The organism is Acinetobacter sp. ANC 4648, assembly GCF_002135345.1.
In the GTDB taxonomy this organism is placed as follows: Bacteria; Pseudomonadota; Gammaproteobacteria; order Pseudomonadales; family Moraxellaceae; genus Acinetobacter.
The window spans coordinates 1-461,373 of the sequence record NZ_NEGI01000001.1; the positions used below are offsets into that span (position 1 = coordinate 1).

The following is a 461,373-nucleotide window of genomic DNA, read 5'->3' on the forward strand; positions in this document are numbered from 1 at the left end:
TTTTTTAATCAAACTTTAAAATCTCATTCAGAAATCTTAACAACTCAATCAACTTATTGATTTATCAGAGGTTTTGTTTAACATCACCGCCGATGGATACGCATTATAGGGGAAAAAATTTCCTACGCAACCCCTTTCTTTAATTAATTTATTCAAATGGTGGTTTATTGGTCGATAATCGCTTTTTATCACATTTTTTGATCAAATTTTCGTTAAAACGTTCTTTTTAATGACTGCTAGAATATACTGAGTGTTCTATCTCGCTAGATTTAACTTTTGTTTAACATCTTTTAGGATTTTTTATGCATCGTCTTAATATCTTATGGGCAACTCTGCTTACTCTTGGCTTAACGTCTCAAGTTTCTGCTCAAGATGCGTTACCATCCGAAGATAGTTCAGTCCAAACCGCTGACAATACCCTTTTAAACAATCAATCCCTAGAATCAGCCAAGCATCCACGTTTAGAAGCTTTAAAAGAACTTAAGAATATTAAGCGTGTTGATTTGAAAGTAGATGCCAATGCCGCACAATCAGATCAAATGAAAGATCCACTTCAACCACTCAATCGTGAAATTTTTCAATTTAATGATAAGTTAGATCAATACGTCGCTCGCCCACTTGCTGTGCAATATAAAGAAAAAGTACCTGAAGATGTTCGTAGCTCTTATACCTTATTTCGTAAAAATTTGAGTGAACCTTGGAATGCAGCAAACCAATTGGCTCAGGGACGTCCAGTCCGTGCATTAAAATCAGTAGGTCGTTTTACCATTAATACAATAACTTCTTTAGGCATGGCAGATCCTGCACGTCGCTTAGGTTTAAGCACTGAGGAAGAAAGCTTAGGTACAACATTAGGTTATTATGGCATTCCAAGTGGCCCCTATTTAATGCTACCTATACTTGGCCCAAGCACCCTGCGTAACTCTTTAGACTATGTTGCTGAAGGTTATGCAAATCCATTGTGGCAAATACGCAGTGCGCGTGATCAAACTGGTCTTATCTGGGGAAATCGCATCATGGGTGGAATTAACGCACGTTCACGCTTATTAGATTTTGAAAGTGCTTTACAAGGTGATAAATATGCAGCAATTCGTGATATTTATTTACAACGTCTGAGTTATAGCATTGCTCAGAAAAAAGGTTTAGATGCTGCTGCTATTTCATTCTTAGAAGATGATTCTGAGACAGACTCTACACCATAATCTTCAATATTATTAAACGTCTTTGCTAGTAAACTAATCTTGGCCTACTAGCAAAATTTGATTATCTATAGTACAGCTATTTATATCGTACAATAATCAGCCATACACTTAGGATCATTGATCAAATCTATGTATTTCATTCAGCCTACTCGAAACATTCCAAATTTAGACCAAGTGCTAAATGCGCTTCCGAGTCTGCAAATGATTCAAATAGAAGATATTCATCTCTATGATCCCACCATTATTGCGATTGCAGATGTACAAGATTTTTTACATCATCAATGGTCTTTACCGACGATTGTGATTGCGAATGAAAATGAAGGTACCGCACTTTCCCAAGCCTGGGAAATGGGTGCTTTGGCAGGTTGGGTCTGGAATAGACTCCCAGCGCATCCTGAACATTCATTATCTAAAATTGATGCACAATATAAACGTAATCAAGACAGTCGTGATCTACCCTCTGCAGCCGAATTACAACGTAAATTACTTCCCAATCCAATAGAATTACAAAACTATCAAGTTGAAACCTTATTTCAACCTTCTGCTTATCTGTCTGGTGATTGGTACGATTATTGGAAAATTAGTGATAAAGAAATTATCTTCTATCTTGCTGACGTTTCTGGGCATGGCGTTACCAGCAGTTTACTCACCTCATGGATGGCAGCCTTTCATGGTCGCTCAAAAACACCCAAAGAATTGATTAAAAAACTGAATGGGATGCTGGTTCAAGAAAACATTGAAAAGCACATTACCATGATTGCTGGAACCCTCAATTTAGAAACCCATACTTTAAAATGGTCGAGTGCGGGACACTATCCACCAGCAATTATTTTCGAACCTAACCAAGCCCCTCGTGTTTTAAATACCAGTAGCTTTCCTTTAGGGCTCACGGAAGACTTAGAGGTTGAAGAATTCGAATGTACCTTAACACGTCATGCACGGTTTATTATTTGCTCAGATGGCGCACTCGAACCTTTTGATGGTGGTTTGAATGAACAATTTGCACAATTGGTCTACCATTTGCAAAATCAATCATTCAAAGCCCCTGATCATGTTGCAGATGATATCGCTATCCTGAGTTTACGCAGAATGAATTAACTTTATAATCAATATGATAATGCCATATAGACTATTCTCCGACACTGAACCACTTGAGTATAGAGTTGCGCTATGTGATAATTTTCACATCCTTTTCTGCAAATGGCATTTATATGTCAACAGGTCATGTTGAATATGCAAGCTTAAATGGAACGCATATTTTTAAGCTTATTGGCGAAGTGCGTGCCCAATCTTGTATAAGTCTAGACAAACTTTTGGCAAGGATTGAACAACAAACAAACGTCATTGGCGCGATTGTTGATTTAACCGAAACCACATTTATTGATAGTACTGTTTTAGGTATTTTGGCAAAGTTAGGCTTAAAGCTGAAACAAGTTCATCATATTCAAGCAGTCATGCTATCTACCAATCCAGATATCACCACTCTAGCCAATAGTATGGGCTTAGGGCAGGTTTTTGTTATCTTAAATTATTGCGGCGACCCAAATGTTTGCACCAAAGCCTTAATGGATGACAATATTAATCACAATACTATGCTGTGCACCGTCCTTGATGCACACAAAACACTCATGAAACTTAATGCAAACAATCAAAATATGTTTGAGCCATTAGTTAAGCAACTTGAAAAACAGCAAAATACAATGGATTGTTCATCTCCCGATAAACAAAACGCTTAATTCTATCTTCAGACATTACCCATGACTTTACTTTCTGTTGTTCAAATGAATTCCCAAAATGACATTGAAGCAAACTTCAGTGTCATTGAGTCATTGATACAACAAAGTAAAGCAGAGGGTGCGTCATTAATTGTATTTCCTGAAAATTTTGTCTGTTTTGCTGCAGGTAAGCAACGTGAAACTGCAGCACAGTTTGAATCGATTCAATACCGCTTAGAACAGCTTGCTCATCAATATCAAATTTGGATTGTTGCAGGCACACTGCCTTGTCCTTTCCGTCCAGATGGCTCTGTTATTCAAGATGGTCGTGTACGTACAGTCAGTTTATGTATCAGCCCAGAAAAGACCGAAGCGCGTTACGACAAAATTCATTTATTTGATGTACAGGTCGGTGATGCTGTGGGTGGTTATCAAGAATCTAAATTCTTTGAACCAGGCACAGATATCGTTGTTGCTAAAACACCTTTTGGCAATATCGGTTTAATGGTTTGTTACGACTTACGCTTTCCTGAACTAGCTTTAACCCTTCGTTCACACGGCGCTCATATTTTAACTGCACCAGCTGCATTTACGTATACAACAGGTCAAATGCATTGGCAATTGCTCTTACAAGCACGTGCCATGGACAGTCAATGTCAAGTTTTAGGTGCTGCTCAACAAGGTTGGCATGGAGAAACGCGTCAAACTTGGGGACATGCAGGTACTAGTAATAGTCGTGGGCAAATTTTAAAAATTACCGATAATGAAGGTGCACAACTACTGACTGTACCTTTTGACTTTAAAGAACAAGAAAACATTCGTGCATCTATGCCATTGATGCAACATCGCAGATTAATTCAATACTAATCTAATATCTGCTTTTCAATAAACTGCAAAATACATGTTTAAATATTTGATCAGGCTCATTTCTAATAGATTTACTCTGAATAATAAATTTTGAAAACAATGCACAAAATTCTATGTTTAATTCCATTATTACTCATGTTAATCCACAGTTTAGTTTTTGCAAAAGATAATCAACAATATGAACTCGTAAACATCATTTTGAAACAGATTGCATTCGAGGGCGTGCTACGTCAGTTTTACTTAAAAATAATACTCAAAAACATACATATCAAATCAAATACTCGACAAATAATCCCCCCTGCTCTATGGCTTAGAAACAGTACAATTAGGTAATGGATAATCCATTTAACTTGAAAATGTCAGCTCTGAATCTTATGGTTTTGATATTCAGTTGATTTTACATGCTCAAAATATAGAAAAGAACCAAAAGCTTTGCTAAGCCTGTTTAATTCAAGAGTCAAAGAGAATTGCTATTTATTTTTAAAAAGATGATCGAGATTTTTATCTCGATGGAATTAAAGCGCTAGAACAACATTTTACAACATATAAATCATTTAAACTGAAGATCGAATACCAACTCAATGGTTCCGAGGAAATACCACAAACCTTTATGTTCACTTAAATTATAAAACAAAAGAATGGGCGATATCTTGTACATTTTTTAAATCGCATAGGTCCAATTTAAGCCAACCATCTCTGTACGATAATTTTACAAAATCATTGCTTATTTATTTCATAAAATCCTACAGGATAAAGACTCATCAAAATTTCTTCAGGAAAATAGAAATGTCTTTAGAAAAAGTTGTATATACAGCAAAAGCCAAAGCAACCGGTGGTCGTGATGGACGTGCGACATCATCAGATGAAATTTTAGATGTAAAATTAGCGGTACCGAAAGAGATGGGTGGTGCTGGTGGCGGAACCAATCCTGAACAACTGTTTGCAGCAGGCTATTCTGCATGTTTCCTTGGTGCAATGAAATTTGTGGCAGGTAGAGATAAGCTCAATATTTCAAAAGATGCTTTTATTGAGGGTGAAGTGGGTATTGGGCCCATTCCTACAGGTTTTGGTATTGAAGTGAAATTAAATATTCATTTAGAAGGTTTAGAACAAGCTGAAGCGCAAAAATTGGTGGATGCAGCACATATTGTTTGCCCTTATTCAAATGCAACTCGTGGCAATATTGATGTGACATTGAATGTAATTGTTTAATTAAAAGAAGACACTCCAAACTATTGGAGTGTCTTGATTACTCTAAATAGTAAGTAACTACGTCACTTAATCTGCGGTTTCGTTAGTCACACGTAATACTTCCTCTAAAGTTGTTTTACCTTTCAACACTTTTCTTAAACCATCATCACGAATCGAACCGGATTGCTGACGTACATAACTTTCCAACTCATACTCCGGCGCATTACCGTGAATCAAACGGCGCATTTGATCATCTATAGGTGCAATTTCATAAATAGCGGTACGGCCTGTAAAACCTGTATGTGAACAATGATCACACCCTTGTGGGATAGGTAGTTTTAAAGGTGTTTCAGCAGTTAAATTTTGAAAAATAGCATTTTCAAAATCATCAGCTTCTCGCCATGCATGACAATGCCTACACAGTGTTCGTACCAAACGCTGGGCAACTACACCAATCAAAGAACTGGCCAATAAGAACGGTTCAATCCCCATATCTTTTAGACGAGTCACTGCACCAATTGCAGTATTGGTATGTAGTGTAGATAAAACCAAGTGACCTGTTAAAGAAGCCTGAACTGCAATTTCCGCTGTTTCTAAGTCACGAATCTCACCCACCATCACCACATCTGGATCTTGACGAAGCATGGCTTTTAAAGCACGAGCAAAAGTCATATCCACTTTGGTATTGACCTGTGTTTGCCCAATCCCCTCGAGTTGATACTCAATTGGGTCTTCTGCAGTCAGGATATTTTTAGAGCCATCATTTAAGTCTGATAGTGCTGCATAAAGCGTAGTCGTTTTACCTGAGCCTGTTGGCCCTGTGACTAAAATAATCCCATGCGGACGATGTACCAATTGTGTTAAGCGCTCATAGTCACTTGGCATCAAACCTAGATGAGTCATATTTAAACGGCCTGCTTGCTTATCCAACAATCGCATCACCACACGCTCACCATGTGAAGATGGCAATGTTGATACACGGACATCGACCTCACGACCTGCAAGACGTAATGAAATACGACCATCTTGAGGAATACGCTTTTCAGCAATATCCAATTTTGCCATGACTTTAATACGGGAAACCAACAATGGGGCAAGCTCACGGCGTGGCTGAACAATTTCACGCAACTGGCCATCCACACGTAAACGGACTGATAGTTTTTTCTCAAAAGCTTCAATATGAATATCTGATGCACCAACGCGAATCGCTTCTGACAGCAAGGCATTGATTAAACGTACAATAGGAGCATCATCCTCTTGATCCATAAGATCTTCTGTTTCAGGAACTTGATCTGCGAGACTGAGTAAATCAGGATGATCTTCCAAACCCGCTGCAACTTGTTGCGACTCGCCCGTTTCACCCGCATAACTCGAACTGAGCATATGATTAAAATCAGTATCTGAACACAATTGATATTGTGCAACACGGCCTAAATAACGGCGAGCTTCTTGAATCGCAATAGGTGCTGTATCGTGGCGACGAACAATAAAAGCTTGATCACCTTCGTAACGCAGTAGCACTCCATGCTTTTTCGCAAAACTATAGGGTATTTGTAATTGTTTAAGTACTTGCATTACAACTTATAATGATGATTAGAATTGTTTTGAGTGTACTCTAAGCAAATGACAGCGTGAAGTCTGTTTTTCAAAGAATTCAATATAGGGATAAACGCTTGTGTCTAAAAACAATGAGCATCTAGAACCTGATCTTCGAAACCTAAAATGGTGGGGAGAACAACATTTTGAATTGAACCAAGCTAAAGCATGGCAGTTTGGTTCAACCTTATTACGTCTAACTCGCAGCTTACAAGAATGGCGTCTGGAATATTATCGTCCTCGATTTCAATATGATTATGAGCAACAGTGGAGTTGCATTCAGGATGTGAATTTTGCTTTCCCGCAACCCGTGCATGTTGAACGCTATATGTTTAAGGAAACACATAGTACCTTTCAGCTCATGCCACGTTTGGCAGATCGTTCAGTCGTGATTCGCCCTGTTGATCCTATTTACATTCCTGCAGGGCAACGTGGAACGTTATATATTAGTACCCCGCTTTGGGTGTCTGGCTTATTTCAAGCGCAGAAAGAACCATTATTTGATATTCCTGTCATCTTACCCAAAGATACTTGGTTTGGCCCTGATCATCGTAGCGGTGAAATGTGTTATGCCACGGCTGTAGATGGACGAACTGAACTCAATTTATTAAAACCAAGAGCATTCCGTGCAGTTACACCCATTGATTTTCATAATATTAGTAATCATCAATTGCGTTTTGATCGTATGAATGTTCCTGTTACAGCCTTACCGTTATTTTATAGTGAAAGTACTGGACGACTATGGACCTCTCAAATTAAAGTCCTTTATGAAGGTAATGATCGTCCTGCACGTATCAAAATAGAAAATAGAACTCCACCTCTCGCTGGTGAAGTGGTTTATGTACACCCACCTCGTTCACCAGGTGGTGCTTTATTTAATATGTTTGACTCATTTTTTTAAGAGATCCGCATGGCAAGTTCAAATATTCCTAAAGACATTGCTGATAGCCTTAAAGGAATTTTCACCAATATCAACACTGAGCGCTTAAGTGAAATCCTGGTCGCGCTATCGCTATGTTTGGTCGGTTTTTTATTAGCGCGTGTTATTTCTAATACCTTTATTCGTACAATTGGTTCAAGATTTAATGCACACCAAAGACTAGTGTGGCGCCGAGGAATTTTTTACTTTATTTTTATGCTATTTGTGGTGGCAGGTCTGAAAGAAGCGGGCTTTAAACTAAGTGTTTTCTTAGGTGCTGCGGGTATTTTAACAGTAGCTTTGGGTTTTGCCTCACAGACCTCTGCGACCAACTTAATTAGTGGTTTATTTTTAATTGGCGAAGGGTCTTTTGAAATTGGCGATACGATTCAAATTACTTTAATTCGTGGGCATACCATTGAAGGAGAAGTTATTTCAATTGATTTACTCTCAGTCAAATTACTCACTTGGGACAATGTTTATGTACGTTTGCCCAATGAACAACTCATTCGAGCACCAGTACATAATCTTTCCAAATTTCCAATACGACGAATTCCGATTACTTTAGCTATCAATTTCAATGAAGACATCAATAAAGTACGAGCCGTATTATTAAAAGTAGCGAATGATTATCCCTTGGTATTAGCAGATCCTAAACCTCGCGTTAGTGTAACGGCCTTTGGTGAGTCATCAATTGAACTACTCTTTGCGCTGTGGTGCCAGCAAAAAAACTTCATGCAAGTCAAAGATGAAATTCATGAAAGGATTCGCAATCGTTTTGTAGAAAATCAAATTGAAATTCCTGTTCCTAAAATTGGCTTTGTAGATCGAGGAATTACCCCCAATAGTGCTGTAGAGCAAGATGATCTTGATCGCTATGCAAATGCTCAAGATTTAAAACAAGAAAAACAGCAAAATCAGCAACTTTGATTATTGTCCATTTAAAAGCATGATCGTTATATAAAGATTAAATAACGATCATGCTTAAATTGCACAACTTAATCCAGATTATCAATATACAGCTATTTAGTATGCTTAGGTTCTAAATGGTTCGGTTCTGGAATCGGAGCCACATAAGCAATCACTAACATCACAAAACCCGCACCCAAGAAAGAAATCACTCGAGTCAGCGTTCCAATATGAGATAAATCAAATAAGACGAGCTTCAGAGTTACGATTACTAAAATACTCCCACCTAAAATCCACATCGCACGCAGCTGTTTATGGCTGGCCCAACTCATACTAATGAATGCCAAACTTACCCAAAGTAAAGTAAAACTTAATTGCACAACTGCATTCTGCCACAGGGCCAATTCATTATAGGGTGTGGAAAAATAATGATGTAAAGCCCGTAATAACACATAACTACTTAACCAAAGTAAACTTAAAACAGATAACACAGCAATAATACCTTTATCCATCCCACCCTTAAGTTGCAAGCTTAGCATCCAGCAGAAAACCACAAGTATCGCAATACTGACTAGATCAAAAGGATTTAAAATCGGGAAAAGATAGCCTTGGAATATGTGCTGTGAAAAAAGCTGCGAACAAACCATCCAGAGCATCACTAAAGCTAGGCTTGAGCGAGTTTGCCAAAAGATTGACCAATCGTGGCTATGCTTGTCTAAGACACACCAGCCACAAAAAACCAAAGGTAAAATCACAATACTGATATAGGGCATAGATGGTACTAGGCTAAGACTCATTAAAGCTAAACTCAATAACACACCTAAGCTCACGACTTCTTTTTCTAAACCTACAGCTGTCATGGGTCTTAGCCAAAGCATAACCAATAACAATCCTGATCCTGCGATTCCCCAGCGTTCAAATATCGACTGCCAAACAATTGCACCATTCTGGCTACGATCAATCAATATAATCAGTATCAGAACATAAAGCGGAATAAGCCCAACCCACTTCGGAAGCAGCCAAGGCCACAATGCTTTGCGGAATAACAGCCACTCATTCATAATCACATAAGCAAGTGTTGCAATAAGCAAAGTGAAAATATATTGATTAGAACCTTTAAGATGATCAAGCAGTAAAATCAACAACATTGAGGTCGCGGCTAACATCAATGCACTAAAAAAAATAACGATGGATGTGTTTAATTGTTTTTGGAAAGCTTCACGACTATTACTCATGATGACCACGGCAAAATAGCTCAAACTGAGTATCCAATACATCACTCTTGGAAATTCAGTTAGTTCTGCCAAATAATAGAGACTAAACAATCCTGCTACCAGCAACAGTGCCATAGCCAAATAACGACTAATTGCTGAGTCACGATATAGGGCATAAATGAAAATGATTAAACCTTCAATCGCCCATCCCACTACACTCCACTGCTCATGTAATAAAATCGGTGGGATCAAGACGATAAAAATCAGCATCAAACTCAAATAACTGTTCGAAATGAATTGAATCGCTTGATTTCGTTTTACCGTTTGATATAACACGGCATACAACATGGCAAAAGCACAGCTCAAGCCAGCTTGCCATGCCCTATCATTAAAATACATCAGATATAAAAAGATATAGCTGATAATTGGTGCACCAAAAATCAAGGCAATATCTAAAGCTGGTTTTAACTTAAACTGTTCTAAATCTTGTTTTGCAATCAGTTGACTAAAGCGGAAGCTGAGCCAAATAAAAATTGCAGTATGTGCAAAGAGCAAGCCTGTGAGTAAAGGGCGTTGTTGACCATAACCATGTATAAATGCATAACCACCCGCAACACTTACCGTCATGATAAAAGCAATTTGATTGAGAATTTTCCATGGGCGTAATGTCGTTAATATAGCAACAGAGGTATTAATCACCAAATAATAGCTCACCAACTCAATTGTGCTTATTGCTCGGATGGGTAAGGTAAAAGGTGCTATCGCTGCAATTAACATTGCCATTAAAGCCAATTCAATACTTTGCTGTTTTAGGCTGAGCCACAATGTAATACTCATGATTACAGCGAAACTTAAGCTTGCAATCCAAAAATAAGGAATTACATGATTATAATAGGCAAAAAATAGCGTCAAAAATAATCCAGCCAGCCCTAATCCTTCTAATGCGACAGTAAAACTGCGATTTTTGTGCTGAAGCAGATAACCTAATATTGTTATTGCCGCACTAACAATTGCGACTATGCTGAGCTTTAAAGCCAGACTAAATTGCCAATGCTCAGTTGCGAAACGTAATAATAAAATAATGCCTATGACTAACAGCAAAATTGCAGTTTTTAAGACAGGATTACCTTGCAACAACCATTGTTTCAGTTGATCCATGAGGCCTAATGAATCAGTAGATGTTTGAGCAAACGAAGACTGATTAAAAGCGTTTTGAGGTTTTGTATTTTTTAGACTAAGAGGCGAATCAAGCGATTCTGAAGACTTAAGCTGTTGTAATTGGAATTCGATACAGAACAAATAACGCTCTAAACGCCTAAGCCACCGCAAAAAAAAGAAAACCCAAGTGCTTAGACCAAGCCCGACCAACCAATGCCAATCTAGACTCATACCAACAATGGTAACAAGAGATGAAATATATAAAGGAACTTTTGAGCTTAACTGGAATTTGACCTGTACTTGCTGAGTCATATCTTGCATCGGGGTTTGAATCGCATCAACATAGTGCATCACACTCACCACAAATGCTAAACCACAGATGTAAGTCAGTACTTTTACTTCTAGAAACCATGTACCGACAGCGATAATGATTAATATCATTAACCAAATCATTCGGATTTCACTCTGCCCTTTCAGCATCTTGTTAATTTCTCTTTCCTGAGTCATTTGATCATACAACAGCACAACAATCACAATTAAGTTATTCATCAGGTATTCGGTAAAGCATCTAACATGATGCCTCTGCGTAAAAATCAAAAATCACGTACAATAAGCTGGTTATTTGGACTAGGATTTTTTCAATGCCACCATTTGTATTGGTCGATGGGTCATATTTTTTATTTCGTGCTTACCATGCACTGCCACCATTAACCACCTCTACAGGCTTGCAAACCAATGCAATCCGTGGTGCGATTTCTGCCATCCAAAAACTCATGCGTCGTATTCAACCGACACATATGGCGGTGATATTCGACACACCTGAGCCTACATTTCGACATGAACTTTCACCTATTTATAAAGGTGATCGTCCGAGCATGCCAGATGAGCTTGCTCAACAAATTCCATACCTACATGCCTTGATTCGCGCTTTGGGGATTCCCCTACATACACTTCCCGGTGCAGAAGCAGATGATGTGATTGGCACATTGGCAAAGCGCGCTGAAAAAGCAGGACATCAAGTCCTCATTTCAACTGGCGATAAAGATATGGCCCAGTTGGTAACAGATAAAGTCACGCTTGAAGACAGCTTTAAAGACAAGCCTCTAGATGTGAATGGGGTCTTTGAAAAATTTGGGGTTTGGCCCAACCAAATGATCGACTATTTAACATTAATGGGCGATGCTTCAGATGGTATTCGTGGCGTACCCGGTGTAGGTGCCAAAACTGCGGCAAAATTACTGACCGAATACGGTTCAATTGGCGGCATTTTAGAAAATGTTGATAAGATCAAAGGCAAAGTTGGCCAAAATATCAAAGATAATATTGAAGGTATTGCACTAGACCACCAACTGGCCAGTATTGTGATTGATCTAGACCTAAATTTAACTCATGATGATCTCAAACTAAGTGATCCGAATGTGTCAGCATTACGTCATCTGTATACCGAACTCGAATTTCGTAACCAATTACAATCGTTAGATCATCCTAACAATCCAAATAATGCTACCTACAAACAGACTTCAAAAATTATTGCGACCGCTGAACCTAGCCATGAAATTGCAGTAATGGAAGATCATGCCACCAGTAGCAGTATCGATGATCAACTTGGACAAGCCACCTATCACACGGTTCTCAGCCAAGCTGATTGGGATACATTATTTCAACGTTTAAGCACCGAAAAACGCTTTGCAATTGACACTGAAACCACAAGCCTAGATTATCGAATTGCAGAAATGGTGGGCTTTTCAGTGGCCTTTGATGCAAAAGATGCCTACTACATTCCACTCGCACATGATTATGAAGGTGCACCTGAACAACTGAATCGTGAAATGGTATTGGCACAAATCAAACCTATTTTAGAAGATGCTTCGATTGAAAAGATCGGCCATCATTTAAAATATGATGCGCATATTTTTGAAAATCACGGAATTCATTTACAAGGTTGGTATTTCGATACCATGCTGGCTTCATATGTTTTAAATTCTGTCGCCACTCGTCATGGCATGGATGATGTTGCACGTTTATACCTAAGCCATCTCAGCACTACCTATGAACAAGTCGCTGGCAAAGGGGTTAAACAAAAAACCTTTAATCAAATTGAGCTGGAAACAGCAGCACATTATGCCGCTGAAGATGCACATGTAACCTATCGCTTATACGAAGTATTAGATCGTAAGCTTCGCGAAATTCCTCCCCTCATCGATATTTTACACAACATTGAAATGCCTGTGGCGAGTGTACTCACCAGCATGGAAGAAAATGGTGTACAGCTTGATTTGAGTTTCTTGGATCAACTGGGAGTCGACTTTTCAAATACCATTCAAAATTTGGAAAATCAAATCACCGAAATAGCAGGTGAAAAGTTCAACGTTGCTTCGCCAAAACAGGTCGGTGAAGTCTTGTTTGATAAACTCGGTCTAAAAGGTGGTAAAAAAACAGCCACTGGGCAATATAGCACCAGCGAAAGTATTTTAGAGAAAATTGATCATCCAATCGCTGCACTTATTTTAGAATATCGTGGCTTATCTAAACTAAAAAGTACTTATACCGATGGCTTACTCAAACAAGCAAATCCTGAAACACATCGGGTACATACCAGTTATCATCAGGCTTTAACAGCGACAGGTCGTTTATCTTCTACCGATCCAAACTTACAAAACATTCCGATTCGTGAAGAAATTGGTCGTCAAATTCGTAAAGCTTTTGTCGCTCCTCAAGGTCGAGTGCTTCTAGCAGCCGATTACTCGCAAATTGAATTACGTTTGATGGCACACTTCTCTCAAGATGAAGCATTGGTACATGCTTTTAATCATGGGCAGGATGTACATCGTCGTACAGCGGCTGAAGTTTTGGGCGTAGCACTAGATGATGTTACTCATGATCAACGTCGTCAGGCGAAAGCTGTCAACTTTGGTTTATTGTATGGTATGTCTGAGTTTGGTTTGATTCGTCAGTTGGGCTTTACCCGTGAAGAATCACAAAACTACATCAAACAATATTTCCATCGTTATCCAGGCATTTATGAGTATATGCAACGGACCCGTCAAGTAGCTTCAGAACAAGGTTTTGTAGAAACTATTTTAGGTCGTCGTTTATATACACCTGATATTGATGCGCGCAATATGATGATTCGTAAAGCGGCGGAACGTGCTGCGATTAATGCCCCATTGCAAGGTAGCGCAGCGGAAATTATTAAATTGGCAATGATTGCAGTCGATAAAATTTTACCGAAAAACCAAGCCAAATTATTACTCCAAGTCCACGATGAATTAGTATTTGAAGTAGATGCTGAAATTGCAGATGAGCTAGCCGTTAAAATTGCCGAAGCGATGCAAAATGTAGTGAAAATTTCCGTTCCATTATTAGTGGAAGTCGGTCAAGGGAAAAACTGGGACGAAGCCCATTAATCTGTCTTTATTTCTGTCTAAGGATTCTTTTTAAAAGAGTCCTTATCGGAGATAAAACACTAAATATGCAACAATAAAAAAGGACTTAAATGAGTCCTTTTTTATTTAATCAAAACAGTACTTACAGACCTGTGAGTAAAACCTTCGCCACTTCATTCATTAATATTTCAGCTAGATACAAAGCTAAAAATGCCATAATCGGTGACAAATCAATCATTCCCATATTTGGCAATAAACGACGAAATGGTGCCAACAATGGTTCAGCAAGCTCTTGAATAACTTCAATATAAGGCGAACGAGACTGGGTGAACATCACTACCCAACTTAAAATAATGGTCGCAAAAATTAAATAGCGACAGAAACGAATCAAATCTTGGATCATAGTGACAAAAGTCAAAATCAGCAGATGTACAGGACTATTTGGCATAGCCCCTGCTAAATACATTACTCCAAAAATTTTCAGTAAATACAATACGACGAGTAGTGCCAATGCAGCTGTATTCACTCGCCCTTTTCCTAAGGTCGGAAAAATGCGACCAAATACATCTACAATTTTGGTGGCTTTCACAGTAGATAAAACCACGGGGTTGTATGGACTGACCATCGCTAATTGCATTAAAAAACGGAAAAATACGAGCAAAATTGCTACGTTAATGATAATGCCAAAAATTTGCGCAGAATTTGCACCCATATTGGATCGTTCCTAAAGTAAGTCTATTATTTCGTGCTTTCACTTAATTCTTGAGCCAACTCTTGACTGCGTTTTTGAGCTGCAGCAAGTGCGGTTTGAATATTTTGTGAAATCTGAGCGCGGTCAAACACTTCTAATGCCGCTTGGGTTGTGCCATTCGGCGAAGTTACATTTTTACGTAATTCAGCAGGAGAGTTTGCACTGGTAATTGCCATTTGTGCAGCACCAAGTGCGGTTTGCAAAGTTAAAGCCGTCGCAACTTTTTCATCCAAGCCCAAGTTCTTACCTGCACGAATCATACTTTCCATCATATAGAAAAAGTATGCAGGCCCCGAACCAGATACAGCGGTTACTGCATCAATTTGCGCCTCTGAGCTCACCCAAAGGGTTAAACCTGTTGCAGCTAATACTTGAGTAGCCAGTTCACGGTCTTTCGCATCGACAGCTTCAGTCGCATACATTCCATGTGCACCTGTTTGCACCAGTGCTGGCGTATTCGGCATCACTCGAACAATGCGTTCTGTACCGATTAATGCTGCAATTGTATTAATTTCAGCACCAGCAACAATAGAAATAATTAATTTGTGATCACATAAACCGTTGAGTGACTTTAAAATTGTCCCCAATACCTGTGGCTTCACGGCCAAAACAACAATATCAGCATCTTGAATTGCCGTAATATTGTCATTCGTAACCTGTACATCTTTTTCTTGCAATAATTGTCTTACTTTTTCAACAGGGTCAGAAACCGTTATACGTGTTGCAGGCAACCCCCGACTGATCAAGCCACCAATTAAGGCTTGAGCCATATTCCCGCCACCAATAAAACTAATATTACAATTTAAAGCTGTACCCATGAATTATGCTCGATTTGAACTTTTCAACTAAGAAATTAAATTTGGTCGCCAACCACCGGCTTCACAGTATTTTGACTGCGCCAACCAAAAACCTTTCGGTGTAAAGACACCAAGCATAACATTATCTATGCTTAATATTTGAATTGTATGACGCATCCAAGGAAAAATATGTGCTTCTTGAATGGCTTTTTTTAAAGGCCAATTTCCAACTCGGCCATACAAATGGATTCGCTCACCACCCACGCGTTGAGCTACATTCAAACGATTCCCTAATAAGCTTAAAGATAAGCCCATGGTTGCAGTTTGAATATTAAAGTGACCTGAAGGCAATTCCAGCGATTGATTAAGTTCACACTGAAGCTGTTGATCGGCAATGCTGCTATTTTTTTCTGCCAGATAAACTGCTTTATCTAAGCGATATAAAACCTGTTGATAGCGTACATAGTAATAACTATTCCAATGCAATGCCGCCTGTGCATCAGATTTAGATGTAATCACTTCGTCTTGTAGTCGTTGCACCATTTCAAAAGATGGACGATATGTACCCTGACCTTTCATCCACGCAGACAGTAATTGTCGTTGTCGTGCAGCGGAAAGTTGCTGAAATTGAGCTAAATCTAAATATTGAGAATTTCCACACACGTTTAAATCTTGCATCAAAACATCGTGTAAGATTTCATCCGCATCTTGCATCAAATAACTGGTTCGTACTATAGCCTGCTGCATTTTTGGATAGCGACTTTGCAAAATATGCCAAAGTTCCTTTCTACACCATGCACGGTCATAGTGGGTATCTAAATTGCTTGGGTCATTTACATAAGCGAGATTGAGTTGTGCTGTCCATTGGCAAATTTGCTCACGTGAGGTATCTAACAATGGACGCCAAATCGTGAATTGGTCACGAATATCTACTTTTCGCATAGCCGCTAAACCTTGTACGCCCGCACCGGAAAGCAAGCGTAACATTAAGGTTTCAGCTTGATCTTGCTGATGATGGGCGAGTACAAGAACTTCGTTGCTTTGTCGATGCTCTAAATACGCTTGATAGCGTGCTTCGCGTGCTTGATTTTCTAAGTTACCCGTTAATACATCCACCGTTTGAATGATGCAGGGAATATTTAGATGCCGACATTGGTCAGCAACAAACTGTGCCCACTCACTACTCTGCGCTTGTAATTGATGATTGATGTAAATTGCACGCACTTTTTCAGGAAAAATTTCAGCCATTAAATGCAAAAGCAGCATGGAATCCATGCCGCCGCTACATCCAATCAGAAAAGAAGTATTTTCTGGGAAAGTCTCAAATTGCGTTAAGACACTAAGCCTAAATTGTTGCTGCCAAATTTCATCAAACGTTGATAACGTGCTTCGCATCGTTCTTCAGCACTCATTGGTTGTAGTTCATTTAAAGCTTGTTTGAGTACTATTTTTAATTTGTCCATGATGTGTTCAGGTTGTAAATGTGCACCGTCACCTTCATCAACAACATACTCAACAATACCCATTTTTTGCAATTTATCTGCAGTCAAAGCCAAAGCTTCGCTGGCTTGCTCTGCTTTTTCAGCGGTTTTCCATAAAATAGAAGCACAGCCTTCAGGGGAAATGACAGAATAAATACTGTGCGACAACATAATTACTCGGTCAGCAACACCAATACCCAATGCACCACCTGAACCACCTTCACCTAAAACTGTTGCAATAACAGGAACTTTTAAGCGAGACAATTGTGCCAAACTAGTGGCAATCGCTTCTGCCTGACCACGTTCTTCTGCACCGACACCCGGATAAGCACCCATAGTGTCAATAAACGTAAATACAGGCAAATTGAAACGTTCAGCCATGTCTAGTAAACGCTGAGATTTACGATAACCTTCTGGGTTACTCATCCCAAAATTATGCTGCAATTTTTCACGCGTACTACGCCCACGATGTTGACCGACCACCATCACAGGTTGCCCATCTAAACGCGCAAGGCCACCAATCATTGCACCATCATCACCAAAGACACGGTCACCATGTAAAGCATCAAACTCTGTGAAAATATCTCCCACATAATCCAAAAATTGCGGACGGTCAGGATGACGGGCAATTTGAACTGTTTTCCATGCTTGAGATGGAGTAGCTTTATTTTTCATAAGTCGAGCATTATCCCTAATAAACCGATAGATCACTCATCGATAGGTTGTTAATCGATAAATTGTTCCGACTGAATATTCAACTCAATGTCCCAATGCTTAAATTGCGCTTGCTCATCATGCAAATCTGCAACCAGTAATGGCCATTGTTTGGCATCGCCAGAAACGCTGAGCTGCCATTGTTGCGCATCCAGCACACTTAATTCAATGGCAGGAAGCATCTCATCACTACGACTGTGATTGAGTAAAACAGCGAGACGCAATAATAAAGATAGGTAAACAAGCTTATTACCACCAGCTCTGAGCACCTCAATTTTAGCATCATTACGTAATTTACGGCGATGATGAGCGACCAAATGTGACAAATGGTTCTGATCAATTTGTGAGAAACCAGCAATATCGGAGTGCTGTAATAAATAGGCCCCATGACGGTGATAACCACCATGACTAATAGCTAAGCCAATTTCATGCAAATACGCAGCTCGACGCAATAAATCACTGTCATCACTATTCAAATGTAATTTTTCAGCAACCGCATCAAATAAATGTTGTGCTGTATCAACGACCCGTTGCGCTTGTTTCAGGTCAGCACCGTAGCGTCCCATCATCGCTTGTACACTGCGATCACGAATATCTTCATGCTGAAAACGGCCCAATAAGTCGTACATCACGCCTTCACGTAACGCACCATCAGAGTAAACCAGCTTATCAATATTCAACACTTCAAATACTGCATAAAGAATGGCTAAACCTGCAGGTAAAACGGCACGACGATCCTCTTTTAAACCGTCAAATTCCATTTCTGAAACATGCTTATATTTAAGTAACTTATCTTTGAGTTTGTCTAAACCTTCACGAGTCAAACTCTCTTTATCATCGCTCCAACCCATATTCACAATAATTTGACGACAGGCTTTAATGGTTCCACTGGAACCCACCACAGTATCCCAGCCTTCTGCTTTATAAGTATTCGCAATACCAGAAAGCTCTTTACGTGCAGCCACAACCGCTTTTTCAAAATCTTTGGGGTTAATTTCACCATCAGTAAAATAAGTTTTACTATACGCCACACAACCCATTTGTAAGGATTCTGTATGGATGGGCTCAAATTCTTCACCAATAATTAGTTCAGTAGAGCCACCACCAATATCAATGACTAAACGACGGCCACTATTCGCCATCGTATGCGACACACCCAAATAAATCAGACGGGCTTCTTCACGTCCTGCAATGATTTCAATTGGTTTCGGTAAAATTTCAGCAGCTCGCTGGATAAATTCATGCCCATTTTTAGCTTGACGTAAAGCATTCGTCGCGACAATTCTTAAACGATTGGGTTGTACTGAGCCTAAACGACCCACAAAACGAGCCAAACACGCCAAACCACGCTGTTGCGCGGCTTCGGTTAAATTTTTATTTTCATCTAATCCAGCAGCCAGCTGAACTTTTTCTGACATTGATGCAACTTTTTTAACTTCACCATGATCCACACGAGCAATCGCTAAATGGAAACTGTTTGACCCCATATCAATCGCAGCAAGTAATTCTTCATCAATTAAAAAATCAGACATTATTGATACAAACTCTTTTAGAATTACGCCTAGGTTAATTCACATACACGCAATTTAAAAGCCATTTATGCATACAAATGAATGAGCCATTACTTTTTCAACAACTATGACAATACGATGACAACACCACCGAACCGATTAACAATATCGTGAGCATCAATTGGACAAACTCACAATTAACAATGAAAATTTATGCATTCCCCTACATTGTTAAAGATGACTATGTAATACTTATCTTCATCACTACATTCATCTTTAAAATTTTTTGGAGCAAGACTATGTCTGGCAATATTATTAATACCACTGATGCAAACTTCGAAGCAGATGTTTTAAATTCTGACATCCCTGTGATTGTTGATTTTTGGGCAGCTTGGTGTGCACCGTGTAAAGCGATTGCACCTGTACTTGAAGTACTTTCAACTGAATACGAAGGCAAAGTCAAAATCGTTAAAGTTGATGTGACCGCGTGTGAAGCAACGGCTGTAAACTATAACATTCGCAACATTCCAGCTTTACTAATGTTCAAAAATGGTGAAGTTGTTGCTCAACAAATTGGGGCTGTACCTAAATCTAAATTGGTTAGTTTCATTGATGAAAACATCTAATTCAATCTTCTGAATAGAGATGCTAAATGCGTTATATTTTTTATAACGCATTTTTTTCGTTGGTAAATTGACAAATCCGTTGATCTCACTTATATTTCTTATTCAAGGAACTTTGGAGTTTCCTTTTCCAGTTTCTTAAAACACAACACATAAGATCGCCGCTCGGCAACAGAAATTGTTTTACACATTTCTCCTCGAAAGAACAAATCAGATTCTGAGTTTGTTATTGTGCAAATACAATTCCTTCTCAACTCTTGTACTGCGGACGACTTTTGCTGCTTTTTCCTTTATCTGTGTGCCACACACATCCTAATTTTAATCTGATCATATATGAATTTAACTGAACTCAAGAAAAAACCGATTGGCGAACTCATTAAAATTGCTGAATTTATGGGCCTTGAAGGAATGGCGCGTAATCGTAAGCAAGACATTATCTTTGCGATCCTTAAACGTCATGCAATGAATGGTGAGGAAATTTTCGGAGATGGTGTTTTAGAAATTCTCTCTGATGGTTTCGGCTTCTTACGCTCTGCCTCTGGTTCTTACCTCGCTGGTCCAGATGACATTTACGTCAGTCCTTCACAAATCCGTCGCTTCAATTTGCGTACTGGCGACACCATTACTGGTACGATTCGCCCACCCAAAGAAGGTGAACGTTATTTTGCACTGTTAAAAGTGAATCAAATTAACTATGACACTCCAGAAAACTCACGCAATAAAATTCTTTTTGAAAACTTAACGCCGTTATTCCCAACAGAACAACTGATTATGGAATTGGGTAATGGTTCAAGTGAAGACTTAACGGCACGTGTGGTTGACTTGATTGCACCGATTGGTAAAGGTCAACGTTCAATTATTGTTGCGCCACCAAAAGCTGGTAAAACCATGTTACTACAAACGATTGCACAATCGATCGTTCGTAATAATCCAGAAGTTTTCCTGATTGTACTGCTGATTGACGAACGTCCTGAAGAAGTGACAGAAATGGAACGCACTGTACGTGGTGAAGTCGTTGCTTCAACCTTCGATGAAGCACCTGCACGCCACGTTCAAGTCGCTGAGATGGTGATTGAAAAAGCAAAACGTCTGGTTGAACATCGTAAAGACGTTGTGATTCTACTTGACTCGATTACTCGTTTAGCCCGTGCGTATAACACTGTAATTCCATCATCTGGTAAAGTATTAACAGGTGGTTTAGATGCCCACGCTCTAGAACGTCCAAAACGCTTCTTTGGTGCTGCACGTAATATTGAAGAAGGTGGCTCATTAACGATCATTTCTACTGCCCTTATTGAAACTGGTAGTAAAATGGATGATGTCATCTACGAAGAATTTAAAGGTACAGGTAACCAAGAAATTACTCTTGATCGCCGTATTTCCGAAAAACGTGTCTTCCCTGCAATGAATATCAAAAAATCAGGAACACGTCGTGAAGAACGCCTCATGAGTGAAGAAAATTTACGTAAAGTGTGGATCTTACGTAAACTTCTCCATCCTATGGATGAACTTGCAGCAATGGAATTCTTATTGGATCGCATGAAAGAAACCAAAACCAATGATGATTTCTTTGATCAAATGAAACGTAAAGCTGCAAACTAATTTCTTTATTACATTTTAAAAAAGCTATCCATTTGGATAGCTTTTTTATTGGTTGACATCACTTACATAAAAACACAATTAATATTTTTTTGATAAAATAAATTATAAGCAACTGAATTATAAAATATAAATAAAAAAATCACCTTATTTTTTAATCAATAATCTGTAACTTCCCTATGTAAATTGAATTTTCAATTGTTAATACCTGTTAAAAAAGTATCTTTTTTCATCAGTTTTACCAGTTTTTTTCACGCAGCTAGTAGTAATTTTAAATGCGCAGTGATAGCATGTCCGCATACCGATTAGACTGCTCATGCAAAAAGCAAAAAACAGGCTAATTTGGTTTTTTAAATCTCAATTATAATTTATGAGAGTGATGCCATGTTATTCAAAAAAATCGCTATTGCTGCTGCAGTTGCTACTACTTTAGCTTTCGTTGGTTGTGCTAAAAAAACTGAAGAAGCTGCTCCAAATACTGAAGCTGCTGCATCTCAAGTAGAAGCTGCTGCTTCTGCTGTAGAAGCTACTGCTGATGCTGCTGCATCTCAAGTAGAAGCTACTGCTGATGCTGCTGCATCTACTATTGAAGCTGCTGCTTCTACAGTTGACGCTGCTGCTACTTCAGTTGCAAAATAATAATCGCTTAGATTATTATTAAAAAAAAGAGAACCTTTGGTTCTCTTTTTTTATACCTATACTTTTTAAATCCTATATCACCCAAAAGCTCAATCTTATGCAATCATCATTAGCACATTAAAAGGACAATAAGTTCAGCTATAAAAAAAGCCCCAAGTATAAACTTAAGGCTTTTTCATCAAAAAATATCAATCATTCATCAATTTGCTCTGTACCCACGCGCTGTCTAAATTTCTGACCAGCACGGAAAGTCACAACACGACGAGCGGAAATCGGAATTTCTTCACCCGTTTTTGGATTACGACCTGGACGCTGACGCTTATCACGTAGCTCAAAGTTACCAAATCCTGATAATTTGACTTGTTCACCCGCAATTAATGCCTGGCTAATTTCATCAAAAAACAATTCGACCATTTGTTTTGCTTCGCGGCGATTTAAACTCGTAAGCTCACTTAAATGATCAGCCATTTCTGCTTTTGTTAATGCTGTCATGAGGCCCTCAATGTCGCTTGGTAAGTATTTCCTAACACTTGAATAATGTTATCCATACCTGATTTAATTTCAGCATCTTCAAGTGTACGTGATGGATGCTGCCATAATACTGCAAATGCTAGAGAGCGTTTGCCTTGTTCAACACCTTGACCAGTGTACACATCGAATAACCAAACTGAGTCTAAAAGCTCCCCACCCGTTTTTTCGATAAGTTGCTGAATTTCACTAACATTAATATTATCACTAATTAAAAGCGCAATATCACGTCTTACTGACGGAAATCGTGATAATTCTGTAAAATTAGATACATAAGTTTGCAAAACAGCCGTTTGATCCAGTTCAGCAACCCAAGTAATGCCCAAATCGAGTGCATCTTCCAATGAAGGATGTAAACGCCCCAAATAACCAACCGACTTTCCAGCCACTAAAATTTCAGCAGATTGGCCAGGATGTAGCCATTCACGCTCAGAACGCACATATTCAACCTGAACACGTCCCGCCGCTAAAACCTCTTCGACTTCACCTTTCAGATCAAAGAAATCCATCGGCTGTACTTTTGCATGCCATGATTCGGCTTGCTTGGCACCAACAGCAATCATCGCCAACGTTGGAATTTGCTTCAGATCATGAATGCTTTGCGCATTTTGATAATCAAAACGTAAACCCAACTCAAAGAAACGTACGCGGCTTTGCTGACGATTGATGTTGTATTGCACACATGGAATCAAACTCGATAACAATGTTGAACGCATGACTGCCAAATCACTTGAAATGGGATTGGCTAAAGCCAATGGATTCACATGAGGATTCAGTTGTTTTTCAAGTTTCAAATCTGCAAAGCTAAAACTAATCGCCTCTTGATAGCCTAAAGTCACTAAAGTTTGACGCAACTGCACAAGATCAAACTGATCTTGATATTTGGCTAACTTCACATCCATCACAGGCAGACTCATCTGAATGTTGTCATAGCCATGAATACGTGCGACTTCTTCAATCAAGTCTTGATAAATTACCATATCATAACGATGCGATGGTGGAACAACGCTCCACTCACCTTCTGCTTTAGCCGTTACATTACAACCTAAACGCTGTAAAGCATCCTGAATAAATGCAGATGCCACTTTATAGCCAAGCAGTTGATCAACCTGAGTCTGATTGAGCTCAATCACTTCACGTTTAGGCAATAGTGCTGCCTTTTCAGCAACAGTAATTGGACCAAACTCACCACCAGCCAAATCTTGAATCAACTGAGAAGCTCGATGCATTGCGATCATTGGCAATTCAAAATCGACACCACGCTCATAGCGCTGAGATGCATCGGTATGCAAACCGTAACGGCGTGCACGTCCTGCAATGTGTAATGGTGCAAAGAATGCTGACTCTAAGAAAATTTCAGTAGTATGCTCTGTTACTGATGAAGATAAGCCACCCATGATGCCCGCGATTGCCAATGCTTTTACATCATCAGCAATTACCATCACATTTTCTGAAAGTTCAACTTCTTGCTCATTTAGCAACACTAGTTTTTCATTCTTAGTGGCTTGACGCACATGTACTGCGCCTTGCACAGTACTTGCATCAAAGGCATGTAATGGCTGGCCCAACTCCATCAATACATAATTAGTAATATCAACCAAAATACTATGCTGACGGATGCCTGAACGTGCCAAAGCTTGTTCCATCCAAGCAGGTGTCGCAGCTTTGGTATTTACATTTTTGATTACACGACCTAAATAACGTGGGCAACCTTCAGTATCAACCACTACCTGCTTCACATCTGCGATGGTTGCGGCAACCTCTCTCACTTCTGGAGCTGTCACAGCAAGTTGATTGATGACCCCAATTTCACGGGCAATTCCACGAATACTAAAACAATCACCACGGTTTGGAGTAATACTAATATCAATCACATGATCATCAAGATTCAGATACTCACGGATATTGATTCCCACAGGAGCATCTACAGGCAGCTCTAATAGACCATCAACTTTATCTTCGAGATCAATTTCAGAAGCGCCACACAACATTCCTTGTGATTCAACACCACGAAGTTTGCCTTTCTTAATTTTAAAATCACCTGGCAATACAGCACCAATCGTCGCAACTGGTACTTTCATACCTACTCGCACGTTAGGAGCACCACACACGATCTGTAAAGGCTCACCTGAACCAATATTGATTGTAGTTACACGTAAACGATCTGCATCAGGATGTTGTTCTACTGTTAAAACTTCACCGACCATCACACCACTAAAAGGCTTCGCTGCGGGTGTCATCTCATCAACTTCGAGACCCAACATAGTCAACTGATCAGATAAAGTTGCACTATCAATTGCAGGGCTGACCCACGTGCGTAGCCAATTTTCGCTAATTTTCATATCTATAAAACCTTAAAAATCTTGAATTTTGTCTTAAGCAAATTGGCGTAAGAAACGCACATCATTTTGGTAGAACATCCGCAGGTCATTAATGCCATAACGCAACATCGCAAAACGCTCTACACCTAAACCGAACGCAAATCCTGTGTATTTTTCAGGATCAATTCCAGCAGCTTGTAGTACATTTGGATGCACCATACCGCAACCCAATACTTCTAACCAACGACCACGTTCATCCATAATATCCACTTCTGCACTTGGCTCTGTAAATGGAAAGTAAGAAGGACGGAAACGCACTTTCAAATCTTTTTCAAAAAATACATTCAGTAAATTTACCAATAAACCTTTCAACTCTGCGAAGCTAGTTCTTTCAGCAACATATAAGCCTTCAATTTGATGGAACATTGGCGAATGAGTCTGATCTGAATCGCAACGATAGACACGGCCTGGGCAGACAATCCGAATTGGCGGCTGTTGCGTTTCCATCGTGCGCACTTGCACACCTGATGTATGGGTACGTAGCAAATGATTGACATCAAAATAGAATGTGTCATGCATTGCACGTGCAGGATGGTGTCCCGGAATATTTAATGCTTCAAAATTATGATAATCATCTTCAACTTCTGGACCTGTCGCAACAACAAAACCTGCTTTGGTAAAGAACTGACAAATACGCTCTTGTACTTGAGTAACAGGATGAATACTACCTACAGTTTGTCCACGACCTGGCAAGCTAATATCAATAGTTTCACTTGCAAGTTTTTGTTCTAATGCAGCTTTATGTAATTCAGTTTGGCGCTCAGTCAGTGCAGAGGTAATCGCTTCACGCACTGCATGAATTGCAGCCCCTTGAACTTTACGTTCTTCAGGATCCATTTTACCAAGTGCCTTAGATTGTTCCGCGAGCTGGCTTTTTTTCCCTGTAAATTGCACTCGTACTTGATCGAGTGTAGCAAGGTCTTGAGCTGCTGCAATCGCAGCGAGCGCTTCAGTGGTCAGGGCTTCCAGTGACATAGTAACTCTCAAAGCAACAATTTAGAAAAATAATATAACCCATTATTCTAACAGTTTTTATGCAGATGGATGAAGCCTACTAGACAGGAAAATTAGATTAGTATTTTCCATTAGAAAAAGGATAAGATAATCAGACTTTCACAGCGATAATATCACTGAGATCTATTACAAATGGCACTCGATCAAATTTGGAAACAGCAACTGACACTGGTAACGTATGGCAACGAATATCTCACCCAAAATTTAAGCTTTAATCGCTGGGTACAACATGCCATATTCAACCAACATGCACTTGGCTTTCGTGATTTACTTTCACAACACTTACTGGCACAACATTTTCAGATTTGGTTGGAAGGTTTAAAGAAACAAGGTGTTAATAGAATTAGCCTACACAGTTCGAGTATTTTACAGGATGAACAAAATCCAAATGCCAATGTAGAGCTACTGCCAATTGCACATTTTATCGTGAGCCATGAAAAAACTAAAAAAACGGCATGGATTTTAGGTAAAGAACTAGCCGAATGGTATACAGCAGACAATGATTATGAAATTCCGACGGAACAGCGCTCCAATATTCGTCATGAAACATTTTGGCGTTTTGAGCTAAACCCCAAATTAATTAAACGGATTGATCAGGACTTAGCTCAACCGAATTGGGATGATATTTGGGCTTATACAGATAACGAGTTATTTGATACACGCTATGCACAAGACTTTCAGGAACCGCAGAATAAAGACTTACCCTATTATGGTATGACTCACCCCTTAACCAAAGAGGGTGAATTCTCAAAACAAAGCACATACTTACCTTTATTACCGACAGACTATCAAGCTGATTATGCTCATGAAACTCTCCATCGTTTAGGTGCTTTATCTGAATTTGTACAAGCTAAATTAAAACATCCACATAATGAAAATGATGAAAGCTTAAGTCCAGATGAGCAATTAAATTTACGTCATTTTTCAGAAAAACTGGATGATTTAACGGCAAAATTTGTAGTAAAAGTTGCTAATCATTATAAGTCTGCACGTTTAACAGCAAAAGAAATCACTTCGCCTTTTGATAATATAGCCACAGGCAACAAGCAAGCTTCTCGATTAAAACCAAGCCATTCCGACCATAAAGTGGGTAGGTCGAGTGTGCTAACCTTAATCATTATTACTGTGATTATCTGTATTTGTGCCTATTATTTTGGGCTTTAAGATTATCAAAATACAGACTTAATCAAAAAATTTAGTTTTAATTAAACATTTTAACTTAATAAAAAAAGCAGCTCATTCCAGCTGCTTTTTTATTCTATACAAATTTGATTAATTGATGGGTTTTAGAGTAATAAATATTTTATGCTCATTTGCATGCTGATTAATATAATGATTAATAGATGCAACTTCACCATGCACTTCTGCATCCGCACCATACATAATACGTAGATATTCACCTTCACGAGGCAAAATCTCCAAATTCACTTCTATTGTGCCTTGCTCTAAACCATCTATATGAACCTGCATGTAAAACTCCAATTTTTATTGTCTTTATAATCTATGTAAAGTGAGTCAAAACAGATATGAGTTTCATGTAGATATTATGTAATACTTCAGCAAAAAATTGGATTAATCATCATACTCAAGCTGATCTTCATTCACATTGATAAAATCAGGTTTTGGCGTGATCTCAAATTGGACTGCTAATATTTTATCTTGCTTATTCAATTGAGCTTTCGCAACGCGATGCATGCCATCCATAACTCGCCCTTCCGCACATAAAATAATGGGATAGGTTAAATCGGCTTCATTGATTAATTGCACATGCTCAATAATTTGCTGAGTAGTTGGGTATAAGTTTGGAAACCAATAAGCTTCATGCAACTCTTTAATTTCAGACAAAGAAATTTCTTTAACTTTAAAATTCTGACTCAGTTCTACAAGATGGAGAACATTCCAAATATAAGTGTCTGCTTCTACCCTACGAAAATGGTATTGTTTTCTCATGATTTAACTCCAAAAGCACTTATATATCATATTTTAAAGCATAAAAAAGACCGCTAAAAGCGGTCTTTTTTGAACCATCTACGATGATTAAGCAGCTAATCCGCTTTTCGCTTTTTCAGCTAAAGCAGTAAATGCAACTGCATCATGCATAGCGATGTCAGCAAGTACGCGACGATCGATAATCACTTGAGCTTTTTTCAAGCCATCGATCATGCGGCTGTATGACAAACCGTTTAAACGAGCACCAGCATTGATACGAGCAATCCACAAAGCGCGGAATTGACGTTTCTTTTGACGGCGGTCACGGTAAGCATATTGACCAGCTTTAATTACCGCTTGGAACGCTACACGATAAACACGTGAACGCGCGCCATAGTAACCTTTAGCACGAGCAAGAATTTTTTTATGACGACGATGCGCCTGTACACCACGTTTTACACGAGCCATTTATAATCTCCTTAGATGTATGGGCACATACGACGAACTGATTTCACGTCACTTACGTGAACCATGACACAGCCGCGTAATTGACGAATACGCTTAGCAGATTTTTTGGTCAAAATGTGGCGTTTGAACGCTTGTTTACGCTTGATACCGTTAGCAGTCGCTTTAAAGCGTTTAGCTGCACCACGGCGAGTTTTCATCTTAGGCATAACAACCTCTTTTGAACACCTGTTTGGAACGTTTGCACCATTACAAAACGACCTGCAGGTAAGGGAGCGAACATTCTAAAGTAAATCTGCACAAAACGAAAGCACATATCCTGAAATTTAACGATTGCATATGGAGCTTAAAACTCAAAATTTCACAAATCAATTAACATAATTCTAGGCACAGTTTCAACAATTAACCCTCTAAAGCTTACGCATCATGACAAAACTATAGCGCTACTCTATGTCGGTGCTTTTATTATGCTTTGATATCAAAACTATCAATTATTATGCTGAACCCTTTTTTCTTAATACTTTTCATTCAACTTCAGAAAGTTATTATTCCTTTTCCGTTAAATGAAAAAATCCAATCGATTTCAGCTCAATATCATCACCAGTCTCATGGACGAGACTCAAAATAATTTCAAGATAAGTCATTTTCTATGCGTTTTTCTATTGCGACTTATGCCAAATCAGGAAATACTCTGCTCATTTTAAATTACACACTTTAATGCATCCCTCAATGCGTGGTAGAAATAGAATATGAATAGAACGCTTTATCTTGCTGTATTAATGTGTTTACCGATGACTGCCACACAAAGTGCTCCTCAGCAATTACCCACCATAACGATCAATGCTGAAGATGAAACACCCCATCTTACAACACGTATTCAATGGGTTAAATTTCCACAAATACACTATCAAAGTGCCGACTTAGTCAATCAGGATCGATCCGCCATTGTTCGTGTCTATGCGGATAAAACTGGTAAAATTATTAATTCTGACATTCAAGAAAGTACTGGAATAAAGATACTTGATCAAAAGCTTTTAAATGCAATTCAAAATGCCGAACTAAAACCCACTACCAAAGAGGGAAAAGCCGTTAAGCTGATTGGCTATCAAACCTTTACTTTAAAGCTGAATGATGCAGTCGATAAAGCTGCCAGCAAACAACAATGTAGTTATCCCTTTAACTCACATAATTGGTTAAAACAAGCCAAAGGAAAATCTGTACCTTTTGCTTATCTGCAACAACCGCAACTACAAATACCTGAAGACTTATTGAAAGATAAAGATCGCGTCGTTAAATTTAAATTTAAAATTAATCAGCTCGGTGAAGTCACTCAGGTCAAATTGAAAAAGCGCTCAGGCGTAAATACCATTGATCAACAAATTATAGCAGCTGTTGAGCAAAGTAAAGTTGATGCGAAACGCTCTTATAGAACATTATGGATGTACAAAAAAATGACCTTGAATGATAAAATTGAACTTAAAATCAATGAATGTCACTAAATTAAAGATAGTTCATTAAGGCTCATTTTGAGCCTTTTTATTTAAGCTTATTTCTATACGAGTCCAATAAAAATTAAATACACAAAATAATAACGCCCCAACTTAGCAATTGTTACCATCAATAAAAATCGCCAAAAATTTTCTCGCATTAAACCTGCAATCAAGGTAATAGGATCACCAATGACGGGCGTCCAGCTGAGCAATAAAGACCAAAATCCATATTTTTGATACATGATTTCAGCTTTTAACATTTTAGCTTCAGAAACAGGAAACCATTTCTTATCTTTAAATTGCTCTATTTTTAGTCCCAAATACCAATTTACACATGAACCTAAAATATTACCTACAGAGGCAACTAAAATCAGTAACAAAGCAGAATATTGAGCTTGAACCAACATACCAATCAATACAGCTTCTGACTGTAAAGGCAGTAACGTGGCTGCACCAAAAGCTGAAATAAATAATAAAATGTAAGCCATCAAATAAATACGTCTGCAGACCAAATTTTAAATTTTTGAGTCCAAAAAATGAGTGAAAACTACAAATCTCAACTCTTCAAATACCAAAAAATTTCATTAAACCAAAACATATTATGATGATTATCAAAACCTATTTAAGACCATAAAATGCTGAAAATAAAAAATTTCATTTTAGCTACTATGAGGTTCAATCATTAATGCTCTGAGCTTACTTCAGCTTTAAAGCTTTTTTGGTTTTGAAGTACTCCCAATTTGCCCAGATAACAGCTAAACAAATCACCAAAATTCGCGCCCATTGATAACGCTGCGCAATAGGTTCTAATACTGCTCGCTGCATGACCTTGTCTGCTGAGTCCAGGTCAGTCAGTAAATTTTGAATATGAACAATTTCAGCAAAATATAAAATTAGGCATCCGGCAATACCTGCTATCACACTCCAATAGAGCTTCGGATTAACCTCTAGGATACGGGTCAAATTAATAAAAAATTCTTTCATCATTTTCTCCTGACATGAAAAAACCACCTTTTAATGGTGGTTTTTTCAGTTTAGCATAAAAATATTTTTACACTTTAATCGACAAAGCTTTTTGTACAGCGGGTCTTGCAGTCATACGCTCAATATACTCTTTCACGTAAGGATAATCCTCAAGCTGAATCTGTTGCCATTCATATCGAAGAATCCAAGGCAGAATCGCCATATCTGCAATCGAATACTCACCTGCGACAAACTTTTGTCCAATCAATTGTTGATTCAATACATTGTATAAACGCTTTGTTTCTGTGACATAACGTTCAATGGCATAAGGAACGTGTTCTTTGGCAAATTTACTAAAGTGATGATTTTGACCCAACATTGGCCCCAAACCACCCATTTGCCACATCAACCATTGCTCTACCTCAACACGCTCTTGCTCATCCGTTGGATAATACAAACCCGTTTTACGTCCTAAATATTGTAATATTGCACCTGACTCAAATACAGAAATCGACTGTCCATTGGGACCATCCTGATCAACAATCGCAGGAATTTTATTATTTGGAGAAATTCGAAGAAAGTCTGCTTGGAATTGGTCATTTTCCAAAATATTGATTGGGAATATTTGATAATCCAGACCCATTTCTTCTAGTGCTATTGTAATTTTATGACCATTGGGAGTTCCCCAATAATATAGATCAATCATGTTGGTTACCTTTTGCCTTTCTCGTTTTTTACATCACATTATTGAGCTTTATCGCTAGTTATAGCATGTTTTATTACAATAAACAGTAGAATTTAATCGATGTAATCAGGCTATTGAACAAGCTATTCTCAAAAAAATTTAATTATTTCTGAGTTTTTTCTTGAAATCTAAAAAAGTAATCCTATATTTAAGGTACAGCAATAATTGCTGTAGGTTCTGCAAATGCAGAGATAAAAATCTTATTTATACAACTTTGCTAATTTTAGGAGGTTTTATCAATGAGCAATTTAAGTCTCAGTCCATTATTCCGTCGCAGCATTGGTTTTGACCGACTCAATGACTTGTTCGATTATGCTATGCAAAGCGAAACACCAAATTATCCACTATATAATATTGAAAAAACGGGTGACAACAACTATCGCATAGTTGTGGCTACAGCTGGTTTTACCGAAGATCAACTTGAGATTAATCTTGAAAATCAAGTACTCACGATCACAGGAAAATCCGTTGAAGAAAAGTCAGATACGACCGTTGAATTTTTACACAAAGGTATTTCTGATCGTTCATTTAAACTCTCTTTACGCTTAGATGAACATATTGAGGTGCAACGAGCAGACTATGAAAATGGTTTATTAAAAATAGAATTGCAACGTATTATTCCTGAAGAAAAGTTACCTCGGCATATTCCAATTGGCCAAAAAGTAACACAACAGCTTGCTTCACCTGAAGCAAAATAAGTCAAAAAAGAAAAGACCAGTTAATACTGGTCTTTTCTTTTGCATTTCGATTTTAAAAACAGAATAGAAGCCATAAAAAAGCACTGCTTATGCAGTGCTTTTTTGACAATCAAGCTGCTTACTTTTTCTTTTTCGGTCCAAGTAGCATACCCATTTGACGACCTTCCATTTTCGGTGACTGTTCAATCACACCAAAATCAGCCACGTCAGCTTCAATTTTTTGTAATTGAGCAAGACCGATTTGTTGGTGAGCCATCTCACGACCACGGAAACGCAAAGTAATTTTAACTTTGTTGCCTTCTTCAAGAAACTTCAGAATTGAGCGAAGTTTAATGTTGTAATCACCAATGTCTGTACCTGGACGCAACTTAATTTCTTTAACCTGAACTTGATGCTGCTTTTTCTTCGCATCTTTTTGCTTTTGCTTCAGATCAAATAAATGTTTGTTGAAATCCATAATTTTACAAACAGGTGGCTCGGCATTGGCAACAATCTCAACAAGATCAAGCTCAACTTCTTCCGCAGCACGCAACGCTTCAGCAAGTGAAACGATACCTTTTTGTTCCCCATCTGCAGCAACGAGACGTACTTCTTTCGCTTTGATCTCGTCATTTAATGCAGGACGATTGCTTTTAGCACCTTGTTGTTGGTTACGGTCAGGCTGTTTAATCTTTATTACTCCACAATATACCGGCCACGTTCGGCTACGGCTGCTTTCACTAGGTCAACAAATGCATCAATTGACATAGTACCTAAATTTGTTCCAGAACGAGTACGAACATTGACTGTACCTTCCTCTACTTCACGGTCACCAAGAACCAATAAGTAAGGAATACGTTCTAATGTACGTTCACGAATCTTAAAGCCGATTTTCTCATTTCTCAAGTCTGAAATTGCTCGAATTCCATTTTCTTTGAGTTTTGCGACCACTTGCTCACATGCAACCGCCTGAGAATCGGTAATATTCATTACACATGCTTGAACTGGAGCCAACCATGGTGGCATAAAGCCCGCGTAATGTTCGATTAGTATACCAATAAAACGTTCAAAACTACCAAGAATTGCACGATGTAACATAACAGGATGATCACGATCATTATCTTCTGTTACATATGAAGCATCTAAACGTAACGGCATGTTCGGATCATACTGAATTGTACCGCATTGCCAGATCCGACCTAAACAATCTTTTAAAGAGAATTCAATTTTCGGACCATAGAATGCACCTTCACCCGGTTGTAAATCCCAAGGTAACCCTGCTGCATCCAAAGCATCAGACAATGCTTTTTCTGCACTATCCCACATTTCTTCTGTACCTACACGGTTTTCAGGACGTGTAGATAGTTTCATTTGTACTTCTTCAAAGCCAAAGTCTTTATAAACGTCCAAAGTCAGTTTAATAAAATCTTCTACTTCTTTAGCGACTTGCTCAGCCGTACAGAAAATGTGCGCATCATCTTGAGTAAAACCACGAACACGCATAATTCCGTGTAACGAACCTGATGGTTCATTACGATGACATGAACCAAACTCAGCTAAACGAATTGGAAGATCACGATAAGACTTTAAACCTTGATTAAAGACTTGTACATGACAAGGACAATTCATTGGCTTCACAGCATAGTTACGGCTCTCAGAATGAGTCGTGAACATGTTCTCTGCATAATTCGCTGCATGCCCTGATTTTTCCCACAAAGAAATATCAACCACTTGTGGTGTTTTAATTTCTTGATAACCATTTTCTTCCTGAACTTTACGCATATATTGTTCAAGAACTTGGTAAATAGTCCAACCATTCGGATGCCAGAACACCATACCAGGTGCTTCTTCTTGCATATGGAATAGGTCAAGTGCTTTACCAATTTTACGGTGGTCACGTTTTTCTGCCTCTTCGATACGTTTTACATAAGCAGCCAGTTCTTTTTTATCTGCCCAAGCTGTACCGTAGATACGTTGTAACTGTTCATTCTTTGCATCACCGCGCCAGTAAGCACCAGAGATTTTAGTCAGCTTGAATGATTTTAAGAATTTAGTGTTTGGTACGTGCGGCCCACGACACATATCCAAATAATCTTGATGATAGTATAAGCCCATTTGTGTTTCTTCAGGCATGTCTGCAATCAAGCGTAATTTATAATCTTCGCCACGCGCTGTGAACTCTTTGATCACTTCATCACGTGGTGTCATTTTTTTCAAGACGTCATAGTCTTGATCAATGAGCTTTTTCATTCGCGCTTCAATCGCGGCCATGTCATCTAAAGTGAATGGACGTGGCATCCAGATGTCATAGTAGAAACCTTCTTCAATGACTGGACCAATGACCATTTTTGCTTCAGGGAACAATTGCTTAACTGCATGCCCGACTAAATGTGCACAAGAGTGGCGAATAATTTCTACGCCTTCTTGATTTTTAGGCGTGATAATTTCTAATGTTGCATCTTCAGTAATTAAATCACTTGCATCTACTAAGCGACCATTTACACGCCCTGCAACTGTATTTTTCGCAAGACCCGGTCCAATACTTTGCGCAACTTCCATGACAGAAACTGCTTGATCAAAAGTTTTTTGATCGCCATTTGGCAATGTGATAATCGGCATAAGAAAAATCCTTAAGGAGTGATGCCCCGTACAATGGAGCATGTCACCGCGAGATTATGATCGAGGAAGATCCTCAAGATAAAATCGGTGGAACAGAATAAAAGTGTGTGAAATTTTACACCTTTGTTGAATATTTATAAACCTTTGTCTTAAATTAATCTAAATTTTAGTTTTGATTTTATCAAAGCACTCATTTATGATCGCCGCGCGAAACTTAAGTGACTTTAAAATCATAAAACGAATAGATAATTAAATGAATTCGGTAAACTTAATAAAACTTACTTCAACAATACTTATTGGCTTTACATTAACTGCTTGTGGCGGTGGTTCTAGCGATAATCAACAAACATCAAACTCTCCCAATGCACAAAACTAGCCTGAAAAACTTGAATGTAGCAATGGAATTCCAAAAAACCCAAAAACAACAGGTTCAGGTTTTTATGATGTAGTATGAACAAAGAATTACAGTATTCAGTTCATATACAACGGATTGGCCTTTCAGGCAGGAAAATTTCTGAACTGTTTACTTATACTATTAATTCAGAAGGTCAAAAAGAATATAAATATATCTCCAATAGTTTGATTAATTATCTGATTTAGCAAAATCCAGAGATTGGAGAAAAAATTAAGAATAGCACACTCACTTTTCCTCAAGGATCAAGCATAAGTTTCAATGATCAAGAAATTTATAATGTCCCCATCCTATCCTTTGACATAGATGATAATTATGACACTAAATCATTAGAAGAATATGCTAAACAACGGGAACTTGGTGCTAACCAAAGTTGAAAAAAGACAACTTTGGCGGTGTCAATGTTATCTATGCCATCGACAAAACGATAGAAAAATATGTCTACGCTGTCGACCCTGCAGTCGAAATGAATGGTAAAATTTATGACACTGAATGGGTGATTCCTGATCATCATTTAGAATATGCTAATAATCATGAAAAAGGCATAGAGATTAATGGGTTATATTTTAACAAAATTGCGATTAAGACACTTACAGATGCCGTTAATGCAGCTGAATAATTCCATAAACATATTCAAAGCCATTGTATAACGGCTTTTTATATTACTCTCTAAAGATATCCCACACTTCAAAAGCTGGATTTTTATAACAATATAATTTTCCAAATTGCGGAATAATCGCTTCGCTTTGAGTGGATCTTAAAAGACAAAATCATCGACCATAATTTTAGAGTTTTTCGGAACATTGGCTAACTCTTGATTAGATCTACGTCCATATAACACATGCAAATGACTACCTTTGGGATAAACCTAATCCACCATCCAATAAGCCACTATAAAGAATCAAAGCGTTGCAGTGATGTAGAAATTTAATTACTCTGAATCAAAATCACTCGCTTTAAGCAACATTGAACCAATGGATAAATTATTACAGACGCTATGTTTTACGTGAAAATTTGAGCTTACATCACCATTAAAACATTGATCATTTTATAGAAATTTATATTGAATCAATTGGATATATTGCTGATGAATAGCTTGCGAATTCTGACACACCACATCTGATTTTTTATAATAGAGGATAGCTTTGCCACACGATTATCATAGCCCATCACAAACCTGAACAAATTAAATATTCTGAATGATCTGTAATAAATAAATCAAAGCTTGCTTTGATTGAACACCACCACGATGTAACCCCACATCAATTTCAATGTTAATTTTTACCTACACAGCAAACTGCTTTGCCACATCTAAATAACACTGGGTTTGTAATTGCTCACTGAGTAATTTTAATAAGTTCAGACAGGCCAATGATTTAATCACTACACGTGGCTGTAAATGCTAGACATGAGAGAGTTGTATTTGACATATAAATATTCTGCTCAAGTGCCTATTGATAACCTGACCAATTTAACCACATCGCTTGATGCACATCATTCATCCTCCCCCTCCTTGGCTGGCTGCAGTTTTTACATTGCCATGATTTGTTCTTTTGGCTAATTCTTGTTTCGGGATAGGTTTAGGACGTGTACTTTGATCATACTCACGTAAATCTTTAGCAATACAGAGTTGCTGTGCCAATTGCTGAAATTTGAATTGAACAGCACTTAAAGTCCATTGTCCAAATAAAGTATGCCCGCCTTCATAAGCTTGCTGCTGATATTCTTCAAAGGTCGTGATATAGCCCATATAATCATTACAATAAGAGCTTAACCAGACATCTTTAATATTTGGATTTAACGCTACTATCTTTTGAACAGTTTTCATCACCCGCTGCCCTGCTATAGTGGTTATTTCTCCCGGGCAACACACCAAAACTAAAGGCCCTAATTGAATAAGTTGCAACGGCACAACACTCGGTACTAAGGGGCTATCTTGAATTGCTCCTGCTTTGATTTGTTTATTCATTTCACCAATCAACGGATCAAAAATTCCCGGTATAACATCAACATTTTGTCCGAGTATTTTTTTATCTCCAGCCTCCATCACAATATTTTTCACACCTTGCGAAGCGTATAAGGCTTGGTATTTTGCATACTGCGGTGAATCTGGATTGGCTAAGCGTTTCTTTCTGACCCATTGCGCTAAAATGGACATCCCATGAGTAAAAACTTTAGGCGCACCATGACCATCGACAGGTGTTCCTGCAAAAAAAGCCTGACCATGACAGGGCTGACTGGTTCGAGCATCAACAATACCTTTTGAAAATTCAGCTGGAATCTCGATATTACTCAAATCAACATAAGTACATAGCGCATCAATTTCACCTTCAATCCTATTTAGAGGTTGAGATAATGCCTGTAACGCGAGCTCACTTTGATAACGCCCATTCTGTTGTGCATATTGATACTCTTGTTCACCTTGAATTTGATCACGTATTTTTTGCTGCTTATGTCCATGAAAATGCGGTGATACATCTCCGGCTGTGGCTTGAGCAAAAATTGCAACCGGATTGATCAGACCTTTTTGTTTTAAAAACTCTTCACTTAACGTTGCTGCATAGCCTTTATTATCGCCATCGTAGGCGTTTAAAGTATTTCCTAAACAAGTAGCATGTACCCCAAAGAAAGAGATAAAAGACTGTAACTGATTCTGACGATAAAAACCGATCAACTGCATTCTACGATTTAATGCTAAATGGGTCTCTTGCTCTGTTCGTGGTAATACCTCAGGATTACGGTTATAGGCTTTGATGGATCGATTCCATGCTATCGGGGTGATGTCATCAAATTGGATGCTCGTGATAGAGATTTCAGTATCTTCTGCGTGTTGTAAGGCATTGCAAATACTCTCGACAATTGCTTGAATCACCGCATCTAAATGCTCAGGGATAAAACCTGGCGTTGGCATATTATACAGTGCTTCATACCCACAACCACCCGGACCTGAATGCGTATGCGTTGCCATCAAAACCAATTGTTGTTCTTGAAAAGATGAACCTAAGCGTTGTTGTAATTGTTTAATTGCCTCGCTACGCATAGCATGTGTAATACAGCCAAAATCTAGACAACAAAATATGAGTGGAGTAGATAAATAATGTTGAATCGAAATGCTACGTGCATATAAAGCGGTCCGTTTTTTATCAGCTCGATGTGTCCACATTCCATAGCCAAACATGGCATAACCTTTGGGAATAATATGTATTTCTTGTTTATCCCACCCTACTTTATACATAATGACTTCTTCCTTGTCGTAAATTTGCATGAATCTAATCATATTTTCGATTAAAAGTTAAACGATTTATGCAATACAAAATAGGAGAAAATATAGTTATCTTTTTGAGGGATTTAAAAAACAAACTGCTTAGATATTTACTTACCCCATTCAATTTAATACGAATAGAAAATTATCGTTTTAGCCTAATTTTTTTGATACCCAGTAAGCTTCAGAAACCTTTTGCATGAGTAAATGATAGTTAAATTTATAAACAGATAAGATAAATTTTTAAACAATCTACCAAGATGTATTACAACAAATAACCAAACAAATGCTGATGGGAAAGTCTTCAATTACTGTAATTCGCCAGTAATTTAGTTTTAGTGATTTATGAAACTTTCACCAAATCTTTAAATATTGGACTGGTATGCCCCATTTTCCTACAAAAAAATAGACGCATAGGTACAGTTTTATTAATTGGTTTTTTAATTGTGTCAATTATTAGCCAGTATTAATTAAAAATCAATAATATCAATAATTTAAAATAAACACATAAAATCTTTAGATTTCAAGAAAACATTCTGATCAACACCACTATCCTAGAATAGACTAAAGAATAAAGGTATTTTTATCCATTTGTGCATATATTTTAAGCATAGTGATTAAAAAATATTACATGGAGTTTTCAATGGTTAGTGCATACGATGAATTACCACGCACCCCTGCCAATTTTGTAGCGTTATCACCATTACGCTACCTTGAACGTGCGGCTTATATTTATCCCAATCAAGATGCCCTTATTCATGGTTCACGTCGTATTTCATGGCGTGAAACCTATCAGCGTTGTCGACAATTTTCCCAACAGCTACAAAACCTAGGCATTGCAAAAAATGATACGGTTTCAGTGTTATTACCCAACATTCCAGCCATGCTCGAAGCACATTTTGCGGTTCCAATGGCCGGTGCTGTACTGAATACCTTAAATACACGTTTAGATGCCAAAACGTTGGCATTCATGTTAGAGCATGCTGAATCTAAAGTTTTATTGGTCGATCCCGAATTTGCCGAATTGGCTCAAGCAGCAGTCTCACTGATTTCTCAAGATATTTATATTATTGATGTAACAGATGTTGAATATGAAAAAAATGATTCCACTCCACGGATTGGTCAAATTGAATATGAGGATTTCATTAAAAATGGCGATCCAAATTTCGAGTGGCATTTACCCCATGATGAGTGGGATGCGATTAGCTTAAACTATACATCAGGTACGACAGGCAACCCTAAAGGCGTGGTTTATCATCATCGTGGGGCATATATTAATGCAGCCAGTAATATTATTGCCTGCGGTATGACACCGCGTGCAACTTATCTTTGGACACTTCCGTTATTCCACTGCAATGGCTGGTGTTTTGCTTGGACCATCGCTGCAAATGGTGGAACCAATATCTGTCTGCGTAAAACAGATCCTGAGCTGATTTACAAACTGATTGATCAACATAAAATTGACTACTTCTGTGGTGCCCCGATTGTGTTATCCATGTTGATTAATACACCTAAAGATAAACAGATTAAATTCAATCATCATGTTGAGGTCATGGTGGCTGGTGCTGCACCTCCAGCTGCAATTATTGAGGGAATGCATCATATTGGTATTCAAGTGAATCACGTCTATGGACTTACTGAAACCTATGGCCCATCTGCATTATGTGCTTCACAAGCAGGTTGGAGTGAGCTTTCGATTCAAGAACAAGCACAATTACATTCACGCCAAGGGGTTCCTTATCCATTACAAGATGGAATGCGTGTACTTGACCCAGATACGATGCAACCCGTTCCCAATGATGGTAGCACCATGGGCGAAATTATGTTCCGTGGTAACATTGTGATGAAAGGTTATTTGAAAAATAACAAAGCAACTGAAGAAGCTTTTAAAGGAGGCTGGTTCCATACTGGTGATCTTGCAGTATGCCAACCAGATGGCTATGCAAAAATCATGGATCGCTCAAAAGACATCATTATTTCAGGCGGTGAGAATATCTCGTCTTTAGAAGTGGAAGAAGTACTGTATACCCACCCTGCAATTATGACAGCAGCAGTAGTCGCCAAACCAGATCCACGCTGGCAAGAAGTACCTTGTGCCTTTATTGAACTCAAACAAGGGGCTGAAACAACGCCAGAAGAAATCATTACATTCTGCAAGCAACATTTAGCTCGTTTTAAAGTACCTAAAGATGTTGTAATTACTGAAATTCCAAAAACATCGACAGGAAAATTGCAGAAATTTATTTTGCGTGATTGGGCCAAAGAACGCTCTATAGCTGAGTTTAGTTAATTTTATTTTCTAACTTAATTGTTTAATCTTAAGCCAGTTATTTAAATAACTGGCTTTTATATTTTCTTCAAATGCCCTAAATCATTTTAGTTAACTTACTCAGAAATAAATAACACTGTTTTTTTATGGAAAGACTCTCTTGTTAATTACTATTTAAATTTTTAATCAATATTATATCTTTAACAATCTAATTTAATATATCTCCATATTTAACATCCAATACTCTCTAGTCCAACCGACTTGATATCCGTCTATTTTAAGAGAAGAATAATGAAATAAAAAAAGCGACTCAATTGAGTCGCTTTTTTTTTGATAAAACTCAGCTCACTGAGCTAAATCTTATTGAGCAGTTACAGTACGGCTACCAGTAATCGTCGCGAATACACGACGGTTCATAGCACGACCTTCTTTAGTGTTGTTGTCTGCGATTGGTTGATACCATGCAAAACCTTTAGTGGTTAAACGAGCACCATCAATATTGTATTCATTTACAAGAGCCGATTTAACAGAGTTAGCACGAGCAAGAGATAAACGTTCATTTAACTTAAGTGGACCAGTATTATCTGTATGACCATCAATACGAGCAGTCGCATTCGGGTATTCAGTTAATTTTTCAGCTACTTTAGCAATTTCTGGTTTGTATTGATCTTTGATGTTTGATTTGTTTGTATCAAAGAACACACGAAGTTCCATGTTCAAATCTTCAGTCAACTGTTGTGGAACAGGCTGAACTGGAGTTGGAACTGGTTCAACAACAACCACTTCTACTACAGGAGCAGCAGGTTTCAAGTGGCCACCAAGAACTACGTTAAGACCAGCAAGAGCTGTGTAGTTCCAGAATTTTTCGTCAAAATTATAAGTACTACGAGCTTCTGTACGAAGTGATAAAACATCGTTCAAGCGCCAAAAAGCACCAATACCTGCATTACCTAAAGTACCTTTCTCATTAGAATGATAAGCCATGTCATCAAGTTTATACTTGTAATGACCAGCACCTAACAATACATAAGGTTTAATTTTGCTGTCATAGTCTTTAGTGATCAAATCAGAAGTAGCATAGAAGTTACCATTGATTTGAGTTTGTTTATATTCAGAACCAGCAACGCCAGTACCGTCAAGATCACCTTTAACTTGGTTATATTCAGCTTCAAAGCCTAACCATGGAGTCAATTCGATACCAAGTGCTGCACCAACGAATAAATCGTCTTGTAGTTCAGGACTGTTGGTTAGTTCGCCTTTATGACCACCGTTGTTGTGTTGAGTATCCTGCCATGTGTAGCCAAGCATTAATGGTGTAACAGTTACACCAGCATTAGCAGCGACAAATGGTGCAGCAACAAGCATAGCAAGTGCGATACGGCTCAATTTCATGGATATCCTCCAGAGATAACAAATTGTTGTTCAAGCTCAGCCTAAAATTTACTGGCTTCCTGAGATAAGCTTTATATATACCCCAGTATTATTTTTAAGCTACTCACATTGAATCATACAAACACTTGAATGTTTTTCCAAGTACTTGATAACTTTAATCAAGTAAATTATTGACAAAATTACTTACAATTTCCGTTGTAATTCGGTAACTTTATACTCAATTTTCTTCTGTGAATACCTTAATCTTCTACGCCTGTTATTTTAACAGCAATCGAAAGCGATAGTAATACATATTTTATTACGTTTTAACATCAGCTAATCAATTGAAAACTAAAATAAATTCAACCCTTAAAAGAAGACTAATTTATGTTTTTTTCATATAAAGAAAGTGCTTTCACACTTTTTGAACTCATTACTTGTATCACAATTCTAGCCATTATTACAGCTATTGCGATCCCTTCCTATCATAATATCAAAGAAAGGCTTGAAGTCGCACATGTCTATCCATCATTAAAACAGCATGTTGATTTTGCTAAAAATACAGCTTCAACCTATCATTCAAATATTGTCATTTGTGCTTCTGAAGATTTAAATACTTGTCAAAATAATATGTGGCACAAAGGCCTGATTGTTTTTTCAGATACCAATAAGAATAAACAGCTAGATATTAATGAAATGGTATTTTCAAAAACTTCTACCCATATTCAATATGGTCGATTGAAATGGAATGGTAATGCATCCAATCCTAATACACTGACCTTTCAGGGAGATACGGGTTTAACACGTGGAGCAATGGGAGCATTTCATTATTGTAATTTTAAGCATGCTGAATATAACAAATATTTACCCATTGGCATGATGGGCGACTTAAAGCAAAAACCTAATACCACTTGTTAAAATTTAGAACCCATAAGTCTAGAAATGCAAAACGTTTAAGCTTTATTCTGTTTTATTTTTCAATATACTATTTAAGTCTAGAATAGCAATTAGAAACAATTTTGGAGATTAAAACAATGACAGACATCGTAATCGTGAACGGCGCCCGTACCGCAATGGGCGGCTTTCAAGGTAGCCTTTCGAGCGTAACTGCACCTGAATTAGGTGCGACAACCATCAAAGAAGCAATTGCTCGTTCTGGCCTCCAACCTCACGATGTACAAGAGGTCATTATGGGTTGCGTACTACCTGCTGGCTTAAAACAAGGCCCTGCTCGTCAAGCCATGCGTCAAGCAGGTCTGCCTGATTCTACTGGTGCAGTGACCATTAATAAATTGTGTGGCTCAGGTATGAAGGCTGTAATGCAAGCCGCGGATATGATTAAAGCTGGCTCTGCTGAAATTGTGATTGCTGGTGGGATGGAGTCAATGAGCAATGCACCTTATGTCTTACCAAAAGCACGCAGTGGTTACCGTATGGGGCATGGTGAAATCAAAGATCATATGTTCCTTGACGGTCTAGAAGATGCAGAGACTGGTCGCTTAATGGGTTCATTTGCCCAAGATATGGCAAATACTCGTGGTTATACTCGTGAACAAATGGATGATTTTGCTATTCGTTCACTGAAACGTGCACAAACTGCAATTACCGAAGGCTACTTTGTTGATGAAATCGTACCTGTAACTGTTTCAACGCGCACAGGCAATGTTGTTGTTGATAAAGATGAACAACCATTTAATGCCAATATTGATAAAATTCCAACATTACGCCCTGCTTTTGCTAAAGATGGAACTATTACTGCTGCAAATGCCAGCTCAATTTCAGATGGTGCTTCTGCGCTTGTGCTTACTTCAAATGATGAAGCAACAAAACGTGGCTTAAATCCATTAGCAAAAATTGTTGCCTATGCATCGAACTCACAACATCCATCTGAATTTACCATTGCTCCAGTCGGTGCCATTCAGAAAGTTTTAGATAAAGCAGGCTGGAAGGTTGAAGATGTCGATCTTTGGGAAATCAATGAAGCTTTTGCTATGGTCACTATGTGCCCTATTGATGACTTTAAATTAGATGCTGGAAAAGTCAATATTAATGGGGGTGCATGTGCGCTCGGTCATCCAGTAGGTTCAACGGGTTCGCGTATCATTTTAACCTTGATTCACGCTCTGAAACGTACGGGTGGTAAGAAAGGTATTGCAGCATTGTGTATTGGTGGTGGTGAAGCGACGGCTGTGGCAATTGAAATTTTTTAATTTCAAAATCTAATAAAAAATCCCATTTAAAATGGGATTTTTTATGCTTTAAAATTACATTTTTTCATCATTATCAGAGATAGAAACTGCTAAATTAAATATCCTGAAAACAACAAAAATGGATAGCCTCAATGCAACTGAATCATTACCTTAACTTCCAAGGTCAGACTCTAGCAGCATTTAACTTTTATAAATCAGTTTTTGGTGGAGAGTTTTCATTTATAAAAAAATATGTAGAACTGCCTGATGCTCAAGTTTCCGATAAAGAAAAAGATTACATTCTGCATGTATCTCTACCAATCAATGAATTTACTGTTTTAATGGGCTCGGATACCAGTGAACAGTTTTGTGCACAAGCATCAATCGTTTTTACTCAAGGTAATAACCACTATATTTCAATTAACTTAGAAAAAAATGAGCAGAATCAGGTGCAATATCTGTTTGATGCACTATCTATACATGGTCAAATTGAAATGCCGCTGGAGAAGACCTTTTGGGGGGCGTTATATGGTGCATTTACCGATCAATTTGGTGTGAAATGGATGGTGAATTGCCAGCTAGAAGAGATGTAATCCTTTCCTTGAAACAGTAAAAAGCCAGAATTTATCTGGCTTTTTACACTGGCTAAAACTTATTAAGCCCCTGTCTGATAATGTGCTTGAGCAACACCCGTTGAAGCCTGATACGGATATTTAAAATCATTTAAACCCGCCGCAGCTTCCTGAATATCTTTGCCTTCTTTAATCACGAAAGTGTCGAAACCTGAACGTTTTAAATAATTCAACACATCCTTAAAGATATCCCCCGTAGCACGAAGTTCGCCTTGATAGCCTTGGCGACGCAATAATGCAGCAAACGAATAGCCACGACCGTCATTAAAACCAGCAAATTCGATAAAAATCGTATCTAGTTGACTTAATGGATATTCATTAACTTCTGGTGAGTCATCCACCGTAATATACAAAGCTTTTTTACCTTGTATATTCACCAACTGATCCAACTGAGCTGTGGTTAAAACCACATCACCGTGTGGTAATACAGCATCTTCACTAATCATTTGATAACTATTATCAGCAATACTGCCGTCTTTAGAGAGTACTTTTAGTGCAGTATTAAGCATATGCACGCTCCTTAAAAGGTTGAATACCGACACGACGATAAGTATCAATAAACTCTTCATTTTCAACACGAAGATCAAGATACGTATTTAAAATTTCTTCAACGACATCCGGTATGCGATCTGCTGCAAATGAGGGTCCTAAGATATCACCAATCGATGCATCATGATCCGCATTTCCACCTAAAGTAATTTGATAGAACTCAGCACCTTTTTTATCAACACCGAGGATTCCAATATTACCAACGTGGTGATGACCGCAAGCATTCATACAACCTGAGATGTTTAAATCCAATTTACCTAAGTTGTAAATCGTATCTAAATCTTCAAAACGGCGCGAGATTGCTTCTGAAATTGGAATCGATTTCGCATTCGCTAATGAGCAAAAGTCACCGCCTGGGCAGCAAATAATATCGGTGATAAAACCAATGTGCGCACGCGCTAAATTATTGCTTTCCAGTGCCTGCCAGACAGCAAACAAATCTTTTTGTGGGACATCAACCAGTGAGATATTTTGTTCATGCGTAGTACGCAGCTCACCAAATGTATATTGATCGGCAAGGTCTGCGATCAAATTCATTTCTTCAGTGCTCATATCACCCGGCGCAATACCTGCACGTTTCAAAGAAATCGTCACAATACGATAACCTTTCACTTTATGGGCATTGGTATTGATATTGAACCACTGCTTAAATTTTGGATTCGCTGCAAACAATTCAGTAAAATCTTCATCTGCATAATCTTGGTAATTAAACGGAGTGAATTCTTCATCTAATTTATTCAAGATTTCAGGCTGAATTTTCAAAGTTTGAATAGTATGTGCAAATTCAGCTTCAACTTTCTCAGCAAAAACCGCAGGTGTTAATGCTTTTACCAAAATTTTGATACGTGCTTTATATTTATTGTCACGGCGACCATGTAAATTATACACACGGAGTACTGCTTCAAGGTAAGCAATTAAATCTTCACGTGGTAAGAAATCACGAATAAAACTTCCAATAATAGGTGTACGGCCTAAACCACCACCAACTTTAATTTTATAGCCAATTTCACCTGCTGCATTTTTCACGATATACACACCGATATCATGGAATGATACCGCAGCACGATCCGTTTCAGCCAATGCAGAGACTGCAATTTTGAACTTACGTGGTAAGAATGCAAATTCAGGATGAAAGGTTGACCATTGACGAATTAATTCACAGGTTGGACGTGGATCTGCAATTTCACCAGCAACCACACCTGCATATTGATCGGTTGTTGTATTACGAATACAGTTTCCAGAGGTTTGAATAGCATGCATTTGCACGGTAGCAAGTTCTGCCAACATATCTGGAACATTTTCGAGTGCAGGCCAGTTAAACTGAATATTTTGGCGTGTTGATACATGTGCATAGCCACGGTCATATTCTTTTGCCAATTGCGCAATTTTACGTAATTGATTCGAGTTCATTAAACCATAAGGTACGGCCACACGTAGCATCGGTGCATAACGTTGTACGTATAAACCATTTTGCAGACGAAGCGGACGATACTCATCTTCAGTGAGTTTTCCGGCTAAATAACGTTCCGTTTGATCACGGAATTGTGCAACACGTTCATTGATTAATTGTTGATCGAAATCAGTATATAAATACATGGCGTACAGCTAGTAATATCATTATAACGGCCAATAGCATAACCAGATTTCAAGTATCAGCTAAATGTGTTTTTTACATACTTCATAGCGGTTTTATTGATAAGTGATCTTACACCTCATATTTTACTGAGACTACTGCTGATATCCATACTTTTTAAATACATTAAACTTATTTTCAATTACTTATCTGTTTTTATGATAATTAAAAAGGGCATATTACAATATGCCCTTTTCGTTTTAGAACTCATCATTTTAAATACTAATCTACTGCTTCATTTCTTTGGGTTCCAGCATTATTTAGTCCTCACTACCATATGCGATATTAGATGGTTTGACTGAATCTGTATCAGTAGATGAACCATGTTAAATCTAATTAAGACTGATCATCCTGATGACTGCTCTTCATCATCATGGTTTTCTAGTTTATTTTCGCCAATTTTTGCAGCTTCATAACCCGCAAATGCACCAGCTGCTTTTTCCAATATGCCCGCATCTGGATCCAACTTATCCACAGCTTGCTCTGCAATAACAGCACCCGCAATTTTACCAAGTTCGTCAAATAAACCACTCATATCCATTACTCTAGAGAATTAAGTTGAATTTTGAGTTTAGGCCAAACATATGTAAGTAGTGCTGTTAAGTTGTAGTGGTTGAATAAAGTTAAACCATGAAATTATAAAAATTAGTGTGATTTCTTTACAATTAAGTTTGCCTTAATTTTTTAAGATGGATGCACTAAATCCTGAGATAAGTATTTTCCCAAACATTGCCTGTAAACTCCCCTTCAAGTAATTGCACATATCTGCCATAAACATGATCAATAGCAATACAATCATCGACATCTAAAACTCGGTCTGTATGTTGTTTTTGCCAATGCTCTGCAAAATACTGCTTCCCCTTTGCTTTGGCCACCATTGAATTTTGTGCTACCACTAAAACATAGCGATGTAACTCACCAAATTCACGTGCGTCATAACCGCCTAAATTAACCAGATAAAGTTTTTGTTCCGACTGATTGGGCTGAGCATCAGTGAAATGAATTTGATAGTTATGATCTTCAAATTCTACACCATTAATTTGCGCCCAAGCATCAATATGTAAACCATCTTGTTCGGCAAACCATGCTTGCCTAAGTTGCGGATAAACATCTTCAAGCGAGTCACCCACAGTAATAACCACATCATGCACTTCTGTATTAGCTCGTGCATGACGACCACCGAGCATCACAATAAATAAACTGGGCATATTCTTTCCTTATAATCTATTCCTCTCCCCCCATTTAAAAACAATAAGGACATAGAGAGAATTTATTCATAAAAAAATCGTGCTTAGCTTATACCAAACACGATTTTTTTAATGCTTAGAGATAAATTACATATCTATCATTTCCACGCCATCAATACGTGCAACCGTCATCAAGTCTTTATCGCCACGACCTGAAACCGTCGCAATAATAATTTGATCTTTAGACATCGTTGGTGCAAGTTTAGTCACATACGCCATAGCATGAGAACTTTCCAGCGCCGGAATAATCCCTTCAATATGGGTTAAATCACGGAAACCTTGTAATGCTTCATTATCATTGATTGGTACATATTCCACACGATGCATATCTTTTAAAAAACTGTGTTCAGGACCCACACCCGGATAATCTAGACCTGCTGAAATCGAATGTGTTTCAATGATCTGACCTTGCTCATCTGACATTAAGTAAGTGCGGTTACCATGTAATACACCGACGTGACCTGCATTTAACGGCGCAGAATGTTTACCCGTTTCAATGCCATAACCTGCGGCTTCAACACCATACATTTTCACATCAGGATCATTCAAGAATGGATAGAACAAGCCCATTGCATTTGAACCACCTCCGACGCATGCTACTAAAGCATCTGGTAAGCGACCCGCTTGTTCTTGAATTTGTTTACGTGCTTCACGACCAATAATCGATTGGAAGTCACGAACCAATTGAGGATACGGATGTGGACCTGCAACAGTACCAATCACGTAGTAAGTCGAATCAACATTGGTGACCCAATCACGCATTGCTTCGTTCATGGCATCTTTTAAAGTTTTAGAGCCACTCTCTACAGGTACAACGGTCGCACCCAATAAACGCATACGATATACGTTCATTGCTTGACGTTTTACATCTTCAGAGCCCATGAATACAACACATTCAAGACCTAAACGTGCGGCAATGGTTGCCGTCGCTACACCATGCTGACCTGCACCCGTTTCTGCAATAATACGTTTTTTACCTGAAAGCTTTGCAAGTAAAGCCTGACCGATGGTGTTATTTACTTTATGCGAACCCGTATGATTTAAGTCTTCACGTTTTAAGTAAATCTGCGCACCACCCAACTCTTTTGACCATCGCTCCGCATGATATAAAGGACTTGGGCGTCCGACATAGTAGGCTAAGTCGCGGTCGAATTCTGCCAAAAACTGGGCATCATCTTTCATACGAAAATAAAGTTTTTCTAAATCTTCCAAAGCTGCCATTAAAGTTTCTGACACAAAGCGTCCACCATGGATACCGAAGTGCCCATTTACATCTGGGAACTGAGTATAGTCAGTCACCTGATCTTGTTGATTAACAGTTTGCTGATCCACGTTGGACTCCTTGCATAAAGTGTTCAATGAGTTGTTGGTCTTTTATACCTTTTGCGGATTCTACGCCTCCGCTGACATCTACCGCAAATGCTTGCGTCATCTTTATAGCGTCTTCAATATTTTCAGGCTTTAAGCCACCTGCCAATATTAATGGAATATCTAACTTTGGAAACTGCGACCAATCAAATTGATGGCCCGTCCCGCCTTTCAGTTCAGGATGCCATGCATCCAATAATACTGCGCTAGCACCAGCATCTTGATAACCTTTTATCGTTTTTATCACATCAAGCTCAGGTTTTACCTGAATCGCTTTATACCAGCGACGCTTATTCTGCTGGGCTATTACTTGGCACTGTTCAGGTGTTTCATCACCATGGAACTGTAAGATATCGAGTGGCACTTGATCCAAAACTTGAGCAATATCTTCACTTGTAGCATTAACAAATAAACCAACAATGCTGACATAAGCAGGCACATCTTGTGCCAATGCTTTCGCCAATTCGATCGATACATAACGCGGACTCGGTTCAAAAAACACAAATCCGATAGCATCTGCTCCTGAATCAACAGCAGATTTGACATCTTCAGGTCGTGTTATTCCGCAAATTTTGGCACGGGTACGCATACACAAGGCTCTAATCTGTTTGAGTTTATAGCCAATCTATAAAGCTTAAGGAAAATCATTGTAATGCAATTTAACTCGCTTGCGTTAAAGTTCAATATGAATATCTGTTAAGCATTGTTTAAACATCATTCTAACTTTATACTGCGCGAAAATGCGATGAGTCTAGCTTTAAGCTTAGGGAAGTTGGTGAAAACCCAACACTGCCCCCGCAACGGTAAGAATGAAACCTTGTTCTTTAATAAATCGAAAGATTTACATCACTGCAATACTTTGTGGGAAGGTGGAACAAGCTGAATCCTTTTTTCTGATTCTATATTTAAGTCCGGATACCTGCTCATTGTACCCTCAACTCAAGCATTCACGGGGAGTGAATGTATGGAGCATGTCATGTCTACTATTTTCAAACCTACTACACTTGTAGGGGCTATCGCAATTGCGATGGGGTTATCTGCTACTGCTTTTGCGCAAGACCAATCGGGACAAAAAAGTTCTCAAGCCACCAATAGCTTAGATACCATTGTTGTTACTGCAACACGTTCTGCAGAAAAAATTGAGAACATCCCTGCACGTATTTCAATTATCGAACCACAAATTGTTGAACAATCTCCAATTGCTGAATTACCGCATCTATTAATGAGCGATGCCGCCATCAATATGGTGCAAAGTGGTGGTTTTGGGCAAATTGCTTCTATTTTCACCCGTGGTACAAATTCTGCACACACCCTTATTTTAAGAGATGGTATTCGCTTAAATAGTGCAACAACAGGTGCGGCATCTTTAGCATTTTTAGATACAACCGATATTAAGCAAATAGAAGTACTCAAAGGCCCTGCTTCTGTACTTTATGGTACAGATGCAATTGGCGGTGTAGTACAGCTTATTTCACAAACTCCTAAAAAAAATACTGCATTTGTAACAGGTGAAGTCGGTGAGCATAAAACCTATAAATCAGTGATTGGAGCTGATTTAGTAGAAAATGGTGTCTATGCACAAATTCGTGGACAACGTTTAGAAACTGATGGTACTCCAGTTACAAATCGTCCGAATAGTGAAAATGCAAGTTATGATCAAAAAGGTTATAGCGCTAAACTAGGCGTGGATAAAGAACGTTTTGCTGCATCGCTTGATTATAGTGAAAATCAAGGCTATAGCGATTATGACAACTACGGCAAACCGCTTTCTCAAGATTTCAAGAATGAAATCATTAATCTTAAAAGTCGGGTAAATATCACACCAAATATTGTGGTGAATGCACGTTTATCTCAGTTTAAAGAAGAACTTCAGCAAAATAATTCCCCTGATTTTGTACATAGTAAAACGCAAGAAGCTGAAATTTATTCCAAATGGCAATTTACTCCAGCGCAAAATGTTTTAGCCGGTGTATCACATAAAAATATTGAAGGCGACGTACTCTCTATCAGTGAATGGAGTACAGTTAAATACAATGAAGATGTTGCTACAACGGGTTACTTTGTCCAACATCAATATCAAGACCATGGACTCAATACTCAAGTAGGTATCCGTGTTGAAGATAATGAGAAATTTGGAACTAAAACTGTAGGTCAAGCTGCAGCTCGTTACCAAATTCTTCCTTTAACCAGTATTTATACTAATATCGGCACTGCATTTAGAGCACCCACCACAAATGATCTGTATGCGATTAGCTGGGGCGGCAATCCTGATCTAAAACCTGAAGAAAGTTTTTCTTATGAAATTGGTTTAGATCAAAAACTCACTCATAATCTATCTTTAGGCTTTTCTACTTATCGCAATCAAGTTAACGATTTAATTACTTATTCTGGTAGTCATCTAATTAACTTAAATAAAGCGACATTTACTGGCGGTGAATTAGGACTAAAATGGCAACAAGATGAATTATTTTTAAATCTTTCTTATGCTTATGTACAAGCTAAAAATGATGAAACTAAAGATGATTTAACGCGTCGCCCGCGTCAAAGTGCGACCCTGACAACTGGTTGGCAAGATGAGCAATTTGGTATCAGTGCTTCCGTTTCTGCTAAATCAAAAGCTAAAGACTTTGCAGATTGGCCATCGACAACACCAACCACAACCCCAGGCTATGTGACTACCGATGTCAATGCATACTGGAACGTCAATTCAAATGTTAAATTATTTACTAATATTCAAAATATTGGTGATGTAAATTATAAAACGGCATATAACGGTTCCAATATTTATTATATCAATGGCGGACGTTTAGCCTCTGTTGGTGTGACACTTAAATACTAATATCGCAAAATTGTAAGTTTCAGGATAATGTCATACATGTGGCATTATCCTTTTTTAATGCATTTAAATATTTAACCAAATTTAAGGAATAATGATGGGACATCGTTTAAGTAAAATTTATACGCGTACAGGTGATTCGGGTACTACAGGTCTAGGCGATGGCTCACGTGTTGCAAAGGATGATTTACGCATTGCTGCATTAGGCGATGTGGATGAACTAAATTCGGTTATTGGTATTTTACGTTCACAAATTACTGCCAGTGCTATTCAAGATAAAGTACACTGGGATAAATCTTTAAGCCTGATTCAACACTGGTTATTTGATCTCGGTGGTGAAGTGTGTATTCCAAACTACAACTTATTACAACCGCTCTGCATTGAATTTCTTGAAAAAGAAATTGACCGTATGAATGAATCTTTACCAATGCTAAAAGAGTTTATCTTGCCTGCGGGGACTTTAGCCTGTAGTTATGCACATCAAGCTCGCTCTGTCTGCCGTCGTGCCGAACGAAGCCTAATGACAGTACAAAGCCGTGATCAAAATATTCAGGCCACGGCATTACAATTGCTCAATCGTTTATCCGATTGGTTATTTGTCGCTTCACGCGCATTACAACGGGCTGAAGGCGGTAGCGAAGTACTTTGGCAAAAAAATATTAATGAAACCATCTAATTATTTTTGCACGTTAAAGCAGCATAAAAATGTGATCTCTTAAATCATGCCTGACATAGCGGTCACCCCTTTCAGATACTACAAAATGTAGTGTCTGAAAGAATTAATACTTAAAGCAAAATCAAGCAAGTCAAATACAGAACTAAAATGTTCACTCAAATAAAATATCTTAAATAGTATTCATTTTTATCCTGTGCTTAACTATAAATAATTTAATTACAAAATATTTAGAATAATTATGCGAATTATCGGTCATCGTGGTGCACGAGGTGAAGCGCCAGAAAATACATTAGCGGGATTTCAATATATTCATGATTTGGGTATTCGTGCCGTCGAATTTGATGTGCGCCAACTAAAAGATGATGAACTGATTATCATGCATGATGACAATTTCATTCGAACCACAGGCATTGACCAAAATATTGATTCCTGTTCTAGTCAAGATTTAGCAAACTATAATCAAGCATTTATTTGGATGGATTGGGAGAAACAGATCACACCAACATTACGACAAGCTTTAGCCATCATGCACAATTTTGAGCATATTGAGGTTGAGGTGAAAGCGGTCCAGAGTATGGCTGAAGCTGAAAAACTGACGATTGAATTACAAAAACAATTATACGGTTTTGAGAAATCTGCGGTGATTACCAGTTTTGATTTAAAAATTCATCAAGCCTTACAACAGCAAGCATCTACTTTTAAACGTGGTTTACTCATAGAAGAGGACATTCAAGAAAAAGCCATTGAACAAGCTTTAGAATTAGATTGTTGCCAAATCGGCTGGATGAATCAACTAGCAACCAATGCAATGATTCAAGCTACACATAATGCACACTTAAATGTCAGCGTTTGGACAGTTAATACGATTGAACGTGCGAAAAAACTCCGTGATTTAGGTATTCAGGGCTTAATTACAGATTTTCCCAAACTGATGCAGCAAGCATTACAACAAACCAAATAAAAACTGCCAAGCCATTGTTTGCCAATGTAATCATCAGCTATTTTTTAATAGATTGGTGATAAAACTTTAGTCTTATCAATATGTATAAGCAAAGTAGCTTTAGGCAAAAATAATATTCTTAAATCGTACATTTATGCATCCACACCAGTAATCACTGCTTAGTATCTCCTGTTCCGATAAAACCCACTAAAAGTTTGGTTTATTCTGTTACTGTTTAACCAATACAGATGTACAATAATACTGGTGAACATATGTTCGCTCATGCTAATATCCTCGAACGTATAGCCTAGAAAAACACTTAAGCTATGCTTTCGTTTTTACCTGTTTAAGGTTTTTAGGAGTGCTGTTGGAGATGAATCCTCCCCTACCCAAAGCCCCCATTAATTGGATCGCAGTTTTTGCGCTTGTCTTTTTGCCAATCGTCGCAATTATTGCCATTCCTTTATATGCCTATCATCATGACTTTAGCACCAGTGCTTGGGTCAGCTTAATTGCTTTACTTGGTTTAAGTAGTTTAGGTATTACTGCGGGTTATCATCGTTTATGGGCACATCGTGCTTATGAGGCGACTCTACCACTCAAGATCATTTTAATGATCATGGGTACATTTGCAGTTCAAAACAGTATTTTATTCTGGGCTTCAGGACATCGTACTCATCATCGTCATGTCGATGATATTGAGCAAGATCCTTACTCAATTAATAATGGTTTTTGGTACGCACATATTGGTTGGATGCTACGCAATTACCCAGCAGCAGAATCAAACTATAAAAATGCGCCTGATTTGCTCAATGATAAAGTCGTCATGTTTCAGGACAAATATTACGTTCCACTGGTGATTGTTGTTCATGCTGCCATCCTACTACCGATTGGTTGGGCCGTGGGTGATATGTGGGGCGTGTTACTACTTGGTGGTTTATTACGTTTGATCCTTAGCCATCATGTCACTTTCTTTATTAACTCACTTTGTCATATGTGGGGAAAACGCCCATATACAGATGAAAATACGGCACGTGACAATTTCTGGTTAGCCATTGCAACTTGGGGTGAGGGTTATCATAACTATCACCATATTTTCCAATACGATTATCGTAATGGGGTTAAATGGTGGCAATATGATCCGACTAAATGGTTAATTTGGTCGTGTTCTAAACTCGGTTTAGCCAAAAATTTACGACGTATTCCAAGCTTTAATATCAAAAAAGCTGAATTGGCGATGAAATTTAAATATGCTGAACAAGATTTAGCTGTTTACGGCCATGATGTGAATGCAGATATTTTGGCAATGAAACAACGTATTTCTCAAGAATACGAAGCATTTAGCCATACCTTAAATGATTGGGCAAAGCTGAAAGAACAAGAAATCCAAGCAAAGAAAGCTTCTGTTGCTGAAAAAATACACCAGATAGATGACAAACTTAAAGTGGATTTCCAATTGGTTGAACAGAAACTCAGTTATCACCGTGCACGTTTAGAAACTTTAATGCGTAATGTAAAAAAGAATGTTGTGACTGACTAATCAAACAATCCCATTGAAAAGCTCCGAAAGGAGCTTTTCTTTTATCTGAACTTTAAACTCAACTCCAAATTAATAAAAATGGAAAAATGATGCAACTCAATAATATCCCTTTTAGTACCACCAATTGGAACGAAATAGAACCAACAAAGCACAGTGGTGAACAAGGTTATGCACTTTGGCGGACACAACAATTCGATCATATTCGCGTGCGAATTGTTGAATATTCAAAAAACTATTTAGCAGATCATTGGTGTTCTAAAGGACATATTTTGTTTTGTCTAGAAGGTCAATTAGAGACAGAGCTTGAAGATGGTCGAACATTCACACTTACTGCGGGAATGAGCTATCAAGTGGCTGATCAAGCCGAAGCACATCGCTCATCTACGGCTATAGGTGCAAAACTTTTTATTGTAGATTAATACTATTTTCATCACTCTATCATATCCAGTATAGTGAATTGAATTTGATTCAGTATGTACTGCTATGCAATTTAATCCACGTTATCCGTCTCTAAATCCCAAGCTGTATCATCAACAAATGCCAGCGCCTTTAAAAGGGGCAAAAGCGGGGCATTTTAATGAGGCATTGGCTGATCACTTACAATGGTCTCAACAAGAAAAGGCGGAGTGGGTCGAAATCTGTAGCGGACAGAAAATATTTCCTGAGTTTCCTCCTCTCGCCATGGTCTATGCAGGACACCAATTTGGACAATGGGCAGGACAACTCGGTGATGGTCGTGGTCTGCTCATCGCTCAAATTGTAGATAAAAACAACCAAACTATTGATCTACATTTAAAAGGCGCCGGCTCTACGCCCTATTCACGTATGGGCGATGGACGAGCAGTATTACGTTCAGTCATTCGTGAGTATTTAGCGGGTCATGCCCTGACTAGCTTAGGTGTACCATCTAGTAATTCAGTGGGTTTTACATCATCGTCTCAAGGCGTACAACGAGAAAAATTAGAATTGGGTGCGATGATGTTACGCACCTCCGACTGTCATATCCGTTTAGGACATTTTGAGTGGATTAACCAATATCAACCTGAATTACTGAAAGAATTTACTCAAAAATGTATCGAATGGCACTATCCTGAATGTTTAGAAGCAGAGCAACCTATTTTAGCTTTTGCCACTAAAGTCATTCAAAATACGGCTGTGATGATTGCAAAATGGCAATTGGTCGGTTTTGCACACGGCGTGATGAATACCGATAATTTAAATATCACAGGTTCAACTTTGGACTTTGGTCCATACGGTTTTATGGAACGCTTCCGCCCAAATTGGATCAATAATCACAGTGATTATAATGGTCGTTATACTTATCAAAATCAGCCGAGTATGGCACATTGGAATCTGTGGAATTGGTTAAATAATTTAATTCCACTTACCCAACCTGAAACTAAAGAACAATTCAAAAATGATCTAGCCAATTGTCTTGAGCACTTTGAAACGACCTTTTTAGAACACTATAAACAGGGTTTATGCCAAAAGATGGGACTGCCGATTTTCCATAAAGACAGTTTCGATTGTGCAATGGCTTTTTTAAGAATTCTACAAAGTGAGCAACTGGATTACACCGACAGCTTTACTCGTATGCAAAATAAACAATACGAAGCTATTAAAGATGATTGTATTGATCGTCGTCAGTTTGAAGACTTTTTTACTCAGTATGAAAATATTCGTAAAAATCAAAATGAAGGTGAATTGGATGCTGAAATGCTTAAAGCCAATCCTGTTTATATTCTGCGTAACCACATGGCACAAAAAGCAATTGAACAGGCTGAACGTGGTGATTTTTCAGAAGTCGATCGACTGTTTAAATTGCTCAGCCAACCTTTTACGCAACAGCCTGACTTGGAAAAAGCTGAAGATTTAGCTCCCCTTCCAAGTGATGTACCAGAAGTGATGGTGAGTTGTTCTTCTTAACAACTCACCACACCTAAATGAAGTTCAACTCTATGGTTCTCACCAAAAATATTGTGCATACAAATAAGTACTAAAGCGATGCGCATCATTTGTTGCAAGATCATCTGCCATATATTTAAAGCCAATATTTTTGTGTTGTGCAGAAAGGCCTAAAGACTGTGTTTGTGGTTCAATATGAATACCATATTTTAAAGGCTCAGTCTGCCAAAACCCATTCAATTGAGCTAAGGTTAAATATTCATTAGAAAAGCTACTCAGGCTCAAGCTCCATGGTTGAGTTTCTGGTTCATATCGAATCTCGGAGGTTATTTTATAAGGTAACTTTTGCTTATATTCTTTCGTTGTACTTAGTTGCCCTGCGATATTCATACGCGGGCGACCGTCTTGATCGTATGAGAGTGTATAACGTGTAAAAGGTGCATTGTCCCAATAAAGATGCGCCAATACATCTTCAAGCTGTACATTGACCGACCAATTTTGACCGATCTTCCCTGCCAGACCTAAATCAAAACTATAACCATAACCTTTATCGGTCTTACCATTCCAACCCAATTCATCTTCTTTGAGTGCAGGTTGATCGTAACTATAATCTAAATATCCATTGAGCCAATCAACACGATCCATAAGCTCGGTCATATTTGTTGTTTGACCTGTAGCTTTAAAATTCCCATCCACATAATGACGACCAATTAGCGCTGTTACACCTGTTGTAACTTTCCAATTTGAGCCCATGTTCCAATCATAGGCAAATCGTGTTCCGACCGTATCAACATGCTGCGCATCGAGTTCTAAGTCATAGCGTTTGTTACCATCAATAAGTTGATCATTTTCAATTTGGTAATATAACTTTGCCATGTCTTCACTAAAATTTAGTTGATAGTCATAGCTCCATACCCAACCCAATGTCCAATTGTCTTTTTGGGTTTCAAGTTTCATTTTCCCTGAAGCAAAAGCATTTTTTCCTTTTTTAAGATTCGAAGTTTCCCAATCATCTAAAAAAGCATGTACAGATACTGGTTCACTATAAAGTTCAGCATTGACAGAAAAACGAACAGACTGTTCCGCATATACCCATGTTGGGCACAGCATTAAAAATATAAGATTTTTTTTCATTCAATATGAAAGAAGACAGCATATGCTGTCCTCTTCTCTCAAGTCAGATTTTAAGGAGTAATGTAAGTAATCGTATTATCAATAAATTTAGTCACATACTGATCTGATGAATTTTTCGTAATAGTGCCATAACTTGTACTGCCAACTTTCACATCTGCAGAAGTAAATTTTTGTACATCTGCAACCTGTACAAATGCACCATTTTTATGTTTGATTAAACCACTCACGATTGGTGATTCTTTATCAATGTCCGTTGCAGTTAATTCAATATCTAATGCATTTTTATCTACAGCCAATGCAACAGTTGCATTTCCTTTAGTATATTCAGCACGTTTTGCTGTAATCCCAATACTAAATGGTGTTGGTGCTGCATTTGCACCTTTGAGATTACCATCAAGTTTGACTGCCAAATCTGCATTGATAAAGCTCGTTGATGTTTCACCAGCACTCATATCAATAACTTTAGATAAATCATTATTGAGCTTAAATGTTACATCTAAATTTAGTACTTCTTTTAGATAAGCAACTTGACCTTTCAAAGTCAATTTATATGGAATCAGCTGTTCAGCAGTTTCAACACCATTTTTAAATCGGGCTTGTTTAGCTTCAGATGAAACTTCACTTAATGTCGCTTTCACATCGGCACTTTCAAAAACTAAACCTTTTAATGTTAATGCCGCTGTTGTTGGTAAAGTTTCTTGATTATTCATCGTATCTGAAACAGCATAAACTAATTGTGCTGTACTATCCTCTGTAAAACTAAATTTTGCTTTTTGTTTAGCCGCATTGGTGATGTCAATCACACCACCTTTCGCAATTTTAAAGTTATATGTTTTTTGATTGGAAACAAAAGGCGCTTCTATCACAACGTTATTTACATTCACTGTTGCTTGGTTTGTATAAATAAAATTAGCTTTATTCATCCACCATTGAGAATTACTCCAATCCCAAGAAATACCATCCTTGAAACCATCCCAATAAGCAACATCAGTTGAACCAGTTACTTGAACAGAACCTGCTGTCACTTGAATGTTTAAAGTATTATTTTTTAAATCATATTCAATTGGATAATCATTGTTAATTGCATCTTGCTCAAGTAAAGCTTCTAATGCAGCAGCATTATATGATTTTGATTGTCCTTTTGCATCTTCCAAAGCAAGCTCAGCAAGAAGTACAACCATTCCTGTTCCACGACTTAAATCTAATGCCGTATCATTAATGACTGTTACTGGAGTTTTATAATTGTCCGCGATATCTTCAAAACCATCATAATAAGAAATTATCGCTTTCGTTGTATCAATAAGTTGTTTCGCTTTATCTAAATCCGATGCAGGAACAACAACATTACCATTACCACCACCTGTTGAACTATCTCCAGATGATGACCCACCGCCCCCACAAGCAACCATCACTGTACTGCACATGACTACTAACAATGTTTTTTTGAATAACATCAGAAATCTCTCTTTTTAATAAAATAATTTTTATAAATATAAAGCCCGCTCAAAATATAGCTTATTTGGCAAAAACTCAATAAAATGTTGTAAAAATTATCATTTATTTATTATTTTTATTAAATACTTAAATTAATTTAATTTTTAATAAACAATCAATATTAAACCCTCTACACAAAGTCACTATGGCATTTAATATTTCAAATAAGCAAAATAAAACACAAGCCTCTGTATAAAAAAACACCTATGAATAAAAAAACGATATTTCTTCTTTTCGGTTTAATGACACTCAGTATTTTAAGTATTTATGCTTATCAAAAATATGCTCAATATCTTCCAATAACAGACACTGCACAGTTTTCTCCAAATTTAACAGTAAGTGAAATACAAAAAATTCGACAAAACAGTCCTATTACTGAAGTCAAAGTATATAAAGCTGAACGTAGAGTTCAACTTCTACATGATGAACAAATTATTCGCAGTTATGTAATGCGACTTGGCTTTGATCCTTTAGGACATAAAGTTAAAGAAGCTGATGGAAAAACCCCTGAAGGTCGTTATTACATTGACTGGCGCAATTCCAAAAGTGCTTTTTATAAGTCACTCCACATTTCTTATCCAAATGAAAAAGATAAGAGAAAAGCTGATCAGCTCGGTGTTTCAGCAGGTGGCGATGTGATGATTCATGGTTCAGCAACCACAGCACAAGTTCAAAAATTATCAAGTTTAATGCAATATTTACCCAAAAGTGATTGGACTTGGGGCTGTATAGCAGTTAGAAATGTCGATATGGATGAAATTTGGAAATTAGTGGATAACCATACACCTATCGAAATTTATCCATAATAAATCAGTGTAGAGAAGCTAAATGACGGGTGATGAAATACAAAGAGTTGCTTCAGCAATTGCAACCAAACTTCCTAAAGCAGAATTAAGCTATCCTTTTGGGGATGGAATTCCCGTATTTAAAGTCATGGATAAAATGTTCATGCTCAGCTCAGAAATACATGGCAAAAAATTTATCAATTTAAAATGTGAACCACAGCACGCCGAAATGCTACGAGACATTTATGATTCCATCCATACAGGCTATCACATGGATAAACGTCATTGGATTTCAATTTATGACGGTGATCAAATTAATCAAGAATTGCTTACAGATCTAGTCCAATCCTCTTATGAGCTGGTCACTCAGAAATTAACGAAAGCACAAAAAAATATTTTAAAGATGCATACAGCCTTAGATTAAAAAACAAAGTCTTTTATGCATCCCGTTAAAATCAGAACACCTGTGTTTATCCACAAACATAAATTTATGATGCTGAATAATTAATCTTCAGGATATTCAAAACGATAGCCTATACCATAAACAGCTTGTATCCATTCATGTCGATTTCCAGTTTCCGCTGCATCTGAAATTTTACGACGTAAATTTTTGATATGGCTATCAATAACACGGTCTGCCACATCAAAACTATCTGGATTAATATGATCTAGCAATTGCGCACGAGAATAGACTTGCCCGACATGCTCTAAAAACAATTCAAGCAAGCGAAATTCAGTGGGTGTTAAATTCAACGATTTTTGTTGATACCAAATCCGCTGTTGTGCTTTATCCATGCGAAATAGGTTGTTATCTTCAGGCTCTGCTTTACGCTCTAGACGACGTAATACGGCTTGTACTCGTGCAACCAGCTCTTTGGGACTAAATGGTTTGCAGACATAATCATCAGCCCCCATGTTCAAACCGAGGACACGGTCAATTTCATCTGTTCGTGCTGTTACCATAATAATCGGCAAATCAGACTGTTCACGGACTTTACGACAAATGGTCAGACCATCCATGCGTGGCACCATTAAATCTAGCACCATCAAGCTTGGTTTTCGCTGCTGAAAACTCTCATAAGCTTCTTGACCATCATGAAACATACTGACTTCAAAGCCTGCTGCTTCAAGATAATCCCGCACCAATTGGGCAAGTTCCACTTCATCTTCTACAAGCATAATATGTTTCATACAATATTTTTCCTTTTAAACTTTTGTCTGTTTTGGAAAAGTAAGTTTGCAACGCAAACCACCCAATGGTGAATGCTCAAAACTAAGCGTTCCACCCAAAGCTTGTGCAATTTTACCTGATAAAGCCAAACCTAAACCTGTACCACCAGTACTACGTGTACGTGAATCATCCACTCGATAGAAACGCTCACCTAAACACGCCAACTGTTCATCACTCAATCCCAGTGGGCTATCATCCACATATACTGTCCAAGAATTTACATCCTGCGCTGTATGTACACGAACCTCTCCACCAGCTTCAGTATACCGAATACTATTGCCCAATAAGTTGACCATAATTTGTTTAAAACGATCTATATCTAATTGTAATTTCCCCCCCTCTCCTTGTGTAGAGATGGATAAATTAGCTTGCTCAAATTTTGGTTTAAAATTTTCAACTTCTTGTAAAATCACGTTCCAAGGATCAATTTCTGCAAAATAGCATTTTAATTGCTGCGCTTCAGCTTGTGCTAAATCGGCTAAATCCTGAGTGAGTTTTTTCAAACTGGTGACTTGTCGAAGCATCGACTCAAAATGCTCTGGAGTTGGCTTGCGAATACCATCCTGCATCGCTTCAATCTGTGCCTGCAATACAGCCAAAGGCGTTTTTAATTCATGTGAAGTATCTGCCACCCATTGCCGACGTGAATTTTCATGTTGTTCTAAAATCACTGCCAGTTGGTTAATTTCAGTCGAAAGATCACCCAACTCATCATTTCGGTTAATCTTCACCTGATATTGATAATTACCTTTAGTTAGCTCTCGCGTTGCATTTAAAAGACGCTGAATTGGCTGTTTAAAATACGTAGCTAATAACAATGCTGCAACTAAACTGGCCAAAATTGTCAAAATATAAATCAGTAATAAATAACGTTTTTGATTACTAAAGAAGTTAATGCTCAGGGCATCATCTTGATCCAATACTGGTTTTAAGCCCAAATATCCCACGATTTTATCATCCACCAAAATCGGACGATATGCCACTTGATCATTGGATGCCTCACCCAAAATAAATTGGTGTTTCTCATTATATAAAGATAAGCGTGAACTTAAGCCCAAACGATCAGGCATAGAAATAAAACGCTTCTTCCCATTCTGCTGTTCGGGAGAAATTAAGGCTGAATTTTTATTCTTTTTATCTGATGGCTTAAATAAACTCTGATTTGCACTTAATGGAAATACCAATCCTTCAAAGGGTTGATATTCTGACGGTAGATTTTCCTCTAAAATTTTCAGCTCGGCTTGATCAATTCTCTGCTTACTTTGTGTATTGTCCTCAGCCAATTGATTCATCAGCGTATGTTCTTTGAAATAACGTTGTTGCAGTGCAATATCATATTGCCGTCTTAGCCACCAGCGCGACAGCCGATCATAATCATCTGGTGCAGCCTGTCCTTCTATTTGAAAAATTTGTGCTTGAACGGCATTCCCCCAATCGTGATAGATTCCATAGACTTCTGCCAAATTTTCAATCAGATGATCCAGTTTCTGCATCTCTACATCTGCCACGTATTTGGCAAAGTTCTTTTGCATAGTCCAATGCAAGACTCCCAAACTCACCGTTGTAATTACCAGTGTGGTTAAAAGTACGGTTAGGAATAAGCGTAATGCGATGGGAACTCGACGTATCTTCAAAACAGGAATCACCTTTTGTTCTATATCTAGCATTGTATCGAACAGTCGTAAAGAAAACTCTCCATTGTTTCTACATCATTATTATTTAATCTTTAACAAACAGATCAACAAACATAAAACATTCAGTGGAGTAACCACAATGAAAAGCATGACAAAAATAGCACTCATCACAGCAAGTATCATCAGCATAGGTGGATTGACTGCATGTCAATCTAGCACTACCTCTAAAGATAATTACGGTTCGCCTATGATGGGACAGCATAAAGGTGATCGCCATATATCCCCTGAACAGCGTGAGCAAATGCAACAAATGCGTGCTCAACATAAAATGATGCGAGAGCAAATCAAAAAAGCGTGTGATGGAAAAACTGTTGGAGAAACCGTTCAAATCAATGCTGGAGATAAAACTCTTAATGGTACTTGTAGTATCGTGTTCAAGGCTGACCGAAAAGCTATGCATGAGATGAAACATGAGTTACGTCATGATCAAAGTAGAATGATGTATGGTCATCGTGGTGAAAAACGTATGCAAGAAATGACTACAGAACAACGTGCTGAAATGAAGCAACAATTTGAGCAAAAACGTGCTGAACGCCAAGCAAAATGGGAAGCAATTCAACAGGCTTGTGTTGGTAAATCAAATGGACAAGCGATTCAAGTCAAAATGGGTGAAAAAACTATTAATGGAACTTGTGTAGTCAGATTCAAAGTACAAAAACCAACAGAAAACTTACAATCTAAACAAATACCCATGATGAATATTGATAAAGCGTCTTAATCCTATCGCTTGTAATTTTCATGATAAAAAGGCACTCTTAATAAGTGCCTTTTTTATTTGACATATATTTTTACGATTTTGACAGTTTGTTGCATTTTTTTAACCACAAAATACATATATTTTATAAACTTAGCTAATTAATAAAAAAAATCTTTGACTTTACAGTCACAGAGAAACAACGTAGTTATCTTGTGCCTCGCTATAAGATGTTGCACGATGTACTAGAACAAATATGTGATGTGTCCTGTCGTTGATGATACACATCTTTTATTAGGATTATAAATCTGGTTTAACCAGTATTGAGGAACCCATTATGCCGCAATACAAAGCGCCCTTACGTGATATGCAATTCGTTTTGCATGAATTATTAAATGCCGAAGAACATTACGCAAAACTCCCTGCATTCCAAGAAAACGTAAGCCGTGAGTTGGTTGATCAGTACTTAGAAGCAGCTGCAGACTTCTGTGAAAATGAACTATCTCCATTAAACCAAGTTGGCGACCGCGAAGGTTGTACTTGGAATGATGGCGTAGTAACAACCCCTACAGGTTTTAAAGAAGCATATCAAAAATATATCGAACTTGGATTCCCATCGCTTTCTGTTCCTGAAGAACACGGCGGTCAAGGCTTACCAGGTTCACTCGGCACTGTTATTTCTGAAATGGTCGGTGCTGCAAACTGGGCTTGGGGTATGTATCCAGGTCTTTCTCATGGTGCGGTACGTACTATTGAGCATCACGGTTCAGATGAACAAAAAGCTACTTATTTACCAAAACTTGTTACTGGTGAATGGACAGGTACTATGTGCTTAACAGAATCTCATGCAGGTTCTGACCTTGGTATTATTCGTTCTAAAGCTGAGCCAAATGCAGACGGTAGCTTTGCTATTTCTGGTGAGAAAATCTTTATCTCAGCGGGTGAACACGACATGGCGGACAACATTGTTCACATCGTGTTGGCACGTTTACCAGGTGCACCTAAAGGCACCAAAGGTATTTCTCTATTCATCGTACCTAAATTCAATGTTAATGCTGATGGTTCTATTGGTGAACGTAATGCAGTACGTTGTGGTTCGATTGAACATAAAATGGGAATCCACGGTAACTCAACCTGCGTCATCAATTTTGATAATGCACAAGGCTTCTTGATTGGACCTGAAAACCGCGGTTTACATGCAATGTTTACCTTCATGAACACTGCACGTATTGGTACAGCAGTTCAAGGCTTAACCGCATCTGAATCTTCTTTCCAAGGTGCACTTGCTTATGCGAAAGATCGTTTAGCAATGCGTTCACTTTCAGGTCCTAAAGCACCTGAAAAAGAAGCTGATCCAATTATTGTACATCCTGCTGTTCGCAACATGCTTATGACTCAAAAAGCATTTGCTGAAGGTGGTCGTGCATTAGTTTACTTCTTATCTCAATATGCAGACGTTGTAGAACAAGGTTCTACAGAAGAAGAACGTAAATTCGCTGATAACATCTTGTCTTTACTTACACCAATCGCCAAAGCATTCTTAACTGAAACAGGTTCAGAATCTGCGAAGCATGGCGTGCAAGTTTTTGGTGGTCACGGCTTTATCTCTGAACATGGTATGGAGCAAATTGTACGTGATACACGTATTGCTTGCTTATACGAAGGTACCACTGAAATTCAAGCTTTAGACTTATTGGGTCGTAAAGTATTGGGTACTCAAGGTGCAATGTTAAGAGACTTCACGAAGATCGTGCATAAATTTATTGAAGCCAACAAAGATACTGCTGGCATGAAAGAATTTATTGAACCACTTGCTGCTCTAAATAAAGAGTGGGGTGATTTAACCATGCAAATTGGTATGCGTGCAATGCAAAACCCAGATGAAGTCGGTGCTGCTGCGGTAGATTACATGTACTTCTCTGGTTATGTCACGCTTGCATTCTTATGGGCTCGTATGGCACTTGTCGCTCAAGAAACATTAGCGACTGGTACGACTGAAGTTGATTTCTATAATGCAAAAGTAACTACTGCACGTTTCTACTTCAAAAAAATCTTACCACGTGTTCGCTCTCATGTAGACGTGATCGCGGGTGGCTTAGAGCCGTTAATGTCTTTAGATGCTGAACACTTCGCATTCTAAAAAACTGTACCCTTGAGTACAGAAAAAGAAAAAGGACAGTCATAGCTTTGGCTGTCCTTTTTCTTTATAAATACACATAAATATTGACCCTTATTCGTCTAACATGCCCATGAAGCATTGCTTAGACTCACGAATATGATCTAATTTAAACAAAATCAGGTGTACAATCATGCCAATTTATAATGCGCCCCTTGCGGATATGAAGTTCATCCTTAACGATGTATTTAAAGCAGAACAATTCTGGCAAGCAAACGAAAAACTTGCACATGTTGATGCTGCCACTGCTGAAGCCATTCTTGAAGAAATGGCGAAATTCGCTCAAAATGTTACCTTACCGCTCAATCGTACAGGTGATGAACAAGGCGCACATTATGAAAATGGTGCAGTCACCACACCTGCTGGTTTTAAAGAAGCATTTCAACAATATGCAGAAGGTGGATGGATCGGTTTAGCGGCTGATGAAGAATGGGGCGGTCAGGCTATGCCAAAAATGCTGACTGTACTTGCAGATGAAATGCTCTTTGCAACCAATCCCTCTTTTATGCTCTACCCACTGCTTTCAGTTGGTGCAGGTATGGCATTAAACAGCTATGCATCTCAAGAACAAAAAGAAACGTATTTACCTAAAATCTATTCAGGTGAATGGTCTGGTACCATGTGTTTAACAGAGCCACATGCTGGAACTGATTTAGGTATTATTAAAACTAAAGCTGAACCAAATACAGATGGCACTTATAACATTACCGGTACAAAAATCTTCATTACTGGTGGTGATCATGACCTTGCTGAAAATATCATTCACTTAGTTTTGGCCAAAACACCTGATGCACCTGCAGGTTCTCGTGGTATTTCATTATTCATCGTGCCTAAATTTATGGTCAATGCCGATGGTTCTTTAGGTGAGCGGAATACTGCTGGCCCAGGTTCTATTGAACATAAAATGGGGATTAAAGCTTCTGCGACTTGTGTGATGAACTTTGATGCTGCAAAAGGCTACCTAGTAGGCAAAGAAAATGAAGGTTTAGCTGCCATGTTCGTCATGATGAATTACGAACGCTTATCTATGGGTATTCAAGGCCTCGGTGCTTCTGAATATGCCTATCAAAATGCAGCACAATATGCGACAGATCGTGTACAAGGCCGTAGCGTTACTGGCGTAAAATCACCAAACAAACCTGCAGATAGCATTCTGGTACATGGTGATGTACGTCGTATGTTACTCAATGCACGTGCCAATAACGAAGCATCTCGTGCATTTGCAGTGTATGTAGGTCAACAATTAGACATCACTAAGTTCTCAACAGATCCTAAAGCAATCGCTGCGGCAAATAACCGTGTTGCCCTACTGACTCCGATTGCCAAAGCTTATTTAACAGATACTGCTTTTGATGCTGTTATCGATGCACAAATGGTCTTTGGTGGGCATGGCTATATCCGTGAATGGGGTATGGAACAATGTGTTCGTGACCTACGTATTGCACAGATTTATGAAGGCACCAACGGCGTTCAAGCTCAAGATTTAATTGGTCGTAAAACCATTAAATGTAAGGGTGAATTCATTGCTGAATATATTACAGAAATTCGTGATTTTGCCAACGAATTAGACACTGATTTGAACTTCATTAAAGATGCAACCTTAGATGTTGTCACTGAAATAGAAATGATCACCCAACACATTTTGGAACGCGCACAGGAAAATGCAGAATTCTCGAATGCCGCTGCTGTTGATTATTTACATGCAGTGGGTCTATTAAGCTTTAGCTATATGTTCGCAAAAATTGCCAATGCAGCACAAGCAAAAGAAGGTGAGTTTTATCAAAATAAGCTTGCACTAGTACATTACTTTATTCAACGTATCCTACCTGATTTAAGTTCACGTATTATGAAGATCAAAGCTGGTTCAGAAGTCATTATGAACTTCAGTGAAGATTATTTTATTAACCAAGCTTAAACTCTAGTTATGTAAAAAACGCCTGTCATTTCAGGCGTTTTTTATTATTTTATTAAGGATAATATTTCCTGATTACATTCGACATTTCAGGATTAGAATTGTCTAAAGCATTTGATATCTTCTGAATATCTGTTTCAGAACGATTCTGGCTCACTTTAAATTTACCGACAATGGATGTAATTTCAATTTCAAGTGCTGCAATTTTTTCTAATTGTTCTTCAAAAATCTTCTGGTGCATCCGTCATTCTCCATGGCTTTTCTTGCATAACCTCATGATTACGGGTTAAGCGTGCCAATACACCACGTAAATATTTTTCATCATCTATACGCCTAGCCATACCCTTTACATGCACAACACGATAATTCCATGTCGGAACAACCCGATGGTGCCGTTGTTTTCCTTCGTACCAACGGGGTGAAATATAACTTTGTTCGGCTTGAAAAATAACATAGGCAGATTTTGCTTGATCTAACAAACTAAACAAGGGATGCGCTTTTGCAATATGCGCTCGTAATACTCCTAACTCACCCATCGAACTGTCCAGTTCAAAAGAAATATGATTGGCTTCTATTTCCCCTTCATTAATTATGACTAAGCTACCTAATGGATAATTGAGCATGAGTCTAAATAGCTCATCTTCATTTTCTTCTAAAAAGTGGGTTGGTAAATACATGATAGACGTGCTCTATCATCGCTACTATTTTGAATTTTGCTATAAAGAACTTAACATTTTTTATGCTCACTATAAATCTGCATCAATTTTAATATTTTCTTCATGTGCATGAAATTTGCATGCTCTTAACTAAATTGAGTTACAGTCATCCAATAACGAGGAGGGAAATATGAGCAATAAAGACCCACGAATTGAAAAAATAGAGAGTTTACTTGATCGCTTTGGTAATCTTGCGGTAGAAGCCTTTCACTATATCGCCTTATTTATTATTGGCTGTATGATCGCATGGTCAGCTATTCATACCATTATTGAAATTTTAACAGTAAAACAATATGCAACGATTGATGATATTTTATTAATTTTCATTTATCTAGAATTGGGTGCAATGGTTGGAATTTACTTTAAAACCAACCATATGCCAGTGCGTTTTCTGATTTATGTTGCTATTACAGCACTGACCCGATTACTAATTTCAAATATTCAACATGAGCATAAAGCCAGTATGGATTTAATCCTTATCACTGGTTCTATTCTCATTCTAGCCATCGCGATTTTAATTGTAAGATATGCCTCATGGAATTATCCGTCTGTGGTTCGAGATAAACACATGAGTAAACCATTGGCACATGGTAAAACACCTCGTCCAGAGGATGATGAACTCGCATAAAAATACAGCTTTAGCTAATGCGATTCGCCTAAATATTTTCCATCAAATTATCGTTACACCTCAGTATTCCCTCTTTGCAAAGAGGGAATACTTGAATCATCTGATACTAATCGATTGTGCTTATGTCTTCTCTTTAAAGGGCAATCTTATTATTAGGCCAGATGGAATAATGCAATAAAATCTAAACGAATCAATCTTCAGGTTTTCAACTTACTTTCAAAACTATCCAGCAACAATCAGTTAATACATACTGAGCTAATCTCTACCATTTAATAAAACTTGAGCGATGAATCCTGTAGCAAGGCCGGCCAATACAAAATGATCAAGCATTTTCAAATATCAACGATCATTAGGTACCTGTACATAACGACCATTTTGGAAAATCCAATGCATTCCCACCTGCGGATCTGGTAAACCATAGCGTCGCCAATCGCTAATTAGCGTATATCTTGAACTTTCAATTTTAGAGTTTGCATCACCATTAACAAAGCCATGGCTTTCAGTCCGAGATTCTGTACGTGTTGGAAACTGGTCGTTATAAATAATCGTGACACCATTTTGAGGCGGATATGCTGGGTAGCTTGGATAACTTGGGCTCGGATACGGAGGAGGCCCCCAATGAGGTGGTCTTTGATTTAATGGTGGTTGAATAGGATATTCCTGTGTAAATGGATGCCCATAGGGATCCGCATAGCCCTGATATGTTGTGGTATATGGATATTTATGGGGTTGTTGCCGTTCAACACCACGATAATTCCCCCAATCTTTTGCATCAGCCATGGCTAAGGTAGATCCCCCTGTAATCAACAGAGTTAAAGCTGTCAAAATAAATATTTTTTTCATGACATTACCTATATTAACCATTCACAGAGTTAGTTTAATCTTAAATTCAAGATAAGTAATGAATAAATAATATACAAATTATATTTTCAAACAGAGCACAAGGCTGCTGAGCTTCAATTTAAACAGACATATCTGTTAACATACCATTTTAACCTTATGGATGCTGTATCGTGGCTGAACTGAGTTTTGACCGTCTACATCAATTTTTTTGCAAAGTTCCAAGCATTCAAGAATCTTTGATTGATAGTTATGGTTCAGATGGAAAACACACCTGGTGGTTTAAATTCCAAATTAATGTTGAGCATCCATTGGCTTGGCAAACTGTGCAAGAACTTGGTCACGTACTCAATTATATTTCTAAAAACGAACGGTTACCGACACAATTTCTCCCAGTTTCACCACCACCCTATATGAATGGTGAAGCCAAGTATTTCTTAGCTTGGGTAATTCAGTGTAATCATGCTGAGTTTAGCCCTGATGTTGTTTGCGATTGGTTAGAAGCGCGATTACCAAGTCCTGTTGAAGATGAAACGCAGTGGAAAATAAAAACTGATTTAAAAGAATTAGACCAAATTGCAGATAAAGATTTAGACGCATTGATCCCACCCAATCCGCAATAAATAGACAATAAAAATCCCTCAAAAATGAGGGATATCTATTAAAATTAGCGTCATCATCCTGTTGGCTCTAATTTAAAAAGTCGACAAACCACTCCATTCCATAAAGCGGTATACGCCATACTTCAACTTCGATTCATCTGCATATGTGGCATAATCGACACTAATTTTTCGGCCATTTAAGTTCGACCACGCTGTATTGAAATACTGATTTTCATCTAGGAATACTTGTTGTTGCGGTGTTCCAACGACGCGTAAATCAGTTTCCAAATTATAGTTTTTCAAATTACGTGCTGTAAAATTTGCAGAGCCTAAAATCATTTCAGCAGATTGTGCATTGCGTTTTACAATCATCTTGCTATGGCACTGTTCACCTTGAGTATTACACCAACGCACATCAATACCTGCATCATGTAATTCTGAAGCCACCTGACGGTTTGGAATACCATTTTTTTGACGACCAAATGCATCTTTATTCGGATCAAGTAATACCCTTAATTTTACACCACGCTGTTTTGCATCAATCAATTGCTTCACAATTTGATGCTCTGATAAATAGAACATTGCTAAATCAATTTGATCATTAGCTTTTGCTGTTTGCAACAGATTTAATACCGCCTTATAAATGGCTTTTTCAGTTAAAACTTGCACTTGTGGATCTGTAGCTACACCATCAAAATCTCCCATGACAACAAAAGGCGTATCTCCACCTGACATCTGCGCTACAGGCTGTTCAGATTTTAAAACATCAATTGCCGTTGGGCCTGAGACCCATAATGCAACATTTGAATGGCGTGAACTTCCATCGTGTGGATTTGCCGAAGTGACGATTGTTTGCCATCCTTCAGCAGTATCGACCACAATGGTTTTACGGTGATTTGCTTTAAAATTAAATAAATTTAAATAGCTACGAATGGTAATTTTTTCTTGACCAAAAGGATTCGATAACCAGCCTTTTTGTGGATTATTCCCCACATCCTGACAACATAAATACCAAAACCCAGACCATGCTGGGTTTGAAGCACGCAGCGGTATCAGATTAGTTTCAATTACATCCACGCCCCCTTGACGTAATTGACGATATTGCTCAGATAACACGCCCCCATAAACTGAATTAATAGGATCGGTAATAAACTTAATTTCGAGGGTTGGATTCACCACTTTTTGATTAACCAATGCATCAATCAGTTGTTTCGTTAAAGCTCTTTGCTGAGCTTGAGAGCTGCCGACTTCTTGATTAAATAAAAACATATCAATCACAATGGTGCTTTTGGCTTCGCCGATCAGCTTCAATATCTGATTGAAAATTTGATGGTCGAGTTGTTGCTGACCTTGAGCATCAATATAGGTTTGATCTGCAATAAATTTCACCTTCGCATGATGTAATGGACCAGCATAGTCCAAACCTTCTGGCAAAGGCTTATAGACCTGATAGGCGGCAGATGCGAAATAACCTAAAGCTAAAACACTCAAAATCGCACCGAAGTAACGGCGGCGTGACCAATTCAGCTTATTGTGAATTTTATTAAAGATACGCATAAAACAAGACCTAATCTAATATGTCCAGACTAGGTCTTATCTCTTTATTTTTCAATCATGATTTGGTGAAAGAATGCAAATGCTTAAAATTTAAAATCTACACCGATCACAAAGTTACGCCCCATTTGTGGAATATTGGCTAAGAAAGAACTATGTTCATAGACCATTTCATCTAGTAAATTATTGGCATTAAAAAATACTCGTGCTTCCTGTTTACCTAACAGTGGATACTTATAAGCCACACCAACATTGACCATGTTATAACCCTGCGTATCCGTTTCATATGCTGCAATATCATTTTGCTTAAACACATGTGCATACTCTGCCGAACCTGACCAATGATCATCAAAATCAGCATTGACTCGTGTTCCTAAACGACCAGCTGGTATACGTGGAGCATTCTCAGCATCAATTTTGCCGCGCACATAATCCCCAAATAATCCGACTTTATAGATTGGTGACCATTGATAAGCTACTTCAGCTTCAGTGCCATAAAACTTGGCTTTATCTTGAGCGTACTGAATTAAACGGAAATCTTTATATTGATCAAGAGTCTGCGCATAAATGTAGTTATCAAACCAATTATGATACAGATGAACATGATAGCTCAGTTTTTCAGCATCATAATGCAGCCCTAACTCCACATTATTAGATTTTTCTTTATCTAAATCTTGATTACCCAATTCGTAAGTATTGGTGGCAAAGTGTTTACCATCCGCATAAAGCTCTTGTGCCAATGGCAAGCGCTCTTGATGTGAGCCTACGAGTGATAACTTATAATTCGGAGCAAACTCCCAGTTCACTGCACCTGAATACGAGAAAGCGTGTCCATCGAAATCTTTTTGTGTTGAATCTATTTCAATTTTTTGCTGATCTAAACGTGCACCCAATTCAAAATGCAGATCATTCCACTGTTTATGCTCTAAACCAAAGACACTATATTTTTGAGTTTTATTCGGAGCAAGAATCGCCTCTTCACCTGAAATGTCTAGTTTTTGTTGGCTGGCTTGAATCCCAATCACACCTTCCCAATCTGCAACGGGGTTATGAACCAACTCTAAACGTCCTTCATAGCCTTTACTCTTAAAGGTGGTCATTGCTGTGCCAGCTTCAATTTCATCATGTTGATAATCGGTATAACTGGCTTGTGCTCGTAATTTTTTGAAGCCTGCAAGTGGATTATTCAATTCAGAACGGAAATCATAACGCTCCGTTTTTAAATCAATCCAAGGACCTGCTTCTGCATGCTCATGCTCAGAGTTTGTAGTTGAATCTGTACCACATCCAGTTAAAGTTAGGCGGGTTGGACTCAGTTGGCAACTTTCATATTCATGGCTATGTCCAGGTAAACCATATTGATCTTGTCTATTGCTATACGATACACCAGCAAAACCACGCTCACCAATCCACGACAACCCCACATTCACATTGTCTGAGCCCGAAAAGGTATTACCGACACGACGTTCTTTATTGGTATGTGTATGGTCACCATGTTCTTCCGTTACACTATAATTGGGTGCAATATAATCATTGGCATCTCGTGTTAAACCTTCAACCCGTAAAGCCACATTTGAACCAAGACCAACGGTGATCCCTGCATGAGCAAGTTTTTCATCATTGCCGGTGTTATAGCGCACACCAACATCTCCCTCATAACCATTTTCAGGCATTTGGGTGGCAATTTTGCTATCTGTCACATTGACCAAACCACCGACTGAACCAGCACCATACAGCAAGGTTGATGGTCCACGAATCACTTCAATCTTGGTTGCAAGTTGCGGATCGACAGTAACAGCATGATCGGGGGATAAACTCGAAACATCCATAGTTTCGGTTGCATTCTGTGTAACTTTAACCCGTGCCCCTTCTTGACCACGGATAACAGGACGGCTTGAACCTGCACCAAAACTATTAGAACGTACGCCTAATTCATCTTTTAGTACTTCACCTAAAGTACTTCCGGCTTGTTGTAATTGTTGTTGATCTACAGTTTGATCTGCAACCCCAAAATCTGTATCAGATTGATCTAAAGGATGTGCTGAAACTGTAATCGTTGCCAATTGCTGCACTGGATCATTTGAGTCTTCTGCCCACAAAGACGTTGAAAAAATTGCTGAAATTGAAAGTGTCAGAACACTTTTAGAAAATGACATGAATTGCTCTCTAAGCTCAGTATTTTATTAAAATGTAATACTATAACATTTCATTTTAATTGCAATAAAAAACATTCTCCTGTCTTCATTTTGTTTAAACTACAGCATGACAAAGTCACTGTTTTATTTTTTAAAGTTTTAAATGCCTTTTACGATTTCACATGCTGTACTCGCCCCTCCCATCGCTAAATTAACGGGCTATCGTTTACCTATTGCTGCTTTAGCGATTGGAACAATGACCCCTGATTTATATCGTTTATTTACCACCGCAGATTATAATTTTACACATCAATGGCAAAGCTTAATTTTTCCAAATTTATTTATTGCTCTTGGTTTTTGCTTATTGTGGTATTGCCTATATAGACCGGTTGTTTTTCGATTGATCGGTTTAAAAAAACCGCTCAACTTAAATAGTCTTGACAAAACGATAGAATTTTTACTCAGCCTAATCATTGCCACCATTGTAGGAATTGCCACACACCTGATTTGGGATGGCTTAACCCATTCCGATTTTAGAACCTTTGCCTTTGAAGATTTTCTCAATAGTCCTGTCTATTTTTGGGGATATAGCTATCCAATGCATCGCGTACTACAAATTGGTAGCTCAGTTTTAGCTTTACCTTTTTTGTTCTGGATGTCTGTACATTATTATTTTAAATATAAACAAAATCAGCCCATTAATAACCAAATTAAAGTGTATGCACTACTGTTATTTTTAATCACGGGCTTAAGTGGTACTGTTTCCTATTTTCATTTTTCACAGCAAGTTCAATCAAATCCAATGGTGAATGACCTGTATTGGTATCTTGGAAAATCCATCAATCAGTTTACTCAAGCTGCGCTGATTAGCTTTAGCTTCGGTTGCCTCATTTTCTTATTTTTAGACCGAAAACATCGACTTGGCTAATTTTTAATGGCAGTGTTTACACTTCCTACATGATGAATCACGTAAAAACTGATTGAAATTCCATGGTTTTTTGATCTGCTCCTTGTGACAAAATTCTCAAAGAGGCATAATCCATCATTCAGAGGCGGTACGCTGTTTACGTATACGCTTGCCTTAACCCATATAGTTGGATGTTTTACGCTATGATGCGAACTCATTACTGCGGTACTTTAACCGAAGCTCAAATTGACCAAACCGTTACCTTATGCGGTTGGGTACATCGTCGCCGTGACCACGGTGGTGTTATCTTTCTTGATATGCGTGACCGTGATGGTCTAGTACAAGTCGTAATTGACCCAGATACCCCAGAAGCATTCTCTACCGCAGACAAAGTACGTTCTGAATTCGTACTTAAAATTACAGGTCGTGTGCGTCGTCGTTATGAAGGCACTGAAAATTCAAATATGGTCAGTGGCCAAATTGAAGTTTTAGCAAAAAACATCGAAGTACTTGCTGCTTCTGAAACTCCACCATTCCCATTGAATGATGAAAATACCAATATTTCTGAAGAAGTACGTTTGAAATATCGTTTCCTTGATATTCGTCGTCCAGAAATGCTTGATCGTTTACGTTTCCGCTCTAAATTGACGAATCTCATTCGTAACTATTTCGAAGAAAATGGTTTCTTAGACGTTGAAACACCTATTTTGACACGTGCAACCCCTGAAGGTGCGCGTGACTATTTAGTGCCAAGTCGTGTATCGAATGGTAGTTTCTATGCACTGCCACAATCACCACAGTTATTTAAACAACTGTTGATGGTTGGTGGTATTGATCGTTATTACCAAATTGCAAAATGTTTCCGTGACGAAGACTTACGTGCTGATCGTCAGCCAGAATTCACTCAGATCGATGTTGAAACATCGTTCATGAGTGACGATGACATTATGGATTTGATGGAAACTTTAACTATTAAAATGTTCAAAGAACTTTTAAATGTGAATTTCGACAAATTCCCACGTATGACTTATGCAGATGCAATGCGTGACTATGCTTCTGACAAGCCAGATATGCGTATTCCTTTGAAATTGGTTGACGTTGCAGACATGATGCAAGACGTTGAGTTCAAAGTATTCGCAGGTCCAGCTAAAGATCCTAAAGGTCGTATTGTTGCTCTTCGCGTTCCAGGCGCTGGTGCATTACCACGTAGCCAAATCGACGAATATACTAAATTTGTGGGTATCTACGGTGCGAAAGGTTTGGCTTATATTAAAGTCAACGAACTTGAAAAAGGCATCGAAGGTCTACAGTCTCCAATCGTTAAATTCATCGAGCCAATCGTACTTGATTTATTAAAACGTGTTGGTGCTGAAAATGGCGATATCGTATTCTTTGGTGCGGACAAAGCTAAAGTTGTAAACGATGCAATGGGTGCTTTACGTATTAAAGTCGGTCATGACATGAAAATGTCGACTACAGAGTGGGCTCCTCTTTGGGTTGTAGACTTCCCAATGTTTGAAGAAACTGATGATGGCAAATGGACTTCTGTGCATCACCCATTCACGCTACCTAAATCAAGCGTTGAAGAAGTGAAGAACAACCCAGGTGCTGCACTGTCTGTTGCTTATGACATGGTATTGAATGGTACTGAAGTTGGTGGTGGTTCACTCCGTATCTTTAACTTAGAAATGCAACAAGCAATCTTTGCCGCATTGGGTATTTCTGAAGAGGAAGCGGAAGAAAAATTTAGCTTCTTACTCAACGCATTACGTTACGGTGCACCTCCACATGGTGGCTTGGCATTTGGTCTAGATCGTTTGGTCATGTTGATGACGGGTGCGACTTCAATTCGTGATGTGATTGCATTCCCGAAAACTAAAACTGCGGAATGTCCATTGACTCAAGCTCCTGCACCAGTTGAACCAAATCAATTGCGTGATTTAGGTATTCGTTTACGCGAAAAACCTAAAGCAGAAGAAAAACAAGTTTAAGGCTTAATTTTCTTTTCAAAAAACCCTGCATATGCAGGGTTTTTTATTGCTCTATTTTAGAATATGCTCAAATAAAATGACTTAAAGAAATCAAATGAAAATTATCCATTATATAAAAAACAATCTCTAATAATCTGGATGCTTTTAATCTCTCTAAATGCAAAAATATGCTATACCTTCCATGTTTGACATTTCGCAAACGTAAAGCTGTATCAACTCTTCTCTTACTTATTTTGATCTTGCCGATTTCAATAGAACTCCTACATTTGAGTAGAAGTATTAAATTAAATTCATTGGTTTGTCAGAGCTCATTGAACAATATCAATCAACCCATCTCCTCCCTTACTGCAACGCGCTAGAGTATTTTTCAGCCAAAACTTCCATCTCACTTTCGAGTCTAATCATTTAACATGTAATACCGTACAATTTTTATCAAACTATCCTTCTTTTTATTCTCTCCCTCCTCTCATTCAGCTATTTATATATTTTACCAAATCACGAATCAAAAACTTGAAGTAGGATTTATTCAAATAATTAACAACTTTCTGTCAATACTCTGAATCAAGATCTTCAAAAAATGATTAATATCGCACCTGAACCGTACATTTGGTCATATAAACGTTTCCGCAATTCCCTAGGCATTCCAACATACACAATAAATAGATTTTGCTGATATTCTTTCGCTTATGATATTGAATTGAAAATTAGGCCGGATCGTATTTTTATTGAGATAAATTCTCAATACTGGCATAATAGTGTGGTTAATTTTATAGGTGAATTCCCTCATGGCTATGCGTCCTGAAGTCCGTCGTCATACAATTGTTCTTATTGCTTTCGCAATTATTCAATGGGGTTTTATGCGCTATATCATTAGTCATCAAGTCTTTAACTTAGATACTTCGGATCGTATTTTATATTTTTGCTTAAGTAGTTTTGGCGGGGCTTTCTTAATTTTTGGTGCACTCATTTATATGATTATTAAGGGTAATGCTGAAGAATAAAGGGCTATCTAAAGAATCATGACCACATTTTCATTTTTACGGTTTATCCCTCTAAGCGTCTTACAGCTATTGGCTAGATTAATTGCCTTTTTTATTAATACTCGCCCCCAATCAGGTATGTTATGGAAAGTGCGAGTCAATCTATCTTTAGCTTATCCAGAACTATCAGAACATGATCGCAAACGACTCGCGCGCGAAAGTGTCATAAAACAATGTTTGTCTTATGCAGAGTCACTCAAATGCTGGGCGATGCCTCCTGAATGGAGTCTCAAGCAGATACATACTGTGCACCATCTCGATGTACTGACCAATGCATTAAAAGACCCTAAAGGTGCTTTAATTATTATTCCTCATTTAGGGACATGGGAAATGATAAATGCTTGGATACATCAATATGGTACCCCCACAATTATGTATAAGCCGATGAAAGATCCCAATATTAATAATTTCGTACTTGAGGCCCGTCAACGCCTCAATGCCTCACTGGTGCCAACAGATGCTACTGGAGTAAAAGCATTATTTAAAAACCTAAAGCAAGGTGGCTTTAGTATTATTTTACCCGACCATGTTCCCCACCCCTCAGGTGGCGTCTTTGTACCATTTTTTAATACTAAAACCCTGACTAGTACTCTTGCCAGTAAAATGGCACAAAAAACACATTGCCGTTTGGTCGGTCTAAGCTGTTTTCGTCGTGAAGATGGTGCAGGATTTGATATCTATTGTGATAATTTAGATGATCCTGAGCTGTACCATGCAGATATTGTTGTTGCCACAACTGCTTTAAATAAAGCGGTCGAATACATTATTAACCGCTCTCCTGCAGATTATATGTGGGGCTATAAACGATTTAAATACTTAGAGAATAAAGAAAATATATACAAAAAAACCTGAGCACTTATTGAAACTTATAAGTGATCAGGTTTAGATTTTTAATTATTTAAATTTCATTCTAATGATGATTTGTCCATGAAGTTGTTGATATCGGAAATTTATAAATTTTAACAATTCTAGAAATGGCCTAGAAATTTCACGTTTAACTTTCTGAACAAAACTTATTTTAGGCTTAATAATTTTTTCAACTTCACCTTTACGTACACGACGGTCATCTTCTAAATGACTTGGAAATTTTTCATGACATTTATTCAATATGAAGTCCTGAATACATAATGCTGGGACCATTTGAAAAATACGATCATTCCCTTGCAACATATAATCATTAAAAACGATATGATCGATAGGAATTAACTTCTTATATTTTTTAATAAATTTTAATAAATTAGCAGCCCCATTATTCGATAAAATATATCCACCACATCCCATATGCCTACTCTTCAAAACAGCAAGCTTACGTTGAGCTATGGAAATATCATCTTTATCATTTAATACCGTAATATACCGATAGAATGCTTCTAACTTAATAATATTATAATCTTTGGGAATCCAGCTTGGATCTGAAAGAAATGTCTTTGCTTGGCTTCCCAAATAAATATCATCTTCAAAAATAGCAATATAATCTAAATTATCATCAACAGCTTTTTTCCATAATGCGACATGACTTAATAAGCAAGAAACTTCACTTTTTTTTAAATCAGTTGCTGTTAGATCTAGACCTAACTCCCTCACCATGCTTTCCATCGTTTCAGGTACCACGGCATCAAAGAATTGAAATTCAATATCTTGACGCCCAAATTCAGCAGAAATATGCTCTCTACGTTTAACAGCTGTAGATAAGCTAATCACAAAGTTTTTCATATTTAAATAAGCGTATAGCTCCGATGTTGTAATATAACCATTCAGAAGGATTATCTGTGATTATTTTACAAAATAAGCTCAAAATCCTCCTCCTCTCATTCATACTTATACTGGTTTAGCCATGGCTATATTTTTATTCCACTGATTTGCAGTTAAGTTATTTTACTGAACAATTCAAATAAATTAAAAAATTCCAACTCTTTAGAATTTAAAAAATACTGCTGTAATAAAATAACAAATGGCTAAAATTTAATTATCAAACCAAATTTACCACTCACTCTGCCACTCAGAGTCCCAATGATAAATCCAAAATCAAAACTATCTTCTTAATTTTAAATTCACAGCACTTACCACTTAATAAATATTTAAAAAAATAAATTTTATCAATAAGTTAACAGATTAAATACGATCTTTTAATGAAGGTATTTTTAGCCAAAGAATTTACGGCCTAAACAGCCTGCTTAAAAAATGCTTAACCATTGCTTAAAATATGCTAAAATTTGTACTTTAGCTCTACTTTAAAGTCCAAACCGTATTTCCTATATTAAAAATACAAGCAGGATAACTGATTTAAGGTTGCTCGCTAAAATAAAAAGTTTTTATCATTTTTTAAATTAAAGCGTACCAGCAAATGACTCAAGACGTAATCAAAATTTTTATTGGCTGTGATCCGAATAACTGTGATTTAGAACAAATGATGGTTCTAGATTATAGTATTCGCAAACACACTCAGCATAATGTTGAAATTATCTGGATGCAGTTGAGCCATAATTCGAATAGCCCTTGGTATACCCATCAAGAAACAGCGACAGGTTGGTCTACTGAGAAATGGGCGACTCCATTCTCTGGCTTCCGTTGGGCTATCCCAGAATTGTGTAATTTTGAAGGTCGTGCAATTTATATGGATACAGATGTTCTGGTCCTGTGTGATATTTCAGAATTATGGAACCATTCCATTAGCGATGATGCTATGGTCATTGCTAAAGGTGATAAAAGTTCCGCACGTTTATGTACGTGTGTTTGGGACTGTGAAAAAGCGAAACAGTACCTTCCATCCCTCAAAAGTTTGCAAGCCGACCCAGATGGTCATAAAAAATTAATGCAACTTTTAAAAGATCAACCTCATTTAGCACACCCGTACAACAACTCATACAACTGTATTGATGGTGAAAATTTAACCATTGATCAAATTAAAGTATTGCACTATTCAGATATGGGAACACAATTTACCCATCAATATGCAATTCCCAGATTAGAAGCATCTAACCAGAAACACTGGTTTGATGGCAAAATCCTGCCACATCCTAGACAGGATCTTTCTGAGCTATTTGACCAATATTATAATGAAGCTTTAGCGGCTGGATATACACCAGAGAGCTATAGCGTGAGTCCATTCGGTAATTTCAAAAAAGCATCTCAAATTAACTATCAAGGTAATAAAGTAACTCGCCCCGAATCAAGCTCTTGGATATCAAAATTCTTTAATCAATTTAAGTCTAAAAAAAATAGATTTTCTTTAGATAATTAATTTTTTAGAATCAATATTATAAAGAATTTTGAATAATTTAAAAAAACTGAAGTAACGAAATTTACTTCAGTTTTATATTACTTTTTTTAATGAGAAAATTTTCGTGAATAATTTTTTTACTCATTCTATTTGTAGAAATTTTTTTAAATTTTTCTATAAAATCACGCATTCTGCTGCACTTAGACACAATCGAATGTATTGGCCTTTATTTCGTGTCGAAAGAGATAATGAAGGTACCTTAAACAAAGTTTACTTTCAAAACATCCTGATTGCTGATAATACTATTTTAGAAAAAACCAATAATAATACAGCAGTATTAGTCGCAACAGGCCCCTCTATAAAAACCATTAGTCCTGAAGTTTTTAAACAAACATCTTGTGACTATATTGGTGTAAATGGTGCTATTTCATTAGATATTCAATTTCAATATTATGTGATTATTGACCACAACTTCACAACCAAAAGATTTGACTTGGTTTTAAAAGTACTTCAAAGTGATTTGATTCTTTTTATAACGCCGAAGTGTTTAGATTTAATTCTAAGAAGAGTTAAATTCAAAGATATCACATGTAAAATCAAAGTAATTGAAACTATTACAGAAAATATAATTACAAGTTTGTTAGCAGAAAAACAAGTGGAAAATAAAAATACGAAGCACTATTTTTATCATAATGAATATGGTTTTTCCACGCGCATATTTCACTCTATTTTTGATTACTTTACCGTTGCCTACGTTGCGCTACAAGTAACTCATGCCCTTCAATATGAAAAAATTTATATTGCCGGTCTAGACATGAATGATTTTAATACACCTAGATTTTATGAAAGTAAAGATAATAAACAACCCACCATGCTAGACCAATACTCAAAAGTTATTTTTCCAGCATTTGATGCAGCAGCACAGTTTTTTAAAGAAGAAAATATAAAAGTATTTAATCTTTCAAAAACTAGTGCAATCGAATCTTTTGAAAAAAAATAGCATATTCCCCCTATCCAAAATTTATATTATTGCACTAGGGGGAGCATATTTTAACTTATTAAAGAGACGTCTAGGATTAATTTAAAATTCTAAATATCTAACAATGAACCTTTAAAATATATACCTTTTTCATAATACATTTTAAGATGATTACGTTCCTTTCCTGCGAGTTTAATTAACTTAGGATAAACTTCAGGCGGATAATTTATAGCCATATTAATCAGCGTCTTTTCTTTAACCCATCTATTCTTAACCTGATAAAAAAATGCATTTTCATCACAGTTAATCAGAGTAATACTTGGAAGCTCTACTCGCATTACTTTTTGGCATGCAACATAAGCAACTAAATATTCTAAATTACCAATTTTTTGAAAAATATCGGCATGATTTTTATCTGTCTGCCGAATAGTATTAATATAGTTTTTTGGACCTTGCTCTATTGCTCGAGACAATTCTTCAAACCATGCTTTAAAGAATGGATTATTCGCTACACTTGCCAGCAGCCAATTTTCTAATACAGGATACTGTGGATTAGTGGTATTTTTTTTACGGTAAAAAGCAAAACTATCTGTCTTTTTTTCATTCAGTAGAGTTTGAATCCAATCTAAATTTTCATAAACGATAATACTTGCATCCAACCATATTCCGCCATGAAGATAAATTAAATTAAACCTCAGCAAATCAGCCTTCTGCTGTGGGGTAGCTGAATTTAGTGCTGCAAAATTGATATCACTATACTGATTTACATTCTGTGGATTGAGGACATTAACCTCATAATCTGCATTTATACGTTTAATATTTTCAATACACTTTTCTACAAATACAGGTAAGTCACCTTCCCAATAGATCCAAATTTTTTTAGGAATCTCAATTGGCTTTTCTAAAGGATTAATCACCAAAATATCCGCATAGTTATCTATGGCTGGATTTTTGTTTCTCATTTTATATGAGTACATGATATTAAATTTTGTCAGGTAAAATATTTTCTTAAGAATTTTCATCAGTCAGACCTGAAATTGAACTTTATCTAGCCAAATCACTTCAGCAGATCAATATAGAATAAACATTAACTAGGTGTAACAATGCCATCAAAGAATCATATTCCTAACAGCATAAAAACGATCACGCCACATACGCTTTTGCTTTTTTAAACCATATGAAAGTTGACGGCCAGATTGGTCATTGCGTCGGATACTATCGGTTGCAGCAGCACCATCAATATCGCTATCCAAACCATTAGGCTTAACCACAGCAGGCCATACAGATAAGCCTTTACCATTCTGAGAAAGCCACGATTGAGCTAAATTATCCACTGGCATGTACATTTCCTTAGCATGTTCTAAGAATGCTTCAGCACCCTTTCTTGACCAAATCATCCCAATAAAACGTATCGGATAATAATAAGCACGTACCAAGTCTCGCCCTTCAAAATGAAATAGTTTTTTAGACATTTTATTTTTTTTAGCGCCTAAATTCATCGCATACCAATCAACATCAGGATTTTGATATAACCATTCAAGCATTGCATCTACTGTCACTTTAAAGCCATCTAAAAGACGAATATCATCTTCAACCACGATCAGATAATCTGAATCTGTGCTTAAAAATTTCTTTAAACACCCTATATGACTTAAATAACATCCAAGTTCAGAGCTAATTAAACTCCGGCCCATTATCTCTATGGCTTTTTGATCGTTATAATTTTCAAAACTCGATAAAGGTTTTCCACGACCATCTACAGCAGCAAAACGCGTAAAAGGCACTTGTTCAGAGTTCAATTGTTCAGTCGCACTTTTTAAGCGTTCATCGCTGCCATCTAAATTAATCAGGTAGGTTTCTACTTTCATCATGCGACTTTACTCTTCAATTCTTTCGGCAAAAATTCGCCAAACTTATCTATCATTGCATTGCGAATCAAGGCTTGTTTTGATTCAGTCATCAAATCCAAACTTTGGATACAACCATATTTAATTGCATCATTCTTTAATGCAGTTAAAAATTCAGTAATATCATCACTCGGCTTTACATATGCAACCTGTTCATCGGGTTTGAGTATGGCTTTATTTTGTTGAATACTCAGATGATTTGCCAAACCCACCGGTAAAAACTGCTCAAAATACCTAAACTTAAAACGAATTTGCTGCAATAAAACATCTGGATATTGCTTGAAATAATCTTGCAATACTTCTGTCTTCATAAAGTGAGGACGATGATGTAATGCATAGTAACGCTTCAATCCAATCATATCTGCACTCAACATCTGTGCAGTGGTAAATTTAGGTTGTTGTTGCTTACCCATCTTTTCATACAAAAATTTTCGAAAAAGATATTTTATTTTAATCAGAAAATTACTTTTCCACTGACCATAAATGATAACTTTATCATCAATGAAACAATCCGAAATTTGTGAAGTTGAGTTAATAAAAACATCATCATTTAAATAAATAAAACGATCAGCCAAGCCAGGAATATTCCACAACATCGTCTCTATGCTGAGCGAGTTAAATGTCGGCAAATTATTTTCATAACCTAAGAATAACGTACGATGATCAATCACTTTAATTTTATCTTTTGCACAAATATGCTGTGCAGTAAACTGTTCTAACCATTCTGGCTGCTGATTATCGGTCACAATATAAATTGTTCCACAATAAGGCATATATTTTAAAACAGATGCAATACAGAAATAAATTTCATCATTATTTGCAAAGCGGGTTGCACTTCCAGCATCACGAGCAACCGTGTTGGCCATATATTTCTGACGCTTTTTACTCAGTTCAGGGTCATTACCATCTACCCAAGTAATGACAATATCAACAGATGGAGTCTTTTGCATAACGCTGCTCTAACATTTGAAATTAATTTAACTGAAATTAATATGCCATCTTAACAGATCATGGTTATATTTTTCTTCTTTCATATATCGTAAAATCAATTAAAATATCTGTGCAACTTTGTCGGAAACATAGGTTAATAATGCAAAAATTTTTAATCGTACTTTTACGGTTTTTTTTCAACTACCGTCCTCAAGTATTTTTTCCAAGCACCACAATTGAGCCAATATTAAAAACAGCTGATATCAAACGTATTTCTTTTTTTATTGTTGCACATGCTGACGATATTGAACTGTTTATGGGTAAAGAAGCGCAATACCAAATACAACATAATAGTGTAGATCGGATCATCTTTATTGTATTAAGTGCAGGAGATGCCAACCGCAAAAATAGAAAAAAACCATTACGAAAAATTACATGGTGGCAAGCACGCGAACGTTCACATACTGCGGCTATTTCATCTTGGAATCAACATCGAGATGCTGTATTTGAGCAAGAAATTCAAGTCAATCAGAAATATATTACTAAAATTAGTATGGGTGATAAAATCTGCTTATACAATTTCCGCCTGACAGATGCCGATAAAACAACATCTCTAGCTCAGATTGTTCAACAACAAAGCTCAACCATTACTGATTTAACCCATCATCAAGCTTATACCTTAGAAACACTACAACAAACCCTATTAGAGCTTCTAAAAACTGAAAGTGGTCAGGCTGAATACGCCGACTTTTTTATTATGGATTGTGATGATAAGCGTAACCCAGAAGATCATAAAGACCACCAAGCCACATCATTAATTTTAATTAATATTTTAAAAGAATTACAGATTCCACATAAAAGTATGACTGGGTATTTAACCTACTCTACTCACAACAAGCCCATTAACCTTGAAGGGCAAGATCGGGACAATAGTTTTGCCACATGGAAACTAATGGGCGATGTACTTGAGTATTATGGTTATAAACGGAATGATGACCCACATCACATGCAATGGGTGGGCAAGGAATATCCGAGTTTTAGTATCATTCCCGATCAGGATACTATTGAAATTGATCGTCTAAAAAAATTATGGCAGCCAAACGCTCAGTGAGAGTCGAGTATTATTTTAGGATAACATCCCCTACTGCCATGCATCTTTAATCCAATCTGAAGGTAGAACATAACGATACCATTTTCCGCCACCACCACTAATGGCTTCAGGTGGATTAATCTCACCATGGAAAATGATGATTTTCGCATCTTTAGGTTTTACTGGTGGCTTAAAGTAAGCCAATGGAATTTTCTGTAAGCAATGATATTTATAACTTTTACACCAGTCTTTTGGCCAATAACTCAGTTTTTTTTGCTGATCGACATACCAAGACAGATATTCTTGCTCATTTCTAAATTTATGACTAATTTCATCAAAATTTTCACGGAAATACGGCAAAATTTCAGGAAAAGAACCCAGTTTAAAACGATAAACAGAACTATTTCCTGTCACACGCCACGGGCGTTTCCAATCGTGAATTACAAGAAATTCACCTGGATATGTAAAAAAATCATCAATATTATCAATAATAACAACATCTAAATCAAGGAACAGTGCATTACCTTTTAGGCCATAAAGATCAGGCTCAAAAGTTGAGAGTTTATTCCAACCACGCTCAGGTGCACCTTTGGGCAAATCTAGCGACGGTATAGGAAAGCACTGCACATTCGGATCAATACCTTCTGTACGGTCAGTTAGACAAACCATTTTAAAAGGTAAAGTTAGATGACGACTAACCATATTATAAAGACGATTAACGTATTCAGCACCGTATTTAGTGCCCCACTTCATACAGATAATAATATTATCTTCTGAAGCTTCTGATGAATCTTGCTGACTATTTAACATTTCATACTATCCAAATATTTTTTTCAGTTTAGCACTCAAGCCATGAACGAAACGATGCTTGGCGTTGGCTTTATCACTCGTCAAAAAGTTAATTTGAATAGATTGACGTTGCCCTTCATACGGAACATAGCCATGCCAGCCATGATCAACAACCTTAAATGCAACTAATGTACCTGGACCTGCATTAATTTCGTCCACATAGTTGTCCATATTTTTTTCATCATTTAAGATGCGTAAACGACCAGTTGGTGCATCCCAAGACTCATTTAAATAAATCAAAATGGTCAATAATTTTGTTTTAGAATCAGAGTGAATACGACCATCTTTTTGACGAGAATAACCACGTAAGGTAATCATCATTGGATGTTCCATAACATCTACGTCAAATTTTTCAGTCAAAATTTGACGAAATTCTTTACAATCCAATGACTTCAAAAAACGATCAAAATTAGGTTTAATTTCAACGTCTTCAATATTATAACTACCACCTTGTTCAATTTTGGGAAAATCCTGAATGACAGATTGAACCTCTGTGCTTTCCAAAGCATTTTCCACAACAAAATATGGATATGGTGAAGTAGAAACATTCGCCGCTTTTAAAGCATCTAATTTTAAAATATGGGTCATCGTTATAATTTACCGGCATGATAAAGTTAAGACAATTATAGTACAACAAATTATTTGCATTACAAAGTCACCAAACAACGCTCATCTTCATATAAAAAAAGGCGAAACATTCGTTTCGCCTTTAATCTAAACCAATCAATTTATTTGATGTAAGTCAACCAGTGTGCATATTTTGGATCTTTACCTTGAACAGCATCAAAGTAAGCTTTCTGAATTTTTTCAGTGATTGGTCCACGTGTACCACTACCAATTTCACGGTCATCATATTCACGGATTGGTGTCACTTCAGCAGCAGTTCCTGTAAAGAATGCTTCATCACCAATATAGAACTCATCACGTGTAATACGACGTTCAATCACTTCATAACCCAAATCTTTGGCAATCGTAATAACCGTTTGACGAGTAATGCCGTCTAAAGCACCGCCCGAAACATCTGGTGTATGAATTACGCCATCTCGGACTAAGAACACGTTTTCGCCAGAACCTTGGCATACATATCCCTGCGGGTCCATCAGCATTGCTTCATCATAACCCGAATGTGCAACTTCTTGATGTGCCAAAATAGATAAGGTGTAATTACCAGATGCTTTCGCTTTACACATCGTCACGTTTGGATGATGGTGTGTGAAAGAAGAAGTTTTTACACGAATCCCTTTGGTCATTGCTTCTTCGCCAAGATAAGCACCCCAACTCCATGCTGCTACAGTGGCATGAATAGTATTATCTGTCGCAGCAATACCTAATTTTTCTGAACCAATAAAGATAATGGGACGCAAATAGCAAGAAGCTAATTTATTTTCACGCACTACATCAACTTGAGCTTGTTCTAAAGTCTTTTGATCAAATGGAACTTTCATTTGATAAATTTTTGCAGAATTTAGCAAACGTTTAGTATGATCTTGGAGACGGAAAATCGCAGTACCATTTGGCGTTTCATAAGCACGGACACCTTCAAAGACTCCCATACTGTAATGTAAAGTATGCGTTAATACGTGAGTTTTCGCCTCACGCCAGTCAACCATTTGTCCATCTTGCCAAATAAAACCATCACGATCAGCCAAGTTCATGGCACACACTCCAAATTTTTATACAATTATTCACTTTCCAACGCGAACACAGCAGTTGGATCAATTAATCTTTGCCATAACTTGCAAACAACCTCTCGGGTATCGCGCCAATCTGCTGCACTGACTTGCATACTGTGGTTTGCAAGGGCTAAGCGATGGCTCTCGGCTCGTTCACTAAGATAGGCTTGAATCAGAGCAGATACATCGTTACTGGATAAGTAACCGGCTTTAGCAGCATCTTCTAAAATTCGTACATTGTCGGAATAATGGGCGAGATCTTGATTCGTCCCACTCCAGGCTAACACGACATACTGTGCCATAAATTCTATGTCAACGATACCTCCTGCATCCTGTTTTAAATGAAAAATTCCATCTTTTTTCTGCTCTTTAGAAGACCCGAGATGATCTTTCATTTTCTGACGCATTTTCAATACTTCTGCACGAACGGTCTGTTCATCTCTCGGTAAAGTCAAAATACGACAACGTAATTGTTCAAATTTATCTCGTAAAGTTTGTTCACCAGCAATTGAGCGTGCTCGTACTAAAGCTTGATGCTCCCATACCCAAGCACTCTTCATTTGATACTGTTCAAATGCCTTCAAACTAGTGACTAAAAGCCCAGCTTCACCTGATGGTCGTAAGCGTGTATCAATTTCATAAACCCGTCCATCTAATGTTTGGGTGGTCATCAATGACATAAATTTTTGCGCAACACGCATAGCAAACTCAAAACCACTAATAATTTTATGGCCATTGGTATCTGCTTGCTCATCCATATAATGAATAAACACCAGATCTAAATCTGATCCATAGCCCAGCTCAATTCCACCAACTTTACCGTAACCAATCACTACAAATGCAAGATGATCCAGTGAACATCTATTGCCTTCTGTATCTAGGGGATAGCCATGTTTTTTAGCCACCGTTTGATAAGCTAAATTTAAAGTAGCACTCACAGATACTTCAGCAATATCTGTTAAGGCATCCGAAACCTTCATCAATGGACTTTCAGCCAATACATCACTCGCAGCCACGGTGAGAACATTAGACTTTTTAAATAAGCGTAAAACCCGCATCTGATCTTCAACTTGATCTATTTCAATGCGCAGTAACTGTTGCCGTAATGAATCTTCTAAATCTTTACGCTTTGGTAATTCAAAATCCATCGATAAAAATTCATCAAGGAGTACTGGATAGTGCGTTAGCTCTTCACAAATCCATGGACTAACTGTCGCCATTTTTACTAACCGCTGTAATGCACCTTTACTTTCAATCAACATGACTAAATACACAGTCCGACGCATGACTGATTCAATTAAAGGCATTAAGCGCAGCAATGCTGTTTGTGGCTTGTCAGACTGTAAAATAACTTCAATTAAATGTGGCCAAAACTCTTTTAAACGCTGCACTGCCTTAGCGGGCAGTTTTTTAATGGTATGACCAAACCAAAACTCATGAATCAAGTTTTTAGCTTTTTCATCTAAAACTTTATCCAGTTGCTTCTCTAACTGACTAAAATTTTCAACCGTAGCATCTAAGCCTTTTTCTTTAATAAGGTGCTCAAACTGATAAATCACTTTGTCACGTTTTTGATTCAGACATGCAATGAATGCATCCCAACTCTCAAAACCCAGTGTTTCACTGATACGACACTGTAAATCTGGCTCACAGGGAAGTGACTGTGTTTGGTGATCATTTAATGCCTGAATTGCATGTTCAACACGGCGTAAAAATAAATAGGCATCCTCTAAATCAGAGACAGCCTTTTGCTCCAAAAGTCCCACCTGACCCAAATGTTGCAAACTAACTAAACATTGCCGATCTTGTAATTCTAATTTTGAACCGCCATAAATTAACTGAAAAACTTGGACAATAAATTCAACCTCTCGAATCCCACCCGCACCTAACTTGATATCATCTGCAATATTACGACGTGCCACTTCACGCTCAATCATGGCTTTCATTTCACGCATTGCTTCGAATGCAGTGTAATCGACATATTTACGAAAAACGAAAGGACGAGTCATCTCCAGCAAATCTGCACCGTCTTTACCGCCAGAAACAATGCGCGCCTTAATCCATGCATAACGCTCCCACTCGCGACCATGCTGACTTAGATATTTTTCTAGTGCAACGTGACTAATAGCTAGTGCAGAACCATCTCCCCAAGGTCGCAAACGCATATCGACCCGAAAAACAAAACCATCTGCGGTAATATGGTCAAGCAAATAAATCAGCTTCTGTCCCCAAAAGATACAGAATTGCTGTACATCAATTGATTTACGCCCATTACTTTCACCTTGTTCATCAAAAGCAAAAATTAGGTCAATATCACTGGATAAATTCAACTCTTGCGCACCCAGTTTCCCCATTGCAATTACAATCAAGTCTTGCACTTTACCTGAGTAACTGAGCGGCTCTCCATGTTTAGCCACTAAAGGAATACGTGCAAAATCTTTCGCTGCAATAATACTAGCATCAGCAAAATCAGAGAGTTCACGCGTTAACGTCACTACATCCGTCTGTTGGTTGGCATCTTGCCAAATCCAACGAAACATTAAGCGAGCACGCAACACACGAATAACACGCATCCATGTCGCTTCATCATGAATAGACAATAAGGATTGTTGTAATAGCTGCTGAATCTTTTCCGTTGAGAGTGAGCTAGCAAATTGATCAACTGCATAATCTTGTTCTAAAACAGTTTGATGTAAACTTAATACTTGCTCTGCATACTGACTTGCACGTAAAGTTTTTTGCAATTGCTCAGCGTTCATCGAAAAAGCCTACCCGTCTAAATTATGTTTTATTTATAGCAGGTGAAAACTAATTTGAGAAAAATTAATTCATTTTTATTTTAATTTTAAATCGTTATTGATGTAAATAATCTGGAACCTGCAAGACAGAATTATGCTTTGCTGCTGTTGGCAACAGTACTTTAAATGTCGTCCCCTCACCTTCTTTCGAGTGCACTGTAATTTTTCCATGATTTAAATCAATGAATTTTTTACACAATACTAGCCCCAAGCCTGTACCTTTTTCACCCGATGTTCCTTTAAAACTCACTTGAATATGCGGTTCAAAAATTGTATCTATTTGCGTTTTGGTCATCCCCAAACCCGAATCCTGAATAATAACTTCCACCCCTTTCACTAATGATCTCGCTCGAATAGAAACCTTACCAGAACCATCAATATGGGTGAATTTCAAGGCATTTGACACCAAGTTTTGAATCACAGAAGTCATCATATTAATGTCTGCAAAGACACCAATTTCGTCAGAAATATCCTCAATTAATTCAATATTTTTTTTGACTGCAAGCGTATTCAATACCCCGTAAACAATTTGAGTGACTTGTTTTAACTTAAAATGAATCGGGTGATATACAAAACGTCCACCTTCAGCTATCGCCCAATTCAACAGATTTTCTAACAAGTTATAAGTTGATTGAGTTGTATCATGTAAATATTCAGCAATATTTTGAATTTCAGATTCATCTAACGTCTCGCGCTCTTCTGCCAAAACTTCAGAAAAACCGATTAAGCCATGAAAAGGTGCACGTAAATCATGCGCAATAATTTGAAAAAATTTAGTCTTGCTTACATTTAATGCGGATTGTTGTTCGTATAATTCCTTTAATTCATCATATTCTAAACGCAGCTCAACAACATCCATAATATTCATTGCAAATTCATGTACGAGGTCAAGATTTTGATCGCTATAGAATTCATCCAGATTATCAAACAAAAGGACTTGACCTATAGACTGCCCTGCATTAATTTTTAAATCAAATGCAACAATTCTCTCATGGTCAATCCCGATATCTTGAATGTGTTGTGAAAAAGCTGAGTAATTTTCATGATGCCGATTAAGTACCGTTTCACCGATGAAATAAGGGGTTAAGTTAGCTTCTTTGTTCGCTCGAAAAGCTTTAAAACCATCATCAGACGAATACCAAATATAGGGTTCATGATGAAAAGCTAAAATTGCATATTTTGCCTGCAGAATTCCTCGTGCACATTTTAAAAATCCTTCAATGCGATTATCAGGCGTAAAAACACCAAGCAATAAAGATAATTTACATGCACTTAACTGATCTGCTTGACCAATCTCCAAGAGTTCTAACCTCATACCCGCCTCTCTAGCTATGATGAGTATTTTTATTTTTACAAAACTTACACAATCCAATATATCAATAATATTTTTAAATTAATACCGTTTAATGCAGAAGAAATATTAAGCAGAAATTTATATTAAAATAAGCTCCATAAATTTCACACTAAATATCATATTAACAACAGATTAGAGCTTACAATATCATTTGAACCTAACTTTCATCGATATACCTCAATTCATCATCTAAAACTATGAAATTTTCTTTAGACATTAAAAAACCCTAAGCCGTTTATACAAGCTTAGGGTTTATAGAATCTCATGATTCTGAATTTGGTCCCGAGGGTCGGACTCGAACCGACACGTCATCTCTGACAGCGGATTTTGAATCCGCCGCGTCTACCAATTTCACCACCTCGGGAGAGGTTGTGTGCGTATAATATCTTGTTTGATCGTGTTGTCAATGCCAAGTTAAAGCAATTGATTACTTTTAGAACACATATTATTTTTTTGATGTATAAAACATCAAAGTCAGCCATGAAATTGAAAAAAGACTATACTAAGCACAGTTTTTACTTCGCAATTTTATCGTATTCCATGATGCAACTTTCTGACTTTAATTTTGACCTCCCAGATGAACTTATTGCCCGTTATCCTTTAGAAACTCGCAGTGCTTCTCGCCTCCTTCATTTAAATAGCGATGGCAGCTATCAAGATCTTCATTTCACAGATATTTTAGATCTGTTCGAAGATGGTGACTTAATGGTGTTAAATGACACCAAAGTAATGAAAGCTCGCCTTAAAGGTAAACGTGCCACTGGTGGTGCTGTGGAAGTTTTGGTTGAACGTATTTTCAATCAAACGATTGCACATTGTCATATTAAAGCCAGTAACTCACCCAAAGCTGGTGCGGAATTGTTTATTGGCCCCGATGAAGTGAAGGTCATAGTCACAGGCCGCCATGAAAATCTATTCGTAGTCGAATTTTCGCAACCAATTTTACACGTTCTAGACCAGTATGGTCAGCTTCCAATTCCGCCTTATTTCAATCGTGAAGCAGAAGAAATAGACTCAGTTCGTTATCAAACTGTATTTAATGACCCGACCAAATTAGCCAGTGTAGCCGCTCCTACAGCGAGTCTGCATTTCGACCAAGAGTTATTAAATCAACTCGAACAAAAAGGGATCAATAAAGCTTTTGTGACCTTACATGTCGGTGCTGGTACTTTCTTACCCGTACGTAGCACCGATATTGCCAATCATATTATGCATAGTGAATGGTGTGATGTTCCTGAAACAACAGTCAAGCTTATTCAAGAAACGCAAGCTCGTGGCAATAAAGTCATTGCTGTCGGTACAACTGCGACGCGTGCTTTAGAAAGTGCCGCTCAAGCCTGTGCTGGGAAAATTGGGGCATGGTCAGGTGATACACAAATCTTTATTTATCCAGGTTATGAATTTTGTGTAGTAGATCGTTTGATCACTAATTTCCACTTACCTGAATCAACCTTATTAATGCTCGTTTCTGCATTATCCAATCCAGATAATATTCTGAACGCTTATCAGCATGCGATTGCACAGCAATATCGTTTCTTTAGTTATGGTGATGCCATGTTGGTTGATCGAATTTAAAAGGTCAGAGAAAAGAGTTGGTTTAGTCCAACTCTTTTCTGCATTGCAAAATACATATTACATTTTTAAAATTTCACACAAGAGAGTTCAAAACCACTCATTATCTACTTTTTATATGATCCGACCATCTCAATGAACTATAAAAAATCGTATGGCTAAATCATTGTTCGTATAAGTATACTCAACTTTATTACTGCTAATTTTTAGCGCATAATCAAGCACATTCGGATTGAGTAATCTTGCTCAAATCACTTCTTTAATCTCTACCGAAACGTATCCAAATTTCATGCCTATAGATACCGTGCAACAGCTTCTGCATCTCAGAACTAGAAAAAATAAACAGGTCATGGAAAATATCGCCCGCCTTTGGGATATCGGTAGACAAGCCACTTCGGCACAAGACATTTTAGATGCCTTACACCCTTGGGGTACAAGCAAAGATTTGTTTTTTTATAATACTATTCCACGCTTACTAATTATTATGGGTGTTCTTACTGGCTTTATCGGCTACTTTATTCATCCATCTTTCCCCTATCCTTTAAGTTTTCTAGCTGGTTTTCTGTGTTGTTTTCTTGCCTATCTGATTTATGAAAGCAAGGATCCTATTACAGAGGTTATTCAATATTTAGAACAACGCATCTTGTTACTCCGCTATGATTTGCACTTTAACAAAATGCCAGACTATATTTCGGCCACCAGTAATTCATTATTGGTCATCAGCAAATTGAAACAAACTTTCCCTTTATTTTCTCAAGGTAATGTTTCCAATGAAATCACCCAGTTTGCATCTACAGTTTGGCATGATGGTGAAGTAGAGCACCAAGTCATGCTGTTTCAATACCACTATGTTAATGAACTGACTATTCGTGGATTAGACAATGACAAACAAAAAATTAAAGAAGTACATAAAGATCAATGGGGTGTTTTTATCTTTCAAATGCCAGCTTTAGGCTTTGCTGCCAGTAATCAGCATGATGAGTTCATTTATCCTTATACTCAAACTTGGCTTACCAGCGATATTTTAGCCAATCAGCGTTTACATATTTTTGGCTATGATCAACATCAACTCGCACGAACAATTAGCCCCAGTTTAACCTTAAAATTAAGTGACTTTTTTGAGCATTATTCAGGTGATGTGATCTATCATTTTGAAGAAAATATGTTCTGCTACCTTGGTGAGCAAAATTTATTACGCGTATCTAAAAAGAAACAAGACATTAAAGATATTTCATTATTACGTGGACATTTACGCACATTAAGCTTGCCTGAATATGAACAATTTAAACAGAGCATGCTAAACTTAATCACATAACAAATAAGGAATAAGCAACATGGGTTTATTAATTTTTATTGGCATCTTTGTCGTCGCTGCGATTTGGGCAATTTCAATTCGTAATAATATTGTACGTTATTTTAATGCGACCAAACGTTCTTGGGCTGAAGTGGCCAATTTTGAACGTCAAAAAGTGAAAACTTTAGATGCTTTAGAACAGACATTATCGCAATACACCCAGTTTGAAAAATCAACCTTAGAAAAAGTAACCGAATTACGCCAACAAATTTTAAATTTAAATATCGATAATGCGGATGTCTCACATTTACAACATATTGAAAAACTGAACCAAGATCTGATGCGTAGCCTAAATGTCGTGATTGAGAATTATCCTGAATTAAAAGCAGATACTTTGTATGCAAAAATGATGGATGATATTCAAGAGCAGAATGAAAATGTCGGTGCTGCGATTACCATTTTCAACCGAAATGTTGAAGAATTTAATAACATCATTCAAATTTTCCCTAATAACATTATTAATAGTGTAACTTTAGCAAAAAAATCGATTCGCCCATTTTCTGATTCAATTACGCTACAAAATTTCGACTATCGACCTAATTTTTAAAGTATTTTTGATAAAGAAGATTCGTTAAAAAGCAAGTATATTAATGCATTACATACCCAGTCTGCTGATAATATGAATGAGAAACTTACTCGATTAAGCTGTTTCTCATTCAACTGCAACCAGATGAATACTTAATAAAAATAAAAAAATTATTGTGCAGCTATACAGCAAAATAGTGTGTACTGGATAAAGGGGAATAATTCATCGTATTAAATTAATTGGGCATGCATAAATTATTCAATTACATCAAAATACACTAAATACTTCAGCATAATAATATTGTAAATTTTGTAGCATCCCATCTCAGAATCTAGGAAAATAGACTCCTTTTGCAACACCATCAGCGAACTGTTTTTTCGCCAGATTCGGATATTTTATGAAGTTTGAGAAATTAGCTCAGTCGGGCCGTGCCCGTCGTGGTCGTTTAACCTTAGAACACGGTGTGATTGAAACGCCTGTGTTTATGCCCGTTGGTACTTATGGTACCGTTAAAGGCATGCTGCCACGTGATATTGAAGATATCAAAGCGCAAATCATTTTAGGTAATACTTTCCATCTGTATTTACGCCCTGGTTTAGATGTGATTCGTGAACACGGTGGCTTACACGGTTTCATGAAGTGGAATAAACCCATTTTGACAGATTCAGGCGGCTTCCAAGTTTTTAGCTTAGGTGCAATGCGTAAAATCAAAGAAGAAGGCGTGACTTTTCGCTCTCCAATTGATGGCTCAAAAGTCTTTTTGTCTCCTGAAATTTCAATGGATATTCAACACACCTTGAATTCAGATATCGTGATGATTTTTGATGAATGTACGCCTTATCCAGCAACGCATGAAGAAGCACAAAAATCATTACAGCTTTCATTACGTTGGGCAAAACGCTGTAAAGCCCAACACCATGATGTATTAAAAAATAAAAATGCCTTGTTTGGTATTATCCAAGGCGGCATGTACGAAGATCTGCGTGAAGAATCACTTAAGGGTCTAAAAGAAATCGATTTTGATGGTTTCGCCATTGGTGGTTTATCTGTCGGTGAGCCAAAAGATGAAATGATCAAAGTCTTGGATTATCTACCAGTAAAAATGCCAGCAGATAAACCACGTTATTTGATGGGCGTGGGTAAACCTGAAGATATTGTCGAAGCCATTCGTCGTGGTGTCGATATGTTTGACTGCGTTATGCCAACGCGTAACGCACGTAATGGTCATTATTTTGTGACAGACGGTTTAGTCCGAATTCGTAATGCACAATATCGTCATGATCAACGTCCACTCGATCAACACTGTGATTGTTATACTTGTAGCAACTTTTCTCGCGCTTATTTATTCCATTTAGAAAAATGTGGTGAAATGCTCGGTTCAATGTTGGGAACGATCCATAATTTACGTTATTACCAACGTTTTACTCAAGATATCCGTGATGCATTAGATAACGGTACTTTTGATGACTATGTAACCGATTTTTATCAGCGTCGCGGTTTAGACGTTCCACCTTGCCCTGAAGACTAATATTCAAATATAAAACAGAATTGAATATTCCTTCATCAGCATTTGCGCTCAAACTCAAGACAATGTAAATTGCAGAACAAGTCAATTTTAATGTCAGGGGGTTGTTGATATTTCAAAATAAATGATGTTACTGACTAGAAATATTTATAGTCGTAACCATATTGAAGTAGTAACTATCTCTAAAGACAACCGTTATTTAACTTTAGGAAACTAAAATGAGCTTCTTTATTTCTTCTGCTCACGCTGCACCAGCGGCTGCACAAGGTCCAAGCATGATGGCGAACATCTTAATGATCGCGGTATTCGTGGCAATCTTCTATTTCCTCATTTGGCGTCCTCAAGCAAAACGTGCAAAAGAACATCGCACTTTAGTGGAAAGCTTAGGCGTAGGCAGTGAAGTTGTATTTGCGGGTGGCTTAATGGGTCGTATCACCAAGATCGAAGGTGATTTTGCAGTGGTTGAGCTAAATCGTGGTAACGAAGTTAAAATCCAGCGTGCGAGTGTCATTTCAGTATTGCCTGAAGGCACACTAAATAACCTTTAATCATAAAACAGTCGTGCTATTAAGCACGACTTTTTCATTTTAAGAAGAAAGCAAATGCGTTACCCAGCATGGAAATATATACTGATTGTGGTTATTCTCATCATCAGTACATTATACGCACTGCCAAGTTTGTATCCTGATGAACCTGCTGTTCAAATTTCTGGTGCCAAGGCTGGTACTGTAATTGATCAGAGCGTTATACAAAAAGCAGAGCAAATTTTAAAAAACGAAAATATTAGCAGTCATGATAATACTTTCAGCAAAAATGCCGCACTCCTTCGTTTAAACTCATCAGAGGCTCAATTAAAAGCCAAAGTTGCTTTAACCGATGGACTCGGTGAAAACTATACTGTTGCACTCAACCTTGCACCAACCACACCTGAGTGGTTGCAAAAAATTGGTGCTAAACCAATGAAGCTCGGTTTGGACTTACGTGGTGGTGTTCATTTCTTACTTGAAGTAGATATGGACAAAGCGATTGCGCAACGTATGGAAACATCTGAGACAGATTTACGTCGTGAATTCCGTGACAATAAAATTAAATTTAATAGTTTGTCATTAAATAACAATGCTATTACTGTACAGTTTGCAAACAATGATGACCGTGCTAATGCGATGGATTTTTTACGTCGTAATGGCAACAAATATACGCAACAAGCGATTGCAACAGATACTGGTTCTACGCTGAAATTGACCTATAGCGATGCGACTAAGCAAGAAATTCAATCTTATGCATTAAATCAAAACTTAACCACATTACGTAATCGTATTAATGAGTTAGGTGTAGCAGAAGCACTCGTACAAAGCCAAGGTAGCAACCGTATTGTGGTTGAACTTCCGGGTGTACAAGATACGGCTGAAGCAAAACGTGTTTTGGGTCGTACTGCAAACTTAGAATTCCGCTTAGTTTCTGATTTAAATGATCAATATATTGATCCTTATACAGGTAAATTGAATGGACAGTCTCTACCTCCAGGTACTGAAGCTTTCGCCTATCAAGCCCTAGATAGTGGCCGAGAAATACTGCTTAACCGTAATCGTATTTTAACTGGCGAACGTGTTCAAAATGCAGCGAGTGGATTCAGTCAAGATTCTGGTGGTGCCGAAGTTAATATTACTTTGGATAGTGCTGGTGGAAAACTGATGGCAGATGCAACTCGCAATGCTGTAGGTAAACGCATGGCGATTTTGTTTATTGAAAATAAACAAAAAGTAAGTACCGTGACTGATCCTGTGACAGGTGTACAAACTGAAGTACGTACCCCTTATGCAGAATCTGTTGTGCTCAGCGCACCAAACATTCAAGCCGTACTGGGTGCACAATTCCGTATTACTGGAATGAGTTCACCGCAAGAAGCTGCTGAACTTGCATTAATGCTTCGTGCCGGTGCTTTAGCTGCTCCAATGTATTTTGTCGAAGAGCGTGTAGTTGGGCCGAGTCTAGGACAAGAAAACATTGATAAAGGTGTGCTTTCAACACAAGTTGGTTTCATTCTTGTGGCCCTGTGGATGGTTGTGTTCTTCCGTTTATTTGGTCTAATTGCAGATTTTGCCTTAGTCATTAACTTAGCCATGATTCTAACAGTCATGTCTTGGATTGGCGCATCACTCACCCTACCCGGTATTGCAGGTATCGTAATTACCATTGGTATGGCCGTCGATGCCAACGTGCTAATTTGTGAACGAATACGAGAAGAAATCCGCTGGGGTGCATCGCCTAAGCAGGCCATTATTGCCGGTTATGATCGAGCCTATAACACAATTTTTGACTCGAACTTAACCACCTTCTTGGTTGCATTCATTTTATTCGCGATTGGTACTGGTCCAATCAAAGGCTTTGCCGTAACACTGATGATTGGTATTGTATGCTCGATGTTTACAGCGATTACTGTAACACGTGCCATCATCCAACTCATTTACGGTAAAAAACGTAATTTGAAAAAGTTGAGCATTTAGGAGATCGATGATGACTGAAGTGACTCAACCTAAAAAATACGGTCGTCCAGATGATGAACGCGTAATTAACTTTATGAAGATTGCCAAACCTGCGGCAATCATTTCCATCATCTTGACTATTGCGAGCCTTTTCTTTATTACCACTAAAGGTCTCAACCTCGGTTTAGACTTTACTGGTGGTATTTCAGCTGAGCTAAACTACAGCAAACCAGTAAAATCTGCTGAGGTTGTCGCTGCTTTAGATAAAGCAGGCTTTCATGATCCCGTGGTGCAAACCATTGGTACTGACCGCGACTTGATCGTCCGTATGCCAGCACAAGATAATGTCAAGGTCGATGATTTAAGCAACGCCATTACCCAAGCAGTCCAATTACCAAACAATACGGCAACCGTACAAAAAGTCGATGTTGTTGGTGGGCAAGTCGGAAATGAACTTTACATTCGTTCAGCGGGTGCTGTAGCACTTGCGATGTTACTGATGCTAGTTTACGTGACGATCCGCTTCGAATTTAAATTGGCTGTAGGTGCGGTACTTTCACTGCTACATGACGTGATTGTGACTTTAGGTATTTTTGCCATGATGCAATGGCCATTTGACTTAACCGTTCTTGCGGCAGTCTTGGCTTTAATCGGTTTCTCACTTAACGATAATATCGTGGTATCAGATCGTATCCGTGAAAATTTCCGAAAAATTCGTGGTGCAACACCTTTAGAGATCGTCAATATTGCACTGACTGAAACCTTAAAACGTACCATTCATACCTCAATGACCTTATTGCTTGTGGTTCTTGCAATGATGTTCTTAGGTGGTGATGGCTTACATTGGTTCTCAGTTGCGATGTTTGTTGGGGTGTTTGTAGGTACGTATTCATCTATCTACATTGGTACTGCGTTCGCTTTATGGCGTGGTCTAAACCGTCAGGACTTTATCGTACAAGTTAAACCTGAGTTTGATGAACAAGAAATTCCTTAATCATTCAAAGCTAAAAAAGCCCATCACCTGATGGGCTTTTTTATATTTACTATTTTCACACACCGCTATGCTAAAAATATTTTAATGCTGAATCACTTTAATTTGTGGAAAAGCAAAGCCTTTACAGGACTGCTCTGCTCTCCAAGCAATTGTCAACATGCTGTGTGCAAGCTGATAATTTTGATAAGCAAATGTACCAATATCAGGATGCTGACACATACCACCATCACTTAGAGCATGCACTTGAGTATCTAGCTCATTCAAGCTTAAACGAATACCTAAACCTGATGCTTTGAGTACGGCTTCCTTTGTCGTCCATACTTTAAACCAATGCACAGGATCAAAATTTAAGGATTCCCAAGTCTCATACTCATTAGGATGAAACGCATGTTTTGCTAAAGCTTCAAAACGTACTTTACGATCTAAATCTTCAATATCGATACCCAGATCTTGAATCTGTTGTGACAATGCGAGCGCATAATTTTTTTGACTATGAGAATGGTTAAATGAATATTTTGGAAAGTTAATTAAATAAGGCTTTCCATACTCAGTTTTAGCAAAATCTAGCGTTGCGATTTCTTGATGAAAAAATGTCGCTATATATTGATTACGTTGTTGATCAATACATTGTTTTCTATAAGCATTGAATCTGGAGAAATCCAAAAAATTAGAGCGATCCAAGGATATAAATTGAGTCAATGTGTGAACATGAATTTGAATGGTACGTTGTTTCATTAATTCAATTTATCCCACTTAAATATCAAACTTAGAACTTAAGTAAACCATCTAAAATTCCATCCTCAACTACTCGTTGTAATCCATCTTCAAAGGCAAAATGATGGATGTCATCTGCTGCTTGGGCGAAAATGAACCCTCCACAACATCATGTTATAACCACCACACACAGCATTGTTTAATTAACATTTTGATGCACGATTTTTATAGTTAGATCCGTTTAAAAATGATCGAGGTATTAATTCCACCAAATGCAAAATTATTACTCATGAATATTTCAGCATTGATCGATCGAATTTGGCCCACGATATAGTCCAAGTCTCCACATTGTGGATCTATAGTCTCTAAATTTAACGTGGGAATAAAACTGTTCCGATGCATCATTTCTAAACACAACCACGCTTCAATTGCACCACACGCACCTAAAGTATGACCAAAATAGCTCTTTAATGAGCTAATCGGTTTTTTACCTAATATTCGTGCAGTTGCTTGTGTTTCTGCAATATCACCTTGATCAGTTGAAGTGCCATGCGCATTTACATAATCAATCGCATCAGCCGAAATATCAGCATCTTTAAGCGCCAATTGCATACAGCGCCCCATCATTTCAGTGTCTGGACGTGTTACATGCTGACCATCGGTATTGCTACCATAACCAATAATTTCAGCATACATTTTTGCGCCACGAGCTTTTGCATGTTCATATTCTTCTAGAATTAAACAACCTGCACCCTCGCCCACGACCAATCCATCACGATTAGCATCAAAAGGACGCGGCGACTTTTCAGGCTGATGGTTCATGCCACTGGTAGCCAGCAATACATCAAATACTGCCGTACCTGCAGCACTCAATTCTTCTGCGCCTCCTGCAAGCATCACAGTCTGTTTACCATATTTAATCGCTTCATAGGCTTGACCAATCGCCATTGATCCCGAGGTACAAGCACTTGAGGTCGGTAAAGTCAGCCCTTTCAACCCAAAATATACAGTCATATTCACAGCACTGGTATGTGACATCATTCGAATATAAGTGGTTGCATTCATTTTGCCCATATTCTGCTCTAAGAGCATACTGCCGAATTCCGCCACAGCATCAACACTACCAGCAGATGAGCCAAAAGCGACTCCAGTTTCACCGTTGACTAAAATAGGGTCATGAAGTAATCCAGCATCAGTTAATGCTTTTTCTGCACTAATTACAGACATTAATGCCACTCGCCCCATCCCACGAGTTACTTTCCGATTAAAGTGCTTCGGGATATAAAAAGATTCTACTGGCCCTGCAATCTTGCATCTTAAATCGGTGAATACCTCCCATTCTGGCATATAACGTATGCCACTTTTAGCTTGTTCGAATTGGGTAAAGATAGCATCCGCCGTTTCTCCCAAAGACGTAATGCCTGCCATTCCTGTGACCACAACACGCTTCATTAAATCAGCCCTCCATTCACAGAAATTACCTGACGGGTTATATAACTAGCTTCATCACTGCACAAAAATTTCACCAGACTTGCGACTTCATCGACATGCCCCATCCGTTGCATTGGAATCATATTCAGCGCATGTTCCTTCACCTCATCGGTAACCATTTCTGTTTCAATCAATCCAGGTGCAACACAATTCACGGTGATTTTGCGTTTTGCCAATTCTAAAGAAAGTGCTTTGGTCGCACCAATCAATCCAGATTTAGCAGCACTATAATTAACTTGCCCTCGGTTTCCCATAATGCCTGACACAGAAGACATGGTGACGATTCGCCCTCCTTTTTTTAAACGAATCATCGGCATGACCAGCGGTTTTAAAATATTATAAAAACCATCTAATGAAGTACTAATGACGTCATCCCAATCTTGGTCGGTTAATGCAGGAAAAGCAGCATCATGTGTGATGCCTGCATTCAGGACAACGCCATAAAATGCACCATGTTCAGCAATGTCCTGCTCTAGCAACTGTTGCGTTAGCGCACGGTCTGTCACATCACATAATAAATAATGACTATTTTGACCTAGAGCCTGAATCTGCTCAACCACCTCTTGTGCTTCTCGCTGTTTAGAACGCGCATGCACCGTGATATCAAATCCAGCTTGCGCCAATTGTAAGGCGATGGCTTTGCCAATTCCGCGGCTTGAACCCGTTACTAAAATTCTTCTCGTCACAATATTACCCTAATTATTTTCTATATTTACACGCTTTGATTCAGACAACTCGACAGGTTCATAAACACTGAGCATGGCTTGAATGGTATGATCTTCATATTGAATTTCACAACAAAATTGTCCCAAACCTTCATGTAAGTATTGTCTTCTAGCTGTAATTTTAACCGTTTTTCCACATTCAAAATATGCTATAGGTAAATGTAATTTACGTGTACCAAGCAAAAAACCAATTTTAGGCGTGTGTCCTAATTGTTGACCTTTTGAGCCAGCATATAAACTGATGGTTTGTGCCATAAGCTCAATACTGGCCCATGTCGGTAAACCTTGAACATCACAAAACATTAATTCAGGTGTAATTAATAACTCAGCCACTGCAAAGTCATCCCCGAATTCAAGTACATGGTCGATAAAAATCATTGGTTTTTCATGTGGAATAAAATCAGTTGCACTGACTTTCGTATTTATTGTCATTTCACTTTTGTTCCAAAGATTAAGCTGATATTACTACCACCAAAAGCAAACGAATTTGACATCACGTAGTCAATCCGCTGATCTAATTGAGCATCTTCAACATAATGAAGATCGTCCAATTCAACATCGCATACACCATGATGATGTAAGGGTAACCAGCTTTGATCCTTTAAAACTTGCGTACAAATAAAAGCTTCAATTGCACCTGCCGCACCTAAGCAATGCCCTGTTTGATGCTTGGTACTGCTTAATGGCACATGATAATCTGTAAAAACTTGGCGGACGGCTTTAACTTCCATCGCATCATTTTGTGGGGTTGCCGTACCATGCATATTCAAATAGCCAATTTCACTTGGATTAAGCCCAGCTTGAGTCAATGCTCGTTGCATAGCCTGAGCAGCTCCTTGACCCTCAGGATGCGGTGCTGAAATATGCCATGCATCCATTGATTCACCCGTGGAAAGTAACATCACCTCGGCATTTTCTTTGGACAATAGAAACAAAGCCGCGGCTTCACCAATATTGATGCCATCTCGCTGCTGACCACATGGCCTACAAATACCATTGGATAAACTTTCTAAGCTATTAAATCCATTTAAAGTTAGTTTACACAAGGTGTCTACGCCACCAACTAACACCACATCAGCAAGTCCCGCATTAATTAAACGCTGCCCTGCTGCAAATGTTTTGGCGCCAGATGAACATGCTGTCGAAATAGTATAAGCCAAACCCTCCCAACCTAAATACTGTTGTAACGCTTTGGCAAGACAGCCCATTTCTTGCTTGTGTTGAGATACATCTACATCAATATGACCGCTAAAATATTCAGCTAATACCGGCTCATTGTCTGCAATGCCTGAGGTCGATGTTCCCAAAACAATAGCAAGGCGAGAGCGATCAAAACGTTGTGCATAATACTGAATCTCTTGCTCAATTTTTTGCAATGCAGTCAATGCAAAACGTAAATTACGACTATCTACATACTGTAATGATTTAGGCACTTGCTCCAATAAGTCAGCTTGAAATGCCCCAACCCATACACTCTTCTCAGGAATCAAGCCACTCGTGAAAGTTAAACATGTTTCATGTTGAGTAAGCTGTTGTTGTAACTGTTCTACCGTAGAACCCAATGCAGATAGCCCCACTGAAAATTGAATTCCAACCGCAGAATTTTGTCGCATCATCATGCTTGTCTCTATTTTTTTAATCATGATGGCATCCTACTCATTATTTTCCAAAGTATTGGGCACAGCACTAAACACCATTTGATAAGGCACTTGTATATTTTCAAGTTCAATATAATCAGCAAGATAATGAATATGTAAAACTAATTGCTGATTGATCAGGATCCTTTTATTTTTTTCACCATTATATTGAATAGTCACCTGATCATGATGCAATTTAGCAAAGTTTGGATAGGTCGCAAATAAAACATCGCGGACAACAAAATCAAAAGGCAATAACCGCATTGACTCAATCCGTTGTTCAACTTTCACCTGTTGACCATCAAATTTGAGTTTAAACAACTGTTGACCCGTTAAACTCAGTGCAACTAAATCTAAGTTTCGCCCTTGCTGTTGTTGATATAACAAAAAACTAAAACTATGCTGTTGCCACTGTACTTCAACTAAATCTTGCCGTTGGTAGGATTGAACCATCCATTGTGACGAAGCCAGACCTTGGGCTTTAGGTAGCAATGCTTGGCATCCACTCAGATTTAATCCAATCATGATCCCTAGCCATATCTGCACCCATCTTAAGTGCATCATTCGATCTCTACCACATGTTCCTGAGAGATTCCTTCACGACAATATTCCGCCAAAGTACTTAAACGTTGTCTCGCATTACGATGAATTGGATTTGTATCATCCCATGCATAACCGGCTAAAAGAGATGCAATCATTCTGCGTATTTTATCATTTTGGTTATTTGAAAATACCACATCTTGAAATTCACCTTCATACCATGCTTCCACATAAGCACGAAAAACTTTAATTCCCTTACGCAACGGTTTTTCATATTCTTCCATCCAATTAACAGCTTCACCCTGAATCGAGCGATCGACCAGAGGAACAGCTAAACTCGAGGATTTTAACGCAATGGTCACACCAGAAGAAAATACTGGATCAAGAAACTCCCCCGCATTACCCAACAAAGCAAAATTTTGATCTGCAAGCTGCTTTACATTGGCAGAATAACCCACCAAAGTTCGTACTGGAGTATCAAACTTCATCTGTCTTAATACATGCGATAAACTTGGTTCATCAGCAAGAATCCGTTTAAATGTCGCTAATAAGGCTTCTGGACTTGTATCATCAAATTGATAGTGATCAAAAAAGTCCTGTTCCGCAACAACACCAAAAGAAGATCGGCCATCAGCAAAGGGAATTAACCAATACCAAGCTCGATGGTCTTTTTCATGTACAGAAATCAAGATTTTTTCACGATCAAATTCTGGATCAGCTAAAATTCCATCTTCAATATGGGTAAAAATAGCACGCCGCACAGGAAAATCAGATGGACTTTCTAAGTCTAAAAATTTCGGTAAAATTCGCCCAAAACCACTGGCATCTAGTAAAAATTTAGCTTGAATTTGATACTGTTCACCAGCTTCATTTTTTACCGTCAAAACTGGCTGAGTCGATGCAACATCTACCGCAATAACTTCATGCCCAAAACGAATCTCAGCACCTTTATTTTCAGCTTCCGATGCTAATAAATGATCAAAATGAGCACGGCGAACTTGCCAAGTTGTTCCTGGCCCATCGGTGAACTTTTGAGTAAAATCATAAAAACTACGTTGCTTGCCTCTTAAAAATACAGCGCCATTTTTAAACTGAAATGCATATTCCTCTACATGATCACGAACTGCTTCAAGTAAGCCTGCTTCTTCTAAAAATACCATCGATTGTGGTAATAAAGATTCACCAATTGAAAATCGTGGGAAATGTTGTTTTTCAATAATCGTCACTGCATAGCCTTTTTGTCGTAATAAGGCTGCGGCTGAACTCCCAGAAGGCCCTGCCCCAATAATCATGACATCTGTATGCTGTAAATTCATTTTTATTCCCCTTATTTCAACTCTTTGGCTGATTATTTAAAATGACACGATGTTGTTGATCTGCTTGAGTAAACAAGGTCGCATAAACAAATGAAAAGACGACGCCTAATAACACCGTCAGTCCAAAACAATGAATAGCGTAAGTGTGACTAAAGGATAACAAGCCAAAACCAAGTAAGGTTGACATCATACATAAGAATAATGCCATTCCAACCACTTGTGGATGATCATGTCCATGTCGATAAAAAATTGCATAATCCACACCAATACCAATAATCAAAAATGTACCCATAATACTGAATAAATTAATTTCGATACCCAGCCACGCCTGTACCGCAAAAGTACTTAACAATGCTAGGCTCACTGGGAGTATCAATGGAATAATTGCACTGAATCCATAAATGATCGTCAAACCTATCGTTAATGCCATCAAAGCATAAGCCAATAAATATTGTGCTTGAATACGATGTTCTTTAAATAAATTGGATAGGTTTTTGACGGGTTGTAAAAGTTGAATGTGGGCATTTTGCAAGGATTGTAGTGCTTGCTCATTCTGAATACCTTGCAATAAAATCAGGCGTTCTGTCGCATTTGGCTGTAAAAATGCAAAAGGATGTTGGCTAAATTGTGCCAATTTCAAAATCGGCTGTGTCGACAAATGTGTCTGCCAATCGAATACGTCTTGTGGATTCAACTGCAGCGCTTGTGCATAGGCTACCAAGTCTGACTTTGGAATATTTTGGAGTAACTGAATATTTTGCCTTTGCTGAAGCTCTGAAGGTATCGATTGACCTAGTGCCTGAAAGCTATGAACAACACCCTGCTTTTGTAAATCTAATAGCTGTTGAATCAGTTGCTGCTCCAGCACTTCAACCTCTGCAGAAGTGTTAGCTCGAATGACAAAGTAATCACTACCTTGTTCCTGACCAAAACGTTCACGCACATAGCGATCTTGCTGTTTAAGTTGTTGATCCATACTTTGTAAATTACGGATATCATCATTACTTTTTAAAAAATACAAGCTTCCGAATCCAATAAGTGTAATCAGCGCAATACTCGAATAACGTAATTTTGAATGTTGTAAAAAATAACACCGAGCATCGCCAATAAATTTTAATGTTTGAATGGCTGGTTCAGCATTTAATGCTTTTAAACGAGGTAATAATAAAATGCTGGTTAACCATGCCGAACTTAACCCCACCATTGAAAAAACAGCGATTTGTTTAAAACCAGGAAAGGGGGTAAAAGTTAGAAATAAATAAGCCACTAATGTGGTCATTAATCCCATAAACAAACTAGGCAACACTGGCTTTAAAATTGAAAATCCATCAATCTTTCGATGCTGTGATTGTAAGGCCATAAAGTAAAATGAAAAATCGACACACACCCCAACCAAGCTTGCGCCAAAGACCAAGGTTATTAAATGAATTTCATCAAATAACCAATGTGTGACAGCAAAAGCCAGTAAACAACCACTACTAACCGCAATAAATTCAGTCAGCATAGGCCGTAAGGATCTAAAACCAAACCAAACTAATAGTAAAACACCAATACTGGAGCCTAGACCAATGCTAGAAATTTCTTTTTCAGCCGACTGTGTACCAAAATTAGAGAACAACAATGTGCCAGTCCAATGTGTTTTTACATTGAGTTGAGCTAACTGTTGATTAATTTTCTTCATCCAATATTCGGTATCTTTTTGATAATCAATACTGTATGGACTTTGCGTTAGCTCTAAAGTAAAAAAACGTGAAATCGTATTTTCATCTTTTAAGGTAGCAAAACCTTGTTCCATTTCTATTGCAGGATTACTTTGCTGATGCGCGAGCCCCATTGCAAAACGAGGGAATAATAGCAAGGGATCATTTTTGAATAATTCAGCAGTAATGGGCATCCCCGGACTCATTACTTGCAATAAACTCTGCTCGATCAGTGCTGGATAATTTTGCTGTTTTAAATGTTCAATATCTTCAGCTGCAAGCAATCCAGCACGGTGCTGAAATAGGGTTTGTGCAAATTGATCAGTATCTAATTGTGGTTTTAAAGGTTGCCACAAAGCACTGGATTGAATCTGCTGCTTGAGTAAATCAGTTGCCTGCGCCAAGGCTTTTTCATCAGGTGCGTCAATAACTAAAAAAACTTTATTATTTAACTGCTGATTGACATATTGCTGTGTATTTTCCAGTGCTTTATCTTGATTTTCTTTGGGTAGTAACGCAAAAATATTGGTTTGAATATGAATGTCGTTATGTAGCCAAGACCAAACTAAGCTACTGGCTACAATTAATAAAATAACCAGCCAAAGTGCTGAAAGTTTATTTTGCCAATTGGAAAAGTGCATGTTCCGCAGCCGTTAAATTTTGTGGTTGAGCGCTGTGCTGACTAAATTGAATCACAGTTGAATTGTTGGCTTTTTCCGTAATCACAATTTGATCAACAAAATTTTGACCTTGAGCTTCAATACGAACGAATAATTTTTTAAATAAACTACTTTTAGGCGTTAATGTCATATTCCATTGATTGGCAGTATAGTGAGCAGAAACAATATTAAAATTTTTGGCCAATGCTGTTTCATCGCCTGACATCAGTTGTAAAAACATAGTTGCTACTGAGCCATACGGTGATTTACTCATTTCAATCTGACTAAATGTTCGTTGAGTTTTCTGTACTAATTTTTGAGGTGTGACAATTAAACTGGCTTGTACCGGCCGTTGAATTTGCCAAATTACACCTTGTTGTTTTGAAAATACAACACTGCCATTTGATACAAACGTTTTATTTAAGGATGCCAATTTTTTTTTCTGTTGAAACTGTGCACGGACGATAGGTGTGCTAGACAATTGCTTAAATATTTGAGTAACTTCTATATTTTGCGCACCTGCAAAACTTGAAAAGAACAAGCAAAGCACAAAACATAGTAGCAGCCCGAGCAATTTTGTTAATAACTGGATGTGCTGTAACACATCAATTTTATCTCGCAATAGAATTGGGGAATGATTCATCTCTGTTCTTCTCTATGGCTCAATATGATTCAGTTGAAAAGCTGGCCAAGCGTTTAATCGCTCAAATAACACTGGCGGCGACTGAAAGCACATTTCACGGCTTTGCATATGGACTGCAACTTGTGTGGTATAGCCTTTTGTTAAACGTTGACCTGATTTTGCATCAAAAATCAAATATTCAATTTTTAAACGGTTTTCCCATTCTTTTAATCGCGCACGTACCCGAATTTTTTGTTGAAATTCTATGCCTTGCACATAGCGTACATGACTTTCAATAATTGGCCATGCATAGCCTGAATCTTTCATTTGTACATAGTTATACTTAAACTCATCCAATAATTGACAACGTGCAATCTCAAAATATTTTAAATAATGCCCATGCCAAACAATGTTCATACTATCAACATCATGAAAAGGAATTTCAATAACTACATCAGCATGCATGTTAATTCTCCATGTTCAGTGAGTTGAATACCGAACATTGTAAAAATGCCAATTGCTCAAAGCGATCGACCAAAGTTTGTAAATCATTTTGCAATGGTCGATCTTCTTCCAAAAAGGTGAAGCTTTCATGCACCCAGTTTTGGAATTGTATTAATACTTCTGTCAAATTGTGTGATAGACCTTTGAGTTGAATCGCTTGCACACTGGCACAGCAAAGTGCAGATAGCACTTGTTCTGTCAGTAAAATGACGCGACTCGCATCACGGGCTGCAATTGTCCCCATACTGACTTTGTCTTGATTATGACATTCTGTTGAGCGGGAAAAAATCGAAGCAGCCAACGTCTGTTTTAATGCTTCAGCAGTCCAAGCGGATACCCCGATTTGCACGGCTTTAAAACCATGGTTGAGTGCTAACCGTTCTGGACTTGAACCAGTTAAATTCCGCGGCAAACCATGATTCATTTTATGATCTACCAATTGTGCCAATTGTCGATCAAGTAAATCTGCAATATTGGCAATCATAATTTTCAGACTGTCCATGGCTTGGGCAATATGACCGCCATAAAAATGACCACCATGTAATACGCGTAAACTCACAGGATCAATTAATGGATTATCATTACTCGAATTCAATTCATTTTCAATGAATTGACGCAACCAAATTTTAGAGTCTTCAAATACACCAATAATATGCGGTGCGCATCGTAATGAATACCGATCTTGTAAGCGTGGACTTTGGTGTGCCGTTTGAACTTCACTATTAAGCCATAGACGCAGTTGTGAGGCGATCCGTTGTTGTCCTTGATGTGGTTTTTGTGCAAAGAGGACTTCATCAAAATGACTGGGATTTCCTTCTAAAGCTAAAACATTCATCGCTGTAATGAGCGTGCTTACCAAGGCTATCTGTTCTGATTTCTTATAGTTTAAACAGGCAATTGCAGTCATGACTGCCGTACCATTCATTAATGCCAGACCTTCTTTAGGACGTAATACCAAGGCAGACATCTTTTTATCAGCATAGACCTCTGTAATTGGAACAATCCTTTGCTGATCATTCCAATATACGTCCCGCTCCCCCACTAAAGCTCCAGCGATATAGGATAAAGGGGTTAAGTCACCACTTGCACCTACGGAACCTTCTGATGGAATCACTGGAATAATATTTTCATTCAGCATCCATACCAAACGTTCTAATAAAGCAAAGGATACCCCAGAATAACCACGTGCTAATGAACATAAACGTGTGATGACTACAGCACGAGCTGTGATTAAGTCAAAATTTTGCCCCAAACCACAGCCATGAAAACGAGATAAATGTAATGGTAGTTCATACACTTGATGAGGTGGAACTTCCACTAAACATGAATCACCATAACCCGTGGTCACACCATAAATGACTCCTTCATCCTCAAGTAGTCGATCCAAAAAATCTGCTCCACGTTGAATCAAGGCTCGCCATTCACTCGACTCAGGCAATGCCACTCTCACCTGTTGATGAGCAACACGAATTACATCTTCAATAGTTAATGGATCTTTGCCTACCACTAAAACTGGCATCTTATTTTTATTCACTTACTTCTTCCAAAAATTATAAAAATTAAACCATTGATAAGGCGCACGAATACAATGCTTTTCCACCAAGGAAACATATCGCAGCGTAATATTTTGCATCGCCTGTAACCGTGTAGCCCGAGGCAATTCAACCCGATCAGCCAACTTATGAATATGTACATCAAAGGTATTCTGCATTCGATAACAAAATACAGCCAGTACAGGTACCTTAAGTAAATTTGCAAGAATCCAAGCACCTTGTGGCCATTTCGCATCTTCAGCTAAAAAACTCAATGTTTGTACTCGATCTGACTGCACCGGAACGCGATCAGCAGCAACAATAATCCATTCGCCTTGTTCCAATTTATCTTGTAGGTGAAATGCTGTTTCTAGCCCTAATTCATCAACAGAAATCAGATGTACGTCTGCTTTGGTATTTAACTTTTTTAAAAATTGATTAAATTGAGTCGCATGCTTTTGATAAACCAAAACATTAATTTTTTGCTTCTGCTCTGACTTAATGGCACGCAATAATTCGATATTGCCAAAATGTGAGACAACAATAATTGCCCCTTTGTGATAATGTGCTCGAAAATGCTCATGCCCATGTAAATTCAGTTTTTTTTCATCAATATAACCGAGCCATCCTTCAATTTTATCAAGGATACACTCACCAAATTGCATCAAATGCGTGTACGTATTAGCTATAGATGGTGGATTGGTAAAAGGCGTTTTCTGACCAGCAAAAGCATGTACTTTTTGTAGATAAAGTAAGGAGGATTGTCGTGCTGTTTTAGAAAACAGCCAATACCACATAATCACAATATATAAGACCAGACGACATAAAAAACGCCCACCCACGCGGTAAAACCCAAGCATAAGCATTAAAGGGAGCATGCCCCCTTTTTCCTTGAGTTCGCTCCACCCTGGAGAATGATTAAACTTAGTCATGAGTTGAAGATTGTATTTTATGACGAATTAATTTAGGTAAACGCAATAACATACCTGCAAATAATCTTGAATGCACCTTAGAGATTCCCCAATTATCACGCCACAGATTAAAGTGTGAAATCCCATGTTCAGGATAAATTACCTTGGTCGGAACATTTAAAAAAGAGATATTTTCCCATTTTAAACGCACCAAAATTTCACTATCAAAGCCCATGCCTGCTTGGAATTTGGCACTATTCAAAACGGCTAAAGTTGGTTTAAGTGGATAAACCCGAAAACCACACATACTGTCTTTAATCTCAAAGGAAAGACTGTTAATCCATACCCAAATATGAGTCGCATAACGACCATATAAGCGACCTTTCGGCACAGTATCATCAAAAATAGGCTGTCCAATCACCATGGCATTTGGATTTTGCTGAGAAATTTCGAGAAACTTCGCAATATCATTCCAATCATGTTGACCATCACAATCCAGCTGTAATGTATGGCTCAAACCCATTTGCTCTGCTGTACGCAAGCCTGTAACAACAGCTTGTCCTTTTCCCTGATTTTGTGCATGCTCAACCAAAACTATATCGGTATATTGCGCAGCTAACTCACGTAAAATTTGCGTACACTGTGCTTCACTGCCATCATTGACCATGACAATAGGAAGCTTAAATGGAGCTAGAGATTGTAATAATGCTACAAGATAATGCGGATGGTTATAAACAGGGATAATAAAACCATATTTGAAGATTACTGGATTCACTGAGCCTCTCCTAGATCGGGTTTTATCGAAAACAATAAACGCCCAGATGCCAATATTTTCTCAGACATACTCATTTCAAAAAATACTTTATCTAATTTTCGTTGTAATTTGAGTTGCAGCACCGTATACGGTTGAATTAAATCCTGAAATTTCAATTGTTCATAACCATTACACCAATCTAAATCTGCCCACATTTGTTTCGAAAAATGCTGAATAAAGCCAATTTGCCCCACACCTGGATAAATAGGATGGTTTGGAAAATGTCCTTTAAAACAGATAAGTTCCGCAGGAAACTCTAATTTAAACAATACTTCCTCCGCATGTTGCTGTTGCTCTAGAACAACAGGGAGCAACATGCTCTGAAAGAGCGATTTCATTGCATTTTTATTCAATTTAGATTGACTATTTTGTGGTAATTGATGCAAGAAACGCCATTGCCGAGGGATCGCAATACTTTCTAATTTGTCTTTTAATTGCATTTTTAATGCAGCTACAAAATTCCCTTTAGAGACCGCTTCAAACTGCTGTTGTGCCTCTGGCCGGAGTACTACAACACAAGCCAACATTTGCCGATGTTCATGCTCTAAAACCAAGACATGACATTGTTCAACCTCAGGCAAAGATAAAATCTTATGTTCAATCGTATCTAAACTTAAGCGTTTTTCTTCTAGTTTAATGATGCGATCTAAACGCCCCAACAATCTAAATGGACTTTTCGGCTGATTTGGCTCAGCTGCTTCTGCTTGGTCTCCAGTGAAAATCCAATCCTTGCTAAATGCATGATTCGTCTTAACCCCAAGTTCTTGTTGTTCCGTCACTTGAATATTAACATTTGCAAAAGGTATCCATAACGCATCATCCTGATGACGATGTGCGATCCCTCCTGTTTCGGAGCTTCCTAACACTTCAATAATTGGGCGATTCAATAAAGGACGAACTCCAACATCTAACTTTCCACCAGAAGAATAGATTTGAATACAATCCTCTAAGTAGACTTCGTTAGTCCAGCGCTTGAGTAATGCAGGACTCGAAATCACATAGTTTTGAAGCTGTAGCGGACTTAAATTTCGCTGAGCCTCGACAACATCCTCAGGAAAAGCCAGTTGTGGTAGATAAAAGCTACGCCCACTTGCCAGTGGCCAAAGTAATTTAAACAATAGACCATAAATATGTTGATGGCTAACGGTTGCAATCGCAACAACAGCATCAGGCAAAGCAAAACTCTGATCTAATCCTTGCACTTCATTTAGTAATTGTCTAAGTGTACGTGGAATCTTCTTTGGTTGACCCGTTGAGCCCGAAGTATAAAAATAGACTTTAGCTTGATTTAAAAAAGTATCATCTAATAATAAAGATTGTGGCTGCAATATTTGTTGTTGTATTGCATGATTATTTTGTCGTGCTAAAAAATAAATCTCTTGCTCAGCCAATTCAAGTTCTAAATCTTTAACGCGATGTGGTGCAATTAAAATCTCTTTATCTGCCAATAGTGCTGAAAATAAGAGCACTAAAAACTCATAACTGTCAGATTCCCAAAGTGCCCAAGTCTTGTGATCTAATAACTGAATACTTAAGCTTTGTTGGTACACATCTTGCCAAAAATCAACAAAACGAAGAGTGCTTAAGTCATCACGAATACATAACACGTGTGTAGACTGTAGATTATTTTGGAAATGACACGACATGATGATTTACTAACTCTGAGGATAATTAAGCTGACTATCCTTAGATGCGTCAGATTTTTTTGCTAGATTGAGACGTTGCTGGCGCTTTCGTAAAATATACTCACCCAACAGCAAAGTCCCCATCAATAAATAAGAAATAAAACCATTATAAATCACCCAAATTTGCATAGGTGCAAACAGTACAGTTGCAAGTGCAATCAAAGCATTCAATACAAAGAAAAAACACCAAATGATGGTGACTTTTTTTGTCCAAATAATGCCTGATTCGGGTAAGTTGGGTTCAGCCAAGCGAGCAAATCGCTCAATCATAGATGGTGGCTTAATCAATGTACTGGCAAAAATCATGAATGCCCCAACACTCATACACACAGGATACATTTTTAACCAAGCCTGATTTTTTAACAGTAAACTTAAACCACCACATAAAATGGCAAACCAAGTCAAAGGCCACATCAAATTATGACTTTTACTGCATAAACGCAATAGACCCAAAGCCAATAACATTGCGCTCACCCACATAAACTGCCCGTGAGATAAGCTCCAGCCGACTAAAAAGGGATAGAGGATCAATAAAATCACCACTACCCCTGTAATGAGATGTTTCATTCAGCCAACATATTTTGAATAACCGTAACCACATCTTGAATGGTTCTTACATTTTTAAAGTCTTCAGGCTGAACTTGCTTACCTGTTAACTCTTTAATTTTAACAACCAAATCAATCGCATCAATACTATCTACATCTAGATCGGAATATAAATTTGAATCAAACTGAATCGTCTCAGCTTCAATTTCAAATAGTTCTTCCATCCATTCACGTAATTTTTCTAAAATCTGTTCTTGCGTTAACATCATAACCTCTTAGGCTTTTGGTTGAGCTTCAACCAAAGCCACTAAACTTTGAATTGATTTAAAAAACTGTTTAGTCTCAGCTGATTCTGCATTTAAATGGATGTTATAACGTTTTTTTAACGCCAAACCCAACTCTAAAGCATCAATTGAATCCAAGCCCAAACCATCACCAAACAACGGTGCTTCGGTATCAATATCCTCGATACCAATATCCTCAAGAGCCAGCACATCAATAATCATTTGTTTTAATTCATCAGCAAGATTGCTCATTTTTCAATAACTCTTGGTTAAAAAACTGTTGAAGTTTTTGGTTAAGTTGACGAACCTGCTTAGGGGAAATATGGTCATCCTCCAGAAGCTCATTCACATGCATCGCATCTAAAACTTTAATTTGAATATGAAAAGGTTGAGAAGGTATGTGATACCACTTTTCATTTTTGGTTAATGTCGAAGGAGTACATTTTATTAAAACTGGTCGTATCGGCACATTGGCACGAATCGCAATATTTGCTGCACCACGTTGAAACTCATTCAAACACTGGCCTTCTGCTGTACGAGTCCCTTCTGGAAAAATCAACAATGATGCGGCTTGCTGTTGTTTTAAATGAGCTACGCAATCGTGAATAAATTGTTCTGAACCTGCATTTAAAATATAGCCAGCACTACGCACAGGACCTAGGGTAAAAGGGTTTGACCAGAGCGCTTCTTTCACCACGCAATTGGCTTTCTCCATTAATCCAATTAGCACTACAACATCAATCAATGTTGGATGGTTTGCAATTATCAGCTCTTGCTGACTATTGACTAATTTTTCTAAACCTTCAACCTCATAAGTCATAATTCCCAGTTTTACCATCATTTCAGTAAAACCTTTAAAACTATGCTTAATAACCTGTTGTGCCCGTTGCTGCCTAAGCTGTTGATCTCGAGTGGTTAAATTAACTAAAGGTGCAATAACACCACCAATAACACCACCACCTATACCAAAACTTGCAAAACTAAAGCCAGTTGCACCGACTCGCCAAACATAATTGGCTTTGTTTTTTAAAGTACTTAACAATTGCATTCTGGCCACACACGCATCTTAGAGTCCGAACCTTCAGCCCAGAATTGTTGAAATTTTAAAGCATCCACATATTTATAGGTATGATTTTGGATATTCGATAGCGTCATCGTTAAATTTGGATGCTGTAACTCAACTAAAGCGGCCATTGCAAAAGCTTGAAACTCTTGGTATTCCATATAGACACTAGGCAGAGGTGCATCGTAATACACCACCAAAACTCGAGCAGAATATTCACTCATTTTTAAATATGCATAGGCTTCAAGCAATGCTTCAGACCAATTTGCACATAGACTGGTTGATGGTGTTGGATCTTGGCACAGAATCGAATACAAGCCTGCAATCGCATTATGTACCGATGTTGAAAACTGAGTGGGTGACGGTGTTACACCTTGCAATACATCTTCTAAAATTTTATAGGTTTTACTTTCATCACCATATTGTGATGCCCAAACGATATAATTCACTTTATTTTGTGCAAGCGTTTCAATCGCACAATTCAAAGCTAATTTTGCAATTGAAGATAAGCGCCGACGTTGCATAGCAGGGATCTGCTCAAGTGCAGGATAAGTTTCCCCAGCACAACTCATGTGTAGTTGTGATAAATTTATCTGAATCATGCTTAGTTGTCTTTAACCAATATTTTACTTATTGCACAGAATGCTGTGTCAGCTGAATTATATCATTTGCAATAAAAAACATCACAAAATACTCTTGAACTCTTTCAACGACTTAATTTATAGAAAAAGAAAACCCAAAGTTAACTTTGGGTTTTCTAAATTTCATAGCAGAAAATTAATTGCTAAATTTCTTTGCTGCCTTCTTAAATTTCTGAACATAACGGCGCTTACGTGCTGCAACACGCTCATCTATTTGAGATTTACGCCCTTCAAATGGGTTCTCTGACATTTTAAATTCAATTCGAACTGGCGTACCTTCAAGCTTATACACTTTACGGAATACATTTTCTAAGTAACGACGATAATCCGCAGGGGTTTTATCTACTTTATTACCATGAACCACAATCGTTGGTGGATTTTGTCCACCCATATGTGCATAACGCATTTTAATACGTTTTCCACTGATCATTGGTGGTTGATGTGCTTCTGTTGCATCACTCAAAATTTGCGTCAATTTTGCAGGGGTAACTTTTAAATGTGATGACTCATAAGCACGGTGAATGGATGGATACATTTCGCCTACACCAGTACCATGTAATGCAGAAATCAAATGCACTTTTGCCCATGGAATAAAGTCAAAGCGGCGATCAACATCAAGTTTACATTGTTTGCGATCATATTCAGTCATGTTATCCCATTTGTTAATGGCAATCACCATGGCACGACCAGCTTCTAAAGCATAACCAATCAAGTGTAAATCTTGTTCGACTACGCCTTCACGCGCATCCAATACAACCACAATCACATGTGCATCTTTAATCGCTTGTAAAGTCTTCACAATTGAGAATTTCTCAATCATTTCATCTACACGGCCTTTACGACGTACACCGGCAGTATCAATCAATGTATATTGACGACCATCACGCTCAAATGGAATATAAATCGAGTCACGTGTCGTTCCTGGTTCATCGAATGCGACTACACGCTCTTCACCCAACAAGCGATTTACGAGCGTTGATTTTCCGACATTCGGACGACCAATAATTGCTAAACGTAAACCTGTCGCTTTATCGTGTTCAGCACCATCTTCATCTTCAGGAACTTCTTCAAGTACTTCCTCAAGCATTTGTGCCACACCACGACCATGGCTAGCTGCAACATGAATAGGCTCACCAAAGCCGAGTTGGTAAAACTCAACTACTGCTGCCTCTGCATGTACACCATCAACTTTATTCGCAACTAAATATACTTTTTTACCTAAGGTACGAATTTCACGCGCAATTTGTTCGTCAGATGAAAGTAAACCAGCACGTGCATCAACAACAAAAATAATAATATCTGCTTCATTGATCGCTGTTTTTGACTGTTCTGCCATGTAGGCATCAATACCTGCTTCACTTTCGCCAATACCACCAGTATCAACCACAATGAATGATTTATTTTGATAAGTTGCATCACCATATTTACGGTCACGTGTTAGACCAGCAAAATCAGCAACGAGAGCATCACGACTCTTGGTAATCTGGTTAAATAGCGTTGATTTTCCGACGTTCGGACGACCAATGAGCGCAATTACGGGTTTCATAGATTAACCTTTATTCAAGTCAGCCATTTTGAACGGCCTGAACATCAGAAATTATAGGAAGAAAATAGGTGAATCACCTAAATAAAAACACGGGGTATTGAACTTTCAATCACCCCGAGCCTTAAAAAAATATACAACTAGTGTGTTAGTTTAACACAAGACAGAACAAAATTAACGATTCTGCCAAACGCTTACTGCACCCTTTCGTGTAGAAACATAAAGTTGTTCATCAATTACACGTAGCGAACGAACTTCACCACTGGTTTTATTACGCCCAATCAAATTACCTGTGTTTGGGTCGATAAGATGTAAATAACCATCTAAATCACCAACAACAAGGTTTTTCCCAAACATCACTGGATTGCTTAAATTACGGTTTAAGAGTTGTTCATTTTGCCAAAGCTGTTGACCTGTCGTTAAATCATACGCAGTTAACTTACCGTCTACTTGTGCAACGAATACTTTATTATCTGAGACTTCTGGACGCGTAATACTGCTTGCATCCTCACTCCAAATCACACGCTGTGATGCCAAATCTGTTGTAGTAACTTGACCTTGATAACTTGTAGTCACTAAAAACTGACCCGCAACGACTGGATCCCCATCAACATCAATTAAGCGCTGAATATCAGAACGTCCTTCGCTCACAGCAACACGTTGCTGCATACGAGGTACACCTGTTAAGCTATCTATCGCATAGATATAGCCATTTGAAGTTGCAACAACAATAGTGCGAGGATCGATACTTACTGGTGCAGCCTGACCACGTAAACTAAATTGAGCATTCGGTAATTTATAAGTCCACGCTTGCTGGCCTGATGTTTGATCAAATGCAAATACAGTTCCATCATTGGCAACTACAATCACACGCCCTGATTGAATTAAAGCAGGACTGATAATTGCACCAGACAATTGAGCTGTCCATTGTTGTGCACCTGTTGCTTGATCCAAGGCAAAAAGCTGACCTTTTTTATTACCGACAACCACAAGCCCATCTGCTGCTTCGACACCAGAGCTCAAACCTTGCTGAGTCACTTTCACTTCCCAAAGACGTTGTTTGCCTTTATAAGCAACAACCTCACCCTTAGGATTAACGATAAAAATCACACCATTATTGGCATCTAATCGTAAACGTAATGGATCTTCTTCTGGTGTTGTAGCAACACTTTGAGAAAAGATCGGCACCAAACTTGTGGCCTGAACAATTTTTGGAAGTGGACTCGGCTTAATCTTTTCTTCTTTCACTTTATTACTTGAACAACCAACCAATGCAGCTGCCAAAATTGCTAAAGCAAACGGTATTTTAAATGTTTTATTCATTAAGACTCATCCACATGTATATCTAAAATTGGGCGTTCGAGTTCAGGATCATCTACCAATACACCAACACTTTCGAGTTTAATTTGTAAAATTTGACGTTCTTGTTTACGTTCTAATAATGTATTCCATGCTGTTTGATATGCTTTCTTCGCATTTTCAGTATCGTTTTTAGCTACATAAACATCACCTTTGGCTTCTTCCGCAGTTGCCTTAAATGCTGGTTCTGTCACAGAGCTTAGAGTTTTTAAAGCCTCATCATATTTTTTTTGCGCAAGCTGAGCGTCCGCCAAGCGGATTTTTACTAGTTGTACTAACCCAGCATCTTTGATTTGAGAGTTTTCAACTTTTTTTAATTCACGCTCTGCCGTTGCGTAATCTGCTTTATCATATGCTAAACGAGCCATCACCAGTTGTGCTTGTAATGCCTGTACTGAATTTGGATCGTCTTTTACAATTTTGTCTGCAACACCTGCCAAAGCAACAAAGGCTTTTTCATTACCACTGGCTGCTTTAGCATCATCCATTAACTGTTGAACTTTCGCAGTTTGGACTTGATCGGTTGCTAATGTTTTTTTCTGCCAATATTCCCAACCGAAAAAGGCAATCAATGCAATTAACACACCAGAGAGCATGGCAGAACCATACTTTTGAATAAATGATTTCAAACCATCAAGTTGTTCTTCACCGGTCATTGCACTCATTGTTTTACCCTTTTCCTTTATGTTTTATCGCTTATTTTACAGAAATTTTTTCAATAAAAAACGGCACAATATCAGATACGGCCACTTCACTTTGTTCAGCCGTTGCAAGCTCTTTTACTGAAAGCTGCTGAGCATCCCACTCTCTTTCACCCAAAATTAATGCATAGATCGCACCCGATTGATCAGCCTTTTTCATTTGGCTTTTCATTGAACCCAGCGAACCCATTTTAAATCGGATTGAACTATTAGCAGCTTCCAATTGATTACGAACTTCTTCAACAAGTAGGAATGCTTTACTTTGATATGCAGGATCTGCAACCAAGAATACTTCACATTCACGTACTGGTGTCTGATCTTCAATTTGCTCAAGCAACAACAATAAACGTTCTATGCCCATTGCAAAACCAACAGCGGGAACAGTTTGATCGGCTTTACCTTTCAGCTGACCAACTAAACCATCATAACGCCCACCTGCACACACAGTACCTTGTGAACCTAAATGCGTGGTAGTCCACTCAAATACAGTCTTATTATAATAATCTAAACCACGAACTAGTTTTTGATTAATCACAAACGAAATTCCAGCATCTGTTAAATACTGCTGCAATTGCACAAAGTGATTCATCGTATCTTCCTGCATGAAATCATGTAATTTTGGAGCATTTTCCAAAATTTGCTGAGTTCGTGCATCTTTTGAATCAAGAATACGTAACGGGTTTGTCGTTAAACGACGTTGAGAATCTTCATCTAATTCAGCTTTATGTGCAGTTAAAAATTCCACCAAAGCTGCACGATACTCCGCACGCTCATCCGATTCCCCTAAAGTATTCAACTCAAGTTGAACTTTATCCGCCACACCCATGCGCTTCCACAAACGTGCCGTCATCAAAATCAATTCAGCATCCATATCTGGTGTTGCCACACCAAACGTTTCTACACCAAACTGATGAAATTGACGATAACGTCCTTTCTGTGGTTTTTCATAACGGAACATTGGACCAACATACCACACACGTGGAGTCGCTCCACGCAGTAAGTTATGTTCAAGCATGGCACGTACACAACCCGCAGTTCCTTCAGGACGCAAAGTGAGTGACTCAGGCGGATTACCTTTGTCAAAAAATGTGTACATCTCTTTTTCAACGATATCGGTTGCATCGCCAATAGAACGCTTGAACAAACTGGTTTGTTCAACGATAGGTAAACGAATTTGCTGATAACCATAAGCATCCATTAATGATGCTAAATGTTGCTCAAGACGTCTCCAAGCAGCTGTTTGGCTTGGAAGTACGTCATTAAAACCTTTAATTGCGACAATTGAACTCATGATCTACTCAGAAAAACTTGTACGAATAATCTCTTTAGATTTAGCTTCTTCAAGCTCTATAACACGTTGACGAACCATGCTTTCGATTTCATCAACCAACTGATTTGTTTCAATCAAATGACTTTTTTCACCATTCCGATATACCAATGAACGTGGCGCTGCGCCAACCACACCAATATCTGCCTCTTTGGCTTCACCTGGCCCATTCACTTTACATCCAATGACAGATACATCCATTGGGGTACGAATATCTTCTAAACGTTCTTCTAAAGCTTGCATCACAGCAATCACGTTAAATTCTTGACGTGAACAACTTGGACACGCAATAAAGTTAATGCCATTGGAACGTAAGCTCAGTGATTTTAAAATATCAAAACCAATTTTCACTTCTTCTTCAGGTTCAGCAGCCAATGAAATACGCATCGTATCACCGATGCCTTCCATCAATAGACCACCTAACGCAATCGCAGATTTCACTGAACCAGTACGATAAACTCCTGCTTCAGTTACACCTAAATGTAGTGGATTATCAATTTGTTTCGACAACAAACGATATGCATCCATGGTTAAAAACACATTGGATGCTTTGACTGAAACTTTAAATTCTTGAAAATCTAAACGATCTAAAATATCAATATGACGCATTGCAGACTCAAGCAAAGCTTGACCAGTAGGCTCACCATATTTTTTCTGAATATCTTTTTCTAATGAACCTGCATTCACACCAATACGCATTGAAATATCATGATGTTTTGCTGCTGCAACCACTTCACGAATTTTAGCTTCAGAGCCGATATTACCCGGATTAATACGTAAGCAATCTGCACCCATTTCAGCCACTTTCAATGCGATTTTATAATCGAAATGAATATCAGCAACCAAGGGTACAGAAACACGTTTACGAATTTCACCAAATGCGATAGCAGCTTCTATCGATGGCACTGAAACACGCATGATATCTGCACCAATATCAGCACAACGCTCAATCTGTGCAACGGTCGCATCAACATCACAAGTTTCTGTGTTGGTCATACTCTGGATGCTGATTGGTGCATCACCACCAACATACACCGAACCAACACGAATTTTGCGTGTAGGGCGACGTTTAATCGGATTTGCAATCATAGTACCGCTCGACTCAATGTGATTAACGAGATAAACGGAATTCTGCTTTTCCGTTCACAGTATATGGAGACAATGGAATTTGTTCATTATTCAAACTTAAAGTTACCGCAGTGGCATCATCAAGTCGAATTTGGAAAGGTGATTGACCATTAATGGTTAATGTCGCAGATTGACGACCTGTAGCCAAAACCTTACCTGTACTATCCACAATATGTACAGCCGTTGGATGGCTAAAATTAAGCACCATTTCATCGCCAGATGTAGCTGAACTATTGTTTAATGACAATACTTCCACTTCTGAAGCTTGAGCTTTTACTCCTGGAGTATCATCACTTTTATTCGATGTCCAGTTCTGAACCCCAACAATAGCTGCGCAAATCACTGCGATCACGATCAGAATGATTAAGCTGCGTTTCAACCACTTTTTATTACGGTCACTTTTTGAACCTGGCAATTTCCCCATAATTTTAATGGGAGAATTATTTAAGGCATGATTCGGTAATAAACCCGTATCATTTTCATAAATTTCATCAAAACGCTGGATGATTGCTGTCGCATCGACATTTAAATACTTAGCATAAGAACGATAGTAGCCTTTAATAAAGGTCGCTTCTGGCAAAGATTTATAATCATCCTGCTCCAATGCCTGTAAAGTTTTTATCGGCATATTCAAGTCTGCAGCAACATCCTGAATATCACGAATCTGCGAAACTCGGACTTGACGCAAATATTCACCTGGACGTTGAATATTTCCTAAAGCATTAGGTACTGCATTTGAAGCAGCAGGTTGCTGTGAATTAGGATTTACTTCCATACGGCCTCAGTATTGTACTGTAATTGCAAATAACGTTGATATTCTTGACTTTCTGGGAACAATGCGCGTAATTGATTTACAAGCACTTGCATCCCCATATTGTCACCATTGGCACGCGCAATACGTATACCAATCCAAAGCGCTCGCGCCCCTTGGTTATTCTGACCTACTAAACGAACATATTGCTCATAAAGTTGACTTGCAGCAGGTATATTTTGCTGCAAATAAAACAATTCCGACAACTCTATCATTGAAACAATAGAATCACGATTGACTTTCAAGGCTTGTTTAAAGGTTTTTTCAGCATTCGTCACATCACCGAGTTTTAAATAAATTCGACCCAGATTTTCCAATGCACGAAAACGCTGATCATAACCTAAGGTTGCGCCCGCAATTGAGAACTGCTCAATGGCTTCATTATAACGCTCAATTTGATACAAGTACGTACCATAATTATTACGCGCTTGCGCATTTTTAGGATCTATAGAAATCGCACGCTTAAAATAGCTTTCTGCTTTTTCCATGTTGAGCTTACTACCTTCCCGTTGTAGTAACACACCCATCATCATATTAGCATTTGTATCACGAGGTTCTGCTTCAAGTGCCTGATCTAAGGCACGTTTTGCAGCATCTAAATCACCAGAACGAATATATTCGGCAGCCAATTGAGTACGTACTTTTGCCGCTTTTTCAGGGTCTTTTTTAGTAATCATACCACTTGACGTAGTCTGACACCCTTGTACAACCAATGCAGTGCAACATATCGCCATATATACGATTGCTTTTTGATACAAAGGTTTTCTCAAAGCCTGCTCCTAAAATAAGTTCTACAAATAACTTTAACCTTGTGATCGCATAATCACATTGCCTTCTTCAACTTTCTTTTTCCATTGTTCAGCACGGCGTGTACGATCAGCAACCTGCCCCACCAATTGGCCACAAGCTGCATCAATATCATCACCACGTGTCTGACGAATCGTACACACAAATCCAGCATCAGACAAAGTTTTTTGAAAAGAAATAATACGATTTCGGCTAGAACGCTCATAGGGCGCATGTGGGAATGGATTAAATGGAATTAAATTAATTTTACTCGGTAGGTTTTTAAGAAGTTTAATCATTTGCTGTGCATGTTCAGGATGATCATTCACACCATCCAACATCACATATTCAATAGTTACATGTCTACGTGAGCTTTCATTGCCATTTTTTGCAATATAACGCTGACAAGCAGCAATCAATTGCTCTAATGGATATTTCTTATTGATTGGCACCAACTCATTACGCAATGCATCATTTGGTGCATGTAAAGAAATTGCCAATGCAACATCGATATCTTTACCCAACTGATCAATTTTAGGCACCACGCCTGATGTTGATAAAGTCACACGACGTTTAGACATGCCATAAGCAAAATCATCAAGCATGATGTACATCGAACTCAGTACTGCATCATAATTCAGTAAAGGTTCACCCATGCCCATCATCACCACATTGGTCACTGAACGTTCACGTTCAGCCACAGGCACATCTTCCATATAAGAGTGATTCGCAACCCACAACTGACCAATAATTTCGTCAGGCGTTAAATCACGCTGAAAACCCTGTTTACCAGTAGAACAAAATGAACAATCCAGTGCGCAACCGACTTGTGAGGAAATACATAACGTCCTACTCAAACCTGTTTTATGTTCAGCAGGAATCAATACCGTTTCAACTAAAGAACCCGCACCTTCTCCAACACGGAACACCCATTTACGAGTGCCATCTTTTGAATAATTACGATGCACTACTTCAGGAGCTTTAATTTCACAAACTTGTTCTAATTTTTCACGTAACTTACCTGAAATATTGCTCATTTCAGCAAAATCAGTGACAAAAAACTGATGAATCCACTTCATCACCTGTCCAGCACGAAACTTCTTTTCCCCTAAGGTTTCAAAGAATGCCTCTAATTGCGGACGTGACATGCCGAGTAAATTCACCTTCGGTACAGTCTTAACCTGTACTGGAGTCGATGGAGACTGAGGCTCATCTTGTTTTACGGATGAAGCAACAACTTCAGAATTCATGAGATTACCTAACCATGTCTTGGGATGAAAAAATTCGCTCAATAATCAAGCAAAAAAATATATTAAGAAAAAAAAACCAGACAAGCAGTATATCACTTATCTGGTTTCGGGTCTGTTAACAATTAATAAATAGCCAAGTTACTCAGCTAAAATTAGATGACCCTATATACTCAGAATTAACGAGTACGTGGGCAAACTTCAGTTTGAGCGAAGAAGTAGTTAACTTCACGATCAGCAGATGCAACTGAGTCAGAACCGTGAGCAGCGTTTTCATCGATGCTTACAGCGAAATCTGCACGAATTGTACCAGGAGCCGCTTCTTTAGGATTTGTTGCACCCAAAATTTCACGGTGAGCAAGAACTGCATTCTCGCCTTCAAGAACTGAAACAACAACTGGACCAGAAGTCATGAACGCAACTAGGTCAGCAAAGAAACCACGTTCTTTGTGTTCAGCATAAAAACCTTCAGCTTCAACTTGAGAAAGCTGTTTCATTTTAGTCGCAACGATTTTAAGACCAGATTTTTCGAAACGAGCAAAAATATCACCGATGTGGTTTTTAGCAACAGCATCAGGTTTTACGATAGATAAAGTACGTTCAATAGCCATGATTGGCTCCTTTAGTCAATTTGACGTGAAAAATTTTGCGCATTATACCGAATAATGACCATTTTTCTGCTTTTGATATGTAAAAAAATGGATTTTTTCGACAGATTGATTAACGAACCTCATCAATCCATGCCATTTGAATCGCTTCTAATAAGCCTTCAGTTGACTTAGTCGGATCATCACTAAATTCAGGCAATGCGCAAACCCATGCATGTAAATCAGTAAAACGAATCCATTGTGGATCTACATCTGTATGTGCTTCACTTAATTCAATTGCAATATCAATTGTATCTGTCCAACGTAAACCCATGAAGGCCTTCCTTTACTCAATCAAAATTGAACACTACTGTAACAAACTACACAAATTTCAGATACTGATTCAGTAAAGCAATTATGCACTCAAAGACTCATCCCACATCACAAAGTAATGTTAAAAAAAGGAGCTGCAACAATGATGCATATCGCCATAGTAGCGCCAATTAAAGCACCAATAATTACATCAGTGGGATAATGTAAACCTAAAACCATACGGGACAATGCAACTAAAACTGTAAATGGCAACATCAGAAACAACATCAGTGGCTGAATATATCCCAACACGATTGTCGCCATGACCGCATGCAAAGTATGACCTGAAGGAAAGCTAAAATGATCAAGAGGTCTTTCTCCAAGAATAATAACTTGATGCACTTGATAAGGTCTTGGACGTGTCGTTTTATGCTTCAAAAATTTGTATATTCCTGTGCCAAGCGAACCACTTAGCACTATATAAAATAACTGAAAGCCATAAGCTAAACTTTTTTGTATCCATATTAAAATCAGCATGGCATACCAAAATACGCCATCACCTAATCGGCTAATGATTTTAAAAAAAAGTGCAATATTTTGTGTATGTGATAAATGATTGAGATAAATACAACCTCTTAGATCAAGATCGAGTATTTTTATTTTGGTATTTTTAAAATTCATTATAACTCTCCTCTCATTATGATGAGACACCCTAAGTCACGAAGGTTGTTTCCTGTGTTAACTGATATAAGGCTTGTTCAAATTGCTGAATAGGATGTTTCCATCCAAGATTTTGTACATCAGCTTGTGCTTTTCGCCCCATCTGATGCAAAATTTTATTATTCGGTAGTTGGAGCATATATTGAATAAATTGATCGGTTCGCCCCAAAGGACTTAACCACCCAGAAACTTGATGTTTAACATGTAATTGAGCACAAGCATAATTATAGGCAATGACAGGCAAACCACTTGCCATTGCTTCAAGTACAACATTACCAAAAGTCTCCACCTGACTTGCAAAAACAAATACATCAGCACTTGCGTATGCTTCTGCCAACGGTATTCCACTTAAACTTCCTGTAAAGATCAACTCATCTGAATTTTGCATTTGCAATAACCGTAGCTGATCAGGACCACTACCAACAATCACTAGCTTTATCTTTTTGGGATGATGTTTTTTTATTGCATAATAAGCATCAATCAATACATTAATTTCTTTTTCAGGTGAAAGCCGACCCACATACAACATCACTGTCGTGTCTTCACAGGCTTCCCATTGCTGCCTTAATGCTTTTGATCGGTATTTCGCAGAAAATTTTTCAATATCTATACCTTGCCCTACGACCACTAAAGGACAAGTAACACCAAAGTTTATTAAAGCCTGTTTGGTATCTTGACTCGGCACACAAGTCAGCTGAGTATTATTATGAAACCAGCATAAATATTTTTGTATGGGTTTAACCAAAAAAGCCAAATCGAAAAAACGACTCAACTCCTGAAAGGGCGAATGAAAAGCACTAGAGACTGGAATATTTTTTGTTTTTGCTACATGTAAAGCCGTAAAGCCCAAAGGCCCTTCAGTTACGATATGTATAACATTGGGGGAAAAGTCTGAAATTACTTGGGAAATTTTTAAATATTGTGGCCAGCCAAATTGCATGTCGGAATACTTAGGAATTGACTGCGCTTTAACCAGACATTCTTTATTCGGTTTAAAATCATTAAATTGATGTTTCTGCTCAGGCCGAATTAATAAAATTTTATGCCCTTGCTGTTGCAACCCCTTACAGAATTGTAATAAAGATAATGCGACCCCATTTATTTCTGGCGGCCAAGTTTCAGTCACAATGGTTATTTTAAGTCGTGGTCGCATTAAATCATGCAATAAATCATTACTTTCAGATACAAATTCTTTGTTCTGCTTAAAGTAAAATTTAAAATTATCAGGACAATTTTGTTGTTGATCTAGTAAGGCTTCTGCGTACAAATTTGTCATACAATTGCCCAATCTCTTCCTTTTTGAATAGATTAGGCAATATTTCTTACAGATTGATGATGATTAGATGACTGTTTTTTAAAACAGATCAAATCTAACGTATTAAATTTCACTTTAGAACAAAAGACTGACATATAAATTATCGCTGTAAGTTCCAGAGGGTGTAATTGCATTTGGCCGATCCAACAATTGAACAAGGACAATAAATTTATTATTGGTACTGGCTGGTTGTGATAAGGGAACATTCCAGCGCGAACTTGAAGCACCCGAAATATTCATCTGTGTTCTTAGCTTATGGTTACTTTGATTGATTAAATAACTATTCCCATTTGGACTAGTCAGATTCCTTGAGCTAAATTGAATCGCATAACGAGTCTCACATGACACCGTAAATGATGTTGCAGCTTGACTCAGATAAGATGAGCTTAATTTTAATTGTGTCGATGTTACTCTGTTAATTTGACATGTTTGTGCATGACAAATTGGAATACAAAACAATGACAACACTAATAAACTTGATTTAAGTTTCATGTCTTACTCCATTTATTTACAACTGATATCCATGGGTGGGGCACCCGCTACAGTCGGAGTGTCGGTAACTTTTAATTCAGCCGAGCATACTTTTGCCTCCTTCGTTTGAATTTTCAATTGGTACGTTTTTGGAATTAAGCCGTATAAAGTAACTGTTCCATCCGATGAAACTGGATAAACATCGCCATCTTCATTATTGATTGATACTTCAGAACCTGGTGTAAAGATTTGACCATTTACATCCAATGGACGGATAGTGACCTGTTTGGCATGGTAAATTGGGAAGTCAATCACATAACCTCTTTGATTAAGTGCGGTAATTTGTTTGTTGGAATAAAGAATTTTATCTTCTATCGGCAACTGGTTTTCATCAAAGGCAATATCATATTTCACATATGGAATGATATCGTGAACGAACGCATAACCTTTTTTATTGGTTTTACTGACATCATTTAATGCACGGAGAATATCAATATTTGGATAAGACCCTACTTTCACCAAAGCAAAAGCATTATCTACAGATTTGGTAAAGTTGAGTTTATTTTCAAGTAAAACGATTGCACCGCTATAATGCAACTGCGACTCTCTAAACACATTACTTTGCTGATGACTAAAGCTTAAATCACCAACATTGGTTTTAAATACTCCATCTAAATTATATAGAGTTTCATTATCTCTTCTATTTGCACCAACAGCATAATCAAAACCAACTTGATTAGCATCACTTTTAACAAACTGTAAATTGGTATTCTTATTTGCTGACTGACTCGCATAAAGTGTTTTTGTGCTATCAAAATTATAACTCAGCGACAAAATTCCGCCCGAATCTTTTCTATCCCCCATTTCATTAAAATAACTCAGACCCAACAAAGCCTTAGGACCAATTTGTCGACTAAATCCTACCCGTAATATTTTTTGATTATCTCTGGGAAAGGTCGTACTATTATAATATTTTTGTTCTGCATAATTGATATTTACATTTTGCAAAACTGGAATACCACTCACACCAAAATAAACTAAATTCTCAAATTTAGGATAAATATTATCTCCGTTTAGATCATCACCTAAAAACTTAAAATTTCGTTCTGTATATTTACTATTTAGCCCTAAAGAGTAACGCCCCAAATCCTTACTTGCTGACAGTCCATATGAGAAATTAAATCCACTTTTATCCTCATGTGAACTTTGTATCGTACTGTCTAGTAAAAACAGATTACTGACCGCCTGTGTCCACATCAGGCCTACATTTTGAATGTCTTTACTATACAAAACATTCGTACCTAATGAGGTAGAATTAGAGATCCCTTTGCGGTAAAAGGTATTTGCAAAGAAATCCCGATAATCACTACTATCCAAATTATAGTTATAGCGGAGCTTTCCTAATGAAATATTATATTCACTTAACCCTTTACGTAATAATTGACTTGTCACGATGATCGGAAAGCTCTGAACACTTCGATTCCCTAAGATATCTTCAACTACAATTTGTGCATTACCAGATTGTTGAATTTGCGCACCAGTTTGTAGATTATAATCACCTGGCGTCACTTTCTGGTTATAGATATTTACGCCATTGATATAAAGCTCAACGGTAGAGGGAATGCGAGCACTCCCCTGCAAGCTGGGTACATTCCAATAAATAAAATTTGGTCGTTCTGTATAATTTGTTCCCCAACTTAACCCCCCAAATCGAAGTGAGTTGATTAAAGGGTTATAAACTGTGGTGGTATCACCAATGGTTAATCGAGTCATTTTATTTGGAAAGTCGTAATCGATACTACTCCCCAATCTGACTAACTTATTCTCTTCCGCTAAGTTTTGGTAGAACATTGAGTTTTTAAAAATCCAATAATCTTTAAAAATGCCTAATTCAGCCAGACCATTATAAGTATTGTCAGATTGAGTATTCGCATAATGCATTTCGTAGTTCAAAAAACCACCAAAACTGGCTTTTTCTGGCTGCTGAATATCAGAACCATATGTATTGGTAGCAAAAAAACTGGCTGGAACTGTGACTTTTATTGATTGAGAGTCTTGGTCAAAAGTTGACTGAATCTCCCCTCCCGAAACCAGACAATAATCTGGCTTAGATTGTAAAACTTGAAAGTGACTGATATCAATTTTCGCTTGCTTTAATACATCACACTCGACATAGAATCGGTCTTGATCTTTTAACAGAGTAATATCTGTATGCATATCAAGCCCATTGATCCATAAATTAGCCAGAATATTTTCCGGATTATTATCACTCGCCTGTACACTAAATGCGCAAAAAACATTAATTATTATTAATATTTTATTTTTTATAGGCATATAACCCCCTTCCATGCTGCACTAATCTGATAGCTTAAATTCCACTACCTTGTCGTTTTTATCGCTACTCAACTGAATATAATAGTTTTGTGAGGCATTTAATTTAATATTATTCAAATCATATAACATGCTTTTTTTTGCAAGTAAATAGCTCATCGTCTCGTTTTTAAATACTTCTTTTTTATTCACATCTACAATTTTTAAAGCCGTAATTTGAACATGGGAATTTGCATTATTGATGACTTTTAGATGACCATTTTCAAGTTTAAATTTCATATCGAGTGGTTCTTGTTTCCCAACAAACAATGGCAAACTAAAATTGACTAGAAAATTAACTGAATTTTCTTTGGCTGCTTGAGGAATTTCATCAACAATGATTCGCCATGCTTTTTCTTGATTATTGGTCAATACGGATGCTATCGGACGTCCAAATCCGATACGAATTGTTTGCTGCTTTTGAGGTTGTAAAATGAAATTTTTAGGATTAATAATGATCGTATCATCTGCTGTTAGTACACTCTTCCCAGCATCATCCTGAGTCCACACAAAAGCTTTTACTTCAAATATTCTTTTTTCAACTTCATCTACAGATTCAAGTGTTAATGTCGTCGATTTTTGTTTTCCTGTATCTAAAATATAGAGCTGAACTGGATTTACTGAAACTCCGGCATGCGTCATAGTGCCGAATAACATCAAAGCGATAAAAAAAGGACTTATTTTTTTCATATCATCACCTTATTATTATTAACGATAAAAACCTAACTTAACACAACATTAAGTTAGGTTCGTTTTATTATAAATAGGAAATATCAATAAGAAACTCTGATTCGATATGTATCTGTATAAGTGCCTGCTTTATTAGCGGCTGTAGTTGCTGCATTATTCACAGAAACAGTGTAGTTATCTGTCCCCATACCTGCATGGTTTGAATTACCCCAGCCTACTGAACCACCATTTGTTAATATGGTTGTAGTCACCTTAGCTGTAGGATCTGTTGTATTTTTTACAAATGTACTATTAGAAGTTCCAGCATTTGCTGTGGTCAATTCCAATACATAATGTGTATTACTTTGTATCGAATAATTTGAGGTTTTTGCACCACCACTCGAACTTAGAACAATTGGACTACCGCCTGTTACAGTACATTTTTTTGGTACTTCTAATGTAATTGGAATATCTTTTTGACAACCCAACTCAGTACACCGTGAGTAATCTGGACCATCATTACCACCACGCGCCGCATCTTCTCCATCTGCAAAAACTGCTGTTGAACAAGCACCCAATACTGCTGCTGCTAATACAGCCTGCGTCATTTTATTCATGTTTTTCTCCCATTTCTTTTTTTAAAAAGAATGTGCACTTAATCGTTAACAACAAGGAACAATTACGCTTATCACCCTTCATTATTGAGTAGGATTCGTAACCGTTAAGACATGGTAGCTCATTCCACCAAAAAACAGATATATGTGATATAATTCACACTATAATTACAGTTTGTTTATTTTCGCTAAATAATTATTTAAATATACTTGTTTTTATTAAGTTTTATTTAACTAGCAAATTAACCCTAAAAATCATTACGAATGAATATTCACGATCAAAATATAAAAATCATTAAGGTAATAATTTTAAAAAATAAGATTATGATTTTATTATATTTATTAAAACTATAATTTTACATAAACCTCCAATAAGATTACTTAACTTACAAAATAAACCCTAATATTGCACTATATCTAGCAAATTAATCGTTTTCTATTGGCATTTACTACACTTTTACGAGAACCAAGTCACACTTATTCATATCTTATTCGAAAAAATCACAATTTAAATTATCTACGATACTATTTTCACGAATAAATCCTCACAAATAGCCTTAAGACTAGAATCACCAAGATGTGATTTCTATTTTCTCAAGATTTTTTTAAAGCACCCACCACCTTACAATCAAAAAGCCAACCTATAGAGACTGATGATCTTTAAATACAAAGCTGAGAGCTACCTTCTACAAAGATGCTAATAGTGACTAAAATATATAAGCAGAAACAAGTAAGTAAAATTTCAAGCAAACACTATAAACAAAGTTATAAAATTTAGATTCTGAGAGTACTGGCATACAAAGGTATTTTAGTTTTCGACTCATATAGAACACTTCTAATTCCAAATCATCAATAAAAAAGCCAGCTATTTGCATAGCTGGCTTTTTTATTGACACTGCCACCCTATTTTTAGGGTGGACAGAAATATTAGTTCTTTTCTTTGTCTACGATTTTATTGGCTTGAATCCAAGGCATCATTGAACGAAGTTTATTACCTGTCACTTCAATCCCATGTTCAGCATTTTGACGACGACGTGCAGTCATAGATGGGTAATTTAACGCACCTTCTTGAATGAACATTTTCGCATATTCACCAGATTGAATACGTTTAAGTGCATTACGCATTGCTTCACGAGACTGTTCGTTAATTACTTCAGTACCCGTTACATATTCACCATATTCAGCATTGTTTGATACTGAATAGTTCATGTCTGCAATACCACCTTCAAACATTAAATCAACAATCAATTTAAGTTCGTGTAAGCATTCGAAATAAGCCATTTCAGGTGCATAACCCGCTTCAACCAGCGTTTCATAGCCCATTTTAACCAATTCAACTGCACCGCCACAAAGTACTGCTTGCTCACCGAACAAATCAGTTTCTGTTTCTTCACGGAATGAAGTCTCGATAATACCAGTACGGCCACCACCTACACCTGAAGCATAAGAAAGTGCAACGTTACGTGCATTACCAGAAGCATCTTGGTGAATAGCGATTAAATCAGGTACACCTGAACCACGTTGGAATTCAGAACGAACTGTATGACCTGGTGCTTTTGGTGCAACCATAATCACATCTAAATCAGCACGTGGCACAACTTGGTTATAAAGAATAGAGAAACCATGTGCAAATGCTAAAGTTGCACCTTGTTTGATGTTTGGCTCGATTACATCACGATAAAGTTGTGATTGGAACTCATCTGGCGTCAAAATCATAACTAAGTCAGCTTGTGCAACAGCAGCAGGCACCTCAGCAACTTTAAGGCCAGAATTCTCAGCTTTCTTCCAAGAAGTAGAGTTAGTTCGTAAGCCAACAGTTACGTCAACACCTGAGTCTTTAAGGTTAAGTGCATGCGCATGACCTTGTGAACCATAACCAATAATCGCTACTTTTTTACCTTGGATGATAGATAAGTCACAGTCTTTATCATAAAAAATTTGCATTGTTGTCTCCGCTAAAATGCGTTGTTGCCTCTTCTTATCCTGAAGAATTTATTCAAAATCTTCTTGATTAAGTCCTCTCCTTGCAAGGAGAGGTTATCTTTGAGGTATTAATAAATTAAGAGTTAAATAGATAAAACTTTTTCGCCACGTGCGATGCCAGATACACCCGAACGCACAACCTCAAGGATGGTATTTTCAGCCAATGCATCAATAAAACCATCAATCTTTTCAGTGGTACCCGCAATTTGGATGGTATATGTCGTCGGTGTTACATCCACAACTTGAGCACGAAAAATATCCGCAGTCCGTTTAATTTCAGCACGAGCCGCACCCAATGCTTTGACTTTAATTAACATCAATTCACGTTCAATATGCGAACCTTCAGATAAATCAACCACCTTCACTACTTCAACCAATTTATTTAGTTGCTTGGTGATTTGTTCAATTTTATGATCATCGCCATACGTCGTTAGAGTCAAACGTGACATGGTTGAATCTTCAGTCGGTGCAACATTTAAAGTTTCAATGTTATAACCACGTTGTGAGAATAATCCCACTAAACGAGAAAGCGCACCTGCTTCATTTTCAACGAGTACAGAAATTATATGTCTCATTTAGTACGCTCCCCTTTCGATAACCACATATCTTGTAAAGACTGACCTGCAATTAACATTGGATAAACGTGCTCAGTCCGGTCAACCATCACGTTAATGAACACACATTTATCATTAATCGCCATTGCTTCTTCAAGCTTCGCATCAAGCTCATCGGCATGATCAATTTGAATACCGACATGACCATAAGCTTCCATTAATTTAGGGAAATCAGGCAATGAATCAATATAAGAACTTGAGTGACGTCCTTCATAATTCATATCTTGCCACTGCTTAACCATACCCAAAGCTTGGTTATTTAAGCATAGAATTTTGACATTCAAACCGTACTGCTTACAGGTCGATAATTCTTGAATACACATCTGAATCGATGCTTCACCCGTAATACACACCACTTGCTGCTCTGGAAAAGCAAGTTTTGCCGCCATTGCATAAGGTAAGCCGACACCCATCGTGCCTAAACCACCTGAATTGATCCATTGGCGTGGACGTTTATAGGTATAGTAATTCGCACCAAACATTTGATGTTGGCCAACATCTGATGTGATAATGGCTTCACTGTTGGTGATTCGATCCAAAGCTTGAACCACTTGTTGTGGTTTCATTACACCATTTATACCAGCTTCATAACGTAAACCATGAACTTTACGCCACTCATTAATTTGTGACCACCATGCAGCAATCGCTTCTGGATTAGGCTTAGAAACATTTAATTGTTTCAATTGAACCAACATTTCCTGAAGAACTGGCTCTACTGCACCTACAATTGGAATATGCGCCATGATGGTTTTTGAAATCGTCGCTGGGTCGATATCAATATGAATAACTTTCGCATTTGGACAGAATTTTGCAGGGTTATTGGTAACACGGTCATCAAAACGCGCACCCACACACAAAATCACATCGGCATTATGCATGGTCATGTTGGCTTCATAAGTCCCATGCATGCCCAACATACCAATAAATTGCTCATCATCACCTGGAAAACCACCTAAACCCATTAAGGTATTGGTAACAGGATAATTTAAAAGATGTGCCAATTCAGTCAACAATTCAGATGCATTACCTTGAACTACGCCACCACCCGCATAAATTACTGGGCGTTTGGCATTAATTAACTCATCAATTGCTTTACGGATTTGACCTGAATGACCACGGTACGGTGGCTGATAAGAACGCATCTTTACTTTTTCAGGATATTCGTATGCAAATTTATCGACTGGATTCGTTACATCCTTCGGAATATCAACTACAACTGGGCCTGGACGGCCTGAAGCAGCAATATAGAATGCTTTTTTAATAATGGCTGGGATTTCACTGGCATGACGTACCTGAAAACTATGTTTCACGATAGGACGAGAAACTCCAATCATGTCCGTTTCTTGGAAAGCATCTTCACCGATTAGATGTGATGCAACTTGGCCAGACAAAATCACCATTGGGATTGAGTCCATATAAGCTGTTGCAATCGGCGTTACCGTGTTGGTTGCACCAGGACCAGAAGTCACTAGAACCACACCCGTTTTACCTGTGACCCTCGAGTAAGCATCTGCCATATGACCAGCAGCTTGCTCATGACGAACAAGGTAATGATTTATTTTGTCTTGTTTAAATAGCGCGTCATAAATATGTAAAACTGCGCCGCCTGGATATCCAAAAACATGTTCAACGCCTTCGTCCGCTAATGCACGAACAAGCATTTCACCACCAGATAAAAGTTCCAACGTGATTCACCCTAATATTTTATATCACGATATTATGGGAGACATAAATCGTGTTTCATTCATTGACTTGTGCTCTGTTATAGCACACATATTTCTTCGTTTTCGCAGCAATAATAATTTTTTTCTGACTGCACAGCCGTTTAGGCAATGTAGACATTTTTTAAAAAACATGTTGGGATAAACATATTCTTAACGATATCCATTCCCTCGGCTTAGAGAAAATGTTATTGCTTGCTATGTATTTCATTCGAAGGGTGATCGAATAAAAACATATAAAACTACTGTTGCATTTTTGTTGTTTCAGCAATCAAAGTCAAGGCTTCAATCCTGCTTTTTATTGATTATTTACCGTCCGCACATATTTTAAACTATTCCTTTTTTTTGAACCATTTATAAAAAATATTTCAATCACTTATAAACTTATAAATTTACGAAAGAAATATTCCACGCTCATTAAATTCGATTAAAATAGCGACACTCACAGTTTAAGTCAGTGTATTGATTTTGATAGCGTGTATATTTAAATTATCTTAATAAAATGACTGAATACATTTATTCATCGGGGATATTTCATGCATAAAACTCGCAGTTCTACATTCACACTCTTCACGGTTGCCATGATTAGCATTGCAACATTCAGCTCATCTCAAAGTTTTGCAAAACAATATTACAAATGGACTGACAGCAAAGGTTCAACACATTACACCAACACCCCACCGCCGAAAAATGCGAAAAGTAAAAGTAAAATTGATACCTATGGCGCTAATCATTCTACTGTGACCAATACAACTCAAGCCATCCCACCAACAATACCGACCATAAATTCTAAACCTCAAATTGAACAACAACATCCAAGCCATCAGCCTGTACAAAAAGGACAAGTAGAAACAAATACCGCCCCTCAAGCACAATAATTAAATATATGACGACGCTGAAATTCTGCATCCACTTTTTTCAGTTTTAAATAGTATGCAAAATTCACTTTTAGGTGCATTTTGCGCTATGCTGTGCAACAAACTTTTTAACCATTGTTCTTAATATACGTATATGACTACTCATCACATTGACCCTGAATATCAAGCAAGTGCGATTGAGCCAACAGTCCAACAAGACTGGGAATCTCGCAAAGCCTTTAAAGTTGCCGACACTGTTGAAGGTAAACATCGTTATATCCTCTCGATGTTCCCCTATCCAAGCGGTAAGCTGCATATGGGTCATGTGCGTAACTATACCATTGGCGACGTAATTAGCCGTTTTTACCGCTTAAAAGGTGAAACTGTTTTACAACCAATGGGTTGGGATGCATTTGGTCTACCTGCGGAAAATGCAGCCATTGCACATCAAGTTGCTCCTGCAAAATGGACCTTCGAAAATATCGCATATATGCGTGACCAGTTGAAAAAATTAGGTCTTTCTGTGGATTGGGATCGTGAGTTTGCAACCTGTACACCCGAATATTATCACTGGGAACAATGGTTATTCGTTCAGCTTTATAAAAAAGGTTTAATTTATCGCAAACTTTCAACGGTAAACTGGGATCCAGTCGATCAAACCGTTTTAGCCAATGAACAAGTTGAAAATGGTCGTGGCTGGCGTTCAGGTGCATTGGTTGAGAAACGTGATATTCCAATGTATTACTTCCGCATCACCGATTATGCACAAGAATTATTAGATGATTTAGATACACTTAAAGACGGCTGGCCACAACAAGTCTTGACCATGCAACGTAACTGGATTGGTCGTTCACAGGGCATGGAAATTACCTTCCCTTCAGCCAATCCTGATATTTATGCCGATGATTTAACGGTGTATACCACGCGTGGCGACACCTTAATGGGTGTCACGTACGTGGCGGTTGCTGCTGAACATCCACTAGCCATGAAAGCTGCTGAAAATAATCCTGAACTCAAAGCATTTATCGAAGAATGCCGTATGGGTTCTGTGGCTGAAGCTGATCTGGCTGTGGCTGAGAAAAAAGGCATGGCAACTGGCTTGTTTGTGAAGCATCCTGTAACGGGTGAAGCCGTTCCTGTTTGGATTGCCAATTATGTGCTGATGACTTATGGTTCGGGTGCAGTCATGGCTGTTCCAGCACATGATGAACGCGATTTTGAATTTGCCAATAAATATAACTTAAGCATTAAACAAGTGATTGATGCTCAAAGTCTAGACTCTGCTGAATTCTCTGCTACTAAATGGCAGGAATGGTATGGTTCTAAAGAAGGTAAATTGGTTAATTCTGGCGAATTTGATGGGCTAGAGTTTCAAGCTGCATTTAATGCATTTATTGCAAAATTAGAACCACAGCAATTAGCCAATACCAAAGTTCAATTCCGTTTACGTGATTGGGGTGTTTCTCGTCAGCGTTATTGGGGTTGTCCAATTCCAATGATTAACTGTAACAGCTGTGGGCAAGTACCTGTACCTGAAGAACAACTGCCTGTGATTTTACCGACCGATGTTGTTCCAGATGGCTCGGGTAATCCACTCAATAAAATGCCAGAATTTTATGAAACAACTTGCCCATGTTGTGGTGGCGGCGCACGTCGTGAAACCGATACATTGGATACATTTGTAGAATCATCTTGGTATTATGCTCGTTTTGCATCACCAGATTTCACGGGTGGTCTAGTTAAACCAGAAGCTGCACAATCTTGGTTACCTGTAAATCAATATATTGGTGGCGTTGAACATGCAATTTTACATTTATTGTATGCACGTTTTTTCCACAAACTCATGCGTGATGAAGGTGTAGTACAAGGCAATGAGCCTTTTGCCAACTTGTTGACCCAAGGTATGGTTTTGGCTGATACCTTCTACCGTGAAGCAGAATCAGGTAAGAAAACTTGGTTTAACCCAGCTGACGTAGAATTAGAACACGATGATAAAGGCCGTGTGCTTTCTGCAAAATACACTGGCGATGGCGAGTCTGTTGTGGTTGGCGGCCAAGAAAAAATGTCGAAGTCAAAAAATAATGGCATCGACCCACAATCAATTATTGACCAATATGGTGCAGATACTGCACGTGTCTTTATGATGTTTGCTGCACCCCCAGATCAATCACTTGAATGGTCAGATGCTGGGGTTGAAGGTGCTAACCGCTTCTTGAAACGTGTATGGCGTTTAACCACTGGTTTCTTAGATAAAGGCAACCATGCTGCTGCAATCGATGCCGCGAATTTATCGAAAGATGCGCAGGATTTACGTCGTAAAACACATGAAACTATTCAGAAAGTGGGTGATGACCTAGAACGTCGTCATGCATTTAATACTGCAATTGCGGCACAAATGGAATTGATGAATACCATCAATAAGTTTGAAGCAAAAGATGATAATGATATTGCTGTTGAACGCGATGCTATTATTAGCTTACTCACTTTACTTGCGCCTTTTGCACCTCATTTAAGTCAAACCTTATTGGCTCAGTTTGGGATAGAGTTAACCGAAGCATTATTCCCAGTCGTGGATGAATCTGCTTTAACTCGAAACACTCAAACCATTGTGGTGCAAGTGAATGGTAAACTTCGCGGTAAATTAGAAGTTGCGGTTGATATTTCTAAAGATGAGATATTAGCTTTAGCCAAAGCATTACCAGAAGTACAACAATTTTTGACAGGTCCAACCAAGAAAGAAATTGTGGTACCCAATAAATTAGTAAATTTAGTGGTTTAATTTATTCTGGCTAAATTCCACTTTTAAGGGAATAGGGCTTTCAACCTTGAATTGTTGGAAAGCTCCTAAAAAGGATTACAAAAGCCCGTTGTTATTCAACGGGCTTTGACTCTAAAATTAGTTAGATATTTAAAATTAGATTCACTCCATATACATGAAAAATTTCTACACAGAGGACAAAGCATGCACTTAGCTCAACGTATTGCAGCAGTTGTATTAACGCTAGGCTTAACGGCAAGCTTGGTCGGTTGTGGATTTCATCTTAAAGGAACAAACCCGCAGGCAACGCCACTGGTTTATACCAAGCTACAATTGGTTATTCCTGAAACGGCCGAAGCCTTAGAAAAAAAACTCAGCGTATATTTAACCGCGACGGGGATACAACTCAGTAATGCCAGTGATGCAGATATATTACGTGTCTTGGATTATAAACCAACTCGTCATGAGCTAAATGGCAAACTGGTTGAAACAATATTACGTTTATCTGTTACCTTTCAAATTGAAGACAAACAAGGTAATCCCATTACAGAACCACGGACTGTAACCGCTACACGTAGTTATCAATATGATGTTGCGACCGTAAATACTGATGATCAACAGAATACCTATCTACAGAATATTTTAATTGATGATATTGCTCGTCAAATGACTCGCCAAATTTCAGCCAATCGTTTACCAAAAGCCAAAGTCAATGCGACTTTACCCACCCATCCAACAGTACAATAATTTAGACGCACGACAGACATGAAAATTGATTATCTCCAAGCATTAAAGCGTGTCCATGAAGCGCGTGGTGCTTGGATTTTACATGGCCAAGAACCGTTACTTGAACAAAACCTACTGGATACCTTCCGTAAAAGTTGGAATGTTCAAGAGGTTGAACGGCAACGTTTTGATCTGAATAGTGTCAATGACTGGAAAAATGTTTTTAATGCTTTAAATAGCTTATCTTTATTTTCACAGCATCTTGCAATTGAAGTGCATGGCAATATCAAACCTGATGCCAATACCCTCAAATTATTAAAAAACTATATTCAGCACAATGAACATAATTTGCTGATAATCATTATGCCAAAGCAAGATAGCAGCAGTTTAAAGTCTGCTTTCTTTCAAGTTGTGGAAGCTAATGGTGTCGTGGTGGCTTTAACCGCTCATTATCCGCAAGATCGTCAGCGTATTTTAATGGTCGAAGCAGACAAACTGGGGGTTCAACTCGAACAAGATGCTTGGTTGTGGTTAGAACAACATCACGAGCACAATTTGCTGGCCGCAAAAAATAGTTTAATGCGCGTGCATGATACTTTTCCTGATACTCAAATTATCAAAATTGAACATTTATACGAATGTTTACAAGATCAATCTCGCTATACAACATTTGATTTAAGTGATGCATTAATTGCTGGAAATCTGATTCAAGCCACTAAAATTTTTCAATATTTAATCGCTTCTGGCGAACCAAATAGTTTAATTTTATGGACGCTAAGCAAAGAAATGCGATTACTGATGCAATTGTACGAGCAGCCACAAAATGCTTTACAGCTTGGCATCTGGAAAACTAAAGTTTCTCATTATCAACAAGCACTTAGACGGCTAAATCCTCATAGTTTTTTAAGCTGGCCACAACTTTTATTGCGTATAGATGCTGCAATTAAAGGCATGAGTCAGGAAAATGCTGAGCACTTGATTCTACAAGGTGTGGCTGAAATGTGTGGTAAGACCCTTTTTGCACCATAATTACAATACGGCTTATTTAGAATAATTATCATTTCTATTTATTTAAAAAAATTCACGCTTTATCCTTAATTCACTCTTATAATTTGAACAATTTTTAATTCTGACTCGAACCACTTCGCTATGCCAAAAATAAAACCAGCCAAAGTCATTCTAATCGTGGTCTGTATTGCCATTCTCGCTGCGCTTGCATGGACATTCTTAAAACCTAAAAATGAAAAACCACAATACATCACTACAGAAGTCATACGCGGTGATCTAGAAGATTCAGTCTTAGCCACAGGTGATTTAGAAGCCACCAAAATGGTCAGCGTCGGCGCACAGGTTTCCGGTCAAGTCAAAAAAATGTATGTCAAATTAGGCGATCAAGTTAAACAAGGTCAGCTGATTGCACAAATTGACTCAGTTCGTCAGCACAATGATTTAAAAACGGCTGAAGCCAGCATTAAAAACCAACAAGCACAATTGGCAGTCAAACAAGCCAATTTAGCCAAATTTGAAGCAGAATATACGCGCCAAAAAGCGATGTATGCACAAGATGCGACCTCAAAAGCAGAGCTAGAATCTGCCTTAGCAAGTTATAAAACGGCACAAGCTGATATTGCTGCAATTAATGCACAAATTGAACAATCTCGGTTAACGTTAGCAACCTCACAAGAAAATCTCGGTTATACCCAAATTGTGGCCCCGATTGATGGAACTGTGGTTGCGATTGTGACTGAAGAAGGTCAAACCGTGAATGCCAATCAAAGTGCACCCACCATCGTAAAATTAGCTAAATTAGATACGATGACTGTCAAAGCACAAATTTCTGAAGCAGATGTGATGAAAGTTCAGGAAGGACAAAAGGTTTATTTTACGACTTTAGGCGATAGCGAGAAAAAACGTTATGCAGCTTTACGCCAAGTCGAACCTGCACCTGATTCTATTAATAGTGAAACTGATAATAACTCATCTTCATCGAGTACAGCGGTTTACTACAATGCTTTATTTGATATCCCGAATGAAGATGGCAAATTACGTATTGATATGACAGCTCAGGTTTATATTATTCTAGCTGAAGCTAAAAATGTGCTAACCATTCCTTCCTCAGCTTTACAGAAATCAAATCGTCCAAAACGTGGCAACAGTAATACAGCAACAGCTGCGGGTCAAAATTCAGGAAAAAATCAATCTGCTGAAAGCAACTCACAGCATAAAGACAGCAAAGATGCGACTCAAAACAGCGATCGTCCACAACGCCTTGAACTGACTGCGGATGAAAAAGCCTTAATTGATCAAGGTAAAGCTTCTCTCGCTATTGTGCGTGTCTTACCTGAAGATGGCACACCATTACGTAAACAAGTGCTTATTGGACTAAATAACCGCGTTACAGCACAAGTACTCCGTGGTTTAACCCAAGGTGAACAAGTCATCATTGCTGATGCTTCTGATACATCGAATGATTCTGCAAAACGTAGCAATAAAAATAGCGCAATGAGATTCTAAGCATGGATCAGAATACACAACCTCTACTTGAGGTCAACCAGCTCATTCGTGAATTTCCTGCTGGTGAGTCGACCATTCAAATTTTAAAAAGCATTAATTTAAAAATTTATGCAGGCGAACTGGTGGCTATTGTCGGGCAATCTGGTTCTGGTAAATCCACCTTAATGAATATTTTGGGATGCTTAGATAAACCCACTTCAGGTAGTTATAAGGTAAATGGTCGGGAAACTGGTCAACTTGAACCCGATGAACTTGCCCAATTGCGCCGTGAATATTTTGGTTTTATCTTTCAACGCTATCATTTATTAGGTGATTTAACTGCAGCAGGTAACGTCGAAGTCCCTGCAATTTATGCTGGTGTTGATCGAACGGTGCGCCAACAACGCTCACATGAAATATTGGCTGAACTCGGTTTAGCTGAAAAAACCCAAAATCGCCCTAGTCAGCTTTCAGGCGGTCAACAACAGCGTGTCTCGATTGCTCGTGCCTTAATGAATGGGGGTGATGTAATTCTTGCTGATGAGCCAACAGGTGCATTAGATAAGAATAGTGGTGTAGAAGTGATGCGTATTTTACGCGAACTAAATGCAAAAGGTCACACCATCATCCTAGTTACCCATGATATGAATGTCGCCAAAAATGCGACTCGTATTATTGAAATCAGTGATGGGAATATTATTGCAGATAAGCAAAATATTCCTGAAACCGATCCGATTATCGATATTGGCTTAGACACTGATCACAATACCAAGCAAAAAAAATCCTCAGCATGGCGTGCAGCATTAGATCGTTTTAGCGAAGCATTTCATATGGCATTGTTAGCCATGAATGCACATCGCATGCGTACTTTTTTGACTATGCTTGGCATTATTATTGGTATCGCTTCAGTGGTCTCGGTGGTTGCCCTTGGGAAAGGTTCGCAAAAACAAATTCTTGAAAATATTAGCAGTCTTGGTACCAATACCATTACCGTATTTCAAGGCCGTGGTTTTGGTGATAATTCTAAAACAGCACAAGTTAAAACATTGGTTCCGGCAGATGCTGAAGCACTTGCGGATCAACCTTATGTAGAAAGTGTCAGCCCCTCAGTCAGCTCGGGTGTCACTGGTCGTTATAAAGATACTGAAGCATCCATTAACGTCAATGGTGTGGGGGAAGACTTTTTCCACGTCAAAGGCTTAACTTTTGAGTCAGGTCAAGCTTTTGATAAGCAGAGTGTGTTGCAACGCGCTCAAGATGTTGTGATTGATTCCAACACCAAAAATACCTTTTTTGCTGATGGCACAGATCCTTTAGGTAAAGTCATTTTATTAGGCAGTGTCCCCAGTCGTATTATTGGTGTGACTGATGCCCAGAAAGGCATGATGAGTAATTCTGATAGCCTGAACGTATATTTGCCCTACTCGACTGTCATGAGTCGTATGTTAGGCCAAGCCAATGTTCGGAATATTATTGTCCGAGTCAAAGACGAATACCCAAGTTCTGCCGCTGAAAATGCCATTTTGGCACTGCTTGAACAACGGCATGGTGCACAAGATGTATTTACTCAAAACTCTGACAGCATTCGTGAAACCATTGAACAAACCACTGCAACGATGACCCTCTTGGTTTCGGCTATTGCCGTGATTTCTTTGATTGTGGGTGGTATCGGTGTAATGAACATCATGCTGGTTTCTGTGACGGAACGAACTCAAGAAATTGGGGTACGAATGGCTGTTGGTGCTCGTCAAAGCGATATCCTGCAACAATTCCTCATTGAAGCGATTTTAGTATGTATCTTCGGTGGTCTGCTAGGGGTTCTACTTTCTCTGGGAATTGGGCAAATTATTGGTCACTTCGCCAAAGGCACCTTCCAAATGGCTTATTCAAGTACTTCAATCATTGCTGCATTTGTATGTTCAACCTTAATTGGTGTGGTATTCGGATTCATCCCTGCACGAAATGCAGCACAACTTGACCCTGTCGATGCGTTATCACGAGAATAAGGAATTTATATGCGATTATATTTAAGCAAACTTACAAGTGCCTTGATTCTCAGCAGCTCATTGGTCGGTTGTGCCGCTGTGGTCAAAACCCCTTATCAGACACCAGCTATCGAAATTCCGACTAATTTTGCCTATCATAAAATCAACAACACACAAATTCAGGCCGATCTCTATGCCGATCAATGGTGGACATTGTTTGATGATACACAGCTAAATCAATTGGTAAATCAAGTTATCGCTAGTAATACAGATTTAGCTGTTGCTGGAATTAACTTACAGCAGGCTCGTTTAAGAGCTGGTCTCTCACAAGACAAACAAGGCATTCGAGTCAACTCTGGTGTTTCAGCTGGACATAATTTTGACGTACACTCAGGTAATGACTCATCTAAAGGAGTCTCTCTCAATGCGGGTGTTAGTTATGAAGTCGATTTATTTGGTAAATTGGCTCGACAAACTGAAGCTAACCGCTGGGAAGCCTTAGCGACTGAGCAGGATTTACAAGCCACGGGGCAAAGCCTGATCGCAACAACGGCCAATCTGTATTGGCAATTGGGGTATTTAAATGAACGCTATAGTACAGCTCAGCAAAGTTTAGCGACCACACAAAAACTGTATGAATTGGTACGCACTCAATATCGCGCAGGAGCAGTTTCAGGTTTAGATTTAACGCAGGCGGAACAATCTGTACAAAGTCAAAAAGCCAGTTTAAGTCAAATTGATCAACAACGTGTCGAAGCACGTACTGCTTTGGCCGTGTTATTACAACTTCCTGTACAGCAATTGAGTATTCAAGAACCACAAGCTCTTCCTCGTATTCGCCTACCAAATATTGCAGCAGGTTTACCCGCAGATTTACTCTCTCGTCGTCCTGATTTACGTGCTGCGGAGTTACGATTACGTGAATCTCTGGCCAATAAAGATGCTACCAAAGCCAGCTATTACCCTTCAATTAACTTAACTGGTAATTTAGGTTCCAGTAGTAATTCTTTAACTCAATTGTTACAAAATCCAGTCCTTTCTTTAGGCGCAAGTTTAAGTCTGCCATTTCTGCAGTATAATGATATGAAAAAAGACATTAAGATTAGTGATTTAGATTATGAAAAAAGCATTATTCAATATCGTCAAACGCTCTATCAAGCTTTTGCAGATACAGAAAATGCACTTTCAAACAGAACTGAATTAGATAAACAAGTGGCTTTGCAACAACGCAATTTAGAGCTTGCCGAAAAGACGGAGCAACTCACTCAGGTTCGTTATAAAAATGGAGCCATTGCCTTAAAAAATCTCTTAGATGCGCAAGAGACCACTCGGAATGCACGTTTAAGCTTAGTACAAACCAAGCAAAGCCAATACAATGCCTATGTCACATTAATGCAAGCCTTAGGCGGTAGCCCAATCAAGCAACTACCATAAAGCTTGGATTAATTTAAGCGAAAATTTTTAAATTTATTCCATAAAAAAAGAGCCAATTAAAAGGCTCTTTTTTTATATTTATTTTGCTTCGGGTTTATCTTCTACAGCTTTGACACGAATACCATGCCCATGCAGACGCAATGTATTTAAGCCTTTAATCGCTTTCACTGCTTCACGGCCATTTGGCATGTCTACAAATGCAAACCCTTTCGATTTACCTGTTGCAGCATCTAAAATTACGGTACATGACTTCACTGTACCGTATGCTTTGAACAATTCGAGTAACTCTGCTTCAGTGACTGTACGCTCTAAACTGCGAACTAAAATTTTCATCTTACAACCTTAAAATATAAAATAGACAATAAACATCAAAAAGCACTCGCCTACTCTACTTTTTGAATGAAAACACAAGATAGCTCTAGTTTAATCGAGATCGATACCAAAATCTAAATTAATCGACTGACGCTCAATTAAAGCGCTTTTTACCGTCTGTTGACGTGGTTTGTAATGGGTTTCAGAGGTACATAAATTGCGAGTCAGACCATTCAGGAAATAGCTTTCTATGCTTCGCCCTTGATCGTCAACTTGATCTTTGGCCCACAAATTTAAATTTTGTTTGGTCAGGATTAATTCATTCTTCGCACGAGTTAAAGCGACATACAACACCCGACGCTCTTCTTCGACTTCATCAAAATTACCTTGTGCACGTGCATGTGGATACTGCCCAGCTGAAACATTAGCCACATAACAAACTTTTTGCTCAGTGCCTTTGGCCGAGTGAATCGTGATGAGCGTAACTACATCATCTTGAGCTTGACGCTCAATTTCACTAATTGAGACAGGATCAAGCACATATTCTTCTAAAAACTCACCGAGTTGTTGATGCTTGGCCGCCAACTGTTTGACTAAATCAAAATCACCGACCCGTTTTGACCATTCTTTTTTGGCATAATTTTCTTCAAGCTGCGTCAATAATGCTTCAACACCCAATTTCACACAAGCTGCCACTTCATGTTTGAGTACACTCATTTGCTTCATGATTAACAGTGTATTTTCAGGAATTCGACCAAATTTTTCCAGTTTTTCAAGCATCCGATCTAGATCAGGTTCACCCAATAATTGATGTGATAATTTACTGGCACTGACATCACCCACACCATTCCAGAGCGTTAAAAAACGCATCCAAGCAATATCATCCAATGGATTGGCAATAACACGGAGCAAACTAAGTAAATCTTTCACATGCGCCGTTTCAAGGAGTTTCATACCGCCAATAAAACGATATGGCACATTGGCTTGAATAAAGGCGGCTTCAATATGTCGTGCCGCAAAACTGGAACGCACCAACACCATGTGTTCATGCCATGCCGCCCCTTGCAGAAAATGACGCTCTTTAATATCAATGGCAATCCATTTGGCTTCATCAAATTCATTCGGAAAAATATGCAAGCGTGGTTTGATGCCCTCACCACGATACGCTTCTAAATGTTTGTCGTATTTAATATCACTTTGGTCAAGCAACCAATTGGATAAATCTAAAATTTCTTGGGTAGAACGATAGTTTTTTTCTAATTTAAAAATCTGTGCCTCAGGAACACGCTCTTTAAAATGATGAATATTTTCAAAATCTGCACCACGGAAACCATAAATTGATTGCGCATCATCGCCTACACAGAATAAATGCGTTTTATCTTTTAAGGGGTCTAACAGCGCCCATTGTAAGGGGTTGGTATCCTGCATTTCATCCACCAGCATATGCTGACACAGCGATGCGACATAATCGACCAACCCTTCAGATTGTGCCAAAGCAGAAGCAACGACGGCCAGAATATCATCATAATCTAAGAAGCAACGGGCTTGTTTACGTGCCTCGTACTCTTTCATAATTTCTGCGATTTGATCTTTATGATCCAAAAATTCTGGTAGTTGTTTTTCTAAAGCCAGACTCAATTTTTGACGCGTATTACGTGCAAAAGAATAAAGATCACAGAGTTCTTTCGGCTTGGGTAAAGCATTTGGATTGTTCTTATCATCTTTACCGCGAATTAAGCGGAACATCATCAATTGATCATCACGATCAATAATCGAGAATTGTTCTAGACCAAATGCTTTCGGCACACGGCGTAGTAAGTACATACAAAAAGTATGAAAAGTTGAAGCACGTAAACCTTTAGCTTGATCACCTAAAGCCAATTCCACACGTGCTACAATTTCACTGGCTGAACGGCGGGTAAAAGTCAGAATTTGAATTTGGTTGGCTGGCACACCTTGATCAATCAGATAGGCGGCACGGGCAACGATGGTTTTGGTCTTGCCACAGCCTGCACCTGCAAGGACCAAACTATGTTTGGTTTGTGTGGTTGCCGCTTGCTTTTGTTGAGGGTTTAATTCATCAATTAGGCTGGCTAAACTCATAATCTCTCATCGGTTTGTGAATGAGGCGTAGTTTAGCAAAACTCTCTCATCAAAACTGAATTTCTCAATAACTAGATTTAATCTCCCTAATAATAGCCTTACAATCACAATGATCTGAAACATCAAGATGATATAGATACTACCGTTAAACAGAGGTTACAAAAATGTGACTTTTGCCCAAAAAATAGTTTTTATTCCTTATCATTCAAATGAAATCAATTAGATAAAAAACAACATTCAAATACAGTTAAAGTTAAATAGTGAAGGGAGTAACGTATTCTGACTCTAAAAATATAAAAGCCGTGCAATATTTTCACAGGTTCTTTCTAGATTTTTCTCACCATTTTTTAATGCTGTCTGCAAATCACATGCACCATCGACAATACCAAAAATTGCAGTAAAACCTTCCTCATACAACTCATCGATACCTTCACCAATATAACCTGCACAGCAAATCATTGGTTTCTTTAATCGCTGTGCAACTTGTGCAACACCAAACGGGGTTTTGCCAAACTTAGTCTGAAAATCAATTCCTCCTTCACCTGTAAAAACATAATCTGCTTGGGCAATTTTTTCAGTCAGTTTCGATTCTTCAATGATAATTTCAACCCCTGAACGAGTTTTTGCACCGGCAAAAACCATTAAACCAAAGCCTAAACCGCCAGCAGCGCCAGCACCTGCGATATTTTTCAGATCAACATTTAATTGCTGTTGGACTAAATCCGCAAAATGACAAAGGTTGTGATCCAATTGCAGAACCATGTCAGTGGTTGCGCCTTTTTGTGGCCCAAAAACATGAGATGCACCATTTATTCCACACAAAGGATTATTCACGTCACTCGCAATAATGATTTCTGTTTGTTTTAAACGGGCATCCAATCCTGAAAGATCCATCCTTTGAATCTGATTGAGTTGCCCACCACCTACAGCAACCTCACAACCATTCACATCATAAAACTTTGCACCTAAAGCCTGTGCCATACCTGCACCTGCATCATTAGTAACACTGCCCCCCAAGCCAATAATGATTTTATTTACACCTAAATCTAAGGCATGTTTAATCATTTCACCCGTACCTAAGGTTGAGGTGAATAATGGATTACGCTGTGTTTGGTCTATAAAATGAATTCCGTTGGCCATCGCCATTTCAATCACAGCCGTTTTTCCATCATCAATCAAAGCTAAATAAGCTTGAACTTTTTGTGATGCAAGCGGCCCTGTTACTTTAATGGTAATTTTTTGGCCTTGCCTTGCTATAAGTAGAGCATCGACTGTACCTTCACCACCATCTGCCATAGGTACATGAATAAACTGAGCATCCTTAAATACTTTTTCAATACCACGTTGCATTGCACGACAAGCCTGTTCAGCGCTCATACTTTCTTTAAAGGAATCTGGTGCAAGGACAAAAATTTTAGACATAAGACTTTAGACTTCTTCCATGAAAGGATGGAAACAGAAAGTGAATAATACTTAATAAAAAGGAGCGCAATCAATGCACTCCTAAGCTCTATCACGCTATCCAATAATTACGAGTCTGCTGAGCTAGGTGGAATTTTTTTGATTGCAGCAGCGAAAGTAAGATAATTCACACCTTGAAATAAGATATCAATCGCTAAAAATAAACCCAACACCCAAAACGGTGAATCAGGTGAGGCCAAAATAATCGCACCTGTTGCTAAAGTTAATACCCCAGAAAATAAAGTCCAGCCCCAACCAGAGATCGGTCGTAACATAAAAGCATTAATAATCCGAATAAATCCAGCGATGAGTAAGGCTATAGCCAATAAACTGGTTAAAACGATTGCAGTTTTAATCGGTGAGGTAAAGGCATAATAACCAGCGATCCAATATAAAACCCCAAACAGAGCCCAAAACCAACGATATCCACCATCAAAAATTTTAAATGCCGCTATTAAATGCAGTACCCCACCAATCATCATCAGTACACCAAATAGTGCCACTGCGGTAAGTGTAGCGACCCCAAGTGAAGCCAATAAAATAATGCCAAAAACCACCAATATTATGCCAATTAACAAATACCATTTCCGGTTTTCATGTAATTGATGACGGACTAAATCATTTCCCACAGTTCGCATATTCTTCTCTTCTATTGTTATTTAAGATAATTTTATTGTTAATCGAATAAAAGCATTTGTCTGTATAAAAACTGCATCAAAATCTATGTGGATAAGTATCGGCTTATCCACACCAATAAATCTGCTTATTTAACCCAGCCTATTTCCTGAGCAGTACTTCGACTAATCATAGTATCGCTTAGACTTTCTGGAGTTACGCTCTTTGAGGCACTTAATGGAAGATATCCACCCATAATTTCAGCACGTTGCTGAGGATAAAGTGGATTTTGTTCAGGATCTGCATAACCTAAAGGATAAATAGGTTGCCCCGTTTGAAAATCATATTTATCTTTTGCACCAAAAGTATGTAGCAACTCATGTACTAAAACGACATTATTTGAACCATTTTGTTTCCGAGATGCAAATAAATTGACAGTCCCAATTCTCCCCCGCTCTAAAGCCACAGAATGTTTAAGCCGTTTACTCTGCTGAGGATCATAGTAATTCAAATATAAAGTAACACTCGGAGATCCATCCCCACTTGCGTGCTGCTGCCAAGCATAGTAACGAAATTTTAAACTCCACCAAATATTATTAAGAACTGTGCTTTTTTCAGGCACTTTAGGTGGGATTTTTTTTAATTCTCGACCCAATTGAAAATAAAATTGAACGGGTTGGGCACGAAACTCTTTAGAGTGGACACTTAGGTAATGCTGTATGTCAGCTAAATCATCGATGGAAATTTGTTGAATATAGTGTTCAGTAGCTGACTGATGATCTGCATTAATTGGATGTAATAAAACCGTTATAGGTTTATTCCAATCCTGATTCATATCTCGCCATGCATTGACAGAAACAATCACCAAAATCAGTAATAAACACACAACTCGAATATTTTTCCACATCAAGATTACCCCCCAATTTGCATCTAATGCATTCACTTATTTAATTATCAACCACATACTTTTTATCTTTAGATAAGGTTGATGCTCATCAAATCCAAATTAAAGACCAATAAGCAAACTTATAAAAGTCGATGTATATTTATTTTTAATAATTCAACAGGCGGTCTTTTGACAAAATTATTCCAAACATATTCATAAAATTTTTTCTGCCCAGCGAAAACAACCTTTTCCAAAGCCTCATCTAAACTACACCAAATATATTCTGAATGTTCTTCATTGAGTGTTATTTTTTGATTGTCATCACAATACACAACAAATGCTGGAATCAACTCAATCACATTCAGCGTTGCTTCATAAAATTGCTCCAAATAATCTGCACTGTATAATTGCTGAACATCAATGACTGTTTCTTCATGAAATTCTCTGATAATAGCTTGCCATGCCGTTTCACCTGCTTCGACCTTTCCTGCGACATGACACCAAAAGCCCCCCTTATTCCTTTTCATTAGCAATATTTTTATTTCACCATTTATTTTAGATAACGCTACGCCTGAAACCACTACTGAGCGAATGGGAATCATATTTAATCCTTTAAACAAATATTGTCTGAATCTTTAAAATTAGAAATAAAAAATGCTAACCGAAGTTAGCATTTTGAAATTAACGAATCATTAAGCCTCGATCCATTTTCCATCTTGATAAATCAAAGACCATTTGGTCTGTTTACCTTCAGGCGTTTCAGAGCCAATATATTGCACTTGATTCTTACGACTAAATTTTACTAAAGTTGGATTTCCTTCAGGATCAGCGTCAGGTGCTTGCAAAATAAACTGGTATTTCGGATCAAGCTGCTCTGCAACTGAACGTAATTCGGCTACTTTGGGTGCACGAGTTTCACGCACTTTCGGGAACTTACTCGCTGCTAAGAATAAACCAGCTGCACCATCACGAAGTACAAAATAGTCATCATGTTTAGTTGAACGTAAATGTTCCATTTTAATTGGATCAACACGTGGTGGCGCTGGCTGACCACTTTTCAAAACTTTACGGGTGTTATCGCAGCTGGTACAGGCAAAATATGGACCAAAACGACCAGTTTTAAGCTGCATTTCGCCATCACATTTGTCACAAGGAATGCTTGGGCCATCATAACCTTTAATTTTAAACTCACCTTCTTCAAGTTCAAAACCAGCACAATCTGGATTGTTACCACAGACATGCAATTTTCGACCACCATCAATCACATAACTGTCCATTGCCGTTTCACAAATCGGGCAACGTTTTTTTGACATTAAGTCAGCAGTTTCTGCACTATCATCATCAGATAAAGCTGCAAGTGATTCAACAGGAGTTAAATTCAATGTTCCTTTACAACGCTCTTTGGGTGGCAAGTTATAGCCTGAACATCCTAAAAATACACCAGTAGTCCCCGTACGAATCTGCATTGGACGATCGCATTCTTTGCAATGTACCGATGCCACTTCTACAGGTTGATTACGGCGCATGCCATTTTCACCCTGAGCCGTGGTTAAACGTTTTTTAAAGTCACCATAGAAATTATCTAACAGCTCTTTCCAATTCCGTTCGCCATCTGCAACTTTGTCGAGCTGACCTTCGAGATCTGCGGTAAAAGCATAATTCATCAAATTATTGAAGTTTTCATCAAGACGATCTGTAACGATTTCGCCCATCTTCTCGGCAAAGAGACGACGATTATCCAGCTTGACATAACCACGATCTTGAATGGTCGAGATAATCGCAGCATAAGTCGAAGGACGACCAATGCCTTTTTTCTCTAATTCTTTTACCAATGATGCTTCAGTAAAGCGTGCTGGTGGTTTGGTAAAGTGTTGTGATGGATCTAATTTTTCAAGTTTGAGCACTTCACCTACTTTGACTGCAGGTAATAACACATCATCATCAGCTTTATTAGCACCACGGACTTTCGTGAAACCATCAAAAACCAAGGTACGACCTTTGGCTTTAAGTTCTACACCATTAGCATCCACTAAAATTGTCGATGATAAATATTCAGCAGGTGTCATCTGACAAGCTACAAATTGACGCCAAATAAGATCATAAAGACGTTGTGCATCACGATCTACACCAACAAGTTGATCACCTTTAAGTGCGACATTAGATGGACGAATCGCTTCATGCGCTTCTTGGGCACCTGCTTTATTACCATAACGAATCGGTTCAGCTGGTAAATATTTTTTACCAAACTCAGATTCAATATGATCACGCACCATACTAACTGCATCAGCACTGAGGAAGGTTGAATCCGTACGCATATACGTAATGAAACCCGCTTCATATAAGCGCTGCGCCATGGTCATAGTTTTCTTTACAGAAAAACCTAAACGCGTGCTTGCTGCCTGTTGCAAAGTTGAGGTGATATAAGGTGCGCTTGGATTAACTTTGGTTGGCTTATCTTCACGTACAGATACTTTATATTCAGCATCTTTTAGAATTTTCAATAAAGCATCAGTTTGTGCTTTATTTTGCAGTTTCAAGGTTTTACCACCTTGTTTTACTGCCTCTAAACGAATGTTATCCTTCGATGATTTAGTATCGGCAAAAACCTGCCAATATTCTTCAGGGACAAAGGCACGAATTTCACGTTCACGTTCTACTACAAGTTTGGTCGCGACAGACTGCACCCGACCTGCTGATAAACCACGGGCAATTTTTTCCCACAACAACGGAGAAATCATAAAGCCAACGATACGATCAAGAAAGCGACGAGCCTGTTGAGCATTGACTTTGTCTATATCTAAGCGAGATGGGTGCTTAAATGCTTCCTGAATAGCATTTTTAGTGATTTCGTTAAACACCACACGTTGATAACGTGATTCATCTCCACCAATCACTTCTTTTAAATGCCAAGCAATAGCTTCCCCTTCACGGTCCATATCCGTTGCGAGATAGATTTCATCAACTTGGGATGCCAGTTTTTTTAGTTCAGCAACCACATGCTCTTTGCCTGGTAGCACTTCATAGTGTGCTTTCCAGTCATGCTCTGGATCAACTCCCATACGATTAACCAACGCAGACTGAGCTTTTTCAGCCTTTTGTTCATCCGTTAATTTGGTTCGCGTTGCAGGTTTTTTTTCTGTACTTTTGCTTGAACCACCCGTCGGTAAGTCACGCACATGACCAACCGATGATTTGACAATATAATTCGAACCTAAGTATTTATTAATGGTTTTCGCTTTTGCAGGCGACTCCACAATCACTAAGGCACGTTTCTTCCCAGCATCAGGAGATTGTGCTGTGGGGGTGCTTTTGGATGTGGACCGAGGAGCATTCGCCATAATGAACCGTTTTTCCTAATTGATAAAAAATTAAATTTCAGCCAAAGAGTGTAAATATGCTTTCATATCTTCAAGCTGTGTTGCTCTCAGGTCTGATTCTTCATCCCAATAGAGTCCGACACAGTTAGCTTGCATATCAATAGCATAAATCCCTTTTAATGCAATGGGAAAATCTTTAAATTTCTCATCACCCTGAACAACTTGTAATGTTTGATTTTTAACTCTGGCACGCATTAATGGAAGACGAGCTGCTGGAAGCAATACGCTATAATAAGCCACCATACTGGCACGTTTTTCTGTTGCCATCGGTACGCCTGTCCAATCAGGTGCAACCACTACTCTTGGGTGTAAACCCATTTTTCGTGCTTTTTCTCGCATTAAACCTAAAGCTTTTTCTCTAGGACTGACCCGTAAGCCAAAAATTGAGCCCAACACAAAAATAATGATGATTACCGCAACCCAAGTACCTGTGTGTTCCATAGTTCACCTTTATATTCCTATATTAGAGTTGCATAAGCTGAATATAAAACGCAAGATCAAAATGCAGATTGATATGGAATAAGCTTTTTTCAAGCTTATTTTTCCGCAGAATCGATCGTAAAATCTCATTTTTATGATTCTGCTGCTTATAAAATTCGTTTTATATGAATAGATATCTTCAAAGCTTGACTCAGTAATTTGATCTTTTGCTTTTGAGAGAAAATTAAAAACCAATCACACATCCATTTTTTTAATAAAATTTAAACTATATCGGTTATTTAAGTGACTCTTATACGAAATTTATATGCATGTTTTATAGTATTGGTTAAATCATCTGAGTAGATCAATTTCAAGCGAATGATCCATAACCTGTAGAGTCGACTTCCTTGAAAAACGATACCCAAGCAAACGATAAAAACTCTATTGATCTCATTCCTACACTATATTTCACTTTACATAAAACTACATTTTTTCGTATGACCTCGCTTTATTTCAAACTCAAACTGCACTGAGCACCCATTTTATTAAAATTTTTATCATATATTGAGGCGTATCTCTTTAAACTGAAGCATATAAAGAGCTACTTTAAATGAATGTTTAATTTGGTTTTTAAATAGATTTATTTCTTCAATGTGAATAGCACTATTAACTGATATCTCTTGCGCATTGATACATAAAAAAGTCTCCAAGCAAAGATCACATAGAGACTGAACAGTAAAACTCTTTTGTCTAATTTAAAAACATTTCATGGCTATAAATCACCGCACGACCATTCCAAGAAATATAGCCTTTTTCAACCAACTCTTTAAGCAATGAACGGACATCAGATTTTGGAAACATTTGTTCCAATAAATCACGTAATTCATAAATATCTTTAGGTTTTTTAGACTTTAAAGCATCTAGTTTATGAATCACTTGAATTTGCATGGGATCGATTTTTTCAAAATTCTTAAAGAGTGCCTTTTGAATATTCTGCACAGAGTTTTGTTGCTCATCCTCCTGCACGACGACATGCGTATTGGATTTTAAGTTTTCTAAAAGCACATCAATACTCTCTAATTTAGACTCAGTTACCTGCTCATCTAAATTCAACTGTGTCCATTGTCTCAACACTTTTTTACGCACAAAGATTTGTTCTTCATCACGTTTAATAATTTTTAAATTAATCAACATTCCCACCAAATGTTGCGCATTCTCAGGAACAACTTGCAAAATATTGCCAATCGAATTTCTTAACTTTTCAATCGTATTCGGTTGACCTGTCATTTTCCCCAAAGCATCACAATATCGTTTCACCATTTGCAAATAAGGTTTTTCTTTAATGGTTGCAACACTTGGAGTTTTATACTTAGAATTTGTTCCCGTGCTTGCTGGTTGAATCAATACTAGACTACAGCTCAAGTCAGATGCGGACATCATTTGAATGAGCATCTCACTGCTTGGCATGGCCGAAATCACTTCAACATGTGCATCAGGTTCAACTAAAGCGATTAACTGACCAACAACAACTGCATATTCAAACTCTTTTTCTTTTGCCTTAGGGGTTTCCAAAACGACCACCTGCCCACTACTTACCCAACTCGCCAATTCAGTTAAGTCTTCCAGTGCATATTCAAACTTTCCGTCACAATTAAAAAAATATAACGTTGAATAATGCTTCACAATATCCTGCAATACTTTTGCTGTTGGCATATTATTTTCGAGATCGAGAAGAACGACTTTATTGAGCATGATAAAAAATTAGCAGTGAGTCGGAAAGTGAGCATTACAACGAGCTTTGTAAAAAAGGTCAAATAAAATCATAATTTTAATGTAAGTTTTCTGGTGATGATTACCATCGCCATTTGAAACAAAAAACGTCAATATGTCTCAGGGTTTTCCTCTCCCAAAGGGAGAGGTTGCTTGTACAAAAATTAATAATGTGGCGGGCGGTCGCTCATTGGATCAAAAGTAGCAATTCCATCGGATAAATCTGCAAACTCAAGACGTTGATACAAAAATTGAATTTGTTTCTTTAAATCAATAAGTTCGATATCTTGTCGAGCCACTTGCTCATTTAAATGCTCAACTAAATCATCTAAAAATGCAATTCGGACTTGCAAATCTTCTATGGGTGCGGAAAATGACGCCTGATCATTAAGATTTTTTTGTTTAGTCATTTTAAGTCCTCATCTTGGATTTCAGGAAACAGTATGGCCTATATTACGTTAAGGGATGTCCAACTCGCGTTTGGCGGACCCTCCCTGCTCGACGGCGCGAACTTCAATTTAGAGCGCGGTGAACGAGTTTGTTTGATTGGCCGTAACGGTGAAGGTAAGTCTACTTTACTCAAGCTGATTGAGGGAAGCTTACTGCCGGATCGTGGTGAAGTTTCTTTACAAAATGGTATTACCATTTCGATGTTGGCTCAAGACGTGCCAATGGACTCTGGTAAAGTCGCTGACATCGTCGCAGATGGTGCGGGTGAGGCAGCTACTGTACTCAGAGCTTATCACGAAGCAAGTGATGCGTGTGTATTGGGTGATATGGAAGCTTGTGACCGCATGGGCGAGCTACAGCACAAACTCGATCAAGTTGATGGTTGGGCTTTAGAAACTAAAGTCAACTCGATTCTGAGCAAAATGGGATTAGATCCTGATGCTGATTTAGCCGATTTATCTGGTGGTCGTAAACGTCGTGTACTATTAGCCCGTGCTTTACTGACACAGCCAGACGTGTTGTTACTGGATGAGCCAACCAACCATTTGGACGTTGAAAGTATTGAATGGTTAGAGAAATTCTTACTCGATCAAAACAACTTAACCCTGCTATTTATTTCACATGACCGTTCATTTGTAGATAGCATTGCAACCCGTATTGTTGAGCTGGATCGTGGCACATTGCGTAGCTACGATGGTAACTATTCACGTTACCTTGACCTTAAAGCACAGCAAATGGAAGCAGAAGAAAAGCAAAATGCGTTATTCGATAAAAAACTTGCTGAAGAAGAAGTTTGGATTCGCCAAGGTATTAAAGCACGTCGTACCCGTAATGAAGGTCGTGTTCGTGCACTGAAAGATTTACGTGAAGAATCAAAAGCACGTCGCTCACAACAAGGTAAAGTGAGTATGGCGACGCAAGATGCGAATCGCTCAGGTAAATTAGTCTTTGATATTGAAAATCTTAGCGTTGCTTTTGGCGACCAAGAACCGATTATCAAAGATTTCTCTGCATTGGTGCTTCGTGGCGACCGTATTGGTTTAGTCGGTGATAATGGCGTGGGTAAAACTACCCTAATCAAAGCCATTTTAGGCGAGCTAGAACATACGGGTACTGTAAAAACTGGTACACAACTCGAAGTGGCTTATTTTGATCAATTACGTGACGCACTTGATCTCGAAAAATCAGTTAAAGATAACATTTCTGAAGGTTCAGATTTCGTCGATGTAAATGGTGGTCGTCGTCATATTTACAGCTACTTACAAGACTTCTTATTCTCACCTGAACGTGCTCGCACTCCCGTAAAAGCGTTGTCTGGTGGTGAACGCAACCGTATTTTACTTGCAAAACTGTTACTTAAACCATCTAACTTAATCGTCATGGACGAACCAACCAACGACTTGGATATGGTGACCCTAGAGCTACTCGAAGAAATGCTAGGTAGCTATAAAGGTACATTACTTTTGATCTCGCATGACCGTGCCTTTATGGACAACGTTGTGACATCAACTTGGGTATTTGATGGTAAAGGTCATATTGATGAATACATTGGTGGATATCAGGACTATCTGGAACAACGTCCTGATCAAACTGCTGTTGGTCAAAAAAGTGATGTAAAAAAAGCCATTGCGAAAGCTGAAGCAGCTATGCCAAAAAAAGCAAAGTTGAGCTATAAAGATCAGCGTGCATTAGAACAATTGCCTGCCGAAATGGAAGCACTTGAAAAAGAGCAAGCTGAAATCAATGCGAAACTTGCAGATGGTTCATTGTTTGTATCTGATGCAGATACCGCAATGAAACTTTCAGCACGTTTAACTGAAATTGATGACCTTTTACTTGAAAAAATGGAACGCTGGGAAACTTTAGAAGAAATGACCAAAGGAAATTAATTCTATTTTTCCAAAAAAAACTCCGTATTCGTACGGAGTTTTTTTGGAAGGTATACATACAGCTTAAAACCGATGTAGATAATTTTATTCAATTCTTAAATGCTTTCCTAAGCATAAAAAGCTATTCTTTATTCTTAAAAATTCGTTTAAACAATTAATATCCTTACGACTATATCTTAATATATAACTCTTATTTCTTAACATTAGCACGCTTCTTTTCAACATAAAATCCATCATATGTTCATCGAAATAATCGAATATAAAACCATCAAATCTATCTAGGTTATTGCAGAATCTAACGATAAAATCTCAATTTGCAACAGGTAAAGTGATGGCTCTAAAACAATCACATTCCATAGACTAAAATTAGTGCATTTCACCACATTTCCTCCCAGAATGTGGTTTTTTATGTGGAATGCAGCTTACTTATGCCATAACTTTTCAGTAGGCAACATTAACCACAATGATAATTTCCGGAGCACTTTATCAAAAATATTATGTTGCAATATCCAACAACTTATTATAGAAAAAATTAAGCAGATTAAGATTTGAATACTGATATGAAAATTAAATTGCCAAAATCTAGTTATAAAAATAACGATAAAACCATGTAACAAATAAACCGCCAAGGTGTTGCGACCCAGCTGAATAAAGCGCTGCCCCATGCGCTGAGCCAGTGACAAAATTGCAAAGATCCCCAAGCTAGAAAGCAATAAGCATCCCATTCGAATCAATGTTCCGTCTAGATTACTGACTTGCAGCTGTGTATAACTCAAACTGCCATACAGCCAGAATTGATTGATTTGTGTCAAATCAACCACAGCAATGATTCCAAAAATGATGCATAGACCAATGATAGAACCAGATCTTCGTTGCTGGATGAATTGAATGATGGCTCTACCGTAACAACATCCAAGCATGAAAAAAGGAAAAAATACAAAAATCCGTCCAATCGAATATTGATAGTTGTTCCAAGGACTTAATCCAACACACAGCGCCATAGCTATCGCAATAATGACTGGAAATTTAGTTTTGATCAGAAAATGAGTCAGTAATGTCCACACCATCATCCCCATCAAATACCATAAAATCCAATAAGGTCTGACAAAGATATTCCAACTTAACTGAAATTTTCCAGTCCATAATGCCTCAAAAGCTGGAAATAAAATTTGAAATGGTAGATACAATGCAATAAAGAAAATAATATTTTTAAACCAATTTTTATCTTTATACAACAATCCTGAAATGAAGATAAATGCGGGCATATGCACAACATAAATCGTTGCTAAAAGCGTATGATTAATAGGGTTCTCCCATCCAATCATGCGTTCTAAAAAATGCCCAAAGACCACCAAGAAGATTAATACTGCTTTACTGGTGTCTAAATACGTATCTCGCATTTCCTACTATCCTTGGAAGATCTGAACCTATTTTAATTTTGTTCTGATAAAATAAATAGCAAATTTACTTGAGATTAACGCTACTCTAGCTGATGCAGTTTATACATCACATCAATTTATCTTCGTGTTACACTTCGCCCAGTTTTCAACGACATGATGACCTCTAATCAGTATGAGCAAAAAGCGCCAATACGAGCCTGGACAATTTTATTGGGCATTTCTACTTCCTCAATACTGGGGGATTTGGATTGCCATTGTTTGTTTGATGCTTATAGCAATTCTGCCTTGGGCAATTCAACATCGTTTAGCGACCTTATTAGGTAAGCTTGCATTTCACAACTTCAAATCACGCCGTCAAACTACAATACGTAATTTAGAAGTCTGTTTTCCAGAATGGACTGCTGAACAAATTCAAGAACATGCGCGCCAAGTTTTTATCGATATGATGCTTGGAGTTTTTGAAACACTAAATGCTTGGTATTCACCACAGTGGTTTAAAAATCGAATTAGTATTGAAGGCTTAGAACATCTCACGAATGCACAAACAGCTGGCCAAGGTGTATTACTCTTAGGCACACACAGCACTTTATTAGATGCTGGCGGTTTTCTTTGCTCAAAATATTTTGAACCCGATGTGGTCTATCGCCCACAAAATAATCCGCTATTAGACATGCTGATTTATCGTTGCCGTGCCACAATTTATGCCAATCAAATTGATCATGATGATATGCGAGGCTTAATTCGGAATCTAAAAGAAGGTCATGCCATTTGGTATAGCCCAGATCAAGACTTTGGATTAAAACAAGGCGTAATGGCACCATTTTTTGGCACACCTGCGGCGACAGTGACTGCACATCGACGTTTATTAAAAATATCAAAAGCGGTGGCTATTCCTTTATATTTTTATCGGCATGGTGATATTCAAAATCCCCAATATCGAATTCTGATTGAACCAGCAGTCGCCGACTTCCCCAGTGATAATGAACTTGATGATGCAATCCGAGTGAATAACATCATTGAACAACAGCTACGTATCGCACCAACACAATATATGTGGTTTCATCGTCGCTTTAAAACTCGTCCTAAAGGTTACGAAAAAATTTATTGATTCTTATAGTCAGACTACTTTTCAATTAAACATTATCTTGAACCACTACAACACAAATACTGCTGATGATGTTTAATTTCAAAGCAATGTATTAGATCCAAATTTTTATAAAAACTATTTTATGATGGCTATGCAAAAGGGTTAAGTTTTTACTTAACCCTTTTTATTGAATATTTAAAATCAAATTTTTAAGCAATTTGCAATTTATCGGCATCTAAATGTAATTGTTGATTTAATTCATCAATCCAGATGGCCCAATCATCATCCTGTACCAAATGACTGATTAGAAAATCACGTTGTGACTTATTCCAAAATGGCGCTTCATGTAATGAAAGATGTCGAGGCAATTGATGTGTCCGTACATATAGTTCAATTGCTGCAAGACTAGACGGCAATCCAAGTTGAGAAAATAATAGTTCCAAGGATGGTTTCGTGCTCCCAAGCATTGCGCTCTCCTTATCATTTAAACTGAAATTAGTTATACAAATAATTTATAAGAATATAGAAACCAAAGATAGCCTCGTGTATTGTTTTGCTGTTTCAATTTGTATTTCATTTCTTCGAGTCACTTTAAAAAGTGAATACTGTATTTCTAAATATAAAAAACACCCCCGAAGGAGTGCTTTTATATAACTTAATCTTTAAAGATTAGTTGAACAAGTGAGCAATTGCCGCACGTTCGCCTTCTAATTCTTCAAGAGTCACATCCATACGTTCACGGCTGAATGCATCAATTTCTAAGCCTTCAACACGCGTGTATTGACCATTTTCACAAGTCACTGGAACACCGTACATAACGCTTTCTGGAATACCATAAGAACCGTCAGAAGGAATACCCATCGTTACCCATTCGCCGTTTGTGCCAAGAGCCCAATCGCGCATATGGTCGATTGCAGCATTTGCAGCAGAAGCAGCAGAAGAAAGACCACGTGCTTCAATGATTGCAGCACCACGTTTACCAACGGTAGGAAGGAATACATTCGCATTCCACTCTTGGTCATTAATCATGTCTTTAACGCTTTCGCCATTAATTGTGGCAAAACGGTAGTCAGCATACATTGTTGGAGAGTGATTACCCCAAACTGTAAGTTTTTTGATGTCTTTAACTGCTTTACCTGTTTTAGCCGCAATTTGGCTAAGCGCACGGTTGTGGTCAAGACGTAACATAGCAGTGAACTGACCAGGGTTTAGATCTGGGGCAGATTTCATAGCAATGTAAGCATTCGTGTTCGCAGGGTTACCTACAACAAGAACTTTAACGTCACGGCTTGCGTGATCGTTAATTGATTTACCTTGAACAGTAAAAATCTTCGCATTTTCTTGTAAAAGTTCAGCACGTTCCATACCAGGACCACGTGGACGAGAACCTACAAGTAAACAGTAGTCTGCATCTTTAAATGCAACATCTGGATTATCAGTACCGATCATGCCTTCTAAAAGAGGGAATGCACAGTCTTCAAGTTCCATCATTACGCCTTTAAGCGCAGCTTGTGGCTTCTCAAAAGGAACTTCTAACAACTGCAAAATAACTGGTTGATCTTTACCTAGCATTTCGCCACTTGCGATGCGAAACAGTAAGCTATAACCAATTTGACCTGCAGCGCCAGTAACGGCAACACGAACGGCTTGCTTCATCTAATTATCTCCAATTGAGGATATTCAATGCGATTAAATAGTTAGTCCATTTAATCTAATAATCATAAACGCCAAAGATTGTACTCCAATCATTCGCGCGATGCATGTAAAAGAGCGGCTATTTCCACAAAAGTATGATAGGAAATATAAATGAATTATGTCGAGTTAGCTCAATATGTCCCTTTAATCAAAAAACTGCTGGGGCAATTTGAAACAATATGACTTGAGCATTGTTTATACTGACCATTAACGGTGTAACAGACTTGGATTTCAGTCAAAACTGGATTCGATTTTGAGTTTTGGCAGCTAAAACGAAGACTGTTACCACTCATACTCGGATTTAATTTTAAAAACTGAGCTTTTAATGCGCTGTGCTTTACACTTTTATTTTCTGAACTTGTTAAATCTGTAGGGATTTTCAACTTTTCTGCTAGATTAATCACCATTCTAAAATATTGGCTCGAATTCATTGGAATACAACCACCAATACTACGCCAAAGTTGAATTCGCGCACTTTCATCAGGCATTACTCTAGCGACAACTTTAGCTTGTATTGGCGATAAAGTGGCAGAGGTATTGGTAGTGCATTCATTCCGATTGATTTCTGGCAATAGTCCGGTAATTGTGAGTGAATACCCCTCTAAACATTGTCTTTGTTTTTGTTTACTCACATCCAGTGCACAAATTGCAGGTGTCATTTGCACTTGCATCACATAGCCTTGTAATTGAGGCGTAGCTGCATTCGCCTGAATATTCAAAAAAGAGCCGCTTGCACAGATTAAAATCCATGCCATTAGGTATTTTTTTAGTCTTCGGAAAATTTTGTACATCATCAATTAAACACTAATTAAATTAAAACAAATTATTGAATGCTTCTGGTTGGTATCGTTGGCATACGACTTTCAATCGCTTGTGGCCCCTGTCCCAATAAAATTCCATAATGCGCGGCATTGGTCATAACATTTTTGACATAATCACGTGTTTCACTCAGCGGAATAGATTCCGTATATTGGTCAGCAGCAAGGACTTGATAATCGGGTTGCCAACGTTTCGCACGATTAGGCCCCGCATTATAGCCTGCGGTTGCCAATACAGGATTACTACTGAGCTGCCCCTGAATCATCGATAAATAATAAGTTCCATAACGAATATTAGTATTTGGATCACTCAGTGCCGCTGGATTATAAGTTTCACCCATTTGTTTTGCGACATGTTTTGCTGTATCAGGCATAATTTGCATTAACCCGCCTGCCCCCACATGTGAACGCGCAGCTGTAACAAAACGACTTTCTTGACGCATCAAACCATAAGCCCAAGCAGGGTCAATACCTACATTTTGGCTATGATTAACTACCGTAATCTGATGTGGCGTTGCATATCGATAAGCATAATTATGTTTGGACAATGTACGATCCGCTGCATAAATGGCGCGATCATACCAACCCAAATCAGTGGCACGTTTTGCAGCAGCCAACAATAAGCCATCATCCTGTTTTAAATAAGCTTGGCGGACGGCCCAATTCCATTCCCGATTGGTATATGCAGCTGGTGCATTGATATTACGTAATGCAAATGCACGGCGGAAATGAATATCTTGATCTAATTTCTGTAGATCACGCACTGATGGTTGTTCACGATCTAAGGCTGCATTATATCGTTGCCCGAGATGATCTTTTGCCAATAGATTATGATAATCATCACCCGATACGGCTAAACGCTTAAAAATTTCTTGCGCAGCTTGCTTAGACTGACGATCACTACGTTGCTCCGAAGCACGAGCAAGCCAGTATTGCCAACGATCTTCCTGTTTTTGCGTCACGCTCATGCTATCAACCGCACGAATAATACTTTCCCAAGCCCCAAAACGAATAGCTTGACGGGCATAAACTTCTGCTTCTTCTGCACTAAATGGCATGCCATAACTGGCATCAAAATTGTTCAATACTTCACGATTAAAATTATTTTTCATCACCGTAGTTCCACCAATATAGGCGACAGTACGGTACATATATTTTTGGGCGTCTGGAGGCGTGCCTTGGACTAATCGAGGAAGAGATTGTAATGCAGTATTTAAATCAGTATCTGCTGCACGCCCCAAGGCAAATACAATATATGCATAATCTTGGACATTATTTTTCGGTGCTGACCATAAATAATTCACAGGATTCGCTTGGATCTGATTTAACTGAGCCAAGGATAAATTGAGACCCAAACTTTGTGCAGTGGCAATTGCTTGACCCGATTGTCCAGCACGCAGTTGTGCATACAATCTTTGCTGACGATCTTGTGTTGTCATCAGTGGGCTCGCCAACATTAAACGCCCAAGACCATTACATGATTCAGGTTGGCTATTGGTCGCCAACCAAACATCTTTAAATTCAGCAAAGACCAATGAATCTCCTGATTTAGCACGGACTTGTGCCACAGCACAACTTTCGGCCTGATCAGGATTAGTCACATAGGCTAAAACAGGTTGAGCATCGCTAAAATCTGCTAGTTTGACTTTTTCTTCGACATAATCTGCCGCTAACTTTTCCGCCATTGCTGACTGCGGGTAGCGTTGTGAAAAGCTGGTAATTGCACTTGCAGGTTGAAAGCCTAAATTATTGTTTAACTTCCAATATTCAGGGTAGTACCCCAAAGCATCATTTTGCATCATCACTTGATATTGATCTAATAACGCTATATTCCCCGCATTTGCAGCACGTAAAGCATCATTAAACTGCTCTTCAGCAGCTTGAGTTAATGGAGAACACCCGAGAAGTAAAAAACTTCCAAAACAAGTGATCGCTTTTTTATATTGATGAAGTTGTCGCTTTAACACTTTTTACTCTCAACTCGCCATGCTGATGTCGGCAATCTTTTCAGGTAGTTTAAGTATTTTAACTCAATTCTACTGTTGTGTTATGTAACCTTCTGATTCACTTCTATTAATAAAGTCCATTTTTAGCATAAAAATGAAGCAACATATTTATTATTCCTTTGGCATTAAATACTGTAAAATATCGGGCTTTTATTGAGTCAGTTCAATTGATTGATTCAATCGCACAGATATATTTTCCCTTAATATAGGATAAATGCCTCCATGACGGTTCAAACCTTCATTCCCAATGATGCCAAAGCTGCCTCAGAAAACACTGTTATCCAGCCACAGCACACCCCAGCCGACGGTACAGTCAAAAAACTGTATATCGAAACGCAAGGGTGTCAGATGAATGAGTATGACAGTCATCGTATGGCCGACCTTTTAGGTGATTCGCACGGTTATGTCTTAACCACCAATGCTGGTGAAGCCGATATTCTGCTCATGAATACTTGTTCTATTCGTGAAAAAGCCCAAGAAAAAGTATTTTCTGAATTAGGACGTTGGCGCAAACTCAAAGAAAAAAATCCAGAGTTGGTTATTGGCGTAGGTGGATGTGTTGCCTCTCAAGAAGGTGACAATATTCAAAAACGTGCACCGTATGTCGATATGGTTTTTGGCCCACAAACCTTACACCGTTTACCACAAATGCTCGATCAACATCACGATCAGATTGAAAAACCCAAAAAAGATAAAATTAAATTAGTCGATATTTCTTTCCCTGACATTGAAAAATTTGACTTCCTGCCTGAACCGCGTGTTGAAGGTTACAAAGCCTTTGTTTCAATTATGGAAGGCTGTTCTAAATACTGTTCATTCTGCGTCGTACCTTATACTCGTGGTGAAGAAGTGTCTCGCCCACTAGATGATGTGTTGGCTGAAATTGCAGGTTTAGCAGAAAAAGGCGTACGTGAAATCTCGCTACTGGGTCAAAACGTAAATGGTTATCGTGGTGAAACCTTTGAAGGTGAAATTTGTACCTTTGCCGACTTACTACGCCTCGTAGCTGAAATTTCGGGGATTGGTCGTTTACGTTACACCACCTCACATCCACTTGAATTTAACGATGATCTGATTCAATGCTATCGCGATCTTCCACAAATGGTTTCACATCTACATTTACCCGTTCAAAGTGGTTCGAATGATGTGTTACAAGCCATGAAACGGAATCACACGATTGACGTTTATATCGAAAAAATTGCAAAACTGCGCAAAGTACGTCCAGATATGCATCTATCGAGTGACTTCATTATTGGTTTCCCAGGTGAAAGCGATGAGCACTTTGCAGAAACCTATCAGTTCATTCAAGATTTAGATTTTGATCACTCGTATAGTTTCATCTATTCAAAACGTCCAGGCACGCCTGCATCAGAACTGCCAGATGACACACCTGAACTTGTGAAAAAAGAACGTTTAGCGAAAGTTCAACAATGGATTAAACGCTCAAGTATTGATAAAACAGATGCCATGCTTGGTACGATTCAACGCGTTTTGATTGAGAATATTTCCAACAAAGATCCTAACTTATTGGTTGGAACAGCAGACAATACCCGTTTAGTTACCTTTATTGGTGATGCCGATTGGGTTGGCCGCTTTGCAGAGATTGAGATTACCGAAATTAAAACGCTGAATTTAGTTTATGGTGAACTCTTGAATCTTGAGCCTGACGTGACGTAATGTAGAGAGATAGACTTTATTTAACAATAAGGATATCTCTTGAGTGCAACGATTCAGCGCACAGTCGCTTTTCCTGGTATTTCAGTTGACCGTTTACAAAACATGCTCGGTGCTTATAACGATCATCTGAAACAAATCGAACAACGTTTAGTGGTCAAAATTGCACAACGTGGTGATCAGTTTGTGATTGATGGTGAAATCAAGGCCGTTGAACGCGCTGAAAGTTTGTTACAGCATTTGCATGATGAGGCTGAAGTCTCTCAGCATATCAGTGCGGATACGTTGCATTTAATGATTCAAGGCAGTCAAACCGATCGTGAACTACAGCATGATCCTGATCAAGAACAAACGGGACTAGATCATGTGTGGTTACAGACTCGTAAAGGTCGAATTAACCCACGTGGTGCCAATCAACAGCGTTATGTACAACGTATTTTGCACAGTGATATTTCTTTCGGAATCGGTCCTGCCGGTACTGGAAAAACCTATCTTGCTGTCGCTGCGGCTGTAGATATGCTAGAACGCAATGAAATTCAGCGGATCCTTTTGGTTCGTCCTGCGGTTGAAGCAGGTGAAAAACTGGGATTTTTACCAGGTGATTTAAGTCAAAAAATTGACCCTTATCTCCGTCCGCTTTACGATGCTTTATATGAAATGCTTGGCTTCGAAAAAGTGGCCAAACTGATTGAACGTCAAGTGATTGAAGTTGCACCCCTCGCTTACATGCGCGGTCGTACTCTCAATCATGCTTTCGTGATCTTAGATGAGGCACAAAACACCACACCTGAACAAATGAAAATGTTCCTCACACGTTTAGGTTTTGGCTCTCGTGCAGTAATCACAGGCGATATTACTCAAGTTGATTTACCTCGTGGTCAGCAATCTGGATTGGCACATTGTCTACGTGTTCTTGAAAATGTAAAAGAAATTCACATTACTCGCTTCCACTCTCGTGATGTAGTGCGTCATCAGTTGGTACAAAAAATTGTAGAAGCGTACGAAGGATGGGACAGTGAGCAACATCGTTTAACCGCTCAAGTACGTGCTGAACGCAAAGCATTACAAGACGCTTTAACCTCTGAAAATGACTCTGCTGCAGATGCCCAACATCTTGAACACCCACAGTAAAGTCAAAATAATATTGAAGGACTGGTTTTGAAACTTAGCCTATCGTTACAACAATCGTTTACAGCACCTGAATTGGTGTTGAAACGTGCTTATCTTAAAAAAGTCATCGAAACAGCATTACGTTATATTGATGTTGATCAAGACTGCGAAATCGGCATTGCCTGTGTTGACAACAGTGAAAGTCACAAACTGAATTTAGAGTATCGTCAAAAAGACAAAGCCACCAATGTCTTATCTTTTCCAAGTGATATTCCAGAAGAAGTCTTGCCTCTGCTAGATGCATGGCCAATGGGTGATTTAGTCATTTGTATTCCTGTGGTTTTACAAGAAGCCATTGAACAACAAAAAACACCGCTAGAACATTTTACACATATGTTAGTGCATGGCGCATTACACTTAATGGGCTATGACCATGAAACTTCGGAACAAGATGCCGAAGAGATGGAAGCATTAGAAATTCAGATTTTAGCCAAGCTAGGATTTAATAATCCGTATCAGCTACAAGACAGCTAAAACTCTCGGCTCGAGTTAATGTCATATTAAAGTGATCTCAAATTTTATTTGTGATCACTTTTCATCTAAAAGAATTAAAACAATTCAATCTAGATATAAAGAATATCAAATCAAAAAACTCTAAAGCAATACAATATTAAGTTAGCACTTAACGCACTTCAAACTCTGCATCGGCAGGATTAAAACGCCAAGTGCGAATAATCCGCAACTCAGAAATATCCTTCATCGCAGCATCAAATGTTCCAAATGGTGCGCCTTTACGTACCGACGCTTTGGCTGCTTCATCTAAAATAGGATGTCCAGAGCTTTCAATGAGCCGTATAGCACGTATACCACCCGATGCGTTCAAGATGACCATCAATCTTACTTCACCCGCTAAACGCTGTGATTTCGCCTCAGCAGGATAATAGCGATTACCATATAACTCGACTTTTTCACGAAATTTTTCTAAATAACCGGCCGATGCATCTTGCTTGGCTTGAACGCCATCTAGCGTTTTAATTTTTTGCTGACGGCTAAAATTTTGCTGTTTTTGTAAATATTGTGCTTCTAAACTGGCCACCATAGCCGCTTTGGCTTGAAATTGGCTTTGCAATGCCTCCATGGCTTTTTTACGCTCATTGTGTGCAGCTTGCTTTTGCCAACTCAGTACAGTCATTAAGACTTTTTCATCAAATTTCAATTCACGTTGTTGCTGAACTTTTTCTAAACTCTGAAGTTGTTGTTGTCCTGCACTCTGATCTTGAGACTGCGCGGGCATATCACTGGACATTCGATGTGCTTCACGAAATCGCCCAGAACCCTGCTGATCGGCCTGTGCTAAAAAGTCTGCATCTTTGACCTTTTCAGTACTGGGGCGTATTGATACAGTAATTTCACGACTTGCCGCATCATTTTCTTGTGGCATCGCAAACTGCAATGATAAAAAAATCACATGCAATATGACGGCTACCGATACAGCTCCTATAAAAAGCGAATCTTGCCACCAATACTCAAACTGTTTGGGCTGAACAACACTATTTTTTATCATGACATTAAACCGACAAGATGCCCCACTTTTAAAATCCCAAATGATTTAATATAGATCTATGTTTACATTTTCACAGCTTATTCAGCTGTATCTCAAAAATAATTAACAGATATTTTAAATCATTAAAAATGGCGCAGTGATTTTTGCTAAACTGCAATTGCTAAGCTTGAAAATTTTAAACAGATCGACAAGATTACCGCCTCATAGAACGATGATGATTTGAGAAAATACTTATGCCGACGCTACTTACCAATATTGCTAAACGTATTCGACAAGTATACCAAAAGGCTGAAGATTTCATAGAAGAAGAGCGTGAGTTCCCAGTCTCTCAAGTCTTTCTAAATGCCACATTGAAGCGGTTTGTGACTGACAATGTCGACTTGTTAAAAGATTTACATGCAGATTTACACGATGATTGGCTGCGTTTATACGCGACCATCAGCATTAAAGGTGTTTATACGGTTTTATCGGTAGACCTAAAACTGATTCAAATGGAAATGAACAAAGATATACAGTTAATTGTCTTTGAACAAATTAGCAATACTCAAGTTATCGAAGCCACTTTTCCCAAAAGCTGGATGAAAATTGCAGCGAATTGTGCCCTATTCGTTTATCAAAAAGTATTAAAGAAAGATCCTCTTGGTCCCATTTTAGAAAAATACAATATTATTAAAGTCCAAGACGATTTACTGCATTTATCCTTAAATCGATGGTTAGGCAAAAACCGCTCTGCAATGGATGCGTTAAATAAAGTACATATCAATCATGCTGAACTAAGAGAAACCGAACTGATGGTGCTAGGGAATGTAAATTTAGCAGCAGTATTCAGCAAGCTTTCAAATGCAAAATCTGATGTCATGGATGATCTAGAGGATGACTTAGACGCTAACCGCGTCACACCCATCCAACAGAAATAAAGCTTATTCTTTTAAAGAAATAGATAATATTCACTTAAATAACATAAATATACAGTTTTTATTCAAAACTTGAATATTTCTACTTAATTGAATTGCATAATATGTAACTCGTATTCAGCATAACTGCAATGCATAGGACACTCCTCCATGGCAAAACCTATTTTAAAAAAATTGAGTCTCGTAACAGGCCTATCAACTGTACTTTTACTTGTAGGTTTTTCTGGTAATGCACTTGCCATGAGTCCTTTCCAAGCCAATTACCAGTTTTCATATAATGGTAAAAATATGGGAACCGCAACGCGCAACTTAAGCAAAAATGGTAATACTTGGAGCTATGTTTTTACTGCAAAAGCAGCAGCAATTGCCTCTGCCAGTGAAACCAGCCGTTTTAGCTTTAATAATGGTCAAATCACATCGAATAGTTTTAGCAGGACCAGTAAAATTTTGGTTCATAATGACACCATGACCATTAACTTCAATCCAAGTACAAAAACCATTAATACCAAGAAAAAAGACAAGGTTCGCTCTTTTGAATGGAAAGCAGGTGCTTTGGATGAGCTTAATGCAGAATTACAAGTCCGTGAAGATTTAAAAGGTAGTGGTTTAAAGCCTATCTATCTGATTGCAGATGCCAAAGGTTTAGATGCGCGTCGCTTTGTAAAACAAGGGACCGAATCAATCAAAACCCCATTTGGTACCTATAGCACGGTCAAAGTGGTTTTATCCCATGATAACAATGCTAAAAGCTCAACTTTTTGGTTAGCGCCACAACTTGACTATCTTCCTGTGAAGATGGCGCACCAAGATGATAAAAATTCTTATAGTTTATTACTCACTGGGTACAAAAAATAAGCAAATTTTCACCTTTTGGTCAATTTGAGCTTGCATTTTTTGTGGTGCTTTTTAAAATACGCCTTTGCTTGAAAAAGCACCTTGCCCCTAGAGGACTCTCCCCGTGCATGCACTAGAACAGAAAATCTTAGCTGAAGGTATCGTTCTATCTGATCAAGTTTTGAAAGTTGACTCTTTCTTAAACCACCAAATTGATCCTGTAATGATGCAACAAATTGGTCAAGAATTTGCGCGTCTCTTTAAAGATGCCGGTATTACCAAAATTATTACCATTGAAGCTTCTGGTATTGCACCTGCTGTGATGGCCGGTTTAGAGCTTGGTGTATCTGTAATTTTTGCGCGTAAATACCAATCTTTAACCTTAAAAGATGATTTATATCGTTCTAAAGTATTTTCTTTCACCAAACAGACTGAAAGTACCATCGCTATTTCTAAAAAACATATCTCTGCGGATGATAAAGTTTTAGTCATTGATGACTTTCTTGCAAATGGTCAAGCTGCTTTAGGTCTTGCTGATTTAATCCATCAAGCCGATGCAAAAGTTGTGGGTATTGGTATTGTGATTGAAAAATCATTCCAACCCGGCCGCGATTTATTGCTTGAAAAAGGTTACCGTGTTGAGTCTTTAGCTCGTGTTGAGTCACTTGCTGATGGCACAGTTACTTTTGTTCAAGAATAAAAGTAGCTGCATAAAATCGAGCGCCTTAAGCGCTCTTTTTTATGCCTTTTTGATCATGAGAGTACCGTCTTAACCTTTCATTCTAATAAAATTCTCAGCTATATTGGTCAAATAAATATATAACTCAGGTAAATAATAAATCAGATCAATCACTCAAAAATTAATGGATCTATTCAATGTACAAAAGTTAGATGACAATCTATTTCAAGAACAAAATATACGATTGTTTGGAACACACTTAATGGGTGGGCCATGAGTAGGACAAGCTTTAATGCAGCGTCTAAAACGACTGATCACTCTACACATTCTTTATATGCTTATTTTATTCGTAGTCGTCGAACAGATTTATCAACTCTCTTAAAAGTAGAAAACTTAAGAGATGGAAACAGCTTTTCAACTCGGCAAGTTCATGCTTTACAAGAGGATCAAATTATATTTTCGGCAATAATTTCCTTTGCATATAAAGCGAAAGGTTTAAACTATCAAGTCAAGCAGCCTAATTACCCAGATCCAAATAAGCTCAGACCAGAACAACAACTTAAATAAATGATCTACAAAGATATTCTAGAATCCATACATTCGATTTTCATGCGCCAATTCTTTCTAAAAATATATCCAGTACCGTCATTTAACCCATTCAAACCGATTAAATCAGAAACAAATGATGCAGAATACTTTCAAATTTTTGAAACGCTTCCCGATGGACTAGATTCTAGAATAATGCATCAGGCTATTGCTGCATATTATTCTGACTATAATCTTCTCACAGCATCTCTTTCACCACATGGTTTAAGTTATGCTATCGGTGACACGAGGAGTAATAGCCTAGAACATATTATTTATTTTCATCATGACCTTAAAGTAGATGGATAGGTACTTGATGATATGAATGTGATGACTTCTAGCCAATCTAGAGGGCTTAATGCGAGATTTTAGCCCACTATCTTAAAAGGAAGCATTGTATATTCTGTAGATCAAATTCAACTTTTATTATAAATCTGATGATAAAAAATTATTAAATTTTTAATCTTTACACGCTAGCTCAATACTTTTAATCCGAATCGGCTAGAATGAGCAGATGTTGTAATATTTTCAACACAATGAATCTGACGAAGCACAAAAGGACTTTGTCTTGTATGAGTAAAGATCAATGACGGATCAAATTGCAATAATATGCCCTAAATGTGGATCTACAGAAGTCGAAAAGCGTAACCACGAACAACTCCTCCAAAAAACAGGTGGTGTTTTACTTTCAGCAGCGGGTACAACAGCGGGCACTGTCGGTGGTGCTGCAACTGGTGCATCTATTGGTGCTGCGATTGGAACCGTTGCAGGCCCACTCGGTGTAATTATGGGGGGAACTGTCGGAACTTTTATCGGTGCTATTAGTGTCGGTATTACTGGTGGTTTCTTAGGACATCGCTTTGGTAAAAAAGCGGGTGAAGTGGTGGATAAAAACATTTTTTTGGACTATCAGTGCTCCAAATGTAAATATCGCTTTAAAGATCAAGGATAAAATTAGGTATAGCCGTAGGTCTAACATTAAGAAAGTTAGTCTTGCAACTAACTTTCAAGCAGCCTGCTTTATCTAACAACTATCAATTTTTCCACGACTTCACCGAGTCGTTTTCCTTGCTCAGTACATAGTGCCTTCTCATCTTGACTTAAACCCAAGTCATGTCGTGGACCACTGACATGACTTGCACCATACGGTGTACCACCAGATTTAGTATTGGATAAAGCTGGATTGGCATTGGTTAACCCCATAATTAACATGCCGTGATGAAATAATGGTGGAAGCATGCTTAATAAAGTACTTTCCTGCCCACCATGCATAGAACCCGATGCTGTAAACACACACGCAGGTTTATTATGTAACGCCCCATTCAGCCAAAGGCTAGTCGTCTGATCCAAAAAATACTTCATCTCAGAAGCCATATTACCAAAACGTGTAGGTGAGCCTAAGGCCAAACCAGAACAATGTGCCAAATCATCCAAACTACAGTAAATATCCCCTTCTTCTGGAATACTGGCTTCCGCTTGCTTCACAACCGTTGCAATATTAGGAACAGTTCGTATTTTTACTGCTATTCCAGATGCTTCAACACCGTTAGCAATCAAATGGGCCATCTCTTTAGTAGAACCATATTTACTGTAATACAGGACAAGAACGTAAGGTTGCATCTTCTTAATAATCAAACATGAAAAAGAAAACTATACGGTATTTTTCTGATTTTTTGGTTAAGCTGTTACTCTAAAAGCAAATAAAGATGCTGAAAATACGTTGAGACTGATACTTTATGGTAGATCTACTAAAAAAACTTCCTTTTTATAATAAAACTTGGTTTCAATTCGTTCTTTTCGTCATTCGTCGTTTTGAAGCCGATCGTTGCCGTGAACAAGCGGGTTCACTGACCTACACGACACTATTTGCTGTGGTTCCTATGCTAACGGTTTTTTTGGTGATTATTTCCTCCATTAAAGCCTTAGAACCTGCACGACAACAATTACAGCAGTTGATTTATAGTAATTTTTTACCAAAAACAACCATTGCCTTTGATAAAGCCTTTAATGCATTTACCGAGAAATCCAGTAACTTAACTGTCATTGGGGTACTATTTTTATTCGTGACCACTGTCATGATGCTGACCAGTATTGAAACAGTATTTAATCGGATCTGGCGTGTACAAGAAACCCGTAATGGTATTGTGGGCTTTATGCGGTATTGGACTATTATTTCTTTAGGACCCATTCTACTTGGAAGTGCTTTTGTGATTTCATCAACACTGGCATCGATGAATATTTTAAGTAATAATTTTTCTGGCTATCAAGTGGATGGTACCTTCACCTTCTGGATTCTTTCTTTTGCCCTGACAGCACTCGGCTTCTTTACGCTCTATTGGACCATTCCCAATCGCAGCATCCCGATTCAAGCTGCAGCAATTGCAGGTTTATTTGGTGCAATCGTTTTCGAGCTCTTGAAAAATCTCTTTGGTTTTGTTATGACCAATTTCACCAGTTACACCATCATTTATGGTGCCTTTGCCGCAATCCCCATTTTTCTGCTCTGGATTTTCTTGTCATGGAATGTCGTGCTGCTAGGAGTTGAAATTAGTTATGCACTGACTGCATTTCATACTGGTAAAGTACAAGCACGACATCCCGTACTGATGCTGTTAGATATTTTGGAATTATTCTACAAAAAGCAACAGACTGGAAAAACTGTAACCGATGCTGAAGCTTTAAATATTTTAGGACGTGCTGAAATTGGTCGTTGGCCAACGTATGTACTATTACTTGAAAAACAAAATTTAGTTAGACGCACCGATAATAATGAATATGTTTTGGTCCGTAATCTTAACCAAGTAGATTTCTGGTCATTCTACACAGCTCTACCTTATACCTTGCCACGTCGTGAAGATATTCAAAACATTCATAATGATGATGCTTGGATGAAACGTTTAGGTCCTTTATTCGTCGAATCAGATGAATATTTGGCTGCTAAACTCTCTATTCCACTGGCGACTATTTTAGAAGAAAAATAAAAATTGTACTCAATTCAAAACCTTTGAATTGAGTACATTATTTCACAGCAATCACCAAGCTACCTTCTCGAATATTTTATTCCAATCTATGAATATGGCTGAACGCGGATATTGACCGTGTTATCATCAAAAAAAATCGAAAAGTCTTAGTAAATAACAACAGCGCTTAAAAGTAATCAACAGAATTCAATATGGACTAATTACGAAACATCTGGAAAGTCTTAGCTTAAATTTAGGCCATATCCATGCAATTACTGTTATTAATATTTAAATATTGAATGGAATTAGCTTGTATCAATTTTAGAAATTGTATACGTAAAAATTTGCTATAATTTATACAAAGATTCATTTCACTGAGAAAATGATGAAAAAAAAAGAACAAGATATTCCGACCATTATTATTGATGAGCACAACCCTGATCAAAACAAATATGAGCTGTTAAAAGAAAAGCTTAGATATAAACAGGCCTTACGCGAAAACTCAAAAAAAATTGACCATAAACAGGTTCGCTTAAATATTCAGGCAGATGCACTGCCTAGTAAAACCTTCTTCATTATGAATGCATTGGCTGCGGTTATTGCTGGATATGGCTTATTGGCTGATTCTACAGCAGTAGTGATCGGTGCAATGCTAGTTGCCATGATGTTAGGTCCTATTTCAGGGATTGCATTGGCCTTAATTGATGCACGCTGGATCTTATTAAGAACCTCATTAAGCACCTTATCTTTGGGTGTAATCATGATTTACAGCATTGGGGTTATAATGGGGCTCATTCATTTTGACCTCCCTATCACCAATGAAATTCTCGCACGCACCAAACCAACGACCATTGACTTAATGATTGCCTTGGCTGGTGGCGCAGCTGGTGCATTTGCGGCTGTTTCCCCGCGCTTGTCTGTTGCGGTGGTGGGTGTTGCTGTGGCAACAGCATTGGTACCACCTTTAGTGGCTAGCGGCATTTTGTTAGCACATGGCCAATTGCAAAATTCTGCCAATGCCTTTTTGCTTGCCTTTACCAACATGATCGCCATTCAAGTGAGTTCCTCTTTGGTTTTATGGATTGCAGGCTTTAGACGTGGCGCAGATGATGAAGTAAATAGTATTTGGGGATTCATTAAACGAAATAGTATTAGCTTAATCATCCTAATTCTTTTGGCCGTTTATTTAACCCTCAACCTCATTCAATCTGTTCAAAAACAACTCTATGAAACTCAAATCAAGCAAGAAATTACCCAAAATTTAAATGTAAATAATAATGTTATCGATATCGTTACATTTGATCCACGAAATGACTTTACTTTAGTCCGTGCCAGTATCCGTGGTGATACCGCACCAACATCTACTGAAATTGAAAAAATTAATACTCAACTGGCTAAAGATCGCAGGGGTCATCCATCCTATCTACAAATCCGATTTATTCCTGTACAGATTATACAAACACAGCCTCTTAATACAGTTGATCTCAATGTTCAAGAAGCTCAAGAGCTTTCAATTGAAACTGCAAATTAATATCTAAAAAATTTAAACACTAAAATCATCAGCGCTTTCACTATTCAAAATGGCGTTGATGATTGCTCCCCCCTTACTAGCTACTGATCATTTACAAAAAAATGGACTCAATCCGAAGAAAGAGTCCATATCCATTTTTAATCAATTTAATTTAAAATTATTTTACAAATGTTTGCCAAATAAAATCTTGAGTTTGCCCATTCAAAGTCATTGTCAGTTGATCACCTGCCGCCAATGCTGCGACACCTGCTGGTGTACCAGTCATTACCACATCACCAACTTCTAAAGTAAACACTTGACTCATATCTGCCAGTAAATGACCAATATTAAAAATCAACAATGCCGTGTCACCTTTTTGGCGAACCTCATCGTTTACTTTCAAATCAAACGTAACTTGATCCCAAGCTTTAACTTCTTTTACATCAACCCAATCTGCCAAAACACAAGCACCATCAAAAGCTTTAGCTCGTTCCCAAGGCTGACCTTTTTTCTTTAAGTCGTCTTGCAAGTCACGTAAAGTTAAGTCTAAACCTAATGTTACCGCACCCACGGCCTCAAGTGCTTTTTTTGGATTAGTTTCGCCTTTTAAAATGTGATCAATCCGTAAGGTAAATTCACATTCAAAATGACAATCTCCCCAAGCTTGATTCCAGGAAATACCTTCTTCCAATGAAATTAAGCTACTAGGTGGTTTAATGAATAATACAGGACGATCAGGAATGGGATTGCCTAATTCTTTGGCATGATCTGCATAACTACGACCGACACAGATAATTTTGGATGGACGTGTATTCATAAGCTTCCCTTCTGATTTCACTTGGACACAATTAAAACTCAATAACTATTTTTTAAATGTATTTTCAAATACGTTTTGATCTGTAGGCGATGCAAAAGCACGTTTAGGTACAATTATCACAGTACGATTTTTTAATTCAATCATATAGGTCAATTTACCAATTACAAAACTTTGCACGTCTGTGTAGTTAAATTTTTGTTTGGGACGACCACTGTTAAATAGCTCGGCATAATCTTGGAATAATTCGATGCCTTGTTCACTTTTACCAAATTGATATTTTATAAATTGGCGCTTAAACATCATTGGTAGAAACCAATAACGCATCACTGCTTGCAAGACCAAGAAAAAACTACCCAAGGCAATATAATATCGCCCGACACCTTCCATGCCCAAATAAAAACCCCAAAGTAAGATTGCGATACTCACCAATGGCGTCAAAAATCGAGTAAATTGTTTTTTACCAAAAGTAGCCAATTTAAAGCCATCTTGTGATTCTTCTAAATTTAGATAATAACGTATTGCTAATGCAGGCGTGTTGTCTGACATAGTTTCTTTAACACATTTCATATTCAAGATACCAAGATCTTACACCAAATTTACTGCTTTCTTCATACTGGATGTAAAGTTTTCAAGGTAGTTTAATAGACACACTTTGGAATTAATAATGTGATATTACAGAACATAACGGATAGTTAATTGTTATAAAAAAATAAAGCTATAAGAGATGTTAGCAAATCAAATACTGACCTAAATGACAGGCACAAAAAAACCGCACTTGATGCGGTTTTTCAGTTTTGATCAAGTTGGTGCGCTCAGAGAGATTCGAACTCCCGACCCCTTAGTTCGTAGCCAAGTGCTCTATCCAGCTGAGCTATGAGCGCGACGTCTTGATGGAACGCATTATACGCCTTTTTATATCTTTAGTAAGGCCTTTTTTTAACTTTCAAAATTAAATGCTTAGTATTTGGACAGACTTTAAGTTTTTGAGCAATGATTAAGCACAAACTAGTCGTATTCTATTCAACATGCCTAATTTCGAGCTGCTCCATACACCCCGCACAGAAAGTAACTAGCTCACCTTCCACACTTTGAAATTTTAATTCATACACAAAACCGAATAATTCAGCATTACAACCATCACAGCATTTCTGTCTCAAGTCGCAAGTGAATTCGAGATACTGATAAATATAATAACCATCCGTATATTTTTGCATATCCCTATTATTCAGCAATATTAGTCTTATATGCTTATTTTAGAGGATTTAACTCAGAAAGTGCTCAGCCGAAAAATACTAAACGACAGAAAATGTCGCAGTATACAAAATATAAAAGATGTTAAACTTTTTAGACACAAAAAAACCGCTAAAAAGCGGTTAATTGTTCAAGTTGGTGCGCTCAGAGAGATTCGAACTCCCGACCCCTTAGTTCGTAGCCAAGTGCTCTATCCAGCTGAGCTATGAGCGCAAACTTGTGTTGCCTTTAACGGCGTTCGTTACATACATGAATAATTTATTGGTGCGCTCAGAGAGATTCGAACTCCCGACCCCTTAGTTCGTAGCCAAGTGCTCTATCCAGCTGAGCTATGAGCGCATTTCAAATTATTCGTGGCGGTGAGGGAGGGATTCGAACCCTCGGTGGGCTTTAAGACCCACGCTCCCTTAGCAGGGGAGTACCTTCAGCCACTCGGCCACCTCACCGTAACGAGCCGCCATAATACAAACTAAACACCCATTCTTCAAGTCACATTTGCAAAAAATCTGCTTTTTTTAATCAATCATCTATTTTTTAAACAATTTTCGGCTTTTCTCAGTACTTTTTTGCATAAAACCATGCTGTACGTCCCTGCTAATTCTAAAATTCAAACAGAAAACACAATATTGCAATCATTTACGTGCAGTCTCACTCTGCATGACTTATGCTAAACATAATCTTCTGACATGAAGCCAAAGACATTATGAAAAATTGGATCGATCCTGAAGCCAAAGCGGAAGCTGAACGTTACGATAATCCTATTCCGAGTCGTACTCTTATTTTAGAGACGATCGAACAACAGAAAACACCACTCTCCCATGCAGACTTAGTGGAACACTTCAACATTGCAGATGAAAGAAGTATAGAAGCACTGAGTCATCGTTTAAGTGCCATGGTACGTGATGGCCAGCTGATGAAAGATGGATTTAAATTCCAGCTGATGGCAGACCAACCGACGGTAGATGCAACGGTATATGTCAACAACAAAGGTATGGGTGTTGCCAGTTTAGATGGCAAAAAAGATGAAATGCTATTACCAGAACGTGAATTACGCCAAGTCTTTCATGGTGACCGCATTAAAGTCAGCCAGACTTCTGTTGACCGTAAAGGTAAAGCTTGGGGCTTTATTCACGAAATTACACAACGACGTGTGAAACAACTGATTGGTAAACTTGCAATTCATGACGGTGAATACTTCGTTCAACCGAGTCATCCAAATGCACACCAACCGATTACCTTAGAAAAAGAACTAATTGAACATGCGAAAGCTAATATTGGCGATGCATTGCGTGTTGAAATAGATGATTATCCAACACGTGAAGAATTTGCGACAGGTCATATTATTCAATCGATGGCGGACAAAGCCGATACCGAAATCATTATTCCACAAACAATTTTGGAATATGGTTTGCCGTATGAATTTCCTGAAGAAGTCATTAAAGAAGCTGAAAGCTTTAAAGAACCAAATGCACAAGACCGTGAAGGTCGTATTGACCTGCGTGATTTAGCTCTTGTCACGATTGATGGCGAAGATGCACGTGACTTTGATGATGCTGTATATGCAGAGAAACGCGCTGGTGGGGGTTATCGTGTAGTTGTCGCTATTGCCGATGTTAGCCATTATGTTCGGGTCGGTAAACCATTGGATGATGAAGCCCAAGAACGTGGTACCTCTGTGTACTTCCCGCACTTTGTATTACCAATGCTGCCAGAAGCATTATCTAATGGATTATGTTCTTTAAATCCGCATGTCGATCGTTTATGTATGGTCTGTGATTTGACCTTATCTCGTGCAGGAAAAGTAACAGGATTCCAGTTCTATCCATCCGTGATGCATTCCAAAGCACGTCTAACTTATACACAAGTGGCGAACTATTTTGAAGGTGATAGTACCGCTATCCCTGAAGATCGTGATGTGCGTAAATCGTTAAATACACTGTTCCAACTTTATCAAACATTAAAAGGTTTACGTGCCGAACGCCATGCAATGGAATTCGAAACTGTTGAAACCTACATGACCTTTGATGAATTAGGTGGAATTAAAGAAATTTTACCGCGTACACGTAATGAAGCACATAAGTTAATTGAAGAATGCATGTTACTGGCGAACGTTGCTGCTGCGGAATATGCATTGGAACATGAAATTCCAATGCTCTACCGTGTACATGAGCCACCTGAATTTGCACGGATTCAAAAAGTACGTGAATTCGTAAAATTATTAGGTTTACCATTCCCAGAACAGCCAACCCAACAAGATTATCAACGTGTGATTGCTGCGACCAAAGATCGTATCGATGCACCGAGTATTCATGCGGTATTGTTACGTTCAATGATGCAAGCCTATTACGGCGCAAATAATGCAGGCCATTTTGGTTTAGCTTATGAAGCTTATACTCACTTTACCTCACCAATTCGTCGTTATCCAGACTTGCTATTGCATCGTGCAATTAAGGCACATTTAAAACAAAAGCCTTATCCGCTTTCAGGTGCAGCTTTAGACAATGCTGGCGAGCATTTCTCACAAACTGAACGTCGTGCAGATGAAGCGTCTCGCTCTGTTACCACGTGGTTGAAATGCCACTATATGCAACAGCATTTGGGTGAAGAGTTCGTTGGTGTGATTAGTGCAACGGCTGAATTTGGTCTATTCGTAACGCTCAAAGACTTATATGTTGATGGCATGGTTCACGTCAGCCAATTAGGCGATGATTATTTTGTTTATGATCAAGCCAGCCAAAGTTTGGTGGGTCAAAATCGTGGTCAGATCTTTAGTCTTGGCGATGAAGTGAAGATTAAAGTTGCTGCAGTGAACCTTGGTGATCGTAAGATTGACTTTGCATTGATCCAGCAGTTAACACATGCTGGTCGTGCTATTCGTAGTCGTGCACCTCGTGTAGCAAAATCGACAGCAAAAGAAGATGTTTTTTCACAATCAACTCCTTCAAAAACTAGAGCTGCTAAACCGGTATTATCTAATGTCAGTGAAAGTGGTGAAAAGCCAATTCGTAAAAAGAAAACATCAGATAAGCCGAGTTCTGCACCGAAAAAACCAAATAAAAAATCTTCGGCTAAATCTGATACGAAAGTGAAAGATAAAGAGAAGAAAAAAGTGAAAAAGAAAAAAGCTAATGCGAAAGCAAAGTCTGAATAAAACCACTAAAGATGAGAGAGCTTAGGCTCTCTTTTCTATACCTGATATCGGTACTAATACATTGCATAATCGAATAAGAATACAAGATATACTTCAATACTCTCACACGCTGCTTAATTTTAACTACCTTTTTTTATTCATGTTCTCCTTGCAACTATTTACAGATGAATAGCTCTGGATAACAACACTAGAAAATGATGATGATATTGAATACTGTCACGATAAGATGACTTTAAACATTTGCAGTTGCTTTACTTCATTCAATTTTAACTGCCAATTTTTTAAGTATCCCTTGATTTCCCTCACCATAAGCCCTACATCTACAGATAACTTAAAAATTATTTGGCGTAGACATATGAGATTAGAAAAGGCAACCTTGCCTGTACCACAATTTGATCAAATTACTTTAGATGCATTAAAACAAAATATCGAAAATTCAATTCAAAATGGACAAAATTTCCTAAACGAATTGGTTCAAGTGCCAGACAGTATCCAAGAACAACTGCATATTTTAGAAAAGATTGATACGCTTGAAAATAATATGAGTGAAGCGTGGGGAGTTTTGTCACATCTCAATGCTGTGATGAATAATGCTGAAACCCGTGAAATGTATCAATCACTTCTACCTGCACTAAGTGAGTACTACACAGCACTTGGTCAACATGTTCCACTTTATCAAACTTATCAACATGTTTTCGATGCTCCCCTCTTCGACACACTACCACCTGCACAACAAAGTGCGATTAAACTGGCTTTACGCGACTTTAAACTTTCAGGTGTTGCCTTAGAAGGTGAGGAAAAAACACGTTATGCTGAAATTTCAGCACGCTTATCACAGCTTTCGTCAGACTTTTCCAATCATGTCTTGGATGCCACTCAAGCGTTTAGCAAACCACTTAACGAGAATCAGCTCAAAGGCTTACCACAAAGCAGCATTGAACTATTAAAACAATATGGTCAGCAACGTGAGTTAGAGCAAGCTGTTGCAACCTTAGATATGCCTTCTTATTTAGCGATTATGACTTATGCTGATGATCGTGAACTTAGAGAGGAACTCTACAAAGAATATGTAACACGCGCTTCGGAACAATCAGCGCATCCCAATTTTGACAATACTCCAGTCATGGAAGAAATCCTTCGCTTACGTCAGGAAATGGCAAAGCTGTTAGGTTTTAATAATTACGCAGAGTATTCACTTGCCAGTAAAATGGCACCTGATGTTGAAACAGTAAATCAATTTTTGGTCGAACTTGCAGAACATGCACGTACGCCTGCATTCAAAGAAATTGCTGAACTTAAAGAAATTGCACAACAAGATGGGATTGATGATTTAAAACCATGGGATAGCACCTACTATTCTGAAAAACTAAAACAACAACAATTTAATTTATCACAAGAATCTCTTAAACCTTACTTCCCTGCACCGAAAGTCATTGAAGGGTTATTCAATGTCGTCAATCGTTTATACGGTATCACCGTAATTGAACGTGAAGCTCCATTGTGGCACCCAGATGCACATTATTACGAACTCGAAGACCAAGGCATTGTGATTGGTGGATTCTATTTCGACCTGTATGCACGTAGTGGAAAACGTGGCGGTGCATGGATGAGTGGTTTCCGTTCTCGTATGCAAACTGAAAAAGGTCTACAAAAACCAATTTGCTACATGGTAGGTAACTTTACCCCACCCGTAGGTGATCAACCTGCATTATTAACTCATGATGAAGTAAATACTCTATTTCATGAGTTTGGACATGGCCTACACCATATGTTAACTGAAGTAGATAATATTTCAGTTGCAGGCACACACGGCGTGGCATGGGATGCGGTTGAACTACCAAGCCAGTTTATGGAGTTCTGGACTTGGGATAAAGACAGTTTGGATTGTTTAAGTGAACATATTGAAACTAAAGAAACCTTACCTGAAGAATTACTTAAAGCATTATTAGCTGCACGCTTCTTCCAATCTGGAATGCAAACCCTGCGTCAAATCGAATTTGCACTTTTTGATTTAACTATTCATAAACTCACCCCTGCATTAAATGCAGCACAAATCCAAGCAACTTTGGATGATATTCGTCATAAATTTGCTGTCTTACCGACCGTCAGTTATAACCGTTTCCAAAATAGTTTTAGTCATATTTTTGCGGGTGGCTATGCAGCAGGTTACTATTCTTATAAATGGGCTGAAGTTTTAGCCAGTGATGCTTTTGATCGCTTCGAACAAGAAGGGGTTTTTAATACACAGACAGGAAATGAGTTTAGACAATTTATTCTAGCAGTTGGCGGAAAAGATACTGCGCTTGATGCGTTTATCAATTTCCGTGGACGCGAACCAAAAATAGATGCTTTACTCCGTCATCAAGGTTGGACGAAGGCCTCTAAAAACGCTTAAACTAGGCGCCATTATTATTTTCGAGTGGTTAGTATAGTGAACATCAAACGTCGCTTCATTGCAGGTGCAAAATGTCCAAAATGTGAAGCCTCAGATCGTATCGTTATGCTTTCCACTCAAACAGATGAATGGATTGAATGTATTGAATGTGGATATTCTGAAAATCGCCCTACACATGTAGATGCGCCGGAAGAGCCAGCCACACCCGATGAAATTGGGGTCATTCAATTTAAGCCTCGTCAAACAAAATAAATAGGTTCATCAATGCCACTTGATCATAGAGAAAACTCTAAATTAATATGGATGATTGCTGGGGGACTTATTGCAATTATCTTACTGGTCATTATTTATCTGTGGATGAGTAATACGACTGAGCCAAAAAACCAGCCAGTGCAAAATAAAATGGCAACAGCTCAAGTACAAGATTCAGCACCGCCTTTAGCACATTCTGCTGAACAAACTGCCACCTCTGAACCAAGCACCTCTACTTTAGATGATGAAAAAATTTTAAAAGATGAAGTGCCTAAAAATGCCACTGCCGCCAAAGAAGAAATGGCAAAACTTGAAGATATTCAAAAGCAATTAGATGAACAGGCACAAACGCTCCAGACACAGCATACAGATGCAGATCAACTGATTAAGCTGAAAGAAGAGCAAATTCAGCTATTGGAACAACAATTGGCTCAAACCCAAAAATAAGCAGACACTAACCAAAATAAAAAAGCCTTCATATTTGGTTAAGGCTTTTTTATTTTGGCTTACTAAATACTAATTTCTTTAATTTTAATATCCACGATATCTCCCCCCTTATTCATGGCATAAACAGCACTTTCTAACTGCACCCAACCTAGCTAAACCGACATATGCAAGACCAATTATCCTCGATAAAAAATGATCATTATTTTTAGATACTTATGATGATATGCAAGATTAAACCATTGGATTAGCTTAAGCATTATTTTATGGAAAGTGCTTTTATGTCCCTTATTTTGCAAAATAAATTTAAAAATTGCATACATTATTCTGTGAATAAACGCATCATCCATAAAAAAGCACCCTAAGGTGCTTTTTGTCAAATCTTAAAGTTTATTTATGAGCGTACCAATCAAACATATTTAAGAAATAAGGCACGAAGGTGACCAATAACAATGAAGAGAACAATACGATAATCGGTAATAACCAACGTTCATAACGATAGTAGAAATTGGTGTACTTGGCTTTCGCTTCAGCATCAGCTTCAGCAACTTCTTCATCTCCTACCGACAATCGCGTCAGTAAGTGATTCAGTGCCACAGGTGGTGTCACATAACCAAATTCAAATGCAACCAGTACAATCATCCAGAAGTGAATTGGATGAATCCCATTTTCATAGGCAACGGGTGCAACAGTTGCCGCGACCAGAATCACAGCACCAAATGGGTCTGTACACATTCCAATGATTGCAAGCAGTAATGCCATGAAGCCCAGTGTAATCACAATACTACCAAGATGTGTCGGAACCACCGTGACGATTTCACTACGCTCGATCAAGCCCCCCATACTTGCAGACAATGCCATCAATAAGATCAATGCACCAATGTGCCCGACACTTTCAGAAGTTGCAAAACGAATTGCACCACCAAAACCACGTTTATGATCTGCAGTATCGCCATGTTCTTTTAAATAAGCTGACTCTTTCTCATGTTGCAAAGCTAAATTATTATTTTCAGGAAGCGGTAAACGATCACCGAACATTTTATCAAATAAGATAAAGCCTAACAGCATAATCGGTAAAATAACTGGTGCAGTAAATTCGTCCATTTGTGTATCAAGACCAAATTTATACAAGCCAACAATTACAAAAACAATCACGATATATGGAATTACAGGAACAAATGCACGCATCATCCCTGGTAGTGCAACTTTGGGTGGATTAATACGGAATTTATCTTCTGCAAGGAATAATGAAACACCCAAGAAGATCAAAGCAGTTAACCAAAATACATAAATACCATGATCAAATAATTCATCCGAAGTCACATGACGACTATCTAGCATAGAAATCAAGATCACCAATAGACATGGACGTAAGACCACACCTAAAGAACCTGACATTGCAGAAACGGCAAGTGCATATTGACGACGTGCACCTGAATTCCAGACTTCTTTATAGATAATTGCGCCCGCTGCGATCACAAAAATACCTGAAGCACCAGTATAAGCGGTTGGAATTGCGGCACCAATGAGGATCAACCAAGTCAAGGTTTCAGGTGCCAAGTTCCATGGTCGCAGAACGGCAAGGAATAAATCCATTACACGGGTTTGAGTCAGCAACATCCCAGCCCAAATAAATAGTGCAAGGTTTAAAAATATTCCTGAAAATTCAACCAATTGACCAAGGTATATTCCTTGCCCCATTGGATAATCCATAAAGAACGTAAATGCAATTCCCGTTAGTACAGCCATAAAAGCATATAACGGTGTACTTAATAAGGCTAAACCAATTTTGCCACCATCAGTGGCTGTCGCTGGAATTCTAAAGAACTGAAATAAACTAATCAGAGTTAAACTGATGAATAAAATTATCCATAACCAATAGACCGCCAGAGTTTCAAAGGTCGAAACCACCCCAGAATTGAGAACTGATTGATATTGACTGATGACTGAGTAACTGAGTAATCCATTACCCAATACCATCATGAAACTATAGACACGGAAATCAAGTTTTGTCTTTGCTGGACGTAAACCAATATGATGCATTTTTAAGGAGGCAGTAATGGATGAAATCACTACCATCAACAATAAAATGATGACTTTATTTTCTGTACCATGTTTAAACACCCAAAAGAAACCCGTTTCAAAATTTCGATACGGACGAATCATTGTGTGTTCATTTAGATAATTAATCGATTTTTCATAAAATGCATATTTTTCTTCACACTGTTGCTGTGCCGCCAAAATCGATTGACGAACATCTGCCTCAGATGAAGTACCAAAAATATCTGAAAACTCATCTTTTGAGTTTGCTTGCATTTGTTGCTGTACAAGTGCATCCGTATTTGGATGGCGGTCACAGTTTGGCTTCTCTGGTTCAGCCCTTAAAAAGGAATACTGCATTCCTATTTTTTCATTACCGTACAGGCTTTCCCCGATACGTAATAATTGGCCATGAATCATATCTCCTGTCCCAATAATGAGGGTCAGCAGAAGTAGAATAAGAATAGAAAAGGTTGAGAACCACTCATTCCAGAGATAACTGAGTAGACCTAATCCCGATCTTTTATTTACGGGTTCTTGCATTGTTATTCCAGTTTTTATACGTTGCCACCATACAAGATCTTGTACAGCTCATCTTTTATTTTTGGTCTTAGGTAAAATCCATTACCCAATATCCATTCCTGATATTACCTTTCGAATGTGACTTAAATTGCAGTGCTTTGACATGACTGTGTCTGGTTTTTTTTCAACACTTTATGCCAACTCATTCAATATCATCGAAGTTTTAGATGTTAATACTCAATAAATACGAGGACTAGCATTCTATGTAACATACCTTGATTTGAGAAAGAATCAACTTAAAACATGGATTTTGAAAACTTTTTTATATTTTGCAGCACTTTAAAGGCACTTTTATAAAATATTCTAATCAAGTCTTTAAACAATTCTAAAGCACCGAATCAAAATCGTTATCGATTCTAAGATATAAATTTTGAGATGACTCTAAACTTAAAAGATCCTCAAGACGAGGAAGTCTTTTTTGCTGAGACTGTTTTTAAATAACGTACTGCAAAATAGATAATTGCGATGATTAAGCCCCCGATTGCACCTAAAAAATGCGCTTCGACAAGCACTGGACTGCCAATTAATTCAGCGGTTTGTAAAGAGCCAAAGGTATTTTCCCACACAATTTTTATAAGCACTAAACCAAGAACAATAATTGAAAATTTTCGTTCCGATTTAAACTGTAAATAATAGATTGCACAAGCCACGTATAAGCCATGTAATACCCCAGAAAGTCCTGCATAAGCCTCGACATTCGGATAGAAATAATAAAAACAAAAACTGATAAATAACGGTATGATTAAGAGTAAACCGATCAGATGTCGACTCTTAACCCGTGGAAAGATAAAAGGCAAACAAGCAAAAGCCAACATATTTAAAAAATAATGCGTCCAGCCGACATGAACCCAATGTGCCGTCCACCATCGCCATGGTTCAGTAAAAAAAGAAAATCGCCAATAAATGAAAATCTGATAAAATACTTGTAAACAAGCAGAAAAACTCATTGCAATCGCTAAAAACAGGACTTTTTTAATTAACGCTTGATCATTCATAAACTGTACTCATGAATTAAAAAAGAGAAATTATCATCTCGACAATTTCTCTTTTTATCCTTATGACATATAGATGCGTACCTGATTCAGGTCATGACTGTGGTGCAGTATCAGAAGATTCAGCAACAGTTGTCGGTGCTTCAAAAAGTTCATCATCCCCTGCTGAAACTTGATCATCCCAGAATGTCATCATGCCATCATCTGCTGCACGTACACCTGTATGCTCCGTCCAATATCGATCTGCAACTGCTTGAACCATTTGCCCTGCCATCGCATCAACTAAGCGAAATTCAGGATTAACGGGCTTATCTTCTTCTCTAGATGCTGCATATTTTCGTAATGCATCACGAACTTTTGCATCATCACCACTGGCTTGAGCTGCAACAGCATTTAGTGCATGAGCTAAACGGACACCTTTTTGCTCACCAATTTGCATCGATTGTTGTAATGTAAGATATGGATTCGGCTTACCTTCATCCGCACCTGGTAATAATATCCAAATCACCGCACGCGTCGCCATTGGCGCACCCCAGTATTTGTTATTATCTAAACACGTTAAGCCGCGTTCAACAATCGCAGCAATATCTTTAGGAACATTAGCCTGACCACCCGAATTAATATCATTGGTCATCGATTGCAAGCCACTCAACATTCCTAGTAAATACACTGTTTGATCCAAGTCTTTACGCATCGTCGGACAAGAATCGCCTAATTTATATTTATATTTTGCTTGCCAACTTTCTGCAAATAATTGATAACCCGTATATTGTCTTTCTGCTGCAAGACGAGCCCAACGTTTTTGTTCTACTCGTGCATCTTGTGCTTCCGAAACTTTGCCATCTTTCGATGCACGCATGTAACGTAACTCTGCATCTAATGCACGATTTTCAGCACACATTCCCGCTGCTGAATAAAGTAAAACAGCCATGCGTGTGGGATCTGCTCCCATATCTTTAGTTGCCATAATCGCAGGTGTTAACGCATTGCCCGAATTACATGCCATATCCACATCACCACCCGCCAAAATAGGCGGGACAATATGCTGTTCACTGAAACCTAAAGCGACATTTGCGCCAGTTTTAACCGCGTAAGAACAACCGGATAAAATAGATGAAGCAACCGCGGCTGTAACGAGCAACTGGCTAAATTTATGGACTTTAGACATACTTCCTGTCCTCTATATAATTGTGTTTATTCCCTTTTTGATTAAAATATCAGATGCACAATCCGAATTAAAGAGTATTTACTCTAATTTTAATTTTATAGTCTGTCATTTATAGTTTTATAAAAAATTGACCTAAATCGAGTTTAATGCAAATTTTAGGCAAAAAAAAGTAGCACTGCGACGGTTCTGCACATGCTACTTATTAAACGGTAAACCCCCAAGAGAGTTTATTTGTTTTGAGTTTTCTCAATCTGTTCCCTCAGCATAGTTCCTAGTCTTCCTACTACAATCGCTAAAACAATAGCGACCACTAGAAACCAATAGGTATGAATTTCGCTCATTTGAAATTCCTCATTCGCTGTTGGTCGTTTTAATTTACAGCTTTGCTTGAGAATATGACCGATTAATTGTCAGACAATTTAAGTCATCGCAGTTTTTTCGCTATACTCGTTAGACAATTATGTTTTAAATTTAAAAATAAAATTATAAATTTTTGAATAATATTGCTTTTTAAAAATAATATTTATTTTTATTGTTAGACAATTAATTTAGTTTAACCTGCATTTTTAGACTTTTCCACGATAATTGACTCAATTGATCTTTCCAAATAATCATTGGTTTAAGGGTTTTGGATTGAAAATAAACCACAATATAAAAATGGTGATCAATCATTTTATCCATTTTCACTCGTTGTAACTCTTGCGATTTTTTAAAGCGTAATGTCCATTCCGAATGATCAAGTTGTTCCAATTGCTCAATCTGATCCTGCTGCATAAAAATAAAATAAGCTACAACAGTCATGAGCAAACCACAGGTTAACACGAGGCCTGTGACCGCTTGATACAGGCATATAAAAATGCCAATGAATAACAAAAACTGAAACATAACCGATAATCGGCTAGGTTTCAGTTTAAAACAGCTATGGATATCAACTGAATTTAGATTAGCCATGAACATAGTGCTTCAATTTAACAATAAAATCTTTAAGCTCAGGGCGTGGTGGCTCAGTGACTTCCATAAACCAATCCAATAAATCTGGATCTTCCTGCTCAATAAGTTCAGCAAACATCGCTTTTTCAGCCGCGTCTGCCTGTAAATAATATTGTTTTACATAGGGATCAAAATACACATCAATTTCTTTTAAACCACGACGTGCACGATAAATAACTTTACGTTCTTCTAAAGTTAATTCTTCAAACATACCTTTAACCCGATTGATAAAAATCAAACTTAGTGTACCCGATAGCCTGATCAGAATTAAACAAAATCCAGTGAATGACCAAATTATTCATTTATTCTGGATAATTGAGCATTCATCTCATTGAACCTTTGCCGTGCTTATCTTAGTTTTAAGCTAACTTTATAACACTGCATATGGAAACAATAACAATGCAATCAGGCTTAATTCGTCCATTACCGAATATGTTACCACGTACGTTATTTAATGCTGAACATGAAGCATTCCGTGAAACTGTGCGTAAATTTTATGAAAAAGAAGTGGTTCCCAATATTGCAAAATATGAAACGCAACAACATGTAGACCGTGATTTATGGAATAAAGCCGGTGCAATGGGCTTACTCTGTGCAACCATGCCTGAAGAATATGGGGGTTATGGTGTAGATCGCCTTTACAGCATGATTTTAATTGAAGAACAAGCCTATGCTATGGACTCTTCTACTGGCTTTTCTTTACATTCCGATATTGTTGCAAACTATGTCAATAACTTTGGGAATGAAGATCAAAAGAAAAAATGGTTACCTAAAATGGCATCTGGCGAAGTGGTTACAGCGATTGCCATGACAGAACCAGGGACTGGTTCAGACTTACAAGGTGTGCGTACTACTGCTGTTCTAGAAGGTGATGACTACGTTATTAATGGCTCTAAAATTTTTATTACCAATGGTTATTTATGCGATATGGCTATTGTCGTATGTAAAACTGGTAGCAATGAGAAAGGTTCAGCCAATTTATCACTGATTATGGTTGAAGCAGATCGCGTAGGTTTTTCTAAAGGCAAACCTTTAAATAAAATTGGTATGAAAGGACAAGATACCTGTGAATTGTTCTTTGACAATGTTCGCGTGCCTAAAGAAAATTTATTAGGCATGGAAGGTATGGGCTTTATCATGCTAATGAAAGAACTTGCTTGGGAGCGTATGCTAGTAGCAATTATTTGTCAGGCTGGCTCTGAAGCTGCATTTGCGCATACGGTACAATACACCAAAGACCGTAAAGCCTTCGGTAAACCGATTGGTACCTTCCAAAACTCGCGTTTTAAATTGGCAGAATTACGCACAGAAATTGATTTTAGCCGTGCTTATTTAGACCGTTGCATGGAACTACAACTCGATGAGCAACTCGGGGTAGATGCGGCTGCAGCAGCAAAATATAAAATTTCAGATATGTTTTCATCGGTAGTCGACGAATGCCTACAGTTACATGGCGGTTATGGCTACATGCTTGAATACCCAATTGCACGTGCTTATATTGATAACCGTGCCAACCGAATTTATGCAGGAACCAATGAAATTATGAAAGAATTGATTTCACGCTCACTCTAAGTTGAAAAATTTAAATGGGGTCAAGGCCCCATTTTTCTTAACCTATTTTTTCTAAAAACTTTTGAATCCTACTCAATACCTGTTCTGGCTTTTCCTGCTGCGGAAAATGTCCACACTGCTCAATTAAACACAAATCAGTTTCACCCTGTACTAACGCAACTAACCTCTTCGGCTGTGCAAGGCTTGCATATTCATCGATTTCACCATGTATCGCTAATAATGGGCAATGCACCTGAGTTAAATAAGCTTCCAAATCCCATGTTACAAATTCAGGTGACAGCCAAGTTTTAGTCCAAGCATCCAAAACCCATTGTGTTTTATCACCATGATATTTAGCTAAACGATTCAAAAACTTCTCATCTGCAAAAGCAACTTTGGCACGACGGATGCCATCCAAGGTCAGCTCTTCAACCATAGATTGTGCAGCTTCTGTAATCAAAGCTTTACACTGGATAGGATACAGAGCTGCACAGATAGTCGCCATGCCTCCACCGACACTATGTCCCATCACAATAAATTCATTCAAGCCCAACAATTGTAATAGCGCAGGTAAAACCTCAGTGGCTTCTTGTGTCACAAAGTTAAAATTTAGTGCTTTATATCGTGCTGAAGATTTTCCAAACCCTAGACGATCATACGCGATCACATTCCGCTGTGTTACTCTAGCTAATTGCTCAGGAAAATCGCGCCATAAATCGACACTGCCCAATGATTCATGAAATAAAATAATAGGGGCTCTATCAACATGTGTGCTTGGCTTAAATTTCCATTGTTTAATAAAAATTTGTCCTTGTGCTAACGTTAAAAATTGCTCATTTGTTTCCAAGCGATCCAATGCTCTTACTCCTTATTATTTTTCTTCATTTTTAGCATATATTTTTAGGAAAAAACAAAACTGATCAGTCTTCATCACACTATTAAGATTTAAGTAATAAAAAAGGAGCCGAAGCTCCTTTATAAATATGTGATGTTATGACACTAATTTAGGTTTACGTGAAGCATCTGATGCATGCTTGTGAAACTGCAGTACACCATCCTCAAACGTAGCGTGTTTCAGCTCTTTACGATCAGCTAAATAATTGTTCGTCACTTTCCATGGTGCATGTTTACCTTGCTTAGGCATCACATCGACAGCACGAGCAATATAACCCGAACTCAAACTTCCCATGACTGTGTCTTCTAACAACTCAGTGGCATCGCCTTGTGGAATAACAACATCGTAGCCTTTTTTATCCATATAGTTAATTAAACGACAGATATAATCAGCCGCAATATCAACTTTCAGCGTCCAGGAGGCATTAATATAACCAATAATCATGGCCATATTTGGCACATCACTTACCATAACACCCTGATACAACATATGTTTTGAGGTATTTAAAGGTTTTCCATCTATAGTTGCTTTAATCCCACCCAAAATTTGAATTTCTAGACCTGTAGCAGACACAATAATATCTGCCTCTAAATGCTTGCCCGATTTAAGTTGAATACCTGTTTCAGTAAACTTCTCAATTTGATCCGTTTCAACACTGGCCTTACCTGAACGCAAAATTTTAAATAAATCACCATCTGGAACCACACATAAACGCTGATCCCAAGGATTATAACTTGGAGTAAAGTGTTTCATATCTACCTTACCTTTCAGTTGCATTTCAATCGACTTTAATAAAAGTTTACGTAAAAGTTTAGGTTGCTTTTGTGCAAGTGCATAAATACCGCGTTGCATCCCAATATTACGAGCACGGGTCAATTTATAAGCTAGGTCTTCAGGTAAAATTTTACGCATTTTGTCATAGACAAAATCTACCGATGGGATGGAAGCAATATAAGTAGGCGAACGTTGTAACATAGTGACATGCCCGGCACCACCTTTGGCCATGGCAGGTACCAAAGTAATGGCTGTTGCACCACTGCCAATAATCACCACTTTTTTACCGGCGTAATCTAAATTATCAGGCCAGTGTTGTGGATGAATCAGTTGACCTTTAAATGCGTCTTGATTTGGAAAATCTGGTTGGAAACCTTGGTCATAGTTATAATAACCTGTACAACCCAAAACGAAATTGGCAATCCAAGTCTGCTGTTTTTGATTTTCATCTTCAATTTGTACGACCCACTTACTGAGCGAAGAGTCATAATTTGCAGACAAAACTCGATGTTTAAAATGAATTTTTTGTTTGAGTTTAAACTCATCTACCACTTCAGATAAATAGCCTTTGATCGATGCACCATCAGCCAATACGTTAGATTTTTGCCATGGTTTAAAATTAAAACCAAAAGTCGACATATCTGAATCAGAGCGAATACCTGGATATTTGAACAAATCCCAAGTCCCACCAAAACTCTCACGACGCTCAATAATTTCAAAATTACGTTGGGGACAATTTTTTGTTAGATGCGCTGCTGTTCCTAACCCAGAAATACCAGCACCCACAATGAGAATATCAACTTGCTTTTCCATGTTCTTTTTATAACCTTTGCATAATTTCATTTTTATTAAAGCATAATTTTGACAATACGCAATGTCAAGTTTGTGTTTTTCTGACAAAATTCATATCAAATCAGGACAAATCCCTAAGATTGTCCAACAATAGACGTAAAAAAGGCCGGTTAATTAACCGGCCTTTTTTGAATAACCAAGGCTATTCAGTAACGCATTATTTTACTTCGCGATCTACAAGCTCAACGTAAGCCATCGGTGCAGCATCACCTGCACGGAAGCCCGCTTTAAGCACACGTAGATAACCGCCGTTACGTTCTTTGTAACGAGGGCCAAGAACGGTAAATAATTTACCAACAGTTGCTGCTGAACGAGTACGAGCAAACGCCAAACGACGGTTTGCAACAGTATCGTTTTTAGCTAAAGTGATTAAAGGCTCAGCAACACGACGTAATTCTTTTGCTTTAGGCACAGTTGTTTTAATCAACTCATGCTCAAACAAAGAATTAGCCATGTTTTGGAACATCGCTTTACGATGACTGCTTGTACGGCCTAATTTCACACCACTATTACGATGACGCATGGTGATAGTCCTACTTAATTAACGGCTACGATAGGCAAAACGATCGTCCATACGTAAACTAGCTGGTGGCCAGTTTTCTAAACGCATGCCGAGTTGTAAGCCTTTTGAAGCCAGAACATCTTTGATTTCAGTTAACGATTTTTTACCTAAGTTAGGAGTTTTTAACAACTCTACTTCAGTACGTTGAACCAAGTCACCGATGTAGTAAATATTTTCTGCTTTCAAACAGTTAGCAGAACGAACAGTTAGCTCTAGATCATCCACTGGACGAAGCAAGATTGGGTCAACCTCTTCACGAGGTTCCTGAGCAACAGGAGCTTGATCTTTCTGAAGATCAACAAAAATTGCAATTTGTTGTTGCAAAATTGTTGCCGCTTTGCGGATCGCTTCTTCTGGATCAACTGTACCGTTGGTCTCAAGATCGATGACCAATTTATCAAGATCCGTACGTTGTTCAACACGCGCATTTTCTACGGTGTAAGAAACACGTTGGATTGGACTATAAGAAGCATCTAACTGTAAACGACCTACAGGGCGAGTCTCGCCTTCAGGGAAACGTGAGTCAGAAGTTTCATAGCCACGACCTTGACAAACTTTCAGGCGCATTTTTAATGAGCCTGAAGCACTCAATGTGCCGATCAAATGATCAGGGTTAACCACTTCAACATTATGCGGTAAACGAAGATCTGCGGCAGTTACATCACCAGGACCTTGTTTTTCCAATGTTAAATATGCTTCGTTCTGATCGAACAGCTTAATAGACAATCCTTTAAGGTTCAGCAAGAGCTCGACGATGTCCTGCTGCAAGCCTTCTAAAGTACTGTACTCGTGCTCGACACCTTCTATTTCAACTTCAACCACAGCAGCGCCAGGTAAAGAAGACAATAGAATGCGACGTAAAGCATTACCCAGAGTATGACCAAAGCCACGCTCTAACGGTTCCAGAATCACTTTTGCCGAGGTCCCGCTTGCCGCTTCGACCTTGATCGCTTGCGGAGTTAGAAACTCGTTTGCAGTACGCGTCATTATTGCTACCTCAAGGATTATTTAGAATACAATTCTACAATCAAGCTTTCGTTGATTTCAGCAGGTAAATCTGAACGATCTGGTGCAGCTTTGAACGTACCTTCCAATTTAGAATGGTCAATTTCCATCCAAGAAGGCGTTCCACGTTGAGTAGCTAATTCAATTGCGTTTTTAATACGTAATTGTTGTTTAGCACCTTCGTGAACTGCAATCACATCACCAGCTTTAACTTGAATTGACGCAATGTTAACACGACGACCATTCAAAGTAATACTGCGATGAGATACAAGCTGACGAGCTTCTGCACGTGTAGAACCAAAACCCATGCGATAAACAACGTTATCTAGGCGGCTTTCAAGCAATTTCAACAAGTTTTCACCTGTTGCGCCTTTAACACGAGCAGCTTCTTTATAGTAATTACTAAATTGACGCTCTAACACACCGTACATACGACGTACTTTTTGTTTTTCACGTAATTGTAGTGAGTACTCAGATTGTTTGCTACCACGAGCTCCGCCGTGTTGGCCAGGAGCTTTAGCATGTTTTTTAGTCTTAACATCAAACGGTTTAACGCCTGATTTAAGTTGCAGGTCTGTCCCTTCGCGGCGAGAGAGTTTGCATTTTGGACCAATATAACGAGCCATGAATGATTCTCCTTAGACGCGACGTTTTTTAGGTGGACGACAACCGTTGTGCGGGATAGGCGTCACATCGGTAATGCTGTTAATTTTATAACCCACTGCACCTAAAGCACGAACCGCAGATTCACGACCAGGACCAGGACCTTTTACAAGGACGTCCAAGTTTTTCAAACCGTAGTCTAAAGCAGCTTTACCAGCAACTTCAGCAGCTACCTGAGCAGCAAACGGAGTTGATTTACGTGATCCACGGAAGCCTTGTCCACCAGAGGTAGCCCAAGCCAGTGCATTACCTTGACGATCGGTAATAGTCACAATGGTGTTATTAAAAGAAGCGTGAATGTGTGCAACACCTTCAGAGACGGTACGAGTGACCTTCTTGCGTGCGCGAGTATCTTTAGCCATCTTTTAGCTTCCAGAAATCTTATTTCTTAATAGGTTTGCGCGGACCTTTACGGGTACGAGCGTTAGTTTTCGTGCGTTGTCCGCGGACAGGCAAGCTGCGACGATGACGAAGACCGCGGTAGCAGCCTAAATCCATTAAACGTTTGATGTTCATGGAAATTTCGCGACGTAAATCACCTTCGGTCGGAACCTTAGCAATTTCTGCACGAATCGCATCAAGCTGAGCATCATCTAATTCACGAATCTTAGTAGTCGTTTGGATACCAACAGCAGCTAAGATATTCTTAGCAGTATGGCGGCCAATACCAAAGATATACGTAAGAGAGATAACAGCATGCTTGTTATCCGGAATGTTTACACCGGCAATACGAGCCATTCATTTTCTCCAAAAAGGCAGCAAAGATAATCAACCGCCCCGCAAAAATCTTGAGGGGCGGATAATAACCTAATTTGCCTACTGAAATCAACAGGTCTAAATTAAATTAACCTTGACGCTGTTTATGACGAGGTTCTGCGCTGCAAATTACGCGAATAACCCCATTACGACGGATAACTTTACAGCTACCACAAATTTTCTTTACAGAAGCTTGAACTTTCATAATGAAACCTCTAAGTGCGCTTATCCCTTAGGATGAGCAGTCGTTTTTCTCATTAACGTTTGATCATCATACTGGTGAGAAGTGAGATGAGCTTGTAGCTGAGCCATAAAGTCCATCACAACAACAACTACAATTAGCAAAGAAGTACCACCCAAATGGAATGGAATACCAAAAGAACTTTGCAAAATCATTGGCATTAAGCAAATAATTGTAATGTAGATTGCACCAATAAAAGTCAAACGATTAAGAATATGATCTAAGTAACGAGCAGTTTGCTCACCTGGGCGAATACCAGGTACATAAGCCCCGCTGCGTTTCAAGTTTTCTGCTACTTCTTTCGGACTAAATACAAGTGCCGTATAAAAATAACAGAAAAAGATAATTAACGCACCGAAGAGCACCAAATACAAAGGTTGTCCAGGCGATAACACTAATGCCAAATCTTGTAGCGAACGCTTCACGATTCCTGCATTTGGATCAGCACTACCTAACCATTGACCTAAACTTGCAGGGAACAACAATAACGAACTAGCGAAAATTGCTGGAATTACCCCTGCCATATTAATCTTCAATGGCAAATGTGTTTGCTGTGCAGTGAATACACGACGCCCTTGCTGCTTTTGAGCATAGTTTACAGGTATACGACGTTGAGCTTTCTCAATAAATATAATAGCCGCAAGCACCGCCAAAGAGAGTAAACCAAAAACAGCTAAACCGATTAAGCTTGACTGACCATTTTCAACTGAAGAAAATGATTGGATTACTAAATTTGGAAGACCTGCCACAATCCCTGCAAAAATGATCATTGAAATTCCATTACCAACACCACGTTCGGTAATTTGTTCCCCTAACCACATTAAGAACATGGTACCCGCAACTAACGACGTTAGTGCTGGAACATAAAATGCAAGACCTGAAGTCAAAGTAATCCCTTGACTGATCAGTCCCGCACACATTCCGATACCTTGGACCAATGCAAGTAATAGCGTGCCATAACGCGTATATTGATTAATCTTACGCTTACCCTGCTCGCCCTCTTTCTTTAATGCTTCTAGCGAAGGAACAACAGTCGACATCAACTGCACAATAATTGATGCAGAAATGTACGGCATAATTCCTAACGCCAAAATAGACATTCGCTCCAATGCCCCGCCCGAGAACATATTAAACAAACCTAAAAAAGTACCTTCATTAGCTTTGAAAAAATGTGCTAGAGCGACATTATCGATACCTGGTAGAGGAATATGCGTTCCTAGTCGAAAGACCACTAATGCGCCAACTAAGAACATTAATCGACGAATGATTTCACGATATTTCACATGAAATGGTTGGCCTTTCATCATGTTAACATGACCTGTAGAACTAGGAGACATAGTCACTCGCGATTACTCCTCGACTTTACCGCCAGCAGCTTCAACAGCAGCTTTAGCGCCTTTAGTCAATGCAACACCTTGGATAGTGAATGCACGAGTGATTTCACCAGAAAGAACGATACGAGCACGAATCATATCTTTACGTACTACGTTCGCAGCTTTTAAAGTTTCAAGAGAAACAATATCACCTTCAACTTTAGTAAGCTCAGATAAACGTACTTCAGCAGTTTTCAAAGCCAATTGGCTAGTGAAACCGAATTTAGGCAAACGACGATATAACGCTGTTTGACCGCCTTCGAAACCTGGACGTGTACCACCGCTTTTACGTGAATTTTGACCTTTGACACCACGGCCACCAGTCTTACCAACGCCAGAACCGATACCACGGCCTAAACGACGGCTGTCACGTTTTGCACCTTCAGCAGGTGCAAGTTCATTTAAACGCAGAGTCATGGCTTATTCCTCTACACTAACCATATAGTAAACTTTGTTGACCATACCACGATTAGAAGGTGTATCTAAAACTTCTACAGTATGACCAATACGACGCAGACCTAAACCTTGTAGGCAAAGTTTGTGATTTTTCAAACGATGCGAAGAAGATTTAGTCTGGGTAACTTTAATCGTTTTCATGATTGATTACCCTTGAATTTGTGCTACTGAAAGACCACGTTTCGCAGCGACTTTCTCAGGAGAAGTCATATCACGCAAACCTTTAAAAGTTGCGTTAACTACGTTAGCAGCGTTAGTAGAACCGTAACATTTAGCAAGTACGTTATGTACACCAGCCGCTTCTAAAACAGCGCGCATAGCGCCACCAGCAATTACGCCAGTACCTTCAGAAGCAGGTTGCATATATACACGGCTTGCACCATGACGAGCATTCACAGGGTGTTGCAGAGTAGTACCTGCAAGATCAACGGTAATCATGTTACGACGAGCAGCTTCAAGTGCTTTAGAAATAGCAGCTGGAACTTCACGTGCTTTACCACGACCAAAACCTACACGACCATTACCATCACCAACCACAGTCAATGCTGTGAAAGAGAAGATACGACCACCCTTAACAACTTTGGCTACACGATCAACGGCAACCAGTTTCTCAACGAAACCTTCGTTTTGTTCAACTTTAGCCATGATTAGAACTCCAAGCCGTTTTCACGAGCAGCATCAGCCAAGGCTTTGATACGACCATGATATTTGAAACCAGAACGGTCAAATGCAACTTTAGTTATACCAGCAGCTTTCGCACGCTGAGCAACCAATGCACCAACTTTCATTGCTGCATCGACATTACCAGTAGTACCACTACGTAATGTTGCATCCAAAGTAGAAGCTTGCGCTAATACTTTGCCACCATCGGCTGAAATAACTTGCGCATAGATGTGACGCGGCGTGCGGTTTACACACAAACGAGTCGCACCCAATGCACGTATGTGCAAGCGTGTGCTTTTCGCACGACGCAAGCGGGTTTGTTTCTTTTCGTTCATAAGAACCTCGCGCCTTTATTTCTTCTTAGCTTCTTTACGAAGAACAACTTCATCCGAATAACGAACACCTTTACCTTTATACGGCTCTGGTGGACGGTATCCACGGATATCTGCAGCCACTTGACCCAATGCATGTTTATCAGCCGATTTAAGGATGATTTCAGTTGCAATTGGAGTTTCAGCAGTTACGCCTTCAGGAAGTTTGTATTCAACCGGGTGTGAAAAACCAAGGTTAAGGTTGACAACGTCACCTTTAACCGCTGCTTTATAACCAACACCGATAAGTTGTAACTTACGTTCGAAACCTTCGCTAACCCCTTTTACAAGGTTATTTAATACAGCGCGAGCAGTACCGGCTTGCATCCAAGCGTCTTTCGACTCTTTAACTGGAGCAACTTGAAGTTTACCTTCTTCCTGTTTAAGCTCGACCAGCGCATGCAGGTTGAGAGACAACGTACCTTTGCTGCCTTTCACTTCGACCTGCCGGCCGTTCTGAGTAACTGTTACACCATTTGGTACAGTTACTGGGGCTTTAGCCACACGAGACATGAGGAATCACCTATTAAGAAACAAAAGCAATAACTTCACCACCGATGCCTGCAGCACGTGCAGCGCGATCAGTCATGATGCCTTTGCTTGTAGAAACAATTGCAACACCTAAACCTTGCTTAACGCTCGGTAGCTTATCTTTACCGCGATACTGACGTAGACCTGGACGGCTTACGCGTTTCACAGTTTCAATAACTGGTTTGCCTTCAAAATATTTTAAAGTAATCGTTAATGTAGGTTTGCCTTCATTAGCAGCTACTTCTACATTAGAGATATAACCTTCTTGTTGAAGTACGTTTGCAATTGCAACTTTCAACTTAGAATTAGGCATAGAAACTGTTTGTTTCTTACCCATTTGTGCGTTACGAACACGTGTTAGCATGTCGGCAACGGTATCTTGCATACTCATTATAGTCGCTCCTTACCAGCTTGCCTTAACAACGCCAGGTACATCACCTTGCATTACTGTTTCACGTAATTTGTTACGGCTTAGACCGAACTTACGGAAATAACCGTGAGGACGACCAGTTAAACCACAACGGTTACGAAGACGTACCGGTGATGCATTACGCGGCAATGCTTGAAACTTCATCATCGCTTCAAAACGCTCTTCTTCGCTAGCATTTACATTTGCAATTGTTGCTTTTAATTCAGCACGTTTTGCAGCAAATTTAGCAACAGTAGCTTCGCGTTTTAACTCGCGATTAATCATACTTTTCTTAGCCATATCGACCTCTTATTTGAACGGGAAGCCGAATGCACGCATTAGCGCACGGCCTTCGTCATCGGTGCGAGCAGTCGTAGTAATGGTAATATCCATACCACGAATACGATCAATCTTATCGAAATCGATTTCAGGGAACATGATTTGTTCCTTCAAACCCATCGAATAGTTACCACGACCATCAAATGATTTCGCTGAGAAACCACGGAAGTCACGGATACGAGGGATTGCAATCGCGATCAAACGGTCTAAGAATTCGTACATTTGGTCGCCACGTAAAGTGACTTTACAACCAATTGGCCAACCATCACGGATTTTAAAACCAGCGATTGATTTGCGCGCAAGTGTCAATACTGGTTTTTGACCAGCAATGGCTTGCATGTCCGATAATGCGCCGTCTAATAATTTCTTATCAGCAGAAGCTGCACCAACACCCATATTAATGGTGATTTTAGTAATGCGTGGAATTTGCATTACATTCTCAAGACTCAAAGTTTCTTTCAACTGAGTCTTAAGTTCTTCGTTATAACGTGTTCTAAGTCTGGCCATCGCCGTTTCAACCTATTACTTCGCTACCGCCAATGATTCACCATTTGACTTAAGTACGCGAGTTTTCACGCCTTCAATCACTTGGTAACCAACACGGTCAGCTTTTTGGGTTGTAGCATTAAAAATCGCCACGTTTGAGATATGAAGCGAAGCTTCCTGAGTAACAATACCGCCTTCAGCGCCAGTTACTTTATTCGGCTTTTGATGCTTCTTCACTAAATTAAGGCCTTCAACCTTAACACGGTCATTCGAAACCGACAAAACAGTACCCTGTTTGCCTTTTTCTTTACCTGCGATCACAATTACTTGATCGCCTTTTCTAATCTTAGCCATGATTGCCTCTATTATAGAACTTCAGGAGCCAATGAAATGATTTTCATGAACTGTTCAGTACGAAGTTCACGAGTCACTGGTCCAAAAATACGAGTTGCAATCGGCGCTTTGTTCGTGTTCAAAATAACTGCAGCATTATCATCAAAACGGATCACTGAACCATCTGGACGACGAATGCCGAATTTAGTGCGAACTACAACTGCATTCATCACGTCGCCTTTTTTAACACGGCCACGTGGGATTGCTTCTTTTACAGTAACTTTAATAATATCGCCAACAGAAGCATAACGACGGTGCGATCCACCAAGTACTTTAATACATTGTACGCGGCGAGCACCACTGTTGTCTGCTACGTCGAGCATACTTTCGGTTTGAATCATTGCCCTACTCCAAAACCGAGCAACACCGGTCGCAATTTCAAGGGCTCAAAGAGTACTCGAAATTGACCGATGATGCAACAAGAACGTCTAATTACTCAGCAGCTGCTTCAACAACTTCAACCAAAGTCCATGCTTTAGTTTTAGAAATTGGGCGGCTTTCTTTAATGGTTACAACATCGCCAGTCTTAGCAGTGTTGTTCTCATCATGAGCGTGTAATTTTGTTGAACGGCGGATTGATTTGCCATACAACGGATGTTGAACGCGGCGTTCAATAAGAACAACAATAGACTTGTCCATTTTGTCACTTACGACTTTGCCAGTTAACGTGCGAACTGTTTGCTCACTCATTGTCCGTTCCCCTGTTTTTCGGTAAGGAGGGTCTTAATACGAGCAATAGTCTTACGAGTAAGTGCAACTTCGTGCGATTTACCCAATTGACCAGTTGATTTTGCCATACGAAGACGGAATTGGTTCAACTGTTGCTCATCAAGCAAAGTTGTCAACTCTTCTACCGATTTTTCACGTAGATCTTTAGTATTCATTACATTACCGTCCGAGTCACGATAGTGGTTTTAAACGGAAGTTTAGCAGCTGCAAGCGTAAATGCTTCACGTGCCAATTCTTCGTTCACACCTTCCATTTCGTACAGGATCTTACCTGGTTTGATTTCACAAACCCAATATTCTACAGAACCTTTACCTTTACCCATACGCACTTCAAGAGGCTTTTGAGTAATTGGTTTGTCTGGGAATACACGGATAAAGATTTTACCACCACGCTTAACACGACGACTAATAGTACGACGCGCAGCTTCAATTTGACGCGCAGTCATACGACCACGTTCAAGTGATTTAAGTGCGATGGTACCAAAAGATACTGTGCTACCGCGATGTGCTAGACCAGTGTTACGGCCTTTCTGCATCTTACGGAATTTAGTACGTTTAGGTTGCAACATGGATTATTCTCCTTTTTCAGCAGAACGATCATTGCGACGACCACGACGCTCTTGACCTTCACCACGACCGCGACCGCGTTTAGCTGGACGTTCTTCTGCAGGAGCAGGGTTCATGACTTGTTTCATGCCACCTAAGATCTCACCACGGAAAACCCAAACTTTAACACCAATCGTACCGTAAGTTGTTTCAGCACGTACAGATGAGTAGTCGATGTCCGCACGAAGTGTATGCAAAGGTACACGACCTTCACGATACCATTCTGTACGTGCAATCTCAGCACCACCTAAACGACCAGAAACTTCAACTTTAATACCTTTAGCACCAGAACGCATCGAGTTCTGTACCGCACGCTTCATAGCACGACGGAACATTACACGTTTTTCTAATTGAGAAGCAATTGCTTCAGCAACTAAACGAGCGTCTAAATCTGGGCGATCGATTTCGCTGATACTTACTTGCGCAGGAATACCCATAATTTGAGTAAGTTCACGCTGTAATTTCTCAATATCTTCGCCTTTTTTACCGATTACGATACCTGGACGAGCAGTGCTAATAGTTACTTTAGCAGCGCCTGTAGGACGTTCGATAAGAATATTGCTGATCATCGCATTTTTAAGTTTTTTGTTCAAAAACTCACGAACTTGAAGATCTTTAAGCAAATATTCAGCGTATTGCTTCGGACTCGCGTACCAGTTAGCGTTATGACGTTTCACAACACCTAGGCGGATACCGATTGGATGAACCTTCTGACCCATATCAAACCCCTACCTTAACGGTGATGTGACAAGTACGCTTAGTAATACGATCTGCACGGCCTTTAGCACGTGGCATAATACGTTTAAGGCTAGTGCCTTCATCAACGTAAATCGTAGAAACTTTAAGGTCGTCTACATCTAAACTGTTATTATGTTCAGCGTTTGCAATTGCAGATTCTAAAGCTTTTTTCACAATCGCTGCAGCTTTTTTATTGCTGAAGTTCAAGATATTAAGCGCGTGAGCAATAGATTTGCCACGGATTAGATCTGCAACCAAACGAGTTTTTTGTGCCGAGATAGCGGCACCGCGTAATTTAGCAGTAACTTCCATCATAGCACCTTAACGTTTAGACTTCTTGTCAACACCGTGACCACGATAGGTACGAGTTGGCGCGAATTCACCGAGTTTATGACCAACCATATGTTCAGATACAATTACCGGAACATGGTTACGACCATTATGGACAGAAATTGTTAAACCAACAAAATCCGGGAGGATCATCGAACGACGCGACCAAGTTTTGATCGGCTTACGGTTATTAGCCGCGATAGCCGCTTCAACCTTAGCGAACAAGTGCGCATCGACGAATGGGCCTTTTTTCAGAGAACGAGGCATTGTCAGATTCCTTTACTTGTTACTTAACGCGACGGTCGCGAATAATCATCTTAGTCGTACGCTTATTGGTACGTGTCTTGTACCCTTTAGCTTTTTGACCCCATGGGCTTACAGGTTGAATACCTTTATTACGCCCTTCACCACCACCATGTGGATGGTCAACTGGGTTCATTGCCATACCACGTACGGTAGGACGAATGCCACGCCAGCGAGATGCACCTGCTTTACCAAGTGAACGAAGGTTGCTTTCTTGGTTAGAAACTTCACCAAGAACCGCACGACATTCAACGTGAATTTTACGCATTTCGCCAGAACGTAGACGAACAATAGCGTAAGAACCGTCACGACCCAACAACTGAACCGAAGTACCAGCTGAACGAGCTAACTGCGCGCCTTTACCGATTTTAAGTTCGACGTTGTGAAGAGTAGAACCAATAGGCATGTTACGAAGTGGTAAGCAGTTACCTGGACGAATTGGAGCATCGTTACCAGATTGTACTTTATCACCAGCACGTAAGCCTTTAGCTGCAATAATATAACGACGTTCACCATCAGCATACAAAACTAAAGCAATGTGTGCAGTACGGTTAGGATCGTATTCAATACGTTCTACAGTGGCTGGAATGCCATCTTTATTACGTTTGAAGTCAACAAGACGGTAGTTTTGTTTATGACCACCACCAACATGACGAGTTGTAATGTGACCGTTATTATTACGACCACCAGTACGTTTTTTAGCTTCAACCAACGGAGAGTACGGTGCGCCTTTATGAAGATGGTCGTGAACGACTTTCTCTACAAAGCGACGTCCTGGAGACGTTGGCTTACATTTTTGAATAGGCATAAATTTCGTCCTTATTCCGCTGCGCTTTCAGCGGTATCGCCCAAGTCAGCCATCTCAACATCTTGGCCAGCTTTCAGGGTGACGTATGCTTTTTTAACATCAGAACGACGTCCTAATGTTTTACCAAAGCGTTTAGTCTTACCTTTAGTGATAGTCGTGTTAACTTTAACAACTTCCACACCAAAGAGTTGCTCAACTGCTTTTTTGATTTCAAGTTTATTTGCATCAAGTGCAACTTTAAAAACTTGAACACCAGCAGCCTCACCTAAAGCTTGAGCTTTTTCTGAGAACACAGGCCCTTTTAGGATTTGATAGATACGTTCGTTGTTCATCCGAGTTCTACCTCAATTTTCTTAGCAGCAGCAACTGACATAACAACTTTATCGAACGCAATCAGACCGACTGGATCAATTGCAGCAGCATCAACCACATTTACATGTGGAAGGTTGCGCGCAGCAAGATACAGGTTCTCATCTACAGCTTCTGTAACGATTAATGCGCGAGTAGCGTTCAAGTCGTTAAGCTTAGCAAGCAATTCTTTAGTTTTTGGTGCTGTAACAGCAAAATCTTCAACCAAAATCAAACGATCTTGGCGAACAAGTTCAGCTAAGATACATTGCATTGCACCGCGGTACATTTTACGGTTAACTTTTTGAGACCAATCTTGTGGACGAGCAGCAAAAGTCTTACCACCACCAACCCAGATTGGGCTACGAATAGAACCAGCACGCGCACGGCCAGTACCTTTTTGACGGAATGGTTTACGACCACCGCCAGATACATCACCACGTGATTTTTGAGCTTTAGAACCTTGACGACCACCAGCTAAATAAGCTGTAACAACTTGGTGTACAAGAGCTTCATTAAACTCACGCCCGAAAGCAACTTCAGACAATTCAACAGCAGAGCCGGAAACAGTATTTAAATTCACGTTATTTCCCCTCAGGCCTTGATCGTAGGACGAACAGTAACGTTGCCACCAGTAGCACCAGGAATCGCGCCTTTAACAACAAGAACTGAACGTTCAACGTCGATAGCAACGATTTCAAGACCCTGTGTAGTTACGCGTTCAGCGCCCATATGGCCGGCCATTTTCTTGCCTTTGAACACGCGACCAGGTGTCTGGTTTTGACCAGTAGAACCTAAAGAACGGTGAGAAAGTGAGTTACCATGAGTTGCATCTTGCGTACGGAAATTCCAACGCTTAACACCACCTTGGAAACCTTTACCTTTAGATTGCCCAGTTACGTCAACAACCTGACCCACTGTAAACAATTCAACGGTAAGAGAACCACCAACTTCACGACCTTCAAGATCAGCTTCTGTAGCGCGGAATTCTTGAACCAAACGACCAGCAGCAACACCCGCTTTCGCGAAATGGCCTTTTTGAGCGTTAGTTACGCGAGATTCGCGACGTTCACCAGTAGTGATTTGAATCGCTTGATAACCATCAGTTTCAAGCGTTTTGATTTGAGTGATACGGTTAGGATCAACCTCAATCACTGTAACAGGCACAGAGACACCAGCATCTGTAAAGATACGTGTCATACCGCACTTGCGACCGACTAAACCAATAGTCATGTGCATAAACCTCTAAAAAAGCGGCTTAATTAACTTAGAGCGTTAATTAACCGAAAGCCTTAACCCAATGCGATCTGAACATCAACACCAGCTGCAAGATCTAACTTCATCAACGCATCAACAGTTTTGTCTGTTGGTTGAACGATGTCAATCAAACGCTTATAAGTGCGGATTTCATACTGATCACGCGCATCTTTGTTTACATGCGGTGAAGTAAGAACGTTGAAGCGTTCGATGCGAGTAGGCATCGGGATTGGACCACACACTTGTGCTCCAGTACGCTTAGCGGTTTCTACGATCTCTTGAGAAGATTGATCAATCAGGCGATGATCAAAAGACTTAAGACGGATACGAATTCTCTGGTTAGACATACCAGTTAACTCCAAGCCAAATATATAAAGAATCACCTCTGACGCATCTTACCCTATAGAGATAAGTGTCAAAGGCAGTGAAAATCACTAAGGTCATGATCGATGCCACGACTGTCACGATATCTAAATGACTTTATTCGCCATTTAGCCCCTCCTATTGAAGGGTCGCTCATTATAACAATCGTTTAACTGTTAAGCAAACTTATTTCAGGATTTTTATATTATTTTTAAATGTTTATTGTTATCAACACGTTCATCAAAAACCCCAAATATTAAGCCTTTAATACATAGTCAATAGCCCGATCCAGCATCTGATTTCCAACCATGAATTGTTGCTTTGGCGTACGCCTTAACATGGATAGCAATTGCACATCCTGATCATGAAAACTATTTCTTCCCTCCTCATGCGCTATAAATAGATTTAATGCTTCTGGGGTAATTTCTGGATGAAATTGAAAACCTAAAATATTCCTTCCAATTTGATAAAGCTGATTAGGGCAGGCTTTATTTTCTGCTAGACGTATCGCACCTACTGGCAATTCAAAGGTTTCGTTATGCCATTGCAGCACTTCAAATTCATCCAGCAATCGAAAAAGCGCACCATCCACATTATACGTCTTATAAACAGTAGACCATCCCAGTTCTGATACTGGATTTTTAGTGACGCGCGCACCCAATGCACTCGCAATCAATTGAGCCCCCAAACACAATCCAATGGCAGGCTTGTGTAAGGCAAGATAACGGCGAATCCATCTTTTTTCTATTTTTAGCCACGGGAAATTAGCATCATCATTCACACTCATCGCCCCACCCATAATGATGAGCATGTCCACATCTTCTACATTAGGCAAAGCCTCTATATCAACACTTAACTCTTTAGGTAGGGCAAAAAATTCGGTTGCACTAATTTCCGCACCCATTGCCTTTAAGTATGCATAACAACTTCCAAACCCTTCTCCAGCAATATGCTGAAAATAATGCACCTTTAATTTTTTCATTATTTACACCTTGTTTTATCAATCCAGATAAAACTTTGCAAAAATAAAGCCAACATTGCATTTCTTGGTGAATTTTCACAATTTTATGCTTTGTCTTCGTTAGAGATTATGCTTAGTTAATGACATTCTTCTTCACTAATTATTTTGAGTCATTTTGTGAAAAAACATCTGCAAACTACTTTAATCCATGCACCACGTAACGCACCGCAATACATCTTGACGGTGCAACCACCTGTATTTCGCGCCTCCACCATTATTTTTAAAAATACGGATGCCCTAATTAATCGACATTGGACAGATGATTATGATTATAGTTATGGCACACATGGCACACCAACTACATTTACTTTAGCTGACAATATTGCTCACATTGAAGGAGGCGATTATTGCTTACTTACACCCAGTGGATTGTCTGCCATCAATTTGGTAAATTCTTGCTTTTTAAATCACGGTGATGAGGTTTGGGTCGCTGATAATATCTATGGTCCCAATATGGAGCATTTACGCAACCTAGAAAGCCGCTATGGTGTTGTGGTTAAAGTTTATAATCCAATTGATGCAAATACATTCCAGCCCACAGAAAAAACTAAACTCATTTGGCTAGAAGCTGCGGGTTCAGTCACTTTAGAATTTCCAGATTTAATTAATTTAGTTAAAAAAGCCAAACAAACCAAGGTCTTAACAGCCTTAGATAACACCTGGGGAGCAGGCTTAGCGTTTAATGCTTTTGATTTTTCTTCAGAGCATCTAAGCGTTGACCTGACCGTGCATGCCTTAACCAAATATCCTAGTGGTGGTGGAGATATTTTAATGGGCTCATTGGTGACCCAAAATAAGAAACTCCATTTGCAACTACTTCGCATGCATGCCATCCAAGGAATTGCGATTTCAGGGGATGATGCCGCACAAATTCAACGCAGTTTAGCCTCGATGCAGCTTCGGTATACCCAACAATCAAATAGTGCTTCAACCCTTTTACATTGGTTCAAAAAACAATCGGAATTTATACAAGTCTTACACCCTGCTGATGAATCATCTGCTGGACATCACTATTGGAAAGACGTTTGTAAAGATGAACAGAGTGCAGGCTTAATCAGTGTTATTTTTAAGCCTGAATATTCAATGTCAGATATTCGTCAATTCTGTGATGCTCTGCAGCTGTTTAAACTAGGCTTTAGTTGGGGCGGACCGATGAGCTTAATCATGCTCTATGATTTAAAAAATATGCGCACATTAGAACATACACATTTACAACAAGGTTTATTGGTTCGTTTTTGTATAGGACTAGAACATCCTACAGATTTAATTCAAGATATAGAAAGTGCATTAAAACAACTACGACAAAAAACAATACCTTCTGAATAGGAAAATATATGGGCACACCAATTATTATTGCCAAAAAGACCTCAGACCTGACGCAGGCTATCGTATTACATCCACAATTTGCCAATCGGCACGGTTTAATTGCAGGTGCAACAGGCACAGGTAAAACTATTACTTTAAAGGTACTGGCTGAAAGCTTTTCTCGAATCGGTGTGCCTGTATTTTTAGCGGATGCCAAAGGCGATGTCTCTAGTATTGCCAAAGCAGGTGCAAGTAATCCTAAATTTGATGAACGCATCCACAGCTTAGGCATTGATAGTATTCCTTTTGCAGCTGCTCCCACCATTTTTTGGGATTTATTTGGTAATCAAGGTCACCCTATTCGAACCACCATTTCAGAAATTGGCCCCCTGCTTTTAGCACAAATGCTCAATTTAAATGACACACAAGCAGGTGTACTATCCGCAGTATTCCGTATAGCAGATGATCAAGGCTTATTATTGATTGATTTTAAAGATTTAAAATCCATGCTGACCTATGTGAGTGAACATGCATCAGACTTAAAAGCAGAGTATGGCAATTTATCTCCCGCAAGCTTAGGTGCGATTCAACGTAATTTACTGGCTTTAGGCGATCAAGGTGCTAATCAATTTTTTGGTGAACCCAGTTTAAATATTCTGGATTTTATCCAAACGGATACCTATGGTCAGGGCTATATCAATGTCTTGGCCGCTGATAAGCTGATGAATACCCCTAAACTCTATGCAACGTTCTTACTCTGGATGCTTTCAGAATTATTTGAAAAGCTACCTGAAGTCGGTGATTTAGACAAACCCAAATTAGTGTTTTTCTTTGATGAAGCTCATTTACTGTTTGATAATGCCAGCCCCACATTACAAGAAAAAATCCAACAAGTAGTACGTTTGATTCGCTCTAAAGGTGTTGGAATTTATTTCATCACACAAAACCCTTCGGATATTCCTGAAAACGTTTTAGGACAGTTAGGAAATCGAGTGCAACATGCATTACGTGCTTTCACCCCCAAAGATCAAAAAGCAGTTAAAACTGCAGCCGATACTTTTCGTGCTAATCCTGAATTTAAAGTGGATCAGGCCATTACCGAGTTAGCTGTCGGAGAAGCACTGATTAGTTGTTTAGATGAACAAGGCAGCCCACAAATTGTAGAACGCGGCATGATCATGCCACCCTACTCCTCATTTAACCCAATCACCCTAGAAGAACGCCAAGCGATCATGGCCCAAAGTATCGTAGCTGGAATTTATGAACAAGCCGTTGACCGAGAAAGTGCATATGAAATACTGCAACGTAAGCTGAATGAAAGTGAGCAACAACAAAATACTTCGCAAATAGCCTCAGAACAAAGCAAAGTACAACAAAAAGAAGAAGAACGTGCCGCACGTGAAAGAGCCAAATTAACGCAAGATATTGTAGGAACATTTGCAAAGAGTGCAGCACGTAGCTTAGGTGGAACCACGGGGCAAAAACTCATACGTGGTTTATTAGGTTCATTGTTTGGTAAACGATAAATTTTCATAGACCAATAAAATACTAAATTTTAAGGGATACTAAATATCCCTTATTTTTTTTATGGATTTTTTGTATAATGTATTGCAAAGTTATTTTATAAGATGTATTTTAAATACACATTAAAGCCAAAGCAGATGTTTAGCCATGACTCCAGAACATATCGAACTCGTAAAAAGTACCGTACCTGTATTGCGTGAAAATGGTGTTGCACTGACCAGTTATTTTTACAAGCGTATGTTAAATAACAGTCCTGAATTAAAAAATGTATTTAACTTAGACAGTCAAAATTCTGGCCGTCAGCCGCGCGCTCTTGCCGCTGCCGTTTTGGCTTATGCTGAAAACATTGAAAATCCAAGCGTTCTGGCAAAAGCTATTGAGCACATTACTACCAAACACGTGAGTTTAGATATACAACCTGACCAATATGCTATTGTCGGTGACAATCTATTACATTCAATTAGTGAAGTACTCAATGTTCCATTTGAATCAGAACTCATTGCTGCTTGGAAAGCAGCTTACTTACAACTTGCAGATATTTTAATTGGTGTTGAAAAGCAAAAATATAACAATTTATCTGAACAAACTGGCGGTTGGGCTGGCTGGCGTCCGTTTAAAATCACCCAGATTGAAGCAAGCGAATCAGGTAAAATTTTTACAGTCGAAGCCAGTGATGCACAAGCAATCTTAAGTGCTGCTCCAAATCAATTTATATCGGTTAAAGTTAAAGTTCCAAACCAAGAACTTGAACAACCACAACAGTTTGTACTTTCTGCGGCTTCAGACAAGCAATATCAATTTGAAGTCAAAGCGGTAGAAAATCGTACCGAATATTCTGTTGCAAATATTTTGTTAGAAAATTACCACGTTGGTGATCAAGTCCAACTTACTGCTCCACAAGCAAAATAATTACCCATCAATCGATACGGTGATTTTAAGAACGTGAAAGTTCCCCTTAGAGAACTTTCACGTTAAGATAAGCCTATCCTCATTCTGCAAATTAAGTATGCAACTGAATAAATTTACAGATTATGCGTTACGTATACTATTATATATCTCTAAACCACGAGATCTACCCTATACCATTGCAGAAATTGCAAAAGATTTGCATGTTTCGCAGAATCATTTAGTCAAAATTGTACATTTTATGGCAAAGCAGAATTGGCTAATTACCTCACGCGGTAAAGGTGGTGGTATTCGGTTAAATCCTGAAACTGCCAATATTGGTCTCGGACTCCTCGTCCGAACACTGCAAGGTGATGCCCCCATCGTTGAATGTAACTCTCCGCCTTGTGTATTAAGACGTGATTGTGGCTTGAAAAGCATTTTGGATGATGCAATGGCTCAGTTTTATCAACATCTAAATCGCTATACAGTGGCCGATGTTATCCAACAATCCTCATCTAAAGACCACAACCTGCCCTTGATTGACTTAATCAATCTTTAAAGTTTACAGAGCTTTTGTGCACAAAGTTCGCTTGCATAACCGACTTCCTTTATAATGTATTTCGTAGATCATTTTATTGAAGTTGAATTATGCATCGCAGCAGTGGTAAGTCAAAAAATACCAAGGTGGCTCACGCCCCAAAGCAAAAAATTAGTTATGTGAAAAAAGTTGACTCTGCGATTACAGAATATTCAGTTTCATCTTTAAATTGGTTACACAGCGCTGAATTTCTCATGAGTGCGCCAAAGCTCAATCTATGTGTCGAAGATACTGGCTATGAAATTGCATTTGCTGGACGCTCAAATGCTGGAAAATCAAGTGCAATTAATGCCTTAACCAACCAAAAGCAATTAGCACGTGCCTCTAAAAGACCGGGTCGTACCCAAATGATCAACTTTTTTAGCTTAGGCAATCCTGATCAGCGCCTAGTCGATTTACCAGGTTATGGTTATGCGGCCGTGCCTGAAGCGATGAAACTGGTCTGGCAGAAAGAGCTTGAGAATTATTTAATTCACCGTGAAAGCTTACAAGGCTTAGTATTACTAATGGATATTCGCCATCCACTACAACATTTTGATGTCATGATGTTGCAATGGGCGTATTCACGTCAACTCTTTGTACATGTGCTTTTAACCAAAGCAGATAAACTTAATCGTGGCCCTGCCAGTAAAGTTCTGATAGAAATACAAAATCAGCTAAAACAAATGAAGCTCAACTTCTCAATTCAACTGTTTTCATCTTTAAATAAGATCGGATTAGAAGAGCTTGCTAGTGTAATGGCTGGTCGCTTGAATTATACCCTCGAACAACCTTCTCTCTTTGATTTAGATGCTATTCCTGAAGCTTCAGAGCAGGATGAAATTGAGTCTAATGATCTAGAAGCTGATGATTTAGATCAGGATAGACCACCTCAATCTGAATAATTTTCATCCATTTTATCGATTGTCCGACCAAAATCATCACCAATTGATATCCGAATGTCCTAAATTGCTAATGGTAATTTAGGACATTTTTTTATACTAAAAATATAGTGTTTAAAATCACATCAAAACAATTAGGATACTGTGATGAAATTAATTTCTCGATTAAAAAACAGTAAGCTTGGATCATCTATTCAATATCATATTAAACCACGTAAAGTTAAATTTGATTGGAAAGAAACCCCTGTAGACTGGATTCCAAATCAACCTTTTATTAGCTACTTTATTAATGAAATAAATATGATTTTGCCGGCAGGTGAATTTTGGTTCTGTCGTTTATATAACAAAGTCTTACCTCAAATTACTGATGAAAAACTAAAAGAAGACGTCCGTGCTTTCATTCGCCAAGAAGCCATGCATGCTCAAGCCCACAGTTCAGCTAATAAAGAATATTTAACCGTGCGTCATATTGATGTGCAGCGTAATTTGGATGTCATGGATTTCTTATTTGGTAAAGTTCTAGCGGACCAGCCTTTAGGCTTGACGGTACCAAAAATTTTAGAGCATCAATGGGATTTATTCCGCTTAGGCATTGTTGCCACAGTCGAGCATATGACGTGTGTACTGGGGAAATATGTACTTTACAACAAATACTGGGAAGAACTTGGCGCTGATGCCAATATGCTGGACTTAGTTAAATGGCATGGTGCTGAAGAAATAGAACATCGTACAGTGGCTTTTGATTTATATCGCCATTTAGGTGGTGGTTATATCTCACGCTACTATCAAAGTGTCATTGTAATAGCAGCAGTACTCGGCTTATGGGTAGATGGTGCAGCACATATTATGCAGCAAGACCCCCGTTTCAAAGCACAAAAACCAGCGGTATATAAACCATGGATCTGGCGTGAATGGTATGACATTTCCCAAAAAGATAATCGTTTAATGCCAAATCCATTTTGGCTGGTTTCACAACAACTCGGCTATTTAATGCCATGGTACGACCCTGTGCATGAAGCAAAAACTGAAGATGCTATTGCTTATCTCAACCAATCACCAGCAGCAAAGCGTGCTGTACTCAAAGTGGCATAACCAGCCAAAACCTAAAGCTCAATAAAAAAGCGGGATCTCCCGCTTTTTTATGGTCTTAACTTTAAATTAGCAGCTTCGCACACTCTATCTTAAGTTTCGGAACTTGCGCCCATCTCTCGTGTATGCCGATCAACCACCACACTAATCATCATATCACCCTGCACATTCACCACAGTTCGCACGGTATCTAATAAACGATCAATTGGCAAAAGAATTGCAATCGCTTCAGCAGGTAAGCCTACTGATTGTAATACCATAATCATGGTTACCATTCCTGCGCTTGGAATCCCTGGTGCACCAAGTGAAGCAATCATCGCGGTTAAACACACAATCACTTGCTGGGTAAATGAAAGCTCCAAACCAATTAAATTGGCAATAAATAAAGCAGCAGCAGCCTCATATAGTGCAGTTCCGTCCATGTTTAGCTGCGAACCAAATGGCACCACAAAACCTGCAATTTGCGGTCTCACACCAAGATTTTCTTGTGCACACTTCAAGCTTAAAGGCAAAGTTGCTGAACTAGAACTGGTTGCAAAAGCCGTTATCAATGCTGCTCGTGTCCCTTTAAAGAACGTAATTGGACTCATCTTTCCAAAAATCCACAACAACAGAGGCAACACGACCACACCATGAAAAATAGTGGTTCCCGTCACCACCACAGCAAACTCAGCCAAGCGGCTTAAAATTGAAATATCCTCAGTTGCAATCAATTTGGCCAATAATGCACAAATTCCGAGTGGTGCAAGTTTCATCACCCAAGATACCAACATCATCATGATGTCAAAAAACTGTCGTGAAATATTTCGAACCGTTTTAAAGCGCTCCCCACCCTGCACCAAAGCCAAACCTAAAAATAAAGCAAAAACCACGACAGCCAATACATTACCGTCACTAAAGGCTTTAAATGGATTAATTAAGGTATTTTGAATAAAATTGGTTAAGAATGAACTTGGAGTTAAAGTCGCTGGGCTTTGATGTTGAGCCATGGCATCTTTAAATAAACTGATATCTACGCCCTGTCCAACATGAAAAATATGCGCACAAGCCAAACCCAGTATTAGCGCCAAAGTCGTAGTGGTCACACAACAAGCTAATGTTATTTTCCAGACGCGACTCAATTGCCCGCCCGCTTCTAAATTTGAAACACCCACCACAATCGAACTAAAAATCAGTGGTACCAATAGCATTTTTAATAAACCAATAAAAATACTGCTGGCAATCCCTAAAGCATAAAGACTCACTGTAAAAAATTGCGTTTCGGGAAATAAATTTAAAAGAAAACCAAACGCGACACCCATCACGGCGGCAATAAAAATTTGGGTATTTAAGCTCATCTTGACTTGCTTTTTCTAATGTCCTATTTAAATCACTATGACAGTTAGCTATTGAAGAATCGAGAATTATTTTGTGACAAGTAGTACGATAAGTAGCAAAGCCATCATTGATGATGGCTTTGCTTAACTGCATAAATCAAGATCATTACTGTGTTTCAATTTCACGCAAACGCATCAAACCTTCTTGTGTAGTACTGCATACCAACTCACCATTTTGCCACATGCGTCCGTGATTCAACCCACGTGAGCTGGCCGTTACCGTTGCATCCATGTCATACAACATCCACTCATCTGCACGCACTGGTTTATGGAAGTAAATCGCGTGATCGATACTAGCACACTGCAAACTTGGTGATAAATAATTGACACCATGCGGACGAAGTGCCGTCATCATCAGCGTGTAATCTGAATAAAATGCAACAATGGCTTGATGTAAAGAAATATCATCAGCCAGTGCTTTAGGTAATTTTTCATGCGTACGTAAATAATGTGCATAAGAGGGTGCTTCAGGCTGTGGCTGAAAAGGATTGGTCACATTAATCGGACGAATTTCAATCTGACGCGGCCGCATAAATGCAGTCCGAATATTCTCTGGAACAAAACTGACTAGTTTTTCTTTTAGCTCTTGTTCAGCAACTAAATCTTCTGCTGCAGGATATTCTGGCTCAGCAATTTGATAATTTAAGCCTTCCTCATGGTTTGCAAAAGATACCATCGCAGAAAAAATCGTTCGACCATGCTGAATTGCACGTACCTGACGACTCAAAAAACTTTTACCATCGCGTAATTTTTCTACTTCATAAATAATCGGAGCATTGATATCTCCACCGTACAAAAAATACGCATGCAATGAATTCACTGGGCGGTCTGCAGTATAGGATGCTGCTCGTAATGCTTGACCCAACACTTGCCCACCAAAAACGCGCTTGCCGACCAAATTCCGGCTTTGCCCACGAAAGATGTGCTCTTCTAACTTTTCTAGCGTTAAAAGCTCTACCAGTTCTTTAGTTAAGTCATTCATATACGATCTATGCTCTTATATCTATTCATAAGTAATATTCTAAATCCATATTTAGATACAGATGTATACTTATTGAGGATTTTTGATTTAGTCCAACATTCTGCCACAAAATCTAAGCTAATAACTAAAGCTTGATTGACTGCATTGTCACTTCTCTTATTTGATATAATCAGTAAAAATACGGTTTTTAACGATAAAATCTGCCAATATCGATGCAATTTGTCAGAAAATGACATATTGTTTCGTGCTTATATGATGGGTTATAGAGAATAGTGCCCTATTCGCTGAGATGCGGAATTTGTCATTTGCTAGGAGTGTGTATGTCCAAGAGTGGCTTTGGTCAAATGTATCGTCGGTTTTCCAGTAAGCTGCTTGACCTTGTGGTAACACCACATGTGCTTGGAGAAATACCTACTGAAACCCTACTTTCAGAAAATCAAAATGTAGATGAAGCAAAAAAGAAAGTTATCTGCTACGTTTTACAAAACTATTCACGTAGTAATGCGTTGGTGGTTGATGCTGAAACACGTCGCTTAAAACTACCAGCCGCCTTAGATCCAATCTTTCTTGGCGAGCAAAAGGAAAAAGCGGCCGTACTCTTTTTACAACATCAAGATGAAACTCATTTACTTAGCCAAACTCCAAACACACTTCCACCACGTCTATTGCGTCTGATTGAATTTTTAGAGCTCCATCCTGAATACGATATTGAATTAGTTCCAGTCACGGTACTTTGGGGGCGCTCTCCAGATAAAGAAGATTCTTGGTTTAAGCTTCTATTTACCGATACTTGGGCAACCCCAAGTAAAGTTAAACAACTCATGAATATTGGCCTACATGGCCGTGAATCCTATTTAGAGTTTCATGAAGCACAATCACTGCAAGCGCTAGTCAATTACGCCAAACAACGCCATCCTAATCTTTCACCCGCGACCTATATTATTAGTGAACTGAATGAATATTTAGATCGTCAACGTGAAATTGTATTAGGTCCAGACTTATCTGATCGCCGTAATGTGATGCATTCTTTGATTAAGTCAGAGGAAGTACAGGATGCAATTCGCAAAGAAAGTATTCGTTCGAAAGTCAGTATGCTTGAAGCGGAGCGCCGAGCAATTGGTTTCGTCAATGAAATTGCTTCTGATTATTCTGCCTCAGCCGTACGTTTTGCAGATAAAGCGCTGACGCGTCTATGGACACAACTTTATGATGGTGTAGAAGTCCATAACTTCAGTACCGTACGTGAACTGGCGAAAGACTATGAAATTATCTATACGCCCTGCCATCGTAGCCATATCGATTATTTATTATTGTCCTATGTCATTTATAAACGTGGCTTAATGGTACCGTACATTGCAGCAGGCGATAATCTGAATATGCCCTTTGTCGGGCAATTATTACGTGGCGGTGGTGCATTCTTTATTCGTCGTTCATTCCGCGGCAATGCACTGTATACCTCTGTATTTAAAGAATACTTATATAGCATTTTATCCCGTAACACTCCCCTAGAATACTTTATTGAAGGTGGGCGCTCACGCACTGGTCGCTTATTACCACCCAAAACAGGCATGTTGGCGATGACTGTACATAGTCATTTACGTGGCCGTGCCAAACCGATTGTATTCATCCCAACCTATATTGGTTATGAACGTCTAATGGAAGGTGCAACCTACGTTGGTGAAATGAATGGTAAGCCTAAAGAAGCTGAGTCTATTTTTGGGATTTTACAAACCTTAAGAAAAATTGAGCGAATTTTTGGTAAAGTACATGTCAATTTTGGTGAGCCAGTATTCTTAGATGATGTACTAAAAGAGCATAATGCAGACCAAATAAAAATTGAACGCAATGAAGATCCAATTCCTCCTGAAGTGTCTAATACGGTCAACAGTGCAGCCAATACAATTTTAGAAAATATTAACCGCGCAGTAGTGATTAACCCTGTTTCTCTACTTTCGTTAATTTTACTGGCTACACCTAAACACACGTTAGATGAAGAAATTTGCATTAAGCAGCTAGATACCTATCGTAAACTTGCTTCGGCACTTCCTTACGATGAGCGCAGCCAAATTACACCGCTTTCAGGTAAAGAGATCATTGCTTATGGCATGAAATTAAAACTGATTAAACGTGTCCAGCATGTACTCGGCGATATTATTGCAATTGAAGATAATCAAGCCATCTTACTGACTTACTTCCGCAACAACATCTTGCACACCTTTGTTTTACCTTCGCTCATCGCATCACTGGTAGAACATAATGGTAAAATTAGTCATGCTGATTTAATCAACGTCATTCAAACCCTTTATCCATTCTTAAAAGCAGAATTATTCTTAAAATGGAAACAGGATGAACTGAAAGCACAAATCTGCAAATATGTTGATGCTTTGGTTCAAGCCAAACTCATTTCAATCGATGAAGACAGTTTCTTACACAGCCCTGCACCGAACAGTGAAGAACATAATCAACTTATCGTTCTTGCAGCGCCAGTGATGCAAAGCCTTGAACGTTATTATATGACTCTAGCACTGATTACTCAGCGTGGCTCTGGTAACATTTCAACGCATCAAGTTGAAATCCTCAGTCACCTCTTAGGTCAGCGCTTGTCAGTATTATATGAGTTCAATTCACCTGAATTCTTCGATAAATCCTTATTCCAGAGTTTTATTAAAGTACTGACTCAACAAGGCTATATCGATAAGAATGAGGAAGGCGCAATTGTCTTTGATGAAAACTTCCGTAATGTTGCCCAATATGCCAATTTAGTTCTGGATGATGTGACTTTACAAATGTTGCAACATATCACTTCATTTACCGATGAAGAGTTAAAAGAAGCACTCGATGCAGTTGCTGCACAGCAAGCCAAAAAACGCCTAAAACGTAAGAAAAAATAAAGTTGAGAACTCCCTTTCCTCGAGCAGAAAAGGGAGTTCAAATTAATGCATTACCCAAGTCATCATACTCTCAATTCAATAACGCCGCATAATCTTCAAAACAATCTGGATGCTCTAACTTAAACCCACTCCCTAGCACCCTATCAGCAAAAATCCGCTTCCCCGATTCACAGTCACTTTGCAAAATCAGCTCAGGTAAATTTAAGTGTCGCTGAAACCATTGGATGATTGTATGCAAAGGTAACGGCTGATTATTGCTACAAATATAAGTGTGTTCAGGATGTTCCACGTGAATCAAATATGCTAAAAATCGCGCTAGATCCTCAATGTGAATTCGATTTGACCAATGGATATTCGGATAGGTTTTGGTGGTTTCGGCAAGCTTAATCATTCGAGCAATAGACGTACCATAAATTCCAGTAGGTCTCACGATGATACTTTGTGAAGGATAAGCCAATTGCCAAAGCCGCTCCATATCCAACAATAACTGTGCTTGTGCATCACTTGGATGCAGGTCAGATTCATCATCAATCCGCTCACCTAACTGTTCTCCGTACACCCGTGTGGAAGAAACAATAATGATTTTTTGAATAGGATGACCGTGTAAGGCTTGAACAATAGGTGCAACTGTATCCACATAAGTCTGCTGATAAGCTTCTAGCGTACTGTGTTGTGGCGATAGCAATACATACACCACATCAATTGGCTGAGTTCCGCTTAAATCTAATTGCTGGACATCCTGAATTAGATGTTGTGCAAAATCATCATCTTTCGGACTACGACTGACTGTGGTAATTTGGTGGCCTTGCTGAAATAATTGTTTTGCAATACGTCTAGATGTCTTACCATAACCTATAAATAAAATATGCATTGTTACACCTGATGAATCAACCAGTTGAGGGGATATGACATCCGTCCAGCAATTGCACGGGCTTGGAAATGCCGCGGCAACATTACTTGAAAAGTTAAATATTTTCACGACAGACGATTTACTGTTCCATTTACCACGGGACTATGAAGATCGTAGCACGCTTATCCCTATGCACCAATTGGTCGTAGGGCGGAGCTATTTGCTTGAAGGAATTGTTAAAGGCATCGATTTTCCAGCTGGAAAACGTAAGTCTATGGCTGTGCTCTTACAAGATGATTTTGGCAAAGTCACTTTACGTTTCTATCATGTGTATAAGGCGCTGACCGATCGCGCTAAACTTGATAATCGTTTGCGTATTTTTGGAGAGGTTCGTGTTGGTGCACGTGGTCTCGAACTCTATCACCCTGAAATTCAGCTCATTACCGATCATACCGCATTACCCAAAACCCAACTCACCGCTATTTATCCTAGTACCGATGGCTTAACTCAACCTAAATTACGTGACTATGTAAAACAAGCACTCAAAACACATAGTGATGATTTACCCGAATTATTGCCTAAAAAATTCACCAATGGCTATGCGCTAAAGCAAGCTTTGGAATATATTCATGAGCCGCCTGTCGATGCCAATATGTTGCAACTAGCACAAGGTTCACATCCTGCCCAACAGCGTTTAATTTTTGAAGAATTGGTCGCTCATCAAATTAGTTTACTGACGCGTCGTGCCTTTATTCAAAAAATTGCAGCCCCCGCATTTGCACCCAGTCGCACCTTTGCTAAACATCTATTAGCCAACCTGCCGTTTAGTATGACCAATGCACAAAAAAGAGTATCCAAGGAAATTACACAAGATTTAAAACAAAATAAACCGATGCTACGCTTGATCCAAGGTGATGTGGGTGCAGGTAAAACCTTGGTTGCAGCTATTGCTGCCTGTCATGCTTTAGAAGAAGGTTGGCAAGTTGCGATGATGGCACCCACTGAAATTTTAGCAGAACAGCATTATCTCAATTTTAAAAAATGGTTGGAACCTTTGGGGCTCAACGTTTCATGGCTCTCTGGCAAACAAAAAGGTAAATCCCGTGCCGCTGCGGAACAAAGTATTAAAGATGGGACAGCCAATCTAATTGTCGGCACACATGCACTATTTCAAGACAAAATTGAGTTTTCCAAACTGGGCTTAGTCATTATTGATGAGCAACATCGTTTTGGGGTCGATCAACGGTTAGCTTTACGTAATAAAGGTGTAAATCACACCACACCACATCAATTGGTCATGACGGCAACACCAATTCCACGAACTCTAGCCATGTCGGCTTATGGTGATTTAGATACCTCTGTGATTGATGAGTTACCACCAGGACGCACCCCCATTCAAACCGTTACCATTCCATTAGACCGCCGTGAAGAGGTGCTTAACCGTGTAACCAGCAATTGTGCTGAAGGTAAACAAGCCTACTGGGTCTGTACCTTGGTGGAACAATCGGAAACTTTAGATGCACAAGCTGCTGAAGCAACCTATCAAGAAATTAAAGAACGTTTTCCTCAACTCAATGTGGGCTTAGTACATGGCAAAATGAAAGCTGATGAGAAACAAGCCGTCATGCAGCAATTTAAAGACAATGAATTGCAATTATTAATCGCCACGACGGTCATTGAGGTTGGTGTTGATGTACCCAATGCCTCGATCATGGTGATTGAAAATGCGGAACGCCTAGGGCTTTCTCAACTGCACCAATTGCGTGGCCGTGTTGGTCGTGGTGCCAAAGCTAGTTTCTGTGCACTACTTTATAAAAATCCACTGTCACAAAATGGACAGGAACGCTTACGTATTTTACGTGAAAGCAATGATGGCTTTGTCATTGCAGAGAAAGATTTAGAAATCCGTGGTCCAGGGGAATTATTGGGAACCAAGCAAACGGGTGATATGGGTTTTCGTGTAGCCAAATTAGAACGAGATGATCATCTTTTAGCGCAAGCGCATTATGTTGCTGGTCAAATTCTAAAAGATACGCCTAAAAATGCTGAAGCCTTACTCAAACGCTGGCTACCTGAAGCACCTCGTTATGCCTATATTTAATTGATTTAGAAACTATTGAATATTGGGCTATACAGCACAATAAATCTTGCACTGAAATTATGGTTGTGCAAAATATAGTCCCACTATAACAATAAAAAATAAACTTTATGCTTAATTTAATCCATCAAACCATTCAGCGTGGTATTCAAACACTTTTCCCCTGCCAACTCTGTGGATTAGGGCGTCAACAACAGCATTCCCTATGTGAACAGTGCTGGGATCATTTACCGTGGTTTAAACAATCATTACAACGGCATGAACGCCAAATTTTAGTCGCACATCACTATACGTTCCCAATGGATCGTATCATTCAAAAATACAAATATGAACAACAACTTCACTATCAAACGCTATTAGCACACAGCTTACTCAACCTAAAATTGCCTAAAGTCCAAGCTATTGTTGCTATGCCCATTTCCACAGAACGACTTCGGGAGCGTGGTTACAATCAAACACTAATCATCGCCAAACTCTTGGCGAAACAACTTCATATTCCAGTTTGGCAACCCGTGATTCGAGCTGCGCAACACGCTCAAAAAGGATTAACTCGAATCGAACGCTTGGAAAATATTGAAAATCAATTTCAGCCCATCATCACAAAACAGCGCAAATATAGAAAAGTACTGATTATTGATGATGTCATCACAACAGGAAGTTCAATTCATGCCTTAGCTCAAGCATTGGAATCCTTAGGCTGCCAGCAGGTTTACGCCGCCTGTATTGCCGCTGCTGAATAATTCAATGCAGCAAGTTTTGCTTACACCAAGGAATCACTATTTCCTTGGTCAAGGGAGCTAATAATGTCTGTTGATCATCCAAATCAATCCACTTCATTTCAGCAATTTCAGCATCAATTTTCGGGAGTTGTACCAACTCAACCTGATAAACATAACTGACCAATTGATGATTCGGCTCATTGGCAGCCATTGTTTCAAAACGGCCAATAAATTGTTGAATGGTTGCCCGCGCCCCAATCTCTTCATCAATTTCACGCAGCATCGTCTGCTCAGGTAACTCATCTGGCTCTAACTTCCCGCCTACTTGCATAAAGTATTGGGTATTTTGCTTTCTCACCAACAGCAATTGATTTTGTTGATTCAAAATCACTGCTGCTGCAACGGTAATAATCTTCATTTATTTACTGTCTTACTCAAAATCACTGGAAGCCAAATTTATTTATCTAACTTCACCAAGTCTTCACGATCTTTAACACCCCATTTCGGTTCAGGTGCTTGATAAATTTCAAATCGTGATAAAATCTCATCAATAGAGTCATAGTTCATCAAAACATCGGTAAATCGCGCTTTAGAGAAACCTTTCTCGGTGGTTAATTGGATGAATTTAATCAAATCATCATAAAAACCTTCAACATTTAAAAAAGCACATGGTTTTAAATGAATCCCTAACTGCGCCCACGTCCATTGTTCAAAAATTTCTTCGATGGTGCCAGCACCACCTGGTAAGGCAATAAAACCATCAGATAGTTCAGACATAATGGTTTTACGTTCATGCATATTTTTAACAATATGTAGCTCAGTCAAATCTGGATGTGCCAATTCACGATCCACCAAACCTTGCGGAATAACACCAATAACTTGACCACCCGCCTCTAACGCACTATCCGCAACGATCCCCATGAGACCAGAACGGCCACCACCATAGACCAGCGTCTTACCCTGCTTGGCTAAAGTTTCACCCGTTAAACGGGCTGTTTCCGCAAAAATTGTATCCGTTCCTAAAGCTGAGCCACAAAAAATAGCAATAGATTTCATATACATTCGACCTTGTTGTGATTCTGTCATGCTGTAAAAGTAGACTATCCGAGAGAAATTAAAAAAAATAAGCGATACAAGCAGTGTTTTTCCTTGCATCCTTGTCTAAAATACACCCATCACTTGCACACAGTACTGCGTAAAGGAGAAAAGACACAATGCTTGAAGCCTTTTACGCCACAGAGCGCGGTAGCTTAGAAGATGCTACTATTAATGGAGGATTCGATCTACACCCAGAGTTGGTATGGGTCGATTTAATTGCTCCATCACAAGAAGAGCAAGAATGGGTACTGAATGCCTACGAGCAAAATCTCCCGACACTTAAATCACTAGAAGACATCTCCTCATCGGCACGATTTTATCGTGATGATGATGGTATTTTACATATCAGCACCTATTTTTTAACCAAAAATAAAAATTATCAAGTTGAAGATGACCCTGAAGACTCTTCTAATATGCTGGCTACCGTACAAACGGTAGCCTTCATTTTACATAAAAATCGCTTATTCACTTTACGTGGCGAAAAGCTAGTTGCCTTTCGTGCCTTTCGTGCACGTGCACGTCGTAATGATTATGAAATTGATTACAAAGATCCCACTTGGATTTTATTAGGCCTGCTTGAAGCAAAGTTAGATGAGCTTGCGGATATCTTAGAAGATATCCACAAAGACCTAGAAACCTATTCAACAGAAGTACTCAACGTGCGTCATCGTGAACAGATTCTTGATCTTGATGACATGATTACTCGCCTTGCACAAAAAGAAGATATGCTCGGGAAAGCACAGCTGTGTTTAATTGATTTACGCCGTGTATTAACCTTCTTATCACGGCCACGGGCTTTAGGGAGTCACATTTATGATGCTGATATTCGAGAGCTCAGTGAAGACGTCCGTTCCCTAGTTGAACATGATGCCTTTTTATTCCAAAAGGTTCGATTCTTACTTGATACAACCTCTGGATTCATTAACACTGAACAGAATGATACGATTCGTCGCTTCTCGATTTTACCCAGTATGCTTGCACCACCGATGCTGATCGCCAGTATCTATGGCATGAATACTGAAATCTTACCGTTTGCACATGGTCCCACCAGTTTTATCGTGGTGATTGCTATCCTGATCGCATTCTTTGTCGGACCACTGATTTACTTTAGATGGAAGAAATGGATTTAAGGGCTTTGATATTTTAAGCCATACAAAAAAAGCACCTATTACTAGGTGCTTTTTTTGCTTCCAACATTAAATCAGTTGTAAATCATGTTCTAGGTGACAAGATTGAATGATTTTCATCATTTTCTCAGGTACAGCTTTAAATTGTAAACCTTGCGCATCAGGCGTCTGACGTAACCATTGCACTAGCACTGCTAATGCAAGGGTACTACCTTGCTCTAATTTAGATAAATTAATCGTTAATGGAAAAATTTGTTCATTCTTAATAATTTTTAAACCATTTAAATAATAGTTTTCAGCATTATCAAAAGCTATTTTTCCAATAACATATAATTCCTGATCTTTGAATTCAATCACTCACATAGTCCTGTCCAAATGATCCAAACTTACTTTTTATTCACAGCAGCATCAGCATCGGGCTGGAACGTTGCAATCGCTTTATCAATATTGCCACCATTACGTTGTACATTCGCTGCAAACTGATTACGGAATTGCAAACCTAAATCGATACCAGAAACATTGATATTACGAATTTTCCACTGTGTACCATGATCTGCCAATTGGAAAGATACTGGAATTTTATCGCCTTTATTATTAAAATCGAGTGTCACCACTGGATTTTTGCTATTGGTCGCTTTATAAGGACGCATGGTATATGACTGATTGCTATACTTAGCAAATGCAGTTCCATAATTTTCAATCAAAGTATTACGAAAATTTTGTTCAAATTGAGCACGTTGTGCAGCTGTACTATTTTGATTGGTTGCATAAGTACCCATTACAATACGGGTAAATGCTTGACCGTCAACAAATGGATCAAGATTTTGACGGACGATCGCCTTCACAGCAGCAGGATTATTTTGTAATTTAGCCTGATCCGTTTTTAAACGCGTAATTAACCCATCAGCAACACGCTTTACAAAAGCAGGCGGAGCTTCAGCTGGTACTGCAAATGCAGTTCCTGTCAACATTGTTGCCAATACACTTGCTGTTAGGGTCTGCTTTAATAACATATTCACTTTTCAATCTCTCCTCTAATACTTATTCGACAAATGACGTTTGGGCATCCGTAGTTTCTGTGGAAACAGATGCATCTTTTTTAGATTCAGATGCACCAGCCGCTGACTTTCCAGCACCACCCGTAATAAATTTCGAAATTAAATCTTCAAGATCCATTGTACCTTGAGTATTGGTAATGCTTTCACCACGTTTGACATAATTTAGTCCACCGCCCGGCACCACTTTCAAATACTTTTCACCCAAGAGGCCATTCGTTGCTACCATTATGTAAGCATCTTCATCGATACTCGTAATGGATTTCATGTTGCTAATTAGTTTCTGTTCCATTGCTTTTTGTTCAGCAGGCTTAGCCGCTTGATAATCTGCACTGTAACGTAACTCTTCTAAAGCATTCTGCTCGACTTCTTGTAACTGTTTTGCATTAAAGCTAGTCAATTGACCATCTAAATCAAATTTTACAGTTGCAAGACGTGACACAGGATCTAATGTAATCGAATCAACCCGACCAATTGTAACACCACTCATTGTGACCTTGGCGCGTGGTTTTAAACCATTCACATTGTCAAATGAAGCGGTCATGCTATAACTATCTTTTAAATTTGTGCCTACTAAGCCACTCACTTTCATTGCTAAGAAAAACAAAGCAATACCAAAGATAATGACAAAAATACCAACGGCCAGCTCACTAGTACGTGATTTCATTAAACCCCTCCGAACATGACCGCAGTCAACACAAAATCAAAACCTAAAACACAAAGTGATGAATATACAACAGTACGCGTAGTAGACGTTGCGATACCTTCAGACGTAGGCTCACAAGCATAACCTTGATAAACCGCAATCCAAGTACAAACTACAGCGAAAACAATACTTTTAATAATCGTACCATTCACAATATCTTTTCCAAACTGTACGCTACTTTGCATACCACTCCAGAAAGAGCCTTCATCTACACCCAAAAAGTCAACGCCTACCATTTTACCGCCCATAATTCCTACAGCAGCAAAAACAACAGATAGCATTGGTAAACTGATGATACCCGCCCATAAGCGCGGTGAAACAATGCGTTTTAATGGATCGACACCAATCATTTCCATACTTGATAGCTGTTCAGTCGCTTTCATAAGACCAATTTCAGCCGTTAAAGCAGAACCTGCACGCCCCGCAAAAAGTAATGCTGCAACCACGGGTGCGAGTTCACGAACCAAGGTCAGTGAAACCATCGTCCCTAACATTGCTTCCGAGCCAACATTAATCAAAATTGAATAACCTTGTAGCCCAATCACCAAACCAATAAATAGTCCAGAAACAGCAATAATCAATAGAGATAAAACGCCAACACGATACATCTGATCAACAAATAATCTCACACCCAATAACGTCGGCAGAGATAAAATAATTTGTAGCAACATCATCGTTGCGACGCCAATGCCTTGAACACGCTCAATGACACGTCTACCTAATAAGGCAATGGCATTCATGAACGCACCTCATTATTTAAATAGGCTTGATGGCTAAATTGATAATCCACAGGTCCTTCAATTGAACCGGTTAAAAATTGTTTTACAAATGGTGATGCATGCGCACGTAGCTCATCAGGAGTTCCCTCACCTTGAACTTTGCCTTCTGCAACTACATAAATATAATCTGCAATCGAGAGCGTTTCAGAAACATCATGTGAAACAATAATAGACGTTAGATCTAATGCATCACGCAATGATCGAATCAGACGGGTCAATACTCCCATCACAATTGGGTCTTGTCCTGCAAAGGGTTCATCGTACATAATTAATTCAGGATCAAGTGCAATCGCACGTGCCAATGCAACACGACGATTCATCCCCCCCGATAATTCGGCAGGCATCAATTGTTCTGCACCACGTAGACCTACAGATTCTAATTTTAAAGCCACCAACTCTGAGATTAAATTCTCAGTCAGTTTGGTATGTGCACGTATTGGAAATGCGACATTTTCAAATACCGTCATATCCGTGAATAGTGCACCGCTTTGAAACAACATCCCCATACGCGCACGTGCAGAAAATAATTCTGTCCGTGACATGTTCGCAATATTGATACCATCAAGCAAAATCTGCCCTTGATCTGGGATTAGTTGCCCACCGATTAAACGTAGCAAAGTCGTTTTACCGGTGCCGGATGGACCCATGATTGCGGTAATTTGACCACGACGGATTTTTAGATTTACATCATCATAAATGACACGTTCACCACGGTTAAAGCTTAAATTTTTAACTTCAATTAAAGCCTGACCTTCGGGAAGCGTTTGATTATTCATAGCTGAACAGTTCCTGCATTTTACAGCCCGCTTACTATACTCTCAACAGACGGTAATTTGTTGTTATCAATTGATAATAAAGTTTCAAGGAATTGTATCATTTATAAGCAAAAATCTGATTTTATTATTTTTAGAATTATATAATTCTTATACGGATATATGTCTTACTTTAAGATAGAACGCTATAGATAAAATATAATATATTCGATACAAGTAAAAAAGAAAAAATATAAACCATAACCACTCCATAACTGGCATCACCATATATTTGCGGCATTTTTTTATTGTCCATATTATCTGTTTATTGAAAAAATTTGACCAACTTCTCGTTTTATTTTAACAGGTTTTTTTACCCTTGCAATAAAAAACCAGTCCTAAGACTGGTTTTTTATTGGGTGAAGCAAAGAATTAGTCGTTAAATTTACGACGTGGACGATCTTCACCACCAGCAGCTGGACGCTCACCACGTGGCTTATCATCAAAGCTACGACGTGGGCGATCTTCACCACCAAAAGTACGTTTAGGACGATCTTCACTGAAGCTACGTTGTGGACGATCACCAAAACCGCCTTCACGACGTGGTGCTGGACGATCACCGAAATCACGACGTGGAGCTGGACGATCACCACTTGGTTTATAGTCTACACGGTTGCCACGGTTATCATCTGCAGAACGCGGTTTGTCACCAAAGCTACGTTGTGGACGATCACCGAAACCACCTTCACGACGTGGCGCTGGACGATCACCGAAATCACGTTTAGGACGGTCATCAAACGAACGTTGTGGACGATCACCGAAACCACCTTCACGACGTGGTGCTGGACGATCACCGAAATCACGTTTAGGACGGTCATCAAACGAACGTTGTGGACGATCACCAAAACCGCCTTCACGACGTGGTGCTGGACGATCACCGAAATCACGCTTAGGACGATCTTCACCGCCAGCATAAGCTGGACGCTCACCACGAGGCTTATCATCATAGCTACGACGTGGACGATCTTCACCGCCTGCATAAGCTGGACGATCACCACGAGGTTTATCATCATAGCTACGACGTGCGCCGCCACCATCACGACCACCGCCAAAACCGCCACGACCGCCATCACGACCGCCGCCAAAACCGCCACGACCGCCATCACGACCACGACCACGACCACCGCCATCACGACCACCGCCATCACGACTACCGCGTGCAGGAGGTGGAGATGGCTCAAGGCCTTCAATTTCAGAAACATTCAAACGCGCTTCTAAGTATTCTTCTAATGCACGAATCTTGCCGCGTTCACGGTAAGTTGCAAGTGTAATAGCTTTACCAGTACGACCTGCACGACCAGTACGACCAATACGGTGTACATAGTCTTCGTGTTTCATCGGTAAACCGAAGTTAATTACGTGTGAAATTGTTGGTACGTCTAAACCACGAGCAGCAACGTCTGTTGCAACTAGGATTTTTGCACGACCTTCACGAATACTACGTAAACGACGGTTACGAACTGTTTGTGGCATAGCACCATGAAGTGCTACAACTGAAAGACCTGCTTCTGCAAGTTCTTCAGCAAGCATATCTGTATCTTCTTGAGTAGAAGCAAAGACAACTGCCTGATCTACATCTTCACCACTTAACCAATGAGTAAGCAATTTTTTCTTATGCTCAAAACCATCAGTCCAATGAAGCGTCTGTGCAACATCGGTATTAGTAGAATGACCTGTTTCAATTGCAATACGTACTGGATCATTCATCATGCGTGAAGCAAGGCTAATGATACGTGGAGCAAATGTTGCAGAGAACATCAATGTTTGTTTACGATTTAAAGCCAATTCACTGATTGCTTCTAGGTCATCTGAAAAACCTAGATCAAGCATACGGTCAGCTTCATCGACAATTAATGCATCAACTAAATCAAGTTTAATTTGACGACGGTTTACAAGATCAAGTAAACGACCTGGAGTCGCTACAACAACTTGTGCACCTTTTAACTGTTGGATTTGTTTACCAAAAGGCATACCACCCATGATCGCAGCAACACGAACGCCTTTCATATGACGTACGAATGCAATTGCATCTTGACATACTTGTTGCGCAAGTTCACGAGTCGGTGAAATTACTAAAATATTTGGCTGTGTAACCGCTTTCATACGGTCTTTAAACGGTACTAGACCATCTTCACCAGCTAAAGCTAAAGCATTTAACGTTGGGAGTAAGAACGCAGCAGTTTTACCAGAACCTGTTTGGCTTGAAACTAGAAGGTCTTTACCTTCTAAAGCAGCAGGAATCGCTTGTTCTTGTACTGCTGTAGGTGCAGTAAAACCTAGGCTTTCAATAGCCTTTTGAAGAGATTCGTCTAATGAAAAGTCAGCAAAAGTTTTGCTCATAGAGGCATTCACCCTAATATGGGTGCTCCATTTAATATAGTCTGATGGACATCGGCAAAAAGCGGCACAGCAATAATCGCTGAAAAAATAAGATCAGCGGCGATCCGAGTAACGACGATGTGGATTTAACGCACACATGATTACAGCCGCAACCTGAAAGAATCGTTTAAACGATTGAGTGGGGCGCGAAATATCGTCCTCTCTTTGGACCGGACGCGCATACACAATGATAAGAAGAGATGTTCAGGTAATGAACGGAATTTAAGTGCGTGAGCAAAGTATAGCAGATTTTTTAATAATGTCACCTAGTTTTATTGTTTTTTCCTGTGTTGTAGCTTATTTTTCATACAGTGTCATGTTTTTTAAACGATTAAAAACACAATTATTTAAATAATTTTTTGTTTAATCATCCATGTCGTTAGCAACAATATCAAATAATAACTCATACGATATGCCTTGAAGATAAATTCTATATGTTACTTTTTTCATAAAAGAAATCATAACTATCTCTTCTAGTATATATCCCTATCCATCCTATCTTTAAACTAAATAGCCAACAAGAATAGCTCTAAATCAAAATAACTATTTAGAAGATTACAGGCAATGATTTCTTTCTTAATTTTAAATTTTGAGTATAAAAAAGCTCTCACAAAATTGGAGAGCTTTTTTAACTATGAGCTACTTATTTCGCAGCATCACCCCATGCAGGAACAACAGCTTGCATAAGCGGTTTAAGCAACTTCATTGAACAAGCAATGACTTGACCATTTTCTAAAGAATCTGAACCGCCACGCGCATCCACGACAGTACCGCCCGCTTCCTTCACGATTAACTCACCCGCAGCGATATCCCATGGTTTTAAACCTAATTCGAAATAACCATCAAATCGGCCTGCTGCCACATAGGCTAAATCTAATGCAGCAGAACCTGAACGGCGGTATTGAGCACCAGCTTCAGTTACTTTCAACAATGATTCAAAATGATTTTTTGCATAAGAAATAATTTCACCGTTACGTTTCGCACGGTAAGCATGACCTACAGAAAGGAAGGTATTTTCTAAGCTATCTTTTGTATTTACGCGAATACGACGCTGATTCAACATTGCACCACGACCGCGACTTGCTGAGAATAGCTCATCTTTTACCGGGTCATAAATAACGCCATGCTGTGTCACACCTTTATGTTTCACGGCAATAGAAATGCAGAAATGCGGGACACCATTAATAAAATTTAAAGTCCCATCTAATGGATCAATGACCCAACACCAATCAGCGTCATGGCCTTGACCTTCTTGTAAACCAAACTCTTCACCAAGGAAGCTGTGGTTTTTATAACTTTTACGTAATGTCGCAATCGTCAATTCTTCTAAATAACGATCAACACGCGTAACAGGTCCATCAATACCTTTTTCTTCGACTTGTAGATCGAGTTTATGACGATTTTGATGTGCCTTTAAAAGCTCTTGACCAACTAACTGAGCCGCACGCGCAGCCATCACCACCATAGGTTCCATTGAACACCCACTACAAATTTAAAAGAAACTGATAAAGAATAATGCATAAAAGCGCTGGCATTTTAACAAATGTAAGCGCTTTTAGGGGAAAAAATGTTGCTAAAGTTTTAAGACACTGTATTTATGCAGTTTGCAGCAGCTTTAACCATGCTTTTTCGATCGAATGTTGAATACCTTGAGTATCTAACCCACTCTCTTGTAACATTTGTTCATGACTGGCTTGTGCCATAAAATTATCGGCTAGACCTAAATTTAACATCGGCTTTAAGATTTGAGCGTGTGCTAAATATTCATTTACCGCACTACCTGCACCCGCCATTACAGCATGTTCCTCTACAGTGACAAATAAACTGCTATGTTTTGCCAACTCAGAAAGCATGCTTTCATCTAATGGTTTAACAAAGCGCATATTTACAACCTTCACTGCAATATCATGCTTGCGCGCCAAATTTTCAGCAGCAATCACCGCAACACTCACACGACTACCAAAAGCTAGAATGCTAATATGCTCTTCATACTGTTCGTTAAAACTTGCCACAATTTCAGCTTTACCCAGTGGTATTTCTGTGAATTTTTCTTGAATTTCAACGCCTAAACCAACACCACGTGGGTACCGTACTGCAGCTGGGCCCTTGTATAAATATGCGGTATGCAACATTTGACGACATTCATTCTCATCTTTTGGTGCCATAATCACCATATTCGGTACAGTTCGCATGTAAGCGTAATCATAGGCACCAGCATGTGTTGGGCCATCTTCACCGACTAAACCTGCGCGATCGATACCAAAGGTCACATCTAAATTTTGTAATGCTACATCATGAATCAGCTGATCATAGCCACGCTGTAAGAAGGTTGAATAAATGGCAACCACGGGTTTTAAGCCCTCACATGCCATACCTGCTGCCAAAGTCACAGCATGTTGCTCGGCAATGGCGACATCAAAATAACGCTCTGGATAGGTTTCAGAAAACTCAACCATACCTGAGCCTTCACACATTGCTGGTGTAATTGCCACTAAACGTGAATCTTGTGCTGCTTCATCACACAGCCATTGTCCAAATACATCTGCATACTTTGGTGCTTTGGCACTCGAAGCTTTTGCATTGATCTTACCAATGGCATGGTATTTAATTTGCTCAGCTTCTGCTGGTGCAAAACCTTTGCCTTTTTTAGTATAAATATGAATTAAACGCGGTCCTTTACGTTTTTTCAAAGCATTGAACACTTGAGCTAATTGTTCAACATCATGACCATCAAAAGGTCCAAAATAATCAAAACCGATGGCTTTAAACAAATTATCTGCAGCATCTGTAGCAGATGCATGTAAGCGTGAGTTATAACCCCACTCTGGATGATCTTGAAGAAAAGCTTCACCCTGTTCGTCAATATTTACGAATTGCCCTTGTTCCCAAATGGCCGCCAAGTGTTTGGCAAAACCACCAGTACTACATGAAATTGACATATCATTATCATTTAATACAACAATTAAATCAGCATCATGTGCGACAGCATCATTCATCGCTTCAAAAGCCATGCCAGCTGTCATTGCACCATCACCAACAATCGCGACAACATCACGGGCTTGTTTTTGGTAACGACTTGCAAGTGCCATTCCTAGACCAGCAGAAATGGCCGTCGATGAATGCCCAACCCCAAAAGTATCAAATTCAGATTCTTCACGAGCTGGAAATGCAGCCAAACCATCTTTAGCACGAATCGTAGGCAGTTGTTCACGGCGACCTGTTAGTACTTTATGGGGATAAGCTTGATGCCCTACATCCCAAACCAAACGATCGCGTGGTGTATTAAAACTAAAATGTAGTGCAACGGTGAGTTCAATCACACCTAAGTTCGCACCAAAATGCCCGCCACTTTGACCCGCAGCATACAAAATATATTGACGTAACTCATCTGCCACTTGTGCCAATTGGCTTTGCTCGAGCTGACGTAATTGTTGCGGATCATTAATCTGATCTAACAATGGCGTAACAGGGCGTAGAGTGGGTATTTCTGTATACAACATACGTGGCAGAGCCTTCTTAAGCCTGGCAAATCCGAAGCTGGGTTAATATAGGGACAATCATACAATTAAATATGATTCACCTTCAAATCAGCCGCATATGCGAATTGTGCTGAATCTTCGTGAGTAGGGAGATTATCCTGAATTATCTTACTGTTTATCAACTATTATTGTGTTGTTTCTATAAAAAATAAAAGCTTCAGTATAAAATCATACATGACAATTCTAGTAATGTCCTAGCATTACGCTATACTTTAACCCAATTTTTAAACAATAAATGGATGTGCCTGTGCCGATTGAATTTGTTGCAACCTCTAAACTACCTACGGCTTTTGGTGATTTTAAAATCACTGTTTTTCAAGATCCAAAGACTGGTGAAGAACATGTGGCACTTTCTAAAGGACTAGATACGCCTCCCACTGAGCCTGTTTTGGTTCGTATCCATTCAGAATGTTTAACTGGCGATGCCTTTGGTTCGTTAAAATGTGACTGCGGTCCACAATTACATAACACCATGCAAATGATTAATGACGCTGGACAAGGTGTGATTTTATATTTACGCCAAGAAGGTCGTGGTATTGGCTTGACCAATAAAATTCGAGCCTATGCACTGCAAGATCAAGGGCATGATACCGTCGATGCCAATTTGTTGCTTAACCTGCCTGCTGATGCTCGAAAATATGACATGTGTAATATCATGCTCGATCAGCTCAAGATCAAACAAGTAAAGCTTATTACCAATAACCCACTCAAACTTAAAGCCCTAACGGATCAAAGTATTGAGGTCGTTGAGCGCATTCCACTGACAGTCGGTCTGAACAAATTCAATGCAGATTATTTAAAGACCAAGCATGACCGTATGTCACACATGTATAATAAAGATGATTTTTAAATCAAGGATCACGCTCTAACTCTGGATTTTTGAATAAAAAGCTCAAAAATCCCTTAATGTTTTTATGGTTTTGTGTTTTGATGTAATTAGTCCTTGAATTTTCTTCTTTAAATCTTCCATATGAGGGGCATCATGCAGAATCCAACTTCAGCTGACATTCAACGCGTTCGTGAATTCCTCCTCGATTTACAAGCACGTATTTGTGCTGGTCTAGAAAAACAAGAGCATGCAGGTGGTGGAACTGCAACATTCGAAATTGATGATTGGCAGCGCCCTGAAGGTGGTGGTGGCCGTTCACGAGTCTTGCAAAATGGTCAGGTCATTGAAAAAGGTGGGGTGATGTTCTCACACATCAATATTTCAAAACTACCTGCCTCTGCAACAGAACGTCATCCACAAATTGCTGGTGCAAAAGCGCAAGCACTTGGCGTCTCTTTAGTGATTCATCCTAAAAATCCGAATGTCCCGACTTCACATGCCAATGTACGTTTATTTGTAGCAGAACCTGAAGGACAAGATCCTATTTGGTGGTTTGGTGGTGGTTTTGACCTCACTCCATTCTATCCAAATGATGCTGATATTTTATCATGGCATCAGAAAGCCCATGATTTATGCGCACCCTTTGGTGAAACCCTTTATGCTGAGCATAAACAATGGTGTGATGATTATTTCTATTTAAAACATCGTGATGAACAACGTGGCGTCGGTGGTTTATTTTTTGATGATTTAAATCAGTGGGATTTTGAAACCTGCTTCAAATATATTCAAGCAGTAGGTAATGCTTACCTAGAGGCCATATTACCAATCTTTAAAAACAATCAAGATAAACCTTATAGCGAAGCACAACGCGACTTCCAAATTTATCGTCGCGGTCGTTATGTCGAATATAATTTAGTATATGACCGTGGTACTTTATTTGGTTTGCAAACGGGTGGCCGAATTGAATCCATTTTGGTGAGTTTACCCAACTTAGCCGGTTGGTCGTATCGTCCTGAATGGGATGAACATAGTCCAGAAAGACGTCTTGCAGAGTATTATTTAAAACCACATGACTGGTTACAAGAACTCAAATAAAACTTAAATCAGCTCTAATTTTTACTCAAATTAAGTCAAAATTAGAGCTGATTTTGCATCATAACCCGCTTCATCTTCTCTGACTTCAAAACAAAATGATCATGCTCAATTTCCAGCACATCATGTCTCATAAATACTTAGAAATGATTACTCACAATTGAATTGATAACTTTTCGCAAATAAATATCTTTATCATTTAGACCTGTTTAAACTGCATCCAGATATCACCTTTAAGCTTAATACTTCATGATAGAACAGCTCTCGCTCTATCATCAGATTATAGTTAGTTCAGCAAGTGATCGAGATTATTTATGTTTAGCGTTATGATGAATCACAAAATTAAATTATCATTTACAATGTTATTACTCATTGTATGTTCAATTGCCGCCACTATTATTTCCAATAACACCCTCTCAGACAGTGTATCCATTACTTCAGGTGTACTACTCAGTCTTGGACTAGTTGTAATGATGGCATTTATTATATTAGAAGCACTTGAAGCAATCTGTAATCCTTAAATCCAATGCTTTAAATTCAAAATAGTCGTTCTATTGTCCTCCCTCCCATCCTATCATTTAAAACTGAATCTTTGGCACTCAATTCAATTTCACGTATATTGTTGCTCATTCAAATCAATATACGGACATTTTGACATGAGCAAGCAATTCGCTGTGATTGGTAATCCCATTGAGCATTCTCGTTCTCCCGAATTACACCATGCTTTTGCCAAAAAAATGGGGATTGACTTGAAGTATGCCAAACGCTTAGCTGCTTTAGATGGTTTTGAAGCAAGTGTAGAAGATTTTTTTGCCCAAAATGGTACAGGCATGAATGTCACCGTCCCCTTTAAAGAACAAGCTTTTGCCCTATGTACTGAGCTGACTGAGCGTGCGCGGATTGCCAAAGCTGTCAATACGCTGTGGATGCAAGATGGTAAACTTCATGGTGACAATACCGATGGACAAGGCTTGGTCGATGCTATTCAAGCTTTAGATTGGAATTTATCTAATGCAACGCTATTGATTATTGGTGCTGGAGGCGCAACCCGTGGTGTGATTTATCCATTGGTAAAAGCTGGCGCAAAAAAAATTGTCATCGCCAATCGAACTCTAGCGCGTGCAGAACAGTTAGTGAATGATTTAAAAGATGCAGTTCCTGAAGCTGAACTATCTGCATGTAGTTTAGAGCAATTACAGGGTAATTTTGATATTGTCATCAATGCAACTTCTGCTAGCCTGTCTGGCGATACATTGGTTCTGCCAGAAACATTAACATTTAATTATGCGTATGAAATGGCCTATGGCAAACCATCTAGCTTTTTAGATCAAGCTAAAGCGCGCCACGTTCCGACTGCTGACGGTTTCGGCATGTTAGTTGGACAAGCCATTGAAGCCTTTTCAATTTGGAATGGTGTTAAGCCAAATTTAAAAGACTTCATCTAAAAAGCTGAACAAAAACCGCATTTGAGGTTTTTGTTCAGTACAGATCTATTTTACATCCTATTTTTTAAAGGATTTTTGAACTTTTTCAAAGGTCGTCCGATATAAATCATAATCAATATACTCCAAACTGTCTTGATTAAGCTTTTCTATAGACTTTTGCGAGAGTTTATTATTTCGGGAGTCATCAAAGGCCTGTGCCAAAATGTTAGCGGTCGCTTTTAAGCGTGCTTTTTCTTGAGCATCTAAGTCTTCACCTTTCTGGAATTGCTCATCATAGTAATGTTCAAAAACAGTTTTTGGCGTTTTATATTGCTGCACAAATTTATTCCACGCTTGGCGATCTTTAGTGGCATTGATCGCTTTTAGAACAACACTATAAACTGTATCACCCACACGATCATCAAATTGTTCACTCAACTCAAGATGATGCTTTTTCGCTAATTGCTCTAATTCAGCCAATTCTTTGCCTTGTGGGTTAAATATACTCTCCCCCGCATAGCCATAAGCATAGACACGTGCGATTTCATTTAATTCGGTAATTGAATAAGACTGTACTATTTCCGGCTGTTCAGCAGTCAGTTTCATAATAAAAACGGCTTGATAGGTTTTCATATATGATTTTGATGTGTCATAAACCTGTACCGCTAGTTGGTCTAATTGTTCATCTAAAGACAATTGTTTAGTCACTTGCGTAGATTTTGATAAATCTTGGTCTGAAATACCAAACGACTTACCCATGCCTTTAATCATACTTTCGAACATTGAGCCTTTGCTGATCTCTTCAATCGACTTCGCATTTTTTAACTCATTGCGATTAATAGGTGTCGCATTTCCATAATTAAACGCATTAAAATCAGCTTTAAATTTAAAACGCCCGAAATCATCAACCACATAAGCTAAATCATAATCTACTTTTACAGCACGACCTTTTTGATCTAAACCAACATCGACCACAAACGGATTCTGTTGTTGAGGTTTAGTCAGTACCTTATGAATCTCTGCCTGATGTTTTTCCCATAGCAGCTTAAATGCTTGTACATCTTTAAATTCTGAAGTCGCATATTGCTCGAAAACACGATCTAACTCTGATGCCTCAGCAGAGAAAATAGCAGGTTTTTTTAATGACTTGGCTTTTGTATTCTGTCTATTCAATAGATCCACATCATATTCAGCCTGACAATAAGTAATATCACCCATCACAGCTTTCGCATTTTGTTCTAATATGACTTCACATTGTGCGCGACTAAGATAATGGTCTTCTGAGGCAGCTGCATCTTCCACAGCAGATTTCATTTCACCTTCTGAAACCTCAGCAGCATCTATAGCTTCGGCTGATGCAACCGCACTCTCCGACTCATCCGAGATCTCGAGCATTTCTGCCTTAGTCACAGCAGTTGCAGTCGCTACTGCATCTATATCTTCTTCAGAAGCTGGATGGGCGACGTGCGCATTGACCAACTTATACAGCTTTTGGCTAGAACGATAGGCATCTGCTTCGTCTGCACTCATATCAGAAGTGGCGTAATCATCATGCTCTTCACTTGAAGAAATACGAGTCTCTGTTCCTGCATTAACCATTTTGGCATCTGCCTTGGCCATCTCTGTTGCAGTTAAACCTAAAACAGATTCAGTAAAATAACTGCGATTGACCTTATCAAATAAACGCATTTGCATGATCATTTCTTCTAAAGACATATTTAGACGAATTTTTTCAACCACACCTTGCGCTTTGTCTTGTGACGTTAATGCAATTATTTCAATATCTTTGGGGTTGGCGAGTGAATATTGCAACATGGTTGTTTGTTTTAAATAATCTGCCAATTTTTTTACATCAACACGATTAATTTCAGCTTTATATTTTGAAAAATCAATAAAAGCAAAATTACTTTGGTTATCTTGATTAACCAAATATGGCATTAAGGCAAAGTAATTGGTGTAAAACTTATAATTTTGAAAATCAACAATCATCGGCACTTTGGCTTGTACCAATAAAGTTGGCTTCTCATATTTAGTCATTAAATTTAAAGCCGCCATTTTTTGCTTATAATGTACGGAACCATCATAACTAAACTGCAAAGAATCGAATAAATTAATGGCAAAATCTGTAAAAGCCTTTGATTTATTTGAACGGTAAGCTGAATCTTCTTTATGTGCAATTGCACGATATAAATCTTGTTTTTGCTGCGTTGTTAAATAAATTTTTTGTGCATGCAAATAATCATTCACTTGCTTTTCTAAACGCGCATCAAGGGATTGATTTTGAGCTTTTGGCTGATCTTTTTCAAATCCAAGCTTAAAATGACCATTAAAATCATAACTTGGATAGTCATACATCGCATTTAAGCCTTTTGCAGCACGCTGATCAAGGCTCATAGTACTATTTTGATTGGATTTTATGACATGAGATGAACACGCTGAAAGGCTCAGCCCGAATAGACACAAACTTAAATATTTTAAATGCATAATATTCTGATAACACCTTATTTATTTATAATTTAAAATGGAAATAAAAACTAAATCAACAAAGTTAATTTTCTAAATTCTATCAAGAAACAACCAATCTGACTTATATTTTTTCTAGAAAGTTCGCCTTTCTGACATTTTTTTCAGAGGCTCTTATCAATGTATTTACATCACTAAAAATGAATAATTCGAACATTGATTGAAAAGTCCAAAACTATTTTTAAATTAGGATGACACATGCCTGCATATAAAGCTCCACTACGTGATATTCGTTTCTTAATGAACGAAGTTTTAGATTATCCTGCACACTATAAAACGTTATCCATTGGTGAAAATGCTGATGCTGATACAGTAGATATGATCTTAGAAGGCGCAGCAGATTTTTGTGAAAATATACTATCTCCTTTAAATCAATCAGGTGATGAAGAAGGATGTCACTTTGATAATGGCGAAGTGACGACACCAAAAGGCTTTAAAGCAGCCTATGACCAGTTTGTACAAGGTGGTTGGCAAGGTCTGTCTTATCCTGAAGAGTTCGGTGGTCAAGGTTTACCAATGTCTTTAAACTTGGTTAAATCTGAAATGATGGGTACGGCTAACTGGTCGTTCACCATGTACCCAGGTTTAAGCATGGGTTGTATGAATACCATTATGCAATTTGGTACAGAAAAGCAAAAAAATACCTATATGCCACACCTCGTTGCGGGTACATGGTCAGGTACCATGTGTTTGACTGAACCACAATGTGGTACCGATTTAGGTCAAGTTAAGTCAAAAGCTGAACCTCAAGCAGATGGTACTTATAAGATTACAGGTACCAAGATTTTTATCTCTGCAGGTGAACATGATTTAACCGAAAACATTATTCACATCGTTCTTGCTCGCCTTCCAGATGCACCTGCAGGTACTCGTGGTATTTCATTGTTTATTGTGCCGAAGTTCCTTCCAACTACAGATGGCGGTGTCGGTGAGCGTAATCCTGTAAGCTGTGGTTCAATTGAACACAAAATGGGAATTCGTGCATCAGCAACTGCTGTTTTAAACTTTGATGAAGCAACTGGTTACCTGATTGGTGAAGTAAACAAAGGCTTACATGCAATGTTTACTTTTATGAATACCGCACGTATTGGTACGGCTGTTCAAGGCTTAGCACATGCCGAACTATCATTCCAAGGTGCTTTACCTTATGCCAAAGACCGTATGTCTATGCGTGCTCTTTCTGGGAAAAAAGATACCGATAAAGTTGCCGATGCAATCATCCACCATGCTGACGTACGTCGTATGCTTTTAACCCAAAAAGCGATTGCTGAAGGTGGTCGTTCAATGATTTATCATGCAGCACAGCTTGCAGATAAAATGACCGATGCATTGGCTCAGGGTAATCAAGCAAAGTTTGATGAATATGATGATAAACTTGGCTTCTATACCCCAATTTTAAAAGGTTTTTTAACGGAATTAGGCCTAGAAGCATCAAATTTAGGTATGCAAGTATTTGGTGGTCATGGTTATATTAAAGAACACGGCATGGAACAAATTGCACGTGATGCACGCATATCAACCCTTTATGAAGGAACCACAGGCATTCAAGCACTCGACTTGATTGGTCGTAAAGTTTTATTGTCTTCTAAAGGTAAAGTGATTCGTGACTATACTGCTGAAATCTTAAGATTCTGTGCTCAACATGCCACCAATAAATATATGCGTCGTTTTGCATGGGACTTAACCAAGATCTGTGCGCAGTGGAACGCTTTAACTGTTCGTATCATGCTTGCTGCACGTAAAGATCGGGATATTGTTTCTTCTGCTTCTGTAGACTTCTTGATGTTCTCAGGTTATGCGATGATGGCATTTTATTGGGCGCAACAAGCTGCAGTTGCATCTGAAAAATTAGCATCGGGTACTGGAGCTGAAGTTCCTGAATTTTATAAAGCCAAAATCAAGCTTGCTGATTTCTACTTTGAACAATTGTTACCCCGTACTCAAGGTCATGCCGAGTCAATGGTGAATCCATCTCGTACCATGATGTCTTTAGATGCTGAGCATTTTAGTTTTGATTACTAAGTTATAAATTTAGAAAAGTTAAAAGAGCGCTGAGGCGCTCTTTTTTATTAAACACATTTAAAAATGTGATATTTAATATATTTTAAAGTGTTCTAAAGGACATATAAATTGAATAATCCCCAACCTATTGACCCACGTCATTATTCGGTTCGACCAGAATGGATATGGACGAAAGATAATGAGAACTTAACAAAAACAGCATCACTTGTTGTGAATTTAAAACATCATAAAATTGGGTATTTACAACAGCAATTTGAACAATGGCTACAAAAGCTATCAGCAACAAAACTCAAAACAGCAGAATATGCTTACGGTGGTTGTGGCTTCAAAATTCTTGCACAATCTGATACCGAGATTCAGCTAATTCTATTTTCAGCAGGACAAGATGCTTTAGAATCTTTGGATGAATTGGTACAAAATTTATATAGCGAGATTATTCTTCACGATCCAGCAATTGAAGTCTTGTGGAAAGAGCTTCCATTACAATCATAATGGCAGTAGTACAACAACTTTAAATTATATTGAAGGTCAATCAAGCTTATATTTTAATGGTTTTAGACACTGAAATTTTTAGTCTTGATGATTAAGATTTAGAAAATTAAAAAATCGCTAAAGTTCTATTTTTTATTATTTAATAAGATTAACCAAAAGAGGTCTGCTATACAGTTTAATTATTCAGACCACTTTATATTAAAATATATAGTACTTCTTTAGAGAGGTAAGATAATATGGTATTACTTAGATTCAATAAGGAATACTGAAATGATGAAGTTTTTAAAACAGAAGAATAAAACCAGTTTTGTATTCTTCATCATGATATTTTACTCGATTATCGGAATAGGTTTAGGCTATCTTATTGCTGAATATGTTTTATAAAAATTTTAATAACTTTATTATAGTTTTTATTGCCAAGTAAAAAAGAGCGCTAAGGTGCTCTTTTGTTTATTTTATAAATACTTTTGCCTAATCCAAAAAATAAAAAAGCTGGATGCTAGAAACCCCACATCCACATTAGCACTAAAATCAATTTTTTTCTTGAGTGGCAACCTGTTTCACGGTTTTAATCATTTTTAATCTGCCCTTTTCCAGCACATAAAAACGAACAGTTAAGCTGTCCACCTCATAATTATGATTCATGTGTTCTTCCTGAGTCACCAGCAATCGACTGCGAGGGCTTGTTGCGACAACATCTTCTGAATTTTCCTCACCACCAAAATTAGCCTGTAACAACTTCCCCGTACGCTTACTTACAAAAGAATACATACGGCAACTCGCACCACAACCCCTCATAGTTGTGACATACTCCCCTGCGAAATCAACTTTTTGTTGCAATGCTTCATTTAAGCGGGTGCGAAACATTCGCGCACTGGGATCAGAAATATCTAATTTCGCTGTTGTACCCGCATAAACCGATTTGACTGGAGAATCGCTAAATTGAGGTACTATATTTTTTGCATTGGTTAGCGCTGTTATTGTTATCATCGTTATTACAAATAATATCTTAATAAGTCGTTTAATCATGATGATATCCAAACATTTTTATTCTTAATTTGTCTAAGCATCATAGCAAAAGCACATGTTATTCACATTATACTTACAGAAACTCTTCCAAAACAGAGTTCAAAAATATATGTCCTTGCTCGGTACAGGCTAGTCGTTTTTGATCTTCAACCATCAGCTTGCGTGAGCGTAATGACGTTAAAACTTTATCTAAACTTGCCAAACTTAAACCTGCACGCTCCGGATAAAGCTGAGCTTCAACACCGTCATTTAAGCGCAAAGCATTCATCATAAATTCAAATGGCATTTCTTCTGCTTCAATCTTTTTAAATTGAAGATTATCGGCGGGTACTTTGGCTAAATAATCTTTTGGTAAACGCGTTTTTTGAAAACGATATACGCCTTCAGTCTGTGTGACTTTACCGTGCGCCCCTGCTCCGATTGCTAAATAGTCCCCAAACTGCCAATAATTTAAATTATGTGCAGAAGGCTGTTCTTTACGCCAAGCTGAAACTTCATAGTTCACAAAACCATGCGCCTTTAAATAGGCTTCACCCTGTTCTTGAATGTCTTCCAACACATCATCCACTGGTAAAACAGGCTGGGTTCTAAAGAACACAGTATTCGGCTCAATGGTCAATTGATACCATGAAATATGCGTTGCACCACTTTCCACAGCCAGTTTTAAATCATACATCGCTTGTTCTAAAGTCTGCTCAGGTAAGCCATGCATCAAATCAACATTGATCCGTTTAAAACCTGCTTCTTTGGCTAAATAAATAGCATTAACAGCATCATCATTACTATGAATACGCCCTAATTTTTTAAGATGATCGGTATTAAAACTTTGTACACCAATAGAAAGGCGATTAATCCCAGCCTCTAAATAACCAGCAAAAGGATCGTGTTCAACCGTTCCAGGGTTAGCTTCCAAAGTGATTTCACAACCCGCTTCAAAGGGAATAATATTTTTAAGCTGAGCAAAGAGCCATACATAGCCTTTAGCTGAAATAAGAGATGGCGTACCACCACCAATAAAAACACTATGAATCTGACGACCCTGAGCAAAATCAATCTGCGTCTTAAAATCTTCGACCAAGGCTTTTAAATATTCTTGCTCTAAATCTAAAGACAACTCCCCATCTGGCACCGCATGTGAATTAAAATCACAATATGGACATTTACGCACACACCACGGCATGTGTATATAAAGTGATAATGGAATCAGTGCAGGATTTAAATCAGCCAAGGAACAAGCTCAGAATAAAATAAAAAGCTATTTTAGCATGCCTTTACAGGAACACTGCGCGAATGTGATTGAATTGATTTAGACTATTCCTAAGCAATAAGAATAAAAGGGATAACATGCTTAAAATTTCCAGTCAGTTTTTCATATTGATTCCTTTGGCCATGGGCATTGGGATCGCCATGGCCTTTCAAACAGCCCTTAATGCACAGTTACGAGAATATTTGTATTCTCCCTTACAAGCTGCCCTTTTATCCTTTTTGGTTGGTACAATAGTTTTAGCTATATTGGTGTTTTTTCAACAAGGACAAAAACCAAATCTTGAAACGTTAATACATATCCCTTGGTTTCTTTGGTTAGGTGGATGTTTAGGTGTGTATGCAATTAGCACCAGTATTTTTACTGCACCGAAACTTGGGCTGCTAACACTCTCTGGTCTTATTATTTTTGGACAAATTGTGATGTCGATGATTTTTGATCAATTCGGCTTACTAGGTGTCGAAAAAACACCAATTTCATGGTCTCGCTTTTTCGGTGCGATTGTTATTTTTTCAGGGGTTCTATTAACCCTACAACGCTAAATTCATTTTACGAATCCCCAAATGAGTACTTTTGTGTCAAATGTTTCAACGGTCACGACCACACGCTTTGAATTAAAGCGACTCTTCCACCTCATGATTCCCATTCTCATCACGCAATTTGCCCAAGCTGGTTTTGGTCTCATTGATACCATTATGGCAGGACATTTATCAGCACAAGATCTTGCTGCTATTGCAGTTGGTGTTGGTCTCTGGATTCCTATTATGCTGCTGTTTAGTGGCATTATGATTGCAACAACACCGTTAGTTGCCGAAGCCAATGGTGCACGTACTCCTGAACAGATTCCATCGATTGTACGTCAATCTCTTTGGGTAGCATTGGTTTTAGGAATCATGGCAATGCTGATCTTACAGACCATGCCTTTACTGCTTCCTATTTTAGGGGTGCCTGAAAACTTATTACCTAAAGCCAGTCTATTTTTGCATGCAATTGGTTTTGGTATGCCTGCAGTGACGATGTATGCAGCATTAAGAGGTTATTCGGAAGCTTTGGGTTATCCTCGTCCAGTGACTGCAATTAGTTTGATCGCGCTGGTGGTTTTAATACCGTTAAACTTTATTTTTATGTATGGCATTGGCCCAATTCCGCATTTAGGCAGCGCAGGCTCTGGTTTTGCTACCGCTATTTTACAGTGGTTGATGTTTATCACCCTTGCGCTGTATATTTTAAAAGCACAACGCTATCAAAAAACCCAACCCTTTGCACTGTGGGAAAAACTCAATGCCTATTGGGTTAAACGTATTTTAAAACTGGGACTACCAATTGGCTTAGCCATTTTCTTTGAAGTCAGTATTTTCAGTACCGCTGCAATTGTTTTAAGTCCTTTGGGTGAAACCATTATCGCAGCTCATCAAATTGCGATTTCAGTCACTTCACAATTATTTATGATCCCGATGTCACTTGCAATTGCGCTCACCATTCGGGTTGGTACTTATTATGGTGAAAATAATTGGTTGGCAATGCGAAAAGTACAGCATATCGGTCTAGCCACTGGAACTATTTTTGCGTTCATCACTATGGCGTTTATGTGGTTATTTCGCGCTGAAATCGTCGCAATTTATACCTCCGATTATGATGTTGCCAAAGTGGCAATGTATCTTATTTTATTTGCGATTGCATACCAACTCATGGATGCATGGCAAGTCAGTGCTGCGGGCTGTTTACGCGGTATGCAAGATACTAAGGGGCCAATGTGGATTACCATGCTCGCCTATTGGATCATTGCATTTCCAGTGGGAATTTATCTTGCCCGTTTTACCGAAATGGGTGCTGCAGGGGTTTGGATCGGCTTAATTGTCGGCTTAAGTGTAGCTTGTGTCTTATTACTGACACGTCTATATATGAATAATAAGAGATTAAGTCTGAACATCTAACTCTACTTTTTGAATCCGTTCTACCCCCTCCTTTTCGAAGGAGGGTTCTTGAGCTAAATTGCTATAGTTGAACAATAGCATCCCTCAAGCGTTGTGGTATTGCAGACTCATCCTGAACCTCTTTCATCATCGCTTGCCCGACAATAACATCCACCCCATTAAAGGTCATAGTCGGTGATCCATACAGTTCATAGCCATCATTTAGTGCTTTGGTCACGCGTGCACAAAATTGCACATCATCTTTACCCGTTAAATAGCGATATACTTTCATAGCAGCATTCTTCATCAAAAATTTAGACATTAATATTATGTATATTAAGTCATCGATTGGTTTTACTTCAAATAAAAATCAATTAATTTTATAAATAACCAATTAGAAACAATATCTTAACAATTTAAAGTAGGCAGCATGTAGATTGTCGCCTATGATCAAAATAGAAAAACTTTATCGAAGTTTAAGGATTAATACGAATGTCAAAAAATACAAGCACACCGGGGCGACGTTTTATGAAGCTTGCGAGTATGACAGCAAGTATCGCAACGAAAACGGTGTCAAATTCCATTCGTAACTTTAATGCAGATGAAGAACAAAAAAATGAAGCACGCAGTAAATTATTTCAGGATATTGGTATACAAATTGCCGACACCTTGGGAGAAATGAAAGGTGCGGTAATGAAAGTAGGACAAATTGCTTCACAGTACAAAGATATCTTTCCACCAGAAGTCGCTCGAGCCATTGCAAAACTACAACGTCAAGCTCCTCCCATGCCCTTTGCTGAAATTAAACATCAAGTCGAAAAAGAACTGGGCAAACCTTTAAGCAAAGCGTTTAAACACTTTGATGAGCAACCTTTTGCCGCAGCATCTATCGGACAAGTACATCTAGCAACGCTACTCGATGGCACAGATGTCGTGGTCAAAGTCCAATATCCGGGTGTGGATACCGCCTGTGAAAGTGACTTAAAACAGGTGCGTTTAGCACTGCGCTTAATGGGCGTATTAAAAGTGGATAAAAAATTACAAGATCGCTTATTTAAAGAAATTCAAGATAGCTTACATGAAGAACTGAATTACGAAATTGAAGCTCAAAACTTACAAGTCTTTCGTACTTTCCACCAAACCTTAGACAGTAAAATTATTATTCCTAAAGTGTATAGCGAATATTCAACCCGTCGTGTTTTAACCTTAAGTCTTGAAAAAGGTGAAAGTATAGAAACCGCCAGCACTTGGGATTTAACGATTCGGAATGATATTGGTCGTCGCCTAATTCAGGCTCTAGGGCAACAAATGTTCTTTCTGAAACGTTTTCATTGCGACCCTCATCCAGGTAACTTTGCCTTTAGAGAAGATGGTAGTGTGATTATTTATGATTTTGGTGGTGTGAAAACCTTATCCAATGACATCATTCAGCATTTTAAAGCCTTAGTTCGAGCAGCACGTAAACAAGATATTGTAAGTATTGAAGAACACTTAACCTCTTTAGATGCACTCGCTGAAAAAGGTAAATTCCCAGATGAACTTTATAAAGCATGGTTAGAGGTACTGTTACGCCCCCTCACGACACATTATGATTTTGCAGAAAACTCTGCACATCACGATGGTATGAAGTTAGTCAAAAAATCATTGAAATACTGGGATGTATTTAAACCATCACCCGATACTCTCATGGTTAATCGTACTATTTCAGGACAATATTGGAATTTAATTCACTTGAAAGTCCATGATAATTTAAATGATCTCTTTGAAAGTTTAGTTCCTACTCAAGACTAGACTATTCAACTGGTATTTAAATTTAAATCAGTCTGTGTATTTCGTTAATTTTATTTTAAGTTTCGCGTTATATATTCAAATCATATTTGAAGTCTAAGTGCTTTCCTCCTGCTTAGACTTCTTTTTTTATGTGTAAATTTAATGTTTATTTTGTATTAAGAATAAATTGAAATACATAAAAACCGATGGCTAAACACAACACACCAACCGTGACACTCGATACCGTATACGCCAGTGCGATCGGTAAATGTCCCTGACGGAGTAACTGAAAAGTCTCCAATCCAAAACTTGAAAATGTGGTAAAGCCACCTAAAACGCCCACCATAAAGAATAAACGTGTTTCATTCATTAGGATAGAATAGCGCTGCGTCAATGCAAAAAATATTCCTGCCAAGAAGCAACCCAACAAATTGACAAACCACGTTGTCCATGGAAATAAGCTTAAGGGTTTAGCAATAAGTAAGCCTGCACCATAACGCAAACATGCACCCATTGCACCACCACAAGCGATTAAAAGCCAATTCATGCACTACTTACTCCTCTTGTCTATAAATCTTGTTTGATCCAGCATTGATGTAAACCAGTCATCGTCAAATTTAATCGATGTACCATGACTAAGTAAAATCAGCGTATTCTGAATGAGAATTTATCCTACGCTTTCTAATGTCTGTTCCAAGCATTTTTAGTTATGATGCTTAGTTAAAATGGAAAGGAATTAAATTCATGACTCAAGAATTACTGAAACAACTTCAATCTGGCACAGCAAAATTTGCCGATGTGATTGCATTTATTGATGCACGTTATCATCACACACCAACTGCATTTAGTAATGGCCAGCAACACAACGCTGCTACTGAAAACCAAGGCAGTGCGAAAGTTTTTTCATTCGCTCAATTGAATAACTTGGATCGATCACAAACCTTAAGCCTCTTTGCAGAACATTATGCCGCTGTATTGGCAACACCTGAAGCAACTGATCATCAAAACATCCGCCAATTTATGCAACATGGATGGGATGGAATTAGAATTAAATTTGAGGGTTCAGCTTTAACAGCGAAATAAATTCTCTCACTAAACTAGAGATGATTCAGTCACACGTGAAAGACGACATACATATCGTCTTTCACGTACCAAATATAGTCAAGACAGCAGTTATTTTAATATTTCTAATAAAACTATTATTGATTAAACACTCAAATTCAGAACAAAACTATCGAATTATGGTCGTTCATCATACTGCGCTAAACCATCACAAATGGTATCCCACTCTGCCATTGAAGCTACAAAAATATGCTGTGTCGGTTTATGCTCTAGAGGCGTATCTAATGTCCCTATACGCAAGCGATACGTATCCGGTGTTTCAGCTTTAATACTCATAATTGGTGAAGCACACTCACTACAGAAACAACGTTGAGTTGTTGCCGTTGACTGATATTTTTTCAGTAAATGCTCACCTTGTAGCAGCTTAAAATCTGCTTTTTGAATTGGTGCATTGGTTGCAAAAGCAGATCCATTGGCTTTACGGCAACGTTGACAATGGCACTGGACAATATCACCGATTTCGCCATGAATTTCATAACGTATACCGCCACACAAACAACTTCCTGTATACAATTTTTCTTGAGCCATCAAGGTCTCTCTTTTATAAGTAGAGAATGAAATTAGCACAATTTAGCCAGTTCAATAAAAATTGAACTGGCTTTTTTAAATTTTATGAGCCAAATATTGATGTACACCCTCAGCTGCTGCACGCCCAGTTGCAAAACACGCTGTCAATAAATATCCACCCGTCGGTGCATCCCAATCCAACATTTCACCACAACAAAAAATATATGGATTAGACTTCAATTGTAACCGTTCTGTCAGTACATCTTGTTTAACACCACCAGCACAACTAATCGCTTCATCAATCGGACGGAAACCGTCGAAATCAACTATAAGGTTTTTAATCTGTTTGGCTAAACTGTCAGGTTGGTTCCAAACTGATTTATCTACCAACTCACGGACTAAACCAGCTTTGACCTGATCCAAACCCGCTTTTCGCCAGACATTACTGAGTGATTGTTTTTTCGATGGTTGTAATTTCTTCGCTAACTGCTCAATGCTTTGATCTGGTAATAGGTCTAAATATAGTTGCATTGGTTGTTGATTTTTAATCCGTTCACGCAATGCTCGACCTTGTTTATAAATCAAACCACTTTCCAAACCATAATGGCTAATTACAATATCCCCAGCAGTTTTATGTTGCGGATACACCCAAGCGTCTACACGCTTTAACGGTTCACCAAAAAGAGGCTGCATAAACGAAGACCAAACTCGTTCAACACCAGCATTGCTAGCTTGAAATGGCTCAAGTTCAGATTGACTGAGCCAGTGTTGCCATGCACCATCACTACCTAATTTTGACCAAGAAACGGCGCCACAAGCTAAAATAATGGCATCAAAATCTTGCTCATACTCTAAATTTTGAGCTAAATTTTTAATTTTTAAGGTTTGATGATTTAAATCTAAAATCTGATGCCGATAATGAAATTGGACTTGTTGTTCCACAAGACGCTTTAACCACGCTCGAAGTAAAGGCGCTGCTTTCATTTCAACTGGAAAAATACGACCAGAACTCCCCACATAAGAAGTAATACCTAAATCCTGCATCCAATTTTGAATCCAGCCTGCATCCCATTTTTTAATCCACGGTGTTAACCATTCCACTTGATCATAACGCTGTACAAATTCTTGAATCGGCTCTGCATGTGAAATATTTAAACCCGTTTTTCCAGCCATTAAAAATTTACGAGCAGCAGAAGGTTTTTGCTCAAACACATGCACATCATAATTGAACTGACTTAGCACTTCTGCGGCCATCAAACCAGCAGGGCCAGCGCCAATAATGGCAATGCTTTTATTCGGCATCTACATTCTCTATAGCCGTTTTAACATTCAGGTCTTGCCCCTGTAATGGCTGAAACTCATCAAAACGAGTCCCATAGTTTTCGGGTTTAGTAATGATCAATTGCTGACATAACTCACCACGTTTTAAATATTTAATTTCAAAATGGGTCCGTGCTGAATCTTTCGCAATCAGCTGCTTTTCAAAAGGTAAATTCCAAACCTCTTTCAATTGTTGTTCTGCCTCAGCAATATATTCAGGAATATTACTAGCCAATGTAATAATGCCATTCACTTGTAAACGTGACACTAGAAACTCAAAAAAAGGCATATTCAACCAGCGTTGGGCTGAATTATGTGGCTCAGGATTTGGATATAAAATAAAAATTTGTTGTACCTGATTAGGATATAACGCATGCACTACCCATGGCAAAGCATCGACATGCAGTGTTGTTAAATTCTGTTGCCCTTCAATTTGATGTTGCTTTTGCATAGCCAAAAACTTTTCACGGGTTCGCTCAACAGCAATCAACTTGAATTGAGGATTTTGCCCTGAAAATAATAAAGCGTGCTTCCCTTTTCCAGCACCGATTTCAACGCACACGGGCTTATTTTCAATCGGTTGAAAATCACGGGGAGCATGCATACGCTGTGCTTGAAATTGACGAATCGGCATAATCAGATCAAACTAGTAAAAATCTACGCAAGTCTATCAACTCTTGACTGGCTTTCCTATTTTTTGCCTCTATTTTAAGGATATTCAGCATGCCACGTACTTTTCCATGCCCAAGATGCGGACAACAGACCACATGGGAAAATAATGAATTTCGCCCATTCTGTTCAGACCGTTGCAAATTAATTGATTTAGGTGCTTGGGCAAATGATGAATACACACTTCCAACTCAAGATGCTCCAGCAGCAGATACAAGTGAATATGATGATTAAGTTTTAATGATGATTAAAAAAAATTACGCAATAGAAACAACAGATAATAAAGTGTTACAGTTCCACCATATTAGCGAACTAATCTGCCCAGCATACTGAGAGTTCAATTCAATGACTCATAAAGTGATGAGGCAATTATGCTGAATTTAAAATGTAATTTAGCTTTTTTATTCTCTTTAGATAAATCTTTCTCTATTTCGACTTTTGACTTTTTTAATCTTATTTTTACCTCCAATTACAATAACTGAATCAATCAAGCATTCTTGTCATATTCTTTTAAACGATCGCAAGTATTATTCATTATTATTTTCTTAAAAAGGAAAGAGCTGAATGGTTTATTTTGATCGCAAAAGATATGTCTTTCATTGATTCTATTGTAATAAAACCAACATCAATCAGAAGATCATAATTATGATTAGTTATAAAACTCTCATTTCAATTACTGCAATTTTTTTTCTACTCAGCCTAAGTTTTGCTGTATTAGGTTTTTATACAACTGACTATTCACTCATGACGATTGCACTTTTATTCGCAATTGCTGGATTGCTTTTCAAAGCAGAAATGAAAGGGCGATTACACAACCCTTTCAATGAAAAGTAAACTCATCATACAAGTACTTTTCAATTAACCCGCTTTTCCTGCAACAAATGGATTAAATTGCTTTTCATAACCAATCGTGCTCATAGGGCCATGTCCAGAAATAAATTGCGTTTCATCCGGTAAACTAAAGCATTCTCGTCGAATGGACTCGATGAGCTGTTCATGATTTCCTTTTGGAAAATCCGTTCGTCCAATTGATCCTTTAAATAACACGTCCCCTGTCCAAAGCACGCCATACTTTTGATTATAAAAAATTACATGACCTGGTGTATGGCCTGGTGCAAAACGGACTTCAAATTCTTCCTCACCTAACTTTAAAACTTCACCACCTTCTAACCATTGATCAACTTTGACTGGCTCGGGAATGGGGAAACCATAACGTGCAGAAACTTCCTGAATCATCTCTAACCAGAATTGATCTTCTTTATGTGGTCCAATAACGGGTACATGCCATTCATTCACTAAAGCACCCACTGCACCAGCATGATCTAAATGCCCATGGGTTAACCATAATGCTTTAACGGTTAAACCTAGTTCTTCAACTTCTTTTTTTAACTTCTCAGGTTCACCACCAGCATCAATTAAAACAGCTTCTTTACTTTCTGAATCCCAAATAATTGAACAGTTTTGAGCAAATGCGGTCACGGGGACAATTTTGACTTGCAACATGTTATTTCCTCAAATTCAAGCTTCGCTTGCCAACGTAATTTTTAACGCATCTAATTGCGATTGAACCAATTTCGCCAATAATTCAATATGATCATCTCGACTATTTAAAGCAGGAATATAAGCATAACTTTGTCCACCTGAGTTTAAAAATAGTGCAGAATTCTGAATTGCTAATTCTTCTAAAGTTTCCAAACAATCTGCTGAAAAAGCGGGACTCATAATTTGAACAGAACGTATGCCTTGCTCAGCCCAATTTTTGAGAATTTGATCGGTATAAGGTTTCACCCACTCTTGCTTACCAAATCGTGACTGAAAACTAATTGCCCACTGATCCTCTTTCAACTGTAGAGCTGCTGCTACTTTTTGTGCAGTGATATGACAACGCTCAGCATAGGGGTCGCCTTTGTCTGCATAGGGTTGCGGAATACCATGAAAAGACATCAATAATTTTTCAGCTTGACCATGTTCCAATTGATATTCTTTAACGCTATTGACCAAAGCTTGAATAAATAATGGGTGCTGATAATAATCTCGAATGATACTTAGGCCCGGAAGATTACGCTGTTGTAATGTCCATTTTGCTAAAGCATCGTACAGTGGTGCGGTCGATGTTGCTGAAAATTGGGGAAATAATGGCAGTAAAACAAGATGGTCATAATGTATTTGCTTTGCTTGCGTTAAAACCTGATCTATACCAGGATTTCCATAAGTCATGGCGGGAACAATATGAAGATCAAATTCAGCATTTTTAGACTTCAGCTGCAAAGCGATCTGCTGTACCTGTTGCTTTAAAATTTCTCGCATTGGCGAGTCTTCTGACCAAATTTCTGCATATGCTTTGGTCACATATTTAGGCCGAAATGGTAAGACAAAGCCATACAAAATGATTTTCCAAAGTAACTTTGGAATTTCAATAACACGCTGATCCGATAAAAACTGGGCTAAAAAACGACGTACTGCTGCAACACTTGGCTCATCTGGCGTACCTAAGTTCGCAACAATTACCAAGACTTTGGGTTTTGAACAAGACATCAATTCACATCAACCTTACTAGATCTCAGTATGTGATAGTACTTTATCTCGACTGCTAAACAAAATAGCTCGATTGAATTTTGTTTTAGATGATTGTGCTACGCTTCCCAATCAATTGAATACTCTCAATTGACTTTAAGCCTTTATCAGTCATTTTCCACAACATACGCTGACGATCATCTCGCCCAATAGGAGTGATCCATTCATTATTGCGCATTTGTTGCTTAATAGTATGCAGCGCACGAATATTAATCTGTGCTCGTGCAACTGCATGTGCTCTTGGCATTAGCAATTGTGCATCGCTTAATCCTTTGGTATTTAAATAATCATTTAATACTTTAGAAAAAAATTCTTCGGGTAAAGGTTCTTTAAAATCTTGAGATAAAATTTTCACCAGCTCAAACCATGTCGTTTCTCGAGTAGGATTTAACTCTTTAAAATTTCCATCCTGATAAGCATGTATCCGATAATCAAAATTAAATATTTCATTAATTGATACCTTAGGCAAAGTTAAAAAAGGATCTGCTTCTTTCTTCCCTTGATCAATTTTGCTGCGGGCTAGCTGAGACTTTAAGTTGTCAATTTCATCTTGTAAAACTTGTATGTTTTGTGGCCTAACCCACCCTACGACTGGATTACGCTCAAGCATTTGTGGCATATAGGAACGTACTGCGAGTTCTAAATCTCTCAGCGTTCGATAACACACCACTTGTTCAACTTCTTTTTGTAATTGATGTCTAAAGTCTTCAAATTTTTCTTTTAATCCAGACTTCTGCTCTTGTAGCTCTACATCTCTAGCCTCAGGTTTTTCATGCATAAAAACAATGATTGGCTTTTGCTTAGTGACAGCATAAATATATTCTAAGTGCATATATCCCACACCCGAAACCGATTGCTCTCCATACTGACTGCCTAATAGCAACAATACGTAATCACAATCGTCAATTTGACGACGGGCAAAAGCGGTACTTAATGGAGTTCGTTGTTCGAGCCCCCACGAAAAAAATCCCATGCCAATTAATGTTTGGGAAACTACCATTCTTTCAGGCTGCATTTCTTTGCCTGATGTTGTAATAAATACTTGATATCGCTTATCGAGCATAGGAAGACCTATTCCATACATATAATTAAAATCATCCCCAAATGGATTTTAGAATTACATGCCCTACACTAATTTAAAAAAATAATATGAAACAATTGTATGCTGAACTATTTAGTTCAGTTTATCAACAATATTTTCAATTGACCATGAAATATCTGGATGAATCAAATGCGATACAATTAACTTCAATTCATTTGCATTATTTCCACTCACAAAACACTTTAATCTTATTCTTGGTTTTTGAAACGATTCTGATATTAACTCATTTTTAATTAAAATGCGTGCCGTTTGTCTTGCGACTGCAATTCCTGAATCGATCAAAGTTAAGTCGTCTTGATAGATGGCCTGAATCGTTTCTTTTAAATAAGGATAATGCGTACAACCGAGCACTAAATAATCTGCACCCTGCCCTACAACTGGATCTAATACAGTTTTTAAGCTGGCAATACACTCGGGACTTTTTTGCAATCCAGCTTCAATATAAGGAACCAAATCTAAGCAAGTCACGGTTAAAACCTTAACACCTGCAGGCTCTGCAAAATGCTCTATTACATCATTAATCAGTTTACCCCGAAATGTCGCTGGTGTTGCCAACACTGAAACAACTTTAGATTGTGTTTGCAGCACAGCTGGTTTCAATGCAGGAACTAAACCTATGATGGGGAAATTTTCACCATAATGTTGGCGTAAGTAATCTAAACTAAATGCTGAAGCGGTATTACAGGCAACTACTGCAACTTTACAACCTTGACGATATAACCATTCAATTGCATGTGCAGTCAGTTCACGAATCTCTTGATCATCGCGTGGACCATAGGGGACATGTGCAGTATCGGCATAATACACAATATGTTCATGAGGTAAATATCTAGCAATATCTTGCGCAATAGATAGGCCTCCTACACCTGAATCAAAAATTCCAATCGGCGCATCTGCCGATGCTTTCGGCATAGGCTCATTTAGCGGATATAGAGGAAAAATAGCGGTCATAGTCAATCAATCTGCGCGTCAAATTACCTTGTAAAGCTTAAACCTCAAGCACTCAATTGCAAGTGAAAATCACCACTTTGCAAAGATAAAATAGCATCCCCATGCTCATTCTCAAGCAATTCACCATACTCAATTAAATGAAAAAATGTATGCCTTTGAATTAATGCATTTATTCCAAAACGTACATGTACATAAGGACGCATATTGCCAGCGTATTCACGCATAAAAATAGGATGCTCCTCATCAACAACAATCTCATCTTGGTGACTGGTTGTTAATTGTAAATATTTTTTACCATGAAGATCAATCTGTTCAACTTGATTGACCAATAGTGGCTCATCTTCCACTTCAATTTCAATTTGTTCAACAGGTGTTTTTAGGTAAAACTTTCCATCCTCTTTCCACAAGACTTTGCTAAACAAATCTAAAAGTGCTTGTCGCTTGATCAATTGACCTTGGTGCCACCATTCTCCATTGGCTTTTACCGTCAAATCCATTTTGCCACAATGCTTTGGCTGCCACTGTGCTAAAGGGGGAATTGACCTTTTGTGACCCAACTGTGCATCTTTTAAGTATTGTGCAATACTCATTAAGTTTTTATCATCACCCTTCGGCTGTTCTTGAGCCGCTGAGGTTGAATTATTTTGATTTACCATGGTTTATACCTTGCTGACGAAAAAATAAAACGACTCAGCCAATTGGCTAGATCAAGGTTTAAACCTATACTAGCGCAACACTATAAAGGGTACGATATCAGAATTGTACCTATGAATTAAGCATACTCACGGCAGCACCGATTTTTTTATTTTTGAAATAATGAAATGAATACGGTTGCCACCTTTAGCTAATATGAGGAGTCCTACATGGAACACATCGAACGTGAATCGATGGAGTTTGACGTAGTTATCGTCGGCGCTGGCCCTGCTGGTCTTTCTGCTGCGATCAAAATTCGTCAACTTGCAATTGAAAACAACCTCCCAGATCTATCTGTATGTGTGGTTGAAAAAGGCTCTGAAGTTGGTGCGCATATCCTTTCTGGTGCTGTACTTGAACCACGTGCAATCAATGAACTTTTCCCAAATTGGAAAGAAGAAGGTGCGCCATTAAACGTACCTGTAACTGAAGATAAAACATACTTCTTGCTTTCTGATGAAAAATCACAAGAAGCGCCACATTGGATGGTTCCAAAAACCATGCATAACGATGGCAACTATGTGATTTCTTTAGGTAACGTGGTTCGTTGGTTAGGCACTAAAGCTGAAGAATTAGAAGTTTCAATCTTCCCTGGTTTTGCTGCATCCGAACTACTTTATCATGCAGATGGTTCGGTAAAAGGGATTCAAACAGGTGATATGGGGATTGGTAAAGATGGCGAACCGACGCACAACTTTACCCCTGGCTACGAATTACATGCGAAATACACTGTTTTTGCTGAAGGTTGCCGTGGTCATTTAGGCAAACGCTTAATTGCTAAATATAACCTAGACCAAGATGCTGATCCGCAGCATTACGGTATTGGGATCAAAGAGCTTTGGGAAATTGATCCTGCAAAACACAAACCTGGTTTAGTAATGCATGGTTCGGGCTGGCCATTAAATGAAACAGGTTCATCTGGTGGTTGGTGGTTATACCATGCTGAAAATAACCAAGTGACTTTAGGTCTTATTGTTGACTTGTCATATACCAATCCTAATATGTATCCATTTGCTGAAATGCAACGTTGGAAAACACATCCTCTAATCAAGCAGTATCTTGAAGGTGGAAAACGTATTTCTTACGGTGCACGCGCTATCACCAAAGGTGGTATGAATGCCTTACCAAAACTCACTTTCCCAGGTGGTTGCTTAATTGGTGATGATGCTGGTTTCTTAAACTTTGCAAAAATCAAAGGCTCTCATACGGCTATGAAGTCTGGAATGTTGTGTGGTGAAGCTGTATTTGAAGCCATTCAAGCTGGTGTAGAAAAAGGCGGTGATTTGGCCGTTGCACGTGTGACTGAAGGCGAAGATTTATTTGCTAAGGAATTGACTGCTTATACCGACAAATTTAATAACAGTTGGTTAAAAGAAGAGTTATATCGTTCACGTAACTTCGGTCCAGCTATGCATAAATTTGGTTTATGGATGGGTGGGGCATTTAACTTTATCGATCAGAATATTTTTAAAGTACCTTTCACATTACATGATTTAGTGCCTGATTTCAGTGCGTTAAAAACTATAGATGCATCAACCTTCAAACCAAACTATCCAAAACCAGATGGCAAAATCACATTTGATCGTTTATCTTCTGTTTTTGTATCGAATACGGTGCATGAAGAAAATCAGCCAGCGCATTTGAAATTGACTGATGCATCTATTCCTGTCAACGTAAACTTACCGAAATGGGATGAGCCTGCTCAGCGCTATTGCCCAGCCGGTGTTTACGAAATTATGGAAAATGATGATGGTTCTAAGCGTTTCCAAATTAACGCAGCCAACTGCGTCCATTGTAAAACTTGTGATATTAAAGATCCATCTCAGAACATTACTTGGGTAACACCTGAGGGTGGTGGTGGTCCGAACTATCCAAATATGTAATCTTCAATAAAAAAATCCCCTGCTCAGGGGATTTTTTTATTCTAAGTTTTCTATTCTGACTTAACCTTTCTTCACCAAATAATGAAACTCTTTATTGCCTGCATCATCTAACAGTTCTTCTTGTAATAATAATTCATGCCCTAAATGCATACAAAATTTAGGAATATCCCAAGACGTTGAATTATCGGTAGCAAAGACTTCAACGATATCTCCTGACTTTGACTTACGAATCGCTTGATGTAACATCATCACAGGTTCTGGACAACGTAAACCACGCGTATTCAGTTGAAGCGTAGCGGTGATAGCCTGATCAGACATAATCAATTCTCTTATAAAATTCATCTTGATTTTAACATATTCTAAATTTGTCTGAACCTAATCTAAAAGTGCAATTCAAATCACATCTACATTCATCCAATTGCTGCATTTTAGCGATAGACTTCTGTAGTTTCTTCGGTATGATAAATTTACTTTTTGAAATAAGAGTCTTTAGGAAAGATCATGCACGAGGAATCAGGCCCATCGTGGGGAATGCGTGGCTTACGCAAATGGTTAGGTACCGCACCAGAAACCCGCGATGAACTACTAAAATTAGTACAAGATTCACGTCGTTTTTTAGAACCCGATACAGTTGCAATGTTAGAAGGCGTCTTAGACCTTCCAGCAACCAAAGTTCGTGAAGTCATGACACCGCGGACAGCAATGGTCAGCTTACAAGAAGATGATCAACTGCTCGATATTTTGCATGTCTTGATTGAGTCAGCACATTCACGCTTTCCTGTATTTTCAGCCAACCAACCGGATAATGTGGTCGGAATTTTACTGGCGAAAGACTTACTCCCTTTTTTATCCGATCGCTCATCTGTCGTTGATATTCGAGCATTGATGCGTCAGCCACAATTTGTGCCTGAAAGTGCACGCTCAGATCAAGTCTTGCGGATGTTGAAAAACACTCAAACGCATATTGCGGTGGTGATTGATGAATATGGCTCAACGTCAGGTTTAGTCACATTAGAAGATATCTTGGAAGAGATTGTCGGCGAAATTGAAGATGAGCATGACAATGTTGATGAAGAGGCTCAATTTATTATTCCTGATACAGCACATAACACGGCCAATACATGGATAGTGCAAGCATTGACACCTATTGAATACTTCAATACTGTTTTAAATGCTGATTTTTCAGATGATGAGGTCGAAACAGTGGGCGGACTATTACTTCAAGAAATTGGCTTAGTCAGCGATTTAAAAGGTCAAATTATTGAGCTTGGCGATTGGGAGTTTACGATTATTGAAGCTGATGCCCGTACGATTCATCTAATCCGAGCTGTACATAAATGAGAGCTTACTTTGACAAACTGTTAACTTCTTCAGCTCAAAATAAACCACTCCCCTTTATCTATCCTTTAATTATTTCACTGATCTCAGGTGCAATATTCAGCCTAGCGCTGGCACCTTTTTATTGGTGGTGGCTAGCCATTCTTTCCCCAGCCTTATTGTATGCGTGTTTACATCAACGTACTGCAAAGCAAGCTTTTGCACTGGGTTTGAGTTACGGTTTTGGACTTTGGTTTGTTGGGGCATTCTGGTTGTATACCTCTATCCATGTATATGGGGATACCAATGCTATTTTAAGCGTATTAATGATTGTGCTGATGGCATTAGTCATGGGCTTATTTACCGCAGTCCAAACTTGGGTGTATCGCCGTTTCTTTCCAGAAACACCGCTGACATTTGCACCGCTGTGGGTACTCTTTGAGTGGTCTAAAACTTGGGTATTTACTGGGTTTCCATGGCTGTTTGCAGGCTATGCTTTTACTGAACGCTTCCTAGATGGCTATGCCCCGCTATTTGGGGTTTTTGCAGTATCCTTCGTAGCCATTCTACTGGCCTGTGCTTTAGTTGAAATACTTAGAAAACGAATCTTCTGGCTTATCCCATCTGCCTTATTATTATTGGGGGCTTGGGCTGTAGCACAAATTCAATTTGTTCAACCTAAAGCAGAAAAACCACTGAGTGTTTCTTTAATACAAGGCAACATCCCACAAGATTTAAAATGGTTAACTGAATATCAGGCTAAAACTTTACAGATTTATGCCAATTTAAGTCGTACCGAATGGGGCCGAGACGTTATCGTTTGGCCAGAATCATCGATTCCCTTATTCCAAACAGATATTCAAGAATTTTTGGATATGATGGATCAACAAGGAAAAAAAACAGGCACCGCTTGGGTTACTGGCATTCCGTATTGGGATTTAAAAGAATCTCAACAACAAGGCTATCCAATGTACTTCAACAGTATGATGGCTTTAGGTAGTGATGCCTCAGGACTTTACAAAAAGCAGCGCTTGGTTCCATTTGGTGAATATATTCCGTTGTCTGGCTTACTCAGTTGGGTACTTCCTGCGTTACAGAATGATCCATCTATGAGTGGTTTTTCACGTGGTTCGAGTGAACAAAAACCTTTTAATATTAAAGGTCACAAGCTTTCAGCTGCAATTTGTTATGAAGTCGCCTATCCCAATCTTACTCGTCGCAATGCCTTAAATAGTGACTTTTTAGTGACTGTTTCCAATGATGCTTGGTTTACTGGAACAGCTGGGCCATTACAACATTTACAAATGGTTCAAATGCGGGCTAAAGAAAATGGTCGATGGTTCATACGTGCCACCAATACTGGTGTCACCGCATTTATTGATCATAATGGTCATATTGTCAAACAAGCACCTATGGATCAAGAAGCGGTACTACGTGGTGATCTACCTGCAATGCAAGGTCAGACTTGGTATACTCGCTTCAGCGATTGGCCAATTTTAGGATTTTCGGTATTTTTATTACTTTTAGGTTGGATATATCGACCTAAAACAATAGATGTCAGCTTCAAGTCACGACGTTAATTTCGAGCAGCCTTCCATTGAAAAGGGCAAGTAAATAAGCACTTCGCCAGTACAGCTGAAGAAAGTGAACCATCAATAAAAACCGAGGACTCATCCTCGGTTTTTATTGATGGTATAACCATATGGTCTAAATCTGAGTGGCTAAGTACGACACCATAACCGTGAGACAGAGCATTGGAAGATAACGATAAATCTGAACAAGCTGTTTTTCTAATGACGATACAGATTGTAAATTAATTTGCATAACAGTCGCGTTTAATGCACTGTAAAAACTAATAATCGTGAATGCACTAAATATGCTAATGGCTAAAAAACCTAATACAATTTGGCTACTGGTATCCGTGCCTTGTACTAGATTGATAAAGAACTGACTCAAAGGTAATAAGCTCAGAACCAATAAAACAGATTTGAGCATTGACCAATGAAAATGGTTTATTTCATCTGATAACAATAATGCTTTCATCTTATTTTCCTCGGCAAATAGGCTGCCTAAGAACTATTATGCAAGCTTTCGTTTAAATAAAAAGTCTAATTTTATTCATTGTTTACATTTCTTGTAACTATTAAATATGAAAATAATTCTTATTATAACTCTCAAATCGAAAAAATATAAATTCACATTTTAATTCATATAGTTAGGTTAATATTTATAATTAAGAAAGATTATCACTTCATTTAAGATTTATATGTATCTACATATGAAGTGATTCTTTCCATTCATTTTATTTAGAATGATTCTTAATTAAGGCTGATAATAAATATCAGCATCATTTTCTTCACCACCTTGCTTACCATCGGCACCAAAAGAATATAAATCAAAAGGTCGTCCTTCAGAGCCTGGAATTACGTATTGCATATCATTATCCCAACTGTCTTTTGGATAACCACCTTTAACATAGCCCCCTGGTAACCAATTTTTTGCTGTCGCTGGTTGCTTCACCAATGCATCCAAACCACCTTCCTGAGAATTGGGGAAATGACCATTATCTAATTTATATTGATCCAGTGCTCCTGCAACCCCTTTCAGTGCAATTTTCGTTGTATCGACTTTCGCCTTTTCACCACGGCCCATGACATTCGGAACAATTAAAGCGGCAAGTACCCCTAAAATTACAATCACGACCATAACTTCAATTAAAGTAAAACCTGATTGTTTGGTTTGATACATTTTCCGTTGCATTAAAGTTCTCTCTTACAAATTCGTCATAAAATAATCATGATTATTCGGTTTAAATCATATTGTTCATATTTACAATGGGCAACATCACAGCAATCACAATCACCAGCACAATGCCCGCCATAAAAACTAACATTAATGGTTCAAGCAACGCCAATAAAGTTGAAATAAATGACGTCACCTCACGATCTTGCATACTAGCAGCACGCTCTAACATCCGATCCAATTCACCCGATGCTTCACCACTTTTAATCATTTGTACCATCATCGGTGGGAAATAACCACAGCGCTCAAGTTGGGTTGCTAAGTTCCCTCCCTCTGTCACTTTCTCGGCGGCTAAATTGACCGCGTCCCGAATCACCCAATTACTACTAACGGCTGCACCTATTTTTAAAGCATCTACAAGCGGTACACCAGATTGAGTTAAAATAGATAAAGTACTGGCAAAGCGTGCTGCATTTATACCACGGGATAATTTACCCAATAATGGCAATTTGAGTGTTAAACGATCAAATGCGTAATGACCTGCAGATGTTCTAAGGAAGCGTATCAATAAGAAAATTCCCAGCACTGTCGCCACAATCATAAAGGGCCAAGCGGTGCGAATAATCTCACTGGCTTTCATAAGTGCCACGGTAATCCATGGCAAGGCTTGTTTACTTTGATCAAAGGTTTTTACTATGTCTGGTACGACATATGTCATCAACCCCATCACAATACCAAACGACATCAACATCAATATAATCGGATAAATCATGGCACCCTGAACTTTCTTTTGCATCGCAAAACGATTTTCAGTGTAATCTGCCAATTGGTCTAAAATTAAATCTAAATGTCCTGAACGTTCACCCGCTGCAATCGTTGCAATGTATAAATCTGGGAAACGTCCGATTTGTTGCATTGCTTGTGCGAGTGAGTGACCTTCCAAAACTTTCGAACGCACAGACAATAATAAATTTTGGACATGCGTTTTTTCACTTTGTTTGGCCACAGCACGTAAGGCTTCTTCCAAAGGAATTGAAGCCGCGACCAATACCGCCAGCTGCCGAGTCATTAAGGCTAAATCATAAGCTGAAAATTTCTTTTGAAACCAAGCTGATGTTTTATTTTTATCTTTTTGCTCCACAGCATCCACAGCAACAGGAATCCACTCTTTGTCGCGCAGTTGTTGTCGAATTTGGCGTGCTGAATCTCCCTCTAGCACACCTTTTTGTTGCTTCCCAGAAGCATCAAGGGCAGTAAATTGATATGCAGGCATTATAATGCTCTAGTTTTCCTAAATTTTTAGTCTAAGCAGTTGCGTCCGACCCTAAAAATCATTCATATTTATGTCTATAAATGATGATCACACTCTAACATAAGCCCAAACCGTACACGATACTATTTCACCTTTGAGTAACTGATAATTGCATATGTCGAAACCAACAGATTCAAGCCTCGCTCTTTACCGCATACGGGTTGCCTTGCCTGTGTATCTGTACGATTGTTTCGACTACAAACTCAGTGCTGAGCAATATCAACAAGCTGACGTTGGGGCTCGTGTTGCCGTCTCTTTTGGTCGGCAGAATCTCACAGGTGTGATCGTTGAAAAATTAGCATCTGATGCACCCGTTGACCCACGCTTTCAACTTAAATTCATTACTGAATTGCTCGATGAAACGGCCATATTAAATGACAAAGTTTTAAGTTTGTTGACATGGTCTGCACAGTATTATCAATTTCCAATCGGTGAGGTCATACAAACTGCATTACCAACGTTATTACGGCAAGGTAAACCTTATAATTTATTAGCACGAATCTGGAAAGTTTTAGATTTAACAGCAGAAGACAAAGTTAAACGTTCTGAAAAACAACAAGCGGCCTATAAAATTCTAAAGCTACACCCTCAAGGAACGCAGGAAAATATTCTAAATTTAAGTGGCATTGAAACAGCAACACTAAAAGCAATTGAAAAAAAAGGAATTATTCGATGTGAATTAGAACAACAAAATTTCGCACCTGAACCCGTACAATTGGCACAAATGCCTTTAACTGCCAATGATGAACAAAAAAAAGCGATTCAAACGATTTTAAAAGCACAAAAAAAGTATCAGGCTTTTTTATTGGATGGCTTAACGGGAAGTGGTAAAACTGAAGTTTATTTACAAGTCATGCATGAGGTTTTAAAACAAGGCAAACAAGTGCTGGTTTTAGTGCCCGAAATTGGTTTAACCCCACAAACTATTAGTCGCTTTCAGTCACGCTTCCATTGCAATATTGTACTGTTACATTCGGGGCTAAATGACACCAAACGGCTACAAGCATGGCAATCTGCGCAAACTGGCAAAGCCTCGATTATTCTTGGAACGCGTTCAGCTATTTATACCCCACTCCCTCACCTCGGCTTAATTATTTTAGATGAAGAACATGATCTTTCATTTAAGCAGCAAGAGGGCTTCCGTTACCATACCCGTGATGTTGCTTTATATCGTGCCCATTTAGAAAACTGCCCGATTATTTTAGGATCAGCTACTCCTAGTATTGAAAGCTACCATTTAGCTGAACAAGATAAATTAACACGATTAGAATTAAATCAACGTGCAGGCGCTGCTGTCATGCCAAAAATGCATTTAATTGACTTAAAAATAGCGCAAAAAAAACATGGAATCAGTAGCCAATTAATTGATGAAATCAAAAAGCGCTTAGACAAAAAAGAGCAAGTATTAATTTTCTTAAATCGTCGTGGCTATGCACCTGTTTTAATCTGTGAAAGTTGTGCATGGCAAGCCAATTGTCCACATTGCGATGCACATTTTACTCTACACCTGAAGCCTTATTCACATTTACATTGTCATCATTGTGGCACGATCAACCGTTTGCCCGATGCCTGCCCACAATGTCATCAACACACGTTAAAACCAATTGGAATGGGTACCGCCAAAGTTGAAGAAAGTTTAAATGAACTTTTTCCAGACTTTCCAGTATTACGTGTTGATCGTGACTCAACCAGTCGTGTTGGCAGTTGGCAGAAGATTTATGATCAAATACAAAAAAGTCAGCCGATGATTCTTTTAGGCACACAAATGCTGGCTAAAGGGCATCACTTTCCTTATGTCACTTTAGTTGCGATTTTGGATATTGATGGTGGCTTACTGAGTGTTGATTTTCGTGCCCCAGAACGCACCGCACAACTAATTATTCAAGTGGCAGGTCGCTCAGGACGCGGTGAGAAGAAAGGTGATGTCTACCTACAAACATTACGCCCTGATCATCCTATGTTTGAAATTTTAATGCAGCAGGATTATCGAACCTTTGCCAAACGAACACTGACAGATCGACAATTGGCTTTACTGCCACCTTGCCGTTATGCCGTCTTAATTCGCTGTGAATCTCGCAGTCAGGATGAAAATCAAAAATTCTTAAGCGAAATGACTCAACAACTCCGACAAAATACAGAAGCAAATTTAATTGATATTTGGGGCCCTATTCCTGCACCGATGGAACGTAAAGCTGGACGTTATCAAGCTCATGTGGCCTTACTTTCACAGGATCGTGCCAAAATGCATTTCTATATTCGTCATTGGTGGCAACAGCTCTTACACAGTAAGCCTTCGTCTATGAAGCTAACCATTGATGTTGATCCGCAAGAATTAAATTAATGTGCTCAAGCAGCACAATGTAAGCGCTGCTTATCACCCAAACGGTACATGTCTCATGATTCAGGTTAAACCGTAGTAAGGCAACAGAAATGAATAGAGTTATTCAGTCAATACAATTAATGCGTAGAGTTTTTACATTTCACGCTACAATTTCATTAGCAAAAATGAAATAACTTAGGACGAGTGGATGTCACTATTACTGGAAATCACAATTTTTTTAGGTGCTGTATTACTGTTGGTACCACTCGGTAAAAAGTTGGGAATCGCAACGGTTTTAGGTTATCTGTTTGCCGGTATGTTGCTCGGCCCAAATGTATTAAATGTTGCCAGTAATCCCGACGATATGATGCATTTAGCAGAATTTGGTGTAATTCTACTGATGTTTCTCATCGGACTTGAACTACGACCACAGCGACTTTGGGAAATGCGCGAATCTATTTTCGTACTAGGTAGTTTACAGGTTATCACCACTGGTGTGGTATTGATGGGCACGGTCTTCCTTCTATTACAACAGTCTTTATCTGCAAGCTTCGTGATTGGTTTTGCACTTGCACTGTCATCCACCGCCTTTGTTCTACAACTCCTGAATGAAAAACAACAACTAAACACCACGCATGGGCAACAGTCCTTTTCTATTTTACTCTTTCAAGATATTGCCGCGGTTCCATTGATTGCTGTGATTCCAGTATTAGCAGGTGGATCATCTACCCATCATGGTATTGCTTACTTTGCAGCCATTATTGCGACATTTACGGGTTTATTCCTATTTAGTCGCTACGTCATGCGTCCATTTTTCCGCTTTGTCGCTAAAAGTGGTGCAACCGAGCTCATGACTGCCGTTGGATTATTTATTATTTTGGGTGTCGTTCTGCTCATGGATACACTCGGGATTAGTACCACCCTCGGCGCATTTCTCACTGGCGTATTACTGGCTGATTCAGAATTTCGACATGAACTTGAGGCCAGCATCGCGCCTTTTAAAGGATTATTACTCGGTCTGTTCTTTATGACAGTCGGCATGAGCATGCAACTGTCTTTATTGGTCAATATGCCAGTGATAATTATCGGTGGTGCATTACTTTTAATTCTAATCAAAGCCAGTATGATGACGGCCATTGCTCGCTATAAAAAATATAGTTGGAGTAATAGTTTAATGATCGCTACTTGTCTTGCACAGGGCGGTGAATTTGCTTTTGTGGCGTTAAATGTCGCCAAAAGTGAAAAAGTCATTACCGCAGCAATATTAGAACCAATCACCCTTATTGTGACATTGTCTATGGTGCTTACGCCGATTCTATTTTGGCTAGTATCGACCTGGATTATTCCACTCTTCAATAAAAATATTGAACCAGAATATGATGAAATTCCAGATCAACATCCAGCCTTAATTATTGCTGGTTTTGGTCGCTTCGGACAAATTATTGCACGTTTAGCCCATGTACAACGCTTTCCCTTCACAGCAATTGATAACAACTTACAACGTATTGATTTCGTTCGCCGCTATGGCGGAACACTGTATTATGGTGATGTGACACATCCCGATTTACTCCGAGCGGCTGGCATTGAAACGGCTCAAGTTTTTGTTCTTGCGATTGATGATGTAGAAGCATCAATGAACGTGGCACGGCATATTCGACTGAATTATCCCAAGATCAGTTTATTGGTTCGTGCACGTGATCGCTATCATATGCATTTATTAAGAGATCTAGGCATTCAACATATTTGGCGTGAAACTTATTTATCCTCATTGGGGATGGCCTATCAAGCGCTCTGTGAACTCGGCATTACTCCAGATAAAGCCCAACAGAGTATTGAATTATTTCGGGATTATGATGAGCAACTACTGGCAAGACAACAGCGAATCTATACTGATGAACAAAAAGTCTTTGAAAGCTATCGTAACTTCTTAGCTGAGCTCGAACATTTGTTTGAAAGTGATGCACAAGCCTCTGATCAGGAGCATGCATCAACAGAAGATGAGGAGGTATCTTCTACAACTGATGAACCACTTGAACTGTCTGATACGCAGCAACAACATCCTGAGCGCATGAATATTACACGAGATCAAGAAAACTAAGCGATGATTTATCGTTACTATAGCTTGTGTTTTGTAATTTCGTCACCATCTAAATAAGGATTTGGAGAATTTTTTATGTCTGATTTACGTCAACGTTTTTATATTGAAGAAAGTCCTGTTCGTGGCGAAGTCGTGCACTTAGAACACGTATTACAAACGATACTTGCACAGCGTAACTATGCCCCAGCAGTGCAAGTGTTATTGGGTGAAATGCTTAGTGCAACCGCCCTGCTTGCCAGTACTTTAAAAATTCAAGGACGTATCAGCTTACAAATTCAGGCTCAAGGTACATTTAAATGGGCAATGGCTGAATGTAATCACTTAGGTGAAGTCCGTGCGCTTGCTGACTATGAAGAAGACCCTCGTTTTGCAGCAGCAGAAAGTAGTCAAACCGTGTTATCTGCTTTAGTTAAACCAGTATTATTCATCAATATTGAACCTGATTTTGGTGAGCGTTATCAAGGGGTCGTCCCTTTAGATAAACCGACACTTGCTGGCTGTTTAATGCAATATTACGATTTATCTGCCCAAATTCCGACTCGTATTGTTCTTGCCAGTACAGCACAAGCTGCCGGCGGTTTACTAATTCAATTATTACCGCGTAATAATGAAGAAGAACAACAACGAATTGATGAGGACATTTGGCCACGTTTAACTGTATTAACCGAAACATTAAAAGCAGATGAATTAATTCACTTAGATGCCCAAGAAATTCTTTACCGTTTGTATAATGAAGAAGAAGTCCGTTTACCTGATGTTGAACAACTACAATTTGCATGTACCTGTTCAAAAGACAAATGTGCCAGTGCCTTACAGCAAATTGGTATTGATGCAGTTCTTGAGACCTTAGAAGCACAGAATCCAATTACTATGGATTGTCAGTTCTGTAATACCCGCTATAGTTTCACTGCGGAACAAGCATTAAGCTTATTTGGTAGTCACTTAAGTTAAATAAAAGTTTAAATTTAAACTTTTATAAAAATATTCTGTTATCCCCTAAAAAGAGTGAATCTAATTTCACTCTTTTTTTTATTTCACCATCAAAAATAAGTAACATAATCGTGTTATGAATGAAGCGTGATTTCTAAAATAAAAATTGAAACAAAATCAACACCAAGAAATACTATTCATCTCGGGAGAATTAGAATAATAATGAGATAAATGAATATAAATAATGATTGTCCATATGACCAAAAATTATTACGAAGAACTGGGACTTACCCGTTCTGCGACAGCAGCAGAAATTAAAAAGGCCTATCGGAAACTAGCACGGAAATATCATCCTGATGTCAGTAAAGAAGCTGATGCTGAAGAACGTATGCAAGCCATTAATGTCGCTTACGATACGTTAAGCAATGCTGAGAAGAAAAAAGAATATGATTTTGAATTAGATCATCCTAAAGGCTTTTCAGGTTTTGGACAACATGCAGGGCAAAGCGGATTCGATGGTGCAGAGTATTATCGACAAGGTTCTGGACAAGAGTATAGCTCTGACTTTAGTGGCTTTGAAGACCTATTTGGCCGCTTTGGTGGTGGTTTTGGTGGCGGACGTCAGCAAGAATATGGTCAAAGAAGTTCAGGACAGCAACGGAGTTACCGAGGTGAAGACCAGCATGCCAGCATAGAGGTCGATGTAGCTATTGCTTATGAAGGTTCAACCCAAAATATAACTCTACAAATCCCAAGCTACAATGCTTATGGAGAACCAGAAGTACAACGTAAAACTCTTCAAGTCAAAATTCCAAAAGGCATGAAAGAAGGTCAACAAATTCGACTTTCCAAACAAGGTCAAGCAGGGATTAATGGTGGAGAAAACGGGGATCTTTATATTGAAATTCACTATAGAGATACTGACAAAATTCGAGTTGAAGGGGCCGATGTTTACTTCACGCTCAATATTGCACCGTGGGAAGCTGCTTTAGGTCAAAGTATTGAAGTGGACACACCCGCAGGTAAAGTTAACGTCAAAATTCCTAAGAATGCTAAAAATGGACAACAACTACGCTTAAAGGACAAAGGTATTCCCAATAAAACCCCTGGGCATCTTTATCTCGTTCTGAATATTGTTTTCCCAAGCGCACACTCAGAAGTAGAACAACAGGCTTATCAAAATTTTGCAGATAGCTTTGCGAACTTTAATCCTCGCACATCTTAAAGGAGCATTCTCATGACCACTATTCAGTATCGTGAAATTATTTGTAATGGATATCATGAAGTTGAAATTGTTGATGAAAATAACAATTTTGACCTTAAAAATTTTGCCCAGGCATGTGGTCAAAGCACAGACTGGGTCTTACAACTTTTAGAGTATGAAATTTTACCAGCACGACCAGAAGAACGTATTCATCAATTTTTTGGTGATGACATTTCACGTGCACGCAGAGCATATCGATTACAACGTGATTTTGAAGCAAGCCTCGCTGCAGTTGCCATGATGATGGACTTAATTGATGAAGTTCAGCAATTACGTAAACAAGTGCGACATATTCAACATCAATAAAATTAAATCGAAACTTTTTGTTAAATCGGCTGACAGGTAAAGTATTTACCTGTCATTATGATTACTTTCTATTCAAGTTTAGCATTATCTAAGGTGTCGAAAATTTATGAATATTAAGGTGATGAACAAAAAGATTAAAAATATGTTTCCAGAATACACAGAATTAATGACTATTCTGAAGCAAGAAAACCCGCATTTTGCAAAAATTCTTGAAGAGCATGATGTGCTTGATAAAAGAATTACCCAGCTAGAGTTAAATCCTGTGCACGTCATTAATGATGATATTGAAATACTGAAACGGAAGAAATTAAAGTATAAAGATGAGATCTATTTATTGTTAAAGAAAGCAGAGCAAGATAGTTCTCAATACTGATTATTGAAGAGGTTACCCCCCAATTTTTGTATGAAAAATATTGAGGGGTACTTATTAATGATGATAAATTTTTGTTAAAACATTATTTAAATTTAGCTATTTTTTCGACTTCTTTCATGGTCTGCTTAATCGGTTCATAATCTAAAAACCAAAATAAATTCACATGCTGATCTTTATGTTGCTGTGCCAACATATCGATCACACTACGCTCTCCTCGCCCAACCAAATGGCGGCGATAGAAGTAAACCATCAGTAAAATTGTACACATCAACATAACTGCAAGCATGATCCAAAAACCAATCGGATTCTTTAATCCTGGAATAAACTCAAAATTCATTCCATAGACGCCTGTTAATAGCGTCAATGGTGCAAATACTGCAGTCAATATAGCTAAAATTCGCATATTTTCATTGGTTTGATTGGCGACAGCGGAAAAATGTAAATCAATCGCTGATTGAATGGCACTGGCTAAGCGTATGGTATATTTTTGAATGCGCCCAACATGGCTAACTAAATCATCTACACGGACTAACATCATATCTTGCCTTTCAGTGCGTTTTTTACCTTTAATGTGTACATAATTTTCGACGACTTCATGTCTTAATTCTTGTAGCGCATCTATCTGTTCTTCACACAGGTTCTCAATTTGCTGAAATGTCATATTCTCTTGAAAAAGCTGCTGCCATTTTTGAAAGCGTCGATTACCTTGTAGTAATTCTTGTTGCCAAAACTCAACCCGTCGACTAAGTGGATTACGTATATCTAAATAACCATCAATCATGGCATTAAGTAACCTTAAGACAAGGTCTAAAGGTGTTGAGGGTAATTTTCTCGGTCGATTTTGTTCATCTATGCCTTTGTGTAACATCAGCATAATACGTTCGAGATAATGCTCTACGGCATGATTACCCTTTTCTCGAATAGTAATTAATACTTGCGAAGTAAAAATAAAACTGATCGGTGAGGTAGCCAATCCAAATAAGTTTTCGTGCCGTTCAATGGCATTTTCGCCGCTATAAATTTTATCATCTGGGGTAATTAATTTTCTGAAGATCAGTAGATCATATTCATCCATCGTATCAAAGGTACACGGATGTTCTAAATTTAAGATATCTTTAATATGGTATTCATTCAGCAATATTTGGCTTTGATGCAAGATCTCTTTCTGCCACTGCTCAGAATGATTCACAATATCCTCACGCACACAATCTATCCATATAAATTGTTGTTCTTGATCTTGCACAGGTTCTTGCTGAACACAAACAAATTGCTCTTCGGGATGTTGAAAAAAATAGAAAGTCTGCATATTTACAATTATTGTTGGTATTCCTACCCTGCATCATGCCATAAAAAAAGCCCGCATCAAGCGGACTTTTTTAGACTTTAGAACAATTATATTTGTTCAATATCTTTCATCGTTAATTTGATACGGCCACGGTTGTCAACATCTGCAACCTGTACTTTAATTTCTTGACCTTCTTTCAATACGTCTGCAACATTAGCAATACGTTCGTTAGAGATTTGAGAAATATGTAGTAAACCATCTGTACCTGGCATGATATTGATAAACGCACCGAATTCAACGATACGAATAACTTTACCCATGTAGATTGTACCCGGTTCAATCTCAGCAGTCAGTGCTTGGATTTTTGCAACAGCAGCGGCAGCAGCAGCTTTAGTTTCACCAAATACACGAACTGTACCGTTATCTTCGATATCAATTGCAGCTTTAGTTTCTTCAGTGATTGCACGAATTGTCGCGCCACCTTTACCGATGACATCACGAATTTTGTCAGGGTTGATGTTGATCACTTGGAATGTTGGTGCATGCATAGAAATTTCAGGACGTGCACGTGAAATCACTTGGTTCATTGCGTTCAGGATGTGCATACGACCAGCATAAGCTTGGTTTAATGCAGCTTCCATGATTTCTTCAGTGATACCTTCGATCTTGATATCCATTTGAAGTGCAGTAATACCGTTTGCAGAACCGGCAACTTTAAAGTCCATATCACCCAAGTGATCTTCATCACCTAAGATGTCAGAAAGAACTGCAAAACGTTCGCCTTCTTTCACTAGACCCATTGCAATACCAGCAACTGGTGCTTTCAATGGAACACCTGCATCCATAAGTGATAATGAAGCACCACATACTGAAGCCATTGAAGATGAACCGTTCGATTCTGTAATGTCAGATACGATACGAATTACGTACGGGAAGCGATCAGCAGGTGGAAGTACCGCTTGAACACCACGACGTGCCAAACGACCATGACCAATTTCACGACGTTTAGGACCAGATTCACGACCTGTTTCACCTACAGAATATGCAGGGAAGTTGTAGTGCAACATGAAGTTATCAGTTTTTGTACCTGACAATGTATCAACCATCAATGCATCACGTGTATTACCTAAAGTCGTTGTAACCAACGCTTGAGTTTCACCACGTGTGAATAATGCTGAACCGTGTGCACGACCTAAAACGCCAACTTGCACATCAATACCACGAACAGTTTTCGTGTCACGACCATCAATACGTGGTTTACCAGACAAGATATTGTCACGTACAGTACGGTATTTTAGATCTTCAAATAATTCATTTACTTCGTTAGCAATACCCGTTTCGTCATTTTCAGGAACGAATTGTGCAACTGCTTCAGCATAAAGTGCATCAAGTGCCGCATAACGGTCTTGTTTCACTGCAATGGTATATGCTTCAGAAATTTTAGCTTCAAAAGCCGCTTTTAATTCAGCAAAAAGCGTTTCATTTTTGCTTGGAGCAACCCAAGTTGATTCAACAGCACCAGCTGCCGCAGCAAACTCTTTAATCGCTTGAATCGCGATTTGCATTTCGTCATGACCGAAAAGTACAGCACCTAACATTTGGTCTTCTGAAAGCTCTTTCGCTTCCGATTCAACCATCAATACTGCAGATTCAGTACCAGCAACCACAAGATCAAGATCACTTTCTTTCAATTGTTCGTGGTTCGGGTTAAGAATGTATTCACCGTTGATTAAACCAACACGTGCACCCGCAATTGGACCACGGAATGGAACACCCGCAATTGACATTGCAGCTGAAGTACCGAGCATTGCAGCAATATCAGCATCCATGGTTTTGTCAGAAGAGATAACTGAAGCAGTTACCTGAATTTCATTATAAAAACCTTCTGGGAATAATGGACGAATTGGACGGTCAATTAAGCGTGAAATTAAAGTTTCAGCTTCAGACTGACGGCCTTCACGTTTACCATAACCACCTGGGATACGACCCGCAGCATATTGTTTTTCTTGGTAGTTAACCGTTAAAGGGAAAAAGTCTTGACCCGCTTTCGCTTTCGGTTGAGCAACAATCGCAACAAGTACAGTCACGCCACCCATGGTAATCACAACACTGTTCGCTTGACGTGCAACGCGACCTGTTTCTAAAACAACTTGGTGCTGACCAAATTGGAATTCTTTACGAACGATATTAAACATCGACATATATTTTTCTTTCCTGATTTTATTCTAGTGGAGACCCCTAAGCTTTGGCATTTTCAATACATCTGAATAAATGACAAAGCTTAGAAGCCGACCTCACTAGAGAATAACATCTATAAATACACTATTTTTAAACACAAAGAAGGAGCGAACATTCGCCCCTTCCGATTATCTAGTCAAAGCTAGATAGACTTTAGTTTTCATCAGTACAGCATTGAACATGCAATCATCCGAAAATAAAAGTTTAAATCGAATTAACGACGTAAACCTAAAGCAGCAATCACGTCAGTATAACGAGTCGTGTCTTTACCTTTAAGGTAATCAAGAAGCTTACGACGTTGGTTAACCATACGAATCAAACCACGACGGCTATGATGATCGTGTTTGTGTGCTTTGAAGTGACTTTGCAAATCATTGATTTGTGCAGTCAATAAAGCAACTTGAACTTCTGGTGAACCCGTGTCGTTTTCTACACGAGCAAATTTAGCCATGATCTCTGCGCGATCTGCGTTTGTTAAAGCCATTCGATTTCTCCGAGATGCTTTTGTAAATACTTGATATAAATCATATTAACTCTTCAAAACCAATATGATTGCCGTGCATCACTACAGCAGTGGTCTATTTTAAAGGAACTACCGATAGATTGCAAAGTTATCCGCTTTAAATCATTTTCAAGTCAGTTCAGACACTGACAAGTCTCTTGAGTAGAGGCACACTACAGCACATAAAAACAAAGGATATAAAGAGAACATCGTGAAAATATTTTCAACTAATACTTGTTATGTACCCAAAGATTTAAGTTCTGTCATGCATCAGCAACATGAAGTTGCACCTGAATTAGGTGGCATGACTGAACAACAATTACAAAAAATTTGGGAAAGCCTCGAGAGCCTCTATAAAACGGGAAATTACCCACTCATCAGCTTTTGTTTAAGACGTAAAGGTCATATTTTACTGAATCGTAGTCTCGGTTATGCACATGGCAACTCTGCTCAAGGACTGGCCAACGATGCAGTTATTGGCAATACTGATACGCCAATTTGCCTATTTTCAGCATCTAAAATGATCACTGCTATATTGGTGCATATGTTGAATGAAATGGGCGAAATAAACTTGCTTGATCCCATCAGTTATTATCTGCCTGAATATGCTCAAAATGGTAAACGGCGTGCAACCATCTTCCATTTACTCTCACATCGTGGTGGTATCCCTCGCATTGAAATGGAAGTTACACCTGAGCTTCTATTTGATAAAGATCAAATCTTAAAACATCTCTATGCAGCAAAACCAATTTCAACGGCTGGATCACATCTGGCCTATCATGCCGTCACTGCAGGTTATATTCTTGGTGAGTTGATTGAACGTGTAACAGGACAAGATATTCGTCAGTTCTTACATGAACATATTGAAAAGCCTATGGGCATGACTTATTTCAATTACGGCTTAAAACCAGAATTTCGTGATCAAGTGGCTTTAAACTATCCTACTGGAATACATCCTAAATTAGGTGCAGATCATTATCTCAATCGCGTACTTGGTGGGGGGTTAAAACTGGCAGTTGATGTGACCAATGATTATCGTTTTATGGATACTGTTTGCCCTGCGGGAAATATTTATACCAGTGCTGAGCAAGCCAATCGTTTTTTAGAAATGTTACTCAATGGCGGTGAGTACAATGGTAAACAGATTATGAGTGCCCAGACTGTTTTTCGCGCCACATTACCGACTTCAAATATCTCAATTGACCGAACACTGCTCGCTCCAATGCGCTATGCACTTGGTCCAATGCTAGGCAGTAATCCCGTCGGTATTTTTGGTCCAATGTCTGGACAAGCCTTTGGTCATTTAGGTTTTTCGAACATTCTATGTTGGGCTGATCCTGAACGTGATATTAGTGTTTCACTTTTAAATACAGGTAAATCAGTGGTCGGGACTCATCTTCCAGCTTTGGCCAATGTTTTGTATCAAATATCGAATCACTGTCCCAAAATACCTAAAGTACAACGTCGCTCACTGTTTGGAACAGATCAAACCGAAACCAACTTAATTTAAAACTTAAGTTTATTTTAATGAAAAAGCCCTAAGATTTCTCTTAGGGCTTTTTCATTGCGCTGTAGTTTTTTATATTTTAGTTATGATTATTTTATTTATTGTCTGCTTTTTTAAGTGAATCTTTCACTTTTATTATGTAGACATTCCTTGTGTTAACTTCAACATGTCCTTATGAGTTAAGTATGTCATGTAAAAAAATCAACAAAAGTAGTGTTTCACGTATCTTTATGTAAGCTATTTCTCACAAAATGTAACTGATGTAAATTTAAATCAATATGCAAGATATAAAAAAGCCCTGTAGTCTCTCCCAAAACTACAAGGCTTAGCGGCTGTAAGTTTCCTCTTTTATCTCTTACATTCCTGTAAGTTCGCAGTCTCACGACTTTAAATCATTATTATTGTGCGATTTTACTCGGCAATCCTTGCTGAGTTCTTTATGGGATTGATCATCTCAAAAACAACGCAATTGCACTATGCGCAAATTTCTCGAATTCATGTAAGCAATTTCGTACATGGTTAACATTGTTAATTTTTACTTCATAAAATATCATATTTGTTAATTTTTTTACCCAATCCGCTTTGTCGAGTCGTTGCAATACTCAATGACTGTACAAACGCCTCTGGGTAGACTAAGAGACTCACTGCCGATTTAGCTCGAGTAATTGCAGTATAAATTAATTCCTGACTCAGTAATTTTGTCGCTGCAGCATCTAAAACCACCGCGGTATGGCGAAACTCAGAACCTTGTGATTTATGAATGGTCAAGGCAAATGCCGTTTGAATTGATTTAGGTAAGCGAGTAGCAGGTATCCATTGATCTAAGCTTGGGAAATACACTTCAAACTGATCTTTTTGCTGCCGATGTTTAAAACAAACTCCGATATCACCATTCGATAGACCGAGCTGATAATCATTATAACCCATCATCACTGGGCGACCGACATACCAATCACCTTGTCGACTTAACAAGGGTAAATATTCAAACAATGCTTTTTGCATTTCACGATTTAAGGCCTCTAAACCAAAAGAACTGTGATGAATAGCTGTTAAAATTCGATAATAGTCAAAAGCTTGAATTACTTGTTCAACTGTTTGATCTGGCTGTTCACTATTTAGATAGTGTTGAATGCTGTCAAAATAATGATGATAGCCCCAACTTAATTTTTGGTAGTAATTCAGCAAATCAGTCTGAGGAATCGTGGCGGCTAAATATTCCAGTTGAATCACATCTGTCATTTCTGGATGTAATTGGATTGGCTTCAATTCAGTCGCAGCAACTATTTCTTGTTCAAAGTTGTTTAATAATGGCATCGAATGAGACGCTATAGTTTTTGACATTGAGCTAATTTTTTGCGCTTGAATAAACTGTGCCATCTTTCCAATCAGCGCATCTGCTTTAAAACGACGACTGTTGACAAGATTGACTCGATTTTCATTCAGTGATTCCGCTTGCTGTAAATCTGCCAATACCGAACCAACATCTACAGAAGCTAACTGATTGGCATCTCCCAATAAAATTAAGCGACAATGATCAGGTACTGCCTCAAGTAATAAAGTGGCTAAATTGAGGTCTAACATCGAAGCTTCATCAATCACAATCACATCATAAGGCAAAGGTTGCTTTTGATTAAAACGAGCCTTGGATTGTGTACCTAAACCCAGTAGTCGGTGAATGGTTAAAGTATCTTGCTGCTTCAAATCATCAGTAATTAAGCCTAATTCATTTAGTTTTTGATCACTCAGAGAGTTTTGTAGAGCTTCTTTCATCCGTTGAGCAGCTTTACCTGTAGGTGCAGCCATGGCAATACGGATATCTGGAATCGCCTGACTTAACACTGCAATAATACGCGCTAAGGTATATGTTTTGCCTGTGCCAGGACCACCAGTAATAATATTAAAGGCATTTTCAGCCACCATATTTAAAGCTTCTTTTTGATACTGATCTTCTAATAAATGCTCAAAAGGTTGTACATCTACCACTGCAATCGATTGTTGTTTTAAACGTACGATTTGTGCAGCTAAACGTTGTTCCAAATGCCAATAACGGTATAAATACAGATATTCATCATCCGCAACCAATGGTGCAACTTGAGTATTAATATTCGAATCTTCAACAAATAATAGATCTTTTACCGACTGAATCATGTAATCATCTTGTTGAATACAACTATCACCACGCGTCGTCGCCAGTAGTAAATCTTGAACCAGCTCTAAAGCATCACTATGCACCTCTGAAGCTGTGGAAAACTGCTGTAAAATATATTTACTCCATATCGCAATCCATTCTGGAGTTTGGCTTCCTAAATTCTGTTTACTTTCCACACAGTTATCCTCAGAGTTATCTACAAGGTTTTCAACATAGCTATCCACATGGTAACTTTTTGTTTATATAGTCATTAAAATCATTTATTAAGCAATATTGCTGATTTTATCCTCAGCAAAATAGCCCAAGATTGCATCAAGTCTAAGTATAAATTCTGTACTTGGTTTCCAATGATAATAACCCTGCTCCGCCTGTCCATTCATGCCACGCAAATACAAATAACTTGCTCCACCCAAATCACGTTCAATTTGATAGCCCTGCAACTGCACCTTTAAATAACGATGCAAAGCGACTAAATATAAAGCGGCTTGTAACCAATAACTGGCATGTGACATACTTTCTTGAATAGCCATAGCTGCATAATTTTGCTGATCATTGCCCAAAAAATTACTTTTATAATCGGCAATTTGATATTGCTTACCATCGAAAAATACCAAGTCAATCGAACCATTCAAATAACGAGCAGAATTGGCTTCCTTAAAATCTGGCATGTTAATCTGATATTCATCAAATAGTTGATGAATACGTTGAATCACCAACACTCGATCTGACAGAGCCAAATAGAATGGAAATTCTGCCAAGTGTTGATCAGATGCTAATTGCTTCAATTTAAAATGTGCATGGATTGGGGTGTCCAAAACTTGCTGCAACCACGCTGATACCCATTCAAGTAAAGTCTCTTCTACTTGATCTTCACTTGGAAATACCTTTTGAAACTTCTCAATTAACTCATTCCACAGCGTTGCATAATCATTTTTAAAACGACGCCGAATCTCTAAATGCCAAAAGTGCTGATCTTGAAAATTAATATGTTCAAATATTTCATGTAAAAAATTCCCTGCCACAGTCCCCATCGGAAAGTTGGCTTGAATCCATGCAATCGGTTGACTCGGTAAATCAGCAAGCACGTCTATAATGGGTTGGTTAATTTCATCCTCAGCGCTTTCTATATCTGTAGGAGCAACAGCCAAAGCATCTTGAATTTGTTGGCGAGTTAGATGCTGGGCCAAATAACTGAAACTGGTTTTTCCACGTGGATAAAAACGTTGCTGTGGAAATTTTCGTGCCTGAATCGGTAAAATTACATCTGATGTTTTCGCTGCAAGTTTAATCGGTCGTTCTGTTAATAAAGCTTCGACTGTACTATTTTGATGTTGAAATGCATTCACACCATGACCACGCCAAAACGCCAACCCTGTGCTGGATTTACCTTCATGATCCTGCATCATGGCATACACACGATAGCTGGCACGCGTGAGTGCTACATACCATAAGCGATGATGTTCGGCCAAAGCTCGTTCATCATGCTGATCAATATCGGCTTGTTCTAAAATATTTTTATCATTCACGGCAACAATTCGTTGTTTTTCCAGCTGTCCTGTCCGTGGATTTATTGTTTCAGCAGTGGAAAAGTTTAGGGTTTTGTTCATTTCTTTAATGCCCTTATCGGCACCTAAAAGAAAAACAAATTTAAACTCTAAGCCTTTGGATTGATGAATCGTCATCAATTGCACACCGGCTTGATTAGATAGTTTACGTTCCAACTCCCATTCTCGCTGCATGGGTGAGGTGAGTTGTTTTAAATACCAATGATGTAAATTTTGTGCCCCCTGATAATCTTCGCTATGCTGACTAAGTAACTCAGTGACATGCCGCAAATTCACCACCACGCGCTCATTGTCCCGACTTTGCTTTGCAACCAGTGTTTTCCAAACATCAAACTGATTTAAGCAATATTGCCAAGCAGTTAAAAAACCTTGATTCAGCCACATTTCACGAATTTGATCAAACTGCTCAATATAAGCACTTAAACCATCAGCTTGTTGTTTTAACTGCATCAGTTTTTGTAAGTTGAATCCGAGCAAGCGACTGAGTAAAGCACGTTTTATTTTGCCTTCATCATAGGGGTGCATAATCGCACTCAGTACAGCACCAACGTCTTTTGCAAGATTACTTTCAAAAACACTTTTTTTCGAGGGTCGATTAACCCGAATGCCTAAATATTCCAGCATAGACTGGGCTTTATCTAAACCATCATGGTTTTTAGATAAAATCGCAATATCACTTTCATCAATGGCACGATGCCCTGCTTGTTCAGCAAAATACAAGGTTCCTTGAACGCCTTGATTGAGCAAATCTCGAATTTTCCATGCCACTTGTTCTGCTTCGGTATTTTTATCTTGCAATTGTATCCAACGCAGTGGCATAGGATTAATTTGTTGCTGATCGATTAAATCCGGATGCGGACGGCTGCCTGCCTGCACAGGCGTATAGATCACCTGCTCACCAAAATCATTTTGGCGTTGCAATAAGGCATCCACGGCCTCAACTAACGGTTGAACTGAACGATGGTTATAAATCAAATTATAAAGATGACCCGCTTTACCAAATACATCCTGATGTGCTTTTAAAAAAGTCAGCATATCACCACCACGGAAACCATAAATTGCCTGTTTACGGTCACCTACCATAATCATACAACCCGTATTGACCCGCTTGGGATGACGCCATATTTGCGCCAACATATCATCTTGATCTTGGTTGGTATCTTGAAACTCATCGACCAAAATCAATGGATAACGTGCATGTACAAAACTTGCAAAACGTTGTCCTTGCTCACCTTGTAAAGCTTCAGCCAAAGTACGAATTTGCTGAGCAAAAGTCGTTTCTCCTTTCTGCTGTAACACTTGCGGTAAGCGTTTTTTCACTTCACTGGCGAGATGAAATTGTAGATAACTATCTAAAATATCCAAATCAACAGTAAGCTTTTGCATTCCCTCAATAAACTGTTTGAGAGAGCGAACAATGAGATGATTTTCAAAATTCTGTAAAACATCTTCAGTGCATTTATTTAACGGTTTTTTCGTGGTTAACTCTGTAAGTTGTTTGATTGTATTCGCGTGCTGTGGTGCAAAGAGTGCATATGCACCCTGCTGTTGTAATGCCAATAAAAAAGCAGGTAAAACCTTGGTAAAAAGCATTTGCATTTTAGCTTGATCGCGCCATTTTTTAGCAATAATTTTATGATGTTGCCCATCGGGTAAGTAGTACTCGGCTAGGCTTTCCAGTTGATTTAAATCCAGTTGCTGGAGGCTCTGAATCTCTTGTGCAAATTGCGCTAAATCAATTCTAGGTTGTGGTACAGCCTGAAATTGTGCCGAAGCAAAATTCAAGCTATTTTCCACCACAGAAACATAAGCATCCTGCGATTTTAATTTTTTATTCAACAATAAATAATCAATAACGTTCTGTGGCTGCTGCTGAATCCACTCTCTTAATACATCATGAATCAATTGATAGGTATAACTTTTGGCATCATCTGTAATTTCAGCACGCTCAATTTTTCCACTTTCAAACGCAAATTCACGCAATAACTTTTGACTAAAACTGTCTAAGGTACCCACAAAAAGCTCATCTAATTGGTCAATCACCAGTTTTAAACGTTCACAGGCATATGCCACTTGTGCAGCAAAAATTTGTAAAACTTTAGCAAATAATGGATCGCTTTCCTGTTGGGCTTTATCTAAAACCTGCTGTTCAGTTAAATCCCGACAACCTTCGAAATAACGATGCGTTTCAACCAGCCGTGTTCGAATTCGACTTTTTAATTCCGCTGATGCTTTACGGGTAAATGTGGTTGCAATCATCTGATTGGGCAAATATTTTTCTAAAAAAATTCGTACCATCAAACTCGAAAGCGTATAAGTTTTACCTGTACCTGCTGAAGCTTCAATCCAATGTAGACCTGAAAATTGCATATCAGAAATGGGCTGAATCGATACTTTTTTTGCAGCAATATTTTGACTCATCCCTTACTCCTCAACTGCATATTGATGCTGATAAATCGGTTGATATAAGTCATAGGCAAAAGTATCACAGGCATGCTTTAACAAAGCAGTGGCATCCTGTTCTTGTAAAATGAATTGCCAATCCCGATGATATTTCGTTGCTTCATTATCTTCCACAGAAAAAGCAGTTAGGAATCGGGCTGAATCGGCATTCCATTCTTTCAAAATATCACTAAAATTATTCAATGTCGGTTGACCAAACTCATCTTCGTTCCAATCCAAGGCTTTGCTTTTTTCAGCCGGTTGTAATAGCAATGCCGATGGTAAAACTAAAGGTTGAGTTTGCGCATAATCATAGACCTTCAACCATGAAAGTAAGTAATCTTTAGCCTGTGTTACCGTCACACCCGTACTAATGAGGGTACGATCACTAAAAATTGCAATGCGTCTTAATTGAGCAGATTGCTCATCATTGAAATTACTAAAACTCAGCCACAATAAATACTCCAACCAGACTTTGGCACGACGTTTAGCTCTCGCACTAGAGGCATCTAAACTGACCCAATCACTCACAGTCTGTTTAGGCACGGTCAAATTCATGATTAAATCAGGCTGAATACGCCATTGCCGCTGTGTCGTCTGTGTCACTTCAGAGGCATAATGATGTAATCGCGTTTTTAAGTTTTCCTGCTCGGCCAGACTGATTTGCCATGCACTGTGCTGTACCTTACCCACTGGCAATTGATCTTGAAGCAATTCAGCATTCAACTGTTCAGAATCCAATACATTTTGAAGCTCTTGTTTTTGTAAAAAATCCCGAATCGCATAACGCGCTAAACCATCTAGCACTAAAGGTTCATCTTGTGCAGGAATATCTTCAGCTTTTAAATTTTCCACGCCTAAGGTTTTTAAATATAAACGGGCGGGAAAAGTTACATCTTGAATCCATTGTCCTGCATTCAAAACGACCATGGCATCCTGCTCTCGTTGATACTCCACATTAACCCAAGCTTCACGTTTAGATTGCTCATTTACCTGACGAATCTGCTGTGCGACTTGAAACCATTGGTCTTGATAACGAATGATTTTAGATTTTTCAAAACCGATGGGATCAAAGGGTTGTAATGAATGGACTTGATACAATTGCTGAATCTGTTCAGGAACCTCAACACCATCGAGTGAAATCAAAGTATCTACTTGGCTAAGTGAATCAGCTTTTAGATGTTGTGATGAGTCATTTTCTTGATCCGCTTGAGTAATAAAAGCCAGATGATTAATAAGTTCTTGCAATACACTTGAAGGTTCACGCACCTCACCATCACTGACATCAAAACCATTATAGAACAGCCATAAATTCTCTTGTGCTAGCAGTAAAGCATCCAAGAACGCACCTTGATCATCATCCAAACGAGATCGATCCCCCAAGTGCGGACGTAGCAATTGCATTAAATCAAATGGCAAGTGATTATTGCGCGTGGGAAATTTACCGCCATCTAAATTCAACATAATCATTAATTTATACGGTAAAGGACGAATCTGCCCCAGTTGGCTAAAGGTAATCTGTCCAGTGGGTACTGCCTGATCCAACTGACTCTCTAAAGTGTTTTGAATTTCATTGAGTAAATACGGTAACGGTAAATTGATATTCCGAAGAATCGAAGCATCCTGTTCATCGTAAAAACTCGCCAATGTCAGCATCCGTTCTTGTTTTTTGACAATATCACGAACTTTTTTTAATGACTCAACCCCAGCTTGCTCAAACTCTCCAATATCCTGCATCAGTAATTTTAACCAAGCTTCAACATTTAAACTTAACCCTGTGTTTGCATTCAGCTCATGTGCAATCATCCAGTTACGGCGCTGTGCAAAATCCTGATAAATGTGAATCAGCGTACTGATCAACTCAAAATCACTCGGTAAAACTTGTGCATAACTTAAAGTGTCTGCAAAAACAGTATGCTCTGGAATCGCAATACCTAAAGCCAGCCGATCTAAAGCAAATTTTAAACTAAAGCGATAATCATCATCACCCAGACTTAAGCTGCGTTGTAAATGCTCAGCATCTAAACCACGCTTAAAACCAGCATGCACCAATAACTCAATCATACGTTCGGTATTATTGATGTCCAATGTATACCGTAATTGGGTAGCATTTAAACTGAGCCAATCTGAAAAATCTTCAACTGTAAACCGCCCTTGTACCAATTCAATCCGCCCCAATACCGCACGCCATGCATTATTGGCATCTAACGGTGTTACCCCTGCAATTTTAATGGGTAAAAACACACCTTCATGATTGGGTGCTGGCGGAAATACGCTGCGAATTAAAGGTTCAATTTGTTTTAAGTCAGGCACCAACACTAAAATATCATGTGGACGACGTGGATGTTCAGGCGTGCTTTGTGCCAACCAATAAATGAGTTGATCTTTCAACACTTCCAATTGTCGTAAACCAGAATGACAGACATGAATTTGAATTGAAGTATCCTGTGGATCAAGCACATAAGCACGCTGTTCAGGTTCGACCAAATGCAAAATATCTGATTGTAATTTACCTAATAAATGTTGCGGAAACTGATCTACAAAGGCATCAACCCATTGCCCTTCTTCCCCCGAAGATAGATTCGACAGGATCGAAAAGTGATCACGCGCCTGTTTACCAAAACGCGTCAATAAAGGATGACGGGACTCACGAACCTCTGCATTAAAATTTAAAGTAAATTCCTGAAAAAACTTCTCAATATCTTGATCGGTTGCTTTAGGGTTTTTGGCAATAAAACGTTCTTTAACCCTTAAATCATATTGTTTTTTCCAGTTCGGATCGACACTATCTGCCCAATATTCTTGTGATGGATTGTAATGTAAAATCAATACATCTAAATACTGTCCTAAGCGACGTAAAAACAACAATTGGCTGGGTGGTAAATCTAAAAGTGTAAAGACAATGAGTTGTGATGGTAGTTTTTTTAAAGCATCCTGACGTTTTTCAGCATCATCCATAATCTGCCAAAAATCTGCATCAATACTTTGCATTTCAACATAATCATCATGGAAGGTGTGTTGCCATAACCAGCGTTGCCAACTTTCTAATTCCTGCGCCTGATTTAAATTAAATGCAGAAACTTCAGCATTGGTTTTAAAGAACTGTTGTTCGACATTAAGCTCTTGATTTCGGCCCCAAATTTGTAACCAGTTTGTTGGACAAGTACAACTTTCACCACACCCCTGAATACAATAACCCCGATAGAGCATGTAGTTACTAAACAACTTGGAAACTTGCTCAGACACCCAATACAACATACTTTGTTTTTTAAGTTTTTTTTCCAAACCAGCTTCAAGCTGCGAAGCACTGTCATAGATCCGTTGAATAATTGAATGTAATGGATGCTGCGTATTTAAAGCTATTTCGTCAGTTTGGATAAAACTTTTTAAGGCTTGATAAATCCGCCACTTCATAATTAAACGAGGAATATTGGCTTTACGTACTTTATCTTTATCTTCTAATACCTGTTGATACGCAAACCACTGAAAACCACGAATCCGCTGATGAAATTGACTATTGGCACTAATCCCCTGCTGTTCGGCAATTTTCTGGGTCAGCCACTCTTCAATCGCAGGCGTCGGGACGATAAAATGCTGTGTTTTCAACACAGAAAATGGATGCTGAGTAGGCTTGGCGATCGTTTGTAATACCCCCTGAACCAACACCTCAATACGTTGGCTTTGAATCACATGAATCGCCATATTCCCTCAACTTTTTTAACAACTTATGCTTTGTGATAATGCACAAAACTTCAACATTCGCTACTATACATCTTAATCTGACTGTGTCATTTTTACAGTACTGTTTCGCTAAAAACTTTTGAAAAATCCAAGCTTAAAAATGCTTCTCTAGAAATATTATAATCAGCTTGTAGATAGGTAATCCTTTATGAAAATAGATAAAATCCCAGACTCGATTGATCCCAATTTAAGCTTAGAGCAAGTTCAAGCAGAATGTTTAGAGCTAGTTAAAAAACGGGCTTATGTCTCTGCGGGTGCTGCGGTGGTTCCTGTACCTTTTTTTGATGTCGTGATTGATGTTGGCATGTTATCGTGTTTGATTCCTGAAATTAATGCACGTTTTGGCTTAGCACCTGATCAGATCAGCGTTTATGATCCAGAAACAAAAAAAATTCATTGGAATGAATTACGTAAGCGTGGTTTTGAATTTTCAGGTTTAGTCCTTGCTCGAACTGCGGTTAAATCCTCGTTAAATAATATCGCCACAAAAGTAATTACCAAGCAAGTTGTTAAATTTATTCCTCTTGGGGGTTCGATCATTGCAGCCAGTTTAGGCTATATTGTGATGAAAAAAGTCGCTGAAGCCCATGTAGAAGAATGCTACAAACTGGCGAAAAACATTCAACAGAAGCAAAAGAATCAAACGATCAACTATTCCTAAGAAATAAAAAGCGGATTTAAAATCCGCTTTTTATTTAAAAGTTACTTCAGCCCATCTAAAAATAATCAATCAACTTTTAATTGTTTTAAAATTGATTGTAATACTTGAATCCGTGCTGAATATTTATCATTGCTTGCAATCACATACCACGGTGCATATTCAGTATTAGTACGTACCAACATATCCGCAGCCGCATTTAAATAATCATCCCAACGCTCACGATTACGCCAATCATCAGCAGTAATCTTAAATCGTTTATGCGGTACTGCTTCACGTGCCTTAAAACGAATCTCCTGTTCATCTTTAGAGATCGCAAGCCAGAACTTAATTAAAACAGTCTGATTATCGGTTAAATCTTTTTCAAAACGATTTATTTCCTCATAAGCACGTTGCCACTCTACCTGTTTGGCAAAACCTTCTACGCGCTCTACCAAAACGCGTCCATACCATGTCCGATCAAAGATCGTAATTTCATGTGTCTCAGTTAATTTGGTCCAAAAACGCCACATATAAGGCCGTCGTAATTCAAATTTTTCAGGTGCGGCAATGGTATGAATTTCATATTCCCGTGGATCAAGTTTTTTCACAATTCGTTTAATTGCTCCTCCTTTACCCGCGGCATCCATTCCTTCAAAAGTAATAATTACATTACGGCTATCGGTTCTCAAAGCATCGGAAACTTTTTGGGTCAGCTTTTTCAATTCAGCTTTGTATGCTATTGCATCCATTATATCTGTGGATGGATTTAGTAAGCTTTCAGGTACAACTGCTTGCTTCCATTTAGTACGCACGGTGGTTTTATGTTTGGGTAAATTTTTTAAGGCATGCAGAATATATTGGGCAAATTGTTGATCTCGCAAAACCTCATTTTCACCCTCGATCACTAACCAATCATCGGTAAATTTTTGACGCAATTTTTGCACAGTATCGTATTGTTTTTTATTTCGCCAATCTAAACCATGTAATTTATGCCATCTTTGTTCAGAAACATCCATATTATCCAAACGTTTTTGCAAAGCTTTCCACGGCAAGTCAAACCATACTTTAATGACATCAACATGGTTATTTTTTAAATCCTGCTCAAAAGCACGCATGCTTTCAATATAACTTTCAAACATAGTTTCATCTAAGGGTTTAGAAACATGCATTGCTGTGGTTAATAAATCACTATACCAGTTGCCAAACATCACCTGTATTTGGCCTTCAGCAGGAATAAATCGAGTATATGGCTGCCAAAAAGTCTGCTTTTCGGTGAATAATCGTGGGGTATCGGCTTTAACGCGCAAATACCGTGGATCTACCCATTCACGGAGTTGCTTTACGGCTTCACCTTTACCCGCCAGCTCAATCCCACTGACCAAAATAACCAAACTTTTCGCATTATTTCGGTCACGAGTATTTTTTAACGTGTATTGCGCTTCAATTAAATCAAGCGAAAGTTGATCTTCATCTTGTACAGAAAGTTGTAATTGTTGTTCAAGCATAGCATGCGCACTTCTTATCTATTTTAATTTCAGTATAGCGATTCCATTTGTTTCATCTATAACTTTTCTGTTATAGATGAAGGTCATAAAAGAGTAAAAACTGACCTCAATGGATGATTCTTTTTATTCTATTGTCATAGAGATCCACGTAAACTCCCCGTATGCTTTTTTAAAATTTAAAATTAGAGTTTTTATATGTCTAAGCTGGCTGCACTAGATCAACTTTTAGAACAATACAATGCATTGAGTTACCATCAAGATCCTATTCTAAAAAAACGGCTGCATGATGCTCAAGCTTGGTTAAAAGAGCGCATCCAAGAAACACACCAAGAACTCTTTCAAACACCTGAAAATCAATTGATGGCAAAATACTTTATTAACCGTTTATACGGTGGCCCTGAATTTGATGATCTTGCACAACAAATTGAACGCTTACTCAAATATGCGCATAAAGCAGAAAAAATACTGCCTGAAAATGCGATTAAAACGGGCATGAAATCGGTTGGATTAGCAGTATTGGCCATGCAGTTAGATGAACAAGTTGCGGCACAGCTATTACAAGATTATCCCGCAGAGCAAACCATTAATGATGAAATGATGCGCTTAACCTTGATTAAACTCAATCAGGAACACGCACGTTATCAACAGTTGGATATGTTAGATGAACTGGGTGCTGCACTAGATAAATATATGCGTTCATTTATTATGCATACTGCTTTTAAAATGTGTAAGGGAACTGCGAATAAATATCACTTTGAATTAATGTATGACTTTATTGGTGAAGGTTTTATTGCAATGAAACCGATGAAATCTGCCACTGCATTTATTCACAGTTTTACGACATGTGAACGCCAAATTATTGAAAATGTACATGCAGGTAAACCCAATCCTTTTAGAATATGATAAGGTTTAGGCCAACGATATGCTGAATTAATCAAAATATTTTCTGTATATTATTCATAACAATTGCATGATCAACGCTGTAAAAAGCGTAAGAATCTGTCATCATGCGATCCACTACAAGATTTCTTATTTTTGTGTTCAGGAGTGACTCGAATGTCTAACGAAAATCAAAAGCCTAACGCTCAAACTGAGTCGGCACAAAACACAGACAACGTGAGTCCATTTTTAACTGAGCCATTACCGCAAGGTACGCCGCAAGGTCAGCAACAATCTTTACAACAACAATTAACCGATACCCCTGTGTCTGGAACAGTACCCAAATATAACCTACCCCGCGGTGCCAACACGGGTAATGTCGGTGCAACCACACACTTTGGTTACCAAACTGTCAGCAGCGAAGATAAAGCTCAAAAAGTCGCTGAAGTCTTTCATTCTGTTGCAAGTAAATATGACATTATGAATGACCTCATGTCCTTCGGTATTCATCGCATTTGGAAACGTTTTGCAATTAATATGTCAGGTGTCCGTCGTGGTCAACACGTGCTTGATATTGCTGGCGGTACAGGTGACTTAGCTAAAGTCTTTAGCCGTGAAGTCGGCCCAACAGGACATGTAGTTTTATCTGATATTAACGAATCGATGCTCAATGTCGGACGTGACCGTTTAATTGATGCAGGTTGTACCAATGTTGATTTTGTCCTTGCCAATGCTGAAACTTTAGAACCCTTTGCAGACAATAGCTTTGATCTTTTGACCATTAGTTTTGGCCTACGAAATGTCACCGATAAAGATGCAGCACTGGCTGCAATGTACCGCGTGCTTAAGCCAGGGGGTCGTTTACTCATTTTAGAATTCTCTAAACCTGTATTTGAACCATTCTCTAAACTTTATGATCTTTATTCTTTTACCGCTTTACCAATTATGGGTAAATTGATTGCGAATGATGCTGAAAGTTATAAATATTTAGCTGAATCAATTCGTATGCACCCAGACCAACGTACCCTAAAAGGGATGATGGAAAATGCGGGCTTCCAAAACTGTGACTATCATAATTTAACGGGTGGTATTGTTGCAGTACATCGTGGTTTTAAACTCTAAGATTTCAGGCAAAAGGGTTTAGCTATGTGGTCGATTCTGGCACTTGGTGCGATTGAACGATTAATTAACCAAGGTATCAACTTGGATGCGATTACCCGCATCCAACTGAATAATCTACAAGGCAAAATGTTGCGGGTAGTGATCGACTCACCGCAGCTCTCTGTCGATGTTTTTTTTGATCATAATAAAGTGCGCTTAGAACCGACGGTCACAGGTCACAGTGATGTTTCTTCTGTTTTCGAACAACGCCCTTTCGATCAACAGCATACGTTTACAGCTGCGACGGCAACATTGCACGTAGAAACACTGGTTGCATTAATTAAACTTTTTCTAGCAAATGAGATTGGCAATATTCCACTGCAAGGTGACTATCACCTATTGCAAGATATTCAACGGATTATCCAACAAACTGAACCTGATTTAGCCTCTAAGCTAAGCCCTTGGATCAGTCCTGCGTTAGCGCATGAAATTGCGAAGATTCAACTCGCACCGAAATACATCAGCCGTTCATTACAAAGTCATTGGTTTTTCGCAGAAGATTTTCTAAAAGAAGACAGTGGCCTATTTGCCCCACGTTGGCAAATGGATGATTTAAGTCAGGCGACCAGACAACTCAATCAAAATTTAGATCGTCTTGAAGCTAAAATCCAACAACTTCAAACTCAAATTCACTCGACCCCAGACTAGGTATTTGCAATATGATTCCGCACATTAACCGTTTACTCGAACTTTGGCGCATTGCCGCGCACTATAGACTCGACACACTGGTTCCTGCGGAAGAATTACCAGAAAAGGCACGGCATACTCTAGCCTTAATCAGACTTCACCCTGCTGCATGGTCAAGTAAAGAGCGTAAAAATCCTTTAAAGCTAAAACAAGCTTTGGAAGATATGGGGCCGCTTGCGATTAAACTCGGGCAATTATTGTCTACGCGTCGCGATTTAATGCCACCTGAACTTTTACAACAACTGGTGTTATTACAAGACAAGGTCAAACCATTTGATTCTAATGTTGCTAAAGTTCGTATTCAGCAAGCTTTAAAAGCAGATGTATCGACCTTATTTTCTCGTTTTGATGAACAACCACTGGCTGCAGCATCCATTGCACAAGTACATACTGCTGCCTTACATGATGGCCGTGAAGTCGTGGTTAAAGTTACTCGCCCAGATATTCGCAAACAAATTTTACAAGATTTTGAAATTTTAACTTGGCTCGGTACTAATCTTGAAAAACGCTTAGAAGCAGCACGTGCCTTTCATCTTTCTGAAATTATTCAAGACTACCGTCAAGTTATTTTAAATGAATTAGATTTAAGCTTAGAAGCGGATAATACCCGCCGTATGCGCCATTATTTTACTGGCTCAAGCATGATGTATGTGCCTGATGTCTATATGGACAGTACTGATGTCATGGTCGCTGAGCGTATTACTGGCGTGCCTATTTCAGATATTGCGACTTTTGACAAACTCGGTATGGATCGTGCACAACTTGCAGAAAGAGGATTAACCATCTTCTTTACTCAAGTATTTCGTGACAATTTTTTCCATGCCGATATGCATCCAGGTAATGTTTTTGTTGAAACCATTAATCCAAGTAACCCTCGTTTTATCGCACTTGATTGTGCCATCATGGGTGAATTGTCTAAACATGACCAAATGACTGTTGCCCGCATGCTCCTTGCGGTCATGAACAGCGACTTCATGCAATTAATTCTAGTTGTGCATCAAGCAGGATGGATTCCACCCGGAACAGATCAAGATGCTTTAGCTCGTGAGATGCGCCGTACAGTCGGGCCAATGGTTTCAAAACCGATGCATGAATTGGACTTCGCTGGTATTCTGCTTCAAGTAATGGATATTGCACGTCGGTTTCATTTAGAAATTCCGCCACAATTAATGTTACTGCTCAAAACGTTAGTCCATGTCGAAGGTTTAGGCACAGATCTTTATCCTGAGCTCGATATTTGGAAATTGGCAAAACCCATTCTGACTGAATGGATCAAAGCACAAATGAATCCGCAAAAGAATTTAAAAGAATTGGGACAAAAAATTCCTGATTTACTTTTAGGTGCTCAGGATTTTCCAACCTTAATCATCGACAGTTTAAATGGTTTAAAAAATCAATCTGCTTGGCATGCAAAGCAACTACATGAACTGCAAATGATGCGTTTAGAGGTTGAGCAGCAACAAAAACGTAGTTGGCTTTTCGGCAGTAGCATGGCCATCTTCTTATCCATTGCGATTATTGCACCGTGGTATATTTCTATTATTCTGATGATATTGGTGAGTTTTTTAGCAGTCTGGCGCATCGCCAAATAATTTTATTGTCTAATTAAAAAAGCCAATTGAGAAATAATTGGCTTTTTTAATGTTGGAATCAACGAAAGATTATTCACACAAAAAGCCATCGATCGCCTAAACTATAATCTTACGGTGTTATCCGTTTAAACAACAATTTTGATCAACAATTTTTGGTGAAATCCTCATGAACAATGCGCAATGGCTCGATGAAGTAAAATTTAACGAACAAGGACTTATTCCTGCTATTGCACAACATCATCAAACTGGACGTGTGTTGATGGTGGCATGGATGAACCGTGAAGCTTTAGCTTTAACTGCCGAAAAAAATCAAGCCGTGTATTTTTCACGTTCACGTCAAAAACTGTGGCACAAAGGCGAAGAATCTGGGCATTTTCAAACCGTACATGAAATCCGTTTAGATTGTGATGCGGATGTGATTGTATTACAAATTGAACAACACGGCGGTATTGCTTGCCACACTGGTCGTGAATCTTGTTTCTATCGCAAACTCACGCCAAATGGTTGGGAAATCGTCGACACACAACTCAAAGACCCAAACCTAATCTATGGCGAAAAATCTGTAAATCCACATACCCTTGCGATGAATGCTTCCAATGTACAATCAGAACAAGTTGAAGTTCTGAGCTACTTAGGGCAAATGATGGCAGAGCGTAAAGCTGCCGATCCAGATTCTTCTTATGTGGCAAAGCTTTACCATAAAGGGCTTAATAAAATTTTAGAAAAAATTGGTGAAGAAAGTTTTGAAATGGTGATTGCGGCAAAAGATTTTAAAGTGACTGGCTATGAAGATCATAAAAATGATTTGATCTATGAGGTCGCTGACCTGTGGTTCCATACCATTGTAATGTTGGGTTATTTTGATCTCGATATTCAACTGGTTTTAAATGAACTCGCACGTCGCCAAGGGTTATCCGGTTTAGTTGAAAAAGCCCAGCGTAGTCATTAAGCTTTAGCTTCCAAATAAAAAAGCCTCTAATCGATTAGAGGCTTTTTTATTTGCATCATGTCGTTAAGATGCTTTTTTCTCAACCGATGGTGCTATTGGATCAGCAGTCAAATAACCAACTGCAGCGGCAAAACGATCATTATAATTGGCACGAATTAAAGGATCTAAAGTCGCTTCCACTTGCTTATGCAATGAACTCCAATCACCCGGATGCTGGAAGTTACTCATAATATAAGTCCAACCATTGATTGAATCGACCGCATGTAAACCCGTAGATTCCGCACCTGCAGGGCAAGATAAAATTCGATCCAAGCTTTTACTATCGACATTATAAGCCCATAAATAATTATTGACGTGGTTACCACTATCTTCACCAATAAATAAGGTACGGAACGTTTCAGAAAATTTCAAGTTATCAGCACTGGCGATTGTTCTTGGATCACAAGTATTACCAATTGCGAGTGGATCAGATGCTGCATCAATATCTTTACCAATTAGTAGCATATGACTTTGATAAGGTGCCCAATCACTCTTGATCGCAGCGCCCAATGTATCACTCATGGCCGCTTTCATATCATGCGCCATAATCCCACCCGCCGAAATTTTCTTGGCAAAAGAAACATTATGGGCAGGTAACCATGCTGCATTGCCCTTAATCATTGAGTCTTGAATATTCGCCAATGCTGAATATGCAACTTTATCTTTCGCATTTACGGTCGTCCCTTCCATCTTAGTGAAAGCCATACTTCCGCCTTTGAGCGCTGCATAGCGATGCGTTTCAAGGAAAGCCGCTGCTTTCTCCATACCCGGTTTCACTTTGACCCAAATGGTTTTTTTAGCAAGAATAACCTTGGTATAACTGGCATCTTGCGGATCTTTATCTAAACTTTCCATGATATCGGTCGGTTGAATATTTTTCACATTCACCAAATCATCAATTTCTTGGCTCGTTGCATGCCCTAAATTAATCCATTGAATTTGAGCAATTGATGTTTCATTCAGTTCATTTAGATATTTAGCAACATAAAGTGTTCCAGCAGATAAGTCTTTTTCCTTATCGGCAACAAACATAAATAAACCACCATTGGTATAATCATCTCCCATCAAAGCTGTTCGATTATCAGGCATCATCTGAATCAGCTCATGTGAAATACGACCTAAACAATAATGCTTTTTCGCAGTTCCAGTTCCGTCTTTATTCACGGTAATTTCAGGTAAGTGCCCATAGTTATAAGGTTTTGCAGAGGTCTCATCACCATAAACATTTTTACTATAAGCCTTCATTGTGGTCATATCGGTCCCTAGACCTTGACCAAAGGCATCTGGCTCATATTCTTCACTTGAAAGATGCGTCCCCCAAGGAGATAAACTTGCACCACAAGTGATCCATAAACCATGGGCTTTAGACATATCAACATTATGATATTTAACTAAAGATAAATGCCCTGTTTTTTGATCTTGGTCCAGTGTTAATACTGCAATTGGAGAAGGTAGTTTTCCATACATATCGTTTCCAGCTTGGTCACGAGTGGTATATTCAAATTGCACAACTGCAAACACAGGTTTACCTTTGACACCATCTACTTTGGCATCAACAACTGTTAATAAGGATGTACCATCTGGGCAATCTGAGAAAAACTGACGTGCTTTTGCGGTAACAGAGTTATCCATAATTGGTTTGTTATTAATATCATAGTAACCGCCAGCTAAAACTTTGCCCCCCTTACCATCGCTGACCATGTCACCAGTTTGGAAGAATGTCTTATATGCCAACTTATAATTGGTCTTCGTATTATCATCCCAAGTTACTGCTAAACCTGAAGCCACCGTAGTCGTCGCCATTGCCGCTGCATTGGCTAAAGTTGGTGCATCCATTGGTGTAAAGGTTGCTGTTTTTAATTTTGCTGCTTTGACTGGTGGTGCGACGACGACATCTTTATCATCATTACAACCGACCAGTGCCGCAGAAGTTGCCATTGCCCCAAGTGGTAAAAAAGGAATGCTGGCTAACCATTTTAGGACTTCACGACGCGTGGGTTGGTTGGCTGAATTTGTCATAGTTTTATCCAAGAATGAATTTAGAATTTTTCCCTAAATCATTGTAAAAAATGGATATGACAGCTCAGTTGCAGTTTTAAGTCAGTTTTAAGACAAAAATTTCTTATGAACTCAAAACCTCTATTTATAGGGTCTAAGCCAGAACCCTCTTTCTCTTTTCAGATGAACACGGCTTCTCAATAGAATTAAGCCACATGCCACTGGCTATTTTTTGCTATACTTACCAACCAAAATATAGATTTTAATTGAAAGATTATTGAGCACTGTGCCTTATTCCTTTACCCCGACACCAGAACAAAATTTTGCCATTGCAGAAGCACAAAAGGGCCAATCCTTTAAAGTGATTGCCTATGCTGGCACAGGTAAAACCACCACATTGCAATTGATTAGTGATGCAATGTCACATCGTCGTGGAATGTATTTGGCGTTTAATAAGGCTATTGCAACCGAGGCTCAAAATAAATTTCATCAAAATGTAGATTGTCGTACTTTTCACTCACTTGCCTTTCGTAGCGTTCCACGTGGAGTCACTGATAAACTACGTTTACCCCGATTAAGTCCAAGTTTCATTGCGAAGGAATATCGCTTAGAACCGATTACCCTCAGACGGTTAATGGGTGGTCGTTATGAAAAATATGTGATGATGCCTAGTCGGTTGGCCAGTTTGGTTGCCAATGCGGTAAGTTATTTCTGTTCTACCAGTTCACAATACCCTGCGCCGCGCCATATTCAAGCACCAAGTTGGTTGCATACAGATGATATTGAATCATTACAAAAACATCTCTACCCTGCCGTCGAAAGACGTTGGTTAGAATCAATTGATCAAAATCATCAAGCTGGGATTGGGCATGATATTTATCTAAAACTTTGGGCTCTATCTGACCCCTTTATTCCAGCAGATTACGTACTGTTTGATGAAGCACAAGATGCCGACCCACTGATGTTGGGTATCTTATTAAAACAACGACATACCCAAGTCATTTATGTCGGCGATGCACATCAACAGATCTATGCATGGCGTGGTGCAGTCAATGCCATGCAGCAAATGCCACTGCCTGAATCTCGCTTAACCACATCTTTTCGTTTTGGTCATGAAATTGCCGATGTCGCCAATCATTTGCTGGGTGCATTAAAGGAAACTGTCCCGTTACTGGGTAATCCTGATCAAAAATCGAGTGTCGTGAATAAACCGCATACCAAAATGCGTGATGCTATTTTATGTCGTACCAATGCACGTGCTATGGAGTTGTTACTTTCTGGATTAGTGCAAGGTGATAAAGTCGGGCTACAGGCTGATCATGCTAAATTAAATCGTTTTGTCGATGCCGCCAGTCTACTTAAACAAGGTAAGCGCGTCGTAGATGTGCCTGAACTGGCATGGTTTAACTCATGGCATGATGTACACGAATATTGTGAAACCAATGATGGTAGTGATATCAAACCCTTAGTAAAATTGGTGGATGATCATGGTACCGATCCACTGAAGAAAGCACTCGCTAAAATCACACCCATTGAGCAAGCAGATTACGTCATTTCTACGGCACACAAGGCCAAAGGCTTAGAATGGAATCGTGTACATATTGAAGATGACTATCAATTTAAAATTAATGGTCTAGAACATAAAATTAGTGATGAAGAATTACGATTATTATACGTTGCTTGTACCCGTGCTAAAGTAAGCTTAAATATTCATCATATTTATGATTTAGTTCAACAACTCAAACTAAAAACACCATTCAAAAATAAAATGACCGCATAAATCTATAATTTTCAGGTGCAGGTGAACGATGAAACTTCAATTTATCCATTTGAAACACACCTATCATTTCTCAGACTTAAAAATTCAATTTGATTATTCGAACAAACCCATCAGCCTTATATTAGGTGATCAAGCTTCGGGTAAAACAGCAATTATTAAAAATATTTATCAAGCCCTGACTTGGCTTCCCGCTCGCTTTAAAGATATCCGAACAGCTGGTGTGATCATGCTTGATCAAGACATTATGCTGAATCGATTACAATCTAAAATTGATGTGAAAATTAATTTTTCACGTGAAATTGGCCTATTCGCTGAAAATCAGGATAGTCAAGAATTTGATGCTTCAAGCTGCTCATGGCAATTGTATAAAACGCTCACTTCCAGTGGCGTCGGTTTAAGTAAAGTTGAACTGCAGCAATTAGAATCATTGGTTGAACTTTACACCCAAGCTAGCAAAAAAGACCCTTTACAAGGTTTTCCAATGTTAGCCTATTATCCTTCTGACCGTTTTATAAATGAAGTTAATTTACTTAGTAAAAATAACCCTGCTGTATTGCAAGCGCATGCAGCTTTTGAATTAAGCGCGATCACCTACACCACCTACGCACGTTTTTTTGAATGGTTTAGAGAAATTTGCGATATTGAAAATGCGCAAACAGCACAACTATTTCAAAAAATTATTCAAGAAAAATCGCCTGAGTTGTCAAACCCATCTCATGAAAATACTGCACAAATTTATCATGAACTCGATCTAAAAAAATCACTACTGCAAGCTACGACACAACCTCACAGCCCCTGCTTAAAGGCATTAAAAAATAGTCTACAGATTGTTATTCCAGAATTATCAGATCTATATTTAGCGTATACCCCGAAACTTCAACTCATGGTGTGTTATCACAATGAAACGATGCTCTATCAGCAACTCTCCAATACTCTAAAAAGCTGGATTGCCTTAGTTGGTGATATTGTCCGTCGTCTATGTTTATTAAATCCCAACACCCCATTTCCTTGTACGGAAGGTGAAGGTATTTTACTGATTGATAATATTGATGCACATTTAGATGCTGAACATACCGCACATATTTTAGAGCGCTTACATCAAGCATTTCCTAAAATACAAATTATTGCTTCTGGTACGCAAACTGAACTCCTTGAACATTCATTAGATTATCAATACTTTAAACTTGAGCATAAAACATTACTCGATGTCTCTGTTAATAATCAGCAAAACAACTTTGATTTAATTTATGAACAACTACAACACATCAATAAAGTTGTGACTTCAGAGCTATTGCCGATCACTGAGCCCAATGAATTAACTGCACAACAGATCTATCAACAGATTCAAAATCTGAGTTTAGACCAACAACAAGAACTGCAGCAGCTCATGATTCAAAGAGATAATGAATCCTCACATGAACCCCTTCTTTAATTCAAAATCAGCTCCATCATGTAAAAGACAGAGCACTCAGCTGAATTTCATTTGCATAAAAAGTTTAATGAAGCTATTTAAAAAAAAGATGGATATCATCTAAATATTAAAATCATTATTCAAAAGCAATAAAACGTTGCAACTACATCATTTTATGAGCTGATATACTTACATGGGCTGTATAAATATAAAACAATTCTATTGAATAATGAGGCGTATAATTAAAGTTGTTTGCGCAAAATTGACAAAATAAATTGATGTTAGCCGAGTCATGTAATAAGATAAAATCTCATTTAGATTTAAATTCTTAATCTAAATTTATTTTGCAATCGCTTTCTCAAGTTGCGCAACACAACTTGTTTTCTGATTTTTCAACTTAGTTTCGGCTTTCAAAATTTAAGCAGTTGGATAACTCTTTGCTATCCTCAAATATTTGAAAGATAAGATTCATCTTAGGTCTCGACCTATTCACGACAATGGATACGAGTGTGCTTCCGATTATTATATTGTTACCGTTAATACTTGGCACAACCCTTGTCTCATGGCTGAAAAAATTCTCTCGTGGGGTTACGGCTTTAGGGGCAATAGCAGTCAGTTTAACCAGCTTTATTTTACTACTGACTCAAGCAAAACCGGTATTTAATGGCTCAGCCGTAGTTCAAAGTTGGCAATGGCTTCCGCAAGTTGGTATAGATTTTAGCTTTCGCCTAGATGCCTTAGGCTTAATTTTTGCATTGCTGATCACCGGGATCGGCACACTCATTTATATCTACGCTTATTATTATCTCAATCCTAAAAACTCTTTAAGCAAACTGTATACTTTGCTGATGCTGTTTATGGCAGCAATGTTGGGGATATCACTCTCTAACAACCTAATGATTTTGTTGGTCTTTTGGGAACTCACCAGTATTTCCTCATTTTTATTGGTAGGATACTGGAGCAACTACGATGCAGCACAACGTGGCGCACGCATGGCACTCACCATTACGGGTATGGGGGGGCTGGCTATGCTGGGTGGATTTATCCTCATTGGACAAATCACAGGTACCTATCAAATTGACCAAATTTCAGGAATGGCGCAAACAATTCAAAGTAGCCCTTTATTTACCCCTGCACTATTACTTATTTTATTGGGTGCATTTACTAAAAGTGCGCAATTTCCGTTTCACTTTTGGTTACCCAATGCGATGGCCGCACCCACCCCAGTATCGGCTTACTTACATTCTGCAACTATGGTAAAAGCAGGGATTTTCCTGCTGGCACGATTACTGCCAATCTTTGTCGGTTCAGCGCTGTATCATAACTTGGTCACCACAATAGGCTTATTCACCTTATGCATGGCAGCATTTTTTGCCATCTTCAAAGAAGATTTAAAAGGTTTACTCGCCTATTCCACTATTAGCCATTTAGGTTTAATTGTTTGTCTATTGGGAATAGGCTCACCACTGGCTGTAGCTGCTGCAATTTTCCATATTATCAATCATGCCACCTTTAAAGCGGCATTATTCATGATTGCAGGGATTATTGACCATGAAACAGGGACCCGTGATTTAAGAAAACTTAGTGGTATATGGCAACTGCTTCCATTTACTGCAACACTAACCATGATTACTGCTGCTTCGATGGCGGGTGTACCACTCACCAACGGCTTCTTATCTAAAGAAATGTTCTTTACCGAATTACTGGCAAATTTATCTGGTGGATTCGTAATTCTTGCGGCGATCATTGCGACTTTAGCGGGACTTTTTGCAGTCGCCTATTCGACCCGTTTAGTACATGGGGTATTCTTCGATGGTGACTTAGGCAAAAATGTTCCCAACAAAAATGCGCATGAACCTGCTATTGGCATGCGTGCACCTGCAATTCTATTAGCTACACTCTGTATTTTAGTCGGACTTTTCCCTGCTTTACTGGTTGAAAATATCGTGAATGCAGGTACACGAGCAAGCACTCAATTACCACAATTTGAAGGGGTTCACTTAGCCATTTGGCATGGCTTTAATTTACCTTTATTGATGAGTGCGATTGCACTTGTCGGCGGTGTAATCTTCTACTTTGCACTTGCTAAAAATGACCGTATTCGTGAGATCGACCTTGATCCGATTTTAGGTCAGTTCCAAGGTAAATTACTTTTCGAACGTTTCCTCAAAAATCTATTAAAAATTTCTAGAAAAATTAAAGCTAAAACTGAAACTGGCTCTTTGCAAAACTATCTACTGATCATTGTTGTTTTCAGTATTGTGATGGTCAGCATACCGCTGTTTAATCAAGGATTAACCACAGGTACACGTGAACTGACCTATGCACCTTTGACGGCAATTGTATTATGGCTGCTTTTATTCTCCGCTTGTTGGATGATGTTATGGTTCCATCATGAGCGCATGAAAGCGGTACTCATTAGTGGTGCAATTGGACTTGTTGTCACGATGGTATTTGTGACCTTATCTGCCCCCGATTTAGCCCTCACGCAAATTACAGTAGATGTTGTCACCACTGTTTTATTACTCATGAGCTTATCTTTATTACCGCAACTGACTCCGTATGAATCAAGTCGTACACGACGTTGGCGCGATGCGGTAATTGCAATTACAGCTGGCTTAGGCATTGGCTGGATCGTGTGGTTGCTGCTTACTCGTGATCACAATTCAATTTCTTGGTTCTTCGTACAGCAGTCCCTCCCCCTCGGTGGCGGTTCAAATATCGTGAATGTGATTTTGGTTGATTTCCGTGGTTTCGATACTTTTGGAGAAATTACCGTTCTAGGCATTGCTGCGATTGGTGCTCTCTGTCTTATGGATGGGATGCGTATTCATGGTACCAGTATCACTCAGGGTTTAACTTATCGGTTTAACCCTTCTCCACTAATGTTCCGTATGACGGCATCATGGGTTCTACCAATTGCCTTGGTGGTGAGCCTATATATTTTCCTCCGTGGGCATAACTATCCAGGCGGTGGATTCATTGCTGGTCTAATTACGGCGATGGCATTAATTATTCAATATATGGCATTGGGACAAGATCAGGCTGAGCATATGCTTAAAGCCAAATCAGGACGTCTTTATGAAATATGGATTGGATTGGGTTTACTTATTGCTGGCATAACTGGGGTTGCTGCTTGGTTCTGGGGACGTCCCTTCCTGACCAGTGCTCATATTTATGTCGACACTGGTATTTTTGGGAAAATGCATTTAGCGTCTGCTGCGGCTTTTGACTTAGGTGTTTATGCAACCGTGGTTGGTGCAACCATGTTGCTCATTTCCGTACTTGGCGATTCTCGACATTCAAGCATGTCGGGTCCATTACCTAAGGAGTAAGTCATGATCAGCTTAGAATTTTTAATGGCTTCCGCAATTGGATTACTGATTGCAACAGGGGTTTATTTAATCCTACGTGCGCGTACTTTTCCTGTGGTTCTTGGACTCGCTATGATTGGTTATGCCGTGAATTTATTTTTGTTCGCTATGGGGCGAATTCAAATGAGTGCACCGGCTATTTTAACCGAAGCCAATGATGTCACAGATCCATTACCACAAGCGTTAGTCTTAACTGCAATTGTGATTGGTTTTGCAACCACTGCATTTATTGTGCAACTGGCATTACGCAGCCGTTATGAGTCGGGCAATGACCACGTCGATTCAAAAGAGGAATTGAGTACTTATGACCCACGTGAGGATGAGCCTTAATCATGAATTTATTTGACTTTTGGCTGGCTCAGACGCCGATTATAGGTATCCTCATCCCTGCATTTACAGGTTTTTTGTTAGTGCTCTTGGGCAATCCAGGTTCAGGATCTCTCACTCATGATTGGCGACAACCTTGGCGTCGTGGTATTAGCCTTATTTCAGTATTACTGGGCTTGATTACCGCAATTGCGTATCTGGTTCAAGCCAGTTCAGGAGAAATATTTGTCTACCAACTGAGTGAGTGGTCTGCACCTTTCGGAATTGTTTTAGTCCTTGATCGTTTATCAGCACTGATGTTAGCGCTCACCTATGCACTTGCAACACCGATACTTTGGTTTGCCAGTAAAGAGTGGGATGAACGTGGTCGCTATTTTCATGCCATATTCCATTTTTTACTGATGGGACTTTCTGGTGCATTTTTAACGGGTGACTTATTTAACTTATTTGTGTTCTTTGAAATTTTGCTCATTGCCTCTTATGTTCTTCTTTTACATGGACAAGGCAAAGCACGTTTTCAGTTGGGAATCCATTATGTAACCATCAACCTACTTGCCTCTGCCCTATTTCTTATTGGCTTAGGAATGATTTACGGCAGTGTTGGTAGTTTAAATATGGCCGACGTGATGCGCCTTATACCGACTTTAGCACAGGATCAGCACAAATTAGCCGTTGCTGGTGGGCTACTCTTGTTTGTTGTGTTTGGTATTAAAGCGGCAATGCTCCCTGTAGGTTTTTGGCTACCCAAAACTTATGCTGTAGCAGCAACACCTGTGGCTGCTATTTTCACCATTATGACCAAAGTCGGAATTTATGCAATTTTAAGGGTCAATGGTACTGTTTTTCAGGATGTACTCAGTCAAAAAATTCTCATGGCATGGTTACTGCCAATTGGGCTACTCACTTCCTTATATGGTGTGATTGGAGCACTTGGGGCTGATCGATTACGTAGATTCGTTGGCTTTATGATTTTGTCTTCTATTGGCACAATTTTAATTGCACTTTCCATGGCCAATGCAATGGCATGGTCTGCAGCGCTCTATTATTTAGTTCACAGTACCCTGATTGCAGCGGCATTTTATTTACTCTGTGGATGGATTACCTCACAGCGTGGTGAGTTTAAAGATCATTTTAAAATTGCACCCAAAATGAAGCAGGATAAAGCCATTGCTGCAACCTTCTTTCTAATTGCCTTAATTATGGCAGGATTACCACCATTTAGTGGTTTCTTAGGCAAAATCTTATTATTACAAGCGACGGCTAATTTTGCTTATCAAGGCTGGATCATTGCAATTGTCTTGATTGTGAGTTTACTTAGTATTATTGCCTTTACCCGTGTCGGATTTATTCTATTTTGGCGCGCCACCGTCCCTGAGCAAGATCAGAAAGAAACAGCTTATACCGCTTACCAAATATTACCGAATCAAGCCCCTGCCCGTAATGACAAAAGTATTTATCTATTACTGACAGGTTTAATTATATATGTGGTAGCTGCTGCACCAATTTTAAAATATATTGAGCAAACTGCACTGCAACTTCGTGATGCCAAATTATATGAGCGTGCTATTTTAAAAACAGATGAAAAAGGTGAAGTGATTAGCGTACAACCATTTGATCCTGATTATTTACCAGAAACCAAATATTCGGGTGAAGATGAAGATCCAAATGCCCACTATATCCCGTATATCATTTCAGAAAAAACCTTAAAGGGTGAGCATCTTTCTGAATACAAGCAGCGTCAAATTAGACAACAAGAAAATTATCAGAATCATGCAAATGATGAACCTGAACTTAAGCCAATGGAGCAATAAATGAAGCAAAATTCTTCTTTACTTGATCGTTGCTTACCGCATCCTTTTGTTTCAGTCATGGTTGCAGTCAGTTGGTTGATGCTTGGTCATAGTGCTGAACTCTTTGATTTTAGTGTGGCTATTCTTCTTGGTTTAATTATTCCAAAGTTAATCCAACCTTTTATTGTTCGCACACCAGATATTCATTGGAAGTACGCAGTCAAATTATCTTTTGTGGTGCTTTGGGACATTATTGTTTCTAATATTCGTGTCGCAAAACAAGTTTTAGGACCGACCAAAAATCTACACCCAAAATGGTACCGTGTACCCTTAGATACCGACCATGAACATGTTAATACTTTATTGGCGATGATCATTACCACCACACCTGGTACCGTCAGTGCGGGTATCGATCAAGAACGTGGTGATATTTTAGTTCATGCCCTACACTCAGATGATCCTGAAGCGGAAATTCAAGATATTAAAGCCCGTTATGAAGCTCCACTAATGATGATCTTTAACGTACAACAGGGAGAAGATACATGATCTTACCTTATGCCTTAGGTATTTGCGTAGTGGCAGTGACGATCTCGATGTTGCTGTGTTTATTTAGATTAGTGATTGGGCCATCGATTGTAGATCGTCTGCTGGCTCTGGATACCCTGTTTTTAAATGCGACTTGCTTGATCATTATTCTTGGTATTTATTGGTCAATTACTACGATGTTTGAAAGTGCGTTACTGGTTGCAATGCTTGGCTTTGTTTCAACTGCAGCTTTGGCAAGATACTTCACCACAGGCCATGTGATTGATTAGGAGCGAATATGGACAATAATACTCAGCTTGTTATGGAAATTATCGTTTCTTTCTTCTTGATGGTCGGTGCATTTTTCACTTTAGTTGGGGGAATCGGGATGGTTAAACTACCCGATTTATTCATGCGGCTACATGCTCCAACTAAATCAAGTACTTTAGGTTTAGGTAGCTTCTTAATTGCAGCTATGATTTATGCCGCTTTTCATCATCGTTTTGGTTTTGCAGAACTACTGATTACCTTACTCGCATTTATTACTGCCCCTGTATCTGCCAATTTGATTGCACAAGCAGCTATTCATTTACGTCTACGTTCAACATCGGGTGATGTCCCTGAGGCTTTGGGTCGTCCTTTACCGTGGCAAAGACAACGCAAAACCAAATATTCAAAAGATGAGTTGTAAGTTAAGTTGAATCATTTCGCATCACAATAATGATCAATGTGATGCGGAACGATTTAAGTGAGGTGGAAGTCTAATCCTAAGGTCTGACTTTTATCTAAAAACATAAACCAATAATTCATCGTATAAAAAGCTATTGAACATATCAGTTACTAGTTTAGACACTGCATCTTGCCGTTTAAAATCAACTAACCCAAACTCGCTAACCATCGTCCTGCTTTAATTCTAGCTTGCTTACTTTCTGGTACAAAAGGCACAATGGGCCATGCATGCCACATACCTGTCCAAATATCCAAAGTAGCATCTACCCCATATTCTTTTGCACGTTTGATAAATTCACGACTATCATCAAGTAAGACTTCTTTCGAGCCGACTTGAACATAAAATGGAGGTAAACCTGTAAAATCTGCAAACAAAGGTGAAATGAATGGATCTTTACGGTCAGCATCACCTACATAATGACGAGCAAAATCACGTTCTAAAAAATATGTTCCTAAAAATGGATCGCGATGATCTTGTTTCTTATGACTTAAAGATGTCAGGGTTAAGTCCAACCAAGGAGATTGTAAATAAGTTCGAATAGGCAATTTCAAGTTTAAATCTCGCAATTTAATACACAGAGCCAATGCTAAATTTCCCCCAGCAGAATCACCAGCCAGTACTATTTCATGGTTTGGATGTTTTTCAGTGACATATTTCCATGCAGCTAAAACATCATTTAAAGCATTTGGAAAACGAGCTTCTGGTGCAAGTCTATAATCCGGTAAATAAGCAAATTCAGCCTCAGAAATTTTACATAGGCTTGCGACGTATGCTTTATAACTTTTAGCACTGCCAATAACAAAACCACCACCATGAATATAAAATAGAATTTTATTCTGATTTCTATTCGGTTTTAAATTACTGATTTGCATGATTTGCATATCTTGTAATTGCTGCATACTGGTTTGAATATGAGAAGGTATTGGAGAAAATCGTGTGCCATATTCAAATAGTTTGCGCATAAAATACGTATTATTTTTATGTGCTAACAACACACGTTTTTGTTGTTTAAACAGAAGCATAGCAATATGTGCTTGAGAACTGATCACAGCTGTACCTAAATTTTATATTTATCTACTTAAAGTCTAACTTTCAATTCAATTAAAATAATTGGCTCAACTCTAAAATTAATCTTAAAAATTGTAAAATACGAGAAATTAATTTAATCCACAATAAGCTTGTTTAAAATTTATTTGAGAATATAAAAAGAACGAAAGACCCATGCTCTAAAGCGGCCTTTCTTTTATGTATATAAATTAACTATATAAAGGTTGATGATTTGATTCTTGAAAACTTTCCATACCATACTCATCCGCTAAGCGCTCTTTCCAGTATTCTACAATTTTTGAATAATCAATTTCAGAAGGATGAAAATCTGCTTTAAAATAAGACATATATTCTGGAATCAGTGAAACCAACATTTTTAAAATCATGTAGGTTCCATATAAGTTCCCCGTTACTTTGGGCAAACTTTTACGCCAGTCTTGCATAAACAAACGCGATGCAGAATAAAAGGTCAAACTTGCAAAGCCTGTCGTGACATTACGCATTACACTACGACGAACTTGATCATCTTTATACACCGCCTGATAAACATCAAAAGCAACGGCACGATGCTCAATTTCTTCAATCGCATGCCAAACCCAAAGCTTAATTGCATCATCATCTAGTGTGCTCAAAATTTCTGGATGGCGTAAAACATAGCCTCCTAATAATGCAGTGAAATGTTCAAAAGCACAGGTGATAGCCAGTTGAAATTTTGGATGTACACTCTGAATAAACTTCTCTCGACGTGCTAACCAAGCTTGGAAACTATCCAAATTATAATCATCACGACGCCAAGCATCATTAAAATCTGCATGCGCTTTAGAGTGCATTGCTTCTTGGCCAATGAAAGCTGCAATTTCTGCTTGTAACTTTTCATCTTTCACTTTATCACGCACATTACGGACACTATGCACAAAGAACTGTTCACCTATCGGGAACGTGGAAGATAATGCCGTTAACAAATGAGACATAATCGGAGAGTTCGCAAAAAAATGTCTGCGAATTGCTTTGGGATTAAAGCTTGGTTTACGGACTTTGATACCAATGGCTTTAGGACGATTTAAATATGATTTTTCTGTCGCCGCTTGAATTAACGTCATAGGTTTCATCCTATTTCTAATGAAATGAATCAAATCTATACTGACAGATACACGCTATTTGTATATTGCCAAAAAAATCGTAAAATGACAAAAATGCTCATTCTGTCAGAAATGTCAAAAAATCAAACTACAAACAATTATTTTTATTTATTTTTTATTAATTAAAATCAATGAATTAGATAATTTTAATTCAGCATATTCTTTTATATTTTTTGTCACAAAAATCAATACTATTCCGATAAAACAAAGCCCGCATCGTTGCAGGCTTTGAGTAATAAGGCTTTGGAGTTTTTAATAGATCATCTTGAGATTAAAGCTCAAGGTAGTCCAAAATTCCGGCTGCTGCTTCACGCCCTTCCCAAATTGCAGTCACTACAAGGTCAGATCCACGCACCATATCACCACCCGCAAAAATTTTCGGATTCGATGTTTGGAATTTATAAGCTTGCTTTTCAGCTGCAACGACACGACCTGAACCATCCAGACCAATATTCGCAGCTGTAAACCAATCTGCTGGACTGGCACGAAAACCGAATGCTAAAAGTACGGCATCCGCAGCTAAAATCTCTTCTGAACCTGGGACTGGTTCTGGGCTACGACGACCACGACTATCGGGATCACCAAGTTGTGTCGTCACCACTTTTACGCCTGTGACTTTGCCATTTTCACCAATAATTTCAACTGGTTGACGATTAAACTGGAAATCCACACCTTCTTCGCGGGCATTTTTAACTTCGCGACGTGATCCAGGCATATTCTCTTCGTCACGACGATAGGCACAAATTACAGCTTCTGCACCTTGACGAATCGAAGTTCGGTTACAGTCCATTGCTGTATCACCACCCCCCAGAACGATGACTTTCTTGCCTTGAACACTGATATATTCTGCAGCATCCTTTTCCCAACCCTGAGTACGGTTGACATTGGCAATGAGAAAATCAAGTGCATCATAGACACCGTCCAGCTCTTCGCCTGCAAAACCACCCTTCATATAGGTATATGTTCCCATACCCATGAACACAGCATCGTAGTCTGCTAATAATTGGTCAATAGTAACATCTGTACCAATTTCAGTATTTAAACGGAATTCAACCCCCATACCAGTGAAAATTTCACGGCGGCGTTTCATCACATCCTTTTCCATCTTAAATTCTGGAATACCAAAAGTCAGCAAACCACCAATTTCAGGACGTTTATCAAATACCACGGGCTTTACGCCATTACGAACTAAAATATCAGCGCAACCTAAACCCGCAGGACCAGCACCAATAATCGCAACTTTTTTATCTGTCCATTTCACATTGGACATATCTGGACGCCAACCTAAAGCAAAGGCAGTGTCATTGATGTATTTTTCAGCATTACCAATCGTAACAGCACCAAAACCATCATTTAAGGTACATGCCCCTTCACATAAACGGTCTTGCGGACAAACACGACCACAAACTTCTGGCAAAGTATTGGTTTGATGGCACAACTCAGCAGCTTGAAAAATACGACCTTCTGCAATCAGTTTTAACCAATTCGGAATGTAGTTATGTACTGGACATTTCCATTCACAATATGGATTACCACAACCAAGACAACGATGCGTCTGATTAGCCGCAATTTCTGCTGTATAAGGTTTATAAATTTCCACAAACTCTGCTTTGCGGACAGTGAGATCTTTTTTCTCTGGGTCTTGGCGTGCGACATCCAGAAATTGAAAGTCATTGTTTAGGCGTTCTGCCATGTCTCTCTCCGTGGGTCAGTGTGGATCATCTTTTATCTATAGCATGCTGTCTATAAATCAAAAGTTATCCACACTTGCCTAAAATTTGCGTCGTGGAATTATTGTGGATCTGCTTGAGTTGTTTTCAAAAGTGTCTGCAAATTTGCAGCTTTTGGTTTTACTAGCCAGAATTTACGGCTGTAATAATCAAACTCATTGCGGATCTTATACGCCCAAGCACTACCTGTTTCTTGAATATGCTCATCTAAGATACGAAGCAAGAAGGTTTGATGATCTTCCATCGACTCTGTAGAAATACGATTTAACTCAATCAGTTCATGGTTATAGTGATCGACGAAGTCATTTTCTAGATCAAGAACATAAGCAAAACCACCAGTCATCCCTGCACCAAAGTTATGCCCTACGCTCCCCAATACCGTCACAATACCACCCGTCATATATTCACAACAGTGATCACCTGCGCCTTCAATGACTGCAAAAGCACCTGAGTTACGCACTGCGAAACGTTCACCTGCAGTTCCTGCAGCGAACACTTTACCACCTGTTGCACCATATAAGCAGGTATTACCAATGATTGCCGTATTTTGAGTTTGGAAAGGTGAACCTTTTGGTGGGAAGATAGAAAGTCGTCCACCCGCCATACCTTTACCAACATAATCGTTGGCATCACCTTCTAATTTAATATGCAAACCACCAGCATTCCAAACACCGAGTGACTGACCTGCAGTACCTTTTAAGTTCATCACCACTGGATGAGCTTCCATACTCAGGTTACCATAACGACGTGCGATTTCGCCTGAAATCCGTGCCCCAATTGAACGGTCACAGTTGCTCACTTTAAAGTGATATTCGCCACCTGTCCCTGCTTCAATCGCAGGTAGCATTTGGCTGACCATTTTTTCAGCCAACATGCCTTTGTCGAATGGTGCATTGCCTTGAACTTGACAATACTGTGCTTTACCTTCCGCAGATGGATGTGAGGTCAACAAAGCACTTAAATCTAGATGTGCATGTTTATCCGTTTCACCCGGTAAAACTTCTAGTAAATCGGTACGGCCTATCAAATCTTTCAGTGAAGCAATGCCCAAAGCAGCTAACCATTCACGTGTTTCTTCTGCAATAAAGTGGAAGAAATTGATCAGCATTTCTGGCTCGCCAATATAATGTTCTTGACGCAAATGATCTTGCTGTGTTGCAACACCTGTTGCACAGTTATTTAAATGACAAATACGCAGATATTTACAACCTAACGCAATCATCGGGGTTGAGCCAAAACCAAAGCTTTCTGCACCTAAAATTGCAGCCTTAACCACATCTAAACCAGTTTTTAAACCACCATCGGTCTGTACGCGAACTTTACCACGTAGGTCATTCACACGAAGAGCTTGATGCGCTTCCGCAAGACCGAGCTCCCAAGGTGAGCCTGCGTGATGGATTGAAGACAATGGCGATGCCGCGGTACCACCGTCATAACCCGAAATGGTAATGAAATCGGCATACGCTTTTGCAACACCTGCAGCAATCGTTCCAACCCCTGGCTCTGATACCAGTTTCACTGAAACCATCGCTTGCGGATTAACTTGTTTTAAGTCAAAGATCAATTGTGATAAATCTTCAATAGAATAAATATCGTGATGCGGTGGTGGTGAAATCAGGGTGACACCCGGCACTGAATAACGCAAACGTGCAATTAAGCCATTCACTTTACCACCCGGTAACTGACCGCCTTCACCCGGTTTTGCACCTTGTGCCACTTTAATCTGTAAAACTTCCGCAGATGTTAAGTACGCAGGAGTTACCCCAAAACGACCTGAAGCAATTTGTTTAATTTTCGAGTTACGAATGGTGCCATAACGTGCTGGATCTTCACCACCCTCACCTGAATTTGAACGTCCACCAATAGTATTCATGGCAATTGCAATCGCTTCATGAGCTTCAGGAGAAAGTGCACCTAAAGACATTCCCGCTGAGTCAAAACGTGGCAAAATTTCTTCAACAGACTCAACCGCTTCTATTGGTGTTGGATGATCAGTTTTTAATTTAAATAAATCACGGATCGTCGCAATGGGACGATTATTAACCAGCTCAGCATATTCTTTAAAGTCAGCATAATTACCCGAACGTACCGCTTTATGCAGTGCATTAATCACATCTGGGTTAAAAGCATGATATTCCTTATCGAATACAAATTTCAGCAAACCACCTTGATCAATTGGCTTACGTGCTTTCCACGCATTTTCAGCCAATTTTTTCAAATCATTTTCAAGGTCAACAAACGTTGCACCTTGAATACGACTTGGTACGCCTAAGAAACACTGATTCACCACTTCATTGGATAAACCCACCGCTTCAAACAATTGACCACCACGATAAGAAGCAACCGTTGAAATACCCATTTTAGATAAAACTTTGAGTAAACCTTTTTCAATGCCTTTACGGAAATTGGCTTGTGCATGAATCGGATCACCCAACAACTCACCCTTCGCAATCAAATCATTGATCACGTCATAAGCCAAATATGGATAAATCGCTGTTGCACCAAAGCCTAAAATCACGGCAAATTGGTGTGCATCACGTGCAAGGCCAGTTTCTACAATAATGTTGGCATCGGTACGTAAACCGACTTGAATTAAATAATGGTGAATGGCACCGGTTGCCATCAATGCATTGGCAGGTAAATAACCTTGCCTAATTTTCTTATCTGAAAGTACCAATAAAGTTTTACCATCACGAATTGCTTGCGCAGCTTCTTGACAGATACGTGTAATCGCAGCTTGTAAACCTTCCGTTTCGACATAGTTTAAATCGATATCGGCAATTTCATAGCCTGTACGACCCAAAGTACGAATTTGCTGCATTTTTGAATTTGATAGTACTGGGCTTGAAATAATCAAACGATCGGCATGTTCGGCACTTTGTTCAAAGACATTTTGTTCACGGCCTAAACAGGTTTCTAAAGACATCACGATAGATTCACGTAATGGGTCAATAGGTGGATTAGTGACTTGAGCAAACTGCTGACGGAAATAATCAGATACATGGCGAACTTGACGAGACAATACCGCCATTGGCGTATCATCCCCCATAGAACCTACAGCTTCTTGACCACTCTCCGCGATTGGGCGAAGCAGCTGATCACGCTCCTCAAAGGTCACCAAAAACATTTTTTGTGCAGCTTTAAGGTCATCGCCTTTTAAACCTTGATCACATAAGTATTCTTCGAGTTCTGGGCTGCCTTGTACGCGAATTGAGTTCTCACGTAACCATTCACGGTAAGGACGCATTTTTTTCAAATGGTTACTAACATCTTTGGTATCGAGTAATTTACCAGTTAAGGTATCAATCACCAAAATTTGGCCTGGACCGACACGACCTTTAGAAATCACATCTTCAGGCTCATACCCCCATACACCAATTTCAGATGCGAGCGTAATATATCCATTTTTGGTAATCACCCAACGGGCTGGACGTAACCCATTACGATCGAGCATACAAATTGCATGACGACCATCTTGAATTACTAAACCTGCTGGGCCATCCCATGCTTCCATATGCTTTGAGTTAAATTCATAGAATGCACGTAAATCAGCATCTATAGTTTCAACATTTTGCCATGCTGGCGGTACCAACATCCGCAATGCGCGGAATAAATCCATACCACCACCAACTAAAATTTCAAGCATATTATCTAAACTTGAAGAATCTGAGCCAGTACGATTCACAATTGGTTTTAAATCAGCTAAGCCAGGTAATAATGGATTTTCGAATTTTGGTGCACGTGCCATTGCCCAATTACGATTGGCGGTAATGGTATTAATTTCACCATTATGTGCAAGATAACGGAATGGTTGTGCCAAAGGCCAACGCGGTAAAGTATTGGTTGAAAAACGCTGATGAAAAACTACAATATGCGATTCTAAGCGCGGGTCAGCAAGATCTGTATAAAAATCTGCAATCGCCTCAGGCATCATCAAGCCTTTATAGGTAATCACAGTAGAACACAACGTGGTTACATAAAAGGATGCATCATTGGTTAACAGCTGTTCTGCACGACGGCGTGCTAAAAATAACTTACGGTTAAATTCAACCTCTGTGACGCCCATTGGGCAGTTCACAATCACTTGTTCAAAGGCTGGCATAGATTGCAATGCAATCTCACCTAACACATCAACATTGGTAGGAACCACACGCCAAGCTAAAACTTTTAAACCATCGGCTTCAATTTCTTTAGATAAAATTTGTTTTGCATGTGCAGCAATCGCAGGATCTAAGTTTAAGAATACTGTACCTACTGCAAAAATTTCACTCAATGTAATGTCACTGAGTTTTTTTGCTTCCTCACGAAAGAATTTTTTCGGCATCGCTAAAAGCAGGCCACACCCATCTCCAGTTTTACCATCTGCAGCAATACCACCACGGTGCGTCATGCAACTTAAACTGTGCATGGCCGTCTTGACTAAGTCATGACTGGCATCACCCTGCATATGGGCAATTAAACCGAATCCACAGTTATCTTTAAACTCATCAGGTTGATACAAACCTTGAGTGGGAGCTACAGTATTAGGTGATGGCATGTGCATAGCGTACCCTTCTTTCTACAAAGGCCCTTCTGGGCAAAATACATTCGAAATCTCTAAATTACCACTTAATCAGATCCTCAGCATATCTTAAGATAATCACTTTAGAACTATTAAGCTCCAGTGCTCAATCACTTTTAATTGCAAAAATGTTTGGGTATTTCGCACTGATTTAAAGCAAATTGATTCACTAAATTTGCACCAATTAAATTTATCGCTCCAAAATAGGGACAACACACTCAATTAGCACATGATTAAAGCAAAAAATATGCCAGTTTTTATTTTTTCCATCAAATGATTCAAATATAGTTATTTCGACAGTTTAACAATTTACAACTAAAATTTTAGGCCCGACCAATCGCACTATTATTGTGCGGTATTTTATTTTTATAACCCAAATCGCTCCATTTTAGAACCACAAATTAGTTAAATGGATCACTTATTTCTCGTTGGGTCGATTTTTTCTCAGGCGTTGCATTATTTTCTTTCACTTTGTCAGGCACGCTTAGCGCGGAATGTGATTTTTGAACATCAACAACATTGCCTTGTTGGTCTTTGCGTGTAATCGTCGTCTGCGTGGTCGCATTGACAGCATCATTATTAGTTGCTTTCACGGTAGGCTTTGGTGGGATGATGGAGGTTTCATCTAATATAGGTAATGCAGCGGCTTTCAGCTTTACTGCATAAAGCTTATTATTCCCTTGCAACTCTTCTGAACCTAAGTCATTAATTAAGTCTATATATTGCCCAAATTGTATAGGTTTTGGCTGGATTGATGCTGGTAGCATAATTTTCAACTGAGATAATTGTGCTTTAGCCGCATCTTCATGATTAAAGACACCATAAGCAACCACATATTGTTCAGATTGATTCTCCCCGCTTAAGCGGAAATAAATCAAATTTTTTCGATCAGGCTGTTTCAGCAGAAATGATTTAATTACATCTTCTTTATTGGCTCTGAACAGCTCAACCGTCCAGTTTTTCTGATTTTCTTGAATAAACTTTGTACCACGAAACTCAGTTTCGTGATTCCCGGAAGTAATGACGCGTGTTGTTAACTCTAATGGTCGAACCTCATCCATCAAACTACCTAAATGTGCAGTTGCAGCCACTTTTTCAGGCTGAATCTGAACTTGATTTTCCTCAATAGGATTTTCAACCGTGACTAAATCTTTCGTATCAGTCATCACCCAAAAAATCAGAGCGAAAAATAGGCATAGTAAACCACCAATCAACCAAATATATTGTCGAATTTTTTGCCAATTTAGTCGAGTTGCTGTCATGCCCATCCCTATTTTCAATTATTTCTGATTCTCAAGAATCGTTTGCTTCATCAATTCCACATCAAAGTCTTTGGTAATAATGGCCTGACCCAATTGTTTCAGCAAGACCAATCGTAATTGACCATTCAGTACTTTTTTATCATGTGACATATATGCTAAAAATTCTGCCAGTGGAATTTCTGGACATGCTACAGGCAAATTTGCACGTTGAATAATTTTTTTTGTACGTTCTAAATCAGCTGTGCTGATCCAACCCATACGCTGTGATAAATCTGCGGCCATCACCATACCTGTTGCAACAGCTTCACCGTGCAGCCACACGCCATATCCCATATAGGATTCAATAGCATGACCAAATGTATGACCTAAATTAAGTAAGGCACGCTCACCTTGCTCTTTTTCATCGTTCGCTACAATGCGGGCTTTATGTGCACAAGAACGATAAACCGCTTCAGCCAATAACTCCGAATCACCGGCAACCAAGTTATCCATATGCGCTTCGAGCCAAACCAAAAAATCGACATCAGCCAATAGTGCATATTTAATTACTTCAGCTAAACCTGCAGAAAGTTCACGTGCTGGTAATGTTTTTAATTGTGCCATATCTGCTAAAACCACTTGGGGTTGCTGAAATGCACCAATCATATTTTTACCCAACGGATGGTTAATTCCCGTTTTACCACCAACACTAGAATCCACTTGTGATAACAGAGTCGTCGGTACCTGAATAAAATAGACACCACGTTGAAAACATGCCGATGCAAAACCAGCCATATCGCCAATCACACCACCACCGAGTGCTAAAACAGTACAATCTCGGTTATATCCAGCTTCAAGCAAGGCATCGAAAATTAAAGTTAAATGCGTAATATTTTTATATTGTTCACCATCAGGTAAAACACAGACCGCAACTTTTTTTCCGAGCTGCTCAATCGCGGCAACATAATGATCCAAATACAAAGGTTGAACCGTTGTATTGGTGACGATCATCACCTGTTGACCATGAATATAAGGCTCGAGTAATTGCTGTGGATTTAAATGACTACCAATAAAAATTGGATAACGGCGATCGCCAAGTTCAACATGTAAAGTTTGCATTCAATTTCGTACCCATAAAACTATTATTCAACGTCATGTTTTGACACGATGAGTTGTAAAATATGCTGTGCTAAATCTCGTGCAGCACCTTGATTCGTTTCAATCACATAATGTGCAACTTCACGATAAAAAGGATCTCTCACACGGAGTAAATCTCTCAGTTTTTGCTCTGGATTTGCGACCTGTAAAAGTGGACGATTTTTATCACGATAGGTGCGTTGTAATTGAATCTCGACAGGAGTGTACAAATAAATCACGATACCACGTTGTTTTAAATATTCTCGATTTAAGGCTTGAGTAACAGCACCACCACCCGTTGCGATGACTAAATTTTTTTTTGTTGTTAATTCATCAATGACCATCGACTCACGACTACGAAACCCTTGCTCCCCTTCCTTTTCAAAAATCCAAGGAATTGTAGCTCCAGTTTTTCGCTCAATCTCATGATCACTGTCTAGAAATTCACGCCCCAAAAGATCAGCAAGATGCCGACCAACAGTAGTTTTTCCCGCTCCCATGGGCCCTACCAAATATATATTTGGTAGGGTATTAAACTCTTTGCTTGGCAAGGAGTCACCTATTGAATTGCTTTCATTGCACCTATATTAATGATTTCTCGATTGTGTGTCATTAACAATTCTAGGTGTAACAAAGATTAATAGTTCACGTTTGTTTTCCAGTTTAGTATCTTTTCGGAATAAACGCCCTACATAAGGAAGATCTCCGAAAAATGGAACTTTAGTCTGTTTATTTGCAGTTTCCTGCTCAAAAATTCCACCTAGCACCACAGTTTCGCCATTATCAACCAACACATTGGTATTAATTTCATTTTTATTTAAAATGATTTCACCATTTGGTGCAACTCCGCCCCGAGAGTCACTGGTAATATTCAACTGCATTTGTACTTTACCATCTGGGGTAATACTTGGTGTCACATCTAAACTCAATAAGGCTTGTTTAAATGAGGTCGTTGCTGTTGAGCCAGCAGCAGAATTTGTGGTAGTTTGATACGGAATTTCTTGACCTGATGCCACTTTGGCCTGCTGTTTATCTGCTGTCAGCACCTTAGGAGTCGAAATTACTTCACCATAGCCATCAGCTTGTAAGGCTGAGAGTTCTAGATCAAGCATAAAATCAGAAAGACTAATTAGACCAAAGGCAATTTTACTTGCACCTGCACCCGTTACCCCTAAATCAACATTCAAGTTATCTGGTCGAGTAATGGTATATTTACCTTTATCATCAGGTGTTTTTAAATCCCATAAAGTTGTATCACTGCCACCGACTAACAAATCATTATTACGGGTAATCCCTTGCGATAAAATCCCCCACTTAACTCCCATCTCTTTGGTAAAGTCAGTGGTTGCACGAACAATGCGAGCTTCAATCATTACCTGCTTGACAGATACATCCAATAAATCAATCATCTTACGAATTTGATCAATTTTTTGTGCGGTATCATTAAGAATCAAAGTATTGGTTCGTGGATCAACTGAAATTGTACCTCGAGGACTCAACAAACTTCCAACACTATCACCTAATGGATCTGATGAGTTATTACCACTAGTACTTGATGATGAACTACCTGAATTTCTTCCCTGAGTAATCAACTTCTCAATATCTATTGCTTTGGCATAATTGAGTTGAATATACTCCGTTTGTAGTGGGGCAAGCTTAACACTTTGTGCAATCGCTTTTGCTGCCTCTTCTTCAGATTTAATCAACTCAGAAACAGGTGCAATCCAAATCACGCTACCATTGCGCCGTTTATCTAAGTTTTTCGTTTTTAAAATAATATCTAAGGCTTGATCCCAAGGCACATCTTTCAAACGCAATGTAATATTACCTTGTACGGTATCGGCAGCAACCATATTGATACCCGTAAAGTCTGCAAGTAGTTGCAATACACGGCGTACTTCAATATCTTGGAAATCTAATGAGATTTTCTTCCCAGTATAAGTATTTGCAGATTGTGGGTTTTTTAAACCTTTTCTCTCTTCTGGTTTTTTTAAGCTGACAGTCAATTTATTTTCAGCCTGATACGCCATATATTCATAGCTACCAGCCGACTGAATGGTAATTACACCATTTTGACCCTCATTATATGCATCAATACTTGCAACGGGTGTCGCAAAATCATTTACATTCAAACGGCGTGCTAAATGTGCAGGAATTTTAGTCCCCAACATACGAATAACAACTTTACTCCCCTGCTGCTGTACATCAACCGGCGTATTGGTTCCAAGTAAATCTACAATGATTTGCCCTTCACCAGATTTTCCACGTTGAAAGCCAATATTTGAAACCCCTTGGCTTTGCTGGCTAACAGTCGGAGCTAAATTAGGTAATGCTGTCGCTTGACGCGCATTATTTATTTTCAGAATAAATGTATTTCCTTCAACACGTGTTGTGAAAGCGCCACTATTCTTTAAGTTGACAGTTAATCGAGCACGTTGTTCATCTGACGCAACGTCAATCGTTGATGCCTCTTCACTAGAAACAGCAATTGTTTTTTGGCTTAACGATTGACTGGCTTTATCAAAATCTAAAATTAAACGTGCAGGACTCTCGAGTTGATAGGCTTGTGGTTGAGGAGGTAAACCATTAAACATGACTCGAATTTCAGTTCCTTGCCCAGGGATTTGCATAGGAACGACATTAGTCATCTGTGTTTGAGCTGCTGTAACTTGCATAATCGCAATAGATACTGCTGCCATCGAAAATTGACGAATATTCGTATTCATAAACTTGCCATCCCCACCAAAGATTTTTTCCAAACTATTTTTCATTGTTATTCCTTAATTTAATCAGTCCACTGGCCCAATAAGAATTAAACTTCTTGGTCTTTCGATATAACCATCTCGACCATCAGGCACAATTTCAATTAGATCAATTTGAGTCGGAGTAATATTAACAATCCGTCCTTGGTTTATCCCCAAATAACTACCAAGTTGTACCCGTTCGATTTCACCATCAGGCGTCGAAATCAGAGCGATGATTTGTCCACCACTACCCTTTATACTGCCTTTAAATGTCAAGGTTTCTAACGCATAACTTTCTAAAGGTTGTGTTTGTCTAGAGAAATTAGGATAAACCCTTTTCCCAGACATTATTTTTAGCTCTTTTGCAATTGAACCAGGTAAAAATGGACTACGAAGTTGCTGAGCCGAATAATTAAAACTTGGTACAGGTGGGAATACAGGTGCTGGTTCAATCGGCAGTGCAGGCTGATTTCGAATATTGGCCATTTCTTGATTGACAGCATCAATCCGTGAATCACAGCCGACCAATACAAACCCCAAAGCGATCACAGTCGCAATTTTTAATCCTTTCATTATTTATGCCCCCCTGACTGACTTGCAGCGGCTTGTGCATCTGGATTACTTGCTTCATCAGCCCCAATATAACGATAAGTTTTTGCATTTAACTTATAATCAATTACTGGAATATCCGTTTTTTTATCTTTATTGGCAGTTCCCGTAATTTCAAAATCATGTAGCGTTACAATGCGTGGTAAGGCCGCAATACTACTGACGAAGCTACCAAAAGAATGATAATCACCCGTTGCTTCAATTGAGATCGGTTGCTCGATAAAGAACTCTTGTCTGACTTCATTTTCTAAACGAATGTTCTTAAATTTCAACCCGGAACTCACACCAGTTACGTTAATATCTTCAACTAAACTTGGAATTTCAGTTTCTTTTGGCAACTGCTCTAGTTGCTGGGTAAAATTCGCTTCCATTTGCTGTAATTGAGCTTGATATTGCTGCAAGTTACGCAATTTAGAATCTTTTTCTTTAAATTCATTTAATAAACTTTGTTCTTGTGCTTGTGCAGCATCAATACTATCTAGCTTTGGTTTTATCGCTAAAAAATAACCAATGACACATATGACAAAAAATGCAAATAACCAACAGGTAATTTTGACCGAAATTGGCCAACTCCCAAAATTATTCATATCTAAAGTATTAAACTGTTGAAAAAACTTTTCAACGGTCATTTTCCGTTTCTTCGCAACTACTTGCTCTGAATCAAGTTGATCTAATTCTTCACGGCTCATTTCACAACCTCCGCCTTCGTTTTAGGTGCACTATCATCTTCTGCAGGTATTGCAACTTCCCCAAGATCTACACTGACGACAAAGCTTCCATAAGTTTCTTCAACTCTTGGAACAACTGAGCTATTCCCTTTATTTTTATTTTCTTCTGCAGCGATAAAAGAATTCATAAATGCATTTCTATACCACTCAGAAGCCTCTAAACCTCTCAGTAATTCAGCAACGGTATTCGGGCTTTCTGCCTTACCTTCAAGGGTAAATTTATTGCCCACGCGGCTAAACTTAGTGATGTACATCGTGGTTGGCACAACACGTACTAATTCATCCACTAAACGAACGGTGACAGGTCGTTGACCTTGCAAACCTTGAATCAACTTCATTCGTTCAATAACTGCGTTTCTACGTTCTTGTAAGCCATCTAACGTTTTTAATTGAGTATCTAAATTTTGATTGGTACTAATGATTAATTGATTGGCTTGTTCTTGATCTTCTAATTGATGATCATAATAAAACCAGGCCAATACAACAGCTACTAATCCCAGCAACGCTGTTGCAATACATACTGCAATAAATTGCTTCTTTTTTTGTTCTCTTAGCTCATCACGCCAAGGGAGTAAGTTAATCTTTGCCATTAATCAAAACTCCTCAAGGCTAAGCCACATGCAACCATTAAAGAAGGTGCATCATTTTCTATTTTTTTAAGGTCAATTTGTGGTGAAAAACCCATTTGTAAAAATGGATTAGCAACGGTCACCCGATAACCTAATTTTTGCTGTAATAATTTTGCTAGACCTGGAATATTTGCGTTACCACCAGCAAGTAAAATATGATCTACTTCGTTGAATTGGGAGGAAGAAAAGAAAAATTGTAAAGATCGAGCAGCTTGTTGAACTACTGCCTCTAAAAAGGGTATTAAAACTTCTGTTTCAAAATCATCTGGTAAAGTACGGTCTTTTTTAGCACGTCCAGCTTCCTCATAGGATAAGCCATAACGATTTTGTACATCTTGGGTTAGCTGTTTTCCACCAAAAACTTGTTCGCGGGTATAAATAATTTTACCCTTTTGCATAACTGATAAAGTAGTCATAGTATGACCAATATCTAGAATGCCAACGACATTAACACCAATAGGCAAAGTATCTGAAAACACTTCAAATGCGCGTTCTAAAGCATAGCTTTCGACATCCGCAATCTTTGGTGTTAATCCTACAATTTCCAAAACTTCTACTCTAGACTCAACATTTTCTGTTTTGGTCGCAACCAGAAGAACATTGACTCGATTTGAATTCGCCAATCGCTCTGGCAAGACTTCAAAATCAAGACTCACTTCATCTAAAGGAAAAGGAATATACTGCTCGGCATCCATACGAATTTGAACTTCACGTTCTTCATCACTCATATCAGCATCCATCTCGATCACTTTATGAATGACCATAGATGTTGGTACAGCTAAGGCAACATTATGCGATTGTGGATTCGCAAGATTCAGTGCACGCTCTAAAGCATCTGCAACTGGTTCTGGATTTAAAATATTTTTTTCGACTACACTTCCTTCTAATAATGGGCTCAAGCCATAACTTTCTACCCAATAGCGACCGTTTTTAACAGAGAGTTCCAACAACTTTACAGAAGTAGAACTAATATCTACTCCTATTAACCCCTTATTTGGCTTACGATATAGTCTAAGCACCATAAAATTCCTATTATTTTTTTATCCCCAATAACAATACAAACTAAATAGGATAAGTCTTAATTTTTTAACAGATACAATATCCCATCTAACAATCCGTCAAATGAAAAGCTATACTGACCATTAATTAGTTTGCCATTAGCTCTTATTAAAACTTACTTGTTATGAAAAAGCTATCTCGTTTAGGTTATATTCATCCCTTTTTTTTGCTGATTATTATTACCTTAATCGCAATACCCATGGGCTTCTATGGCATGTATCTCTATATTGCCCCATCCTTGCCAGAAATGAGCGCTTTGAAAAAAGCGCCATTACTAAAACCGTTGCAAGTTTATACTGCCGACAACCAACTTATTGCAGAATATGGTGGCAAACTTTCTGTGCCGGTTGAATATAATCAAATTCCGCCAACTTTTATCCATGCTTTTTTAGCTGCTGAAGATTCTTCATTTTTTGAGCACAGTGGGATTAGTTTTAAAGGCTTAGGACGAGCAGTAAGTGAAAGTGTTACTGGCTCAAATGTACAAACTGGTGGCTCAACCATCACTATGCAAGTTGCGAAAAACTATTATTTATCTTCTGAACGAACATTAAAACGAAAATTAACAGAAGTTTTTCTTGCCCGTAAAATTGAACAAAACTTATCCAAAGAAGATATTTTAACGCTATATGTCAATAAAATTTTCTTAGGTAAAAATGCCTATGGCATCGCTGCTGCTGCAAAAATTTATTATGACCGAAATCTAGACCAACTCAGTACAGCTCAAATGGCAATGATTGCGGGTTTACCTAAAGCACCCTCAAAATACAATCCTGTTGTAAATCCTGAACGGGCTTTAGAACGTCGTAATTGGATTTTAGGTCGCATGTTACAATTAGGTTATATCAATCAGACAGAATACCAAAAGGCTGTTGCTGAACCAGTTAGCTTAAATATGCCTGACAGAGGGGTAAGCAATAAGTATCCGTATGTTGGCGAAATGGTACGTTCGGAGTTGGTTGAAAAGTTTGGGGAACTCGCAGTTGATTCTGGTTATAAAGTCTATACAACCATCGATAGCAAACGCCAAGCATATGCTGAGGACTCAGTACAAAAAGGCTTAGAAGAATATGATCGTCGGCATGGTTGGCGTGGTGCTGAAGCGCATGATAAACCCTTAAAGCAATTTGTTGCTTATGCCAACACCTACCCTGCCGAAGTAATTAAAATTAATAGCACTAGCTTTGATGCTTTAATGCAAGATGGCTCTAAAATTACAGTGCCTTGGTCAGGTATGTCATGGGCTCGGCCTTACCGTAATGCCAATAGTGTCGGTGAAGCACCCAAAAATGCTGCCCAAATTGTAAAAATCAAAGATATTGTTCGGCTACGTCCGAATCCTGAAAAAACAGCATGGGCATTAGTTCAAGTTCCTAAAGTTCAAGGCCAACTGATTGCCATGAATCCCAATGATGGTGCAATCATTGCTGTAGTTGGTGGCTATAATTTTTATCAATCTAAATTTAACCGAGCACTGCAAGGATGGCGTCAACCTGGATCTACCATTAAGCCCTTTATTTATGCTTTAGCACTGGAAAGAGGCCTAACCCCCTATTCGATGGTGAACGATAGTCCCATCACTATTGGAAAATGGACACCCAAAAATTCAGATGGCCGTTACCTCGGCATGATCCCTCTGCGTCGTGCTTTGTATTTATCTCGAAATACGGTTTCAGTACGTTTATTACAAAGCGTGGGGGTTGAGCGTGCGCGTCAATTACTCATGGATTTCGGGCTTCAAGAGGACCAAATACCACGTAATTTTACGATCGCTTTAGGTACACCACAAGTTTTACCTGTACAAATGGCTACGGGTTATTCAAGTATTGCCAATGGTGGCTATCGTATTCAACCGCACTTCATCACGCGGATTGAAGATGCTTATGGCAAGATCATTTACGAAGCCAATCCTGAATATGCCTGCATTACTTGCATTGGCCAAAAAGATGATGTTGTAGAAGCTAAAAACACAACGACAACGCCAGATGATGAAGTCATTCAATTGACCAATCAAACAGTTACACATAAAAACTCAGACCCTCTCTCTAAAGAAGAGCAAAGTAAATATCGCCAAGCACAGCGTATTTTAAAATCTCAATCCGCATTTGATATGGCCAATATTTTGCATGATGTTATTGTGCATGGTACTGGACGTGCAGCACTAAAAATTGGTCGTGATGATCTCGCTGGAAAAACGGGAACAACCAATGATGCCAAAGATGCTTGGTTTGCTGGTTTTAATGGAAAACTCGTTGCAATTACTTGGGTGGGCTTTGACCAACCAAGTACTTTAGGTCGTCGCGAGTATGGTGGCATTGCAGCTTTACCTGTTTGGGTGAACTTCATGAGTAAATCACTGGAAGGTACACCAGAGTCATGGGTGCGTTTTGATGCAAATGCCAAAGCGCCTATTTCCAGAGAACAGCGAGGACAGCTACAAGCTGAATCTCAGAAAGATAATTATCGTACTTCCCCGCCTTTAGCACGTCCAATTTATCGTCCAGCACCCGTTGCACCTACACGTAATCCATCAAGCGATTTTGATGACTTACTTGATGATGAAAAGGCATTATCGCCATCTAATGTTACGCCACCCACGATGAATCAGAACAATTCAAACTCTCACAAAGACACTAGAGACAATTTAGAAAACCTGATTAATCAAGTGGAATAAAAAATCTAATGCAATAAAAAAAGCCATCTTCTGATGGCTTTTTTTATTGCATATTTATGCATTGAAATCATTTCTTTTTGAAAACATAAATCTGAAAACTAGCCGTTAAATTAAATTGTGCTTGCTGTTCCAAAAGTAAACGTTTTTCAGGCTTAGCTTTGTAAGCATAAGGCGTCATTGCAATTAAGTTTTTTAATTGGATCTGATCTAAAATAAATGTGGAATCAACAACAGTCTGATCCACCAGTTCAAAATTATCTTGTAATTGCTCTACAAATTTATACGGAGTATGTAGCTTCACTTCATCAAACAAAGCTTCACGCATTGCGTACAAATGTTGTGGCGCAGGCGTGACCACCAATAAGTATGCTTTAGGCTTTAACACCCTGAGAATCTCTTGTTGCGGAATTGGACTAAATAAACTACTACAAAGATCAATCGAACTATCTAGAACTGGTAAAGTTGCTCCAGTTCCAACCACCCACGTCACACCTTTATTCAACTTTGCAGCCACTTGTACTGCATTTTTGGCAATATCTACACCAACACATTGCACTACTTTTTGTTGCATAGCATCGGTGTAATAACCCTCACCGCAACCAATATCCAATAAATTTTCAATCCGTAAATCACGAATTTTTTGTATCACAGCCTGTTGTAAAGGTTCATAAAAACCAGCACTTAAAAATTGACGTCGTGCCTCTACAGATTCTGGTGTATCACCTGGGTTTTTACTGTGTTTATGCTGCACTACATGCAAATTCACATAACCTTGTTTTGCTACATCATAACTATGATTGTTTGCACAGCGCCACGTTCGATCCGTTAAGCTCAATGCCTCACGACATACTGGACACATCAACAAATTCATAGTGCTCTCCAAGACTATTGATTCGCGATAAAAAAAGCCGACCCATGTCGACTTTTTCACATCACATTTTCTTAACGCAATTTTAAAGTCATTAGACCTAAAACTACCAGCATAATCGTGATAATCCAAAAACGAATGACCACTTGAGTTTCACGCCAGCCTTTTTTCTCATAATGATGATGTAAAGGTGCCATTAAAAAGACACGCTTATTACGCATACGTAGTGAACCAATCTGTAGGAATACTGAAATAGCCTCAACTACAAAGACCCCCCCCATAATCGCAAACACGATTTCTTGACGTACCATGACCGCAATTGTACCGAGCATCGCGCCTAAGGATAAAGCCCCAACATCCCCCATGAACACCTGAGCAGGATGCGCATTGTACCAAAGGAATGCCAAACCAGCACCAATCATGGCAGCACAAACAATCACAAGCTCAGAAGTATATTTTACATAAGGAATATGTAAATATGTTGCAAAACGAATATCGCCCGCCAAATAAGCAAAGACACCCAAACCAGCAGCAACCAAGACGATTGGCATAATCGCTAAACCATCTAAACCATCAGTCAAATTGACGGCATTGGATGCGCCATTAATCACCAAATAAGTAAAGCAAATAAAACCAATTCCTAAAGGAATCGACGATAATGGGATACTTAAATTTTTAAAGACCGGAATCAACAAATCTAACATATTGGCAGTATGTTCAGGATTTGGCTGCTGTGTGGCAATTACATATAAAGCAATACCTGCACCCAAAGAACCGACTGAAGTCCAAAAGAATTTTTTGCGTGCGGGTAAACCTGCATTATCTTTATAACGAACTTTAATCCAGTCATCTGCCCAACCTACTGCACCAAAAATCACCATCACAGCAAGTACAATCCACACATAGGGATTAGATAAATCTGCCCACAGTAATGTACTGACCCCGATAGAAAGTAGGATTAGAATCCCTCCCATGGTGGGTGTACCCATCTTTTTGGCATGGCTTTCAGGTGCAAATGAACTCACTGCTTGGCCATATTTCAACGTTTGTAATTTACGAATCATGACTGGCCCTAGAGCCCATCCGATTGCCAGCGCAGTTAAGACGCTCAGTAATGCCCGTAAAGACAAGTATCGAACTACCTGAAAAGTGTTGTTATACCCTGCCAAATGTTCAAACAACCATAACAGCATTAAAGTTTCTCCATCAAATCAGCCATCAACGTTTCCATATGGGTATAACGAGAACCTTTGAATAGGAAACTCATGGACTGGGGTTGATGTGTTGCAATTAAATTCATTAAAAGGGGTAAAGCTTGTTCTTGCGTGAGAAAAGCTTGTAATTTTTTCCCATATTGAGTACTTCTGGCACCCTCTTGTATAGCAGGAGAAAACTCCCCCACAGCAACGACAAAATTAATGCCTTGGACAGAAACCAAATCACGACCCAGCATATAATGTTGCTGTGCCGCTGTATTCCCAAGCTCACCAATATCACCAATCACCATCACTTTAATGCCGTCTTGCTGGGCTAACACTTCCGCAGCAGCACGCATTGAAGTCGGGTTAGCGTTATAGGTATCATCAATAAAGACGTAATTGCCTTTTTGGATAAAGTTTAACCGACCTTTAGCACCTTGCGCACTTTCTAGCCCCTGCACAATATCATCCAACGGAATATCGAGTGCCAAAGCAAACGCAGCCGCGGCTTCAGCATTTTGCACATTATGTAAACCGGCAAAAGGTAAATGGACTGAGCGAGCACCTTCTGGTGTATTCAGGGTAAAACGTGCAGATTGAACCAATAACTCAATATCTGTGGCATAAACATCACCATCCTCTCCAAAGCTTAAAACTTTTTGGGTTCTAATGGCTTGTCGAATTGCATCACTAAAATCATCCTGTGCAGGAATAATTGAAGTTCCTGCTGGATCAAGATGCGCATAAATTTCAGATTTTGCATGGCAAATACCATCACGCCCACCAAACTCACCTAAATGCGCTGTTCCAATATTGAGAATGCCAGCAACATGTGGCTGAACTAAGCTTGAGGTATAGTCAATTTCACCTTGATGACTGGCTCCCAATTCCATGACTGCAAATTGATGTTCTGCACGGAGCTCTAGCAGCATCATTGGAACACCTAAATCATTATTTAAGTTGCCACGAGTAATCAATGTAGGTGCTAATCGAGAAAGAATACTTCCCAGCATTTCTTTGGTCGTGGTTTTGCCACTACTGCCAGTTAAAGCAATCACTTTGAGCTGTGGATTGTGTGCACGACGATAAGCACCTAACTGCCCAAGTGCTAAACGCGTATCGGCAACCACAAGCTGGCAAATATCGGCATCAATAGGTCGACTGACAATCGCAATTTGACAACCTTGGTTCGCAACCTGCTGGATAAACTCATGTGCATCAAAGCGCTCACCTTTGAGTGCTAAAAATGCATCACCGAACTCAGCTTGGCGTGAGTCGGTCAAAATACGTTTAATTTTACCTTGTGGTGCTTGATCTAAGTACCAATACCCTTGAGTCGCTTCAGCAAGTTGCCCTGCTGACCATGGCTCCAAAGGCACAGTACTGGTGGTCGAGGTGTGCATTTATATTCCTACTGAGCGGGATAAGCTGAATGGGGTTGATGGTGTTGTGCATCTATGGCAGCTTGCACTTCAACCACATCGTCAAACCAATGGCGTACACCATCAATTTCTTGATAGTTTTCATGTCCTTTACCAGCAATCACCACAATATCGCCAGACTGTGCATGTTGGACTGCATATTTAATTGCTTCACGACGATCATGTATTTCATGCACATCATGCTGATTAAAATCAACATCACGCTTCATATCGGCAAAAATTTGTTGTGGATCTTCTGTACGTGGATTATCCGATGTAATCATCACTGGATTCGCTTGCTCTAAAGCAGCCTGGATCATGAGTGGACGTTTACCCCGATCACGATCACCACCGCAACCAAAGACTGCCCAAAGTTGATTTTCAACATGGCGCTTTAGCGTTTTTAGCACTTGCGTCAATGCATCTGGCGTATGTGCATAATCGATAACAAATAAACGATCCTGATCCCGAATCACTTGCATCCGTCCTGGTGCACCTTGTAACTGAGGCACAGTTGCAATCAATTGCTCTAAGTCAAAGCCTGCTTGCTCCGCCACAATTAAACTCGCGACTAGATTTTCAATATTAAAATGCCCCAGTAACGGACTTTGAACTTCAAATTCACCCTGAGCCGTTTTTAATCTAAATATTGCACCATTTAAACTATATTGGATTGCAAAGACCTGATAATTCGCTGCTTGACTGGTCGAATAGGTTAATACTTTAGGATGAGCTAGATTATTGCTTGCTGCATCTATCATCACATGCGCATGCTCATCATCAACATTAATTACAGCAACTTCTAAGGATGGGAACTTAAATAAGCGAGATTTAGCCTCAGCATACACTTCAAGCGTCCCGTGATAATCCAGATGATCACGGCTGAGATTACTGTAGGCTGCAATTTCAATATCACAACCCTGTAATCGACCTTGCTCCAAACCATGTGAACTGGCTTCCAGTGCAGTAAATTCAGCACCTTTTTTGGCAAAATCATGCAATAAATTTTGTAAATGTAAAGCATCCAATGTGGTATGTGACGATGCTTCTAAATGAGGTAAAATTCCATTCCCCGTCGTCCCCATCACTGCACACTTTTGATCTTGCAACGTAAGTAATTCAGCTACTAAACGAGTAATCGTAGTTTTACCATTCGTACCTGTCACCGCCAGAATGCGAGTGGCTGTTACCAGATCAGTCGCTTGTAAATAGTGTTTTTGCCATTCACCCATCCGCTGACGGACATCAGGACAAACTAAAACATGATTCAAGGCTAACTCGGTTTCACTAATAACACCCAAAGCACCTTTTTCTAGTGCAGACTGAGCAAATTGCAGTATTTTTTCCGGTTGAGAATAGCTATTTAAAGCAATAAAAATTTGTCCTGCTTGGATATATCGACTATCCAAGCAAAAGCCCTGAAATGGCTCAAACATCCAAGGCAGTGGGTTTTCTAGGTGATAAATATCTTGAAAATGAATCACTACAATCTTCCTACTTGGATACATTTACCGTTTCGAGCGGTTTGTCTAAAGGAACGTTCATTAAACGCAATGATTCTTGCATAATTTTTGCAAATACGGGTGCGGCGACCAAACCACCATAGTATTGGCCACGCGGATTTTCCACTACCACAATAATGGCTAAACGCGGATCGCTAATCGGTGCAACACCTGCAAATAAAGCACGATATTCCGTATTCGAATAACCACGATGGTCAGGCCGTAATTTATGGGCTGTACCGGTTTTACCACCGACACGATAACCTGGAATATTGGCTTGTTTCGCAGTTCCACCAGGCATCGTCACTTGCTCTAACATGAGGAGCACTTCATCCGCAATTTTAGGTGAAAGTACTTGCTCACCTTTCGGCTGTTCTTGCAATTTATACAGACTAAGTGGATTTTTTACCCCATGATTTGCCAACATGGCATAGCCTTGTGCTAATTGCAGCATGGTGGCATTAATACCATAACCATAAGCCATGGTACCGACTTCAGAAACATTCCATTTACTCGGTGGTAAAATTAAACCACCACTTTCACCAGGGAATTTGACCGCAGAACGTTGTCCAAAACCAATACGTTTAAAGAAGGTTGGTAAGGTTGAATATGGCATCGATAAAGCTATTTTCGCAGAACCGACGTTAGAAGATTTAATGATGACACCCGTGACGGTTAGTGAACCATAATTATGAGTATCACGAATCGTATGATTACCAATGCGCATTGAGCCAGGGCTGGTATTCACCACCGTATTTGGAGTGTATTTACCACTTTCCAGACCAGCTGAGATGGTAAACGGCTTCATGGTCGAGCCAGGTTCAAACATATCAATCGCACCACGATTTCGCATGGCATCTTTATTTTGCAACCCATTTTTATCATTTGGGTTGTACGATGGCCAACTCGCCATCGCTAAAATTTCACCCGTTTTCACATCAACTGCAATCGAAGAAGCCGAGCGCGCATTATTTGCGACCCCTACAGCTGTCAATTCACGATACATAATATATTGCAGCCGTGAATCGATACTGAGGGTCATATTTTCACCCGCAGTCACTTCCTTTACTACTTCAGGAACTTTAACGCGATTACCATGTTTATCACGAGAAATTTTTTGTTCGCCATCCTCTCCCGCCAATTGTTTATTGAGCTGCATTTCCAGCCCTTCAATGCCAGAACCTTCACTATTGGTTAAACCTATAATTTGTGCATTCGGTTGCGGCTGCGGGTAATAGCGTTTATAGGTTTTTTCGGCATATACGCCTGCAAATTTACGTTTTACAATTAAATCTGACTGCGGTGGCGGTACTTCTTTTTTTAAGACTAGATAACGTGAGCGCGGACGATCATTCAGCTTCTTTTTCAAATCTGCACGATCAATTCCAACAGCATCTGCCAGTTCATCCAGATTTAAATTTTCATCCGGTAATTGACGTTTTAATTTACGGCTATGCGGTTCTTGCTTTAACGCTTCTGTTATTTTTACAAATTCGTGCTGGGTTTCAAAATATTCACGTGGATCGATCACCACTTTCATAATCGGTGTGCTAATCGCTAAAGGTACGCCATGGCGATCACTGATCACCCCACGCATTGCTTTGATTTTTTCACTTCTTAGAATATTGGCATTGGCTTTATTTTGCAAAAAATCTTTATTCACAACCTGCACATAAAATGCACGCGCCACCAGCAGGACAAAGCACAATAACACAATGCCCCACATTAAATAAAAACGCCACATTTCTACAGCAATAGTCGATTTTTCTGTAATTGACTGCTGTTTTTTGCGTGGTTGTCGTGTTGGTTTTATTTGCTTATCTGCCATACAGCATGCCTTATTTCTTTTGCTCTGGTTCAGTGGGTAATGAAATGACAACCGTTTGTGCAGCTGGCGGAGAATACATTCTTAATTGTGTCACCGCGCGTGTTCCTATCTGCGCAGTTGCACCAAAGGTTTGCTGTTCAATTAACAATCGCCCCCATTCTGCATTAATATCTTCACGTTCACGCATATAAGAATTTAAATCACGAAAATCATGGCGGTATGAAAAAACCTGCAATACCACCATAAAGGCACTCACCAAAGCGACTCCAACCAAAAAAGTATAAACCAGTGTTTTTTTAACCACCAACTTATTACTTTTCTTGTCTATGTTTTTTTCTATGCTTTCTTCTTTCATTCTTCGCCTTTAGGTTCTAAGCGTTCAGCAACTCTCAGCCATGCACTTCGTGAACGAGGATTTTGTTTCACTTCAGACTCACTGGCACGAATGCGATCTATTTTTTTCAGTCGACGCGTATCTTCTCTTTGTTGTGGCATTCCCCAACTGGTATCTTCACCCAAGGTAGACTCTTTTTGAATAAATTGCTTAATAATACGATCTTCCAGTGAATGGAAACTAATCACAGCCAAACGTGCATGTGCTTTTAACAAATCGACTGCTTGTGGTAAAAAAACATGCACATCATCAAGTTCTTTGTTAATTTCAATACGAATCGCCTGAAAGGTGCGTGTCGCAGCATGTTTATTTTTTTCCCATTTTGGATGAGCAACTTTGACAATCTCGGCCAATTGCGCAGTGGTTTCAATATACCCTGCTTTTTTAATCGCTTTGGCAATACGACGACTATAACGCTCTTCACCATATTGAAAAATTACATTCGCCAGATGTTCTTCATCTACATTCACTAACCATTCAGCTGCGGTCTGTCCCTGTGAATTATCCATACGCATGTCTAAAGGTCCATCTTTCATGAAACTGAAACCACGTTCGGCCTGATCCAATTGCGGTGATGAAACGCCTAAATCAGCCATAATTCCATCAACTTGATAAATACCCAATTGATTCATTTCTTGTTGTAAATCTGCAAAGCTAGCATGAATGATTTTAAATCGAGGATCTTCTTGTTCTAATTGAGCCGCGACTTCCAAGGCTTGAGGATCTTTATCGAATGCATAAACACGCGCATTCGCATCTAGCTTTGAAAGCAATAAACGGGTATGCCCACCACGTCCAAATGTCCCATCAATATAAATTCCTGTATCGCGATCTGCCAGTAAAGCAGCAACAGTTTCATGTAGTAATACAGAAATATGAGACATAAGTTAAAATTCAGTTCAATCAAAAAATGTAACTGAGTATTATCACCTTGTTTTATCAAAGCTCCAAATGACTTTTTGTAGGGAAATATTACTTTTCATAGAGAAAACCGTTTTACACGTCTAAATACAGTAAAAAAGCCTCTAATCAGAGGCTTTTTTAGGTTTCAAATTCAAATTAACGCTTATCGTTATAAATTTGATCAAAAACACCACCATTTACAAAATGTGTTTGCTGGGCCTTTGACCAACCACCAAAGACTTCATCAATGGTAAAGGTTTTTAACTTTGGAAATTGTGCTGAATATTTCGCAAGAACTTGTGCATTGCGCGGACGGTAGAAATGTTTTGCCGCCATATCCTGACCTAAAGGCGAATATAAATAATTAATATAACCTTTTGCTAACCACTGATTTCCATTCTTATCGACCGTTTTATCCACAATGGCAACAGAAGGTTCAGTCAAAATCGACATTGAAGGATAAACAATATCAAACTTATTGCCTAAGCTCTTCTTGCTGATCATCGCCTCATTTTCCCACGTCAACAACACATCACCCATGCCACGTTCAGCAAAAGTTGTCATAGACGCACGTGCAGCAGGATCCATCACTTTGACGTTATGGTACATTTTAGATACGAATTCGCGCGCTTTGGCATCATTTCCACCTGGTTGCTTCAGTGCATAGCCCCAAGCCGATAGATAAATCCAACGTGGTAAACCACCCGTTTTTGGATTTGGCGTAATAATTTGTACACCCGGTTTGATTAAATCCGACCAATCTTTAATTTGCTTAGGATTACCTTTGCGAACCATAAACACGATGGTTGAAGTATAGGGTGCAGAATTATAAGGAAACTCTTTTTGCCAACCAGGATTAATTTGACCTGATTTTACAATCTCATCAATATCATTCGCTAATGCCAGTGTCACCACATCGCCTTTTAAACCATCGACGACTGCACGGGCTTGCTTGCCTGAACCACCATGTGATTGTTTAAATTGCACATCAATACCAGTACGTTGTTTCCAATAAGCACCAAATGACTTATTAAATTCGTCATAAAACTCACGTGTCGCATCATAAGATACATTCAAAAACTCACGGTCAGCCGCTTGTACAGATGTTGTGCTGAGCACAAAACCTGAAACAAGTACTGCCGCACTTAATATCGCTTTAAAATTGATTTTCATTGCAACACAAATATATGATTTTAATTAGGTTAAATATATAAAATATGCTCCTAAACATCAATTCAATAATTTTTAATTTCAGTTTTGTATTACAGAAAAAATATCATAATTCACTGTTTATTTTACAAAAATGCTATGATTTCACCTTATTTCAATTTTATACATTTTTATGCTTTATTTATGAAAAAAAAGAATAACAAGTTGTGTGTGTTTTGCCTTTTAACAAGCAATCAAACTTATTTTTCAGCAGAAATTTGATCATAAATCGCACCATTCACAAAGTGTGTTTTCTGTGCTTTTGCCCAGCCACCAAAAACATCATTAATGGTAAAAAGTTTTATTTTTGGAAATTTAGCCGAATATTTAGCTGCAACCTGTGGATTTCGCGGTCTAAAATTATACTTTGCCGCTAATTCTTGACCTAAAGGTGAATATAAATAATTCAAATATCCTTTAGCCAGATTACGATTTCCATCTTTATCTACAGTCTTATCTACAATTGCGACCGATGGCTCTGCAAGAATTGAAATAGATGGATAAATGACCTGATATTTGTCCTTATCTGGGCCTTGAGTTGCCAATAAAGCTTCATTTTCCCAAGATAATAAAACATCCCCAATATTACGTTCTGCAAATGTGGTTAAAGAGCCGCGAGCACCTGAATCTAAAACTTTGACATTTTTATATAATTTTTTGACCAATTCACGTGCCTTAGCATCCGTACCGCCATTTTGCTTTAATGCATATCCCCATGCAGATAGATAAATCCAACGTGGAGCACCTCCTGTTTTAGGATTGGGTGTAATAATTTCTACCCCATTTTTAGTCAAATCATTCCAATCCTTAATGTTTTTAGGATTTCCTTTACGAACAAGGAAAACAATCGTGGATGTATAAGGAGCTGAGTTATTTGGAAACTCTTTTTGCCAATTTGGATTAATTAAACCAGCATTCACAATTTCATCAATATCATTAGCTAATGCCAGTGTCACAACATCTGCCTGTAAACCATCGACAACTGAACGTGCCTGTTTACCAGAACCACCATGTGATTGCTTAAATTCAACTTCTTGTCCTGTTCGCTTTTTCCAAAACTCACCAAAGCTTTTATTATATTCTTGATAAAATTCACGGGTTGGATCATAAGAAACGTTTAAAAATTCTTTTGCAGCATAACTATTTACGCTCCATAACCCCATCAGACCAATAAAAGTAACTAAAATATTTTTGTTCATTATCGTGTACTATTTTTGAATAATTGAAATGCACTTTAATTTTATTTTTTTAAATACTCAATCTTATCAATATAAAAATAAATGCTTATAAAATCATTATTTTAGATATTAAAAAACCTATAATACTTAGCACTAAATTTTCTAAAAACGAACAAATAATGCTTTATTACCACTCCCCTTCACGATATCTTCATACTTATTTGCTACAAATGTAAAAATCATAAGATTAATGACAAAAAGCAAACCTCGAGTTTGAAATTTGCATTAATTTGTAAAGGAATGTGATGCAGTTGTAGTTTTTATTATTGTTTAAGGTTATTATTTAGCCAAGAATTTAATAAAACAAAAATGACTAGCCTTGGGGTATTTTAAAATGAAGATACAAGTGCATAAAGTGATTGGATTAAGTCTGTGCTTGACTTGCTTTGCACCAATAAGCCAAGCAGCAGTAATTAAAGATAGCCATAAACAACTGCTTTCATCAGTGATAACTGAAAAGCAATCACCGATTGAAAAAGCACTGGCTCAACAAAAACGTGGTGACAACAAACTCGTTTCGGACAATGATCAGCTTAAAGTCCTCACCGCGATCAACAAAGCACCGACCCAGAATTTTTTAGCAGCACAACACCAACGTTTCTCTCGTTTTGTACAAGCACTGTTTCAACCACATGGTTCATAGAAGTATTGTATAAAATTCTTTTCTCCAAGAGAATTTAAAAGCTCAATCGTTTATTGGTCAATTAACCCTTAAGCGTTTGGGCTTTTTCGTTATAATAGATCAAATTTATATTTTGAATAATATTTGACTATGACTGTCCGTACTCGTATTGCTCCTTCTCCTACTGGTTTTCCCCACGTAGGTACTGCGTATATCGCATTGTTTAACTTATGTTTTGCGAAACAGCATGGTGGAGAATTTATTCTTCGTATTGAAGATACTGACCAACTTCGTTCTACCCCTGAATCTGAAAAAATGATTTTAGATTCATTACGTTGGTTAGGTCTGAACTGGTCCGAAGGGCCTGATATTGGCGGACCACACGCACCATATCGCCAATCAGAGCGTATGGATATTTATAAAAATTATGCCTTAGAACTCATTAAAAAAGGCCATGCTTTTTACTGCTTCGCCAGCGCTGAAGAATTAGATCAAATGCGTGTGGAACAACAAGCGCGTGGCGAAAACCCACGTTATGACGGACGTGGGTTATTACTTTCGGCTGAAGAGGTACAACGTCGCCTTGCCGCAGGTGAGGCTCATGTCATCCGAATGAAAGTGCCTACCGAAGGCACTTGTAAATTTGATGACATGCTGCGTGGCGAAGTGGAAATTCCATGGGCGCAAGTTGATATGCAAATTTTGTTAAAAACAGATGGTTTACCAACTTACCATTTGGCAAACGTAGTAGATGACCATTTAATGCAAATCACACATGTGATTCGTGGGGAAGAATGGATTCCATCTGCACCTAAACATCAATTATTGTATCAATACTTTGGCTGGGAAATGCCTGTGCTATGCCACATGCCATTGTTGCGTAACCCCGATAAATCAAAACTATCTAAACGCAAAAATCCAACCTCAATTAACTATTACAAAGATATTGGGGTACTGCCAGAAGCATTATTGAACTATCTCGGTCGTATGGGATGGTCAATGCCAGATGAGCGTGAAAAATTTGCTTTGACTGAAATGATTGAACATTTTGACATCACGCGTGTCTCATTGGGTGGCCCAATCTTTGATGTAGAAAAACTCAACTGGCTGAATGGCCAATGGATTAAAGCACTTTCTCCAGCAGAATTATTAAATACCTTATTGGCTTGGAAAGCAGACCGTAAAACATTAGAGGACATTGCCGCTGCAATACAACCTCGAATTAACTTACTCTCTGAAGCCGTAAATTGGGCAAGTTTTTACTTCAACCAATTCCCACAACTTTCTAAAGAACAATTTGCAAGTAAAAAACTCAGTGAAGAACAAGTTCGTCAGAGCTTACAGTTTGCCATTTGGCGTTTAGAAAGCTTATTTGCGTGGAATAACGAGACAGTTAGCCAAACATTAATGGACTTAGCCAGCCAAATGGACATTAAGCTGCGTGATTTCATGCCAAGCTTCTTTATTGCAATTGCCGGTTCGACCAGTTCAACCCCGGTAATGCAATCGATGGTAACCATTGGTCCAGATTTAACCTTCGCTCGTTTACGTCATGCACTTGAAATTGTCGGCGGCCCGAGTAAAAAAGAAGCGAAAAATTGGGAAAAACTCAATGAAAGCTTAAAATTGCCGAAAAATGATGCAGTTGATGACGTTTAATTAATTTTATTATTGACGTGTGAGCGGAATATCCCTAATATGGCGCTCACACAGACTGGGGTTATAGCTCAGTTGGTAGAGCGCTACAATGGCATTGTAGAGGTCAGGAGTTCGATCCTCCTTGACTCCACCAAGTTATTAGTTTTACCTGTGTTGCCTCGATATGTCCCTATCGTCTAGAGGCCTAGGACATCGCCCTTTCACGGCGGTAACCGGGGTTCGAATCCCCGTAGGGACGCCAAATTCAAAAAAGCCACTGACACATTCAGTGGCTTTTTTATTGCTTTAAATTTTAGATTTAGACCACATTGTTATAGAATTACATCAAAAAGATCTGTGGAGTTGTCATGCAATACCAATGTCCAAAATGCCAAAGTCGTAAAATTTTACCAGTTGCAAGTGCCAGTGAACCAGCTATACGCCCTGTTGTGCCGAAAAGCCTTGTTTTTTTAATCCCATCACTGTTTATACTTTTACTCTTAGTCATTATCAGTATAGCGATGTGGATTTTTGGTAATGGTGCGGGTCAAACTTTGCAAATTGCTACAGTCATTATCTTTATGATCAGTGCCATTGCTGGTGTATTGTTTTGGCGTGATCTACCTGATTTTAAAATTTCCATGCAATCTTTCATGCAAGCCAACAAAGAATGGAAATGTCGTGATTGTGATCACCAATGGAAAATCTAAACTAGTATTATCTTAAGATTTAAATTTGCATCAACTTAATGTTGATGCAAAGACTCATCATCGAGATTAGCACTCGGTTGTTTAGAATGCTGATATGCCATACATTGATCATCTTCAATCTGCAAGGTGACTTCCGCAATCCCATGCTGATGCACCAACATTTCCATCGCATCTTCATATAAAGCTTTCCAATCTGCACAAGGTGCGAGTAAATGCACAGTCAAATGTACATTTTTCGAGGTGATTGCCCAGACTTTAAGCTGATGAATACCTTCCACACCGTCTAATGCCAATAAATCATCACGTAATTTTTCAATATCAATCTCTTCAGGCACACCTTCCAATAGTATGTTAATACTTTGTTTGAGTAACACCCATGTTCTAGGTAACACCCAAAAGCCAATCAATACTGCAATAATTGTATCGACCCACATCCAGCCCGTAAAATAGATGACTGTTGCACCAATAATGACACCGACCGAACCTACTGCATCACTTAAGACTTCTAAATAAGCACCCTTCACATTCAAGCTATCTTGTGAACTTGAAAATAGAATCTTCATTGAAATCAAATTAATGACTAAACCAATAATGGCCACAACCATCATGCCAATACTTTGAATTTCTGGTGGGTGACTAAAGCGCTGATATGCTTCATATAGAATATAAATTGCGACTACGAATAACATTATGGCATTAAACAGCGCGGCTAAAATCTCAAAGCGCTGATAGCCAAAAGTTCGCTTATTGTCGGCAGGTAATTTACCTATTTTAATAGCGACGAGAGCAATAGCCAGCGCCGCAGCATCGGTAAACATATGCGCAGCATCAGACAGCAAGGCTAAACTTTGTGTTACAAAACCAGCAACAATTTCAATAATTAAAAATGTGCTTGTGAGCACCAGAGCAAAAGTCAACTTTTTAGCATTACCTGCTGTAACAACTGCATGACTATGTTCATGCCCATGCTGTCCACTCATCTGTAGACTCCTTATTTTTGTTAAAGATGAATCTGCATTTGGTACAGATTCATCTGTGTATGATACAATTATTGGAATGACTACTATAAATATGCGTATTATTTTTCTTTATTTATAGATGATTACTGTGATTTTTCATTCATCCAACGATAAATTATTGGCAATAAAACCAAGGTCAATAATGTCGATGAAAGAATACCACCAATTACCACTGTCGCTAAAGGACGCTGTACCTCAGCACCTGTGCCTGTAGCTAAAGCCATTGGAATAAAACCCAAGGAAGCAACACAAGCGGTCATTAATACTGGTCTTAAACGTAAAATTGCCCCTTGCCAAGTGGCATAAGCAATATCAAATTGTTGGCGTAATTCCTTAATAAAAGTCAGCATCACCAAACCATTTAAAACGGCCACACCTGACAGCGCAATAAAGCCTACACCCGCCGACATTGATAATGGAATATCACGCATCCAAAGTGCAATCAATCCACCACACAATGCAAATGGCACCCCACTAAATACCAACAAACTTTCCTTAAAATTATGGAAAACAGCCATCAACAAAATAAAAATTGTGATAAGTGCGAGAGGAACCACCAATTGCATCCGTGCTTTCGCTGATGCTAGATTTTCAAATTGGCCACCATAATCCAACCAATACCCTGTCGGTAAGGGCTGTGTTGCTAATTTGGTCTGTAGCTCGGTCACGAATGAACCTAAATCACGACCTTCAACATTGGCAGTGATGACGACACGGCGTTTACCATCTTCACGGCTGACCTGATTAATCCCCAGTACATTTTCAACTTTAGCGACATCCTGAAGTTGAATCAGCCCACCATTTGGTAGTTGTACTGGTAATGTTGCCAAATGTTGCGCTGTCCGTTGACTATCATCTAGACGAATCACAAAATCAAAACGGCGATCACCCTGTAAAATTTGACCAACATTTTGCCCACCAACACTGCTTGCAACTAAATCTTGAATCGACTTCACAGATAAACCATACTGCGCAGCCAATTCCTTATTCACTTCAACATTTAATAGCGGTAAACCATTGGTCTGCTCCACGTTTACAGCGGTTGCGCCTGAAATAGTTTTGATCTGCTGTGCAATACGCTGTGCTTCACGATTTAGCACCTCCATATCATCACCAAAGATTTTTACCCCAACATCACTACGTACACCTGAAATTAACTCATTAAAACGTAATTCAATGGGTTGAGAAAACTCACTATTATTTCCAGGCAACGTTGCTAAAAAAGCAATCATGCGCTGACGCAGCTCATCAATACTTTCTTTCGGATTTTTCCACTGATCTTTAGCTTTCAATAAAATAATAGCATCTGAAATATTCGGAGGCATTACATCGGTTGCCACTTCGGCTGTGCCTGTACGCGCAAAGATGGCTTTAATTTCAGGAAATTCTTTAAGTAATAACTTTTCAGTATTTTCCTGCATCAGTAAGGATTGTTCTAAACCAGTACTTGGCGAGCGCATTTGCTGTACTGCAAAATCACCTTCACTCAATTGCGGTGCAAACTCACTGCCAATTTGAGTGGCTAAAACTGCGGTTAAAAATAGAATACTGCCTGCTATAGTCAGAACCACCGCTTTAAATTCATAAGCTAAATTGAGAATGGCTGCATATTTATTTTTTAGCCAAAGCATCCAACGACTTTCCGTTTCTTTGACCTCACCTTTAACAAACAGTGCAACCGCCGCAGGAACAAAAGTCACTGATAAAATCATCGCTCCAAGCAAGGCTAAGACCACAGTCATTGCCATCGGATGAAATAATTTTGCCTCTACGCCCGATAAAGCAAAAATAGGCAGATACACCACCAGAATAATCAGTTGACCAAAAATTAAGGGACGACGTGCTTGTTTTGCGGCGAGAAAAACTTCTTTAAAGCGTTCTGATTTTGTTAACAAACGACCTTTAGCATGCTGTGCCTCAGCTAAACGTCGGATACAGTTTTCAACAATAACTACCGCACCATCCACAATAATGCCAAAATCCAGTGCCCCCAGACTCATTAAATTGGCACTGATTCTTTGTTCTGCCATCCCTGCTAATGTAAACAACATTGATAACGGAATTACACAGGCCGTAATTAGCGCTGCACGGAAATTACCTAGAAATAAAAATAGAATGATAATGACCAGAATTGCACCTTCAATCAGATTTTTCTGGACAGTATGAATTGCTTTTTCAACCAAGCTGGTGCGGTCATAGACGGTTTCAATCACAACCCCTTTAGGCAGTGATTGCTGAATGGTTTTAACTTTGGCATCCACAGCTTTTGCTACTGTTCGGCTATTTTCTCCCATCATCATCATGGCAATGCCAAGAACGGTTTCCTCTCCATTATAAGTGGCTCCACCAGTCCGTAAATCATGCCCAATCGAGACACTTGCAACATCTGCAACACGTACAGGAAAACCATTTTTATTGGCAATCGCAATATTTTGAATATCTTCAATACTATTTAAGGTTCCAGGCACACGAACTGTCAGCTGTTGACCATTTTCCTCAATAAAACCAGCACCACGATTCTCATTATTTTCGGTCAAAGCATTCTGCAAATCACTCAACGGAATTTGTAATTGCTGTAAACGCTTTAAATCTGGCGCGACTACATAGGTTTTGTTGTAGCCGCCAATGCTATTAATTTCTGCTACACCTTGTACCCGCTGCAACTGTGGACGCACAATCCAATCCTGAATTTCACGTAAATCCATTGCTGTATAAGGCGTACCATCGGGCTTTTTCGCATTAGCATCAGCCCGAATTACCCACTGATAGATTTCCCCCAAACCGGTTGAAACAGGTGACATCGTTGCAGAAATATCTTTGGGTAATGCTGCTTGTGCTTCCTGCAAACGCTGATTAATCTGCTGTCTTGCCCAATAAATATCAGTCCCATCTTTAAAAACAATGGTAACTTGTGATAATCCATAACGGGAAATCGAGCGCGTTTGTTCTAAATCAGGTATTCCTGCCATCGCTGTTTCAATCGGATAAGTAATCCGTTGTTCAACCTCTAAAGCAGTAAAACCATTGGCTTGGGTATTAATCTGTACTTGGGTATTGGTAATATCTGGTACAGCATCAATTGGCAGTTTTTGATAACTCCAAATACCGACACCCACCCAAGTCAGCATAAAGAGCATTACCCAAATTGCATTTTGAATCGAAAATTGAATGATTCGATCAAACCAACCCTCAACTTGAGGTAATTGATCATCAGACTGTTGTGACGAAGACTGTTCAATATCATTAATGCTCATGACTGGCCTCGCCTTTTTCCAACTCAGATTTCAGCAGAAAACTACCCTGCCCGACATACTGTTGGCCTTGATTGAGACCCGCTTGAACCTCAACCCATTGTCCATCACCTGAGATTTGTCCAAGCGTGATTGGCTGTACTTTGAATTCAAATTTTTGATCATGCTCTGATGCAACAAAAACAATATCTTTACCTTCAATTTTCTGTACCGCATTTTTTAAAATGCGTAAAGCTTGAGTGTTACCTTTTTGCTGAAGTTGCACATTCACCATTAAATTTGGGCGTAATTCAGCGGCATTAGATAGAACTTTGGCTCGAACTTGCAAACGTCCTGTTTGTGCATCGGCTTCACTGTTTAGACTTTGAATTTGTGCTTTAAATGTATTGCCTGTTTGCAATGATTTAAATTCAATTTGCTGATTCGGTGTCATAGCCGAAAAATCTGAACTCGGTGCAATAAATTCCAGCCATAATTGATCTAACTGATCAATGATGAACAATTGATTTGCCAGCTGAATATTTTCTCCGACCACCAAATCTTTTTTACTAATCACGCCAGAAATTGGTGCTGTCAGCACATAGCGTCCATTTGACTGAGGACTCGCACCAAAAGCAGATAAACGAGATTTAATGGCCTGAACCTGTATCTGTGCTTGTTGATAAGCATTATGAGCACGCTGATAATCTTGTTTTGCAGAAATACCTTGTGCCCATAACTGTCGTTCGCGTTCATAATCTTGACGCGCCAGTGCTAAATTAGACTGAGCAATATTTAAATTCGATTGCTGATCAACTAAATCAGGGACCAATAACGTTGCGAGTGCCTGTCCTTTACGTACCTGTTGACCCAACTCAACATTTACCGCTTCTACATGACCACTAAAACTCGAAGAAACATGTGCTTGTCGATCAGTATTGACCAACAATTTCGCAGGATAAGCACTGACTTTAACCACCTCTCCCAACTCAACTTTAGCCAGCTGAACACCTTGCTCTATCATTTGCTGAGCTGTGAGAGAAATCGAACCAGCATGTTGCTCAGATTCTTCATGTCCACCATGTCCATGCTCATCGCCTTCAGGCTTCGACTTATTTTGACTCGAAAAATAAACAGCAACCGTGACCAAAGCCGTGGTTACGAAAACCAATATGATAAGTAATTTTTGTGAAATTTTTCCCGTTTGATTTTTAAATTTCATCTTAGTTTCCCCCACCCACCACAGGTAGAGCCTGTGTGTCTTGCCATAAGTTTTGATTGAGTTGTGCGATTGCATCTTTTGCCATAATTTGACTAGGCTCTATACCCAAACTTAAACTTTCAGCTTCAATTGCACGTTGCCACGCATCCTTTAATAATTGCACTTTACGTAACCTGACATCTTGTAATTGTAGTGTTGCTTGTTGCACATCAGTTACGGCAAATTTTCCAGCACTAAATCCCATTAAGGTTTTACGTTGTACTTGTGTCGCTAAAGGAATTTGTGATTGATTCACTTCTTTAAATTGAACTTCCAACCCCTGCAATTCAGTTAAAAGTGCACCCACTTGTAATGCATTTTGTCGGATATAAAATTCCTGTTGATGTATCAGTGCACTCTGTTTCACCTGTGCAATCTGCACAGCGTATTGCTGACGATCAAAAATATTTAATGGAATAGAAACACCGACCACGAAAGCATTTTCAGTCGAGGTTTCAATTGATTTAATCCGATTTACGCCGACATTAACGGTTGGGTTGGGACGAGCTTGAACCTGAAGATGATGCACTGTTGCTTTTGCTTGCATCACTTGTAATTGACGTGATTTTTCATACAGATTTTCTGCAAAATTATTTTGAATATCTTGAGAGACAGAACTTGGCCACAATGTACTTGCGGATAAACCCACTTGCAGCGTTTTATCCGATTGTCCCCACAAATTACTCAATTGTTGCGTTGCAACTTGTACTTGCAAATCAGCTTGATGATATAAACGCTGGTTTTCAGAATGACTGAGTCGCGCTCGATCAACATCCACCTGTGCCAAGCTACCTGCTTGATAGCGCTTTTGTATAGCATCCAAGTTCGCTTGGCTAACTTGCAATTGCTCCCGTACAACATCTCGTTCTAACTCAAATACAGCCAGTTGTGACCAGAGATATTTCACGGCTAATTGCAACTGGGCTTGATACATCCTTTGTCTTAAATCAAGCTGTGATTGGGCAATTTGCGCCAACTGTTGTTGCGCTTTACGTTCACCAAAAATATCTATAGTTTGAGAAAGTCCAATCGAAAGCTCTTGTTCTTGATCTGAACCAAAACCAGTTTGCTGTATGGATAGGTTTGGATTTATCCATAGCTGAGATTGTTTTATATTGGCTGTAGAAATTTGCTGTTGTGCTTGCCACACGCCTTGTTCAGCCTGATAAGCATTCGCTCGAGCAATAGCTTCCTTCAAAGCTAAATTTTGAACCTGTTCTGCTTGAAGATAAGTCAATGGATTAATTAAAACGATACATAAAACACCATGTTTTAAAATCCATAAAACCTGCTGTGCAATTACTTTAGACGAAGTTTGAGTACTTCGACTGCTACTAAATTTTGACACGATAATGCCCCACAAAGTCCACGATAAAACCAAGTGGTGGGATTATTTTTGGCTACCCCACCTTATAGCGGGGAAAATACAGGCGGTGGATTTGGTAGATACAAATGTGGTGATTGATACAGATTTTTCCAATCCATAAATTGCAGATTAATATAGGCTGATAAATGCGGTTCATCCGCTTTTTGCTGGATATCTGCAATCATAAAATGAGAAAAAGAGGGTAAATGATCACTATGATCATCTTGCAAATTTTGAGCCAATGCACTCATCGAGTCATTGAGTTCAGTACTTTGATGTTGGTTGGCAACATTCGCATGCTCATCTGTTTGACAACTTAAGGCCACATGGTGTCCAAAATGCTGTACTGAAATATGTGATGAAGGGTTGTTCTGTATAACTTCATGACCGCAAAAAGCCGCTGCCACATTCCAAAGACTTTGAAACATGAACAAACTTAATAAAACAGTAATCAAGATACCTGAACGTTGCACACGTTAAGCCTGAATAAAATAGGGAGACACTATAACAGCTAGATGCCATGTAATAAAATTACACTGACTCTTCACGTCTATTATTGATTCAATATACTTGTCTATTTTCGATTTTTTATGAATAAGATCATAACGATTCATCATAACCATTTACAAATTATGATTTAAAAACTATAAAATTTAGGCTAAATTAAATATGCAAGTTTGAGCTTTTTATTCCTAGATTGGTAAGGAGGTTTATATGTTTGCACACTTTTTAAAACGCGTTAAAATCTATGCTGAAAATAGTATTCATCACTCTAAAGACCTAATTCCTTTAGAGCATCTAAAAACTCGGTTTTTTACATCCAAAATCGATCTGCCTCATCCTGAAAGTCCAAAGCATGATCTCCGCAATATCATGTGGAGTGATTTACGTGCAGCCTTAAGAGGTGATAAAGAAGCACAATACAAAATGGGTATGAATTACTTAAATGGTCAGCATGGTTTAGATCGTAGTTATTCTCATGCAGAAAAATGGCTAGAACAAGCTGCGCATCAAGGGCATCAGAATGCTAAAAAAGAACTACAAGATGCCTATAATCAGCTCGCTTTTTCTTAGCTTCCCATCATTTAAAATAAAGACTTCAGCTTTAAGCTGAAGTCTTTATTCGGTATTTGACAAGCTCATTTATTTTAGTTACTTTATTTAAAATCAATCGATTAAAATGACAATAAAACTCGATATCGTTCATGAATATTCATTAGAAGACTAAATTATGAACACAACAAAAATCATTAATTTAATCAAAAATACAATACGACCCTACTTCAAATATGAAGATCTGCACGACCCTGTCTATATTTCAGAGGCCTATTTACATTATCAACGTGCGCGCTATTATGAGTTTTTAGCAGCTCATCATCATTTTCATATTGATCCCAATATGATACTCCTTTCCAATTTAAATGAACGTAATGCAATGTGGTGCTTCTTACATTCCGCAACTCAAGGCCATAGTTCTGCACAATTCAAATTAGGACAATGCTATTTAAATGGTCACCTAGGTTTAGCTTCGAATAGACTTAAAGCCAAACAATGGTTAATGCTGGCAGCCAATCAGGGACATATGGAAGCACAAAGTGAATTGATTAAAATCACTACGCCACAACACTTATCTTAAGTCTACGCTTGAAAAAAAATCAGCCCGTAGGCTGATTTCTTATTGGAATCCGAATAAAGGATTAACCTGTAATTTTTTTGTATTTCGCACGTTTTGCTGAAGAATCTTCACTTAAACGTGACTGACGGTATGCTTCATACTCTGCATAGTTACCTGTGTAAAACTCAGGCTTATCATTTTCAAATGACAAGATATGCGTTGCAATACGGTCTAAGAACCAACGGTCATGCGATACCACCATTACAGTACCAGGGAATACAAGAATTGCATCCTCTAGCGCACGTAAGGTTTCGATATCCAAGTCGTTCGATGGCTCATCCAGTAAGATAACGTTTGCACCCATTTGTAGGATTTTCGCAAGTTGTAAGCGGTTACGCTCACCACCTGACAATTCACCCACACGTTTTTGCTGATCTTGACCTTTAAAGTTAAAACGACCGATATAGGCACGTGATGGGATTTCATAATCACCAATACGCAAGATATCTAAACCGCCTGAAATTTCTTCCCAAACCGTTTTCTTATCATCTAAGGTGTCACGCAACTGACCAACATAGGCCACTTTAACCGATTCACCTAGTGTTACCGTACCCGTATCTGGCTGCTGTTCGCCTGTCATCATACGGAATAGTGTGGTTTTACCAGCACCATTCGGCCCGACAATACCCACAATCGCAGTCGGGGGTACAGAGAAAGTTAAGTTCTCATATAGTAGGCGACCATCAAATGATTTACTAATTCCTTCAACATCCACAACCTTATTACCTAAGCGTGGACCAGGTGGAATATAGATTTCTGAGGTTTCATTACGTTGCTGGAATTCTTTAGAGTTAAGCTCTTCAAAACGTTCCATACGCGCTTTGTTTTTCTTTTGCTGACCTTTGGCATTAGAGCGAACCCATTCAAGTTCTTTCTTTAATGCTTTCGCAAAAGATTCTTCCTGTTTATTTTCTTGCTCTAAACGGGCATTTTTCTGTTCCAACCAATTGGTATAGTTACCTTGGTAAGGAATACCCATGCCACGGTCAAGCTCCAAAATCCACTCGGCCACGTTATCCAAGAAATAACGGTCATGCGTGATTGCCACGATGGTACCAGGGAAGTCTTTAAGGAAACGTTCTAACCATGTTACAGATTCTGCATCCAAATGGTTGGTCGGTTCATCTAGAAGCAACATATCTGGTTTAGACAGCAATAAACGACATAATGCAACACGACGGCGTTCACCACCTGATAGCAATTTTACGTCTGCATCCCAAGGTGGTAGATTCAATGCACCAGCTGCAATTTCAAGCTGGTTATTGAGGTTATGCGCATCCCAAGTTTGGATGATTGCTTCTAACTTCTCTTGCTCTTTTGCAAGTGCATCAAAGTCAGCATCTTCCGCTGCATATTCTGCAAAAACTTCGTCTAAACGTGCCAACGCATCTAGTGCTTCACGAACGCCATCTTCAACGTTGCCACGAACATCTTTAGTTTCGTCCAATGGTGGCTCTTGCTCTAGGTAGCCGATTTTGATCCCCGGTTGAGCGCGAGCTTCACCTGAGAAATCTTTATCTACGCCGGCCATAATACGAAGCAAGGTAGATTTACCTGCACCGTTTAAACCGAGTACACCAATTTTAGCACCCGGAAAAAATGATAAAGAGATGTCTTTCAGGATTACGCGTTTAGGCGGCACCATCTTCGACACACGGTTCATCGTGTAAATATATTGGGCCACTGAGGACTCCTTTATAAAAAAACCAAAAATTCGCAAGACGCGAAAAAATCATGCTGTATTATACGATGAAAGCAACCAAAACATAAGCCACTACTCAACGGATTAAATTGTCTCTAAATATATACAACGATATTTTCTAAAGCTTTATTTTTTAAGGCAATCGAAAAAATCAGTTTAAATTTTTAAATATTTAAAACTTAGCATTTAAATTACTAATAGAATCACAATTGCGCATATTTCAAGCATAAACAAAATGCTAAACTTGATCAAAACTCAAACCACTTAAGATGAAATAACAATGACATTTAAAGATGAAACTCTAGCCATACATGCTGGTTACTCGCCAGAATCAACCACTAAAGCTGTTGCAGTACCCATTTATCAAACGACCTCTTACGCATTTGATGACACTCAACATGCGGCCGATTTATTTGATTTAAAGGTTCAAGGTAATATTTATACTCGTATTATGAACCCAACCACAGCTGTACTGGAACAACGCCTTGCTGCACTTGAAGGCGGGATTGGTGCACTCGCTTTAGCATCAGGTATGTCTGCCATTACTTATTCGATTCAGACTATTGCTGAAGCAGGTGATAATATCGCATCTGTTTCAACATTATATGGTGGCACCTATAACCTTTTTGCACATACCTTGCCCAAACAAGGAATTGAAGTGCGTTTCTTTGATTATGCCAATCCAGAAGCGCTACATGGCATAATTGATGAAAAAACCAAATTAGTCTTTGTTGAATCGATTGGTAATCCACTGGGAAATATTATTGATCTAAATGCCATTGCAAAAATTGCCCATGAATATGGTGTGCCCGTCATTGTCGATAATACCGTTGCAACACCTGCCCTACTTAAACCTTTTGAGCATGGTGCAGATATCGTAGTACATTCATTAACCAAATATATTGGTGGTCACGGGAATTCTATTGGTGGCGCAATTGTCGACAGCGGAAAATTTCCATGGGGCAAATATCCTGAACGTTTCAAAGTTTTAAATACGCCTGATCCTAGCTATCATGGCGTAAATTATGTCGAAGCCTTAGGTGAAGCCGCTTATATCGCACGCGCACGCGTCGTTCCATTGCGCAATACTGGTGCCGCTATCAGTCCTCTCAGTGTATTCTTAATTCTACAAGGTCTAGAAACCTTAAACCTACGTATGGAACGCCATACTGAAAATGCACAAAAAGTAGCTGAATATTTACAGCAGCACCCTAAAGTACAATGGGTCAATTACGCTGGTTTAAAAGATCATCCGCAACATGCCTTGGCACAAAAATATGTGAAAGGTAAACCATCAGCCATTTTATCTTTTGGCGTTAAAGATGGCCGCGAAGGTGGAACTCGCTTTATTGATGCCCTACAACTGTTCACACGTCTGGTGAATATTGGAGATGCAAAAAGCTTGGCTTGTCATCCTGCCACCACAACCCATCGTCAACTAAATGAAGCAGAATTAAAGTCTGCTGGCGTCAGCGTTGACATGGTACGGCTTTCTGTCGGCATTGAGCATATCGATGATTTGATTGCGGATTTAGAACAGGCATTGCTTAACGTTTAGGCAAAATAAATAATAAAGTTCTCAAAAAGGGAGCTTTATTATTTTTATACTTGGATTTAGCTAAAATTCATGTTAAAAATCATTTAATAATGACTAATTAAATAGAGCATTTACTCTAAAAAATATTTGTAAATTCATATACTTATACCTAGTATTTTTTTTATTTTTCGCTATGATTGCGAACCAATAAGCACCGATCATCTTTTACCCAAAAGATCATCCTTCATAGAATAAATACAACGCATAAATTCATTTCGGTAAACGCAGGGAAACGTATATGAATCAAAAACTAGAGCAACTGTTTAAAAACAAGGTCCATGGGAAAGTCGCGCTCATTACCGGTGCATCCAGTGGTATTGGACTAACCGTAGCAAAAAAATTAGCTTCAGCAGGTGCACATGTACTGTTAGTTGCTCGTACCGAAGAAACCCTCAAACAAGTTCAGGCTGAAATTCAAGCTGAAGGTGGTCAAGCGACCATTTTTCCATGCGATTTGAATGATATGAATGCCATTGATGAAGTCTCTCAAAAGATTCTTGCATCTGTAGATCATATTGATTTTTTAATTAATAATGCAGGGCGTTCAATTCGTCGTGCGGTGCATGAATCTGTAGATCGTTTTCATGACTTTGAACGAACCATGCAATTAAACTACTTCGGTGCAGTCCGTTTAGTATTAAATCTACTGCCACAGATGATGATGCGTAAAGATGGCCATATCATCAATATCAGTTCGATTGGGGTATTAGCCAATGCGACCCGATTCTCTGCTTATGTCGCATCCAAAGCAGCTCTAGATGCCTTTAGCCGCTGTCTCTCTGCTGAAGTACATTCGCATAAAATTGCGATTACTTCGGTATATATGCCATTAGTGCGGACACCAATGATTGCCCCCACTAAAATTTATAAATATGTTCCTACACTTTCACCTGAACAAGCTGCGGATTTAATTGCCTATGCAATTGTAAAACGTCCAAAAAAAGTAACTACACATTTAGGTCGTTTAGCTTCAATTACTTATTCCATTGCACCTGAAATTAACAATAAACTCATGTCGATTGGTTTTAACTTATTTCCAAGTTCAACTGCATCTGTCGGTGAGCAAGAAAAACTAAACCTAATGCAACGTGCTTATGCCCGTTTATTCCCTGGTGAACATTGGTAATACAAAAAATAGCCTCCAGTAAGGAGGCTATTTATTTACTTTGCTGTTTTTTTATCCTATCGTATTTTCCTTGTTGAAAAATATGAGAACAGCCATGAAACTGATCTCCACCATCAAAACCATATGCTTTGTAGGTGCTGGACTCTATTTATTTGGTTTGACACAGGATATCTATGTCGATGATATAGACCCACTCGACCTACTGGGTAATTTGGGGATAATTTTTGTTTTACTCGAAATTGGAATTGCCCTATATCAAGATAAGGACACTCATAAGCTCAGTTTTAAAACACTTTTCGCTAGAGACACACTGGTCTTGTCCCCTCTCGAACAAATGGCAAATTTCCTTGGACGTGTTGGGATGGTCATGATTATGCTCAGCGTTATTTATAACTTTATCGATACTTAAACTCCAAAGCAGAATAATTATATTCATAATATATTTCCAAGCTATTGAGATATTGATTGATAAACACTATCTGTCACTCAATAAAAAACCTCCCATCTGGGAGGTTTTTTATTGAGTGTTAAAGATTGCTAAATATTATTTAGAACCTTTAATCCCTGCTTGTAATAACAATGCACCTAAACCACCAATTTTATTTTCTTGAGGTTTAGTCGTCTGTGGCTTGTTGCCATGACGTGGTGCTTTATCATTATTATTTGGACGAGCATTCTGAGGACGTTTTACTTGAGGCTTACGCTCCCCACGTTGTTCCTGAGTTTGACCATTTTCACGGCGTGGCTGACGCGGTGCTTTAGCTGGCGCTTCAGAACCTTCAGGGCGCATACTTAAATTCACACGATTGCGCTCAGCATCTACCTGTAAGACACGCACTTGCACGATTTGACCTGGTTTCACCACTTTATGCGGATCAGCAACAAATTCATTCGCAAGTTCGGAAATATGCACCAAGCCGTCTTGATGAACGCCAACATCTACGAATGCACCAAAATTAGTCACATTGGTAATCACACCTTCAAGTTGCATACCTTCAGTCAACTGAGTCACTTCAGTAATGTCTTCACGAAATTTCGCTGTACGGAATTCTGGACGTGGATCACGACCTGGTTTTTCAAGTTCGCTTAAAACATCTTGAATGGTCGGTAAACCAAATTTGTCATCTACAAACTCATCGGCTTTGACTTGAGCAATAATCTCAGCATTACCAATAATATCTTTTACTGTCGTTGCTTTTGCAGCAACAATTTTTTCAACCAAACCATAACTTTCTGGGTGAACTGCTGAAGCATCTAAAGGTTCAGAGCCATCTTGAATACGCAAGAAACCTGCCGCTTGTTCAAAAGTACGCTCACCTAAACGAGGTACATTCTTCAAAGCTTGACGATTGTCAAAACGACCATGTTCTTTACGGTATTCAAAAATTTGCTGTGCGATTGATTTATTCAAACCAGCAATATAAGACAAAATCGCAGGAGATGCTGTATTGACATCCACACCGACTGAGTTCACACAATCTTCAACCACAGCTTCAAGCGTTTTTGCCAAACCAGTTTGGTTAACATCATGTTGATACTGACCCACACCAATTGATTTCGGATCAATTTTTACCAACTCAGCTAATGGATCTTGTAAACGACGTGCAATAGATACTGCACCACGAATCGAAACATCCAAATCTGGCAATTCAGCAGAAGCGAGTTCAGAAGCTGAATATACCGATGCACCTGCTTCACTGACTGAAACACGGGTCAATTTCAAATCAGGATTTTGCGTCATCATTTCAGCAACAACGGCTTCAGTTTCACGGCTTGCAGTACCATTACCAATGGCAATTAAGTCGACATTGAATTCACGGCATAAACGCGCAAGTTCAGCAATTGAACCCGTTTTATCTTCTTTGGGTGCGAATGGATAAATCGTGCTATGTGCAACCACATCACCCGAAGCATTCACTACCGCTAGTTTTACACCAGTACGAATACCAGGATCTACACCCAACGTACAACGTGAACCCGCTGGTGCAGAAAGCAATAAATGACGTAGATTTTCAGCAAATACATCCATTGCTTCAGTTTCAGCAGCAAGACGTTTTTCAGTCAATAATGAATGTTCAATTTGAGGACGAATCTTACCTAACCAAAACAGTTTTGCAGTTTGCTTTAAGAAGTCTTGGCGAGCTTGTGGTTGAACTTGGTCAAGATTGTATTCCGTTTCAATGCGCGCCAGTGGTTGATCATCTTGACCTTCCACTTTCAAGCCCAATACATTTTCTTGGCGACCACGTAACATCGCCAATAAGCGATGTGAAGGGACTTTATTTAAGTTCTCAGAGAAGTCGAAATAATCACGAAATTTCTTACCAACTTCTTTTTTCTCATCTGATGCAACCAAGCTTTTTAACATTGCCGTTTTCGCAAATGTGGTTTTAAGCTCAGTAGTCAGTGCAATATTCTGTGCCCACTCATCAATAATAATGTGTTGAATCGCATCCAATTGACTTTCTACAGTGGCATAGTCCGGATGACTAAAACCAGCCAAAGCCTCAGTCGGTTCAACTTGTTCCATTAAGATTTTTTCAGCAATTGGACCTAAACCAGCTTCCTTTGCTTTAAATGATTTACTGGTACGTTTCGGACGGTATGGTGCGTAAATTTCTTCTAATGCATTTTTAGTTTCTGCTGCATTTACGCGAGCTAACATATCATCAGATAATTTATTTTGTTCTTTTAAAGATTCTATTACTTTTTCACGGCGTTCATACAAATCACGTAAATAAACTAAGCGTGTATCAAGTTGACGTAATTGCACATCGTCTAAACCTTGCGTTACTTCTTTACGGTAACGTGCGATAAATGGAACACTAGAACCGTCATCTATCAGTTTAATGGCAGCTTCTACTTGGTTTGGACGTACGGCAAGTTCACTTGCCAACTGCTGAACTAAGTCAGTCATCGTGTTTAATTCCACAAGGATAAGGACTAAAAGTTAGTGATTATAAAGACCAAGACCATAAAATCCACAATTGTTTTGCAAATTACTAAAGAAAAAACTATAAAAGCTTACTTTTCAATATTTTTTTCTATGCAATCAGTAGTTTCTTGCTTATTTGACGAATCAGATTACGCCTGTAAAACAACCTGTCCAATCTTCCATTGAGCGCCTTTACGCTGCCCACCTCATACCGATTATATTACGTGAGAAAATATGTTTGAAATCCTGCTTTACTCACCTGCTCCTGCACGTACAGCATAGATATTTCTATTGCCCAAATTTCAATCAATAAAAAAGCAAAGTAACGCTTTTTATCTAATTTGAAATACCCCTTCGAATTACTCAAATTTTTACCAACCAGCCTCTCCTGCAATTGGCCGCCCAGCCTCATCAATCACTCGCCCTGTTATTTCAGGTTGAGAAAGCCGGCGCATACATGCACTTAAACAAAAGCTGAGCAGTATTAAGCTTAAAATTTTCAATTAAAATTGGATGGTTTTTTTATTTATAAACATAGAATGCCTTCAATTATTTTCAGATGTTGTTTTTTGGTTTAAAAACGCCCTTTAAATTGTAATTTTGAGCAAATTGATACATAGTCTTAACAAGAACTTAGGCATTATACTGAGACTAACGAATATTTATAATTTACAATATTAAGGGAGTGCATCATGAGTTTAGTTGTACCTGCTGAAAATACAGACGTTGTACACCATGAAACTGACCGAGTCGAACGCATTTTAGTGGTCGATGATGATGTACGTTTACGTACCCTTTTACAGCGGTTTTTAGAAGATAAAGGCTTTGTCGTTAAAACGGCTCACGATGCCACACAAATGGATCGACTGTTACAACGTGAATTATTTTCACTGATTGTGCTCGACTTTATGTTACCTGTAGAAGATGGTTTAAGTATTTGCCGACGCTTACGCCAATCCAACATCGATACTCCCATTATCATGCTCACTGCACGCGGTAGCGATTCTGACCGAATTGCTGGCTTAGAAGCTGGTGCAGATGATTACCTGCCCAAACCATTTAACCCGAATGAATTACTGGCACGTATTCGCGCAGTACTACGTCGTCAAGTTCGTGAAGTTCCTGGTGCACCTAGCCAGAATTTTGAAGTGGTTTCATTTGGCCCTTGGTCGCTAGATCTCTCTACACGTACTTTAACTCGTGAAGGTCAAGTAGTGACTTTAACCACGGGTGAGTTTGCGGTACTGAAAGCTTTAGTTCAGCATCCACGTGAACCGCTAACACGCGATAAATTAATGAATTTAGCACGTGGCCGTGAATGGGGTGCGATGGAACGCTCAATTGATGTTCAAGTTTCTCGCCTGCGTCGTCTAATTGAAGAAAATCCAGCTCGTGCACGCTATATCCAAACCGTATGGGGTGTGGGTTATGTTTTTGTTCCAGATGGTGCTGAATAATTCTAAGCTCAACAAAATAAGCCTTTCGAAGGCTTATTTTGTTTTTAATTTCAATTACTCAAAATTTTGTTCTCAAAATGCTATCACAACAAGAATGAGTTTCCATTTTTTAATAAAATTGCTTACCTAAATAAACGATAAAAGCCAGTTAGCTTAGGATGTATTTGTGAAACTAGACCCCATTGATCCACAAGAATTTACAGACTTCGCCGCCTATTCAGAAAAAAAGCGCACTCGTTCGGAACGCTTTCTCGATAAAATCAAACCCCGTTCTGCGGCTATGCGCACCACGATTTTGGTCTTATTTACGGTAGTTTTTAGTCTATTTATGTCGTTGTGGTTTTTTTGGAAAACACTCTATTTACCTGAGATTCAACAACATGCACGATATCTTGCAGTTGAATTAGACATTATCAACAATCCAAAATTAAAAATTTTTCATGATAATACCGAACTTGATATTGATCAGTGGCTGAAGCAGCGGGTTGGCGTGGAATATGTCACGAATCCAAAAGAATTCCCCAATGTAAAAGACAAACTGATTGCCGATTTCTTTACTAATCGCATTGAACATCAGCTTGCAAAAGAAATGCAGATTAAAGATGTGACCGTTTATTTCCAGTTTAAACCGAGTCCTCGTATTTGGATTCAAACACCTGAAATGCATGGTAATTGGGTCAGAGAGCCACTCAATACCTATGCGAACTATAGTCCTGAACTGATTTTGGGCTGGTTATTAGGTATTCCACTGATTGCAGCTGCGATTATTTTGACCTTGGTCAGGCAGCTAAATCGTCCATTACGCCGCTTACAAAATGCAGCCAACAACTACAGTAAAACCGGCAAAGCGCCCTATTTAGAAACTAATCATGGCCCGCAAGAAATACGTGAAGTTAATCAAGCATTTAATCATATGGTATATACGCTTGAACAAATCGAACGGGATCGACAAATTATGTTGGCCGGAATTTCACATGATTTGCGCACCCCACTCACGCGTATTCGTTTGAGTGCTGAAATGATGCCTGATGATGACTTTTTAAAAGAAGGGCTCATTTATGATGTGGAAGATATGGATGCAATTTTGAATCAATTCATTTCTTATATGCGGGATGGCTCCGATGAAGAACTACAAGAGACGAATATCAACACTCTACTACAAGAACTTATAATCCAATTCAAACCTTTGGATATCCGTTTTGAGCCACAGCAATTACCAACGATTACAGCGCGTTCTTTGTCGCTAAAGCGGCTGATTGGTAATTTAATTAACAATTCAAAACGCTATGGTGCCGAACCGATAGAATTGGCTGCATATGTTGAAAATGACCATATTAAAATTAGTGTATCTGATCATGGCGAAGGAATTCCAGAAGATCAAATTGATGAGTTGATGCAACCCTTTGTACGCGGTAATGCAGCAAGAACCGTTCAAGGAAGTGGACTTGGTCTAGCGATCGTCAAACGTATTGTCGATATCCATCAAGGTGAATTACTGATTCACAACCGCTCAGAAGGCGGACTTGAAGCCATCATCTCCTTACCTTTGGTAAAGGAAAAAGAACAAGAAAATCTACCCGCCAATCCCATTCAAAAAATCAAACAAACATTGAGTGATCACTTTTAACGATCACTCAATCAAACGAGCAATAGTTTATTTATTTTTAAATAACACCATTATTTCATTAAAAAATAATAACTTAAAAACCATCAATAAAATCTATACCAGTATTTACTGAAAAAATTAGACCTTAGCATTAGAGGCATGCACAATCCCTGTATAGGGCGGTACAATCCGTATAGTTTTGAACAAGAATTGAGCGCAACCCATGTCTTTAGATCGTATTCGTTTAGCGTCACTTCATGACAAAGTCATGAGCGCAGAACAAGCTGCTACTTTTATCCAAGATGGTATGACAGTAGGTATGAGTGGCTTCACTCGTGCAGGCGAAGCAAAAGCTGTACCTTTAGCCTTAGTGAAACAAGCAAAGGAAAATCCTTTAAAAATCACTTTAATTACGGGTGCGAGTTTGGGTAATGACCTAGACAAACAATTAACTGAAGCGGGTGTTCTTGCGCGTCGTTTACCATTCCAAGTCGACAATACTTTACGTAAAGCCATTAATAAAGGCGAAGTAATGTTCATCGATCAGCATTTGTCTGAAACTGTTGAACAAATGCGTAATCTTCAGCTTAAAAAACCTGATGTTGCAATTATTGAAGCAGTTGCGATTACTGAAGATGGCGGCATCATCCCGACAACTTCTGTAGGTAACTCTGCAAGTTTTGCCATTTTTGCTGAAAAAGTCATTATTGAAATTAATACCAATTTAAGCCCTGCTTTCGAAGGCTTACATGATATTTATATCCCAACCTATCGTCCAACACGTCAAGCCATTCCATTGACTCAAGTCGATGAGCGTATTGGTACTACTGCAATCAATATTGATCCTGCAAAAATTGTCGGTATTGTGATTAATGGTGAATACCATGATTCTCCATCTACGGTGACTGAACCAGACGATGAAACTCAAGGTATTGCCAACCATTTGATTAATTTCTTCGAACAAGAAGTTGCCGCTGGTCGTTTACCGAAAAACCTAGGCCCATTACAAGCAGGTATCGGCTCTATTGCCAATGCAGTATTAACGGGTCTGAAAGATTCAAATTTTGAAGATTTAGTGATGTACTCTGAAGTCCTACAAGACTGTACTTTCGAGTTAATTGATGCTGGTAAAATGAAATTTGCCTCAGGTTCTTCAATTACACTTTCGGCTAAATATGGCGAAAAAGTATTTAATAATCTTGAAGCATACAAAGATAAACTGGTACTTCGCCCACAAGAAATTTCAAACCATCCTGAATTAGTACGTCGTTTAGGTATTATTGGGATTAACACTGCACTCGAATTTGATATTTACGGTAACGTAAACTCAACGCATGTGTGTGGTACCAAAATGATGAATGGTATCGGCGGTTCAGGTGACTTTGCCCGTAATGCCCACTTGGCTATTTTCGTAACCAAGTCGATTGCTAAAAATGGGGATATCTCATCAATCGTGCCAATGGCATCGCATATCGATCACACTGAACATGATGTTGATATTCTGGTTACTGAACAAGGTATGGCAGATTTACGTGGTTTAGCACCACGTGAACGTGCTCGTGCCATTATCGATAACTGTGCACACCCAACATACCGTGATGCATTAAACGATTATTTTGATCGCTCTTGTGCAAAAGGTGGTCATACGCCTCATCTTCTTCGTGAAGCGCTATCATGGCATTCTAATTTCGAAGAAACAGGTCATATGCTAGCTGCTCAAGAACCAGCTAAAAAATCAGCATAAATCCTAATGCAATAAAAAACGCCCCGTGAGGCGTTTTTTATTGGCTAAAATAAAATATTCAACCCATCACATGATTCACTAATGAACAATTAAACAGCAACGACGGTTTCTTTATTTTTCTTCTGAATAAAAGCCACAGCCGCCTGATCCTGACGAATCAAATCCACTGCTTTTTCAGCAATCATAATCACTGGCGCATTGGTATTCCCATTCACCACAGTTGGCATAATAGAAGCATCTACCACGCGTAAGTTTTGAATACCATAAACGCGCAACCTTGGGTCAACTACAGCCATTTGATCCAGCCCCATCTTACAACTTCCTACAGGATGGTAAACGGTATCTGAACGCTCTCGTAAAAGCTGACGAATCTCATCATCTGTTACAACATTTGCAGTAAATAGGTCTTCTTTCACAATCTGTTTAAATGCATCAGACTCCATTAACCTCTTCGTCAATTTAAAGCCCTTCAGCATTTCTTCAAGATCTGATTCATCATTATAAAAATTAGGATCAATCAGCAAAGGATCATCAATACTTGGGCCGCTGATTTTAATCGTGCCACGACTTTTAGGATTCAATAAACACACATGGCACGAAATCCCATGCCCCGTATGCATCGTTCGTGCATGATTATCGACCAAGGCCACAACGAAATGTAACTGTAAATTAGGTAAGATTTGTTCAGATGAACTCTTAATAAAACCACCACATTCAGCAAAATTAGTGGTTATTAAGCCACGTCGTACTTTACGATAACGCCCAATTTGTTTAACCAGATCAATAGAACCAGCGATGGATACACCAAAAGTTCCTTGAATGTCACTCACTTTATAGCCAAAAATAAAATCAGGGTGATCGTGAAAATTTTTACCTACACCCGGCAAATGCTTTTTCACAGTGATACCGTGTTCAGTGAGCTCTTGCTGGTCACCCACCCCAGATAACATTAAAATTTGTGGTGATTGCATAGCACCTGCACTCAGTAAAACCTCACGGCGAGCATGAATTTGCTTAATCTGCCCTGCACATTTATATTCCACCCCAACAGCAACATTATTTTCAATGAGAATACGTTGCGTCAGCGCCTGTGTAATCACAGTTAAATTAGGACGCTGTAGATGTGGAAAAAGATAAGCTCGTGCCGCACTACAACGCTCACCATTAATATGCGTGACTTGATAAATACCAAGCCCCTCCTGCTCTGCGCCATTAAAGTCATCCCGAATTGGAAAACCTTGCTCACGAGCAGCAGTCAAATAACGTTCTTGTAAGGGATTATCACTATGTAGATCAATCACCGATAACGGCCCAGAACCACCATGATATTGATTATGAATTCTTTCGTTATTTTCTGATTTAATAAAATAAGGCAATACTTCATTATAAGACCAACCTTCATTTCCAAGTTTAGCCCAATCATCATAATCTTTACGATTGCCACGAATATAAATCATGGCATTAATTGCAGATGAGCCACCTAAACATTTCCCCCGCGGTTGATAACCTTTACGACCATTTAGTCCTTTCTGGGGCACGGTTTCAAAGGCCCAATTATTAATTTTAGTGGGAATACTTACCACTGCGGCGCACGGTACATTTACCGTCCAACCATCACCACCACCACCTGCTTCCAGTAAACAAACTGAGATATTGGGATCTTCAGATAATCGACCAGCAAGTACGCAGCCAGCACTACCACCACCAATCACAACATAGTCAAATTCTTTAGATTCCATGCAAAATCTCCTTGTTTTATCGTTTATTTTTTTATCATTATGCCTATTAAAACCATAAAAAGAATGTTTACAGAGGTCATTTAAATCTTAAATTTGCAATAAAATACAATTCACAAACATCCCAATTGATTTGTTTGAGTTTGCGACATCAGCACCTAAAGAGTGATCAAATTCAATTTAATCCAAATACAACATAAGCCATTTATTTATGATTCTTTTATATTAGATGGTGGCTGAATAAAAATTTAAATACTTAATTTCTTGAAACTGACGTTATAACTGAGCTAATCGAAATAACACAGGAAACTCAACCACAATATCACTTTGCTCTCGCTTGAAATAATCCTCAAGTGCTTGTAAAGGATTCATCTGATTCTGATTTTTATAATGTTTTAGTGCTGACCAAGTATGAATATAATTTAATAATTGGGCAGATGACCATTGATACTGCATTTTAAATGCAGGAACTTCTAATTCTTTAAAAGGAAATGGAATGGTTTTATAATGTTCATCAATATAACCACGTTCAAGATCCCAATAACCCTTAAGTGTCTTAAAATACAAATCTTGAATCAACGCATTAATTGTTTTGTTTTCCACTTGAATCAAGCCATAACCAATCACCGCCAGTATTCCATCTCGCTTCAGAACTCTTCTAACTTCCTTATAAAAAGCTTCAAAATCAAACCAATGAATCGCTTGTGCCACGGTAATTAAATTAAAACTATGTGCTGCAAATGTGGTGTGTTCTGCTGATTGGACTTGGTAGCTAATATTCTCAAAATAAGGTGCGTGCTGTAACTGATCCTCACTTAAATCAGTTGCCACTACATAGTCAAAATAAGGTGCCAATAACTGAGTGAACTGGCCTGAACCTGCACCACAGTCCCAAGCAAAATGACGTTCAGGAACATATTTAAGAATTTCTTGAATCACGGACACCGGATAACTGGGTCGTGCTTGCTGATAAAGCTGGCTGTTTTCCGAAAATAAATCTTTCATTTTAATTTTAAAATATTTATTAATTTACAGAAGAATATAGCTGAATTCTGAAAGTGAGATATTTTTTTTGTCCAACAAAATGTAAATGTACATCGCTTCAATTCAAGTATAGCTGTCAATCATACTTTCAGTTTTTATTATTCGTAAAAAAGCCCCAAACATAAGTTTGAGGCTTTTTGAATATGGTGGCGAGACCCAGGTTCGAACTGGGGACACACGGATTTTCAATCCGTTGCTCTACCGACTGAGCTATCACGCCGTTGCGGTGTATTAAGCCGTATCTAAGTATATTAGTCAATATAAATCATGACTTTTTTATTCAACCGAATAAATTTTATTCAAAAAAAATCCCTGATTGGATCAGGGATTGAAATCTTAAATTAGATTTTAAATATGGTGGCGAGACCCAGGTTCGAACTGGGGACACACGGATTTTCAATCCGTTGCTCTACCGACTGAGCTATCACGCCGTTGGGGCATATTAAACAATTTAAACCTTTTTGCGTCAAGTATTGAATACTATATTTCCTACCAATAGTTTATTTTTACAGCAAAAAACAACTATATTGAAGATAAATCCACCACTATCATAAAAAATAATCGATCTAGACGGCTTCACTCAATTTAACCAAAAGCTTTAAATTTTTCCCAGATGGGCTAAACAACGATGAATCGCGCCACAACCTGGTTCAAAAACTTTTACGCCTTTGTCTTCTTCCATGCGACACACTTCTTCAACCAGACGTTCTGCAACACCACGGCCACGGTTGGCAGGATGAACTACAATATTTTCTAAAGTTTTACTCTCGCCTTGCCCTGTACACCAAAGTGCGCCAATAATTTTGGTATTAAATTCTGCGGTATAAAGTAAGGTATACTGAGCCAAATTTTGCTCAAGTTGTTCGATGGCATCTTTTCCATCACCAAATTCTGGACTCGTGTCATACAATCGCTCAAGCTGATCGCGAACTTCTTGCGTTTCAAGTGAAGTTTTAGCATGTACAGTAATAGGCATTGATTAACCCTCCAGAGCAATCTAATATGCGGTGAATTCGTCACCGCGAAAAACATTTTTTACATCAAGCATTTTTGACGTTTTTGAGGAACGTGTCTATGACGCAACGTATCAGTGAAGTGGTAAGAAACACCAACGAAACCAAAATTCGAGTTCGTGTTAATCTTGATGGTACGGGTCAAGGCACCCTCAATACAGGTATTCCATTTTTAGACCATATGATCGATCAAATCAAGCGACATGGCTTATTTGATATTGATATTCACTGTGATGGTGATTTAGACATCGATGATCATCACACGGTCGAAGACTGCGGTATCACACTTGGACAAGCTTTTGCACAAGCATTGGGTGATAAAAAAGGCTTACGCCGTTATGGTCATTTTTATGCACCACTGGATGAAGCCTTAAGCCGTGTAGTGGTTGATTTATCAGGTCGTCCGGGCTTATTCATGGATATTCCATTTACTCGCTCTATGATTGGTCGTTTTGATGTGGATTTATTCTCTGAATTTTTCCAAGGCTTTGTCAATCATGCACTCATGACCTTGCATATTGATAACCTAAAAGGCAAAAACAGCCATCACCAAATTGAATGTACTTTTAAAGCCTTTGCACGCGCACTACGTATGGCTTGTGAAGTCGATCCACGTGCAGCGGGAACGATTGCTTCAACCAAAGGTAGCTTGTAATGACGCGTATTGCCCTTCTTGACTATGGCATGGGAAATTTACACTCGGCGGCCAAAGCATTAGAACACGTAGGTGCAACAGTAGATGTTACCAATAATCCTAAACTGATTGCACAAGCAGATAAAATTGTATTCCCGGGTGTTGGTGCCATGCGTGACTGCATTCAAGGCATGCATGAAGCTGGAATTGATGAAGTCATTCGCCATGCTGCTTTCAATAAGCCTGTACTTGCGATTTGCGTAGGAATGCAGGCTTTAATGCAACGCTCAGAAGAAAATGGCGGGACAGATGCGCTTGGTCTTTTTAAAGGTGTGGTAAAACGCTTCCCAGATATAGACGGTCTAAAAGTCCCGCATATGGGTTGGAATCAGGTTCATCAAGCAGATCCAAACCACCCAATGTGGAAAGAGATTGAACAAGATGCACGTTTCTACTTCGTACATAGTTTTTATGTCGAGCCACAAGATTCAAGTATTGTCGCAGCAACCTGTGATTATGGCTTAGAATTTTGCACTGCCATTCATCAAGAAAATTTATTTGCGACTCAATTTCATCCTGAAAAAAGTCATACCGCAGGTTTACAGTTGTTAAAAAACTTTGTGGAATGGGATATCTAATTTACGCATTTTAAATTTAAAAAGCTCATCAAAAGATGGGCTTTTTTTTAGAAAAAAAATAACTCACTTTCTTTTTCCTCGTATTTTAATTATGATCCGATCAAATTTAAAACAAAATTTAAAATCTTTAACAAAAATTAAATTTCAAATGAGTATATAAAATGAATTCATCTATACAAAATCAGGCTTCACCTTTAAGCGCAAATGGTCGATTTGGCAGACTATCCTATCTAGGTTGGAATATGCTACTTGGAATTCTGATACTGATATTCGGAATTATTCTAGCTATTTTTGCACCGAGTGTTAGTGCATCATCTTCAAATTTCATCATTTTCGGATCAATTATACTTTTAATCCTAATATACATTGCTGTTTTTTACTTTAGTTTTATCTTTGCAATTCGTCGCTTACATGACAAAAATCAAAGTGGTTGGCTTACACTACTTATGCTTTTACCCCTTGTTAATCTATTCTTTTTTATTTACCTTGCTTGTGCAAAAGGTGATGAGGGTTCAAATAATTATGGATCTCCTCGTACCACACAAACTTGGGAAAAAATATTGGCATGGATTTATATAATCATCTTCCCAATCAGTATTTTATTATCCGTAATAATTGGTATTCCTGCTTATCAAAGCTATATTGAGCGTGTCCAACAAATTCAAATCGAACAAAACATTAACTATTCTGAGTAAAAACTGAAGCTAAAGCTTTCCAAATTTAAGGCTTTAGCTAATTTTTTGTCACGAAGCCACCCTCTAGAGGCTCTACACTAATTTTAATCTCAGCCTTTAAATTCAATGCCGCATAACGTGCTTTAATTTCGGTCATGAGTTCATCAACCGAAGCCATTTTTAAATCAAGTTCAGATTGCTCATATGCCTTGGTGGCTAAATCTGCTTTCTCTTCATTTTTAGCTTCAGATTTCCAACGCTCAGCCACACCCACTAAACGTGCTAACTCAATCAGACTTTGAGCACTGGTTGGAGTTGAATTTTGAATCCATTTACTCATCGTACCTTTAGAAAGTTCAAGAATATTGGCAATATCAGTCGGTTTTATTTGCTTATCCTGAATGAGTTGTTTGATTTTTTTAGCACCTTCAATGAATAGATCATCTTCCTTGTCACTCATCTTTGACTGTCCTCAATAACTTATCAATGATTATCCCTCAAACTAACATTTCTTGCTCATTTTTTGTGATAACATTTTTAATATATCAGCCTGTTGTGATTTATTTTGAGCTCTTCCGAACCTACTCTTCCCAGCAAAGAACAAATTGCTCTTTTACCTCGCTTTCAAAACCTAAGCGCTGAACATATTATGGTGATCAATACACTTGAACAATGTCATCACATTGAAGCTGAATTAAACACAACAACTCTTTTTGGTTTTGACTCTGAATCGAAACCTACTTTTACCAAAGGTGAAATTGCCACCGGACCACATTTGATTCAATTGGCCACGTTTGAAAAAGCCTATTTATTTCAAATCAATCATGCAATTCTTGAGTTTCTTAAACCTATTTTTGAAAATCACAATCAAATTAAAGTCGGTTTTGGCTTAAAAAATGATGCGCATTTATTTCGTAAAAAAGGCATTCAACTGCATAGTGTGGTTGAGCTATCAAAATGCTTTTCAAACTTCGGTTTTCATAATGCTATGGGACTTAAAAATGCCATGGCACTTTTATTTCAGCTCAATTTCCCAAAAAGTAAAAGTATCAGCACCTCTAACTGGGCACGTAAAATACTAACAGCACAGCAAATTGACTATGCCTCAGCTGATGCCTATGCCCCGATTTTAGTCTTTGCTGAATTACGTCGTTTAGGTTTAGTTCCCAATCCACCACGAAAATAAGGCTGCTTCGAATAAAAAATACGCTTGATGCTTAGATATTTAGCAATACTTTGCTAAGATTGCGCACAATATATTCTTTATAAGATTTGGCTAGGAGCGCAAGCATGCTGATCATCCCTGCAATTGACCTGAAAGATGGTAAATGTGTTCGTTTAAAACAAGGTCGTATGGAAGACGATACTGTATTTTCCGATGATCCAGTTGCAACCGCACAACATTGGGTGAATGAAGGCGCACGTCGTTTGCATTTGGTCGATTTAAATGGTGCTTTTGCAGGTACGCCAATTCATAAACCAGTGGTTGAAGCTATTGCTCGCGCACAGCCAGAACTTCCTATTCAAATTGGCGGTGGTATCCGTTCACTTGAAACCATTGAACACTATTTAGATGCAGGTGTATCTTTTGTAATCATTGGTACCAAAGCCGTACAAGACCCAGCTTTCGTTGAAGAAGCCTGTCAAAAATTTGCGGGTCGTATTATTGTTGGCATCGATGCTATTAACGGCATGGTTGCAACTGATGGTTGGGCAAATGTCACTGATGTTAAAGCCATTGATCTTGCAAAACGTTTTGCGGATGCTGGAGTATCGAGTATTGTTTATACCGACATCGCACGTGATGGTATGATGCAAGGTGTAAACATTGAGCAAACTGTACATCTGGCACAATATTCAGGCTTACCTGTGATTGCGTCTGGCGGCGTCACTAATCTTGATGATGTCCGTAACTTAAAAGGCCAGCCAGGAATTTTAGGTGCAATTACGGGTCGTGCAATTTATGAAGGTACATTAAGCCTTCGTGAAGCACAGTCATTGTGGGACGATCAATCACTTTAATAAGCTAATGATTTAAAATGATTAAAAAGAGGTCAAAGTGGCCTCTTTTTAATCAATACTTAAGCTCTTTTTTTGAAAAACCTTATCTTTAAATGCCCAGTTCAGTTTCTCTCGTTTTAAAAAATAAAACCCCTCAAATTGCCTTAATCCTCATTACTATTATTTGGGGTGGTACCTTTTTAACCGTGCAATACGCACTCAACTTCAGCTCTCCAATGTTCTTTGTCGGCTGTCGTTTTGCTGCGGCAAGTATTGCAATTGGATTAATTTCCTTTAAATCAATGCAAGGACTCAATTTCAAAGAAATTTTAGCAGGTAGTTTAATTGGCTTGATGATTGCGATTGGCTATGGCACACAAACCGTTGGTTTACAAACCATTAGCAGTAGTGAATCTGCATTTTTAACAGCTTTATATGTACCTTTAGTCCCTATTTTCTTATGGTTTATTTTTCGTAAAGTACCCTACATCATGACTTGGATCGGTGCTTTATGTGCATTTATTGGGCTCATATTACTGACTGGAAATGGCGTTCAGCAGTTGCATTTTAATTTTGGTCAAACCCTTACTATACTTGGCTCAATTGCCATTGCACTAGAAATTATTCTCATAGGCTACTTTGCAGGAAAAGTCGATGTTCGACGTGTGACTGTGATTCAACTCATTACCGCATCACTTCTGGCTTTCGCTGCAATGCCTTTGGTTGGTGAACATGATTTACCTAATTTTTCATGGACGTTGTTAAGCATTGCCATAGGATTAGGGCTAGCAAGTGCTTTGATTCAATTGGTTATGAACTGGGCACAACGCGCTGTTGATCCTTCACAAGCTGCTGTTATTTATGCAGGCGAGCCTGTCTGGGCTGCATTATTTGGAAGAATGGCTGGCGAACGCTTACCCATGTTGGCATTATTGGGGGGCTGTATGGTGGTTTTGGGAGTCATCATTAGTGAATGGAAGCCGAAATTTTTAAAGAAAAAGTAAAACACCTAAAAGCACAGTTAAAAAAAAGAGAATGATTGAAATTCTCTTTTTTTTAACTGTGCTTTTAGATTTAAACGAAGATCAGTAATTATTGATACATTGGTCGATCATCATTTAAAGTAATAATGCCTCGGATCGCACGATAAACAATCCAGACCCATGATAAAAAGATCACGGCTACACAAAAAGTACTGGCACCAAAGGCTACACCAGCAAAGAGGTTAATATTTTCACCAGTAAACAATAAAAAGAAGAATGGGATAAAAGCAATGATATTCCAAATCAAATACCACCAAAAAGTTCGAATTTGCCATTTAAAATGGCTCTCAAAAATCGTGCCTCGGACTGAATCCATTTTGACGTAATTAATAATCAAAGCAATTACCGCTAAAATACCAGCTGAAGCAATTGCAACAATATAAAGTGCATAAAGAACAAAAGTTAAAGTTTTATTGGAACTTTGATCTATAGATGTATTCATTCTTATCCTCTACTTATCTTTTCCTTTAGAATCGAATCACATTCAAAGGAGAAATTAGCCATAAAATCAATAAAATATTTAAACCTATAGTACAAAAATAGATTTTCCTAAACGGTTGTTTTTGTGTTTTATGACGTAACTTTTGTTGTGCAAGCCAAGCTGTTGGCCAACCACCTAAAAATGACAGGATATGCAGGGTATTTTCAGGCACACGTCTATTACCATTTTGAGCCGCTTCTTTATCTTGAGAATAAAACCAATACGTCATCATATTCATCAGCATAATGAATAGCAGTACCATACCACTCAGCAAACCCGTCACAGTAAATATACCCAGAAAAATAATATAAAGTCCGGAGAAAATTTGCATGGGTTGTAGTTTTGCAGAATCCTGCTGCTGAGACTGCTGTCGTTGTGCAGCTTGACCAGTTTTTTTCGTCTGTGATGCTTTTAAATAAGTGACTTGTTTGGCGTTAAAACGTCCCTGCCCATCCAACTGCACCACATACTCCAAGGCACATCCCACAATCGGTCTGGGCCCTTGTCGTGCAAAATCCTTAATATGTAAAAATACACGATCTTTTGATGCATCATTGGGTTGAATAAAGCCATAGCCTTTATCATCAAACCACTCAATTAAACGTCCCTGATCGCGCATTTTTTATATCCTAAAGCTTTTGAATGAGATCGCTTAAGTCTAAGCTGTAACAAATTTGAGTCTTTCAAGCAACATATTACGCATTTCCTGCGGGTTTTTTTGCAAAATATCCTCACTGATACGTCCATCTGCACGATTTTTTTGCGCAATCTGCAATCGCATCATCCAAAAACGCCCTGCTGCCATCGCCAAATATAACTCCAAACATGCTTTTTCATCTTTAGTTAAAGGACGAATCGTTTCATACGCTTCTAAAAAATGCTGTGCTTTTTCTTCATTTAACGTGACTTGTGGATATTCAGTACAAAAATCATTTAAGGTAATCGCGATATCAAACAACAATTCATCTTTATTTAATTCATAAAAATCAAGAATTCCGTTCAATTGATTACCGTCAAACAGCGTATTGTCACGGAATAAATCAGAATGGATAAAACCCTTCGGACGGTTAGGATACATTGCAGTTAAAGCATCGTATAAGCCCAATAAAGTATTGAGAATGGTTTGATCTGCTTGCTCCAATGTCGGTTTGATCTCTCGTGCTACATTACGCCAATAACGATGGTCACGATATTCAGCACGTTCCAAAGGAAAGTCTTGAAGTGCCACATGCATTTTCGCTTGTGCAATCGCAATCGCTTGTACTTGTTCAATATTTGCAGGCATCGGATGATCGCCCATTAAACGCGGTGCAATTTGAGCTGGTTTATCTTTTAAAATATGAATCGCTTTGCCACTATGCTTTAGAGGAACAGGAACAGCCAAACCGTGTTGCCCCAAATGTTCCAATACTGGAACCAATTCTCCAGCCCCTTGTTCATCAATATTTTCAAATAATGTAAGTACAAATTGAGTGCCATCTTCACACACGATAAAATAGTTGGTATTTTGCACACCTCCTTGAATGGGAATCAGGTCAATCACCTCTAATCCATAAGGTGCTGCGAAATCCTGAACTTCCTGTAAACTCAAAGTGGTATAAACCGACATATAAAACCTGCGAAAAAACTTACATAAGTTTGATAGAATAACCGCTTCGACTATCGAGGTGTAGCACCTGAGTCGCTAAGTTTCATAATCGACTGTTATTTTTGGAAAAAATTATGCTTGCTAAACGTATTATTCCTTGCCTAGACGTAGATAATGGTCGTGTGGTGAAAGGTGTTCAATTTCTTGATATTCGTGATGCCGGTGATCCAGTTGAAGTGGCACGTCGTTATAATGAACAAGGTGCCGATGAAATTACCTTTTTAGACATTACTGCTACATCTAATGGCCGCGACACGACGTATCGTACCGTTGAGCGTATGGCCGAAACTGTATTCGTCCCTTTAACAGTCGGTGGTGGTGTTCGTAAAGTTGAAGACATTCGCATGCTACTCAATGCAGGTGCGGATAAAGTCAGTATTAACTCTGCGGCAGTATTTAATCCAGAATTTGTACAAGAAGCGTCTCAACGTTTTGGTGCACAATGTATCGTAGTGGCGATTGATGCGAAAAAAACTGCGGCGAATAAATGGGAAATTTTCACACATGGTGGCCGTAAAGCCACGGGCATAGATGCGATTGAATGGGCTGTCAAAATGGCAGAATATGGCGCAGGTGAATTGTTAATTACCTCGATGGATGCTGATGGTACTAAATCAGGTTATGACCTTAAATTAATGCGTCAAATTAATAACCGTGTCACTATTCCAACGATTGCCTCAGGTGGTGTTGGATGTTTACAGCATTTAGCTGATGGTATTTTACAAGGTGGTGCAGATGCCGTTTTAGCCGCATCCATCTTCCATTTTGGTCAGCACACTATTCCTGAAGCGAAACAATATCTTGCAGCGCAAGGCATTGAAATGCGTCTGTAATTAAAATCCTTTCAATTAGACAAAAAAGAGTGTGATTGAAACACTCTTTTTTTATTCAGCATATTTTCAGATAAACAAAGGAGTCTTGATGACTCCCTATAAACCCAAAATTCCAACATATGACTGATCAAATCTGTATGGCTGCTTCAGCCAAAAAACTATAGCCCAAGTAACGGACGAAATATTAACCACAAATGCTTATTTTTTGATAGATTACGGCATAACCTAATTAAAACAGAATCAATATATTAGGTAGAATAAATTCAAAATCGCTTTTTAAGCATCGACCTTAGGCCACTGAATCAATTGTATTATCTGATTCTTGCTGAATTAATTTGGGTGTTTTTTCTACCCATTTAGCTGGAAAATATTTTTCAACCCGATTTGAAAGCCAATTTGCAACAGGGGTTGGTAATTGAATTCCAAGCGGATTCTGTTCTTTTAAATCTGTAGATGAAATTACGCGTGTACCTAAAATATAATCAAACCATGGCTTGGTCACACACCAATTGGCATCTTGGTTAGAATTCATATGATGATCATAATGCCAAGGGATTTTTTTCATGGCCCAATCTGGCTCTAAGTGGGCACGGCGGTGAATATAGTAATAATTACATGCACTATACAGCGATGCCGCCACCATCCCTTTGGAAATTGGATAAAAAATTAAACTGGCTGCACCAGCTACAACCGCTAATGAAACAATTTCATTTTTTGTGCGCCAATTTGAAATACCTTGTACATATCCATCATCATGAAAGTCCTGTTTACGCACTTCACGATGATGCTCCCAATGTGATTTCATACTCTCTGGCACTGGACTATAACGTGGCTGCCCTGTTCGGTGTGTGCCATGTAAAATAAATTTATGCGCCACCCATTCAAACCCATTGGCAACAACTAAACCGACTAAAAAACCCTTTAACATCATCGTATCTCCATATTCCTTAGATTAAATATAATTCAACCCATACCAGAAATATTGACCGTTCTCTTTCCTTATATTGACAAATTGCGACATTATTTTGCAGTATTGATATATTCTTCAATACTAGAATATGTCTCGTTCAATTTATAACTTATTATATCCCGCTCAAATTTATAAATTTAAAGGCAACACAATTTATGATTGACGACTACTTTTGATATAGATGATCTAGAAAATATGGTAAAAATATAGCGGCAATTGAACATTCTAAGACAATAAAAAGATGACCTAACATGCAGCAATTAAAAGACTACACAGGAACTGTCTACGGAGGACTTGGACACCTCTTATATGCCTATAGCCAGGCAAAAGGCTTGCTCATTTCAGAGAACCTGAAACAAGTCCAAAACTTAGAACGGTTTGATTTTAGTCTTTGGCGAGAACTCTTAAATGAGATTGCGCTACAGGTTCCGAGCCCTGCGCTTGGTTTAGCAATTGCTGAATTTGTACACCCCAAACATTTAGGAATTATTGCTTATATTGCACAATCCTGTGACACACTCAGCGAAGCTTTAGCCCGTTATTATGATTTCCATCGTCTCATTTATGATGGCAGCCCACTAAAAGTAGAAATCAGCGAAAAATATTTAGCCATTCGCTGGGATGAATTACCTGCACATTTAACCACGCAGGTCACCGATGAAATTGCATTGGCCTTAATGGTGCAATTCCTTAAACAATTTTTAGATTTTGAGCACATTGTGATTCATGCAGTCAATTTCACCCATGCCTTACCTAAAAATTTTAGTTTTTATGAACGCTATTTTCAATGTAAAGTCAGATTTAACCAGCCCAAAGTAGAACTTATTTTTCCAATTAATTTTTTATCGACCCCTATCAAGCATGCCGATCAAACCTTACAAAATTTATTAAAACAGCAAGCTCAAGCTCTACTGGAAAAACTACCTCACTCGACGCAATTAGATGAACGTTTACAACAATATATTCTCAAAGGTTTACAAAAAAATAATTATCAAATTGAAGATATTTCGGATCAACTGAATATGTCGATACGCCAGCTACAACGACATTTACAAAACCAAGAAACGACCTATCAACAAAGAGTACAGCAAGTACGACAACTGCTTGCAACCCAATATTTACAAGATCCTCATTTAAGCTTACATGAAATTGCCCTCCTTCTCAGCTATTCTGAGCAAAGTGCTTTTCAACGGGCATTTAAAAACTGGACTGGTGTTACACCACAACAATGGCGACAAAAAACACACAAATAGTGTTCAAAAAAGCGCTTTTTTCTACAGAATAAAAATCAATTACGATTAAAATTCAAACTAAATATAAATAATTCTATTCATCATCTCGCTAAAAATAACAACTGGAAATCTATATGAATAAATATCTAGCAGAATTGATCGGTACTTTTTGGCTGGTTTTTGGTGGCTGTGGTAGTGCAGTGATTGCAGCAGCATATCCTGAACTTGGTATTGGCTTTGCAGGTGTTGCACTGGCCTTTGGTTTAACTGTACTCACGGGTGCTTATGCTTTAGGGCACATCTCTGGTGGTCATTTTAACCCAGCAATCAGCATCGGCTTATGGGTTGGTGGTCGCTTTGATGCTAAAGATGTAGGTCCTTATATTCTTGCACAAGTCGTTGGGGGTATTTTGGCGGCTTTCACTTTATATATAATTGTACAGGGTCAAGCAGGCTTCGCAGGTGTTGCTGGCTTTGCATCCAATGGTTTTGGTGACTTATCTCCTGGTAAATATTCCATGAGCTCTGCGTTAATCATTGAAATTGTACTCACTGCTGGATTCCTAATAGTGATTATGGGTGCAACAGATAAACGCGCGCCTGCAGGCTTTGCACCGATTGCAATTGGTCTCGCTTTAACACTAATTCACTTAATCAGTATACCTGTCACCAATACTTCAGTTAATCCTGCTCGTAGTACTGCAGTTGCTCTATTTGCTGAAACAGCGGCTTTAAGCCAGTTATGGCTATTCTGGGTTGCACCCATTGTCGGTGCAATACTAGGTGCACTCATTTATAAAGGCATTGCGGGTCAACAACAAACGAAATAAGCATTGTATAACCAATAAAAGCCTGTATCAGCAGGCTTTTTAATTGATCGATGCTAAGCAATAACTTAAAGAAAAGGATTTTCTATCTCGCCTTCATGTTGTTGCACAATCTTTTCGGGTAAGTTCTGCTCTTTTTCCAGAATTGCTACAATTTCATTAATATAAGCTTGTAGTACTTGTGCAGCTTTTAATCCACATTGATCCTTAGTGATTTGTAGATTTCCATAAATACTCACACAGTCTTCCTGATTTTCTAAAGTTAAATCATGAATTGCATGCGACTCAGTCCCATTTTCAAACGCTTTGAACATGATTATTATTCTCTCTATTTTTAGTCACATCGTATAAATAACGTGTATTCATACCTCATCGCAACATTATTATTTCAATAATTGCATTAAATATTGTAATAAAGCATCGGTTAATTGTTTCACCAAGGCTTGTTGTGTCTGCGGATCTATATTGGGTAAAGTCACGCCAGTATTGGGGTTGCCACTTTCAGATTGGAACTGCTTTTGTACCGCCAAAAGCTGATCTGCAGACACAGCTTCCGCACACTGACTTTCAGCATCCCAGTGTGAATATTCAATTTCTTGATTGGCTTTAACCTGAGTTGCTTTCAAAGGCAATTTATAAGTATTGCGTTTTTGCTCTTCAGTCAATTGTGGGAAAATATTCATTCCTACCAGCTCTTCAAGCTGACATACGCTGATCACTTTGACTTGGAGTGAATTATTATTCGGTGCGAGATAGGCCCCAATTTTTCCAGATTTAGGCATATAAATCGCTTTAAAAACCGCAGTCGGTACAATGACGCCATTACCAATAGTTTTAAGCTTTTGTCCTGAAAAAACGGGACCTGTCACAACGTATACATCTTGTTTTTGCTTGGTTACGATGGCACGCGTTGCTTCTTCTAATTCACGCCAAACTTGCTGATTATTTTTAGGTGCTTGCGGAACCATATTGGCCAAGGAGAAACTATCTGCTTGAGATTGTTTGTCTGGCATATCCGCATTTGGCGCCATATGTCCACGATCATAGCCGGAACCTTTATAATCCGATAATAATGCTCGATCACTGGGACTTAGGCGCATTTCTTCATGAAAGCTATCTTCACGCTTAATTTTTTGGCTTAAGCGAGCAGGTGATAAATACTCTGCTGACCATAAAGGTGTTTTTGAGACACCTGAATACATAACATTAAAACCATTAAAACACAGTGCAGAACTATTTTTTTGTAAACTGGCTTTGGTGAGAAATGGTGGTTCACTTCGGTAAAATTGTTTTAAACACGTTGAGCTAGTGGTCTTTGTAAATGGCATCAATTGAGCAATTTTTTCCTGCCCAAAAGCAATTGCAAAACTTCCTGTTGCAATAACACCCAAAATAATTTTGACCAATGAATTTTTCAACACAACTTTCCTAATTTAAGCCCACGATTCACACTATTGCTTACGCTATTTCATTTATAGATATTTTTCAACTATTCAAATATATGAATTTGTTAGAATTTTCATTAATTAAAACAACATAATTCATAAAATTTGTGATTTTATAAGAAAGTTTTCTATAACAGCAATAAAGTTAAATTTATTTAAAATATCTTTTCTATTATGATACTTTCATCACCCTTAAGCGATAACTATACGACATAATTTGTCGTAGTATTCACTATATAAAAATCAATAAAAAAGCCAAACATTCATGCTTGGCTTTTCTATTCCGATTTATTTTATTAATTTACATCAATATTAAATCTCAATTTGACTACCCATTTCTACAACGCGGTTCGGTGGAATTTGATAAAAATCACTCACAGGACTGGTATTTCGTTGCATGGAAATAAATAGCTTTTCACGCCATGGTGCCATGCCATCACCTACGGTATGAATTAAACGATCACGTGAAATAAAGAAACTAACTTGCATCATATCTAATTCAAAACCAACTTGATCATAGGCTAATTGTAATGCCTCCGGAATATTAGGTTGGTCTTTAAAACCATAGTAGACAAAAACTCGATAGAAACGTTCATCTAACTTTTCAACACGCACACGTTCAATTTGTGGTACATACGGTACGTCACGAATCATAACAGTCACCATGATATTCCGTTCATGTAACACTTTATTGTGTTTGATATTGTGCAACAGCGCATGGGGAACAATATTCGGTGTCCCTGTTAGGAAAATGGCTTGACCTGGAACAATCAAGGATGCATTACTCATATTGATACTTTTAATAAATAAATCGATTGGTAAAGCATCTTTTTCTAGACGATCAAGTACTATGCTACGCCCTTCTTTCCAAGTCATCAAAATCGTACATACCACTGCACCAATGAGAATTGGTACCCATCCGCCTGCAATGATTTTTAATGAGGTTGATGCGACAAAGAAAAAGTCGATGAATAAGAATGGAATCGCAAACAGAGCCACTTTCCAAAGTGGCCAACGCCACAAACCATAGGCCAAAAAAGAGATTAAAATCGTGCTACAGAGCATGGTCATGGTCACTGCGACCCCATAAGCACTGGCTAAATTGGCACTATTTTGGAACAATAAAATTAAGATTAGGACAGAAACAAATAGAACCCAATTGATAAAAGGTAAATAAATTTGGCCTTGTTCGACATCAGAAGTATGATTAACCGTTAAACGTGGTAAATAGCGTAATTGAATCGCTTGATTGACCATCGAAAAAACACCAGTAATGACGGCTTGAGATGCAATAACCGCTGCTGCTGTTGCCAATCCAATCATGGGATAAAGACCCCAATCTGGAACCAATAAATAAAATGGATTTTCAATTGCATTCGGATTACGTAGTAATAATGCCCCTTGTCCCGCATAGTTCAGTAATAAACACGGTAAAACAATAATAAACCACGCCAGTTTAATTGGCATGCGACCAAAATGCCCCATATCGGCATACAGTGCTTCGCCACCAGTTAAAGTCAAAACCACGGCGCCCATCGTCAAAAACGCAACATAAGGTTGATGAACAATAAAGTTAATGGCCCAATGTGGACTGACCATGGCCAAAATAAACGGGGTTTGCACGATACTAAGGATACCCACTGTCCCAATAGCTAAAAACCATACCAATGTAATCGGGCCAAAGAGTTTCCCCATGGTTCCTGTACCATGCCGTTGTACTAGAAACAATCCCGCCAAAATACCAATCGATAATGGCATCAACCATTTATTAAACATTGGTGTTGCAATACTTAGTCCCTCAATAGCGGATAGTACCGAAATTGCAGGTGTAATAATGCCATCACCAAAAAATAACGAAGCACCGATAAATCCAAGTGCAATCAGAAATATTTTTTTGTTCTCTGGGATGCGATTAGAGCGAAGGTTTAATGCCAATAAAGATATAATCCCACCCTCACCATTATTATCTGCTTTCATAATGACAGTGACATATTTGAAACTGATGGTGAGCATCATGCACCAAAAGATCAGTGATAGGATTCCGAGTACGGTTGCTTCTGTAATCGCGATATGTGCAGTAAGAAAACATTGTCTGAGTGCATATAGCGGGCTGGTTCCGATATCCCCAAATACAACACCTAATGCCGCTAAGGTGATTGCAGGCAATGCCGCTTTTTTTGCAGTACTTTGCATATAGTCGTCTTCTAATGTAGACATCATTTTTCCGAATAATATCACTGAGCAAAAAAATTTGCTCTAAATCAATTGTTGCTTGGCATAAATCTTTTTTTTGGTTATTATCACTCGCCTTGGTGAAGTGTCCGAGTGGCTTAAGGAGCACGCCTGGAAAGTGTGTATACGTTTATAGCGTATCGAGGGTTCGAATCCCTCTTTCACCGCCAAATTCGAAACAGCTGTATTCCAAAGCAGTTATAAAAAACCTGAATCATAAAGATTCAGGTTTTTTTATGCATTACAGAGAATAAAATAAGAGTCTGGAATCGAGCTAACGCCCAAAACTGATCAAAAATCACTCTAGCCTTTGTAAAGAGACAACGCCAACAGATTCTTGTGTGATGACTTTTACAAAAAAAAATAGGTTCTTTAGCAGAATAAGATGATCAATATTAGTTCTCCAGTTTTATGAAAAAGTGACCAGTCAAAAATATTGCCGAATTTCACTCTTAAAACCTTATAATTATAGAATACTCAAATACCTTTCTTTAAGTTCATACTTTTTAAATATCATAGTAAATCATCAGCTAAATCAACTGCTCGTTTTTTGGCTTGCATTCTTACAAATTTTCTGTAAAATTCTCGCCAAGTTGCCGGCATAGCTCAGTTGGTAGAGCAACTGACTTGTAATCAGTAGGTCCACAGTTCGAATCCGTGTGCCGGCACCACTTTAGACTTAGGTTCACTTTTTAGTGAGCCTTTGTTGTTTCTGCAATAGAATAAGCTATCAATATTAGCTGATTCAAAATTAATATTTTTATTTCTTCACTGCGCTGATTTGCACATAACGCACCAATCCATCTTGATATAACTTTTTACAAAGCCAAGCCGTCATTCGAATTTTGAAAAAATCCATCCGACTATTTTTAGTAGAATGAGCAAGTGTCTGAAAATAATTTGAAAAACCAAGTAAAACCTGTTGAGAGATATCAATAATTTCAATTTGCTCAAAGTTATGCTGCATTAAATTTTGTATATATTCATGCTGTGATGCTAAATTTAATACATCAACATCCGCTGCTTTTAATAAATATTGATATTTTTTTTGCTGTATCCAATCTAAATTTGTCCCTTGTTCAGACCACATCAAATAATGAAAACCTAAACGACCTTTTAAATTTAAAACTGAACTTACCGAATTCAAAAATGAGTTTAAATTACTGTGATAAGCTGCATCCAAACACAGCACAACATCAAACTTAGTCTTGAATGAAATAGCTTTTAAATTTAAAAAAGACTGCTGATAGATTGTCACCCACTCTGAAAAGCAATTTTGAATTTGATCAGTACATTCGGCCTGTAATTCAACAGCGAATAGATGATTAATTTGATAGTGCTCATGCCAATGCCTTAAGCTCGCCCCTTGCCCACAACCCAAATCTAGCAATTGATCAGCTGGGTTTAACTCAACGGCTTTTGCCAATTGATCAGCTAATTGGCGACAGGCTTGTGGATAGGATACTGTTGCCGCCCCCCAAAAACCCAAATTGCTCCAAGCACATTCAGCAGGATCACCTAACAGTTTTGCATTAATTGCATATTTATGCGTAGGAAGATTTTTCCGAAAAGCTTGAAGCCATTTCATCGTGCTTTAATAACCAAGTTCTGGAGCAACTTCAACTTTAGGTTTTAAACCAACAAAGGGCAATGGTGCACCAAAAATTTCTGCAATATGCATAGCGGAAGTAACGGCTGACTCTAAAATAGGCAAACCATCGCATGACCACGAGCCACAATAGAAAACTTTACGATTTGCAATTTTATGACGCTCTTGTAACTCTTTATTTAACGCCACTGTTTTTGAATCCACCACCGCCCGAGTCAAAGTCACAGAGGCGATTATTTTCTTTGGATCAATGGCTGTTACAGGACGCCAAGTCTGAAATACTGATGTCTTACCGACTAAACTTGGCTCAATTGAATTTAACCAGACCGTAAATTGTTGACGGGTAAATTGACGATCCATCATATAACTCAGCACAGCCCAATCTTTACGTTTCGGTGGCATTACAGTTGAATCGGTATGAATAACCAGTTCACCTTGTTCAAATTTAAACTGTTTTAATAAATCTAAATCATCTTTAAATTGTTCTTGATTTAAAAATTCTGCAATTTTATGGGTTGGCGTTGCCACCACCACGCGGTCAAATTTAAATTGCTCAGCCTGATCATTTTCAACCAAAATATAATCTGCGTGTTCTTCTATTTTCTGAATTGCTGCACCGCTACGAATATCAATGCCTTCAATCAATTTATCTACCAATGCTGGCGTGCCACCCTGAAGACGTAATAAAGCATCACCATCAGTCAACTGTCTTAAAAAAATCAATAATGGCTTTGCTGGCCATTCACCAATTGTTTTTGGATCACAGGTACAAATGGTATACAACACTGGCATCACTGCACCATGCCAAAATACTTCTTCAATCTGATTATGATTCATAAATTCAGCTAAAGAAATTTCTTGATTATTTGATTTAAAGAACTTATGGATGGCTGTTTTAAGTTGTAGCATCCCTTTAACTAATCGCCAACCATATTGCTGAACCCCTTTCCGATTATTAATAATTGGAAAGTTACCAATGCGGGTACGAGTGGTGGTGAGCCATGTTTCAGTTTTATCTTCAAATAACCAGCTACATGCCATAAAGGTACGCACAGGAAACGTTGGAATATTAAGATATGCAGCAAGGCTTAAAGTATTTTTCCATAAATGTGGATTCATGACACGCAGTGGTGCATCAATTAAGCCACCTTCAAATTCAATACTATGACTATCCATTCCACGCCCTGGCAGCGCTTCGAAAATGGTGATGTTGTGCCCTGCATCTTTAAGAATTCTTGCTGTAGCGAGCCCAGCCATGCCACTACCAATTACTGCAATATCCAAAGTTATTTTCCATGCGTCGACTATTTTTCTCATTATGAATGAAGAATTTTTAAAACACCGTATTAAAAAGTTCCAGTTTTGCTATTTTTTCATCGATAATTTCAAAATAAAAATTACTTTCCATTTTTCACGCTAAAAATGATTTAAAAGCACAGTAAAAAACATAAGACAAATGTATAAAAACCAACTATTTATTATTTTTTTTAAAAAATATCCTTTAAAAACAATATAGATAATTTCACCAATTATCCAAAAAACCCATTTACAAGCCAGTCTATTTTGATTACTATCCATACACAAAATGCTAAATTCATCACAAAAATAATAAAAGAAATAAAAATAACAGTCCTTAAAACAAGAAACTACAGCGTAAAAAGGATCTCTATTTATACAATAGAGATCCTTTTATTTTTTGATGACGACTTCTGAACTTGCTCAGTTTAAATACAAAAACACAGATTCAGCCGATCAAAAAGGCACATCTAACGATCCACTTTTACCATTATGCAGAGTCTGGAATTTCACCAAATTTACCATGATTAAAATCATGGAAAGCCTGCACAATTTCTTCTTTGCTGTTCATAACAAATGGGCCATAACCTTGAATAGGTTCATTCAACGCTTTTCCAGTCAGCACTAAAAATTTTGTCGCTTGTAATGCTTCAATCTGAATCTCTGCCTCACCATCTTGTGCAAATAGCACCACAGAATTGTCTTGAACTTTTTCTGAGCCATTCAGCAATACTTCACCTTCGAGCACCACCAGCAAAGTATTATGATCTACAGGCACATGAATATGCTGCACATGTTGAGCTTTCAGCTGAGTATCCCAAACATTTACTGGGGTAAACGTAGAAGCTGGGCCTTGATGTTGCAAGTATTGCCCTGCAATCACACGAATTTGACCTGCATCATTATCCAATGCAATGACTGGAATCTCCTGTGCATCAATCGCTTGATATTTTGGAGCAGTCATTTTATCGGCTGCAGGTAAGTTTACCCACAATTGCACCATTTCAAACAAGCCACCTTTTTCAGCAAATGTTGGAGAATGAAATTCTTCATGGACTAAACCAGCACCCGCTGTCATCCATTGCACATCACCCGTTTTAATGGTTCCACCGCCACCATGTGAATCTTGATGGGTTACTTCACCCTGATACGCGATAGTGACTGTTTCAAAGCCACGATGTGGATGTGAACCAACGCCACGCGGTTCATGACTCGGTTCAAACTTATACGGAGAAGCATAATCCAAAAGTAAGAATGGGCTAATGGCTTGACCTAAACGATCATAAGAGAATAAATTTTTAACAGGAAAGCCATCTCCGACCCAATGCATATTTTGATTACGATAAACACCAACTATTTTTTTCATCTCAATTCTCCTATCTCTAGGAAGTATTTGAGGGCATTTTTTGTGTTTTAAATGCTATATTGATTGCTATAAATAGCACACATCATTGCTTATTTAGAACGATAAAAATAGGAGATCTTAAAGCACCTTAATAATCTGGAAGTGATGAAAACTTATTTCCATAATATTCACAGCATGTAAGATTCTTGTACTTTAAAACTAATGCCACCTTCAATATAGTCACGTAAATATTTTCCAATGAGCTTTCTATCTTTTACCTCCGTTGGCCAAAAAGCTTCTAAACCAATATCGCTAATAACATTTAAAATGGTATTAAATGTAAACATAACTTTAAGCGATATTGCATTTGGATCTGCATCTGGCAAGGCTTTTTTCAATAAATGCATTGCTGAATGAGAAATAGGCACTAAATGTTTTGCCACAATAATACGTCCCTCATCACCAGCACTAATGGTTTTAGAAAAAAACTTTAAATGAAATATGCCATTATTTTCCATTAATATTTTAACCATAGGTTTCATTAATGCATCCACTACATCAGAAACTTGTACAGTATTTGGATTGATCGCCTTCAATGCCGCCAAACTATCTTGTACATAGGGGGTCATTACATGATCTAGTGCAGCTTCTACTAACCCCCACTTTGTTTTGAAGTGATAATACAATGCAGATTTGTTGGCGACACCAGCTGTTTCATTAATTTTCTGAACCGATAGCGTTTCAATATTATTCTGCGAAAAAAGAACAATCGCTGCTTCTATTAATTTTTCTTTGGTTTGATTGCTCATAAATAGGGATCACAGGTTTTTAGGTTAATATTTTTACTCAATCTATACTCGTTTAATTTAGTTAAACGATCAATAAAAAAGATAGACCAACCTTCTTCAGGTTGGTCTATTGAAAAATGTAATTTCAATATTAAAATGTTGAATTACAACCTTTGGCTTCAAAATCTTCTTTTGAGGTATAACGAATTTCAGGTAAATAATCGCCCATAACTTGTTTTTCAGTTCCCCATGCTTTTACATTTTGAACCGCTTGATTAAACTCAGTATTTGGCAATAAATTTCGCATAATAAATATGCCTAAGTCTGAATGTCCTACAGTTTTACCATCTTCAGCGGTATAGCCTGAACCGCGAGGACTCAACGGTAGAAAATAAACCCCACATTCTTCGGTCGCATTGGCAGGTCGATCTTCAGGTAAAGATGAAATTATCGTATAGACGCCTGCTTGATCCATTTTTTTAATCTGTTCATCATAAATACAATAGTTGGTCGCCGTTGTAATCAGTTCATTGGTACACATCGACCAATAACGTGCATCATATTTGTCTGCAAATGGATTATTTTCATAGGTTTTAGGTGTTTTAGGAATCTGACCTTTGAGCTCAATCACTTTGCCCAAACGTCGACTAGTCATCGCAAAAACATATTCATTATCGGGTGTCGCCCAGTAATTCAGTTTTGGTGTAACAGATTGCCCTTCACACTGACTAATCGGCTTTTTACTAACAGGATCAAATTTATAAATACACTTGATATTATCGGCACCACTAAATGCTTTGTACCATGTAGGATTGCTTTGTGCGGGGAATCCTATATTCAGTTGCTGATTAAATAAAGTCAAAGAGGTCTGTAATGGAATAGTAGTCACTTTATCGATAGGTGCTTTTTTCACTTTTAAAACACTACAAACATCCTGCCCTTTTTTAATATCGCCATTAGCCAGTTGTACTTTAAAACGAGGAAAACTAACATTACCTTTTACATTCATGTTTTTATTTGGCACATAAACCCGATATAACATCGCCACTTTATTATCGGCAGTTTTAGGCGCATATAACGTATTTTGCTCGGGATTTTCAGGAAGATCTGCCAATTCAAGGCGAGCACTGAATGCACGATTTTGCTTTAAACGGTCATGCCCTGTAACAAATGGATTAATCGACCCTACATTTGGGCTAATTGCTGTATCCAGCAATGAATTAACCCGTAATCCTTCCGCCGTATAACTAACTAAAGAAAAATGTCTTGAATAAGGATAATCGCCATCAATTGAGACCTTAGCACCTTCAGGAACGGTAAATTCAGAAGACCAATAACTAACATTAGAGTCGGGAAATGCAAAATTAAGTGGATCTTCCCCTGTGCCAGATTTACTTGTAAATGAATCTTGCCACATACAATCGGCCAACTCCGTAGTGGAATCAGGCTGCTTATTGGCTTGTTCTGAGTCACTATTGCTATCATTACAGCCCGTTAAACCTAGCGAACCTATTAATACCAATAAAAAAATATTTATTTTAAACGTGTTATCCATATTTTAATTTCCTTTATTTTTCAACAGCGATACAGCCTTAGATAGGCTATATCTCCGTTCAAAAAAAAATTTTTAGTTTTCCTTTTTCACTAGAGCATCCTTGTTCTAGATCTACTAGAATCCATTTAGATTAAAATTATAATAATCCAAATAGATTAATTTGCAATAGCTTTTTTATTAACCAATAAAATAAAAATCCAAGACCGAAGCCTTGGATTTTTATTGATTAGAATAAATATCAATATCTAGATTTTACCAATCAGATCAATCGATGGTGCTAAAGTTGCATCACCTTCTTTCCATTTGGCTGGGCAAACTTCGCCAGGATGGGCATGCACATACTGTGCAGCTTTTACTTTACGCAATAATTCTTGTGCATCACGACCAATTCCACCTGCATTAATCTCAATGATTTGGATTTTACCTGCTGGGTCAATCACAAACGTTCCTCGATCTGCCATACCTTCAGCTTCAATTAGTACTTCAAAGTTTTTAGCCAAAGTCCATGTTGGATCACCCAGCATTGGATATTGAATTTTCTTAATTTCATCAGAAGCATCATGCCACGCTTTATGGGTAAAGTGAGTATCTGTTGATACTGAATAAATCTCTACTCCCATTTTTTGGAATTCAGAATAATGATCCGCTAAATCACCCAACTCGGTTGGACAAACAAAAGTGAAATCTGCAGGATAGAAAAATACAACTGACCATTTACCTTGAAAATCTTTTTCAGAGACTTCAATAAATTCACCATTTTTATAGGCAGTTGCATTGAACGGTTTAATTTCAGTATTCATTAAATTCATGAGATATTCCTCTCGCTGATTTCTGGGATTACCTATCTTGTAGAGCTAGAATACTGAAAATCTAAAAATCGGTAAAACAGAACTTTTTAATAAAAATAATCGAAAAATTAGATCAAATATTTCTATTCTTATTCTTTTTACAATCGTAAAATTCAATCCAAATTCAGGTTGACCTCGACGGTGATGTTCTGTAGATTTTCTTTTTGAGTGGATTCTTAAAATGACTTTTCAAGCTCTTCTTATCCATTTTCAAACGTGCCCATCTGGTACCGACAGTTTTAAACAACTCAAAAATAATTGTGAGCAGCTGATTAAAAATGCTGACACTGATCTAGAACATAGTTCGCTCTTTGTTATTTATAGTTTTGCCAAAAACTATGTATTACTTTATGAAGATCAAGCGATAACGTCAGAGTTTTCTCATACTGCAAAGAATCAACTGTTAGCCTATATGCAGCAATTAAATCAGGCGATTCAAACGCAAGATAAAATGCACATTTTAGATACGCTTAATCAAGTAACACATCACTATCTACTCAGTTCACGCATTTTTTAATCAATAATGAACAGATATTTATCTTTAAAATTTAAATTGTTACTCTATCGGTAATGGCTTAATTTATTTTTCTGTTAGTAAAAAACCCTTTGTATTCACAAAGGGTTTTTTATGTATTTAACCGTTTAAATTAAGATGTCAAAACGGTAAGTCATCATCTAAATCCGCTGGAGCTTGTACAGGTGCGGAAGGCTGTTGTGGCTTAGGTGATTGGAAGCCTTGGTTGACATTACCATTTGTATTGCTATATCCACCTTGGTTGCTGCTCTGCTGCTGATTAAAACCACTATTTTGTTGCTGACCATAACCACTTTGTTGATTATTGTTATTATTAAAACGTGGCTGGTTAAAGCCTGAATTATCACCAGCACCTTCAGTTTGTTGGCGATTATTTGAATCTAACATTTGCATTTGTTCACCACGGATTTCTGTAGTGTAACGCTCTTGACCATTTTGGTCAGTCCATTGGCGGGTACGTAATGAACCTTCAATATATACTTTAGAACCTTTACGTAAATATTGCTGTGCAATTTCACCTAAACGGTTATTCAATACAATACGATGCCACTCTGTTTGTTCTTTGCGTTCACCGCTATTTTTATCAGTCCACGATTCGCTCGTTGCGATAGAGAACTGCGTCAATGACCCACCATTTGGGAAGGTTTTAGTTTCAGGATCTTTACCCAAAGTACCCACTAAAATAACTTTATTTACGCCGCGCATGAGATGTCATCTTCCTATTCAATTCTATGTTTCACTTTATAAGAGTTATGCTTAAATGGCTACCTCTTTGCCTAACAAGTGCGTTAAATGTTGTCGCGCAACATCATCTATTTGCTGTTTATCAACTTTTACATACGCTACTTGTTGCTCGGACATCACCACAACTTCTTCAATACCACGAATTGCCAATAATTGAGAAGTCCATTCATCTGTTTGTTTGGCTTCGGGTAAGCGCAGTACAATTGAAGATAAATAGCGTGGTTGAGCCAGCCCAAAACTCACCAATAACCACACAATGGCGATCGCAGACAAAATACTCCAGCCGATCGCTGTATGTTGCAACACTAATAATTGACCACCTAAAATACCTCCGCAGAAAGCACCTAGAAACTGTCCACTGGCATTCACGCCCATAGCTGTCGCTTTAGATTGAATCGGTGCAGCTTTCGACAGCCATGATGGTAATAAAGCTTCCATCACATTAAAGGCAATAAAGAATAAGCCCAAACCTAACAGCAAAAGATATTTAGATTGATAACCAAAAATTAGAATAATTAAACCAATAATAATTCCGCCAATCGCGGTTAAGAAAATACCGCGCATTTGTCGATATTTTTCAGCCAAAATAATGCTTGGAAAAGCAAAAAATAGACTAATTAGCAATAAAGGCAAATACACAATACCGTGCTTAGCCAAAGGAATATCTGCATATTCAATCAATTGCGATGGGATATAAACAAACATTGCCGTAAGTAATAAATGTAATGAAAACACGGATACATGTAAGCGATTTAAATCCGCCATTTTCAAGACTTGTTTGAGTTGTTTTAAATAGCCCTGTTTATAGTTTTGATGATGGCGAGTGGTTTTTGGCACCATAAATAGCATCAAGATGGCCAGTAAGCCCATGATGGTCGTGACCCAAAATAGTCCTGAAATACCAACGAGACTAGTCAGCCAAGGCCCTAAACTAAAAGCAATCACGAAGGATAAGCCGATACTCATTCCCATAATGGCCATGGCTTTAGTGCGCTGTTCTTCTCGCGTTACATCAGCAAGTAATGCCATTACCACGGCAGAAACCGCACCCGCACCCGCAATCGCACGACCAATAATTACACCATAAATGGTTTCAGACATAGCGGCCACTGCGCCACCCAAAGCAAAAAGCAATAAACCAAATACAATGAGTGGTTTACGACTAAATCGGTCTGCCCAAAGACTAAATGGAATTTGTAATAGGGCTTGGCTTAAGCCATACACCCCGACCGCCAAGCCAATCAGTGCTGGGGTCGCATATTGATATGATTGCCCTGCTACTGCAAATACAGGGATGATCATGAACAATCCCAACATGCGTAAGGCAAAGATACTGCTTAAAGCAAAGGTTGAGCGGCGTTCTAAGGCATTCATCATATCAATAAACTTATTAAATTATATTCAATTCATCACTTGCAACATCATCGCATATTGCAACAACTTTGTGGCAGTTTACATGAATAAAAAGGGTGCATGTATTGCACCCTCATTGTAAACACATAGCTTAAAAAATGATTAACTTTGTGATTCACTTCGTTTGTTATATTGAATAGATGCAATTACTGCCCAGACAATTAAGGCGACACCGATTAAACCTGTCACCACTTCTGGAACATGTACTCCAGTACCACTTGCCAGCATAATAAATGCTAAAGCACCAATGGCATAATGTGCACCATGCTCAAGATAGATATAGGCATCTAAGGTTCCTTTTTCGACTAAATAAATCGTCATCGAACGGACAAACATCGCTCCAATGGCTAGACCCAGCATGATAATGACCACATCTGAAGTAATCGCAAATGCACCAATTACCCCATCAAAGCTAAATGATGCATCTAAAACTTCAAGATAAATAAAGCCACCAATACCCGCTTTAATAACGCCTGTTGGTGCTCCATTCGTATCATGTCCTACTGCATTCCCCTGTTCATCAACCTCAGGCTCACCACCTAATAGATGACTCAGAACTTGGACACCAATATAGATCACGATTCCCCAAATACCGGCCATCATAACCACTAAGCGAGTCGCTTCTTCAACATTCATCGCCATAATTAACAATGCAATTAAAGCAATGAATACCGACATCGCAGGTACATTGGCTAAACTCGTCAAACGACGTTCTAACCATCTAAACCAGTGCGTATCCTTACCATCATCTAAGAAGAAGTTCAGGAAAACCAACAATAAAAATGAACCACCAAATGCTGCAATTTCAGCATGATGTGCCATTAGTTTGGCTGAATAATGGGCTGGATCATTCACGGCCATTTTGACCACTTCCAGCATGCCCATATCTGCAGTGACTGCAACAATCACAATAGGGAAAACCAAACGCATCCCAAACACAGCAATCACAATACCAACAGTTAAGAAAATCATTTTCCAAAAATGATCCCAACCACGTAATACAGAGGCATTGACCACTGCATTATCAAAGGAAAGAGATACTTCCATTATTGCTAAAATAGCAGTAATGGTTAATGCTGAGAACATGGTCTGTAAACCTGCTTCTGGACCATGGGTATAACCCCAATATGCAGATATTGCCAAACACACGATCGTAAAAAATATAGAGAAACCAAAATGTTTCATGCAACGACCTATGGACAAGGATTTATATAAAAAATTCGCTAGAGCTGAATTGCAAAAGTTTAAAATTTGATGAGCACAATTATGCCGAATTTTTCATATTTCACCACAATACTTCGTATAATTTTTTGAACTAATCTTCGACCTGATGCTCGGTATCATAGCTTCTGTTTATAACTGTTGATATAGTCCAGCCATTCACTCATTTTTCTTTATTGTCGATAGGTATTTGACATGAGCTTTTCTCAAGATGTCTGGCAACGTAACTCCGCTTTATATCAAAAGACATTAGCACTTCCCTTTAATCAAGAACTTGCCGCAGGGACTTTAAGCAAAGACGTCTTTTGTCATTATGTGGTTCAAGATGCACATTATCTGGTGGCATATGGACGTGCTTTAGCAATTTGTGGTGCAAAAGCATTTGAGGCCGATGATATTATTCAATTTACCCAAGGCGCTAAAGAAGCGATTGTGGTCGAACGCAGTCTACATGATGGTTTTATGCAAAATTTTGAAATTAGCAAAGCAGAATTTGAGACCACACCTTTAACCTTGGCCTGCCATCATTACACTTCATTTTTAACCGCAACCGCTTGGTCTGAAAGTTATCCAGTCGTCTTGGCATCGCTATTACCGTGCTTCTGGATTTATGCAGAAGTTGGAAAAGATATTATTGGTAATTCTGTACCCAATAATCCTTTTCAAGCATGGATTGATACATATTCAGGTGAGGAATTCAACGAAGCTGTACGCAATGTCATCACCACCATTGATAAAGTTGCTGCACGTTGCGATGCCGATACTCTTGAAAAAATGCATCATGCTTATACCACTGCGGCTAAACTGGAATGGCTATTTTGGGATAGTGCCTACGATCAACGCCAATGGTTAGGTTTAGATCAAGCATAAAAATTTTGTTTCTTTTAGGCGAAATCTAGTAGCTCTAACATGAGTTGAAGCAGTCGAATGCTTAACCTGATTTCGCTTAAAAGCGCAGCAACACTTGGCAAAGAGTATCTCTTTTATAAACAAAATACTTACTCGTTTCACATAAAGCATTGCTTGCAGAAACATGATTTTTCTACCCTGAGCTTATATCGATTGTGTTTTAAACCAGAATAAATAGCTATTTTTATTATTAATTCAATAAGATGGAATATATGCAGTATGACTACTGAAACAGTTTCCACCCATAAATCAAACCTGCTGCTGCAATAATCCAACATCCTGTTGCTAAACTCAGGCATGACCACATGGACATTTTTGGCGCAAATATATACACCATGAATAAATAAATTGCATATGGAATCAGTGACCACAATCCAAATAATGCTGTTTTACGTAAGGCTTCTGCACCTTGCTGCTGTGACACAATGACATGCGCAATTAAAGCAAAAGTAGGAAATAAAGGAACTAAACCCGCAATATAAAAAGCCTTACTTTTTGAAAGTATAGAAATACAAACGACAACTGCTGCCCCTAAAATGCATTTAAAAAACAAAGACAGCATGTTTCATCCAAAATTTAGCGAATTAAAATGCTTAGTCTACGCCGATCAACTGATTTTTAAAGATCAGCTCAGAATAAATTTCCTCGTACATACACATTTATGGTTGGACTTTAATTATAAATTCATGCATTATTAATGATAATAATTCTCATTATCAATTCCAAATTCATTTTTGAGAGACGAGACCATGCAACAACATAATTTAGGTACTGAAGCCATCCGCGCATTTTTCACATTACAATGTTGCTGGCTCAATAATGAAGAAATTTACTTAGAAAAAGGCTGCCAACATTGTGGCTCTGCGGCTACCTATTTAATGTATTTTACCAATATTCATATCCAAAAATTAATGCTGAAATTTATTAACCAATATAATTGTCATTTATCTAAAGGCCTTGATCTACTCGACTTACATGATTTTGAAGAAAACTATAATGGCTTTTTACAAATTTTAGAAAATGAAGTCAATTTTTACGTACGAAGACATCATGAAATTCCATCTGAATTGGCTTTTGAACAGATAGAATCCATTTTTGAACGCTCATTTCGGATGGCCTGTTAAGCACTTTTGAATTGCTATTGGCTCAGTATAAAATGCTTAAATTTCAAATAAAATTGACCACGATTAAAGCAACCAAGGCAGGTAAAGCTTGAATATACAAAATCTTTTTACTTGCCGTGATTGCACCATAAATACCTGCAATCAATACACAAGTTAAAAAGAAATTTGCCAATTGAATTGAGAATGGCGCAGATGCAATCAGTGCCCAAATTAAACCTGCAGCTAAAAAGCCATTATACAAACCCTGATTTTGTGCCAATACTTTTGTGAGTGCGGCCTTTTCTGGATTATGACCAAAGGCTTTCATTCCCATCGGTTTATCCCACAAGAACATTTCCAATACTAAAAAATAAATATGTAGCATTGCGATGACAGCGATTAAAATTTTTCCAACAATCATGTTATAACCTTTATTTTTATTACATAGATAACCAACATTCTAAAGATAAATACAGCTAAAAACTGATTTTTAATGTCAAAATTTCTGACTTGGAGGTCTATATAAAGCCCGTTACAGTGACATTCCTTAGAATCATCATCAAACCGACACAAAATGTCGTTAAAAAACGATTTTATACAGCTTGAACAAAATTAAATCGCTATCATATACAACCTTCAATTTGCACATTACTGAGATGTTTTATGAGCCAAAGTCATATCCGTATTCGAGGCGCACGTACCCATAACTTAAAAAATGTGTCACTCGATATCCCACGCGACAAATTTGTGGTGATTACGGGACTCTCAGGCTCAGGGAAATCATCACTGGCTTTTGATACCTTGTATGCTGAAGGTCAACGTCGCTATGTAGAATCTTTATCTGCCTATGCACGCCAGTTCCTATCACAAATGGAAAAACCAGAAGTTGATTCAATTGAAGGCCTAAGTCCTGCAATTGCAATTGAACAAAAATCTACCAGCCATAACCCGCGCTCTACAGTAGGGACCATCACCGAAATTTACGATTATTTGCGTTTATTGTACGCACGTGTCGGGACTCCGTACTGCCCTGAACATGACCTACCCATGATTGCGCAAACCATTTCTGAAATGGTTGATGCAGTTAAAACACTGGAAGAAGGCACAGCGCTGATGCTGCTTGCACCTGTAGTTCGTGATCGTAAAGGTGAGTACACCAACCTATTTGAACAACTACAGAGTCAAGGTTTTGTTCGTGCTCGTGTCGATGGTGAAGTGATTGATATTGATACACCACCTGAACTCGATAAAAAGAAAAAACACACCATTGAAGTGGTAGTCGATCGCTTTAAAGTCCGTGATGATCTAGGTAATCGTATTGCAGAAAGCTTTGAAACAGCACTGCGCTTGGGAAGTGACATTGCGATTTTATCGTGGATGAATGCTGAACATCCAGATCGCGTATTCTCTGCCAAGCACTCTTGCCCAGAATGTGAACGTGCTGTGGGTGAACTCGAACCGCGTCTATTTTCATTTAACAATCCCTTTGGTGCTTGCCCAACCTGTGATGGTTTAGGCACACGTAGTCATTTCAGCGCAGATAAACTCATTCCAAATAATGAGGTTTCAATTAGCCAAGGTGCCATTCGTGGTTGGGACAGACAGCGTCCTTACTATTACAGCATGATTGAAAAAGTTGCGGAACATTTTGGCTTTTCTTTAGATACACCATGGAATGAATTAGATAAAGACACCCAAAAGAAATTCCTTTATGGCACAGGAAAAGACAAAGTCGACCTCAGTTATATCGATGAACGTGGTCGTTCACATAAACGGGTACAACCCTTTGAAGGAATTCTACCGCATTTAGAACGGCGCTACCGTGAAACTGAATCGAATTATGTACGTGAAGATTTAGCCCAATATTTATCAAATGCGGCTTGCGATGCCTGTGATGGTTCACGTCTGAATGAGATTTCGCGCAATGTAAAAATCCTTGATAAAACCATTGCCCAAATCACTAAAATGTCGATTGGAGATGCGGAACAGTATTATCAAAATGTTCACCTTGAAGGGGCTAAAGGCGAAATTGGCGATAAAATTTTTAAAGAAATTCGTGAACGATTACACTTCCTCGTTTCTGTCGGTCTAAATTATTTAAGTCTATCCCGCTCTGCTGAAACGCTCTCTGGTGGTGAAGCACAGCGTATTCGTTTGGCATCACAAATTGGTGCAGGCTTGATGGGCGTTATGTACGTACTAGATGAACCTTCGATTGGTTTACATCAACGAGATAACGACCGTCTACTTGAAACCTTAGTTCGCTTACGTGACTTAGGCAATACGGTACTGGTGGTTGAGCATGATGAAGATGCGATTCGTGCTGCCGACCATATTATTGATATTGGGCCAGGTGCAGGTATTCATGGTGGGCATATTATTGCCGAAGGAACCTATGAAGAAATTCTTGCTAACCCGAACTCACTCACAGGGCAATATTTATCAGGTAAGCTGAAAATCGCAATTCCTAAAGTTCGTACCCAACCGCCAAAACCCAAAGAACAAATTAAGCTGATGGGGGCTTGTGGTCATAACTTACAACATGTCGATTTAACCATTCCTTTAGGCATTATGACCTGTGTTACGGGCGTTTCAGGCTCAGGTAAATCAACGCTTATTAACCGTACCCTGTTACCACTTGCTGCAACTCAACTGAATGGTGCAACGACCCTTACAGCGGAAAAATTTGATTCAATTGATGGCTTACAATTCCTCGATAAGGTGGTGGATATTGACCAAAGCCCAATTGGACGTACCCCACGTTCTAACCCAGCAACCTATACTGGTTTATTCACCCCGATTCGTGAATTGTTTGCACAAACGCCTGAAGCCAAGGCCCGTGGTTATGCAGCTGGTCGCTTCTCGTTTAACGTGAAAGGTGGACGTTGTGAAGCCTGTGAAGGCGATGGCATGATTAAAGTCGCAATGCACTTCTTACCAGATATGTATGTGCCTTGTGATAACTGTCATGGTGACCGTTATAACCGTGAAACTTTAGAGGTTGGTTATAAAGGTAAAAATATTTCGGATGTTTTAGGCATGACCGTTGAAGATGCGATGCATTTCTTCGAGGCGATTCCTGTGATTCATCGTCGTTTAGAAACCTTGCATCAAGTTGGTCTAGGTTATATTCGTTTAGGTCAATCAGCGACCACGCTTTCAGGTGGTGAAGCTCAACGGGTCAAATTGGCACGTGAATTAGCGAAGCGTGATACAGGAAAGACCTTATATATTCTGGATGAACCGACCACAGGTCTGCATTTCCATGACATTGCCAAGCTGCTCGATATTCTGCATGAACTGCGTAATAAAGGTAATACTATTGTGGTGATTGAGCATAATCTAGATGTAATTAAAACTGCGGATTGGGTGATAGACCTTGGTCCTGAAGGTGGTGCTGGTGGCGGAATGATTATTGCTGAAGGTACACCTGAAGATGTGGCTAAATCTAAAGTTTCACATACAGCGAAGTTCTTGAAGACCATGTTGAAATAGTTTATTAAACCTAACCCTCCTTTTTCAAGGAGGGTGTTTCTCTCCTTCTTCAATAGAAGTTAGGGGGGATTTAAACTAACAAATCTCATTCAAGATTATTTTCAATAATATCTTGCATATGCCTTATTTTAAATTCAGATTTCTCACCTATTTTTTGTAATATAGAAATAATCATAGGTTTCATTGAAAAATCATTTATTTGAATTCTATATAATATTCTTTAGTATGTTACTAAAGTTTCTTTCTTTTCTAAAAAGAATTTTTTCCTGCTAAATATCTATTACCAAATATTGAAACCATTCCCATCATGGGGCATATAAATCTTGGTATCAAAATGGTAAACCTGAAGCCGTTTTAAATTACCAAACTGGTAAAATCATTGAAGCTCACTGCTGTGATGAATCGGCTAAAGTCATCAGTCTAAAAATTGTATATCCAAATTCAGTGGTGAAGATTAATTAAGAATTTAAATATTAAATTTATAGCTGAATAAAGAGTGAAATACTCACCCTTTACTTATATCTTTGACTTTCAATTTTATCTTAAATCAAAACCATCTCCGCTTGTAGTCATCAAGCTACCCAAGTTCGATGTCCCCGTAAAAATATCAGAATATCTAATCAGATATTTTTATAGCATTAGTTTTAATAAAGATAAAAAAATAAACCCAACTTATCCAACACATCCAAAGTCAGTTGCTTACGTTCACCCACATCATCCCCTTTCTGCATTTGCATATTTAAAGAAAATGCGGTGATTTTTCCATTGGGTTGTTCTACCCATCCGGTATACCAACCGACTTGAGGCTGCTGCTCAGGGCTTCCCCAGCCACTTTTTGCATACAGTTTAACATCCCCTCTACGCTCAATTAAAAGCATATCCTTGACTTGCTGTTGTACTGTCTCATCAAAAGGTAGTTGCTTCATCGCTAATTGATAGGCAAATTGTGCTGCTTGTTCAGGCGTGATGGTTAATGGACCATCCAACCAAAAACGATCGACCTGTTGACCAATTATTTGGTTCCCATATTCAACCTTTTTAATTTCCTGACTCATTAAATCTAGCCCAATACGTCGCGCCAGTTCCTGATAAACTGGAACTGCTGAAACCTGCATGGCCTCAGCCAAGGTCATATCTTTTTCCCATGCTGGAAGAGCTCTCGGTTTGCCATCCCATTTAAATACTTCTGTAGTGGTTACTTTTTGATGCTGCAAACCAATTAACGCATTTAACATTTTAAATGTTGACGCAGGTACATAGGCCGTTTGAGCACGGGCAAGATCATTGCCATAACGATGATAATTTTGACCATCAAACGTCACAAAAACAGCAGAGCGACCCAGTTCATCAAATAGTTTGGGGATATCTGTGCTACGACTATTGGCTAACGATTGCTGTAGTTCTGGTTGTGAAGGCTGTTGCCGAATTGAATTAGACATACTACAAGACGCCACACCTATAACGACTAAAAATATCCCTAAAAATTTGAGTTTCATCATCATTTTATAGCCAACACCTTTCATGATCGTACTTTTAATTCTATATAAAAACATAAAATACTGACCAGATCATCGATTGTACTTCTTATTTTTTGAATAAATAGCATAGATAATATTCAGCAGATATTTACACACGCATCAAATAAGTGCATAATGCACCTCATTAGGGCGAAATAGAATCATTCCTCAGCAGGATTTCTATTTTTGTCTCAGATTTTAGAAAAAATCCCAGTTTTCTTTGAAAACTGGGATTTTTTTATCTGATAAATTTAGATTTTTTAGTATATTTCTTATAATTTCGCACAATATTGGTGCAACCTTATATCTATAATTAAACTTTCATCCATTGCCACTTTATATTGTCTTGTTAAGTATATGCATATAAAAATATCAAAATCCCTTGCTACAGCAAACCTGATGCCAAGCAAAGGATTACTCATTCATCCTTATTTTTTTAATATTCTATCTATATCAAAAGAAAGGCTTTTCAAATTAGATAAGACATACCATATGCTGATAAAAAGTGTTAAATATTAATTCTCATAAATTGATGGTCTATTTTAAATAGACTATTTCTGATTCAATTTATATTATGCACGCTCTATGAAAACAAAAAAAAGCCCAACCTTGGGGAAAGTTGGGCATATAAAACTTTAAACGTACAACGTTATGGAGAACGTATTCACACTATATGTGAATAAATACGATAGAGATATTATGATTTAAATCATTCATCTTGTAAAGCCGATTAAATTGATCGGATTTGATATATTTGTCACGAAGTGTAATTTAGAGTGACTTAAATCACATAAAAAATACATAAAATCTCAAAATATAAATCTCAGCAATCAATTATTATTTTTTGCATATAGTTTTACATTTTTATTAATTAACATTAATTAAAATACATTTTAATCAGACTGTATTAATTACTAATTCAAATAATAAATATAATAATCATCTAATTTAACAATCAACAAACTCAACAGATCATACTATTTATACAACAAATTAATCACTTTATCACGACATAGTCACTTGTTCTGACTCGATTTTTTTATAGGTTGACTGTCAATGTTCTATTTGATCAATTTTAGATCAAACATATAGTAAGTCAACAATCAAGTAATAATATTGTTAAACATCATTGATTTAATAAATTGTTACAATACAATGTCGCATGTTTAACCCATTTCAACCTATCTATGGAAATGATTATGAAAAAACTCGGTTTAGCCACTGCTGTATTATTAGCCATGACCGGCGCACAAGCTTATCAATTCGAAGTACAAGGTCAATCAGAGTACATTGATAGTACTGTAAATGATAAAAACTTTACTGGTTCTGTTCAAGGTACTTATTACCTTAAAAATGTAGACTCTGCTAAAGGTCCTTTAGCTGAAGCAGCATTTTTAAACCAAGCATCTAATGTTTCTCTTGCATACACTTATGCACCTGTTGATCTAGATGATGCTCTTAATATTGAATCACATACCTATGGTGTGAAAGGTGAAGCTTATATTCCAACTAAGTTTGTTCCTGCATATGCAAGCGCATCTTACAACCACACTAAATTAAATTTAGATGCAAATAATGATACATTTAAAGATAATGGCGATCGTTATGCAGTAGAACTTGGTGCTGTTATTGTACCTAATTTCTTGGTTGCAGTTGGTTATACTAGCGTTGTTGATACTATTGCTTTAGATGCTTTTGGTATCATGAACAATGGTATTGCTAAAGCTGTTGGTGAAGCTGCAACTATCGCTGATGACCAAGATGCAATCACTGCACGCGTTAAATATGTAGGTGCTATTGATGGTACTAACATGGCAATCGGTTTTGAATCTGGCCTTGTTTATGGCGAAAGTACAGCTTACCAATTAAAAACTGATCTTTACTTAAACCCACAATTAAGCGTTGGCGCTTCATATGCTGAATCAAGCTATGATGACGTACTTCCAAACAAAGCTTGGGGTGTAAACGTAAATTACTTTATTACTCCAGCTGTTGCAGTTGGCGCGAGCTATGTAAATGCAAATGCTGAAAAAGGTTCAGTACTTGATACTCAAACTGTTGGCGTAAATGCTAAATTCCGTTTCTAAGTTATTTTAGAAACTGAATCAAAAAAAGGACTCAAATGAGTCCTTTTTTATTGGCAAATAATGGATGCTTAATTCCGAACAACATTTAAAAAATGCAAATGACGCTCATATTGATCCAAAATATCTTGCAATAGATCTTCTTGAGACCAATCCATCACATCATAAGCCTGCCCACCTTCACGCAAAAATACTTCGGCTTGATAAAAGTCATCCATATTTTCATGTGCTTCATTCAGCATAAAACTCGGTGCTTCAGTTTTTTGTGCCATCACTTTATATACAAAATTGTATTCATTATGATGATCTACACTTAATGCCAAACCATCATCTAAATGATGAATATGCACATCTAAATTACGGCGTTTAAACTCACGCTGAATACTTTCAAAAGAAGCTCTAACTTCCTGTTGAATATAGTGGCTCACTTCTTTATGCGTATGCGGGTAATGCATAATTAAACCTAAACGCTGTTGCCAACTGCGAGGCGTATGTACCGCTCTAGGGGTAATTCTAGCCACTTGCAGTGCCTGCATCTTGGTCACATCCAATCTTACTGCTTTCAGTAATCCCCAACAAATGAGTAACATGATCAGAGTAAAAGGTAGTGCACTCATAATCGTTGCTGACTGAAGCGCAGCTAACCCCCCCACCATTAATAAGATAATTGAAAGTATCGCAATTAATGCGGTCCAAAAGAGTCTCTGCCACAACGGTGAGTTTTCCGTTTTTGCAGTCAAATAATCAATGACCAATGCCCCAGAGTCGGCTGATGTCACAAAGAATAGAATAACCAATACTGTTGCAATTAAACTAGTGATACCAGCAAAAGGTAGGTGTGTTAAAAGTTCAAAAAAAGCAACCGATGAGTCTTGTTGTACGGCAGTGATTAGTGAAGTATTACTTTCTTGAATAATGCTATATAAAGCAGCATTCCCCATCACCCCCATCCAAATCAGCGTAAATCCTGTCGGAATAAGAAGAACGCCAACAATAAATTCACGAATGGTTCGACCACGTGAAACTCGGGCAATAAACATCCCCACAAATGGTGACCATGAAATCCACCAAGCCCAATACATGATTGTCCAACCACCAATCCAACCAGTCGGCTGATATGCATATAAATTAAAAGTCATGACAAATAAATTAGAGACATATTGACCCGCATTTTGGATGGTCGTCTGCAAAATATAAATCGATGAACTTGCAACAAAAACAAAGACCAATAACAACAATGCCAAGATCATATTCAGTTCAGATAAACGTTTAATTCCCTTTTCTAAACCAAAACCGACTGATAAGGATGCCAAAATAGTCACAAAAATAATTAGAGCAATTTGTGTGACAACACTTTGTTCCCATCCAAACAAATAATTCAAACCTGAATTAATTTGCGTGACTCCAAAACCTAAAGTCGTCGCAATTCCAAAGACAGTCCCAATAGTGGCGAAGGTATCCACACCATCACCAATGGGGCCATATATTCTTTGACCGATTAATGGGAATAATGCGGAACGAATTTTTAATGGTAAATTATGCCGAAAGGAAAAATAAGCAAGCGCTAAACCAACCAAAGCGTAAATCGCCCAAGCGTGTAAACCCCAATGGAAAAATGTAATCCGCATCGCTTGTTGTGCAGATTGAATAGATTCCGGCTCGCCCGTTGGCGGATTGACATAATGCATAACTGGTTCAGCGACACCAAAAAACATGAGACCAATCCCCATGCCAGCGGTAAATAACATTGCAAACCAAGAGCCATTTTTATACTCAGGCGTACTATGGTCTGGTCCTAATTTGATTTTCCCTGCATCTGAAAATGCAAGATAAGCCAAAATAATTAGGAATATGGCAACCGCAAGTACGTAGAACCAACTAAATGAATGAATAATCCATGCATTTAGATTTTTGGTTAAAGCGGTAAAACCTGATGGATCGAATAAAATCACGACTAAAAATAAAGTGATGATTGAGACTGTACTAATAAAGACATTTGGTTTTATATTTGAAAACCAAGATGAATCTTTGGAAGGCATATTTCCCCCACGTTGTTTTAATTTAATTGAGATGCCCGAAGGCTAAATGACATTCATTAAAAAATGAAAAAAGCAGATTTAGCAGAAATATAAATCTTTTTGTATTATATTTTTAATTATATATTTCAGCAGTTGCCTTAATGTAACTCGCTGTAACATAAGCTCTGATCAGCAATAGATTATTCTGTCTTATGCGCAATATAATGCAGTGCTATTAAGCGTGATACTACTAAAGCCAGATACATTACTCCACAAAACATCTGTAGCATTGCAATCACTCGTGCTGCTGGAGCAATAGGCATGATATCGGATAACCCCGTCGCCGATTGCAAACTAAAACTCAAGAACAATAAATCTAACCAACTTTGATAATCCGCTATATAGTTCGCATTTTGAAAACTCTGTGGCAGTATTAATTGACAAATACTATATAAAAAAGCAAATCCCCAAGCGATTAGAGTAAACACAGCCCCAGCTGCGAATAGCTCATCTTTGGTTAAATACGCATCAGAGAACATATAGCGAACCAAGCCATAAGCTGCACAAAAATAGGCTGCTGCCTCAAAGCAATGTGCCGTAATTTGCATTAATGTTGACTTAAACCCAATCAACATTAAAAATGAAAATAGACAAGCACCACCGACAAAGAGTAGACCGAGTACGGTAAAAACTGGAGTCTGGCGGATTACTTTTGCAATAATCAACAAGGCTAAAACCCCGACTGCCCAAGTTAAGACTTGATAACTTTCACTAGCATGCGTAAATACAGATAAAACTAAAATCAGCAACTGAACTAAAAGCAACCATGCTGAAGGTAACCGCTTAAAACTGTTCCAGATATCTATAAACACACCCATATTTTTCTCAAATATTATTCTTTTTCATATACACAAATTAGCACAATTCAAACTGTGTTTCCGCTCCGCCATACCTGTTGAATATAATGAATTAAATCAGCTATTCGAAAAAATAAAACATCTGGTCACTAATTGTAAGTGGTACTGAGTAAGTGAAGCGAATATCTGTAATTAAACTCATGTAAAGAAAAAGCCCCAATAAGGGGCTTTTTCTTTTTACTCTAGACGATAACTTCTCAAATATCACTTAGTGATCAGAAGCACCAGAGATACCAATACCTGTTTGTGAACGTACAAACTGTGCATCAAATGCTTTACGTTCTGCTTGTGCACGTGCTGAATGATCAGTCACAGAGAACAACCAACAGCAGAAGAATGACAATGGCATAGCAAAAATTGCAGGGCCATTAAATGGATTCACAGCAGTATCAGAGATTTTTAAAGTATCTACCCAAACGGCTTTAGATAAGATAATTAAAGTGACGGCTGTAACTAGCCCTACGACACCACCAATCACCGCACCACGCGTTGTTAAGCCTTTCCAGAACATCGACAGCACAAGTACTGGGAAGTTTGCACAAGCCGCAACCGAGAATGCTAACCCCACCATGAATGCAACGTTTTGTTTCTCGAATAAAATACCCAAGATCATGGCGAAAATTGCAAGACCAAGTGTTGCAATTTTCGACATACGCAATTCAGATTCAGGAGTCGTTTGACCCTTTTTAATTACGTTTGCATACAAGTCATGTGAAATTGCTGAAGCACCAGACAATGTCAAACCAGCGACAACGGCAAGAATCGTTGCAAATGCCACTGCTGAAATGAAGCCCATGAACAAATCACCGCCAACAGCATCACTTAAGTGAACTGCAGCCATGTTGTTACCACCCACGAGCTCTAATTTGCCAGTGACTGCCATTTTTGCAACATCAATAAATTGTGGGTTGTTTGATACGAAAAGGATCGCACCGAAACCAATGATGAAGGTTAATAAATAGAAGTAACCAATAAAGCCTGTTGCTACCACAACTGATTTACGTGCTTCTTTAGCATCTTTAACAGTAAAGAAACGCATTAAAATATGAGGTAAACCTGCCGTACCAAACATGAGTGCCAAACCTAGAGATAGAGCATCTAATGGATTTGCCGCTAGTTTCCCAGGCCCCATAATATTACTAGCTTCAGCTATACTAATATCATGTACTTTACTGAACACTTGAATCGATTGTTCAAACATCGTAGTAAAGCTAAAACCAACACCCTTCATTACCATAAATGCCATGAAAGTTGCACCGGAAAGCAACATCACTGCTTTAATGATTTGCACCCAAGTGGTTGCTAACATACCACCAAAGATAACGTAAGCCATCATGAGAAGGCCGACGATCACTACAGCAATGTTATAGTTCAAACCAAACAGTAATTTGATTAGCTGTCCTGCACCCACCATTTGAGCGATCAAATAGAATGCAACAACAACCAAAGAACTAATCGCAGCTAAAGTACGAACTGGTTTTTCTTCCAAGCGGAATGAAACTACATCAGATAAGTTATATTTACCGAGGTTACGTAAACGTTCAGCCACCAAGAATAGTACGATCGGCCAACCGACCATAAAGCCAAGTGAATACAGTAAGCCATCAAAACCTGAACTAAACACCAATGCAGAAATACCAAGGAAGGATGCCGCTGACATATAGTCACCTGCAATCGCGAGACCATTCTGAAAACCAGAAATACCACCGCCTGCAGTATAGAAATCTTGGGTACTAGTCGTTTGTTTTGCAGCCCACTTAGTAATCACCAAAGTAAACGCTACAAAAATTACAAACATGATAATCGCATGCCAATTTGTGGCTTGTTGTTCTGCTGCACCTAAGTCAGGACTTGCTTTAACCAATGTCGACATCAGTGCTGTGGAAGCAATAAATGCCTTCGATTTTAATGAATTCAATTTCATCTTAGTGGTTTCCTTTTTCATGAGCAATTGCTTCCACTTCTTTCATTGCTTCTGCATTGAGTTGATCCAATGACCGGTTAGCAATAAATGAATACACAGCACATAAAACAAAGGACAATACAATAATTCCGAGACCTAACGGAATTCCCCATGTAACTACACCACCATCAAATGAACTCTTTAAAAATTCTTTGTTATAGCCAACTAAAAGCATGAATCCAACATAAACAAACAACATAATTGCTGTAAGTGTCCAGCTCAATTTGCTCTTTTTAGCAACCATTTCTTTGAATTTTGGATTTTGTAGAATCTGTTCTACCTGTCTCTCATCCATAACCATGCTCCATAATAAGCGACCAGTCCACTGGTTGCTTTTTTAATATTTTTATTACGTACCTAAAGTTAACAATGTTGTATAGCTCTCGTAACTTAGACTTTGGTCGTTAAATTTTGATCAACATGAACGTGTCAGTTCACGTATGCGCTATTATAGCCACAGAATTTTAAGCCGTAGTCCTTATGAACAGTTGGTTGATTATTGGGGTTCTAGCCCTTTATATCTTAGTTTTATTTGTTTGCGCATTTTTTGGAGAGAAGCACGCGAGTCGTTTAAGCACGCGTGGGCGGATGCTTCTCTTTAGTCTAACATTGGGTGTTTATTGCTCATCATGGACGTTTTATGGCGCAACAGGAGCTGCTGTTCGTGAAGGCATTATCTTCTTACCCATTTATTTGGGACCATTATTATTTGTTGGGCTGGGCTATGATATTTGGCGACGTTTAGGTCGCGTCAGACAACATCATGCGATTTCTTCTATTGCCGACTTTGTTGCGGCACGCTACGGAAAAAGTGGCACCCTAGCCTCTTTAGTGACCATTCTGGCTGTAATTGCCATTATTCCATATTTGGCTCTGCAACTCCGTGCCATTGCGCTCAGTGCCTCGGTAATCTTGGAGCAGAATACCCAAGTGGCTTCTGCCACTACCAATGGTGTTCTAGCACTAACTGCGGTACTGGCAATATTAGCGATGATGTTTGGTACTCGGCAAATTGCCAATACTGAGCAGCATGGTGGCTTAATGTTAGCGGTCGCCTTTGAATCCTTTGTAAAACTTTTTGCACTCCTATGCGTCGCACTTTTCTTCATCTTTGAGTCTCCACAAAATATTATTCAAATTTCGCATGATGTCAGTAAAAGTTTTCATGACGTACAACGCTTTGGTGTACCTGAAACATTCTGGGTGCAAACATTATTAGCTGCGTTAGCGATTATTTGCTTACCACGCCAATTTCACGTTGCTGTGGTTGAATTACGTGATGAAAAGCATATTCGTGGCGCACGCCGCTGGTTTGCAGCTTATTTGATTTTAACCATTTTTGCGATTATTCCTATTGCCAGTTGGGCTCTGCATACGGCTCCGGCCTATCTCTCTATTCCAGATGTCGCAGTATTATCTTTACCACTCAGTTATAACCAAGAATGGCTGACCTTGTTGGCGTTTCTCGGTGGTTTTTCCGCATCAACAGGGATGTTATTGGTTTCATCCGTCGCATTATCAATCATGCTGAGTAATGACTTAATCATGCCGGCATTATGGCGTTTTAATTTATTATCACGGCATGATAAACGCTTACCACAAGTGCTTAAATTTACACGGCGCGTCTGTATTTTGGCGGTGATGTTCTTCGGTTTCTTATTCTTCCACTTCTTTAATGATATTGACCAACTCTCAACCTTTGGCTTATTGGCCTTTAGTGCTGTTGCACAGTTTTCTCCTGCCCTCATTGGAGGATTATATTGGCGTGGTGGAAGTCGACAAGGCGTCTATGCGGGCTTAGTGGTCGGTTTTGTACTCTGGACCTATACACTGCTCCTGCCAACAATTTTACGCAGCCTCCCCATTGAGTATAGCCAATTTGCTCAGCAGTTTTTAACGTTAGGACCTTTTGGCATTACATGGTTACGTCCCGAGGCATTATTGGGTTTTGAATCATTTGCACCCCTCACTCATGGGGTCACTTGGGCACTTGGTTTAAATATTCTTTTATTTATTTGGATCTCTAGAATTTACCGCCCGAGTATTGCTGAACAAATACAAGCGGAAAGCTTTTTTTATTACGAAACTAAACCTCTGCCTGCTCAAAACACAGCGACCGATATTAATTATCTACAGCATGATGTTGCACGCTTAAAAGTGGGGGATTTGATTACACTGGCGAAGCGGATTACTGGTGAAGGTCCAACCGTACAGGCCTTTCAACAATTTTGTAACATGAATAAGCTGGTACTGAATGAAAACAGCAGTGCCAATGGCATGTGGTGGCGCTTTACCGAACAATATCTAGCAGGAACCATTGGTGCTGCATCAGCACGGACTTTACTCACCACTGCCATGGTGAATAATGGTTTAGCCTTGGGGCAAGTCGCTAATATTCTAGATCAAGCCTCACAATGGCAACGCTTCAACCAAAACTTGATCATGACCATGATTGACCATATGACGCAAGGGGTCAGTGTAGTCGATGAAAATATGTGCTTGGTCGCTTGGAACAATCAATATCTTAAACTTTTTGATTATCCAAAAGATTTAGTCTATGTCGGCTGCCCTATTTCAGATTTGATTCGTTATAACGCTGAACGCGGTGAATGCGGCCCTGGCTCTATTGATGAGCATGTCCGCAAGCGGATGCATTGGATGAAAGTTGGAAGTGCGCATGAGTTTGAGCGGATTCGAAAAGACGGTCGAGTCATTCAAATGCGTGGTAATCCGATTGAGGGCGGTGGCTTTGTCACCACTTTTGCTGATATTACTGCTTTCCGCGAAAACGAAGCTATTCTTGAAGCCCGTGTCTCTGATCGAACCCAACAATTAGCCAATGCCCTCTCTGAACAACAATTGGCGCGTGAACAAGCCGACCGTGCCAATATGTCAAAAAGTCGTTTTATTGCCGCGGCCAGTCATGACTTATTACAACCGATGCACGCTGCTCGACTCTTCAGTACCGCATTGGAACAAAGTGTACAATCAGAGGAAGATCGTAAAACGCTACAGCAATTGGATCGTGCCTTACATGGTGCAGAGAGTATGCTGTCTGCCCTCTTAGATATTGCACGGTTAGAAGGAGGTAGCCTTCAACCCAATCGCCAAGCCTATCCGCTACATGATTTACTGCATGATTTAGAACTACAATTTAAATCAATAGCTGCGCAACGTAATATTCAATTTAAAGTTCATGATGTGAAATTTTGGATTAATACAGATCCGCAATGGATTCGTCGTATTATTCAAAACTTCGTGAGTAATGCACTGCGCTATACGGCTAAAGGTCGAGTAGTAGTTGGGGTATTACGCTCATCTCAACATCCCCGTCATATTCGCATCGGGGTTTGGGATACGGGTCCAGGTATTGCAGAAGAACAACGTATTAAACTGTTCCAAGAGTTCGAACGTTGTGGCCATACCTCCCCATGGGGAGAACAAGGTCTTGGACTTGGTTTAGCGATTGTACAACGCATGACCAGTCTGTTGGATTACCCTGTTAATGTCTATTCTGAGCTTGGAAAAGGTTCATGTTTCATGATCGAAGTTCCGATTGTAGATGCACCACAAATCATTGCAGCACCTGTTCAAGCTGTGCCCTTAAAAACTAAAGCCTACAAGATTCTATGCTTAGATAATGATGAAAATATCTTAGATGGAATGTCGACCTTGCTGACCAAATGGGGCTATCAAGTTTTTAAAGCCACAGAACCTGAGCAAGCGCTGCAATTAATTCAGCAAGAAAACATTCAAGTATGGTTAGTCGATCAGCATTTAAATCAAGGTAAAATCGGTTTAGACTTTATTTTAGAACAGCGTCAAGAAAATGTACCTGTGGCATTAATTACCGCAGATTCTGATCCTGAACTACCGCAACGATTAAAAGAGTTAAATGTCGTATTATTAAGAAAACCGTTAAAACCTGCATCATTACGATCATGGTTGTCTGGGTTAAAAATTTCTAAATAGCACTGTGATTAAAAATATCAAAAGTCCATATCTGCACTAGGATATGGACTTTTGATACATACATTGGCTCAATATTCAGCTGAATAGCAATTTATTTTAGGTTTTAGGCAAAAGTTTTCAAAATTGAACTCAATCCAGCACTTTTGATTGACCAAAAAAATCATCCCCTTATTTTCTATGGCAAATAGCATCAAAATAATAAGTGAACACTTGTATACTTAGTTACAATTTCATAAGATAATGAAAATTATAAAGTTAAATCAATAAAATCGACATATACAACTTTAGTCATATTCCTATTGCTTCTAAGATAAATCATAAATGAATCATTATTGATTCACTTTTAAACGCTCATGGATGTGGCGATAAAAATTGAAGCATCACGATTAAAATGAGGCGCTCAACATGAATATTTCAAATACCACGCTAGCACCTAGCTATCAATCTCAACAACTGCATCGCCAATATGGTGTCAATGCAATGTTACCTGAAATTAATTGGACAGAGGTTTTTAAGGACAGTAAGTTAAATTCAATTCAGCTTCAAGCCTTAGACACACTGTATCGCAATGCTGTTCCTTTAGCTCTGCAAGTTTTTGATGAGCTCAAATTTGATGTATTTACCTCCACCGCTTACCAACCACAAGGTTTGGGATTATTCGACAAATTGGCTCAGCAAGAAGAAAAACTGATGCAATTGCTTGAAGCTGAATGTAAGAATTTAAATGAGGAAGTAAGGCATCAAATTTGGAGTATGTTACTCCGTGGTGGTGCTGTTTTGGTTTTTAAAGCATGGTTAGGTAAAGTTAAATCTGGCAATAATGAGCTGGACATGACACAGTTTGATGAACTTTCAGATTTATTGTTTATTAAAACGGCCCCGCAAATTTTAGCCAATCGTTTAGGCGTCAATGTGCATGCAGACTATGATCATATTTTCTTAATGTATGGCAATGATATTTTCCTTGATCGTTTTAATAGTCTGGAAACGGCAGCACTATTTGTCGATTTAGGGGTTTATGATGCCACTTTCTTGAGCTTAAGAGATGACCGTGTTGCAGAATATTTAAAAGCGAAAGGCTATGTCACTCAAGAGCAAATGGATGATCTACAATGTGCTTTAAATCCATTAGGTTGTCCCGATTTAATTGCGAAACAAGACTGTTTAGCTTAACAACTCTTTAAATAGACATTAACTTAAATTAAACACATAAAAAAGACCTTCATTCAGGTCTTTTTTAACATCATGTATTATATTTAAACGCGTCTTTCTTCAATATTCAAGGCACTAATAGCCAAAACTGCTTGAGTTCGATTTTGGACACCCAATTTACGGAAAATTGCAGTGACATGGGCCTTAATCGTGGCTTCAGACACTTCCAACTCGTAAGCAATTTGCTTATTTAACAAGCCTTCAGCCACCATCATCAACACTCGGAACTGCTGTGGTGTCAGTGATTGAATACGCTCAGCCAAAGCTGTTTCTTCTGCTGCCCGTGGGTCAAAGTTCATATTAGCAGGTAAGTTCGGGGGTAACCAAATATCCCCTTCTAAGACATGACGAATTGCTTCACCAATATGACTTGGATGGGCTGACTTTGGAATATAACCCATTGCCCCATGTGCAATAGCACGCTGGATAATCGAAGAGTCTTCATGTGCAGACACTACAATAATCGGTAACGATGGGTACTGCGCACGAACGTGAACCAATGCTGAAAAACCAGATGCACCGGGTAAATTTAAATCGAGTAAAACTAAATCTGGTTCAGGACCATTTTCTAAGCGCTCATAAAATTCATTCACTGCAGCAGTTTCATGAATTTGAGCCTGAGGAAAACTATAACGGACTGCTTGAATTAAAGCATGGCGAAACAGTGGGTGATCATCAACGATTAAAATATTCATAAGCGAAGCGAGATATCTCTAGCACAGAGTTTGATTCTAACCGCACTATTGCTATTAAGGATACGTAAATATGAACGTTTTTTTGAATAAACAGCTGACTTAAAATATAAATCCCTCTAATTTTTAGGGAATTCATTTAGCTTTAGATAAGAATATCATTTATGATTATAAAATAAAGATAAAAAAATTAGTTACTTATACTCTAAAAATATAACAAAGCACATCAATGCGTTATTGATCAGAATTGTTAAAAATAACACAAAAAAGATCGATATATGCAAAACAGATAAACTATTTTTTTTTGCTTATTTTACAGCGTATTGCTTGATCGTGATTAATGAAGACACTCCTAAGACCACTTCTATCGGGTTAATAAAATGTCGATTTCTGCACAGAAAAAACCACTGAACATCGTTGCCGTTTCGGGTGGTTTAAATCATCCGTCCAAGACTGAAAGTCTGGTACAAGCAATTTTAGATGAATTGGGTCAAGCCATCCCCATTAAGGTTCATTTTATTAAATTCAGTATTATTGGAGCATTACTCGGGGGTGCAATTTATCGTCATCAACTTCCTCAAAATATTCAAGATGATTTAGCTGCCGTAGAAGCAGCAGATGCATTAATTGTAGGTACACCAGTTTATCGTGCTTCCTTTACTGGTTTATTCAAACACTTTTTTGATTTTGTCGAACCGACTGCTTTGGTGAATGTACCTGTATTGCTTGCAGCATCTGGCGGGAGTGACCGGCATGCACTGATACTCGAACATCAATTGCGTCCACTATTCAGTTTCTTTCAGGCACAAACTTTACCCATTGGCGTCTATGCAACAGATCTAGATTTTACACCTGAATACACGATTAAAAGTGAAGCGATCCAAGAGCGCATTACACTCGCAGTAGCGCGTGCCCTACCAATTTTGGAATGGACAGCAAGCAATGGTCTACATGCTGTAGTGGTTAAAAGCAAGACTCTACAGGCCACTCAAAATATTGATATCAATAGCCAAATTGAACTAAAACAGCTTTTACTTTCTACTAGAGCCCATAAGGTAGATACAGCCGAATCTCAATTGAACAGTGAGACCCAACTCCCTCAGACTCAATTTATTTAATAGATTCATTCATTAAACAATCAATCTACTTTGAAGCTGTGTTATTAAAACGACAATAAATAAGAATAATGGTTGATCCACTTTCCCTCAAAACTCGGTTTGAGGGATTTTTTCGTGTCATGAACAGTAAAATTTGGAATTAATAATAGGCAATCTATTGGAATAATAAAATACTGCTAAATATGCTCTAGCAGTATTAAGTTATATCAATCCAAGAAAAATGCAAAATAAATCAAAAAATGTATACCGCTGCTTTTCCAACATGCACATGCTATGAATTTGCTCTTACCTCAATAATCAATTGATCCACGACACTTGGATCAGCCAAGGTTGAAGTATCACCTAAACTATCCAATTCATTGGCTGCAATCTTACGTAAAATTCGGCGCATGATTTTTCCAGAACGTGTTTTTGGTAAGGATGGTGCCCAATAAATTGCATCTGGTGTGGCCACTGGGCCGAGAACCTTGCGCACCCAACCAACCAACTCTTGACGTAATACTTCTGTTTCAGCTTCACCAGCTTGCAAAGTCACATACACTGCAATGCCCTGGCCTTTGATCTGATGTGGCATACCGACCACTGCGGCTTCAGCTACTTTCTCATGTGCAACCAATGCACTTTCAATTTCTGCAGTACCTAAACGATGCCCAGATACATTCAACACATCATCGACACGACCTGTAATCCAGTAATAGCCATCCTTATCACGACGCGCACCATCTCCAGTAAAATAATTACCAGGATAGGTTAAGAAAAATGCATCGATAAACCGCTCAGGATCTCCCCAAATTGTCCGCATTTGACCTGGCCATGAGTCTTTAACAATTAAATTACCTTCTGCTTCCCCTTCCAGCTCATGCCCCTCAGCATCAACTAACCCAGGCTGTATACCAAAAAATGGCCGAGTCGCCGAGCCTGGCTTTAAAGCAGTTGCACCGGGTAAGGGTGAAATTAAAATCCCACCTGTTTCTGTTTGCCACCATGTATCAACAATTGGACAGCGACTTTCACCCACCACGGTATAATACCAATTCCACGCTTCCGGGTTAATCGGTTCACCGACTGAACCCAATAGGCGTAAACTACTGCGATCACTTTCACGTACAAAAGCATCACCTTCACGCATCATGGCGCGAATCGCAGTCGGTGCAGTATATAAAATGGTGATGTTATGCTTATCTACAATATGCCCAGTACGTGCCCATGTTGGATACTGTGGAATACCTTCTGACATCACTGTCGTCGTACCATTAGACAGTGGTCCATACAGTACATACGAATGCCCAGTAATCCAACCGACATCGGCTGTACACCAAAACACATCATCTTGTTTTATATCAAATACTTCACGAAAAGTGGTGTTTACATAAGTCAAATATCCGCCGGTAGTGTGTAACACTCCTTTGGGTTTCCCCGTCGACCCCGATGTATAAAGAATGAAAAGAGGGTCTTCAGCATTCATTGGCTCAGGCGGACAAATATCGTTTACGGTCATGATTTCCATGTGATACCACAAGTCACGACCAGTCTGCATGGTAATCGAGTTTCCAGTACGATGAACCACCAGCACATTCTGAACGGAACCAGTACCCTCCAATTGAAGTGCAGCATCGACATTTTCTTTCAGTAGAATACTTTTACCACCACGCATACCCGAATCAGCAGTAATCACCAATTTGGCTTGGCTATCATCTATACGGCTTGCCAATGAATCTGGGGAAAAACCTCCAAAGACCACACAATGGACTGCACCAATTCGGGTACAAGCCAACATCGCAATGGCCGCTTCTGGAATCATCGGCATATATAAAACGACACGATCACCTTTACTAATTCCATTTTTTTTCAAAACATTGGCTAAACGACACACTTCATCATGCAATTCTTCGAAGGAAATAATTTTATGTCGTGATGGATGATCCCCTTCCCAAATAATGGCTGGTTTATGCGGATGCTCTTTTAAATGACGATCCAAACAATTACTGCTGACATTCAACTCTCCATCTGCAAACCATTCAATTTTAAAATTATCTTTATTAAAATTAGTATTTTTAACCTGTGTAAAAGGCTTCATCCAATCCAGTTTGTTTGCTGCTTCTGCCCAAAACTCATTTGGATGAGCGAGGGAATACTGATACCGCTCAAAATATTGTTGTTCATTGGTCCTTGCCGTTTTTGCAAAGACTTCCGGTACTGGATAGATTTCTTTCATATTATAGATCCTTCATTATGCATCTCATCTCGAGATGTATGCCTACATTATTGATTTTATTACGTGCATAAATTCAGTATGACAACCATGCAAATTGCTAAACAATTATACTTCTGTCGTAGAGCTTGGATAAATTCCATCCATGAGATTTATTTTACGGATGTTTAAAATTATTTTAAATTTCAGTCACACTGCTGGTTTTTTAATCTTATATTTTATCTGTAGAGAATCGTAGCCTTTTTTTTAAAATTAACATTTCCTTACCGAATCAACCAATTTAGATCGTATTAGAGTCAGTTCAAAATATCCTCCATTATTTAAAAAACATCTCCTCTATGAGCTACTTTCGAATGGAACAATGAAGTCAGCAACCTTATGATTCACTTGAACTGCATCGACTTCATCTATTTTGAACATCAATAGATGCACAATTGAATTTGAATAATCTTGGATGAAATATAACAATTAGCTAACGGTGAATGAATTCATCACTTGATATCCTTTATTTCGTAAAAAATTCAGGCAAAATAGCGCAACTTTTTTATTGGACAACATTGTGGCTGAAGAAGCAAATACCTTAAGTGAGGTCGCTCAAGGCACCACACAATTGATTCATACTGCAGGTGAAAAAACTGCAAAATCAGTCATTGAACACACTGCAAAATACAATGATGCCTATTCCACGATTGATAAATTCGTCGATGGATTTTGGGAACGCATGCCCTATTTATGCATTGCCCTTATCGTGCTCTTTATTTTTTGGTTACTGTCTAAACTGTTCAAACTTTTTGTCCGTAAAACGCTAGAAAATCGTTCTTATACCCGACAAAACTTAGTCTTGGTACTAAACCGAGTTGGCAGTACTTTTATTATTTTCTTTGGTTTCTTGATTGCCATGGTAATTGCAATTCCGGGATTCACCCCAGGTCAACTGATGAGTGCCTTAGGAATTGGTTCGGTTGCGATTGGTTTTGCATTCAAAGATATTTTTCAAAATATGCTTTCAGGTATTCTGATTTTACTTGGTGAGCCGTTCCAAATTGGCGACAGCATTATTGTCAATAATATGGAAGGTACAGTTGAAGATATTCAAATTCGTGCAACCTTCCTACATTCGCCTGATGGTCGTCGCATTGTTATTCCGAATGCAACGGTATATACCAGTGCAGTCACGGTCAATACAGCTTATCAACGTCGTCGTTGTGAGTTTAGCGTAGGCATTGGTTATGAAGATGACATACAGCAAGCCAAAAAGATTATTTTACAAATTCTAGATAAAGACCAAACTATCTTGAGTCAACCCAGTTTTAGCGTCAATGTATCCGCTTTAGCTGACTTTTCGATCAACTTAAAAGTCCAGTGGTGGGTAGACACTACGGAAACCTCAACATCAGCATCTATCAGTGAAGTTCAGGAACGCGTATTGGAAGCCTTTGCGAAACATGATATTTCAATTCCATATCCAGTGCAGGAAGTGAAAATGTCTCGTACTGATTCATCTATTGACGATACTCATTTAACACGTGCTAAATAATCGTCCTAAAATATAAGGAATCACGGTTTCAGTGCGAATAATTCGGTTGCCTAAGCTGAATGCGTGGCAGCCGTTTTTTATGAGCAGATCAATTTCATAGGGGATAAATCCGCCTTCTGGGCCAATCACGATACTGCAAGGATGATTAATTCCCAATGGCATACTCTGCTCTACATAAGGATGCGCCACGTAAGCAGGTTGTTCTTCTGAAATCAACGTGGGTAAAATATCTTCGACAAAAGGCTTAAATCGTTTATACAATTCAATTTGAGGTGCAATGGTATCTCCAGCTTGCTCTAGACCTAACGTCACATAATGTTCAAGTTGCTGTAAAAATGGAGTTTGCCAATAACTTTTATCAACTCGATAACTGTGGATCAGAATAATTTTAGCTACACCTAAAGTGACACTGTCCATGATCAAGCGTCGTAAAACTTTAGGCCGTGGTAAAGCCACAATTAACGTGACGGGTAATTTGGCAGGAACTGATTCTTCTTGAATCGGTTTAATTTGAATAACGTGCTCTAAAATAGAAACAATTTCAGTTAAATAACGCTTACCCTCACGAACACCAACTTTTAAAGTATCCCCGACCTGTATATCGACATGTGTTTTTAAATGTTCAATTTGACGTTTAGAAGTAATGGACCACAATGCTGATTCGGTCTGGCGCGAGTCTAAAAGGACCATGTTCATGGTATATGTACCAATTTCTATATTGAATTAAAGATATTGATCAATCACAGCAATATGCTTGTGTAATGAACCTTTATTACGCTCTAAAACTTGCATCGCATGCTGACTGAGCCTGTCTGAAACATTCGAATCTTCAAGATATTGTAATAAGATCTGTACAACCTCTGCTGCAGATTGAGCAACTTTAATAGCATCTGCTTGTAAAAATTCATGCACAATCGCTTGAAAATTTACACAATTTGGCCCAATCACGGTGGGTACATTCAGTACCATTGGCTCTAAAATGTTATGCCCACCACCTGGTTGATTCAAAGATCCCCCGACAAAACAAGCTTGGCTTAATGCATACCATAACCAGAGCTCACCCATACTATCCGCCAAATATACTTGTGTATCAGCGAGTATCTCTTGCCCTAAACTGCGACGTTGGGTCGTTAAGTTTAAACTTTGAGCGATCTGAAAGACCTCATCAAAACGTTCAGGATGACGAGGAACAACAATGCACAGCATCTCAGCATGCTGCTCTAAATAAGGCTTAAGAGCAGTCAACAATAATTGTTCTTCAGGCGCATGTGTACTGGCAATAATCATAATTTTACGCTTCGCCAAACTCCAATTATGCTTCAATTGTTGGGCTTGCCGAATAACTATTTCTGGCGCAGAAATATCAAATTTAATGCTACCGAAAACTTGGGTCTTTTGCTTAGGCATACCTAAGCTAATAAAACGCTGTTGCGTTGCTAAATCTTGCGCCAATAAATCATCCAATTTTTGTAGCATTGGAGCCGTCAAACTCGGTACTTTACGATAACCCTGCGCTGACTTTTCAGAAAGACGAGCATTCACCAATAAACACGGCACTTGAAATTGCTGGGCTTGATCTAGCAAATTTGGCCACAATTCTGTTTCAACTAAAACTAAAATCTTAGGCTGATACTTTGCATAAAAGGCTTGAACTAAATGTTTCTGATCTGCAGGTAAATATACAGCTTGAAATAAATCTTGATACGGTGCTTTTAAGAATAATGATTTAGCTCGTGCCTGTCCTGTTTGGGTAGTATTGGTCACAAGAATGGCATGACCTAATTTTAAATAATGCTCAATTAAAGGTTGTGCGGCATTAGTTTCACCTACCGAAACGGCATGAAACCAAATAGTATTTTTATTTTTAGGCGTTTGAAATGGGCCAAAACGTTCAAGACATTCTTGTTGATATTGCTCTAAATTTAAGGCACGTTTTTTAATCCGCCATTGATACAAAGGCTTGATGATTGCTAATGCGATGTTGTACCAAAAAGGAGTAGCCAAACAGATGCCCTAAAATAAATTCAATCGCCGAATATAACAGAGCATTATTCAGTTGTTAATGAATAATGCTCATAAGATGCAAGCGTTTGTGTCGTTATCCTGAAGTTACTAAACTTTCAGCCAATGTTGGATAATCGATATAACCTTCAGCAACATCAGTTCCAATCATATTATCAAATACCAATTCATTGAGCGGTGCATCTTGCACTAAACGCTCATATAAATCAGGATTCGCAATATAATCCTTACCAAATGAGACTGCCTCTGCTTTGCCAGAAGCCAATAAATCCATCGCATCATCACGACTTAAACGCATATTAGCAATATACGCTATGCCATTTGCATGCTGTTTCATATCAAGGCTAATACTTTCGCTATCAATATACTCACGAGTAAAGAAGAAAGCGATATGACGTTTGCCCAACTCTTGCATGACATAACCGAAAGTGTCTTTAGGATGATCATCACCCATATCATGCTCATCACCACGAGGTGCTAAATGTACACCAACGCGTCCTGCCCCCCAAACCTCAATCAAGACATCCATAACATCAAGCAATAAACGGGCACGATTTTCGACTGAACCCCCATATTTATCTTCACGTTGATTGGTCGAACTTTGCAAAAATTGGTCAATCAGATAACCATTGGCAGCATGTAATTCCACGCCATCAAAACCGGCCTCTTTGGCACGGATAGCAGCCTGTTTAAATTGTTCAACAATAGTTTTTATTTCAGAAATTTTAAGTGGACGTGGCACCACATATTCACGTTTTGGACGTAATAGACTAACCTGACCAGCCTGCTGAACTGAACTCGCAGAAACAGGCGTTTCACCACCCAATAGGTCTGGATGCGAAACCCGACCGACATGCCATAACTGCGCGACAATTAAACCCTTTTGATCATGTACTGCTGTTGTGACCTTTTTCCAACCTGCAACTTGTGCATCAGTGAACAAACCTGGTGTATTTAAATAGCCATTCGCTGCTTCAGAAATGACTATTGCTTCGGAAATGATCAGACCTGCACTTGCGCGCTGCGCATAGTAAGTTGCCATCATTGCTGTTGGAACGCGATCGACTGTTGCACGACTACGAGTTAGAGGGGCCATTACCACGCGATTTTTAAGATGTAAATTGCCAAGAATGAGAGGAGTGTTAAATTCAGCCATATATGCCTCATGACTCACCTATTGAACAAATCAACATAAAGGAAGTTGAGTGATTTGTTTTAAAGTGAGTTTTTCAGATATTCAATGTATTGCTGAATAAGCACTTCATTGCGAGAAAAATAGGACCATTGCCCGTATTTTTCCGCTTGAATTAAACCTGCCTGCTGTAAAACAGATAAATGATTCGACATTGTGGATTGAGAAACATTACCGAGTTTTTCGATATTTCCTGCGCAGATACCACGATTAAAGCCACCACATTGCTCTTCCGACAAAAATTGTTCAGGTGATTTCAACCATTCCAATATTTGTCGGCGAGTCGGATTTGCTAAGGCTTTAAAAATTAAATCTATATCCATAGTCCAGACACATTTAATACAACATTTAAAAAATGAATCGGCAAAGTGCTATCCAGCATCTTGATACCAATATATCGTATTTTACCGATTTTAATATCGATTTTTTTGGATATATTCGCAAAATACAGATAACACCTTGCTTCTATTATAAATTTAAATTACAAGCCCTGTTTTAAGCTTGCTTCAATAAATTTATCTAAATCACCATCCAGTACAGCACCCGTATTCGAGCTTTCAACACCAGTACGTAAGTCTTTAATCCGTGAGTCATCAAGTACATATGAACGAATTTGACTGCCCCAACCTATTTCTGACTTAGTATCTTCAAGTGCTTGTGCGGCATCAGTACGAATTTTCATTTCACGTTCATACAGTTTGGCACGTAATTGTTTCCACGCATGATCACGGTTGGCATGTTGTGAACGCTGATTCTGACACGCCACGACAATACCCGTCGGTGCATGCGTTAGACGTACCGCAGAATCAGTTTTGTTAATGTGCTGACCACCTGCGCCAGATGCACGATAAGTATCCGTACGAACATCGGCAGGATTAATGTCAATTTCAATATTGTCATCAACTTCGGGAGAAACAAAGACCGCTGAGAATGAAGTATGACGACGGTTACCTGAGTCAAAAGGTGACTTACGCACCAGACGATGCACACCCGATTCGGTACGCAACCAACCATAGGCATATTCGCCTTCCACACGAATCGTTGCAGATTTAATCCCTGCTACATCACCGTCAGATTCTTCCATCAATTCTGCTTTAAAGCCATGACGTTCAATCCAACGTAAATACATACGCAATAACATTGAAGCCCAATCTTGTGCTTCTGTACCACCTGAACCCGCTTGAATTTCTACATAGCAAGGGTTAGGATCCATTGGATTGCTGAACATACGACGGAATTCAAGTTTGGCTAATTCTTCTTCAGCAGCACTCAATTCAGCTTGTACATCTTCAAGCAAACTTTCATCGTCTGCTTCAACCGCCAAATCAAGTAAAGCTTGAGCATCTTCTAGTTGAGTAGATAAGCCTTCTAAAACGTTAATAACGTTTTCGAGTTCGCCTTTTTCTTTCGCCATTGCTTGTGCACGGCTTTGGTCATTCCAAATACTTGGATCTTCTAACTCGCGGAGAACCTCTTCTAAACGCTCTTTCTTCAGATCGTAGTCAAAGATACCCCCGTAGTGTTTGACCACGGTCATTTAAGTCTTTTAATTGGTTTAGATATGGATTGATTTCCACGAGGTTAATCCTATTCGGTTTTTAAACGGCGTAATTCTAACATAGAGATAAATGATCTACACAGAATATGCGTATTTGTTCAAAAAGTGGCTAATTTTCTTAAATAATCATTCAAAGCACCTTTTATTTTGCCAATACTTGATACTTAATATTTTAAGTCTTTCATTATTTTAATAGATTATTTTTTGAACAATAATTGCCATTATGAATCATACTTTCAATAACCACACATTAAATCCACAATTTTAATAAAACAATACATTAAAATTAATCATTTAAAATCAATATATTACATTAATTAAATTACAAGAAATTACCAACATTACAGTTCTGTTACTTTGCTAGGATTGACCTTGATGAAATTTAAATTAGACTGAAGTTGTAACAAAAAATGTATCTAATCTAGCAAAACTTTCAGAGGGGTTATCACCATGAAAAAATTAGCAATTGCATCCGCACTTTTATCTGCGTTAGCAATGTCTGGTACAGCAAACGCGTACCAAGCAGAAGTTGGTGGTTCTTATACTTACACTGATTGGGATGATTTTGATGGAACTCATAATTTTGGTGTAGATGGAACTTACTACTTCAATCCAGTTCAAACCCGTAATGTACCTTTAAATGAAGCAGCATTCCTAGATCGTGCGAGCAATGTTAAAGCACAAGTGAACTATGGCAACAATAACGATGTCAAAAACACAGAATATGCTGTTGGCGCTGAATATTTTGTTCCAAATAGCGATTTTTACCTCAGTGGTGATGTCGGCCGTAATGAACGTAAAGTTGATAATACGAACATTGATCTTAAAGTAACGACTTATGCTGCTGAAGTTGGTTATTTACCTGCACCAGGTTTATTAATCGCAGCGGGTGTGAAAGGTTATGATGCCAAACATGGTGATGATGGTGCAGATCCAACGATCCGTGCTAAATATGTAACTACTTTAGGTAATGGTAAAGATATTAACTTAGAAGCTGGCGCTGCATTTGGCGACTTGGATGAGTACCGTGTTCGTGGTGACTACTACCTTGATAAAACACTTAGCGTCGGTGCTGACTACTACAATAACGGTCTAACAGATCATGATGAATTTGGTCTTTCTGCAAAAAAATTCTTAAATCAGCAAGTGAGCCTTGAAGGTCGTGTTGGTTTCGGTAATGATGACAACACTTATGGTGTACGCGCAGCATACCGTTTCTAAGTCTTACAGTTCGAAGCAATAAAAAAATCCGCGCCATAAGCGCGGATTTTTTTATTGCTGTAAATGCAGTAATCTCAATTGTAAACTGACTTTCCCGTTAAATTGATTTTTATCCATTTCATAAACAATGCGCACTATGTCAACGCTTGGATCAAAAGCAAACTTATCCAATGCATTAAAAGCAATGGCATCGACAGACTGGCCATTGCCCAAAGATAATTTTAATTTTAAATGAACTTCCTTTAACCACCGATGCTCTAAAACTTGAAAATAACCTTCAAAAATAGGTGAAGGAAATTTCTGTCCCCAAGGCCCCAATTGTTCAATCATATCGACTGTATCTAAATTCAAGGCATTCACTGGCAATTCGCCATCTGTCCATAAAACAGCCTGAAATAAATCAGTATCTAGCTCTTGAATCAGCGTTAAAAAGACCTGTTTAAATGCTTCAAAGTTTTCCCTTTTCAAGGTTAAACCTGCCGCCGCGGCATGACCACCAAAGTGACTAACCAAATCTGGATATTGTTCTGCGACTTTTTCAATCATATCTCGAATGTGCACCCCATCAATTGAGCGCGCGGAACCTTTAATATGAATCCCATCTTGATCTGCAGCAAATACAAGACTAGGACGATGAAATTGCTCTTTTAAACGACCTGCAACAATCCCTATCACGCCCTGATGCCATTGCTGATCAAACATTACCAATGCCGTGGGTAAATTTTCCGGATCCAAATGAAGATGTGCCAATTCAGTTAAAGCCTGTTGCTTCATTTGTGCTTCAACTTGGCGCCGCTCTAAATTCAAATCATTCAGTTGCTGTGCCAATAGATAAGCCGTTTGCATATCTTCTGCAAGTAAACACTCAATCCCTATATCCATCGTTTCCATTCGACCGGCAGCATTAATGCGTGGCCCTAGGACAAAACCTAAATCTTGTGCTTTTAATTCCGATGGATCACGTCCTGCAATATCCAATAACGCACTGATTCCAGCTCGACACTGATGTTGGTGAATCCGTTTTAAACCAGCATCGATCAGAATTCGATTGTTATAATCTAAACTCGCCACATCGGCATAGGTTCCCAATGCCACTAAATCTAAATATTGCGTTATTTTGGTAGTCGATTTAGCTAATTTCGCACGATAACTAGAAAGCTTCGCCAATATATAAAAAGCGACCCCTACGCCAGCCAAAGCTTTGCTCGGAAAATTACACCCCAACTGGTTGGGATTTACCACCGCTTCAGCTTTGGGTGTTTCTTTGGTGGTCAGATGATGATCTGTAATAATTACCTGCATGCCATGCATTTGCGCTTGTGCTACACCAGCATGACTGGAGATGCCGTTATCCACTGTAATCAATAGCTCAGGCTGAAATTTTTCAAATGCCAAATCTGCAATCGCAGGGGTTAAACCATAGCCATACTTAAACCGATCGGGTACTAAATATTCAACACGGGCTCCCATTTCACGTAATGCAAGAATCATTAATACGGTACTGGTTGCACCATCTGCATCATAGTCACCGACAATGATTATTTTTCTCTGTTGATCAATCGCGATATCTATCATCTGAATGGCTTGATCTAAACCTTTCATACTGGGTGCCAATAAATACTTGAGCTTTAAATCCAGTTCTTGCTCAGATTGCACACCACGGCGTGCCAAAATATCAGCCATAAAGACTGACACGCCCTGAAAGTTTTCAGGGCGTGTCAAAAATGGTCGTTGTTTAATTTCTATGTTTTGCATTTATGGCATCAATCGTTGTAATTTCCAAACACCGTCTAGCTGTTCATAACTCAAGCGGTCATGTAAACGGTTAGGGCGACCTTGCCAGAACTCATAATGGATCGGCAGCAAACGGTATCCACCCCAAAACTCTGGTTTTTCCAGTTGTTGCAGATCTGCAACTTGATGCTGTAAATCCTGAAAGCGTTGTACCAATAATTCACGACTTTCAATGACGCCACTTTGTGGTGTGCTGATATGTGCAGCAATTTGGCTATCTCGTGGTCGTTTAAGATAATAATCCTTTGATTCTTCAACCGAAATTTTTTCAACACGGCCACTAATCCGAATCTGACGCTCTAGCTCAGGCCAATAAAATAAATATTCAGCATAAGGATTTACAGCTAAATCTAAACCTTTCTGACTATCATAATTACTATAAAAGTCATAACCTAGTTCCGTTGCACCACGTAACAATACTGTACGTAAATGTGGTCTACCTTGAGCATCGGCAGTTGCGATAGACATGGCATAGGGTTCATGAAGTTTTGCAGCTAAAGCAGCATTAAACCAAATGAGGAACTGTTGATGTGGATCTTCAGCCACACGTTCTTCATAAAGTGCATCTTTTTCATAAGTCAGACGAAGCTCACTTAAATCTTTAATCACATCATTCATGACACCTTACCTTTCAATACTTAAGCAACAGCTTGTTGACGTACTGCATCAGCCAAATGATTTGCTAGAGTAGTCACCTCTTGCAAATCATTACCTTCAACCATAACACGGATCACAGGTTCCGTACCCGATTTACGAATCAATAATCGGCCACGACCTTTCAGCTGTGCTTCCACTCGATCAAATTCTGTAACCAACGCTGGAACTGCAAATGGGTCAAACATTTGTTGTAAACGTACATTCACCAACACATTTGGAAATAATTTAAAATCTTCAGTTAGTTGATCCAGCCCTTTATTCTGTTCCACCATCACTGTTAGCACTTGTAATGCTGCGATAATCGCATCCCCTGTGGTGCTTTTATCCAGTGTAAGAATATGACCCGATGGCTCACCACCAATCACCCATGCATGTTCTTCTAACTTTTGTAATACATAACGATCACCCACATTAGCACGCACAAATGGAACTTGAGCTTTTTCTAAAGCCAATTCCAAGGCCATATTACTCATGACCGTGCCAACAATACCTGTAGGTTTATGCGCTGCCTGTGTCGCGAGCACATATAAAATATGATCGCCATCCACCAAGTGACCATGACGATCAACCATCACGACACGATCCGCATCACCATCAAAAGCAATGCCTAAATCGGCGTCATGTTCTAGCACTGCTTTTTGTAAATGCTCTGGATGCGTCGAACCACAGTTTTCATTAATATTTAAACCATTTGGTTCAACATTCAGTGCAATTACTTTCGCGCCTAACTCACGGAAGACTGAAGGGCCTACGCTATAAGCTGCCCCATTGGCACAATCCACCACAATTTTTAAATGACGCAGATCAAAATGGTACGGGAATGTAGATTTACAAAATTCGATATAACGCCCATTGGCATCGTTCACACGCACACTTTTACCCAAATTTGCGGTGTCATCTATCACCATTTCTTTTTCTAATTCTTGATTAATTGCTTCCTGCACAACATCTGGTAATTTTTTACCTTCTGCCGAGAAAAATTTAATCCCATTATCAAAATAAGGATTATGCGATGCTGAAATCACAATGCCTAAATTAGCATGTAAAGCACGGGTTAAATGTGCAATTGCAGGTGTCGGTAATGGTCCCAAAAGGTGTACATATACACCCGCTGCATTTAAACCCGCTTGGAGTGCTGCTTCTAAAATATAGCCTGAAAGGCGTGTATCTTTCCCCAAAACAACAATCGGTTTAGATTTCGGACTCAATTGTTTTAATACTTTACCTGCCGCAAATCCTAATTTAAGTGCAAACTCAGGGGTAATTGGAAGTTCACCAAATTTTCCGCGAATTCCATCTGTACCGAAATAACTCATTTTTTACCCACTTTTTATGATCTTTTCTTCAATCGCAATACTGTACACCAAAATAAAAAAGCCGTCATAAACTGACGGCCTTTTTCACTCAAAACACTACCAAAGATTAACCAACACGATAGTTCGGTGCTTCTTTAGTAATCGTTACATCATGTACATGTGACTCTTGCATACCTGCAGAAGTAATTTTTACAAACTGTGCATTCTGATGTAGATCTGTAATCGTCGCAGAACCGGTATAACCCATTGATGAACGTAAACCACCCATCATTTGATGCACAATGTTACCCATTGGACCTTTGTAAGGTACACGACCCTCAATGCCTTCTGGTACCAATTTTTCAGCACCCGCTTTCGAGTCTTGGAAATAACGGTCAGCAGAACCCGTCGCACCCGCCATGGCACCCAATGAGCCCATACCACGGTACGCTTTATAATAACGGCCTTGGAAGAATTCAACTTCACCAGGTGCTTCTTCTGTACCCGCCATGAGTGAACCAACCATAATCGTACTTGCACCAGCACCAATTGCTTTCGCGATGTCACCAGAGAAACGAATACCACCATCTGCAATCAAAGGAATTTCACCTTTTAATGCATTGGCAACACTGTCAATCGCAGACATTTGTGGCATCCCGATACCCGCAACAATACGAGTCGTACAGATTGAACCAGGACCAATCCCGACTTTAACGGCATCAGCACCCGCATCCAATAAAGCCAGCGCCGCATCACCAGTAGCAATATTTCCGCCAATGACTTGTACTTGAGGATAATTAGCTTTCACCCAACGAACACGTTCTATTACACCTGCTGAATGACCATGTGCGGTATCAACCACAATCACGTCTACACCAGCTTCGACTAATGCTTCAACACGTGCTGGTGTGTCCAGCCCTGTACCTACTGCTGCACCAACGCGTAAACGACCTAAGTCATCTTTACAGCTTAATGGATAAAGCTCAGCTTTACGGAAATCGGTCACCGTAATTAAGCCTTTCAATTCATTATTTTCACCGACCACCAATACTTTTTCGATGCGGTTTTTTTGCAATAATGCTTGAATATTTTCTTTAGACTCGCCTTCACGTACAGTTACAAGGCGGTCTTGGCCTGTCATAATTTTACTAACAGGTTGTTCTAAATTCGTTTCGAAACGTGTATCACGACCCGTTACAATACCCACCACTTTGCCATCTTTAACAACTGGTACACCGCTGATGTTATTGGCTTGAGTAATTGCAATGAGCTCACGAACTGTGGTTTCAGGTGTCACAGTAATCGGATCTTTAACCATTCCCGCTTCAAATTTTTTCACACGGCGCACTTCAGCAGCTTGTGCAGAAATATCCATGTTTTTATGAAGAATACCAATACCGCCATTTTGCGCCATCGCAATTGCCATACGTGACTCAGTCACAGTATCCATTGCTGCTGAAACTAAAGGGATATTCAGATTTATGCCACGAGTCAGGCGTGTCTTTAAGGAGACATCTTTTGGAAGGACAGTTGAATAGGCAGGGAGTAATAAGACATCATCGAAGGTTAGGGCTTCTTGAACGATAGTCAACATAACAGTCTCACTGGTAATTTCCGTGAGCTATTATATACAAATTTCTATTTAAATTTCATTTTTATTGCTAGGTTTTATTCTTTTATAAATTACAGAGCATTGGATTGTACTGAACATATTTCTGCACAAACTCATGAGCACTGTATCTATTGGATACTGAACCAGATCATGACTGGGTTCAATTTTCATTGTTTTAAATGACATTTAAGCCATGGAATCCATAACTGGCCTTAAAATTTGCCCCACCCTTTAAAACTCGCATACTCAAAATTAATTTTTCTTTACAGAATTTTAAAAAGTGGTTTTCAACTCAATTTTTTTGATTTTTTATTCAGGACAAGTAAAAACAGTCTCATCCATCAAATCGATTCCGCATTGTAAATTTTCAATCCAATCTAAAAACTCATTAATCATCTCTTTACCTACAAAAGGCGTGCCATGCTGCGGTACGATCATTTCAATATCCATTTGCCGCACCATTTTGACCCATAAACGAATAATGCGATTGGAACACATATAACGTTGATGAAATCCTTTCATTTTAGGAATATGTGCTGCGAAATTATCTAAAGGAATAGAGGCATCCTCCACCATCGAAGCCCCCATATCACCTGAAAATAAAATTTTCGCAATCGGATCATAAAATTGAAAATTACCGACTGAATGTAAAAAATGTGCCGGTACAACAATAATACGGCATTCGCCCAATGGAATCACACCGCCTTGGTCAGGAAGTTCAATCAAGCGTTCAAGCCAACCGCCTTTCATCCGATCGCTCATAAATGCTGAATTTAAGTGCGGTAAAAAACGTGCCCAAAGTTTAGAAGCTACGACTTTGGCATCGGTATACACTAACCAACGTGGCATTGAAGTAATAATATCGGGGTCTTGATGAGATGCCATAACATAATCAAGATTTTGTAGCCGAGTATAGCGATTCAGTTCCATCGTTAATGGCACATAAGTCAAGTCGCCACCTGGATCGAGTACAGCAGCTCGCTCATGATCTAAAATTAAAAATTGGTTCGCTTGAACGCCTTCCCCTTTGACTAAACTGGTAAAACTAATGCATTTATGCGTACCATTATCAAATAATACTTGTGATGTTGTGCGCTCAAATACCATGCTATACAAACCCCAAAAATCTTTTTAAAATAAATTGTTATTAATCCCATATAAGATATAAGGAATTTTTAAAAGTTACAATAAATAGACAACTAAAATTAAAGAAAAATAATTTTTTTGCATCAATAAAAAAACCCAATGATGACATTGGGCTTTAAAAATGGTTTAACTTTTAAAAGAAATAATATTTCACCAGTGTAGCGATACCGAATACGAGAAAAATAACTGCACTAACTTTATGAATCGTTGCAATCGGTAATCGATTCGCAAATTTATCACCAATCAATACTGCAGGAACATTCGCGATTAACATACCAAGAGTTGTACCTATGGTCACTAAAATAACACTGTCATATTTAGCAGCTAAAGCTACCGTCGCAATTTGAGTTTTATCACCAATTTCAGCAAGGAAAAATAAAATAAAGGTTGCGCCAAAAACCCCATATTTTTGCCATCTATTGATACTTGCAGTTTCATCTTCAAGCTGATCTGGAATCAGCATCCAGAATGCTATTGCAATAAAGCCCAGTGCTAAAATCCAAACTAACCATAGCGGACTCACCACTTCAGTAATCCATTGACCCAATAAAGCTGAAATACCATGATTAATCAGTGTTGCAGCAAGAATTGCGAGAATAATAGGGACTGGCTTTTTAAATCGTACCGCGAGCAGCAAAGCGAGTAATTGGGTTTTATCCCCCATTTCAGCTAAAGCAACAATCAGGGTCGAGGAGAGAAGTTCTTGCATATTATCGATCCAGGCTAGCAAAAATTACCGATGACCTACCCCTCCCGCTAGCCTATTAGAATAGTTTTAACTATCCGATGCGGAGTGGTAAATCAAAGGTCTTGCCAACAAAATATAGCTGAATCAACAGCTAAATTGGTTCTTTGCTATGATGACCATGTTCTGTTGAACAATTATGTTGATCATCACCTTTTTACTTTGCGTAAAAAGTGGCTACTCCCCAATGAAGTGCTTATCATTCTAAAGCTCTTGTTACTATTTTTCAATCTCAAGCTAGTTAAAAGCAACATTCTAAAAACAAAAAACCCCGCCAAAGCGAGGTTTTTATATGTGGACTCTCTTGAGTCCAGCTTAAAGCAAGATCGTACGAATATCTGCTAAAATTTTTGTAAGCTTATTGGTAAAACGTGCTGCATCTGCACCATTAATAACACGATGGTCGTAAGACAATGAAAGTGGCAACATTAAACGCGGATCAAAGTCCTGACCATTCCACACTGGTTGCATAGTTGCAGGGGAAATACCCAGAATTGCCACCTGAGGCCAATTAACCAATGGAGTGAATGCTGTTCCACCAATTGAACCAAGACTGGTAATAGTAAAGTTTGCACCTTGTAAATCTTTCGGTGAAAGTTTCTTATCACGCGCTTTTTTACTTAGCTCACCCAACTCAATTGCAATTTGCTTAATTGATTTTTGATCAGGATTACGTAGGACTGGAACAGTTAAACCATCTGGAGTTGCAACTGCAATTCCCATATGGATTTCGTTACGCAGTAATACACCTTTTTGATCATCCGCCAAATGACCCGCAAAATACGGCTCTTCTTTTAACAAAAATGCTAATGCTTTAGCAATAAATGCCAAAATCGTTAGGCTGACACCTTGTTGTTTGAAGCCCGCTTTAAGCTCACCACGCCATGCTTCAAGTTCAGTGATATCCGCCAAATCAAATTGAGTAACTTGAGGAATAAAGTTATTCAATGACAACTGCGGTACCGACACTTGTTGTAAGCGGGTCATGGTTTTCACGTCACCACCACCAAATGCACTAAAATCTGGCAATGCGGGTAAACCGGATACAATTGGAGCGGTAGCAGTAGCTGCTGCTGGAGGTGCTGTTAAACGTGTTTTCACATAAGCAAACACATCATCTTTCATGACACGCTCATGTACACCAGACGCCTGCACATTAGAAAGTACCACACCAAGTTCACGCGCCAGCTTACGTACCGCAGGCCCTGCATAAACTTTAGCATTTTCCAACTGTTGCGCTTTAGTCAATTTATCCGCATTTGCTGGCGTCGTCACTGCAACTGATTTTTCAACTACTGCTTTGGCAACAGGCTGGGCTTCAGCTTGTGCTACAACAGTTTTTTGCACACTGGCTTGTGATTGAACAGGAGCAGATTGAGCTTCCGTTTCAATCGTCACCAAAGCCGTACCTTGAGAAACAGATTGATTCAATTCCACATGAATAGCTTTGACCACCCCTGCAACGGTACTTGGCACTTCGACAGAGGCTTTATCCGACTCAGCTACACATAAGCTTTGATCTTTTTCAACACGATCACCTACGCTGATCAAAATTTCGGAAATCGTGGCTTTTTCGACACCTAAATCTGGAACCGTAATCTCAACAGAACCAGATTGAGTCACAACTGATGCCGCTACAGCTGCAACTGTTGGTACTGGTGCAGTGACAGAAGTTGATGCTATTGGAGCTGTGGCTACATTTGCAGTAGGCATAGAAGCTGTTGTTTTCACCGTAATGATGACCACACCTTCTTTAACACTATCACCTTCTTGAATCTCAATACTAGCTACAGTGCCTGCAACTGTACTCGGTATTTCTACAGTCGCTTTATCTGACTCCACCACAACAACACTGTCATCAATCGAAATTTCATCACCGACTTTAACTAAAATTTCTCCGACCAGCGCTTTTTCAACACCAATATCAGGAACTTTAACATCAACGACTTGAGCGCTAGTCAAAACTGGTTCCGCTGATTGTGTTGGTACAACGGATGCTGATTCAACTTTAACTTCAGCTTGTACAGGTTCTGACTGAGTAATTGATGCAACTTCTGCTGCACCTGATTCGATTTCAATTAGTACCTGACCTTCAGACACTTCATCGCCTTCTTTAACCAGAATGCTTTTCACCACGCCTGCTGAAGTGCTAGGCACTTCAACAGAGGCTTTATCTGACTCGAGCAAGACAATGCTCTCATCTACAACAATTGTGTCACCAACTTTTACCAAAATTTCAGCAACTGTGGCCTTATCGACACCAATATCGGGAGTAGTAATTTGCATGATTATTTCTCCTCGTTTGATGGTTCTGCATAAGGTGCAACATCTTGAACTGAAGGATGAGCTTGAGGTAACCATGCTACAGGGCGATCAACATCAAGTTCAAATGAGGAAATTGCATCTTTAACAAGACGCGCATCTACTTCACCCTCATCTGCTAATTTCTTCAAGGTTGCAACCACAATGTGCGCTGCATCGACACCGAAGTAACTACGTAAAGTGCCACGTGTATCTGAACGACCATAACCATCTGTACCTAAAGCCACAAACGGACGGTTGTCTGGAAGATATGCACGAATCTGTTCGCTATACGCACGCATATGATCGGTCGCAGAGACCACAATACCATCTGTTGGACGAAGCATTTGAGAAACCCAAGATTCTTTGGCTTCTTCCGCTAATGGATGTAAACGGTTATATTCTTCACATGCCATACCATCACGTGCCAACTCATTAAAGCTTGTCGCGCTCCAAACATTGGAATGAATTTGATATTCATCACGCAAAATTTTTGCTGCTTTAATCACTTCACGGAGAATGACACCTGAACCCATCAGCTGTACTGTTGCTTTTGTATCTTCTTCGAGCAAGTACAGACCGCGTTTAATGCCTTCTTCCACATCGTCAGGCATCGCAGGGTGTTCATAATTTTCGTTCATTACCGTCAAGTAATAGAATACACGCTCTTGATTGACATACATACGTTGTAAACCATCATGCACAATGACAGCCAACTCGTAACCAAAACAAGGATCGTAAGAAATACAGTTTGGAATGGTATTGGCTAAAATATGTGAATGACCATCTTGGTGCTGTAAGCCTTCCCCATTTAGCGTGGTACGACCTGCAGTTGCACCCAACAAGAAACCTTGCGCTTGAGCATCACCTGCTGCCCATGCAATATCACCAATACGTTGGAAACCAAACATCGAGTAATACATGTACATTGGAATCATTGGCAAGTTATTGGTTGAATAACTGGTTCCCAATGCGGTCCAAGCACTCATCGCACCCGCTTCGTTAATCCCTTCATTCAGCATATGACCATCTTTTGCTTCACGATAGTTCATTAACTGTTCTTGATCTTCTGGGGTATAGTTTTGTCCGTGAGCAGCATAAATACCCAGTTGACGGAACATTCCCTCTAAACCAAAGGTACGTGCTTCATCAGGAACGATTGGCACAACACGATCTTTAATGGCTTTATCTTTCAACAATGACGCAATTAAACGCACCATCACCATGGTCGTAGATTGTTCTTTACCTGCACTACCTTTTAATACGCCGTCAAAGACTGAAAGTTCAGGAATATCTAAAGCTACGCTGTCTTTACGACGCGCAGGAAGATAACCACCTAATGCTTCACGACGTGCTTTCATGTATTTCATTTCAGGTGAGTTTTCACCCGGACGATACAGCGGCAAGCCTTCCAACTGATCATCAGTAAATGGTAAGTTAAAACGATCACGTACATAACGTAGTGAATCTACATGCATCTTTTTGATTTGATGAGTTTTATTGACCGCTTCAATTTCATCAGACAAACCGTAACCTTTGACTGTTTTCGCCAAAATTACTGTCGGCTGACCATTGCGTGTCATTGCGGCTGCATAGGCTGCATAGACTTTGTACGGGTCATGACCGCCACGATTTAAGTTATCAATATCTTCATCACTTAAATCTTTAATTAGCTCTTTTGCTTCTGGATATTTGCCAAAGAACTGCTCACGTGTATAAGCACCACCTTTTACTTGGTAACGCTGATAATCACCATCCAGTGCTTCTTCCATACGCGCTTTTAAAGCACCTGAAGTATCTTTGTCGAGTAGTGGATCCCAATGACGACCCCAAACTACTTTAATGACACGCCAACCAGCGCCACGGAAAATAGATTCAAGTTCTTGAATAATTTTACCATTACCACGAACAGGTCCATCTAGACGCTGTAAATTACAGTTTACTACCCAAATCAAGTTATCTAACTTTTCACGACCAGCCAGTGAAATTGCACCTAAGCTTTCTGGCTCATCCATCTCTCCATCGCCCAGATAAGCCCAAACTTTACGGTCTTCTTCTTTGATTAAACGACGATTCATCAAATATTTTTGAATATGCGCTTGATAAATTGACATAATCGGACCTAGGCCCATCGATACTGTCGGAAATTGCCAATAATCAGGCATTAAGTACGGATGTGGGTAGCTCGATAAACCATTGCCATTCACTTCCCGACGGAAATTATTCAGTTGATCTTCAGTTAAACGACCTTCTAAATATGAACGTGCATAAATTCCCGGTGCACAATGCCCTTGGTAATAGATCATGTCACCACCGAAATGATCACTATTAGCACGGAAAAAATGATTAAAACCAACGTCATATAATGTCGCTGAAGAAGCGAAACTCGCTAAGTGGCCACCTAGATCATCACCTGTTTTATTCGCACGTAGTACCATTGCCAACGCATTCCAGCGAATTAAAGCACGGATACGACGTTCCATATCTTGGTCACCTGGCATTGCAGGTGTTTCTTCTACCGAAATAGTATTTAAATAAGGCGTATTGATTCGCTGAATCGGAACGTGTTTTGCAATTGCTTGTTGATATAATTTTTCCAGCAAAAATGCAGCACGATCGGTTCCCATATGTTGCAAAACGGAATCAAAGGCATCTTGCCACTCTTGGGTTTCTTGGGCATCTGTATCACCGTAATACGCCATAACTTACCTACTCCATACGATCTCTTTTCTATATCTTATATGTATCATGTTTTAGGGTTGTTAAGTTATCGTTACAGATGAATGTAAAAACGCACCATTATTTAATAACTAAATAGTCATGCATAATTGTTCATGAAAAAGTAAAAAAACCGCCAAATTAGGCGGTCTTTTAAACGATGACTATTCAATTCAATGATAGCACTTAAATTATAATGATATTGTATGCAATCAAATGGATATCACATCGCTAGCATAGAACTTAAGGTAACATGGCTAAATAGCTAGATGGATTTTTACGTTGACCATCTTTAACTACTTCATAATGTAAATGTGGCCCAGTACAACGACCAGTACAACCTACATTGGCAATATGTTCACCAGCTTTGACACGATCACCAATACTGGCAATTAAACGAGAGGCATGAGCATAACGCGTGATATAACCATTGCCATGGTTAATTTCAACATATTGACCATAACCAGTACCCCAGCCAGACTTGGTTACAACACCTGGGCCCGTGGCATAAATCGGTGTACCACTTGGCGCAGAAAGGTCTAAACCTGAATGATGCTCAGCCTGACCACCCATGGTACGCCCACCATAGCTTGAACTGACACGCTTCATATCAGGAAGTGGGTGCGTTACCAACCATGAATAACCTGTATTTGCAGAATAATTATTCACAGAATAAGAGTTATTACTACCATATTTCTTAGCAATTGATTCGTTATTTAATTCAATCGGCTTTTCTTGCTGACGTAATTTAACATTGATTTGAGTACTTGCAGGCAGATCAATATCATCAGGATGAGTATATCCCCCTTGTGATAATGTTCTTGAAAGCTCCTCTAAACGATCTGGAGCTGATGTACCTCTGGTTGCATCTAATTGAACTAAATCTGCGAAAGCAACCGAAGCAGCAGAAGCAGCTAAAGAAAAAGCCAAAAGAATACGGCGCGAATGCATAAAAAACCTCTTGTAACTGTCTTTAAAAGTTCCTTGCGTGATCTCTTCCTTGATATTCACTGAAATGAACGCTTAAGATAGACATAACCATGTAGGAACAATGTATGTCTGAACCGAAAAACGTCTTCCAACAAACAAGACAACACATAAAAACAGGAAACTTATCGTTTCTCAAAAAGCAAGTTGCTGATTGGCAAAAACTTACTAAACTAATTCAACCAATTTTGCCTCAACCGGAGCAATGGCAAGTGGTCTGTTATCAATATGGTATTCTGACGATCACCGGTGAAAATCAAGCCATGATTAGTCAGCTCGGTTACCTTCAAAAGCAATATATTTCTCAATTATCACAAATGCATGAACTAAAAGAGTTACAAAAGATTCATGTTCTTATCAGAGCAAAAACTCGTCCGGAAATAAAACCCATTAAAACTGCTAAACAAATTACACCAGCAGCACAGGAAATGTTACATAATGCCGCCGCTTTTGTGAGCGACCCCAAGCTTAGCCAAGCTATGCTACGTTTGGCAAGCAATAAAAAGTAACCGCACTTTATTTTTATAGAATTAAATACAGTTTAAAATGTGACACCATTCACACTAATAATTGTAATAATATAACATTGCCATGCAAAGACAATGACTTATGTCACACTGACAAAATGAATTGGGCACAGCTTCTCGTCATTAAATGTTACAATTTCATAGCTGCTTGGATCACTTTGAATATTGCGTAACAATTGATTATTCAAAGCATGTCCTGACTTATAACCATCGAATTTTGCAATAATTTGATGACCTAACAAATATAAATCGCCAACAGCATCCAATATTTTATGCCGGACAAACTCATCCGCAAAGCGTAAACCCTCTTCATTAACCACACCAGTATCATCAACACCAATCGCATTCTCTAAACTGGCACCCAAAGCTAAATTATTGGCTTTGAGATAATCCAAATCTTTCATAAAACCGAAAGTTCGAGCACCACTTACTTCATAAACAAATGTTTCTGTTGAGAAATCAATAGTAGCAGACTGATATTCTTTGGCAAAAGCAGGATGATCAAAATCAATGGTAAAGTTTATTTGGAAACCTTCGTGAGGAGAAAAAGCGGCTCGCTTATCATCAATTAGCGCTTCGACTGGCTTAAGAATTCGTATAAATTTCTTCGCTGCATCTTGCTCAACCAACTCACCTTGCATTAATAAATAAATGAAAGGACCTGCGCTGCCATCCATAATCGGCACTTCTGAAGCCGAAACTTCAACAATAAGATTGTCTATTCCAAGCCCAGCAATCGCACTCATCACATGTTCAATCGTGCCTACTTTTGCATTTTCTTGAACTAAATTTGAGCACATGAAGGCTTCTTGAATCAGCATCGCATCAGCAGGAATCTCTACAGGCGGATTTAAATCAATACGACGAAAAACAATTCCCCCATCAGCGACATGAGGCAAAAAGTTAATGAATACTTTTTGCCCACTATGTAGTCCGATACCACTCGCTTTCACGATGCGCTTTAGGGTCCGTTGTTTCAACATGCTCATTCGATCTTATTACTCAATCCGCCATACGTTAGCACATTTAGCCATTGATAAAAAATAAAAAAGGTAGTGAAAATCACTACCTTTTTTACTAATCATAATTCTTATGTATAATTATCAATCACTTACGCTGTTGATTTTTCAAATAGTCTTGAATACTCATTGGCGTAGAACGAGGTGATGCACTTGATGCCGTCACTGTTGCATCTGCATTTTGACGTTTACTAATTGCAGGAACATCATCTTCATCTGCTGTATTTTGTACAGACTGCTGAATATTCGTTGCAATATTGGCCTGAGTTTTACGTTTAATTTCCGTCGTATCATTGGCATTACGCGTAAGACCCGTTGCAATCACCGTCACACGAATTTCATCACGTGCATCTGGATCAAATACGGTTCCAAAAAATACTTCGCCTTCATCCAAATCGACAATTTGGTTGACCACATCCGTAATCACTTCAGTTTCACGTAAAGTAACATCTGCGCCGCCAGTAATGTTAATTAACACCCCTTTGGCATTCATGATATTGACGTTATCTAGTAAAGGACTACGAATGGCGAGACGAGCCGCTTCTTCAGCACGATCCGAGCCACTACTCTTGCCTTCACCCATCATCGCATAACCACGAGTACTCATTGCGGTTTTTAAATCGGCGAAGTCAAGGTTAATATGACCTGGTCGTACTACTAAATCAAAGATGCTACGCACTGCATTTAACAAAACATCATCTGCTTTACGATAAGCATCTTGCATCGAAATATCACCATAAACGCTTAACAAACGTTGATTGGGAATAATAATCAATGAATCTACATGCGCTTCTAAAGCATCAATGCCTTTTTCAGCAGAACGTTGGCGACGACGACCTTCAAAATTAAACGGTGTGGTGACAACACCTACCGTCAAAATACCCATTTCTTTGGCAATTTCAGCAACTACTGGTGCAGCACCAGTACCCGTTCCACCACCCATGCCAGCAGTCACAAATACCATATCCGCACCTTCTAGGTGTTGACGGATCTGTTCACGACTTTCTTCAGCAGCAATTGAACCCACATCAGGATTTGCACCAGCACCTAAACCACGGGTACTTTGCTCACCCAATTGGATCTTGAATGGGGCATTCATACGATCTAGTGCTTGTTTATCTGTGTTTGCACAAACAAACTTCACACCTTTAATGTCCGATTGCACCATGTGTTGTACGGCATTACCACCACCACCACCAACACCAAACACAGTAAAACGGGCTTGACCGTTACTATCGGTTTGTTCGTCTTCTAAAAATTCAAATGAGGCCATGACCTTTAGAGTTCCTAATAAATTATGGCAGCCGCTTTAAGCCCGTATACTGCCTTGATCTTCAATAATAAAAATTGTTTTTTAGAATGCTGTGCATTACAAAGCTTGTCAAGTATCGGACAGTATGCTTACAACTTCCTAACAATATTCCCAAAAATAAACCTAAAAAATACCTTTTAACTTGTTATTTAGCTCATTCCAGCCATTCACAATACGATCAAACATTGGGCGCTTACCATCATTTACTTCCGGTTCGTCAATAGCTGCCTGCATATCACTTTGGCTAAACATCAATAACCCAGCCGCTGTTGCATACATCGAACGACGCAGGGCCGATAAATGTTGATCATCAGCATAAACTTGTATAGGTGGATTCCCCAAATGAGCTGAAACCCCAAGTAACCGCCGAGTTAGTGTCACCATCCCTTCAATTTGGCAAACATCGCCAGTTAACACTACGCCATGATACAAACTTTGTAATGCGCCACGTTTTTCTAATTCTTCACGCACTAAACCTAATATTTCTTCGTAACGGGCAATGATAATTTCCGATAGTTCGATACGGCTAATGGATTGAGGACCATCAATCGCTTCGAACTGAATCATATGCTCGGGTTTAACTTGATGTAAATCTACACAACCATAGAGTAACTTAACACGTTCAGCTTCTTCTGTTGTAGTTTGTAATACAGCCGCAATATCACGGGTTACATTTTCACCACCACGTTGAATAGTATGTGCTAAAGCCAAATGCCCTTCAATATATACAGCAATATTGGTGGTACCTGCACCAATATCTAATAAACAAACGCCATATTCTTTTTCATCTTTTAACAGACTGCCTTCAGCCGTTGCTAGACTAGAGACCACCATTTTTTCAACTGAAATATTGGCACCTTTCATCGCACGATCAAGGTTTTGCATAATGCTAATCGGTAACATCATCAATTGATAATGTGCAGTCATACTATGTGCAGAAAGGTTAATTGGATTTTGCACCCATTCTGGAGAATCATCCAATTCAAAACCCAAAGGTACAGCACTTGCCAAATAATGATCAGATGTCATATGACTGGCTTTCGCTAAATCTAAGGCGCGTACTACTTCAGTAGTGGTAATGCTATGTTGAGGATTCGCAATCGGTGTGCGACCTGAGGCATAAAAACTTTGTAATTCTGTACTGGGAATTGAAACCCAAGCTGAATGTACACGGCACTCTGCCATGTCTTCTGCTTCTTGAACGGCATGTTTAATGGCATTGGTCACTTTTTCAAGGCTAACAATTTTGCCTTTATTCATACCTTTATTACGTGCGCTGGCCATACCAATAACCTGAATTTTATCAGGGGCATGCACTTTACCAATTAGAACTGAAACTTTATGTGTCCCAATGTCTATCGCAACAACTGAGGGAACAGCTTCACTCATCACTCATACCATCTTCTTCATTGTTTATATTTGGCTTAATGCCTCTCTATCCAGCCACGTATTATGGCTTTGCAACTCTTCTATCTGCAACGCTTATGTCATCATTGGTTACAACAAACTGACCATTCACAATCTTAGGGGCAATTGAATTTTTCCACTGGATTGAAAGACCATTTCGATAACGTAAATCTATAGCTGAAATTTTTGGCCAAACAGGTTTTAAATCAGTTTGTGCCAAATGACTTAAGCGCTGCAATTTACTCATGGTTTGATCTTGATCCACAATTACACGTAAACCCGAATCAAACTGCATAAACCAAGTCATACGCTCAGTTAAATATAAATCTTTTAAACGTAAACCAACAGGTTGAAATAATTGATTAATTTCATTATAACGACGCATCATCATTTTGGATTGGCTGAGTGGCCCATGTAACATCGGTAGTTTTGTATGATCTTTAATCACCACTTCTGTGTAAACTTCCCCACCATCACTCAGTAAACGTCCTGTTCCCCAACGTGCAATCGCATGCCGTGGCATGACACGAACCCGAATCGCATTCGGCCATGCGCGAGAAACTACAACTCGATCTACCCATGAGATTTGCAAAGCCTGATCACGAATTTTCTCTAAATCGGAAGTAAAGTAATTATCTTTCACCACCGGCGTTAAATGCTGCGTCAGCTGTTGTGTTGCTAATGCAGAATCTGTGCCAACTACCTGTAAATTTGCAACTCTTGCATCCGTAATGACTTTATAGAGCCCAAAAACCCCAAGTAGCAACACTAGACACGCAACAATTAACAATACCCATCCACCCGCATTGGTTAACTTTTCCTTACGGGTTGGAGGTTTTTCATGTATTGATGTAATCGCTGCGCGTTTACGACGCATAGAAGCTGGAAGTTGAGCCATAAATTACTGCGTATCGCCTGCTAATGTTTGTTCTAAAATAGCTACGCACAGTTCATCAAAGCTATAACCCACCGCATTTGCCGCTTTAGGTACCAAAGAATGACTGGTCATACCTGGTACAGTATTCACTTCAAGCAGCCAGAAGTTACCTTGTTGATCCTGCATTGCGTCTATACGGCCCCAACCACTGGCTCCAACCGCTTGGAATGCACGTAAGCAAAGTGCCTTTAATTTTTGCTCTTCAGCTTCAGTCAAACCGCAAGGAATACCATATTCGACATCATTACGATTATATTTTGCTTCATAATCATAAAAAGCAACATCAGCTGGGGGTTGTAAACGGATGACTGGTAAAGGCTGACCATTTAAAAATGAAATGGTAAATTCACGACCAGTAATCCATTGTTCAGCCATGACTACAGCATCATGCTGAATCGCTTTAGTAATCGCTCCTGCAAGATCCTCGACTCTTTCTACCTTGCTCATACCAACACTTGAGCCTTCATGTACTGGCTTGATAATAAGAGGCAGGCCTAAAGCAGAAATAACTTCTTTTAAATCGGTATCTTGACTTACAATGCGATAAGGTGCTGTTGGAAGCTCTGAACCTTGCCAAATTTGCTTGGTTTTGACTTTATCCATACCAATCGCAGAACCCTGCACACCCGTACCAGTATAAGGTACGTTCAGCCACTCCAGTGTTCCCTGAATTTGACCATCTTCACCACCACGGCCATGCAAAACAATAAATGCACGGTCATAAGCAACCAACTCAGTGACACTACGCTCTTGCGGGTCAAAACCTTCGGCATTTACCCCTGAACGTAATAATGCTTCTAATACAGCTTTACCACTATCTAATGACACCTCACGCTCAGCAGATTTACCACCAAGCAATACCGCTACTTTGCCGAATTTAGAAGCATTTGACACTTTTATATCCTTAAACTTTAAAGTTAGTCAATTTAAGTTAAACCACTCAAGCTCTTGCCAACCTCCCCAGAGGTTTCTGCAAGTAGCCAATCTATGCGCTTATTTTAAATATAATTGATTTTGAGCTAATTCTAACGAAATCGCTCCCACGTTACCCGCACCTTGAGTTAATAACAAGTCATTCGCTTGTAACACTTTTTTCATGATGTGCTCTAAGTTACCTTCCACTGGGTCAATCAGAATGGGTTCAACTTCGCCACGTAAACGAATACTCCGTGCTAAAGCACGACTGTCCGCACCAACAATCGGCTTTTCTCCCGCAGCATACACTTCCAGCAATAACAACTGGTCAACTTGTGACAACACATCAACAAAATCGTCAAAACAGTCACGTGTACGTGAGAAACGATGCGGTTGGAACAGCATCACCAAACGACGATCTGGATGGCTTGCGCGTGCAGCTTTTATAGTTGCTTCAACTTCTTTAGGGTGATGTCCATAATCATCCACCAATTTCACATCACCATCATCCAAGCTAAACTGACCTTGCACTTGAAAACGTCGGCCTACACCACTAAAACTTTCTAAAGCACGAGCAATCGCAGCATCTGAAACACCTTCATCCGTTGCAATACCAATCGCGGCAAGCGCATTTAAGATATTATGTAAACCGGGCAAGTTGATGGTTAATTTCAGTGGATCACGCCCTTTACGTAATACGGTAAAGTGTGATTGCATCCCTATTTGTTCGACATCAATCGCTCGAATATCGTTATCTTCATTAAAACCATAGGTTAAAACGGGACGGCCAATACGGGGCATAATTTCACGAATATTGGCATCATCACCACAGACGACAGCCAAACCATAGAACGGCATTTTTTGTAAAAACTTAATAAAGGTATCTTTCAGTACATCAAAGCTGCCACCATAAGTGTCCATATGATCAGCATCAATATTGGTCACAATGGCTGCCATTGGTTCTAAATATAAAAATGATGCATCAGATTCATCTGCTTCAGCCACAATATAACGACTCGCACCCAAAGCAGCATTCACGCCAGTTCGATTAAGTAAACCACCGATCACATAGGTCGGATCCATATTTTCTTCAGCCAACATACAGGTCACGAGACTGGTCGTTGTGGTTTTACCATGTGTTCCTGCCACAGCAATACCATGACGATAACGCATCAATTCACCCAGCATTTCTGCACGGCGAACTACGGGGATACGCGTTTCAATTGCGGTTTTAATTTCTAAATTTTCAGTATCAATTGCAGTGGAAACTACCAATACATTGGCACCTTTAATATTTTCTGCTGCGTGTCCAATATAAACTTTGATCCCATTTTCTTCCAGTTGAGCAGTCGTTTTCGATGCTTTAATGTCAGAACCAGAGATTTTATACCCTTGGTTTTTCAAAACTTCTGCAATACCGCACATCCCCGCACCACCAATACCCACAAAATGGATATGTTTGATACGGCGCATTTCTGGGATTTTAATCAGGCTTTTTGCTTTATCAGCAGGGCTTGTTGGGGACATAATCTACTCGAACTTACAAATCTTGAATTAAACCAACCACGCGTTGTGTTGCATCGGGTTGAGCTTGTTGACGAGCTTTCACCGCCATTTCCATGAGTAATTGGCGGTTCATCAACGGCGTTAATAAATCCTTTAACGAATCTGGTGTCATCGTGGCTTGCGCACAAATTTTCGCAGCACCAATATTTTCTAAAAATTTTGCATTGGCCGTTTGATGGTCATCTACCGCACTCGGTAACGGTATAAACACCGCGGCCACGCCTGCAGTTGCGACTTCAGTCACAGTCAAAGCACCTGCCCGACAAATAATTAAATCGGCATCAGCATAGGCCTGTGCCATATCTTCAATAAAGGGTTGTACTACAACCTCTAAATTTTTAGGGGCATCTGCATAGAATGCCTGAGTCGATTCTTGTTTATTCTGACCACATTGATGAAACACTTTCAATGGCACAGTAAACTGTTTTAAAGCTTGTGGCACACATTCATTTAATGCTTGCGCCCCCAATGAACCACCAACAATGAGTATATGAATCGGTTCATGATGATTCTTTCGCTCTTGATAACGCCAAGATGGATTATAAATTGAAGTAATTTCAGTACGAACTGGGTTACCTGTCGTCACGACTTTATCACTTTCAGGAAAAGTATGGGGAAAAGCCTGACAGACCGTTTTGGCAATACGAGACAATTGTGTATTGGTAAAACCAGCAACTGCATTTTGTTCATGAACCAGTACTGGAATGCCCAATAGACGTGCTGCTAAACCACCCGGACCTGCAACATATCCCCCAAAACCAGCAACAGCATCTATTTCGAGCTGTTTCATATAGCGCATTGCGCTCAAAGTCGCTTTCAATATTTTAAACGGTGCCACCAATTTACGTAGCATGCCATTGCCACGTACGCCCTGAATATCAATTTGATAAATGGGAATATCATGTTGTTGTAATAATCGATTTTCCATACCCGTAGGCGTCGCCAACCAAGATACTTGGCAACCCTGTTGCTGTAACTCTTTAGCAACAGCAAGTGCAGGAAATACATGTCCGCCTGTACCAGCGGCCATCATCATGACATTTTTGGGTGTGCTTTGTTGAGGTTCAGTCACGGTCTAATTCTTCAATTCAAAATAAGAGGAGAAAAGTAAATTTTAAAAAACCAATTGTAATCACAAACGCGTATAGGAAAAAGTTTATTTACTTTTTTTCACCCAGCATTTCATTGTTTTTTTCTACTGAAATGAAAGTTTAAACTAGTTTTATTATTAATCCATGAAAAAAGAAGAAAATTAATACAATTCTCTGAATATTCCATTCATTATTGTCCATTCAAAGATATATCTGCAGATGCATACAGCGGAGAGGTCATTTGCAAAACCATTCAAAAAACTCGGACATAAATTAGATAAAATTTATCTTATTATGCAAAAAATATATAATATTATTCAATTTATCGACTACATAAATCCAACTATTCTCTCTATACTCAAAAATACCAACTTGTTTTCATGGATGAAACTATATTGTGACATCACCTGCGACTCGACATGATCTCTGGATTATTTTAGCGGGTTATTTAGCTGCTATGCATGTTGGAAAATTGGCCCCGATTATTCCAATTTTACAGAAACAACTGAATATTTCTCTGACACAAGCTGGTTTGGCTTTATCACTGGTTCAAGCTGCAGGAATGCTATTTGCCTTGAGTTTTGGAGTCTTGTCAGAAAAATTAGGCTTAAAAAAATGCTTTATTGCAGGGCTGGTTATTTTAGGCTGTGCCAGCATCAGTGGTGTTCTAGTCAATAATATTTATAGCTTATTCTTATTCCGCTTTTTTGAAGGAATCGGTTTTTTACTGATTACCCTCACAGCACCAGCCATTTTAAAACGTATTTGTGATCCTACAACCCTAAACATGAAAATGGGGTTTTGGGGCTCTTATATGGGCTTAGGGGTCGGCATTGCCATGCTCAGCATTCCACTTTTACTACAGTATTTTTCATGGCAAATGATTTGGCTCATATTAGGACTGCTCTGTTTTGTCTTAGCTCTCATCATCAGTCAACGACTTTCACTTCCAATAACTCACCATTCCACATTACCTGTACAAACATCGACGACACATTCATTTCAACATTTACTTAAAATTACTATTACCCATCCCCCCATTGTTTGTCTCGCTGTAATTTTTGCCTGCTATACCAGTCAATGGTTGACGGTCATCGGTTTTTTACCCAGTATTTATCTGAGTCATCAGATTGAACTCAGAAGTGCAGGAACACTGACCGCTTTTGTCTCTATTGCCAATATCATTGGAACACTGGCTGCTGGCATACTTTTACATCACCGATTCCAACCTAAAACTTTAATGCGATATGGTTTTGGCACCATGTTACTAATGAGCTGGCTCACATTCTGTTTACCAAGCCATTTAACGTTTGGTTGGCAATATTTAAGCATTGCTTTATTTTCTGCGATTGGCGGATTTATTCCAGCCACGGTATTTGCTATTAGTTTGCACTATGCGCCACAACATAATGCTATTGCGGCAAGTGTCGGACTGATTTTACAAGTTTCTGCACTCGCTCAGTTTTTACTGCCACCTTTCAGTGCTTTATTGGTCTCGTATACACACAATTGGAGCAATATTGGCTGGATCACCACAGTACTTTCCACTTTAGGATTAACTGTAGTTTGGCAACTTTTTAAAAAGCATCCTTATCCACGGGCATAAAAAAGAGTCGCATTCGACTCTTTTTTATGCGTCACCAACATCTTATGCAGATGGACGACCTTGCTCTAGTACGTTAAATAAATCATCAGCAATTGAGGTACCAAAGTGTGCATCAATTTCACGAATACAGGTTGGACTAGTGACATTAATTTCAGTGACATAATTTCCAATCACATCTACCCCAACAAAAACTAAACCTTTCGCTCTTAAAATAGGGCCAACTTTAGCTGCAATCGCTTTATCATTTTCAGTTAAAGGTCGAGCTTCCCCTAGACCACCGGCTGCCAGATTGCCACGTACTTCACCATTCTGTGGAATCCGCGCCAAGCAATAAGGGACGGGCTCACCGTTGATCATTAAAATACGTTTATCCCCATCTACAATTTCGGGAATATAACGCTGTGCCATAATCGGTTGAGTCCCGTTATTGGTCAGCATTTCAATCGTCGATCCAATATTAATGCCGTCCTGATATAAACGAAAAATGCCTGTACCGCCCATACCATCAAGTGGTTTTACAATCACATCTACCTGTTCTTTCAAAAATTCACGAATCAAACTTTGCTGTGAAGTCACTAAAGTCGGGACTTGTAATTCAGGAAATTGAGTAGCAAAGAGTTTTTCATTACAGTCACGTAAGCTTTGCGGATTGTTAATGATCCACGCCCCTTCTCTTTCTGCTTGTTCTAAAATATAGGTGGCATAGACAAAGTTCATATCAAATGGTGGATCTTTACGCATCAATACCACATCATAATCTGCCATGGATTCTTTTTTTTGCTCACCCAATTCGTAATAATGATTATAGTCTTCAAACACTTTTAATGGTGAAATGAGACCAAAAGCTTTACCTTGATCAATATATAAATTTTGCTGTAATGCATAACCGAGTTCATGTCCACGACGTGATGCCGCCCATAACATTGCCATCGTAGAATCTTTTTTAAGGTTTACATTTTCGATCGGATCCATCACAACAAGTACGCGCATATCTTTTACTCTGATATTTTTAAATTGAGAAAAGTATAGCGGAGATTAGCAAAATGTGTTTTCACATTCTTGCTAAAGCTTTATCTATAATTGTGCAGATGACTCAGGAGTAGTGTATGCAGCAAGCGATTATCGGTTTTCATTTAGATGATGAACAACATTGGGTTGCTGATCTCGCTTGTGGCCATACCCAGCATGTTCGGCATACTCCACCTTGGCAAAATCGTCCGTGGGTCATGACAGAAGCAGGACGGCAACAGAAATTAGGGATGATGCTGGAATGTCAAAAATGTGAGATAAATACCCGCATTGACTCAAATTAAGCTGATGGTTCTTTTCACAGTTAAATAAAGAGTTTTCGCACAAACTCATCCTACTATTAATTTGAATCACTTTATCCATTACAAAATAGAGAAAATTTATGGCGGGGATATAAAATTACACGGATTTTTCCTCGAGATTGAAATCTAAAAATTTTTGCTAAAATTCATGTCTAAACTAAATATATTTTATTTATTATTCTAAAGCTTAGGACGTTACTTACGCCCTAAGCCAATCTACTGTTTTAATCTAACAGCTTAAATTCCATATTTCAGGCGGTAGTCTTCCATTTTCGCTAAAGCATCTTTCTCACCTTTCGAGGCTAAGAAATCCATTAAATCTTTCATGGTAATTAAAGCATGTACTGGAATTTCCAACTCTTGTTGTACTTCCTGAATTGCAGACAATGTTCCTTGACCTCTTTCTTCACGATCTAAAGCAACCAATACACCCGCAATTGATGCACCTGCATTTTTAAGGATAGTTACCACTTCACGAATCGCAGTTCCTGCGGTAATCACATCATCAATAATCCAAACTTTTTTACCGTGTACAGATGCGCCCACGAGCACGCCACCTTCACCATGATCTTTAGCTTCTTTACGATTAAAGCCCCAAGGTATACTCATACCATGCACTTGTGATAATGCCACAGCCGTAGCTGCCACAAATGGGATACCTTTATAGGCTGGCCCAAAAATCACTTCAACGTTATTACACTGTGTTAATTTATCTGCATAACCCTGTGCTAACAGCGATAATGCTTCACCATCATTGAGTAACCCAGCATTAAAAAAATAAGGACTCACACGGCCTGATTTTAAAGTAAACTCACCAAATTTAAGCACACCACGTGATAATGCGAGTTCGATAAAAGCTTGTGGGTCAAATTGAGCTGGCGTTGACATGAGGTGCTCCAAAAATTCATACATTGAGGTTATGACTGCGCATGATACCAAAGAGTAGCTATCCAAGTGATCAAAAAATTTTAAGAGTCGTTTCAATTAACGTCAATGGACTACGTTCTTCTGTCACCAAAGGCTTACTGGAGTGGTTAGAAAAGTCCGAGGCAGATGTGGTATGCATGCAAGAGAGTCGTATCACGCATGCTCAATGGACCGAAAAATTCAAACCAGAAGGTTGGCATACCCACCTTTTCCCTGCTGAAAAACCAGGCTATGCCGGCACTGCCATTTATAGCCGCCTCCCCTTCGTATCAGTCAAAGATGGCTTAGGTTTTGAATTGGCAGATAGTCAAGGTCGTTTCATTTCAGCTGAATTTGATTTGGGCTTAGATCAAACTGTGCATATTTGCTCACTGTATTTACCTTCAGGTTCATCAGGTGATGAAGCCCAAGCACGTAAAGACCATTTTTTAGAACAATATCAACAAATATTGAAACAATGGCGCGATGAAAATAAATCGGTCATTGTCTGTGGTGATTACAATATCGTACATAAACGCATCGATATTAAAAACTGGTCGGGCAACCAAAAATCTTCTGGCTGCTTACCGCATGAGCGTGCATGGCTCGATCATATTTATGATGATTTAGGTTATGTGGATACTTTCCGTGAAGTACGTAAAGAAGCGGAACTTTACTCTTGGTGGTCTAATCGAGGCCAAGCTCGTGCCAAGAATGTCGGTTGGCGAATTGATTACCACGCTTGTTCACCCGATTGGAAAGACCGCACTATCAATGCTTGGGTCTATAAAGAAGAATGGTTTAGCGACCATGCTCCAGTCATTATTGATTATCAAATTTAACTGATACGAATTAATTTGAGTGAACAATTGTTCTCTCGATGTAGGTAAATTTCGTACAATACTTGTCGTGCTAGCGCATTTTTATTCAACATCAATAAGTGCATTATTGCTGCACGGCACAGGGACATGGTCAGGATGACCAAAAAAGGATAGGACGCCGTAGGATGGATAGAAAATAAATACGTTAAGTAGTTATTTTCCAAGGATGAGACAATGGACGTTATATTGAGACCCGCATGATCAGGATGATTAAATGCGGGTTTTCTCTTTTATAAGATTTAATCCCACAATAAATATTTAATTTGAAAATTATTTTTCTGTTTGAGCATTTTAAGTAAGTTAACTTCATCTCTACTTGTGAATTTAATTATTACCCTGTTTCTTTGCATTTTAATGACATTAATCATCGCTGAATATTTTATTTACTAAAAATTGCACTTTATCGATTCCTTTTGTTACTCTGCTGAATCTGTATAAACAAAGCGATTGAGACTGAATCATGTTAAAAATTTATGGTATTAAAAATTGTAATTCTATGAAAAAAGCATTTGATTTACTCAATGAACTTGAATTGCCATATGAATTTCATGACTATAAAAAACAAGGTATTGATGCAGATACTGTAAAAAATTGGCTGAATCAGCTAGGTGCAGAGCTGGTTCTAAATAAAAAAGGCACCACCTGGAAAAAATTAACTGAACAAGAGCAACAGCGTGCATTATCCAGTGAAGAGGAACTCATCCACGCACTCACCACATATACCAGTTTAATCAAACGTCCTATGATTGATTTCGGACAAGGCTTTTTAGTCGGATTTAATGAAGATAATATTCGTGCCTTAAAATAAGCACGCACAACAAACCCACTCAAAAATTATCTCTTAAAAATAAAAAGCCTGAATAAATTCAGGCTTTTTATTTTATTTCTGAACTGAATTAATTGGCACGAATCCAAGTCTGGTTACGACCTAAAACTGAAACCCCAATATAACCACGCATCGTTAACTTATTACCCGACAACTCACCTTTTAATTTATAGGTTTTGCCATTTTTAGGGTCTAAAATGGTACCGCCATCATAACTTTTACCCCCAGTATTTTTTAAACCTTGAACAATGGTCACGCCTTTTAAAGGTTTATTATGATATGGACCTTCACACTTATCACAAGAACCTTCTTCACCAGGTGTTAAAATACTTTGAATAGTTGCAGACAAAGTTCCATTTTTTTGTTCTGTAAATTTCACCAATGCTTTCGGTTGGTTTGTTTTGTCATCAATGGTTTTCCACACGGTACCATTCAAGGGATCAGCAGCATTTGCAAATACAGCTGTTGCAAGTAATCCTAATGCAAGTACAATTTTTTTCATTTTTTTCATTTCCCTAGTCAAGTTTGACTTCTACAGTATTCAAAAATCAAAACAAATTTGCAATTTTTCAATGTGACTATTTAGTGTAACCTTAGTAACAAATTTTGGTAAACCCATTAAAAACAAGACTAAATTCAGACTATATGGAATATGCATGAAGATTAACCCTGCGCTAAAACAATATATAACCGAAACTGTACTTAAAACCAGCTTTAAAATACCAAGTCGCTTTAATTTACCTCCAACCAGCTTACGTTTTGCTCTAGAGCAACTGACCAAAGTCTTTCCACAACGTAAAGATGTTCAGATTCGATCTTTAAGAATCGCTGGTATTCATGCTGAAGAAATTAAGCCGCAAGCGAAAACCACGCAAATGATCTTGCATATTCATGGTGGAGCATTTTTTGTGGGTTCTTTAAAAACCCATCGTGCATTTTTATCTGAAATCGCGGCACGTACGCAAATGCAAGTTTTACATATTGATTATCCATTGGCACCAGAAAATTGCTACCCTGAAGCCAGTGATGCGATTTATGACATCTATCAACAACTTCTTGATCAAGGTATTCAACCGAAGGATATTATTGTTTCAGGAGATTCATGCGGTGCAAACTTAGCACTCGCTTTGGCACTTCGCCTTAAAGATGAAGATCGAACTCAATTGCCAAGTGCGCTGATTTTAATGTCACCTTTTTTAGATTTGACCTTAACCAGTGAGTCTTTACGTTACAATGCCAAACACGATGCTTTACTTTCAATTGAAGCACTGGAAACAGGGATTGATTTTTATGTTCCTAAACATCTCGATAAAGCATTACCACAATTATCTCCAATCTTTGGTGACCTTAAAGGATTACCACCGACACTGGTACAAATAGGTTCAAAAGAAATCCTTTTGGATGATGCGACGCGTTTCGAAGAATATGCACGAGCAGCTGGCGTTGAGGTAACTTACAAACTCTATACAGGGATGTGGCATAATTTTCAAATGTTTAGTCCATGGTTTGATGAGGCCAAACGTTCATTAGCCGATCTTGCTGAATTTGCACATAAAATTGATCAAGACTAAATCAAAGTCGGTCAACTGACCTGTTGATCGACTTATTGAGAATTAAAATAATATAAGCGATTTACCTCAATTTTCTTTCAATAATTCAAACTAAGTGCAAAATAAATCACATTTTTATTGATAAAATGCTAATAATATCGTTAAATTAATACTAACTAAAGTTTGGTCAAGATCATAAAAATTGCTATGTTTAGATAAGCCTACAAAAAAACTAAAAATATTTTAAAAATTAGGGTGGTAACTTATTATGAGAAATACAATCTATTCAGAAAGACATCGTTGTCTACATAGTTTTTTAAGAAATGTTATTAAAAATAAATTTGTAAATCCGTGGATCAGTAAATATCAAAATATAAATCCCATTGCAATTGACCCACTCACAGGCATATACAACCAATTTGGCATTAACTCTTATCTCAAAGAACTCCATCCACAGGTGGGTGTCGACTATGCAATTATTTTATTAAATGTCGATAATTTTAAAAAAATTCAACAAGAGTTTGGATTGCAACATGCAGATACTGCTTTAATAAGTATCACAACTATTCTGTCTAATCATTTACGTGATACCGATCTTATTGGTCGTTATGGCGAACATGAATTTATTATTATCTTAAGCAATACTAATTTAGAAAAAGCCAAGCATGTAACTCAACGCTTAGCAAATTTAATTCAAAGCAAAGCCATTAAAATACAAACCAGATCGGTACTCTTACAGGCCAGCTGTGGTATTTCTATTTCAGCACCAGAAACCTTGAGTAATCAAGTATTAGAACAAGCAGATCAAGCTTTATTAATTGCTAAATCTCATGGATTTAACCAAATTCGAGATCGAAATGCTGTTCTTTAAATAACAAACTTAATTTTGACCTTAAAAATTGTATATTCAGTTACTCAGTGCTTTTGATCAAAGTAAGTTATAAACTTTTAACTCGATCCTCACCTCTATAAAAGCAGCAAAAAAATAACAATAATAAATCGAATAAAATGATCAGGATTAAGTACATGAGATGCCATGACGTTGAATATTTTTCAAGTTAATACATCAAATTTTATGTACAACAATACTATGATGAATTGGAGTCATGTATAAATATGCCTTTGTTCTAATGTTCGTAAATACTCAAAACAATGAGATATATCATAAAAGTTGGATATTTAATGCAGTAATCAATATACGCTTGATTTAGCTGTGAATTTTATTATTGTAATACAACACCCCAAATCCAACTGAATACATCACGTAGATCAAACCCAGTCTTATTCAAAACAATAAGATGCTAACCAAATTTAAGTTTCAGAATCCTCTTAAACTAAATGAACATTAATATTCTTACGGTACGGCTCTTCACATTCGACGAAGCAATGTTCTCGTTTCGCCTCTTGTACCCATTGCTGTCTAGCCGTATTGCTCAACATCGTTTGAATATAACGCTGACTTTCTTCTTTTAATGGAATGGCGTAGCCAATAAAGCACATCACAATAGGTGCATAAAATGTATTAGCAATACTGAAATACTCACCACACAGAAATCCATTTCTATCTGGACGACTACGCCAGATCTCTTCAATTCTCTGCACATCACGTTGCAGCTGTACATTTTCCTGCCAAATTTTTTCTCCGACTTCTGCCAACTCAGCCTCAATGTTCATTGGACACATACTGCGTAATGTCATAAATCCACTATGCATTTCTGCAGTAATCGAACGTGCTCTCACACGTAACGTGACTTGTTATGGCCACAGTTGTTTTTCAGGATGCAATTCTGCAAGGTATTCACAAATGGCTAATGAATCCCAAACGATGAAATCATGATGCCTGAGTACTGGTACTTTTCCTGTTGGATTAATCGAAAAAATCTTTTGTTTAAATGCACCATCTAGCTGAAAATCATCAAATGGAATTAAACGTTCTTGAAATGCTATATTAAAGTTTTTGAATACTAACCAAGCACGCATCGACCAAGATGAATAATTTTTATTACCGATAAATAAATCCATGTTGATCTACTCCATGATTTAAGGCGTAATAAAATATCCTACTAAAATTAGCATCGAATTCGATAAAAAAAAAGCAACTCTTGCAGTTGCTTTTTTTTACTATGAAGTCAAAGTATTATTTCTTAAAATAAGAATGCAACACCCAATCCAGCATGATAACTACGATCATCACCATTCAAATCGATACCAATGCTCGCATCCAATTGTGCACGATCACTTAAAGCATAGATTAAGCCAGAACCTAGACCATATTCATAATCTTGACTTTCCGCTTTACGATAAACAAATTCCGAGAATCCTGATAATTTACCTGCAATTTTATAACCAAGCATAGGAACAGCAGTGATAGACCAATGCCCATCTTGCACCGCATAATTCATAGTAATTCCAGTATTCAGTAAATCATTGTATTGATAGGCCAATGATGAACCGATGCTATAAATATCATCTTCTGCAGAAAAATTCTCATTTCCCGTCGCAATTAAAGCACGCGCTAAGATCGCCATAGACAATTTATCATCATCTAAATCGATGGCATGTTTAAGTCCAATACTGACATCACCTAAGCCTGAATCATGGTTTTTTTCGCCTTTGTACTTCGTTTCTGTCCAACCCGCGCCTTGAAAACCCAATTGTAATTCGGTATTAGATGTTAATCCGGTACGAAACAACATATCCGTAGTCAAGGTCACCGTTTTCGCTTGAGCACCATCAATTTTTGTTTCCGTATAGTTCGCACTCGGAAGACCTTGCTCCCATGCCAGATGCCCTACTGGCGTGATTCCAGTTCCAAATCCAGTTCCAGGACGATCAAAGGAGAAATCGGCTGCCATGCTGGCCATACTTATTGTTGAAGCCAGTACTAAAGTAATTTTATTTAAGATTGTCATATATTTGCTCTGAATTAGGCTAATTCTTTCGACATTTTTGCGCCACGACTACGCAACAACTCTAAAGTTTCTTTCTCTTCAGGTAAAGCCTGTGACCAATCTATTTGATCAAAATCACAATCAAAAAATAAATCGCTAATAGACGTCAGAATGGTTTGTCCTTCTTCATCTTTACTATTCAATTCTACATTAATATCGAGTAAACGATGAACGGCTGGCACACATGCTGCACTCGCAGAATCCCATA

Annotated in this window: 411 protein-coding genes, 11 tRNA genes, 4 pseudogenes and 2 riboswitches (1 of these 428 only partly in view); of the genes and pseudogenes, 160 read left to right on the top strand and 266 right to left on the bottom strand. The window is 38.7% G+C overall.

Annotation, left to right across the window (positions count from 1 at the left end; all coding sequences use genetic code 11):
* The first annotated feature begins 302 nt into the window (after nt 1–302).
* The 5 genes from B9T27_RS00005 to B9T27_RS00025 all read left to right on the top strand — a co-directional run bounded on the left by B9T27_RS00005 (nt 303) and on the right by B9T27_RS00025 (nt 4,996).
* Complete coding sequence (locus B9T27_RS00005) at nt 303–1,202, top strand: VacJ family lipoprotein (protein WP_086204846.1); 900 nt, start codon at nt 303–305, stop codon at nt 1,200–1,202.
* A gap of 129 nt (nt 1,203–1,331) precedes the next feature.
* The gene (gigA, locus tag B9T27_RS00010) at nt 1,332–2,300 is read left to right on the top strand and encodes an RsbU family protein phosphatase GigA (RefSeq protein WP_086204847.1); all 969 of its coding nucleotides are present in this window, start codon (nt 1,332–1,334) and stop codon (nt 2,298–2,300) included.
* 113 nt (nt 2,301–2,413) lie between these two features.
* On the top strand, nt 2,414–2,938 hold the full coding sequence (gene gigB, locus B9T27_RS00015) for an anti-anti-sigma factor GigB (protein ID WP_086204848.1): 525 nt from the start codon (nt 2,414–2,416) through the stop codon (nt 2,936–2,938).
* A 21-nt stretch (nt 2,939–2,959) separates the two neighbouring features.
* Nucleotides 2,960–3,784 carry a carbon-nitrogen hydrolase family protein gene (locus tag B9T27_RS00020; protein ID WP_086204849.1) on the top strand — a complete coding sequence of 275 codons (825 nt, stop codon included), beginning with the start codon at nt 2,960–2,962 and terminating at the stop codon, nt 3,782–3,784.
* 786 nt (nt 3,785–4,570) lie between these two features.
* On the top strand, nt 4,571–4,996 hold the full coding sequence (locus tag B9T27_RS00025) for an organic hydroperoxide resistance protein (protein WP_086204850.1): 426 nt from the start codon (nt 4,571–4,573) through the stop codon (nt 4,994–4,996).
* Nucleotides 4,997–5,062: 66 nt separating this feature from the next.
* Here the strand turns inward: B9T27_RS00025 and gspE are convergent, their stop codons facing one another.
* A complete protein-coding gene (gene gspE, locus B9T27_RS00030) occupies nt 5,063–6,550 on the bottom strand; it encodes a type II secretion system ATPase GspE (protein ID WP_086204851.1) in 1,488 nt (495 codons plus the stop codon).
* A 100-nt stretch (nt 6,551–6,650) separates the two neighbouring features.
* Between gspE and B9T27_RS00035 the strand changes: the two genes are divergently transcribed.
* Complete coding sequence (locus B9T27_RS00035; protein ID WP_086204852.1) at nt 6,651–7,472, top strand: hypothetical protein; 822 nt, start codon at nt 6,651–6,653, stop codon at nt 7,470–7,472.
* Nucleotides 7,473–7,481: 9 nt separating this feature from the next.
* A complete protein-coding gene (locus B9T27_RS00040; protein ID WP_086204853.1) occupies nt 7,482–8,420 on the top strand; it encodes a mechanosensitive ion channel family protein in 939 nt (312 codons plus the stop codon).
* A 92-nt stretch (nt 8,421–8,512) separates the two neighbouring features.
* On the opposite strand, the gene B9T27_RS00045 is transcribed toward B9T27_RS00040, so the two are convergent.
* The gene (locus B9T27_RS00045; RefSeq protein ID WP_086205384.1) at nt 8,513–11,251 is read right to left on the bottom strand and encodes a DUF2339 domain-containing protein; all 2,739 of its coding nucleotides are present in this window, start codon (nt 11,249–11,251) and stop codon (nt 8,513–8,515) included.
* A 161-nt stretch (nt 11,252–11,412) separates the two neighbouring features.
* On the opposite strand from B9T27_RS00045, the gene polA reads away from it, so the two are divergent.
* Nucleotides 11,413–14,178 carry a DNA polymerase I gene (gene polA / locus B9T27_RS00050; RefSeq protein WP_086204854.1) on the top strand — a complete coding sequence of 922 codons (2,766 nt, stop codon included), beginning with the start codon at nt 11,413–11,415 and terminating at the stop codon, nt 14,176–14,178.
* Between the two features lie 121 nt (nt 14,179–14,299).
* On the opposite strand, the gene B9T27_RS00055 is transcribed toward polA, so the two are convergent.
* Genes B9T27_RS00055 through ppx form a run of 5 tightly spaced genes read right to left on the bottom strand, consistent with a single transcriptional unit; the run spans nt 14,300 to nt 19,432 of the window.
* Nucleotides 14,300–14,869, bottom strand: coding sequence for a YggT family protein (locus tag B9T27_RS00055; protein ID WP_086204855.1), 570 nt, complete (start codon nt 14,867–14,869; stop codon nt 14,300–14,302).
* A 26-nt stretch (nt 14,870–14,895) separates the two neighbouring features.
* Nucleotides 14,896–15,726, bottom strand: coding sequence for a pyrroline-5-carboxylate reductase (gene proC, locus B9T27_RS00060; RefSeq protein ID WP_086204856.1), 831 nt, complete (start codon nt 15,724–15,726; stop codon nt 14,896–14,898).
* Nucleotides 15,727–15,753: 27 nt separating this feature from the next.
* Nucleotides 15,754–17,100, bottom strand: coding sequence for a tRNA lysidine(34) synthetase TilS (gene tilS / locus B9T27_RS00065; protein WP_086204857.1), 1,347 nt, complete (start codon nt 17,098–17,100; stop codon nt 15,754–15,756).
* Complete coding sequence (locus tag B9T27_RS00070; protein WP_086204858.1) at nt 17,037–17,861, bottom strand: acetyl-CoA carboxylase carboxyltransferase subunit alpha; 825 nt, start codon at nt 17,859–17,861, stop codon at nt 17,037–17,039. The genes tilS and B9T27_RS00070 overlap by 64 nt, the downstream gene beginning before the upstream one ends.
* A gap of 50 nt (nt 17,862–17,911) precedes the next feature.
* Nucleotides 17,912–19,432: an exopolyphosphatase gene (ppx, locus tag B9T27_RS00075; RefSeq protein WP_086204859.1), complete on the bottom strand. Its 1,521-nt coding sequence runs from the start codon at nt 19,430–19,432 to the stop codon at nt 17,912–17,914.
* A 278-nt stretch (nt 19,433–19,710) separates the two neighbouring features.
* Here ppx and trxA point away from each other — a divergent pair, with 278 nt between their 5' ends.
* The 3 genes from trxA (at nt 19,711) to B9T27_RS00090 (ending at nt 22,272) form a co-directional block, all read left to right on the top strand.
* Nucleotides 19,711–20,037: a thioredoxin gene (trxA, locus tag B9T27_RS00080; protein WP_086204860.1), complete on the top strand. Its 327-nt coding sequence runs from the start codon at nt 19,711–19,713 to the stop codon at nt 20,035–20,037.
* 330 nt (nt 20,038–20,367) lie between these two features.
* Nucleotides 20,368–21,636 (top strand): transcription termination factor Rho, encoded by a 1,269-nt coding sequence (gene rho, locus B9T27_RS00085; RefSeq protein ID WP_086202153.1) that lies wholly within the window; start codon nt 20,368–20,370, stop codon nt 21,634–21,636.
* A gap of 381 nt (nt 21,637–22,017) precedes the next feature.
* On the top strand, nt 22,018–22,272 hold the full coding sequence (locus B9T27_RS00090; protein ID WP_086204861.1) for a hypothetical protein: 255 nt from the start codon (nt 22,018–22,020) through the stop codon (nt 22,270–22,272).
* A gap of 192 nt (nt 22,273–22,464) precedes the next feature.
* On the opposite strand, the gene B9T27_RS00095 is transcribed toward B9T27_RS00090, so the two are convergent.
* Genes B9T27_RS00095 through pheS form a run of 3 tightly spaced genes read right to left on the bottom strand, consistent with a single transcriptional unit; the run spans nt 22,465 to nt 26,156 of the window.
* A complete protein-coding gene (locus B9T27_RS00095) occupies nt 22,465–22,764 on the bottom strand; it encodes an integration host factor subunit alpha (protein WP_086202155.1) in 300 nt (99 codons plus the stop codon).
* Nucleotides 22,761–25,142 carry a phenylalanine--tRNA ligase subunit beta gene (pheT, locus tag B9T27_RS00100; RefSeq protein ID WP_086204862.1) on the bottom strand — a complete coding sequence of 794 codons (2,382 nt, stop codon included), beginning with the start codon at nt 25,140–25,142 and terminating at the stop codon, nt 22,761–22,763. The genes B9T27_RS00095 and pheT overlap by 4 nt, the downstream gene beginning before the upstream one ends.
* Nucleotides 25,143–25,175: 33 nt before the next feature.
* Complete coding sequence (gene pheS / locus B9T27_RS00105) at nt 25,176–26,156, bottom strand: phenylalanine--tRNA ligase subunit alpha (RefSeq protein WP_086204863.1); 981 nt, start codon at nt 26,154–26,156, stop codon at nt 25,176–25,178.
* A 171-nt stretch (nt 26,157–26,327) separates the two neighbouring features.
* Here pheS and B9T27_RS00110 point away from each other — a divergent pair, with 171 nt between their 5' ends.
* A complete protein-coding gene (locus B9T27_RS00110; RefSeq protein WP_086204864.1) occupies nt 26,328–27,359 on the top strand; it encodes a hypothetical protein in 1,032 nt (343 codons plus the stop codon).
* Nucleotides 27,360–27,467: 108 nt separating this feature from the next.
* Here B9T27_RS00110 and B9T27_RS00115 read toward each other — a convergent pair whose 3' ends face one another.
* The 4 genes from B9T27_RS00115 to rpmI form a co-directional block, all read right to left on the bottom strand.
* Nucleotides 27,468–27,665, bottom strand: coding sequence for a hypothetical protein (locus tag B9T27_RS00115; protein WP_086204865.1), 198 nt, complete (start codon nt 27,663–27,665; stop codon nt 27,468–27,470).
* A gap of 102 nt (nt 27,666–27,767) precedes the next feature.
* Entirely contained in the window at nt 27,768–28,145 is a 378-nt protein-coding gene (locus B9T27_RS00120; RefSeq protein ID WP_086204866.1) for a hypothetical protein, read from the bottom strand.
* An 87-nt stretch (nt 28,146–28,232) separates the two neighbouring features.
* Nucleotides 28,233–28,592, bottom strand: a complete 360-nt coding sequence (gene rplT / locus B9T27_RS00125; protein ID WP_086202163.1) for a 50S ribosomal protein L20 — start codon at nt 28,590–28,592, stop codon at nt 28,233–28,235.
* 11 nt (nt 28,593–28,603) lie between these two features.
* Complete coding sequence (gene rpmI, locus B9T27_RS00130; protein WP_086189121.1) at nt 28,604–28,798, bottom strand: 50S ribosomal protein L35; 195 nt, start codon at nt 28,796–28,798, stop codon at nt 28,604–28,606.
* Nucleotides 28,799–29,338: 540 nt separating this feature from the next.
* Between rpmI and B9T27_RS00135 the strand changes: the two genes are divergently transcribed.
* Nucleotides 29,339–30,088, top strand: coding sequence for a TonB family protein (locus B9T27_RS00135; RefSeq protein ID WP_086204867.1), 750 nt, complete (start codon nt 29,339–29,341; stop codon nt 30,086–30,088).
* A gap of 53 nt (nt 30,089–30,141) precedes the next feature.
* Here the strand turns inward: B9T27_RS00135 and B9T27_RS00140 are convergent, their stop codons facing one another.
* From B9T27_RS00140 to B9T27_RS00150, 3 genes are all read right to left on the bottom strand, one after another.
* Entirely contained in the window at nt 30,142–30,567 is a 426-nt protein-coding gene (locus B9T27_RS00140; RefSeq protein ID WP_086204868.1) for a YqaA family protein, read from the bottom strand.
* Between the two features lie 208 nt (nt 30,568–30,775).
* Entirely contained in the window at nt 30,776–31,063 is a 288-nt protein-coding gene (locus B9T27_RS00145; RefSeq protein WP_086204869.1) for a hypothetical protein, read from the bottom strand.
* A gap of 67 nt (nt 31,064–31,130) precedes the next feature.
* The gene (locus B9T27_RS00150) at nt 31,131–31,748 is read right to left on the bottom strand and encodes a glutathione S-transferase N-terminal domain-containing protein (protein WP_086204870.1); all 618 of its coding nucleotides are present in this window, start codon (nt 31,746–31,748) and stop codon (nt 31,131–31,133) included.
* 278 nt (nt 31,749–32,026) lie between these two features.
* On the opposite strand from B9T27_RS00150, the gene B9T27_RS00155 reads away from it, so the two are divergent.
* Complete coding sequence (locus tag B9T27_RS00155; protein ID WP_086204871.1) at nt 32,027–32,485, top strand: Hsp20 family protein; 459 nt, start codon at nt 32,027–32,029, stop codon at nt 32,483–32,485.
* Between the two features lie 118 nt (nt 32,486–32,603).
* Here B9T27_RS00155 and infC read toward each other — a convergent pair whose 3' ends face one another.
* Both infC and thrS read right to left on the bottom strand, forming a co-directional pair.
* Nucleotides 32,604–33,155, bottom strand: coding sequence for a translation initiation factor IF-3 (infC, locus tag B9T27_RS00160; protein WP_086189128.1), 552 nt, complete (start codon nt 33,153–33,155; stop codon nt 32,604–32,606).
* 5 nt (nt 33,156–33,160) lie between these two features.
* Nucleotides 33,161–35,083, bottom strand: a complete 1,923-nt coding sequence (gene thrS / locus B9T27_RS00165) for a threonine--tRNA ligase (RefSeq protein ID WP_086204872.1) — start codon at nt 35,081–35,083, stop codon at nt 33,161–33,163.
* Nucleotides 35,084–35,336: 253 nt separating this feature from the next.
* On the opposite strand from thrS, the gene B9T27_RS15115 reads away from it, so the two are divergent.
* Both B9T27_RS15115 and B9T27_RS14950 read left to right on the top strand, forming a co-directional pair.
* Complete coding sequence (locus B9T27_RS15115) at nt 35,337–35,459, top strand: hypothetical protein (RefSeq protein ID WP_265733414.1); 123 nt, start codon at nt 35,337–35,339, stop codon at nt 35,457–35,459.
* Between the two features lie 409 nt (nt 35,460–35,868).
* Nucleotides 35,869–36,114: a hypothetical protein gene (locus B9T27_RS14950; RefSeq protein WP_228146116.1), complete on the top strand. Its 246-nt coding sequence runs from the start codon at nt 35,869–35,871 to the stop codon at nt 36,112–36,114.
* Nucleotides 36,115–36,993: 879 nt separating this feature from the next.
* Here the strand turns inward: B9T27_RS14950 and B9T27_RS00180 are convergent.
* The gene (locus B9T27_RS00180; protein WP_086205385.1) at nt 36,994–38,730 is read right to left on the bottom strand and encodes a neutral/alkaline non-lysosomal ceramidase N-terminal domain-containing protein; all 1,737 of its coding nucleotides are present in this window, start codon (nt 38,728–38,730) and stop codon (nt 36,994–36,996) included.
* Nucleotides 38,731–39,400: 670 nt separating this feature from the next.
* Between B9T27_RS00180 and B9T27_RS00185 the strand changes: the two genes are divergently transcribed.
* Nucleotides 39,401–41,047 carry an acyl-CoA synthetase gene (locus B9T27_RS00185; RefSeq protein ID WP_086204873.1) on the top strand — a complete coding sequence of 549 codons (1,647 nt, stop codon included), beginning with the start codon at nt 39,401–39,403 and terminating at the stop codon, nt 41,045–41,047.
* A gap of 339 nt (nt 41,048–41,386) precedes the next feature.
* Here the strand turns inward: B9T27_RS00185 and omp38 are convergent, their stop codons facing one another.
* Nucleotides 41,387–42,418 (bottom strand): outer membrane protein Omp38, encoded by a 1,032-nt coding sequence (omp38, locus tag B9T27_RS00190; protein ID WP_086204874.1) that lies wholly within the window; start codon nt 42,416–42,418, stop codon nt 41,387–41,389.
* Between the two features lie 366 nt (nt 42,419–42,784).
* Here omp38 and B9T27_RS00195 point away from each other — a divergent pair, with 366 nt between their 5' ends.
* The 3 genes from B9T27_RS00195 (at nt 42,785) to B9T27_RS00205 (ending at nt 45,179) form a co-directional block, all read left to right on the top strand.
* Nucleotides 42,785–43,315, top strand: a complete 531-nt coding sequence (locus B9T27_RS00195; protein ID WP_086204875.1) for a GspH/FimT family pseudopilin — start codon at nt 42,785–42,787, stop codon at nt 43,313–43,315.
* A 116-nt stretch (nt 43,316–43,431) separates the two neighbouring features.
* Nucleotides 43,432–44,607 carry a thiolase family protein gene (locus B9T27_RS00200; RefSeq protein ID WP_086204876.1) on the top strand — a complete coding sequence of 392 codons (1,176 nt, stop codon included), beginning with the start codon at nt 43,432–43,434 and terminating at the stop codon, nt 44,605–44,607.
* A gap of 131 nt (nt 44,608–44,738) precedes the next feature.
* Nucleotides 44,739–45,179 (top strand): VOC family protein, encoded by a 441-nt coding sequence (locus B9T27_RS00205; RefSeq protein ID WP_086204877.1) that lies wholly within the window; start codon nt 44,739–44,741, stop codon nt 45,177–45,179.
* 62 nt (nt 45,180–45,241) lie between these two features.
* Here the strand turns inward: B9T27_RS00205 and B9T27_RS00210 are convergent, their stop codons facing one another.
* From B9T27_RS00210 to B9T27_RS00235, 6 genes are all read right to left on the bottom strand, one after another.
* Nucleotides 45,242–45,727, bottom strand: coding sequence for a DUF934 domain-containing protein (locus B9T27_RS00210; RefSeq protein WP_086204878.1), 486 nt, complete (start codon nt 45,725–45,727; stop codon nt 45,242–45,244).
* Nucleotides 45,720–47,363: a nitrite/sulfite reductase gene (locus tag B9T27_RS00215; protein ID WP_086204879.1), complete on the bottom strand. Its 1,644-nt coding sequence runs from the start codon at nt 47,361–47,363 to the stop codon at nt 45,720–45,722. The genes B9T27_RS00210 and B9T27_RS00215 overlap by 8 nt, the downstream gene beginning before the upstream one ends.
* Nucleotides 47,364–47,746: 383 nt before the next feature.
* Nucleotides 47,747–47,935, bottom strand: coding sequence for a hypothetical protein (locus B9T27_RS00220; protein ID WP_086204880.1), 189 nt, complete (start codon nt 47,933–47,935; stop codon nt 47,747–47,749).
* A gap of 163 nt (nt 47,936–48,098) precedes the next feature.
* Nucleotides 48,099–48,608, bottom strand: coding sequence for a DUF1543 domain-containing protein (locus B9T27_RS00225; RefSeq protein WP_086204881.1), 510 nt, complete (start codon nt 48,606–48,608; stop codon nt 48,099–48,101).
* A gap of 126 nt (nt 48,609–48,734) precedes the next feature.
* On the bottom strand, nt 48,735–49,979 hold the full coding sequence (gene trpB / locus B9T27_RS00230) for a tryptophan synthase subunit beta (protein WP_086204882.1): 1,245 nt from the start codon (nt 49,977–49,979) through the stop codon (nt 48,735–48,737).
* Entirely contained in the window at nt 49,960–50,604 is a 645-nt protein-coding gene (locus B9T27_RS00235) for a phosphoribosylanthranilate isomerase (RefSeq protein WP_086204883.1), read from the bottom strand. The genes trpB and B9T27_RS00235 overlap by 20 nt, the downstream gene beginning before the upstream one ends.
* 141 nt (nt 50,605–50,745) lie before the next feature.
* Nucleotides 50,746–50,957, top strand: a riboswitch (cobalamin riboswitch).
* A 34-nt stretch (nt 50,958–50,991) separates the two neighbouring features.
* Here B9T27_RS00235 and B9T27_RS00240 point away from each other — a divergent pair.
* From B9T27_RS00240 to B9T27_RS00265, 6 genes are all read left to right on the top strand, one after another.
* Nucleotides 50,992–52,854: a TonB-dependent receptor plug domain-containing protein gene (locus B9T27_RS00240; RefSeq protein WP_086204884.1), complete on the top strand. Its 1,863-nt coding sequence runs from the start codon at nt 50,992–50,994 to the stop codon at nt 52,852–52,854.
* Nucleotides 52,855–52,948: 94 nt separating this feature from the next.
* On the top strand, nt 52,949–53,527 hold the full coding sequence (locus tag B9T27_RS00245; protein WP_086204885.1) for a cob(I)yrinic acid a,c-diamide adenosyltransferase: 579 nt from the start codon (nt 52,949–52,951) through the stop codon (nt 53,525–53,527).
* Nucleotides 53,528–53,765: 238 nt separating this feature from the next.
* Nucleotides 53,766–54,488: a glycerophosphodiester phosphodiesterase gene (locus B9T27_RS00250; protein WP_086204886.1), complete on the top strand. Its 723-nt coding sequence runs from the start codon at nt 53,766–53,768 to the stop codon at nt 54,486–54,488.
* A 352-nt stretch (nt 54,489–54,840) separates the two neighbouring features.
* Nucleotides 54,841–56,007 (top strand): acyl-CoA desaturase, encoded by a 1,167-nt coding sequence (locus B9T27_RS00255; RefSeq protein WP_086204887.1) that lies wholly within the window; start codon nt 54,841–54,843, stop codon nt 56,005–56,007.
* A gap of 89 nt (nt 56,008–56,096) precedes the next feature.
* A complete protein-coding gene (locus B9T27_RS00260) occupies nt 56,097–56,426 on the top strand; it encodes a DHCW motif cupin fold protein (protein ID WP_086204888.1) in 330 nt (109 codons plus the stop codon).
* Between the two features lie 64 nt (nt 56,427–56,490).
* Entirely contained in the window at nt 56,491–57,933 is a 1,443-nt protein-coding gene (locus B9T27_RS00265) for a protein adenylyltransferase SelO (protein ID WP_086204889.1), read from the top strand.
* Nucleotides 57,934–57,972: 39 nt separating this feature from the next.
* Here B9T27_RS00265 and B9T27_RS14955 read toward each other — a convergent pair whose 3' ends face one another.
* Nucleotides 57,973–59,046, bottom strand: coding sequence for a hypothetical protein (locus B9T27_RS14955; protein ID WP_228146117.1), 1,074 nt, complete (start codon nt 59,044–59,046; stop codon nt 57,973–57,975).
* A gap of 50 nt (nt 59,047–59,096) precedes the next feature.
* Nucleotides 59,097–60,500, bottom strand: coding sequence for a hypothetical protein (locus tag B9T27_RS00275; RefSeq protein WP_086204890.1), 1,404 nt, complete (start codon nt 60,498–60,500; stop codon nt 59,097–59,099).
* Between the two features lie 246 nt (nt 60,501–60,746).
* Here B9T27_RS00275 and B9T27_RS00280 point away from each other — a divergent pair, with 246 nt between their 5' ends.
* Nucleotides 60,747–61,346 carry a L,D-transpeptidase family protein gene (locus B9T27_RS00280; RefSeq protein ID WP_086204891.1) on the top strand — a complete coding sequence of 200 codons (600 nt, stop codon included), beginning with the start codon at nt 60,747–60,749 and terminating at the stop codon, nt 61,344–61,346.
* A gap of 22 nt (nt 61,347–61,368) precedes the next feature.
* Nucleotides 61,369–61,749: an MmcQ/YjbR family DNA-binding protein gene (locus B9T27_RS00285; RefSeq protein WP_086204892.1), complete on the top strand. Its 381-nt coding sequence runs from the start codon at nt 61,369–61,371 to the stop codon at nt 61,747–61,749.
* Between the two features lie 80 nt (nt 61,750–61,829).
* On the opposite strand, the gene B9T27_RS00290 is transcribed toward B9T27_RS00285, so the two are convergent.
* Together B9T27_RS00290 and baeS are read right to left on the bottom strand one after the other, a co-directional pair.
* Nucleotides 61,830–62,516, bottom strand: coding sequence for a response regulator transcription factor (locus tag B9T27_RS00290; protein WP_086204893.1), 687 nt, complete (start codon nt 62,514–62,516; stop codon nt 61,830–61,832).
* A gap of 15 nt (nt 62,517–62,531) precedes the next feature.
* The gene (gene baeS / locus B9T27_RS00295) at nt 62,532–64,190 is read right to left on the bottom strand and encodes a sensor histidine kinase efflux regulator BaeS (protein WP_086205387.1); all 1,659 of its coding nucleotides are present in this window, start codon (nt 64,188–64,190) and stop codon (nt 62,532–62,534) included.
* Between the two features lie 139 nt (nt 64,191–64,329).
* On the opposite strand from baeS, the gene B9T27_RS00300 reads away from it, so the two are divergent.
* The 3 genes from B9T27_RS00300 (at nt 64,330) to B9T27_RS00310 (ending at nt 69,035) form a co-directional block, all read left to right on the top strand.
* On the top strand, nt 64,330–64,968 hold the full coding sequence (locus B9T27_RS00300) for a hypothetical protein (protein WP_086204894.1): 639 nt from the start codon (nt 64,330–64,332) through the stop codon (nt 64,966–64,968).
* A 313-nt stretch (nt 64,969–65,281) separates the two neighbouring features.
* Nucleotides 65,282–67,084 (top strand): acyl-CoA dehydrogenase C-terminal domain-containing protein, encoded by a 1,803-nt coding sequence (locus B9T27_RS00305; protein WP_086204895.1) that lies wholly within the window; start codon nt 65,282–65,284, stop codon nt 67,082–67,084.
* Nucleotides 67,085–67,253: 169 nt separating this feature from the next.
* Nucleotides 67,254–69,035 carry an acyl-CoA dehydrogenase C-terminal domain-containing protein gene (locus tag B9T27_RS00310; protein WP_086204896.1) on the top strand — a complete coding sequence of 594 codons (1,782 nt, stop codon included), beginning with the start codon at nt 67,254–67,256 and terminating at the stop codon, nt 69,033–69,035.
* Nucleotides 69,036–69,087: 52 nt separating this feature from the next.
* On the opposite strand, the pseudogene B9T27_RS00315 reads toward B9T27_RS00310, so the two are convergent.
* Nucleotides 69,088–69,709 (bottom strand): annotated as a pseudogene (locus B9T27_RS00315) (FMN-binding negative transcriptional regulator).
* Between the two features lie 169 nt (nt 69,710–69,878).
* Between B9T27_RS00315 and B9T27_RS00320 the strand changes: the two are divergent.
* Entirely contained in the window at nt 69,879–70,376 is a 498-nt protein-coding gene (locus B9T27_RS00320; protein ID WP_086204897.1) for a phosphate-starvation-inducible protein PsiE, read from the top strand.
* A gap of 339 nt (nt 70,377–70,715) precedes the next feature.
* Here the strand turns inward: B9T27_RS00320 and B9T27_RS00325 are convergent, their stop codons facing one another.
* Nucleotides 70,716–71,219, bottom strand: a complete 504-nt coding sequence (locus B9T27_RS00325) for an RcnB family protein (protein ID WP_086204898.1) — start codon at nt 71,217–71,219, stop codon at nt 70,716–70,718.
* Nucleotides 71,220–71,389: 170 nt separating this feature from the next.
* Here B9T27_RS00325 and B9T27_RS00330 point away from each other — a divergent pair, with 170 nt between their 5' ends.
* Nucleotides 71,390–71,839 carry a hypothetical protein gene (locus B9T27_RS00330; protein ID WP_086204899.1) on the top strand — a complete coding sequence of 150 codons (450 nt, stop codon included), beginning with the start codon at nt 71,390–71,392 and terminating at the stop codon, nt 71,837–71,839.
* Nucleotides 71,840–71,911: 72 nt separating this feature from the next.
* Here the strand turns inward: B9T27_RS00330 and B9T27_RS00335 are convergent, their stop codons facing one another.
* Nucleotides 71,912–73,375 (bottom strand): phospholipase D family protein, encoded by a 1,464-nt coding sequence (locus B9T27_RS00335; protein WP_086204900.1) that lies wholly within the window; start codon nt 73,373–73,375, stop codon nt 71,912–71,914.
* 83 nt (nt 73,376–73,458) lie between these two features.
* A complete protein-coding gene (gene znuD / locus B9T27_RS00340) occupies nt 73,459–75,528 on the bottom strand; it encodes a zinc piracy TonB-dependent receptor ZnuD (protein WP_086204901.1) in 2,070 nt (689 codons plus the stop codon).
* 142 nt (nt 75,529–75,670) lie between these two features.
* Here znuD and B9T27_RS00345 point away from each other — a divergent pair, with 142 nt between their 5' ends.
* The 5 genes and pseudogenes from B9T27_RS00345 (at nt 75,671) to B9T27_RS00360 (ending at nt 80,297) form a co-directional block, all read left to right on the top strand.
* Complete coding sequence (locus B9T27_RS00345) at nt 75,671–76,435, top strand: DUF4184 family protein (protein WP_086204902.1); 765 nt, start codon at nt 75,671–75,673, stop codon at nt 76,433–76,435.
* Between the two features lie 182 nt (nt 76,436–76,617).
* On the top strand, nt 76,618–78,405 hold the full coding sequence (aspS, locus tag B9T27_RS00350; RefSeq protein ID WP_086204903.1) for an aspartate--tRNA ligase: 1,788 nt from the start codon (nt 76,618–76,620) through the stop codon (nt 78,403–78,405).
* Nucleotides 78,406–78,943: 538 nt separating this feature from the next.
* Nucleotides 78,944–79,078 (top strand): annotated as a pseudogene (locus B9T27_RS15175) (lipid A biosynthesis acyltransferase); the annotation flags it as partial.
* Nucleotides 79,079–79,190: 112 nt separating this feature from the next.
* Complete coding sequence (locus tag B9T27_RS00355; RefSeq protein ID WP_086204904.1) at nt 79,191–79,406, top strand: hypothetical protein; 216 nt, start codon at nt 79,191–79,193, stop codon at nt 79,404–79,406.
* An 18-nt stretch (nt 79,407–79,424) separates the two neighbouring features.
* On the top strand, nt 79,425–80,297 hold the full coding sequence (locus tag B9T27_RS00360) for a lysophospholipid acyltransferase family protein (RefSeq protein WP_086204905.1): 873 nt from the start codon (nt 79,425–79,427) through the stop codon (nt 80,295–80,297).
* A gap of 42 nt (nt 80,298–80,339) precedes the next feature.
* Here the strand turns inward: B9T27_RS00360 and B9T27_RS00365 are convergent, their stop codons facing one another.
* Nucleotides 80,340–81,158, bottom strand: coding sequence for a glycosyltransferase family 25 protein (locus tag B9T27_RS00365; RefSeq protein ID WP_086204906.1), 819 nt, complete (start codon nt 81,156–81,158; stop codon nt 80,340–80,342).
* A gap of 631 nt (nt 81,159–81,789) precedes the next feature.
* Between B9T27_RS00365 and B9T27_RS00370 the strand changes: the two genes are divergently transcribed.
* Nucleotides 81,790–82,686 carry a glycosyl transferase gene (locus B9T27_RS00370; protein ID WP_086204907.1) on the top strand — a complete coding sequence of 299 codons (897 nt, stop codon included), beginning with the start codon at nt 81,790–81,792 and terminating at the stop codon, nt 82,684–82,686.
* A 103-nt stretch (nt 82,687–82,789) separates the two neighbouring features.
* A complete protein-coding gene (locus tag B9T27_RS00375; protein ID WP_086204908.1) occupies nt 82,790–83,665 on the top strand; it encodes a lipopolysaccharide biosynthesis protein in 876 nt (291 codons plus the stop codon).
* Nucleotides 83,666–83,754: 89 nt separating this feature from the next.
* Here B9T27_RS00375 and B9T27_RS00380 read toward each other — a convergent pair whose 3' ends face one another.
* From B9T27_RS00380 to B9T27_RS00390, 3 genes are all read right to left on the bottom strand, one after another.
* The gene (locus B9T27_RS00380) at nt 83,755–84,666 is read right to left on the bottom strand and encodes a glycosyltransferase family 32 protein (protein ID WP_086204909.1); all 912 of its coding nucleotides are present in this window, start codon (nt 84,664–84,666) and stop codon (nt 83,755–83,757) included.
* A gap of 87 nt (nt 84,667–84,753) precedes the next feature.
* Nucleotides 84,754–85,512, bottom strand: a complete 759-nt coding sequence (locus B9T27_RS00385; RefSeq protein ID WP_086205388.1) for a glycosyltransferase family 25 protein — start codon at nt 85,510–85,512, stop codon at nt 84,754–84,756.
* Nucleotides 85,512–86,501 carry a Stealth CR1 domain-containing protein gene (locus B9T27_RS00390; RefSeq protein ID WP_086204910.1) on the bottom strand — a complete coding sequence of 330 codons (990 nt, stop codon included), beginning with the start codon at nt 86,499–86,501 and terminating at the stop codon, nt 85,512–85,514. The genes B9T27_RS00385 and B9T27_RS00390 overlap by 1 nt, the downstream gene beginning before the upstream one ends.
* A 140-nt stretch (nt 86,502–86,641) precedes the next feature.
* Between B9T27_RS00390 and B9T27_RS00395 the strand changes: the two genes are divergently transcribed.
* A complete protein-coding gene (locus tag B9T27_RS00395) occupies nt 86,642–87,592 on the top strand; it encodes a PIG-L family deacetylase (RefSeq protein WP_086204911.1) in 951 nt (316 codons plus the stop codon).
* Nucleotides 87,593–87,622: 30 nt separating this feature from the next.
* Here the strand turns inward: B9T27_RS00395 and B9T27_RS00400 are convergent, their stop codons facing one another.
* From B9T27_RS00400 to B9T27_RS00425, 6 genes are all read right to left on the bottom strand, one after another.
* The gene (locus B9T27_RS00400) at nt 87,623–88,381 is read right to left on the bottom strand and encodes a glycosyltransferase (RefSeq protein WP_086204912.1); all 759 of its coding nucleotides are present in this window, start codon (nt 88,379–88,381) and stop codon (nt 87,623–87,625) included.
* A 6-nt stretch (nt 88,382–88,387) separates the two neighbouring features.
* A complete protein-coding gene (locus B9T27_RS00405) occupies nt 88,388–89,008 on the bottom strand; it encodes a 2OG-Fe(II) oxygenase (RefSeq protein WP_086204913.1) in 621 nt (206 codons plus the stop codon).
* Between the two features lie 140 nt (nt 89,009–89,148).
* Nucleotides 89,149–90,075, bottom strand: coding sequence for a branched-chain amino acid transaminase (locus tag B9T27_RS00410; protein ID WP_086204914.1), 927 nt, complete (start codon nt 90,073–90,075; stop codon nt 89,149–89,151).
* A gap of 26 nt (nt 90,076–90,101) precedes the next feature.
* Nucleotides 90,102–92,852, bottom strand: coding sequence for a bifunctional [glutamate--ammonia ligase]-adenylyl-L-tyrosine phosphorylase/[glutamate--ammonia-ligase] adenylyltransferase (gene glnE / locus B9T27_RS00415; RefSeq protein ID WP_086204915.1), 2,751 nt, complete (start codon nt 92,850–92,852; stop codon nt 90,102–90,104).
* 94 nt (nt 92,853–92,946) lie between these two features.
* On the bottom strand, nt 92,947–94,206 hold the full coding sequence (locus tag B9T27_RS00420; protein ID WP_086204916.1) for a sensor histidine kinase: 1,260 nt from the start codon (nt 94,204–94,206) through the stop codon (nt 92,947–92,949).
* A 316-nt stretch (nt 94,207–94,522) separates the two neighbouring features.
* Nucleotides 94,523–94,609 (bottom strand) — tRNA-Leu (locus B9T27_RS00425).
* A gap of 179 nt (nt 94,610–94,788) precedes the next feature.
* Here B9T27_RS00425 and queA point away from each other — a divergent pair.
* The 7 genes from queA to secF all read left to right on the top strand — a co-directional run bounded on the left by queA (nt 94,789) and on the right by secF (nt 102,699).
* Nucleotides 94,789–95,820, top strand: a complete 1,032-nt coding sequence (gene queA / locus B9T27_RS00430; protein WP_086205389.1) for a tRNA preQ1(34) S-adenosylmethionine ribosyltransferase-isomerase QueA — start codon at nt 94,789–94,791, stop codon at nt 95,818–95,820.
* Between the two features lie 286 nt (nt 95,821–96,106).
* The gene (locus B9T27_RS00435; protein WP_086204917.1) at nt 96,107–97,132 is read left to right on the top strand and encodes a hypothetical protein; all 1,026 of its coding nucleotides are present in this window, start codon (nt 96,107–96,109) and stop codon (nt 97,130–97,132) included.
* 19 nt (nt 97,133–97,151) lie between these two features.
* Nucleotides 97,152–97,718, top strand: a complete 567-nt coding sequence (locus B9T27_RS00440) for a LemA family protein (protein ID WP_086204918.1) — start codon at nt 97,152–97,154, stop codon at nt 97,716–97,718.
* Nucleotides 97,719–98,094: 376 nt separating this feature from the next.
* Nucleotides 98,095–99,225 carry a tRNA guanosine(34) transglycosylase Tgt gene (gene tgt / locus B9T27_RS00445; protein ID WP_086204919.1) on the top strand — a complete coding sequence of 377 codons (1,131 nt, stop codon included), beginning with the start codon at nt 98,095–98,097 and terminating at the stop codon, nt 99,223–99,225.
* A gap of 215 nt (nt 99,226–99,440) precedes the next feature.
* The gene (gene yajC, locus B9T27_RS00450; RefSeq protein ID WP_086204920.1) at nt 99,441–99,770 is read left to right on the top strand and encodes a preprotein translocase subunit YajC; all 330 of its coding nucleotides are present in this window, start codon (nt 99,441–99,443) and stop codon (nt 99,768–99,770) included.
* 54 nt (nt 99,771–99,824) lie between these two features.
* Entirely contained in the window at nt 99,825–101,726 is a 1,902-nt protein-coding gene (gene secD, locus B9T27_RS00455; protein WP_086204921.1) for a protein translocase subunit SecD, read from the top strand.
* A 7-nt stretch (nt 101,727–101,733) separates the two neighbouring features.
* Nucleotides 101,734–102,699: a protein translocase subunit SecF gene (secF, locus tag B9T27_RS00460; protein WP_171263294.1), complete on the top strand. Its 966-nt coding sequence runs from the start codon at nt 101,734–101,736 to the stop codon at nt 102,697–102,699.
* Between the two features lie 81 nt (nt 102,700–102,780).
* Here the strand turns inward: secF and B9T27_RS00465 are convergent, their stop codons facing one another.
* The 38 genes from B9T27_RS00465 to B9T27_RS00650 all read right to left on the bottom strand — a co-directional run bounded on the left by B9T27_RS00465 (nt 102,781) and on the right by B9T27_RS00650 (nt 140,325).
* Nucleotides 102,781–103,434 (bottom strand): 4'-phosphopantetheinyl transferase family protein, encoded by a 654-nt coding sequence (locus B9T27_RS00465; RefSeq protein ID WP_086204923.1) that lies wholly within the window; start codon nt 103,432–103,434, stop codon nt 102,781–102,783.
* Nucleotides 103,435–103,644: 210 nt separating this feature from the next.
* Entirely contained in the window at nt 103,645–104,865 is a 1,221-nt protein-coding gene (locus B9T27_RS00470) for a beta-ketoacyl-ACP synthase (protein ID WP_086204924.1), read from the bottom strand.
* On the bottom strand, nt 104,865–105,590 hold the full coding sequence (locus B9T27_RS00475; RefSeq protein WP_086204925.1) for a 3-ketoacyl-ACP reductase FabG2: 726 nt from the start codon (nt 105,588–105,590) through the stop codon (nt 104,865–104,867). The genes B9T27_RS00470 and B9T27_RS00475 overlap by 1 nt, the downstream gene beginning before the upstream one ends.
* Before the next feature lie 9 nt (nt 105,591–105,599).
* Nucleotides 105,600–106,061: a 3-hydroxylacyl-ACP dehydratase gene (locus tag B9T27_RS00480; protein ID WP_086204926.1), complete on the bottom strand. Its 462-nt coding sequence runs from the start codon at nt 106,059–106,061 to the stop codon at nt 105,600–105,602.
* On the bottom strand, nt 106,058–107,248 hold the full coding sequence (locus tag B9T27_RS00485; protein WP_416224378.1) for a beta-ketoacyl-[acyl-carrier-protein] synthase family protein: 1,191 nt from the start codon (nt 107,246–107,248) through the stop codon (nt 106,058–106,060). Before B9T27_RS00485 ends, B9T27_RS00480 begins: the two co-directional genes overlap by 4 nt.
* 33 nt (nt 107,249–107,281) lie before the next feature.
* Nucleotides 107,282–107,830, bottom strand: coding sequence for a DUF3261 domain-containing protein (locus B9T27_RS00490; protein ID WP_086204928.1), 549 nt, complete (start codon nt 107,828–107,830; stop codon nt 107,282–107,284).
* On the bottom strand, nt 107,827–109,122 hold the full coding sequence (locus B9T27_RS00495; protein ID WP_086204929.1) for an NAD(P)/FAD-dependent oxidoreductase: 1,296 nt from the start codon (nt 109,120–109,122) through the stop codon (nt 107,827–107,829). The genes B9T27_RS00490 and B9T27_RS00495 overlap by 4 nt, the downstream gene beginning before the upstream one ends.
* 16 nt (nt 109,123–109,138) lie before the next feature.
* Nucleotides 109,139–111,463 carry an MMPL family transporter gene (locus B9T27_RS00500; RefSeq protein WP_086204930.1) on the bottom strand — a complete coding sequence of 775 codons (2,325 nt, stop codon included), beginning with the start codon at nt 111,461–111,463 and terminating at the stop codon, nt 109,139–109,141.
* Nucleotides 111,438–112,124 carry an outer membrane lipoprotein carrier protein LolA gene (locus tag B9T27_RS00505; RefSeq protein WP_086204931.1) on the bottom strand — a complete coding sequence of 229 codons (687 nt, stop codon included), beginning with the start codon at nt 112,122–112,124 and terminating at the stop codon, nt 111,438–111,440. Before B9T27_RS00505 ends, B9T27_RS00500 begins: the two co-directional genes overlap by 26 nt.
* Nucleotides 112,125–112,136: 12 nt before the next feature.
* A complete protein-coding gene (locus B9T27_RS00510; protein ID WP_086204932.1) occupies nt 112,137–112,568 on the bottom strand; it encodes an acyl-CoA thioesterase in 432 nt (143 codons plus the stop codon).
* A gap of 1 nt (nt 112,569) precedes the next feature.
* Nucleotides 112,570–114,126, bottom strand: coding sequence for an HAL/PAL/TAL family ammonia-lyase (locus B9T27_RS00515; RefSeq protein ID WP_086205390.1), 1,557 nt, complete (start codon nt 114,124–114,126; stop codon nt 112,570–112,572).
* Nucleotides 114,127–114,141: 15 nt separating this feature from the next.
* On the bottom strand, nt 114,142–115,071 hold the full coding sequence (locus tag B9T27_RS00520) for an acyltransferase (RefSeq protein ID WP_086204933.1): 930 nt from the start codon (nt 115,069–115,071) through the stop codon (nt 114,142–114,144).
* Nucleotides 115,064–115,813: a glycosyltransferase family 2 protein gene (locus B9T27_RS00525; protein WP_086205391.1), complete on the bottom strand. Its 750-nt coding sequence runs from the start codon at nt 115,811–115,813 to the stop codon at nt 115,064–115,066. The genes B9T27_RS00520 and B9T27_RS00525 overlap by 8 nt, the downstream gene beginning before the upstream one ends.
* Nucleotides 115,814–115,821: 8 nt before the next feature.
* On the bottom strand, nt 115,822–117,510 hold the full coding sequence (locus B9T27_RS00530) for an AMP-binding protein (protein WP_086204934.1): 1,689 nt from the start codon (nt 117,508–117,510) through the stop codon (nt 115,822–115,824).
* A 9-nt stretch (nt 117,511–117,519) separates the two neighbouring features.
* On the bottom strand, nt 117,520–118,116 hold the full coding sequence (locus B9T27_RS00535) for a septation protein IspZ (RefSeq protein WP_086204935.1): 597 nt from the start codon (nt 118,114–118,116) through the stop codon (nt 117,520–117,522).
* Nucleotides 118,113–118,361, bottom strand: a complete 249-nt coding sequence (locus B9T27_RS00540) for an acyl carrier protein (protein ID WP_086204936.1) — start codon at nt 118,359–118,361, stop codon at nt 118,113–118,115. The genes B9T27_RS00535 and B9T27_RS00540 overlap by 4 nt, the downstream gene beginning before the upstream one ends.
* Before the next feature lie 9 nt (nt 118,362–118,370).
* Complete coding sequence (locus B9T27_RS00545; RefSeq protein ID WP_086204937.1) at nt 118,371–118,631, bottom strand: phosphopantetheine-binding protein; 261 nt, start codon at nt 118,629–118,631, stop codon at nt 118,371–118,373.
* Nucleotides 118,615–119,427: a lysophospholipid acyltransferase family protein gene (locus tag B9T27_RS00550; protein WP_086204938.1), complete on the bottom strand. Its 813-nt coding sequence runs from the start codon at nt 119,425–119,427 to the stop codon at nt 118,615–118,617. Before B9T27_RS00550 ends, B9T27_RS00545 begins: the two co-directional genes overlap by 17 nt.
* The gene (locus tag B9T27_RS00555) at nt 119,415–120,044 is read right to left on the bottom strand and encodes a beta-ketoacyl synthase chain length factor (protein WP_086204939.1); all 630 of its coding nucleotides are present in this window, start codon (nt 120,042–120,044) and stop codon (nt 119,415–119,417) included. Before B9T27_RS00555 ends, B9T27_RS00550 begins: the two co-directional genes overlap by 13 nt.
* Nucleotides 120,045–120,219: 175 nt before the next feature.
* Entirely contained in the window at nt 120,220–121,629 is a 1,410-nt protein-coding gene (gene der, locus B9T27_RS00560; RefSeq protein WP_086204940.1) for a ribosome biogenesis GTPase Der, read from the bottom strand.
* 171 nt (nt 121,630–121,800) lie between these two features.
* A complete protein-coding gene (gene bamB, locus B9T27_RS00565; protein WP_086204941.1) occupies nt 121,801–122,949 on the bottom strand; it encodes an outer membrane protein assembly factor BamB in 1,149 nt (382 codons plus the stop codon).
* The gene (locus B9T27_RS00570; protein ID WP_086204942.1) at nt 122,949–123,650 is read right to left on the bottom strand and encodes a YfgM family protein; all 702 of its coding nucleotides are present in this window, start codon (nt 123,648–123,650) and stop codon (nt 122,949–122,951) included. The genes bamB and B9T27_RS00570 overlap by 1 nt, the downstream gene beginning before the upstream one ends.
* A 31-nt stretch (nt 123,651–123,681) precedes the next feature.
* Nucleotides 123,682–124,977 carry a histidine--tRNA ligase gene (hisS, locus tag B9T27_RS00575; RefSeq protein WP_086204943.1) on the bottom strand — a complete coding sequence of 432 codons (1,296 nt, stop codon included), beginning with the start codon at nt 124,975–124,977 and terminating at the stop codon, nt 123,682–123,684.
* A gap of 3 nt (nt 124,978–124,980) precedes the next feature.
* Nucleotides 124,981–126,102 carry a flavodoxin-dependent (E)-4-hydroxy-3-methylbut-2-enyl-diphosphate synthase gene (gene ispG / locus B9T27_RS00580; protein WP_086204944.1) on the bottom strand — a complete coding sequence of 374 codons (1,122 nt, stop codon included), beginning with the start codon at nt 126,100–126,102 and terminating at the stop codon, nt 124,981–124,983.
* Nucleotides 126,103–126,124: 22 nt separating this feature from the next.
* Complete coding sequence (locus tag B9T27_RS00585) at nt 126,125–126,916, bottom strand: helix-turn-helix domain-containing protein (protein WP_086204945.1); 792 nt, start codon at nt 126,914–126,916, stop codon at nt 126,125–126,127.
* Entirely contained in the window at nt 126,907–127,686 is a 780-nt protein-coding gene (gene pilW / locus B9T27_RS00590) for a type IV pilus biogenesis/stability protein PilW (protein WP_086205392.1), read from the bottom strand. Before pilW ends, B9T27_RS00585 begins: the two co-directional genes overlap by 10 nt.
* Before the next feature lie 69 nt (nt 127,687–127,755).
* Nucleotides 127,756–128,988 (bottom strand): 23S rRNA (adenine(2503)-C(2))-methyltransferase RlmN, encoded by a 1,233-nt coding sequence (gene rlmN, locus B9T27_RS00595; protein ID WP_086204946.1) that lies wholly within the window; start codon nt 128,986–128,988, stop codon nt 127,756–127,758.
* Nucleotides 128,989–129,164: 176 nt separating this feature from the next.
* A complete protein-coding gene (ndk, locus tag B9T27_RS00600; RefSeq protein ID WP_086204947.1) occupies nt 129,165–129,596 on the bottom strand; it encodes a nucleoside-diphosphate kinase in 432 nt (143 codons plus the stop codon).
* 109 nt (nt 129,597–129,705) lie between these two features.
* Nucleotides 129,706–129,906: a Fe-S cluster assembly protein IscX gene (iscX, locus tag B9T27_RS00605; RefSeq protein ID WP_086204948.1), complete on the bottom strand. Its 201-nt coding sequence runs from the start codon at nt 129,904–129,906 to the stop codon at nt 129,706–129,708.
* 107 nt (nt 129,907–130,013) lie between these two features.
* Nucleotides 130,014–130,565, bottom strand: a complete 552-nt coding sequence (locus B9T27_RS00610) for a phosphatase PAP2 family protein (RefSeq protein WP_086204949.1) — start codon at nt 130,563–130,565, stop codon at nt 130,014–130,016.
* Between the two features lie 31 nt (nt 130,566–130,596).
* Complete coding sequence (locus tag B9T27_RS00615) at nt 130,597–131,880, bottom strand: glycosyltransferase family 4 protein (RefSeq protein ID WP_086204950.1); 1,284 nt, start codon at nt 131,878–131,880, stop codon at nt 130,597–130,599.
* Nucleotides 131,881–131,994: 114 nt separating this feature from the next.
* Entirely contained in the window at nt 131,995–132,411 is a 417-nt protein-coding gene (locus B9T27_RS00620; RefSeq protein ID WP_086204951.1) for a hypothetical protein, read from the bottom strand.
* Nucleotides 132,412–132,423: 12 nt separating this feature from the next.
* Nucleotides 132,424–134,607 (bottom strand): fimbria/pilus outer membrane usher protein, encoded by a 2,184-nt coding sequence (locus B9T27_RS00625; protein WP_228146118.1) that lies wholly within the window; start codon nt 134,605–134,607, stop codon nt 132,424–132,426.
* Between the two features lie 138 nt (nt 134,608–134,745).
* Nucleotides 134,746–135,450, bottom strand: a complete 705-nt coding sequence (locus B9T27_RS00630; RefSeq protein ID WP_086204952.1) for a molecular chaperone — start codon at nt 135,448–135,450, stop codon at nt 134,746–134,748.
* Nucleotides 135,451–135,533: 83 nt separating this feature from the next.
* Nucleotides 135,534–136,046 (bottom strand): hypothetical protein, encoded by a 513-nt coding sequence (locus B9T27_RS00635; protein ID WP_086204953.1) that lies wholly within the window; start codon nt 136,044–136,046, stop codon nt 135,534–135,536.
* 924 nt (nt 136,047–136,970) lie between these two features.
* The gene (ilvC, locus tag B9T27_RS00640; protein ID WP_086204954.1) at nt 136,971–137,987 is read right to left on the bottom strand and encodes a ketol-acid reductoisomerase; all 1,017 of its coding nucleotides are present in this window, start codon (nt 137,985–137,987) and stop codon (nt 136,971–136,973) included.
* A 122-nt stretch (nt 137,988–138,109) separates the two neighbouring features.
* Entirely contained in the window at nt 138,110–138,601 is a 492-nt protein-coding gene (ilvN, locus tag B9T27_RS00645) for an acetolactate synthase small subunit (protein ID WP_086204955.1), read from the bottom strand.
* On the bottom strand, nt 138,598–140,325 hold the full coding sequence (locus B9T27_RS00650; protein WP_086204956.1) for an acetolactate synthase 3 large subunit: 1,728 nt from the start codon (nt 140,323–140,325) through the stop codon (nt 138,598–138,600). Before B9T27_RS00650 ends, ilvN begins: the two co-directional genes overlap by 4 nt.
* A 572-nt stretch (nt 140,326–140,897) precedes the next feature.
* Here B9T27_RS00650 and B9T27_RS00655 point away from each other — a divergent pair.
* From B9T27_RS00655 to B9T27_RS00685, 7 genes are all read left to right on the top strand, one after another.
* Nucleotides 140,898–141,239 (top strand): DUF4124 domain-containing protein, encoded by a 342-nt coding sequence (locus tag B9T27_RS00655; protein WP_416224376.1) that lies wholly within the window; start codon nt 140,898–140,900, stop codon nt 141,237–141,239.
* Nucleotides 141,240–141,372: 133 nt separating this feature from the next.
* Nucleotides 141,373–143,997, top strand: a complete 2,625-nt coding sequence (leuS, locus tag B9T27_RS00660) for a leucine--tRNA ligase (protein ID WP_086204957.1) — start codon at nt 141,373–141,375, stop codon at nt 143,995–143,997.
* 183 nt (nt 143,998–144,180) lie between these two features.
* Nucleotides 144,181–144,723 carry a hypothetical protein gene (locus tag B9T27_RS00665; RefSeq protein WP_086204958.1) on the top strand — a complete coding sequence of 181 codons (543 nt, stop codon included), beginning with the start codon at nt 144,181–144,183 and terminating at the stop codon, nt 144,721–144,723.
* 18 nt (nt 144,724–144,741) lie between these two features.
* Complete coding sequence (gene holA / locus B9T27_RS00670; RefSeq protein ID WP_086204959.1) at nt 144,742–145,731, top strand: DNA polymerase III subunit delta; 990 nt, start codon at nt 144,742–144,744, stop codon at nt 145,729–145,731.
* Between the two features lie 120 nt (nt 145,732–145,851).
* On the top strand, nt 145,852–147,216 hold the full coding sequence (locus B9T27_RS00675) for an efflux RND transporter periplasmic adaptor subunit (protein WP_086204960.1): 1,365 nt from the start codon (nt 145,852–145,854) through the stop codon (nt 147,214–147,216).
* A gap of 2 nt (nt 147,217–147,218) precedes the next feature.
* On the top strand, nt 147,219–149,201 hold the full coding sequence (locus B9T27_RS00680) for a MacB family efflux pump subunit (RefSeq protein ID WP_086204961.1): 1,983 nt from the start codon (nt 147,219–147,221) through the stop codon (nt 149,199–149,201).
* Nucleotides 149,202–149,210: 9 nt separating this feature from the next.
* Nucleotides 149,211–150,614, top strand: a complete 1,404-nt coding sequence (locus tag B9T27_RS00685; protein ID WP_086204962.1) for an efflux transporter outer membrane subunit — start codon at nt 149,211–149,213, stop codon at nt 150,612–150,614.
* A 78-nt stretch (nt 150,615–150,692) separates the two neighbouring features.
* Here the strand turns inward: B9T27_RS00685 and B9T27_RS00690 are convergent, their stop codons facing one another.
* The 10 genes from B9T27_RS00690 to B9T27_RS00735 all read right to left on the bottom strand — a co-directional run bounded on the left by B9T27_RS00690 (nt 150,693) and on the right by B9T27_RS00735 (nt 161,968).
* Nucleotides 150,693–150,947, bottom strand: a complete 255-nt coding sequence (locus B9T27_RS00690; RefSeq protein WP_086204963.1) for an RNA recognition motif domain-containing protein — start codon at nt 150,945–150,947, stop codon at nt 150,693–150,695.
* Between the two features lie 90 nt (nt 150,948–151,037).
* Nucleotides 151,038–153,029: an ATP-dependent helicase gene (locus B9T27_RS00695; RefSeq protein WP_086204964.1), complete on the bottom strand. Its 1,992-nt coding sequence runs from the start codon at nt 153,027–153,029 to the stop codon at nt 151,038–151,040.
* A gap of 285 nt (nt 153,030–153,314) precedes the next feature.
* Nucleotides 153,315–154,451: a glycerate kinase gene (locus tag B9T27_RS00700; protein WP_086204965.1), complete on the bottom strand. Its 1,137-nt coding sequence runs from the start codon at nt 154,449–154,451 to the stop codon at nt 153,315–153,317.
* Between the two features lie 107 nt (nt 154,452–154,558).
* The gene (locus B9T27_RS00705) at nt 154,559–155,128 is read right to left on the bottom strand and encodes an HdeD family acid-resistance protein (protein WP_086204966.1); all 570 of its coding nucleotides are present in this window, start codon (nt 155,126–155,128) and stop codon (nt 154,559–154,561) included.
* Nucleotides 155,129–155,253: 125 nt separating this feature from the next.
* Nucleotides 155,254–156,012, bottom strand: coding sequence for a hypothetical protein (locus tag B9T27_RS00710; protein WP_086205395.1), 759 nt, complete (start codon nt 156,010–156,012; stop codon nt 155,254–155,256).
* A gap of 119 nt (nt 156,013–156,131) precedes the next feature.
* Nucleotides 156,132–156,593 (bottom strand): NUDIX hydrolase, encoded by a 462-nt coding sequence (locus B9T27_RS00715; protein ID WP_086204967.1) that lies wholly within the window; start codon nt 156,591–156,593, stop codon nt 156,132–156,134.
* Between the two features lie 90 nt (nt 156,594–156,683).
* Nucleotides 156,684–159,329: a type I DNA topoisomerase gene (gene topA / locus B9T27_RS00720; RefSeq protein ID WP_086204968.1), complete on the bottom strand. Its 2,646-nt coding sequence runs from the start codon at nt 159,327–159,329 to the stop codon at nt 156,684–156,686.
* Nucleotides 159,330–159,359: 30 nt separating this feature from the next.
* Nucleotides 159,360–159,809, bottom strand: coding sequence for an ammonium transporter (locus B9T27_RS00725; RefSeq protein WP_086204969.1), 450 nt, complete (start codon nt 159,807–159,809; stop codon nt 159,360–159,362).
* Nucleotides 159,810–160,538: 729 nt separating this feature from the next.
* Nucleotides 160,539–161,540, bottom strand: a complete 1,002-nt coding sequence (locus B9T27_RS00730; RefSeq protein WP_086204970.1) for a hypothetical protein — start codon at nt 161,538–161,540, stop codon at nt 160,539–160,541.
* A 182-nt stretch (nt 161,541–161,722) separates the two neighbouring features.
* The gene (locus tag B9T27_RS00735) at nt 161,723–161,968 is read right to left on the bottom strand and encodes a SlyX family protein (RefSeq protein ID WP_086204971.1); all 246 of its coding nucleotides are present in this window, start codon (nt 161,966–161,968) and stop codon (nt 161,723–161,725) included.
* Between the two features lie 33 nt (nt 161,969–162,001).
* Here B9T27_RS00735 and B9T27_RS00740 point away from each other — a divergent pair, with 33 nt between their 5' ends.
* Nucleotides 162,002–163,897, top strand: coding sequence for an ATP-binding cassette domain-containing protein (locus B9T27_RS00740; protein WP_086204972.1), 1,896 nt, complete (start codon nt 162,002–162,004; stop codon nt 163,895–163,897).
* A gap of 422 nt (nt 163,898–164,319) precedes the next feature.
* On the opposite strand, the gene B9T27_RS00745 is transcribed toward B9T27_RS00740, so the two are convergent.
* A complete protein-coding gene (locus tag B9T27_RS00745; RefSeq protein WP_086204973.1) occupies nt 164,320–165,297 on the bottom strand; it encodes an acyltransferase family protein in 978 nt (325 codons plus the stop codon).
* A gap of 172 nt (nt 165,298–165,469) precedes the next feature.
* Here B9T27_RS00745 and B9T27_RS00750 point away from each other — a divergent pair, with 172 nt between their 5' ends.
* A complete protein-coding gene (locus tag B9T27_RS00750) occupies nt 165,470–166,405 on the top strand; it encodes a lauroyl acyltransferase (RefSeq protein WP_086204974.1) in 936 nt (311 codons plus the stop codon).
* 188 nt (nt 166,406–166,593) lie between these two features.
* Here B9T27_RS00750 and B9T27_RS00755 read toward each other — a convergent pair whose 3' ends face one another.
* The 4 genes from B9T27_RS00755 to B9T27_RS00770 form a co-directional block, all read right to left on the bottom strand.
* Nucleotides 166,594–166,851: a DUF2789 family protein gene (locus tag B9T27_RS00755; protein ID WP_086204975.1), complete on the bottom strand. Its 258-nt coding sequence runs from the start codon at nt 166,849–166,851 to the stop codon at nt 166,594–166,596.
* Between the two features lie 202 nt (nt 166,852–167,053).
* Nucleotides 167,054–168,040 carry a malate dehydrogenase gene (locus B9T27_RS00760; protein WP_086202276.1) on the bottom strand — a complete coding sequence of 329 codons (987 nt, stop codon included), beginning with the start codon at nt 168,038–168,040 and terminating at the stop codon, nt 167,054–167,056.
* 170 nt (nt 168,041–168,210) lie between these two features.
* Nucleotides 168,211–168,873, bottom strand: a complete 663-nt coding sequence (locus B9T27_RS00765) for a ribonuclease T2 family protein (RefSeq protein ID WP_086204976.1) — start codon at nt 168,871–168,873, stop codon at nt 168,211–168,213.
* A 29-nt stretch (nt 168,874–168,902) separates the two neighbouring features.
* Nucleotides 168,903–170,828 (bottom strand): lytic transglycosylase domain-containing protein, encoded by a 1,926-nt coding sequence (locus tag B9T27_RS00770; RefSeq protein ID WP_171263303.1) that lies wholly within the window; start codon nt 170,826–170,828, stop codon nt 168,903–168,905.
* Between the two features lie 297 nt (nt 170,829–171,125).
* Here B9T27_RS00770 and miaB point away from each other — a divergent pair, with 297 nt between their 5' ends.
* Genes miaB through ybeY form a run of 3 tightly spaced genes read left to right on the top strand, consistent with a single transcriptional unit; the run spans nt 171,126 to nt 174,221 of the window.
* The gene (gene miaB, locus B9T27_RS00775; protein ID WP_086204978.1) at nt 171,126–172,580 is read left to right on the top strand and encodes a tRNA (N6-isopentenyl adenosine(37)-C2)-methylthiotransferase MiaB; all 1,455 of its coding nucleotides are present in this window, start codon (nt 171,126–171,128) and stop codon (nt 172,578–172,580) included.
* A gap of 39 nt (nt 172,581–172,619) precedes the next feature.
* On the top strand, nt 172,620–173,708 hold the full coding sequence (locus tag B9T27_RS00780; RefSeq protein WP_086204979.1) for a PhoH family protein: 1,089 nt from the start codon (nt 172,620–172,622) through the stop codon (nt 173,706–173,708).
* A 27-nt stretch (nt 173,709–173,735) separates the two neighbouring features.
* Nucleotides 173,736–174,221: an rRNA maturation RNase YbeY gene (ybeY, locus tag B9T27_RS00785; RefSeq protein ID WP_086204980.1), complete on the top strand. Its 486-nt coding sequence runs from the start codon at nt 173,736–173,738 to the stop codon at nt 174,219–174,221.
* A 148-nt stretch (nt 174,222–174,369) separates the two neighbouring features.
* Here ybeY and B9T27_RS00790 read toward each other — a convergent pair whose 3' ends face one another.
* Nucleotides 174,370–175,251 (bottom strand): energy transducer TonB, encoded by an 882-nt coding sequence (locus B9T27_RS00790; RefSeq protein ID WP_086204981.1) that lies wholly within the window; start codon nt 175,249–175,251, stop codon nt 174,370–174,372.
* A gap of 233 nt (nt 175,252–175,484) precedes the next feature.
* On the opposite strand from B9T27_RS00790, the gene B9T27_RS00795 reads away from it, so the two are divergent.
* The 6 genes from B9T27_RS00795 to B9T27_RS00815 all read left to right on the top strand — a co-directional run bounded on the left by B9T27_RS00795 (nt 175,485) and on the right by B9T27_RS00815 (nt 179,215).
* On the top strand, nt 175,485–176,168 hold the full coding sequence (locus B9T27_RS00795; RefSeq protein WP_086204982.1) for a hypothetical protein: 684 nt from the start codon (nt 175,485–175,487) through the stop codon (nt 176,166–176,168).
* 147 nt (nt 176,169–176,315) lie between these two features.
* Nucleotides 176,316–177,020: a DUF3108 domain-containing protein gene (locus B9T27_RS00800; RefSeq protein WP_086204983.1), complete on the top strand. Its 705-nt coding sequence runs from the start codon at nt 176,316–176,318 to the stop codon at nt 177,018–177,020.
* Between the two features lie 103 nt (nt 177,021–177,123).
* Nucleotides 177,124–177,699, top strand: a complete 576-nt coding sequence (locus tag B9T27_RS00805) for a xanthine phosphoribosyltransferase (RefSeq protein ID WP_086204984.1) — start codon at nt 177,124–177,126, stop codon at nt 177,697–177,699.
* Between the two features lie 252 nt (nt 177,700–177,951).
* Nucleotides 177,952–178,245, top strand: coding sequence for an acyl-CoA thioesterase (locus B9T27_RS14960; RefSeq protein ID WP_228146119.1), 294 nt, complete (start codon nt 177,952–177,954; stop codon nt 178,243–178,245).
* A 42-nt stretch (nt 178,246–178,287) separates the two neighbouring features.
* Nucleotides 178,288–178,572: a hypothetical protein gene (locus B9T27_RS14965; protein ID WP_228146120.1), complete on the top strand. Its 285-nt coding sequence runs from the start codon at nt 178,288–178,290 to the stop codon at nt 178,570–178,572.
* A gap of 277 nt (nt 178,573–178,849) precedes the next feature.
* Nucleotides 178,850–179,215 carry a hypothetical protein gene (locus B9T27_RS00815; RefSeq protein ID WP_086204985.1) on the top strand — a complete coding sequence of 122 codons (366 nt, stop codon included), beginning with the start codon at nt 178,850–178,852 and terminating at the stop codon, nt 179,213–179,215.
* Between the two features lie 68 nt (nt 179,216–179,283).
* Here the strand turns inward: B9T27_RS00815 and wrbA are convergent, their stop codons facing one another.
* Nucleotides 179,284–179,883 (bottom strand): NAD(P)H:quinone oxidoreductase, encoded by a 600-nt coding sequence (gene wrbA, locus B9T27_RS00820; RefSeq protein ID WP_086204986.1) that lies wholly within the window; start codon nt 179,881–179,883, stop codon nt 179,284–179,286.
* Nucleotides 179,884–179,999: 116 nt separating this feature from the next.
* On the opposite strand from wrbA, the gene B9T27_RS00825 reads away from it, so the two are divergent.
* Both B9T27_RS00825 and B9T27_RS00830 read left to right on the top strand, forming a co-directional pair.
* Entirely contained in the window at nt 180,000–181,244 is a 1,245-nt protein-coding gene (locus B9T27_RS00825) for a YihY family inner membrane protein (RefSeq protein ID WP_086204987.1), read from the top strand.
* A 364-nt stretch (nt 181,245–181,608) separates the two neighbouring features.
* Entirely contained in the window at nt 181,609–182,754 is a 1,146-nt protein-coding gene (locus tag B9T27_RS00830) for a DUF389 domain-containing protein (RefSeq protein ID WP_086204988.1), read from the top strand.
* A 157-nt stretch (nt 182,755–182,911) separates the two neighbouring features.
* Here B9T27_RS00830 and B9T27_RS00835 read toward each other — a convergent pair whose 3' ends face one another.
* From B9T27_RS00835 to B9T27_RS00865, 6 genes are all read right to left on the bottom strand, one after another.
* Nucleotides 182,912–183,550 (bottom strand): fumarylacetoacetate hydrolase family protein, encoded by a 639-nt coding sequence (locus tag B9T27_RS00835; protein WP_086204989.1) that lies wholly within the window; start codon nt 183,548–183,550, stop codon nt 182,912–182,914.
* Between the two features lie 45 nt (nt 183,551–183,595).
* Entirely contained in the window at nt 183,596–184,096 is a 501-nt protein-coding gene (locus tag B9T27_RS00840; RefSeq protein WP_086205396.1) for a YcxB family protein, read from the bottom strand.
* Between the two features lie 258 nt (nt 184,097–184,354).
* Nucleotides 184,355–184,431: transfer RNA gene (locus tag B9T27_RS00845), tRNA-Arg, on the bottom strand.
* Between the two features lie 506 nt (nt 184,432–184,937).
* Nucleotides 184,938–185,014 (bottom strand) — tRNA-Arg (locus B9T27_RS00855).
* Between the two features lie 49 nt (nt 185,015–185,063).
* Nucleotides 185,064–185,140 (bottom strand) — tRNA-Arg (locus B9T27_RS00860).
* A gap of 15 nt (nt 185,141–185,155) precedes the next feature.
* A tRNA-Ser gene (locus B9T27_RS00865) sits at nt 185,156–185,247 on the bottom strand.
* Nucleotides 185,248–185,504: 257 nt separating this feature from the next.
* On the opposite strand from B9T27_RS00865, the gene rnr reads away from it, so the two are divergent.
* The 4 genes from rnr to B9T27_RS00885 all read left to right on the top strand — a co-directional run bounded on the left by rnr (nt 185,505) and on the right by B9T27_RS00885 (nt 191,046).
* Entirely contained in the window at nt 185,505–187,952 is a 2,448-nt protein-coding gene (gene rnr, locus B9T27_RS00870; RefSeq protein ID WP_086204991.1) for a ribonuclease R, read from the top strand.
* Nucleotides 187,953–188,307: 355 nt separating this feature from the next.
* Nucleotides 188,308–190,347 (top strand): M3 family metallopeptidase, encoded by a 2,040-nt coding sequence (locus B9T27_RS00875; RefSeq protein ID WP_086204992.1) that lies wholly within the window; start codon nt 188,308–188,310, stop codon nt 190,345–190,347.
* Nucleotides 190,348–190,389: 42 nt separating this feature from the next.
* Nucleotides 190,390–190,599 carry a YheV family putative zinc ribbon protein gene (locus B9T27_RS00880; RefSeq protein WP_086205397.1) on the top strand — a complete coding sequence of 70 codons (210 nt, stop codon included), beginning with the start codon at nt 190,390–190,392 and terminating at the stop codon, nt 190,597–190,599.
* Between the two features lie 12 nt (nt 190,600–190,611).
* Nucleotides 190,612–191,046: a hypothetical protein gene (locus B9T27_RS00885; RefSeq protein ID WP_086204993.1), complete on the top strand. Its 435-nt coding sequence runs from the start codon at nt 190,612–190,614 to the stop codon at nt 191,044–191,046.
* A 387-nt stretch (nt 191,047–191,433) separates the two neighbouring features.
* On the opposite strand, the gene B9T27_RS00890 is transcribed toward B9T27_RS00885, so the two are convergent.
* The 5 genes from B9T27_RS00890 to B9T27_RS00910 all read right to left on the bottom strand — a co-directional run bounded on the left by B9T27_RS00890 (nt 191,434) and on the right by B9T27_RS00910 (nt 197,026).
* Nucleotides 191,434–193,626, bottom strand: coding sequence for a TRAP transporter large permease subunit (locus B9T27_RS00890; RefSeq protein ID WP_086204994.1), 2,193 nt, complete (start codon nt 193,624–193,626; stop codon nt 191,434–191,436).
* Between the two features lie 437 nt (nt 193,627–194,063).
* Nucleotides 194,064–194,660: a rhombosortase gene (gene rrtA / locus B9T27_RS00895; protein WP_086204995.1), complete on the bottom strand. Its 597-nt coding sequence runs from the start codon at nt 194,658–194,660 to the stop codon at nt 194,064–194,066.
* 91 nt (nt 194,661–194,751) lie between these two features.
* Nucleotides 194,752–195,825 (bottom strand): hypothetical protein, encoded by a 1,074-nt coding sequence (locus B9T27_RS00900; protein WP_086204996.1) that lies wholly within the window; start codon nt 195,823–195,825, stop codon nt 194,752–194,754.
* A gap of 543 nt (nt 195,826–196,368) precedes the next feature.
* Nucleotides 196,369–196,626, bottom strand: coding sequence for a hypothetical protein (locus B9T27_RS15180; RefSeq protein ID WP_143222553.1), 258 nt, complete (start codon nt 196,624–196,626; stop codon nt 196,369–196,371).
* 142 nt (nt 196,627–196,768) lie between these two features.
* Complete coding sequence (locus B9T27_RS00910; protein ID WP_086204998.1) at nt 196,769–197,026, bottom strand: succinate dehydrogenase assembly factor 2; 258 nt, start codon at nt 197,024–197,026, stop codon at nt 196,769–196,771.
* Nucleotides 197,027–197,214: 188 nt separating this feature from the next.
* Between B9T27_RS00910 and B9T27_RS00915 the strand changes: the two genes are divergently transcribed.
* Complete coding sequence (locus tag B9T27_RS00915) at nt 197,215–198,387, top strand: acyl-CoA dehydrogenase family protein (protein ID WP_086204999.1); 1,173 nt, start codon at nt 197,215–197,217, stop codon at nt 198,385–198,387.
* Nucleotides 198,388–198,424: 37 nt separating this feature from the next.
* Here the strand turns inward: B9T27_RS00915 and B9T27_RS00920 are convergent, their stop codons facing one another.
* The 31 genes and pseudogenes from B9T27_RS00920 to B9T27_RS01070 all read right to left on the bottom strand — a co-directional run bounded on the left by B9T27_RS00920 (nt 198,425) and on the right by B9T27_RS01070 (nt 215,601).
* Nucleotides 198,425–199,213 carry an alpha/beta fold hydrolase gene (locus tag B9T27_RS00920; RefSeq protein WP_416224379.1) on the bottom strand — a complete coding sequence of 263 codons (789 nt, stop codon included), beginning with the start codon at nt 199,211–199,213 and terminating at the stop codon, nt 198,425–198,427.
* 144 nt (nt 199,214–199,357) lie between these two features.
* Nucleotides 199,358–200,848, bottom strand: a complete 1,491-nt coding sequence (locus B9T27_RS00925; protein WP_086205001.1) for a flavin-containing monooxygenase — start codon at nt 200,846–200,848, stop codon at nt 199,358–199,360.
* 196 nt (nt 200,849–201,044) lie between these two features.
* Nucleotides 201,045–201,410: a 50S ribosomal protein L17 gene (rplQ, locus tag B9T27_RS00930; RefSeq protein WP_004691290.1), complete on the bottom strand. Its 366-nt coding sequence runs from the start codon at nt 201,408–201,410 to the stop codon at nt 201,045–201,047.
* An 18-nt stretch (nt 201,411–201,428) separates the two neighbouring features.
* The gene (locus B9T27_RS00935) at nt 201,429–202,436 is read right to left on the bottom strand and encodes a DNA-directed RNA polymerase subunit alpha (protein WP_086202305.1); all 1,008 of its coding nucleotides are present in this window, start codon (nt 202,434–202,436) and stop codon (nt 201,429–201,431) included.
* A gap of 17 nt (nt 202,437–202,453) precedes the next feature.
* Entirely contained in the window at nt 202,454–203,080 is a 627-nt protein-coding gene (rpsD, locus tag B9T27_RS00940) for a 30S ribosomal protein S4 (RefSeq protein ID WP_086202306.1), read from the bottom strand.
* A 12-nt stretch (nt 203,081–203,092) separates the two neighbouring features.
* On the bottom strand, nt 203,093–203,479 hold the full coding sequence (rpsK, locus tag B9T27_RS00945; RefSeq protein ID WP_004281491.1) for a 30S ribosomal protein S11: 387 nt from the start codon (nt 203,477–203,479) through the stop codon (nt 203,093–203,095).
* A 19-nt stretch (nt 203,480–203,498) separates the two neighbouring features.
* Nucleotides 203,499–203,855 (bottom strand): 30S ribosomal protein S13, encoded by a 357-nt coding sequence (rpsM, locus tag B9T27_RS00950; protein ID WP_086205002.1) that lies wholly within the window; start codon nt 203,853–203,855, stop codon nt 203,499–203,501.
* Nucleotides 203,856–203,961: 106 nt separating this feature from the next.
* Nucleotides 203,962–204,078: a 50S ribosomal protein L36 gene (rpmJ, locus tag B9T27_RS00955; protein ID WP_000867907.1), complete on the bottom strand. Its 117-nt coding sequence runs from the start codon at nt 204,076–204,078 to the stop codon at nt 203,962–203,964.
* Nucleotides 204,079–204,098: 20 nt separating this feature from the next.
* The gene (gene secY / locus B9T27_RS00960) at nt 204,099–205,418 is read right to left on the bottom strand and encodes a preprotein translocase subunit SecY (RefSeq protein ID WP_171263306.1); all 1,320 of its coding nucleotides are present in this window, start codon (nt 205,416–205,418) and stop codon (nt 204,099–204,101) included.
* 45 nt (nt 205,419–205,463) lie between these two features.
* The gene (rplO, locus tag B9T27_RS00965) at nt 205,464–205,904 is read right to left on the bottom strand and encodes a 50S ribosomal protein L15 (RefSeq protein WP_086202309.1); all 441 of its coding nucleotides are present in this window, start codon (nt 205,902–205,904) and stop codon (nt 205,464–205,466) included.
* A 3-nt stretch (nt 205,905–205,907) separates the two neighbouring features.
* Nucleotides 205,908–206,084 (bottom strand): 50S ribosomal protein L30, encoded by a 177-nt coding sequence (rpmD, locus tag B9T27_RS00970; RefSeq protein WP_086189598.1) that lies wholly within the window; start codon nt 206,082–206,084, stop codon nt 205,908–205,910.
* Nucleotides 206,085–206,090: 6 nt separating this feature from the next.
* Entirely contained in the window at nt 206,091–206,588 is a 498-nt protein-coding gene (gene rpsE / locus B9T27_RS00975) for a 30S ribosomal protein S5 (protein ID WP_086202311.1), read from the bottom strand.
* Nucleotides 206,589–206,590: 2 nt separating this feature from the next.
* Entirely contained in the window at nt 206,591–206,941 is a 351-nt protein-coding gene (gene rplR, locus B9T27_RS00980; protein ID WP_086205004.1) for a 50S ribosomal protein L18, read from the bottom strand.
* Between the two features lie 15 nt (nt 206,942–206,956).
* Nucleotides 206,957–207,490 (bottom strand): 50S ribosomal protein L6, encoded by a 534-nt coding sequence (gene rplF, locus B9T27_RS00985; RefSeq protein WP_086205005.1) that lies wholly within the window; start codon nt 207,488–207,490, stop codon nt 206,957–206,959.
* A gap of 13 nt (nt 207,491–207,503) precedes the next feature.
* Complete coding sequence (gene rpsH / locus B9T27_RS00990; RefSeq protein WP_086205006.1) at nt 207,504–207,899, bottom strand: 30S ribosomal protein S8; 396 nt, start codon at nt 207,897–207,899, stop codon at nt 207,504–207,506.
* Between the two features lie 12 nt (nt 207,900–207,911).
* Nucleotides 207,912–208,217 (bottom strand): 30S ribosomal protein S14, encoded by a 306-nt coding sequence (gene rpsN, locus B9T27_RS00995; protein ID WP_086202315.1) that lies wholly within the window; start codon nt 208,215–208,217, stop codon nt 207,912–207,914.
* Between the two features lie 9 nt (nt 208,218–208,226).
* Nucleotides 208,227–208,763, bottom strand: a complete 537-nt coding sequence (gene rplE / locus B9T27_RS01000) for a 50S ribosomal protein L5 (RefSeq protein ID WP_086205007.1) — start codon at nt 208,761–208,763, stop codon at nt 208,227–208,229.
* 15 nt (nt 208,764–208,778) lie between these two features.
* Nucleotides 208,779–209,096, bottom strand: a complete 318-nt coding sequence (gene rplX / locus B9T27_RS01005; RefSeq protein WP_086205008.1) for a 50S ribosomal protein L24 — start codon at nt 209,094–209,096, stop codon at nt 208,779–208,781.
* An 11-nt stretch (nt 209,097–209,107) separates the two neighbouring features.
* Complete coding sequence (rplN, locus tag B9T27_RS01010; RefSeq protein WP_067762909.1) at nt 209,108–209,476, bottom strand: 50S ribosomal protein L14; 369 nt, start codon at nt 209,474–209,476, stop codon at nt 209,108–209,110.
* Between the two features lie 91 nt (nt 209,477–209,567).
* A complete protein-coding gene (gene rpsQ / locus B9T27_RS01015) occupies nt 209,568–209,825 on the bottom strand; it encodes a 30S ribosomal protein S17 (protein ID WP_086205009.1) in 258 nt (85 codons plus the stop codon).
* Nucleotides 209,822–210,019, bottom strand: coding sequence for a 50S ribosomal protein L29 (rpmC, locus tag B9T27_RS01020; protein ID WP_086202318.1), 198 nt, complete (start codon nt 210,017–210,019; stop codon nt 209,822–209,824). Before rpmC ends, rpsQ begins: the two co-directional genes overlap by 4 nt.
* On the bottom strand, nt 210,019–210,432 hold the full coding sequence (rplP, locus tag B9T27_RS01025) for a 50S ribosomal protein L16 (protein ID WP_086205010.1): 414 nt from the start codon (nt 210,430–210,432) through the stop codon (nt 210,019–210,021). The genes rpmC and rplP overlap by 1 nt, the downstream gene beginning before the upstream one ends.
* Nucleotides 210,372–211,188 (bottom strand): annotated as a pseudogene (rpsC, locus tag B9T27_RS01030) (30S ribosomal protein S3). Before rpsC ends, rplP begins: the two are co-directional and overlap by 61 nt.
* A 1-nt stretch (nt 211,189) precedes the next feature.
* Entirely contained in the window at nt 211,190–211,519 is a 330-nt protein-coding gene (rplV, locus tag B9T27_RS01035; protein WP_086205011.1) for a 50S ribosomal protein L22, read from the bottom strand.
* 9 nt (nt 211,520–211,528) lie between these two features.
* Entirely contained in the window at nt 211,529–211,804 is a 276-nt protein-coding gene (gene rpsS, locus B9T27_RS01040; RefSeq protein ID WP_004281508.1) for a 30S ribosomal protein S19, read from the bottom strand.
* A gap of 19 nt (nt 211,805–211,823) precedes the next feature.
* The gene (rplB, locus tag B9T27_RS01045) at nt 211,824–212,648 is read right to left on the bottom strand and encodes a 50S ribosomal protein L2 (protein WP_053579506.1); all 825 of its coding nucleotides are present in this window, start codon (nt 212,646–212,648) and stop codon (nt 211,824–211,826) included.
* A gap of 11 nt (nt 212,649–212,659) precedes the next feature.
* Complete coding sequence (gene rplW / locus B9T27_RS01050; RefSeq protein WP_086202323.1) at nt 212,660–212,980, bottom strand: 50S ribosomal protein L23; 321 nt, start codon at nt 212,978–212,980, stop codon at nt 212,660–212,662.
* Entirely contained in the window at nt 212,977–213,579 is a 603-nt protein-coding gene (gene rplD / locus B9T27_RS01055; RefSeq protein ID WP_086202324.1) for a 50S ribosomal protein L4, read from the bottom strand. The genes rplW and rplD overlap by 4 nt, the downstream gene beginning before the upstream one ends.
* 11 nt (nt 213,580–213,590) lie before the next feature.
* Nucleotides 213,591–214,229: a 50S ribosomal protein L3 gene (rplC, locus tag B9T27_RS01060; protein ID WP_086205012.1), complete on the bottom strand. Its 639-nt coding sequence runs from the start codon at nt 214,227–214,229 to the stop codon at nt 213,591–213,593.
* A gap of 59 nt (nt 214,230–214,288) precedes the next feature.
* Nucleotides 214,289–214,600, bottom strand: a complete 312-nt coding sequence (gene rpsJ / locus B9T27_RS01065) for a 30S ribosomal protein S10 (RefSeq protein WP_004725677.1) — start codon at nt 214,598–214,600, stop codon at nt 214,289–214,291.
* Between the two features lie 272 nt (nt 214,601–214,872).
* Nucleotides 214,873–215,601 (bottom strand): type 1 glutamine amidotransferase, encoded by a 729-nt coding sequence (locus B9T27_RS01070; RefSeq protein WP_086205013.1) that lies wholly within the window; start codon nt 215,599–215,601, stop codon nt 214,873–214,875.
* A 153-nt stretch (nt 215,602–215,754) separates the two neighbouring features.
* Here B9T27_RS01070 and B9T27_RS01075 point away from each other — a divergent pair, with 153 nt between their 5' ends.
* From B9T27_RS01075 to B9T27_RS01100, 6 genes are all read left to right on the top strand, one after another.
* Nucleotides 215,755–216,963 carry a PLP-dependent transferase gene (locus B9T27_RS01075; RefSeq protein WP_086205014.1) on the top strand — a complete coding sequence of 403 codons (1,209 nt, stop codon included), beginning with the start codon at nt 215,755–215,757 and terminating at the stop codon, nt 216,961–216,963.
* 8 nt (nt 216,964–216,971) lie between these two features.
* Nucleotides 216,972–218,468 (top strand): helicase HerA-like domain-containing protein, encoded by a 1,497-nt coding sequence (locus B9T27_RS01080; protein WP_086205015.1) that lies wholly within the window; start codon nt 216,972–216,974, stop codon nt 218,466–218,468.
* A gap of 145 nt (nt 218,469–218,613) precedes the next feature.
* A complete protein-coding gene (locus B9T27_RS01085; RefSeq protein ID WP_086205016.1) occupies nt 218,614–219,375 on the top strand; it encodes a globin domain-containing protein in 762 nt (253 codons plus the stop codon).
* 97 nt (nt 219,376–219,472) lie between these two features.
* Nucleotides 219,473–219,913 (top strand): RrF2 family transcriptional regulator, encoded by a 441-nt coding sequence (locus B9T27_RS01090; protein ID WP_086205017.1) that lies wholly within the window; start codon nt 219,473–219,475, stop codon nt 219,911–219,913.
* A gap of 89 nt (nt 219,914–220,002) precedes the next feature.
* A complete protein-coding gene (gene yihA, locus B9T27_RS01095) occupies nt 220,003–220,836 on the top strand; it encodes a ribosome biogenesis GTP-binding protein YihA/YsxC (protein ID WP_086205018.1) in 834 nt (277 codons plus the stop codon).
* A gap of 144 nt (nt 220,837–220,980) precedes the next feature.
* Nucleotides 220,981–221,925, top strand: coding sequence for a metal-dependent hydrolase (locus tag B9T27_RS01100; RefSeq protein ID WP_086205019.1), 945 nt, complete (start codon nt 220,981–220,983; stop codon nt 221,923–221,925).
* 89 nt (nt 221,926–222,014) lie between these two features.
* Here the strand turns inward: B9T27_RS01100 and B9T27_RS01105 are convergent, their stop codons facing one another.
* Together B9T27_RS01105 and B9T27_RS01110 are read right to left on the bottom strand one after the other, a co-directional pair.
* Entirely contained in the window at nt 222,015–223,259 is a 1,245-nt protein-coding gene (locus B9T27_RS01105; RefSeq protein WP_086205020.1) for a dicarboxylate/amino acid:cation symporter, read from the bottom strand.
* A gap of 145 nt (nt 223,260–223,404) precedes the next feature.
* Nucleotides 223,405–224,280 (bottom strand): acyl-CoA thioesterase, encoded by an 876-nt coding sequence (locus B9T27_RS01110; RefSeq protein ID WP_086205021.1) that lies wholly within the window; start codon nt 224,278–224,280, stop codon nt 223,405–223,407.
* A 320-nt stretch (nt 224,281–224,600) separates the two neighbouring features.
* Here B9T27_RS01110 and plsB point away from each other — a divergent pair, with 320 nt between their 5' ends.
* Nucleotides 224,601–227,171, top strand: coding sequence for a glycerol-3-phosphate 1-O-acyltransferase PlsB (plsB, locus tag B9T27_RS01115; protein WP_086205022.1), 2,571 nt, complete (start codon nt 224,601–224,603; stop codon nt 227,169–227,171).
* Nucleotides 227,172–227,241: 70 nt separating this feature from the next.
* Here plsB and B9T27_RS01120 read toward each other — a convergent pair whose 3' ends face one another.
* Nucleotides 227,242–228,042 carry an NAD-dependent epimerase/dehydratase family protein gene (locus B9T27_RS01120; RefSeq protein ID WP_086205023.1) on the bottom strand — a complete coding sequence of 267 codons (801 nt, stop codon included), beginning with the start codon at nt 228,040–228,042 and terminating at the stop codon, nt 227,242–227,244.
* A gap of 34 nt (nt 228,043–228,076) precedes the next feature.
* On the opposite strand from B9T27_RS01120, the gene recG reads away from it, so the two are divergent.
* Together recG and B9T27_RS01130 are read left to right on the top strand one after the other, a co-directional pair.
* Nucleotides 228,077–230,122, top strand: coding sequence for an ATP-dependent DNA helicase RecG (recG, locus tag B9T27_RS01125; protein WP_086205024.1), 2,046 nt, complete (start codon nt 228,077–228,079; stop codon nt 230,120–230,122).
* A 107-nt stretch (nt 230,123–230,229) separates the two neighbouring features.
* Nucleotides 230,230–230,859, top strand: coding sequence for a ComF family protein (locus tag B9T27_RS01130; protein ID WP_086205025.1), 630 nt, complete (start codon nt 230,230–230,232; stop codon nt 230,857–230,859).
* Between the two features lies 1 nt (nt 230,860).
* On the opposite strand, the gene B9T27_RS01135 is transcribed toward B9T27_RS01130, so the two are convergent.
* Nucleotides 230,861–231,256: an NUDIX hydrolase gene (locus B9T27_RS01135; protein ID WP_086205026.1), complete on the bottom strand. Its 396-nt coding sequence runs from the start codon at nt 231,254–231,256 to the stop codon at nt 230,861–230,863.
* Nucleotides 231,257–231,294: 38 nt separating this feature from the next.
* Nucleotides 231,295–231,894, bottom strand: coding sequence for a TIGR00730 family Rossman fold protein (locus B9T27_RS01140; protein ID WP_086205398.1), 600 nt, complete (start codon nt 231,892–231,894; stop codon nt 231,295–231,297).
* A gap of 158 nt (nt 231,895–232,052) precedes the next feature.
* Here B9T27_RS01140 and B9T27_RS01145 point away from each other — a divergent pair, with 158 nt between their 5' ends.
* Nucleotides 232,053–233,066: a magnesium and cobalt transport protein CorA gene (locus tag B9T27_RS01145; RefSeq protein WP_086205027.1), complete on the top strand. Its 1,014-nt coding sequence runs from the start codon at nt 232,053–232,055 to the stop codon at nt 233,064–233,066.
* 66 nt (nt 233,067–233,132) lie between these two features.
* Here the strand turns inward: B9T27_RS01145 and B9T27_RS01150 are convergent, their stop codons facing one another.
* The 8 genes from B9T27_RS01150 to dxs form a co-directional block, all read right to left on the bottom strand.
* Nucleotides 233,133–233,420, bottom strand: coding sequence for a toluene tolerance protein (locus B9T27_RS01150; RefSeq protein WP_086205028.1), 288 nt, complete (start codon nt 233,418–233,420; stop codon nt 233,133–233,135).
* Nucleotides 233,421–233,449: 29 nt separating this feature from the next.
* Nucleotides 233,450–234,082 (bottom strand): MlaC/ttg2D family ABC transporter substrate-binding protein, encoded by a 633-nt coding sequence (locus B9T27_RS01155; protein WP_086205029.1) that lies wholly within the window; start codon nt 234,080–234,082, stop codon nt 233,450–233,452.
* 22 nt (nt 234,083–234,104) lie between these two features.
* On the bottom strand, nt 234,105–234,785 hold the full coding sequence (locus B9T27_RS01160) for an outer membrane lipid asymmetry maintenance protein MlaD (RefSeq protein ID WP_086205030.1): 681 nt from the start codon (nt 234,783–234,785) through the stop codon (nt 234,105–234,107).
* A complete protein-coding gene (gene mlaE / locus B9T27_RS01165) occupies nt 234,785–235,564 on the bottom strand; it encodes a lipid asymmetry maintenance ABC transporter permease subunit MlaE (protein ID WP_086205031.1) in 780 nt (259 codons plus the stop codon). The genes B9T27_RS01160 and mlaE overlap by 1 nt, the downstream gene beginning before the upstream one ends.
* Nucleotides 235,561–236,379 carry an ABC transporter ATP-binding protein gene (locus B9T27_RS01170; RefSeq protein WP_086205032.1) on the bottom strand — a complete coding sequence of 273 codons (819 nt, stop codon included), beginning with the start codon at nt 236,377–236,379 and terminating at the stop codon, nt 235,561–235,563. Before B9T27_RS01170 ends, mlaE begins: the two co-directional genes overlap by 4 nt.
* Nucleotides 236,380–236,787: 408 nt before the next feature.
* The gene (locus B9T27_RS01175; protein WP_086205033.1) at nt 236,788–238,755 is read right to left on the bottom strand and encodes a DEAD/DEAH box helicase; all 1,968 of its coding nucleotides are present in this window, start codon (nt 238,753–238,755) and stop codon (nt 236,788–236,790) included.
* A 682-nt stretch (nt 238,756–239,437) separates the two neighbouring features.
* The gene (locus tag B9T27_RS01180) at nt 239,438–240,268 is read right to left on the bottom strand and encodes an inositol monophosphatase family protein (protein WP_086205034.1); all 831 of its coding nucleotides are present in this window, start codon (nt 240,266–240,268) and stop codon (nt 239,438–239,440) included.
* 121 nt (nt 240,269–240,389) lie between these two features.
* Nucleotides 240,390–242,294, bottom strand: a complete 1,905-nt coding sequence (gene dxs / locus B9T27_RS01185; protein WP_086205035.1) for a 1-deoxy-D-xylulose-5-phosphate synthase — start codon at nt 242,292–242,294, stop codon at nt 240,390–240,392.
* Between the two features lie 286 nt (nt 242,295–242,580).
* On the opposite strand from dxs, the gene ribA reads away from it, so the two are divergent.
* The 3 genes from ribA to aroE all read left to right on the top strand — a co-directional run bounded on the left by ribA (nt 242,581) and on the right by aroE (nt 245,699).
* Nucleotides 242,581–243,183 (top strand): GTP cyclohydrolase II, encoded by a 603-nt coding sequence (gene ribA / locus B9T27_RS01190; RefSeq protein ID WP_171263295.1) that lies wholly within the window; start codon nt 242,581–242,583, stop codon nt 243,181–243,183.
* A 132-nt stretch (nt 243,184–243,315) separates the two neighbouring features.
* On the top strand, nt 243,316–244,257 hold the full coding sequence (hemF, locus tag B9T27_RS01195) for an oxygen-dependent coproporphyrinogen oxidase (protein ID WP_086205037.1): 942 nt from the start codon (nt 243,316–243,318) through the stop codon (nt 244,255–244,257).
* Nucleotides 244,258–244,910: 653 nt separating this feature from the next.
* The gene (aroE, locus tag B9T27_RS01205; protein ID WP_086205039.1) at nt 244,911–245,699 is read left to right on the top strand and encodes a shikimate dehydrogenase; all 789 of its coding nucleotides are present in this window, start codon (nt 244,911–244,913) and stop codon (nt 245,697–245,699) included.
* Between the two features lie 57 nt (nt 245,700–245,756).
* On the opposite strand, the gene B9T27_RS01210 is transcribed toward aroE, so the two are convergent.
* A complete protein-coding gene (locus tag B9T27_RS01210) occupies nt 245,757–248,072 on the bottom strand; it encodes a hypothetical protein (RefSeq protein WP_086205040.1) in 2,316 nt (771 codons plus the stop codon).
* A gap of 327 nt (nt 248,073–248,399) precedes the next feature.
* Here B9T27_RS01210 and B9T27_RS01215 point away from each other — a divergent pair, with 327 nt between their 5' ends.
* The gene (locus B9T27_RS01215) at nt 248,400–250,223 is read left to right on the top strand and encodes an acyl-CoA dehydrogenase C-terminal domain-containing protein (protein WP_086205041.1); all 1,824 of its coding nucleotides are present in this window, start codon (nt 248,400–248,402) and stop codon (nt 250,221–250,223) included.
* 108 nt (nt 250,224–250,331) lie between these two features.
* Nucleotides 250,332–250,715, top strand: coding sequence for a hypothetical protein (locus B9T27_RS01220; RefSeq protein WP_086205042.1), 384 nt, complete (start codon nt 250,332–250,334; stop codon nt 250,713–250,715).
* Between the two features lie 531 nt (nt 250,716–251,246).
* On the opposite strand, the gene B9T27_RS01230 is transcribed toward B9T27_RS01220, so the two are convergent.
* Nucleotides 251,247–251,744 carry a hypothetical protein gene (locus B9T27_RS01230; protein ID WP_086205043.1) on the bottom strand — a complete coding sequence of 166 codons (498 nt, stop codon included), beginning with the start codon at nt 251,742–251,744 and terminating at the stop codon, nt 251,247–251,249.
* A gap of 73 nt (nt 251,745–251,817) precedes the next feature.
* Nucleotides 251,818–252,972: a radical SAM family heme chaperone HemW gene (gene hemW, locus B9T27_RS01235; RefSeq protein ID WP_086205044.1), complete on the bottom strand. Its 1,155-nt coding sequence runs from the start codon at nt 252,970–252,972 to the stop codon at nt 251,818–251,820.
* Between the two features lie 116 nt (nt 252,973–253,088).
* Between hemW and B9T27_RS01240 the strand changes: the two genes are divergently transcribed.
* Entirely contained in the window at nt 253,089–253,550 is a 462-nt protein-coding gene (locus B9T27_RS01240) for a DMT family transporter (RefSeq protein WP_086205045.1), read from the top strand.
* A 33-nt stretch (nt 253,551–253,583) separates the two neighbouring features.
* Nucleotides 253,584–254,942: an MATE family efflux transporter gene (locus B9T27_RS01245; protein ID WP_086205046.1), complete on the top strand. Its 1,359-nt coding sequence runs from the start codon at nt 253,584–253,586 to the stop codon at nt 254,940–254,942.
* 61 nt (nt 254,943–255,003) lie between these two features.
* Here B9T27_RS01245 and B9T27_RS01250 read toward each other — a convergent pair whose 3' ends face one another.
* Complete coding sequence (locus B9T27_RS01250) at nt 255,004–255,213, bottom strand: DUF1737 domain-containing protein (protein WP_086205047.1); 210 nt, start codon at nt 255,211–255,213, stop codon at nt 255,004–255,006.
* A 200-nt stretch (nt 255,214–255,413) separates the two neighbouring features.
* On the opposite strand from B9T27_RS01250, the gene B9T27_RS01255 reads away from it, so the two are divergent.
* Nucleotides 255,414–256,712 (top strand): ABC1 kinase family protein, encoded by a 1,299-nt coding sequence (locus B9T27_RS01255; RefSeq protein ID WP_086205048.1) that lies wholly within the window; start codon nt 255,414–255,416, stop codon nt 256,710–256,712.
* 145 nt (nt 256,713–256,857) lie between these two features.
* On the opposite strand, the gene crcB is transcribed toward B9T27_RS01255, so the two are convergent.
* Entirely contained in the window at nt 256,858–257,238 is a 381-nt protein-coding gene (gene crcB / locus B9T27_RS01260) for a fluoride efflux transporter CrcB (protein ID WP_086205049.1), read from the bottom strand.
* Nucleotides 257,239–257,435: 197 nt separating this feature from the next.
* Here crcB and B9T27_RS01265 point away from each other — a divergent pair, with 197 nt between their 5' ends.
* Nucleotides 257,436–257,774, top strand: coding sequence for a HopJ type III effector protein (locus B9T27_RS01265; RefSeq protein ID WP_086205050.1), 339 nt, complete (start codon nt 257,436–257,438; stop codon nt 257,772–257,774).
* Between the two features lie 156 nt (nt 257,775–257,930).
* Here the strand turns inward: B9T27_RS01265 and B9T27_RS01270 are convergent, their stop codons facing one another.
* From B9T27_RS01270 to B9T27_RS01280, 3 genes are all read right to left on the bottom strand, one after another.
* Entirely contained in the window at nt 257,931–258,341 is a 411-nt protein-coding gene (locus B9T27_RS01270) for a GFA family protein (protein ID WP_086205051.1), read from the bottom strand.
* 75 nt (nt 258,342–258,416) lie between these two features.
* Nucleotides 258,417–259,622, bottom strand: coding sequence for a TIGR03862 family flavoprotein (locus B9T27_RS01275; protein ID WP_086205052.1), 1,206 nt, complete (start codon nt 259,620–259,622; stop codon nt 258,417–258,419).
* Nucleotides 259,612–260,280 carry an SAM-dependent methyltransferase gene (locus tag B9T27_RS01280; RefSeq protein WP_171263309.1) on the bottom strand — a complete coding sequence of 223 codons (669 nt, stop codon included), beginning with the start codon at nt 260,278–260,280 and terminating at the stop codon, nt 259,612–259,614. Before B9T27_RS01280 ends, B9T27_RS01275 begins: the two co-directional genes overlap by 11 nt.
* A gap of 83 nt (nt 260,281–260,363) precedes the next feature.
* Between B9T27_RS01280 and B9T27_RS01285 the strand changes: the two genes are divergently transcribed.
* Both B9T27_RS01285 and B9T27_RS01290 read left to right on the top strand, forming a co-directional pair.
* The gene (locus tag B9T27_RS01285) at nt 260,364–260,543 is read left to right on the top strand and encodes a DNA gyrase inhibitor YacG (protein ID WP_086205054.1); all 180 of its coding nucleotides are present in this window, start codon (nt 260,364–260,366) and stop codon (nt 260,541–260,543) included.
* Between the two features lie 411 nt (nt 260,544–260,954).
* Nucleotides 260,955–261,143 carry a hypothetical protein gene (locus tag B9T27_RS01290; RefSeq protein ID WP_086205055.1) on the top strand — a complete coding sequence of 63 codons (189 nt, stop codon included), beginning with the start codon at nt 260,955–260,957 and terminating at the stop codon, nt 261,141–261,143.
* Nucleotides 261,144–261,167: 24 nt separating this feature from the next.
* On the opposite strand, the gene B9T27_RS01295 is transcribed toward B9T27_RS01290, so the two are convergent.
* The 5 genes from B9T27_RS01295 to B9T27_RS01315 form a co-directional block, all read right to left on the bottom strand.
* On the bottom strand, nt 261,168–261,812 hold the full coding sequence (locus tag B9T27_RS01295) for an MBL fold metallo-hydrolase (RefSeq protein WP_086205056.1): 645 nt from the start codon (nt 261,810–261,812) through the stop codon (nt 261,168–261,170).
* 15 nt (nt 261,813–261,827) lie between these two features.
* Nucleotides 261,828–262,844 carry a ferrochelatase gene (gene hemH / locus B9T27_RS01300; protein WP_086205057.1) on the bottom strand — a complete coding sequence of 339 codons (1,017 nt, stop codon included), beginning with the start codon at nt 262,842–262,844 and terminating at the stop codon, nt 261,828–261,830.
* Between the two features lie 85 nt (nt 262,845–262,929).
* Entirely contained in the window at nt 262,930–263,946 is a 1,017-nt protein-coding gene (locus B9T27_RS01305; RefSeq protein WP_086205058.1) for a DUF4062 domain-containing protein, read from the bottom strand.
* A 111-nt stretch (nt 263,947–264,057) separates the two neighbouring features.
* A complete protein-coding gene (murI, locus tag B9T27_RS01310) occupies nt 264,058–264,936 on the bottom strand; it encodes a glutamate racemase (RefSeq protein ID WP_086205059.1) in 879 nt (292 codons plus the stop codon).
* Between the two features lie 44 nt (nt 264,937–264,980).
* On the bottom strand, nt 264,981–265,592 hold the full coding sequence (locus B9T27_RS01315) for a DUF1285 domain-containing protein (RefSeq protein WP_086205060.1): 612 nt from the start codon (nt 265,590–265,592) through the stop codon (nt 264,981–264,983).
* Between the two features lie 207 nt (nt 265,593–265,799).
* On the opposite strand from B9T27_RS01315, the gene B9T27_RS01320 reads away from it, so the two are divergent.
* Nucleotides 265,800–267,512: an electron transfer flavoprotein-ubiquinone oxidoreductase gene (locus B9T27_RS01320; protein WP_086205061.1), complete on the top strand. Its 1,713-nt coding sequence runs from the start codon at nt 265,800–265,802 to the stop codon at nt 267,510–267,512.
* A 60-nt stretch (nt 267,513–267,572) separates the two neighbouring features.
* Here B9T27_RS01320 and tusA read toward each other — a convergent pair whose 3' ends face one another.
* Nucleotides 267,573–267,830 (bottom strand): sulfurtransferase TusA, encoded by a 258-nt coding sequence (gene tusA, locus B9T27_RS01325; RefSeq protein WP_086205062.1) that lies wholly within the window; start codon nt 267,828–267,830, stop codon nt 267,573–267,575.
* 183 nt (nt 267,831–268,013) lie between these two features.
* Here tusA and B9T27_RS01330 point away from each other — a divergent pair, with 183 nt between their 5' ends.
* The gene (locus B9T27_RS01330; RefSeq protein ID WP_086205063.1) at nt 268,014–268,853 is read left to right on the top strand and encodes an HlyC/CorC family transporter; all 840 of its coding nucleotides are present in this window, start codon (nt 268,014–268,016) and stop codon (nt 268,851–268,853) included.
* Complete coding sequence (lnt, locus tag B9T27_RS01335; protein ID WP_086205064.1) at nt 268,850–270,409, top strand: apolipoprotein N-acyltransferase; 1,560 nt, start codon at nt 268,850–268,852, stop codon at nt 270,407–270,409. The genes B9T27_RS01330 and lnt overlap by 4 nt, the downstream gene beginning before the upstream one ends.
* Nucleotides 270,410–270,536: 127 nt before the next feature.
* Here the strand turns inward: lnt and B9T27_RS01340 are convergent, their stop codons facing one another.
* The 3 genes from B9T27_RS01340 to gspF form a co-directional block, all read right to left on the bottom strand.
* A complete protein-coding gene (locus B9T27_RS01340; protein ID WP_086205065.1) occupies nt 270,537–270,872 on the bottom strand; it encodes a hypothetical protein in 336 nt (111 codons plus the stop codon).
* Nucleotides 270,873–271,151: 279 nt separating this feature from the next.
* Complete coding sequence (gspG, locus tag B9T27_RS01345) at nt 271,152–271,589, bottom strand: type II secretion system major pseudopilin GspG (RefSeq protein WP_086205066.1); 438 nt, start codon at nt 271,587–271,589, stop codon at nt 271,152–271,154.
* A 49-nt stretch (nt 271,590–271,638) separates the two neighbouring features.
* A complete protein-coding gene (gspF, locus tag B9T27_RS01350; RefSeq protein WP_086205067.1) occupies nt 271,639–272,844 on the bottom strand; it encodes a type II secretion system inner membrane protein GspF in 1,206 nt (401 codons plus the stop codon).
* Nucleotides 272,845–272,998: 154 nt separating this feature from the next.
* On the opposite strand from gspF, the gene B9T27_RS01355 reads away from it, so the two are divergent.
* The 6 genes from B9T27_RS01355 to B9T27_RS01380 all read left to right on the top strand — a co-directional run bounded on the left by B9T27_RS01355 (nt 272,999) and on the right by B9T27_RS01380 (nt 280,174).
* Nucleotides 272,999–275,224 carry a primosomal protein N' gene (locus tag B9T27_RS01355; RefSeq protein WP_086205068.1) on the top strand — a complete coding sequence of 742 codons (2,226 nt, stop codon included), beginning with the start codon at nt 272,999–273,001 and terminating at the stop codon, nt 275,222–275,224.
* A 187-nt stretch (nt 275,225–275,411) separates the two neighbouring features.
* Nucleotides 275,412–277,301, top strand: a complete 1,890-nt coding sequence (locus tag B9T27_RS01360; protein ID WP_086205069.1) for a monovalent cation:proton antiporter-2 (CPA2) family protein — start codon at nt 275,412–275,414, stop codon at nt 277,299–277,301.
* 75 nt (nt 277,302–277,376) lie between these two features.
* Nucleotides 277,377–278,252 carry an Hsp33 family molecular chaperone HslO gene (locus B9T27_RS01365; protein WP_086205070.1) on the top strand — a complete coding sequence of 292 codons (876 nt, stop codon included), beginning with the start codon at nt 277,377–277,379 and terminating at the stop codon, nt 278,250–278,252.
* 235 nt (nt 278,253–278,487) lie between these two features.
* Nucleotides 278,488–279,456: a DnaJ C-terminal domain-containing protein gene (locus B9T27_RS01370; RefSeq protein WP_086205399.1), complete on the top strand. Its 969-nt coding sequence runs from the start codon at nt 278,488–278,490 to the stop codon at nt 279,454–279,456.
* 12 nt (nt 279,457–279,468) lie between these two features.
* Nucleotides 279,469–279,801, top strand: coding sequence for a chaperone modulator CbpM (locus tag B9T27_RS01375; RefSeq protein ID WP_086205071.1), 333 nt, complete (start codon nt 279,469–279,471; stop codon nt 279,799–279,801).
* A 106-nt stretch (nt 279,802–279,907) separates the two neighbouring features.
* A complete protein-coding gene (locus B9T27_RS01380) occupies nt 279,908–280,174 on the top strand; it encodes a YdcH family protein (protein ID WP_086205072.1) in 267 nt (88 codons plus the stop codon).
* An 82-nt stretch (nt 280,175–280,256) separates the two neighbouring features.
* Here the strand turns inward: B9T27_RS01380 and B9T27_RS01385 are convergent, their stop codons facing one another.
* The 3 genes from B9T27_RS01385 to rpsO all read right to left on the bottom strand — a co-directional run bounded on the left by B9T27_RS01385 (nt 280,257) and on the right by rpsO (nt 284,181).
* The gene (locus B9T27_RS01385) at nt 280,257–281,480 is read right to left on the bottom strand and encodes a magnesium transporter CorA family protein (protein WP_086205073.1); all 1,224 of its coding nucleotides are present in this window, start codon (nt 281,478–281,480) and stop codon (nt 280,257–280,259) included.
* Nucleotides 281,481–281,566: 86 nt separating this feature from the next.
* Nucleotides 281,567–283,654, bottom strand: a complete 2,088-nt coding sequence (gene pnp / locus B9T27_RS01390) for a polyribonucleotide nucleotidyltransferase (protein ID WP_171263311.1) — start codon at nt 283,652–283,654, stop codon at nt 281,567–281,569.
* Between the two features lie 257 nt (nt 283,655–283,911).
* Complete coding sequence (rpsO, locus tag B9T27_RS01395; RefSeq protein WP_086202386.1) at nt 283,912–284,181, bottom strand: 30S ribosomal protein S15; 270 nt, start codon at nt 284,179–284,181, stop codon at nt 283,912–283,914.
* A gap of 229 nt (nt 284,182–284,410) precedes the next feature.
* On the opposite strand from rpsO, the gene B9T27_RS01400 reads away from it, so the two are divergent.
* Complete coding sequence (locus B9T27_RS01400; protein ID WP_086205075.1) at nt 284,411–285,709, top strand: serine hydrolase domain-containing protein; 1,299 nt, start codon at nt 284,411–284,413, stop codon at nt 285,707–285,709.
* 537 nt (nt 285,710–286,246) lie between these two features.
* On the opposite strand, the gene recD is transcribed toward B9T27_RS01400, so the two are convergent.
* The 3 genes from recD to B9T27_RS01415 all read right to left on the bottom strand — a co-directional run bounded on the left by recD (nt 286,247) and on the right by B9T27_RS01415 (nt 295,564).
* Nucleotides 286,247–288,031 (bottom strand): exodeoxyribonuclease V subunit alpha, encoded by a 1,785-nt coding sequence (recD, locus tag B9T27_RS01405; protein ID WP_213033003.1) that lies wholly within the window; start codon nt 288,029–288,031, stop codon nt 286,247–286,249.
* Between the two features lie 87 nt (nt 288,032–288,118).
* Complete coding sequence (locus tag B9T27_RS01410; protein WP_086205077.1) at nt 288,119–291,841, bottom strand: UvrD-helicase domain-containing protein; 3,723 nt, start codon at nt 291,839–291,841, stop codon at nt 288,119–288,121.
* Nucleotides 291,842–291,844: 3 nt separating this feature from the next.
* On the bottom strand, nt 291,845–295,564 hold the full coding sequence (locus B9T27_RS01415; protein ID WP_086205078.1) for an exodeoxyribonuclease V subunit gamma: 3,720 nt from the start codon (nt 295,562–295,564) through the stop codon (nt 291,845–291,847).
* 187 nt (nt 295,565–295,751) lie between these two features.
* On the opposite strand from B9T27_RS01415, the gene B9T27_RS01420 reads away from it, so the two are divergent.
* Nucleotides 295,752–296,264, top strand: a complete 513-nt coding sequence (locus B9T27_RS01420) for a hypothetical protein (protein WP_086205079.1) — start codon at nt 295,752–295,754, stop codon at nt 296,262–296,264.
* Nucleotides 296,265–296,329: 65 nt separating this feature from the next.
* On the opposite strand, the gene B9T27_RS01425 is transcribed toward B9T27_RS01420, so the two are convergent.
* On the bottom strand, nt 296,330–297,748 hold the full coding sequence (locus tag B9T27_RS01425; RefSeq protein ID WP_086205080.1) for a phosphate--AMP phosphotransferase: 1,419 nt from the start codon (nt 297,746–297,748) through the stop codon (nt 296,330–296,332).
* A 195-nt stretch (nt 297,749–297,943) separates the two neighbouring features.
* Between B9T27_RS01425 and B9T27_RS01430 the strand changes: the two genes are divergently transcribed.
* From B9T27_RS01430 to hisIE, 5 genes are all read left to right on the top strand, one after another.
* Nucleotides 297,944–298,651, top strand: coding sequence for an FFLEELY motif protein (locus B9T27_RS01430; RefSeq protein WP_086205081.1), 708 nt, complete (start codon nt 297,944–297,946; stop codon nt 298,649–298,651).
* Between the two features lie 153 nt (nt 298,652–298,804).
* A complete protein-coding gene (gene ubiE, locus B9T27_RS01435) occupies nt 298,805–299,749 on the top strand; it encodes a bifunctional demethylmenaquinone methyltransferase/2-methoxy-6-polyprenyl-1,4-benzoquinol methylase UbiE (RefSeq protein ID WP_086205082.1) in 945 nt (314 codons plus the stop codon).
* A gap of 24 nt (nt 299,750–299,773) precedes the next feature.
* Complete coding sequence (locus B9T27_RS01440) at nt 299,774–300,436, top strand: ubiquinone biosynthesis accessory factor UbiJ (RefSeq protein WP_086205083.1); 663 nt, start codon at nt 299,774–299,776, stop codon at nt 300,434–300,436.
* An 11-nt stretch (nt 300,437–300,447) separates the two neighbouring features.
* Nucleotides 300,448–302,067, top strand: a complete 1,620-nt coding sequence (locus B9T27_RS01445) for an ABC1 kinase family protein (RefSeq protein ID WP_086205084.1) — start codon at nt 300,448–300,450, stop codon at nt 302,065–302,067.
* A gap of 166 nt (nt 302,068–302,233) precedes the next feature.
* Nucleotides 302,234–303,016, top strand: a complete 783-nt coding sequence (gene hisIE / locus B9T27_RS01450; protein ID WP_086205085.1) for a bifunctional phosphoribosyl-AMP cyclohydrolase/phosphoribosyl-ATP diphosphatase HisIE — start codon at nt 302,234–302,236, stop codon at nt 303,014–303,016.
* 63 nt (nt 303,017–303,079) lie between these two features.
* Here the strand turns inward: hisIE and B9T27_RS01455 are convergent, their stop codons facing one another.
* Entirely contained in the window at nt 303,080–305,074 is a 1,995-nt protein-coding gene (locus tag B9T27_RS01455) for a PhoX family protein (RefSeq protein WP_086205086.1), read from the bottom strand.
* Nucleotides 305,075–305,339: 265 nt separating this feature from the next.
* On the opposite strand from B9T27_RS01455, the gene B9T27_RS01460 reads away from it, so the two are divergent.
* The 8 genes from B9T27_RS01460 to B9T27_RS01495 all read left to right on the top strand — a co-directional run bounded on the left by B9T27_RS01460 (nt 305,340) and on the right by B9T27_RS01495 (nt 314,951).
* On the top strand, nt 305,340–306,833 hold the full coding sequence (locus tag B9T27_RS01460) for a UvrD-helicase domain-containing protein (protein ID WP_086205087.1): 1,494 nt from the start codon (nt 305,340–305,342) through the stop codon (nt 306,831–306,833).
* A gap of 28 nt (nt 306,834–306,861) precedes the next feature.
* Nucleotides 306,862–308,265 carry an ATP-binding protein gene (locus tag B9T27_RS01465; RefSeq protein WP_086205088.1) on the top strand — a complete coding sequence of 468 codons (1,404 nt, stop codon included), beginning with the start codon at nt 306,862–306,864 and terminating at the stop codon, nt 308,263–308,265.
* A 476-nt stretch (nt 308,266–308,741) separates the two neighbouring features.
* Nucleotides 308,742–311,579 carry a monovalent cation/H+ antiporter subunit A gene (locus B9T27_RS01470; RefSeq protein WP_086205089.1) on the top strand — a complete coding sequence of 946 codons (2,838 nt, stop codon included), beginning with the start codon at nt 308,742–308,744 and terminating at the stop codon, nt 311,577–311,579.
* Between the two features lie 3 nt (nt 311,580–311,582).
* Nucleotides 311,583–311,948 carry a Na+/H+ antiporter subunit C gene (locus B9T27_RS01475; protein ID WP_086205090.1) on the top strand — a complete coding sequence of 122 codons (366 nt, stop codon included), beginning with the start codon at nt 311,583–311,585 and terminating at the stop codon, nt 311,946–311,948.
* 2 nt (nt 311,949–311,950) lie between these two features.
* Entirely contained in the window at nt 311,951–313,756 is a 1,806-nt protein-coding gene (locus B9T27_RS01480) for a monovalent cation/H+ antiporter subunit D (RefSeq protein WP_086205091.1), read from the top strand.
* The gene (locus tag B9T27_RS01485) at nt 313,757–314,281 is read left to right on the top strand and encodes a Na+/H+ antiporter subunit E (protein WP_086205092.1); all 525 of its coding nucleotides are present in this window, start codon (nt 313,757–313,759) and stop codon (nt 314,279–314,281) included. It begins immediately after the preceding gene.
* Complete coding sequence (locus tag B9T27_RS01490) at nt 314,278–314,550, top strand: monovalent cation/H+ antiporter subunit F (RefSeq protein ID WP_086205093.1); 273 nt, start codon at nt 314,278–314,280, stop codon at nt 314,548–314,550. The genes B9T27_RS01485 and B9T27_RS01490 overlap by 4 nt, the downstream gene beginning before the upstream one ends.
* Before the next feature lie 8 nt (nt 314,551–314,558).
* Nucleotides 314,559–314,951: a Na+/H+ antiporter subunit G gene (locus B9T27_RS01495; RefSeq protein WP_086205094.1), complete on the top strand. Its 393-nt coding sequence runs from the start codon at nt 314,559–314,561 to the stop codon at nt 314,949–314,951.
* Nucleotides 314,952–315,136: 185 nt separating this feature from the next.
* Here B9T27_RS01495 and B9T27_RS01500 read toward each other — a convergent pair whose 3' ends face one another.
* The 12 genes from B9T27_RS01500 to B9T27_RS01555 form a co-directional block, all read right to left on the bottom strand.
* The gene (locus tag B9T27_RS01500; RefSeq protein ID WP_086205095.1) at nt 315,137–316,039 is read right to left on the bottom strand and encodes an alpha/beta hydrolase; all 903 of its coding nucleotides are present in this window, start codon (nt 316,037–316,039) and stop codon (nt 315,137–315,139) included.
* Between the two features lie 207 nt (nt 316,040–316,246).
* Complete coding sequence (locus B9T27_RS01505; protein WP_086205096.1) at nt 316,247–317,137, bottom strand: metal-dependent hydrolase; 891 nt, start codon at nt 317,135–317,137, stop codon at nt 316,247–316,249.
* 310 nt (nt 317,138–317,447) lie between these two features.
* Nucleotides 317,448–318,869: a glutamate synthase subunit beta gene (locus B9T27_RS01510; RefSeq protein WP_086205097.1), complete on the bottom strand. Its 1,422-nt coding sequence runs from the start codon at nt 318,867–318,869 to the stop codon at nt 317,448–317,450.
* A 98-nt stretch (nt 318,870–318,967) separates the two neighbouring features.
* Complete coding sequence (gltB, locus tag B9T27_RS01515; RefSeq protein ID WP_086205098.1) at nt 318,968–323,443, bottom strand: glutamate synthase large subunit; 4,476 nt, start codon at nt 323,441–323,443, stop codon at nt 318,968–318,970.
* A 425-nt stretch (nt 323,444–323,868) separates the two neighbouring features.
* Nucleotides 323,869–324,729, bottom strand: coding sequence for a hypothetical protein (locus B9T27_RS01520; protein WP_086205400.1), 861 nt, complete (start codon nt 324,727–324,729; stop codon nt 323,869–323,871).
* 18 nt (nt 324,730–324,747) lie between these two features.
* Nucleotides 324,748–325,827, bottom strand: a complete 1,080-nt coding sequence (aroB, locus tag B9T27_RS01525; protein WP_086205099.1) for a 3-dehydroquinate synthase — start codon at nt 325,825–325,827, stop codon at nt 324,748–324,750.
* Nucleotides 325,828–325,850: 23 nt separating this feature from the next.
* On the bottom strand, nt 325,851–326,396 hold the full coding sequence (gene aroK / locus B9T27_RS01530) for a shikimate kinase AroK (protein ID WP_086205100.1): 546 nt from the start codon (nt 326,394–326,396) through the stop codon (nt 325,851–325,853).
* 36 nt (nt 326,397–326,432) lie between these two features.
* A complete protein-coding gene (pilQ, locus tag B9T27_RS01535) occupies nt 326,433–328,571 on the bottom strand; it encodes a type IV pilus secretin PilQ family protein (RefSeq protein ID WP_171263312.1) in 2,139 nt (712 codons plus the stop codon).
* Between the two features lie 63 nt (nt 328,572–328,634).
* The gene (locus B9T27_RS01540) at nt 328,635–329,162 is read right to left on the bottom strand and encodes a pilus assembly protein PilP (protein WP_086205102.1); all 528 of its coding nucleotides are present in this window, start codon (nt 329,160–329,162) and stop codon (nt 328,635–328,637) included.
* The gene (locus B9T27_RS01545) at nt 329,162–329,887 is read right to left on the bottom strand and encodes a type 4a pilus biogenesis protein PilO (protein WP_086205103.1); all 726 of its coding nucleotides are present in this window, start codon (nt 329,885–329,887) and stop codon (nt 329,162–329,164) included. The genes B9T27_RS01540 and B9T27_RS01545 overlap by 1 nt, the downstream gene beginning before the upstream one ends.
* Complete coding sequence (locus B9T27_RS01550) at nt 329,884–330,516, bottom strand: PilN domain-containing protein (protein ID WP_086205104.1); 633 nt, start codon at nt 330,514–330,516, stop codon at nt 329,884–329,886. Before B9T27_RS01550 ends, B9T27_RS01545 begins: the two co-directional genes overlap by 4 nt.
* Nucleotides 330,516–331,574 carry a pilus assembly protein PilM gene (locus B9T27_RS01555; RefSeq protein ID WP_086205401.1) on the bottom strand — a complete coding sequence of 353 codons (1,059 nt, stop codon included), beginning with the start codon at nt 331,572–331,574 and terminating at the stop codon, nt 330,516–330,518. The genes B9T27_RS01550 and B9T27_RS01555 overlap by 1 nt, the downstream gene beginning before the upstream one ends.
* Nucleotides 331,575–331,738: 164 nt before the next feature.
* Between B9T27_RS01555 and ponA the strand changes: the two genes are divergently transcribed.
* Entirely contained in the window at nt 331,739–334,288 is a 2,550-nt protein-coding gene (gene ponA, locus B9T27_RS01560; RefSeq protein ID WP_086205105.1) for a penicillin-binding protein PBP1a, read from the top strand.
* 67 nt (nt 334,289–334,355) lie between these two features.
* On the opposite strand, the gene B9T27_RS01565 is transcribed toward ponA, so the two are convergent.
* From B9T27_RS01565 to B9T27_RS01605, 9 genes are all read right to left on the bottom strand, one after another.
* Nucleotides 334,356–335,159 carry a putative RNA methyltransferase gene (locus B9T27_RS01565; RefSeq protein ID WP_086205106.1) on the bottom strand — a complete coding sequence of 268 codons (804 nt, stop codon included), beginning with the start codon at nt 335,157–335,159 and terminating at the stop codon, nt 334,356–334,358.
* A gap of 71 nt (nt 335,160–335,230) precedes the next feature.
* Nucleotides 335,231–336,349, bottom strand: coding sequence for a phospho-N-acetylmuramoyl-pentapeptide-transferase (gene mraY / locus B9T27_RS01570; protein ID WP_086205107.1), 1,119 nt, complete (start codon nt 336,347–336,349; stop codon nt 335,231–335,233).
* On the bottom strand, nt 336,349–337,758 hold the full coding sequence (locus B9T27_RS01575) for a UDP-N-acetylmuramoyl-tripeptide--D-alanyl-D-alanine ligase (RefSeq protein WP_086205108.1): 1,410 nt from the start codon (nt 337,756–337,758) through the stop codon (nt 336,349–336,351). Before B9T27_RS01575 ends, mraY begins: the two co-directional genes overlap by 1 nt.
* Before the next feature lie 8 nt (nt 337,759–337,766).
* Nucleotides 337,767–339,284: a UDP-N-acetylmuramoyl-L-alanyl-D-glutamate--2,6-diaminopimelate ligase gene (locus tag B9T27_RS01580; RefSeq protein WP_086205109.1), complete on the bottom strand. Its 1,518-nt coding sequence runs from the start codon at nt 339,282–339,284 to the stop codon at nt 337,767–337,769.
* On the bottom strand, nt 339,271–341,106 hold the full coding sequence (gene ftsI / locus B9T27_RS01585) for a penicillin-binding protein PBP3 (protein WP_086205110.1): 1,836 nt from the start codon (nt 341,104–341,106) through the stop codon (nt 339,271–339,273). The genes B9T27_RS01580 and ftsI overlap by 14 nt, the downstream gene beginning before the upstream one ends.
* Nucleotides 341,107–341,116: 10 nt before the next feature.
* Complete coding sequence (locus B9T27_RS01590; RefSeq protein WP_086205111.1) at nt 341,117–341,461, bottom strand: cell division protein FtsL; 345 nt, start codon at nt 341,459–341,461, stop codon at nt 341,117–341,119.
* The gene (gene rsmH, locus B9T27_RS01595) at nt 341,458–342,384 is read right to left on the bottom strand and encodes a 16S rRNA (cytosine(1402)-N(4))-methyltransferase RsmH (protein WP_086205112.1); all 927 of its coding nucleotides are present in this window, start codon (nt 342,382–342,384) and stop codon (nt 341,458–341,460) included. The genes B9T27_RS01590 and rsmH overlap by 4 nt, the downstream gene beginning before the upstream one ends.
* 175 nt (nt 342,385–342,559) lie before the next feature.
* Nucleotides 342,560–343,576, bottom strand: a complete 1,017-nt coding sequence (locus tag B9T27_RS01600) for a sulfate ABC transporter substrate-binding protein (protein ID WP_086205113.1) — start codon at nt 343,574–343,576, stop codon at nt 342,560–342,562.
* 236 nt (nt 343,577–343,812) lie between these two features.
* The gene (locus B9T27_RS01605) at nt 343,813–344,811 is read right to left on the bottom strand and encodes a sulfate ABC transporter substrate-binding protein (RefSeq protein WP_322853562.1); all 999 of its coding nucleotides are present in this window, start codon (nt 344,809–344,811) and stop codon (nt 343,813–343,815) included.
* 373 nt (nt 344,812–345,184) lie between these two features.
* Here B9T27_RS01605 and B9T27_RS01610 point away from each other — a divergent pair, with 373 nt between their 5' ends.
* From B9T27_RS01610 to B9T27_RS01630, 5 genes are all read left to right on the top strand, one after another.
* Entirely contained in the window at nt 345,185–345,493 is a 309-nt protein-coding gene (locus B9T27_RS01610; RefSeq protein WP_086205114.1) for a hypothetical protein, read from the top strand.
* Nucleotides 345,494–345,622: 129 nt separating this feature from the next.
* Nucleotides 345,623–347,131 carry a glutamate--tRNA ligase gene (gltX, locus tag B9T27_RS01615; protein WP_086205115.1) on the top strand — a complete coding sequence of 503 codons (1,509 nt, stop codon included), beginning with the start codon at nt 345,623–345,625 and terminating at the stop codon, nt 347,129–347,131.
* Between the two features lie 57 nt (nt 347,132–347,188).
* Nucleotides 347,189–347,264: transfer RNA gene (locus tag B9T27_RS01620), tRNA-Ala, on the top strand.
* A 32-nt stretch (nt 347,265–347,296) separates the two neighbouring features.
* Nucleotides 347,297–347,372, top strand: a tRNA-Glu gene (locus tag B9T27_RS01625).
* 106 nt (nt 347,373–347,478) lie between these two features.
* Nucleotides 347,479–347,820, top strand: coding sequence for a hypothetical protein (locus tag B9T27_RS01630; RefSeq protein ID WP_086205116.1), 342 nt, complete (start codon nt 347,479–347,481; stop codon nt 347,818–347,820).
* A gap of 35 nt (nt 347,821–347,855) precedes the next feature.
* Here B9T27_RS01630 and B9T27_RS01635 read toward each other — a convergent pair whose 3' ends face one another.
* The 5 genes from B9T27_RS01635 to B9T27_RS01655 all read right to left on the bottom strand — a co-directional run bounded on the left by B9T27_RS01635 (nt 347,856) and on the right by B9T27_RS01655 (nt 355,169).
* On the bottom strand, nt 347,856–348,800 hold the full coding sequence (locus B9T27_RS01635) for a cation diffusion facilitator family transporter (RefSeq protein WP_086205117.1): 945 nt from the start codon (nt 348,798–348,800) through the stop codon (nt 347,856–347,858).
* Between the two features lie 122 nt (nt 348,801–348,922).
* On the bottom strand, nt 348,923–352,093 hold the full coding sequence (locus tag B9T27_RS01640; protein ID WP_086205118.1) for an efflux RND transporter permease subunit: 3,171 nt from the start codon (nt 352,091–352,093) through the stop codon (nt 348,923–348,925).
* The gene (locus B9T27_RS01645; protein ID WP_416224377.1) at nt 352,083–353,306 is read right to left on the bottom strand and encodes an efflux RND transporter periplasmic adaptor subunit; all 1,224 of its coding nucleotides are present in this window, start codon (nt 353,304–353,306) and stop codon (nt 352,083–352,085) included. The genes B9T27_RS01640 and B9T27_RS01645 overlap by 11 nt, the downstream gene beginning before the upstream one ends.
* A complete protein-coding gene (locus tag B9T27_RS01650; protein WP_086205403.1) occupies nt 353,293–354,630 on the bottom strand; it encodes a TolC family protein in 1,338 nt (445 codons plus the stop codon). Before B9T27_RS01650 ends, B9T27_RS01645 begins: the two co-directional genes overlap by 14 nt.
* A 110-nt stretch (nt 354,631–354,740) precedes the next feature.
* Complete coding sequence (locus B9T27_RS01655; RefSeq protein WP_086205120.1) at nt 354,741–355,169, bottom strand: cation efflux protein, CzcI-like; 429 nt, start codon at nt 355,167–355,169, stop codon at nt 354,741–354,743.
* A gap of 241 nt (nt 355,170–355,410) precedes the next feature.
* On the opposite strand from B9T27_RS01655, the gene B9T27_RS01660 reads away from it, so the two are divergent.
* Entirely contained in the window at nt 355,411–355,770 is a 360-nt protein-coding gene (locus tag B9T27_RS01660) for a tetratricopeptide repeat protein (RefSeq protein WP_086205121.1), read from the top strand.
* A gap of 157 nt (nt 355,771–355,927) precedes the next feature.
* Nucleotides 355,928–356,332 (top strand): tetratricopeptide repeat protein, encoded by a 405-nt coding sequence (locus B9T27_RS01665; RefSeq protein WP_143222554.1) that lies wholly within the window; start codon nt 355,928–355,930, stop codon nt 356,330–356,332.
* 61 nt (nt 356,333–356,393) lie between these two features.
* Here the strand turns inward: B9T27_RS01665 and ettA are convergent, their stop codons facing one another.
* On the bottom strand, nt 356,394–358,055 hold the full coding sequence (gene ettA, locus B9T27_RS01670) for an energy-dependent translational throttle protein EttA (RefSeq protein WP_086205122.1): 1,662 nt from the start codon (nt 358,053–358,055) through the stop codon (nt 356,394–356,396).
* A 298-nt stretch (nt 358,056–358,353) separates the two neighbouring features.
* On the opposite strand from ettA, the gene B9T27_RS01675 reads away from it, so the two are divergent.
* From B9T27_RS01675 to B9T27_RS01685, 3 genes are all read left to right on the top strand, one after another.
* Nucleotides 358,354–359,631 (top strand): O-acetylhomoserine aminocarboxypropyltransferase/cysteine synthase family protein, encoded by a 1,278-nt coding sequence (locus tag B9T27_RS01675; RefSeq protein WP_086205123.1) that lies wholly within the window; start codon nt 358,354–358,356, stop codon nt 359,629–359,631.
* Nucleotides 359,632–359,908: 277 nt separating this feature from the next.
* Nucleotides 359,909–360,796 (top strand): SDR family NAD(P)-dependent oxidoreductase, encoded by an 888-nt coding sequence (locus B9T27_RS01680; protein WP_086205124.1) that lies wholly within the window; start codon nt 359,909–359,911, stop codon nt 360,794–360,796.
* A 94-nt stretch (nt 360,797–360,890) separates the two neighbouring features.
* On the top strand, nt 360,891–361,205 hold the full coding sequence (locus tag B9T27_RS01685; protein ID WP_086205125.1) for a hypothetical protein: 315 nt from the start codon (nt 360,891–360,893) through the stop codon (nt 361,203–361,205).
* Between the two features lie 135 nt (nt 361,206–361,340).
* Here B9T27_RS01685 and B9T27_RS01690 read toward each other — a convergent pair whose 3' ends face one another.
* The gene (locus B9T27_RS01690; protein ID WP_086205126.1) at nt 361,341–363,713 is read right to left on the bottom strand and encodes a Tex family protein; all 2,373 of its coding nucleotides are present in this window, start codon (nt 363,711–363,713) and stop codon (nt 361,341–361,343) included.
* Between the two features lie 710 nt (nt 363,714–364,423).
* On the opposite strand from B9T27_RS01690, the gene ompR reads away from it, so the two are divergent.
* The 3 genes from ompR to B9T27_RS01710 all read left to right on the top strand — a co-directional run bounded on the left by ompR (nt 364,424) and on the right by B9T27_RS01710 (nt 368,538).
* Complete coding sequence (gene ompR / locus B9T27_RS01700; RefSeq protein ID WP_086205128.1) at nt 364,424–365,188, top strand: two-component system response regulator OmpR; 765 nt, start codon at nt 364,424–364,426, stop codon at nt 365,186–365,188.
* A 166-nt stretch (nt 365,189–365,354) separates the two neighbouring features.
* Complete coding sequence (locus B9T27_RS01705; protein WP_086205129.1) at nt 365,355–366,815, top strand: ATP-binding protein; 1,461 nt, start codon at nt 365,355–365,357, stop codon at nt 366,813–366,815.
* Between the two features lie 202 nt (nt 366,816–367,017).
* A complete protein-coding gene (locus B9T27_RS01710) occupies nt 367,018–368,538 on the top strand; it encodes an acetyl-CoA hydrolase/transferase family protein (protein ID WP_086205130.1) in 1,521 nt (506 codons plus the stop codon).
* 89 nt (nt 368,539–368,627) lie between these two features.
* On the opposite strand, the gene B9T27_RS01715 is transcribed toward B9T27_RS01710, so the two are convergent.
* The 5 genes from B9T27_RS01715 to B9T27_RS01735 form a co-directional block, all read right to left on the bottom strand.
* Nucleotides 368,628–370,277, bottom strand: a complete 1,650-nt coding sequence (locus B9T27_RS01715) for a GMC family oxidoreductase (protein WP_086205131.1) — start codon at nt 370,275–370,277, stop codon at nt 368,628–368,630.
* A gap of 273 nt (nt 370,278–370,550) precedes the next feature.
* On the bottom strand, nt 370,551–371,279 hold the full coding sequence (locus B9T27_RS01720; protein WP_086205132.1) for a class I SAM-dependent methyltransferase: 729 nt from the start codon (nt 371,277–371,279) through the stop codon (nt 370,551–370,553).
* Nucleotides 371,280–371,462: 183 nt separating this feature from the next.
* A tRNA-Phe gene (locus B9T27_RS01725) sits at nt 371,463–371,538 on the bottom strand.
* A gap of 135 nt (nt 371,539–371,673) precedes the next feature.
* Nucleotides 371,674–371,749: transfer RNA gene (locus B9T27_RS01730), tRNA-Phe, on the bottom strand.
* Nucleotides 371,750–371,916: 167 nt separating this feature from the next.
* On the bottom strand, nt 371,917–372,294 hold the full coding sequence (locus tag B9T27_RS01735; protein WP_086205133.1) for a GNAT family N-acetyltransferase: 378 nt from the start codon (nt 372,292–372,294) through the stop codon (nt 371,917–371,919).
* A gap of 98 nt (nt 372,295–372,392) precedes the next feature.
* On the opposite strand from B9T27_RS01735, the gene hisB reads away from it, so the two are divergent.
* From hisB to B9T27_RS01750, 3 genes are all read left to right on the top strand, one after another.
* On the top strand, nt 372,393–372,986 hold the full coding sequence (hisB, locus tag B9T27_RS01740; protein ID WP_086205134.1) for an imidazoleglycerol-phosphate dehydratase HisB: 594 nt from the start codon (nt 372,393–372,395) through the stop codon (nt 372,984–372,986).
* Complete coding sequence (hisH, locus tag B9T27_RS01745) at nt 372,986–373,603, top strand: imidazole glycerol phosphate synthase subunit HisH (RefSeq protein ID WP_086205135.1); 618 nt, start codon at nt 372,986–372,988, stop codon at nt 373,601–373,603. The genes hisB and hisH overlap by 1 nt, the downstream gene beginning before the upstream one ends.
* A gap of 161 nt (nt 373,604–373,764) precedes the next feature.
* Nucleotides 373,765–374,298, top strand: coding sequence for a DUF805 domain-containing protein (locus B9T27_RS01750; RefSeq protein ID WP_086205136.1), 534 nt, complete (start codon nt 373,765–373,767; stop codon nt 374,296–374,298).
* A gap of 37 nt (nt 374,299–374,335) precedes the next feature.
* On the opposite strand, the gene B9T27_RS01755 is transcribed toward B9T27_RS01750, so the two are convergent.
* Nucleotides 374,336–374,737, bottom strand: a complete 402-nt coding sequence (locus B9T27_RS01755; protein ID WP_086205137.1) for a helix-turn-helix domain-containing protein — start codon at nt 374,735–374,737, stop codon at nt 374,336–374,338.
* Nucleotides 374,738–374,842: 105 nt separating this feature from the next.
* Between B9T27_RS01755 and B9T27_RS01760 the strand changes: the two genes are divergently transcribed.
* From B9T27_RS01760 to B9T27_RS01770, 3 genes are all read left to right on the top strand, one after another.
* On the top strand, nt 374,843–375,463 hold the full coding sequence (locus tag B9T27_RS01760) for a 3'-5' exonuclease (protein WP_228146122.1): 621 nt from the start codon (nt 374,843–374,845) through the stop codon (nt 375,461–375,463).
* A 104-nt stretch (nt 375,464–375,567) separates the two neighbouring features.
* A complete protein-coding gene (gene hisA, locus B9T27_RS01765; protein WP_086205138.1) occupies nt 375,568–376,299 on the top strand; it encodes a 1-(5-phosphoribosyl)-5-[(5-phosphoribosylamino)methylideneamino]imidazole-4-carboxamide isomerase in 732 nt (243 codons plus the stop codon).
* A 92-nt stretch (nt 376,300–376,391) separates the two neighbouring features.
* Nucleotides 376,392–377,282: a DMT family transporter gene (locus B9T27_RS01770; protein ID WP_086205139.1), complete on the top strand. Its 891-nt coding sequence runs from the start codon at nt 376,392–376,394 to the stop codon at nt 377,280–377,282.
* 88 nt (nt 377,283–377,370) lie between these two features.
* Here B9T27_RS01770 and B9T27_RS01775 read toward each other — a convergent pair whose 3' ends face one another.
* From B9T27_RS01775 to B9T27_RS01785, 3 genes are read right to left on the bottom strand one after another with little or no spacing between them, the layout of a single operon-like run.
* The gene (locus tag B9T27_RS01775) at nt 377,371–377,763 is read right to left on the bottom strand and encodes a DUF4870 family protein (RefSeq protein ID WP_086205140.1); all 393 of its coding nucleotides are present in this window, start codon (nt 377,761–377,763) and stop codon (nt 377,371–377,373) included.
* A gap of 25 nt (nt 377,764–377,788) precedes the next feature.
* On the bottom strand, nt 377,789–378,421 hold the full coding sequence (locus tag B9T27_RS01780; RefSeq protein WP_086205141.1) for a DUF1294 domain-containing protein: 633 nt from the start codon (nt 378,419–378,421) through the stop codon (nt 377,789–377,791).
* 39 nt (nt 378,422–378,460) lie between these two features.
* Entirely contained in the window at nt 378,461–379,411 is a 951-nt protein-coding gene (locus B9T27_RS01785) for a homoserine kinase (protein ID WP_086205142.1), read from the bottom strand.
* A gap of 113 nt (nt 379,412–379,524) precedes the next feature.
* Here B9T27_RS01785 and hisF point away from each other — a divergent pair, with 113 nt between their 5' ends.
* Nucleotides 379,525–380,283 (top strand): imidazole glycerol phosphate synthase subunit HisF, encoded by a 759-nt coding sequence (gene hisF, locus B9T27_RS01790; RefSeq protein ID WP_086205143.1) that lies wholly within the window; start codon nt 379,525–379,527, stop codon nt 380,281–380,283.
* Between the two features lie 289 nt (nt 380,284–380,572).
* On the opposite strand, the gene B9T27_RS01795 is transcribed toward hisF, so the two are convergent.
* On the bottom strand, nt 380,573–381,211 hold the full coding sequence (locus B9T27_RS01795) for a sterol desaturase family protein (protein WP_086205144.1): 639 nt from the start codon (nt 381,209–381,211) through the stop codon (nt 380,573–380,575).
* 293 nt (nt 381,212–381,504) lie between these two features.
* Here B9T27_RS01795 and B9T27_RS01800 point away from each other — a divergent pair, with 293 nt between their 5' ends.
* Nucleotides 381,505–382,506, top strand: coding sequence for an AraC family transcriptional regulator (locus B9T27_RS01800; RefSeq protein ID WP_086205145.1), 1,002 nt, complete (start codon nt 381,505–381,507; stop codon nt 382,504–382,506).
* A 113-nt stretch (nt 382,507–382,619) separates the two neighbouring features.
* Nucleotides 382,620–383,315 (top strand): aquaporin Z, encoded by a 696-nt coding sequence (gene aqpZ / locus B9T27_RS01805; protein WP_086205146.1) that lies wholly within the window; start codon nt 382,620–382,622, stop codon nt 383,313–383,315.
* A 65-nt stretch (nt 383,316–383,380) separates the two neighbouring features.
* Here aqpZ and B9T27_RS01810 read toward each other — a convergent pair whose 3' ends face one another.
* The 3 genes from B9T27_RS01810 to B9T27_RS01820 all read right to left on the bottom strand — a co-directional run bounded on the left by B9T27_RS01810 (nt 383,381) and on the right by B9T27_RS01820 (nt 386,950).
* Nucleotides 383,381–383,626 (bottom strand): hypothetical protein, encoded by a 246-nt coding sequence (locus tag B9T27_RS01810; protein WP_086205147.1) that lies wholly within the window; start codon nt 383,624–383,626, stop codon nt 383,381–383,383.
* 69 nt (nt 383,627–383,695) lie between these two features.
* Complete coding sequence (locus tag B9T27_RS01815; RefSeq protein ID WP_228146123.1) at nt 383,696–384,733, bottom strand: DNA/RNA non-specific endonuclease; 1,038 nt, start codon at nt 384,731–384,733, stop codon at nt 383,696–383,698.
* A gap of 336 nt (nt 384,734–385,069) precedes the next feature.
* Nucleotides 385,070–386,950: a potassium transporter Kup gene (locus tag B9T27_RS01820; RefSeq protein ID WP_086205407.1), complete on the bottom strand. Its 1,881-nt coding sequence runs from the start codon at nt 386,948–386,950 to the stop codon at nt 385,070–385,072.
* 118 nt (nt 386,951–387,068) lie between these two features.
* On the opposite strand from B9T27_RS01820, the gene B9T27_RS01825 reads away from it, so the two are divergent.
* Both B9T27_RS01825 and B9T27_RS01830 read left to right on the top strand, forming a co-directional pair.
* Nucleotides 387,069–387,159, top strand: a tRNA-Ser gene (locus B9T27_RS01825).
* Between the two features lie 425 nt (nt 387,160–387,584).
* Nucleotides 387,585–387,660 (top strand) — tRNA-Thr (locus tag B9T27_RS01830).
* An 89-nt stretch (nt 387,661–387,749) separates the two neighbouring features.
* On the opposite strand, the gene B9T27_RS01835 is transcribed toward B9T27_RS01830, so the two are convergent.
* The 6 genes from B9T27_RS01835 to ahpC all read right to left on the bottom strand — a co-directional run bounded on the left by B9T27_RS01835 (nt 387,750) and on the right by ahpC (nt 394,391).
* The gene (locus B9T27_RS01835; protein WP_086205148.1) at nt 387,750–388,577 is read right to left on the bottom strand and encodes an SAM-dependent methyltransferase; all 828 of its coding nucleotides are present in this window, start codon (nt 388,575–388,577) and stop codon (nt 387,750–387,752) included.
* A 6-nt stretch (nt 388,578–388,583) separates the two neighbouring features.
* Nucleotides 388,584–389,882, bottom strand: coding sequence for an FAD-dependent oxidoreductase (locus B9T27_RS01840; protein ID WP_213033004.1), 1,299 nt, complete (start codon nt 389,880–389,882; stop codon nt 388,584–388,586).
* 502 nt (nt 389,883–390,384) lie between these two features.
* Nucleotides 390,385–391,260: a pirin family protein gene (locus tag B9T27_RS01845; RefSeq protein WP_086205150.1), complete on the bottom strand. Its 876-nt coding sequence runs from the start codon at nt 391,258–391,260 to the stop codon at nt 390,385–390,387.
* Between the two features lie 167 nt (nt 391,261–391,427).
* Nucleotides 391,428–392,048 (bottom strand): TetR/AcrR family transcriptional regulator, encoded by a 621-nt coding sequence (locus B9T27_RS01850; protein ID WP_086205151.1) that lies wholly within the window; start codon nt 392,046–392,048, stop codon nt 391,428–391,430.
* Nucleotides 392,049–392,178: 130 nt separating this feature from the next.
* Nucleotides 392,179–393,582, bottom strand: coding sequence for a hypothetical protein (locus B9T27_RS01855; protein ID WP_086205152.1), 1,404 nt, complete (start codon nt 393,580–393,582; stop codon nt 392,179–392,181).
* A gap of 245 nt (nt 393,583–393,827) precedes the next feature.
* The gene (gene ahpC, locus B9T27_RS01860) at nt 393,828–394,391 is read right to left on the bottom strand and encodes an alkyl hydroperoxide reductase subunit C (RefSeq protein ID WP_086205153.1); all 564 of its coding nucleotides are present in this window, start codon (nt 394,389–394,391) and stop codon (nt 393,828–393,830) included.
* Between the two features lie 220 nt (nt 394,392–394,611).
* Here ahpC and B9T27_RS01865 point away from each other — a divergent pair, with 220 nt between their 5' ends.
* The gene (locus B9T27_RS01865) at nt 394,612–394,947 is read left to right on the top strand and encodes a hypothetical protein (protein WP_086205154.1); all 336 of its coding nucleotides are present in this window, start codon (nt 394,612–394,614) and stop codon (nt 394,945–394,947) included.
* A gap of 138 nt (nt 394,948–395,085) precedes the next feature.
* Here B9T27_RS01865 and ssb read toward each other — a convergent pair whose 3' ends face one another.
* The 3 genes from ssb to B9T27_RS01880 all read right to left on the bottom strand — a co-directional run bounded on the left by ssb (nt 395,086) and on the right by B9T27_RS01880 (nt 398,307).
* Nucleotides 395,086–395,670 (bottom strand): single-stranded DNA-binding protein, encoded by a 585-nt coding sequence (gene ssb / locus B9T27_RS01870; protein WP_086205155.1) that lies wholly within the window; start codon nt 395,668–395,670, stop codon nt 395,086–395,088.
* A gap of 51 nt (nt 395,671–395,721) precedes the next feature.
* Entirely contained in the window at nt 395,722–397,086 is a 1,365-nt protein-coding gene (locus tag B9T27_RS01875) for an MFS transporter (RefSeq protein ID WP_086205156.1), read from the bottom strand.
* A 138-nt stretch (nt 397,087–397,224) separates the two neighbouring features.
* Nucleotides 397,225–398,307: a DUF475 domain-containing protein gene (locus B9T27_RS01880; protein ID WP_086205157.1), complete on the bottom strand. Its 1,083-nt coding sequence runs from the start codon at nt 398,305–398,307 to the stop codon at nt 397,225–397,227.
* Between the two features lie 231 nt (nt 398,308–398,538).
* On the opposite strand from B9T27_RS01880, the gene tenA reads away from it, so the two are divergent.
* Entirely contained in the window at nt 398,539–399,213 is a 675-nt protein-coding gene (tenA, locus tag B9T27_RS01885; RefSeq protein WP_086205158.1) for a thiaminase II, read from the top strand.
* 262 nt (nt 399,214–399,475) lie between these two features.
* On the opposite strand, the gene B9T27_RS01890 is transcribed toward tenA, so the two are convergent.
* Complete coding sequence (locus tag B9T27_RS01890; protein WP_086205159.1) at nt 399,476–399,814, bottom strand: GlpM family protein; 339 nt, start codon at nt 399,812–399,814, stop codon at nt 399,476–399,478.
* A 187-nt stretch (nt 399,815–400,001) separates the two neighbouring features.
* Here B9T27_RS01890 and B9T27_RS01895 point away from each other — a divergent pair, with 187 nt between their 5' ends.
* Nucleotides 400,002–400,376, top strand: coding sequence for a hypothetical protein (locus B9T27_RS01895; RefSeq protein WP_086205160.1), 375 nt, complete (start codon nt 400,002–400,004; stop codon nt 400,374–400,376).
* Nucleotides 400,377–400,419: 43 nt separating this feature from the next.
* Here the strand turns inward: B9T27_RS01895 and B9T27_RS01900 are convergent, their stop codons facing one another.
* Nucleotides 400,420–400,773, bottom strand: a complete 354-nt coding sequence (locus tag B9T27_RS01900) for a DUF1304 domain-containing protein (protein WP_086205408.1) — start codon at nt 400,771–400,773, stop codon at nt 400,420–400,422.
* 245 nt (nt 400,774–401,018) lie between these two features.
* Here B9T27_RS01900 and uvrA point away from each other — a divergent pair, with 245 nt between their 5' ends.
* A complete protein-coding gene (uvrA, locus tag B9T27_RS01905; protein ID WP_086205161.1) occupies nt 401,019–403,850 on the top strand; it encodes an excinuclease ABC subunit UvrA in 2,832 nt (943 codons plus the stop codon).
* 644 nt (nt 403,851–404,494) lie between these two features.
* Here the strand turns inward: uvrA and blaOXA are convergent.
* Nucleotides 404,495–405,346: a class D beta-lactamase gene (blaOXA, locus tag B9T27_RS01910; protein ID WP_086205409.1), complete on the bottom strand. Its 852-nt coding sequence runs from the start codon at nt 405,344–405,346 to the stop codon at nt 404,495–404,497.
* A 1,220-nt stretch (nt 405,347–406,566) separates the two neighbouring features.
* Here blaOXA and omp33-36 point away from each other — a divergent pair.
* Nucleotides 406,567–407,454, top strand: coding sequence for a porin Omp33-36 (gene omp33-36 / locus B9T27_RS01915; RefSeq protein ID WP_086205162.1), 888 nt, complete (start codon nt 406,567–406,569; stop codon nt 407,452–407,454).
* Between the two features lie 68 nt (nt 407,455–407,522).
* Here the strand turns inward: omp33-36 and B9T27_RS01920 are convergent, their stop codons facing one another.
* The 4 genes from B9T27_RS01920 to B9T27_RS01935 form a co-directional block, all read right to left on the bottom strand.
* Nucleotides 407,523–409,490 carry a BCCT family transporter gene (locus B9T27_RS01920; RefSeq protein ID WP_086205163.1) on the bottom strand — a complete coding sequence of 656 codons (1,968 nt, stop codon included), beginning with the start codon at nt 409,488–409,490 and terminating at the stop codon, nt 407,523–407,525.
* A 179-nt stretch (nt 409,491–409,669) separates the two neighbouring features.
* Complete coding sequence (locus tag B9T27_RS01925) at nt 409,670–410,347, bottom strand: ion channel (protein WP_086205164.1); 678 nt, start codon at nt 410,345–410,347, stop codon at nt 409,670–409,672.
* Between the two features lie 247 nt (nt 410,348–410,594).
* The gene (locus B9T27_RS01930; protein WP_086205165.1) at nt 410,595–412,310 is read right to left on the bottom strand and encodes a cation acetate symporter; all 1,716 of its coding nucleotides are present in this window, start codon (nt 412,308–412,310) and stop codon (nt 410,595–410,597) included.
* A 1-nt stretch (nt 412,311) separates the two neighbouring features.
* Complete coding sequence (locus B9T27_RS01935; protein ID WP_086205166.1) at nt 412,312–412,644, bottom strand: DUF485 domain-containing protein; 333 nt, start codon at nt 412,642–412,644, stop codon at nt 412,312–412,314.
* A 185-nt stretch (nt 412,645–412,829) separates the two neighbouring features.
* On the opposite strand from B9T27_RS01935, the gene B9T27_RS01940 reads away from it, so the two are divergent.
* Nucleotides 412,830–416,321, top strand: a complete 3,492-nt coding sequence (locus B9T27_RS01940) for a PAS domain-containing hybrid sensor histidine kinase/response regulator (RefSeq protein ID WP_086205167.1) — start codon at nt 412,830–412,832, stop codon at nt 416,319–416,321.
* A gap of 405 nt (nt 416,322–416,726) precedes the next feature.
* Entirely contained in the window at nt 416,727–417,494 is a 768-nt protein-coding gene (locus B9T27_RS01945) for a hypothetical protein (RefSeq protein ID WP_086205168.1), read from the top strand.
* 83 nt (nt 417,495–417,577) lie between these two features.
* Here B9T27_RS01945 and B9T27_RS01950 read toward each other — a convergent pair whose 3' ends face one another.
* The gene (locus tag B9T27_RS01950) at nt 417,578–418,228 is read right to left on the bottom strand and encodes a response regulator (protein WP_086205169.1); all 651 of its coding nucleotides are present in this window, start codon (nt 418,226–418,228) and stop codon (nt 417,578–417,580) included.
* Nucleotides 418,229–418,605: 377 nt separating this feature from the next.
* Between B9T27_RS01950 and msuE the strand changes: the two genes are divergently transcribed.
* Nucleotides 418,606–419,343 (top strand): FMN reductase, encoded by a 738-nt coding sequence (msuE, locus tag B9T27_RS01955; protein ID WP_086205170.1) that lies wholly within the window; start codon nt 418,606–418,608, stop codon nt 419,341–419,343.
* A gap of 271 nt (nt 419,344–419,614) precedes the next feature.
* Here the strand turns inward: msuE and acs are convergent, their stop codons facing one another.
* Nucleotides 419,615–421,558, bottom strand: coding sequence for an acetate--CoA ligase (gene acs / locus B9T27_RS01960; RefSeq protein WP_086205171.1), 1,944 nt, complete (start codon nt 421,556–421,558; stop codon nt 419,615–419,617).
* A 556-nt stretch (nt 421,559–422,114) separates the two neighbouring features.
* Between acs and B9T27_RS01965 the strand changes: the two genes are divergently transcribed.
* On the top strand, nt 422,115–423,092 hold the full coding sequence (locus B9T27_RS01965; RefSeq protein WP_086205172.1) for a mechanosensitive ion channel family protein: 978 nt from the start codon (nt 422,115–422,117) through the stop codon (nt 423,090–423,092).
* Here B9T27_RS01965 and B9T27_RS01970 read toward each other — a convergent pair.
* From B9T27_RS01970 to prfB, 5 genes are all read right to left on the bottom strand, one after another.
* Complete coding sequence (locus B9T27_RS01970; RefSeq protein ID WP_086205173.1) at nt 423,075–423,788, bottom strand: 16S rRNA (uracil(1498)-N(3))-methyltransferase; 714 nt, start codon at nt 423,786–423,788, stop codon at nt 423,075–423,077. The two genes, B9T27_RS01965 and B9T27_RS01970, sit on opposite strands and share 18 nt — an antisense overlap.
* Nucleotides 423,789–423,815: 27 nt before the next feature.
* The gene (locus tag B9T27_RS01975; RefSeq protein ID WP_086205174.1) at nt 423,816–425,096 is read right to left on the bottom strand and encodes a 3-deoxy-D-manno-octulosonic acid transferase; all 1,281 of its coding nucleotides are present in this window, start codon (nt 425,094–425,096) and stop codon (nt 423,816–423,818) included.
* Between the two features lie 94 nt (nt 425,097–425,190).
* The gene (locus B9T27_RS01980; RefSeq protein ID WP_086205175.1) at nt 425,191–426,270 is read right to left on the bottom strand and encodes an alkene reductase; all 1,080 of its coding nucleotides are present in this window, start codon (nt 426,268–426,270) and stop codon (nt 425,191–425,193) included.
* A gap of 59 nt (nt 426,271–426,329) precedes the next feature.
* Nucleotides 426,330–426,629 (bottom strand): ArsR/SmtB family transcription factor, encoded by a 300-nt coding sequence (locus tag B9T27_RS01985; protein ID WP_086205176.1) that lies wholly within the window; start codon nt 426,627–426,629, stop codon nt 426,330–426,332.
* A 158-nt stretch (nt 426,630–426,787) separates the two neighbouring features.
* Nucleotides 426,788–427,883 (bottom strand): peptide chain release factor 2 gene (gene prfB / locus B9T27_RS01990; protein WP_143222555.1). Its coding sequence is split into 2 segments (ribosomal slippage): nt 426,788–427,810 and nt 427,812–427,883, totalling 1,095 coding nucleotides; the frame shifts between segments, so codons are not numbered across the junction.
* A gap of 431 nt (nt 427,884–428,314) precedes the next feature.
* On the opposite strand from prfB, the gene B9T27_RS01995 reads away from it, so the two are divergent.
* Nucleotides 428,315–429,085, top strand: a complete 771-nt coding sequence (locus B9T27_RS01995) for a putative porin (RefSeq protein ID WP_086205178.1) — start codon at nt 428,315–428,317, stop codon at nt 429,083–429,085.
* A gap of 51 nt (nt 429,086–429,136) precedes the next feature.
* Here the strand turns inward: B9T27_RS01995 and recJ are convergent, their stop codons facing one another.
* The 9 genes from recJ to B9T27_RS02040 form a co-directional block, all read right to left on the bottom strand.
* On the bottom strand, nt 429,137–430,840 hold the full coding sequence (gene recJ / locus B9T27_RS02000) for a single-stranded-DNA-specific exonuclease RecJ (protein ID WP_086205179.1): 1,704 nt from the start codon (nt 430,838–430,840) through the stop codon (nt 429,137–429,139).
* Nucleotides 430,841–431,497 (bottom strand): pyridoxamine 5'-phosphate oxidase, encoded by a 657-nt coding sequence (gene pdxH / locus B9T27_RS02005; protein WP_086205180.1) that lies wholly within the window; start codon nt 431,495–431,497, stop codon nt 430,841–430,843.
* 20 nt (nt 431,498–431,517) lie between these two features.
* On the bottom strand, nt 431,518–432,852 hold the full coding sequence (gene glmM / locus B9T27_RS02010; protein ID WP_086205181.1) for a phosphoglucosamine mutase: 1,335 nt from the start codon (nt 432,850–432,852) through the stop codon (nt 431,518–431,520).
* 106 nt (nt 432,853–432,958) lie between these two features.
* A complete protein-coding gene (gene guaB / locus B9T27_RS02015) occupies nt 432,959–434,425 on the bottom strand; it encodes an IMP dehydrogenase (RefSeq protein ID WP_086205182.1) in 1,467 nt (488 codons plus the stop codon).
* 327 nt (nt 434,426–434,752) lie between these two features.
* The gene (locus B9T27_RS02020) at nt 434,753–435,550 is read right to left on the bottom strand and encodes an MBL fold metallo-hydrolase (protein ID WP_086205183.1); all 798 of its coding nucleotides are present in this window, start codon (nt 435,548–435,550) and stop codon (nt 434,753–434,755) included.
* 172 nt (nt 435,551–435,722) lie between these two features.
* Nucleotides 435,723–436,298, bottom strand: coding sequence for a TMEM165/GDT1 family protein (locus tag B9T27_RS02025; protein ID WP_086205184.1), 576 nt, complete (start codon nt 436,296–436,298; stop codon nt 435,723–435,725).
* A 91-nt stretch (nt 436,299–436,389) separates the two neighbouring features.
* Nucleotides 436,390–436,532, bottom strand: a riboswitch (yybP-ykoY riboswitch).
* 117 nt (nt 436,533–436,649) lie between these two features.
* A complete protein-coding gene (locus tag B9T27_RS02030; protein ID WP_086205185.1) occupies nt 436,650–438,620 on the bottom strand; it encodes a 2-oxo acid dehydrogenase subunit E2 in 1,971 nt (656 codons plus the stop codon).
* A 2-nt stretch (nt 438,621–438,622) separates the two neighbouring features.
* On the bottom strand, nt 438,623–441,337 hold the full coding sequence (aceE, locus tag B9T27_RS02035; protein ID WP_086205186.1) for a pyruvate dehydrogenase (acetyl-transferring), homodimeric type: 2,715 nt from the start codon (nt 441,335–441,337) through the stop codon (nt 438,623–438,625).
* Between the two features lie 259 nt (nt 441,338–441,596).
* Nucleotides 441,597–442,304, bottom strand: a complete 708-nt coding sequence (locus B9T27_RS02040) for a M23 family metallopeptidase (RefSeq protein WP_086205187.1) — start codon at nt 442,302–442,304, stop codon at nt 441,597–441,599.
* Nucleotides 442,305–442,408: 104 nt separating this feature from the next.
* Here B9T27_RS02040 and B9T27_RS02045 point away from each other — a divergent pair, with 104 nt between their 5' ends.
* A complete protein-coding gene (locus tag B9T27_RS02045; protein WP_086205188.1) occupies nt 442,409–442,849 on the top strand; it encodes a DUF721 domain-containing protein in 441 nt (146 codons plus the stop codon).
* A 98-nt stretch (nt 442,850–442,947) separates the two neighbouring features.
* On the opposite strand, the gene lpxC is transcribed toward B9T27_RS02045, so the two are convergent.
* From lpxC to murG, 7 genes are all read right to left on the bottom strand, one after another.
* Complete coding sequence (lpxC, locus tag B9T27_RS02050; RefSeq protein ID WP_086205189.1) at nt 442,948–443,850, bottom strand: UDP-3-O-acyl-N-acetylglucosamine deacetylase; 903 nt, start codon at nt 443,848–443,850, stop codon at nt 442,948–442,950.
* A gap of 124 nt (nt 443,851–443,974) precedes the next feature.
* Nucleotides 443,975–445,159: a cell division protein FtsZ gene (gene ftsZ / locus B9T27_RS02055; protein ID WP_086205190.1), complete on the bottom strand. Its 1,185-nt coding sequence runs from the start codon at nt 445,157–445,159 to the stop codon at nt 443,975–443,977.
* 162 nt (nt 445,160–445,321) lie between these two features.
* Complete coding sequence (gene ftsA, locus B9T27_RS02060) at nt 445,322–446,587, bottom strand: cell division protein FtsA (RefSeq protein ID WP_086205191.1); 1,266 nt, start codon at nt 446,585–446,587, stop codon at nt 445,322–445,324.
* A 61-nt stretch (nt 446,588–446,648) separates the two neighbouring features.
* Nucleotides 446,649–447,503, bottom strand: a complete 855-nt coding sequence (locus B9T27_RS02065; protein ID WP_086205192.1) for a cell division protein FtsQ/DivIB — start codon at nt 447,501–447,503, stop codon at nt 446,649–446,651.
* A gap of 3 nt (nt 447,504–447,506) precedes the next feature.
* The gene (locus B9T27_RS02070; protein ID WP_086205193.1) at nt 447,507–448,436 is read right to left on the bottom strand and encodes a D-alanine--D-alanine ligase; all 930 of its coding nucleotides are present in this window, start codon (nt 448,434–448,436) and stop codon (nt 447,507–447,509) included.
* 99 nt (nt 448,437–448,535) lie between these two features.
* Nucleotides 448,536–449,984, bottom strand: a complete 1,449-nt coding sequence (gene murC / locus B9T27_RS02075; protein WP_086205194.1) for a UDP-N-acetylmuramate--L-alanine ligase — start codon at nt 449,982–449,984, stop codon at nt 448,536–448,538.
* 13 nt (nt 449,985–449,997) lie between these two features.
* The gene (gene murG / locus B9T27_RS02080) at nt 449,998–451,095 is read right to left on the bottom strand and encodes an undecaprenyldiphospho-muramoylpentapeptide beta-N-acetylglucosaminyltransferase (protein WP_086205195.1); all 1,098 of its coding nucleotides are present in this window, start codon (nt 451,093–451,095) and stop codon (nt 449,998–450,000) included.
* A 476-nt stretch (nt 451,096–451,571) separates the two neighbouring features.
* On the opposite strand from murG, the gene B9T27_RS02085 reads away from it, so the two are divergent.
* On the top strand, nt 451,572–452,720 hold the full coding sequence (locus tag B9T27_RS02085) for a CynX/NimT family MFS transporter (protein WP_416224380.1): 1,149 nt from the start codon (nt 451,572–451,574) through the stop codon (nt 452,718–452,720).
* A gap of 42 nt (nt 452,721–452,762) precedes the next feature.
* On the opposite strand, the gene gshB is transcribed toward B9T27_RS02085, so the two are convergent.
* Nucleotides 452,763–453,710, bottom strand: coding sequence for a glutathione synthase (gene gshB / locus B9T27_RS02090; RefSeq protein ID WP_086205197.1), 948 nt, complete (start codon nt 453,708–453,710; stop codon nt 452,763–452,765).
* Between the two features lie 116 nt (nt 453,711–453,826).
* Between gshB and B9T27_RS02095 the strand changes: the two genes are divergently transcribed.
* Nucleotides 453,827–454,033 (top strand): DUF3565 domain-containing protein, encoded by a 207-nt coding sequence (locus B9T27_RS02095; RefSeq protein WP_086205198.1) that lies wholly within the window; start codon nt 453,827–453,829, stop codon nt 454,031–454,033.
* A gap of 255 nt (nt 454,034–454,288) precedes the next feature.
* Here B9T27_RS02095 and pyrE read toward each other — a convergent pair whose 3' ends face one another.
* Nucleotides 454,289–454,939: an orotate phosphoribosyltransferase gene (pyrE, locus tag B9T27_RS02100; RefSeq protein ID WP_086205199.1), complete on the bottom strand. Its 651-nt coding sequence runs from the start codon at nt 454,937–454,939 to the stop codon at nt 454,289–454,291.
* 41 nt (nt 454,940–454,980) lie between these two features.
* On the opposite strand from pyrE, the gene B9T27_RS02105 reads away from it, so the two are divergent.
* Entirely contained in the window at nt 454,981–455,799 is an 819-nt protein-coding gene (locus tag B9T27_RS02105; protein WP_086205200.1) for an exodeoxyribonuclease III, read from the top strand.
* A gap of 499 nt (nt 455,800–456,298) precedes the next feature.
* Nucleotides 456,299–456,646 carry a Spx/MgsR family RNA polymerase-binding regulatory protein gene (locus tag B9T27_RS02110; RefSeq protein WP_086205201.1) on the top strand — a complete coding sequence of 116 codons (348 nt, stop codon included), beginning with the start codon at nt 456,299–456,301 and terminating at the stop codon, nt 456,644–456,646.
* A gap of 88 nt (nt 456,647–456,734) precedes the next feature.
* Here the strand turns inward: B9T27_RS02110 and B9T27_RS02115 are convergent, their stop codons facing one another.
* On the bottom strand, nt 456,735–457,166 hold the full coding sequence (locus tag B9T27_RS02115; protein ID WP_086205410.1) for a DUF2147 domain-containing protein: 432 nt from the start codon (nt 457,164–457,166) through the stop codon (nt 456,735–456,737).
* Nucleotides 457,167–457,320: 154 nt separating this feature from the next.
* Here B9T27_RS02115 and B9T27_RS02120 point away from each other — a divergent pair, with 154 nt between their 5' ends.
* Together B9T27_RS02120 and B9T27_RS02125 are read left to right on the top strand one after the other, a co-directional pair.
* Complete coding sequence (locus B9T27_RS02120; RefSeq protein WP_086205202.1) at nt 457,321–458,235, top strand: alpha/beta hydrolase; 915 nt, start codon at nt 457,321–457,323, stop codon at nt 458,233–458,235.
* A gap of 247 nt (nt 458,236–458,482) precedes the next feature.
* On the top strand, nt 458,483–459,085 hold the full coding sequence (locus tag B9T27_RS02125; RefSeq protein ID WP_086205203.1) for a diguanylate cyclase domain-containing protein: 603 nt from the start codon (nt 458,483–458,485) through the stop codon (nt 459,083–459,085).
* Between the two features lie 458 nt (nt 459,086–459,543).
* Here the strand turns inward: B9T27_RS02125 and B9T27_RS02130 are convergent.
* The 3 genes and pseudogenes from B9T27_RS02130 to B9T27_RS02140 all read right to left on the bottom strand — a co-directional run.
* Nucleotides 459,544–460,236 (bottom strand): annotated as a pseudogene (locus B9T27_RS02130) (glutathione S-transferase family protein).
* Nucleotides 460,237–460,358: 122 nt separating this feature from the next.
* The gene (locus B9T27_RS02135) at nt 460,359–461,126 is read right to left on the bottom strand and encodes a transporter (protein WP_086205204.1); all 768 of its coding nucleotides are present in this window, start codon (nt 461,124–461,126) and stop codon (nt 460,359–460,361) included.
* A 14-nt stretch (nt 461,127–461,140) separates the two neighbouring features.
* Nucleotides 461,141–461,373, bottom strand: partial view of a hypothetical protein gene (locus B9T27_RS02140; protein WP_086205205.1) — the 3' portion only. 310 nt of this gene lie beyond the right edge of the window; only the last 233 of its 543 coding nucleotides appear in the window; its start codon lies beyond the right edge, outside the window — the gene reads right to left on this strand; the stop codon is at nt 461,141–461,143.

Bases quoted from the DNA above. Each gene is read 5' to 3' on its own strand.
- B9T27_RS02020 (WP_086205183.1), bottom strand. From the start codon at position 435,550: ATGGTATTTGAGCGCACAACATCACAAGTATTATTTGATAATGGTACG.
- B9T27_RS00740 (WP_086204972.1), top strand. From the start codon at position 162,002: ATGGCCTATATTACGTTAAGGGATGTCCAACTCGCGTTTGGCGGACCC.
- B9T27_RS00485 (WP_416224378.1), bottom strand. From the start codon at position 107,248: ATGATGATGCGACAAAATTCTGCGGTTGGAATTCAATTTTCAGTGGGG.
- B9T27_RS00725 (WP_086204969.1), bottom strand. From the start codon at position 159,809: ATGGAACACACAGGTACTTGGGTTGCGGTAATCATCATTATTTTTGTG.
- B9T27_RS01375 (WP_086205071.1), top strand. From the start codon at position 279,469: ATGACCACTATTCAGTATCGTGAAATTATTTGTAATGGATATCATGAA.
- B9T27_RS00480 (WP_086204926.1), bottom strand. From the start codon at position 106,061: ATGACAATAAATACGAAAGTCAGTGCAACTGATTTTATTCCACATGAA.
- ponA (WP_086205105.1), top strand. From the start codon at position 331,739: ATGAAAAAGCTATCTCGTTTAGGTTATATTCATCCCTTTTTTTTGCTG.
- B9T27_RS01415 (WP_086205078.1), bottom strand. From the start codon at position 295,564: ATGGCGATTCATGTGATTCAAAGCCAACGTATTGAGGTGTTGGTTCAG.
- B9T27_RS00320 (WP_086204897.1), top strand. From the start codon at position 69,879: ATGAGCAATAAAGACCCACGAATTGAAAAAATAGAGAGTTTACTTGAT.
- B9T27_RS00025 (WP_086204850.1), top strand. From the start codon at position 4,571: ATGTCTTTAGAAAAAGTTGTATATACAGCAAAAGCCAAAGCAACCGGT.
- B9T27_RS00090 (WP_086204861.1), top strand. From the start codon at position 22,018: ATGTTATTCAAAAAAATCGCTATTGCTGCTGCAGTTGCTACTACTTTA.
- B9T27_RS01875 (WP_086205156.1), bottom strand. From the start codon at position 397,086: ATGATGAATGCCTTAGAACGCCGCTCAACCTTTGCTTTAAGCAGTATC.
- B9T27_RS00910 (WP_086204998.1), bottom strand. From the start codon at position 197,026: ATGTTTGAAGAATTAACTTTAGAAGAACGTAAAGTTATTTATCGTGCA.
- rho (WP_086202153.1), top strand. From the start codon at position 20,368: ATGAATTTAACTGAACTCAAGAAAAAACCGATTGGCGAACTCATTAAA.
- rpsS (WP_004281508.1), bottom strand. From the start codon at position 211,804: ATGCCTCGTTCTCTGAAAAAAGGCCCATTCGTCGATGCGCACTTGTTC.
- miaB (WP_086204978.1), top strand. From the start codon at position 171,126: ATGACGGTTCAAACCTTCATTCCCAATGATGCCAAAGCTGCCTCAGAA.
- B9T27_RS00830 (WP_086204988.1), top strand. From the start codon at position 181,609: ATGAAAAAAAAAGAACAAGATATTCCGACCATTATTATTGATGAGCAC.
- glmM (WP_086205181.1), bottom strand. From the start codon at position 432,852: ATGAGTTATTTCGGTACAGATGGAATTCGCGGAAAATTTGGTGAACTT.
- rpsM (WP_086205002.1), bottom strand. From the start codon at position 203,855: ATGGCTCGTATTGCCGGTGTAAACATTCCGGATAACAAGCATGCTGTT.
- ssb (WP_086205155.1), bottom strand. From the start codon at position 395,670: ATGCGCGGCGTAAATAAAGTTATTTTAGTGGGTACTTTGGGTAAAGAT.
- B9T27_RS00180 (WP_086205385.1), bottom strand. From the start codon at position 38,730: ATGTATAAAGTAGGGTGGGATAAACAAGAAATACATATTATTCCCAAA.
- B9T27_RS00735 (WP_086204971.1), bottom strand. From the start codon at position 161,968: ATGACTAAACAAAAAAATCTTAATGATCAGGCGTCATTTTCCGCACCC.
- B9T27_RS01985 (WP_086205176.1), bottom strand. From the start codon at position 426,629: ATGGATATAGATTTAATTTTTAAAGCCTTAGCAAATCCGACTCGCCGA.
- polA (WP_086204854.1), top strand. From the start codon at position 11,413: ATGCCACCATTTGTATTGGTCGATGGGTCATATTTTTTATTTCGTGCT.
- B9T27_RS00020 (WP_086204849.1), top strand. From the start codon at position 2,960: ATGACTTTACTTTCTGTTGTTCAAATGAATTCCCAAAATGACATTGAA.
- aspS (WP_086204903.1), top strand. From the start codon at position 76,618: ATGATGCGAACTCATTACTGCGGTACTTTAACCGAAGCTCAAATTGAC.
- B9T27_RS01315 (WP_086205060.1), bottom strand. From the start codon at position 265,592: ATGGTAAATCAAAATAATTCAACCTCAGCGGCTCAAGAACAGCCGAAG.
- B9T27_RS02120 (WP_086205202.1), top strand. From the start codon at position 457,321: ATGAAGATTAACCCTGCGCTAAAACAATATATAACCGAAACTGTACTT.
- znuD (WP_086204901.1), bottom strand. From the start codon at position 75,528: ATGTCATTTTCTAAAAGTGTTCTGACACTTTCAATTTCAGCAATTTTT.
- B9T27_RS01710 (WP_086205130.1), top strand. From the start codon at position 367,018: ATGTCTTTAGATCGTATTCGTTTAGCGTCACTTCATGACAAAGTCATG.
- B9T27_RS01795 (WP_086205144.1), bottom strand. From the start codon at position 381,211: ATGTTAAAGGGTTTTTTAGTCGGTTTAGTTGTTGCCAATGGGTTTGAA.
- gigA (WP_086204847.1), top strand. From the start codon at position 1,332: ATGTATTTCATTCAGCCTACTCGAAACATTCCAAATTTAGACCAAGTG.
- B9T27_RS00500 (WP_086204930.1), bottom strand. From the start codon at position 111,463: ATGCACTTTTCCAATTGGCAAAATAAACTTTCAGCACTTTGGCTGGTT.
- B9T27_RS01470 (WP_086205089.1), top strand. From the start codon at position 308,742: ATGGATACGAGTGTGCTTCCGATTATTATATTGTTACCGTTAATACTT.
- trxA (WP_086204860.1), top strand. From the start codon at position 19,711: ATGTCTGGCAATATTATTAATACCACTGATGCAAACTTCGAAGCAGAT.
- B9T27_RS01135 (WP_086205026.1), bottom strand. From the start codon at position 231,256: ATGAAGATTATTACCGTTGCAGCAGCAGTGATTTTGAATCAACAAAAT.
- rpsJ (WP_004725677.1), bottom strand. From the start codon at position 214,600: ATGTCTAACCAGAGAATTCGTATCCGTCTTAAGTCTTTTGATCATCGC.
- B9T27_RS01330 (WP_086205063.1), top strand. From the start codon at position 268,014: ATGCACGAGGAATCAGGCCCATCGTGGGGAATGCGTGGCTTACGCAAA.
- B9T27_RS01480 (WP_086205091.1), top strand. From the start codon at position 311,951: ATGAATTTATTTGACTTTTGGCTGGCTCAGACGCCGATTATAGGTATC.
- B9T27_RS01290 (WP_086205055.1), top strand. From the start codon at position 260,955: ATGATTAGTTATAAAACTCTCATTTCAATTACTGCAATTTTTTTTCTA.
- B9T27_RS00220 (WP_086204880.1), bottom strand. From the start codon at position 47,935: ATGAGTGGTTTATTTGACGAACTTGGTAAAATTGCGGGTGCTGTTATT.
- B9T27_RS00210 (WP_086204878.1), bottom strand. From the start codon at position 45,727: ATGCTTAATACTGCACTAAAAGTACTCTCTAAAGACGGCAGTATTGCT.
- B9T27_RS00815 (WP_086204985.1), top strand. From the start codon at position 178,850: ATGACGGATCAAATTGCAATAATATGCCCTAAATGTGGATCTACAGAA.
- rplF (WP_086205005.1), bottom strand. From the start codon at position 207,490: ATGTCTCGTGTGGCTAAAGCCCCAGTAACTGTACCAAATGGTGTAACA.
- B9T27_RS01945 (WP_086205168.1), top strand. From the start codon at position 416,727: ATGAATATTTCAAATACCACGCTAGCACCTAGCTATCAATCTCAACAA.
- B9T27_RS00280 (WP_086204891.1), top strand. From the start codon at position 60,747: ATGAATAAAAAAACGATATTTCTTCTTTTCGGTTTAATGACACTCAGT.
- B9T27_RS00470 (WP_086204924.1), bottom strand. From the start codon at position 104,865: ATGAAGCGTGTTGTGGTCACAGGAATGGCAGGCATTACGTCTTTGGGA.
- B9T27_RS01865 (WP_086205154.1), top strand. From the start codon at position 394,612: ATGACTTTTCAAGCTCTTCTTATCCATTTTCAAACGTGCCCATCTGGT.
- B9T27_RS00440 (WP_086204918.1), top strand. From the start codon at position 97,152: ATGGGTTTATTAATTTTTATTGGCATCTTTGTCGTCGCTGCGATTTGG.
- B9T27_RS00380 (WP_086204909.1), bottom strand. From the start codon at position 84,666: ATGAAAATTCTTAAGAAAATATTTTACCTGACAAAATTTAATATCATG.
- B9T27_RS00360 (WP_086204905.1), top strand. From the start codon at position 79,425: ATGACCACATTTTCATTTTTACGGTTTATCCCTCTAAGCGTCTTACAG.
- gigB (WP_086204848.1), top strand. From the start codon at position 2,414: ATGTCAACAGGTCATGTTGAATATGCAAGCTTAAATGGAACGCATATT.
- B9T27_RS01735 (WP_086205133.1), bottom strand. From the start codon at position 372,294: ATGCCTATTACTGTACATGCTAAAACTTCACTTGAAACGCAAGAAGTT.
- B9T27_RS00625 (WP_228146118.1), bottom strand. From the start codon at position 134,607: ATGCATACAGATATTACTCTGTTAAAAGATCAAGACCGATTCTATGTC.
- B9T27_RS00385 (WP_086205388.1), bottom strand. From the start codon at position 85,512: ATGAAAGTAGAAACCTACCTGATTAATTTAGATGGCAGCGATGAACGC.
- der (WP_086204940.1), bottom strand. From the start codon at position 121,629: ATGAAACCCGTAATTGCGCTCATTGGTCGTCCGAACGTCGGAAAATCA.
- B9T27_RS00115 (WP_086204865.1), bottom strand. From the start codon at position 27,665: ATGCAGGTTCATATAGATGGTTTAGAGCAAGGCACAATAGAAGTGAAT.
- B9T27_RS01690 (WP_086205126.1), bottom strand. From the start codon at position 363,713: ATGACTGACTTAGTTCAGCAGTTGGCAAGTGAACTTGCCGTACGTCCA.
- B9T27_RS01270 (WP_086205051.1), bottom strand. From the start codon at position 258,341: ATGGCTCAAGAAAAATTGTATACAGGAAGTTGTTTGTGTGGCGGTATA.
- tusA (WP_086205062.1), bottom strand. From the start codon at position 267,830: ATGTCTGATCAGGCTATCACCGCTACGCTTCAACTGAATACGCGTGGT.
- hisB (WP_086205134.1), top strand. From the start codon at position 372,393: ATGACGCAACGTATCAGTGAAGTGGTAAGAAACACCAACGAAACCAAA.
- B9T27_RS14965 (WP_228146120.1), top strand. From the start codon at position 178,288: ATGCGCCAATTCTTTCTAAAAATATATCCAGTACCGTCATTTAACCCA.
- B9T27_RS00055 (WP_086204855.1), bottom strand. From the start codon at position 14,869: ATGGGTGCAAATTCTGCGCAAATTTTTGGCATTATCATTAACGTAGCA.
- B9T27_RS00355 (WP_086204904.1), top strand. From the start codon at position 79,191: ATGGCTATGCGTCCTGAAGTCCGTCGTCATACAATTGTTCTTATTGCT.
- holA (WP_086204959.1), top strand. From the start codon at position 144,742: ATGAAAATTGATTATCTCCAAGCATTAAAGCGTGTCCATGAAGCGCGT.
- pheT (WP_086204862.1), bottom strand. From the start codon at position 25,142: ATGAAAATTAGCGAAAATTGGCTACGCACGTGGGTCAGCCCTGCAATT.
- B9T27_RS01660 (WP_086205121.1), top strand. From the start codon at position 355,411: ATGTTTGCACACTTTTTAAAACGCGTTAAAATCTATGCTGAAAATAGT.
- rpmI (WP_086189121.1), bottom strand. From the start codon at position 28,798: ATGCCTAAGATGAAAACTCGCCGTGGTGCAGCTAAACGCTTTAAAGCG.
- wrbA (WP_086204986.1), bottom strand. From the start codon at position 179,883: ATGCAACCTTACGTTCTTGTCCTGTATTACAGTAAATATGGTTCTACT.
- B9T27_RS02125 (WP_086205203.1), top strand. From the start codon at position 458,483: ATGAGAAATACAATCTATTCAGAAAGACATCGTTGTCTACATAGTTTT.
- B9T27_RS01770 (WP_086205139.1), top strand. From the start codon at position 376,392: ATGCCCAGTTCAGTTTCTCTCGTTTTAAAAAATAAAACCCCTCAAATT.
- B9T27_RS00585 (WP_086204945.1), bottom strand. From the start codon at position 126,916: ATGGAAGTAAATCCTAATTCACAGCAACCTGCTGCTTCAAATGCAGTA.
- B9T27_RS00520 (WP_086204933.1), bottom strand. From the start codon at position 115,071: ATGACTAAGTTTAATCATTCTCCAGGGTGGAGCGAACTCAAGGAAAAA.
- rpsD (WP_086202306.1), bottom strand. From the start codon at position 203,080: ATGGCTCGTTATATTGGTCCAAAATGCAAACTCTCTCGCCGCGAAGGG.
- B9T27_RS00900 (WP_086204996.1), bottom strand. From the start codon at position 195,825: ATGTCTAAAGTCCATAAATTTAGCCAGTTGCTCGTTACAGCCGCGGTT.
- B9T27_RS01285 (WP_086205054.1), top strand. From the start codon at position 260,364: ATGCCACGTACTTTTCCATGCCCAAGATGCGGACAACAGACCACATGG.
- B9T27_RS01810 (WP_086205147.1), bottom strand. From the start codon at position 383,626: ATGTTCAAAGCGTTTGAAAATGGGACTGAGTCGCATGCAATTCATGAT.
- B9T27_RS00635 (WP_086204953.1), bottom strand. From the start codon at position 136,046: ATGAATAAAATGACGCAGGCTGTATTAGCAGCAGCAGTATTGGGTGCT.
- uvrA (WP_086205161.1), top strand. From the start codon at position 401,019: ATGAGCCAAAGTCATATCCGTATTCGAGGCGCACGTACCCATAACTTA.
- B9T27_RS00490 (WP_086204928.1), bottom strand. From the start codon at position 107,830: ATGATGCACTTAAGATGGGTGCAGATATGGCTAGGGATCATGATTGGA.
- B9T27_RS00275 (WP_086204890.1), bottom strand. From the start codon at position 60,500: ATGTTATTCAAAAAAACATTGTTAGTAGTCATGTGCAGTACAGTGATG.
- B9T27_RS00070 (WP_086204858.1), bottom strand. From the start codon at position 17,861: ATGAAAAATAAAGCTACTCCATCTCAAGCATGGAAAACAGTTCAAATT.
- rplE (WP_086205007.1), bottom strand. From the start codon at position 208,763: ATGGCCAGACTTAGAACACGTTATAACGAAGAACTTAAGACTCAGTTG.
- B9T27_RS00715 (WP_086204967.1), bottom strand. From the start codon at position 156,593: ATGATTCCCATTCGCTCAGTAGTGGTTTCAGGCGTAGCGTTATCTAAA.
- omp33-36 (WP_086205162.1), top strand. From the start codon at position 406,567: ATGAAAAAACTCGGTTTAGCCACTGCTGTATTATTAGCCATGACCGGC.
- msuE (WP_086205170.1), top strand. From the start codon at position 418,606: ATGTCGATTTCTGCACAGAAAAAACCACTGAACATCGTTGCCGTTTCG.
- acs (WP_086205171.1), bottom strand. From the start codon at position 421,558: ATGAAAGAAATCTATCCAGTACCGGAAGTCTTTGCAAAAACGGCAAGG.
- B9T27_RS02105 (WP_086205200.1), top strand. From the start codon at position 454,981: ATGATACCAAAGAGTAGCTATCCAAGTGATCAAAAAATTTTAAGAGTC.
- omp38 (WP_086204874.1), bottom strand. From the start codon at position 42,418: ATGAAATTGAGCCGTATCGCACTTGCTATGCTTGTTGCTGCACCATTT.
- B9T27_RS00225 (WP_086204881.1), bottom strand. From the start codon at position 48,608: ATGCCCAGTTTATTTATTGTGATGCTCGGTGGTCGTCATGCACGAGCT.
- B9T27_RS01680 (WP_086205124.1), top strand. From the start codon at position 359,909: ATGAATCAAAAACTAGAGCAACTGTTTAAAAACAAGGTCCATGGGAAA.
- B9T27_RS01835 (WP_086205148.1), bottom strand. From the start codon at position 388,577: ATGAAATGGCTTCAAGCTTTTCGGAAAAATCTTCCTACGCATAAATAT.
- mlaE (WP_086205031.1), bottom strand. From the start codon at position 235,564: ATGAATGCCATTGCCTTATTAGGTAGACGTGTCATTGAGCGTGTTCAA.
- B9T27_RS01180 (WP_086205034.1), bottom strand. From the start codon at position 240,268: ATGGAACCTATGGTGGTGATGGCTGCGCGTGCGGCTCAGTTAGTTGGT.
- B9T27_RS01365 (WP_086205070.1), top strand. From the start codon at position 277,377: ATGTCTGATTTACGTCAACGTTTTTATATTGAAGAAAGTCCTGTTCGT.
- B9T27_RS01720 (WP_086205132.1), bottom strand. From the start codon at position 371,279: ATGAAAGATTTATTTTCGGAAAACAGCCAGCTTTATCAGCAAGCACGA.
- B9T27_RS00615 (WP_086204950.1), bottom strand. From the start codon at position 131,880: ATGACAAATTTGTACGCAGAAGCCTTACTAGATCAACAACAAAATTGT.
- B9T27_RS00205 (WP_086204877.1), top strand. From the start codon at position 44,739: ATGCAACTGAATCATTACCTTAACTTCCAAGGTCAGACTCTAGCAGCA.
- B9T27_RS01445 (WP_086205084.1), top strand. From the start codon at position 300,448: ATGATTCCGCACATTAACCGTTTACTCGAACTTTGGCGCATTGCCGCG.
- B9T27_RS02085 (WP_416224380.1), top strand. From the start codon at position 451,572: ATGCATGTTGGAAAATTGGCCCCGATTATTCCAATTTTACAGAAACAA.
- B9T27_RS01230 (WP_086205043.1), bottom strand. From the start codon at position 251,744: ATGATTAAACGACTTATTAAGATATTATTTGTAATAACGATGATAACA.
- B9T27_RS01340 (WP_086205065.1), bottom strand. From the start codon at position 270,872: ATGAAAGCATTATTGTTATCAGATGAAATAAACCATTTTCATTGGTCA.
- B9T27_RS02135 (WP_086205204.1), bottom strand. From the start codon at position 461,126: ATGACAATCTTAAATAAAATTACTTTAGTACTGGCTTCAACAATAAGT.
- ndk (WP_086204947.1), bottom strand. From the start codon at position 129,596: ATGGCTATTGAACGTACTTTATCTATCGTAAAACCTGATGCTGTTGCT.
- secY (WP_171263306.1), bottom strand. From the start codon at position 205,418: ATGAAAGGCCAACCATTTCATGTGAAATATCGTGAAATCATTCGTCGA.
- rrtA (WP_086204995.1), bottom strand. From the start codon at position 194,660: ATGAATGATCAAGCGTTAATTAAAAAAGTCCTGTTTTTAGCGATTGCA.
- B9T27_RS00240 (WP_086204884.1), top strand. From the start codon at position 50,992: ATGTCTACTATTTTCAAACCTACTACACTTGTAGGGGCTATCGCAATT.
- B9T27_RS01475 (WP_086205090.1), top strand. From the start codon at position 311,583: ATGATCAGCTTAGAATTTTTAATGGCTTCCGCAATTGGATTACTGATT.
- B9T27_RS01940 (WP_086205167.1), top strand. From the start codon at position 412,830: ATGAACAGTTGGTTGATTATTGGGGTTCTAGCCCTTTATATCTTAGTT.
- B9T27_RS02040 (WP_086205187.1), bottom strand. From the start codon at position 442,304: ATGCATTCGCGCCGTATTCTTTTGGCTTTTTCTTTAGCTGCTTCTGCT.
- B9T27_RS01610 (WP_086205114.1), top strand. From the start codon at position 345,185: ATGAAGATACAAGTGCATAAAGTGATTGGATTAAGTCTGTGCTTGACT.
- B9T27_RS14955 (WP_228146117.1), bottom strand. From the start codon at position 59,046: ATGAAAAAAAATCTTATATTTTTAATGCTGTGCCCAACATGGGTATAT.
- hisA (WP_086205138.1), top strand. From the start codon at position 375,568: ATGCTGATCATCCCTGCAATTGACCTGAAAGATGGTAAATGTGTTCGT.
- B9T27_RS02025 (WP_086205184.1), bottom strand. From the start codon at position 436,298: ATGCAAGAACTTCTCTCCTCGACCCTGATTGTTGCTTTAGCTGAAATG.
- B9T27_RS01545 (WP_086205103.1), bottom strand. From the start codon at position 329,887: ATGAGCCGTGAAGAATTAGATCAACTTGATTCAGAGCAAGTAGTTGCG.
- B9T27_RS00305 (WP_086204895.1), top strand. From the start codon at position 65,282: ATGCCGCAATACAAAGCGCCCTTACGTGATATGCAATTCGTTTTGCAT.
- hisS (WP_086204943.1), bottom strand. From the start codon at position 124,977: ATGAGTTCAATTGTCGCAATTAAAGGTTTTAATGACGTACTTCCAAGC.
- B9T27_RS00505 (WP_086204931.1), bottom strand. From the start codon at position 112,124: ATGAATCATTCCCCAATTCTATTGCGAGATAAAATTGATGTGTTACAG.
- B9T27_RS01255 (WP_086205048.1), top strand. From the start codon at position 255,414: ATGTCAAAAAATACAAGCACACCGGGGCGACGTTTTATGAAGCTTGCG.
- B9T27_RS00620 (WP_086204951.1), bottom strand. From the start codon at position 132,411: ATGAAACTTAAATCAAGTTTATTAGTGTTGTCATTGTTTTGTATTCCA.
- ubiE (WP_086205082.1), top strand. From the start codon at position 298,805: ATGTCTAACGAAAATCAAAAGCCTAACGCTCAAACTGAGTCGGCACAA.
- B9T27_RS00250 (WP_086204886.1), top strand. From the start codon at position 53,766: ATGCGAATTATCGGTCATCGTGGTGCACGAGGTGAAGCGCCAGAAAAT.
- B9T27_RS00400 (WP_086204912.1), bottom strand. From the start codon at position 88,381: ATGTTAAATAGTCAGCAAGATTCATCAGAAGCTTCAGAAGATAATATT.
- yajC (WP_086204920.1), top strand. From the start codon at position 99,441: ATGAGCTTCTTTATTTCTTCTGCTCACGCTGCACCAGCGGCTGCACAA.
- B9T27_RS00765 (WP_086204976.1), bottom strand. From the start codon at position 168,873: ATGATGTACAAAATTTTCCGAAGACTAAAAAAATACCTAATGGCATGG.
- B9T27_RS01385 (WP_086205073.1), bottom strand. From the start codon at position 281,480: ATGCAGACTTTCTATTTTTTTCAACATCCCGAAGAGCAATTTGTTTGT.
- aroB (WP_086205099.1), bottom strand. From the start codon at position 325,827: ATGCAAACTTTACATGTTGAACTTGGCGATCGCCGTTATCCAATTTTT.
- B9T27_RS00095 (WP_086202155.1), bottom strand. From the start codon at position 22,764: ATGACAGCATTAACAAAAGCAGAAATGGCTGATCATTTAAGTGAGCTT.
- B9T27_RS01465 (WP_086205088.1), top strand. From the start codon at position 306,862: ATGAAACTTCAATTTATCCATTTGAAACACACCTATCATTTCTCAGAC.
- B9T27_RS01215 (WP_086205041.1), top strand. From the start codon at position 248,400: ATGCCTGCATATAAAGCTCCACTACGTGATATTCGTTTCTTAATGAAC.
- B9T27_RS02110 (WP_086205201.1), top strand. From the start codon at position 456,299: ATGTTAAAAATTTATGGTATTAAAAATTGTAATTCTATGAAAAAAGCA.
- yihA (WP_086205018.1), top strand. From the start codon at position 220,003: ATGCATCGCAGCAGTGGTAAGTCAAAAAATACCAAGGTGGCTCACGCC.
- ilvC (WP_086204954.1), bottom strand. From the start codon at position 137,987: ATGCAAATTTTTTATGATAAAGACTGTGACTTATCTATCATCCAAGGT.
- pnp (WP_171263311.1), bottom strand. From the start codon at position 283,654: ATGTTTAATATCGTTCGTAAAGAATTCCAATTTGGTCAGCACCAAGTT.
- B9T27_RS00495 (WP_086204929.1), bottom strand. From the start codon at position 109,122: ATGAATTTACAGCATACAGATGTCATGATTATTGGGGCAGGGCCTTCT.
- B9T27_RS00200 (WP_086204876.1), top strand. From the start codon at position 43,432: ATGACAGACATCGTAATCGTGAACGGCGCCCGTACCGCAATGGGCGGC.
- B9T27_RS00925 (WP_086205001.1), bottom strand. From the start codon at position 200,848: ATGGAAAAGCAAGTTGATATTCTCATTGTGGGTGCTGGTATTTCTGGG.
- rlmN (WP_086204946.1), bottom strand. From the start codon at position 128,988: ATGAATTCTGAAGTTGTTGCTTCATCCGTAAAACAAGATGAGCCTCAG.
- B9T27_RS01855 (WP_086205152.1), bottom strand. From the start codon at position 393,582: ATGGATAACACGTTTAAAATAAATATTTTTTTATTGGTATTAATAGGT.
- B9T27_RS01170 (WP_086205032.1), bottom strand. From the start codon at position 236,379: ATGAATAATCAAACGCTTCCCGAAGGTCAGGCTTTAATTGAAGTTAAA.
- secD (WP_086204921.1), top strand. From the start codon at position 99,825: ATGCGTTACCCAGCATGGAAATATATACTGATTGTGGTTATTCTCATC.
- B9T27_RS01845 (WP_086205150.1), bottom strand. From the start codon at position 391,260: ATGAAAAAAATAGTTGGTGTTTATCGTAATCAAAATATGCATTGGGTC.
- B9T27_RS00150 (WP_086204870.1), bottom strand. From the start codon at position 31,748: ATGATTGATCTATATTATTGGGGAACTCCCAATGGTCATAAAATTACA.
- rnr (WP_086204991.1), top strand. From the start codon at position 185,505: ATGAAAAATTGGATCGATCCTGAAGCCAAAGCGGAAGCTGAACGTTAC.
- rplV (WP_086205011.1), bottom strand. From the start codon at position 211,519: ATGGAAGTTACTGCTAAATTACGCGGTGCCGCTATCTCGGCACAAAAA.
- B9T27_RS14960 (WP_228146119.1), top strand. From the start codon at position 177,952: ATGAGTAGGACAAGCTTTAATGCAGCGTCTAAAACGACTGATCACTCT.
- B9T27_RS00745 (WP_086204973.1), bottom strand. From the start codon at position 165,297: ATGCGAGATACGTATTTAGACACCAGTAAAGCAGTATTAATCTTCTTG.
- rpsN (WP_086202315.1), bottom strand. From the start codon at position 208,217: ATGGCTAAGAAAAGTATGATTAATCGCGAGTTAAAACGCGAAGCTACT.
- B9T27_RS15115 (WP_265733414.1), top strand. From the start codon at position 35,337: ATGAATTCGGTAAACTTAATAAAACTTACTTCAACAATACTTATTGGC.
- B9T27_RS00515 (WP_086205390.1), bottom strand. From the start codon at position 114,126: ATGCCAGTTTTAGTGGTAGGCAAAGATCCATTAACTATTGAAGATGTA.
- B9T27_RS01930 (WP_086205165.1), bottom strand. From the start codon at position 412,310: ATGAAATTGAATTCATTAAAATCGAAGGCATTTATTGCTTCCACAGCA.
- B9T27_RS01685 (WP_086205125.1), top strand. From the start codon at position 360,891: ATGAAACTGATCTCCACCATCAAAACCATATGCTTTGTAGGTGCTGGA.
- B9T27_RS01250 (WP_086205047.1), bottom strand. From the start codon at position 255,213: ATGAAAGTATATCGCTATTTAACGGGTAAAGATGATGTGCAATTTTGT.
- murC (WP_086205194.1), bottom strand. From the start codon at position 449,984: ATGTCCCCAACAAGCCCTGCTGATAAAGCAAAAAGCCTGATTAAAATC.
- B9T27_RS00325 (WP_086204898.1), bottom strand. From the start codon at position 71,219: ATGAAAAAAATATTTATTTTGACAGCTTTAACTCTGTTGATTACAGGG.
- rsmH (WP_086205112.1), bottom strand. From the start codon at position 342,384: ATGTCTCATATTTCTGTATTACTACATGAAACTGTTGCTGCTTTACTG.
- B9T27_RS00215 (WP_086204879.1), bottom strand. From the start codon at position 47,363: ATGTATTTATATACTGATTTCGATCAACAATTAATCAATGAACGTGTT.
- B9T27_RS00005 (WP_086204846.1), top strand. From the start codon at position 303: ATGCATCGTCTTAATATCTTATGGGCAACTCTGCTTACTCTTGGCTTA.
- B9T27_RS00040 (WP_086204853.1), top strand. From the start codon at position 7,482: ATGGCAAGTTCAAATATTCCTAAAGACATTGCTGATAGCCTTAAAGGA.
- B9T27_RS00290 (WP_086204893.1), bottom strand. From the start codon at position 62,516: ATGAAACATATTATGCTTGTAGAAGATGAAGTGGAACTTGCCCAATTG.
- B9T27_RS01895 (WP_086205160.1), top strand. From the start codon at position 400,002: ATGCAACAACATAATTTAGGTACTGAAGCCATCCGCGCATTTTTCACA.
- B9T27_RS01950 (WP_086205169.1), bottom strand. From the start codon at position 418,228: ATGAATATTTTAATCGTTGATGATCACCCACTGTTTCGCCATGCTTTA.
- ispG (WP_086204944.1), bottom strand. From the start codon at position 126,102: ATGATTGCAAATCCGATTAAACGTCGCCCTACACGCAAAATTCGTGTT.
- rplP (WP_086205010.1), bottom strand. From the start codon at position 210,432: ATGTTGCAACCTAAACGTACTAAATTCCGTAAGATGCAGAAAGGCCGT.
- B9T27_RS00530 (WP_086204934.1), bottom strand. From the start codon at position 117,510: ATGTCGTGTCATTTCCAAAATAATCTACAGTCTACACACGTGTTATGT.
- rpmJ (WP_000867907.1), bottom strand. From the start codon at position 204,078: ATGAAAGTTCAAGCTTCTGTAAAGAAAATTTGTGGTAGCTGTAAAGTT.
- B9T27_RS01485 (WP_086205092.1), top strand. From the start codon at position 313,757: ATGAAGCAAAATTCTTCTTTACTTGATCGTTGCTTACCGCATCCTTTT.
- ftsA (WP_086205191.1), bottom strand. From the start codon at position 446,587: ATGAGTGAAGCTGTTCCCTCAGTTGTTGCGATAGACATTGGGACACAT.
- B9T27_RS01635 (WP_086205117.1), bottom strand. From the start codon at position 348,800: ATGAGTGGACAGCATGGGCATGAACATAGTCATGCAGTTGTTACAGCA.
- ppx (WP_086204859.1), bottom strand. From the start codon at position 19,432: ATGTCTGATTTTTTAATTGATGAAGAATTACTTGCTGCGATTGATATG.
- B9T27_RS00555 (WP_086204939.1), bottom strand. From the start codon at position 120,044: ATGATTCAGATAAATTTATCACAACTACACATGAGTTGTGCTGGGGAA.
- B9T27_RS00570 (WP_086204942.1), bottom strand. From the start codon at position 123,650: ATGAGTGCAATGACCGGTGAAGAACAACTTGATGGTTTGAAATCATTT.
- B9T27_RS00045 (WP_086205384.1), bottom strand. From the start codon at position 11,251: ATGCTGAAAGGGCAGAGTGAAATCCGAATGATTTGGTTAATGATATTA.
- B9T27_RS00760 (WP_086202276.1), bottom strand. From the start codon at position 168,040: ATGAAGCAAGCCGTTCGTGTTGCCGTTACTGGCGCTGCAGGTCAAATT.
- B9T27_RS02115 (WP_086205410.1), bottom strand. From the start codon at position 457,166: ATGAAAAAAATTGTACTTGCATTAGGATTACTTGCAACAGCTGTATTT.
- B9T27_RS00465 (WP_086204923.1), bottom strand. From the start codon at position 103,434: ATGAAACAACGTACCATTCAAATTCATGTTCACACATTGACTCAATTT.
- blaOXA (WP_086205409.1), bottom strand. From the start codon at position 405,346: ATGAAACTCAAATTTTTAGGGATATTTTTAGTCGTTATAGGTGTGGCG.
- B9T27_RS02065 (WP_086205192.1), bottom strand. From the start codon at position 447,503: ATGGCTCAACTTCCAGCTTCTATGCGTCGTAAACGCGCAGCGATTACA.
- B9T27_RS00890 (WP_086204994.1), bottom strand. From the start codon at position 193,626: ATGCAAGAACCCGTAAATAAAAGATCGGGATTAGGTCTACTCAGTTAT.
- B9T27_RS01580 (WP_086205109.1), bottom strand. From the start codon at position 339,284: ATGTATCCAAGTAGGAAGATTGTAGTGATTCATTTTCAAGATATTTAT.
- B9T27_RS00690 (WP_086204963.1), bottom strand. From the start codon at position 150,947: ATGAAAATTTTAGTTCGCAGTTTAGAGCGTACAGTCACTGAAGCAGAG.
- B9T27_RS01800 (WP_086205145.1), top strand. From the start codon at position 381,505: ATGCAGCAATTAAAAGACTACACAGGAACTGTCTACGGAGGACTTGGA.
- hemH (WP_086205057.1), bottom strand. From the start codon at position 262,844: ATGTCTTGTTCAAAACCCAAAGTCTTGGTAATTGTTGCGAACTTAGGT.
- B9T27_RS00705 (WP_086204966.1), bottom strand. From the start codon at position 155,128: ATGCGAACTGTGGGAAATGATTTAGTCCGTCATCAATTACATGAAAAC.
- B9T27_RS01755 (WP_086205137.1), bottom strand. From the start codon at position 374,737: ATGAGTGACAAGGAAGATGATCTATTCATTGAAGGTGCTAAAAAAATC.
- B9T27_RS00935 (WP_086202305.1), bottom strand. From the start codon at position 202,436: ATGACGCGTACTGCAAACGAGTTTCTAACTCCGCAAGCGATCAAGGTC.
- B9T27_RS01780 (WP_086205141.1), bottom strand. From the start codon at position 378,421: ATGCGCGATCAGGGACGTTTAATTGAGTGGTTTGATGATAAAGGCTAT.
- proC (WP_086204856.1), bottom strand. From the start codon at position 15,726: ATGGGTACAGCTTTAAATTGTAATATTAGTTTTATTGGTGGCGGGAAT.
- B9T27_RS00835 (WP_086204989.1), bottom strand. From the start codon at position 183,550: ATGAATACACGTCCATCCAAAATTATCTGTGTCGGTCGTAGTTATGCA.
- B9T27_RS00795 (WP_086204982.1), top strand. From the start codon at position 175,485: ATGCCGACGCTACTTACCAATATTGCTAAACGTATTCGACAAGTATAC.
- pdxH (WP_086205180.1), bottom strand. From the start codon at position 431,497: ATGAATGATGTGATTAAAGATTTAAGTGAGCTTCGTCTGACTTATGAA.
- B9T27_RS01440 (WP_086205083.1), top strand. From the start codon at position 299,774: ATGTGGTCGATTCTGGCACTTGGTGCGATTGAACGATTAATTAACCAA.
- B9T27_RS01925 (WP_086205164.1), bottom strand. From the start codon at position 410,347: ATGGGTGTGTTTATAGATATCTGGAACAGTTTTAAGCGGTTACCTTCA.
- rplN (WP_067762909.1), bottom strand. From the start codon at position 209,476: ATGATTCAAACCGAAAGTATGCTCGACGTAGCAGACAACAGTGGTGCT.
- B9T27_RS01265 (WP_086205050.1), top strand. From the start codon at position 257,436: ATGACTCAAGAATTACTGAAACAACTTCAATCTGGCACAGCAAAATTT.
- B9T27_RS00915 (WP_086204999.1), top strand. From the start codon at position 197,215: ATGCAATCAGGCTTAATTCGTCCATTACCGAATATGTTACCACGTACG.
- B9T27_RS15180 (WP_143222553.1), bottom strand. From the start codon at position 196,626: ATGACTGTTGTAGCTTATTTTATTTTTATGCAGCAGGATCAGATTGAG.
- ompR (WP_086205128.1), top strand. From the start codon at position 364,424: ATGAGTTTAGTTGTACCTGCTGAAAATACAGACGTTGTACACCATGAA.
- rplC (WP_086205012.1), bottom strand. From the start codon at position 214,229: ATGACTATTGGTTTAGTCGGTCGCAAGTGCGGTATGACACGTATCTTT.
- B9T27_RS00185 (WP_086204873.1), top strand. From the start codon at position 39,401: ATGGTTAGTGCATACGATGAATTACCACGCACCCCTGCCAATTTTGTA.
- B9T27_RS00145 (WP_086204869.1), bottom strand. From the start codon at position 31,063: ATGAAAGAATTTTTTATTAATTTGACCCGTATCCTAGAGGTTAATCCG.
- B9T27_RS01430 (WP_086205081.1), top strand. From the start codon at position 297,944: ATGTCTAAGCTGGCTGCACTAGATCAACTTTTAGAACAATACAATGCA.
- B9T27_RS00120 (WP_086204866.1), bottom strand. From the start codon at position 28,145: ATGAGAAAACAATACCATTTTCGTAGGGTAGAAGCAGACACTTATATT.
- rpsK (WP_004281491.1), bottom strand. From the start codon at position 203,479: ATGGCTAAAGATACTCGCGCACGCAAGAAGGTCACTCGTACCGTCTCT.
- B9T27_RS00755 (WP_086204975.1), bottom strand. From the start codon at position 166,851: ATGCTTGGGAGCACGAAACCATCCTTGGAACTATTATTTTCTCAACTT.
- B9T27_RS00875 (WP_086204992.1), top strand. From the start codon at position 188,308: ATGAGATTAGAAAAGGCAACCTTGCCTGTACCACAATTTGATCAAATT.
- hisH (WP_086205135.1), top strand. From the start codon at position 372,986: ATGACGCGTATTGCCCTTCTTGACTATGGCATGGGAAATTTACACTCG.
- B9T27_RS00710 (WP_086205395.1), bottom strand. From the start codon at position 156,012: ATGTGGAAAAATATTCGAGTTGTGTGTTTATTACTGATTTTGGTGATT.
- B9T27_RS00840 (WP_086205396.1), bottom strand. From the start codon at position 184,096: ATGTCAGACAACACGCCTGCATTAGCAATACGTTATTATCTAAATTTA.
- ftsI (WP_086205110.1), bottom strand. From the start codon at position 341,106: ATGGCAGATAAGCAAATAAAACCAACACGACAACCACGCAAAAAACAG.
- B9T27_RS01175 (WP_086205033.1), bottom strand. From the start codon at position 238,755: ATGAGCAAAACTTTTGCTGACTTTTCATTAGACGAATCTCTTCAAAAG.
- aqpZ (WP_086205146.1), top strand. From the start codon at position 382,620: ATGAATAAATATCTAGCAGAATTGATCGGTACTTTTTGGCTGGTTTTT.
- B9T27_RS00310 (WP_086204896.1), top strand. From the start codon at position 67,254: ATGCCAATTTATAATGCGCCCCTTGCGGATATGAAGTTCATCCTTAAC.
- pyrE (WP_086205199.1), bottom strand. From the start codon at position 454,939: ATGTCAACGCCAGCTCAATTTGACCCACAAGCTTTTATCGAACTCGCA.
- B9T27_RS00535 (WP_086204935.1), bottom strand. From the start codon at position 118,116: ATGAAACATCTCATTACAGGGGTAGTGGTGATTTTATTGATCCTCTAT.
- B9T27_RS02030 (WP_086205185.1), bottom strand. From the start codon at position 438,620: ATGCAAATTACTACTCCCGATATTGGTGTCGATAAGGCCACAGTTGCT.
- B9T27_RS01295 (WP_086205056.1), bottom strand. From the start codon at position 261,812: ATGTTGCAAGTCAAAATTGTCCCCGTGACCGCATTTGCTCAAAACTGT.
- rpsQ (WP_086205009.1), bottom strand. From the start codon at position 209,825: ATGAGTGAGCAAACAGTTCGCACGTTAACTGGCAAAGTCGTAAGTGAC.
- topA (WP_086204968.1), bottom strand. From the start codon at position 159,329: ATGGCGAATGCTCCTCGGTCCACATCCAAAAGCACCCCCACAGCACAA.
- B9T27_RS00550 (WP_086204938.1), bottom strand. From the start codon at position 119,427: ATGCAATTGTTAAGTACTTTAAAAAACAAAGCCAATTATGTTTGGCGA.
- lnt (WP_086205064.1), top strand. From the start codon at position 268,850: ATGAGAGCTTACTTTGACAAACTGTTAACTTCTTCAGCTCAAAATAAA.
- B9T27_RS01410 (WP_086205077.1), bottom strand. From the start codon at position 291,841: ATGAGTCAAAATATTGCTGCAAAAAAAGTATCGATTCAGCCCATTTCT.
- murI (WP_086205059.1), bottom strand. From the start codon at position 264,936: ATGACCGCTATTTTTCCTCTATATCCGCTAAATGAGCCTATGCCGAAA.
- B9T27_RS00395 (WP_086204911.1), top strand. From the start codon at position 86,642: ATGCAAAAATTTTTAATCGTACTTTTACGGTTTTTTTTCAACTACCGT.
- B9T27_RS01935 (WP_086205166.1), bottom strand. From the start codon at position 412,644: ATGGATGAGAGACAGGTAGAACAGATTCTACAAAATCCAAAATTCAAA.
- queA (WP_086205389.1), top strand. From the start codon at position 94,789: ATGCAACTTTCTGACTTTAATTTTGACCTCCCAGATGAACTTATTGCC.
- B9T27_RS00405 (WP_086204913.1), bottom strand. From the start codon at position 89,008: ATGACCCATATTTTAAAATTAGATGCTTTAAAAGCGGCGAATGTTTCT.
- B9T27_RS00260 (WP_086204888.1), top strand. From the start codon at position 56,097: ATGCAACTCAATAATATCCCTTTTAGTACCACCAATTGGAACGAAATA.
- B9T27_RS01355 (WP_086205068.1), top strand. From the start codon at position 272,999: ATGTCGAAACCAACAGATTCAAGCCTCGCTCTTTACCGCATACGGGTT.
- B9T27_RS00825 (WP_086204987.1), top strand. From the start codon at position 180,000: ATGGTAGATCTACTAAAAAAACTTCCTTTTTATAATAAAACTTGGTTT.
- tilS (WP_086204857.1), bottom strand. From the start codon at position 17,100: ATGCGAAGCACGTTATCAACGTTTGATGAAATTTGGCAGCAACAATTT.
- B9T27_RS00365 (WP_086204906.1), bottom strand. From the start codon at position 81,158: ATGAAAAACTTTGTGATTAGCTTATCTACAGCTGTTAAACGTAGAGAG.
- B9T27_RS01370 (WP_086205399.1), top strand. From the start codon at position 278,488: ATGACCAAAAATTATTACGAAGAACTGGGACTTACCCGTTCTGCGACA.
- recG (WP_086205024.1), top strand. From the start codon at position 228,077: ATGACATCCGTCCAGCAATTGCACGGGCTTGGAAATGCCGCGGCAACA.
- gltB (WP_086205098.1), bottom strand. From the start codon at position 323,443: ATGCCATCACCTAATACTGTAGCTCCCACTCAAGGTTTGTATCAACCT.
- rpsE (WP_086202311.1), bottom strand. From the start codon at position 206,588: ATGGCTAAAGTTGAACAAAACGAAGGTTTCGTTGAGAAACTGGTTGCC.
- glnE (WP_086204915.1), bottom strand. From the start codon at position 92,852: ATGAACGCTGAGCAATTGCAAAAAACTTTACGTGCAAGTCAGTATGCA.
- B9T27_RS00680 (WP_086204961.1), top strand. From the start codon at position 147,219: ATGGATCAGAATACACAACCTCTACTTGAGGTCAACCAGCTCATTCGT.
- rplQ (WP_004691290.1), bottom strand. From the start codon at position 201,410: ATGCGTCATCGTAATAGTGGTGTGAAATTAGGCCGTACAAGCAGTCAT.
- bamB (WP_086204941.1), bottom strand. From the start codon at position 122,949: ATGAATAAAACATTTAAAATACCGTTTGCTTTAGCAATTTTGGCAGCT.
- rpsH (WP_086205006.1), bottom strand. From the start codon at position 207,899: ATGAGTATGCAAGATACCGTTGCCGACATGCTAACACGTGTTCGTAAC.
- B9T27_RS00135 (WP_086204867.1), top strand. From the start codon at position 29,339: ATGAATAGAACGCTTTATCTTGCTGTATTAATGTGTTTACCGATGACT.
- B9T27_RS00610 (WP_086204949.1), bottom strand. From the start codon at position 130,565: ATGAATTTTAAAAATACCAAAATAAAAATACTCGATCTTGATCTAAGA.
- B9T27_RS02095 (WP_086205198.1), top strand. From the start codon at position 453,827: ATGCAGCAAGCGATTATCGGTTTTCATTTAGATGATGAACAACATTGG.
- B9T27_RS00510 (WP_086204932.1), bottom strand. From the start codon at position 112,568: ATGCATGCTGATGTAGTTATTGAAATTCCTTTTCATGATGTTGATAGT.
- B9T27_RS00370 (WP_086204907.1), top strand. From the start codon at position 81,790: ATGACTCAAGACGTAATCAAAATTTTTATTGGCTGTGATCCGAATAAC.
- B9T27_RS01675 (WP_086205123.1), top strand. From the start codon at position 358,354: ATGACATTTAAAGATGAAACTCTAGCCATACATGCTGGTTACTCGCCA.
- B9T27_RS01495 (WP_086205094.1), top strand. From the start codon at position 314,559: ATGGACAATAATACTCAGCTTGTTATGGAAATTATCGTTTCTTTCTTC.
- B9T27_RS01145 (WP_086205027.1), top strand. From the start codon at position 232,053: ATGCTTGAAGCCTTTTACGCCACAGAGCGCGGTAGCTTAGAAGATGCT.
- secF (WP_171263294.1), top strand. From the start codon at position 101,734: ATGATGACTGAAGTGACTCAACCTAAAAAATACGGTCGTCCAGATGAT.
- B9T27_RS00685 (WP_086204962.1), top strand. From the start codon at position 149,211: ATGCGATTATATTTAAGCAAACTTACAAGTGCCTTGATTCTCAGCAGC.
- B9T27_RS01850 (WP_086205151.1), bottom strand. From the start codon at position 392,048: ATGAGCAATCAAACCAAAGAAAAATTAATAGAAGCAGCGATTGTTCTT.
- B9T27_RS01490 (WP_086205093.1), top strand. From the start codon at position 314,278: ATGATCTTACCTTATGCCTTAGGTATTTGCGTAGTGGCAGTGACGATC.
- B9T27_RS00435 (WP_086204917.1), top strand. From the start codon at position 96,107: ATGCCTATAGATACCGTGCAACAGCTTCTGCATCTCAGAACTAGAAAA.
- recJ (WP_086205179.1), bottom strand. From the start codon at position 430,840: ATGCAAAACATAGAAATTAAACAACGACCATTTTTGACACGCCCTGAA.
- B9T27_RS01605 (WP_322853562.1), bottom strand. From the start codon at position 344,811: ATGAACAAAAATATTTTAGTTACTTTTATTGGTCTGATGGGGTTATGG.
- B9T27_RS00155 (WP_086204871.1), top strand. From the start codon at position 32,027: ATGAGCAATTTAAGTCTCAGTCCATTATTCCGTCGCAGCATTGGTTTT.
- rplB (WP_053579506.1), bottom strand. From the start codon at position 212,648: ATGCCTATTCAAAAATGTAAGCCAACGTCTCCAGGACGTCGCTTTGTA.
- B9T27_RS00285 (WP_086204892.1), top strand. From the start codon at position 61,369: ATGACGGGTGATGAAATACAAAGAGTTGCTTCAGCAATTGCAACCAAA.
- B9T27_RS01510 (WP_086205097.1), bottom strand. From the start codon at position 318,869: ATGGCAGAACGCCTAAACAATGACTTTCAATTTCTGGATGTCGCACGC.
- gspF (WP_086205067.1), bottom strand. From the start codon at position 272,844: ATGCCTGCATATCAATTTACTGCCCTTGATGCTTCTGGGAAGCAACAA.
- ilvN (WP_086204955.1), bottom strand. From the start codon at position 138,601: ATGAGACATATAATTTCTGTACTCGTTGAAAATGAAGCAGGTGCGCTT.
- B9T27_RS01080 (WP_086205015.1), top strand. From the start codon at position 216,972: ATGGGCACACCAATTATTATTGCCAAAAAGACCTCAGACCTGACGCAG.
- rplR (WP_086205004.1), bottom strand. From the start codon at position 206,941: ATGAACGAAAAGAAACAAACCCGCTTGCGTCGTGCGAAAAGCACACGC.
- B9T27_RS01160 (WP_086205030.1), bottom strand. From the start codon at position 234,785: ATGAAATCACGTACTAGTGAGCTGGCCGTTGGTATTTTTGTCATTATC.
- iscX (WP_086204948.1), bottom strand. From the start codon at position 129,906: ATGGGTTTACGTTGGACAGATACAATTGATATTGCAATTGAATTAAGT.
- B9T27_RS01775 (WP_086205140.1), bottom strand. From the start codon at position 377,763: ATGAATACATCTATAGATCAAAGTTCCAATAAAACTTTAACTTTTGTT.
- B9T27_RS01360 (WP_086205069.1), top strand. From the start codon at position 275,412: ATGTCACTATTACTGGAAATCACAATTTTTTTAGGTGCTGTATTACTG.
- lpxC (WP_086205189.1), bottom strand. From the start codon at position 443,850: ATGTTGAAACAACGGACCCTAAAGCGCATCGTGAAAGCGAGTGGTATC.
- B9T27_RS00655 (WP_416224376.1), top strand. From the start codon at position 140,898: ATGCATAAAACTCGCAGTTCTACATTCACACTCTTCACGGTTGCCATG.
- pheS (WP_086204863.1), bottom strand. From the start codon at position 26,156: ATGTCACTGGAAGCCCTGACCACTGAAGCGCTCGCTGCGATTGCAGCA.
- B9T27_RS01995 (WP_086205178.1), top strand. From the start codon at position 428,315: ATGAAAAAATTAGCAATTGCATCCGCACTTTTATCTGCGTTAGCAATG.
- B9T27_RS01880 (WP_086205157.1), bottom strand. From the start codon at position 398,307: ATGAAACATTTTGGTTTCTCTATATTTTTTACGATCGTGTGTTTGGCA.
- B9T27_RS01540 (WP_086205102.1), bottom strand. From the start codon at position 329,162: ATGAAAGGATTAAAAATTGCGACTGTGATCGCTTTGGGGTTTGTATTG.
- B9T27_RS01120 (WP_086205023.1), bottom strand. From the start codon at position 228,042: ATGCATATTTTATTTATAGGTTATGGTAAGACATCTAGACGTATTGCA.
- B9T27_RS01505 (WP_086205096.1), bottom strand. From the start codon at position 317,137: ATGACGTTAATTCAAGCGGCGACAGAAAAATCATATTTAAATCGTCCT.
- B9T27_RS01970 (WP_086205173.1), bottom strand. From the start codon at position 423,788: ATGAACATGGTCCTTTTAGACTCGCGCCAGACCGAATCAGCATTGTGG.
- B9T27_RS00675 (WP_086204960.1), top strand. From the start codon at position 145,852: ATGCCAAAAATAAAACCAGCCAAAGTCATTCTAATCGTGGTCTGTATT.
- B9T27_RS01320 (WP_086205061.1), top strand. From the start codon at position 265,800: ATGGAACACATCGAACGTGAATCGATGGAGTTTGACGTAGTTATCGTC.
- tenA (WP_086205158.1), top strand. From the start codon at position 398,539: ATGAGCTTTTCTCAAGATGTCTGGCAACGTAACTCCGCTTTATATCAA.
- pilW (WP_086205392.1), bottom strand. From the start codon at position 127,686: ATGGCGATATGTTGCACTGCATTGGTTGTACAAGGGTGTCAGACTACG.
- hemF (WP_086205037.1), top strand. From the start codon at position 243,316: ATGCAGAATCCAACTTCAGCTGACATTCAACGCGTTCGTGAATTCCTC.
- B9T27_RS01785 (WP_086205142.1), bottom strand. From the start codon at position 379,411: ATGTCGGTTTATACCACTTTGAGTTTACAGGAAGTTCAGGATTTCGCA.
- B9T27_RS00885 (WP_086204993.1), top strand. From the start codon at position 190,612: ATGCCACTTGATCATAGAGAAAACTCTAAATTAATATGGATGATTGCT.
- hisIE (WP_086205085.1), top strand. From the start codon at position 302,234: ATGAACAATGCGCAATGGCTCGATGAAGTAAAATTTAACGAACAAGGA.
- guaB (WP_086205182.1), bottom strand. From the start codon at position 434,425: ATGTTGACTATCGTTCAAGAAGCCCTAACCTTCGATGATGTCTTATTA.
- B9T27_RS01590 (WP_086205111.1), bottom strand. From the start codon at position 341,461: ATGAAAGAAGAAAGCATAGAAAAAAACATAGACAAGAAAAGTAATAAG.
- B9T27_RS00790 (WP_086204981.1), bottom strand. From the start codon at position 175,251: ATGATAAAAAATAGTGTTGTTCAGCCCAAACAGTTTGAGTATTGGTGG.
- B9T27_RS01520 (WP_086205400.1), bottom strand. From the start codon at position 324,729: ATGACAGCAACTCGACTAAATTGGCAAAAAATTCGACAATATATTTGG.
- B9T27_RS01665 (WP_143222554.1), top strand. From the start codon at position 355,928: ATGAACACAACAAAAATCATTAATTTAATCAAAAATACAATACGACCC.
- B9T27_RS00695 (WP_086204964.1), bottom strand. From the start codon at position 153,029: ATGAGTTTAGCCAGCCTAATTGATGAATTAAACCCTCAACAAAAGCAA.
- B9T27_RS00665 (WP_086204958.1), top strand. From the start codon at position 144,181: ATGCACTTAGCTCAACGTATTGCAGCAGTTGTATTAACGCTAGGCTTA.
- B9T27_RS01130 (WP_086205025.1), top strand. From the start codon at position 230,230: ATGCTTAATTTAATCCATCAAACCATTCAGCGTGGTATTCAAACACTT.
- B9T27_RS02045 (WP_086205188.1), top strand. From the start codon at position 442,409: ATGTCTGAACCGAAAAACGTCTTCCAACAAACAAGACAACACATAAAA.
- B9T27_RS00730 (WP_086204970.1), bottom strand. From the start codon at position 161,540: ATGCTCAATAAAGTCGTTCTTCTCGATCTCGAAAATAATATGCCAACA.
- aceE (WP_086205186.1), bottom strand. From the start codon at position 441,337: ATGGCGTATTACGGTGATACAGATGCCCAAGAAACCCAAGAGTGGCAA.
- gspE (WP_086204851.1), bottom strand. From the start codon at position 6,550: ATGCAAGTACTTAAACAATTACAAATACCCTATAGTTTTGCGAAAAAG.
- rpmD (WP_086189598.1), bottom strand. From the start codon at position 206,084: ATGAAAACGATTAAAGTTACCCAGACTAAATCTTCTTCGCATCGTTTG.
- B9T27_RS01380 (WP_086205072.1), top strand. From the start codon at position 279,908: ATGAATATTAAGGTGATGAACAAAAAGATTAAAAATATGTTTCCAGAA.
- B9T27_RS00255 (WP_086204887.1), top strand. From the start codon at position 54,841: ATGAATCCTCCCCTACCCAAAGCCCCCATTAATTGGATCGCAGTTTTT.
- hisF (WP_086205143.1), top strand. From the start codon at position 379,525: ATGCTTGCTAAACGTATTATTCCTTGCCTAGACGTAGATAATGGTCGT.
- crcB (WP_086205049.1), bottom strand. From the start codon at position 257,238: ATGAATTGGCTTTTAATCGCTTGTGGTGGTGCAATGGGTGCATGTTTG.
- B9T27_RS01565 (WP_086205106.1), bottom strand. From the start codon at position 335,159: ATGAATTTGTTGATGTGTCCAGTATGTCGTGAGGCATTGAGCTTAACG.
- B9T27_RS00345 (WP_086204902.1), top strand. From the start codon at position 75,671: ATGCCTTTTACGATTTCACATGCTGTACTCGCCCCTCCCATCGCTAAA.
- B9T27_RS01420 (WP_086205079.1), top strand. From the start codon at position 295,752: ATGAAAATAGATAAAATCCCAGACTCGATTGATCCCAATTTAAGCTTA.
- B9T27_RS00800 (WP_086204983.1), top strand. From the start codon at position 176,316: ATGGCAAAACCTATTTTAAAAAAATTGAGTCTCGTAACAGGCCTATCA.
- B9T27_RS01750 (WP_086205136.1), top strand. From the start codon at position 373,765: ATGAATTCATCTATACAAAATCAGGCTTCACCTTTAAGCGCAAATGGT.
- B9T27_RS00245 (WP_086204885.1), top strand. From the start codon at position 52,949: ATGGGACATCGTTTAAGTAAAATTTATACGCGTACAGGTGATTCGGGT.
- B9T27_RS01890 (WP_086205159.1), bottom strand. From the start codon at position 399,814: ATGCTGTCTTTGTTTTTTAAATGCATTTTAGGGGCAGCAGTTGTCGTT.
- plsB (WP_086205022.1), top strand. From the start codon at position 224,601: ATGTCCAAGAGTGGCTTTGGTCAAATGTATCGTCGGTTTTCCAGTAAG.
- rplW (WP_086202323.1), bottom strand. From the start codon at position 212,980: ATGAACAACGAACGTATCTATCAAATCCTAAAAGGGCCTGTGTTCTCA.
- B9T27_RS00420 (WP_086204916.1), bottom strand. From the start codon at position 94,206: ATGAGGTTAGAACTCTTGGAGATTGGTCAAGCAGATCAGTTAAGTGCA.
- B9T27_RS00630 (WP_086204952.1), bottom strand. From the start codon at position 135,450: ATGAAAAAAATAAGTCCTTTTTTTATCGCTTTGATGTTATTCGGCACT.
- B9T27_RS00540 (WP_086204936.1), bottom strand. From the start codon at position 118,361: ATGTTAACGCAAGAACAGATTTTAGAAAAATTACGTGAATGGATGGAA.
- B9T27_RS00265 (WP_086204889.1), top strand. From the start codon at position 56,491: ATGCAATTTAATCCACGTTATCCGTCTCTAAATCCCAAGCTGTATCAT.
- gshB (WP_086205197.1), bottom strand. From the start codon at position 453,710: ATGCGCGTACTTGTTGTGATGGATCCGATCGAAAATGTAAACCTTAAA.
- B9T27_RS00110 (WP_086204864.1), top strand. From the start codon at position 26,328: ATGGCACTCGATCAAATTTGGAAACAGCAACTGACACTGGTAACGTAT.
- B9T27_RS01980 (WP_086205175.1), bottom strand. From the start codon at position 426,270: ATGGCTGAATTTAACACTCCTCTCATTCTTGGCAATTTACATCTTAAA.
- rpmC (WP_086202318.1), bottom strand. From the start codon at position 210,019: ATGAATACTAAAGATCTACGTGAAAAATCGGTAGAAGAGTTGACAACT.
- B9T27_RS00140 (WP_086204868.1), bottom strand. From the start codon at position 30,567: ATGGCTTACATTTTATTATTTATTTCAGCTTTTGGTGCAGCCACGTTA.
- B9T27_RS01600 (WP_086205113.1), bottom strand. From the start codon at position 343,576: ATGAAAATCAATTTTAAAGCGATATTAAGTGCGGCAGTACTTGTTTCA.
- B9T27_RS01085 (WP_086205016.1), top strand. From the start codon at position 218,614: ATGACTCCAGAACATATCGAACTCGTAAAAAGTACCGTACCTGTATTG.
- B9T27_RS00545 (WP_086204937.1), bottom strand. From the start codon at position 118,631: ATGAGCAATCTTGCTGATGAATTAAAACAAATGATTATTGATGTGCTG.
- B9T27_RS01305 (WP_086205058.1), bottom strand. From the start codon at position 263,946: ATGCTCGATAAGCGATATCAAGTATTTATTACAACATCAGGCAAAGAA.
- dxs (WP_086205035.1), bottom strand. From the start codon at position 242,294: ATGTTGTATACAGAAATACCCACTCTACGCCCTGTTACGCCATTGTTA.
- B9T27_RS01425 (WP_086205080.1), bottom strand. From the start codon at position 297,748: ATGCTTGAACAACAATTACAACTTTCTGTACAAGATGAAGATCAACTT.
- B9T27_RS00195 (WP_086204875.1), top strand. From the start codon at position 42,785: ATGTTTTTTTCATATAAAGAAAGTGCTTTCACACTTTTTGAACTCATT.
- thrS (WP_086204872.1), bottom strand. From the start codon at position 35,083: ATGCCGATTATCACATTGCCAAATGGCGATCAAAAAACTTTTGATCAA.
- B9T27_RS00750 (WP_086204974.1), top strand. From the start codon at position 165,470: ATGAGCAAAAAGCGCCAATACGAGCCTGGACAATTTTATTGGGCATTT.
- B9T27_RS01575 (WP_086205108.1), bottom strand. From the start codon at position 337,758: ATGCACACCTCGACCACCAGTACTGTGCCTTTGGAGCCATGGTCAGCA.
- B9T27_RS01550 (WP_086205104.1), bottom strand. From the start codon at position 330,516: ATGGCAAAGATTAACTTACTCCCTTGGCGTGATGAGCTAAGAGAACAA.
- B9T27_RS00300 (WP_086204894.1), top strand. From the start codon at position 64,330: ATGAAAAGCATGACAAAAATAGCACTCATCACAGCAAGTATCATCAGC.
- B9T27_RS01090 (WP_086205017.1), top strand. From the start codon at position 219,473: ATGCAACTGAATAAATTTACAGATTATGCGTTACGTATACTATTATAT.
- ftsZ (WP_086205190.1), bottom strand. From the start codon at position 445,159: ATGGCCTCATTTGAATTTTTAGAAGACGAACAAACCGATAGTAACGGT.
- B9T27_RS01820 (WP_086205407.1), bottom strand. From the start codon at position 386,950: ATGCAAAGTACTGCAAAAAAAGCGGCATTGCCTGCAATCACCTTAGCG.
- B9T27_RS01640 (WP_086205118.1), bottom strand. From the start codon at position 352,093: ATGAGCATTAATGATATTGAACAGTCTTCGTCACAACAGTCTGATGAT.
- ahpC (WP_086205153.1), bottom strand. From the start codon at position 394,391: ATGAATTTAATGAATACTGAAATTAAACCGTTCAATGCAACTGCCTAT.
- gltX (WP_086205115.1), top strand. From the start codon at position 345,623: ATGACTGTCCGTACTCGTATTGCTCCTTCTCCTACTGGTTTTCCCCAC.
- B9T27_RS01140 (WP_086205398.1), bottom strand. From the start codon at position 231,894: ATGAAATCTATTGCTATTTTTTGTGGCTCAGCTTTAGGAACGGATACA.
- B9T27_RS00410 (WP_086204914.1), bottom strand. From the start codon at position 90,075: ATGAACTTGGCTGATCGTGATGGTTTTATTTGGCAAGATGGACAAATG.
- B9T27_RS01105 (WP_086205020.1), bottom strand. From the start codon at position 223,259: ATGAGCTTAAATACCCAAATTTTTATTGCCGCCGTGATGGGTGTCGCG.
- rplT (WP_086202163.1), bottom strand. From the start codon at position 28,592: ATGGCTCGTGTAAAACGTGGTGTACAGGCGCATCGTCGTCATAAAAAA.
- B9T27_RS01275 (WP_086205052.1), bottom strand. From the start codon at position 259,622: ATGCCGAATAAAAGCATTGCCATTATTGGCGCTGGCCCTGCTGGTTTG.
- mraY (WP_086205107.1), bottom strand. From the start codon at position 336,349: ATGCTGTTATGGTTGTTTGAACATTTGGCAGGGTATAACAACACTTTT.
- B9T27_RS00390 (WP_086204910.1), bottom strand. From the start codon at position 86,501: ATGCAAAAGACTCCATCTGTTGATATTGTCATTACTTGGGTAGATGGT.
- B9T27_RS01110 (WP_086205021.1), bottom strand. From the start codon at position 224,280: ATGAATGACTTAACTAAAGAACTGGTAGAGCTTTTAACGCTAGAAAAG.
- B9T27_RS01920 (WP_086205163.1), bottom strand. From the start codon at position 409,490: ATGCCTTCCAAAGATTCATCTTGGTTTTCAAATATAAAACCAAATGTC.
- leuS (WP_086204957.1), top strand. From the start codon at position 141,373: ATGACTACTCATCACATTGACCCTGAATATCAAGCAAGTGCGATTGAG.
- pilQ (WP_171263312.1), bottom strand. From the start codon at position 328,571: ATGAATACGAATATTCGTCAATTTTCGATGGCAGCAGTATCTATTGCG.
- B9T27_RS00700 (WP_086204965.1), bottom strand. From the start codon at position 154,451: ATGTCTAAAATTTTTGTCCTTGCACCAGATTCCTTTAAAGAAAGTATG.
- gspG (WP_086205066.1), bottom strand. From the start codon at position 271,589: ATGCAACGGAAAATGTATCAAACCAAACAATCAGGTTTTACTTTAATT.
- B9T27_RS01455 (WP_086205086.1), bottom strand. From the start codon at position 305,074: ATGACAAATTCAGCCAACCAACCCACGCGTCGTGAAGTCCTAAAATGG.
- B9T27_RS00335 (WP_086204900.1), bottom strand. From the start codon at position 73,375: ATGCGTATCTTTAATAAAATTCACAATAAGCTGAATTGGTCACGCCGC.
- rplO (WP_086202309.1), bottom strand. From the start codon at position 205,904: ATGACTCTGCGTTTAAATGAACTTGCACCTGCTGAAGGTGCAAAACGT.
- B9T27_RS01715 (WP_086205131.1), bottom strand. From the start codon at position 370,277: ATGGAATCTAAAGAATTTGACTATGTTGTGATTGGTGGTGGTAGTGCT.
- aroE (WP_086205039.1), top strand. From the start codon at position 244,911: ATGAGCAAGCAATTCGCTGTGATTGGTAATCCCATTGAGCATTCTCGT.
- rpsO (WP_086202386.1), bottom strand. From the start codon at position 284,181: ATGGCTTTAACAAACGCAGATCGCGCAGAGATCATGGCTAAATTTGCT.
- B9T27_RS01210 (WP_086205040.1), bottom strand. From the start codon at position 248,072: ATGAGCCTTGATCAGCGTGCTGCAAAAGGCTTAAATGCGATGTATGAC.
- B9T27_RS01630 (WP_086205116.1), top strand. From the start codon at position 347,479: ATGCAATACCAATGTCCAAAATGCCAAAGTCGTAAAATTTTACCAGTT.
- B9T27_RS00235 (WP_086204883.1), bottom strand. From the start codon at position 50,604: ATGCGTACCCGTGCCAAAATTTGCGGAATAACACGACCTGAAGATGTC.
- B9T27_RS01240 (WP_086205045.1), top strand. From the start codon at position 253,089: ATGCTTAAAATTTCCAGTCAGTTTTTCATATTGATTCCTTTGGCCATG.
- tgt (WP_086204919.1), top strand. From the start codon at position 98,095: ATGAAGTTTGAGAAATTAGCTCAGTCGGGCCGTGCCCGTCGTGGTCGT.
- B9T27_RS01100 (WP_086205019.1), top strand. From the start codon at position 220,981: ATGAAATTAATTTCTCGATTAAAAAACAGTAAGCTTGGATCATCTATT.
- rplX (WP_086205008.1), bottom strand. From the start codon at position 209,096: ATGGCTAAGATTAGAAAAGGCGATCAAGTAATTGTGATCGCAGGTAAA.